The sequence below is a fragment of the Streptomyces collinus Tu 365 genome, assembly GCF_000444875.1.
In the GTDB taxonomy this organism is placed as follows: Bacteria; Actinomycetota; Actinomycetes; order Streptomycetales; family Streptomycetaceae; genus Streptomyces; species Streptomyces collinus_A.
In genome coordinates, this window is record NC_021985.1 from 7,565,936 (window position 1) to 8,027,308 (window position 461,373).

The 461,373-nt window shown below is 72.6% G+C and carries 315 protein-coding genes, 13 pseudogenes and 1 riboswitch (2 of these 329 only partly in view); of the genes and pseudogenes, 172 read left to right on the forward strand and 156 right to left on the reverse strand.

What is annotated here, in order from left to right; translation table 11 throughout:
* From B446_RS32795 to B446_RS32825, 7 genes are all read left to right on the forward strand, one after another.
* On the forward strand, positions 1-10,293 hold the 3' portion of the coding sequence (locus B446_RS32795; RefSeq protein ID WP_020943751.1) for a non-ribosomal peptide synthetase. 8,271 nt of this gene lie to the left of the window's left edge; only the last 10,293 of its 18,564 coding nucleotides appear in the window; the start codon falls outside the window, past its left edge; its stop codon occupies positions 10,291-10,293.
* Between the two features lie 13 nt (positions 10,294-10,306).
* Positions 10,307-30,238: a non-ribosomal peptide synthase/polyketide synthase gene (locus tag B446_RS32800; protein ID WP_020943752.1), complete on the forward strand. Its 19,932-nt coding sequence runs from the start codon at positions 10,307-10,309 to the stop codon at positions 30,236-30,238.
* A 99-nt stretch (positions 30,239-30,337) separates the two neighbouring features.
* Complete coding sequence (locus B446_RS32805) at positions 30,338-30,541, forward strand: MbtH family protein (RefSeq protein WP_020943753.1); 204 nt, start codon at positions 30,338-30,340, stop codon at positions 30,539-30,541.
* A gap of 164 nt (positions 30,542-30,705) precedes the next feature.
* A complete protein-coding gene (locus tag B446_RS32810; protein WP_020943754.1) occupies positions 30,706-31,236 on the forward strand; it encodes a GNAT family N-acetyltransferase in 531 nt (176 codons plus the stop codon).
* 49 nt (positions 31,237-31,285) lie between these two features.
* A complete protein-coding gene (locus B446_RS32815) occupies positions 31,286-33,754 on the forward strand; it encodes a SpoIIE family protein phosphatase (RefSeq protein ID WP_043476916.1) in 2,469 nt (822 codons plus the stop codon).
* Positions 33,755-33,866: 112 nt separating this feature from the next.
* A complete protein-coding gene (locus B446_RS32820) occupies positions 33,867-34,139 on the forward strand; it encodes a hypothetical protein (RefSeq protein WP_020943756.1) in 273 nt (90 codons plus the stop codon).
* Positions 34,136-35,629 carry a cytochrome b gene (locus B446_RS32825; RefSeq protein WP_020943757.1) on the forward strand — a complete coding sequence of 498 codons (1,494 nt, stop codon included), beginning with the start codon at positions 34,136-34,138 and terminating at the stop codon, positions 35,627-35,629. Before B446_RS32820 ends, B446_RS32825 begins: the two co-directional genes overlap by 4 nt.
* Here the strand turns inward: B446_RS32825 and B446_RS32830 are convergent.
* Together B446_RS32830 and ctaD (B446_RS32835) are read right to left on the reverse strand one after the other, a co-directional pair.
* On the reverse strand, positions 35,565-35,948 hold the full coding sequence (locus B446_RS32830) for a cytochrome c oxidase subunit 4 (RefSeq protein ID WP_020943758.1): 384 nt from the start codon (positions 35,946-35,948) through the stop codon (positions 35,565-35,567). The two genes, B446_RS32825 and B446_RS32830, sit on opposite strands and share 65 nt — an antisense overlap.
* The gene (gene ctaD / locus B446_RS32835) at positions 35,945-37,627 is read right to left on the reverse strand and encodes a cytochrome c oxidase subunit I (RefSeq protein WP_106960642.1); all 1,683 of its coding nucleotides are present in this window, start codon (positions 37,625-37,627) and stop codon (positions 35,945-35,947) included. Before ctaD (B446_RS32835) ends, B446_RS32830 begins: the two co-directional genes overlap by 4 nt.
* 165 nt (positions 37,628-37,792) lie before the next feature.
* Between ctaD (B446_RS32835) and B446_RS32840 the strand changes: the two genes are divergently transcribed.
* The 3 genes from B446_RS32840 (at position 37,793) to B446_RS32845 (ending at position 39,417) form a co-directional block, all read left to right on the forward strand.
* Positions 37,793-38,161: a DUF6479 family protein gene (locus B446_RS32840; protein ID WP_043476919.1), complete on the forward strand. Its 369-nt coding sequence runs from the start codon at positions 37,793-37,795 to the stop codon at positions 38,159-38,161.
* A 136-nt stretch (positions 38,162-38,297) separates the two neighbouring features.
* Entirely contained in the window at positions 38,298-38,471 is a 174-nt protein-coding gene (locus B446_RS39825; protein ID WP_020943761.1) for a hypothetical protein, read from the forward strand.
* Positions 38,472-38,613: 142 nt separating this feature from the next.
* Positions 38,614-39,417, forward strand: a complete 804-nt coding sequence (locus B446_RS32845; protein ID WP_020943762.1) for a class I SAM-dependent methyltransferase — start codon at positions 38,614-38,616, stop codon at positions 39,415-39,417.
* Here the strand turns inward: B446_RS32845 and rfbC are convergent.
* From rfbC to B446_RS32865, 4 genes are all read right to left on the reverse strand, one after another.
* Positions 39,407-40,015, reverse strand: coding sequence for a dTDP-4-dehydrorhamnose 3,5-epimerase (gene rfbC, locus B446_RS32850; RefSeq protein WP_043476934.1), 609 nt, complete (start codon positions 40,013-40,015; stop codon positions 39,407-39,409). The two genes, B446_RS32845 and rfbC, sit on opposite strands and share 11 nt — an antisense overlap.
* A gap of 4 nt (positions 40,016-40,019) precedes the next feature.
* Positions 40,020-41,975, reverse strand: a complete 1,956-nt coding sequence (locus B446_RS32855) for a glycosyltransferase family 2 protein (RefSeq protein WP_020943764.1) — start codon at positions 41,973-41,975, stop codon at positions 40,020-40,022.
* A gap of 124 nt (positions 41,976-42,099) precedes the next feature.
* Positions 42,100-42,684: a hydrolase gene (locus B446_RS32860; RefSeq protein ID WP_020943765.1), complete on the reverse strand. Its 585-nt coding sequence runs from the start codon at positions 42,682-42,684 to the stop codon at positions 42,100-42,102.
* A 269-nt stretch (positions 42,685-42,953) separates the two neighbouring features.
* Entirely contained in the window at positions 42,954-43,391 is a 438-nt protein-coding gene (locus tag B446_RS32865) for a MarR family winged helix-turn-helix transcriptional regulator (protein ID WP_020943766.1), read from the reverse strand.
* A 125-nt stretch (positions 43,392-43,516) separates the two neighbouring features.
* Between B446_RS32865 and B446_RS32870 the strand changes: the two genes are divergently transcribed.
* The 3 genes from B446_RS32870 (at position 43,517) to B446_RS32880 (ending at position 48,227) form a co-directional block, all read left to right on the forward strand.
* Entirely contained in the window at positions 43,517-46,561 is a 3,045-nt protein-coding gene (locus B446_RS32870) for an FAD-binding and (Fe-S)-binding domain-containing protein (RefSeq protein ID WP_020943767.1), read from the forward strand.
* 148 nt (positions 46,562-46,709) lie between these two features.
* Positions 46,710-47,708, forward strand: a complete 999-nt coding sequence (locus B446_RS32875) for an SDR family oxidoreductase (RefSeq protein ID WP_020943768.1) — start codon at positions 46,710-46,712, stop codon at positions 47,706-47,708.
* A gap of 18 nt (positions 47,709-47,726) precedes the next feature.
* Positions 47,727-48,227, forward strand: coding sequence for a metallophosphoesterase family protein (locus B446_RS32880; protein WP_020943769.1), 501 nt, complete (start codon positions 47,727-47,729; stop codon positions 48,225-48,227).
* 240 nt (positions 48,228-48,467) lie between these two features.
* Here B446_RS32880 and B446_RS32885 read toward each other — a convergent pair whose 3' ends face one another.
* Genes B446_RS32885 through B446_RS32900 form a run of 4 tightly spaced genes read right to left on the reverse strand, consistent with a single transcriptional unit; the run spans position 48,468 to position 52,822 of the window.
* On the reverse strand, positions 48,468-49,889 hold the full coding sequence (locus tag B446_RS32885; protein ID WP_020943770.1) for an NAD(P)/FAD-dependent oxidoreductase: 1,422 nt from the start codon (positions 49,887-49,889) through the stop codon (positions 48,468-48,470).
* A 32-nt stretch (positions 49,890-49,921) separates the two neighbouring features.
* Positions 49,922-51,100, reverse strand: a complete 1,179-nt coding sequence (locus tag B446_RS32890) for a DUF6545 domain-containing protein (RefSeq protein WP_020943771.1) — start codon at positions 51,098-51,100, stop codon at positions 49,922-49,924.
* A 58-nt stretch (positions 51,101-51,158) separates the two neighbouring features.
* A complete protein-coding gene (locus B446_RS32895) occupies positions 51,159-52,328 on the reverse strand; it encodes a DUF6545 domain-containing protein (RefSeq protein ID WP_020943772.1) in 1,170 nt (389 codons plus the stop codon).
* Positions 52,325-52,822, reverse strand: a complete 498-nt coding sequence (locus tag B446_RS32900; protein WP_043479589.1) for a hypothetical protein — start codon at positions 52,820-52,822, stop codon at positions 52,325-52,327. Before B446_RS32900 ends, B446_RS32895 begins: the two co-directional genes overlap by 4 nt.
* Positions 52,823-53,110: 288 nt before the next feature.
* On the opposite strand from B446_RS32900, the pseudogene B446_RS32905 reads away from it, so the two are divergent.
* Positions 53,111-53,638: pseudogene (locus B446_RS32905) on the forward strand (alpha/beta fold hydrolase); the annotation flags it as partial.
* 16 nt (positions 53,639-53,654) lie between these two features.
* Here the strand turns inward: B446_RS32905 and B446_RS32910 are convergent.
* Positions 53,655-54,086: a YrdB family protein gene (locus B446_RS32910; RefSeq protein WP_052352209.1), complete on the reverse strand. Its 432-nt coding sequence runs from the start codon at positions 54,084-54,086 to the stop codon at positions 53,655-53,657.
* Positions 54,087-54,437: 351 nt separating this feature from the next.
* On the opposite strand from B446_RS32910, the gene B446_RS32915 reads away from it, so the two are divergent.
* Positions 54,438-54,746, forward strand: coding sequence for a WhiB family transcriptional regulator (locus tag B446_RS32915; RefSeq protein WP_020943776.1), 309 nt, complete (start codon positions 54,438-54,440; stop codon positions 54,744-54,746).
* A 52-nt stretch (positions 54,747-54,798) separates the two neighbouring features.
* On the opposite strand, the gene B446_RS39345 is transcribed toward B446_RS32915, so the two are convergent.
* Positions 54,799-55,287 carry a hypothetical protein gene (locus tag B446_RS39345; RefSeq protein ID WP_420010344.1) on the reverse strand — a complete coding sequence of 163 codons (489 nt, stop codon included), beginning with the start codon at positions 55,285-55,287 and terminating at the stop codon, positions 54,799-54,801.
* Positions 55,288-55,435: 148 nt separating this feature from the next.
* On the opposite strand from B446_RS39345, the gene B446_RS32925 reads away from it, so the two are divergent.
* Both B446_RS32925 and B446_RS32930 read left to right on the forward strand, forming a co-directional pair.
* A complete protein-coding gene (locus B446_RS32925; protein WP_020943778.1) occupies positions 55,436-56,263 on the forward strand; it encodes an SCO6745 family protein in 828 nt (275 codons plus the stop codon).
* 167 nt (positions 56,264-56,430) lie between these two features.
* Positions 56,431-56,694: a DUF4190 domain-containing protein gene (locus B446_RS32930; RefSeq protein ID WP_020943779.1), complete on the forward strand. Its 264-nt coding sequence runs from the start codon at positions 56,431-56,433 to the stop codon at positions 56,692-56,694.
* A gap of 28 nt (positions 56,695-56,722) precedes the next feature.
* Here B446_RS32930 and ppk2 read toward each other — a convergent pair whose 3' ends face one another.
* Positions 56,723-57,709 (reverse strand): polyphosphate kinase 2, encoded by a 987-nt coding sequence (ppk2, locus tag B446_RS32935; RefSeq protein WP_043479596.1) that lies wholly within the window; start codon positions 57,707-57,709, stop codon positions 56,723-56,725.
* A gap of 308 nt (positions 57,710-58,017) precedes the next feature.
* On the opposite strand from ppk2, the gene B446_RS32940 reads away from it, so the two are divergent.
* The 3 genes from B446_RS32940 to B446_RS32950 all read left to right on the forward strand — a co-directional run bounded on the left by B446_RS32940 (position 58,018) and on the right by B446_RS32950 (position 59,605).
* Entirely contained in the window at positions 58,018-58,728 is a 711-nt protein-coding gene (locus tag B446_RS32940) for a DUF4232 domain-containing protein (RefSeq protein ID WP_020943781.1), read from the forward strand.
* Positions 58,729-58,828: 100 nt separating this feature from the next.
* Positions 58,829-59,224 carry a TraR/DksA family transcriptional regulator gene (locus B446_RS32945; RefSeq protein ID WP_020943782.1) on the forward strand — a complete coding sequence of 132 codons (396 nt, stop codon included), beginning with the start codon at positions 58,829-58,831 and terminating at the stop codon, positions 59,222-59,224.
* An 87-nt stretch (positions 59,225-59,311) separates the two neighbouring features.
* Positions 59,312-59,605 carry a hypothetical protein gene (locus tag B446_RS32950; protein WP_043476942.1) on the forward strand — a complete coding sequence of 98 codons (294 nt, stop codon included), beginning with the start codon at positions 59,312-59,314 and terminating at the stop codon, positions 59,603-59,605.
* Between the two features lie 154 nt (positions 59,606-59,759).
* Here the strand turns inward: B446_RS32950 and B446_RS32955 are convergent, their stop codons facing one another.
* The 7 genes from B446_RS32955 to B446_RS32985 are packed head-to-tail and all read right to left on the reverse strand — an operon-like array spanning position 59,760 to position 67,514.
* Positions 59,760-60,464: an SRPBCC family protein gene (locus B446_RS32955; RefSeq protein ID WP_020943784.1), complete on the reverse strand. Its 705-nt coding sequence runs from the start codon at positions 60,462-60,464 to the stop codon at positions 59,760-59,762.
* A 17-nt stretch (positions 60,465-60,481) separates the two neighbouring features.
* On the reverse strand, positions 60,482-61,588 hold the full coding sequence (locus tag B446_RS32960) for an XdhC family protein (RefSeq protein ID WP_020943785.1): 1,107 nt from the start codon (positions 61,586-61,588) through the stop codon (positions 60,482-60,484).
* Positions 61,581-62,768, reverse strand: a complete 1,188-nt coding sequence (locus B446_RS32965; protein ID WP_020943786.1) for a vWA domain-containing protein — start codon at positions 62,766-62,768, stop codon at positions 61,581-61,583. The genes B446_RS32960 and B446_RS32965 overlap by 8 nt, the downstream gene beginning before the upstream one ends.
* Positions 62,765-63,646 carry an AAA family ATPase gene (locus B446_RS32970; RefSeq protein ID WP_020943787.1) on the reverse strand — a complete coding sequence of 294 codons (882 nt, stop codon included), beginning with the start codon at positions 63,644-63,646 and terminating at the stop codon, positions 62,765-62,767. Before B446_RS32970 ends, B446_RS32965 begins: the two co-directional genes overlap by 4 nt.
* 15 nt (positions 63,647-63,661) lie before the next feature.
* On the reverse strand, positions 63,662-64,516 hold the full coding sequence (locus tag B446_RS32975) for an FAD binding domain-containing protein (RefSeq protein ID WP_020943788.1): 855 nt from the start codon (positions 64,514-64,516) through the stop codon (positions 63,662-63,664).
* On the reverse strand, positions 64,513-67,035 hold the full coding sequence (locus tag B446_RS32980; RefSeq protein ID WP_020943789.1) for a xanthine dehydrogenase family protein molybdopterin-binding subunit: 2,523 nt from the start codon (positions 67,033-67,035) through the stop codon (positions 64,513-64,515). The genes B446_RS32975 and B446_RS32980 overlap by 4 nt, the downstream gene beginning before the upstream one ends.
* Complete coding sequence (locus B446_RS32985) at positions 67,032-67,514, reverse strand: (2Fe-2S)-binding protein (RefSeq protein WP_020943790.1); 483 nt, start codon at positions 67,512-67,514, stop codon at positions 67,032-67,034. Before B446_RS32985 ends, B446_RS32980 begins: the two co-directional genes overlap by 4 nt.
* Positions 67,515-67,770: 256 nt before the next feature.
* On the opposite strand from B446_RS32985, the gene B446_RS32990 reads away from it, so the two are divergent.
* Together B446_RS32990 and B446_RS32995 are read left to right on the forward strand one after the other, a co-directional pair.
* The gene (locus B446_RS32990; protein WP_020943791.1) at positions 67,771-69,813 is read left to right on the forward strand and encodes an elongation factor G; all 2,043 of its coding nucleotides are present in this window, start codon (positions 67,771-67,773) and stop codon (positions 69,811-69,813) included.
* A gap of 83 nt (positions 69,814-69,896) precedes the next feature.
* Positions 69,897-71,750: a cellulase family glycosylhydrolase gene (locus tag B446_RS32995; protein ID WP_043479609.1), complete on the forward strand. Its 1,854-nt coding sequence runs from the start codon at positions 69,897-69,899 to the stop codon at positions 71,748-71,750.
* Between the two features lie 64 nt (positions 71,751-71,814).
* Here B446_RS32995 and B446_RS33000 read toward each other — a convergent pair whose 3' ends face one another.
* Positions 71,815-73,074 (reverse strand): YncE family protein, encoded by a 1,260-nt coding sequence (locus tag B446_RS33000; RefSeq protein ID WP_020943793.1) that lies wholly within the window; start codon positions 73,072-73,074, stop codon positions 71,815-71,817.
* Between the two features lie 140 nt (positions 73,075-73,214).
* Between B446_RS33000 and B446_RS33005 the strand changes: the two genes are divergently transcribed.
* Positions 73,215-73,868, forward strand: a complete 654-nt coding sequence (locus tag B446_RS33005; protein WP_020943794.1) for a TetR/AcrR family transcriptional regulator — start codon at positions 73,215-73,217, stop codon at positions 73,866-73,868.
* A 294-nt stretch (positions 73,869-74,162) separates the two neighbouring features.
* Entirely contained in the window at positions 74,163-75,188 is a 1,026-nt protein-coding gene (locus B446_RS33010; protein ID WP_020943795.1) for an alcohol dehydrogenase, read from the forward strand.
* 65 nt (positions 75,189-75,253) lie between these two features.
* Here B446_RS33010 and B446_RS33015 read toward each other — a convergent pair whose 3' ends face one another.
* Positions 75,254-75,589, reverse strand: a complete 336-nt coding sequence (locus B446_RS33015) for a hypothetical protein (protein WP_020943796.1) — start codon at positions 75,587-75,589, stop codon at positions 75,254-75,256.
* Complete coding sequence (ctaD, locus tag B446_RS33020; protein WP_020943797.1) at positions 75,586-77,280, reverse strand: cytochrome c oxidase subunit I; 1,695 nt, start codon at positions 77,278-77,280, stop codon at positions 75,586-75,588. Before ctaD (B446_RS33020) ends, B446_RS33015 begins: the two co-directional genes overlap by 4 nt.
* A 260-nt stretch (positions 77,281-77,540) precedes the next feature.
* Here ctaD (B446_RS33020) and B446_RS33025 point away from each other — a divergent pair, with 260 nt between their 5' ends.
* The 3 genes from B446_RS33025 (at position 77,541) to B446_RS33035 (ending at position 78,877) form a co-directional block, all read left to right on the forward strand.
* On the forward strand, positions 77,541-78,188 hold the full coding sequence (locus B446_RS33025; protein WP_020937791.1) for a hypothetical protein: 648 nt from the start codon (positions 77,541-77,543) through the stop codon (positions 78,186-78,188).
* 72 nt (positions 78,189-78,260) lie between these two features.
* Positions 78,261-78,500 (forward strand): hypothetical protein, encoded by a 240-nt coding sequence (locus B446_RS33030; RefSeq protein ID WP_043474571.1) that lies wholly within the window; start codon positions 78,261-78,263, stop codon positions 78,498-78,500.
* Entirely contained in the window at positions 78,500-78,877 is a 378-nt protein-coding gene (locus B446_RS33035; protein WP_020937789.1) for a hypothetical protein, read from the forward strand. Before B446_RS33030 ends, B446_RS33035 begins: the two co-directional genes overlap by 1 nt.
* A 61-nt stretch (positions 78,878-78,938) precedes the next feature.
* Here the strand turns inward: B446_RS33035 and B446_RS33040 are convergent.
* Positions 78,939-79,223, reverse strand: a pseudogene (locus B446_RS33040) (alpha/beta fold hydrolase); the annotation flags it as partial.
* A gap of 66 nt (positions 79,224-79,289) precedes the next feature.
* Entirely contained in the window at positions 79,290-80,141 is an 852-nt protein-coding gene (locus tag B446_RS33045) for a LysR family transcriptional regulator (protein ID WP_237751117.1), read from the reverse strand.
* Between the two features lie 75 nt (positions 80,142-80,216).
* Between B446_RS33045 and B446_RS33050 the strand changes: the two genes are divergently transcribed.
* Together B446_RS33050 and B446_RS33055 are read left to right on the forward strand one after the other, a co-directional pair.
* On the forward strand, positions 80,217-80,777 hold the full coding sequence (locus B446_RS33050) for a cupin domain-containing protein (RefSeq protein ID WP_420010337.1): 561 nt from the start codon (positions 80,217-80,219) through the stop codon (positions 80,775-80,777).
* A gap of 20 nt (positions 80,778-80,797) precedes the next feature.
* The gene (locus tag B446_RS33055) at positions 80,798-81,166 is read left to right on the forward strand and encodes a DoxX family protein (RefSeq protein WP_020937785.1); all 369 of its coding nucleotides are present in this window, start codon (positions 80,798-80,800) and stop codon (positions 81,164-81,166) included.
* Here B446_RS33055 and B446_RS33060 read toward each other — a convergent pair.
* The 6 genes from B446_RS33060 to B446_RS33090 form a co-directional block, all read right to left on the reverse strand.
* Positions 81,163-81,348 (reverse strand): hypothetical protein, encoded by a 186-nt coding sequence (locus tag B446_RS33060; RefSeq protein WP_020937784.1) that lies wholly within the window; start codon positions 81,346-81,348, stop codon positions 81,163-81,165. The genes B446_RS33055 and B446_RS33060 overlap by 4 nt on opposite strands.
* 42 nt (positions 81,349-81,390) lie before the next feature.
* A complete protein-coding gene (gene htpG / locus B446_RS33065; protein WP_020937783.1) occupies positions 81,391-83,343 on the reverse strand; it encodes a molecular chaperone HtpG in 1,953 nt (650 codons plus the stop codon).
* Between the two features lie 120 nt (positions 83,344-83,463).
* Positions 83,464-84,153 (reverse strand): hypothetical protein, encoded by a 690-nt coding sequence (locus B446_RS33070; RefSeq protein WP_020937782.1) that lies wholly within the window; start codon positions 84,151-84,153, stop codon positions 83,464-83,466.
* Positions 84,154-84,300: 147 nt separating this feature from the next.
* Entirely contained in the window at positions 84,301-86,163 is a 1,863-nt protein-coding gene (locus tag B446_RS33075; RefSeq protein ID WP_020937781.1) for a SpoIIE family protein phosphatase, read from the reverse strand.
* A 334-nt stretch (positions 86,164-86,497) separates the two neighbouring features.
* Positions 86,498-87,061 carry a hypothetical protein gene (locus B446_RS33080; RefSeq protein ID WP_020937780.1) on the reverse strand — a complete coding sequence of 188 codons (564 nt, stop codon included), beginning with the start codon at positions 87,059-87,061 and terminating at the stop codon, positions 86,498-86,500.
* A gap of 288 nt (positions 87,062-87,349) precedes the next feature.
* Positions 87,350-88,237 (reverse strand): Rieske 2Fe-2S domain-containing protein, encoded by an 888-nt coding sequence (locus B446_RS33090; protein ID WP_043477329.1) that lies wholly within the window; start codon positions 88,235-88,237, stop codon positions 87,350-87,352.
* Between the two features lie 608 nt (positions 88,238-88,845).
* On the opposite strand from B446_RS33090, the gene B446_RS33095 reads away from it, so the two are divergent.
* The gene (locus tag B446_RS33095; RefSeq protein ID WP_078614618.1) at positions 88,846-89,217 is read left to right on the forward strand and encodes an STAS domain-containing protein; all 372 of its coding nucleotides are present in this window, start codon (positions 88,846-88,848) and stop codon (positions 89,215-89,217) included.
* Between the two features lie 148 nt (positions 89,218-89,365).
* Here B446_RS33095 and B446_RS33100 read toward each other — a convergent pair whose 3' ends face one another.
* The 6 genes from B446_RS33100 to B446_RS33125 all read right to left on the reverse strand — a co-directional run bounded on the left by B446_RS33100 (position 89,366) and on the right by B446_RS33125 (position 93,151).
* Positions 89,366-89,545, reverse strand: a complete 180-nt coding sequence (locus B446_RS33100; RefSeq protein ID WP_020937777.1) for a hypothetical protein — start codon at positions 89,543-89,545, stop codon at positions 89,366-89,368.
* Between the two features lie 568 nt (positions 89,546-90,113).
* On the reverse strand, positions 90,114-90,536 hold the full coding sequence (locus B446_RS33105; RefSeq protein ID WP_020937776.1) for a DUF3618 domain-containing protein: 423 nt from the start codon (positions 90,534-90,536) through the stop codon (positions 90,114-90,116).
* Positions 90,533-90,904 (reverse strand): phage holin family protein, encoded by a 372-nt coding sequence (locus tag B446_RS33110; protein WP_020937775.1) that lies wholly within the window; start codon positions 90,902-90,904, stop codon positions 90,533-90,535. Before B446_RS33110 ends, B446_RS33105 begins: the two co-directional genes overlap by 4 nt.
* Before the next feature lie 285 nt (positions 90,905-91,189).
* Complete coding sequence (locus tag B446_RS33115) at positions 91,190-92,119, reverse strand: serine hydrolase (protein ID WP_020937774.1); 930 nt, start codon at positions 92,117-92,119, stop codon at positions 91,190-91,192.
* A gap of 71 nt (positions 92,120-92,190) precedes the next feature.
* Positions 92,191-92,337 (reverse strand): hypothetical protein, encoded by a 147-nt coding sequence (locus B446_RS39350; RefSeq protein WP_158506737.1) that lies wholly within the window; start codon positions 92,335-92,337, stop codon positions 92,191-92,193.
* 235 nt (positions 92,338-92,572) lie between these two features.
* The gene (locus tag B446_RS33125) at positions 92,573-93,151 is read right to left on the reverse strand and encodes a hypothetical protein (protein WP_020937773.1); all 579 of its coding nucleotides are present in this window, start codon (positions 93,149-93,151) and stop codon (positions 92,573-92,575) included.
* Between the two features lie 148 nt (positions 93,152-93,299).
* Here B446_RS33125 and B446_RS33130 point away from each other — a divergent pair, with 148 nt between their 5' ends.
* The 3 genes from B446_RS33130 (at position 93,300) to B446_RS41005 (ending at position 95,785) form a co-directional block, all read left to right on the forward strand.
* On the forward strand, positions 93,300-93,923 hold the full coding sequence (locus B446_RS33130; protein ID WP_020937772.1) for a TetR/AcrR family transcriptional regulator: 624 nt from the start codon (positions 93,300-93,302) through the stop codon (positions 93,921-93,923).
* A 184-nt stretch (positions 93,924-94,107) separates the two neighbouring features.
* Positions 94,108-94,581 carry a hypothetical protein gene (locus tag B446_RS33135; RefSeq protein WP_020937771.1) on the forward strand — a complete coding sequence of 158 codons (474 nt, stop codon included), beginning with the start codon at positions 94,108-94,110 and terminating at the stop codon, positions 94,579-94,581.
* An 808-nt stretch (positions 94,582-95,389) separates the two neighbouring features.
* Positions 95,390-95,785 carry a restriction endonuclease gene (locus B446_RS41005; RefSeq protein WP_420010336.1) on the forward strand — a complete coding sequence of 132 codons (396 nt, stop codon included), beginning with the start codon at positions 95,390-95,392 and terminating at the stop codon, positions 95,783-95,785.
* A 32-nt stretch (positions 95,786-95,817) separates the two neighbouring features.
* Here B446_RS41005 and B446_RS33145 read toward each other — a convergent pair whose 3' ends face one another.
* From B446_RS33145 to B446_RS33175, 7 genes are all read right to left on the reverse strand, one after another.
* On the reverse strand, positions 95,818-96,408 hold the full coding sequence (locus B446_RS33145) for a DUF4232 domain-containing protein (protein ID WP_020937769.1): 591 nt from the start codon (positions 96,406-96,408) through the stop codon (positions 95,818-95,820).
* A gap of 200 nt (positions 96,409-96,608) precedes the next feature.
* The gene (locus tag B446_RS33150) at positions 96,609-99,116 is read right to left on the reverse strand and encodes an acyl-CoA reductase (RefSeq protein WP_020937768.1); all 2,508 of its coding nucleotides are present in this window, start codon (positions 99,114-99,116) and stop codon (positions 96,609-96,611) included.
* The gene (locus B446_RS33155) at positions 99,113-100,279 is read right to left on the reverse strand and encodes an acyl-protein synthetase LuxE (RefSeq protein WP_020937767.1); all 1,167 of its coding nucleotides are present in this window, start codon (positions 100,277-100,279) and stop codon (positions 99,113-99,115) included. The genes B446_RS33150 and B446_RS33155 overlap by 4 nt, the downstream gene beginning before the upstream one ends.
* Positions 100,276-101,475, reverse strand: coding sequence for a GNAT family N-acetyltransferase (locus B446_RS33160; RefSeq protein ID WP_020937766.1), 1,200 nt, complete (start codon positions 101,473-101,475; stop codon positions 100,276-100,278). Before B446_RS33160 ends, B446_RS33155 begins: the two co-directional genes overlap by 4 nt.
* Positions 101,472-102,764 (reverse strand): MFS transporter, encoded by a 1,293-nt coding sequence (locus tag B446_RS33165; protein WP_020937765.1) that lies wholly within the window; start codon positions 102,762-102,764, stop codon positions 101,472-101,474. Before B446_RS33165 ends, B446_RS33160 begins: the two co-directional genes overlap by 4 nt.
* Entirely contained in the window at positions 102,761-104,023 is a 1,263-nt protein-coding gene (locus B446_RS33170) for a phenylacetate--CoA ligase family protein (RefSeq protein ID WP_020937764.1), read from the reverse strand. The genes B446_RS33165 and B446_RS33170 overlap by 4 nt, the downstream gene beginning before the upstream one ends.
* A 399-nt stretch (positions 104,024-104,422) precedes the next feature.
* On the reverse strand, positions 104,423-105,940 hold the full coding sequence (locus B446_RS33175; RefSeq protein WP_020937763.1) for an MFS transporter: 1,518 nt from the start codon (positions 105,938-105,940) through the stop codon (positions 104,423-104,425).
* A 341-nt stretch (positions 105,941-106,281) separates the two neighbouring features.
* On the opposite strand from B446_RS33175, the gene B446_RS33180 reads away from it, so the two are divergent.
* Positions 106,282-107,019: a flavodoxin family protein gene (locus tag B446_RS33180; RefSeq protein WP_043477320.1), complete on the forward strand. Its 738-nt coding sequence runs from the start codon at positions 106,282-106,284 to the stop codon at positions 107,017-107,019.
* 94 nt (positions 107,020-107,113) lie between these two features.
* Here the strand turns inward: B446_RS33180 and B446_RS33185 are convergent, their stop codons facing one another.
* Positions 107,114-107,626, reverse strand: a complete 513-nt coding sequence (locus tag B446_RS33185; RefSeq protein ID WP_043474564.1) for a GNAT family N-acetyltransferase — start codon at positions 107,624-107,626, stop codon at positions 107,114-107,116.
* Positions 107,627-107,856: 230 nt separating this feature from the next.
* On the opposite strand from B446_RS33185, the gene B446_RS33190 reads away from it, so the two are divergent.
* The 14 genes from B446_RS33190 (at position 107,857) to B446_RS33255 (ending at position 126,813) form a co-directional block, all read left to right on the forward strand.
* Positions 107,857-108,978, forward strand: coding sequence for a PP2C family protein-serine/threonine phosphatase (locus tag B446_RS33190; protein ID WP_020937760.1), 1,122 nt, complete (start codon positions 107,857-107,859; stop codon positions 108,976-108,978).
* A 215-nt stretch (positions 108,979-109,193) separates the two neighbouring features.
* The gene (locus B446_RS33195; protein WP_043474560.1) at positions 109,194-110,264 is read left to right on the forward strand and encodes an MBL fold metallo-hydrolase; all 1,071 of its coding nucleotides are present in this window, start codon (positions 109,194-109,196) and stop codon (positions 110,262-110,264) included.
* A gap of 25 nt (positions 110,265-110,289) precedes the next feature.
* Positions 110,290-111,243 carry a GNAT family N-acetyltransferase gene (locus B446_RS33200; RefSeq protein ID WP_052352107.1) on the forward strand — a complete coding sequence of 318 codons (954 nt, stop codon included), beginning with the start codon at positions 110,290-110,292 and terminating at the stop codon, positions 111,241-111,243.
* A 39-nt stretch (positions 111,244-111,282) separates the two neighbouring features.
* On the forward strand, positions 111,283-112,704 hold the full coding sequence (locus tag B446_RS33205; protein WP_193384423.1) for an MFS transporter: 1,422 nt from the start codon (positions 111,283-111,285) through the stop codon (positions 112,702-112,704).
* 179 nt (positions 112,705-112,883) lie between these two features.
* On the forward strand, positions 112,884-114,287 hold the full coding sequence (locus B446_RS33210) for a sensor histidine kinase (protein ID WP_020937756.1): 1,404 nt from the start codon (positions 112,884-112,886) through the stop codon (positions 114,285-114,287).
* Positions 114,284-114,943 (forward strand): response regulator, encoded by a 660-nt coding sequence (locus B446_RS33215; protein WP_020937755.1) that lies wholly within the window; start codon positions 114,284-114,286, stop codon positions 114,941-114,943. The genes B446_RS33210 and B446_RS33215 overlap by 4 nt, the downstream gene beginning before the upstream one ends.
* 208 nt (positions 114,944-115,151) lie before the next feature.
* Positions 115,152-115,766 (forward strand): GOLPH3/VPS74 family protein, encoded by a 615-nt coding sequence (locus tag B446_RS33220; RefSeq protein WP_420010348.1) that lies wholly within the window; start codon positions 115,152-115,154, stop codon positions 115,764-115,766.
* Positions 115,767-115,797: 31 nt separating this feature from the next.
* Complete coding sequence (locus B446_RS33225; RefSeq protein WP_020937753.1) at positions 115,798-117,528, forward strand: carboxylesterase/lipase family protein; 1,731 nt, start codon at positions 115,798-115,800, stop codon at positions 117,526-117,528.
* A gap of 297 nt (positions 117,529-117,825) precedes the next feature.
* On the forward strand, positions 117,826-119,166 hold the full coding sequence (locus tag B446_RS33230; RefSeq protein WP_020937752.1) for an alpha/beta hydrolase family protein: 1,341 nt from the start codon (positions 117,826-117,828) through the stop codon (positions 119,164-119,166).
* 270 nt (positions 119,167-119,436) lie between these two features.
* Entirely contained in the window at positions 119,437-121,701 is a 2,265-nt protein-coding gene (locus tag B446_RS33235) for a HAMP domain-containing protein (protein ID WP_020937751.1), read from the forward strand.
* Positions 121,702-121,717: 16 nt separating this feature from the next.
* Positions 121,718-123,175 (forward strand): poly-gamma-glutamate synthase PgsB, encoded by a 1,458-nt coding sequence (gene pgsB, locus B446_RS33240; RefSeq protein ID WP_020937750.1) that lies wholly within the window; start codon positions 121,718-121,720, stop codon positions 123,173-123,175.
* The gene (locus tag B446_RS33245; protein ID WP_020937749.1) at positions 123,172-123,654 is read left to right on the forward strand and encodes a poly-gamma-glutamate biosynthesis protein PgsC/CapC; all 483 of its coding nucleotides are present in this window, start codon (positions 123,172-123,174) and stop codon (positions 123,652-123,654) included. The genes pgsB and B446_RS33245 overlap by 4 nt, the downstream gene beginning before the upstream one ends.
* A 123-nt stretch (positions 123,655-123,777) precedes the next feature.
* Entirely contained in the window at positions 123,778-124,791 is a 1,014-nt protein-coding gene (locus B446_RS33250) for an NlpC/P60 family protein (RefSeq protein ID WP_237751116.1), read from the forward strand.
* A gap of 99 nt (positions 124,792-124,890) precedes the next feature.
* A complete protein-coding gene (locus B446_RS33255; protein ID WP_020937747.1) occupies positions 124,891-126,813 on the forward strand; it encodes an ArnT family glycosyltransferase in 1,923 nt (640 codons plus the stop codon).
* 17 nt (positions 126,814-126,830) lie between these two features.
* On the opposite strand, the gene B446_RS33260 is transcribed toward B446_RS33255, so the two are convergent.
* The gene (locus B446_RS33260) at positions 126,831-127,181 is read right to left on the reverse strand and encodes a hypothetical protein (protein ID WP_020937746.1); all 351 of its coding nucleotides are present in this window, start codon (positions 127,179-127,181) and stop codon (positions 126,831-126,833) included.
* A gap of 336 nt (positions 127,182-127,517) precedes the next feature.
* Here B446_RS33260 and B446_RS33265 point away from each other — a divergent pair, with 336 nt between their 5' ends.
* Positions 127,518-127,727, forward strand: a complete 210-nt coding sequence (locus tag B446_RS33265; protein WP_020937745.1) for a hypothetical protein — start codon at positions 127,518-127,520, stop codon at positions 127,725-127,727.
* Between the two features lie 156 nt (positions 127,728-127,883).
* Here B446_RS33265 and B446_RS33270 read toward each other — a convergent pair whose 3' ends face one another.
* Positions 127,884-128,519, reverse strand: a complete 636-nt coding sequence (locus tag B446_RS33270) for a hypothetical protein (RefSeq protein WP_020937744.1) — start codon at positions 128,517-128,519, stop codon at positions 127,884-127,886.
* A 143-nt stretch (positions 128,520-128,662) separates the two neighbouring features.
* Between B446_RS33270 and B446_RS33275 the strand changes: the two genes are divergently transcribed.
* Together B446_RS33275 and B446_RS33280 are read left to right on the forward strand one after the other, a co-directional pair.
* Positions 128,663-130,246: an FMN-binding glutamate synthase family protein gene (locus B446_RS33275; protein ID WP_020937743.1), complete on the forward strand. Its 1,584-nt coding sequence runs from the start codon at positions 128,663-128,665 to the stop codon at positions 130,244-130,246.
* Between the two features lie 29 nt (positions 130,247-130,275).
* Entirely contained in the window at positions 130,276-132,033 is a 1,758-nt protein-coding gene (locus B446_RS33280; protein WP_020937742.1) for a thiamine pyrophosphate-dependent enzyme, read from the forward strand.
* Positions 132,034-132,136: 103 nt separating this feature from the next.
* On the opposite strand, the gene B446_RS33285 is transcribed toward B446_RS33280, so the two are convergent.
* The 4 genes from B446_RS33285 to B446_RS40850 form a co-directional block, all read right to left on the reverse strand.
* A complete protein-coding gene (locus B446_RS33285; RefSeq protein ID WP_020937741.1) occupies positions 132,137-133,048 on the reverse strand; it encodes a GlxA family transcriptional regulator in 912 nt (303 codons plus the stop codon).
* 10 nt (positions 133,049-133,058) lie between these two features.
* Positions 133,059-133,658, reverse strand: a complete 600-nt coding sequence (locus B446_RS33290) for an isochorismatase family protein (protein ID WP_020937740.1) — start codon at positions 133,656-133,658, stop codon at positions 133,059-133,061.
* 174 nt (positions 133,659-133,832) lie between these two features.
* Positions 133,833-134,426, reverse strand: a complete 594-nt coding sequence (locus B446_RS33295; RefSeq protein WP_020937739.1) for a VOC family protein — start codon at positions 134,424-134,426, stop codon at positions 133,833-133,835.
* Positions 134,427-134,670: 244 nt separating this feature from the next.
* On the reverse strand, positions 134,671-134,877 hold the full coding sequence (locus B446_RS40850) for a tryptophan-rich sensory protein (RefSeq protein WP_106960526.1): 207 nt from the start codon (positions 134,875-134,877) through the stop codon (positions 134,671-134,673).
* 33 nt (positions 134,878-134,910) lie between these two features.
* On the opposite strand from B446_RS40850, the gene B446_RS33300 reads away from it, so the two are divergent.
* Entirely contained in the window at positions 134,911-135,123 is a 213-nt protein-coding gene (locus B446_RS33300) for a DUF4287 domain-containing protein (RefSeq protein WP_020937738.1), read from the forward strand.
* Positions 135,124-135,240: 117 nt separating this feature from the next.
* Here B446_RS33300 and B446_RS33305 read toward each other — a convergent pair whose 3' ends face one another.
* Entirely contained in the window at positions 135,241-135,537 is a 297-nt protein-coding gene (locus B446_RS33305) for a hypothetical protein (protein WP_020937737.1), read from the reverse strand.
* A 487-nt stretch (positions 135,538-136,024) separates the two neighbouring features.
* Between B446_RS33305 and B446_RS33310 the strand changes: the two genes are divergently transcribed.
* The gene (locus B446_RS33310; RefSeq protein ID WP_020937735.1) at positions 136,025-136,456 is read left to right on the forward strand and encodes an Hsp20/alpha crystallin family protein; all 432 of its coding nucleotides are present in this window, start codon (positions 136,025-136,027) and stop codon (positions 136,454-136,456) included.
* 194 nt (positions 136,457-136,650) lie between these two features.
* Complete coding sequence (locus B446_RS33315) at positions 136,651-137,088, forward strand: DUF2267 domain-containing protein (protein ID WP_020937734.1); 438 nt, start codon at positions 136,651-136,653, stop codon at positions 137,086-137,088.
* 255 nt (positions 137,089-137,343) lie between these two features.
* Here the strand turns inward: B446_RS33315 and B446_RS33320 are convergent, their stop codons facing one another.
* The 3 genes from B446_RS33320 to B446_RS33330 form a co-directional block, all read right to left on the reverse strand.
* Complete coding sequence (locus B446_RS33320) at positions 137,344-138,759, reverse strand: hypothetical protein (RefSeq protein ID WP_020937733.1); 1,416 nt, start codon at positions 138,757-138,759, stop codon at positions 137,344-137,346.
* Positions 138,760-138,890: 131 nt separating this feature from the next.
* On the reverse strand, positions 138,891-139,295 hold the full coding sequence (gene gvpJ / locus B446_RS33325) for a gas vesicle protein GvpJ (protein WP_020937732.1): 405 nt from the start codon (positions 139,293-139,295) through the stop codon (positions 138,891-138,893).
* Positions 139,296-139,546: 251 nt separating this feature from the next.
* Complete coding sequence (locus B446_RS33330; RefSeq protein ID WP_078614615.1) at positions 139,547-139,924, reverse strand: STAS domain-containing protein; 378 nt, start codon at positions 139,922-139,924, stop codon at positions 139,547-139,549.
* Between the two features lie 159 nt (positions 139,925-140,083).
* On the opposite strand from B446_RS33330, the gene B446_RS33335 reads away from it, so the two are divergent.
* The 4 genes from B446_RS33335 to B446_RS33350 all read left to right on the forward strand — a co-directional run bounded on the left by B446_RS33335 (position 140,084) and on the right by B446_RS33350 (position 143,520).
* Complete coding sequence (locus B446_RS33335) at positions 140,084-140,563, forward strand: ATP-binding protein (RefSeq protein ID WP_020937730.1); 480 nt, start codon at positions 140,084-140,086, stop codon at positions 140,561-140,563.
* Positions 140,564-140,704: 141 nt separating this feature from the next.
* Complete coding sequence (locus B446_RS33340) at positions 140,705-141,934, forward strand: hypothetical protein (RefSeq protein WP_020937729.1); 1,230 nt, start codon at positions 140,705-140,707, stop codon at positions 141,932-141,934.
* A 358-nt stretch (positions 141,935-142,292) separates the two neighbouring features.
* A complete protein-coding gene (locus B446_RS33345; RefSeq protein ID WP_020937728.1) occupies positions 142,293-142,700 on the forward strand; it encodes an STAS domain-containing protein in 408 nt (135 codons plus the stop codon).
* A gap of 334 nt (positions 142,701-143,034) precedes the next feature.
* Positions 143,035-143,520 (forward strand): DUF427 domain-containing protein, encoded by a 486-nt coding sequence (locus B446_RS33350; protein WP_020937727.1) that lies wholly within the window; start codon positions 143,035-143,037, stop codon positions 143,518-143,520.
* Between the two features lie 107 nt (positions 143,521-143,627).
* Here the strand turns inward: B446_RS33350 and B446_RS33355 are convergent, their stop codons facing one another.
* The 3 genes from B446_RS33355 to B446_RS33365 all read right to left on the reverse strand — a co-directional run bounded on the left by B446_RS33355 (position 143,628) and on the right by B446_RS33365 (position 146,247).
* Positions 143,628-144,101 carry an HIT family protein gene (locus B446_RS33355; RefSeq protein ID WP_020937726.1) on the reverse strand — a complete coding sequence of 158 codons (474 nt, stop codon included), beginning with the start codon at positions 144,099-144,101 and terminating at the stop codon, positions 143,628-143,630.
* Between the two features lie 152 nt (positions 144,102-144,253).
* A complete protein-coding gene (locus B446_RS33360) occupies positions 144,254-145,042 on the reverse strand; it encodes a maleylpyruvate isomerase family mycothiol-dependent enzyme (RefSeq protein WP_020937725.1) in 789 nt (262 codons plus the stop codon).
* Positions 145,039-146,247: an MFS transporter gene (locus tag B446_RS33365; RefSeq protein WP_043474551.1), complete on the reverse strand. Its 1,209-nt coding sequence runs from the start codon at positions 146,245-146,247 to the stop codon at positions 145,039-145,041. Before B446_RS33365 ends, B446_RS33360 begins: the two co-directional genes overlap by 4 nt.
* 47 nt (positions 146,248-146,294) lie before the next feature.
* Here B446_RS33365 and B446_RS33370 point away from each other — a divergent pair, with 47 nt between their 5' ends.
* Both B446_RS33370 and B446_RS33375 read left to right on the forward strand, forming a co-directional pair.
* Entirely contained in the window at positions 146,295-147,737 is a 1,443-nt protein-coding gene (locus B446_RS33370; RefSeq protein ID WP_043474548.1) for a PLP-dependent aminotransferase family protein, read from the forward strand.
* Positions 147,738-147,809: 72 nt separating this feature from the next.
* A complete protein-coding gene (locus B446_RS33375; protein WP_020937722.1) occupies positions 147,810-148,571 on the forward strand; it encodes a maleylpyruvate isomerase family mycothiol-dependent enzyme in 762 nt (253 codons plus the stop codon).
* Positions 148,572-148,757: 186 nt separating this feature from the next.
* Here B446_RS33375 and B446_RS33380 read toward each other — a convergent pair whose 3' ends face one another.
* From B446_RS33380 to B446_RS33385, 3 genes are all read right to left on the reverse strand, one after another.
* Positions 148,758-149,603 carry a DUF1206 domain-containing protein gene (locus B446_RS33380; protein ID WP_193384422.1) on the reverse strand — a complete coding sequence of 282 codons (846 nt, stop codon included), beginning with the start codon at positions 149,601-149,603 and terminating at the stop codon, positions 148,758-148,760.
* Between the two features lie 252 nt (positions 149,604-149,855).
* A complete protein-coding gene (locus B446_RS39050) occupies positions 149,856-150,068 on the reverse strand; it encodes a hypothetical protein (RefSeq protein WP_020937720.1) in 213 nt (70 codons plus the stop codon).
* A 13-nt stretch (positions 150,069-150,081) separates the two neighbouring features.
* Positions 150,082-150,951, reverse strand: a complete 870-nt coding sequence (locus B446_RS33385; RefSeq protein ID WP_020937719.1) for a DUF6461 domain-containing protein — start codon at positions 150,949-150,951, stop codon at positions 150,082-150,084.
* 105 nt (positions 150,952-151,056) lie between these two features.
* Here B446_RS33385 and B446_RS33390 point away from each other — a divergent pair, with 105 nt between their 5' ends.
* Positions 151,057-151,626 carry a GNAT family N-acetyltransferase gene (locus B446_RS33390; protein ID WP_237751115.1) on the forward strand — a complete coding sequence of 190 codons (570 nt, stop codon included), beginning with the start codon at positions 151,057-151,059 and terminating at the stop codon, positions 151,624-151,626.
* Between the two features lie 337 nt (positions 151,627-151,963).
* Here B446_RS33390 and B446_RS33395 read toward each other — a convergent pair whose 3' ends face one another.
* The 4 genes from B446_RS33395 to B446_RS33410 form a co-directional block, all read right to left on the reverse strand.
* A complete protein-coding gene (locus B446_RS33395; RefSeq protein WP_020937717.1) occupies positions 151,964-152,710 on the reverse strand; it encodes an MBL fold metallo-hydrolase in 747 nt (248 codons plus the stop codon).
* Positions 152,711-152,815: 105 nt separating this feature from the next.
* Positions 152,816-153,790 carry a GlxA family transcriptional regulator gene (locus tag B446_RS33400; protein WP_020937716.1) on the reverse strand — a complete coding sequence of 325 codons (975 nt, stop codon included), beginning with the start codon at positions 153,788-153,790 and terminating at the stop codon, positions 152,816-152,818.
* A gap of 119 nt (positions 153,791-153,909) precedes the next feature.
* Positions 153,910-154,662, reverse strand: a complete 753-nt coding sequence (locus tag B446_RS41010) for an ASCH domain-containing protein (RefSeq protein ID WP_020937715.1) — start codon at positions 154,660-154,662, stop codon at positions 153,910-153,912.
* Positions 154,663-155,129: 467 nt separating this feature from the next.
* Complete coding sequence (locus B446_RS33410) at positions 155,130-156,320, reverse strand: cysteine desulfurase family protein (protein ID WP_020937714.1); 1,191 nt, start codon at positions 156,318-156,320, stop codon at positions 155,130-155,132.
* Positions 156,321-156,536: 216 nt separating this feature from the next.
* Between B446_RS33410 and B446_RS40550 the strand changes: the two are divergent.
* The 3 genes and pseudogenes from B446_RS40550 to B446_RS33425 all read left to right on the forward strand — a co-directional run.
* Positions 156,537-156,890 (forward strand): annotated as a pseudogene (locus B446_RS40550) (DUF5959 family protein); the annotation flags it as partial.
* A gap of 129 nt (positions 156,891-157,019) precedes the next feature.
* Positions 157,020-158,141 carry a lipid II:glycine glycyltransferase FemX gene (locus tag B446_RS33420; protein ID WP_020937712.1) on the forward strand — a complete coding sequence of 374 codons (1,122 nt, stop codon included), beginning with the start codon at positions 157,020-157,022 and terminating at the stop codon, positions 158,139-158,141.
* A 316-nt stretch (positions 158,142-158,457) separates the two neighbouring features.
* Positions 158,458-159,666 carry a cytochrome P450 gene (locus tag B446_RS33425; protein WP_043474545.1) on the forward strand — a complete coding sequence of 403 codons (1,209 nt, stop codon included), beginning with the start codon at positions 158,458-158,460 and terminating at the stop codon, positions 159,664-159,666.
* Between the two features lie 108 nt (positions 159,667-159,774).
* Here the strand turns inward: B446_RS33425 and B446_RS33430 are convergent, their stop codons facing one another.
* The 10 genes from B446_RS33430 to B446_RS33475 form a co-directional block, all read right to left on the reverse strand.
* Positions 159,775-160,203, reverse strand: coding sequence for a MarR family winged helix-turn-helix transcriptional regulator (locus tag B446_RS33430; protein WP_020937710.1), 429 nt, complete (start codon positions 160,201-160,203; stop codon positions 159,775-159,777).
* Positions 160,203-160,619, reverse strand: a complete 417-nt coding sequence (locus tag B446_RS33435; protein ID WP_020937709.1) for a polyketide cyclase/dehydrase — start codon at positions 160,617-160,619, stop codon at positions 160,203-160,205. Before B446_RS33435 ends, B446_RS33430 begins: the two co-directional genes overlap by 1 nt.
* Before the next feature lie 195 nt (positions 160,620-160,814).
* Positions 160,815-162,221 (reverse strand): FG-GAP-like repeat-containing protein, encoded by a 1,407-nt coding sequence (locus B446_RS33440; RefSeq protein ID WP_020937708.1) that lies wholly within the window; start codon positions 162,219-162,221, stop codon positions 160,815-160,817.
* Between the two features lie 363 nt (positions 162,222-162,584).
* A complete protein-coding gene (locus tag B446_RS33445) occupies positions 162,585-163,877 on the reverse strand; it encodes a hypothetical protein (protein WP_020937707.1) in 1,293 nt (430 codons plus the stop codon).
* Positions 163,878-163,930: 53 nt separating this feature from the next.
* Positions 163,931-165,145: an MDR family MFS transporter gene (locus B446_RS33450; protein WP_020943802.1), complete on the reverse strand. Its 1,215-nt coding sequence runs from the start codon at positions 165,143-165,145 to the stop codon at positions 163,931-163,933.
* A 79-nt stretch (positions 165,146-165,224) separates the two neighbouring features.
* On the reverse strand, positions 165,225-166,490 hold the full coding sequence (locus B446_RS33455) for a B12-binding domain-containing radical SAM protein (protein ID WP_020937705.1): 1,266 nt from the start codon (positions 166,488-166,490) through the stop codon (positions 165,225-165,227).
* Positions 166,487-167,614 (reverse strand): Gfo/Idh/MocA family protein, encoded by a 1,128-nt coding sequence (locus tag B446_RS33460; RefSeq protein ID WP_020937704.1) that lies wholly within the window; start codon positions 167,612-167,614, stop codon positions 166,487-166,489. The genes B446_RS33455 and B446_RS33460 overlap by 4 nt, the downstream gene beginning before the upstream one ends.
* A complete protein-coding gene (locus tag B446_RS33465; RefSeq protein WP_020937703.1) occupies positions 167,611-168,717 on the reverse strand; it encodes a hypothetical protein in 1,107 nt (368 codons plus the stop codon). The genes B446_RS33460 and B446_RS33465 overlap by 4 nt, the downstream gene beginning before the upstream one ends.
* Complete coding sequence (locus B446_RS33470; protein ID WP_020937702.1) at positions 168,710-170,392, reverse strand: hypothetical protein; 1,683 nt, start codon at positions 170,390-170,392, stop codon at positions 168,710-168,712. Before B446_RS33470 ends, B446_RS33465 begins: the two co-directional genes overlap by 8 nt.
* A gap of 749 nt (positions 170,393-171,141) precedes the next feature.
* Positions 171,142-171,378 carry a hypothetical protein gene (locus B446_RS33475; RefSeq protein ID WP_020937701.1) on the reverse strand — a complete coding sequence of 79 codons (237 nt, stop codon included), beginning with the start codon at positions 171,376-171,378 and terminating at the stop codon, positions 171,142-171,144.
* A gap of 403 nt (positions 171,379-171,781) precedes the next feature.
* Between B446_RS33475 and B446_RS33480 the strand changes: the two genes are divergently transcribed.
* Positions 171,782-171,952 (forward strand): DUF5670 family protein, encoded by a 171-nt coding sequence (locus B446_RS33480; protein WP_011113206.1) that lies wholly within the window; start codon positions 171,782-171,784, stop codon positions 171,950-171,952.
* Between the two features lie 268 nt (positions 171,953-172,220).
* Here B446_RS33480 and B446_RS33485 read toward each other — a convergent pair whose 3' ends face one another.
* Both B446_RS33485 and B446_RS39355 read right to left on the reverse strand, forming a co-directional pair.
* Positions 172,221-172,607: an SRPBCC family protein gene (locus B446_RS33485; RefSeq protein ID WP_237751113.1), complete on the reverse strand. Its 387-nt coding sequence runs from the start codon at positions 172,605-172,607 to the stop codon at positions 172,221-172,223.
* 391 nt (positions 172,608-172,998) lie between these two features.
* The gene (locus tag B446_RS39355; RefSeq protein ID WP_158506735.1) at positions 172,999-173,217 is read right to left on the reverse strand and encodes a hypothetical protein; all 219 of its coding nucleotides are present in this window, start codon (positions 173,215-173,217) and stop codon (positions 172,999-173,001) included.
* A gap of 415 nt (positions 173,218-173,632) precedes the next feature.
* Between B446_RS39355 and mscL the strand changes: the two genes are divergently transcribed.
* On the forward strand, positions 173,633-174,076 hold the full coding sequence (mscL, locus tag B446_RS33495) for a large conductance mechanosensitive channel protein MscL (RefSeq protein WP_020937698.1): 444 nt from the start codon (positions 173,633-173,635) through the stop codon (positions 174,074-174,076).
* A 64-nt stretch (positions 174,077-174,140) separates the two neighbouring features.
* Here the strand turns inward: mscL and B446_RS33500 are convergent, their stop codons facing one another.
* On the reverse strand, positions 174,141-174,866 hold the full coding sequence (locus tag B446_RS33500; RefSeq protein WP_043474541.1) for a dienelactone hydrolase family protein: 726 nt from the start codon (positions 174,864-174,866) through the stop codon (positions 174,141-174,143).
* Between the two features lie 152 nt (positions 174,867-175,018).
* Between B446_RS33500 and pepN the strand changes: the two genes are divergently transcribed.
* The 3 genes from pepN to B446_RS33515 all read left to right on the forward strand — a co-directional run bounded on the left by pepN (position 175,019) and on the right by B446_RS33515 (position 179,130).
* Complete coding sequence (gene pepN / locus B446_RS33505) at positions 175,019-177,451, forward strand: aminopeptidase N (protein WP_043477272.1); 2,433 nt, start codon at positions 175,019-175,021, stop codon at positions 177,449-177,451.
* Between the two features lie 97 nt (positions 177,452-177,548).
* Positions 177,549-178,070, forward strand: a complete 522-nt coding sequence (locus tag B446_RS33510) for a GNAT family N-acetyltransferase (protein ID WP_020937695.1) — start codon at positions 177,549-177,551, stop codon at positions 178,068-178,070.
* Positions 178,071-178,242: 172 nt separating this feature from the next.
* A complete protein-coding gene (locus B446_RS33515; RefSeq protein WP_020937694.1) occupies positions 178,243-179,130 on the forward strand; it encodes a neutral zinc metallopeptidase in 888 nt (295 codons plus the stop codon).
* Positions 179,131-179,528: 398 nt separating this feature from the next.
* On the opposite strand, the gene B446_RS33520 is transcribed toward B446_RS33515, so the two are convergent.
* Positions 179,529-180,374 (reverse strand): alpha/beta fold hydrolase, encoded by an 846-nt coding sequence (locus B446_RS33520; protein WP_020937693.1) that lies wholly within the window; start codon positions 180,372-180,374, stop codon positions 179,529-179,531.
* Between the two features lie 75 nt (positions 180,375-180,449).
* Between B446_RS33520 and B446_RS33525 the strand changes: the two genes are divergently transcribed.
* The 7 genes and pseudogenes from B446_RS33525 to B446_RS33550 all read left to right on the forward strand — a co-directional run bounded on the left by B446_RS33525 (position 180,450) and on the right by B446_RS33550 (position 187,621).
* A complete protein-coding gene (locus B446_RS33525; protein ID WP_020937692.1) occupies positions 180,450-180,938 on the forward strand; it encodes a MarR family winged helix-turn-helix transcriptional regulator in 489 nt (162 codons plus the stop codon).
* Between the two features lie 646 nt (positions 180,939-181,584).
* Positions 181,585-182,301 (forward strand): TetR-like C-terminal domain-containing protein, encoded by a 717-nt coding sequence (locus B446_RS33535; protein ID WP_020937690.1) that lies wholly within the window; start codon positions 181,585-181,587, stop codon positions 182,299-182,301.
* Positions 182,302-182,479: 178 nt separating this feature from the next.
* A pseudogene (locus tag B446_RS41205) lies at positions 182,480-182,530 on the forward strand (hypothetical protein); the annotation flags it as partial.
* A 420-nt stretch (positions 182,531-182,950) separates the two neighbouring features.
* Positions 182,951-183,481 carry a hypothetical protein gene (locus B446_RS33540; RefSeq protein WP_043474535.1) on the forward strand — a complete coding sequence of 177 codons (531 nt, stop codon included), beginning with the start codon at positions 182,951-182,953 and terminating at the stop codon, positions 183,479-183,481.
* Positions 183,478-185,871, forward strand: a complete 2,394-nt coding sequence (locus B446_RS33545) for a glycoside hydrolase family 65 protein (protein ID WP_020937688.1) — start codon at positions 183,478-183,480, stop codon at positions 185,869-185,871. The genes B446_RS33540 and B446_RS33545 overlap by 4 nt, the downstream gene beginning before the upstream one ends.
* A 473-nt stretch (positions 185,872-186,344) precedes the next feature.
* On the forward strand, positions 186,345-186,485 hold the full coding sequence (locus tag B446_RS39360; protein ID WP_158506733.1) for a hypothetical protein: 141 nt from the start codon (positions 186,345-186,347) through the stop codon (positions 186,483-186,485).
* A gap of 62 nt (positions 186,486-186,547) precedes the next feature.
* Positions 186,548-187,621: a HesA/MoeB/ThiF family protein gene (locus B446_RS33550; RefSeq protein ID WP_078614869.1), complete on the forward strand. Its 1,074-nt coding sequence runs from the start codon at positions 186,548-186,550 to the stop codon at positions 187,619-187,621.
* A gap of 114 nt (positions 187,622-187,735) precedes the next feature.
* Here the strand turns inward: B446_RS33550 and B446_RS33555 are convergent, their stop codons facing one another.
* From B446_RS33555 to B446_RS33585, 7 genes are all read right to left on the reverse strand, one after another.
* Positions 187,736-188,536 carry a phosphotransferase gene (locus tag B446_RS33555; RefSeq protein ID WP_043477266.1) on the reverse strand — a complete coding sequence of 267 codons (801 nt, stop codon included), beginning with the start codon at positions 188,534-188,536 and terminating at the stop codon, positions 187,736-187,738.
* Between the two features lie 38 nt (positions 188,537-188,574).
* On the reverse strand, positions 188,575-190,029 hold the full coding sequence (locus B446_RS33560) for an ATP-binding protein (protein WP_020937685.1): 1,455 nt from the start codon (positions 190,027-190,029) through the stop codon (positions 188,575-188,577).
* Positions 190,026-190,760, reverse strand: coding sequence for a response regulator transcription factor (locus B446_RS33565; RefSeq protein WP_020937684.1), 735 nt, complete (start codon positions 190,758-190,760; stop codon positions 190,026-190,028). Before B446_RS33565 ends, B446_RS33560 begins: the two co-directional genes overlap by 4 nt.
* 310 nt (positions 190,761-191,070) lie before the next feature.
* Positions 191,071-191,469 carry a PepSY domain-containing protein gene (locus B446_RS33570; protein ID WP_020937683.1) on the reverse strand — a complete coding sequence of 133 codons (399 nt, stop codon included), beginning with the start codon at positions 191,467-191,469 and terminating at the stop codon, positions 191,071-191,073.
* A 372-nt stretch (positions 191,470-191,841) separates the two neighbouring features.
* On the reverse strand, positions 191,842-194,046 hold the full coding sequence (locus B446_RS33575; protein WP_020937682.1) for a bifunctional polysaccharide deacetylase/glycosyltransferase family 2 protein: 2,205 nt from the start codon (positions 194,044-194,046) through the stop codon (positions 191,842-191,844).
* Positions 194,047-194,061: 15 nt separating this feature from the next.
* Positions 194,062-194,904 (reverse strand): hypothetical protein, encoded by an 843-nt coding sequence (locus tag B446_RS36260; protein ID WP_052352106.1) that lies wholly within the window; start codon positions 194,902-194,904, stop codon positions 194,062-194,064.
* 215 nt (positions 194,905-195,119) lie between these two features.
* Positions 195,120-195,761 (reverse strand): uridine kinase family protein, encoded by a 642-nt coding sequence (locus B446_RS33585; protein WP_020937680.1) that lies wholly within the window; start codon positions 195,759-195,761, stop codon positions 195,120-195,122.
* A 634-nt stretch (positions 195,762-196,395) separates the two neighbouring features.
* On the opposite strand from B446_RS33585, the gene B446_RS33595 reads away from it, so the two are divergent.
* Entirely contained in the window at positions 196,396-197,997 is a 1,602-nt protein-coding gene (locus B446_RS33595; RefSeq protein ID WP_020937678.1) for a hypothetical protein, read from the forward strand.
* A gap of 58 nt (positions 197,998-198,055) precedes the next feature.
* On the opposite strand, the pseudogene B446_RS33600 reads toward B446_RS33595, so the two are convergent.
* Positions 198,056-198,202, reverse strand: a pseudogene (locus B446_RS33600) (IS5/IS1182 family transposase); the annotation flags it as partial.
* Positions 198,203-198,361: 159 nt separating this feature from the next.
* Here B446_RS33600 and B446_RS33605 point away from each other — a divergent pair.
* The 6 genes from B446_RS33605 to B446_RS33630 all read left to right on the forward strand — a co-directional run bounded on the left by B446_RS33605 (position 198,362) and on the right by B446_RS33630 (position 204,416).
* A complete protein-coding gene (locus tag B446_RS33605; RefSeq protein ID WP_020937676.1) occupies positions 198,362-199,387 on the forward strand; it encodes an AraC family transcriptional regulator in 1,026 nt (341 codons plus the stop codon).
* Positions 199,388-199,666: 279 nt separating this feature from the next.
* A complete protein-coding gene (locus tag B446_RS33610) occupies positions 199,667-200,719 on the forward strand; it encodes a 3-keto-5-aminohexanoate cleavage protein (protein ID WP_020937675.1) in 1,053 nt (350 codons plus the stop codon).
* A gap of 88 nt (positions 200,720-200,807) precedes the next feature.
* Positions 200,808-201,782 (forward strand): quinone oxidoreductase family protein, encoded by a 975-nt coding sequence (locus B446_RS33615; protein WP_020937674.1) that lies wholly within the window; start codon positions 200,808-200,810, stop codon positions 201,780-201,782.
* 55 nt (positions 201,783-201,837) lie between these two features.
* Positions 201,838-202,761 (forward strand): TauD/TfdA dioxygenase family protein, encoded by a 924-nt coding sequence (locus tag B446_RS33620; RefSeq protein WP_020937673.1) that lies wholly within the window; start codon positions 201,838-201,840, stop codon positions 202,759-202,761.
* A 42-nt stretch (positions 202,762-202,803) separates the two neighbouring features.
* Positions 202,804-204,222 (forward strand): MFS transporter, encoded by a 1,419-nt coding sequence (locus tag B446_RS33625; protein WP_043474529.1) that lies wholly within the window; start codon positions 202,804-202,806, stop codon positions 204,220-204,222.
* Entirely contained in the window at positions 204,219-204,416 is a 198-nt protein-coding gene (locus B446_RS33630; RefSeq protein WP_020937671.1) for a hypothetical protein, read from the forward strand. The genes B446_RS33625 and B446_RS33630 overlap by 4 nt, the downstream gene beginning before the upstream one ends.
* A gap of 77 nt (positions 204,417-204,493) precedes the next feature.
* Here B446_RS33630 and B446_RS33635 read toward each other — a convergent pair whose 3' ends face one another.
* Entirely contained in the window at positions 204,494-204,913 is a 420-nt protein-coding gene (locus tag B446_RS33635; protein WP_043474526.1) for a winged helix-turn-helix transcriptional regulator, read from the reverse strand.
* Positions 204,914-205,016: 103 nt separating this feature from the next.
* Here B446_RS33635 and B446_RS33640 point away from each other — a divergent pair, with 103 nt between their 5' ends.
* Positions 205,017-205,868, forward strand: coding sequence for an alpha/beta fold hydrolase (locus tag B446_RS33640; protein ID WP_020937669.1), 852 nt, complete (start codon positions 205,017-205,019; stop codon positions 205,866-205,868).
* Positions 205,869-206,036: 168 nt separating this feature from the next.
* Here the strand turns inward: B446_RS33640 and B446_RS33645 are convergent, their stop codons facing one another.
* Positions 206,037-207,185: a hypothetical protein gene (locus B446_RS33645; protein ID WP_052352104.1), complete on the reverse strand. Its 1,149-nt coding sequence runs from the start codon at positions 207,183-207,185 to the stop codon at positions 206,037-206,039.
* A 319-nt stretch (positions 207,186-207,504) separates the two neighbouring features.
* Between B446_RS33645 and B446_RS33650 the strand changes: the two genes are divergently transcribed.
* The 5 genes from B446_RS33650 (at position 207,505) to B446_RS33670 (ending at position 213,712) form a co-directional block, all read left to right on the forward strand.
* Positions 207,505-209,139 (forward strand): MFS transporter, encoded by a 1,635-nt coding sequence (locus B446_RS33650; RefSeq protein WP_043474523.1) that lies wholly within the window; start codon positions 207,505-207,507, stop codon positions 209,137-209,139.
* Between the two features lie 255 nt (positions 209,140-209,394).
* Positions 209,395-210,018 carry a DUF4097 family beta strand repeat-containing protein gene (locus B446_RS33655; RefSeq protein ID WP_020937666.1) on the forward strand — a complete coding sequence of 208 codons (624 nt, stop codon included), beginning with the start codon at positions 209,395-209,397 and terminating at the stop codon, positions 210,016-210,018.
* A gap of 243 nt (positions 210,019-210,261) precedes the next feature.
* Entirely contained in the window at positions 210,262-210,468 is a 207-nt protein-coding gene (locus B446_RS33660) for a hypothetical protein (RefSeq protein WP_020937665.1), read from the forward strand.
* Positions 210,469-211,379: 911 nt separating this feature from the next.
* A complete protein-coding gene (locus tag B446_RS33665) occupies positions 211,380-212,513 on the forward strand; it encodes a polysaccharide biosynthesis protein (RefSeq protein ID WP_078614612.1) in 1,134 nt (377 codons plus the stop codon).
* Positions 212,510-213,712 carry a glycosyltransferase family 2 protein gene (locus tag B446_RS33670; protein WP_020937663.1) on the forward strand — a complete coding sequence of 401 codons (1,203 nt, stop codon included), beginning with the start codon at positions 212,510-212,512 and terminating at the stop codon, positions 213,710-213,712. The genes B446_RS33665 and B446_RS33670 overlap by 4 nt, the downstream gene beginning before the upstream one ends.
* A 93-nt stretch (positions 213,713-213,805) precedes the next feature.
* Here B446_RS33670 and B446_RS33675 read toward each other — a convergent pair whose 3' ends face one another.
* A complete protein-coding gene (locus B446_RS33675; RefSeq protein WP_020937662.1) occupies positions 213,806-214,573 on the reverse strand; it encodes an MBL fold metallo-hydrolase in 768 nt (255 codons plus the stop codon).
* A gap of 11 nt (positions 214,574-214,584) precedes the next feature.
* Positions 214,585-214,652: riboswitch (guanidine-III (ykkC-III) riboswitch) on the reverse strand.
* A 37-nt stretch (positions 214,653-214,689) separates the two neighbouring features.
* Here B446_RS33675 and B446_RS33680 point away from each other — a divergent pair.
* Complete coding sequence (locus B446_RS33680) at positions 214,690-214,905, forward strand: alcohol dehydrogenase (protein WP_020937661.1); 216 nt, start codon at positions 214,690-214,692, stop codon at positions 214,903-214,905.
* Between the two features lie 18 nt (positions 214,906-214,923).
* Here B446_RS33680 and B446_RS33685 read toward each other — a convergent pair whose 3' ends face one another.
* Positions 214,924-215,466, reverse strand: a complete 543-nt coding sequence (locus B446_RS33685; protein ID WP_020937660.1) for a DUF4232 domain-containing protein — start codon at positions 215,464-215,466, stop codon at positions 214,924-214,926.
* Between the two features lie 300 nt (positions 215,467-215,766).
* Here B446_RS33685 and B446_RS33690 point away from each other — a divergent pair, with 300 nt between their 5' ends.
* Positions 215,767-216,273: a DinB family protein gene (locus B446_RS33690; RefSeq protein ID WP_020937659.1), complete on the forward strand. Its 507-nt coding sequence runs from the start codon at positions 215,767-215,769 to the stop codon at positions 216,271-216,273.
* Positions 216,274-216,496: 223 nt separating this feature from the next.
* Here the strand turns inward: B446_RS33690 and B446_RS39055 are convergent.
* Together B446_RS39055 and B446_RS33695 are read right to left on the reverse strand one after the other, a co-directional pair.
* A pseudogene (locus B446_RS39055) lies at positions 216,497-216,592 on the reverse strand.
* 157 nt (positions 216,593-216,749) lie between these two features.
* A complete protein-coding gene (locus tag B446_RS33695; RefSeq protein ID WP_052352226.1) occupies positions 216,750-217,478 on the reverse strand; it encodes a 4'-phosphopantetheinyl transferase family protein in 729 nt (242 codons plus the stop codon).
* 393 nt (positions 217,479-217,871) lie between these two features.
* On the opposite strand from B446_RS33695, the gene B446_RS33700 reads away from it, so the two are divergent.
* The 13 genes and pseudogenes from B446_RS33700 (at position 217,872) to B446_RS33760 (ending at position 287,898) form a co-directional block, all read left to right on the forward strand.
* A complete protein-coding gene (locus B446_RS33700; protein ID WP_020937657.1) occupies positions 217,872-223,871 on the forward strand; it encodes a beta-ketoacyl synthase N-terminal-like domain-containing protein in 6,000 nt (1,999 codons plus the stop codon).
* A 24-nt stretch (positions 223,872-223,895) separates the two neighbouring features.
* Positions 223,896-237,050, forward strand: a complete 13,155-nt coding sequence (locus B446_RS39365) for an SDR family NAD(P)-dependent oxidoreductase (protein ID WP_020937656.1) — start codon at positions 223,896-223,898, stop codon at positions 237,048-237,050.
* Positions 237,047-241,699 (forward strand): non-ribosomal peptide synthetase, encoded by a 4,653-nt coding sequence (locus tag B446_RS33710; RefSeq protein ID WP_020937655.1) that lies wholly within the window; start codon positions 237,047-237,049, stop codon positions 241,697-241,699. The genes B446_RS39365 and B446_RS33710 overlap by 4 nt, the downstream gene beginning before the upstream one ends.
* Positions 241,699-260,895, forward strand: coding sequence for an SDR family NAD(P)-dependent oxidoreductase (locus B446_RS33715; RefSeq protein ID WP_020937654.1), 19,197 nt, complete (start codon positions 241,699-241,701; stop codon positions 260,893-260,895). Before B446_RS33710 ends, B446_RS33715 begins: the two co-directional genes overlap by 1 nt.
* Before the next feature lie 20 nt (positions 260,896-260,915).
* Positions 260,916-267,776 carry an SDR family NAD(P)-dependent oxidoreductase gene (locus B446_RS33720; protein ID WP_020937653.1) on the forward strand — a complete coding sequence of 2,287 codons (6,861 nt, stop codon included), beginning with the start codon at positions 260,916-260,918 and terminating at the stop codon, positions 267,774-267,776.
* 2 nt (positions 267,777-267,778) lie between these two features.
* Positions 267,779-276,469 (forward strand): annotated as a pseudogene (locus B446_RS33725) (SDR family NAD(P)-dependent oxidoreductase); the annotation flags it as partial.
* Positions 276,470-276,708: 239 nt separating this feature from the next.
* Positions 276,709-277,557, forward strand: coding sequence for a hypothetical protein (locus B446_RS33730; protein ID WP_020937651.1), 849 nt, complete (start codon positions 276,709-276,711; stop codon positions 277,555-277,557).
* Positions 277,554-280,655, forward strand: a complete 3,102-nt coding sequence (locus tag B446_RS33735; RefSeq protein ID WP_020937650.1) for a non-ribosomal peptide synthetase — start codon at positions 277,554-277,556, stop codon at positions 280,653-280,655. Before B446_RS33730 ends, B446_RS33735 begins: the two co-directional genes overlap by 4 nt.
* A 23-nt stretch (positions 280,656-280,678) precedes the next feature.
* Positions 280,679-283,915: an ACP S-malonyltransferase gene (fabD, locus tag B446_RS33740; RefSeq protein WP_020937649.1), complete on the forward strand. Its 3,237-nt coding sequence runs from the start codon at positions 280,679-280,681 to the stop codon at positions 283,913-283,915.
* Positions 283,916-283,929: 14 nt separating this feature from the next.
* Positions 283,930-285,129: a cytochrome P450 gene (locus tag B446_RS33745; protein ID WP_020937648.1), complete on the forward strand. Its 1,200-nt coding sequence runs from the start codon at positions 283,930-283,932 to the stop codon at positions 285,127-285,129.
* A 14-nt stretch (positions 285,130-285,143) separates the two neighbouring features.
* On the forward strand, positions 285,144-285,563 hold the full coding sequence (gene panD / locus B446_RS33750; RefSeq protein ID WP_052352224.1) for an aspartate 1-decarboxylase: 420 nt from the start codon (positions 285,144-285,146) through the stop codon (positions 285,561-285,563).
* A gap of 31 nt (positions 285,564-285,594) precedes the next feature.
* Positions 285,595-286,551, forward strand: coding sequence for a class I SAM-dependent methyltransferase (locus B446_RS33755; RefSeq protein ID WP_043474510.1), 957 nt, complete (start codon positions 285,595-285,597; stop codon positions 286,549-286,551).
* Positions 286,552-286,560: 9 nt separating this feature from the next.
* Positions 286,561-287,898 (forward strand): acyltransferase domain-containing protein, encoded by a 1,338-nt coding sequence (locus tag B446_RS33760; RefSeq protein ID WP_020937645.1) that lies wholly within the window; start codon positions 286,561-286,563, stop codon positions 287,896-287,898.
* Here B446_RS33760 and B446_RS33765 read toward each other — a convergent pair.
* From B446_RS33765 to B446_RS40565, 5 genes are read right to left on the reverse strand one after another with little or no spacing between them, the layout of a single operon-like run.
* The gene (locus B446_RS33765) at positions 287,890-288,447 is read right to left on the reverse strand and encodes a DUF2087 domain-containing protein (RefSeq protein ID WP_043474507.1); all 558 of its coding nucleotides are present in this window, start codon (positions 288,445-288,447) and stop codon (positions 287,890-287,892) included. The two genes, B446_RS33760 and B446_RS33765, sit on opposite strands and share 9 nt — an antisense overlap.
* Positions 288,444-288,776 carry a DUF6204 family protein gene (locus tag B446_RS33770; RefSeq protein ID WP_020937643.1) on the reverse strand — a complete coding sequence of 111 codons (333 nt, stop codon included), beginning with the start codon at positions 288,774-288,776 and terminating at the stop codon, positions 288,444-288,446. Before B446_RS33770 ends, B446_RS33765 begins: the two co-directional genes overlap by 4 nt.
* A gap of 51 nt (positions 288,777-288,827) precedes the next feature.
* A complete protein-coding gene (locus tag B446_RS33775) occupies positions 288,828-290,492 on the reverse strand; it encodes an MFS transporter (RefSeq protein WP_020937642.1) in 1,665 nt (554 codons plus the stop codon).
* A 57-nt stretch (positions 290,493-290,549) separates the two neighbouring features.
* A complete protein-coding gene (locus B446_RS40560; RefSeq protein WP_337587805.1) occupies positions 290,550-290,897 on the reverse strand; it encodes a TetR family transcriptional regulator C-terminal domain-containing protein in 348 nt (115 codons plus the stop codon).
* Positions 290,898-291,257 (reverse strand): TetR/AcrR family transcriptional regulator, encoded by a 360-nt coding sequence (locus B446_RS40565; protein WP_237751111.1) that lies wholly within the window; start codon positions 291,255-291,257, stop codon positions 290,898-290,900.
* A gap of 119 nt (positions 291,258-291,376) precedes the next feature.
* Here B446_RS40565 and B446_RS33785 point away from each other — a divergent pair, with 119 nt between their 5' ends.
* From B446_RS33785 to B446_RS33805, 5 genes are read left to right on the forward strand one after another with little or no spacing between them, the layout of a single operon-like run.
* Positions 291,377-292,594 (forward strand): cytochrome P450 family protein, encoded by a 1,218-nt coding sequence (locus B446_RS33785; protein WP_020937641.1) that lies wholly within the window; start codon positions 291,377-291,379, stop codon positions 292,592-292,594.
* A 43-nt stretch (positions 292,595-292,637) separates the two neighbouring features.
* A complete protein-coding gene (locus B446_RS33790; protein WP_237751110.1) occupies positions 292,638-293,417 on the forward strand; it encodes a HipA family kinase in 780 nt (259 codons plus the stop codon).
* Complete coding sequence (locus B446_RS33795; RefSeq protein ID WP_020937639.1) at positions 293,414-293,809, forward strand: DUF3037 domain-containing protein; 396 nt, start codon at positions 293,414-293,416, stop codon at positions 293,807-293,809. Before B446_RS33790 ends, B446_RS33795 begins: the two co-directional genes overlap by 4 nt.
* A 58-nt stretch (positions 293,810-293,867) precedes the next feature.
* Positions 293,868-295,235: a crotonyl-CoA carboxylase/reductase gene (ccrA, locus tag B446_RS33800; protein ID WP_020937638.1), complete on the forward strand. Its 1,368-nt coding sequence runs from the start codon at positions 293,868-293,870 to the stop codon at positions 295,233-295,235.
* Complete coding sequence (locus tag B446_RS33805; protein WP_020937637.1) at positions 295,232-296,077, forward strand: phytanoyl-CoA dioxygenase family protein; 846 nt, start codon at positions 295,232-295,234, stop codon at positions 296,075-296,077. The genes ccrA and B446_RS33805 overlap by 4 nt, the downstream gene beginning before the upstream one ends.
* A gap of 50 nt (positions 296,078-296,127) precedes the next feature.
* Here the strand turns inward: B446_RS33805 and B446_RS33810 are convergent, their stop codons facing one another.
* Positions 296,128-296,637, reverse strand: a complete 510-nt coding sequence (locus tag B446_RS33810) for a GNAT family N-acetyltransferase (RefSeq protein ID WP_020937636.1) — start codon at positions 296,635-296,637, stop codon at positions 296,128-296,130.
* Positions 296,638-297,449: 812 nt separating this feature from the next.
* Entirely contained in the window at positions 297,450-297,884 is a 435-nt protein-coding gene (locus B446_RS33820) for a hypothetical protein (RefSeq protein ID WP_020937634.1), read from the reverse strand.
* Positions 297,885-298,412: 528 nt separating this feature from the next.
* Here B446_RS33820 and B446_RS33825 point away from each other — a divergent pair.
* The 10 genes from B446_RS33825 to B446_RS33870 all read left to right on the forward strand — a co-directional run bounded on the left by B446_RS33825 (position 298,413) and on the right by B446_RS33870 (position 322,917).
* On the forward strand, positions 298,413-305,882 hold the full coding sequence (locus B446_RS33825) for an amino acid adenylation domain-containing protein (RefSeq protein ID WP_148305713.1): 7,470 nt from the start codon (positions 298,413-298,415) through the stop codon (positions 305,880-305,882).
* A gap of 71 nt (positions 305,883-305,953) precedes the next feature.
* Positions 305,954-307,498 (forward strand): argininosuccinate lyase, encoded by a 1,545-nt coding sequence (locus tag B446_RS33830; protein ID WP_052352101.1) that lies wholly within the window; start codon positions 305,954-305,956, stop codon positions 307,496-307,498.
* Positions 307,498-308,481, forward strand: coding sequence for a GHMP kinase (locus B446_RS33835; protein ID WP_020937631.1), 984 nt, complete (start codon positions 307,498-307,500; stop codon positions 308,479-308,481). The genes B446_RS33830 and B446_RS33835 overlap by 1 nt, the downstream gene beginning before the upstream one ends.
* Before the next feature lie 2 nt (positions 308,482-308,483).
* Positions 308,484-310,757 carry a pyridoxal-phosphate dependent enzyme gene (locus B446_RS33840; protein WP_020937630.1) on the forward strand — a complete coding sequence of 758 codons (2,274 nt, stop codon included), beginning with the start codon at positions 308,484-308,486 and terminating at the stop codon, positions 310,755-310,757.
* A gap of 92 nt (positions 310,758-310,849) precedes the next feature.
* Complete coding sequence (locus B446_RS33845; RefSeq protein ID WP_020937629.1) at positions 310,850-311,074, forward strand: MbtH family protein; 225 nt, start codon at positions 310,850-310,852, stop codon at positions 311,072-311,074.
* Positions 311,067-313,124, forward strand: a complete 2,058-nt coding sequence (locus B446_RS33850) for a condensation domain-containing protein (protein WP_020937628.1) — start codon at positions 311,067-311,069, stop codon at positions 313,122-313,124. The genes B446_RS33845 and B446_RS33850 overlap by 8 nt, the downstream gene beginning before the upstream one ends.
* Positions 313,121-316,342 carry a non-ribosomal peptide synthetase gene (locus tag B446_RS33855; protein WP_020937627.1) on the forward strand — a complete coding sequence of 1,074 codons (3,222 nt, stop codon included), beginning with the start codon at positions 313,121-313,123 and terminating at the stop codon, positions 316,340-316,342. The genes B446_RS33850 and B446_RS33855 overlap by 4 nt, the downstream gene beginning before the upstream one ends.
* A 302-nt stretch (positions 316,343-316,644) precedes the next feature.
* The gene (locus tag B446_RS33860; RefSeq protein ID WP_020937626.1) at positions 316,645-319,941 is read left to right on the forward strand and encodes a non-ribosomal peptide synthetase; all 3,297 of its coding nucleotides are present in this window, start codon (positions 316,645-316,647) and stop codon (positions 319,939-319,941) included.
* A gap of 37 nt (positions 319,942-319,978) precedes the next feature.
* Complete coding sequence (locus B446_RS33865) at positions 319,979-321,547, forward strand: amino acid adenylation domain-containing protein (RefSeq protein WP_020937625.1); 1,569 nt, start codon at positions 319,979-319,981, stop codon at positions 321,545-321,547.
* 62 nt (positions 321,548-321,609) lie between these two features.
* Complete coding sequence (locus B446_RS33870) at positions 321,610-322,917, forward strand: MFS transporter (RefSeq protein WP_020937624.1); 1,308 nt, start codon at positions 321,610-321,612, stop codon at positions 322,915-322,917.
* Here the strand turns inward: B446_RS33870 and B446_RS33875 are convergent.
* Positions 322,911-323,135, reverse strand: coding sequence for a response regulator transcription factor (locus tag B446_RS33875; RefSeq protein WP_020937623.1), 225 nt, complete (start codon positions 323,133-323,135; stop codon positions 322,911-322,913). The two genes, B446_RS33870 and B446_RS33875, sit on opposite strands and share 7 nt — an antisense overlap.
* A 275-nt stretch (positions 323,136-323,410) precedes the next feature.
* Here B446_RS33875 and B446_RS33880 point away from each other — a divergent pair, with 275 nt between their 5' ends.
* Positions 323,411-324,424, forward strand: a complete 1,014-nt coding sequence (locus tag B446_RS33880; RefSeq protein WP_020943805.1) for a helix-turn-helix transcriptional regulator — start codon at positions 323,411-323,413, stop codon at positions 324,422-324,424.
* Positions 324,425-324,825: 401 nt separating this feature from the next.
* Positions 324,826-325,353, forward strand: coding sequence for a hypothetical protein (locus B446_RS33885; RefSeq protein ID WP_043474499.1), 528 nt, complete (start codon positions 324,826-324,828; stop codon positions 325,351-325,353).
* A gap of 137 nt (positions 325,354-325,490) precedes the next feature.
* Here B446_RS33885 and B446_RS38495 read toward each other — a convergent pair whose 3' ends face one another.
* The 5 genes from B446_RS38495 to B446_RS33910 form a co-directional block, all read right to left on the reverse strand.
* On the reverse strand, positions 325,491-325,703 hold the full coding sequence (locus B446_RS38495; RefSeq protein WP_020943806.1) for a hypothetical protein: 213 nt from the start codon (positions 325,701-325,703) through the stop codon (positions 325,491-325,493).
* A 135-nt stretch (positions 325,704-325,838) separates the two neighbouring features.
* Positions 325,839-327,080 carry an MFS transporter gene (locus B446_RS33895; RefSeq protein ID WP_420010335.1) on the reverse strand — a complete coding sequence of 414 codons (1,242 nt, stop codon included), beginning with the start codon at positions 327,078-327,080 and terminating at the stop codon, positions 325,839-325,841.
* Between the two features lie 155 nt (positions 327,081-327,235).
* Entirely contained in the window at positions 327,236-327,436 is a 201-nt protein-coding gene (locus tag B446_RS33900; RefSeq protein ID WP_020937618.1) for an MbtH family protein, read from the reverse strand.
* 48 nt (positions 327,437-327,484) lie between these two features.
* A complete protein-coding gene (locus B446_RS33905; protein WP_020937617.1) occupies positions 327,485-338,041 on the reverse strand; it encodes a non-ribosomal peptide synthetase in 10,557 nt (3,518 codons plus the stop codon).
* Positions 338,038-345,972, reverse strand: a complete 7,935-nt coding sequence (locus tag B446_RS33910; RefSeq protein ID WP_020937616.1) for a non-ribosomal peptide synthetase — start codon at positions 345,970-345,972, stop codon at positions 338,038-338,040. The genes B446_RS33905 and B446_RS33910 overlap by 4 nt, the downstream gene beginning before the upstream one ends.
* Positions 345,973-346,541: 569 nt before the next feature.
* On the opposite strand from B446_RS33910, the gene B446_RS33920 reads away from it, so the two are divergent.
* Entirely contained in the window at positions 346,542-346,763 is a 222-nt protein-coding gene (locus tag B446_RS33920; protein ID WP_020937615.1) for a hypothetical protein, read from the forward strand.
* Here B446_RS33920 and B446_RS33925 read toward each other — a convergent pair.
* The gene (locus B446_RS33925; protein WP_020937614.1) at positions 346,760-347,944 is read right to left on the reverse strand and encodes a flotillin family protein; all 1,185 of its coding nucleotides are present in this window, start codon (positions 347,942-347,944) and stop codon (positions 346,760-346,762) included. The two genes, B446_RS33920 and B446_RS33925, sit on opposite strands and share 4 nt — an antisense overlap.
* A gap of 10 nt (positions 347,945-347,954) precedes the next feature.
* On the reverse strand, positions 347,955-348,206 hold the full coding sequence (locus tag B446_RS33930) for a hypothetical protein (RefSeq protein ID WP_043476952.1): 252 nt from the start codon (positions 348,204-348,206) through the stop codon (positions 347,955-347,957).
* 288 nt (positions 348,207-348,494) lie between these two features.
* On the opposite strand from B446_RS33930, the gene B446_RS33935 reads away from it, so the two are divergent.
* Positions 348,495-348,869: a type II toxin-antitoxin system PemK/MazF family toxin gene (locus tag B446_RS33935; RefSeq protein ID WP_020937612.1), complete on the forward strand. Its 375-nt coding sequence runs from the start codon at positions 348,495-348,497 to the stop codon at positions 348,867-348,869.
* Between the two features lie 160 nt (positions 348,870-349,029).
* Here B446_RS33935 and B446_RS33940 read toward each other — a convergent pair whose 3' ends face one another.
* Entirely contained in the window at positions 349,030-350,376 is a 1,347-nt protein-coding gene (locus tag B446_RS33940) for a glycosyltransferase 87 family protein (RefSeq protein WP_020937611.1), read from the reverse strand.
* A gap of 316 nt (positions 350,377-350,692) precedes the next feature.
* Here B446_RS33940 and B446_RS33945 point away from each other — a divergent pair, with 316 nt between their 5' ends.
* The 3 genes from B446_RS33945 (at position 350,693) to B446_RS33955 (ending at position 356,660) form a co-directional block, all read left to right on the forward strand.
* Positions 350,693-354,457, forward strand: a complete 3,765-nt coding sequence (locus tag B446_RS33945) for a hypothetical protein (RefSeq protein ID WP_020937610.1) — start codon at positions 350,693-350,695, stop codon at positions 354,455-354,457.
* A gap of 167 nt (positions 354,458-354,624) precedes the next feature.
* A complete protein-coding gene (locus B446_RS33950; protein WP_020937609.1) occupies positions 354,625-356,229 on the forward strand; it encodes a phospholipase D family protein in 1,605 nt (534 codons plus the stop codon).
* A 260-nt stretch (positions 356,230-356,489) separates the two neighbouring features.
* On the forward strand, positions 356,490-356,660 hold the full coding sequence (locus B446_RS33955; protein ID WP_011113206.1) for a DUF5670 family protein: 171 nt from the start codon (positions 356,490-356,492) through the stop codon (positions 356,658-356,660).
* Positions 356,661-356,962: 302 nt separating this feature from the next.
* On the opposite strand, the pseudogene B446_RS41210 reads toward B446_RS33955, so the two are convergent.
* Positions 356,963-357,190 (reverse strand): annotated as a pseudogene (locus tag B446_RS41210) (AraC family transcriptional regulator ligand-binding domain-containing protein); the annotation flags it as partial.
* Between the two features lie 139 nt (positions 357,191-357,329).
* A complete protein-coding gene (locus tag B446_RS33960) occupies positions 357,330-357,680 on the reverse strand; it encodes a helix-turn-helix transcriptional regulator (protein ID WP_020937608.1) in 351 nt (116 codons plus the stop codon).
* A 128-nt stretch (positions 357,681-357,808) separates the two neighbouring features.
* Here B446_RS33960 and B446_RS33965 point away from each other — a divergent pair, with 128 nt between their 5' ends.
* Positions 357,809-358,237, forward strand: coding sequence for an STAS domain-containing protein (locus B446_RS33965; protein WP_078614601.1), 429 nt, complete (start codon positions 357,809-357,811; stop codon positions 358,235-358,237).
* Between the two features lie 210 nt (positions 358,238-358,447).
* Here the strand turns inward: B446_RS33965 and B446_RS33970 are convergent.
* A pseudogene (locus B446_RS33970) lies at positions 358,448-359,647 on the reverse strand (PP2C family protein-serine/threonine phosphatase); the annotation flags it as partial.
* Positions 359,648-359,868: 221 nt separating this feature from the next.
* Here B446_RS33970 and B446_RS33975 point away from each other — a divergent pair.
* The 4 genes from B446_RS33975 (at position 359,869) to B446_RS33990 (ending at position 364,858) form a co-directional block, all read left to right on the forward strand.
* The gene (locus B446_RS33975) at positions 359,869-360,996 is read left to right on the forward strand and encodes a hypothetical protein (protein ID WP_020937606.1); all 1,128 of its coding nucleotides are present in this window, start codon (positions 359,869-359,871) and stop codon (positions 360,994-360,996) included.
* Between the two features lie 286 nt (positions 360,997-361,282).
* Positions 361,283-362,458, forward strand: coding sequence for a glutathione-independent formaldehyde dehydrogenase (locus B446_RS33980; protein ID WP_052352100.1), 1,176 nt, complete (start codon positions 361,283-361,285; stop codon positions 362,456-362,458).
* Between the two features lie 289 nt (positions 362,459-362,747).
* Positions 362,748-363,686, forward strand: a complete 939-nt coding sequence (locus tag B446_RS33985) for an SRPBCC family protein (RefSeq protein ID WP_043474493.1) — start codon at positions 362,748-362,750, stop codon at positions 363,684-363,686.
* The gene (locus B446_RS33990; protein ID WP_020937603.1) at positions 363,683-364,858 is read left to right on the forward strand and encodes a zinc-dependent alcohol dehydrogenase; all 1,176 of its coding nucleotides are present in this window, start codon (positions 363,683-363,685) and stop codon (positions 364,856-364,858) included. The genes B446_RS33985 and B446_RS33990 overlap by 4 nt, the downstream gene beginning before the upstream one ends.
* Before the next feature lie 73 nt (positions 364,859-364,931).
* Here the strand turns inward: B446_RS33990 and B446_RS33995 are convergent, their stop codons facing one another.
* The 5 genes from B446_RS33995 to B446_RS34015 form a co-directional block, all read right to left on the reverse strand.
* Positions 364,932-365,429, reverse strand: coding sequence for a DUF2267 domain-containing protein (locus B446_RS33995; RefSeq protein WP_020937602.1), 498 nt, complete (start codon positions 365,427-365,429; stop codon positions 364,932-364,934).
* Positions 365,430-365,501: 72 nt separating this feature from the next.
* A complete protein-coding gene (locus B446_RS34000) occupies positions 365,502-365,897 on the reverse strand; it encodes a DUF2267 domain-containing protein (RefSeq protein WP_043477186.1) in 396 nt (131 codons plus the stop codon).
* A 106-nt stretch (positions 365,898-366,003) separates the two neighbouring features.
* Positions 366,004-366,435 (reverse strand): Hsp20/alpha crystallin family protein, encoded by a 432-nt coding sequence (locus tag B446_RS34005; protein WP_020937600.1) that lies wholly within the window; start codon positions 366,433-366,435, stop codon positions 366,004-366,006.
* Between the two features lie 227 nt (positions 366,436-366,662).
* Positions 366,663-367,142, reverse strand: coding sequence for a hypothetical protein (locus B446_RS34010; protein WP_020937599.1), 480 nt, complete (start codon positions 367,140-367,142; stop codon positions 366,663-366,665).
* 96 nt (positions 367,143-367,238) lie between these two features.
* Positions 367,239-367,637, reverse strand: a complete 399-nt coding sequence (locus B446_RS34015) for a VOC family protein (RefSeq protein WP_043477183.1) — start codon at positions 367,635-367,637, stop codon at positions 367,239-367,241.
* A gap of 115 nt (positions 367,638-367,752) precedes the next feature.
* Between B446_RS34015 and B446_RS34020 the strand changes: the two genes are divergently transcribed.
* A complete protein-coding gene (locus tag B446_RS34020) occupies positions 367,753-368,463 on the forward strand; it encodes a TetR/AcrR family transcriptional regulator (protein WP_020937597.1) in 711 nt (236 codons plus the stop codon).
* A gap of 203 nt (positions 368,464-368,666) precedes the next feature.
* Here the strand turns inward: B446_RS34020 and B446_RS34025 are convergent, their stop codons facing one another.
* The 8 genes from B446_RS34025 to B446_RS40570 form a co-directional block, all read right to left on the reverse strand.
* The gene (locus B446_RS34025; protein WP_237751108.1) at positions 368,667-369,752 is read right to left on the reverse strand and encodes a zinc-dependent alcohol dehydrogenase family protein; all 1,086 of its coding nucleotides are present in this window, start codon (positions 369,750-369,752) and stop codon (positions 368,667-368,669) included.
* A gap of 426 nt (positions 369,753-370,178) precedes the next feature.
* The gene (locus B446_RS34030; RefSeq protein WP_020937595.1) at positions 370,179-371,807 is read right to left on the reverse strand and encodes a S53 family peptidase; all 1,629 of its coding nucleotides are present in this window, start codon (positions 371,805-371,807) and stop codon (positions 370,179-370,181) included.
* A gap of 121 nt (positions 371,808-371,928) precedes the next feature.
* Positions 371,929-374,829, reverse strand: a complete 2,901-nt coding sequence (locus tag B446_RS34035) for a LuxR family transcriptional regulator (RefSeq protein ID WP_020937594.1) — start codon at positions 374,827-374,829, stop codon at positions 371,929-371,931.
* A 332-nt stretch (positions 374,830-375,161) separates the two neighbouring features.
* Complete coding sequence (locus B446_RS34040) at positions 375,162-375,887, reverse strand: response regulator transcription factor (protein WP_043474489.1); 726 nt, start codon at positions 375,885-375,887, stop codon at positions 375,162-375,164.
* Between the two features lie 56 nt (positions 375,888-375,943).
* Positions 375,944-378,592, reverse strand: a complete 2,649-nt coding sequence (locus tag B446_RS34045) for an FtsX-like permease family protein (RefSeq protein ID WP_020937592.1) — start codon at positions 378,590-378,592, stop codon at positions 375,944-375,946.
* Positions 378,589-379,251, reverse strand: coding sequence for an ABC transporter ATP-binding protein (locus tag B446_RS34050; protein ID WP_020937591.1), 663 nt, complete (start codon positions 379,249-379,251; stop codon positions 378,589-378,591). The genes B446_RS34045 and B446_RS34050 overlap by 4 nt, the downstream gene beginning before the upstream one ends.
* Positions 379,238-379,993 (reverse strand): ABC transporter ATP-binding protein, encoded by a 756-nt coding sequence (locus B446_RS34055; RefSeq protein WP_020937590.1) that lies wholly within the window; start codon positions 379,991-379,993, stop codon positions 379,238-379,240. The genes B446_RS34050 and B446_RS34055 overlap by 14 nt, the downstream gene beginning before the upstream one ends.
* 5 nt (positions 379,994-379,998) lie before the next feature.
* Positions 379,999-380,391 (reverse strand): hypothetical protein, encoded by a 393-nt coding sequence (locus B446_RS40570; RefSeq protein WP_237751107.1) that lies wholly within the window; start codon positions 380,389-380,391, stop codon positions 379,999-380,001.
* A gap of 432 nt (positions 380,392-380,823) precedes the next feature.
* On the opposite strand from B446_RS40570, the gene B446_RS34065 reads away from it, so the two are divergent.
* A complete protein-coding gene (locus B446_RS34065) occupies positions 380,824-382,152 on the forward strand; it encodes a HAMP domain-containing sensor histidine kinase (RefSeq protein ID WP_020937588.1) in 1,329 nt (442 codons plus the stop codon).
* A 54-nt stretch (positions 382,153-382,206) separates the two neighbouring features.
* Here the strand turns inward: B446_RS34065 and B446_RS34070 are convergent, their stop codons facing one another.
* The 3 genes from B446_RS34070 to B446_RS34080 form a co-directional block, all read right to left on the reverse strand.
* Positions 382,207-383,277 carry an NADH:flavin oxidoreductase/NADH oxidase gene (locus B446_RS34070; protein ID WP_020937587.1) on the reverse strand — a complete coding sequence of 357 codons (1,071 nt, stop codon included), beginning with the start codon at positions 383,275-383,277 and terminating at the stop codon, positions 382,207-382,209.
* Between the two features lie 408 nt (positions 383,278-383,685).
* Entirely contained in the window at positions 383,686-384,834 is a 1,149-nt protein-coding gene (locus B446_RS34075) for a serine hydrolase domain-containing protein (RefSeq protein ID WP_020937586.1), read from the reverse strand.
* Positions 384,835-385,057: 223 nt separating this feature from the next.
* Positions 385,058-385,681, reverse strand: a complete 624-nt coding sequence (locus B446_RS34080; RefSeq protein ID WP_043474483.1) for a histidine phosphatase family protein — start codon at positions 385,679-385,681, stop codon at positions 385,058-385,060.
* 241 nt (positions 385,682-385,922) lie between these two features.
* Between B446_RS34080 and B446_RS34085 the strand changes: the two genes are divergently transcribed.
* Complete coding sequence (locus tag B446_RS34085; RefSeq protein ID WP_043477172.1) at positions 385,923-386,843, forward strand: MBL fold metallo-hydrolase; 921 nt, start codon at positions 385,923-385,925, stop codon at positions 386,841-386,843.
* Positions 386,844-386,858: 15 nt separating this feature from the next.
* Here the strand turns inward: B446_RS34085 and B446_RS41215 are convergent.
* Together B446_RS41215 and B446_RS36265 are read right to left on the reverse strand one after the other, a co-directional pair.
* Positions 386,859-387,211 (reverse strand): annotated as a pseudogene (locus B446_RS41215) (DUF3103 family protein).
* A gap of 101 nt (positions 387,212-387,312) precedes the next feature.
* A complete protein-coding gene (locus B446_RS36265) occupies positions 387,313-389,052 on the reverse strand; it encodes a serine/threonine-protein kinase (protein WP_078614599.1) in 1,740 nt (579 codons plus the stop codon).
* Positions 389,053-390,059: 1,007 nt separating this feature from the next.
* Between B446_RS36265 and B446_RS34095 the strand changes: the two genes are divergently transcribed.
* On the forward strand, positions 390,060-390,638 hold the full coding sequence (locus B446_RS34095) for a hypothetical protein (protein ID WP_020937581.1): 579 nt from the start codon (positions 390,060-390,062) through the stop codon (positions 390,636-390,638).
* Positions 390,639-391,088: 450 nt separating this feature from the next.
* Positions 391,089-393,098, forward strand: coding sequence for a glycosyltransferase family 39 protein (locus B446_RS34100; protein WP_020937580.1), 2,010 nt, complete (start codon positions 391,089-391,091; stop codon positions 393,096-393,098).
* Positions 393,099-393,219: 121 nt separating this feature from the next.
* Here the strand turns inward: B446_RS34100 and B446_RS34105 are convergent, their stop codons facing one another.
* The 3 genes from B446_RS34105 to B446_RS34115 all read right to left on the reverse strand — a co-directional run bounded on the left by B446_RS34105 (position 393,220) and on the right by B446_RS34115 (position 396,698).
* Positions 393,220-394,023, reverse strand: a complete 804-nt coding sequence (locus tag B446_RS34105) for a trypsin-like serine peptidase (protein WP_020937579.1) — start codon at positions 394,021-394,023, stop codon at positions 393,220-393,222.
* Between the two features lie 561 nt (positions 394,024-394,584).
* The gene (locus tag B446_RS34110) at positions 394,585-395,709 is read right to left on the reverse strand and encodes an alpha/beta hydrolase (protein ID WP_020937578.1); all 1,125 of its coding nucleotides are present in this window, start codon (positions 395,707-395,709) and stop codon (positions 394,585-394,587) included.
* Between the two features lie 113 nt (positions 395,710-395,822).
* Entirely contained in the window at positions 395,823-396,698 is an 876-nt protein-coding gene (locus tag B446_RS34115) for a polysaccharide deacetylase family protein (RefSeq protein WP_020937577.1), read from the reverse strand.
* Positions 396,699-397,140: 442 nt separating this feature from the next.
* Here B446_RS34115 and B446_RS34120 point away from each other — a divergent pair, with 442 nt between their 5' ends.
* From B446_RS34120 to B446_RS34130, 3 genes are all read left to right on the forward strand, one after another.
* Positions 397,141-397,617: a hypothetical protein gene (locus tag B446_RS34120; protein WP_020937576.1), complete on the forward strand. Its 477-nt coding sequence runs from the start codon at positions 397,141-397,143 to the stop codon at positions 397,615-397,617.
* A 211-nt stretch (positions 397,618-397,828) separates the two neighbouring features.
* A complete protein-coding gene (locus tag B446_RS34125) occupies positions 397,829-398,530 on the forward strand; it encodes an SDR family NAD(P)-dependent oxidoreductase (protein ID WP_020937575.1) in 702 nt (233 codons plus the stop codon).
* Positions 398,531-398,537: 7 nt separating this feature from the next.
* Entirely contained in the window at positions 398,538-399,332 is a 795-nt protein-coding gene (locus tag B446_RS34130; protein WP_078614597.1) for a YqjF family protein, read from the forward strand.
* Between the two features lie 26 nt (positions 399,333-399,358).
* Here the strand turns inward: B446_RS34130 and B446_RS34135 are convergent, their stop codons facing one another.
* Positions 399,359-400,663 carry a glycosyltransferase gene (locus tag B446_RS34135; RefSeq protein ID WP_237751105.1) on the reverse strand — a complete coding sequence of 435 codons (1,305 nt, stop codon included), beginning with the start codon at positions 400,661-400,663 and terminating at the stop codon, positions 399,359-399,361.
* A 211-nt stretch (positions 400,664-400,874) separates the two neighbouring features.
* On the opposite strand from B446_RS34135, the gene B446_RS34140 reads away from it, so the two are divergent.
* From B446_RS34140 to B446_RS39510, 5 genes are all read left to right on the forward strand, one after another.
* Positions 400,875-402,947: a glycosyltransferase family 4 protein gene (locus tag B446_RS34140; RefSeq protein ID WP_148305712.1), complete on the forward strand. Its 2,073-nt coding sequence runs from the start codon at positions 400,875-400,877 to the stop codon at positions 402,945-402,947.
* 359 nt (positions 402,948-403,306) lie between these two features.
* The gene (locus B446_RS34145; RefSeq protein WP_020937571.1) at positions 403,307-404,095 is read left to right on the forward strand and encodes an ArsR/SmtB family transcription factor; all 789 of its coding nucleotides are present in this window, start codon (positions 403,307-403,309) and stop codon (positions 404,093-404,095) included.
* Positions 404,096-404,153: 58 nt separating this feature from the next.
* A complete protein-coding gene (locus B446_RS34150; RefSeq protein ID WP_020937570.1) occupies positions 404,154-404,669 on the forward strand; it encodes a hypothetical protein in 516 nt (171 codons plus the stop codon).
* A gap of 319 nt (positions 404,670-404,988) precedes the next feature.
* The gene (locus B446_RS34155; protein WP_020937569.1) at positions 404,989-405,651 is read left to right on the forward strand and encodes an NADPH-dependent F420 reductase; all 663 of its coding nucleotides are present in this window, start codon (positions 404,989-404,991) and stop codon (positions 405,649-405,651) included.
* Positions 405,652-405,944: 293 nt separating this feature from the next.
* On the forward strand, positions 405,945-406,103 hold the full coding sequence (locus tag B446_RS39510) for a hypothetical protein (RefSeq protein WP_162473329.1): 159 nt from the start codon (positions 405,945-405,947) through the stop codon (positions 406,101-406,103).
* Positions 406,104-406,144: 41 nt separating this feature from the next.
* On the opposite strand, the gene B446_RS34165 is transcribed toward B446_RS39510, so the two are convergent.
* On the reverse strand, positions 406,145-406,702 hold the full coding sequence (locus B446_RS34165; RefSeq protein ID WP_020937567.1) for a TetR/AcrR family transcriptional regulator: 558 nt from the start codon (positions 406,700-406,702) through the stop codon (positions 406,145-406,147).
* Positions 406,703-406,774: 72 nt separating this feature from the next.
* Here B446_RS34165 and B446_RS34170 point away from each other — a divergent pair, with 72 nt between their 5' ends.
* The 6 genes and pseudogenes from B446_RS34170 (at position 406,775) to B446_RS34185 (ending at position 414,729) form a co-directional block, all read left to right on the forward strand.
* Positions 406,775-407,932, forward strand: a complete 1,158-nt coding sequence (locus B446_RS34170; RefSeq protein ID WP_043474473.1) for an FAD-dependent monooxygenase — start codon at positions 406,775-406,777, stop codon at positions 407,930-407,932.
* Between the two features lie 32 nt (positions 407,933-407,964).
* Positions 407,965-408,161 (forward strand): annotated as a pseudogene (locus B446_RS39925) (transposase); the annotation flags it as partial.
* A 537-nt stretch (positions 408,162-408,698) separates the two neighbouring features.
* Positions 408,699-412,052 (forward strand): RHS repeat-associated core domain-containing protein, encoded by a 3,354-nt coding sequence (locus B446_RS34175; RefSeq protein ID WP_237751132.1) that lies wholly within the window; start codon positions 408,699-408,701, stop codon positions 412,050-412,052.
* 218 nt (positions 412,053-412,270) lie between these two features.
* Positions 412,271-412,462, forward strand: coding sequence for a hypothetical protein (locus B446_RS39060; protein WP_148305711.1), 192 nt, complete (start codon positions 412,271-412,273; stop codon positions 412,460-412,462).
* A 353-nt stretch (positions 412,463-412,815) separates the two neighbouring features.
* Positions 412,816-414,267 (forward strand): transcriptional regulator, encoded by a 1,452-nt coding sequence (locus tag B446_RS34180; protein ID WP_052352098.1) that lies wholly within the window; start codon positions 412,816-412,818, stop codon positions 414,265-414,267.
* A 45-nt stretch (positions 414,268-414,312) separates the two neighbouring features.
* Entirely contained in the window at positions 414,313-414,729 is a 417-nt protein-coding gene (locus B446_RS34185; RefSeq protein ID WP_020937563.1) for a hypothetical protein, read from the forward strand.
* 377 nt (positions 414,730-415,106) lie between these two features.
* On the opposite strand, the gene B446_RS34190 is transcribed toward B446_RS34185, so the two are convergent.
* The gene (locus B446_RS34190) at positions 415,107-415,967 is read right to left on the reverse strand and encodes an alpha/beta fold hydrolase (RefSeq protein WP_020937562.1); all 861 of its coding nucleotides are present in this window, start codon (positions 415,965-415,967) and stop codon (positions 415,107-415,109) included.
* Positions 415,968-416,259: 292 nt separating this feature from the next.
* Between B446_RS34190 and casB the strand changes: the two genes are divergently transcribed.
* Entirely contained in the window at positions 416,260-416,715 is a 456-nt protein-coding gene (gene casB / locus B446_RS34195) for a type I-E CRISPR-associated protein Cse2/CasB (RefSeq protein ID WP_272945904.1), read from the forward strand.
* Complete coding sequence (locus B446_RS34200; protein WP_020937560.1) at positions 416,712-416,942, forward strand: hypothetical protein; 231 nt, start codon at positions 416,712-416,714, stop codon at positions 416,940-416,942. Before casB ends, B446_RS34200 begins: the two co-directional genes overlap by 4 nt.
* On the opposite strand, the gene B446_RS34205 is transcribed toward B446_RS34200, so the two are convergent.
* A complete protein-coding gene (locus B446_RS34205; RefSeq protein ID WP_020937559.1) occupies positions 416,939-417,268 on the reverse strand; it encodes a carboxymuconolactone decarboxylase family protein in 330 nt (109 codons plus the stop codon). The two genes, B446_RS34200 and B446_RS34205, sit on opposite strands and share 4 nt — an antisense overlap.
* 120 nt (positions 417,269-417,388) lie before the next feature.
* Between B446_RS34205 and B446_RS34210 the strand changes: the two genes are divergently transcribed.
* Positions 417,389-418,276, forward strand: a complete 888-nt coding sequence (locus tag B446_RS34210; RefSeq protein ID WP_020937558.1) for a LysR family transcriptional regulator — start codon at positions 417,389-417,391, stop codon at positions 418,274-418,276.
* 376 nt (positions 418,277-418,652) lie between these two features.
* A pseudogene (locus tag B446_RS34215) lies at positions 418,653-419,638 on the forward strand (IS701 family transposase); the annotation flags it as partial.
* A 118-nt stretch (positions 419,639-419,756) separates the two neighbouring features.
* Here the strand turns inward: B446_RS34215 and B446_RS34220 are convergent.
* Positions 419,757-420,398 (reverse strand): TetR/AcrR family transcriptional regulator, encoded by a 642-nt coding sequence (locus B446_RS34220; RefSeq protein WP_043474470.1) that lies wholly within the window; start codon positions 420,396-420,398, stop codon positions 419,757-419,759.
* Positions 420,399-420,482: 84 nt separating this feature from the next.
* Between B446_RS34220 and B446_RS34225 the strand changes: the two genes are divergently transcribed.
* On the forward strand, positions 420,483-421,220 hold the full coding sequence (locus B446_RS34225) for an SDR family NAD(P)-dependent oxidoreductase (RefSeq protein WP_020943809.1): 738 nt from the start codon (positions 420,483-420,485) through the stop codon (positions 421,218-421,220).
* 214 nt (positions 421,221-421,434) lie between these two features.
* Here B446_RS34225 and B446_RS34230 read toward each other — a convergent pair whose 3' ends face one another.
* On the reverse strand, positions 421,435-421,734 hold the full coding sequence (locus tag B446_RS34230) for a hypothetical protein (protein ID WP_020937555.1): 300 nt from the start codon (positions 421,732-421,734) through the stop codon (positions 421,435-421,437).
* 354 nt (positions 421,735-422,088) lie between these two features.
* Here B446_RS34230 and B446_RS34235 point away from each other — a divergent pair, with 354 nt between their 5' ends.
* On the forward strand, positions 422,089-422,427 hold the full coding sequence (locus B446_RS34235; protein ID WP_020937554.1) for a hypothetical protein: 339 nt from the start codon (positions 422,089-422,091) through the stop codon (positions 422,425-422,427).
* Positions 422,428-422,965: 538 nt separating this feature from the next.
* Positions 422,966-423,106: a hypothetical protein gene (locus B446_RS39370; RefSeq protein ID WP_158506729.1), complete on the forward strand. Its 141-nt coding sequence runs from the start codon at positions 422,966-422,968 to the stop codon at positions 423,104-423,106.
* A gap of 44 nt (positions 423,107-423,150) precedes the next feature.
* Here the strand turns inward: B446_RS39370 and B446_RS34240 are convergent, their stop codons facing one another.
* Positions 423,151-423,330, reverse strand: coding sequence for a hypothetical protein (locus tag B446_RS34240; RefSeq protein ID WP_043474467.1), 180 nt, complete (start codon positions 423,328-423,330; stop codon positions 423,151-423,153).
* 172 nt (positions 423,331-423,502) lie between these two features.
* Between B446_RS34240 and B446_RS34245 the strand changes: the two genes are divergently transcribed.
* The gene (locus B446_RS34245; protein ID WP_020937553.1) at positions 423,503-426,019 is read left to right on the forward strand and encodes a hypothetical protein; all 2,517 of its coding nucleotides are present in this window, start codon (positions 423,503-423,505) and stop codon (positions 426,017-426,019) included.
* Between the two features lie 894 nt (positions 426,020-426,913).
* Here the strand turns inward: B446_RS34245 and B446_RS34250 are convergent.
* On the reverse strand, positions 426,914-427,270 hold the full coding sequence (locus tag B446_RS34250) for a PRC-barrel domain-containing protein (protein WP_043477148.1): 357 nt from the start codon (positions 427,268-427,270) through the stop codon (positions 426,914-426,916).
* Positions 427,271-427,496: 226 nt separating this feature from the next.
* Complete coding sequence (locus B446_RS39375) at positions 427,497-427,664, reverse strand: hypothetical protein (protein WP_020937551.1); 168 nt, start codon at positions 427,662-427,664, stop codon at positions 427,497-427,499.
* 141 nt (positions 427,665-427,805) lie between these two features.
* On the opposite strand from B446_RS39375, the gene B446_RS34255 reads away from it, so the two are divergent.
* Together B446_RS34255 and B446_RS34260 are read left to right on the forward strand one after the other, a co-directional pair.
* Entirely contained in the window at positions 427,806-429,773 is a 1,968-nt protein-coding gene (locus tag B446_RS34255; RefSeq protein ID WP_020937550.1) for an acyl-CoA dehydrogenase, read from the forward strand.
* 535 nt (positions 429,774-430,308) lie between these two features.
* Positions 430,309-431,043, forward strand: coding sequence for a LysE family translocator (locus tag B446_RS34260; RefSeq protein WP_237751104.1), 735 nt, complete (start codon positions 430,309-430,311; stop codon positions 431,041-431,043).
* 551 nt (positions 431,044-431,594) lie between these two features.
* Here B446_RS34260 and B446_RS34265 read toward each other — a convergent pair.
* From B446_RS34265 to B446_RS34290, 6 genes are all read right to left on the reverse strand, one after another.
* The gene (locus tag B446_RS34265) at positions 431,595-432,209 is read right to left on the reverse strand and encodes a GAF domain-containing protein (RefSeq protein WP_052352097.1); all 615 of its coding nucleotides are present in this window, start codon (positions 432,207-432,209) and stop codon (positions 431,595-431,597) included.
* Positions 432,172-432,795, reverse strand: coding sequence for a GTP-binding protein (locus B446_RS34270; RefSeq protein ID WP_020937547.1), 624 nt, complete (start codon positions 432,793-432,795; stop codon positions 432,172-432,174). The genes B446_RS34265 and B446_RS34270 overlap by 38 nt, the downstream gene beginning before the upstream one ends.
* Positions 432,773-433,159 (reverse strand): DUF742 domain-containing protein, encoded by a 387-nt coding sequence (locus B446_RS34275; protein ID WP_020937546.1) that lies wholly within the window; start codon positions 433,157-433,159, stop codon positions 432,773-432,775. The genes B446_RS34270 and B446_RS34275 overlap by 23 nt, the downstream gene beginning before the upstream one ends.
* A 3-nt stretch (positions 433,160-433,162) precedes the next feature.
* The gene (locus B446_RS34280) at positions 433,163-433,561 is read right to left on the reverse strand and encodes a roadblock/LC7 domain-containing protein (RefSeq protein ID WP_020937545.1); all 399 of its coding nucleotides are present in this window, start codon (positions 433,559-433,561) and stop codon (positions 433,163-433,165) included.
* A 68-nt stretch (positions 433,562-433,629) separates the two neighbouring features.
* Positions 433,630-435,099, reverse strand: coding sequence for a sensor histidine kinase (locus B446_RS34285; protein WP_020937544.1), 1,470 nt, complete (start codon positions 435,097-435,099; stop codon positions 433,630-433,632).
* A 421-nt stretch (positions 435,100-435,520) separates the two neighbouring features.
* Complete coding sequence (locus B446_RS34290; protein ID WP_148305710.1) at positions 435,521-435,865, reverse strand: hypothetical protein; 345 nt, start codon at positions 435,863-435,865, stop codon at positions 435,521-435,523.
* 267 nt (positions 435,866-436,132) lie between these two features.
* Here B446_RS34290 and B446_RS34295 point away from each other — a divergent pair, with 267 nt between their 5' ends.
* Positions 436,133-437,701 carry an amino acid permease gene (locus tag B446_RS34295; RefSeq protein ID WP_020937542.1) on the forward strand — a complete coding sequence of 523 codons (1,569 nt, stop codon included), beginning with the start codon at positions 436,133-436,135 and terminating at the stop codon, positions 437,699-437,701.
* 25 nt (positions 437,702-437,726) lie between these two features.
* On the opposite strand, the gene B446_RS34300 is transcribed toward B446_RS34295, so the two are convergent.
* Positions 437,727-438,413: a TetR/AcrR family transcriptional regulator gene (locus B446_RS34300; protein ID WP_043474461.1), complete on the reverse strand. Its 687-nt coding sequence runs from the start codon at positions 438,411-438,413 to the stop codon at positions 437,727-437,729.
* A 238-nt stretch (positions 438,414-438,651) separates the two neighbouring features.
* Between B446_RS34300 and B446_RS34305 the strand changes: the two genes are divergently transcribed.
* The 4 genes from B446_RS34305 to atzF are packed head-to-tail and all read left to right on the forward strand — an operon-like array spanning position 438,652 to position 445,326.
* Positions 438,652-439,413, forward strand: coding sequence for an urea amidolyase associated protein UAAP1 (locus B446_RS34305; RefSeq protein WP_020937540.1), 762 nt, complete (start codon positions 438,652-438,654; stop codon positions 439,411-439,413).
* Positions 439,410-440,048 carry an urea amidolyase associated protein UAAP2 gene (locus B446_RS34310; RefSeq protein WP_020937539.1) on the forward strand — a complete coding sequence of 213 codons (639 nt, stop codon included), beginning with the start codon at positions 439,410-439,412 and terminating at the stop codon, positions 440,046-440,048. Before B446_RS34305 ends, B446_RS34310 begins: the two co-directional genes overlap by 4 nt.
* Before the next feature lie 5 nt (positions 440,049-440,053).
* Positions 440,054-443,641, forward strand: coding sequence for an urea carboxylase (gene uca / locus B446_RS34315; protein ID WP_020937538.1), 3,588 nt, complete (start codon positions 440,054-440,056; stop codon positions 443,639-443,641).
* Positions 443,638-445,326 carry an allophanate hydrolase gene (gene atzF, locus B446_RS34320; protein WP_020937537.1) on the forward strand — a complete coding sequence of 563 codons (1,689 nt, stop codon included), beginning with the start codon at positions 443,638-443,640 and terminating at the stop codon, positions 445,324-445,326. The genes uca and atzF overlap by 4 nt, the downstream gene beginning before the upstream one ends.
* Before the next feature lie 184 nt (positions 445,327-445,510).
* On the opposite strand, the gene B446_RS34325 is transcribed toward atzF, so the two are convergent.
* Positions 445,511-445,891, reverse strand: a complete 381-nt coding sequence (locus B446_RS34325) for an STAS domain-containing protein (protein WP_237751103.1) — start codon at positions 445,889-445,891, stop codon at positions 445,511-445,513.
* Between the two features lie 133 nt (positions 445,892-446,024).
* On the opposite strand from B446_RS34325, the gene B446_RS34330 reads away from it, so the two are divergent.
* The 3 genes from B446_RS34330 (at position 446,025) to B446_RS34345 (ending at position 451,129) form a co-directional block, all read left to right on the forward strand.
* Positions 446,025-446,504 carry an ATP-binding protein gene (locus B446_RS34330; protein WP_043477139.1) on the forward strand — a complete coding sequence of 160 codons (480 nt, stop codon included), beginning with the start codon at positions 446,025-446,027 and terminating at the stop codon, positions 446,502-446,504.
* Positions 446,505-447,259: 755 nt separating this feature from the next.
* Positions 447,260-448,327, forward strand: a complete 1,068-nt coding sequence (locus B446_RS34335; RefSeq protein ID WP_043477136.1) for a glycosyltransferase — start codon at positions 447,260-447,262, stop codon at positions 448,325-448,327.
* Between the two features lie 534 nt (positions 448,328-448,861).
* A complete protein-coding gene (locus B446_RS34345) occupies positions 448,862-451,129 on the forward strand; it encodes an NHL repeat-containing protein (RefSeq protein ID WP_078614593.1) in 2,268 nt (755 codons plus the stop codon).
* 319 nt (positions 451,130-451,448) lie between these two features.
* Here the strand turns inward: B446_RS34345 and B446_RS34350 are convergent, their stop codons facing one another.
* Complete coding sequence (locus B446_RS34350) at positions 451,449-452,249, reverse strand: hypothetical protein (protein WP_043474453.1); 801 nt, start codon at positions 452,247-452,249, stop codon at positions 451,449-451,451.
* A gap of 605 nt (positions 452,250-452,854) precedes the next feature.
* Between B446_RS34350 and B446_RS34355 the strand changes: the two genes are divergently transcribed.
* Both B446_RS34355 and B446_RS34360 read left to right on the forward strand, forming a co-directional pair.
* On the forward strand, positions 452,855-454,063 hold the full coding sequence (locus B446_RS34355; protein WP_020937530.1) for an NAD(P)/FAD-dependent oxidoreductase: 1,209 nt from the start codon (positions 452,855-452,857) through the stop codon (positions 454,061-454,063).
* A gap of 10 nt (positions 454,064-454,073) precedes the next feature.
* Positions 454,074-455,030: a sigma-70 family RNA polymerase sigma factor gene (locus B446_RS34360; protein WP_020943811.1), complete on the forward strand. Its 957-nt coding sequence runs from the start codon at positions 454,074-454,076 to the stop codon at positions 455,028-455,030.
* Between the two features lie 222 nt (positions 455,031-455,252).
* Here the strand turns inward: B446_RS34360 and B446_RS34365 are convergent, their stop codons facing one another.
* Positions 455,253-456,455: an NAD(P)/FAD-dependent oxidoreductase gene (locus B446_RS34365; protein ID WP_020937528.1), complete on the reverse strand. Its 1,203-nt coding sequence runs from the start codon at positions 456,453-456,455 to the stop codon at positions 455,253-455,255.
* A 113-nt stretch (positions 456,456-456,568) separates the two neighbouring features.
* Positions 456,569-457,510: an RNA polymerase sigma factor SigJ gene (sigJ, locus tag B446_RS34370; RefSeq protein WP_020937527.1), complete on the reverse strand. Its 942-nt coding sequence runs from the start codon at positions 457,508-457,510 to the stop codon at positions 456,569-456,571.
* A 69-nt stretch (positions 457,511-457,579) separates the two neighbouring features.
* Between sigJ and B446_RS34375 the strand changes: the two genes are divergently transcribed.
* The gene (locus tag B446_RS34375) at positions 457,580-458,068 is read left to right on the forward strand and encodes a hypothetical protein (RefSeq protein WP_043474450.1); all 489 of its coding nucleotides are present in this window, start codon (positions 457,580-457,582) and stop codon (positions 458,066-458,068) included.
* Positions 458,069-458,162: 94 nt separating this feature from the next.
* On the opposite strand, the gene B446_RS34380 is transcribed toward B446_RS34375, so the two are convergent.
* The 3 genes from B446_RS34380 to B446_RS34390 all read right to left on the reverse strand — a co-directional run bounded on the left by B446_RS34380 (position 458,163) and on the right by B446_RS34390 (position 460,960).
* A complete protein-coding gene (locus B446_RS34380; RefSeq protein WP_020943812.1) occupies positions 458,163-458,468 on the reverse strand; it encodes a hypothetical protein in 306 nt (101 codons plus the stop codon).
* 363 nt (positions 458,469-458,831) lie between these two features.
* Positions 458,832-459,401, reverse strand: coding sequence for a DUF4232 domain-containing protein (locus B446_RS34385; protein WP_043474447.1), 570 nt, complete (start codon positions 459,399-459,401; stop codon positions 458,832-458,834).
* Positions 459,402-459,745: 344 nt separating this feature from the next.
* A complete protein-coding gene (locus B446_RS34390; RefSeq protein ID WP_237751102.1) occupies positions 459,746-460,960 on the reverse strand; it encodes an SMI1/KNR4 family protein in 1,215 nt (404 codons plus the stop codon).
* Between the two features lie 347 nt (positions 460,961-461,307).
* Here B446_RS34390 and B446_RS37690 point away from each other — a divergent pair.
* Positions 461,308-461,373: pseudogene (locus B446_RS37690) on the forward strand (IS5/IS1182 family transposase) (its annotated part continues 210 nt past the right edge of the window); the annotation flags it as partial.

A 461,373-nucleotide genomic window follows, 5' to 3' on the forward strand; every position in this document is an offset into this window, starting at 1 on the left:
GACCGGGTCCTCGTCCACTCCCCGCACGCGTTCGACGCCTCCACCTACGAGCTGTGGGTGCCGCTGCTGCGCGGCGGCACGGCCGTACTCGCCCCGCCCGGGGACCTGGAGGCCGCCGTCGTACGCCGCGCGATCACCGAACAGGGTGTGAGCTGCCTGTTCCTGACGATCGGCCTGTTCCGTCTGCTCGCCCAGGAGGACCCCGCCTGCCTGTCAGGGGCGCGCGAGGTGTGGACCGGCGGCGAGGCCGTGCCCGGCTCAGCCGTGCGGCGCGTCCTGGACGCCTGCCCGGGCCTGACCGTCGTCGACGTGTACGGCCCGACCGAGACCACCACCTTCGCCACCCGGCGGGTCTTCCGCGCCGGCGACGCGCTGCCCGCGACGCTGCCCATCGGCCGCCCCCTCGACGACACCCGGGTGTACGTCCTGGACGGCGCGCTGCAGCCGCAACCACCGGGCATTCCCGGCGAGTTGTACGTCGCGGGCGCCGGACTCGCCCGCGGCTACACCGGACGCCCGGGCGCGACGGCGGCCCGCTACCTGGCCGACCCGTTCGGTCCGCCCGGTGGCCGGATGTACCGCACCGGCGACATCGTGCGCTGGAGCGCCGACGGCGAACTGCACTTCGTGGGACGCGCCGACGACCAGATCAAGATCCGCGGCTTCCGGGTGGAACCCGCCGAGATCGAGGCCCGGATCACCGGGCACCCGGCGATCGCCGAGGCCGTGGTGTCGGTCTCACGGCACGCGGGCCGCAAGCGCCTGGTCGCCCACCTGGTGCCCGCCCCCGGCGCGGCGGTGCCGGCGGCGGCGGAGCTGCGCGACCGGCTCTCCGGTGACCTGCCCGACTACATGATCCCCGCCGCGTTCGTCACCGTGGCCGAGCTGCCCCTGACCGCGAACGGCAAGGTCGACCGGCGGCGGCTGCCGGCACCCGACCTGTCGGCGGCGGCCGACACCGCCTACCGCGCACCGCGCACCGAGGCCGAGCGGGTGCTCGCCGGGATCTGGGCCGAACTCCTCGGCGTGGAACGGGCCGGCGCCGACGACAACTTCTTCATGCTGGGCGGCGACTCGATCGTCAGCATCCAGGTCGTCTCCCGCGCCCGCACCGCGGGACTGGCGCTGACCCCGCGGGACGTGTTCCGGCACCCCACGCTCGCCGCCCTGGCCACCGCCGCCACCGGCGCGACCGCGACCGTCGCGGGCACCGCTCCGGTCAGCGGCGAGGCCGGGCTCACCCCGATCCAGCACTGGTTCCTCGACGCCGAGCCGCCGCGCCCGGAGTACTTCAACCAGTCCGTGCTCGTCGAGACGGCCGGGGCCGTGGACACCGACGCGCTGGCCGCCGCCCTGGCCGCGCTGTGGGCCCACCACGACGCCCTGCGCGCCCGCTTCACCCGCGCCGCGGACGGCACCTGGCACCAGGAGATCACCGCGGCGGACACCGGGGCGCCCCGCCTGCTGGACGTCCACGACCTGCACGCCCTCGACGCCGAGGCCGCCGCACAGGCCGAGGAGCACCTCTCCCACGAGGCGCACACCGGCTTCCGGCTGGACACGGGCCCGCTGGTCGCCGCCCGGCTGTTCACCCGCGCGGACGGGCCGGCGCGGCTGCTGCTGGCCGCCCACCACCTGATCGTCGACGGTGTCTCCTGGCGCGTCCTGCTGGAGGACCTGGAGACCGCCTACGGCCAGGCCCGGGCCGGCGAGCCGATCCGGCTGCCGGGGCGCACGACGTCCGCGCGCACCTGGGTGCAGAGGCTCACCCGGCGTACCCGCGCAGGGGAGTTCGCGGCCCAGCGCGCCCACTGGGAGGCCGTCTCACGGCACTGCGCCGCACCGCTGCCGGTGGACCTCGACGGCGGCAACACCGCCGGCGACCTGTGCGCCGTGACCGTACGCCTGGACCGCCGGCGGACCGACGACCTGCTGCGCCGGGTCCCCGGCGTCTACCGCACCCGGATCGACGACGTCCTGCTGACCGCGCTCGGCCGCGTGCTGACCGACTGGACCGGCCGCGGCACCGTCGCCGTGGGCCTCGAGGGGCACGGCCGCGAGGACCAGCTCTTCGACGACCTGGACCTGTCCCGCACGGTCGGCTGGTTCACCAGCCTCTTCCCGGTCGCCCTGCGACTGCCCGAGGGGGACTGGGGGGCCGCTCTGAAGTCCGTCAAGGAGCAGCTGCGGGCCGTGCCCGACCGGGGCGTCGGCTACGGCGCGCTGCGCCACCTCGCGGGCGACGAGGCGCTCGCCGCCGCACCGCTGCCCGGCATCAGCTTCAACTACCTGGGCCGGTTCGACTGGTCGGCCGACGGCGGCGCGCTGGTCGGGTCGGTCCCCGGCGGCCTGGGCGGCGCGGAGGACCCCGGGGCGCCGCGGCCGCACCTGCTGGACGTGGTGGCCCGGGTGGAGGACGACGAGCTGGAGATCACCTGGCACTACAGCGGCGGACGCCACCGCGAGGAGACGGTGCATGCCCTCGCCGCGGGCATGCTGCGGTCACTGGAGGAGATCGTCGCGCACTGCGCCGCCCCGGACGCCGGCGGCCGCACGCCCTCGGACTTCCCGCTGGCCCGGCTCGACCAGGGCGCCGTCGACCGGATCGCGGGCGACGGACGCACCGTGGAGGACGTGTACCCGCTCACGCCGATGCAGGCGGGCATGCTGTTCCACAGCCTGATGGACGCCGGCGCCCGCACCTACGTGAACCAGGTGCAGGTGGTGCTGCACGGCGTCACCGACCCGCACGCGCTCGCCGAGGCGTGGCGGCACACGGCGGACGCCACCGCGATCCTGCGCACCCGCCTGGTGTGGCAGGAGACCGCCGAACCCCTCCAGGTGGTGCAGCGGCGGGCCGTCCTGCCCGTCACCCACCACGACTGGAGCGGGCGGTCCGCCGAGGAGTGCGCGCGGGACATGGAGGCGCTGCTCGACGCGGACCGGCGGGCCGGGATCGACCTGGCCGCGGCCCCGCTCACGCGGCTCGCACTGATCCGCCTGGCCCCGGACCGGGTGCGCATGGTGTGGACGTTCCACCACGTCCTGCTCGACGGCTGGAGCGCGGCCCAGGTGTTCGACGAGGTGTGCGAGCGGTACGCGGCGCTGACCGCCGGACGCCGCCCGCAGGTGCCCGGCCGGGCACCCTTCGCCGACTACCTGCGGTGGCTGGCCGGCCGCGACACCGGCCGCGCGGAGCGCTACTGGCGCGGGACGCTGGCCGGCTTCACCGCGCCCACCGCGCTGCCGCGCGACCGGCGCCCCGCCGACGCCCACCGCACGTCGTCCTCGGGCACGGTCCGGGTGGCCCTCGGACCGGAGGTGTCGGCCAGGCTGAAGGAGACCGCGCAGCGGGCCGGGCTGACCGTCAACACGATGCTCCAGGGCGCCTGGGGCCTGCTGCTGCACCACTTCGGCGGCGGCGACGACGTCGTCTTCGGCACGACCGTGTCCGGCCGCCCGGCCGAACTGCCCGGTGTGACCTCCATGGTGGGCCTGTTCATCAACACCGTGCCCACCCGGCTGCGGATCGACGGCCGCCGCCCCCTGCTGGAGTGGCTGCGCGAGGTGCAGACCGCCCAGTCCGAGGCGCGCGGCCACGACTTCGTGTCCCTCGCCCAGGTCCAGGGCTGGAGCGAGGTCCCCGGCGGCACCAACCTGTTCGACAGCATCGTCGTCTTCGAGAACTACCCCTTCGACGCGGGCGCCCTGGCCCGGCACGGGCTCGCCGTGGAGCAGGAACGCGACCTGGAGCCGACCAACTACCCGCTCAGCGTGGTCGTCGCCCCCGGCGACGACGTGACGGTGTCCCTCGACTACGACCCGCAAGGCTTCGACGCCGCCACCGTCGAAGGGCTCGGCGCCGCCCTGCGCACCCTGCTGACCTCGATGGCCGACGGAGCCGGCCACCGCCTGGCCGACCTTCCGGTCCTCGCGCCGGACGACGGCCGCCGCCTGCTGGACCGGCTCGCGGGACCGGTGGCGGAGCCGCCGCACCGCACGCTGCCGGACGTCTTCGCGGACCAGGCGGCCCGCACCCCCGACGCCCCGGCCGTGACCGCCGGTGCGGAACACCTGACGTATCGGCAGCTGAACGAGCGCGCCGACCGGTTGGCCCGCCTCCTCATCGAGGCGGGGGCCGGACCGGAGCGGTTCGTCGCGCTGGCCCTGCCCCGCGGAGCCGACCTGATCGTGGCGCTCCTCGCGGTCCTCAAGAGCGGCGCCGCCTACCTCCCGGTCGATCCCGGCCACCCGGCGGACCGCATCGCGTTCCTCTTCGAGGACGTCCGGCCCGACGCGGTGATCACCTGCGCGGAGACCTCCGCACGGCTGCCGGAGGGCCCGTACACACGCATCGCGCTGGACGACGCGGCCTGCGCCGCGCGTCTCGCCGCCGGGTCCGCCGCGCCGGTGAGCGACGGCGAGCGGCGGAGCGCGCTGCTGCCGGAGCACCCCGCCTACGTCATCCACACCTCCGGCTCCACCGGCCGCCCCAAGGGTGTGGTCGTCTCCCACGCCTCGGTGGTGGCGCTGACCGACTGGGCCGCCGCCGAGTTCACCGGCCGGGGACTCGACCACGTCGTGGCCTCCACGTCGCTCAACTTCGACGTGTCCGTGTTCGAGATCCTCTCGCCGCTGCTGGCCGGCGGCCACGTGGAGCTGGTCCGCGACGTGCTCGCCCTCGCCGAACGGCCCGGCCCGTGGCACGCCGGACTGCTCAGCGCGGTCCCCTCCGCCCTGGGCCGCCTGCTGGCCGAGGACACCGTGCGCGTCACCGCGGGCACCGTCGTCCTGGCCGGCGAGGCGCTGCCCGCCCGCGCGGTGCGTCAGGTGCACGCGGCGATCCCCGGCTGCCGGGTCATGAACATCTACGGCCCCACCGAGGCCACCGTCTACGCCACCGCCTTCACCTGCGACCCGGCCGACCCGGACCGGGACCCGCCCATCGGCCGGCCCGTCGGCGGCGCCCGCGCCTACGTCCTCGACGCCCGTCTGCGGCCCGTGCCCACCGGGGCGCCCGGCGAGCTGTACCTCGCCGGGACCGGCGTCGCCCGCGGCTACCTGAACCGGCCCGGCCTGACCGCGTCCCGCTTCCTCGCCGACCCCTTCGGCCCGCCCGGCGGCCGCATGTACCGCACCGGCGACCTGGTGCGCTGGACGGCCGACGGCGACCTGGTGTACCTCGGCCGGACCGACGACCAGGTCAAGGTGCGCGGCTTCCGCATCGAACTCGGCGAGGTGGAGGCCGTGCTGGCCGGGCACCCCGAGGTGGCCGCGGCCGCCGCCCGGGTCGTGGAACACGAGGGCCACAAGCGCCTCGTGGGCTACGCCGTGCCCCGCGGCGGCGACACCCCCGCACCGGCCGACCTGCGCGCCTTCCTCGCCCGGACGCTGCCCGACCACCTGGTCCCGGCGGTCGTGGTGCCGCTGGAGCGGCTGCCGCTGGGCGCCACCGGCAAGCTGGACCGCCGGGCCCTGCCCGAACCGGTCTGGTCGGCCCCCGCCGCGGAGGGCGGCCGGCCGCCGCGCACCGACGGCGAGCGGACGCTCGCCGCGATCTGGTCCGAGGTGCTGGGCGTGGCCGACGTGGGCGCGACGGACAACTACTTCGCGCTCGGCGGCGACTCCATCCTCGGCATCCAGATCGTCTCCGCGGCCCGCCGGGCCGGTCTCGCGCTGACGCCCCGGCACCTCTTCCGGCACCAGACCGTCGCCGAACTGGCCGCGGCGGTCGAGGAGGCCCCGGCCGCGACGGCCGACGCCGAACAGGGCCCGGTCACCGGGGACGTCCCCCTCACGCCGGTCCAGCACTGGCTGTTCGACACCCTCGGCGGCGACCCGGCCCGCCTCACCCAGGCGGTCTCCTACGAGCTGGCACCCGGCACCGACGTGCCGCTGCTGCGCGCCGCCCTGGCGGCGGTGCTGGAGCGGCACGACGCGCTGCGCATGCGCTGCGAACAGGACGCCGACGGACGGTGGCGCCAGTACGGCACGCCGCCCGGCGCCGCGCCGCACCTCGACGTGCACGACACGCCCAAGGAGCCGGCCGCCGTGGCCGCCGGTCTGTGCGCCGGGTTCGACCTGGCGAAGGGGCCGCTCCTCAAGGCCGCCCTGTGCCGCCCCGACGGCCACCGCCCGCCCGTCCTCGTGCTGGCCGCCCACCACCTGGTCGTCGACGCCGTGTCCTGGCGCGTGCTCCTGGAGGACCTGGACACCGCCCACCGGGCCCTGCGCGCCGGTGCCACGCCCGCCCTCGGGGCCAAGACCACGTCCTTCCGCACCTGGGCCCGGCGCCTGGCCGCATACACCGCGGACGGCGGCTTCGACGACGAGCTCGCGCACTGGAGCGCACTGCGCCCCACCGCCCTGCCCACCGACCTCGACGGCGGCAACGCCGGCGCCGACGAGGAGACCGTGACGGTGAGCCTCGGCGAGGAGGACACCCGCCGGCTGCTGCAGGAGGTGCCGGACGCCTACCGCACCCGCGTCAACGACGTCCTGCTGTGCGCCGTCGGCCGGGTCCTGGCCCGGTGGACGGGGCAGGACCGGGTGGTGCTCGCGCTGGAGGGCCACGGCCGCGAGGACCTCTTCGACGACGTCGACCTCTCCCGCACCGTCGGCTGGTTCACCACCATGTTCCCGGTCGGCCTCGACGTGCCGCGGGACGCCGACCTCGCCACCGCGCTGAAGACGGTCAAGGAGAACCTCCGCGGCGTACCCCGCGGGGGAGTGGGCTACGGCGCGCTGCGGCATCTGCACCCCACGGCGGGACGCGCACTGCCCGGTCTGCCGCAGGTCGGCTTCAACTACCTGGGGCAGCAGGACCGGACCGGGCCCGCCGACGGCCTGCTGCGAGCCCCCCACGACGGACTGACCGGCGGCATGGACCCCTCGGCCGACCGCCCGCACCTCCTCGACGTCCTCGGCCGGGTCAGCGGCGGGCGACTGGAGTTCACCTGGTCGTACTCCCGGCGGGCACACCGGCACGACACCGTCGCACGCCTCGCTCGGGAGACCGCCCAGGAACTGCGGGAGATCGTCCGGCACTGCTCCGCACCCGGCGCCGGCGGCCGCACCCCGTCGGACTTCCCGCTGGCCGCGCTGGACCAGCGGGCCGTGGACCGGCTGGCCGGCGACGGGCGCGACGTCACGGACGTCTACCCCCTCACCCCCACCCAGACCGGCATGGTCGTGCACGGCATGGACGAGCCCGGCGAGGGCCTCTACGTCGAGCAGATCACCTTCGTCGCGGACGGCGTGCGCGAGCCCCGGCTGCTCGCGGCCGCCTGGCAGCACGTCGTCGACCGCACCCCCGTGCTGCGCACCGCCGTGGCCCTGGGCGAGCTGCCGGTCCCGCTGCAGACCGTGCACCGCCACGTCACCCTGCCCGTCACCGAGCTCGACTGGAGCGGCCTGGACCCGGCGCGGCGGCGGACGGCGCTCGAGCGGCTGCTCGACGAGGACCGCGCCCGCGGCCTCGCCCTCGACCACCCCCCGCTGCTGCGCGTCACCCTGATCCGCCTCGGTCCCGACGAGGTGCGCGTGGTGTGGACCTTCCACCACGTCCTGCTGGACGGCTGGAGCGTCTTCCACGTCCTGTCGGACGTGATGGCCGCACACGCCGCGCTCGCCGCCGGCGGCGAGCCGGAACTGCCGCCGCGGCGGCCCTTCGCCGACTACGCCGCCTGGCTGGCCGGCCGGGACGCGGCCGCCGCCGAGGAACACTGGAAGACCGCGCTGGCCGGGTACGCCGCGCCCACCGCGCTGCCGTACGACCGCAGGCCCGCGCCGGGCGCCGCCGCCCGGTCGGGAACCTGGCTGTCCCGGCGGCTCGGCGCCGACGGCACCGCCCGGCTGACGGACTTCGCCCGCCGTCACCGGCTCACCCTCAACACCCTGGTCCAGGGCGCCTGGGCGCTGCTGCTCGCCCGCGCCGGCGGCGAGCGTGAGGTGTGCTTCGGCACCACCGTCTCCGGCCGGCCCGCCGACCTGGCGGGCGCGGACACGATCACCGGCCTGTTCATCACCACCCTGCCCGCGCGGATCACCGTGGACGAGTCCACGCCGTGCGCGGCCTGGCTGCGCGAACTCCAGGCCGCCCGCGCGGAGGACCGGCGCTTCGACCACGTGCCGCTGACCGACCTCCACCAGTGGAGCGAACTGCCGCCCGGCACCTCCCTGTTCGACAGCCTGCTGGTCTTCGAGAACTACCCCGTGGGCGACGCCACCGCCGGCGCGCACGGGGTGCGGATCCGGGACCTCGACGCCCGCGAGGCGACCAACTACCCGCTCACCGTGGTGATCTCGCCCGGCGACGAGCTGAGCGTGGAACTCGGCTACGACCCCCGGTACTTCGACGAGGCGACGGCCGAGGCCCTGGCCGCCCGGCTGACGCACACCCTGACCGCGCTCGCCGCGTCCGGCGACCGGGCGCCGCTGTACACCGTCGACGTGCTGCCGCCCGCGGAGCGCCACCGGCTGCTGCACGGCCCCGCACGCCCGCACCTGCCGCCGGTGCCCCCGGCGACGCTGCCCGCGCTGTTCGAGACGGCGGCCGACCGGTGGCCCGACAGGACGGCCCTCGACACGGGGGAGTCGACGCTGACCTTCGGCGAGGCGGAGGCCCACGCCAACCGGCTGGCGCACCGCCTCCTCGCGCGTGGCGCCGGGCCCGGCGACCTCGTCGCGCTGGTCCTGGCCCGCTCGGCGGACATGGCCCTCGCCCAGCTCGCCGTCACCAAGGCGGGCGCCGCCTTCGTCCCGGTGGACCCCGGCTACCCGGCCGAGCGGGTCGCGCTGATGCTGCGCGACGCGGACCCCGCCGTCACCCTCACCGCCGAGGAGGTCGCCGGCCTGCTCGCCGCGCCGCCCGACGGCACGCCCGCCCACCGGCCCACCGACGCCGACCGGGTCCGCCCGCTCCAGCTCGACGACCCGGCGTACGTCATCTACACCTCCGGCTCCACTGGCACCCCCAAGGGCGTCGTCGTCACCCACCGCGGGCTGGCCGGCTTCGCCGCCGCCGAGGCCGCGCACTACCGGGTCAGCGCGGGCGACCGCGTCCTGGCCTTCGCCACGCCCAGCTTCGACGCCTCCGTGCTGGAGCTGTGCATGGCGTGGCCGAGCGGCGCGGCCCTCGTCGTGCCGCCGCCCGGCCCGCTTCTCGGCGCCGACCTGGCCGGCTTCCTGCGCACGGGGCGCATCACGCACACCCTGCTGCCGCCCGCGGCGCTCGCCACGCTCCCGCCGGACACCCCCGGCACCCTGCCGGACCTGCGCACCCTGATCGTCGGCGCGGACGCCTGCCGGGCCGAACTGGCCGCCCGGTGGGCACCGCACCACCGCATGGTCAACTCCTACGGCCCCACCGAGGCGACCGTCGTCGCCACCTGGTCGGACCCGCTGGTACCGGACGGCGGCGCGCCGCCCATCGGCCGCGCGCTGCCCGCCACCGGCGCCTACGTCCTCGACGCGCGCCTGCGCCCCGTCCCGGACGGCGTGCCCGGCGAACTGTGGCTCGCCGGCCCGGCCCTGGCCCGCGGCTACCTGGGCCGCCCCGGACTGACGGCGACCCGCTTCACCGCCGACCCGTTCGGACCGCCCGGCACCCGCATGTACCGCACCGGCGACCTCGTCCGGCGCGACGCCCGCGGCGAACTGCACTACCTCGGCCGCACCGACCACCAGCTCAAGCTGCGCGGCCACCGCATCGAGGCCGGCGAGGTGGAGGCGACCCTGGTGCGCCACCCGGCGGTGCTGGACGCCGTGGTGAGCGTGCGCGAGGACGAGCCGGGGCTGCCGCGCCTGGTGGCCCACCTGCTCGTGGCGCCCGGCGCCGAGCCGCCCTCCGCGGCTCAGCTGAGGGCCTTCGCCGCCCGCACCCTGCCCGGCCCCATGGTGCCCTCGGCGTTCGTCACGCTGGACCGCTTCCCGCTCACGGAGAACGGCAAGACGGACCGGGCGGCGCTCCCCGCGCCCGGCCCGCTGGCGGAGGAGCCGGCCGCCGGGCACGTGCCGCCCCGCACCCCCACCGAGGAGGCCGTCGCCGCCCTGTGGGAGGAGGCCCTGGAGACCGCCGTGGGCGCCGAGGACGACTTCTTCGACCTGGGCGGCGACTCCCTGCGCGCCCTGCAGATCGCCTCCCGCGCCAACGACCTCTTCGGCGTGACGCTCACCCCCCGCGACGTCCTGGTCAACCGCACCGTCGCCGCCCTGGCGGACCTGGTGGAGGAACAGGTGCTGAGCGAACTCGAAGACGCCGCACGCGGCGACAGCGACCACGAAGAACGGTGAGGACCGGACGACCATGACGTCTTCGAAGCGAAACCGCGCCGAGGCCCTGCCCCAGGACCTCCAGGAAGTGCTCCGCCGCCGGCTCGCCGGACGGGCCGCCGGCACCCCGGACGCCCCCGCGCCGCGGGCCGTCCCGCGGGCGGACCGCACCCGCCCGCTGCCGCTGTCCTTCGCCCAGCAGCGCCTGTGGTTCCTCGACCGGCTGCGCCCCGGCGACGCGCGCTACAACAGCGCCGTCGCGGTGCGTTTCACCGGGGCCCTCGACCGCACCGCCCTGTCCGGCGCGCTGGAGCACGTGGTCTCCCGGCACGAGGCGCTGCGCACCACGTTCCGGGAGACCGACGGCAGACCCGTGCAGCGCGTGCACCCCGCCGGGCCGGTCCCGCTGCCCGTACGGGACCTGACGGCTCCCGGCGAGCGGCCGGCCGGCCTGGACGCCGTGCTCCTGGCCGAGTACGAGCGCCCCTTCGACCTGGAGACCGGGCCGTTGCTGCGCGCCCTGCTGCTGCGCGAGGCGCCCGACGCGCACGTGCTGCTGCTGACGGCCCATCACATCGTCACCGACGGCTGGTCGATGGGCGTGGTGCTGCAGGAGCTGTGCGCCGCCTACGACGCGCTCGCCCGCGGGGAGCGGCCCACGCCGGAGCCGGTCGCCACGCAGTACCCGGACTTCGCGGTCTGGCAGCGCGAGCAACTGTCCGGGGCCCGGCTGGAGCGTGAACTGGCGCACTGGAAGGAGCGGTTGTCGGGGGCGGTGGCGCCCGCACTGCCACTGGACCGGCCGCGCGGCGGCGAGGAGTCCGGCGCCGGCGCGGTGCACACCTTCACCGTCCCCGCGGCCACCACGGCCCGGCTCAGGCGGCTCGCGGCCGGGCAGCACACCACGCTGTTCACCGCCCTGGTCGCCGCCTGCCAGGCCCTGCTGGCCCGCTGGTCCGGGCAGGACGACTGCACCGTCGGCTCGCTGACCCCCGGCCGCGGCCGCACCGACCTGGGACGGGCCGTCGGCTTCTTCGTCAACACCGTGGCGCTGCGCACCCGCGTGGAGACCACCGGTTCCTTCCGCGAACTGCTCACCGCCGCCGCCGACACCGTCAACGACGCCTTCGCCCACGGCGACACGCCGTTCGAGCGGCTGGTGGAGGCGGTCGGCGCGACCCGGGAGCCGGGCCGCAACCCCCTGTTCGACGTGATGGTCCTGCTGCACCCGGCGCCGCCCGCCGCACCCGACCCGCACGGCCTGGCCACCGCGCCGGTCGCCGTGCCCCGGCGGGCCGCCACCTTCGACCTGAGCGTGGAGTTCGTCCCGGACGGGGACGGGCTGACGGGCCTGCTGGAGTACCGCACCGACCTGTTCGACGCGGCCACCGCCGAGCGCATGGCCGACCAGCTGCTGCGCACGCTGGACGGCGCCGCCGCCGATCCCGACCGGCCGCTCGGAGCCCTGCCCCTGCTCTCGCCCCGGCAGACACGGCAGGTGACGCGGGACTGGAACGCGACCGCGCGGCCCGTACCCCGGGAGACCCTGCCCGAGCTGTTCGCGCGACAGGCCGCCCGCACCCCGCACGCCACCGCCCTGGTCGCCGGGGACGTGACCCTGGACTACGCGGAACTCGACGCCCGCGCCGACCGCCTGGCCCGCCACCTCTCCGCGCGCGGCGCGGGCCCCGAGCGGCTGGTCGCCCTCCGGCTGCCGCGCACCGCCGACATGATCGTGGCGATCCTCGCCGTCTGGAAGGCGGGCGCCGGCTACCTGCCCCTGGACCCCGCGCTGCCCGAGGACCGGGTGCGGTTCCTGCTGGACGACGCGCGCCCTGCGCTCGTCCTGGACGAGGCCGCGCTGCGGGACGTGCCCGGCACCGCCCCCGAAGCGCCCCACGGCCGCCTCGCCCCGCCGGAGCCCGGCACCACCGCCTACGTCATCTACACCTCCGGCTCCACCGGCCGCCCCAAGGGCGTCGCCGTGGCCCACCGGTCCCTGGCCAACCTCCTGGCGAGCCACCGTGAGGGCTTCGTCGCCGAGGCGGGCGGCGGGCCGCTGCGGGTGGCCCTGACCGCGTCGTTCTCCTTCGACACCTCGCTGGAGGGCGTGCTGCTGATGGCCGACGGCCACCCGCTGCACCTGGTCGACGAGACGACCCGGCTGGACGCCGCCGCGCTCGTCGAGTACGTCGTCGAACACCGCATCGACTTCCTCGACCTGACCCCCACCTACCTGCGCCAGCTGCTGCCCGCCGGGCTGCTCACCGACCCCCGCCACCGTCCCCGGGTGCTGATGCTGGGCGGCGAGGCCGTCGGCCCCGGCCTGTGGCGGGAGCTGGCCGGGCGGCCGGACGTGGCCGCGTACAACTTCTACGGGCCCACCGAGTGCACGGTCGACGCCCTGGCCTGCCGCATCGAGGGCGACGACCGCCCGACCGTGGGCCGTCCGCTCGCCAACGTGCGCGCCTACGTCCTCGACGACCGGCTCCAGCCGGTGCCGCCCGGTGTGGGCGGCGAACTGTACCTGGCCGGCGTGCAGTTGGCGCGCGGCTACGCGGGCCGGCCGGGGCTGACCGCCGCACGCTTCCTGCCCGATCCGTTCGGGCCGCCCGGCGCCCGCATGTACCGCACCGGCGACCTGGCCCGCTGGACCGGCGACGGCCGCCTGGACTACCTGGGGCGCGCCGACGACCAGGTCAAGGTGCGCGGCCACCGCATCGAGCCCGGCGAGGTGGAGGCGGCCCTGACGGACCTGCCCGGGGTGGCGGCCGCAGCGGTCGTCGCCGTCGCCGACCCGCACGGCCACCTCCGGCTGGCCGCCTACCTCGTCCCCGCGGACCGCGGCACACGGCTCGTCGCGGGCGACGTGCGGGCGGCCTGCCGGCGCGTGCTGCCCGACCACATGGTGCCGTCCTCCTTCACCGTCCTGGACGCCCTGCCGACGACCGTCAGCGGCAAGGTCGACCGGCGGGCCCTGCCCGCACCCGACCTCGACGGCGGTGAGCAGGAGAGGGAGTTCGTCGCCCCGCGCACCCCCGAGGAGGAGACCCTCGCCCGTATCTGGACCGAGGTGCTGGGCGTGCGCCGGGTCGGCGTCACGGACAACTTCTTCGAGCTGGGCGGCGACTCCATCCTCAGCATCCAGGCCGTCTCCCGCGCCCGCGCGGCCGGCCTGCACCTGACCTCGCGGGACGTCTTCCGCCACCAGACCGTCGCCGACCTCGCCGCCGCCGCGTCGGCGCGCACCGCCGCCGTGCCCGCGCCCCGGCGGCCGCGCGAGGAGGGCCCGGCGCCGCTGACGCCGATCCAGGAGTGGTTCTTCGCCGCGCACGGCCCGCTGCGCCACTTCACCATGTCGATGCTGCTGGACCTGCCCCACGACCTGGACGAGCGGGCCCTGGAGCGCGCCCTGGAGGCGCTGGCCGCCCACCACCCGGCGCTGCGCACCCGCTTCGCGCGCTCGGGGGACACCTGGCGCCAGCACCCCGGCGAGGGCCCGCGCACCGGCCTGCTCACCCGGCACGACCTGTCCCGCGCCGCCGACCCGGCGACCGCCCGCGAGGAGGCCGCCGAGGCGGCCCGCGCCGCCCTGGACCCGCAGGCCGGCGCCCTGCTGCGGGCGGCCCTGCTGACCTGCCCCGGTGAGCGCCCCCGGCTGTTCCTCACCGCCCACCACCTGGCGGTGGACAGCGTCTCCTGGCGCATCCTCCTCGCCGACCTCGCCCAGGCGTACCACCGAGCGGCCCAGGGTGATCCGGCCGAACCGGACCCCGTCGCCACGCCGTTCGCCGACTGGGCCGCGCACCTGTCCCGCCGGGTGCGCGCCGGCGAGCTCGACGCCGACCTGTCGCACTGGACGGCCGAGGCCGCCGAGGCCCGCACCCCGCTGCCCGTCGACCGTCCCGGCACCCCGCTCGCCGGCTCGGTGCGCACCCTGCGCACCCGCGTGGACCGCGCCACCACCGGCGCCCTGCTGCGCCAGGTGCCCGCGGTCTACCGCACGCAGGTCAACGACGTGCTGCTGAGCGCGCTGAGCCGGGTCCTCGCCGACTGGACCGGCGGCGGGCGCGTGACCGTCGCCCTGGAGGGCCACGGCCGCGAGGACGACACGCTCGACCTGTCCCGCACGGTGGGCTGGTTCACCACCCAGTACCCCGTCACCCTCACGCCCGCGGGGCCGTCCGGCGCACCCGACTGGGGCGCCACCCTGAAGGCGGTGAAGGAGCGGCTGCGGGCCGTGCCCCGGCACGGCCTCGGCTACGAGGCCCTGGCCCGCCTCGGCTCGCCCGACCCGGCCGCCCGCGCCCTGCGGGACCTCCCGCTGCCGCAGGTCTGCTTCAACTACCACGGCCAGTGGGAGGCCGGCGACGGACGGGACTTCACCCCGGCGGGCGAGGTGCCCGGCCGGGACATGGCGGCCGGCGAACCGCTGGACCACCTGCTGGACGTCTCCGCCGTGGTCGCCGGCGGCGAACTGGAGATCACCTGGCACTACAGCGACCAGGTGCACGACGAGGACACCGTCCGCGCCCTGGCCGACGGCATGACCCGCGCGCTCGCCGCCATCGCCGAGCACTGCGCCCGCCCCGGCGCGGGCGGCCGCACCCCCTCCGACTTCCCGCTGGCCCGCCTCGGCCAGGACCGCCTGGACCGGCTGGCCGGCGACGGACGGGACGTGGAGGACATCCTGCCGCTGACCCCGCTCCAGGAGGGCATGCTCTTCCACCGGCTGGTCGGCGGCGACGACGACGTCTACGTGGACCAGGCGGCGCTGCTGCTGGACGGCGTCACCGACCCGCACGCCTTCGCCGCGGCCTGGCAGCGCGTCACCGAGCGCACGCCCGCCCTGCGCACCGGCGTGGTCTGGGAGGACGTCCCCGTGCCCCTCCAGGTCGTCCGCCGGGACGTGACGGTGCCGGTCACCCACCTCGACTGGCGGGACCTGGACGAGCCGGAGCGGGCCGAGCGCCTGGCCCGGCTGCGCACGGACGACCTGGCCCGCGGCATCGACCTCGCCACGGCGCCGCTGATGCGGCTGACCCTGGTCCGGCTGCCCGGCGCGCGGCTGCACCTGCTGTGGACCTCCCACCACCTGATCCTCGACGGCTGGAGCCTCGCCCAGGTGCTCACCGAGGTGTGCGAGGAGTACGCGGCGCTCACCGCCGGGGCCGAGTCCCGGCCGCCGGTACGGCGCCCCTTCGGCGACTACGTGCGCTGGCTCGCCGAGCAGGACCCGGCCGCCGCCCGCGCGCACTGGCAGGGCGTCCTCGCCGGCTTCACCACCCCCACCCCGCTGCCCACCGACCGCCCCCTGCGCGACGCCCACCTGGCCCGCTCCGCCGGCCTGCACACGGCCGGCCTGGACGACGCGGCGTCGGCCCGGCTGGCGCGCACCGCACGCGAGGCCGGCCTCACCCTCAACACGGTCGTGCAGGGCGCCTGGGCGCTGCTGCTCGCCCGTCACGGCGCCGAGGACGACGTCGTGTTCGGCACCACCGTCTCCGGCCGCCCCGACGACCTGCCCGGCGTCGAGTCGATGGTGGGCATGTTCATCAACACCGTGCCCACCCGGGTACGCGTCGACGCCGCACGTACGGCCCGTGCCTGGCTGCGCGAACTGCAGGACGCGCAGGCCGAGTCCAGGCGGTTCGCGGCGGTGTCCCTGGCCGAGCTGACCCAGCTCAGCGAGGTGCCCTCCGGCAGCCCGCTGTTCCACAGCATGGTCGCCTTCGAGAACTACCCCTTCGACGAGGCCCGCACCGCCGGCTCCGGGGTGCGCCTGGCCGGGGTGACCTCCCGCGACGCCACCAACTACCCCCTCGTGCTCCGCGCCCACCACGGCGAACGGCTCGGCTTCGACCTCGCCTACGACCCCGCCCTGTTCGACGCGGCGACCGTCCGCTCCCTCGCCGACCGGCTGTGCCGGCTGCTCACCGAGCTGGCCGACGGCCCCGACCGGCCGCTGCGCGCCCTGGCCCGGCCGACGGCCGAGGAACGGCGGCGGATGCTCACCGACTGGAACGGCACCGGACACGGCCGCCCCGACCGGACCCTGGTGGACCTCTTCGAGGAGCAGGCCGCCCGCACGCCCACCGCCGTCGCCGTCACCTGCGGCGGCGAGCACCTGGACTACGCCACGCTCGACGCCCGCGCCGGCCGGCTCGCCCACCGGCTCGCCGAACTCGGCGCCGCACCCGAGCGGTTCGTCGCCCTCGCCCTGCCCCGCTCCGCCGACCAGGTCGTGGCGATCCTCGCCGTGCTGAAGACCGGCGCGGCCTACCTGCCGATCGACCCGGCCTCACCCGCCGAACGCGTCGGCCACCTCCTCGCCGACGCCGCCCCGGTGGCCCTGGTGACCACGAGCGGCACCGCCGCCCGGACCGACGGCACCGGGCTGGACGTCCTCCTCCTCGACGACCCGGACACCCGGGCCGACCTCGCCCGCCGCCCGGCCACCGGCCCGTCCCCGGCGCGCCGCCCGCTGCCGGAGAGCCCCGCCTACGCCATCTACACCTCCGGCTCCACCGGCCGCCCCAAGGGCGTGGTGATCCCGCACGCCAACGTGGTCCGGCTGTTCACCCGCACCCGCCACTGGTTCGGCTTCGGCCCGGACGACGTGTGGACGATGTTCCACTCCTACGCCTTCGACTTCTCCGTGTGGGAGCTGTGGGGCCCGCTGCTGCACGGCGGCCGGCTCGTGGTCGTGCCCGACGAGACCGCCCGCTCCCCGGAGGACTTCCTGCGCCTGCTCGCGGACGAGCGGGTGACCGTCCTCAACCAGACGCCGTCCGCGTTCTACCCGCTGATCCGCGCCGACGCCGACCACCCGGACGTCAGCGCCCGCCTCGCGCTGCGCACGGTGGTCTTCGGCGGCGAGGCCCTGGACACCGGCCGGCTCACCGGCTGGTGGACCCGCCACCCGGCCGCCGCCCCGCGGCTGGTGAACATGTACGGCATCACCGAGACCACCGTGCACGTCACGTACGCCCCGCTCGACCCCGCCACCGCCGCCGACGGCCCCGCGAGCCCCATCGGCACGGCCATCCCGGACCTGCGGGTGTACGTGCTCGACGCGGACCTGGTGCCGGTGCCGCCCGGCGCGACCGGCGAACTGTACGTGGCGGGGGAGGGGCCGGCCCGCGGCTACCTGGGCCGCCCCGGCCTGACCGCCACCCGCTTCCTCGCCGACCCCTTCGGCCGGCCCGGCAGCCGCATGTACCGCACGGGGGACCGGGCGAGGTGGCGGGCCGACGGCACCCTGGAGTACCTGGGCCGCGCCGACGCCCAGGTCAAGATCCGCGGCTACCGCATCGAACCCGGCGAGATCGAGGCCGCCCTGCACACCCACCCCGGCGTCGCCGACGCCGCGGTCGGCGTCTTCGAGGACGCCTCCGGCACCCGCCGGCTCGTCGCCCACGTCGTCGGCTCCGGCGGCGCGGCCCCCGCGGCGGCCGGACTGCGCGCCCACGTGGAGCGCCTGCTGCCCGCCCACATGGTCCCCGCCGCCTACGTGCCGATGGACGCGCTGCCGCTCACCGTCAACGGCAAGCTCGACCGGCGCGCGCTGCCCGCGCCCGGACCGGACGGCTACGCCGCCGGCACCGACCGGACCCCGCCGCGCACGCCCGCAGAACGGCTGGTCGCCGCCGCCTGGGCGGACGTGCTGGGCATCGAGGAGGTGCACGCCGGCGACGACTTCTTCGCGCTCGGCGGCGACTCCATCCTCGCCGTCCGGGTCACCGCCCGCCTGCGCGCCGCGTTCGGCCCCGGCGTCTCGCCGAGGCTGCTGTTCACCCGTCCCACGGTCGCCGCCCTGGCCGCCGAACTCGGCGAACCGGCGGGCGACACGGCCGCCGCCGAGGCCGACGCGATACCGGCGACGGCCCCGAGGACCCCGGCGCCGCTGTCGTACGCCCAGCAACGCCTGTGGTTCCTCGACCGGTTCGAGCCCGGCAGCACCGAGTACACGACGCTGTCCGTGCTCCGGCTGCGCGGACCGCTCGACCGGAACGCCCTGCGCACCGCGCTCGACGGCCTCGTCACCCGGCACGAGGCGCTGCGCACCACGTTCACCGAGCGGGACGGACAGGCGCTCCAGGTGGTCGGCCCGCCGCACCGGGTCGACCTGCCCGTGGACGACCTCAGCACCGCACCGGACGCGCGGGCGGCGCTGGACGCGCTGCTGGAGCGCGAGGCCGCCACCCCGTTCGACCTGGCGGCCGGGCCGCTGCTGCGCGCCCGGCTGGCCCGCACGGCCGCCGACGAGCACGTCCTCGTCCTCGCCGTGCACCACATCGCCACCGACGGCTGGTCGCTCGGCGTCCTCGGCCGGGACCTGGGCGAGCTGTACACCGCCGCGCACGAGGGCCGCCGGCCCGAACTGCCGGACCTGCCCGTCCGGTACGCCGACCACGCCACCTGGCAGCGCGCCCGCGCCGACCACGTCGAACGGCAACTCGCCCACTGGCGCGAACGGCTGGCGGGGGTGCCCCCGCTGGAGCCGCCGACCGACCGGCCGCGCCCCGCCGTACGGACCCGGGACGGCGCCCTGGTGACCTTCACCCTGCCCGCCGGACTGACCGACCGGCTGCGCGCGTTGGGCCGGGAGGCCGACGCCACCCTGTACATGACGCTGCTGACCGCCTGCACGGCCCTGCTGTCCCGCTGGGCCGACCAGGACGACTTCGCCGTCGGCACCGTCACGGCCGGCCGCGAACGCCCCGAACTGCACGACGTGGTGGGCATGTTCGTGAACACCCTGGTGCTGCGCAACCCGGTACGCCCCGGCACCACCTTCCGCGCGCTGCTGGAACAGGTCCGCGGCACCGTCCTCGACGCCTTCGCCCACCAGGACGTGCCCTTCGAACGGCTGGTGGACGCCCTCCAGCCCGAGCGGGACACCAGCCGCACCCCCCTGTTCCAGGCCATGGTCGCCCTGCACAACCTGGGCGCCGAGGCACCCGCGCTCCCCGGCCTGGACGTCGAGCCGGTCCTGCCACCGGTCCGGAACGCCACGTTCGACCTGGCCTTCGACTTCGTGGAGAGCGACGGGGGCGTCACCGGCCATCTGGAGTACGCCACCGGCCTGTTCGACGAGGACACCGTCCGCCGCCTGGCCGACCGCCTGCGGCTGCTGCTCCGGGCGGCGGCCCAGGACCCCGACCGGGACGTCCGGGCCCTGGAGCTGATGACCGCGGCCGAGCGGCACCACGTCCGCCACGACTGGCAGGGCCCGCGCCTCGCCGTGCCGGAGACCACCTTCCCCGCCCTCTTCGAGGCACAGGCCGCGCGCACCCCGCACGCCACCGCCCTGGTGGCACGGGACGCCACGCTCGACTTCGCCGCCCTCAACGAGCGCGCGAACCGGCTCGCCCACCACCTCCTCGCCCAGGGCGTCGCCCCCGAACGGGTGGTCGCCGTACGCCTGCCGCGCACCTCCGACCTGATGGTGGCGGTGCTCGCCGTCGCCAAGGCGGGCGGCACCCTGCTCTGCCTCGACCCCGGCCTGCCCGAGGAGCGCGCCGCCCACCTCCTCGCCGACGCGGCCCCGCACACCGTGCTGAGCGCCGGGACACTGCGCGACACACCGTGGGAGCGTCTGCCCGCCCACGACCCCACCGACCACGACCGCCCGGCCCCACTGCTCCCGGACCACGCGGCCTACATCGTCTACACCTCCGGCTCCACCGGCCGCCCCAAGGGCGTCGTCGTCGAACACCGCCACCTGGTCAACCTCTGCCACGACCACCGGGAAGGACTCGTCGCCCCGCACACCGCCGACGGGCACCGGCTGCGCGCCGCGCTGAGCGCGTCGTTCTCCTTCGACACCTCCTGGGAGGGGCCGCTGCTCCTCGCCCTCGGGCAGGAGGTCCACCTCGTCGACGAGGACGTGCGCCTGGACCCCGACGCGTTCTGCGCCCAGGTCGCCGAAGGCCGCCTGGACCTGGTGAACGTCACCCCGTCCTTCCTGCGCGAACTCACCGCCGCCGGACTCCTCGCACCCGGCCGCCACCATCCGCGCGTCCTGCTGGTCGGCGGCGAGGCGACCGGCCCCGGCACCTGGCGCGAGCTGTGCGCCGCCACCCGCCTCGGCGTCACCGCGTACAACATGTACGGGCCCACCGAGTGCACCGTCGACGCCACCTACGCGCGCTGCGCCGACCACCCGGACCGGCCGGTCATCGGCCGCCCCGGCCGCAACCTGCGCGCCGACGTCCTCGACGGAGCCCTGCGCCCGGTGCCGCCCGGCGTGCCCGGCGAGCTGTACCTCGCCGGCGCGCAGGTGGCCCGCGGCTACCTCGGCCGCCCCGGCCTGACCGCCTCCCGCTTCCTCGCCGACCCGTTCGGCGCGCCGGGCGAGCGGATGTACCGCACCGGCGACCGCGCCCGCTGGAACGAGCGGGGACTGCTGGAGTTCCTGGGCCGCGCCGACGAGCAGATCAAGATCCGCGGGTTCCGCATCGAACCCGGCGAGGTCGAGGCCGCGTTGCAGGCCCACCCGGACGTGGCCGAGGCCGTCGTGACGGCACGCGAACACGCGGGCCGGCTCATGCTCGTCGCCTACGTCGTCCCCGCGCCGGGCGCCGTCCCGGCCGCCGACACCCTGCGCGGCGCGCTGCGGCGCACCCTGCCCGACCACATGGTGCCCGCGGCGTTCGTGCCCCTCGCGCGGATCCCGCGCACCGGCACCGGCAAGACCGACCGGCGCGCCCTGCCCGCCCCGCCCGCCCAGCCCGACCCCGCCACGGCGTACGCGGCACCGCGCCCCGGCACCGAGCAGACGCTGGCCGCCATCTGGGCGGACGTCCTGCGGGTCGACCGGGTGGGCGCGCGGGACGACTTCTTCGCGCTCGGCGGCGACTCCATCCTCAGCATCCAGATCGTCTCCCGGGCCCGCCGGGCGGGACTGGCGCTGACCACCAAGGACGTCTTCCGCCACCGGACCGTGGCCGAACTCGCCCTCCACGTCACCGAGGCGGCCCCGACGCAGGCGCACACGGAGCCGCCCGCCGAGGCACCGCTCACGCCCATCCAGCGGTGGTACCTCGACGGCCGCCGACCCGGCGACCCGCTGCGCTTCACCATGTCCCAGCGGCTCGAACTCGCCCCCGGCACCGATCTGTCCGCCCTGCGCCCGGCCGTCGACGCCCTCGTCCGCCACCACCCGGCCCTGCGCACCCGTTTTCGCCCCACCGCGGACGGCCGGCGCCAGGACGTCCTGCCGGACGCCCCGGAAGGCATCCTCGACCACCACGACGTGACCCGCCTGCACGGCTCCGCGCTGGAGGCCGAGGTGCGGCGTGCGGCGGACGCGGCCCGGGACCGCCTCGACCCGGACGAGGGCCGGGTGGCGCGCGTCCTGCTCTTCGACCGCGGCCCCGGACTGCCTGCCCAACTCCTCTTCATCGTCCACCACTTGGTGGTCGACGGCGTCTCCTGGCGGATCCTGCTGGCCGACCTGGAGACCGCCCACCGCCAGGCGTCGGACGGACACCCCGTCGACCTGCCCCCGGCCACCACCGCCTACGGGCACTGGGCGGCCCGGCTGGAGGCGCACACCCGCTCCGGCGCCCTGGACGGCGACCTCGCCCACTGGCAGCGCACCGCCGCGGCCCCGGCCGGCCTGCCCGCCGGACGGCCCGGCCCCAACACCCACGGCACCGCCGCCACGGTCACCGTGGAACTGGACCCGGAGACGACCGACGCCCTGCTGCGCCGCGTCCCGGAGGTCTACCGCACCCAGGTCAACGACGTCCTGCTCAGCGCCCTCGGCCGTACCCTGGCCCGCTGGTGCGGCCGCGAGACCGTGCTGATCGGCGTGGAGGGCCACGGCCGCGAGGACCTCTTCGACGACCTGGACCTCTCCCGCACGGTCGGCTGGTTCACGGCCGAGTACCCCCTCGCCCTGACGGTCGCGCCCGACGCCGGCTGGCACGACACCCTGCGCTCGGTGAAGGAACAGCTGCGCGCGGTCCCCCTGCACGGCCTGAGCCACGGCGCGCTGCGCCACCTGCTGCCCGACAGCCCGCTCACCGGCACCCCCGCACCGCGGGTCGGCTTCAACTACCACGGCCAGTGGGACACCGGCGGCGACGGCGGCGGTCTGTACCGTGCCGCCCTGCCCCCGGCCGGCTCCGACACCGACCCCGACGCGCCCCGCCCCTACCTGCTCGACCTCACCGGCGTCGTCCAGGACGGCAGGCTCGAACTCGGCTGGACGTACCCGCCGGCCGTCTACGACGAGTCCACCGTCCGCGCCCTCGCCGACGAGATGTGCGCGGCACTGCGCGACATCGCGGCCCACTGCGCCCGCCCGGACGCGGGCGGCCGCACCCCGTCGGACCACCCGCTCGCCGGGCTCGGGCAGCGGGAACTCGACCGCCTCGTCGGCGACGGCCGGCACGTCGCGGACATCCTGCCGCTGACGCCCCTGCAGGCCGGCATGCTCTTCCACGGCCTGGTGGACACCGCCGGCGCCTACTTCGACCGGACGGCCGTCCGGCTGTCCGGGGTGAGCGACCCACGCGCCTTCGCCACGGCCTGGCAGCAGGTCGCCGACCGCACCGAGGCCCTGCGCACCAGCGTGCACTGGCAGGGTCTGCCGCACCCGGTCCAGGTCGTCCACCACCGCGTGGAACTGCCCGTCACCCACCTCGACTGGCGGCACCTGACCCCCGAGCGGCGGGCGAGGGAGACCGAGGACCTGCTGGCCGCCGACCGCACGGCCGGCATGGACCTCACCACCGCACCCCTCACCCGCGTCACCCTGGCCGCACTGCCCGGCGACGAGATCCTGCTGCTGTGGTCCTCCCACCACCTGATCCTGGACGGCTGGAGCACCGGGCAGCTGCTCACCGAGGTCTGCGAGCGCTACGCCGCGCTCACCGGCGGGCGCGAGGCCCCGGTCCCGGTCCGGCGCCCGTTCGCCGACTTCGTGCGCTGGCTGCACGACCAGGACGAGCAGGCGGCCGAGGCGCACTGGACCGGCGTCCTCGCCGGCTTCCCGGCCCGCACCCCGCTGCCGTACGACCGCACCCCGGCCGAGGCGCACCGGGCCCGCGCCGCCGCCACCGTGCACCGGTACCTCGACGAGCGGGTCTCGGCGCGGCTGCGGGAGAGCGCGGCCCGGGCCGGGCTGACGGTGAACACCGTGATCGAGGGCGCCTGGGCGCTGCTGCTGGCCCGCCACGGTGGACGCGACGACGTCGTGTTCGGCACGACCGTCTCCGGCCGCCCGGCCGAGCTGCCGGGCGTGGAGGCGATGGTCGGCCTGTTCATCAACACCGTGCCCACCCGGATCCGCGTCCCGGACGGGCCGGTGGTGTCCTGGCTGCGGGACGTGCAGGAGCGGCAGAGCGACGCCCGCCGCTTCGACTTCCTCGCCCTGCCCCGCATCCAGGCGCTGAGCGAGGTCCCGGCGGGCGAGGCGCTGTTCGACAGCATGGTGGTCTTCGAGAACTACCCCGTCGACGAGTCCGCCACGGCCCGCACGGGGGTGCGCGTCGAGGAGGTGCGTGCCGACGACGCCCCGACCTTCCCGCTGTGCCTGCGCGCCCACCTCGGCGACCGGCTCGGCCTCGACCTCGCCTACGACGCCGGCCTGTTCGACGCGGACACCGCCGAACGCCTCGCGGCCCGCCTCGCGGCCGTCCTGACCGCCCTCGCCGACGGCATCGAGGCCGACGCGGAGGTGACCGGCCTCGCGCTGCTCACCGGCGACGACCGCGCCCTGCTCCGGCGGTGGAACGCCACCGCCCGGCCGCCGGCGCCGCGCAGCCCCGTCGAGCTGTTCGCCGAGCAGGTCCGCCGCACCCCGGGCGCCCCCGCCGTGCGCGACGGCGACACGGAGCTGACGTATCGCCGCCTCGACGACTGGTCCGACGCCGTGGCCTCGCGGCTCCTCGCCGGCGGCCTGCGGGCGGAGGACCGGGTGGCGCTGCTGATGGACCGCAGCGCCGAACTCGTCGTCGCCCAGCTCGCCGTCCTCAAGGCCGGGGGCGCCTACGTCCCGGTGGACGCGCGCGCCCCCGAGGACCGGCGCCGCGCGCTGATCCGGCTGGCGGGCGCGACGGCCCGGCTGACCGCCACGGACGTCGCCGCCGCGGCCGCCCCCGTACCGGACACGCCCGTACCCGTACCCGCGGACGCCGACCGGCTGGCGTACGTGATGTTCACCTCCGGGTCGACCGGCGAGCCCAAGCCGGTCGCGGTACGCCACCGCGACGTCGCCGCCCTCGCCACCGACAGCCGCTTCACCGGCGGGGTGTGCGCCCGCGTGCCGCTGCACTCCCCGGTGGCCTTCGACGCCGCCACCTTCGAGGTGTGGGCGCCCCTGCTCACCGGCGGCTGCGTCGTCGTGGCACCGCCCCGGCCCCTGGACGCGGCCCTGCTGCGCCACCTGGTCCGTGACGGCGGCCTGACCGCGCTGTGGCTGACCGCCGGCCTCTTCCGGCTGCTGGCGCAGGACGCGCCGGACTGCTTCGCCGGCCTGCGCCAGGTGTGGACCGGCGGCGACGTGGTGCCCGCCGCCGCCGTGCGCCGCGTGCTGTCCGCCTGCCCCGGCCTGACCGTCGTCGACGGCTACGGGCCCACCGAGACGACGACGTTCGCGACCTCCTTCGCGCTCACCGACGCCACGGCCGTCCCCGGCACCGTGCCCATCGGCCACCCGCTCGACGACATGCGGGTCCACGTCCTCGACGGCCGGCTGCGCCCCGTGCCGCCGGGCTGCGCCGGCGAGCTGTACGTCGCCGGCGAGGGCGTGGCCCGCGGCTACCTGGGCCGCCCCGGCGACACCGCCGCCCGCTTCCTCGCCGACCCCGCCGGGCCGCCCGGCACCCGCATGTACCGCACCGGCGACCTGGTCCGCCGCCGCCCCGACGGCACGGTCGAGTTCCTGGGCCGCGCCGACGACCAGGTGAAGATCCGCGGTTTCCGCGTCGAACCCGGCGAGGTGGAGGCCGTCCTCGCGGCGCACCCCGATGTCGTGGACGTCGCGGTGGTGGCCCGCGAGGACCGGCCCGGCGGCCGGCGCCTGGCGGCCTACGTCGTGGGCCCCGAAGATCTCACGGACGTGCGGGAGTTCGCCGAGCGCTCGCTGCCCGACTACCTCGTCCCCGCCGCCTTCGTCGCCCTGCCCGCGCTGCCCCTGAGCGGCAACGGCAAGGTCGACCGGGCCGCCCTCCCGGCCCCGGAGCCCGCGAGCGGCGACCGGCGGCACGAGCCGGTCGCACCGCGCACCGACGCCGAACGGCGCGCCGCCGACGTCTTCGCGGAGGTCCTCGCCGTCCGGCGGCCCGGCGTGGAGGACGACTTCTTCCAGCTCGGCGGCGACTCCATCCTCAGCATCCGGCTGGCCGCCCGCCTGTCCGAGGCGTTCGGCACCGACGTGTCACCGCGCGCGGTGTTCACCCACCCCACCCCCGCCGCACTCGCCGCGCTGCTCACCGCCGAGCCGTCCGGCGACGCCGCGCCCACCGCGATCGTCCCCGTCCCCCGCGACACGCCCGCCCCGATGTCGTACGCCCAGCAACGCCTGTGGTTCCTGGAGGAGTTCGCGCCCGGCAGCGGCGAGTACGTCACCGCGCTGGCCCTGCGCCTGCGCGGCCGGCTCCAGGTGCCCGCCCTGACCGCGGCCCTGTGCACGCTGGCCGAGCGGCACGAGGCACTGCGTACCACCTTCGACACGGTGGACGGCCGCGGCGTGCAGATCGTCCACCCGGCGCGGGACGTGCCACTGGAGCTGCACGACCTGACCGCGACGGGGGAGGGCGGCCGCGCGGACCGGCTGCGGGAACTGCTCGACGCCGAGCGCGCCCGCACGTTCGACCTGCGGCGCGGTCCCCTGCTGCACGCCGGGCTGATCAGGCTCTCGGACGACGAGCACGTCCTGACGCTGACGCTGCACCACATCATCACCGACGGCTGGTCCACCGGCGTCCTCACCGGTGACCTCGCCCACTTCTACCGGACCGAACTGGGCGCCGACGCCGAGCCGTTGCCGTCCCTGCCCGTCAGCTACGCGGACTACGCCCACTGGCAGCGCGGCACCGCCACGGACGAGCACCTCGCGTACTGGAAGGAGCACCTGGCCGGCCTGGAGACGCTGGACCTGCCCACCGACCGGCCGCGTCCGGCGGTGCGCACCCACGGCGGAGCCACCGTGCGCCTCGTCCTGCCCCGGGCCACCACCCGCCGCCTGGTCCAGGTGGGCCGGGACCGGCAGGCCACCCTGTTCACCACGCTCGTCGCCGCGGCGCAGACCTACCTGGCCCGCCTGACCGGTGGCCGGGACATCACGGTCGGCACGGTCACCTCCGGCCGCGACCGCGTCGAGACGCAAGCCCTCGTCGGGTTCTTCGTCAACACCCTCGTCCTGCGCTCCCGCGTCGAACCCGACCGCCCCTTCCCCGAGTTCCTCGCCGAGGTGCGCGGGACCGTACGGGACGCCTTCGCCCACCAGGAGGCGCCGTTCGAACGCGTGGTGGACGAGGTGCAGCCCGTCCGTGACACCAGCCGCACCCCGCTGTTCCAGGTCATGGTGGTGCTGCAGAACGCCCCGGCCGCCGACCTCGACCTGCCCGGCATCCAGGTCGGCGACGTCGACACGGAACTGCGGCACGCGGCGTTCGACCTCACCCTGGAGTTCGCCGAGACCGCTGCCGGGGAACTCCACGGCCTGCTCACCTACAACACCGACCTGTTCGACGCGGCCACCGCCGCACGCATGGCCGACCAGCTCGGCATCCTGCTGACCGCCGTCGCCGACGACCCGGACCGGCCCGTGGGCGCCCTGCCGCTCGCCACCGACGAGACCCTCAAGGCCGTCCTCGACCAGGGCCGCGGCACCGCCCGCCCGACACCCGCGGCGACGCTGCCGGAGCTGTTCGAACGGCAGGCCGCCCGCACCCCCGACGCCGTGGCCCTGGCCGACGCCGACGGCCGCGAGCTGACCTACGCGCAGGTCGAACGTGCCGCCAACCGGCTGGCGCACCGGCTGATCGCCCGCGGTGCGGGCCCCGAGCGGATCGTGGCACTGGCGCTGCCCCGCGGCGCGGAGACGGTGGTGGCCCAGCTCGCCGTGGCCAAGGCCGGCGCCGCCTTCCTGCCGGTCGACCCCGACTACCCCGAGCGGCGGCGGGAGTTCATGCTGCGCGACGCGGACGCCTGGCTCGTGCTGGACGACCCCGCCGCCGTACGGGACGCGGACGGCCCGGACACCGCGCCCACGGACGCCGAACGCACGGCCCCGCTGACGCCCGCCCACCCGGCGTACGTGATCTACACGTCCGGATCCACCGGCACACCCAAGGGCGTGACCGTGACCCACGGCGGCCTGGCCGGCTTCGCCGCGGCCGCCGCCGAACGCTACGACGCGGGCCCCGGCGACCGCGTCCTGCAGTTCGCCTCGCCCAGCTTCGACGCCTCCGTGCTGGAGCTGTGCGTGTCCCTGCTCAGCGGAGCCACCCTCGTCACCGGGGAGGAGGGCCCCCTCGTCGGCGAGCGGCTCGCCCAGGCCCTCGCCGACCGGCGCATCAGCCACACCCTGATCCCGCCCGCCGCCCTCGCCACGGTCGACCCCGGGACCGCCGACACCCTGCCGCACCTGCGCACCCTCATCGTGGGCGCCGAGGCGTGCCCGGCCCACCTCGTCGAACGGTGGGCACCCGGCCGGCGCATGATCAACTCCTACGGCCCGACCGAGGCCACCGTCGTCGCCACCTGGACCGGCCCCCTCACCCCGGGCACCGGAGCCGTGCCGATCGGACGCCCCGCCGGCGCCACCCGCGTCCACGTCCTCGACGCCGCCCTGCGCCCCGTCCCGCCCGGCGTCACCGGCGAGCTGTACGTGGCCGGCCCCGGACTGGCCCGCGGCTACCTGAACCGGCCCGGCCTGACCGCCTCCCGCTTCGTCGCCGACCCGTTCGGCGCGCCGGGGGAGCGGATGTACCGCACCGGCGACCTGGCCCGCTGGGACTCCTCCGGCGACCTGCGCTTCGCCGGGCGCGCCGACGACCAGGTGAAGCTGCGCGGCTTCCGCATCGAGCCCGGCGAGATCGAGGGCGCGCTGCGCGGCAGCCCGCGGGTGCGCGACGCGGTCGTCACCGTGCGCGGCGGCGGAGCCGACCCGGACGGCCGGTCCGGCGGACGGCTCGTGGCCTACGTCGTACCCGCCGGGGGCACCGCCGAGGAGCTGCCGGTGGCGGAACTCCGCGACCACCTGACCGGGCTGCTCCCGGCGCACATGGTCCCGTCCGCGTTCGTCCCGCTGGAGCGCCTGCCGCTCACCCCGAACGGCAAGACCGACCGCGCCGCCCTGCCCGAGCCCGGCCCCCTGCACACCGCCACCGGGCCGCGCACCGCGCCGCGCACCGACACCGAACGCCGCATCGCACGGATCTGGGCCGACGTGCTCGGCGTGGCGGACGTCGGCGCGCACGACAACTTCTTCCACCTCGGCGGCGACTCCATCCTCAGCATGCAGGTCGTCTCCCGGCTGCGGCGCGACGGACTGCACCTCGCCACCCGCGACCTGTTCACCCACCAGACCGTCGCCGAACTGGCCACCGTCGCCGGCGGCGCACCCCGGCACGCCGAGACCGGCCCGGTCAGCGGGGACGTGCCCCTCACCCCCATCCAGGAGTGGTTCCTGACCAGCCCCCGCGCCCGCCACGACCACTTCAACCAGTCCCTGCTGCTGGAACTGGGCACGACCCCGGACGCCACCGCCCTGGAGACGGCCCTCAACGCCCTGCTCGACCACCACGACGCCCTGCGCATGCGCTTCACCCGGGACGGGAACGGCTGGCACCAGTTCGACCCGCCGCCCGCCGGCACCGACCGCGACCGCCTCCTGACCCGCCACGACCTCGGCGGCCTCGTCCCGGCCGACGCCGACGCGGCGATGGAGAAGGCCGCCGACGACCTGCACACCGGCTTCGACCTGGCGCGCGGCCCCCTGCTGCGGGCGGCCCTGTTCACCGGGGACGCCGACCGGCCCGCCTTCCTCCTCCTGGTCGCCCACCACCTGGTGGTCGACGCCGTGTCCTGGCGCATCCTGCGCGACGACCTGGAGGCCGCCTACCGGCAGGCCGTCCTGGGCGAGCCCGTCACCCTGGGGGAGCGCAGCACCTCCTTCCTGGACTGGGCCCGGGGCCTCGCCGAGCACGTGGCGGCCGGCTCCCTCGACGACGAACTGCCGTACTGGGAACGGGCGGCCGGCACCGAGCCGCTGCCCGCCCGGACACCGGCCGCACCGGAGGCGGCCCCCGTCGAGACGCTCACCGTCGAACTGGACGAGGCGGACACCGAGGCACTGCTGCGCGCCGCGCCGACCGCCTACCGCACCCGCGTCAACGACGTGCTGCTCGCCGCCCTCGCCCTGGCCCTGGCCCGCTGGACCGGCCGTGAGGAGGTCCGTCTGGACCTGGAGGGACACGGCCGTGAGGACGTCCTCGACGAGGTGGACCTCTCCCGCACCGTCGGCTGGTTCACCACCGTCCACCCCGTCGCCCTCCACGTCCCCGAAGCCGCCGACCTCGGCCCCGGCCGGGACTGGCGGACGCTCGTGAAGTCGGTCCGGCGCCAACTGCGCGCCGTACCCGGCAACGGTCTCGGCTTCGGCGCCCTGCGCACCTTCGGCCCGCCCGAGGTGCGCGAGCGGCTCGGACGCGCCGCGCACGGGCAGGTCGTCTTCAACTACCTCGGTCAGTGGGACGCCCGCCCGGAGAACCCCGGCGACGGCCTGGTGCGCGCCGAACACGGCTCGTTCGGCCGGCACCACGACCCGCGCGACAGCGGCTCCCACCCGCTGGAGGTCGTCGGCGCGGTCCAGGGCGGCCGGCTCTCCTTCACCTGGCACCACCGGCCCGCCCTCCACGCCACGGACACCGTGCGCCGCGTCGCGGGCGACTTCGCCGAGGCCCTGCGCCACATCGCCCACCACGCCCGCGACAGCCGGTGAACCCCCGTCCGCCGGCCCGCGACCCGCCGCCCGCCCAGCAGGCCGCCCGCCGCACATACGACCGACCCGCCCCGAACCGAGAGAGCGAGACCGACAGACATGGACGAGAACACCCGCTACCAGGTGCTGCGCAACGACGAGGAGCAGTACTCGCTGTGGCCCGTCGACGTGGAGGTGCCCGCCGGCTGGCAGCCCGTGGGCAAGGAGGGCACGGAGGCGGAGTGCTCCGCCCACGTGGACGAGGTGTGGACCGACATGCGCCCGCGCAGCCTGCGGGAGCGCATGGAGAACGCGGAAGCCTGACGCGTTCCGCGCCGCCACGACGAACGGCCCGGGGCGGCGGCGGGGGCCAGGGGACGCGTCCCGCGAGCGCGCCCCGGCCCCCGCCCCGTCCGCCCGTCCGTTCATCCGCCCGCCCCGCCCGTCCACCCACCCGTCCGTCCGTCCGTCCATCCGGGGGAGCCCTCATGACACCCGTCCTGCACACCGAACGACTCACGTTCCGGCCCTACCGCCCCGCGGACGAGGACGCCTTCGTGGCCCTGCTGCGCGACGAGGAGGTCTGCCGCTGGATGGGCCAGGAACGCGTGCCGGAGGCCGACATCCGCACGCTGTTCCGGGCCATCCTCACCGACGTCTACCCGCAGCACAGATTCGACGTCTGGGGACTGTGGCACGAGGAGGTCTACGTCGGCCACGCGGAGGTGAAGCCGACCGGCAACGTCGACGGCCACGAACTGGTCACCGCCCTCGCCCCCGGGCACTGGGGCCGGGGCCTGGGCACCGAAGCGGTCCGCGGCCTGCTGCGCCACGCCGCCGACAACCTGGGCCTGAAGGAGGCCTACGGCATGGTCGGCGGCGACAACGCCGCCAGCCTGGCCCTGTGCCGCCGGCTCGGCTTCCGGCACGTACGCGACGTGGTCGGCGACGACGGCACCGTGACCAAGCTGCTGGTGATCCCGACGACGGTGGGCGAACCGGAGCCGCGCGGCGTGTGATGCGTCCGCAGGGGCTGCGCGGGCGGCTCATCCGCGCTGTAATGGCCAAGTGGCCAGTGAGGGTGCTGCGGTGCGCAGAACGAGAGCCGAGCGTGCCGAGACCGCCCTGGAGACGCTCATCGACGTGTCCGCCGCTCCCGACCGGCTGCGCCGGGTTCTCGAACAGGCGCTGGTGTTCGCGGGGGCGGCGTTCGCGGGGGTCTACGCCCCTGGCGCCGACCCCGCGGGACTGTGCCTGGTGGAGTCGGCGGGGCTGCCGCGGACGCTGTACGGACTGCGCGACGGCTATCCGGCCGCGGGCGCCTCGCCGGTCGCGGAGGCGCACCGCACCGGGCGGGCGGTGTGGCTCGGCCCGGCCGAGCTGGCCGACTTCCCGGAGGCGCGCCGGACCCCGTCGGCCGACTTCTCGGTGGCGGTGCTGCCGCTCGGCCCGGCCGGCGGCGGCTGTCTGCTCGCCGTCAGTGAGCACCCGGGCGGCTTCGGCACCGACGACCGCGCCTGCCTGGAGCTGGTCGCCCGGGCGGTGGCCGTGCCCGCGTCGATCGGGACCACCGAGGCGGGCGAGCCGCCGCCCGCCGACCGGTTCAGCCTCGCCATGGACACCGGCCGGGTCGAGGTTGGCGACACCATCCTGCGGCTCTTCGGGATCGGCCGGGAGAAGTTCGACGGCAGGGTGGAGACGCTCCTCGGCCTCACCGTGCCCGAGGACCTGCCCGCCCTGATGTCGGTGGTCGAGGCCGACCACATGTCCATCGGCGAACGCGAGCTGGAGTTCCGCGTCCTGCAGCCGTCCGGGCCACCCAAGTGGCTGCGGCTGCGCGGGCGGATGCTGAGCAGCGGCGAGGGCCGCCCGGCCCGGCTCGTCGGCACCGTCGCGGACGCCTCGACCCTGCGCTCCGACGTCACCGACGTGGCCCGCGTGCAGCGCCTGGCCGCCGCCCTCGCCATGGCCGGCACCGTCAAGGACGTCGGCAAGGCCGTCGTCGTCGCCCTGCGCAAACCCCTGCAGGCCGACCGCCTCGCCCTGGCCGAGCTGGAGAACGACCGCCTCGTCGTGACCGTCCTCGACCCGCCCGAACCCGAGTCCTGGCCCGAGCTGTGGCGCAGCGAGTGGCGCACCGAGTGGCCCGACGCGCCGGTGCGGTCCATGCCCACCCTCGCCGCCGCCCTGCGCGAGGGCCGGTCCCGGATCTGGCCCGCCGGCAGCGCCCTCGAGCCCGCCCTCGCCGAGGTGGGCCCCGGCGGCCTCGCCGTGCTGCCGCTGCCCGCGGGCGGCCGGATGGCCGGGGCCTGCCTGATCGGCTGGGACCGGCCGCACGACTTCGCCCCCGACGAGCGTGCCCTGCTCACCGCCTCCGCGGGCCTCGCCGGACAGGCCCTGCTGCGGGCGCACGCCTTCGACGCCGAGCACGAACTCGTCGGCATGCTCCAGCGCACCCTGCTGCCGCGCCGCCTGCCCCGGCTGCCCGGCGCGGTCGCCGTCGCCCGGTACCTGCCCACCACCGCCGGTCTCGAGGTCGGCGGCGACTGGTACGACGTGATCCCGCTGGCCGACAACCACGTGGCGTTCGTCATCGGCGACGTCCAGGGCCACAACGCGGGCGCCGCCACCCTGATGGGCCAGATGCGCACCGCCCTGCGCGCCTACGCCGCCGAGGGCCACGCCCCCGACGTCGTCGTCACGCACGCCAACCGGCTGCTGCTGGACATGGAGACCGACCTCTTCGCCACCTGCTGCTACGTCGACGTCGACATGGAGCAGGGCACCGCCTGGTGCGTGCGCGCCGGCCACCTCCAGCCGGTGCTGCGCCACCCCGACGGCTCGACCGAGATCGTCGAGGCCGAGGGCGGGCCGCCGCTCGGTGTGCTGACCCGGGCCGACTTCCCGATGACCCCGCTGAGGCTCCAGCCCGGCACGGTCCTCGCCCTGACCACCGACGGCCTGGTGGAGTCCGCCGAGGCCGACATCGACGAGGGTATGGCCCGGTTCGCCGCGGAGCTCGCCGCCGCCGACCCCGGCCACCTCGGACTGGTCGCCGACGCCCTGCTGACCGGGGCGCACCGCGGCGACGACGTCGCCCTGCTGCTGATGCGCTACGACGGCATGGCCGTACGCCCGCTGCGCGAGAGCTGGACCGTGTGGCGGGTCCCGGAGGCCGTCCGGCACGCCCGCCGCTTCACCCGGCGCACCCTGCGCACCTGGGGCGTGGAGCGCGACACCCTGGACGCGGCCCTGCTCATCGTCTCCGAGCTGGTCACCAACGCCCTCGTGCACACCGGGGGCCAGGTCCGGCTGGACCTCAGCCTGGTCAACCACCGGCTCCGGCTCGCCGTGGCCGACGGCTCGCCGCGCAGCCCCGTCAAGCCCACCAGCATCGGCTGGGAGGCCACCGGCGGACGCGGCATCCTGCTGGTCGAGGCGGTCTCGGCGACCTGGGGCACGGTGCCGGTCAGCGGCGGCAAGCAGGTGTGGGCGGACCTCGTGCCGGACGCCGGCCCGCCACTCGACCAGGGGTAGGCGCCGCGTCCGCCGTCCGGGCCGCCCCCGGACCGCCGTTCGGGGGAGCGGTGTCCTTCCCTCGTGGCGGCTCGACAGGCGGCCTCGTGCCGACCGTGCCTAGGGTCTTGACGTGGCACACACCTTCGAAGAGCTGGTGGCCAAGCAGCGGGCCGCGGACGCGGCCCAGCGCATGGTCGACGAGCTGCGCAGCGCGTACGGCCCGCCGGCCGGCCGGCAGATGAGCGGCGCCCAGTCGGGCACCTACGAGACGGCGCTGCGCGCCTGGCGGGACCTCGCCCGCGACGTGCAGACGGCGCTGAGCGAGTACGCGCGGGACACGGGCCGGCCGCGCGCCGAGGTGGAGGCCGAGGTGGCACGGGCGGCGGCACCGGAGGACACGTGAGCCGAGCGGGCCGCCGCGCGGAACGGATCGCGGGCGCGGCGGACCGCAGACTCCCGCTGCTCCAGGGCGGCGCGCTGCTGCGCAAGGCGTTCCCCGAGCACTGGTCGTTCATGCTCGGCGAGATCGCCCTCTACAGCCTCCTGGTGCTGATCCTGACCGGCGTGTGGCTGACCTTCTTCTTCCAGCCGGAGATGACCGAGGTCGTCTACGACGGGTCGTACCCGCCGCTGCGCGGTGTGCTGGTGTCGGCGGCCTTCGACTCCACCCTGAACATCAGCTTCGACGTGCGCGGCGGCCTGCTGATCCGGCAGATGCACCACTGGGCCGCGCTGGTGTTCATCGCCGCGATCGGCCTGCACATGCTGCGGATCTTCTTCACCGGCGCGTTCCGCCGGCCGCGCGAGGTGAACTGGGTGATCGGGCTGACCCTGTTCGTCCTCGCGCTCGCCGAGGGCTTCGCGGGCTACTCGCTCCCCGACGACCTGCTCTCCGGCACCGGACTGCGCATCGCCCAGGGCATCATGACGTCTCTGCCCGTGGTGGGCACGTACGTGGCGTTCTTCGCCTTCGGCGGCCCCTACCCGGGCCACGACATCATCACCCGCCTGTACCCGCTGCACATCCTGCTGCTCCCGGGCGCGATCCTCGCCCTGGTGACGGTGCACCTGATGCTGGTGTTCCACCTCAAGCACACCCAGTGGCGGGGGCCCGGCCACACCAACCGCAACGTCGTCGGCAAACCGCTCTTCCCGCAGTTCACCGCCCTCTCCACGGGCCTGTCCCTGACCGTGGGCGGCGTCCTGACGCTGATGTCGGGCGTCGCGCAGATCAACCCCGTGTGGACCTACGGCCCCTATCGGCCCGACGTGGATTCCACCGGCTCGCAGCCGGACTGGTACGTGGGCTTCCTGGAGGGCGCGCTGCGGCTCGTACCGCCCTGGGAGACGAACGTCGCGGGGCACACCCTCATGTGGAACGTGCTGCTCCCGGCGGTGGTGCTGCCGGCGCTGCTGTTCGGCGTGCTGTACGCCTACCCGTTCGTGGAGCAGCGTCTGACCGGTGAGTGGTACCGCGAGCAGCACCTGTGCGACCGTCCGCGCGAACGTCCTGTGCGCACCGGCCTCGGCGTGGCGGGCACCGTCTTCTACGCCGTGCTGCTGGTGGCCGGCGCCAACGACGTCATCGCCCAGTCCTTCCGCGTCTCGGTGAACGCCCTGACCTGGATCCTGCGGGTCTCCCTCGTGCTCGCGCCCGTCGTCGCCTTCCTGGTCACCCGCTGGCTGTGCCGGGCGCTCACGGAGGCCGAGCGCGAGCGCCTGGCCGAGGGCGTGCCCACCGGCGACATCAGGCAGAACGTCACCGGCGGCTACGAGAGCGGCCACGAGCCCGTCGAGGAGTTCCGGCCGGGAGCGCCGCGCCGGGCGCTCACCGGCGGGCGTACTGGAACACCATCCCGTAGACCCCGCGAGCCAGAACGACCGAGCCGATGAGGAACAGCCACAGCCCGAAGACCACCCCGGTCGCCGTCAGCGCGGAACCCAGCGCGACCACGATCGGGAACGGGCTCTCGTCCGGGAAGAACGCCACCGGACCCGCCGCCTCCGCCACGTCCGCGTCCGTGCGGTCCTGCGGCCGGGAGCCCCGGCGCCGGTACTGGACCAGGAAGAAGAAGCCGATCACCCCCGCCATCCCGCCCGCCACCACCAGCGCGGTCGTGCCCGCCGCCTCGCCCGACCACACCCCGTACAGCCCGGCGGCCGCCCAGAAGAACAGCGCGACCCCGCCGAACAGCCTCGCCTCCGCCTTCACCGCAGTCCCTCCTCCTCGGCCGTCCGCACGACGTCCGGATGGTGCAGGTCGAACGCGGGCGACTCCGAGCGCACCCGGGGCAGTGCCACGAAGTTGTGCCGCGGCGGCGGGCAGGACGTCGCCCACTCCAGGCCCCGGCCCCAGCCCCACGGGTCGTCCTCGGTGACCCGCTTCCCCCGGACGGCGGTGCGCCAGACGTTGTACAGGAACGGCAGGGTGGAGACGCCGATCACGAACGCCCCCGCCGAGGAGATGGCGTTGAGCAGGGTGAAGCCGTCCGAGGGCAGGTAGTCCGCGTACCGGCGGGGCATGCCCTCCTCGCCGAGCCAGTGCTGCACGAGGAAGGTCGCCTGGAACCCCGGGAACAGCAGCCAGAAGTGCCACTTGCCGAGCCGCTCGTCCAGCATCTTCCCGGTGAACTTGGGCCACCAGAAGTAGAACCCGGCGAACATCGCGAACACCACCGTGCCGAACAGCACGTAGTGCAGGTGGGCGACGATGAAGTAGGAGTCGGTCAGGTGGAAGTCCAGCGGCGGCGAGGCGATCAGCACGCCGCTGAGCCCGCCCAGCAGGAACGTCACCAGGAACCCCATCGACCACAGCATCGGCGTCTCGAACGAGAGCGAGCCGTTGATCATCGTCCCGGTCCACGCGAAGAACTTGATGCCCGTGGGCACCGCGATCAGGAACGACATGATGGAGAAGAACGGCAGCAGCACCGCGCCGGTGGCGAACATGTGGTGCGCCCACACCACCGCCGACAGCATGGTGATGCCGATCGTCGCCCCGATCATCGGCAGGTAGCCGAACATCGGTTTGCGGGAGAAGACCGGGATGATCTCGGAGATGATCCCGAAGAACGGCAGCGCGACGATGTACACCTCGGGATGGCCGAAGAACCAGAACAGGTGCTGCCACAGCAGCGCGCCCCCGTTCGAGGCGTCGAAGACGTGCGCCCCGAACTTGCGGTCCGACTCCAAGGCCAGCAGCGCGGCGGTCAGCACCGGGAACGAGGGCAGCACCAGGACCGAGGTGAAGAGCACGTTCCAGGTGAAGATCGGCATACGGAACATGGTCATGCCCGGCGCGCGCAGGGACACGATGGTGGCGATGAAGTTCACCGCGGTCAGGGTCGTCGAGACACCCGAGACCACCAGCCCCATCGTCCACAGGTCGCCGCCGGCGCCGGGGGAGAAGTAGGCGCTGTTCAGCGGGGCGTACGCGAACCAGCCGAACGCCGCCGCCCCGCCCGGCACCACGAAGCCGGAGATCACCATCAGCCCGCCGAACAGGTACATCCAGTACGACATCGCGTTCAGCCGCGGGAACGCCAGGTCGGGGGCGCCGATCTGCAGCGGCATGACCGCGTTGGCGAACCCGGCGAACATGGGCGTGGCGAACAGCAGCATCATGATGGTGCCGTGGATCGTGAAGAACTGGTTGTAGGTCTCCTCGCTCAGGAACTGCAGTCCGGGACGGGCCAGTTCGGCGCGCATGCCGAGCGCGAGCAGCCCGGCCAGCAGGAAGAAGGAGAACGCGGTGACCATGTAGAGCCGGCCGATCACCTTGTGGTCGGCGGTGAAGGCCCAGCGCAGCAGGGCCCGGCCGGGCCGCTGGGCGGGGGCCGAGTACCGTGCGGTGATCTCCCTGATCTCGGACATTTCCGGTGATTCGGTCATCGTGGGCGACGGTACTCCGCGGGCCCGGGGGGCCGCCCGCGCCACGCCCTGCGGGCCCACGCCCACGCCGCGCCCGGGTCCGCTGCCCGCTGTGCCGTCCGGGTGAAGCGCCGTCGGCCGGGCGCCGCCAGGCATCCGCCGGGCGCCCCCGGGTACCCGACGCCCATGAACGCAGCCACGTACCAAGCAGCCGGGGGCGCTCACATGTTCGGATACATCCTCGTCCTCGTCGCCGGTGTCGCCATCACGGCCGGGCTGGTGTGGGCCGTCCGGCTCGGCATGAACGTACGCCGGCGGGAGTCCGCCCCGCCCCGTCCCGACGAGCAGCCCACGCTCCCGCCCGACGGGCCGGTGCGGGAGACGCGTGAGATGCGGGAGCCCCACGAGGTGCCGCGGGCCACGGACGAGAGCGAACGGCTCACGCCCCATCAGCTCGGCAACGTCGGCACCCGGCGCGCCGAGGACCAGCGCCGACCGCGGTGGTCCCCCGGGTCCAGTGGATCCTTCGGTGGCGGTGGCGGCGGCCGGACCTGAGGTGGTTCCGCCTGGTTTGTGTGGGTGCGGCACGGGGACCCGGACCGGACACACACCGTGCGACGGGCCGGGTGCGGGAGTCGTTCCCCGCACCGGCCCTCGGAGCCAGAGGGACTCAGAAAGAAGATGAAGCGCCGTGACCGCGCACAGCAGTGAGAAGACCACGCTCCCCTATGCCGAGACCGGCTGGTCCAAGGCGAAGCGCCGCCAGGGCACCAAGGCGCGCACCTGTCTGCCGGCCGTGCTGGAACGTTCCGCCACCCAACGGGGCGCCGAGGCCGACGACAACATAGTCCGCGGCGAGGACTGAGCGGCGCGAACTGGGCGGCGGCCGGTGTGGCAAACAAAGGTCCGAACCGGACGATCGCCGCTAGGGTGAGGCCGCGAGCCGGGGGAGCGGCGCTCGGCTCACGCAGCCATGCCCCGCCTCCCGTCCGCCAGGAGATGTCCCAGTGAAACGGCACGAGTTCCTGCGGGAGCTCCACAAGGTCAGCGCGAACCGCAACTACCTGGAGATCGGCGTCAACGACGGGCGCAGCCTGACGCTGTCCCGGGTGCCCAGCATCGCGATCGACCCCGCGTTCAAGGTGGTCACCGAGATCCGCTGCGACGTGCACCTCGCCAAGGCGACCAGCGACGACTTCTTCGCCCGCGACAACCCCCTCGCGCACCTCAGGGGCGGCCGCCACCCGCTGCGCAACCTGGCACGCAACCGCAGCCCGTTCGGGTACTTCAGACGCACCACCGTCGACCTGTCCTTCATCGACGGCATGCACCTGTTCGAGTACGCGCTGCGGGACTTCATCAACATCGAGAAGCACGCGGACTGGGCCAGCGTGATCGTCTTCGACGACATGCTCCCGCGCAACGTCGACGAGGCCGCCCGCGACCGGCACACCAACGCCTGGACCGGCGACGTCTACAAGCTGGTCGAGATCCTGGGCCGCCACCGCCCGGACCTGGTCACGGTCCTGGTCGACACCGCGCCCACCGGCCAGCTCGTGGTGTTCGGCGCCGACCCGGCGAGCACCGTCCTGAAGGACCGCTACGACGAGATCGTCGCGGAGTTCGACGTGCCCGACCCGCAGAAGGTGCCCGAGTCCGTCCTGGAGCGCACCACGGCCGTCGCGCCCGCGGACTTCCTCGGCGCCGGCTTCTGGAAGCCGCTGGTGGCGGCCCGCAACCGCGGGACCGGACGGGCCCGCGGCTGGGAGCCGCTGCGGCGCGCGCTGGCGCCGTACTCCGTCAGCCGCTGAACCGGCCCGAGCGCAGCCGCTCGTAGTGGGCGGAGCAGTCCGCGTAGCCGGGCAGCAGCCCGGACCGCTCCGCCTCGGCCAGAGTGGGCGCCTCGGCGTCCTTGGCCGACATCACCGGCTCGACACCCTCCGGCCAGGGGATGCCCAGACCGGGATCGAGCGGATGCACGCCGTGCTCGCGCCCCGGCGCGTACCCGGCCGAGCACACGTACACCACGGTGGCGTCGTCGGTCAGCGCCATGAAGGCGTGTCCGAGACCCTCCGCCAGGAACACGGCGTGCCGGGTGTCGTCGTCCAGGCGCACCGCCTCCCACCGGCCGAAGGTGGGCGAGCCCACCCGGACGTCCACGACCACGTCCAGCACGGCACCGCGCACACAGGTGACGTACTTGGCCTGCCCGGGCGGCACGTCGGCGAAGTGGACACCCCGCAGCACGCCTCGCCGGGACACCGAGCAGTTGGCCTGGGCGAGCGTGAGGTCGTACCCGGTGGCCTCGCGGAACTCCGCGCCCCGGTACCACTCGTGGAAGCTGCCCCGCTCGTCCGGGAACACCTTCGGCTCCAGCACCCAGGCGTCCGCTATCCCCAACTGCCGCATTCCGTCAGGCCCTCCGAGTCGTCGTGGTCGTGCCGGCGCTGCCCCGTACCACGCCGAGCAGGCGCCGCGCCGCGCGCAGCACCCGCCGCAGCGGCCGGGCCGGCGCGCCGCGGGTGACCTCGACGGCGCCCCGGGCGCGGCCTGCCCGCAGCAGCAGCGGCAGCGCGAGGACCCGGCCGCCGGCCGGGCGCAGGTCGGTCCGCCAGGTCGTGCCGCGCAGGTCGTCCGACGGGAGCGCGGCCTCCAGCAGCGCGTGCGCGCCGTCGGCGGGCGTGAGCACGGCGGCCCGGTCGAGCGTCCGGCCCGAGGCGGTGTCGGTCAGCCGCACCGCGACGTCGGTGGTGTCCGGGACGTGCAGCGGCAGCGCGACGGTCAGCACCTCGGTGTCGGACACCGCCGCGTCCGCCGGGGTGAGCCGGTGCAGGCCGAGCGACCTGACGGCCCGGTCCACGTCCAGGGAGAGGTTGCGGTACTGCTTCGTCCAGTACGGCAGCACCACCCGGCCGGCGACGAGCCCGGCGGGCGGCAGCGCGGCCGCCCGCTCCGGGGCGGGGCCCAGCCGGCACTCCTTGGTCCAGCCGCCGAGCGAGACCCGGACGTAGGCGTCCCACAGGCCGCCGGACAGCGCAGCGCCGCCCGCCGCGGCGGCGGGGTCCACGGTGGCCGTGCCGCGCAGCACCAGCCGGACGCGGCCGTCCCCGGCCGGCACCCGTTCGCGGCTGATCTCCACCGGCTGGAAGAAGGACGCGGCGGTCCGCCGGTCGCGCAGCACCAGGTCGGCGCGGGCGTCCTCGAAGCCGTCGGCGGCCGCGGCGGCCAGCCGTTCCGTGGCCTCGGCCAGGTCGGCGGGCGCGCTCCCGGCCGCGGGGCCGGACACCTCGGGGTCCACGGTCAGGGGGCCGTCGGGATCGTGGTACTCCGCGGTGAAGCGCACCCGCAGCGTGCCCTCCTGCCACTCCACGGCCGTGGGGACGGCCCTGGGCCGCACGCCCGTCTCCCAGGTGGCGTAGGCGACCAGGTCGTCGTACCGGTCCTCGCGGATCAGGGCGGCGACGATCCGCTGGTCGGGGCGGAGCCCGGGAGCGACCCCGGGGCCGAAGCGCTCCACGACGACCGCGTGCATCTCGCGCAGCAGGTCGCGCCGGTAATCGTCGGGCATCGCCAGCAGCCGGCGCCCGCTCATCCGCTCGACCATCTCCACCCGCAGCCAGCGGCGCAGCAGCCGGTCGCGCAGCGGGCCCGGCTCGGTGTACCGCTCGACGACGTCGAGGGCCTCACGCAGGTTCTTGAAGTAGCCGACGGGCTCGAAGCGCTGGAAGCCGGCGTTGGCAGCGTCCTCGCGTTTGACGTGGTAGTAGCAGACGTAGTCGCCGAGCACCGAGACGTTGTCCGCGCGCAGATAGGCCTCGGTGACGAAGACGTGGTCCTCCAGGCGCCGCCGGCCCTCGGGGAAGCGCAGCCCGGTGCGCTCGAGGAAGGCGCGCCGGAGCATCTTGTGCGGGGTGAGGCTGTCGATCAGCGGGGCGTCGGCCACGGTGGCGCGCGGCCGGTTGCGGCGGAACAGCTCCACCGGCACCGGGCGGCCCTTGCCCGCCATCTTGCCCACGATCACGTCCGCGCCGTTCGCCACCCCGTAGGCGTACATCCGCTCCAGGGCCTCGTCGCCGAGGTGGTCGTCGTTGTCGACGAACATCACGAACTCGCCGCGGGACGCCTCGATACCCACGTTGCGGGGCCTGCCCGACCAGCCGGAGTTCTCCTGGTGGATGACGCTGATGTGCCGGTGCTCGGCGGCGAGTGCGTCGAGCCGGGCCGGGGTGGCGTCCGTGGAGCCGTCGTCCACGAAGATCACTTCGAACTCGTCGGGAGGCAGTGACTGCCGCAGCAGCGAGGCGACGCACTCCTCGATGTACGGGCCGGGGTTGTACACGGGTACGACGACGCTGACCTTGACCGGCATCCGGCTTCCAAGCCCCCTTGGTTCGCTTTCCGTGACCTGGTGGGCACGGTGCGCGTGGCCGAAATGTTAACGCGGCGCCCGGCGGGGGCGGTTGCCCGCCCGCACCGGCCGCCGGACGCGCTGGTCAGGCGTGCGTCTTGGCCAGCAGCTCCAGGATCTCCGCCGTCGTGCCGCTCTCGCCGAGCCGCGGGAAGATCCGCTCCACGCTGCCCCGGTGCGCCTCGGGGTCGCTGTCGGCCATGGCGTCCGTCGCGAGGGTGACGTGGTAGCCGTGGGCGTAGGCGTCGCGCGCGGTGGACTCGACGCCGATGCTGGTGGCGACGCCGGTCAGCACGATCTGGGTGACGCCGCGGCGGCGGAGCTGGACCTCCAGGTCGGTGCCGTGGAAGGCGCTCCAGTTGTGCTTGGTGACGCGGATGTCGCCGGCGTGGCCGGACAGCTCCTCGACGACCGTGTCCCAGCCCTCCGGGAAGGCGAGGCCCCGCGCCTGGCGCTCGGTGCGGCCGGGCACGGCGTCCGCGAAGTCGGGCGCGAAGGAGACCCGGACCAGCACCACGGGCAGACCGCGGTCCCGGAAGGCGTCGGCGAGTTCGGCCGTGCGCGCCACGACGTCGGCGCCGGCGTACGGCTGGGTGGGCATGCCCACGATGCCGTTCTGCAGGTCGATCGCGACGAGGGCGGTACGGGGGTCGAGCGTGGTGAGCGACATGAGTCGGTCGGGCCTTTCGAGGGGTGGGACGACCAGCGGGACGGTGGGACGGAGGAGGGAGGAGGGAGGGGGGAGGGGGTGGGGCGGAGCAGACGGTGGATTCGGCGGGACCCGTGGGACCGGGCCGGGCGGGCGGACGCGCTGGACGCGGCCGGCCGGACCCTGCGGGCACGGGCACGGGCGCGGCGGACCCGGCCGGTGCGGGGCGGGTGCGGGACCCGCCGGCGTGCCGGGCGGGCCGCGGCGTCAGGGCTGGGAGAGCCGCGGCGTCAGGGCTGGGAGAGCCGCGCCATCAGCTCCAGCGCCCGCAGGACCGCCTGCCGCTCCTCCTCGGTGTAGCGGTCCTGGAAGGCGCGGGCCAGCCACTCCTCGCGCAGCTGCTTGTTGCCCTCGACCCGGGCCAGGCCGGCCTCGGTGAGGGTGACGAGCTGGCGGCGGCCGTCGTCGGGGTCGGGGGCGCGCCGGATCAGGCCGTGCTGCTCCAGGGCGGCGAGCGTGGTCGCCATCGACTGCGGACGCACTCCCTCCGCCGCGGCGAGGGCGCTGGCCGTGGCCGCGCCGTGCTTGCCGACCAGGGACAGGGCCGACTCCTGCGACGGTGTCAGGTCGGCGTCCTGCGCGACCTCGCGGATGCGGCGCCGCAGCCGGCTGAACACCACGCGCAGGTCACGGGCCGTGCGAACGGCGGATTCGGAGATGTCGGCCATGCCGCCACCCTAGATCAGGCAGGGCAAACTGTCCAGCCCAGACTGTTCAGTTTTGGCTGATTCATTGGCCGGGTACTCGCCCGTCCTCGGACGGGGCAGCACCTCGGTGATCGCAAGGAGCGCAGATGACCCCACGGGACATCTCCGGCCTGGAGGCCGCACTCGGGAACGACGTGGACGGGGAGGTCCGCTTCGACGCGGGCAGTCGTGGCGCCTACGTCACGGACGGTTCGAACTACCGGCAGGTACCGCTGGGGGTGGTGGTACCGCGCACGGTCGAGGCGGGCGCCCGCGCCGTGGCCGTCTGCGCCCGTTTCGACGTCCCGGTCCTCTCCCGCGGCGGCGGCACCAGCCTCGCCGGGCAGACCACCAACACCGCCGTGGTGATCGACTGGACCAAGTACTGCGACCGGCTGGTCTCCGTCGACCCCGACGCCCGCACCTGCGTCGTCGAGCCCGGCATCGTCCTGGACGCCCTCAACCACCGACTCGCCGTGCACAGGCTCCAGTTCGGGCCCAAACCGTCCACCCACAGCCACTGCGCCCTCGGCGGCATGATCGGCAACAACTCCTGCGGCGCCTCGGCCCAGGCCTACGGCAAGACCGTCGACAACGTGCGCCGCCTGGAAGTCCTCACCTACGACGGGCAGCGCGCCTGGGTGGGCCCCACCTCGCCCGGCGAACGCGCCCGGATCGAGGCGGGCGGCGGACGGCTCGCCGAGCTCTACCGCGGCATGGACCGCATCGCCACCGAGTACATGGGGGACATCCGGCGCGGCTTCCCCAGGATCCCGCGCCGTGTCTCCGGCTACAACCTCGACTCCCTGCTGCCCGAGAACGGCTTCGACGTGGCCAAGGCGCTCGTCGGCAGCGAGGGCACCCTGGTCACCGTCCTGCGCGCCGAACTCGACCTCGTGCCGGTACCCGCGTACCAGTCGCTCCTGGTCCTCGGCTACGAGGACATCTGTGCCGCCGCCGACGACGTCTCCCACCTCCTGGAGCACTGCTCGCCGAGCCAGCTGGAGGCCATGGACGGCCGCATGGCCCAGCTCATGCGCGAGGAGGGCGCCTACCTGGAGTCCCTCGACGTCCTTCCCCGGGGCGACAGCTGGCTGATGGTGCAGTTCAGCGGCGACAGCCAGGACGCCGTGGACGAGCAGGCGCACGCCCTGCTGCGGGCCGTCGGCCGCGGCGAGAAGGACGCGAACGTCGCCTTCTCCGACAACCCCGAGCGCGAACAGAAGATGCTCAAGGCCCGCGAGGCCGGACTCGGCGTCACCGCCCGGCCGCCGGACGACCGCGAGACCTGGGAGGGCTGGGAGGACTCCGCCGTCCCGCCCGAGCGGCTAGGCGACTACCTGCGCGACCTGAGGAAGCTGTTCGAGGAGTTCGACTACGACCACCCCTCCCTGTACGGCCACTTCGGGCAGGGCTGCGTCCACACCCGCATCCCGTTCGGGTTCAGGACCGCCGACGGCGTCGCCCACTTCCGCCGCTTCGTCGAACGCGCCGCCGACCTCGTCGCCTCCTACGACGGCTCGCTGTCCGGCGAGCACGGCGACGGGCAGTCCCGCGGCGAACTGCTCACCCGGATGTTCGGCGAACGCCTCGTGACCGCCTTCGGCGAACTGAAGGCGCTGTTCGACCCCGGCAACCGGATGAACCCGGGCAAGGTCGTCGACCCCCACCCGGTCGACGGGCAGCTGCGCCTCGGACCCGCCTGGCGTCCCGACACCCCCGCCACCCACTTCCAGTTCCCCGAGGACGACCACTCCTTCAATCGCGCCGTCATGCGCTGCGTCGGCATCGGCAACTGCCGCGGCCACTCCGGCGGCGTGATGTGCCCCTCCTACCGGGCCACCCGGGAGGAGGAGCACTCCACCCGGGGCCGGGCCCGGCTGCTCTTCGAGATGCTGGACGGGCACGCCGACTCGGCGATCAAGGACGGCTGGCGGTCCACCGAGGTACGCGACGCCCTGGACCTCTGCCTGGCCTGCAAGGGCTGCAAGTCGGACTGCCCGACCGGGGTCGACATGGCGACCCTCAAGGCGGAGTTCCTCTCCCAGCACTACGCGGGCCGGATGCGGCCCGCCGCCCACTACTCGATGGGCTGGCTGCCCCTGTGGGCCCGGCTCTCGCGCCTGTCCCCGGCCCTGGTCAACCTCGCGCTGCACGCCCCCGGTCTCGCCGGCGCGGGCAAGCGGCTGGCCGGCGTCGCCGCGGCCCGCTCGGCCCCCGTGTTCGCCCGGCAGTCCTTCCTGCAGTGGTGGCAGGCGCGCGGCGGCGACGAACCCGACCCGGCCGACCCGCGCACCGTGGTCCTGTGGCCCGACACCTTCAGCACCTACTTCCACCCCTCCATCGCCAAGTCGGCCGTACGGGTCCTGGAGGACGCCGGCTTCCGGGTCGCCGTACCCGCCGAGCCGGTGTGCTGCGGACTGACCTGGATCTCCACCGGCCAGCTCCCGGTCGCCGAGAAGGTGCTGCGCCGCACCCTCGACGTGCTGCGCCCCTACCTGGACGCCGGCACCCCGGTCATCGGCCTCGAACCCTCCTGCACCGCCGTCTTCCGCTCCGACGCCCCCGAACTGCTGCCCGCCGACCAGGACGTGCGGCGGCTCGCCGGACAGGTCCGCACCTTCGCCGAACAGCTCGTCCACCACGCGCCCGACGACTGGCGGCCCCCGCGACTGGCCCGCCACGCCACCGTGCAGACCCACTGCCACCAGCACGCCATCATGAAGTTCGACGACGACCGCGAACTCATGCGCCGCGCCCACCTCGACGCCGAGGTCCTCGACGAGGGCTGCTGCGGCCTCGCCGGCAACTTCGGCTTCGAACGCGGCCACCACGAGGTGTCCATGGCCGTCGGCGAACAGGGCGTCCTGCCCGCCGTCCGCGCGGCGGCCCCCGGCAGCCTGGTCCTCGCCGACGGCTTCAGCTGCCGCACCCAGATCGAGCAGGGCGGCACCGGCCGCCGCGCGCTGCACCTCGCCGAGGTCCTCGCCCTCGCCCTGGACGGCAACCTGCCCAGCGAGGAACCCGAACGCCTGGCCGACCGCCCGCACGGGCCGTCCCGCGTCCTGCGCTGGGCGACGACCGCCTCGGCCGTCGGCCTGGTCGCCGCGGCCGGCACCGGCGCGGCCCGGCGGCTGCGGCATCGCACCTGACCCGACCCGAGGGGAGTGCCCGCCGGCACGGCCACCGCGACGGAGGCGCGCACGCCCCCGCGCAGCCCGTACAGCCCGCACCGGAACGGAGCCCGGGGCGAGCCGGATCCGGGAACCGCACGCGTTCCCGCGAGAGGAGAAGAGGAAGATGCCCACCGTCGTCATCACCGGGGCCAGCGCCGGGATCGGCCGCGCCACCGCCCGCCTCTACGGCCGGCGCGGCGCCGACGTCGTGCTCGTCGCCCGCGGCAAGGGCGGCCTGGAAGCGGCCGCCGACGAGGTCGCGGCGCTCGGCGGGCGCCCCCTCGTCCAGACCGCCGACGTGTCCGACCCGGCCCAGGTGGAGGCCGTGGCCGAGGCCGCGGAGAAGGAGTTCGGCCCCATCGACGTGTGGATCAACTGCGCCTTCTCCAGCGTGTTCGCGCCGTTCGAGGAGATCACCCCCGAGGAGTACAAGCGGATCACCGAGGTGACCTACCTCGGCTTCGTCAACGGCACCCGTGCCGCGCTCAAGCGCATGCTGCCCCGCGACCGGGGCACCATCGTGCAGGTCGGCTCCGCGCTCGGCGAGCGGTCGATCCCGCTCCAGTCGGGGTACTGCGGGGCCAAGCACGCCGTCAACGGCTTCACCTCCGCCCTGCGCGTCGAACTGCTGCACCGCGGCAGCAACGTGCACGTCACCGTCGCCCAGATGCCGGCCGTCAACACGCCCCAGTTCGACTGGGTCCGCGACCGGCTGTCCCGACACCCCATGCCGGTGCCGCCGATCTACCAGCCGGAGGTCGCCGCGCGCGGGGTGGCGTACGCGGCGGACCACCCGCGCCGCAAGCAGTACTACGTCGGCGCCACCACCGTGGCCACGATCTGGGCCAACCGGCTGGCCCCCGCCCTGCTCGACCGCTACCTGGCCCGAACCGGCTTCGACTCCCAGCAGACCGACAGCGTCCCGCCGTCCGGCCTCGGCAACCTCTTCGAACCGGCCGACCGGGAGCGCGCCGACGACCAGGGCGCGCACGGCTCCTTCGACGAGGTCTCCCACGCCCGCTCGTGGCAGGAGATCCTGGTACGGCACCCGGCCGCCACCGTCCTCGGCACCGGCGCCGCCGTCCTGGGCGCGGTGAGCGCCATCCGGCGTCTGGCCTCCTGACGGGCCTAGGCTGGCGGCGTGCGCCTGCTCCTGATGTCCGACACCCACCTGCCCAAGCGCGCCAAGCGGCTCCCGGACCCGCTGCTCGCCGAACTCCCGCACGCCGACGTCGTGTTCCACGCCGGTGACTGGGTGGACACCGCCACCCTCGACCTGCTGGAGAGCCGCAGCCGCCGGCTGGTCGGCGTGTACGGCAACAACGACGGCCCCGAGCTGCGGGCCCGGCTGCCCGAGGTGGCGTACGCCGAACTCGACGGCCTGCGCTTCGGCGTGGTCCACGAGACCGGGCCCGCCAAGGGCCGCGAGGCCCGCTGCGCCGCCCGCTTCCCGGACCTGGACGTGCTGGTCTTCGGACACAGCCACATCCCCTGGGACAGCACCGCCCCCGGCGGACCGCGACTGCTCAACCCCGGCTCCCCGACCGACCGCCGCCGCCAGCCGTACCGCACCTACCTGACCGCGACCCTCGCGGACGGCACGCTCACCGACGTGACCCTGCACCGGCTGCCCGAGCGATAGCCGACCGGACCACGCCGCACGGCACCCCAGTCGCACGCGGTGCGTATCTGCGACGGCGACCGCGGCCGCCACTCAGGGCCCGGCGGCGCCGGCGCGCGGCCGCCGGGCCCGGCCCGCATGCCGGCGTGTCGCCGCCCGGTCCGCGAGCGCCCCGTCTCGGGCGGCGCCGAGTCGCCGGAGGGCGAGGGGCCCGGGGGAGCCGCCCGAGGCCGGGTGGCCGCCCGCCCGCGGCGCCCGACGCTACGGCGCGACCGGAGCCTCCTCGGACCTTCCGCCGCGGATGAGGCCGGCCAGGATCCCGTGTTCTCCCGGCGTCAACGGCGGACCCGACAGCGGCGGCAGCGAGGGGCCGTTGAGAGCGGCAAGGAGCGCTCCCGGCCGCATGAGCCGGGTGGGGGCGGCCCGCAGGCCGGTGACGTCCCACAGCGCCGATGCGGCCGTGTACGAGCCGGTCGCGGCCCGCGTGAGCCGCTTCGAGTACCTCGCGGCGAACAGGTCCGAGGCCGTCGGCTCGCCGCCGACGACTCCCGGGTACAGGACGTCGGAGCTGACGGCCAGCGTCCAGGCCCCCTCCACCGGCTTGGCCAGTTCACGCTGGATGCGGCGGGCGAGACCGGGGCCGCCCCACCGCCGGTGCACGTTCCGCGCGAGGATCCGGGCGCCCAGTGCCGCGACCGACATGCCTTGTCCGTAGGACGGGTTGAAGGTGGCCAGCGCGTCCCCCAGCACCACGAGACCGTCGGGCCAGGCGGGGGCCTTCTCCAGATAACGGCGGGCGTTGCTCGTGCTGTGGCTGGTGAACACCTGCGTGAGCGGTTCGGCGCCGGCGATGAGCTGACCCACGACGGGGTGCGGCAGAGCCAGCGCGTACTCCACGAACCCGTCCGGATCCCTCGGCGGTTCGCCCCCGCGGGACCCGCCGAGACTGACCATCCACCGGCCGCCCTCGATCGGGACGATCATCCCGCTGCGGCCCGGCTCGCCCGTGTGGGGGCGGGGCTGCACGAGCGTCAGCGGCCAGTCCTCGGCACCCCGCGGGACGCGGTAGATCCGCGTGGAGTTGACCAGGCCCGAGTCGACGGTCCGCTCCCGGATGCCGTCGATGCCGAGCCGCTCCAGCCACTTCACGATCCGCGAACCGCGCCCGCTCGCGTCCACCACGAAGTCGGCCTCCAGACTCTCCTCGGCACCGTCCGCCAGGACGCGGACGCCGGTGACCCGCTCACCGCTGCCCATCAGGCCGACGACCTGCGCCTGCCGGATCTCGATGCCCGCGCAGCTGTCCAGCACCGCCGTGCGCACGGCCCAGTCCAGCAGCGCCCGACTGCAGGTGATCATGGGGTGCTCGCGGCGGCGCCAGCGGTGGAACCAGCCCTCGGGGGTGAGCGCGATCATGTCCCGGGACAGGTGGATCTCGTGGGCGCCGGCCGCCAGGAGGTGCCCCCGCATGTCGGTGCCGGGGACGAGCGCGTCCATGGCCGCCAGCCCGCCGTCCATCATCAGGTGCGCGTGTCGGCCCTGGGGCACGCCCTTGCGGTGCTCGGGGGTGTCCGGGAGGGCGTCACGGTCCAGCACGACCACCTGGTCGACCACGGGGGCGAGCGCGGCCGCGGCCAGAATGCCGGCCACGCCGGCGCCGATGACGACAGCCTTACGCGACATGAGGTCTTCTCCTTGCTCAGTGGTGGAAGCCGTCACCGCACCGTTGCGCGGGACTCGTGGAAGTGGGGCAGCAGGGCCAGGGCCTGCGCGAGACGGACCAGTTCCTTCGTGCCGGACGTGGCGGGCAGGGGGTACCTGTCCCGCCCGTCCCGCTCGACTCCCGCGTCGTGCGGCACGGGGGCCGGGGACCGGGCTTCCTCGGCGGCGCCCACGACCATGGCGGCCTCGGAGATGACCCGCGCCTCGTCCGGCGCGTGTCCCCGGCTCGTGGCGCAGGCGAGCACCCGCCGGCCGAGGCCGAGGTCGAAGGCCGGGACGAGCTGGAGCAGGGCGTCGTGGATGGCGAGCTCCAGCATCTGCAGACGGGACTTGGGGAGCTGCCACCAGGCCGGGGAGGGCTTGGGCGCCGTCGTCACCGCCTTCACCTCTTCCCACAGGGGCCGGAGCTCCCGGCAGTCCTTGGCGCTGTCCCAGTGGCCGCGCGCCGCCGGCAGGAGCCGGGGCAGGACGAAGCCCAGGCTGCACACCAGCGCGCCGAGGGAGACCACGGGGGGCGCGACGGAGGTGGAGAGCCAGTCGAGGTCCCCGCCGGCCCACCGCGCCGCGACGGCGGTGATCTTCGTCAGCTCGAAGCCGGCCACGTCGAGGACCAGCCCCCACATGATCAGCCGCAGACCCGTCCGGAGCAGGCCGCCGACCGTACGGGACCACCTGAGACACACGACGATCATGATCACGGCGCACACGGCGTGCCCGATCAGGTAGAGGCTGATCATCTCCCGCATGTACGGGGTGCGGGCGTAGTAGGTGTCGAGGTCCCGGAGGCGTTCGACCGGGGCGTCGGCCAGCGCGAACAGGACGATGATCGCGACGATGAGCAGGCCGTAGGCGGCGATGATGCGCGAGACCATCCTGCGGACCTCGCCGGGAGGGCCGCCACGCCAGTTGATCAGCAGGACGAGCAGAGAGGCGCTGTAGGCGCTGATGGTCGAGTAGGTCAGGGGCGCACCGAAGTTCGGGACGCCGGTCAGCTCGTTGACCGCCGCCAGGGTCGCGGGGGCGGAGCACGCGAAGCAGCACGCCCCGAGGGCGACGGCGACGCAGGTCGAGGTCGTGAGCGGGGTGCGCGGCAGCAGGCGGGGACCCGCCGGGACCAGCAGCAGCGCCGCGGTCGCCAACACGGCCGCCGCGACGTAGACGACGAGGCTCATGCCTGGGAACTCCGATCAGGCTCGCGCGGGGAGGGGACGGTGTACCGCGAAGCCGGGGTCACGCGGTGCTTCCGGCGGCCGCGTCGGTGTGCGCCGGGGCCGGCCTGGCGCCGCCGGGGGCGTTGAGGGACCCGGCGATGCGGACCAGGACGGGCAGCTCCAGGTGCTGCGGCTGGAGCGGGCTGTGCCCCGCGTCCAGGACCGCGGGACGGCCGGCGCGCTCGCTCACGGCCGCGGCCGCGATGGTCGTGGCGAGAGCGTTCGCCTCGGCCTGCTCCAGGTCGTCCGTCCGTCGCAGCTCACGCTCGTAGGTCTGCTCGTACAGGGCCTGGTCGAGGTGCGCCTGGAGGGCGCTGAGGCCGTTGTGGATGCTGCTCTGCCGCCACGGCAGCCACACCAGCGGGGACAGCGGCCGGCGCAGTCGCAGCGTCCGCCGCTTGAGCAGGTCCTCGAGCTGCCGTTCCAGCGGGGCGAGTTGCGTGTACGCGCGCAGCTCGTGCCACCAGCGCGCGGCATGGTGTCCGACGAAGGGCAGGAGGACGCCGGTGACCGTGAGGAAGGCACCCGCTCCGGCGAAGCCGGGGGACAGCTCGGTGGCGAGGGCCGTCCAGTCCTCGCCGCACCAGCGGGCCACGGCCGCGACGAGCCTGGAGAGGCTGTAGCCGGCGCTCAGCGCGGTGCCGAGACCGAGCGTGAGGAGGCTCGCCCGCACCCAGCCGTGGACGGTAGTGCCCATGGCCCACCGCACGGACCACAGGCCGGTGACGGTGACGGCCGTCAGGTGGGCCACCAGATACAGCACGATCATCTCGCGGATGTACGGCGTGGTGGCGTAGTAGGTGTCGAAGTCGACCCGACGCTCGGCACGGGCGTCGCCGAGGGCGAAGAGGATGCCGATGGCGGCGATGACGACGGCGTAACTGATGATCCAGCGGCGGGCGGTCGCACGGCCGCGCCGGCCGTCACGCCAGTAGACGACGAGGACCAGGCACGCGGCGCTGTACGCGGTGATGACGGCGTAGGTGAGGGGAGCGGCGAGGTTCGCGACGCCGGTGGCCCGGTTGATCGCGCCCACGGTCGGAGGAGAGCCGAGGAGCCAGCACAGGCTCGCGAGGGCCAGGAGCGCGGTGATGGCGCGCAGGAAGGGGTCGCCGCGGTGACCGACGAGGTCGCGGAGCTTGAGCGCGAGGCCGAGCCAGAGAACGCCGCAGCTGATGTAGTTGATCACTTGGTTCCCCGGTAGTTGAGGGCAGCGCCGATGCGCCCGGCCACGTTGTCGGTGCCGCTCCTGGCCGCGTACACGGAATCCGGTGCCGCCTGGAGCCAGGGGCGCAGCCGCCGGGCGATCAGCAGGCCGAACGTCTCGGCCTCCTTCTCCGCGCACTCGACGAAGTCGGTCCGGGACGCGGCGCCCGGCCCCAGCGGGCCGATCGCCTCGTCCTTGTACATGTGCCACACCTCGTGACCGAAGATCACGAACTTGTGCCAGGTGGCCGCGTGTTCCTCGATGACGATGTGGTCGGCGACGTCACCGTCGGGGGCGCTGCGCTCCATCCACAGGCCGGTGGCCCGCAGCGAGGTGGGGAACGACCGCTCGTGCACGTGCACTTGGCGCCCCCGCCACCGGTTCACGGACCGGACGAGGGCCTCGAAGAGTTCGTCGGGATCCGCGGGCACCGGTACCTGGATGGGCTCGATCAACACGTCCGCCAGGCGCCGCATCTCCCGGTTGGTACGCGCCCGGTCGATCGCGGCGCTCACGAGCCGGCGCAGCTGACTGTCCGTACGCACTCTTCTCCCTGCGGACCTCGTGGGCGTGTGCGGTCGTGACATGCCGAACCCGCACCCTCGGTCCACCCTCCCGCATCCGAGGAGAAGAGAGTAAGGCGTGGGCCGGGCCGGGTGGGCCTGACGGGCACTCAAGATCCCATCCGTGGGCATTTGTCGTCGCTGCCCGGGGCCGTGGCGCCGTGGGGGCCGCATGGGCGGAGCCGCCCAGGGCACGGGATGGATGTCCGAGGCAGAGGAGGCCCGACCGACGCGCGGCACCGCCCGTACTCCAAGCGCGCCATGGCGGGCGACTGCGTGGCGCTGATGCGCGGCCTCGGGCACGACCGGTTCGCCGTCGTCGGGCACGACCGGGGCGCGTACGAGGCCACGCGCCTGGCCCTGGACCACCCCGAGGCCGTGTCGGCGGTCGGCGTGCTGGACGCCGTCCCCCTCGGGGAGGCACTGCGACGCTGTGACGCGACCTTCGCCGCGAGCTGGTGGCACTGGTTCTTCCTCGGGCAGACCGACAAGCCCGCCGAGCGTGTCATCGACGCGGACCCCGACGCCTGGTACAGGGCCACGGCCGAGCAGATGGGAGCCGAGGCGTACGAGGACCACCGGCAGGCGATCCACGACCCGGCCACCGTGCACGCCATGTGCGAGGACTACCGGGCCGGCCTCGGTGTCGACCGCGAACACGACGACGCCGACCGGCGGGCGGGCCGGCGCATCGACCGCCCGCTGCAGGTGCTGTGGGCCACCCGCGACCCGACCCGGCCGGCCGCTACGGGGCCGCCGCGCCCGGAGCGGGTTCAGTACCCCCCGGCGCGGGCCGGCGGAAGACCTCCGCCACGGTGACGTTCACGAGGGTCACCACCGCCACCGCCACGGCCCCGACCGGATGGCCCACCCCGTACAACGCCAGCGCACCACCGCCGAGCACCAGTCCCTTCACGAGCAACACGCCGGGCAGCGGCGGCCTGAAGGGTGCCCGGGGTGCGGCGAACAGCCCCCAGAGCGCCGCGGCGACGGCCGGTGTGCCGAGACCGAGCAGCACGCTGACCCCCACGCCGCCCCCCGAGGCGAAGCCCCACCAGCACAGCAGCCCCAGTGCCACGATCTCGATCAGGAACGCCAGCAGTTCGTTGGCCACGTACCAGGGCCGCCCATCGACGACCACCGCACGTCGTTCACCGTCGCTCGGCGTACGCCCCATGCGCCCCTCCCCGGATCCGCCCACGCGTCGAGGCCTCTGCATACCAGACGCGCCGCACTTCTACCTCCGCCCTACGGCCTGACGGACGGCCGGCCCCGGGTGTCGGCCGTCGCGTCCGCCGGGACTTCGCGGGTCATGGGCAGGGTCGGCAGCTTTCGTCGCCAGAGGTATCGGTCGCAAAGCCAAGCGCCCATATCGCCGCTGTGCCCGGAACGCAATTCCCGGTCATCCGAAGGTGTGATGCCGCGCAGCAGAGGAAGGAGTAATGGGCCGAACGGCGTAGTGTCATATGCCCGCTGCCTCCGACCGAGGCAACGGCACGGCGGGCAGGGGAGAGGACGGCATCACCGGATGACGGACACCGACTGGAGTGAGCAGGGGCTCTGCCGGACGGCCGACCCGGACGACTTGTTCGTCGAGGGCGCCGCGCAGAACCGCGCCAAGGCACTGTGCGGCGGGTGCGAGGTCCGGACCGAGTGCCTGGCCTACGCCCTCGACCAACGGATCGAGCACGGCATCTGGGGAGGGATGACGGAGCGCGAGCGCCGGGCCCTGCTGCGGCGTCGCCCGACCGTCGGCTCCTGGCGGCGCCTGCTGGAGACGGCCCGCGCGGAACACGACCGCACCCGGACCGCGGTCGTCGGCTCCAGGGCGAGCTGACCGGCCATCGCACCCGGCCGCGGCCCCGGACCCGGCGCTGCCCGGGTCACGGTCAGGAGGGGTAGCGCACGACCATGGCGGCCAGGAGTATCACCGCCGATGCCGTGAGCGCCGGGACCCGGTAGCGCCTCCACGCGGCCAGGGCCAGGCAGCCCGACCAGGCCGCGCCGGTGAGGGCGACGGCCGACGATCCGCTTGCCGCACCGACGGCGAGCGGGACGGGGGCCAGCAGGACCGTCGGCGGGATGATGACGAGCCGTGGTCCGATGCCCAGCCGCCGGTAGACGACGGTGAGGACGACCAGCGTGACCGCGAGGACGAGGGGGACGGCCGTCAGGTTCCACCAGGTGAGGCAGAGGCCGCCGTCCGGCCGGCAGGCCCGGTCGCCGCGGTGGCCGGACCAGGAGAGGTAGCCGCGCGCGCCGGTGGCCAGCACCGCTCCCGTGACAGCGGCTCCCAGCACCCGCGGCAGAGCGTGGTCCGGGCGCGCCGAGAGGGGCGAAGGGGCCGAAGAGGCCGGGGGCTCCGAAGAGGTAGTCATCGGGCCAGCTTCGCCGAGCGCGGAGCGCGGGTCCTGAGTACCCGTACCCAGATGCCGCCCGGCGCGGCAGGAGAGTCCCTCAGGTCACCGCACGGGGCCCGGGGTCAGCACTGTGCCCTGAGGCGTGACCGCGGGCAGGATGACGGTCATGACGCACACCGCCCGCCGCATGTTCGAGCTCCTGGAGCCGATCTGTCTCGTCACCTACTTCGCCGACGAGTGCAACGAGGAGCTGGCCGCGCTCGGTCACCGCACCTACTGGGACGGCTACTTCGCCAGCCGCGCCGCTCCACTGGGACGCGTGCCCGCGCAGGTCGTGCACGCGGCGTTCTACAACTTCGCCGAGGGGGAGGCGGCACGGCACATCCCGGGCGCATGGGAGACGATCCCGCCCGAGGCGTCCCTCGCCGCGCGGGAACGGGGCAGCGCGGCCTCCGTACGGCGCATCCTCGGCGCCGAACGGGCAGGTTCCCCGGGCCTGGTGCGTGCCGCCGACCTGACCACCAAGGCCGCGACGAGCGCACCCACCGAGGGCCGGCCGATGTACGCCGGGATGCGCGCCCTCCCGGTGCCGGGCGACCCGGTCGCCCGACTGTGGCACTCCGCGACCATGCTGCGCGAGCACCGCGGTGACGGGCACATCGCGGCGCTCGTCGGCGCGCGCATCGGTGGCACGGAAGCCCACGTGCTCGACGCGCTGGCGCAGGGCATCCACCCGCCGGAGTCGTTCGGACGCATCCACCACCTGCCGAAGGAGCGGCTGGCCGCGGTCATGGCCGGTTTGCGCGAGCGCGGACTGGTCGACGCCGACGGGCGGTTCACCGAAGCCGGCCGGGCCACCAAGCAGCGCGTCGAAGCCCTGACCGACGAACTCGCCGCCCCACCGTACGAGGCACTGTCCCCCGCCGAGCTCGCCGAACTGGTCGCCGAGCTCGAACCCCTCACGGCGGCCCTGGTGGCCGCCGGGTCACGGTGACGGGCGGCGGACAGGGCGTGCCGCGGACCGCCGGTCAGGTGGTCAATTCGACTTCCTACGCGCGCACTTGATCGCATCTGCCGGCAGGCATGACCGGGCCCTGACGGGCAACCAGAGAGGAACGAAAGAGGGAAGCGAAGCCGATCACGACAGTTGGGGAGACACCGATGGCGTCCTACAGCACAGGCAAGGCCAGCCGGACGAGCGGACTGGCGATCGCGGGACTCGTCTGCGGCATCGTCGGCCTCTTCTTCCTGCCCATCGTCCTGGGGCCGCTAGCCGTCGTCTTCGGCGTCATGGCGCTGCGCCAGACCGGTTCCGTGATGGCCAAGTGGGACATCGGCCTCGGAGTGGTCGACATCATCCTCATGATCGTGATGTTCGTCGTCGCCGCCCACAACGGCGGCAGCCTCACCTGGCACGTGGGCTGACCCGGCCGCGTCCGAAACGGCCGGGCCGTCAACGCGGGTCCGGGTGGTTGCCGGGGCCGCCGCCCGGTCCCGCCAGCGGCGTCGGCGAGAGGGCCGTCGGCTCCTCGCCCGGTTCGAGCAGGGTGTCCGCCGCACCCACGATCAGCGGATCGGGCGTGCCGACCGCCGCCGCGTCCTTGGCCGGGTAGTCGAACCGGTACAGCAGACTGCGCATCGCCTCCAGCCGGCCCCGCCGCTTGTCGTCGTTCTTCACCACCGTCCAGGGCGCGTGCGCGGTGTCCGTCGCCCGGAACATGTCGACCTTGGCCGCGGTGTAGTCGTCCCACCGGTCGAGCGAGGCCAGGTCGGTGGGCGACAGCTTCCAGCGGCGCACCGGGTCGACCTGCCGGATCGCGAACCGGGTGCGCTGTTCGGCACGCGACACCGAGAACCAGAACTTCACCAGCAGGGCGCCGTCGTCGGTGAGCAGCCGCTCGAACAGCGGTGCCTGGAGCAGGAACTGCTCGTACTCCTCCTGTGAGCAGAACCCCATCACCCTCTCGACGCCCGCCCGGTTGTACCAGGACCGGTCGAAGAAGACGATCTCGCCGCGCGCCGGCAGGTGGGCGACGTACCGCTGGAAGTACCACTGCCCGGCCTCTCGTTCGGTCGGCTTGTCCAGTGCCACCACCCGGGCGCCGCGAGGGTTCAGCCGCTCGGTGAACCGCTTGATCGTGCCGCCCTTGCCGGCCGCGTCCCGCCCCTCGCAGACCACGACGATCCGCTGGCCCGTCTCCTTCACCCAGCGCTGCAGCTTGAGCAGTTCGATCTGCAGGATGCGCTTGGTCCGCTCGTACTCCCGCCGTCCGATCAGATGGTCGTACGGGTGGTTCTCCCGCCAGGTCTCGATCGGCCGGCCGTCGCCGTCCAGGAGCACCGGCCGCTCCGGCTGCCGGTCGTCCACCGCGAGCCCGCGCAGCAGGTCGTCCGCCGGCTCCCCAGCCCGGCCCTCCTGTGCCTCGAGGTCCTGCCCCATGCCCTCCTGTGCCTCGAGCACCCGCTCCCGCTCGGTCACGCACACCGCCTTCCCGCCTCGCCACCCGCACCGCCGGTCCCCTTCTGCGTGCCCCGGCAGTCCGCATCCAGGCACACCGTTTCCGGGGGGTGGGCACCCGACGGCCCTGTTACTGAACACGGACAAAGCGGGGGAACGACGCCCACTTCCGTGCCGTCTACAAGGGTGCAGTGACCCAGACGATGCGGCCGGCCGCTCTGCGTGAGCGGACGGAGGTGCCGCGTCCACACCGACCACGCGTCCTCACCGATCACGGGGGAACTCTCATCATGACCACTCACCGTGCCCGCCGTACCGCCCGCACCGCCGCCCTCGCCGCCGCCACCGCCACGCTAGCGCTCGGCCTGACCGCCTGCGGCGGCTCCGGTGACGGCTCGAAGGCGGCGGGCGGCGACCACGCCGCCGGCGGCACGCAGAGCCGGACCGCGTCCGACGCGAACGCCAAGGGCGGCGCGGCGCGGGCCGAGACCGGCGGCGCCACCAGGGAGCAGGTGCGCTCGGAAAGCGCCTCCGGCGGGACGAACAAGATCGAGAACAAGGGCACGAAGGCCGCCGCCCGGCAGTGCCGCGGGGACGAGCTGCTGGTCACCGCGGTGCACCGGTTCGCGGGCCAGCAGGGCGACCACCTGCTGATCACCGCTTCGAACGCGGGCAGCACGCCGTGCTGGGTCACCTCGTACCCGGCCGTGAAGCTCGGCGACGACGTCGATGTCCCCACGCTCCCGCACTCCAAGAAGGACGCCCCGGGCGGCGGCAAGCACCTCACGCTGCGGGCCGGCGACAAGGTGTACAGCGCGGTGAACCTCTTCGACTACGGCTCGAAGAACCACACGGCACGCTCGTTCGCCATGGCGCTGCGCGGCGCCGACGGTCACGAGGGCCCCTTCTACTCGGTCGACGTCAAGGGCCGGAAGCCGCGGTTCAGCTGGAACGAGGCCGATGTGCTGAACTGGAACACCAAGAAGCCGTACGACTTCTGACGTCGGCCGGTCGCGCCACCCGTGCGGAAGCCCCAGGCGCAGGGGCAGGGGCAGGGGCAGGGGCAGGGAACAGGGGACCGCGAGGCAGTGTTCTTCCGGCATGGAAGACCTACCTCGGCACGGCCATGAGGAGCCCGGCCCGTCGGACCTCCCGGCCGTCCGCGCACGCCTGGCGGCCGACCGGGCCGACACCCTCGCCCGGGCGGCCGCGCTGGGCCGTGACTTCGACGGGATCGTCGCGGCGAACGCCTTGGTCGCGGTGGACGACGAGCACGACCCCGAAGGGGGTACGACGGCCTTCGAGCGGGCCCACGTCGCCGCCCTGATGGCGCAGACGCGCGAGCACCTGGAGGAACTGGACCGGGCGCTGGAACGGCTCGAACAGGGCCGGTACGGGCGGTGCGAGAGTTGCGGCGGGACGATTCCGCCCGAACGCCTCGAGATCCGTCCGGCGGCCACCACCTGCGTCGGCTGCGCCCGGTCCGGCCGCGCCTGACGCGGGGCGGTGACGACCCGCGCCGGGCCGAGCCCCGTCCGGCAATTCGTGAAGCTGAAAGGCGTGCCCCGGGGTACACGGGTCGGCATGGCACCCCATACTGATCGCATCAAGTCCCTGCGGGCCGTGCGGCAGCTACGCCGTATGCGCACCTTCTACGCGGCCGGCGCCCTGGTGTGGGCGGCGTCGACCGCCTGGACCGCCTGGCAGGCCCCCGGGGGCCGGCAGATGTGGGTGTCCGCCCTTCTTCTGGCCATCTTCACCGGCCTGCTGTTCACCGCCGCCCTGTGGCTCCAGCGCCTGCGGGTGGAAGCCCCGGCGGAGCCCGCGCACCACGCCGCACCGCGGCGGGCGACGCGGTCACGCCACGCACCCGCCTGACCTACCGCCGGACATCCCCCGGCACCGCCCCGCGACCCCCAGGGGCACAGGGGCCGAGCCGGGCCGACAGTCCCACCGCCCACCGCCCACCGCGTGCACGGCACCCTGCCGCACCGCACCGGCCGTCGCTGAGGCGGCAGGCGCCATGCCGCGGCTACCGTCGCGCGCCCTTCCGTCCCCGCCCGGACCGCGTCCGACCCCGGCGCCGCAGGCCCACGGCCGCCAGGGCGACGGCGGCGGCCGCCGCCAGTGCGGCCGCGACCCGCTTGGCCACCGGCAGTCCGGCGGTCCGCAGCAGGTCGAGCGGTTCCGCCTCCTCCCGGACCGGCGGTGCCGCCGCCCCCGTGCCGACCGGCGGTGCGGTGGCCCCCGCTTCGGCCGGCGGTGCCGCCGCCCCGGCCACGGGCGCGGCGGGGCGTTCGGCCAGTCGCTCCTCCAGGCAGGACGCGAACCGGCCCACCAGCCGGTCGCCCACCTCCGCCAGCACGCCGCGCCCGAACTGCGCCGGGCGCCCGGTCACCGTCAGATCGGTGTCCACCGACACCGCCGTGCCGCCGTCGCGCTCGGTCAGGGTGCCGGTGACCGTCGCCCGGGCCGTGCCCTGGCCCCGGGTCTCCCGGCCGCTCGCCACGAGCACCATCCGGTGCGCCCCCTCGTCCTGCTCCTCGAAGACCGCGGTGCCCCGGTACGTCACCGTGACCGGCCCGACCTTCACCTTCACCGAGCCGTTCACGGTCCTGCCGTCGTAGCTCTCCACCGCCGCGCCCGGCAGACACGGCGCGACGCGTTCGATGTCGAGGAGTGCGTGCCAGGCGTCGTCGACCGGGACGGGGACGGTGAACTCGTGGTGCAGCTCCATGACGTGCTCCTCGGGTCTCAGGGGGCGGCGGTCGGGTGGATGGCCCCGGCGGTGCCGGTCAGGGGCGCCCCGCTGCCGCCCCAGCGCAGGGCGACGATCTCCCCGGCGACGGACACCGCGACCTCCTCCGGCGTGCGGGCCCCGAGGTCGAGGCCGAGCGGCGAGCGCAGCCGGGCCAGCTCGGCCGCGGTGAGACCGGCCTCGGTGAGCCGGGCGCGCCGTTCGTCGTGGGTACGGCGGCTGCCCATCGCCCCGATGTAGGCGGCCGGCCGGCGCAGCGCCTCCTCCAGCAGCGGCACGTCGAACTTCGGGTCGTGGGTGAGGACGCAGATCACCGTGCGGTCGTCGGTGCCGGTGCTCCGCAGGTAGCGGTGCGGCCAGTCGACGACGACCTCCACACCGGCCGGGAAGCGCTTCGGCGTGGCGAAGACGGGGCGGGCGTCGCACACGGTGACCCGGTAGCCCAGGAAGTCGCCGATGCGGGCCACCGAGGCCGCGTAGTCGATGGCGCCGAAGACCAGCATCCGCGGCGGTGGCGCGAAGGACTGCAGGAACACGGTGACGGCGTCCTCACGGCGCTCCCCGTGCGGCCCGTAGTGCCGCAGGACGGAGGCACCGAGGGCGAGTTCGCCGCGCGCGTCGGCGCTGACCGCGACGTCCAGCCCGGCCGTGCCGAGGGTGCCCGCCGTGCGGTCCGGCCAGACGGCCAGGGTCGCGCCGCGCGGTGCCGGTCCGTCGACCACCGTGGCGACGGTCACCGGCTCGCCCGCCGCGACCGAGCCGGCCACCGCGTCGAACGCCGGATCGGTGGCGGCCGTGACCGGACGCACCAGCAGGGTGATCTCACCGCCGCAGGTGAGCCCGACGGCGAACGCGTCCTCGTCGCTGTATCCGAAGGTTTCGAGGCGTGCCTCGCCGCTCGCCGCGACCTCCTGCGCGAGTTCGAACACCGCGCCTTCCACGCAGCCGCCGGACACGCTCCCCACGACCTCGTCGTCGGGGCCCACCGCCATGGCGGCGCCGGGTCCGCGCGGCGCGCTGCGGCTGACCGCGACGACCGTGGCGAGCCCGAACGGGATCCCGGCCGCGTACCAGCGCTCCAGCGCCGGCAGGATCTCACGCACGCTGCGCTCCCTTCTCCAGAGCCGCACCGCTCGACGCCCCGCGCACCACCGCCGCCAGCCGTTCGAGCGCCGCCAGGCTGTGCCCCTCGACGAAGGCGTCCACGCTGGGCAGGGCCGCCGCCATCCCGGCGGCCAGCGGCGCGTAACCGGGGCGCGCCTTGCGCGGGTTGGCCCAGACCACCTGGTGGGCCAGGGCGTGCAGCCGGCGCATCTGCGCCCCGAGCAGTTCCGGGTCGCCGCGCTCCCAGCCGTCCGAGAGCAGGACGACGACCGCCCCGCGCGCCATGCCGCGCTGTCCCCAGCGGTTGAGGAACTCCCGCAGCAGCTCGCCGAGCCGGGTGCCGCCGCGCCAGTCCGGCACGGCCGCCGCGAGGGCCGTCATGGCCAGGTCCGGGTCGCGGTGGGCGAGTTCGCGGGTGACGCGGGTCAGCCGGGTGCCGATGGTGAACACCTCGGTGCGGCCCCCGCGCACCGCCGCGTGCGCGAACCGCAGGAGCGCCTCGGCGTACGGCGCCATGGAGCCGCTGACGTCGACGAGGAGGACCACCCGGCGGGGGCGGTGCACACGCGCGTGCCGCCGCAGCCGGGCCGGCTCGCCGCCGCGCCGGAGCAGTTCCCGCACCGTGCGGCGCGGGTCGACGTCCCCGCGCCGGGCCGGCCGCCGGCGGGCGGAGCGGCGGGTCTGCCCGCGCAGGGCGAACGCGACGAGCAGGCGGTGCAGTTGGGCGCGTTCGGCGGGGTCGAGTGCGGCGACGTCGCGGTGGCGCAGGACCTCGGCGGAGCTGGCGAGCGTGGCGGTGGGCGGGCCCGACGGCTCCCGCTCACCGGGCTCGCGCGCGCCGCCGTGCGCCTCCCGGCCGGCGAGCACGGGCCGGGGCGGGGCCGCGGCCGGCACGGCTCGGGACGTGTCCCCGCCCCGTGCGCCGAAGTACGCGGCGAACACCCGCTCGTACCGCTCCAGGTCGTCGTGCCCGCCGCACAACGTCGCCCGCCCGGCCCAGTACACGTCGGCCCGCATCCCGGCCCGCAACTCGTCCACGGCCCGCAGGAAGGCGTGCAGCCGCTCGCTGCCGGCCTCGAGCCCCGCCGCCCGCAACGCCCGCACGAATCCGACCAGCACGGCGTCACCCCCGAGGGCCCGTACACCCACCGTCGTCCCCTCCTCCCGTTCGTCCGTCATCGTCGGCCTCCCCGGGACGCCAGGACAGCGGTGAGGTCGAGGCCTCGGGCTCGGTCCGCGTCCTCGCGGTACTTGAGTGCCGAGCCCAGGGTCGCCACCGCCAGGTCGGCGTCCACCTCGCTCGCGCCCAGGGCGTGCAGTGCCTCGGCCCAGTCGATGGTCTCGGCCACCCCGGGCGGTTTGAGCAGGTCCGCGCCCCGCAGGGTCTGCACCAGCGCGGTGACCTGCTCGGCCAGCCGCGCCGAGACCTCCGGCAACCGCCGTCGCACGATGGCCAGTTCGCGGCCGAACGAGGGGTGGTCGAACCAGTGGTAGAGGCAGCGCCGCTTGAGGGCGTCGTGCACCTCCCGGGTGCGGTTCGAGGTGAGCACGACCACCGGCGGCTCCTCGGCGCGCAGCGTGCCCAGTTCGGGGATCGAGACGGAGTACTCCGACAGCAGCTCCAGCAGGAACGCCTCGAACTCGTCGTCGGCCCGGTCGATCTCGTCGACCAGCAGCACCGCCGGGTGGGTCTGCAGGGCCCGCAGCAGCGGCCGGGCGATGAGGAAGCGCCGGTCGTACAGCTCGCTCTCCAGCCGGTCCGCGTCCCTGATCCCGGCCGCCTCGGCCGCCCGCAGGTGCAGCAGCTGGCGCGGGAAGTCCCAGTCGTACAGGGCCTGCGAGGCGTCGATGCCCTCGTGGCACTGGAGCCGGATCAGGGGCGCGCCGAGCGCCTCGGCCAGGGCGGCGGCGAGCGCGGTCTTGCCCACGCCCGCGTCGCCCTCGCAGAACAGCGGCCGGTGCAGTCTCAGCGCCAGGAAGCAGGTGATCGCCAGTCCGTCGTCGACGAGGTACCCCGTCTCCTCCAGGCGGGCGCGCACCTGCTCCGGGTCGTCCATCCGGGTGATCGGCGCTCACCCCATCCCGGTGGCGGTCAGCACGGCCCGCCGGGTCAGCACCCGGGCGAGGTGCTCGCGGTATTCGGGCGAGGCGGCCAGGTCCTGGGCTGGCCGGGCGCCCTCGGCCGCCGCCTCGGCGGCCCGGGCCACCGCCCCGGGGCCGTCGGCCCCGGACAGCGCCTCCTCGGCGGCGGCGGCCCGCAGCGGGGTCGAGCCCATGTTGGTCAGCCCGATCCGCGCCTCGGCGACGTGCCCGTCGTCGCGCCGTACCAGCGCCGCCACCCCGACGATGGCCCAGGACTGGGCGACGGGGTGGAACTTCTCGTAGTGGAAGCCCCAGCCCTCCCGCTTCGGCACCCGCACCTCGACCAGCAGCTCGTCGGGCGCCAGCGCCGACTGGAGGTAGTCGACGAAGAACTCGCGCGCCGGGACCGCGCGCCGACCGCCCGGTCCCGCGACGACGAGTTCGGCGTCCAGGGTCAGGGCCACGGCGGGCAGGTCACCGGCCGGGTCGGCGTGCGCGAGGGAACCGCCGAGGGTGCCCCGGTGCCGTACGGCGGGGTCGGCCACCGTGGCCGTCGCCTGGGCCAGCAGCCCGGCGTGCCGGCGCACCAGCGGGTCGTGGACCACCTCGTGGTGCGTGGTCATGGCGCCGATGACCAGGCTGTCGCCGTCCTCGCGGACGCCGCGCAGCTCCGGGATCCGGCCGACGTCCACGACCAGTTCGGGGAAGGCGAGCCGCAGCCGCAGCAGCGGCAGCAGGCTCTGCCCGCCGGCCAGCACCTTGGCCTCGTCACCCGCGTCGGCGAGCGCGCGCAGCGCCTCGTCCACGCTCTCGGGACGGGTGTAGTCGAACGTGGGGGGAATCATGCCGAACCCTCCGTTCCCGGCGGGACCGGCCCCTCGGGTCCGCCGTCCGGGCCGATGTCGCCGTACTGGCCGATGTCGCCGGACCGCGCCGCCTGTCCGGACTGCCCGGACTGGGCCGGGCCCGTCCCGCCGGTCTCCGCGGTGGCTCCGGTGGCTCCTGAGCGGGCCGCCCGGATCGCCTGCCACACCCGGTGCGGGGAGCAGGGCATGCGTACGTCCCGGACGCCGAGCGGCCGCAGCGCGTCCACCACGGCGTTGACCACGGCGGGTGTGGAGGCGATCGTCCCGGCCTCGCCGACGCCCTTGACCCCCATGGAGTTGCCGACGGCCGGGGTCTCCGTGCGGTCGGTGACGAAGTCGGGCAGGTCCGCCGCCGACGGCACGAGGTAGTCGGCCATGGTGCCGGAGACCAGGTTGCCCTCGTCGTCGTAGACGGCCTCCTCGAACAGCGCCTGCGCGATGCCCTGGGCGAGACCGCCGTGCACCTGCCCCTCGACGATCATCGGGTTGACGACCCTGCCGACGTCGTCGACGCAGACGTAGGAGCGGATGCTCGTCTTCCCGGTCTCGGTGTCCACCTCGACCGCGCACAGGTGGGTGCCGTGCGGGTAGGAGAAGTTCTCCGGGTCGAGCACCGTCTCGGCGTTGATGGACGGCTCGACGCCGTCGGGCAGGTCGTGGCCGGTGAACGCGCCGAGGGCGATCTCCTGGATGGTCCTGCGGGCCTCGGGCGAGCCCTTGACGGAGAAGGCGCCGCCCTGGAACTCCAGGTCCTGCTCGCTCGCCTCCAGCAGGTGCGCGGCGATCCGCCGGGCCTTCTCGACGACCTTCACGGCCGCCCGGTGCACGGCCTCGCCGCCGACGGCCAGCGACCGCGAGCCGTAGGTGTCCATGCCCTGCGGGGCCGCCCGGGTGTCGCCGTGCACCACCTCGACGTCCTCGAACGGCACGCCCAGCACGTCGGCCGCGATCTGGCTCCAGCAGGTCACGTGGCCCTGGCCGTGCGGACTGGTGCCGGTGACGACCTCGACCTTGCCGGTGGGCAGCATGCGGATGGCCGCCGCCTCCCAGCCGCCGGCCCCGTACCTGAGGTCGCGCAGCACCCGGCTCGGTGCGAGACCGCACATCTCGGTGAAGGTGGAGACGCCGATGCCGAGGCGTACGGCGTCGCCGCGCTCGTTGCGTTCGCGCTGCTCGGCGCGCAGGTCGTCGTACCCGAACAGGGCCAGCGCCTTCTCGGTCGCCGCCTCGTAGTCGCCGCTGTCGTAGGTCAGCCCGGCGATCGTGGTGTACGGGAACTCCTCGTGCCGGATCCAGTTGCGGCGGCGCACCTCCACCGGGTCGAGGCCGAGTTCGAAGGCCAGCTCGTCCATGGTCCGCTCGATGGCGAACGTGGCCTCCGGGCGGCCGGCGCCGCGGTAGGCGTCGGTCGGCGTGCGGGTGGTGAAGACCCCGGTGCAGGTGAACTCGTAGGCGTCCATCTTGTAGATCGCCGGGTACATGAAGGCGCCGAGGATCGGGATGCCCGGGGTGACGAGCATGAGGTAGGCGCCCATGTCGGCGAGCAGGTCGACCTTCAGGCCGAGCAGCCTGCCCTCGCGGGTGGCGGCGATCTCGACGTCCTGGATCATGCCGCGGCCGTGGTGGGTGGCGAGGTAGCCCTCGGAGCGGGACTCGGTCCACTTCACCGGGCGGCCGAGCCTGCGGGCCACCGCCAGTGCCACGGCCTCCTCGCCGTACACCTGGAGCTTGGAGCCGAAGCCGCCGCCCACGTCCGGCGCGATCACCCGCAGCTTGTGCTCGGGGATGCCGGTGACCGTGGCGAGCATGATCCGCAGGATGTGCGGGATCTGGGTCGCCGAGTGGACCGTGTACTCGCCGGAGGCGGCGAGCGGGGTGACGACGACCGCGCGCGGCTCCATGGCGTTGGGGATGAGCCGCTGCTGGTGGTAGCGGCGCTTCAGGGTGACCTCGGCGCGCTCGCGCACCGACGCGAAGCTCTCGCCGGTGGCCAGCGGCCAGGTGTAGCAGCGGTTGGTGCCCTTGTCGGCGTGGACCAGCGGGGCGCCCTCGGCGAGCGCGGCCTCCAGGTCGAGCACCGGGGGCAGCGGGTCGTAGTCGACCTCGATCGCCTCCAGCGCGTCGGCGGCCGCGTACCGGTCGCGGGCCACCACGACCGCCACCGGGTCACCGGCGTGCCGTACCTCGTCGACGGCGATCGGCGGGTGGTCGGGCAGCACGATGTCCTCGGTGACCGGCCAGGCGCAGGGCAGCGGGCCCAGGCCCTCGGCGAGGTCGGCGCCGCTGAACGCGGCGACGACGCCAGGGCGTTCCAGGGCGGGGGAGACGTCGACGCGCGTGACGCGGGCGTGGGCCATCGGGCTGCGCAGGATGGCCAGGTGGAGCAGTCCGGCGAGCTGGATGTTGTCGGTCCAGTTGGTCTGGCCGGTGATCAGCCGGGCGTCCTCCTTGCGCAGCCGGGAGCGGCCGATCTCGGGTCCCACGGCCTGGTCGGTCATGCCGTGACCTCCTCGGAGACCTCGGCGCCGGCGGCGTCGAGCACCGCGCGGACGATGTTCTGGTAGCCGGTGCACCGGCAGAGGTTGCCCTCCAGGGCGTGGCGGACCTCGTCGGAGGTGGGGTGCGGGTTCTCCCGCAGCAGGTCGCGCGCCGCCATGATCATCCCGGGGGTGCAGTAGCCGCACTGCAGGCCGTGCCGCTCGTGGAAGGCGCGTTGCAGCGGGGTCCACTCGCCGTCCCGGGCCAGCCCCTGGATCGTGGTCACCTCGCAGCCGTCCGCCTGTACGGCGAGGACCGAGCAGCTCTTGGCGGTCGCGCCGTCCAGGTCGACCGTGCACGCGCCGCAGTTGGAGGTGTCACAGCCGATCGGGGTGCCCGTCAGGCCGAGGCGGTCGCGCAGGTAGTGGGCGAGCAGGAGACGGGGTTCCACGTCGTCGTCGTACGTCGTGCCGTCCACGTTCACCGAGATGTGGGTCATGGGTGCCCTCCAGACCGAGCCGGGCGGGGGCGTCGGAAATCAGCCACCGGGCGTGATGTAGGTCACTCTAAGTCCGTGCCCTGCGGGCGGCGAGCGCTGCGACGGGGGATTCGTTGAACATTAATCCATTGCTGCCGGGCGGCCGTCCCTGCTGCACTGCACGGGACCCGACGCCACACGAGAGGACCCCCGATGCGCACTGCGTGCATGTCCACCGAGGAAGGAATCCACCCCATGCCGAAGGACATCACGCTCAGTGCACCTGCTCAATCTCGGAATCCTCGCCCATGTCGACGCCGGTAAGACCAGCCTGACCGAACGGCTGCTGCACACGGCCGGCGTCACCGACGAGATCGGAAGCGTCGACCGGGGGAGCACCCGGACCGACACACTCGCCCTCGAGCGGCAGCGCGGGATCACCATCAAGTCGGCGGTGGTCTCCTTCCCGCTCGACTCGGTGACCGTCAACCTCATCGACACCCCCGGCCACCCCGACTTCATCGCCGAGGTGGAACGGGTGCTCGGGGTGCTGGACGGGGCGGTCCTGGTCGTCTCGGCCGTCGAGGGTGTCCAGGCGCAGACCCGCGTCCTCATGCGCACCCTGCGCCGACTGCGCATCCCCACCCTCGTCTTCGTCAACAAGATCGACCGGCGCGGCGCGCGCGACGCCTCCGTGCTGGACGAGATGACCCGCCGGCTCGCCGTGCCGCTCGTCCCGATGGGGACCGCCGCCGGGCTCGGCACCCGCGCCGCCCGGTTCGTCCCCGGGCTCGGCCCGTCCGCGCTCGACGTGCTCGCCGACCACGACGACGACCTGCTCGCCGCCTACGTCACCCACGGGATCTCCGCCGGCCGGCTGGACGCGGCCCTGGTCGCCCAGACCCGGCAGGGCCTGGTCCACCCCGTCTGGTTCGGGTCCGCCCTCACCGGTGCCGGCGTCGCCGAACTCGTCACCGGCGTCGAACGGCTGCTGCCGCCCGCCTCCGGCGACCCGGACGGCCCGCTGTCCGGCACGGTGTTCAAGGTGGAACGGGGCCCGGCGGGGGAGAAGATCGCCTACGCCCGGATCTTCTCCGGCACCCTGCGCGTACGCGACCGCGTCCCATTCAGCCACGGCGCCGAGGAGGGGGACGGCCGCGGGGAGGGCAGCGCCCGCCGGAAGGGTGACGGCCGTGGGGCGGGCGACGGTCGCGTGGAGGGCAGGATCACCGCCCTCACTGTCTTCGACCACGGCGGCGACGTCCGGCGGGAGGAGGCGGGCGCGGGCCGGATCGCCCGGCTGTGGGGCCTCGGCGGCGTCCGGATCGGCGACGCGCTCGGCACGCCGGGCCGGGCCACCGGGCACCACTTCGCCCCGCCCACCCTGGAGACGGTCGTCGTGCCCGGGCCCGGCACCGACCGGCGAGCGCTGCACCTCGCCCTCACCCAGCTGGCCGAACAGGACCCGCTGATCGGCGTCCGCCACGACGAGCTGCGCAAGGAGACCTCCGTCTCCCTCTACGGCGAGGTGCAGAAGGAGGTCATCGAGTCCACCCTCGCCGACGAGTACGGCCTGGACGTCACCTTCCGGGAGACGACCACCCTGTGCGTCGAACGGCCGGCGGGCAGCGGAGCGGCGGTGGAGTTCAACAGGAAGGACGGCAACCCCTTCCTCGCCACCGTCGGCCTGCGGGTGGACGCGGCACCGCCCGGCTCGGGGGTGCGCTTCGGCCTGGAGGTGGAGCTCGGCTCCATGCCGTACGCCTTCTTCAAGGCCGTCGAGGACACCGTGCGCGACACGCTCGGGCAGGGACTGCACGGCTGGCAGGTCACCGACTGCGCCGTCACCATCACCCACTCCGGCTACTCGCCCCGGCAGAGCCACGCCCACCAGGGGTTCGACAAGAGCATGTCCAGCACCGGCTACGACTTCCGCGGCCTGACCCCGCTGGTCCTGGTCGAGGCGCTGCGCCGGGCGCGCACGGTGGTGTACGAGCCCATGCACCGCTTCCGGATCGAGGCCCCGGCGGACACCCTGGGCGCCCTGCTGCCGGTGCTGGCCCGGCTGGGCGCGGTTCCGGAGAGCACGGGCGGCCGCGATCGGGCCGGTGTCCTGGAGGGTGCCGTGCCCGCCGCCCGGGTCCACGAGCTGGGGCAGCGGCTGCCCGGGCTCACCCGCGGCGAGGGCGAGCTGGAGACCGCCTTCGACCACTACGCGCCGGTCGCCCGGGGTCCGCTGCCCGAGCGCCCGCGCACCGACCACAACCCGCTCGACCGGAAGGAGTACCTGCTGAACGTGACGCGCCGGGTGGGCGACTGACCGCATCCCACTGACGGGCACTCAACTTACTCGGAAGTCAGTCGGTATTGACGTCGGCCGGACCCCGCCGGACTGTGGTGTACATGCCGAATATCGGGGCCCGTCTGCTGCTGGTGCTGGTCGTCCTCTGCGGATTCCTGACGGTGGCGGGCGCGCCGCCCGCCACCGCCGCCACCCCCTCCGGTTCCCTCTGGTTCGACGGCGGCCCGCTCACCGTGCGCGGCGGCCGCCTCGTCGACGGTCAGGGCCGCGAGGTCGTGCTGCGCGGGTACGACGTCTCGGGCGAGACCAAGCTGGAGGAGAACGGCGGCCTGCCCTTCGCCTCGGCCGCCGACGCCCGCACGTCGGCGATCGCGCTGCGCGCCCTCGGCGGGGGCAACGCGGTCCGCTTCCCGCTCTCCTGGGCGCACGCCGAACCCGTGCGCGGCCAGGTGGACACCGCCTACCTGACCGCGGTCACCGAGCAGATGAGGGCCTTCCTCGACGCGGGCATCCGCGTCTACCCCGACTTCCACCAGGACCTGTACTCCCGGTACCTGTTCGACACGGGCAGTTGGTACACCGGTGACGGCGCCCCCAAGTGGGCCGTGGACGCCGGGAGTTATCCCAAGGAGTCCTGCGGGATCTGCCTGTTCTGGGGGCAGAACATCACCCAGAACGCGGCCGTACGGCAGGCGCAGTACGACTTCTGGCACAACGCCCACGGCGTCCAGGACGCCTTCCTCGGCACCGCCCAGGCGGCCATGACCTACCTCCAACAGCACCTGAGCGACGACGAGTTCGCGGGTGTCGTGGGCTTCGACCCGTACAACGAGCCGTACGCGGGCACGTACGACCCCGGGCAGTCCTCCCGCAGCTGGGAACGTGACCTGCTCTGGCCGTTCTACACCCGCTTCCGGGCCCGTATGGACGCCGCGGGCTGGCAGGACAAGCCCGCCCTCGTCGAGCCCAACCTCTTCTGGAACGCCAACATCCCCGCCCAGCGGCAGGAGGGCGGACTGCTGGACGCGGGCACGCTCGGCCCCGGCTACGTCCTCAACACCCACTTCTACGACCAGAAGGCCATCTCCGGCATCCTGATGTGGGGCAAGGCGGCCGACGGACAGTACGCCGCCGACTTCGCCGCCGTCCGCGACCGGGCCACGGCCGCCGGGACCGCCGCCGTGGTCAGCGAGTTCGGGCACCCGCTCTCGGGCACCGTCTCCGACAAGGCGCCGACCGTCCTCAAGGCGATGTACCAGGGCCTCGACTCCCGCCTGCCGGGCGCCCGTTGGTGGACGGACCCGGCCGCCTCCGGTCCGGTGCTGTCCGGCTCGCAGTGGCAGTGGGACCTCTACAGCGGCCGGCACCACGAGCCGATGAACGGCAATCCCGGCAAGGTGGTCACCTCCGGCGACGGCTGGAACGGCGAGGACCTCTCCGCGGTCCGGCTCGACGACACGGGCACCCCGGTGCTGCGCCAGGACGCCCGGCTGCTCGACCGGCTCTACCCGAGCGCCACCGCGGGCAGCGCCCTCGCCTTCACCTACGAGGACCGCTCCCGGGACGGCTCGTCCACCCTGACCTGGAACCCGGTGCCGGCCGGCCTGCCGGCCACGGCCCGGCTGGTGGGCTCGGGCCAGTACGGGCTGCTGGTGTGGCGCTCCGGCGCCGGCGCACCCACCGAACTGCACCTGCCGGCGTCCTTCCCGACCCCGGCCACCACCGTCGTCTCCGACCTGGGCACGGTCTGCGGGCCGCCCGCCTACGGCGCGGGCACCCCGGTCGGCGTGGCGCCCGAACCGGGCGGCACGGGCAGCCGGCGGCTGCTGCTCACCACCACGGACTCCGGCGTCCCGCACTTCGCCCTGGTGACCAACGGGGCGACGGCCCCCTCGGCGGACCTGCTGGACGCGGCGCGTGCCGAACTGGCCGCCTGGACCGCGGCGCACTTCTGAGGGGAGCGCGTCCACCCGCCGGTGCGCGGCCTCCGGGGACCCGCCCGGAGGCCGCGCCGGCCCGTCAGTTCCCCGACGGGCCCGTCCAGTCGGCCCGCACGTGCCCGACGCGTACCCGCTGCGGATGGTCGCCCACCGGGACCGACGTCACCTTCTCGCCGGTCGCGAAGTCGATCGCCGTGACCTGGTCGGCCCCGCTCTCGGAGATGACGCAGTCCTTGCCGTCGCCGCTGACCGTGGCCCAGTACGGCTTGGACGCGGTGACCAGCGGGCCCTCCTGGAGGGTGGCGCGGTCGACCACGGTGGCGTAGTCGTCCATGGTGCCCGCGACACACAGCTTGGTGCCCTCGGGGTTCATCGAGAGGCCGTGGTGGCGTGAGTCGTTGACCCAGGTGGTGCGGTCCTCGCTGGTCGCCGGGTTCTTCGGCAGCGTCTTCACCCGGGTGATCCGGTCGGCGGCGACGTCGTACTCCAGGAAGCCGTTGAAGAAGGAGACCTGGAAGTACAGCTTCGACTCGTCGGGGGAGAAGACGGCCGGCCGTACCGCGTCGGAGAAGTTCTTCAGGCCGATCGCGTCCAGCCGCTGGCGCATGTCGATGACCTTGACCTGCTTGTACGTGGTCGCGTCCACCACCGTGATGTGGCGGTCGCCCTTGGTCCAGTCCCAGCCGGGGTCGTCCAGGGACGTGTTGACGTCCCCGATGGACATGTTCCAGAGGTACTTGCCGTCCTTGGTGAAGATGTTCTCGTGCGGCTTGTCGCCCGTCGCGAAGGATCCGAGCTGCCGGCCCGTGGCGATGTCCAGCACGTGCACGGTGTTGGCGGTGGAGGCGGACACGGCGACCCGGGTGCCGTCCGGGGAGACCGCCATGTGGTCGGCCCGGTAACCGGCCACCGGGAAACGCCAGTTGATTTTTCCGGTGGCCAGGTCGATGGAGACCACGTCCGCGAAGCTCGGCCGGGAGACGACGACCGAGCGGCCGTCCGGGGTGGAGTACATGTCGTCGGCGAACTGGTCGTGACCCTCGCCGACGCCGTTGCGGATCGCCGTGAAGTAGATCCACTTGATCGGGTCCGCGTTGATCTCGGCCATCCGCTGGGCCTTGTCCGGGATCACGTCGACGCGGCCGATCTTCGCGAAGTCTCCGGAGGACCGGATGACATCGGCGGTGCCGTCCCAGTTGTTGCCGACGAACATCACCTCGCGCAGACCGGTTCCCGTGGACGCGGCGGTCGTGGCGGAGGCGGCGGTCGCGGGGGCGGCGACGGTCAGCGCGAGGGCGGCGGCGACGGAGCAAAGGTGCCTGGTTCTGGAGGCAGGCATGACTGCTCTCTTTCCTCGGGGAAATCTGAACACGGGCGCTTTCACAGTCGACTTACTGAAAAGTAAGGAGAGTGCGGGCTACTCGACAAGATGTGTGCACGACAAGATTGGGAGCCGGTGGGTGAACGGAGGGGGTGCGCGTGACGGGCAGGCTCAGGGCGCCGAAGGGCCGCTACGGCGGCAGGTCCGCCGAGGAACGCCAGGCCGAGCGGCGCCGCCGGTTCCTGGACGCGGCGCTGCGGCTGTTCGGCGACAGCCCGGGCTTCCGGCAGACGACGGTCGCCGCGCTGAGCCAGGCCGCCGGCCTGTCCACCCGGCAGTTCTACGAGGAGTTCCGCACCCTGGAGGACGTGCTCGCCGCGCTGCACCTGGAGGTGAACGGCTGGGCGGAACAGGCGGTGCTGGACGCGCTGGCCGCGGCCGAGGGTCTGCCGCTGGCCGAGCGGGTCGCCGTACTGTTCCGGGCCTACGCCCGTGACGTCACCTGCGACCCGCGCCGGATCCGGATCACCTTCGTCGAGATCATCGGCGTCAGCCCCGCGCTGGAGGAGCAGCGGCTCGCCCGCAGGGCCCGCTGGGTCGACCTGATCCGAGCCGAGGCCGACGCCGCGGTGGGGCGCGGGGAGGCGGCTCCGCGCGACTACCGGCTCGCGGCCACGGCCTTCATCGGCAGCGTGAACGGGTTGCTGCACGACTGGAGTGCGGGGTGGGTGGACGCGAGTCTCGACGAGGTCGTCGACGAGCTCGTGCGGCAGTTGCTGGGGATTCTTCGGCCGCAGGGGTGGCGGGGGTGAGGGGACCGGCGCCGCCTTTCCGGCCGCCGCCGTCATCGGCTCTCGCCGTGGGGCGTCCCCGCCGTTGCCGGCCGTGCCGCCGTCGTGTGGCTGCTCGCGCAGTTCCCCGCGCCCCTTTCTGGGGACGGTCTCGTCGTTTTTCGGCTTGCGGTGCCGTCGTGGCTGGTCGCGCCGTTCCCCGCGCCCCCGGGGTGGGGGCGTGCCGTTCCTCGTGGCTCCGGCTCGGCGCGCGGGATCGGGGCTGAGCTGGTCTGCTGGTTGGGGGGCCTTTGTACCCGTTCTCCGGAGACACGCATGAGTACGTATCGAGCCGCGCAGGTCACCGCCCCTAACGGCACGTTCGAGCTGGTCGAGCGGGAGGTGCCGCAACCGGGACCGGGCCAGGTGAGGATCGCCGTGGAGGCCTGCGGGATCTGCCACAGCGACGCGCTCTTCGTGAGCGGCGGACTACCCGGCGTCTCCTTCCCCGAAGTGCCCGGGCACGAGATCGCCGGCCGTGTCGAGGAGCTGGGGCAGGGCGTGCACGACCGCGGCTGGCGGGTCGGCGACCGGGTGGCCGTCGGCTGGTTCGGCGGCAGCTGCGGCCACTGCCGGCCCTGCCGCCAGGGCGACTTCATCGTGTGCCCCAACCTGACCGTCCCGGGCTGGGCCTACGACGGGGGCTTCGGCGAGAAGGTGATCGTGCCGGTCGACGCCCTGGCCCGCATCCCCGAGGGAATCTCGGCGAGCGACGCGGGCCCCATGGCCTGCGCGGGCGTGACCACCTTCAACGGGCTGCGGCGCAGCTCCGCGCGGCCCGGCGACCTGGTGGCCGTGCTCGGCCTCGGCGGTCTCGGGCACCTGGGGGTCCAGTACGCGGTCGCGATGGGCTTCGAGACGGTGGGCATCGCCCGCGGCCCCGAGAAGGCCGACTTCGCCAAGCAGCTCGGCGCCCACCACTACGTGGACAGCACCTCCGGCACCCCGGTCGCCGAGGCGTTGCAGTCGCTGGGCGGCGCCAAGGCCGTGCTGGCCACCGCCGGCAACTCCGAGGCCATCGCGGACACCGTGGACGGCCTGGCCCACCGTGGGGAGCTCGTCGTCATCGGCGCGGACACCGACCCGCTCGGCATCAGCCCGGTGCAGTTGCTGCTGAGCGGCCGCGTGGTCCGCGGTCACCCCTCGGGCACCTCGCAGGACGTGGAGGACACCATGGCCTTCAGCGCCCTGCACGGCATTCGCCCGATGACCGAGTCCGTCCCGCTGGACCGCGCGGACGAGGCCTACCGGAAGATGCTCGCCGGCACGGCCCGCTTCCGGATGGTGCTCGACTACACCTGAGACACCCGGTACGGCTGAGGCGCTCGGGCCGGCCGGGCGGGCGCGGCGGGCCGAGGCGCCCCCGCTCAGCCGGCCGCGAGCGCCAGCAGGCCCGTCGCCGCCAGCAGGGCAGCGCCCAGTACGCCCCAGGCGACCAGCCGCTTCCGTAAGGTCCGGTACCTGCTCTCGTAGGCGTGCCGCAGCTCCTCGGCGCGCTCGGCGGTGCGGCGCCACGAGGTCCGGGCCATGAGCAGGTACTCCGACTCGAAGTGCCGCTCCAGATCGTCCCGTTGGGTGTCGGTGAGCCAGCCCAGGCGGTCGGCGACCCGGGCTGCCGCCGTACGGCCCTGCTCCCGCGCCGCGGCGAGCAGCAGATGGCCCTCGACCTGCTGCACCAGCGTCCTCTCGTCCCCCGTGTTCATCGCGCGGTCAGCTCCCTCGCCCGGTCCTCAGGCCGCGGGTGGTGCAGGTCGAACGCCGGGGACTCGCTGCGGATCCGGGGCAGCGAAAGGAAGTTGTGCCGGGGCGGCGGGCAGGAGGTCGCCCACTCCAGCGAACGGCCGTAGCCCCACGGGTCGTCGCTCTGGACCTTCTCGCCGTACCTCGCCGTCTTCCAGACGTTGTACAAGAACGGCAGCATGGAGGAGCCGAGCAGGAACGAGAAGATCGTCGACACCGTGTTGAGGGTGGTCAGCCCCTCGACCGCGAGATAGTCCGGGATCCGGCGCTGCATGCCGTTCACGCCCAGCCAGTGCTGGACCAGGAAGGTGCCGTGGAAGCCGACGAACAGCGTCCAGAAGGTGATCTTGCCGAGGCGCTCGTCCAGCATCTTGCCGGTCATCTTCGGCCACCAGAAGTGGAAGCCGGAGAACATCGCGAAGACCACCGTGCCGAAGATGACGTAGTGGAAGTGCGCCACCACGAAATAGCTGTCGGAGGTGGCGAAGTCGAGCGGCGGCGAGGCGAGCAGCACGCCGGTCAGCCCGCCGAACAGGAACGTGACCAGGAAGCCCAGCACCCACAGCATGGGTGTCTCGAAGGACAGCGAGCCCTTCCACATGGTGCCGATCCAGTTGAAGAACTTCACGCCGGTGGGTACGGCGATCAGGAACGTCATGAAGGAGAAGAACGGCAGCAGCACACCGCCGGTGACGTACATGTGGTGGGCCCACACGGTCACGGACAGGCCGGCGATGGAGATGGTCGCGGCGATCAGGCCCATGTAGCCGAACATCGGCTTGCGGGAGAAGACCGGGATGACCTCGGAGACGATGCCGAAGAACGGCAGGGCGATGATGTACACCTCTGGATGGCCGAAGAACCAGAAGAGGTGTTGCCACAGCAGGGCGCCGCCGTTGGCCGCGTCGAAGACATGGGCGCCGAACTTACGGTCCGCCTCCAGGGCGAACAGCGCGGCGGCCAGGACGGGGAAGGCCAGCAGGACCAGGACCGCGGTCAGCAGCACGTTCCACACGAAGATCGGCATGCGGAACATCGTCATGCCCGGTGCGCGCATGCAGATGATCGTGGTGATGAAGTTGACCGCGCCGAGGATGGTGCCGAACCCGGAGAAGGCCAGACCCATGATCCACATGTCCGAGCCGATGCCCGGCGAGCGGACCGCGTCCGAGAGCGGCGAGTAGGCGAACCAGCCGAAGTCGGCGGCGCCCTGCGGGGTGAAGAAGCCGCCCACCGCGATGGTCGAGCCGAACAGGTAGAGCCAGTAGGCGAACATGTTCAGCCGGGGGAAGGCGACGTCGGGGGCGCCGATCTGCAGCGGCATGATCCAGTTGGTGAAGCCGGCGAACAGCGGGGTGGCGAACATCAGCAGCATCACGGTGCCGTGCATCGTGAACAGCTGGTTGTACTGCTCCTTGGAGACGATCTGCAGGCCGGGGCGGGCCAGCTCGGCACGGATCACGAGCGCCATGACGCCGCCGAACAGGAAGAAGAGGAACGACGTCGTCAGATACAGCGTCCCGATCGTCTTGTGGTCGGTGGTCGTCAGCCACTTCACCACGACGTTGCCGGGCTGCCTGCGCCTGAGGGGCAGCTCGTCGGCATACGCGTCCTCGACTGCCGCGGAGCCCGGAGGTTCGTTGAGGATGCTCACAGGTGATCCGTCTCCCGAGGGGTGTGCGTAGGTCCGCTCGCGCCGTCGCGTCGGTCACCGACCATCCTGGTGGCGTGAGGGCCGGACGAGGGGCGGTGAGCGGTCCGGGCACGGCCGATCGCATGACGGATGCACCCGGACGGAGCAGTGCGAGTGCGTCGACGATCGGGTAGCGAGCCCCGGTCGAAAACCACCGCCTCCGTCGGAGCTGCGGAGGTAGCCTCGGCGATGCCGTTGGCCGACGGGGGAGGGGCTGGAGTATGCAGGGGCAGGACTGGACCGAACGCACGGACGAGCTGTTCGAGGCGGCGATGTTCGGTGGGGACGCGTCCGCGCTGGACAGGTCCGACGGCATTCTGGACGCGGTCGAGGCGCCGCTTTCCATGGCGCGCGCCAAGGTGCTGCACGTCCGCTTCCTCGACGACCGCGAAGAGAACAGCCAGGAACTCGTGTTGTTCGAGCGCGCGGCCGAGTTGTACAAGCGGCTGGGGGACGTGTCCGGTGAGGCGGACGCGTTGTTCTGGGTCGGCTGCTGGCACCAGGTGGTCAAGGGCGACGACGCCGTCGGCAGGCCGTTCTTCGAGCGGTCGTACGCGCTGGCGAAATCCGTCGACGACCGCAGGACGATGTCCTACGCGATTCGCCACCTGGGCTTCGCCGACAAGAACACGGGCCACTTCGAGCAGGCCCTCGAGCGCTTGACCGAGTCGGTGACCCTGCGCCGCGAGATCGGCTTCAAGCCCGGGGAAGCGGCCGGGCTGGTGGCGCTGGCCTACCTCGCGGCTGAAACGGGGGATCCTTCAACGGCGTTCCACCACCTCGACGAGGCCCGGTCCGTCGCCGAGAGCTGCGATGCCAAGGCCGTGCTGGGGTGGATCGAGCAGGCCCACACGCACATCCGCTCCTAGGATCCGGCGGGCGCCCCGCCCCGGCCGCTCCGAGGCGTCATGCGGCATGGTAACAGCTGTTACCATGCCCGTATGGCGAAGACACAGCTGGGTGCGCGGGTGGATCAGGACGTGGCGGAACTCGCGAAGAGGCGCGCCGCCGACCTGGGGCTGAGCATCGGGGACTACCTGGCCAGACTGGTGCAGGACGACGCCAGCGGCCTGCGCGCCCGTGCGGTGGACGCGGCTGCCCGCTTCCTGGCCGAGCACCAGACTGTCTTCGACGAGGCGGAACAGGCAGAGCGGACGCCGCGGGGAGCGAACGCCGCCTGATGGAGCTGCACATCGACGTTCCCTGGATTTTGCAGGTCGCCGAGGCCGCCGGGGCGGACGATCCGGCCCCCGACGACTACGGCGTCCCCGTGTCGGCGGTCGCGCGCCACCGGGCCGAGCTGTTCGAGCAGCCCGTCTACGACGGCCCCTACGCCAAGGCCGCCGCCCTGGTCCACACCATGGGCCGGTGCCGTTGGCTGGAACGCTCCAACCTCGCCGTCGCCGCCGCCACCGGCGTGATGTACCTCGAAGCGGCCGGTATCTCCGTCAAGCCCGCCCGGGAGCACGCGATCGCCCTCAAGGATCTCCTCCTGGACCCCGCCTGCACCGTCGGCAGGATCGCCGCCCTCCTGCGGACCTGGCCCACCGCCACCTGACGCCCCGACCGCGGTCGGTCCCGACGCACGACCGCGCGAACGGGGCCGCCGCCCTCCGTCCTCAGGGGACGGCCGGTCGTCCCACCCGCCGGATGGGCATCATCGTCTCCGTCGCCTCCTGCCCGAGGTGATCCAGGATCAGCCGGTTCACGAGAGCCGGCTTCTCCAGCGGTACGAGATGCGAGGCGCCGGGAACGACGGCCAGTTGGGAGCCGGGGACGGCCCGGTAGAGCGCGGTCGCGGCCATGTCCTCGTACGACAACGGGCCGGTGACGTCCGGGGTGCGCCCATGGGCACGCCGTTCGGGAAGGAACAGACGGTACGCGGCGGCGAGGTCGCCCCGTCGGCCCAGTCGATTCCGCGTTCAGTCGGTGTCTCGGAGGATCCGGCGGAGCCGCAGCGGCGGCCGTGCTCAGCGCCGGTACGCCGCCGTGGCGATCTCGACGAGGGACCGGATCAGCGGGTTGGTGTCACCCTCGTTCCACACCGCGACCACTCGACTCGGGGCCATGTCGGTCAGCGGCACGACGGCCAGTTCGCCCGGCAGGTCGTGGCCGAGCGGAGCAAGGCCCACGGTGCCGTTCCACAGCACGGCCTGCAGGCACTCCTGGACGGCGCGCACCACCGGACCCTCGCGCCGGGTGCCGCCGTTCCAGTAGGCCTGCCACACGGGATCGGTGCCCTCAGGGAACTGGAACCAGCGGCGGTCGCTCAGCTCGGCCAGCCGCAGCCGGTCGCGGCCGGCGAGCGGATCGTCGGCGCGCAGGACCACGCCGACCGGATCGGCCCGCAGCGTGCGCACCGTCAGCGCCGTCTCGTCGAACGGCGCGCGGGTCAGGGCGATGTCGACAGTTCCGGCGCGCAGCCCGCACGTCGGGTCGGTCAGGTCGGCGTCGCGGACGCGGATGTCGACACCGGGGTGGTCACGGCGGTAGGCGGCGGCCAGCCTTGACACCCCCGGGTCGGTGCCGTCGCCCAGGATGCCGACCGTGATGCGCGTGTCGCCGGCCGCCGCACCGACGCGTACCCGGACCCGCTCGGCGTGGTCGAGCAGGGCCCGCGCCTCGTCGAGGAGCACCGCGCCTACCGGCGTAAGCGTGACGCCGGTGGGTGCGCGGTCGAAGAGGGGCGCCCCGATGTCGGCCTCCAGCCGCTTGATCGCCCGGCTCAGCGGCGGCTGACTCATGTGCAGCCGAGTGGCGGCCCGGCCGAAGTGGAGTTCTTCGGCGACGGCCACGAAGTAACGCAAGGTCCGCAGCTCCACCCTGCGACGATACCCAGCGGGTATCGGCCTCGCGGAACGGGTCTTGGACAGGAGCGGGACCGTGGCGGTGGACTCGTGCACATGACCGAAGAAGCGAAAGCCGCCCAGCCGCAGACCGACGCTCGGCAGACCGACGAACCACCGAAGGACCGATCACAGACCCACTATTCGCAGACCTCCCCGGGCGTGTCGGTGGTGGGCCCCGGCGGCGGCGAGACGATCGTTCTGGGCCCCACGCGTATGCGCGTCCTGGAGGACGGCAGTCACACCGGGCACCGCCTCGCGATCGCCGAGTCCGTGCTCGCGCCGCACACCCAGGGGCCGCCGCAGCACCGCCACGCCCGGCACGACGAGGGCTTCTACATCCTTTCCGGAACCGTACGGTTCACCGTCGGGAACGAGGAGTACGACGCCTCCGCGGGCACGCTCGTGATGGTCCCGCCCGGTACCCCGCACACCTTCGCCAACCCGTCCGACGAACCCGCCGTCATGCTCAGCACCTTCACCCCCGACCTGTACGTGCAGTACTTCCGCGACCTCCAGGAAGTGCTCGCCGACGGCCGGCCGCTGACGCCACGGGCCAACGCCGACGCGATGAGCCGCTACGCGACCGAGCCCGCCCCCGGCCTCACCTGAAGCCGACGGGAACCGGAACGATGAACATCGCCTACTGGATCGTCGCGGGACTCCTCGCCCTGTTCTACCTCTACGCCGGGACGCTGAAGGTCATCCGCACCCGTGACCGGCTCCGGCCGATGATGGCCTGGGTCGACCGCGTGCCGCTGCCCGCCGTCAGGGCGCTGGGAGCGGTCGAGATACTCGGCGCGACCGGTCTGGTCCTGCCGCCCTTGACCGGCGTCGCGCCCGCGTCGGCGCCGGCCGCCGCCCTCGGCTTCGTCCTCCTGCAGACCGGTGCCATGGCCGTCCACCTGACGGGCGAGGACCGCCGGATCGCACTCAACATCGCCCTCGCGGCCACCGCGGCCGTGACCGCCTGGCTGGCGACCGGTCCCCTCACCCACTAGGCGCCCCTCAGGGAAAACGTCTCGTCGTGGCAGAGCAGTTCCCCGCGGCTGTCCTGTGGCGCCGTGTAGTGCGTGGCGGCGCTGCTGACAGTTCCGATCACCGCCGCGCCCGCCCGCGCCGGGAACGGCGACGGGACCCGCTGGGCCGCGGCCAGCAGGCCCGCCCAGGTCAGCGCTGACACCGCTGACCTGGGCAACTGCCGCGCCGACGTCGGCCTACCCGGCTACAGCGCGCGCTGCAGACGGTCCGCCATCAGCTTGACGAACCGCGCCGGCTCCTTCGGCTGGCCGCCCTCGGCGAGTACGGCCAGGCCGTACAGGAGCTCGGCGGTCTCCGCGAGCGCCGTGTGGTCCTCGCGTTCCGCGTAGGCCTGGTTGAGGCCCTTCACCAGCTGGTGCTGGGCGTTGAGTTCCAGGATCCGCTTGGCGCGGGGCACCTCCTGGCCCATCGCGCGGTACATGTTCTCCAGCGCCGGGGTCAGGTCGTCGGCGTCGGACACCACGCAGGCGGGGGAGACGGTCAGCCTTGACGACAGACGGACCTCCTTGACGTCCTCCCCCAACTGCTCCGTCATCCAGCCGAGAAGCCCGGCGTACTCCTCGCCCTGCTTCTTCTGCTCGTCCTCGGACGCTTCCGTGTCCTCGGCGTCGAGGTCGATGCGGCCCTTGGCGACGGACCGCAGGTTCTTCCCCTCGAACGTGCCGACGGCGTCGGCCCAGACCTCGTCGACGGGGTCGGTGAGCAGCAGCACCTCGATGCCGCGGTCCCGGAACGCCTCCATGTGCGGGGAGTTCTCGATGCTCTGCCGGGACTCGCCGGTCAGGTAGTAGATGTCCTCCTGCCCGTCCTTCATCCGCTCCAGGTACTGCTTGAGCGTCGTCTGCTCGCTGTCGTGGTGGGTGCTCCCGAAGGACGCCACGGCGAGGAGGGCGTCGCGGTTCTCCGGGTCGGTGACCAGCCCCTCCTTCAGGACGGTGCCGAACTCCCGCCAGAACGCGGCGTAGCGGTCCGGGTTCTTGGCCATCATGTCCTTGACGGTGGAGATGACCTTCTTCGTCAGGCGACGGCGGATCATGTCGATGTGACGGTCCTGCTGAAGGATCTCGCGGGAGACGTTCAGCGAGAGGTCCGCCGCGTCGACGACGCCCTTGACGAAGCGGAGGTACGGCGGCAGCAGCGCCTCGCAGTCCTCCATGATGAGCACCCGCCGGACATAGAGCTGCAGCCCACGCCGGTAGTCGCGGTTGAACAGGTCGAAGGGGGCGTGCGCGGGCAGGAACAGCAGCGCCTGGTACTCGAAGGTGCCTTCCGCCTGGAGCCGGATCGTCTCCATCGGGTCGCGCCAGTCGTGCCCGACGTGCTTGTACAGCTCGTGGTACTCCTCCTCGGACACCTCGTCCCGGGAGCGCGCCCACAGGGCCTTCATGGAGTTCAGCGTCTCCGGCGCGGGCGCCGCCTGCTCCTGGCCCTGGTCCTGGTCCTGGTCCTGCGAGCCTTCGCCGTCCGGGCCCGTGCCCTCGGGCGTCATGCGGATGGGCCAGGTGATGAAGTCCGAGTACCGCTTGACGATCTCCCGGATCTTGTACGGGGACGTGTAGTCGTGCAGCTGGTTGTCCGGGTCGGCCGGCTTGAGGTGGAGGGTGACCGAGGTGCCCTGCGGTGCGTCGGCGACCTTCTCCAGCGTGTACGTGCCCTCACCGCGTGACGTCCAGCGGGTGCCCTCGCTCTCCCCGGCGCGCCGCGTCACCAGGGTCACGGCGTCCGCCACCATGAAGCCGGAGTAGAAGCCGACGCCGAACTGGCCGATGAGCCCCTCCTCGGCTCCTTCCTTCGCCTCCTCCTTGGCCTCCCGCAGTTCCTGGAGGAACTGGGCGGTGCCCGAGTGGGCGATCGTGCCGATCAGCTGCCCGACCTCGTCGTAGGACATGCCGATGCCGTTGTCGCGCACGGTGAGGGTACGGGCGTCCTTGTCGGCATCGAGCTCGATGTGCAGGTCGGACACGTCGGCGTCGAGGGAGTCGTCCCGCAGCTTCTCGAGGCGCAGCTTGTCCAGCGCGTCGGAGGCGTTGGAGACGAGCTCGCGGAGGAAGACGTCCTTGTTCGAGTAGACGGAGTGGATCATCAGCTGCAGCAGCTGACGGGCCTCGACCTGGAACTCGAAAGTTTCGGCTGGCATGTTCGCGTATACCTCTCAGGACCTGTCATCGGACAACCGGACAACTGGCTCAGTCAGTGAAAACAACGTCGGACGTGAAGAGCGGGGGCGTCGCCTCGGCCCCGCCCCCGCCGCCGTCGGCTAACCGGGGTCGGTCGCCGGCGTCGAGAGGGCGTCGAGTCGGGCGGCGAGGTCGGGGTGAGCCCCCAAGTGGGGCCGGGCGGCGTTCAGGGGGGCGACGAGTGCGGCGGGATCGTCCTGGCCGAGGGCCGCGTCGAGTGCGCGCACCGGACGGCGGGCGGCGGCCGGGAGATCGGTGAGCGCGGTGATCTGGCCGGCGATCCGGCGCAGGTCGGCCGCGTTGCTCCGGGCCCAGGCGCTGGTACTGCGCTGGGCGGCGCGGTGTTCGCGGGTCGCCTGTACGCGCTGTTCGCCGGTGGTTCCGGCGGGGCCGGGCCGGTTGCGAAGGTAGCGGCGTTCGGCGGCCTGACGGCTGGCGACGCCGAGCGGCTGGGCGAGGTCGGCCCAGCTGGCACCCGCGTCGCGGGCGGTCTCGATCAGACCGGTCTCCCAGCCGGCGAGCTGCTCACGGACGTGACGCAGCAGCAGCAAGGAGGCCAGGGCCCGTTCCGGGCCGTTCCCGGACGGGGCGGAGGCGCCGGACACGGTGGAAGCACCGGGCGCCTGCCGCTGGGCGGTCCGCAGCGCGTCGTCTATGGCCTCCAGGGCCGCCGCGGCAGCGAGGAACGACGCCGGGCCCCGGGTGTCGAGGCGGTCGGCGGGGTCGGCGGCGTCTGTGTCCGTTCGGTCCGGTCGGTCCGCTGTCGGCATGGCACCTCCTCGATTTCGTCATCGCCTGGATGACCCTGCGGTTCGTCATCCGTTCGATGACAGCGTAGACGATTCTGCGAACGCGTCGGCAATTTTCCCCGGACCGTTCGGCCGCGACCGCCTCGCCGACCCGCTCGCCCCTCCCCGTCATACGTCGGGAGTGCGGGGAGGGTCCAGCGCCTCGCGGGTGTCGCGGGTGGGGTCCCGCACGGGAGCCTGTTCCTGCAGTGAGCCGGGGGCGGCCCGCTCGGGAGCGGCGGGGCTCCGGGCGCTCTGGGGCGGTGGCGGCGGGCGGTGGTCGTGCGGTGTGCCGGCCCCGACGGGAGGCAGCCGCAGGGCGAGCAGGGCGGTGTCGTCACCGCGCGGGTCGAGGCGTTGAAGAAGCTGGTCGCAGAAGTCGTCGACGGTCCCGGTGCGCAGTCGCCGGGCGAGGACGGCGGCATGGTGGCTGAGCCTGGCCATCCCCGCGTCGATGGGACGCTCCCGGCTCTCGACGAGGCCGTCGGTGTAGAAGAGCACGGTGGAGCGCGCGGGCAGGTCCTCGCGCGCGTCCGGCCAGGTCAGGCCCAGGTGCATGGTGGCGCTCATGCCGATCAGCGGCCCGTGGCCGCGGGTGAGGAAGCGGGTGTCGCCCTCAGGGGTGATCAGCAGCGGAGGAGGATGGCCGGCGTTGACCCAGTGCAGCTGCCACGGTCCTCCCTCGGGACCTTCGACGCGGGCGAAGACCAGCGTGGCCATCGGCGCGTCGCTGGTGTGCGTCACCGCCTCGTCCAGCCGCCGCATGATCACGCTCGGCGGTTCCCCATGGGTCCAGGCGAGCGCGCGCAGCATGTTGCGGACCTCGGCCATGTGGACGGCGGCCTGGAGATCGTGTCCCACCACGTCCCCGATCACCAGGGCCATCACGCCGTCCGCGAGCAGGAAGGCGTCGTACCAGTCCCCGCCGATCTCCATGGCGCGCTGCGCCGGCAGGTAGCGGGCGGCCATCCGCAGGTGGTCGACCTGTGGCAGCGGGGCCAGCAGTTGGCGTTGCATGGTCTCCGCGACGTTGCGCTGCTCCTCGTACAGCTGGCTGTTGTCCAGCACCAGCGCGAGCCGGCGCCCGATGTCCGCGAGCAGCCGCGTCTCGCCCTCGGGCGGCGGACGGGTGTCCCCGGCCCGCGCCACGGTCAGCACCCCGTAGTACCGCCGGCGGGAACGGATGGGTACCGCGGTGGCCCAGCGGCCACCGAGCCGGTCGAACAGGATCCGGTGGCCGGCCGCGAGCGCCGCACCCGCGTCCACCAGGTGACCGGCCTCCAAAAGGACCGGCTGATCACCGTGAATGATCTCCGGCCGCTGCCGGGCCGTGGCCAGCGGTCCCGTGAGTTCCCTGGCACGGTCAGGTTGAGCGGGGCTGTGCACCGCGACGCGCCGCGGGATGCCGGAGTGGGCGTCGACGAGGTCGACGGCGGCCCAGAGCCCGAGTTCCGGCACCAGCAGGGGGAGCAGCGCACGTGCCGCGGCGATGGCGTCCATGGTGGACATCAGCACCGAGGAGACCTCGGCGAGCAGGTTCAGCCGGTTGGTGAGCGCCTCCAGCGCGGCGGTGTGGGCGATCGCCCGCTCCTCGGCGTCACGGTGCAGGCTGAAGTCACTGAAAACGATCACCACCCCGCCGGACGTCTTCCCGGGCCTGAGGGGTGTCGCCGACCAGATGATCGGCAGCAGGACGCCGTCACCGCGCAGGAAGTACTCCTCGCTTCCCTCCACGGCGTCCCGGCTCCCGGCCAGGGGAGTGCGCAGCAGGCACCGCTCACGCGGTACGGGACTCCCGTCGGGGCTGCGATGGAGCAGGTCGTGCGCGTCGTGCCCCAGCATCCGCGCCACCGGCCGGCGCAACAGGCGCTCTGCCCACGGATTGACATAGGTGATCCGCCCGGCCGGGTCCAGGGTGAAGACGCCGGCACCCAGATCGCGCAGGACCTCATCCGCGAAGCCGGGATCCCGCTCACCGCCCGAACCGGTCATGAGCTACCACTCCTCGTGACCAGGCTCTCAGAAAACAGCCCCACGCACGCCCCCGGCCTTGGGGCCGTAGAACCCGCGCCAGGCGGTGGCCGTGACCCGGGCCCGGTCGCCGACCGCGCGGGCCGTCCGTGCCGGCAGGAGGGTCCGGGTCCAGCAGGCACCCGCGAGCGTGGCCTCGGGAGCGCCGGGATCGGGGTCGCGCTCGGTATGCCGGCCGGCCGCGGAGGCCGCCCCCGTGCAGTGGCCACGACGTCCGGACTCCCGTGTGCCTCGGCCCCGCGGCACCCCTCGTCCGGGGCGCAGCCCGATCGGCGCCGCAGCCGGTGACGGAACCTCAGGAGCCGGTCAGCTGCGATGCGCTGGGTACCTTGTCCTTGACCTCGGCGCCCGCGCTCTTGCCGGCCTCCTTCACCTTGTTGATGACGTCGTTGTAACTGCTGACGGTGTCATCGGTGTTGCCCTTGCGCAGTTTCGACGGCAGCTGCTTCAAGGACTCGATGCCCGCGTTCAGGGGCGCGAGGGCCTTGGAGAGGGCGGGGTCGGCCTTGGCGTTGCGGACGGCTGCCTTGAGCCGGTTGTACGTGAACGCGCCTGCGAGGGCGCCTTTCACGAGAGCAACCCTGCGGCCGTGGGCGCCCTTCTTGAACTTGCCTGCCCTGTACGGCTTGACGATCCACTGGTAGGTCGCGCCGGCAGCCAGCGCGGCGTCCGCGACGAAGCGCGTCTTGGCGAACCTGCGCTTCTCCGCCGTCGTACTCGGACTGGGTGTGGGATCGGTGACGGCGACGGTGGCCGCGCCCCGCACGGTGTGCTGGGGGGCGGCATGGGCCGTCGAACCCGCCAGCAAGGCGCAGCACATGATGGACGCCACGACCAGGCGTCGTATCGGTACGGGCATGATGCTCCTCCCCGGAGCGAGGGGGCGGGGAAACCGCTTCAACGGCAGCACATCATCGACGCGCGCCGCTCTTCTCAGGCTGGCCCCCTTCGATCGCTTGCGCCACTCGGGTGATGGGGCCGCCACGGACGAAGCCGCGAGCGCACGCACAGCGCACCGGAGGGCTCGCGAACACGGCAACGGGGCGGCGGTCGCCACCACTTGCGCGCTCCGCCGCGATCGGCCGCCGACCGCGACTGGTATCACGGCCCGGCTGCCCGCACCAGGCCGTGACCGCGAAGTCCCGGCCTAGTGGCCGCGCAGCCGGACCTCCACCTCGCCGTCGACGATCCGGGTGTCGAAGGCGGGCTGCGGTGCGGTGGCCGGGCCGCGTACGTTCCAGCCGTCCGACAGCCGGAACACGCTTCCGTGCCAGGGGCACTCGACACATCCGTCGGCGACGACGCCCTCGGACAGCGGTCCCGCAAGATGACTGCACCGTTCGGCCAGGGCGTGTACGACCCCGTCGGCTTCGCGGACCACGAGCACCGGCACGTCGTCCACGCTGCGCCGTTCCGGCCGGCCTTCCGAGAACTCGGCCAGGGCCCCGACACGGTGCCAGCCCTCCGAGACGACGTGGGGAACCTCTTCCGCGTGATTGGCGCCGGACGCCTGCCGGTAGGCCAGGTGGCCGCCCAGCATGCCGCCGATCCCGACGGCCGTCAGCCCCAGGAAGCCGAGGGCACGGCCCCGCGCGGTGCGTCCCTTGACGCGGTAGACCAGGGAGGTCGCGTAGAGCCCGGCGGCGACCGTGTTGGCCAGGGAGTGCGCCAGGCCGACACGCTGCTGCTGTGGATGCAGTTCCGCCCAGTCGACCGCCCCCGTCACCGCGGCGGGGCCGGTCGCGGCCAACCCGACTCCGATCAACAGGCCGGCCTCGCGTGACCGGCCGGGACACAGGTCGAGCAGCGCGGCCGAGAACCAGGCGCCGATCGGCACCTGGACCATCAGCGGATGCACCGGGTGGCCCAGCCACTTGCCGTGCAGCAGGTCCCGGCCACGGCCCAGGGGCAGGGACCTGACGCCGCTGCTGAGCTTGTCGATCACCGCGTCCGCGCGCGGCTCCCGCTCCAGGCGGTCCAGGAGCCACAAGACCCGATTCTGACCTGTCCGGCGACGAGGGGGTGCTGTAGTCATGAGCAGCCGGGTCCCCGTCGGCATGAGCGGCAAACGGTCCCCGGCCACCGGGCGGGTGTGCCGTCATCTCGGCCGGCCGTGTGACCGTGGCGGCGACGCCCCTGACAGCCGGCCGCAACCGCGCGGTCAGCGGGATCCCGTTCGACGACCCGGCCGCGGCCCGGGCGCGGCCGGGTCGACATGCTGCCCGGCTGGGACCCACGGATCACCGCGCTGATCGCGGCCTGCGACGACACCGTCGTGCCGCGGTGCGGCACCGCTCCCCCCCACGGGTCCGACCTGGCCGTCGACGCCAGGGACGGGGTGCCGGCACGGCCCGGCCCGACGGCGCCCTGCCCGGTCCCCGAGGGCGGTGAGGGCCGCCGGGAACGGGGTCCGGGCAGGTCTGGCGCCGGCAGCCGCTGTGTGACACGCTCGAAGGGAACCAGTCTGGTCTGGTGGCGACCCCGCGCCCCTCTTCGCCGTGGACGGAGGAAAGGGCGGTGGCCGGCGCAGGGTGTCTCGCTCGGCTGTGAGCGGCACTGGTGTGTCGCGCGCTTGACGGCCTACTTCCGGCAGTGGGAGCCGACCGTGATGGGCTTTGATCCCGAACGGCGGTGTTCTGTCCCATGCCTTCTGTCGATGTGTACGTCAGTGATCTCTCCGACCGGACCGTGATCACGGTGGTCGGTGACCTCGACTTCGATGCCTGTCCGCAGGTCAGTGAGGTCACGGACCGGGTGAACGTCCGACACCGCATTCTGTGCCTCGACCTCGCGGGCGTGGCGTTCATGGACGCCAGCGGCCTCGGCCTGCTGCAGACCCTGAACCGGAACGCCGGCATACACGGCGGACACCTGGAGCTGTCCGGTCTCCAGGCGCAGCCCCGGCACGTCCTGGACCTCACCGGCACCCGCGCCCAGTTCCACATGACGACACCCCGCCCACCGGGCCCGCGCGGCCCGGCCGCCGTCCTGCCCGTACAGCACGCGGCTCCCTGACCGGTCGGCGGGCAGGGGAGCCCGCTGCCTCGCCGGTGCCGTCCCGCCCGTGACGGACGCCGGGGCGCACGAGGTCGTGCCGTGCGAGCCGGCCCGTGGACGTCCCCACGTAGCGGTCGGGGCGACGAAGCGACGGCCGCCCGGACAGTCACGTTCCCGCCGTGCAGCGCCAGAAGTCCCGCATCAGCGGGGGAGGGGCCGGGTCGACCATCGCCACCTGGGTCAGCAGGATCGTCACCGTCCCCGTGGACGGGACCAGGTGGGCCGTGATGGACTCCCGTGTCATCGGCGCCGAACCGCCGACGTCCAGCGACCCGACGGCGACCACCTCGACGTCGTCCCCCCCGGGCCACCAGCGCCACGGCCCCGGGGACCGCCCCCCGGTCGACGTACCGTCGCAGGGTCTCGTGCAGATCGCTCATCAGCGGACCTCTTCCCGACAGACGCGGCGGGACGCGGTGCCCCGCCCCGTCCTGACGACAGACACCCGGCGATCCGGGAACTCATCGCCGCGAGGGCCGGAGCCCCCAAGAGCCCTGCCATCCCCGTACCGACGGGCGCAGACGCGCCGCCGCCCCTCGCGCGGCCTCGGCCCCGGCCCTCGTCGTGGGGCCGGGGCCGAGCGCTGTCCGCCGACCTGTACGGCCAACGGGGGAGGGGGCCTGAGGCGGCCGGGGGCCGGGGGGCCGGGTAGGGAGCCTGAGGAGCCGGGGGGCGGCGAGGGAGCCTGGCGTGACCGAGGGGGCCGGTGACCGTGTCCGCACCGGCCCCCTCTCCGTTCCCCGGCCGTCCGGGTCAGCCGGGCCGGCTGCCGGTCACCGGGCAGGTGGCGCGTACCGGCGGGAGCCCAAGGCGGAACCCGGCGCTTGACGGCCGGTGCGGGACGCCGCCGCGCGTCACCTCTTCTTGCGGCGGATCAGCCACACGAGCGTGCCCGCGGCGGCGGCCGCGACGAGCAGTTGGCGGTTGCCGCGTGCCTTGTGCAGGCCCTGGGCCGTGGTGGCCCGTGCCTGCCCGGCGGCCTGGACGGCCCGCTCCCTGACCGGGTCGGGCAGCTTGTCCTGGACGCGGGACGCGGCTTCGGCAGCCTTGGCCTTGACCTGCTCGGCCTTGAGTGCGGCTTGTTCCTTCAGCTCCCCGGCCTTCACGGCGGCCTGTTCCTTCATCTCGGCGGCCTTCTCCTGCGCGCGGGCCTTGACGTCGGTCTTGGCCGCGAGCGCCTGGACGGTGTCGCCGAGCTCGTGTCGGGTGTGCTCGATCTGCTCGCGCAGTTCCTCCGGGCTCTGCGCGGTGGGCTCGTCGTGAGGCGGCTGCGTCATCGGTGGGCACTCTCCTTGATCTCGGCCACGTCGGCCTTCACGTTCTCGATCGTCTCCTCGGGCGCGGGCGGGGCGGCCGAGGAGACCTCCTTCTTCCCGGTCAGCGCCATCACCGCGGCGACCAGGCCGAGGACCGCGGTCACGATGAGGCCCGCGGCCCACACCGGCAGTGCCACCGCGAGCGCGGCGATGACGGTGGCCACCAGGGCCTCCAGCATCAGGAACCCGACCAGTCCGGCACCGCCGAACAGCCCGCCGCCCTTGCCGTAGCGCTTGCCCTTCTCCTTCATCTCCGCCTGCGCCAAGCGCAGTTCCCCGCGCACCAGCTCACTGAGCTGCTGCGAGGCACGCTGCACCAGCTCACCCACCGGCTCTTGCGCCGACGCCTGCGCCGACGCCTGCGGCGCCGGCCGGCTCGTATCGTGGCGCGGCTGCGTATCCGACGACATGGCGATCACCTCCCGTCACTCTGCTGCTCCAGTTGGGCCGGAAAACGCCGTCGACGTCTTCCTGTGACGGCGTGAGTACCCCCGACGGGCCGGTTCAGGGCAGCAGTGTTCGAACTGATCACCTGTGGTGCCGCCTGGGCCGGCATGCGCGGGCCGCGGCGGCACCACCGGGCCGCCCTTCAGGGCTGGACGTCAGGCCGGCCTTCAAGGGGACGGGCGCCGCCGGTGAAGGTGTTCGACCGCCAGTCGGGCCGCCGCACCGAGGACTGAATCGGGCGGCAGGGTTCTCCGGCCCGGTCGGGCCGGTCGGCCCGGTCGGGTGAACACCGCCACGGCGAACCGGGAACCGTCCGGGTACTCCACGACCCCCACGTCGTTGCTGGCGCAGCCGGGCAGGGTTCCCGATTTGGCTGCCACCCGCACCTCGCCGCCGAACCCGGTGGCGATCTTCCGGGTCAGCCGCTGCTGGCCGAGCAGGGTGCGCACCGCCCGGCAGGCGGCTGCGGGGCCGGCCCGGTCGAGCCAGATCAGTTGCAGCAGGGCCGCCATCTGCCCGGCAGTCGCGCTGGTGATGCGGCCGGGCCGCAGGGACGGTGAGGTCAGGGCGCGCTCCCAGATACGGTCGGCGTCCGCGGGGGAGGCGGATTCGCTCATCGCGCGGGCCATGTCGGCCCAGCCCGCGTGGCCCGTGTCGCGGCCGATGGCGTCGAACTCCTGCTGGATCGTCCCCGCCAGCCGTATCCGGTCGAGGCCCAGGCGACCCAGCCGGTCGTGGACGCGGGACAGTGACACCCGGCGTATCAGCAGGTCGGTCGCGGTGTTGTCGCTGATGGTGAGCATCATCCGGGCGGCATCGCGCAGGGACACCTCGGCAACGTCCTCGAAGATGCAGAATCCCTGGCCGCCGGGCGTGGCCCGCGCCGGCGAGAGGAGGACACGTTCCGTCGGATCGAGCATCCCCTCGGCGCCCTGGCAGAACAGCTCCAGCGCCACCACGATCTTGAATGTGGACGCGGCGACCATCGGTTCGGCGTCCCCGAACATCACCCGGTTCTCACTGTCGACGTCCAGGGCGGCCACACTGCCTTCGCACCCGGCCTCGCTGAACACCTGCCGCAGTCTCCGTTCGATCATCCGGCCACGATGACCCGCCCCTCGGGCGCATCACGGGTGGTTCGCCTACGGCGAACCGAACGCAGTGGGCGCTATTGGAGGCTGAGGGTGCGTGTGATCCCGGCGCCGACGGTCGTGGCGAGAACCCAGCCGACGGCGATCAGCTGGCCGACGCCCGTGACCGTCAGGGGCAGTTCGGGCCTTCCTGGACGGTGCAGCTCACCTGTCAGGGGGTCCAAGCGCCGCTCTCCCGGCGGATGCGGAACCCACCCGTTCCAGGAACCGTCGAGGTAGGTCCGGTTCGTCCACAACGCGTGGTCGGTGCCGACGACGAACTCCTCCTTGTTCCCGTTCAGGTGTGGTGGTTGTGCCGGGGCAGGGCGGAGAGCCCGAACCCCGTGTGCACATGACGAGTCGATCACGGGCCTACGGGGGAGGGCCACGCACAACTACCGGCAGAACGGCAGCGGTTGTTCAGCTGCGGGATGCCTTGTCGGCTTGGCTCAGGCGGAGTGCGGAGACGAGGAAGAAGACCCCGCCGAGGAAGGCGTAGCCGGCGAGGCTGCTCAGGGAGGGGTCGCTCTTGCCGGCCTGGGCGATGAAGGAGGCTCCGGCGAGAGTGGAGATGCCTCCGCTGGCGATCATCGGCCACTGACCCGCCATCCCGCGTCGCAGGAGGCCGACGACCAGCTGGACCAGGCCCGCGGTGATGGCCCAGGCTCCCCAGACCCGCAGCACGGCCGGGATGCCCGAGGTGGTGGCGGCGACCAGTCCCGCGGTGGTGAGGGAGCTGAACGCGATGTTCACGTGGAGACCGCGCACGGGCCCGCGCCTCGCCTTGGCGGACCTGGCGTCGACGACCGCGCACGCCACGTCGAACGCGGGGTAGATCACCAGCAGTGTCGTGCTGAGTGGGTTCAAGGTGTGGGCGGAGGCAAGCAGCAGCGCGGCCCACACCGTGGCGAACGCGAAGCGCAGAAGGTAGAGGCGGCGTAGCGCTGCGGTGCCGCCCGCGATGGGGGCGGGGGCCGGGGCGGCGACGGAGGAGTCCATGAGGGGTCCTTTCGGCGAGGGCGGCAACGCAAGCCCAGCGCGGTGAAGGCGTGAGGGAGAACGTTCGTTCTTCCCTTCATTTAAGAGGTCCTCTTCTCCCGCTGTCAAGACCGAACGTTCTCCCTCACCCGGCTGGTACGGTGAGGCCATGAGTACGGGCACAGAGGGCGGGAGCATGTCTGAGGCACGGGCGCGGCTGCTCGACACGGCCACCCGGATCTTCTACGCCGAGGGGATCCACTCCGTCGGCGTGGACCGGATCATCGCGGAGGCTCAGGTCACTCGCGCGACCCTGTACCGGCACTTCAAGGGAAAGGAGGAGTTGATCCTTTCCTACCTCCAGCGGGCCGATCACGGCATGAGGGGCCAGGTGGCTGCCATCCGAGAACAGGGCCTGTCGGCGCCCGACACGGTCCGCGCCGTCAGCCGGTCCATCGCCGAGGGCATCCAGTCCGCCGGGTTCCGCGGATGTGCCTTCCTCAACGCGGCGGCCGAGTATCCCGAGCCCGGGCACCCCGTCCACCGGGCCGTGCTGGACCATCGGCACTGGTTCCTGGAGACCGCCACACAGCTCCTGGAAGACGCCGGCTGTGCTCCCGCCGAAGTGGCGGGCCGGCACTTCGTCATGCTCCGGGACGGCGCCATGGCGGCCGGCTGCCTGTCCGACCCGAAGCCGGTCTGTGAGACCTTTCTGCACGGCGTCGAGGGCATCCTGCGGACGGGTACGGCGTCAGCGTCTGACTCGGACGGCCCCGGCACCCCGTCCGCATGACCATCCGACTGTGAACCAGGCGACCCGCGATCAGGTTGCCCGGCCGTCGCCCTCGGTGTCGAGTCCCTCTCCTGGCGGCCGAAGGACGGTGACAGAAGTGGCCCGTCTGACAACGCGGGGCCGCAAAGCCCTCCGGTTTACGTCGGAGGCGTTTGCGGGCCGGGCGAGGGGCAACGCGCAGTCCATGACTGAAGCGAAATCCGGAACCAACAGTAAGCCGGCCGCCTCACGTGCGACCGCGGGCAAGGCGCGGCACGCTGCCGACAAGGCGACCGCGCCCGCCGCCGGGGCCGTGAAGGGCGCCGCGGACAAGGCGACTGACACCGCGTCGGCCGCGAAGTCGGCGGCCGTCTCCGGGGCCGAGCGCTCGGCCGAGACGGTCGGTTCGACGGCACAGGGGATGGCCCGAGCGGTCGAGTCCGGTCGTCAGACGCTGGTCGCGACGACCGGGCAGGTCGCGGCCACGGCCAAGGCGGCCACCGTGCAGGTGGCCACCACGGCGAAGACGGCTCTCGCGGTGATCGCCCACCGCAAGCTGATCGCCGCCGGTGTCGGTGCGGGTGTGACCGCGCTGACGGCCGCCTCCTACGCGGCGGGCCGCCGTTCGAGCCGTCACAGCCACGGCCCGATCACCCGGCTGACCGGCGGCCGTATCTGACGCCCCGTTCGGGCGGTGGGCCCACGGGCCCACCGCACGGCTCCGCACCCGTCACTCGTACGTGCGCCCCTCTCCGCCGACTCGCGGCACCGTCACACCCCACGCTCCGTGCGTCGCGTTCCGAGCCCGCCTCCGCGATCACCGCCGCGAGCATTTCTCGTCCCCGGCACTGCTACCGACGCACATCTTCGAGTCCGGCGACCATCCGCGCCCGGACCCATCTCCGGGCGTTCCGAGTCGGATTCCTCCGGATCGCGTGGGGTGGCGTCATGGTGAAACGTTCCGCCTGGGGCACTAGCCCAAGTGATCTTCATCGGAAGTCTGCTTGGGAGGAACGTCCATCGTGACTGTGCCTACTCGCCCGTTGCGTCCTGCGCGTCGTGGCCCGCGCTTCGATCTGCGTACGACGGCCTGGTTCTTCGTTCTTCTCGCTCTGCTGCTGAGCCTTGGCGGGGTGATCGCCCGCACCGCCGCGCAGGCCGCACAACGCCGCCCCGTCTGGGCGGTGATTCTTCTGCTGCTGGCCTCGGCCGCTGTGATCGCCGGTCACCGGGGCCGGCGCCGGTGGTCGGCCCGCAGAGCGTTGCGCCGTGCCACCGAAGCTCTTGAGGCGGCGGCGGAAACGGCGGCTCACTCGCTGCAGGAGCCTGCCGTGGCCGCTGCCCCCGTTGAGGCGGTCGCCCCGCCTGTGGCGCCGGCGCCGGCACCGGCGTGGGAGCCGGCGACGCCGGCGGCAACGACCCCGGCAGCGGGCGTCGCGCCTGCGGAGGAGACCCTGCTGCTGGATGCCGCTGTCGTTCCGCAGGTGATGGACTACGCGGTCCTGGACCCCGATGAGTTCGAGCGGGCGATAGCCGAGCTGTGTGTCCGCGACGGATGCACGGACGTCGAAGTGGTCGGCGGAGCGGGCGACTTGGGAGCGGACGTCCTCGCGGTGGCCCCGAGCGGACACCGCCTGGTGGTGCAGTGCAAACGGTACGGCGAGGGCAACAGGGTCGGCTCGCAGGACCTCCAGCGTTTCGGCGGTACCTGCTTCACCGTCCACGAAGCCGACATCGCCGTCCTCGTGACCACCGCCGACTTCACGGCACCGGCCCTGGAGTACGCCGAGCAGTGCGGGATCGTGTGCATGGACGCCGAGGCCCTCACGGCGTGGCATCTGGGCACGGGGCCCAGCCCATGGGAGACGTCCTACGAGGCGTGAACCCCTGCTTCGACGACATGGTCTCGTCGAGCTCAGTCGTTGACGGGGATCCGGCGGGCGAGGGCGGTGACCCGGAGGTCTCCATGGTCCACCCACTGGGGGAACTCCAGCGTCTTGTGGCTGGTGGCAGCGGGAGGAGTGACCTGGAGGTAGGCGGCGTGGACGGCGTCCGGGGTGCCGGAGTCGGCGTGGGTCCACGATATGACCGCCTCGGCACTCTGGCCCTGCCGGAGGGTGAGAGTGGACTTGGCCGGGCTCCTGGCGTACCAGGTGTCGCCCCAGTGGGTGGTGGAGTGCAGCGTCCGGTGAGCGGCGTTCTCCAGGCCAAGGCCGGGGTAGCCACGCAGCAGGCAGGTACGGGCGCTGGTGTTCTTCAGCTTGAGGACCACACCCTGGTGGTTCATGCCGCCGGCCAGGCCCCGGCCGAAGGAGGCGGTCAGGGCCGACACGGAGCAGGTCGGCGTGGTGGCCGAGGCGGCCTGCGCGACCGCGGTGCCGGTCGCGCACAGCCCGGCGGCGGTCATCGCGGCCAGCGCCGCGCGCGCGATGCGCGAGTGGCCGTACAGCGCGGGGCGGGTGTCCTCAGCGGTGCGGTGCGGGTGGGCGCGGTACTGCTTCGTCATGACGAACCTTCTCCTTCGAACCTTGGTCGTCGGCCTGCGATTCGGTCTTCTCAAGGTGTGATGCTTCGCGCGCTGAGAATGTTCGGGCGAATTCGCGCCGGGCTGCGATGGCCTGGGTCGGGCTGCGACGCGTTGCTTCGCGTCGCAGCCCGGCCTTCTTCCCCCCTCCGGGGCCCCGTCCCCCTCGGCCCCGACTGGCGTCAGCTGCGCAGGTCGATGACCGTGCGCAGTTTTCCGCTGGTCGGGGTGCGTTCGAACGCGTCCCGGGGGACGGTCCGCACGGTGAGTGTCAGCAGTCCTTCTTCCTCGGCCGAGGCCAGTTCCGTCACCTCGTGCGCGAGTGCCGTGCGGGCGGCCTCGGGGTCGGTGGCGTACTGCTCGTCGAGGCGGACGGTCAGCCGTTCCCGGTCCGCGCCCGACTCGACGACCATCTGCACCTCGCCGTGGTAGGCGAGCCGCTCCTGCGCCGCTTGGGCGACGCGCCGGTAGTTGACGAAGTACGTGCCCACCCGCACGACGTCGCCGTAGCGTCCGAGGAGTTCCAGCCGGGGCACGTGGCTGCCGCACGCGCACGGGCCCGCGACGGCACGGCCCAGGTCACCGATCTCGTAGCGTTCCAGCCGCTGGCCCGCCCGCGCCCGGGAGGTGAACACGAGCCGTCCCGGCTCGCCCGGCGCGACCGGCCGGTCCTCGTGGGGGTCAAGGATCTCCAGGGTGTGCAGGTCGGTCAGCACATGGTGGACGGAGCCCTCGGAGGAGGCGCACTGGTAGCCCAGGGGGCCGAGATCGGTGCTGCCGTAGGCCGCGGAGCGGATGACCTGGACTCCGAAGTCATCAATGAGCACGCGGCGTTGCTCGGCCGTGAAGTGCTCGCCGCCGTAGAACACCTTCCGGATCCGGCCGTGGGCCCGCAACCGGTCGCCCTCGGCGTGCAGCAGCTGCCACAGGTAGGAGGGCATGCCGAAGAGGGTGTCCACGTCGTGGGTGATCAGTGCGTCGGCGACCACGGCGTGGTCGGGGCCCGCGGCCATCGGGATCTGGGTGGCGTTCAGCCGCTCCAGGATGGAGAAGAAGCTGATGAAGCTGCCGTACATCCCGCCGCAGTAGAAGAGGTTGGCCGCTCGGTCGCGGGCCGGGTCGAAGCCGGCGGCGAGCAGTCCGTCCGCCGCGGCGCGCATCTGGTTGTCGTAGTCGGCGCAGGTGAACACCGACAGCGCGGGAGCGCCCGTGGAGCCGCCGCTGCGGAAGTACAGGTGTGCGTGGCGCGGGTCCAGGGTGGCGAGGGCACTTTGCACACCCTCCTTGCCCAGCAGCGGTGCGTCCGGCGCGGGAGGCAGAACGGGGGGCGCTGTCAGGTCGTCGGGGCAGGCGACGGTCGTGAAGTCCGGGTCCGCCGTGCGCAGGCTCACCCTGCGGCTGTAGCGCTGCAACGCGTAGACGCCGTCGTGTGGTTCGCCGTCGTAGCTCTCCAGCATGGAGCCGACCGGGGTGACGCGGGTGACACCCGCGGCGAACATCGCCCGGGAGAGCGCGGCCACGTCGGCGCGGTCGCCCGCGACCGCCGCCGTCTGCAGGTAGCGGCGCATGGGCCGCAGCGTCGCGGTGACCGCGTGCCGGGGCAGCGGCTTGACCCGGACGCTGCGGTGGAGCGGAGAGGCGTCGAGTGCGGGCCGGGTGTCGGCCAGCACCCGCCAGGAACCGTCCTCGGCCGCGAACACACGAGTGAGACCCAGGTGTTGTTCGAGCAGGGCGAGCTGCTGCACGGTGGTGATCTCGGCACGTTCGGCCGGGCCTGGCAGCGGCGCCGGCCGAGCGCCGGAGACCTTCGCCAGCCGCTCGGCGAACCGGCCCGCGAACGCGAACAGTTCCCCGGTGTCCTCGGTGTCGAGGTAGATCACCTGCGGGCTGGAGCAGGCCTGTTGTTCCAGTCGGCAGACATCCTCGGCGAGTACGTCGAGCACGTCCACCTCGGACGCGGCCCGTCCGGTGAGGTAGGCGAAGGAGATCCGATGGCCCCACGCGACCACCTGGCAGCCGGACGGGGCCAGTTCGCCCGCCGCCCGTACCGCGTCCTCGCCACCCCACACCGCGATCGTGTCGGCGTGCCCGCACAGCGCCTCGAGCCACGCGCGGCGCGAGGACGGGAAGCGCAGGGCGACGACGCGTTCGGCGATCAGCCCGGACGGGTCGGCGGCACCGAGGGCGGCGAGCAGGTCGAGGGCGAGACCCGGGTCGGAGCTGCTGGTCTTGAGCACGTTGAGGTTGCCCGCCAGCAGTCCCTCGACGACGCTCAGCGGCGCCACGGCCGCTGCGTTGCCCGGTGCGATGTGCACCAGCAGGCCGACCGGTGCCCATGCCTCGTACACCGTCTCCCGGGCGTCCGGCCGGGTGAGCCGTTCCGGGCGCAGGCCCCCCAGCTCTCGCCTCAGCTTGCGCTCGAGCGCCTCCCGGGTCAGGGCGGCCGCCAGCTCGCCCAGGACGGCAGGGGCCTCCCCGGCGGGCAGGTGGGCGGCCAGCCGCCCGTACAGCGCGGAGGCGGGGTCGGTCAGGTCGCGGGCGACCGCGGCGCAGGCGCCGAGCACCACGTCGGTGGGCAGGGGACGGCTCAGGACCCGTCCGGCGAGCTCCGGCAGCGCGTCGAGCCGTCGGCCGGCCTCTGCCTCGTCGACGAACTCGCCCTGCCAGAGGTGGAGTACGGAGGTGGTCACGCCATTCCCTTCATCAGTTCGGCGGCGGCGACGGCGCAGCTGCGGTTGCGGCTCACCCCGGCACGGCCGTGCACGGTGAACCAGTCGGTGGACGACGGGCACGGGCACTCCTCGCCCGGATGCAGCGACGCGAGGTCGCCCATCACCACGCTGTGCGCGGGCACCGAGGTGATGTACGGGCTGACCAGGTGCAGGAACCCGCGTTCGCCGTACGGCAGCGGGCGCAGCGTCCCGGTGTCCCGCACCGCCGCGCGTGACCACACGGGCACGTGCAGCCGGTGCTCGGCGCACTCGACGTAGGGCACGCAGTGCTCGACCGAGCCGAAGGTGTCGCGGATCCGGTCGCCCGGGACGCCGAGCCGTTCGCTCACCTCGGCGTAGAACGCGTCCTTGGCGATCTGCCGGTCGGCGTGGCCCTTCCAGCCGCCGCCGAGCACCACCAGGGAGCCCTCGGGCAGCCGCAGCGGCGGCAGGCCCATCGCCCGCATCCGCTCCAGGGTGAAGTACAGGAACGCGGGGAAGCCCAGGATGCGCACCGGTACGTCGTCCTCGGCGTAGCGGTGGAGCGCCGCGATGCAGCCGTTCACGTCGAACTCGTGGCCGGTGCCGGTGTGCCGCAGGGCATGCGTGGTGTGCCGGGCCGGGGCGAAGTCGCACAGGTAGTTGTCGGTGAACGAGGTGCCCAGCTTGAGCGCCGGTGCCGGCTCGTAGCTGTAGAGCAGGTAGTTGACCGGCTGGTCGGGGGTGATCCAGCCGTAGTGGTCGAAGATCCGGGCCACCATGCGCTGCGCGGAGCGGATGGTCCACTCGTCGAAGAACATCTGCGACTTCTGGCCCGTGGTGCCCGAGGAGGTCAGGTGCAGGAACACGTCCTCGCGGGGGACCGACAGCACCTCATGGCGTTTGAAGAACGCGGCGGGCACGAGCGGGGTGCGCACCTCGTCGCCGACGGTGGGTGCCGCGGTCTCGGCCGGGTCGTCGAGCAGGGCGGCGAAGAAGGACGAGCGGCCGGCGTGCCAGGCGTTGGTCTCGGCCATCGCCGCGGCGAACAGCTCGTCGGCGGCCCTGCCATGCGCGTACGGCTCCGCCAGGTCGCACAACTGCTGCACATGGCCGAGTGCCGCGAGGTCGGGAACCTCGACGGGAGCGAGATGGGGTTTCATCGGGACACCTCGTGAAGGGGCAGGTAGGTGGAGGTCCAGGCACTCAGGTAGGCGCCGAGGTACGGCCGCAGCAGTGGGCTGACGGCGGTGGTGCGGAAGTCGATCTGACGGCTGGTGCGCGACAGCACCACGTAGTCGTGCAGGCGGTCGTGGATGCGCCGCATCGCCGGGTAGAGCGCGCTGGGCACGAACCCCGAGGCGAGGAAGACCTCCAGGGCCTCGGTGTCGGCCAGTGGCAGCAGCGCCTCGGCGTAGTCCGCGCCCGCTCGGGTGACCGTGGTCATCAGCCCCTCGAGGGCCCCGGCCACCGCGGCGGGGCGGGGGTGGACGGCGACCAGGGCGCAGCTGCCCGCGACCGGGTCGAGATCGGCGTACGCCTCGAAGCTGCCGTCGGCCGCGGCCAGCACCGCGTTGGGCGTGTGCAGCGGGAAGAACCGGTCGCCGGCCTGGGGGAAGAGTTCCAGGAAGCGCCGCCGCACGAAGCCGGGAGCCGCGATCAGCTCGATCGGCTCGGCTCCGGTGGTTCCCGTAGTTCTAATGGCCTTGGTGGCCTTGGTGGCCTCGCGCACCCTGGCCGCCGTGCCCGCCGTGCCCGCCGCGTCCCGGCTGGAGCCGCTCCGGGTGTCGGCGTAGTCGATGCCCACGCCGGCCGACGCGGCGGACAGGAGCGCCGACAGCCCTTCCGGTACGGCCGCCACGGGTGCGCGCCGGTCCAGCACGCCGTCGGCATAGCGGGCGAACAGCGCCAGCGTCTCGCACCCGTCGACCTCGACGGCGTTCGGCAGCAGGCCGAGCGGCCGGAAACCGTTGCGCACGACGACGGCTTGAGGGCCCGCGGTGACCACGCGGACGGTGGCGTACACCGAGTCCAGGCGGCCGGTGCCGAACGCCTCCCCGCACACCGCGCCGGTCAGCCGGGAGGCGAGTCCGCCGCCGCGGTGGCCCGGGTGGACCGCGAGGCCGACCAGCTTGCCGATGCGGCTGCCGGGCTCGGTGACGACGACTGCGGAGCCGACGAGGGCGCCGCCGGACGCACGGGCGGTGAGCCAGTGCGCGGTGCCGTCCGTGAGCAGTCGGCGCATGACGACCGGGTCGCTGCCGAGCGGCACCGGGTAGCCGTGGCCGTACACCTCGAAGTACAACTGCCGCAGCTCCGCGATGTCCTGCACGTGGGCGGGGGAGAGGACGACGGTCATGACCGGTCTCCCGCCGGAGCCGCCGCCGGTGAGGTCGATGTCCGCCGTGCGGCGGCGTCATCACGGTCATCACGGTCACCGAGCCACCACAGCGTCAGCGCCACGGGTACGAGCCCGGCGCCCTGCGCCAGACACAGGGTCCGGGCGGTCAACTGGTCGCCCAGCGCGCCGAACACGAGCGACGACACCGGGAACGTCGCTCCCAGGAGCGCCTGCATCACGGCGAAGAAGCCCGGCTTGTCGTCGGCGGGGACCAGCCGCTGGAACAGCGCCACGAACCGCACGCCGATCACTCCGACGCACCAGCCGGCGACGGCCATCGAGCCGAGAGCCGCCGCATGCTGGGCGAACAGCCCCGGCAGCGCGAGGGCCGCCGCCATCACCGTCAGGCACGCGCTGCCGACGGCGACCGGGCGGCCCGGCAGACGTCCGCCGGTGAACGACCCGACCAGGGTGCCCGCACCGAGGGCCGCCTCCAGGGAGGCGACGGTCGAGCCGCTCGCGTGCAGCACCTGCCGGGTGTAGAGCGGCATCACGACGTAGACGGCCGTGGTGAAGATGTTGGCGGCGGCGAAGCAGACCAGTACGCGGCGGATGAACGGCAGCTCGGCCAGTATCCGGCGCAGCGTGCGCCGCTCGGATACCGGGCCGTCCGAGGGCGTGGCCGTGGACGCGGGGCGCGGGAAGCGCGCGGAGACGACCAGCAGGGCGGCGAGCAGGTACGCGGCGGCGCAGGCGGCGACGACCGCGTCCAGCGAGCCCGCGTCCACCACGAGCGGGCCGAGCAGCCCTCCGCACAGGCCGGCGACGGACTGCGTGGACAGCTCGAATCCGGTGGCCGCCTCGATGTCGGCGTCCTCGACGAGTTCCGGCACCGACGTGGTCAGGCACGGGTCGAACACCGCCTGGCAGCCGGCCAGCGCCAGCCCGACCGCGTAGGCGGCGGCCACGGGCAGCGTGCCGGTGTGGGCCACGACGGCGGCAGCGGCGGCCACCACGCCGGCGACGGCCGCCGCCGCGGCCAGCACCGTGCGGTGCGCGTGCCGCTCGACGACGCGCGCGACGACGGGGGCGAGCAGCACCGCGGGCAGGGTGCTCACCATGAGGAAGAGGCCCGAGTCGAGACCGCGGTGCCGGCCGCCCGCGTATCCCACGAGCCACCACACCGCCCCGACCTGGAACATCCGCCCGGCGGCCTGGGTGAGGAGCTGACCGGCCCAGACCCGGCCGAAGGAGGGGTTGCGAAGGACGAGCGGCAGGCGCCGCGCGGGCGCGGGTGCCGCGCTCACGAGTGCGGCCGTTCGTCGAGCACCCGGACGAGCTTGCCGGAGCGGGAGTTGACCGCCAGGTCGCGGTGCCGCACCCATTCGACGGCCAGCGGGTCGACGTGCCCGGCGGCGGTGGCGTCGGCGTAGAACGGACGCTGGGCGAGGACCGCCGCGACGACGGCGGTGCCCAACTCGGCGCGTACGGCGCCCGGTTCGGCGACCGCGAGCCGCAGCACGAGACCGTCCCGGCCGTCCCGGCGCCGCACGACGAGCTGGACACCGGTCACCTCACCCGAGGTGTCGGCGGCCGCGACGACGTCGTGGACGTCCTCGGTGTACAGGGAGACGGGACCGACCCGCACCCCCTCCTCGGCGCGCCCGAGGATACGGAAGACACCGGCTGCCCGGTCCACCCACTCGGCCCGGTCGCCCGCCGGGTAGCGCAGGACCGGCATGAGCCGACGGCACAGACTGGTGACGACCAGCCGCCCGGGCACACCGTCGGCGTCGACGGGCAGGTCGGTCTCGTCGTGGAGGATCTCGACGAGTGTGTCGGGGACGAACGCCCGGTGCACACGCGGGTCGTCGCCGGGCACGGCCGCTCCCAGGAGTCCCGCGTCGACACTCGCATAGCCGAGGGAGCGCGGCTCGGCGTTCGGGAACGCGGCCTTGAGCAGCGGAAGCTGGTCGCTGAAGAGGCATTCGCCGCCGAAGAACAGCAGTTCCACGTCCGGCAGTGTCCGCCCGGCGTGGGCGAGGCGCTCGGCGAGCGCGCACAGGGTGGTCGGTGTGCCGGCGACGACCTGGGCCCGGAACTCCTCCAGGGTGGCCGCGGTGGACTCCCAGGGCGACGCGCCACCGATGGGCAGGCGGACGTTGGCCACGGGGGAGCGGTGCAGTGAGTCGAGGACGAAGCTGAAGCTGGCGTACAGGTCGCCCGCGTAGAAGAGGTCCGCCACGCGGTGACCCGGGCGCAGACCGGCACCGGCCAGACCGCGGCCGAACGTGGCGGTGAACTCCCGCCACTCCGTGCGGGTGTAGTAGGAGAACTTCGGCGACCCCGTGGTTCCGCCGCTGCGGAACACGACGGCTTCGGCCAGCGGAGCGGTCAGCAGCCGGTTGTCCCGGGGGGAATTGGCCCGCCAGAATTCGGCCTGCGGCACCACCGGAAGGTCCGTGACATGAGCCACTTCGTCGGGGAGCCGGGAGTAGAGCTCACGGTAGAAGGGGGAGTTTCGGCGGGCGAAACGTACGAGCTCCGCGAGTGGTTGAACGGGCATCGATTCCTGCTCGAAGGCGTGGTCCGCCGACAGGAAAAGGCCGGCGGGCGCGACGGATCGAGTCCACTGACAGGGACCGGGTCGCGAGGGATGTGAAGAAGCAGAGCACCGCTGGTGAGCGGGCGTCCGCAGGACCAGCGTATCTCACCATTCGGGACGCCTCTTGCGCCAACTGCCCATCCATGGAAGGGGCTTGAATGCCCGCGGATGCGTTCGGCGGACCATCGGTTCCACCGGAACCGGAGACGGTGATCACATCAAGGGCATTGATATAAAAGCCTGTTGCGGAAGGCTCAAGCGTTCCTTATGGAACGAGGTCCGATCATGGCATTCCAGGGCATGGCCGGAAAGCGCTGAGGCCGAATGCGGCCGGACGTATTCGGTCAGGAGATTCTTCGGTCAGGTCTGGCGCGTGTGCATCGGATTGTTGGCGACTTCGTCCGGACATGTGCGGCGTGGCCCGTGTTCGCGCCGGTCGCGGCTCCAGTCGGACAGGGCGAGGGCCAGGGCCGCCGCCATGCCGACGAGTGCGGCGGCCAGGGCGACGGCGAGGGCGCCGCGATGGTCGCCGTTCCTGCCGAGCATCAGGTAGTAGAGGCCGGGCAGGGCGGCGGTGCCGACCGCGGCCCCGAGTCGCTGGCCGGTCTGCAGAGCGCCTCCCGCCGAGCCCGCCATGTGCACGGGAACGTCGCGCAGGGTCATGGTGATGTTGGGGGAGACGACGAACCCGCTGCCGATGCCTCCGAGCAGCAGGACGGGGGCGGCCAGCCAGGGAGCGGTGCCGATGGGGCCGTAGCGGAGCAGCAGCGCGGTGCCGCCCAGGCCGAGGATCACGCCTGTGAGGCCGCACACGGTGAGCAGACGGCCGAACCGCTCGACCAGCCGCCCCGCGACGACGGCCGCGCCGGCCGAGCCGACGGCGAACGGGGTCACCGCCAGGCCGGACCTCAGCGGCGAGAAGCCGAGGCCGTGCTGGTAGAAGAGGGCGAAGACGAGCCACACGCCGCTGAAACCGATGAAGTACAGCGTGCCGACGCCCGCGCCGACGGCGTACCCGCGCACGGTGCTGAACAGCCGAGGGTCCAGCAACGGCTGGGTGCCCCGGGCGACGAGCCGGCGCTGCCACTGCACGAAGGCGGCGAGCACCGCCGCGGCGACCGGGAAGAGCCACCACAGGCGGCCGAGGCCGCCGGAGTCCGCCTGGACCAGCGGGTACATCAACGCGAGGACCCCGGCGCCGAGGAGCAGCACCCCGGGCACGTCCACGTGTCCCCGGCCGGAGCGCTGCGTGTGGGGCAGCAGACGTCGCCCCAGGAGGACGGCGAGGATGCCGATGGGCAGGTTGACGTAGAAGATCCACCGCCAGCCCTGCCCGCCGGAGGCCAGGGCGAGGATGGCGCCGCCGGTGATCGGGCCGGCGGCGGCGGAGATGCCCACCGTGCCGCCGAAGAACCCGAAGGCCCGGCCGCGCTCGGCACCCCGGAACATCTGCTGGATGAGCGCGGAGTTCTGTGGCGCCATGAAGCCGGCCGCCAGGCCCTGGGCGAGGCGGGCCACCACCAGCAGCGTGATGTCGGGGGCCGCTCCGCAGGCCGCGCTGCAGATCACGAAGCCGCTCAGGGCGAGCAGGAAGATGCGCCGCCGGTCAAGGGCGTCGCCGAGCCGGCCGGCGGTGACGAGGGCCAGGGCGAACGTGAGGGCGTACCCGGACACCACCCACTGCACCTGCGCGGGAGAAGCGTGCAGGTCACGCTGGATGGTGGGCAGTGCCACCGCCACGATCGTCACGTCGAGCAGGCTCATGAAGCCGGCCACCAAAGTGACCCACAGGGCTCGCCACCGGCGCGGATCCGGCTCGTACCCCGTCTCCTGGACGTCCGGCTCACGGCCGTCCCCCGCCGCCGACGACTTCGTCACCTGGGCTCCTCTCACCCGGGCCGCACCCGGACGACCCAAGTTCCCCGACCTGGGCGTGAGCACACACGGTGGCCCGCGACCCGGTCACCTCCGGGAAGCGGCCCTGCCCGAACACCATCCTGCGCCGTGGTGCTCCCGGACGGCTCAGGGCCGCTGCCCTGCTCCGGCAGCCACCACAGACGCCCCGAACGGCCGCCGGCCGGCGACGTGATTCGACTGTCAGGGTGGTTGCCGGCCCGCCGTTGTGCCGTGACCGCCGTCGAGTGCGCCGCGCCCGCACGATGGGGAGCCGGTACCGCCGTGACGGGCACGGCGGCACGGCACCCGGAGGCACCGAACTCGTGACCAGTGATCCAGGGGCGATCGACGCACCACCTGCCGCCTACGACGACCTGCGCGCCGTGGTCTTCAACTGCACGCTGAAGCGGTCACCGGAGCGCAGCAACACCCAGGGGCTGATCGACCGCAGCGTGCGCATCATGCGGACTCAGGGCGTCCAGGCCGACGTCGTGCGCGCGGTCGATCACGACATCGCGACCGGAGTCTGGCCGGACATGACCGAGCACGGCTGGCGGACGGACGCCTGGCCGGCGCTCTACGAAAGGGTCATGGCCGCGGACATCCTCGTCCTGGCCGGCCCGATCTGGCTCGGCGACAACAGCTCGGTCATGAAGCGGGTGATCGAGCGCTTGTACGCGTGCTCCAGCCTGCTCAACGATGCCGGGCAGTACGCCTACTACGGCCGCGTCGGCGGCTGTCTGATCACCGGGAACGAGGACGGCGTCAAGCACTGCGCGATGAACGTCCTCTACAGCCTGCAGCACCTGGGCTACTCCATCCCTCCCCAAGCCGACGCCGGCTGGATCGGCGAGGCCGGTCCCGGTCCCTCCTACCTCGACGCCGGTTCCGGCGGACCGGAGAACGACTTCACGAACCGCAACACCACCTTCATGACCTGGAACCTGCTCCACCTCGCGCGCCTCCTCAAGGACGCGGGTGGCATCCCCGCCTTCGGCAACCAGCGCACCGCCTGGGACGCAGGCTGCCGCCACGACTACGAGAATCCCGAACACCGCTGACCCGGAGCACGGGGTGCGTACCCTCCGGGTACGCCCCAGCCCCTCGCCTCGCCTCGCCTTGCCTCGCCTCGCCGTCCGGTCCGTGAGCGGGAGCTCAAGGCGTCAGTTCGGCGGCCAGGAGGTCCATCAGGAGGCCGTCGTGCCAGGTGCCGTCCGGACCGCGCTCGTACTGCCGCATGATGCCCACCGGCCGGAACCCGACCTTCTCGTAGCAGCGGATCGCCGCGGTGTTGTCGGCCGCCGGGTCGATGACCAGCCGGTGGTAGCCGCACGCGTCGACGAGGTGGCGGGCCAGCGTGCGTACCGCGTCGGTGCCCAGTCCGCTGCCGTGCACGGTGGGCGCGAGGAAGAGATCGATTCCGGCGTGCCGGTAGTCCGGCTCCTCCTCGGAGTACCACTGGATCATGCCGACGATCCGCCCCTGGTGCTCGACGGTCAGGCAGTGGGACCCGGGGTCTTCGACATCGGCCGCGACGTCGGCTTCGAGGTCGTCTCCACCCCTCCACCGGGCACGTACCTCAGGAGTGGCCCGGATGGCCGCGAGGGCGGCGACGTCCTCGGTGACGGTGGGGCGGAGTACGACGAGAGCACCGTGCAACACAGTCATGGCCCGGGACGGTACGCGAGGGGAGGTCCGTCTCGCGCGGAGGTTTTCCGGGGACCGCTGGGTGACGTCCCGCGGGGCGGCTGGGTCTTGGCCATGCAGGCCGGTGGGCCGTAGCCGGGGAAGAGTGCTCCCCGCTCCGGCTTCTCCGGACCCGGAAGGCAGCACGGTGCGCGGCCCCAGCCCCCGGAGCGGGGCGTGCCCGCACACAAGGTGGGTGGAAAGCTTGGGGCATGGCGTTGCGACCGTGGCGGGAGTTCCGGTGGTCCTGGCGGCCGGGTCACGCACCCGCGCTGATGGTGATCCCGTTGGGGCTGATCGTTGTGGTCTGCGTGGTGGACGTGCTGGCTCCGCCGCACGTTCACCTCGGGCCCCTGCTGGTGGCGGCACCGGCGATCACGGTGGCGTTCGCCGGCGCCCGCGTGACGGCGCTGATGGGAGCGCTCGCCGTGGCGGCGCAGATGCTGATCGGTGTGCTGCGAGAGGGCCTGTTCACCGCCAACATCCAGGCCCAGGTCAGCGCTCTGGTCGTCGTCTCGGCCGTCTGCGTCGGCATCTGCGTCCTACGGGACCGGCGTGAGCGCCAGCTGCACCGGGTGCGGTCCGTCGCCGAAGCGGCGCAGAGCGTGCTGCTGCAGCCCCTGCCCGGCCGCGCGGGCCCGCTGCGGATCGCCGGCCTGTACATCCCCGCCGAGGAGGAAGCCGATCTGGGCGGGGACCTGTACGCGGCCGCGCGGACCGACCACCACAGCACCCGGCTGCTCATCGGCGACGTCCGCGGCAACGGCCTGGCCTCGATCAACAACACCGCCCTGCTCCTCGGCGCCTTCCGCGCGGCCGCCCACCGGCAGGCCACCCTGCCCCGCCTCGCCATCCACCTGGACGCCGCCTTCCGCTGGGACAGCAGCCAGTGGTGCTCGCAGACGGAGCAGGACACCGGCGAGGACTTCGCCACCGCGATCCTGCTCGACATCCCCGACCACGAACCGGTCGTCCACCTCATCAACTGCGGCCACCCACCGCCGCTGCTCCTGCGCGGCACTCACCTCACCCCCCTCACGCCGGAGGCTAGCCACCTTCCGATCGGACTCGGCGGCGCCTTCGGCATCACCGCCTACGAGGTGCAGACATTCCCGTTCGAGGTCGGCGACCTGCTCCTCCTGTACACGGACGGCGTCATCGAAGCACGTGACACCGACCACCTCTTCTACCCGCTCACCGAACGAGCGGCCGCGTGGACCAAGGACGACCCCGACGAACTCCTGCGCGTTCTCCACGACGACCTGCTGGCCCACGTCCGCGGCCACCTGAACGACGACGCGGCCGCCGTCGCGATCCGCCGCCTGGCCCTCTGAATCCCCGGACCCGGGATACCTCCGCGCCGGCCCGGGCGGCGACCACTGCGTGACGGCGACCGCTGTGTGACATTGGCGTCCCGCCCGCGCGGGTGGAAGCATGACGGCGTGCGGCGCTCGCGGCCGGTCCGGTCGGCGCGACCGCCGGGGCCTGCGGCTCGCACCAGGGATCCGCTTCCCCGGTGGGCCGGTTCGGTGGGGAGGCGGTTTCCGGCATGTGTGACGATCACGGGTATGCGGGGGCCGAGGCGGCCTGGTCGGCGCCTCGTGCCGCGCAGGGGCCGGCCGTCGACCCGGTGACGCTGCCGGAGGTCGACGAGGTCAGGGTCACGACGATGGTCGACAACACCTACGACGCCCTGCTGGCCTCCGCCGAAGGCGTCACCCGGGCGTCGGCGGGCGCCGGGTGGACCGCCGCTCGGCAGTTCGCCGGCGGTGAGACCCCCGCCGGGCTCCGTGCCGAGCACGGGTTCTCCGCCCTGGTCACCGTCCGAAGCGGCGGCGCCAGCACGACGCTGCTGTTCGACACCGGAGCGTCGCCGGACGGGCTGTCGGTGAACGCCGAGCGTCTGGGCGTCGATGTCGGCGGCCTGCAGGGCGTGGTGCTCAGCCACGGGCACTTCGACCACGCGGGCGGCTTCGACGGCCTGGCCCGGCTGCGCGGTCGCTCCGGCCTGCCGCTCACCGTCCACCCCGCGGTCTGGACCCGCCGGCGCCTCGAGCTGCCGGCCGGCCAGGAGCTGAAGATGCCCACGCTGTCGCGAGGTGCCCTGGAACGCGAAGGGTTCGAGGTGATCGAGCGGCGGCAGCCGTCGCTGCTGGCCGGCGGCATCCTGATCACCGGCGAGGTGGACCGCGTCACCGAGTTCGAACACGGCATGCCGTCGGCGCACCAGGCCTGGGACGGCAGCGGCTGGCGGCACGACCCCACCGTCATCGACGACCAGGCACTCGTCGTCAACGTGCGCGGCCGGGGACTGGTCGTCGTCACCGGGTGCGGGCACGCCGGAGTCGTCAACATCATCCGGCACGCCATGAGGCTCACCGGCGTCAGCGGACTGCTGGGCCTCATCGGCGGCTTCCACCTGAGCGGCCCTGCCTTCGAGCCGGTCATCGGCCCGACGGTGGCAGCCCTCACCGCCCTCGCCCCCGAGCTGATCGTCCCCGGCCACTGCACCGGCTGGCGCGCCCAGCACGCCCTCGCCGCGGCCCTTCCCGACGCATGGGTGCAGACCAGCGTCGGAACCACCTACACCCTCGGCGCTGCGCAGCCGGGCGATGCCTGATCCGACGTCCCGGGAGGGTCGACCGATGCCAGACCCCACGCCTGCCCTTCCTCCCGGGTACCGGGCAGCCCCGGCGACGATCCAGGACATCGGCAGCATCCATCGTCTGGTCTCGGCCTGCGAGTGCGAGATGCACGGCCAGGCGCGCACCGACCCCGGGGGCGTCGCCGCCGTATTCGCCCGGCCGGGACTGATCTTGGAGCTGGACACCCTGTTGATCCACGACCAGGCGGGCCGGCTGGCCGCTCGAGCCTGGGTGGACCGGCGCTCCGAGGTGGACGTGCACCCGCAGCACCGCGGCCGCGGTCTCGGCGCCGCGCTCCTCGACTGGGCCGAGGCGAGGGCCCGTCGGGCGGGGAGCGAACAGATCGTCCAGACCGTCCCGGACGACCACAGGGACGCCGTCACGCTCCTGCGCTCGCGCGGCTACGAGCCGATGGTGACCGAATGGCTGCTTCAGTTCGCCATGCCCGACGAGCCGACGGTACCCGAGCCGCCCGCGGGCATCACGGTGAGGCCGTTTCACACCGGCGATGAGCATGCCGCGTACCAACTCGTCGAGGACGCCTTCGACGAATGGCAGCAACGGCGCAAGTCCTACCCCGAGTGGGCCCGACACACCGTCGAACGACCGACTTTCGCCCCCGCGATGTCGGCACTCGCGTTCAACGGCGACCGACTGGTCGGCGCCGCCGTCTCACTGGACCTACCGGAGACGGGCGAGGGCTACGTCGAGGAGGTCGCCGTACACCGTGACCACCGCGATCAGGGCATCGCCCGCCTGCTGCTGCGCCACGTCTTCCGCGCCTTCCACCGGCAGGGCCGGCGGACCTGCACCCTCGCTACGCACTCCGACACCGGGGCACTCGCCCTGTACCTGCGGGTGGGCATGACGGTGCGGTACAGCTCCACGGTCTTCCGCAAGGGCCTGCGACCGGCCGAGGACGTCGCCAGGAACGCGGATGAACTGAGCAGGTAAAACTGGACAGCCTAGACTGATGATTCTACGGTGGACTCCATGACCGACCGGACCACCGCCGCACAAGAGGACACCAGAACGAGCGAGTTCGATCGCCGGCTGGTGCCCCCGATGGTGCTCGGCTCGATCCTCAACCCGGTCAACTCCACCATCATCGCGGTCGCCCTGATCCCCATCGGCAAGGCGTTCGGAGCGCCGCCGTCGCAGACGGCCTGGTTGGTGTCGGCCCTCTACCTGGCCACCGCTCTGGGGCAGCCGATCGTCGGCCGTCTCATCGATCTCTTCGGGCCCCGGCGCCTGTTCCTGCTCAGCACCGGCCTCGTCGGCGCCGCGGGGCTCGTCGGCACCCTGGCCCACGGCCTCGGACTTCTCGTCGCGGCGCGCGTCCTGCTCGGTTTCGGCACCTGCGCCGGCTACCCCGCCGCCATGGCCCTGATACGCAGCGAGTCCGAGCGCACCGGCAAGGACAGTCCCGCGCGCATCCTCACCGTCCTGGCCGTGGCCAACCAGACCATCGCGGTGATCGGCCCGCTGCTCGGTGGCCTGCTGATCGGGCTGGGAGGATGGCGCTCCACCTTCGCGCTCAACATTCCCCTGGCCGCGGTCGCGGTCACCCTGGGTGCCCTGCGCCTGCCCGGACAGCCGCACAAGCGCGCCGCACCGAGCGGCCGCCCGACCACGCTGCTCGACCTGCCGGGCATGGCCCTGTTCGCCGCGACGCTGTTCTCCCTGCTGCTGTTCCTGATGAACCTCCACGCACGGACCTGGTACCTGCCGGTGGTCACCATCGCCGCCGGCACCGCGTTCACGCTGCGGGAACTGCGCGCTACGACGCCCTTCATCGACCTGCGGGTGCTCGGGGGCAACGCACCGCTGCTGGCCACCTATGGGCGTGCGCTGGTGGCCTACGTCGTCTCCTACGCGTTCCTCTACGGCTTCACGCAGTGGACGGAGGAGGGGTACGGACTCTCCCCCTTCCACGCCGGACTGGTGCAGATCCCGATGTTCCTGGTGGGGATCGCCGTCTCCGTCACCGTGGGGCGGCACAGGGGCGTCCGGGGCAAGCTCCTGCTCGGCGGCGTGGGCCAGCTCGCCGCCTGCGCGCTGATGCTGACGCTGAGCGCGGCCAGCCCCCTCTGGATGCTCGTGTGCGTCGCCGTGGTCTTCGGCGTGCCACAGGGCGCCAACAGCCTGGCCCTCCAGAACTCCGTGTACTTCCAGGCCGATCCGCAGCGCACCGGGTCGTCCGCCGGACTGCTGCGGACGTTCGCCTACCTCGGCTCGATGGTCGCCTCCTCGGCCACGGCCGCGTCCTTCGGACAGCACGCCGGCACGGACGGCATGCACCACCTCGCCTGGATCATGCTCGGGGCCGGAGTCCTGTACCTGCTCGTCACCGTCGCCGACCGGAGCCTGCGCACTCCGTCCACGGGCACGGCGCACGAGCCCGGCGGGCGCTGACCGTTCCGGAAGGTCCGGCGCGGCCACGACCGCGCATGGCCGCGCCCGAGCTGCTGGGCCGGCCCTCCGACGAGCGCGGCTCCGCGCCCTGCCGTGTCATCCGGTCGGCGGCCTCCGTGCCCGAACAGCCCCGGGCTTGTCGCGACGGTCCGCCCCGCGCCCCTGGATAGGGTCGGGGCGTGGATGGCAGCAGGACACACCCGGACGGCGCGTCCGCCGGGCAGGCGCCGGGTGAACCGCCGGCCCGGGCGGCACGGAGGCTGTGGTGGGCCTCGGCCGCCGTGGTCCTCGCCGTGCTGGGCACCTCGGTGGTCGTCGCCGGCGCGGAACGCGGTTCGCGGCTGCCCGTCGCCGTGCTCCTGGTCCTCACACAGGCCTGCGCCCTCAGATGGCAGACGCGCGCCCCTGCCGCCGTACTGGCGGTGAACGCGGTGACGGGGCTGACGGTGTGGGCGCTGCTGCCCGCCGTGTCCCTGACCGGCGCGCTGCTCGCGGCGCAGATCACGCTGTGCGTGCTGTCGGCCACCAGGCCGCGGCGGATCTCGGTGCGGGCGCTGGCGGCGATGTGCCTGCCGGCCCCGCTGGCCTTCCGCGCGGGCGGCGCCGCCGGCCTCGCCGTGTACCTGCTGACCGTGGTCCTGGCGTGGACCGCGGGTCAGTGGCGCCGGGCCCAGCGGGAACGGGCGGCAGCGGAGGCGCGCCGGGCCGTGGTCGAGGAACGCGCGCGCATCGCACGCGAGGTCCACGACGTCGTCGCCCACACCCTGTCGGTGATGGTCGTCCAGGCGGCCGCCGCCGACGACGTGTTCACCCGGAACCCCGGCCAGGCCCGCCAGGCCTTGCACGCCATCGAGGCAGGCGCCCGCTCGGCACTCGGTGAACTGCGCCTGCTGCTGCGCGCGTTCAGCCCGGAGGACGGTGACAGCAGGACGGGTGCGGCGGCGGACGGCGCGGCCGGGGTGGGTGTCGCGGGGGAGGGGCGGCAGCCGGGGCCCACCCTGGCCCGGCTGGAGGAACTGATCGCCGGCGTCCGCGCCACCGGGATGAACGTCCACCTGCACCGCGAGGGCACCACCGACGCCCTCCCCGCGGCCGTGGACCTGGCCGCGTACCGGATCGTCCAGGAAGCCCTCACCAACACCCTGCGCCACGCGGCGGGCGCCGATGAGGTCAGCGTGCGCGTGACGGCCGGAAGGGAGGCCGTGAGGGTGGCCGTGGTGGACAACGGCCACCCGAGGCAGGGAGGCCGACGCGGCGGCCCGGTACCGGCCGGAGCGGGACGGGGTCTGGTGGGGATGAGGGAACGCGCACGGCTCGTGGGTGGCAGCCTTCGTGCCGGCCCCCTGCCCACGGGCGGATTCGAGGTGACCGCCCACCTGCCGGTGGAACCCCCGGCACGGCGCACGCCGAAGGGCACGGCTGACGGCACCGCAGAGGACGTTCCGGCGCATACGGCGAAGGGCCTGCCGGCGGACATCCCGGCGGATACGGCGGAGGACATGCCGGCGGACCCGGCAGAGGACCTGCCGGGGGAAGCGGCGGGCGGAACGGCAGCACAGGACCCGGCGGAGGGCCGGACATGACACTGCGCGTGGTGGTCGCCGACGACCAGACACTCGTCCGCACCGGCTTCCGCATGATTATCGACGCCCGGGACGACCTGGAGGTGGTCGGCGAGGCGTCCGACGGCGGGGAGGCGGTGCGGCTGACTCGGCGACTGGACCCCGACGTCGTCCTCATGGACGTACGCATGCCCGTGGTGGACGGCATCGAGGCGACCCGGCAGATCGCCGAGTCCGGCAGCCGCGCCCGGGTCCTGGTGCTGACCACCTGGGACGTGGACGCCCACGTGGTCGCCGCCCTGCGGGCCGGGGCCAGCGGCTTCCTGCTCAAGGACATCCGCCCCGCCGAACTCGTCGACGCCATCCGCCTCACCGCGCGCGGCGACGCCCTGCTGGCGCCCACCGTGCTCAGCCGTGTCCTCGACCAGTTCCTGCGTGCCACCCCCGACCCGGCGCCCCCGCCGCCCCTGCAGGACCTGTCCGGGCGCGAACGCGAGGTCCTCACCCTGATCGGGCAGGCCCTGTCGAACGCGGAGATCGCCCAGCGGCTGCGCCTGTCGGAGGCCACCGTCAAGAACCACGTCACCGCGGTTCTGCGCAAACTCGGCCTGCGCGACCGTGTCCAGGCCGTCGTCGCCGCCTACGACCACGGCCTCGTCCAGCCCCGCCGCCCCTGACGACCGTCCCTCCGACAGTCGGCCACGACCCCTGCTTCCGTGCGGCCGCCACGCCTCCCCAGGCCGCCGCACTCTCCTCCTCAAGGAGGAGACGGTGACGCGATCCTCCTGTATTCCTATCGACGGACCGCCCCCGGGGCCGATCCGCCGCAGGGGCGTGCGGCCCTAGCGTCGATGTGTGACCGACAACCTGTCCTTGCCCTGTCTGATGTACCTGCTGGCCCACGACGCCGCGGCCGAAGCCCCCTACGACCGTGCCCGTACCGCGCTGCTGGTCCGCGCCGCCGCCCTGACCGACCTCGCGCTGCGCGGCCGGCTCAGGGAGGACGGCGGCACGGTCACCGCGTCCGGAACCCCTCCCACCGGTGACGTGGTCCTGGACGGCGTGTTGCGCGAAGCCGGGGACGGCCACGGCTTCAAGTTCCTCGTGCGTCGCCACCGCAAGCGGACCCTGGCCCAGGTGGAGGACCAGCTCGCCGCGGCCGGCCTGCTACGGGTGAAGGAGCCCCGCACTCCCTTCGGCGCCCGCCGGCCGGCCGTGACCGACCCGGCCGAGCCCGCCGCCCTGCACGCCCGACTCGCCACCGCCCTGCACGACGCCACGCCCGTACGCGAGCTGCCCGCCACCGACGCCGCGCTGCTGGCCCTGGCCTCGGCCGGTGGCATCCGCTCGGTCGTCTCCCGCCGCGAAGACAAGACCTACCGGGCCCGCATCGACGCCTGCACCAAGTCGCTCGCCTGCCTCGCGCCCGGTCTGGAGCACGCCGTACGGGACCTTCCGACGACCATGATCGCCGCACAGGGCGGCATGGGCGGCAGCTGACCGGGCTCGACCCGACCGGAACGGGGAGACGATGACCGTGCACCGCGCCCTGATCACCCTGGGCTGCGCCCTGACCACCGTCCTCGCGACGGCTTGGACCACCGCGTACTCGACGCCGTCCACCGCCGCCACAGCATCCGCCGCGACCGCCGTCACCCCATCCGCCGCGACGGCTGTCACCCCATCCGCCGCGACGGCCGCAGTCATGACTAGGACGACGCCGACGGCGACGAAAGCCGCGGCGGCGGTGACGGTGCGCGTCCGCGACGGTCTGCTGCGAGGCACCGCCCACGGCGGCTACCGCACCTTCGAAGGCATCCCCTACGCCGCACCCCCGTCGGGCCGGTTGCGCTGGGCTCCGCCGCGCCCCGTCGTCCCCTGGCCCGGTGTGCGGGACGCGACGAGGCCCGCGAGCGCCTGCCCGCAACCGGCCGGCGAGGTGCCCGGCGGCAGCACCGACGAGGACTGCCTGTACGTGAACGTCACCACACCCGCTCCGGCCCCTGCCACCACCGGCACCCTCGTCCCCGGTGCGGTCGCCGTCGCCCCCGCCCGGCGGCCGGTGATCGTGTGGCTGCACGGTGGTGGATTCACCACGGGAGCGGGCAGCTCCTACGACGCCCACCGCATGGCCACACGGGGCAGTGTCGTGGTCGTCACCGTCAACTACCGCCTGGGCGCCCTGGGGTTCCTCGCCCACGACCGTCTGCCGGGCTCCGGCACCTTCGGTCTGGCCGACCAGCAGGCGGCGCTGCGCTGGGTCCGCGACGAGATCGGCGCCTTCGGCGGCGACCCGCACAACGTGACCCTGGCCGGCGAGTCCGCGGGCGGCTACAGCGTCTGCGCCCAGCTCGTCTCTCCCGCGTCCGCCGGCCTCTTCGAGCGGGCCGTCATCCAGAGCGGCCCGTGCACCGGCCGCCCGGACCGGCCTTTCGCCCCGTCCTCCGTCGCCCTGTCCGACGCCCGTGCAGCGGGCGCGGACCTGGCCACCCGCCTCGGCTGCGGTCGCACGCGCGCCCGCGCCCGGGAGGTGATGGCGTGCCTGCGCCGCGTCCCCGTCTCCCGCATCCTCCGAACCCAGGGGGCCGACCAACAGCCCGCCCACGCGACCGGGTTGCTGCCCCGTGATCCGGCGGCGGCGCTCGCCACGGGCCGCTTCCACCACGTCCCGGTACTGCTGGGCGGCAACCACGACGAGGGCAACGGCTGGGCCGCCGGCATCATCGAGGCCGGCAACCCCGTCACCCCCGGCACCTGGCCCGACGTCGTGGCCGCCTTCTTCCCGTCCCCGGGGCGGGCCGAGGCGATCGTCCGCGCCTACCCGGTGCACGACTCCGACGGCGGGCCGGTGTTCGGCGCGGTCATCGGCGACGCCGACTTCGCCTGCCCGACCGCCCGCACGGGCACCCTGCTCGCCGGGCAAGTCCCGCTGTGGCGATACGAGTTCGCCGACGAGCACGCTCCGCCGCTCACCCCGGGCACCCCGCCGTTCCCGCTCGGCGCCCCCCACGCCGCCGAGCTGCCCTACCTGTTCGACCTCGGCGGCCGCGCACGCGAGATGACCCCGGCGCAGCACCGCCTGGCCAACACCATGATCGACTACTGGACCCGCTTCGCCACCACGGCCGACCCCGCCGGCCCCGCCGCACCACCCTGGTCCCGGCGCACGGTTCTCTCCCTGTCCCCGGACCACGTCACTCCGGACCGACCCGGCGCCTTCTCCGCCCGCCACCACTGCGCGTTCTGGCGGGCCCTCGGGTGACCAGGGCACCGGCGGTCCTTCGCGAGGCGCCCCGACCGCCTGGAAGGCAAGAGTGGGCATCAGTGAATATTCACAACTCCCTCACGTCCTCTCCAGGTCACACGAGAGGAGGCCCGTCCGACCCTTGCCTCGTCCGGTCGCCGACCGGAGAGCGGAGCTTTTCGGGCACTTCCACGCATCCGGTCCGAAGATCGCCGCGACGGTGCCCGGGTGGGTGATGACGCACTCCGTCATGGCGGTACGGTGTGCGGCAGTCGATCCCGTGTACCGTGATCGCCGACCAGCAAGGGGGAGTTCATGAAACATCGTCGTCCGCGCCGCAGCCTGATATCCAAGGCGGCCGGCCCGGCGGGTGCGCTGGCGGTCGCGCTGGCGATGGGCAGTTCACCGGCCATGGCCGCCGGGACGACGTCCGGCAAGGCTCCGGCACCCGGGGTCTCCGCCGGTGATCCCGACCCGGACGCGCCCTGGGCACCCGAGAACGACGAGTTGCCCCTGCACCACAAGCTCGTGCACCCGGAGGCGCTCACGTCCGCCCGCACGGCTCCCTCCGCCCAGCAGCTCACGATGCCCGCGCCGACCGGGAAGTACAGCGTGGGCATGGTCGGCCTGCATCTGCGCGACACGTCCCGTACGGATCCGTACGTGCCCGGCAGCAAGCGTGAGCTGATGGTGTCGCTCTGGTACCCGGCCACCTCCACGTCCGGGCACTACCAGGCGCCCTGGATGCCGTCCATCTCCGGCGCCCACTTCCTCGCCTCGCGCGGGCTGTCGCCGCAGGAGGTGACCCTGCCGAAGACCGCGGGCCACGTCCTCGCCCCGGTGAACACCAAGATCGGCAAGCTTCCCGTCCTGCTGTACTCGACCGGGTTGCACTCGGACCGGGCGATGGGTACGGCGCTCGCTCAGGACCTCGCCAGCCGTGGCTACCTCGTCGTCACGGTCGACCACACCCACGACGCCAACGAGGTGCAGTTCCCGGGCAACCGGCTCGAGCTCAACAGGATGCCGGCGGGCTCCCACTCCTCCGACACGCTCAAGGTGCGAGCGGCCGACATCAAGTTCGTGATCAACGCCCTCGGCAAGATCAGCAGCGGCGGCAACCCGGACGTGGGCCACGCGACGCTCCCCTCCGGGCTGTCCCAGTCGGTGGACACCTCCCGTATCGGGATGTTCGGCTGGTCGTTGGGCGGCGCCGCGGTGGACACCGCGATGCAGCTCGACCACCGCATCGCCGCGGGCGCCAACCTCGACGGCCAGTTCTTCGGAACGGCGCCGAGCAAGGACCTCGACCGCCCCTTCATGCTGTTCAGCTCCCAAAATCACAACCGCAACAACGACAGCTCGTGGCGGACGCTGTGGTCCCATCTGAAGGGCTACAAGGTCGACATCAAGCTGCACGGCGCGGCGCACCTGTCGTTCAGCGACAACGAGTGGCTGGTGCCGCAGTGGGCCCGCTGGCTGGGGCTCTCCGAGAGCCAGATCCAGCAGCAGTACGGCACGATCGACCCCGACCGTGCGGTGCAGGTCCAGCGTGTCTACCTCGCCGCCTTCTTCGACCAGCACCTGCGCCACAAGCACAGCACCCTGCTCGACGGGCCGAACAGCAGCTACCCCGAGATCTCTTTCGTCCGCTGACCTGACAGCCGAAAGGCCGACCACCTCACGGGTGCGCCTTTCGGCTGTCCGTCGCGTCGTTCCCGCGCACACCGCCGTCCGTGATCCCGCTCACTTGGCCGAGATCGAACGCGGATGTGACGGTCGCGTGACCTTAAGAGGCTATGGTGTCCGCACCCTGGAACACCTGTGCGTTCGACGCCTGTTGCCACCTCATTTGAGGAAGGACCCCCCGCTCTGCCCTCCGCACCACGGGCGCCGCGCCGACACCGCATCCGTCGCCGCGCCGATATGCCACTGCTCGGTGGGGTGCGCCCGCCGATAGCCTCACTTGTCCTGCTCCTTCTGGTCGTTGCCGCACTGACCGTCATCTGCCTCGCCGGCGTCCCCACCACGGGTATCCCGCAGGCCGTACTGGACGGCGAGCAGCAGATCGCCGCGGACACCGCGCTGTCGACGCGTACCGCGATCGAGGCCGAGGCGAAATCGGTACGGCTCAAGGCACACGCCTACCCTGCGACCAGCACGACGACACCCACGGCCGCGCTCAAAGCGCTGACCCCCGTCGGCAAGGCCGCCGCCGGCCGTGTGCTCCTCGACGCGCACTCCGGCAAACTGCTGGCGTCCGGCGGCAGGACGGTGCCGCTGGCCGGCGTCGACGTCGCCAGGACGGCGTCCGGGCACGGCGACATCCCGCCGCGGCTGGTGACGGCGAGCGGCGCCCGGGAACTCCTCTACTTCGCCAAGGTCACGCTGCCCGCGCAGCAGGACGACCCCGACCAGGACCAGTACCAGGCCCAGGGCGGCGCCGAGCGGCAGTGGCTGCTGGTGGTCTCCGAAGCACTGCCCGCCCTCGTGACGTCCGGCGACGGACGCACCGCGGAGATGCTGGACACCCACGGCACGGTGCTCGCCGGCACCGTCCACGGCGCGGCCTCGCGGACGGCCGAGGGCGGTCTGCCGGGGAAGGCGACCCGCGCGGCGCACGCGTCGGGCTCGGACACCGACGCCTCCGGGAGCCTGCTGGGCGCCGCCACCGGCAGCCGGCGCGTCGTTGCCGGCTGGGCCCAGGTGGCCTCGACGACCGGTCCGGGCGATACCGACGACCTCGGTCTGGTGGTGCTCACCTCCCGCACGGTGCCCGCCACCTCCACGGCCGTCGACTACTCGGGCTTCGCGTTCCAGGCCGCCGGGGCGCTCGTCGGGGTCGCCCTGCTGCTCTGGCTCATGCTGCACTTCTTCGTGCAGCAGCCCCTGCTGCGGCTGTTCCTGTCCGCCGGCCGGCTCGCCCGGGGCGCGACCGGCGGCCCGGAGGCCTCGATGGAGCTGTCCCGGCCGGTACCGGTGCACGGCTTCGGGGAACTGGCCCGGATCGGACGGGCCCTGGAATCACTGCGCGGGCAACTGCTGGGCGAGAGCGGCCCGCAGGAGATCCCGGCCCGGCGCGCACCGGGCCACCGGGCGCTGGCGGTGGCCGGCGTGGTGATGGTGGCGTGCTGGGCCGTGCCGATGATCTTCCTGCTGGACCGTGCGGACACCGCGACCGCGGTACCCGCACCCGTCCTCGCCGACCAGCAGGCGCGCACCGTGCTCGCCACGCACCGCATCCAGCAGTCCCTCGACCAGTCGTACACCGAACTGAACGACGCGACCGCGGCTCTGGCGGGCGCGAGCCGGGACGTCCAGACCCAGGTGCTGAGGCAGGCCCTGGACGAGCACAAGCAGTACCGCTCGCTGTACCTGCTGGACCGCTCCGGGAGCATCACCCTGAGAGTGGGGGACACCCCGCTGCGGACCCTCGTGCACGTACCCCACGGCGGCGGGATCACCACCGTCAACACCTCGGGCCGGATCCCGGCGATCGCGGCCTACGCGCAGGTCCCCGTCGTGAAGGGCAAGGCCCCGGCGGCAGGGGTGGTGCTGTTCGGCGAGATCGACGTGAAGGCGCTCAACTCCATTCTGCCCAGGCCGAAACTGGGCACCGTATGGCTGACGGACGACCACGAGAGGGTGCTGGCGGCGAGTGAGGGCTACGAGGCCTTCGAGTCGCTGCCCAACTCGGACCTGACGCGGCTGGCCCGCGCCACCCAGGGCGCCCCGGGGACCCCGGGAACCGCGACCTCGGCGGTGCACCTCACGTCGTCCGGCCCCTCGGTCGACGCCGCCGCGCCGTTGGCCAAGAGCGGCCCGACGGCCCGCCTCGGCTGGCACCTGGTGACCGCGGAGCCCGCCGCGGCGCTCCAGATCCCCGCCGTGCAGGCCCAGCAGCGCACCATGCTCGCCGGCATCCTGGCCCTGGCCGCCGGTGCGGCCTGCCTGGGCTGGCTGCACGTCGTGGTGATCCGGCCGCTGCGCGCGGTGGCCGCCCTCGTCGAGCGGCTCGCCGGCGGAGACCGCCGCACCGTGCTGCATCCGGTCAACCACGACGAGATCGGCTCGATCACCCGCAGCCTGGAACTGGTGCGCCAGGCCCTGGCGGACCGCGACCGGGCGGCCCGGTCGGCCCCCACCGCCGGCCCCTCACGGCCGCTGCGCGAGCACACCCCCCAGCGGTAGAAGGACGGAAATCGACATGCTCTTCCTCTATGTCATAGTCCTGATCTGCTGTTCCGCGCTGTGGATCGCCGGAATCCTGGAGCAGCGCAGGCACTTCGCCTCGCTGGAGCAGATACCCACGCGGGTGCTGGTCAACGGCATCCGCGGCAAGAGTTCGATCACCCGGCTGTGCGCGGGAGCGCTGCGCGGCGGCGGCCTGGTCACGGTCTCCAAGACCACCGGTACCGCGGCCCGGTTCATCCATCCGGATGCCACCGAGGAGCCGGTGTACCGGAAGTTCAACATCTCCAACATCGTCGAGCAGATCGGCATCGTCCGGCGGGCGGCCACCTACCGGCCGGACGCGCTGGTGATCGAGTGCATGGCGGTCATGCCCGCGCTGCAGGAGATCAACCAGGAGAAGCTGATCCGCTCCACGATCGGCGTGCTGTGCAACGTCCGCGAGGACCATCTGGAGGAGATGGGACCCACGCTCGACGACGTCGCGCGCTCGCTCTCCCGGTCGATGCCGGTGGGCGGGGTGTGCGTGACGGCGGAGAAGGACCGGCTGCACATCCTCCAGGAGGAGGCCGACAAGCGGAACTGCCGGCTGATCGCGGTCGATCCCGAGACGGTGACCGACGCCGAACTGCGGGGCTTCAGCTGGTTCACGTTCAAGGAGAACGTGGCGATCGCGCTCGCCGTCGCCGAACTCCTCGGCATAGAGCGGCAGACCGCGATGCAGGGCATGTGGGACGCACCGCCCGACCCGGGCGTGCTGTCCGTGGAGCGCTACGTCACCCCCGACGGCAAGCGGCTGCGGTTCGCCAACGTCTTCGCGGCCAACGACCCCGAGTCGACGCTGATGAACGTCAAGCAGCTGGAGGACCTGGGCGCGATCCGGCGACCGCTCAGCGTGGTCATCAACTGCCGCCCCGACCGGGTGGAGCGCAACGGCCAGATGGGCACGATCATCCCCGATCTCGCCGCCGAGACGGTGTTCCTGATCGGCCACCCGACCAAGAGCGCCCGCGACGCCATCCCGGAGAGCTTCCCCGGCAGGGTGGTGGATCTCGGCGGCGACCGCCGGGACCCCACGGAACTGACCGAGGCGATCCTCGCCGAACTCGGCCCCAGCGCCTCCCTGGTGGCGATCGGCAACATCCACGGCCAGGGCGAACTGTTCCTGGAGTGCCTGGCCGAGCTGCCGCTGGACGAATCCGCCGACCCGCTCGACGTCGTGCCCGGCGGCGACGGCCTGGACCAGGAGACCATGCAGTTCGCCATCCCCCGGCCGCGTGTCTCCGTGGCCCGGCCGCCCGAGCCGGAGCCGTACAGCTGGGTGGCGCCGCTTGAGACACCCACGTACTCCTTCCGTATCCCGTTGCAACGAGACCCGGACCACCGGCCCGGCGGCCAGGACTGGCCGCCCGACGACCAGAGCACAGACCCGCACCACCCACATGACCCGCACCAGTTCTCGAGGAACCAGTGATCCCCGCCCACCTCAACGCACAGACCGCCGCACTCGGGATCGCCCTCGGACTGGTCTTCTCCCTCGTGTGCTACCTGACCACCAACCTCTCTCCCGGAGGGATGATCACCCCGGGCTGGATCGCCCTCACGCTCGTCACCGACGTACGCATGGCCGGGCTGATGGTGGTCGTGGCGGCGGCGACGTACTTCCTGACGAAGCTGATCCAGCGCACGGTGATTCTCTACGGCAAGAGGCTGTTCGCCGCCGTCGTGCTGAGCGCGGTCCTGTTGCAGACCACCGTGATGCTCGCCCTCAGCCACGAGTTCCCGCTGCTGTACACGTCCCAGACGCTCGGCTTCATCGTCCCGGGCCTGGTCTCCTACCAGATGTCCCGCCAGCCGCTGGCGGCCACGGTCATCTCGACCACGGCGGTGACCCTCGCCACGTACGTGGTGCTGGTCTCCGGTCTTCTGATCGGCGTCCTGCCCACCGGCTGACCCGCACCCGTCCACCACCCACCCGCTCGTCTCACACTTCCAGGAGGACCGGCCATGCGCCACGAACCCGTCGGCAGGGGGAACCGCCCGACTCGCCGCGCCGTTTTCCGGACCGTCGCCGGTGTGGCGGCCGCAGGTGTGGTGGGCGGATTCGCCTGGGAACGCTTCGGGCACGGCGACGGCGACGGGGGGGACACGGGCGCCGACGGCACCGGCTCCGGTGCGAGCGCCCGGATCAACGGGCCCCACACCTTCGAGCGGCTGTCCGGCCCCGACCGCACCGTCGTCCGCGCCGGTGACGGCGGCACGCTCGCCACGTTCACCGACGGTGCCCGTACGGTCGTGCTCACCGGTCCGAGCCGGACCTTCGGTGAGCCGCGGACCACCGAGGCCAAGCTGACGACCGACGCCTGGGTCCGGGTGCTGCCGCACGCGTGGCAGCGGGGCATGGAGAAGTCCGCCTGGTTCACCCCCTGGTTCCGCAAGACGCTCGGGGACAGGAGCCCGGACGTCTTCGCCGTGGCGTTCCAGTACAGCAGCGCCGGCGCGCCCGACAAGCGCAACGGCGACGGTGTCCGTTACGCGGGCACCGCGCACTTCGGACCGCGCAACGCCGCGGTCAACAACCCGCTGGACTTCGCCTACCACGACGAGCAGTCCGACTTCTACGACTACCTGGGCGTCGAGTGGACCTTCCCCGACGGCACGCGTGTGCAGCCCGAGAAGGCCCGCTACGGCGACGTCGACTGCTCCGGCTTCCAGCGTCTGGTGTGGGGCTACCGCATGGGCATCCCCCTGCACAACACCAACACCCGGGGCACCGGACTGCCGCGCAGGGCCTTCGCCATCGCCGCCTACGGCCCCGGCCGCACGGTGATCCCCGACACCGGCAGGCAGCCCACCGATCTGGACGCCCTGCAACCCGGCGACCTGGTCTTCTTCGCCATCATCAAGGACCGGCCCGACTTCATCGACCACTGCGGCATGTACATGGGCCTCGACGACAGGGGCCGGCACCGCTTCTACTCCAGCCGCTCCGCCGCCAACGGCCCGACCATGGGCGACCTCTCGGGCCGCTCACTGCTCGACGGCACCGACTTCTACGCCCGCGGTTTCCGGGCGGCCCGCCGCCTGTGACCGTCGTCCGCGTGCACGGCCACGTCGCGTGTGCGCACGGCCACCGTCGCCTGTGCGCGCGGCCGCTCCACCTGAACCGCTGAACCGAGGACCACTGTCATGACAGCCATCCCCGACGCCCTGTCCACCGAGCCGCGGCGCGGCCGCCGGGCGGCGAACCGGCGTGCCGACGAGCCGGAGGCCGCCCCGCGCTGGGAGCGCCCCGCGCTCGCCGCGGTGCTCGTCGTCGCCACGGTGCTGTACTCCTGGGGCATCGGGCATGCCGCGCTCCACCCGTTCTACGGTGCGGCGATACGCTCGATGGCGGGCAGCTGGCGCGCGTTCTTCTTCGGCGGGCTCGACGCCGCGGGCTCGATCAGCATCGACAAACTGCCCGGGGCCTTCTGGCCCGACGCCGTCTCCGTCTGGCTGTTCGGCGAGCACACCTGGGCGGCCGCCCTTCCCCAGGTCGTCGAGGGCGTGCTCACCGTATGGCTGCTGCACCGTATCGTGCGCGCCTGGGCCGGCCCGTTCGCCGCGCTGACCGCGGCGCTCGTGCTCACCCTCACCCCGGTCACCGTGGCCCTCAACCGCGCCACCATCCCGGACACCACACTCACCCTGCTTCTCGTGGCGGCCGCCGGAGCGCTGCAGAAGGCGGTCCGCACCGAGCGGCTGCTGCCACTGATCACCTGCGGGATCTGGGTCGGGCTCGCCTTCCAGGCGAAGATGCTGCAGGCGTGGCTGGTGCTGCCGGTCTTCGCCGCCGTGTACCAACTCGTCGCGCCCGGAACGGCGTTGAAGCGCGCGGTGCGCGTCCTGCTGAGCGGGGCGGTCGCGCTGGCGGTCTCCTGCTCCTGGATACTCATCGTCTGGGTGACACCGGAGGCCGACCGCCCCTACCTCGACGGGACGTCCAACAACAACCCGTTCACCCTGGTCTTCGGCTACAACGGACTGAGCCGGTTCGGCAGCGATCCCAGCGCGTTCGGCGCCGTCCCGGGCACCGCCGCCAGCCGCACCACCGGCAACACCGGCTGGGACATGCTGATCAACTCCACGGTCGGCCCGCAGGTCGCCTGGCTGCTGCCGCTCGCCGTGCTCGCCGCGGTACTCGGCGTCGCCTGGCACACCGGCCGGCCGCGCACCGACCTCACCCGCGCGGGATTCGTGCTGTGGGGCGGCTGGCTGGCCGTACACGCCGTGGTCTTCGGCATCTCCAACGGCAACCACGCCTACTACACGGCCGTCATCGCCCCGGCGCTCGCCGCCCTGGCCGGTGGCGGGCTCGCACTCTTCCGGTCGGAGTACGAGGCACGGCACGAGCCCGGCAGCGAAGCCGTCGGCCGGCGGTGGACGGCGCTGCTCGCGGCGATCGGGCTGACAGCGGTGTGGGCGCTGGTGATCGACTGGCCGACCCTCTTCGACGCCTGGCTGCTGCCGGTCGCCGTGATGCTCGCCCTGTGCGGCGTGGTGGGCCTGTGGAGCCGCGGACCGCGCACGCCCCTGCGGAAGGTGAACGCCGCCCTCGCCGCCGGGATCGCGGCCATGCTGGTCGTACCGGCCGGCTGGGCCGTCTCCAGCCTCGACCCGCTCTACGCGGGCGCCGCCACCTCGCCGATGGCCGGTCCGGTCGGCAAGTCGTACTACACGCACCACCGTCATGCTCCGCGCAGAAGAGGGCTGAGCCAGCCCAGCACCCGCGACACCGCCCTGCTCGACTACCTCACCACGCACCGCCACGGCGAGAAGTACCTCCTGGCCACCCAGGCCGCCTACACCGCCGAGCCCCTGCTGCGCGCCAAGTCAGAGCCCATCCTCGTCATGGGCGGGTTCACCGGCAGCACTCCGTTCCCGACCGTCCGGCAGCTCGGCGCGCTCGTCACCGCCCACGAGGTGCGCTACGCGCTGCTGACCAGCCGGCGTCCCGCCACTGCCACCACCCGCTGGGTGCGCTCCCACTGCGCCCGCATCCGCCCCACCGCATACGGCCTGCGCACTGACGGCAGCTTCACCCTCTACGACTGCGCCGCCCACAAGTGAGCGTCCGGAGGACAGGGTCAGTCGTCCCTGTCCTCCGGACCGACATCGCGGAACACACTTCTGTAGTCGCCGCTGCGGACGAGTTCGTCGACGACCTCGACCATCCCGGATATGCCCGGGTCGCGGACGATCAGACCGTCCCAGACATAGAAGTACCGGCCGTCCAGGCATTCACCGGTCCGTCTTCTCCGGTCCATGGTGCGGCGGACGTCGTCGAGGGTGTAGATCGTCCCCGACCAGCGCTCCCCGCTGTCGAAGATCACCCACATGTCGACGTCGTCGATCTCGTCGAGGGGTACTCCGTGATCGGGGACGAAGCAGATCTCGTAGCCGTCACGCTGCACGCGGTAGAACGCCCCGTCCCACACCAGATCGGCTCCTCAGCCACTCAGCCATCACGTCTGCCGGGCCGGCCCGGCCCGCCTCGAATGTATCGGCTCTGGCGGCGGTGCTTCCCCGATGTGGAGGCCTCCCCGGGTACAACGTACTTCGGCAACCGCATACAGCTCGCCGTCCAGCCTGACGAGGCGGCGGTCAAGGCATGGCACCAGCGCCTATGCCCTTTTCAGCGCGTCCCCCTAGGTCACCGCCCCCGCACCCATCGGCGCCGTCACCCGAATGGAGCAACGTGACGTGCCACCCGGATGGGTGAAGATCAAACTGGCTAGTGCCCCAACCGAGGCAATCCGTGAAAGGAAAATCGAATGCACATTCGACGAATCCTCGCCGCCGTCGCCGCCACGGCAGCCCTCGCCGGACTCGGACTCACAGGCGTCGCCACGGCCACCGCCGCCACGGCACAGGGTGCCCCGAGCGACGTCACCCCTTCCCAGTGCAAGCAGGGTGGTGGAGTAGCGGATCTGACGGACAACATGTGCAAGGGCGGCATGCACGACGGGCAGAGGGTCGACTAGCCCTCACCAGGGCGCCCCGCGGTCACGCGCCGCGGGGCGCTGCCGCCCGAGCGGACGTGAACGCGCCTCGGTGGGTCTCGGTGACGGTCACGCTGGGGGACGACCGTGTCGGAGTCGGTCACCTGGCCGTTGTGGACTCTGCGGGGCGCCGCCCGCTCAGCCCTGCCCCGGATCGCCGGCCGTCCGGCGCCGGTTCCGCTCGCGCTCGACGCGCCGCAGCGCGCGCCGCTGCCTGCCCGGCAGAGTCGCGGCCAACTGGCCCACGAGGGCGACGTCGTGGCCGTCGCCGTTCCGGTCACCCCGGCACCACCACACCGGCGGGCCGCCCGCGTCCGTCGCGCCCTCGTACCAGTCGCCCTCGGTGCCCGCGGGGCGGCGGTGCATGCCGATCCTGTGCTCCGGGCAGACCGGCCACACCTGCCACCGCAACTCCACGACGGTCGACTGCGCCGCATCCGCGACCACGTGCAGGACCGTCGCCGCGTCGTCCGGCTCCGGCGGGTCGTCCTCCTCGAGGTCGCACGCGTTGACCGGATTGCCGTGCCAACGGCCGTCGGACATCGCGACGTAGACCTGGTCCCTGTCGAACGCGCCCGGCGCCGAAGCCTCGCAAGCCGGCTGGACCATGAGGATCAGCGGGTCCTGACCCGGCAGGGTGGCCGTCAGATCGCGGTTGACCACGGCGAGCGCGGCCTCCAGCTTCGGCCACTGACCGGGCTCGGCCGGCCTGGGCTCCGGGAGCCGCCGCCGGCCGCGGCCGGGACCGATGCCCGCATGAGAGAAGTGGTTCACCCGGGCATCGTGCCATCCACGCCGACCTGGGCGGCATCCCCGGTCGAGCACCCGCGCCGCGCGGACATCGGCCCTCGCCCCGCTTGAGAGGTTCTTGACACAGCCGTAGGACTGAACAGCGCACACACGGCAACGAGCAGGTCGTGACACGCATAGCAATCGTCGCCCTGACCCTCGTCGCGGGAGTGCTCGCCGCCCTGGCCTCGGCCCGGCTCTCCGCCTGGTGGCTCTTCGCCGCCGTGCCGCTGGTGCTGCTGGGGCTGCTGGGCACCTGGGACCTGCTGCAACGCAAGCACTCGGTACTGCGCAACTATCCCGTCCTCGGCCACGCCCGCTTCCTCATGGAAGCGATCCGCCCGGAGCTGCAGCAGTACTTCATCGAGCGGAACTACGACGGCCGGCCCTTCGACCGGGACGTGCGCAGCATCGTCTACGAGCGCGCCAAGGGCACCGACGCCGAGGAGCCGTACGGCACCGAACGGGACGTCTACGAACCCGGCTACGAGTTCCTCGTACCGTCCATGGCACCGCGCCCGGTGCCGAAGTCACCCCCGCGCGTACGGATCGGCGGCCCGGACTGCGCGCGGCCGTACGACATGGCGCTGCTGAACGTGTCGGCGATGAGCTTCGGCTCCCTGTCGGCCAACGCGGTCCTGGCTCTCAACAGCGGCGCGGCCGCAGGGGGTTTCGCCCAGGACACCGGCGAGGGCGGGCTGTCGGAGTACCACCTGCGGCCGGGCGGCGACCTCGTCTGGGAGATCGGCACCGGGTACTTCGGCTGCCGGACCCGGGACGGCGACTTCGACCCGGCCGAGTTCGCCGACAAGGCGGCGCACGACCACGTCAAGTGCGTGTCCCTGAAACTCTCGCAGGGCGCCAAGCCCGGCATCGGCGGTGTGCTGCCGGGCGCCAAGGTGAACGCCGAGATCGCCCGGGTCCGAGACGTGCCCCAGGGACGCACCGTCATCTCCCCGCCGTACCACCGCGTGTTCTCCACTCCGCGGGAACTCGTCCGCTTCATCGCCCGCATGCGGGAGCTGTCCGGCGGCAAGCCGACCGGGTTCAAGCTGTGCGTGGGTTCGCGCCGGCAGTTCCTGGCCGTGTGCAAGGCGATGCTGGAGGAGGGCACCACGCCCGACTTCATCGTGGTGGACGGCGCCGAGGGCGGAACCGGCGCGGCCCCGCTGGAGTTCGCCGACCACGTCGGCACCCCGCTCACGGAGGGCCTGCTCACCGTGCACAACGCCCTCGTCGGCACGGGCCTGCGCGACCGGATCAAGGTCGGGGCGAGCGGCAAGATCGCCACCGGGACCGACCTCGTCAAGCGCCTGGTGCAGGGCGCCGACTACGGCAACGCGGCGCGGGCGATGATGTTCGCCGTCGGCTGCATCCAGGCGCAGAGGTGCCACACCAACACCTGCCCCACCGGCGTCACGACCCAGGACCCGCGCCGGGCCCGCGCCCTGGACGTGCGGGACAAGGCACCGCGCGTGCAGCGCTTCCAGGAGGCGACCGTGGCCAGCGCACTGCAGATCATGGCGTCCATGGGGGTCACCGACCCCGCCGAGCTGCGCCCGCACATGCTCCGCCGGCGCATCGACCCCATCACCGAACGCTCCTACGAGGAGCTGTACGAGTGGCTCGAGCCCGGGCAGTTGCTCGCCGGGCCGCCGGCCGCCTGGGCGGCCGACTGGAAGGCCGCCGACCCCGACCGTTTCGCCGTGTGACCCCACGACCGCATCCCAGGAGGATCTACGTGCCCCGTACCGTTGCCCAAGTCATCGTGGACGCGCTGAGCGAACTGGGCGTACGCCAGGTGTTCGGCGTCGTGGGAGACGCGCTCAACCCGCTCACGGACGCCATCCGCACCACCGACGGCCTGGAGTGGGTGGGCTGCCGCCACGAGGAGGCGGCGGCCTTCGCCGCGAGCGCCCAGTCGCAGCTCACCGACACGCTCGGCGTGTGCATGGGCACCGTCGGACCGGGTTCCGTGCACCTCCTCAACGGGCTCTACGACGCGGCCAAGAGCCACACCCCGGTGCTGGCCATCGCCGGCCAGGTCCCGCTCGCCGAACTCGGCAGCGACTACTTCCAGGAGGTCGACAACGACGCCCTCTTCAGCGACGTGGCCGTCTTCCGCGCGACCGTCACCTCGCCCGACCAACTGCCCCAGATGCTGGAGACGGCCGTGCGCCACGCACTGGGCCGCAAGGGCGTCGCGGTCCTCACCGTGCCGGGTGACCTGGGCGAGCGCGAACTGACCAGCGACCGGCCGGCGCGGTTCTCCCTGAACGCTCCGGTGAGCCGGCCGGACGAGTCCGCAGTCCGCCGCGCGGCGGAACTCCTCGACCGCTCCGAGCGCGTCACCCTCCTCGTCGGCGCAGGAGCCCGGGCCGCCCGCCAGGACGTCCTCGCCCTCGCCGACCGGCTGGCCGCGCCCATGGTGCTCACCCTGAAGGCCAAGGCCGGTTTCGAGGGCGACACCAACCCCTTCCAGGTCGGCCAGACCGGCCTGATCGGCAACCCCGCCGCGGCCAAGGCCCTCCAGGACGCGGACACCCTGCTCCTGCTCGGCACCGACTTCCCGTACCGGGACTGGTACCCCGAGGGCCGGACCGTGATCCAGGTGGACACCGAGGCCACCCACATCGGACGCCGGGTGCCGGTCGAGGTCGGGCTGGTGGGGGACACCGGCGCCACCGTACGCGACCTCCTCGGCCACCTCACCGCCCCGCCGGCCGGATCCGCCGACGCACGCGATCGCTCGCACCTGGAGAAGGCGCGTGAACGCTTCGACCAGTGGCGCGCCGGTCAGACCCGGCTGGCCGACCTCGCGCACGACAAGGGTGTCGTGGGCCGTATCCGGTCCGCGCTGGACAACCGCTCCCACGACATCCGTCCGGAGGCGCTGGCCGCGGCCGTCGACCGGGTCGCGGCGGAGGACGCCGTCTTCACCTCCGACACGGGCATGGCCACGGTGTGGCTCTCACGCTTCGTCGAAATGCGCGGCCACCGGCGCCTCATCGGCTCCTACAACCTGGGTTCGATGGCCAACGCCATGCCGCAGGCCCTGGGCGCCCAGAGTCTGGACCGTGAGCGACAGGTCGTGGCCTTCTGCGGTGACGGCGGACTGAGCATGCTCCTCGGCGACCTCATGACCCTGAAGACGTACCGGCTGCCCGTCAAACTCGTCGTCTTCGACAACCGCCGGCTGGGCATGGTGAAGCTCGAACAGGAGCAGGCCGGCCTGCCCGAGTTCGGCACGGTGCTGGACAACCCCGACTTCGCCGCCGTGGCCGAGGCCATGGGCATCACCGGCATCCGCGTGACCGACCCGGCCGACGTGGAGAACGCCGTACGACGCGCCTTCGACAGCCCGGGCCCGGTGCTGCTCGACGTCCTCACCAACCCCGACGAGATCGCCGTCCCGGCCAAGCCGACCGTCGAGCAGGGCTGGGGCTTCGCACTGGCCAAGGTCAAGGAAGTCGTGCGCAGCCATGGAGAGGCGGACTGACACCGACGCCGCCGGCTCGGTTCCCACCGGCGTCGGCGGGTACCGTCCCGGTCCAGGCCGTCCGTGCTGCGTGCACCGCGTGGCCGCTCCCGCGACGGACGGGTCAGTGCCCGCGAGCGCGAAGGCGGCGCAGCATGCGCGCGTCCTCGAAGCCGACCGCGCGAGCGGCGGCGTCGACCGTCGCGCCGTGGCAGATGAGGTGCTCGGCGCGCTCGAGCCGCAGAGTCTGCTGATAGCGCAGTGGGGTGAGGCCGCCGGTGGCCCGGGTGAAGAGGCGGGTGAGGGTGCGCTCGCTCACTCCCACGGTCGCGGCCAGCGTCGACAGGGGCAACGCCCGGTCGAAGCGGGCGTCGATCAGGTTCTGGGCGTGGTGCACGGTGTCGTCGAGGTGGGAGCGGTACCGGAGCATCGCGCTGGCCTGCGGCTCGTGGCCGTTGCGCCGCGCGTAGACGACCATGTCCCGCGCCACCTGGGCGGCGACGGCGGGGCCGTGCTGGTTGGCGATCAGGTGCAGGGCCAGGTCGATCCCGCTGGCGATGCCGGCTGAGGTGACCACCCGGTCGTCGGCGGTGTAGAGCACGTCGCGGACGACGGTGGCCCGGGGGTAGCGGCGTGCGAGCTCGTCCTGCACATCGTGGTGGGTGGTGCAGCGGCGGCCGTCGAGCAGCCCGGCCCGGCCGAGCGCCTCCGCGCCGGCGCAGACGCTCGCGACGGTTCCACCCCTGGCGTGGTGGTCCCTGAGCGCCCGCAGAGCGGCCGCGCCGATGTCAGGGCTGTCGACGAGAGCGAGGGACCGCCAGCCGGGCACCACGATCAGGTCCTCGGGCCGGAGTTCGGGCCAGTCGAGCCGGGCCACCAACGGCAGATCCTGGGCGGTGGGGACCACAGGCCGCTCGGCGATGTAGCTGAGCGTGTAGGGGTGCCCGAAGTCGGAGGCCGTGGAGAAGACCTGCGCGGGGCCTGCCAGGTCCAGCAGATGCACTCCGGGCACCAGAAGAAAGACGATGTGGTTCACGATCCGGTCATCATGCCTGAAGCTCGGCCGCCGCCTCCAGCTGCCCGACGGTGGTGATGGTGGCGAAGCGTCCGGCGAGGGCGTACTCGGTGCGCCTGATGATCTCCTCGGCGCTCAGCGTACGGGGGTCCGCCAGCAGCTCGGCCACGCTCTGGTCGGCGGGGGCGTCACGGTGCGGGATGGGGTTGGTCGCGGTGGCGTCGACGACGAACGCGACCCGGTAGCCGAGGTCGCTCGCCACGCGCGTGGTGGTCTCGACGCACTGCTCGGTCCGTATGCCGCACACCGTGAGCTCTCGGACGCCGTGCTCCGTGAGGAGCTGCTGCAGGTTGGTGGTGGTGAACGCGTTGTGCGAGGTCTTGTGGATCAGTGGTTCCGTGTCATGGCGCCGCAGCTCGTCCATCAGCCGGACGTGACCGAGGGCGGGGTCGAAGACATCGCCGCTGCCGGGCTCGGAGTGCAGCACCCACACCACCAGGTCGCCGGCCCGGCGGGCGAGGCGGACCAGTCGGTCGACCTGGTCGGCGATCTTGGGATCGGAGATGGTCTCCCACAGCGGGCGGGCGCGGAAGGATTCCTGGACGTCGATGACGATCAGTGCTCGGGTCATGCCCCCAGCCTGACCGAGGGGCCGGGGCGGCGGCAGGCCTCATCGCGTCCAGGTCCGGAACGATCCGGTCACGCCGGCGCCGGGCCCACTCGCCGCGTACTCGCGGCCACGTCCCGCCAGCGCGCCCTCCGCGCAGCTGAACGGTTCGCGCAACCGGTGCCCGGAGGCCGGGGGTCACCCCACGACGTGGAACTCGTCGCCACCGGCGTCAAGGAACTCCCCGGTTTTTTCCGAGGGTTGAGTGACCTCCAGCCGCAGCCTGTTCCGCGCCTCCTTCGGCGCCGCGGGCGGCCCCAGCACCAGCGAGACGGTACTGGTGGGCGTCCGGCGCAACCGGACGCCCCAGTCGTGGGACTCGACGGCATGCCAGTCGGCCCGTGACTGCCAGAAGGCCGACTGCGCGGAGCGGTCCCGCTCCGTGACGTCGAGGCAGATCGCGACGAGGCCGGACTCGGCGAGCACGCCCGGGTGGCCGGGACGCAGCACACAGAACTCGTTGCCCTCCGGATCGGCCAACACGTCCCACGGGACGTCCCCTTGGCCGATGTCGGCACGTGTCGCACCGAGTGCGAGCAGACGCGCCACCTCGTCCTCCCAGCCCGGCCCGCCGGCCAGGTCGAGGTGGAGCCGGTTCTTGCGCGCCGTCTTCGGCTGCGAGGTCGGCACGAAACTCAGCCGCAGACCGCACGTCCGACCGTGCGTCGCGGCAAGCCAGAAGCGGTTCATGCGCGCGACATCCAGCGCGTCGATCACTATCCCGGTCAGCATCCTGGTTCCTTCGAAGGCGTCGCACCCGACTCCCGCCCATTGTGGCCGCCGCCGGCCGGCCGGGTGCGGACACCGCCGGACGTCCGGCGCGGCCTTCGGGCGCGCACTCCCGCATGATGACCCGGGGGGGCGTCCCTTTGCCTTGAAAGATGCCGACCGGATTCGACGACACCGCCGAGCAGGCGGCCGGGCGACCGTCCCGTGACGGGCGGCCGGGCCTGCTTCAGGCGGAACGCAATGCTGCTCAAGTGCCGGAGTTCCGCCGTGCGATGGACGCGTTCGGGGCGGTGGCGAAGGCACACCACGCCCCGTAGGGCACGAGAGCCAGGGCCGCGGTCCGGTCGTGGCGCGCCTCACGGCTTTCCGCGACACCGACCGCCTCTGAGTGGCTCAGATCACATGCGTCGGACCGATCACTTCGCGCTTCTCTCCAGTCATATTCAGTGCACATCCGCTCAGCACACGACGATGGGATACGGACGAGATGACTGAGAGCGTGAAGGGCCCCGCCAGCTACTTCCCTTCCATCGAGAAGAAGTATGGCCGCCCCATAGCGGAGTGGAAGGAGCTCATCCGTTCATCGACCTTGACGAAGCACATGGAACTCGTCTCCTGGCTCAAAGCCGAACATGGACTCGGCCACGGTCACGCCAACGCTCTCGTCGCCCACACTCTCGCCGAGGAGAGCGGGAAGTAGACCGTCCGACCACACAGGCCCCGGCCCGAGGCCACCACACGCGCCAACCGGATTCCCCCAACCTTGCCCCTCACGCACCGCGGCACCGCCTCCTCGACTGCTGTGAGGGGCCTTTGGTCAGGGCGTGTCGCCGGCGTAGTACAAGCGGCAGACGATCCCCGGGCCCGGTGAGCGTGGCTCGTCGGCACTGGGGTCGTACAGGGCGCGGCCGCCGGGCCACCGCGACAGCTCGGTGGCCAGGGCGACACCCCCGTCGACTTCTTCCCTCGTCCAGCCGGTGATGTCCAGCAGCAGACCGTCCAGGGGCCCGCCGACGAGCGTCGCGTAAGTCCGTGTGGGCAGCGGGCCGGGGTGGGGGTCGTCGTGGTCGCAGCCGTAGACCCGACCACGCAGCACCTGTTCATCCCAGTTCATGCGACCAGCGTTCCAGGCCCCACTGACAATCCACCGTGATGGGGCGGGCGTCCCGTTGAGGGTGGTGAGGCCCCCAGCGTGCACGGCGTGGGGCTCACCGGCGGCGCACCGCCGTGCCGGTGAGAGAACGCTCTTTACCTCGCTGCTGGGCGCGGTCGGGACGGCCTCGGCCTCCCTGGTGAGCCTGACGTGCGACGGCACCCTGGGGACCGTGTCCACCGTGGATCCGATGGCGCGTGTACCCGCCAGGGCGGTGGCGGTGACGGCCGCCGTGGCGGCACCGTAGCGCAGCCACGGCCTGCGCGTGCCTGCCTGCTCGCTGATCGTCCTGGAACATCACCGACAGAAGCGGCCCATTGCCGACCGGCCCCTCGTGTCATCCGTTTGACGACACGATGTTTGTCATCCATTGGATGACGTGTTACAACAGTGCCTGTGAGGCGCATTGGCAGCAGTTACTGCCTGACTCTTCTGGAGGTGTTGTCCGATGTTGATGCGCACCGACCCCTTCCGTGAGCTCGACCGACTGGCCCAGCAGATGATGGGCCCAGGTACCTGGTCCCGGCCGTCCGCGATGCCGATGGACGCCTACCGCGAGGGGGACGAGTACGTGGTGGCCTTCGACCTGCCCGGTGTCAGTCCCGAGGCGATCGACATCGACGTCGAGCGGAACATGCTGACCGTGAAGGCCGAGCGTCGGCCCGTGGCGAAGTCCGACAGCGTCCAGATGGAACTCTCCGAGCGGCCACTGGGTGTCTTCTCCCGCCAGCTCGTGCTGGCCGACACCCTGGACACCGAGCGCATCGAGGCCGACTACGACGCAGGGGTGCTCACCTTGCGCATCCCGATCGCCGAACGCGCCAAGCCCCGCAAGATCGCCATCGGCGCCGGGTCCGACCGCAAGGAGATCTCCGGCTGAACCCGGGCGGCCCGGTCTGCCCCGCGCCCGTGCGTCCTGCTCCCGCCCCCCCCGCAGGGTTTGCCCGCGCTACATCGGCTCCCTGTCCCTCCTGCGGGGCCCGGACCACTCTCATTGATCACCCGTTCCCGGTGCCCGCGCACTCTGCCGGGCACCGGGCATACCGCCCTCGGCGAGAAAGGCGACGTCCAGCAGTGATCTCCGACCAGCGTGCACCCCTGCAGCAGCTGCCTGCGATGACGTACGAGCAGATGTTGGAGAAGGTCCGCTACGAAGGTGCCTACCCGACTCGGGAGCGGGCCGAGGAAGCAGTCCGCCTGGTCCTGGCGGGACTGGGACGCCAGGTGACGGGCGACGAACGCGTCGACCTGGCCGCCCGCCTCCCCCTGGAGGCCGCACGCATCTTCACCGCGCAGATCCCCGAGACCGGACCGCTGACCGGCTGGGCCTTCGTCAAGGACCTCGCCGGCCGGGCCGGCGCCCCTCTGGCCACCACCCGCTGGGACACCGGGTCCGTCCTCACCACCGTCGCCTCGCTGGCCGGCCCCGACCTGCTCACCCGAATCCTGGACAAGCTGCCCGGCGGCTACGCGCTTCTGTTCGGTCGCGCCGAACTCACCCGGGCCGCCTGACCCGGGTGCCGGGGGAGGAGTGAGCGCCCCTGCTCGCCGAAGATGGAGGTGCCCGTGAGGCCCCGCTCCCGGTGAGGGGGTGCGGGGCTTCGGCGACACGACAACACCGCTGAGGCGTGCTGCCGTTGATGATGGCTGGGCGCAGGCTCAAGGTGTCTGCGAAGCTGGTACTCAGGCATTAGGTCGTCCCAAACGGGCAGCCACGACCCCCCGGAGCCGTTAAAGCAGGCGTCCTGGTATGCGCCTGCCGGGGAATCAACTGCTGACGCCGGCCTGCCATTTGCGCCTGCGTAGCACGTAGTCGCTGAAAAGGTGCCGGCTGCGGTCCAGGAGCTGTCCCACCTCCGCCTCGCAGCCGCGCACGTCCGCTGACGGATGCCAGCGCTGTACGGACTGTCCGGCCCAGGTGCGCAGCTTCGCGTCCGGGTCGTCCAGCAGGCCGACCGCCGCGCGTAGCGTCACGATGCCGCCACGCGCGTCGAGCAGCCGGAACGCGCCGACGCGGACGTGCCGCGGCCGCTCGGAGCCGGTGCGCTGCAACAGCCAGTCGGCGGGCAGCTCCCGCGCCGAGGGCAACAGTGCGACGGCCGTCTCCCGGACCACGGCGGCGGCCGGGTCGTCGAGGAGCGGCCGCAGTTGCTCTACGACCACGCAGTCCAGTACCCGCAGCCCTGCCACCGCCCGTGCTCGCACCCCCTCCGCCCGGTGCGCGAGCAGGGGACGCAGCAGTTCGGCGTCCGCGCGGTTCCCGCACTCGGCCAGCCCGATGACCGCACCGGGCGGCAACGCCGGGTCGTCGGGTGACGAGCACCGTTCGCGGTACCAGGCCGTCGGACCACCCCCGTGCTGCCGTACGACGTATCGGGCACAGGCGCGCACGAGCGCGGAACGGTCACCGAGGAACGACTCCGCCCGCTTCGGCCACCCGGCCTGCCGCAGTCCGGTGACGCCGGCCGACCGGGTACGCGGGTTGCGTGCGGACAGCAGCGCAGGCAGGACGTCCTCGTACGCACCTTCATGTCCGAGCGCCGCGAGCGCCGCTGTGGCACAAAGGTCCTGGACCACGCTGTCCGCGTCCCGGGCAGCCGCACGGGCGAGTTCGACGGGGCTCAGCAGCCCGCCTTCGAGGGCCAGCCGATAGGCGAAGCGCCGGACGATCCGGTCGGGATCACCGAAGAGGACAGCGAGCTGCTCGAGGGACGCCTGACGCAGGACCCGCTCGAGCACACCGACGCCGAAGGCACCTCTGTCGCGACGGCCCAGACGGAGGATGAACGGAGCGAGGCCGACGGCGGAGTCGACACCCAGAGCCTCGTCCAGCGACTTCCGGGCCCGCTCGCGCACGGGCTCGGCCCAGTCGGCACAACGGATCACGACCAGCGGCAGCAGACCGGGGCAGCGAGCGGACTCCCGCAACGCCTCCTTACGGATACGCCCGTCGCGGTGACAGAGGGCGAGCGCGAGCCGTGACTCGCCGAGCCGGCTCAGATCGGCAGGCAGGGGAGCGGAGTGCTCCCAGTCCGGCAGCGACTGCGGGTGGTACCAGGCCACCTTGCGCACTCCCGCGTCCAGCGCCAGCCAGTCATCGGGGTCGGCGACATCAAGCGTGCTGTGCAGCGGCGCGTCCCGCGCCAGCCGTATCGCCGCCGCTGCCCCGTCGTTCCCCAGCATTCCCGCCCCTTCCGGCCGCCGTACTGGGCGATCGTAGAGTGCCGGGTTCGTGCGGGGCGCGCGTAAATGGCCCTTGATCGAAGGGGGCAGGGGAGAGCCGGAAGGTCTCGTGGCCGTCCGGTGTGCCCTGCTCAATCCTCTTCGCGCGCGACCCTCCGGCCCTCAGGCTCCCGCTCCTCACCGCGCGACTGGTCGAGGGCGCTGGAGACGGTGTCCGCGGCGCCGGAAGAGGGCTGGGAGGCGCGGGGCAGGGCTGCCGTGGACCTGTCCTGGGCACTGGAGTCGGGGGATTCGGTGAGTTCCGCCGGTTCGCGGGGGCCGGCTTCGAGGTCGAGGCGGTTGCAGTGTTCGGCGAACCGGAGGTAGGTGTCGACGCCGGCGATCACGACCCGCGTGTCGATCTTGAGGATTTCGATGCCGACCAGGGAGACGCGTGCGAAGGCGTCGATGACCAGTCCGCGGTCGACGACGAGTTCCAGCACGTCGTACAGGCCGCTGGAACCGCTCCCGCCGCCCTGCTGTGTCGCTATGGACATCGCGACCAACCCCTTGCTTGTCCGCTCCTGCGCACCGCCATGGCCGTCGAGCCCGGCCGGCACCAGCGCGCAGCCGTGCAGTCCCTCGCCCCCGGCGAGGCTTCCCCGGGGCGGGTAGCCCCCACGACCTGCCGCGAAACGCCCCTGAGGCGGGTCGGAGGGTCGGCGGGTCGGCGGGCTTCCGGGCCTTTGCCGGTGCTTTGCCTGCCCTGCAGGGGCATGTGCCTGTGCCTGGGCCTGGGCGTGTCTCGTCAGTCGTCGAGTGCTTGGGGGAGGGTGGCGTGACAGTCGATGACGGTGTCGATGCCGACGATGGTCAGGGTGCGTTGGACGGTGTGGGTGGGGCGGGCGAGGCGGAGCCGGCCACCGGTGTCGGTGAGGGCGCGGTGGGCGGCGATGAGGATGTTGATGCCGCTGGAGTCCATGAAGGTGACCTGGTGGAGGTCGACCACGACGCGGGAGCCGGGTGTGGTGATGGCGTCCAGGGCGTGGCGGAGGGTCTCGCCGGTGTGGTGGTCGATTTCCCCGGTGGGGGTCAGGACGTGGGTGCCGTCGATGGTGTGGGCCGCGACGGTGAGCCGGTCCGGCGGTGTGCTGGTGTGGGGGTCCGCCACTTCTTCCTCGGTCATGTGGGTGATACTGGCACGGCGTGTTCGTCGCCTGGAATCGTTGCCCCGCATATGCCAGGTGATGCGTGGATGAGATGAAGGCGACAGCGGGGTGTCAGGCGTCACCCTGCTTGGTGCGGGTATACGCGTCGGGTGATTGGGGTAGCGAAGGCGGCCGCGATGGAGTCAGTGCCCGTGGGGGAGGACGGCACCACGCCGGGTGAGCGGGTGATCCAGGCGACGGTGGCGTTGGACGGGGACGGGTCGGTGATCGCCCAGGCGCGTCATCGGGCGGCTGATTTCCTGGCGCGGGTGCAGTCGGTGCACGGGTTGCCGGTCTCGCAGCGGGCGATGGATCTGACCCAGTTGGTGGTCAGTGAGCTGGTCACCAATGCGCGTAAGTATGCTCCGGGGCCGGTTCTGCTGGATCTGAGGATCGTCGGGGACGCGGTGGAGGTCGTGGTGTGGGACTCCGATCCGGTGCTGCCGGTGGCCCGGGCCGCGGACGCCGGCCGGGTGGGGCAGCACGGTCTGGAGATCGTGATGGCGGTCGCGCAGGGTTTCGAGGCGCAGCGCGAGCCGGTGGGCAAGCGCATCACGGCCCGTATCGCCCTGGCCGACGATCCCGGCGGCGCCGTCACCGGACTCACCCCCCAGTAGCCACGAGGGTCACGGTCGCATCGAAGTGACCTTTTCCACACCTCAGGCAACCGTGTAGTCAGGTTGTATTCAGGCCGTCCGAGCCAACCTCGTCGCATGACAACGACAAGCGAAGCTCGGACAAGCCGCAGCGGGCGGCTGATGCTGAACAAGGTTCCCGAGGTCACCATCTGGTTCTGGGTGATCAAGATCCTGTGCACGACCGTCGGCGAGAGCTTCGCCGACTGGATCAACATGAAGCTCGGCGTCGGCCTCATGAACACCGCCTGGATCTTCACCGCGGTGTTCGTGGTGGTCCTGGGCGTCCAGCTGCGGCTCAAGCGGTACGTCCCCTTCCCGTACTGGCTGACCGTGGTCGTCGTCAGTGTCACGGGCACGCTGTACACCGACATCCTCACCGACCAGCTCAACGTACCGCTGTGGATCAGCTCCGCCGTGTTCTCGGTCCTGCTCGCCGTCGTCTTCGGCGTGTGGTGGCTGCGCGAGCGCACCCTCTCGATCCACTCCGTCACGACGCTGCCGCGTGAGTCGTTCTACTGGCTCGCCGTACTCGTCACCTTCGCGCTCGGCACCGCGACCGGCGACTGGACCCTCGAGCTCACCGGCTGGAGCCCCGGAGTCTCCGTCCTGCTGCCGCTCGGCCTCATCGCGGCGATCACGCTGCTGTGGAAGTTCGGTGCCAACCCGGTGCTCTCCTTCTGGCTCGCCTACATCCTGACCCGCCCGCTGGGTGCCAACATCGGCGACTGGCTCGCCTCCCCGAAGGTCGCTCAGCCGGGCGAGCCGACCGGTCTCGCGCTGGGTACCTTCACCACCAGCCTGATCTTCCTCGGCCTGATCCTGGCGACTGTCATCTACCTGACGGTGACGCGCTCCGACGTGACCGAGACGTACGACGCTGCGCACACTCCGCAAATCACCGCGAACCCGCGCAGGGAGCACATCGCGCTTGCGGGCTTCGGCCTCCTCGCCGTCTTCACCGGAAGTCTGTTGGTCTGGGCGCACAGCCAGCCGCACGTCGGCCCGGCGCCGGAGGAGGACGCCACCTCCACCGTCCACCTCGCCCCCGGCCAGGCCGTGAAGAAGTTCCCGTCCACGAAGGTCGACGCACTGAAGGCACTCGCGTCGACCTCGCTCAAGGACGCCCAGTCGGGGAACGCGAAGGGCGCCCACGCCGCTGCCCAGTCGCTGCGGGACCTCTGGGATGCCGACCAGCCTTCGCTGCAGCCGCTGGACAACACCGGCTGGACGTTCATCGACGCGCAGATGGACCAGGTCCTGAAGACCTTCGGCATTGACCACTCGAACCCGCCGATGTCACCGGCCCAGCAGGAGACCGCACTCAAAACTCTCCTCACGGACATGCGCTGACGAACCTGAGGTCAGCCGCCCTCTCGACCTGTGACCGACCTTGTGCTCCGCGCCGGTACGCAAAGCCCACCGGGTCAATTCGCCGTGCGGTCGCCGCTGTCCGGCGGCTGCCAGACGAGGACCGGAGTCAGCGCATCGAGCGTGGTGGCGCATCACCGCGTCCTCGTCGGCGGCCGCCAGCAAGCAAGTCTTCTCGCCCTGATCCACACCTGCACGGCGCGGTGAGGATCCGCTTTCGCGAAGGGCCTGGGGCCGGCGGCCCTCGGTTGCCCGCCGGCAATCCGCAACCCACGTGGATGAACATCACCGGACGGGGTAACTGGGCTGCTGTCCTGTAAAGCCCGTCCGAGGAGAACTTGTGAGCGAACCAGCAGGTCTGGGTGTCGAGGTGGCCGTGATCGGCTCCGACGCCGCGATCATCACCGTCTGCGGAGAGCTCGACGCCGACACCGGCCTCGTCCTTCAGCACCAGTTGGCAGGCCAGGTGGTGCATGGACGACGTCATCTGGTGCTGGACCTGGCGGGTGTGCCGTTCATGGACTCGTCCGGGCTGCGTGTCATCATCCGGACCATCAATGAGATGCGTAACGTCGACGGATCCGTGTCCCTGGCCGCGCCCACCGAGGTGGTGCGACGTGTGCTCGATCTGACCGGGGTCGGTATGAGCTGCCGGATATTCGACACCGTGGACGCTGCGTGTGAATCCCTCCTGGGCCGGGAGGACGAGGCGCCGGATCGGTCCGTGCGCGACACGGCGGCTCGATAGGGCATCCACGGCACGACCGCCCCGGCGCACCGGCTGCACGACCGCCCCGGCGCACCGGCTGCACGGGCTCGCCGTACGGGCTGTACCCGCTCGGCGTACCGGTCGGCGCGCAACCGGCGTACCGGACCAGTGGCGGCCGCCGATCGGCGGAAAGCGGGTCAGCCTCGGCGGCCCGGAAGCATGGCCGGTGCCTGGGACCGATGTGCGACGAAGCCGCCGTAGGCCTCGTCGCGCTCGGCCCAGCGGTGGCGGAGGGCCCCCTCAGACGCATCCGTGCCGGGAACCCGCGGCGAAGGGCGAGTGTACGCATTGTGCTCTGTGAAGAGAGGCCTCCATGCCGTCACACGAGACCATGCCGACGGAGTCGGTGTGGGACTACCCGCGTCCGCCTGCTCTGCGCCGCGACCCGCGGCGGATCGTCGTCGAGTGCGCAGGCGAGGTTCTCGCCGACACGACCGGCGCCTGGAAGATCATGGAGACCAGCCACCCGCCGGTGTTCTACGTGCCCCCTGCGGACATCCGAAGTGACCTCCTGCGGCCCGCCTCCCACCGCACCTGGTGCGAGTGGAAGGGCGTGGCCGACTACTGGGACGTCCTGGTGGGACCCGACATCCGTGCCCTCGCCGCGTGGAGCTACCCCGACCCGCGGCCGCCCTACGAGGAACTCGCGGACCACTTCGCCTTCTACGCCGGGAGAGTCGACCGCTGCACCGTCGACGGCTACCCGGTGCAGCCACAGGAAGGCGACTTCTACGGAGGCTGGATCACTCCCGAGGTCCGGGGCCCCTTCAAGGGAGGAGCCCGAACCCACGGCTGGTGACCGGACCAGCACCGCCGCCGGGGGAGGAGGCGGCGGGTCGGCCCCAGCAGTGAAGCGCGCCGAGCCCGCCTCAACAGGCCGATGGGCGGTAGTCGGCCCCCGTACCGTCAGGCAGCCAGCCGGTCCAGTTCGCCACCGATCGCATCACGCAGCCCGTCGTGCTGCGGGCCGAGCCTGAACCGCTCGTCACTCCACCGGTCACCCGGATACAGCCACACCGGCTTGTGCACCACCTCGGCCGGCTCCCATTCGAACCGCGGCCAGATGTGGGCGTGCAGGAACGGATCCGTGTTGCCGAGGATCTCCAGGTTGACCCGGCGGAATCCGGGGTCCAGCCGTCGGCAGGCCCGCTCGACCGCTTCTCCGAGACGGTCCATGTCGGCCAGGAACGACAACCGCCTGGCCCTGGGCAGGTCGGACAGCCGCTGAACATCCGGCTCGTCCGCGAGGAGAAGCGAGTAGCCGGGCAGGAACTGGACGTCGCCGATCACTGCGAAGCCGGCATCGAGTCGCCGCAACACGGTCGGATTCTCGCCCCGCAGAGCAGCCCCGATCCGGTCCTTCCGCCAGTCACTGATCATGGCCTGAGGCTATGCGCACATGGCGCCCGGTGATGAACGGTGATGAGTGGTTCAAGGGCGGCAAATCGGCCGAGGCGTTCCACACGGCCCGCGCGACATCGCCGGAGAGATCGGGAGCCGAACTGCTGCGCACCGAGTGATCGCACGCCGACTCACACCTCGTCGCCCGCGTGCCCCCACCCGGGCAGCGGCGGCTGGGGCCACGCGGGCGGGTGTGGCAGGAGACGCGCCGGACGGTCGGCCGTCAGCGCGCCGGCCGGAGTCCGCCCGGTGAGCCAGCCGAGCACCTGGTGCCCGGCTCCGGCGACCGAGGCTCCCTGCGCCGCCAGGGACCAGCGCCGGCCGAGGTCCACGGCCTCCACCGAGGCGAGCCGGAAACCCTGGGTGCGCAGGGTGGCGAGGGTGTCGTCCAGTGCCCACGTGACGTAGGCGGCGGGCCACTGCTCGGTGCCGTGGCCGGTGTCCAGATCGAGGTGATGGGTCTCCAACTCGCGCAGGCACCGCAGCAGGACGTACCGGGCGGGGTGTCGCCAGCCGGCCAGCGCCGGCACCAGGCGCTCCCAGGCGGGGGCGGGCATCGCGCGGGCTCGCGCGGTGAAACGGTCCAGGTTCTGCCGCAAACGGGCCGCGATGGCGTCGGCGGACAGCAGCGCGTCCCGCTCGACCGCGGACGCCAGCGCCGCTGCGCCCGTGCGCGGTCCCGGTGCACGGCCGGTGTGCGCGAGCCCGAGCAGCCACACGTACGCGTCGACGCTGTGGGCGACATGCGCCAGGACGTGGCCGCGCGTCCACCCCGGCAGCGCCGACGGGGCCCGCAACGCGGTGTCGGAGAGGCGCGCCGCGGTCCGTACGAGGCGGGCGCCGGACGCGACGACGTGTCCGACGGCCTCATCCTCCGTCGTGCCGAAGACGGGGTGCCCTTCCCCTGCCGGGCCGGTCACGGCGCCGACCGCCGGTCACGCGTCGCCGGCCCCAGTGCGGTCAGCATCAGCAGCGCCGTCAGCGCGAACCCCCAGGCGTAACCCGTGTGCGCCGTGAGCAGGCTGAAGCCTGCGGCGCCAATCCCCATGCCGCCGTCGTAGGCGAGGTTCCACAGTGCGGAGACGGTGCCGTACGACGAGCGGGAGACACGACCGTACATCACGGTGAGGGTGGCGTTCTGGACGACACCGAAGCCGGCGCCGAAGAGGGCCGTGCCCGTCAGTACGGCGACCGGGCCGGCCGTGGCCGCCAGCACCGACAGCCCTGCCGCCGACGCGAGCAGACCGGGGGCGACGAGCCGCGTGGCGCCCCGGCGGTCGCCGTACCGGCCCGCCGCGTAGCGGGCCGCGGTGGAGGCGGAGCTCTGCACCAGCAGGGCCGCCGTTGCGATGCCCGCCGACCCGTGCGCGACGGCCAACGGCAGGAACGTCACCAGGATCCCGGCGGCGAGGGCCGTGGCGAAGAACACCGAGGTGGGACGCCGCAGCCCGGCGGTGCGTACGGCGGCCACCATGCCGAGCGCTCGCGTATCCGCCCCCACGGCCGGTGCCCCGGAGCCGTCCGGCGGCTGTAGCTCTCGAAGTGCCGCCACGGTCGGGATCGCCGCGAGGGCCGCCAGGCCTGCGGTCACGGTGAGCGGGGCGTAACCGAGGTGTTCGCACATCCAAACCCCGAGGGGCAGGGTGACGAGCGCCGGCACACCGCCCACCACGCCGACCAGGGCCAGCCCTTCGCCCCGGCGCTCGGCGGGGATCAGCGCAGCGGTCAGGGCGCCGCCCGCGACCATCGTGAGGCCGAACCCCAGACCGCGTACGAGACACATCGAAGCGGTCCAGGCCGCACCGTCGTCGAGGGGCAGTGCGAGGGCGGGGGCGCCTAGCAGGAACAACCCGGCCGCCAGGGGACCCCGGTGGCCGTACCGCCCGAGGATCCGGGGGCCGGCCAGCTCACCCAGCACCGTGGACAGCATCAGGGCGCCCGTCGCCAGGCCCGCCGCGCCACGGCCGGCGTGCGTGGGCACCGCCGACAGCAGCAGGAAGAAGCTCACGGTCACGGCCACCACGCTCACGAGCCGCAGCAGCAGGGCACGGCTGAGCAAGGGTGGTGGCAAGGGCGCGGGAACCGTCGTGGCGGGGTCGGCGGCCGAGTTCGCAGCAGAGGTCATGCCGTCGACGTTAGGGAGTGACCGGATCACCGGTAAGCTCCAATTCCATGACTGTGCAGTGGGCCGGTTTGTCTCCCGAGCTGCTGCTGGCCGTCGACCGGAGCAGTGGGGAGCAGCTGCGTGCCCAGGTGGAACGCCAGTTGCGGGACGCGATCCGTGGCGGCCGCCTCGCCGCCGGCGAACGTCTTCCCTCCTCACGTGAGCTGGCGCGTTCACTGGGCCTGTCCCGCGGTCTGGTCCAGGACTGCTACGCCCAACTGCAGGCCGAGGGCTACCTGGTCACCAGGGTCGGTTCGGCCACCCGTGTCGCCGCCTGTGCCCCTGCCGCCCCCGCCGAGCCACCGGCCGAGCGCACGGACCAACTCCCGCCCCTAGTGGCCGACTTCCGGCACGGCGTGCCCGACCTCGCCTCGTTCCCGCGTGCCGACTGGCTGTGGGCGGTCAGGGAGGCGGCCCGCCGGATGCCGACCGCAGACCTCGGCTACGGAGATCCGCGCGGCAGCCTGGACCTGCGCACGGTCGTCGCCGCGTACGTGCGCCGGATCCGCGCGGCCGCCGCCGAACCCGACCACACCCTCATCTGCTCCGGCTACGCCCAGGGACTGGCCCTCACCCTCCAGGTGCTGGCCCGCGCCGGCGTCGGTGCCGTCGCACACGAGGACCCGGGCAGTCCCGCTTCGACGAGCGCGGCCATCCGTGCGGCGGGCCTCACACCGGTCCCCGTCCCGGTCGACGCGCGCGGAGTCGACGTTGCGGCCCTGGAGGCGAGCGGCGCTCGCGCGGCGATCGTCACCCCGGCCCACCAGTGGCCCACCGGTGTCCTCCTCGCCCCGGAACGCCGGCACGCCCTGCTCGCGTGGGCGCGGCGCCACGACGCGTATGTCGTCGAGGACGACTACGACGCCGAGTTCCGCTACGACCGCGAGCCGGTCGGCGCCCTCCAGGGCCTCGCGGCGGACCGGGTCGTCTCGATCGGCACCGTCAGCAAGTCCCTGGCCCCCGCCCTGCGCATCGGCTGGCTGCTGAGCCCCCGCGCGCTCACCGCGCCGCTCACCGAGGCGAAGCGGAGCGCCGACCGCGGCACACCCACCCTCGACCAACTCGCCCTGGCCCGACTGATCGAATCGGGCCGCTACGACCGCCATCTGCGCCGTATGCGCACCCTGTACGGGGCCCGCTGCCGTACGCTGCGCGCCGCCCTGGCCGAGCACGCCCCTGAGGTGCGCCTGACCGGCCTCGCTGCGGGGTTCCACGCCGTGGCCCATCTTCCCCACGAAGTCGATGAGTCGACGGTGATCGCAGCGGCGCGTGCCCGCCGGGTCGGCCTATACGGGATGAGTGCGTGCCGTGCCTCGGGCGGTGCCGGGCCGCCCCAACTCGTCCTGGGCTTCGGTGACGTGCCCGAGCGGGCGATCGCGGCGGGGATCGCGGCGGTCGGCGACCTGCTCACCCACGGCCGGCGGGTGCCGGACCCGGACGTCAGCCGCTGACGGAGCGCTGTCTCGCCGAGGGCCTGGAAAACTCGGATGCGGTCGGTTGAGCAGGGGTGATAGGTAAGCGATGTGACAGACAGTCTTGAGTACTCCGCCCTGCTGCAGCTGCTCGATGAGCGGTCGGCCGCGTTCCGGAGTGCGGTTGCCGCCGCGCCCGGCCTCGACGCGCCGGTGCCGTCCTGCCCCGAGTGGACGTTGTTCGATCTGGTGCAGCACCTGGGTACGGGCCAGCGCTGGTGGGCCGCCGTCGTCGCCGCGGGGCCGGCCGAGGCTCCGCCGGCCAAGGACGCCACGGAGGCGCCACGCGAGCTCGAGGCGCTGCTGGCCTGGTACACCGAGTCGAACGAGCTGCTGCTGAGCGCGCTGCGCGAGGCCGGCCCGGAGCGCGCGTGCTGGACGTGGTGGAGCGCCGGCGTGTCCCCGGCGAACTCCTGGGGCGTCGCCCGGCGCCGGGTGCACGAGGTGCTGGTGCACACCTACGACGCCCAGCTCGCCGCGGGCGCCGTGCAGCCGATGCCGGCGGACGTCGCGATCGACGGTGTGGCCGAGTTCCTCGACACCTGCAACTCCACCCCGGCGGCCTGGCCGCACGAACCGGCCACCATCCACTACCACGCCACCGAGGGCCGCTCCTGGCTCCTCACGCTGGACGGCACCGGCGCCTGGCCCGCACCCCTCACGGACGACGCCGCACCCCCCTCCGCTTCGGCGACGGGCACGGCCGAGCAGCTGCTCCTCTTCGTCTGGGGCCGCCTCACGATGAGCGACCTGAAGACCGAGGGCGACCAGCAGGTGTTCGAGCGGCTGATCGCCTGGGAGCCCGAGGAGTAGCCAGGGCCTCCGCGGCACTGCCGACTCGGCCAGGCAGGGAACATGGCTGCGGAGCCCGGACGCAGTCGCGGCTGGCCCGCCTGCCACTCGTCGAGGACGTCACGGTGGGCGCCCGGCCGGTCACCTGCTGACCCGGACCGTCCGCTGCTGAGCCATGTCCCCGCTCCGCGCACCAGCTGCCAAGGGTCAGAGCTTGCGCCAGCGGGCCTCGCACCAGGAGAAGACGCCGAACGCCGCAAGACCGAGCGCGATCACCGCGAGCAGCCACGGGCCGGCCGGCAGATCCCGGAACGCGCGCAGCGTGTCGTCCATGCCCTTCGCCTTGCCGGGCTGGTGCCGGACCGCCGCCACCACGGCGAACACACCCGCGACGGCGAACACGATCCCGCGGGCCGTGCCACCCGCGACACCGAAGAAGTCGGTCACCTTCCGGGCCTTCGCGGACATGACCGCCGTGTTCAGGTGCTTGCGGAACTTCTTCATCACGGCCCGGGCCGCTATGTACAGCCCGGCGGCCACCACCGCCACGCCGGCGATCCCGACGATCCACTGGCCGCCCGGCCACCCCAGCACCGTGGCGGTCAGGTCGTCGGTGCGGCGGTCGGAGGAGCCGCTCCCGCTGCCCTTGTCGCCGGCCGCGTACGAGAGCACCGACCACGACACGACGGCGTAGAAGACGAACCGGCCCGCCGCCATGACACGCTTCGAGGGCTTGCCCCCGTCCGTGCCCGCGCCGCCGAACACGGCCTGCGACAGCCGCCACAGCGCCATACCGGCGAGCGCGATGCCGACGATCCACAGCAGCGCCGACCCGAACGGGCGCTGGGCCAGCTCGCTCAGCGCCCCACCGCGGTCGGCCTGCTTGCCGCCGCTGTCACCACCGAAGGCGATCTGCAGGGAGATGACCCCCACCAGCAGATAGATCAGCCCGCGGGCGGCGAAACCCGCACGCCCCGCCGCAGCCATCGCCGGGCTGTCCGCAGCCCGGCGCGCCCCACCCCGTCCACCCACTGCCCATGCCTGTGCATTCATACTTCAGCCGATGCCCCCGGACCCCGGTCCGACACCTGGTCCCGAGGCGCCCGGCGCCCGGCCGCAGCGGGCCGCGTCGTCGCCCCGCGTCCGGACTCGCTCCTTCCGGCCGCAGCGGAATGCGGTCGCGGGCGTCGCACCCCCGCTGCCGCCTGGCTCGTGGCCGGCACCGAAGAAGGACAGGTGTCGTCCGCCTCGCGCCACGTGCGGCACCCTGGCCGAGCGGACACCTCCGTGCCTCAACAGCGTGGGTCACAGAGTGCTCTTCCGTTTCGTCCGGCGGCGGCGCCGATACAGCCCATGCAGTACGAGAGCGACCATTGCGCCTGCCGTCAGCGGCCACCACCACGAAGCCCCGTTCCGGGCCAGATGGAGGCCCTTCCACAGCAGAGCGACCGAGATCAGCAGACTGAGCCATCCCATGGCGCCGTCGAGCGGACCGCCGTCCTTGAACGGATTCTGCATGTTCCGGATTTCTCTATTCCGGTGCATGCCACCCACGCTCCTGTTCGCTACTCACCCGTCCGTGTTCCGAACGATCCTTGGTGAGGGACTCGTTGTAGGTGATCACGACGGGCGCGTCCGCCTCCGCCCGTGCGCGGTCGGAAGCCGCTGCGATCTCCTCGTAGGTCCATTCCTTGTACAGACGCTCTCCGTGGGCGTCGGTGATGTCGATGACCAGGCCGGTCCACTCCTCGGCGGGCTGTTCAGGGACGAGTCCCAGTTCATATGTGGCGTCCCGGAGCAGGGATTCGGTGACGCGTACGCCGGTGAGTCTCTCGGTCAGAGCAAGAACCGCCGCCTTCCCGTCGACCACCGGGGCGCTCTCGTCGTGCTCTCCCTCGGGAGTCAGCGGGAAGCCGACTTCCCGCAACAAGGGAACCAGTTCATCGGGGCTGCCGCCGTCGCGCGCCGAGGGGCCCTCGAAGGCCGTGCGGAGTTCACCGTCCTCGAACCAGTGAAAGAGGTGGATGGGCTTGCCGCCGTTGCTCGAGTGCGCCACGACCCGGCCGCCCTCCGACAGCGTCTCCACGCGCGGTATCCCAAGGCCACCGTCAAAGCCGAGGACGACTGTCCAGTCGCCGTGCTCGCCCGGGGCCCTGAAGGCGCCCGCGATGTAGGACTCGTCCCAGTAGTCGTAGTCCACCTCTGCACGGTGGGCGTCATCGGCCTCGATCAGCCCGGCCGTGCCCTCCTCAGTGCCGCGCGGTTCCGCCCCCATCGCACGCAGCACCTCCTGCGGGCTCCGCCCCCGTATCAGTGTCAAGGTGTATCCGCTCTCCATCATGTGGCGGAAGAGCGGCGAGGTGCGGATCCAGGCGTAGTCGTGTGCGGTCACCAAGTCCATACAGCGCAGTGTGCCTGATGCCTCTGACAACGCCCGACAAGCCGGTTCTCACGGCTGGGGCTGGACCTCGGCTGCACCTCCGGAAATGCTCGGCTCAGGGATGATGTGATCGATTACAGTGGCGCGATGTTCGAAGGAAAACAGGTAAGGCTGCGTGCGTTGCACTCCGAGGATGCGAAGCATCATCTTCGGTGGCGGAACGACGCGGAGGTGGTGCGCTGGGCCACGGCCGGCGACCCGACTTTCGGCCCGGTCACAGCGGAGGCTATCGGTCTCGGCTTCGAGACGATGCTCCTCCTGAACCCGAGGGAATCTGCCGTGTTCACGGTCGAGGACCTGGCGAGCGGCAGCGTGATCGGCATGGCGGATTACCGGGACCTGGACCCGTACGCCGGCGTGGCCACGCTGGGAGTGACCATCGGCGAGCGGGAGTTCTGGGGCCGCGGCCACGGCAGTGACGCGCTGCGGCTGCTCGTGGACCATCTGTTCGGCGCGTTTTGCCTCAGTCGGTTGGAGCTGGACACCTGGAGCGGCAACGAGCGTGCCGTGCGCGCCTTCACCAGGCTCGGCTTCCGGGAGGAGGGGCGCCGCCGGTCGGCCGTACTGCTGGACGGGAAGCGCTACGACAGAGTGCTCTTCGGGATGCTCCGCGAGGAGTGGGCGAACGCCGCGTGACGGCGTAGTGATCGCCGGGACTGCCTGCGGACGTGTGAGAAGGGCGCCCGAGATCATGCGACGCGGTGGTGAGGGGTGCGAACCGCACAGCAAAGCGACCGCAGTTCGACCACGTCCGCACGGGTCCGCGGTACGGAACCCGACCCTGGTCCGCCGCCACTGGGAGAACCTGCCCGGTCGAGGCTGACCCGGTCACTTCGTACGGCGGCGGGGAGGCCGTTGCACGGATCATCAGTCCGACCAAGACGCCTGCACCGACGGACCCGTTGCCGGCTGGCGCCGGAAGCCCCTGCCGGGGTGCACCCGGGTGCCGGGTGCCGGGCCGCGAACTGGCGACTTATCCATCGCGCGTGACAAGGCGTCCGGCCGCGCCGAGCCGTGCCAGGCGGTCGTGTTCCTTCTCGGCCCACCGCCTCACCCGGCCGGGATCCAGGGCGGTGCCGTGGCCGACGTGCAGGCGAGTGGGGTTCAGGGCGAGCATCTCGCGCAGGCTGGCGAGGTTCTGCCGGGAGTCGTCGTGGAAGGGCGGATTGGCCGGCCTGCCGGGGATGAGACCCATGAAGGAGCCGGCGATCAGGTCGCCGGCGACGAGGTCGCCGTCGTCGGTGAGGACGGAGACAGATCCGGCGGTGTGGCCGGGGGTGGGCATGATGCGCGCAGCGAGCCCGAAGTCCTCGAGGTTCGTCTCGCCGCGGACGAGCACCGCGGGCTCGAACGGCTCGGCCCGGACGTGAAGTTTCCGGTTGCGGGCCATGAGACGGCCCATCGGGCCGGTGGGCAGATACGGTTCGCGGACCCGGCCCGAGCGGTACGGTCCGAGGTCGGCGACGTGGCCGGCGAGGGGTGCGCCGGTCAGCCGGTGCAGTTCGGCGGCGGAGCCGAAGTGGTCGATGTGGCCGTGGGTGATGACGATCAGTGAGACGTCGGCGGGATCGACGCCGAGGGCGGTGATCCGGTCGTGGATCCTGTGGCCGCTGCCGGGGGTTCCGGCGTCGACGATGACGGGCCGACGGCCGAGCAGCAGGTAGGCGTTGATGTTGTGCCGGCCCATGACCGGGATGGGGACGACCTTCGTGCGGGCCACGGTTCTCCTTGGAAGTGTGCTGGTCGATGTCGCGTGCGGGCATGGCGAAGCTCGGCCGGTGAGCGAGCGTGCCCGGTGGTCGGCAGGTGGTGCGGGTGGTAGGGGTCAGAACCGGCGGCGGTACTCGGCCGGGGTGGTGCCCAGCCGCCGACGGAAGACGCGGTGCAGCGTTTCCACGGAGCCCAGGCCGCTGGCGGCGGCGACCTCGGGCAGACTGCGGTCGCTGTCCTCCAGCAGGCGCCGGGCGGCCTCCAGCCGGGCGGCTTCCACGTAGGCGGCCGGTGTCGTGGAGGTGCGCTGATGGAACAGACGGGTGAAGTGGCGCGTGCTCAGGTGCGTACGGGCCGCCAGGACTTCGAGGGACAGGTCCTCGGCGAGGTGTTCGGTGATCCACCTGCGCAGCTCGTCGATCCGGTCGTCCGAGGAGCCCTGGACGGACAGCGGCACACTGAACTGGCTCTGTCCACCTGAGCGTTTGACGTACATCACCATCATCCGGGCGGTCGCGAGAGCAAGGTCCTGGCCGTGGTCCTCGGCGACCATGGCCAGCGCCATGTCCATCCCCGAGGTGACGCCGGCGCAGGTCCACACCCGCGCGTCCCGAATGAAGATCGGATCTGGATCCACCCGCACTCCTGGGTGTTCGGCGGCCAGCCGGTCCGCGGTGAGCCAGTGCGTCGTGGCCGGCCGGCCCTCCAGCAGCCCCGCGGCGGCCAGCAGGTGCGCACCCGCACAGATCGACCCGATCCGCCGGGCCCGGGGTGCCGCACGCTGCAGCCAGGTGGTGACCTGGTGGTCGATCACCGGCTCGACGCCGCCGTCGACGAGCTCGATCGCCCCCGGCACCAGCAGGGTGTCGATCGGGCCGGCCACATCGTCGAAGTCCAGGTCCGCCATCAGCCGCACGCCGCTGGAGGTGGTCACGGGGGCGCCGTCCGCCGTAGCGATCCGCACGAGGTAGCCGGTCCGGTCAGCTCCTCCGACCCGGGAGGCGACGGAAAACACCTCGGCCGGTCCGGTGGCGTCCAGCAGCTCGATGCCGGGAAAGGCGACGATCACAACGCGGTGCGGTTGGGGCATGCCCTGATCATTCCGCCCGATCCGGCATGGCTGCAATGACCAGGATCTGTCACATCAGGCCATCGGGAAGAGTGCACAAGTGAGCCGGCCCGGGACAGGTTCGCTGGTGCCTCCGCGATTCAAGCGGCGCCTGTCTTGTCGTTGATCTGAAAGGTGACTACGTCGACCTCGTCGGTTTCCGTGAGATCCGGGTAGTGGCTCTTGAGGCCTTCCCGGAGTTCGGCTGCGGTCGTCAGCCCCTCGGCTCGGGCGTCCTGGTCGGTGAGGTCGCTGACCAGGCAGTGCCTGATGCCGGTCACCTCTGCCGGCAGGACGACTTCGGGGTCGCTCTCGAACACCAGCCGTGCCGGCCCGAGCCGGGCCGGGTCCCGGAAGCGGGTGGTCTTGGTCTTGGCGCCGGAGCGGACGTTATCGAGGTAACGGGGGTTGAACCGGATGATCGGGGGACCGGCCGTCTCCGGGTCTTCATAGAGCGACGGGTCGAGACCGTTCATGCCTTCCGGGGTCCATCGCTGAGTCAGCGGCATCAGGTCGGCGGCGAGAACGGATCTGGGCCCGGCGGGCGTGGGCACGATGACGCGCATGGTGGGGTAGTAGTCCACGAAGACCTGCCGATCGCGTCCGCACGGGCCGACGACCCCGCGCCCGTGGTTTCCCACGGCAACGATGCAGCGCATCTGGCGGGCGCCCTGGGCTCGTGCGGCTCCCAGAGCCACGAGTTCGGCACAGGGTCCGCCGGTGAAGTGGTAGAGGTTCACGCCGGCGAACATCCGGTAGTCGGCGGCCATGACCGCGGCGCCCATCGTGTGGATCCCGTCTTCGTCGGGCCCGGCGTCGGTTTGCGCGTCAATGGTGCGGCGTGCCAGCTCCACGAGCTCACGCTCGTCATCATCGAGAGCTCGTGCAGATGGCGGTACGTACACGTTGTCAGCCTTCCCTTCCGTCAGCAGTCGCGAAGATCATTCCACGACCGCGCAGGTCGGCTCCACGGGATTTGGGTTTGCCTCGACTGGGTCCTGATGGTGGTTCCGTGGCAGGGATGGGGCGCCCTGGCCGAGGCCGGTCGTGGTCGGGGACGGCGATCCGGGGCCGCGGCTCTGCCGTGGCTTTGGTGGCCCATGGGAGGTGCAGGGCCGGTCGAAGTCGAGCCGCGAGGACCTCGTCGACGCCCGCGCCCGCGATGGCCGCCGCTCGGAAGAAGATCACCCCCTGACCATCCTCACCCCTCTGCCGAAGTGCCGATGCGCGCCGGGCTCCGGCTGCGTAGGCGTTGGCGGTCGGCCACGAAAGGCGCGGGCGGGGATCGGGCGCGGATCGACGATGGCCCAGCCGAGCCGGGTCAGTGCGAGGCAGCCGCCTCGATGAGCGCGTTCGCCGCCGTCTCGATGCCTGCGGGCGTGGACCAGCGTCCCAGAGTCAGCCTCAACGCCTCCAGTGCGCGGGCCGGTTCGAGCCCCATGGCGGTCAGCACCGGCGACGGGGTGTGGGTGCCGCTGTGGCAGGCGGAACCCGTCGAGGCCGCGATGCCCTGCGCGGCGTCGAGGAGTTCGTGTCCGAGTACGCCGTCGATGCGAACGTTCAGGGTGTTCGGCAGGCGGGCCTTCTCGGGGCCGTTGAGGTGGACGCGGCCGGACAGGGCCGTGCTCAGCCGCCGATGGAGGTCGTCGCGCAGGGTCGCGATCCGGTCCGGTGTGCCGTGGTCGAGCTCGTGGGCCGCGATACGGGCGGCGGTGCCGAGGGCGACCGCCAGGGCGACGTTTTCCGTGCCGGCCCGCAACCCCTGCTCCTGCGGGCCGCCGTGGACCACCGGCTCCAGCCGCACGCCCTCGCGCACATAGAGCGCGGCGACGCCCTTCGGCGCGTACATCTTGTGACCCACGACGGTGAGCAGGTCCACGCCCAGCTCGTCGACGTCGAGAGGGATCTTCCCCACCGCCTGGGCCGCGTCGCAGTGGAAGAGAGCGCCGCGTTTGCGCGCGAGGGCGGCGAGCTCGGTGACCGGCTGGAGGGCGCCCGTCTCGTTGTTGGCGGCCATGACCGACACCAGTACCGTCGCCTCGGTGAGCGCCGAGTCCAGCGCGTCCGGGTCGACCTGCCCGTCGCCGTCGACCGGCAGCACGGTGACGCGTGCTCCGTGCAGGCGCTCCAGGGACCGGCAGCTCTCCAGCACGGCCGGGTGTTCGGTGGCCTGCGTGATCACATGCGGCCGTGAGCGCCCGGAGGCCAGCACCGCGCCGCGCAGTGCGAGCAGGTCGGCCTCCGAACCGGAGCCGGTGAAAACCATCTCGCCGGTGCGGGCCCCGATGAGGGCGGCGACCTGGGCCCGGGCCGCACCCAGCGCGCGCCGCGGCTCGGCGCCGTAGGGGTGGCTGCTGGAGGGGTTGCCGAAGAAGCGGGTCAGGTACGGCATCATCGCTTCGACGACCCGTGGGTCGACGGGCGTGGTGGCGTTGTAGTCCAGGTAGACGGGTCCGTCCGGCGGCCCGGGGAACGGCGGCAGCACGTCGGCGGTGTCGCCCCGGCCGGTCATGCCGGCTCCGCCGGGTGGGCGGGCATCTCGGCCGGGCGCCGGTCGGGTGTGCCGTCGTCGGGGTGGACCGTACGCGTGCTGGTGCCCTCCACCGTCATCCTCCGTAGATCCATAGAGCAGCGTAGGTGAGAGTGGCGCGCTGCGGCCACGGCTCGCCGACACCATGACGGATCCTGGGGACGTGCTCGGGGATTTCCGGACGGTCAGGACGCCTGCGGTGTACTGACCGGAGAGTTTCTGGTCGACACGCCGTTCGTGCGCGGAAGCCTCAAGACCTGGGTGCTGCCGGACGACCTGCGGCACTGGCAGGAGGCCCTGGACGCGCTCGACGCCGGCCAGGACATCGCGTGGCGCCAGGACACCCGCGGCCCTGAGGTATTCATCGAGCGTGACCCGGAGGAGGGACGGGCTCATGTGACGATCAGGGACGCCTCATCGTCTTTGACGACGGTGACAGTGAGCGTCCCGCTGAAAGATGCCTGGTTTGACGAGGCATACAGCCGCTTGGACCTGGCCTGGCCCCGGTCGCGTGCTGATGGACCCGCAAGATCGTTGACTCGACCGCGATGACCCACTCCAGCGCGGCGGCATCCCACTCGACTGCGCCGCTTCGGTCCTCGCCGAGCACCCGTCCTGCACGGAACACTTGGGCGTTCCCTACCTCGGTAGATTTGGGCGTCGGACAAAGGAGCACTGCGCATGAGCTATCGCTTGAAGGCGATCACCCGCGAGGAGCATCTGGCCTTCGTCACGGCCCGGCCCTCGGTGAGCCACATGCAGGTTCCCTCGTGGGGGGACGTGAAGCCGGACTGGCAGGCGCAGTGTCTGGGCTGGTTCGACGACAGCGACCGCCTCGTCGGGGCAGGTCTGGTGCTGCTGCGACCGTTGCCGAAGCTGAAGAGGTACCTCGCCTATCTGCCGGAGGGCCCGGTCATCGACTGGGCAGCGGCAGACCTGGAGCGGTGGCTCGAGCCGATGCTCGCGTATCTGAAGGGGCAGGGCGCCTTCTCGGTGAAGATGGGACCACCCGTCGTCGCACGCCGCTGGAGCGCCGAAGCGGTCAAGGCCGCGATCGCCGACCCGCAGGCCAGGAAACTACGGGATGTGGAGGCCACCGTCCAGGAGCCGCTGGCCTTCGACATCGCCGACCGGCTGCGCCGGATGGGCTGGCAGCAGACCGAGCCCGGCAGCGAGGACGGCTTTGCCGCGGGCCAGCCCCGCTACGTGTTCCAGGTACCCTTCGCCGGCCGGTCCTTGGAAGAGATCCAGCGCGACTTCAACCAGCAGTGGCGCCGCAACATCAAGAAGGCGGAGAAGGCCGGCGTCAAGGTCGTCCAGGGCGGCTACGAGGACCTTCCCACGTTCTACGGCCTCTACGTCGAGACCGCTGAACGGGACCGGTTCATCCCGCGACCACTGGCCTACTTCCAGCGGATGTGGACCACGCTGCAGGCCGAGGACGCCGACCGGATGCGCCTCTACCTCGCCTGTCACGAGGGCGAGGTGCTCGCCGCCGCCACGATGCTCACCGTCGGCGAGCACGTCTGGTACTCCTACGGCGCCTCCACCAGCCGCAAACGCGAGGTCCAGCCGAACAACGCCATCCAGTGGCGCATGATGTGTGACGCCCACGAACTCGGGGCGGCTGTCTACGACTTCCGCGGCATCACCGACACCCTGGAAGAGGACAACCACCTTCTGGGACTGCTCCGGTTCAAGGCCGGCACCGGCGGCCAGGCCGTCGAGTACCTCGGCGAGTGGGACTATCCCCTGAACAAGGTCCTGCACAAAGCTCTCGACCTCTACATGTCCCGCCGCTGAGGCGACGGCCTGCCCCGGCGCTCCGGTGTGGTCTGAGGACATGTCAGCCGGATCACGACGCTCGAGCGCCATCCGGTCGGACGGACCGGCTCTGCTTTGCCGTTGGTGCAGGGTTCGCGTGGCCGGTTGTGCGTCGGTCCGAAGCCGGCGCAAGCAGGTGTCTTCGCGCCCGAGGTCCGGTCGAGCCAGTGACGGGGGGCCCGGGTCAGTGGCTGGTCACCCGGACGTCAGCCGGGGGTGGTTGTGTAGTTCGGTCGGAGCACCGCCGCCGAGGACGACGTGTGGCGCGGGCATTCGTTCACATGAAGGGGAGACCGTGCGCGTTGCATACCCCAGTGTGCTGGACTGGCCGCTGGCCCGCGTCTGTCCGCTGTCGCCGCCACCGGCCCTGGGTGTCGTCCGTGACGGGCCGCCGACGCTGGTCCGGCTGCCGGCGGTCGCCGGTGAGGAGCAGCTGGCCTGGTTGATCACCCGCCACGAGGACGTGAAGGCCGCGCTCAAGGACCCCCGGCTGAGCGCCGACGAGACCCGGCCCGGCTTTCCGCTGCGCATTCCCGTGCCTACCGACGACCGGCCGAGCGGGTTCCTGCGCATGGACGATCCGGAGCACGGTCGGCTGCGCAGAATGGTCGCCCCGGAGTTCACGGCGCGCCGGGTGCGCATGCTGAGACCCGGTCTCCAGGAACTGACCGACCGGGCTGCCGACGCCCTGGCGGCCGGTCCGCAACCCGCCGACCTGGTACGGGACTTCGCGGCCCATGTGTCGGCGCTGGTCATCGCCCGGCTGTTGGGGATTCCGGACGAGCACACCGCCTTCTTCCTGGAGCAGACCCGGATCCTGCTCACGGACGGCGACCCGGCGCTCTCCCTGGCGGCCCACCACCGGATCATCGCCTTCCTGGACGAGACGGCGCGCGCCAAGGAGAAGCAACCGGGCGACGATCTGGTCAGCCGTCTGGTCACCAACCACGTGGCCACCGGCGAACTCGACCGCGCCGACCTCCTCGGCATCCTGAAGCTGCTCCTCATCGCCGGCCACGAGTCGACGGCCACTCAGATCGCCTTCAGCGCGCTGAGCCTGCTGACCGACGACGGACTGCGCGCGGAGGTCCTCGCCGACGGCGGGGCCCTGCTGCCGCAGTTCGTGGAGGAGTCGATGAGGTTCTGGTCGATCATCCAGGACAACGTCGTACGCCAGGCCACGGAGGACGTCCGGATCGGCGAGACCCTGGTCGGCGCGGGCGAGTCGGTGATGATCAGCCTGCTCGCCGCCAACCATGACGCCACGGTCTTCCCCCGCCCCGAGCGCCTCGACATCCACCGCGACGCCTCCGATCATCTGCTGTGGGGCCACGGCGCCCACTTCTGCCTCGGCGCGTCACTGGGGCGCCTGGAGGTGACGCTCGCCCTCGGTTCGCTCTTCACCACCCTGCCGACGCTGCGTCTGGCCTGCGAGGTCGGTCAGCTCCGCGTTCGCGAACATCCCGTCTTCCACTCCCTCACCGAACTGCCCGTCGTCTGGTGAGCGACGTGCGCCACTGCGCCCCATGCGGGGCGGTGGGGCCGGCCTGTTGCAGATGCCACCGACCGGACAAGTCGCGCTCGGTGGCCCGCAGTTGCCCATGAGGGCGTTTCAGGTTTCGGGATGGGCCAGGGGGCCGAGCAGGGCTACCGCGTCGTCGAGGGGCACCGGTTGGAAGAACCGCGCGTCGGCGCGCTCGACGGCGGCAATCGCGCGTGGGGCCAGCTCGGCGCCGGCGTCGGTGACGCGCAGTCGTTTGGCGCGGGCGTCGGCCGGGTCGACTTCACGCTCGATGAGTCCTTTGTGTTCCAGATTGCGTAGTACCTGGGAGGTCATCTTGACGTCGGTGCCGGCTTGGCGGGCGAGGGCCAGCTGGTTGGGGTGCTCGCCCTGGGTGTTGAGCCACCAGGTGCAGGCGAGCAGCACGAACTGCACGTGGGTGAGATCGAGCGGGGCCAGGGCTGCGGCGATGTCGCGCTGCCAGCGCAGGGTGGCGTGCCACAGCAGGAATCCGGGGCTGTCGCCGGGGCTGAGGGGCATCAGCGAAGCGCCAGCTCGGCCAGCGAGGCCATGGTCTCGGGCCAGTCGGCGGTGATGCCCGGGCCGATCTGCGGGCCGACCTCGTCGGCGCCGGTGCCGGTGATCTCCATCCGGTACGTCACACGGATCCGGTTCCGGTCGATCCGGTCGATGCGGTGGACGGTGCGCAGCAGCAGGCCGTCGAAGCGCGCTTCGTCGACGAAGAGTTCGTCTTCGACCGCCTCGGCGATGCGCAGCAGTACCGGGTCGTCCCCGGGCGGCGTCATCGTGATCTGCGTGCCCGCGACGAACGGGCCGTCCATCTCGATCTTCTCGATCTCGGCGTTCCAGGTACCCCAGTTCTCGACGTCGGCCCAGAGCCGCCAGATCGCCTGGGGGGTGGCGCTGGTCTCGATGCTGTGCTCGTACTCCCACATGAGTGGTCTCCTCGGCTAGATCATCTACGCATAGATTATCTGTGCGAAGACTATCTGTCCAATGGTGGACGGTGGGTGACGGTCATGGGTCTGACAGCGTGGCCACCGTGCTGGTGACAGTCATTCGTTGACGACTGTCACCGGCACGGCCCCCTTGTACGGGGAGCGGTCGTCCGCCCCGGTCGTGACCGGACCTCAGCCCAGGAGGGTGTCGCCGATGCCTGAGCCGGACGCGACGTTGTAGTCCTTGGGGCCGAAGACACTGACGTTGCTGGTGCTCACTTTGGTGCTGGTGCCCCGTAGCTGCCAGAGGGCGCCGTTGCCGTGGTCTTCGTGGGGGGCGGTGACGGCGAGGTCCGCCTTGCCGTCTCGGTTGAAGTCGGCCAGGCGCACCTGGGAGCCGAACACGTCGTTGTTCTCGGTGCTGCCGGGGACGCCGGGCGTGTCCTGTGAGTAGCGTGCCGCGCTCGTGGTGGTCAGCCCGTGGGCGCTTCCGCGCAGGACCAGGACGTCGCCGGCCCTGACGGTCCTGCCGAACGACTCGTAGGGAACGCCGATGGCGAGCTCGGCGCGGTGGTCGCCGGTGATGTCGGCAATGGCCAGGGACGCGCCGAAGTGGTCGTCGGACTCGTCGGTGCCCGGGATGCCTGCGGTGTCCTGGTGGAAGACCTGGCCCGTGGGGGCGAGGCCGCCGGTGACGGCCCGGTCGCCGTAGCGGACGGTGACGTAGCCGGATTTGTGGCTGGGGTCTGTCAGCCCGTTGGGGTTCAGCCGCGGGTCGGCCAGGGCGACGGCGAGGTCGTCGCGGCCGTCGCCGTTGAGGTCTCCTGCCGCCACGCGGTCTCCGCCGGCGAGGTGGGCCTGGACGGTGAAGGAGTCGGCGTCGGTGGTCTGGTCGTTCTGGCCGTAGACGAGGGTGGCCTTCTGCTGGACGACGGCCAGTTCGTCCTTGCCGTCGCCGTTGAAGTCGCCGGCCGCGAGGTTCCAGCTGCCGGTGTAATCGGGGTCGCCCACGTCGAGTCCTGCCGGGGCCTTGGTGCGGGTGAACGTACCCGAGTACAGCCACAGGGACGTCTGTCCGCTGACGGCGATGTCGGGGGCGGAGTCGCCGGTGAAGTCACCCACGGCGATGTCTGCGCCGAACATCCGCCCGGAATACGAATCCCCCGCGGGCAGAGCCAGGCCGCTGCGCAACGGCGACGTGCCGCCCCACAGCACGGTCACCGAGCCGTTGCCCGACGTGCCGGAGGTGGTGTCCCCTTCGCTGCCGACCAGCAGGTCGGCGTAACCGTCGCCGTTCAGGTCACCGCTGGCGATGCTGCTGCCGAAGAAGTCCTGGTACCCGGCCGTGCCGGGCACGCCTGTGGAGTTCTGCGTGATGTAGACGTGCTTGCCGGTCAGGCCACGGGCGGAACCGAAGGTGAGGAGAACGGCACCCGCGCCCTCCTTGCCACTGACGGTCGTGCCGGGCATGCCGACGGCCAGGTCCCGGTATCCGTCACCGTTGAAGTCGTCCGCCAGCTTGGCCGGAGCCGCTACGGCACGGTCGGCCGAGACGGCCGTCAGACTGCCGGTCAGAGAAGCGGCTACGGCCGCTGCCACGGCGAGACGCACTGAATGACGCACGAAAACCCCCTGTACAACCACAGACGCCCGGACGGCATCCGCGAACCCAGAACGACAGCCCGCACCTTCGTGTCCCCCAATGGGCCACCCGTTTGATCACGCGATGCGCAGCGAAGAACAGACTCCCGACCACGTCCGATGGTTGTACCGCGGCCCCAGGTTCGTGGAAGAGGCTGACGGTGTGCGCTGACCTCTTCGAGGAGGGGCGGAAGTCCTCTGCACTGCTCGTGAGTTACGGGTGAGTCGCTGCGTGAGCATCGCGAGCCGGCCTCGGTGCCGCATCCGGACAGGCCGCGATGCAGGGGCCCGCCGCGCCCTCATCCTCCGGCGCCCCACCCGTCACCAGAACTGCCGCAGGTTGAAGCTCCGCAGGGAGACGTGGCTCGCGGGTTCCGTCGAGCTCCGGGCGTACAGGAGCGGCATCGCCGTTCCGGCGGAACCGTACGCGGCTCGCCAGGCCAGCCACTGGTACGCGTCCCATCCCCGTTCCATGCCGATCCCCACGCCGTCCTTCTCCATAGTGGTCAAGGCCAGGCGGTGGTGGAAGGCGACGTCGTAACGGGCCCGGACAGCGAGCGGCTGCCGTTGGTGCCGGTCGAACCAGTGGAGTGCCGACACACCTCGCTCACTGGGAGCCCCGGAGTCCTTGTGCAGCCTGAGCAACCGGTCGATGTCCAGCGGCTCGTTCCGCATGAACCGTGCCATCTTCCCCTTCGCCTCCTCGACGGCCGAGTCCAGCGTGCCCCCGGGCCTCCATCGCGGATCGGTGGGCGCACCGGTCCAGTCCGGTCCGAACACCTCCTCCATGTCCCGCTCCACCACCTCGCTGAACGGATCGAGCGGGGTGAACCGGAAACGCGTCGCCGAGGCGGCGTTGTGCCGCGCCAGCACCGCGCGTATGTCGTCCGCGTGCTGGTCGAGGGCGCGGAGGAAGTCTTCCAACCTCCCGCCGTGCGCGTAGTGCAGGAAGACAAGGGAGTTCACCGTGCCGGCGGCCCGGTCGGTCGCCGTCTGCTGGGAGACGCTGACCGTGCGCTGCCTCGCCCGCGAGTTGTCCAGCAGTGCGGCCACGAACGCCACCATGCGGTTCGCGCCCGTGGAGCTGACGTGTTCAGGAAGGACCGGATCGCTCACGCCGGCCCGGTGCGCGCACAGTCCTATCTCCACGTCGAGAGCCGGTCGCTCCTCCAGCAGCACCGACAGGAAACGCGCGCCCTCCAGAAAGCGGTTCGCCTCCGGGTTGAACGCCTCGCCCTGCCGGCTGAAACGGAAGCCGGCGATCATGGCGGGGACCAGCGCGAGCATGCGCGCCACGGTGAGAGCGCTCCGGTCGGCCTTGGGAAGCCGGTCCAGCAGCTCACGTGCCTTGATGATCTCCTCCCGCAGGGCGACCTGCCCGCTGGAGGCGTAGATCATCGCGGCGATCGCCGCCTCCCACCGGCGCGGCCGCTTGAGCGCCAGGGGATGGATTCCCGCCATCTCGTCCGCGGACGGGAATCGCGCGTCGACGGCTTCGATCTCCCCGCGGACAGCGCACAGTTCCGCGATCTCCCGCACGTCGATCCTCGAACCGTTGTAGCGGCTGAGCACCTGTGACCTCGAAAAGTCCCAGAACGCGATCTCATCGGCCATTCCTGTGGATCCTCCTGCTCGTCGGTCATCCTGCTCCTCGGTCGTCCTGGCCCTCAGTCGTCGCGCCGTCCGCGCAGGACGAGGAAGTACCCCACGGCCGCCAGCGCGCCCAGCACCGCGCTCGCGACCCACAGGGCGGTCGGGCCCACGCCGTCCAGTGCGTATCCCGAGACCACCGGCGCGACGCACGCCGCCGCCGACCAGGCGAAGCTGTACATCCCCTGGTAGCGCCCGTGCGCGTGGCCCGGCACGAGGTCGGCCACGGCGGCCATGGCGGTCGGAGCGAGCAGGATCTCGCCGACCGTCCACACCACGACGCTCAGGGCGTACGCCCCGAGGGAGGCCGCCACGGCCGTCGTCCCCAGCCCTGCGCCCAGCAGCAGCGTCCCGACGGCCAGGGGGCCCGCCGGACCGAAGCGCGCGAGGATCCGGCCCGCGGGGAGTTGCAGCGCCACCACGAGAAGGCCGTTGAGACTGATGACCAGGCCGTAGTCGCGTGCGCTGAAGCCCGCCCGCGTCATGGTGAGCGGCAGTGCGGTACTGATCTCCTGCATCAGCAGCCCGACCAGGAAGGTCACGGCCACGAAGGCCACGAAGCGGCGCCGGTTCGACGGTTCCGCCCCGGCCTGAGTGTCCGGGGCGGCGGCGTCTCCCCGCCGGACCGGCTCGGGGCGCGTCTCGGGCACCGCCAGGAAGACGGTCAGCGCGCACACCACGGTCACCGCCGCCTCACCGAGGAACAGCGGGGTGTATCCGCGCTGCGCGAGCACTCCGGCGAGCGCGGCCGAGACCGCCACCCCGATGTTGACGGCCCAGTAGAGGAGGGAGAAGGCCCTGACACGTGCCTGCGCGCCGGCCATGTCGGCCACCACGGCCTGGACGACCGGCCGGGAGGCGTTGCCCGCCAGGCCGACCAGGCACGCGGTGACCGCGAGTGCCGTCCGCCCCTGGGCGAACGCCAGCGCCCCCGTGCCGACGGCGCTCAGCAGCTGAGCGCCCAGCAGTGTCGCCCGCCTGCCGAGGCGGTCGGCGAGCAGGCCGCCCACGACCGAGCCGACGGCGCCGCCGACGCCGTACAAGGTGGTGACGAGCCCCGCGAAGGACGCCGAGCCGCCCCGGTCGAGCGTGACGTACAGCGACAGGAACACGACGACGAAGCCGCCGAGCCGGTTGACGAGCGTGGCGGTCCACAGCCACCAGAACGCGCGTGGCAGCACCGGCCCGACGGCAGTCGCCTCGCGCGCCGCACTCTGGGCATCAGCGGTCACGGTACGAAGGGCTCCTGCCGTCCGGCGCGGGGCCCGGCGCGGTGCACCGGGCCGTCGCCGGCTACGAGGCGACCGGTGCTCATACGGCGGCCATCGCGTTGCCGATGTAGTTCGGCAGCTTGACGAGCCGCTGCCACAGGTCGTCGAGGCTGACCGGATAGCGCTCCCGATAGCGCCGCGTCACCGCCTCCACCTCGGCCCAAGTCGTCGGCTTCGTACCGTCGTTGTAGTCGGCCGCCAGTTCGTCGTAGAGCGGGGTGCCGGGGCGCAGGAAGAGCTGGTTGAGCCCGAAGTATCCCGGCAGTGAGGCGGCCCAGTCGACCACTTCGCCGCTCAGGCAGGCCGGGTCGCCGGGCAGGCCCAGCAGGATGAACGCGAACGGGGTGATGCCGGCCGTCGAGAGCCGGCGGATCGCCGCGTCGATCTTCTCCGCCGGGACACGTTTGCCGACGCCGGTCTCCGCCACGGCCGGCGACTCGGCGCCCAGCCACATACCGTTGCATCCCGCGGCGGCCCACAGGTCCACGTCCTGGCGCAGAACCACCTCCGCCCGGCTCTGCCCGCTCCAGCCCAGGCCGCCTCCGACGAGTCCGGTGCACAGCTCCTTGTAGAAAGTCGGGTGCAGACCGAAGACGTAGTCGAGGAAGAACAGCGAGTCCACGCCGCGTTCGCGCATCGCCTCGATCTCCGCGAGCGTGCGCTCCACGGGCTCGGGGCGCATCCGCGTGCCGAACGGCAGGTGGCAGAAGGTGCATCCGTAGGTGCAGCCCCGCACGCCCAGCACCATGCCGCACGGCCCGCGCCTGACCCGCCCGCCGGTGAACGTCTCGGCCGTGTAGGCGGTCAGGTCCAGCAGGTCGTAGGCGGGCAGGGGCGCCCCGTCGAAGTCCAGCGGTGGGTACGTCCCGCTCAGCGGCAGCTCGCCCAGCACCGGCCTGCCGCTCAGCAGGTCCCGTACGCCGTGCACCGCCGCCGCGTCCGCCTCGCCGCGCGCCACGTGGTCCACGCCCAGCTCGCGCAGCGTGGCCGTGGGCAGTTGGGTGGCGTGCGGGCCGACGGCGAGGACGGTGGCCTCCGGCCAGGTCCGCCGCACCTGCTCCACGGCGGTGCGCACCGGGCCCAGATCGAGGGGGTAGCACTGGGCGCGGTCCGCGATCGCCGTCACCACGACGGCCACGTCGACCGTGCCGACGCGGGGTGCCTCGTCGCTCAGGCGACGGTCCCAGACGACGACGTCCACCCCGTCCCGCCCCAGCAGAGCGGCCGCGTTGGCCACGTCCAGGGGAAGTTGCAGGAAGTCACGCTCGAACTCGTCGTCGGCGACGACGAAACTCACACTGGTCATGCCGGCTCCGGGGTCATGGGGGCGGATGGGGCGGGTGACGTCTCAGGGGCGGGTGCGACCTGTACGACGGCGCCGGTGCGCGCCGCCTCGTACACGGCGAGCACCGTCCGCAGGGCCCTGCGGCCCTCCTCGCCGTCGACGGCGGGGGGCCGGCCCTCGGTGACCGCGTCGCAGAAGTCGAGGAGTTGGTCGCCGTGCGGTGAGGGGAGCAGACCGCTGGCGTCCCGCTGCTCGGCGACAGGGGCCGGACGGCGCTCGGCGGCCTGGTTGCCCGCTCCGTAGGCACCGTAGGCGGAGGTGTCGTCCTCGGGTCCGGCGGCGTGGAACCAGGTGAGTTCGTCGTTGTCGATCACGGCGCTTCCCCGGTCGCCGTGCACCGTCAGGCGCGTGGTGCGCCCGGGGTACGCCGCGGTCGTCGCCAGCAGGGACGTCAGGGCGCCGCCGGCATGCCGCAGGCTCGCGGTGACGACGTCCTCGACCTCGATGCCATGGTGCCCCTTGAGGGCGGTGTGCGCGGCGACCTCGACGACCGGGCCCATCAGCCACTGGACGAGGTCGACGGCGTGCACCCCTTGGTTGAGTAGCGCACCTCCTCCGTCCAGGGCCCGGCTGCCGCGCCAGTCGCCCGAGTCGTAGTAGGACTGGCCGCGCCACAAGGGGACTTCCACGAGCCCGGACGTCAGCGTCCCGAACTCCCCGGCGTCCAGGGCGGAACGCAGCATGCGGGAGGCGGGGTCGAAGCGGCGCTGGCTGATGACGGCCAGGGCACGTCCGGCCTGTCGTGCGCCGGCGATCAGCCGGTCCGCCGCCTCGGCGGTCACCTCGACGGGTTTCTCCACGACGACGTGCTTGCCCGCGGCCAGTGCCCGCAGCCCCAGCTCGGCGTGCAGGCCACTGGGGGTGCAGACGCTGATGACATCGATATCAGAGCGGTCGAGCAGGGCGGCGACGTCCGTCGCCTCGCTGCCGGTCTCCTCGGCCAGCCGTCGCGCGCGCTGGGGCGACGGCGACGCGACGGCGACGAGTCGCGCCCGTTCGGCGAGCGGCGCGTAGCCGCTGAGCACCCGGGCGTGCAGACCGCCGATCACACCGCAGCCGATGACGCCGAAGCGGAGCCTGCTCATACGGGGCCTCCGCTCAGCTGTCCGGCCGCGGCCGCGGTGGCGGTCTCGCGGGCGTGCCGGAACTGGTCCGCCAGGGCGTTGATGCGGTGCACCGGCCGCAGGTCGACCGGAGGCAGGGGGAGGTCGCCGAGCAGCCGGGCGACCGCGGTGCGCAGGGCGTTGTCCATGGGGGAGTCGTTCACCAGCGTCTCCTGGCAGCCGCCGGGAAGCTGGGCCGTCAGCCGGTGGGTGTTGCCGGGCAGCCGGCCACCGTCCGGCAGTGCCACGGGGTCCATCTCCGCCGTGAACAGCGCGGGCCCGACCTGGAGTTGGGCGAGTCGTCGTCGGCCGCCGGTGGAGTGGCCGAAGGGACGGGCCCAGTCGGGCACACCGGTGTCGTCGGGCGCGTCGCCGACGACCGACGAGTACAGTTCCAGCTCCACGCCGTCCGCCACCACGGCGCGTTCCCGCGCGGCCGTGACGAAGTAGTCCTCGTGAACGACGCCGCGTACGTCCTCGACAGGGCTCTCGACGTAGTCACGGTAGGTGTCGGGCGGCAGCAGCCGGCTCGCCACCGCCAGCATGTGCGGCCACTCGTAGCCGAAGACGCCGTGGTCACGGTCGACGAACCGGCCCGCCTCCATGTCGGCTCGCCGGTCCTTGCTGAAGGCGACGCGCACCGCCGTCACCGGCTGGTCCGGCATGTGGTGCCGCCTCAGGTCGTCCAGCAGCCGCAGCGCGTGGGCGTGCCGGTACTGGTTCATCACGACCACGCGCGCTCCGGGATGCCGCTCCAGCAGATCCAGGAGACGGGGCACGTCCTGCGCCCGGCAGGCCGGCTTCTCCATGATGACGCGGGCCCGCGGGTCGCGCTTCAGGACCTCCGCCAGGACGTCGACATGCACCTGGGTGGGTGTGCAGAGCGACCACAGGTGCACGGGGCCCGCCGTGTCCCGCACCGTCGCACTGTGCTCCACGGGTCGGTGGCGGTAAAAGCCTCCGGGTACGCCGGTCAGGGCCGGGTCCACGGTGCACACGCGCAGACCGGCGGCCTCCAGCAGGCGGTGGTGCAGTTTGCCGGCCACTCCGTAGCCGACGACGCACACGCGGGGCAGGTCACTCATGTGCGCCCCCACCGTCCTCGACGCCGCCCTCGACGACGCCCTCGGGCGGCTGGACCGTGTCGGCGAGATACGTGTCGTAGTAGGCGTCGAACAGCCCCGCTTCGCGCACGACTTCGTCCACGACTCCGAGGTGGATGCCGGGCGCGAGGTCCGCGGCGGACCGGCACAGGTGTTTGGCGGTGACCAGGGTGGCGGCGCGGTAGGCGTCATAGCCCCGGTTGGGTATGCCCTCGTAGGTGTAGAGGTTCAGGGACCGGCCGTCGCCGAGGAGGACGGCGGAGCGGCGCCCGGGCAGCGTGTAGCGCACCCCCACGCCGGGGACGTCCGACGCCGCCGTGGCGACGCGACGCTCGCTGAGCAGGCTGAAGTCCCGGGTGGCGAAGCCGGCCAGAAGCACGCCGTCGGGCAGCAGCGCCAGGTCGGCCTCGGTCAGCGCGTCCTCGCCGGTGGTCCCGACGATCAGGAAGGGGCGGGTGTGCCGCAGCGCCTCGTGGGCCGAGCGGCTGGTGTCGAAGCCCTCCTCGGCGGCGCGTACGAGGGCGAGTGTGTCGGTGTCCACGACCGTGACCCGGCACCCGATGGCGCGCAGGGCCCTCGCGACCCGGGCGCCGAGGGTGCCGAAGCCCAGGGACAGCACCCGCCGGCCCACGAACTTCGCCCCCGGCACGATGGCGCGCAGTCGCCGCACGCACGAGTCGGCGATCTCGTTGTACGCCAGGTGCGTCTTGACCTCGGAGCGCGCCATGTTGAGGACGGGCAGGCGCATGTCGGTCGCCGCCGATATTCGTTTGAGCCCGCTGACGGTCAACTCCAGCGCCGCGTCCGGCTGTTCGGTGACCAGGCGTTCGTGTGCGGAGCCGAGCGCGATGATGCCGCCGTCGTCGACCATGAGAACGCGACGGCCTTCGGCGTGCGCCGCGCGGATAAAGGCGTCCACGTCGGAGCCCACCTCGCGCGCCCGGCGCACTTCCTCGTCGGTGGCGGTGCCGTTCACGACGGAGTTGTCGAGGGTGGCGCTGCGGTAGCCCCGGGACAGGAACCACCCGTGCACGCGGTCCCGTCGTAACGTCTTGTCGCCCTTGTCCAGCGCGTAGATCCACTGCGGTGCGAACCCCGCCCGTTCGGCGGCCAGCAGGAAGCCGACGCTGTTCTCCACGTAGTGGTCGCGGAATATCAGCGCCCAGTCGGCGAGGGCGCTGTCCTCGGTGGCGTACCGACGCAGCAGCGGCATCGCCTCCCACAGCGTCGCCACCTCGGTCTCGCTGAAGGCGGCGCCTTCGCTCCGCAGGGCCTCGGCCAGCGCCCGGGCGACCGCGGCCGGCCCCGGATCGTCCGGGCGGACGCTCTCCGTCAGCACGGCTGCGCGCCAGCGGGGGGTCGGCGGATCGCTGTGCTCCAGCGCGTGCGGCGCGGAGTCCGGCTCGGGCGTGAACTGCACCGTGACGAAGCCGGTGCCGGCGTCCACGGTGTGCGCGTAGCCGCCGTCGTCGAGAGCGACCACCTCATGGCCCGCCGGATGCGGTTCCGCCGGGTCCGGCCATCGCCTCAGGCGCAGGCGCAGCAGGGCGTCCGAGGACCAGTGGCCGCTGATCACGGTGTGGAGCCGTGCGGTGGCGCCGGCCCGTGGCAGTTCGTCGCCGTTCGGGGACGTGCCCATCAGGGCATTGAACGTCATGTACTCACTCCTTCGTCACCACGCGTCCGGGCACACGGAATCGCGGGTGTCCTGATTGGGTGACGGATATGACGGCGAAATGAATCTCTCCGGCCAGGTCGCCCGCACACCGTCTCTGCCGGGCAGAGAAGGAGCCCGCGGCGGGAAAGTCGCTGCTGGGCGAGGGGCGCTGTCGGATTCCTTCCTTGAGCCTGGAATTTCCTCCGGTGGGGCGGATCTGGATGACGGAGCGGGCGAGGAGAACACTCGCTCGTACGCCCCTCGTTTCAGGACCGGGTGGATCATGCGCCGTGATCCGCACTGCATGGTCACGAGCCGATGCCACACGTGTCAACTACGAGACTGCACCGATCTCGTGTTCGTTTGGAGAAGGCAATTCAGGTATGTCCGGATGTAAGGGGTCGGCACACCCCGGATTTCACCGCGCCGAGGGAGCGAAGTACTCCGTTCCGTGGAATGGCCGGTTCTCATTTCCCCCTGGCTCGTTCCGGTCCTCCATGTGTCATCGCATGGCGAGTTCACTGACTGGGAAACCTCACCCGGCAGGCCCGGAATGCCGGTTTCTCGGATACGCTGACGCTTCGCGTGGAGGATGCGGCGGTCCCGGCAGAGCCAATACTCAGAAAACAGTCGGCAACAACCGCCGAACGGTCGGGTGTTAAAGGTCGAACGACTTGGCGTCGTCGGCGACTGCCACGAAGCACGGCAGTTCGTGAAGCTGCTCAGGGTGTCGGTTCCTGGGGGCCGGTTCAGAACAAGGTGTCGGTGTTCTCGGAGACCTCGGTGGGTGCTGGGGCCGGCGTGCGGGGGCGACGGGGACGCGGGGGCTTCGGGTCCTTCCCGAACAGCGGTTGGGTCCCGCACTCGTCGGGCTCGGCGGGCACCGGCCGGCATACGGCCGCGTCGACCAGGTTGAGCGGAGCGGAGTCGTCGAAGTCGGCGCGCTTCATCCGGGTCCAGTCGCGGCCCTGGGGCAGGGCGGTCACTTGCGGCCTCCTGTCTGCGCTCGGGGCCGGGCGCGGGCGGCGCGCCCGGCTGCACGTGGGTGTCAGGGGCAGCGCCGCGCCGCGCTCGCGGCGCACGATGAGCCGCCTCTGACCGGCGGCCGTACTACGGGCACGGAACATCGTCGTCTTGGCCCGCCGCCGGATCGAGACGAGCTGCCCTCAGCCTGTCGCACCCGGCAGCCATGGGTACCAGGAACCTGCCCCGCCTCCCAGCGCGCGGAACCTGGTTGATGATCGTTTTCCCTCCCCGGGTGCGCGGCCGGGGGGAACGATGCACGGAGCGCAGCCTGTGAATATGCCCCGCGTGTCGCGGAAGTAACTCCTACTTTGTGGGCTTGTGGGCAACGGGTGAGGGCATTCGGTGGCCAGGAGGTTGATAGCTATGGTTCCCCTGCTTCTGGTTCTTCTGCTGGCTCTGATCCTCTTCGGTGCGGGTTTCGCGCTGAAGGCGCTGTGGTGGATCGCGGTGATCGTGCTCGTCGTGTGGCTGCTGGGCTTCGTCGTCCGCACCGCGGACAGCGGCGGCCGCAAGGGCCGCTGGTACCGCTGGTAGACGACAGACACAAGGCGCGAAGAGCGCGCCGCGCGCGTGAGGTGATGGGGCTCGGCCGGATACGGCCGGGCCCCACTCGCGTAACAAGGTTTCTTGCGCGCATGGTGGGGAGAGATCGGGCGTATCGGACGCGCCGCGGGGTAGGTGAGTGATGCACCGGCCCCGCAGGCCCAGCAGTGGAACCCTGCTCCTCCTGCCTGTGGGGCCGCTGCGCATGGCTCCTGCTCGACGTACCAGCCGGACGGACCCCGGTAGCCGGGCGGTGAGGTCAGGGCTGCACGAGGCGGTGGAGAGCGAGACGGGCGAGGGGCGCGTAGGCCAGCAGCACGAGCCGCGGGCCGTGCATCTTCAGGCTCGTGGTGCTGCCGCGGCCTTGTGGCCTCACCTCGTGGTGCAGCCGGATCCGGATGCGGCCCAGGCGTACCCGCCAGGTCCAGGTGCGGCGGTCGTGGTCGACCGCCTCCACGACGAAGGCGGCACGGACGCCGCCGAGTCCTTGGACCGTACCGCTCAGGCCGGGACCGAGGCGGCGGCCCACAGAGTGGACCGCCTTGATCTGGGGCGACCAGGTCGCCCACCGGTCGACGTCGGCGTAGCGCTGCCAGACCATGTCGGGGTGGGCCGCGCCTGTGGCGCTCAGGGTCATGTGTGCCATGACCGAGCCGACAGCGCCGGGTGGCGTGCAGCAGGAGGAGTCATCGGCTTGCTCCTGACACGGGGGGAAGGTTGTGCCCGTGGTGGTATCCCAGCATTCCCACGGGCACGGCGGCTACCGCTGTCCCGGTAGCCGAGCTGGCGCCCAGCGCCGAGCCGTCCCGGGCCGCGGCTGCCCGATGGGCCTTCACGGCAGTCGTATGCCGTATGTGCGGTTTTCGCACGCCAGAACGGCCCGGGCCGGGCGCCCACGCGCTGGAGGGGTAGCCGTCGGCTGTTCGGGCACTCGAGACGTCATGCACGGACTACATGCGCGTCCCGCCAGCAGCAGTCTCCTCGGCCAGGCCGCCACAGCCGAGACATCGCCGCCCGGTCACGGCGGCGCCAAACACTCACACCGAGGTCGGCGCACCGGCCGCCTGCGCCGCCGCGCCCTCGCGTACCGGGCAATCGATTTCCTGTCCACGCACATCCCGGACGACCCCGGCCCGGGCGACGAGTGCCTGCTCCTCGTGCACACCCGCCAGGTCGTCGGCGACGTCCGGTACCGGATCTGCACCGACTGCGCCCAGGGCGTCATCACCGCCGTCGTCATCGACGAGCGCTTCCACAGCACCGGTCTGGGCACCCGCGCGCTGTCACACCTGCGGTCCCGCCACCCGGGACTGACCTGGCGCAGCACGCTGCACAAGCGCACCACCCGTGGTCTCCTGCGTCGGATGCGCATTCCCACAACCACTTCCGCCACGCCCTGCCCCCACGCTCAGCAGACGCTCCCCGGTCCGGCCGGCCCGGCAGTCGCCAGCGGCTGACCTCGACGCTCAGCGGTCGCAGCGCACCTGCCGGAGCAGCAGGTCAAGGATGGTCTGCCGTCGTCACGCCCTTGCTGAACCCGTACGTACCGCGCCGTGCGGCGGATCCGGCATGGGGGAGGGGTGGCAGGGCATCAGAGGTGGTGAAAAGGAGTGGGCTTACCGCACTTTCGGTGCCGCTCGTCGACGTCAAGAGCCTCTTAGGAGTCAGAAAGTGAAGGGCTTCCGCAGTTTCATCCTGCGCGGCAACGTGGTCGACCTGGCCGTCGGCATCGTCATCGGTGCAGCGTTCACCGCCGTGGTGAACGGCTTCGTCCGCGCCTTCCTGACACCGCTCGTCGGGCTGGCCACCGGCGCCACCGGCGACATGAGTCGCAAGACCTTCACCGTGGGTGCCATCAAGTTCCCCTACGGCGCCTTCGTCAACGCGGCGATCAGCTTCCTCCTCCTCGCCGGCGCCCTGTACTTCCTGGTCGTGCTCCCGATCAACAAGCTCCACGAACGCCTCGCCCCGCACCAGGACGTCCAGGCCCCCAAACGGGACTGCCCCGAGTGCCTCAGCCCGGTACCCGCCCAGGCCCGACGCTGCGCCTCCTGCACCATCTCCCTGCCCGCCGTACCCGCTCAGGCCGGAGAGACGACGCAGCGCGCCGGCTGACCCGACCTCCATGGCCCGGCCGCGTCGCGGCGGTCGGCGGACACCCGAACTCGGACTGACAAGATCACTGGATCAAGGGCAGGCACTCGGCGAGCAGGCCGACGACATCCCGCCAGGCCCGCCGCGCGTGCCGTGGGTGGTAGCCGACGCCGGGGACTGTGGGGTGGTCGACCGGCGGGTGGTGGAAGGCGTGCAAGGCGCCGCCGTACACCGTGAGGCGCCAGTCGACGCCCGCCGCCTGCATCTCAGCGGTGAACGCGTTCCGTTGCGCGGCTGACATGATGGGGTCTTCCGACCCGACCCCGGCCCACACCGGGCAGAGGATGCGCGCCGCCTCACCCGGTCGGCCCGTGGTCAGGGCGTTGACGGTCCCGATCGCGCGCAGGCTGACGCCGTCACGCCCGAGCTCCAGCCCGATGGCGCCCCCGGTGCCGTAACCGACGGCGGCGATCCGGTCGGGGTCGGTCCGCCGTTCGGCGCGCAACACGTCGAGCGCCGCATGGCCGATGCCCCGCATCCGGTCGGGATCAGCGAGCAGCGGCATGCAACGGGACAGCATCTCCTCGGGGTCACCCAGATAGCGCCCGCCGTGGAGGTCGAAGGCCAGCACTGCGTATCCCAGCTCGGCGAGAGCATCGGCCCGGCGGCGCTCGACGTCGCTGAGCCCCATGCCCTCCGGTCCGAGCAGCACCGCGGGCCGGCGGTCGATACCGGCCGGGAGCGCGAGGTGCCCGATCATCGTCAAACCGTCGGCCGGGTACTCGACCGTACGCGTCGTAATCGTCGCCATGAGACTGGAATGTAGCGATCGTCGCGCCCGGATCGGCCGTGGTCTGCCGCTGGCAGACTTGAAGCGCACCGACAAGGAACCTGGTCCACGGTGGCCTCTTGGTGTTCGGTGGGTGGTTCGTAGCGATGAACGAATCTTCGAGGGGGACGGCGATGAGCGGCAGGAGTCTGACCCAGACCGAGGCCGAGGGGCGTGCGAGCCTGCTGACGGTCGAGCGATGTGACGTCGCCGTCGACCTCACGGGTCTGATGACCGGCTCGCGGGTCCGGTGCGAATCGACGATCACCTTCACGTGCCACCGGCCCGGGGCGGGGACCTTTGCCGATTGTGCGGCGGCGGTCGAGAGCGCCACACTCAACGGAGTCGTGGTGGCGTCGCCTGTCGAGGGCCGGATCACGCTGACTGACCTTGCGGAGCTCAACGTCCTCACGGTGGCCTCCGTGGCGGAGTGCTCGGCCGATGCCCGGGGCGTGCACAAGGCGGTCGATCCCGCCGACGGCGAGACGTATTTCTACACCGACTTCACTCCCGACTATGCCCGCTACGTATGGGCCTGTTTCGATCAGCCGGACCTCAAGGCGCCGTGGGCGTTCACGGTGACCGCTCCAGCCGGCTGGCAGGTGCTGAGCAACAGCGGTGACCCGAAGATCGAAGACCTCGGCTCTGTGCGACGCTGGACCTTCCCGCCGACGCCGCCGCTGGCGACGTACAACACGGTGATCAACGCAGGTCCTTACTACGAGTTGCGGCGTCGCGGAGCCGGCCATGATCTCGGGCTCTTCGCCCGGCGGTCGCTGGCGCCGATCCTGGACCGGGACGCCGAGGAACTGTTCACCCTGACCACTCAGGGGCTCGAGTTCTTCGCCGACAAGTTCGGCATGCCGTTTCCGCAGCACAAGTACGACCAGGTCTTCACGCCCGAGTACCCCGGCGCGATGGAGAACTTCGGCTGCGTCACCTGGATGGACTGGTTCCTGCGCAGGAGCACGCCGACCAGAGCGGAGTGGGACATCTTCGCGCGGTACCTGCTGCACGAACTCGCGCACATGTGGTTCGGCAACATCGTCACGATGCGCTGGTGGGACGACCTGTGGCTGAACGAAGCGTTCGCGGAGTTCGCGAGCAACTGGGCCGCCGTGAGCGTGACGACGTACACCGACGCCTGGACGGCACATCTGGCCGGCGAGAAACTCAAAGCCTATTTCATGGACCAGGGACCGGCGACGCACCCGATCCGCCAGCAGGTCCGCGACGTCGCCGAGGCCGAAGCGACGTTCGACGCCATCACCTACCCCAAGGGCGCGTCCGTCCTGCACCAGTTGATGACGTACGTCGGCGAGGCGAACTTCTCCCAGGGGCTGACCAACTACTTCGCCATGCATGCCTGGGGCAACACCACGCTGCAGGACCTGATCGACGCGGTCGCCGACGCCAGCGGACGTGACCTGAACCAGTGGCGCGCGGGATGGTTGGAATCAGCGGGCACCGACCGGCTGACTCTCAGCCACGACGGAGACGGGTTCGCCCTGATCGCCCAGGGTGCGGGTGGGCGGCTGCGCCGGCATGTGCTTGCCGTCGGCGCTTACGAGCGTTCCGGGGACCGTCTCGCGCGCACGGCACTCGTCGAAGTCGAGGTAGCAGGGGAGCGAACCCGGATCGACCTGCCGGCAGGAGCCGATCTGTACCTGGTCAACGATGAAGACCTGACCTTCGCCTCGACAAGACCTGACACCGCCACCAGAGACACGTTCTTTCGCAACGCCGCCCGTCTGCCCACGGCGACCGCGCGGGGTGTCGCCGTCACCACGGCCTGGGACATGCTGATCAACGGCGAAGCGACAGCAGCCGAAGCCGTGCAGTGCCTCACCGGAGTACTCGCTGTCGAGACGTCCGCGTCGGTGGTCGAGCCGTATCTCAACTTGGCTGTCGAGGCCGCGGATCTGTGGAGCCCGGAGTCGGAGCGGGACGAGTTGCTGCGAACAGTGGCTGCGGTGTGCCGCAGCCTCTCCGGCGTCGGCGCCTACCGCAAAGCGGCGTTGCGCGGCTTCGCCCGCACCGCGGCCGAACCGGAGGAGGTCGCGTGGCTCCAGACCGAGGCAGGGGAGGACATCGACCTCCAGTGGCGTGCCCTGGTTCGCAAGGCCCAGCTAGGGAGTCCGACCGCAGCCGAGGCACACGCTCTGCTCGACCGCGACCCGGATCCCGAAGCATGGGTCACCAGGCTTCAGGTCAGCGCTGCGACCCCGGACGCGGCCGAGAAGGAGACGGTGTGGCAGACGCTGGTGACGGACCGCGCGGTGCCTCTCGCTTTTGTCCACTCAGTTGCGACGTTGTTCTGGAGCGCCGGTCAGGACGACATGCTCAGGCCCTACGGGGAGGCCTACCTCGACCTCTTGCCAACCGTCGACCGCGGCGGGAGCATTCCGGCGACGGTGTTCACCAGAAGCCTCTTCCCGCTGTTCGGTATCGACCTGACCTTCGTGGAACGAGCGGAAGACCTGGCGGCACAGGCTGTTCCGGTCGTCCGCACCAACCTCCTGGACCGGGCCGACCGGATGCGCCGCATACTGCACTCACGCGGCTGAAGTCCTTCCAGCCTGGTCCACAGCTCACTCACGCACCCTGAACGCGAGGTCGTCATCACCTTGCCGCGCGCCCCGTCGGGCGGGCAGGGTCGCAATCATGCTTGAACTACGCACCTTGGAAGCAGACGACTGGCCCCTTTGGCGGGAGTTGCGACTGGCCGCGCTCGCTGATGCGCCCTACGCGTTCGGATCGACGCTGGCTCAGTGGCAGGGCGCCGGCGACCGGGAGGAACGCTGGCGTGCCCGTCTGTCGATTCCTGGCGCGCACGATCTCATGGCGCTCCTCGACGGCCTCCCAGTGGGCATGGCCAGCGGAGTGCCGGGCGAGGGAGCGGAGTACGTGGAGTTGATCTCGATGTGGGTCGATCCCGCGGCTCGCGGCAAGGGCGTGGGCGACCACCTGATCCAGGCGGTCGAGCGGTGGGCGGCGGAGCGCGGTGCCAAGACGCTGCGGTTGTCCGTCATGCCGGACAACCGCACGGCGACCGCGCTCTATGCGCGCCACGGTTTCACGGACACGGGTGAGCCCGGCGACCTCCTGCTCGATGGTGTGGGCAGGGAGCGGGTCATGGCGAAGCGCCTGGACACTGTCCGATCTCCACATCACGGCAAATGGTGATGATGAAGTCGTCGAAGGAGAGCGCGAACGACAGCCGACCTGCGGAGGCCGCCCGTCGTGTTCCTCCAAGAGGCGGAGCAGGAACAAGACGGGATGAGGATGCCCTCGTACGGGGTAGGCGAGCGGGACGACGCGGGGTGGTCCGGCGCGCTGCTCGAGGGAGGGTCAACGTATGCAATTCGACGACGATGCTGCTCTGGACACGTCCGAGGTCGCGGACGGGCGGGGAGGCGCGCTGGGCGGGATCCCGGGCGGCGGGAAGACCGTCGGCGGGGGACTGGTCGGGCTCGTGGTGCTGGTCGTGTCCGTGCTCTTGGGTGTCGACCCCGGCATGTTCGGCTCGGGCAGCAGCGACACGTCCTCGTCCGGCAAGCCGGCCGCGGACCTCGCGGCGGAGTGCCGGACCGGTGTCGACGCCAACCGCAAGGAGGAGTGCCGGATCGTCGCCGTGGTCGACAGCGTGCAGGCATTCTGGAAGCAGACGGAGACGGCCGCCGGCGAGCCCTACCAGCAGGCCCCCACGTTCCTGTTCACCGGCAGTGTGAACACCGGTTGCGGGAACGCGACTTCCGACGTCGGCCCCTTCTACTGCTCAGCCGACGACAAGGTCTATCTCGACCTCGACTTCTTCAAAGACCTGAGCAGCAAGTTCGGCGCCAAGGGCGGCCCGTTCGCCGAGGCCTACGTCATCGCGCACGAATACGGCCACCACATCCAGGACCTCAGCGGAACGATCTCCCGCGGCAGCGGAAAGGGCCAGAACAGCGGCTCGGTGAAACTCGAGTTGCAGGCGGACTGCTACGCCGGAGTGTGGGCCCACCACGCCACCACCACCCCCGACCCCACGAGCGGTAAGCCACTGATCACCGACTTGACGAAGGACGACATCAACCGCGGGCTGGACGCGGCCGCCGCCGTCGGAGACGACCGTATCCAGCAGCGCTACCAGGGCAAGGTCACACCCGACACCTGGACCCACGGCTCCGCGAGCCAGCGCCGGCAATGGTTCTCCACCGGCTACCGCTCCGGCCGCGTCGCCAACTGCGACACGTTCAGCTGACCCGGCGCCGTCACCGCCGTCGTCCGCCCTCCGCGCGCCCTGTGCCGTTCACTCTGCACCTGTGCGAGCTGTCGCTTGTCGCGGGCCGGCCACGGCGTCGGTTCATCAGGGTGCATCCGACGGTTACCAGCCCGATGGCGATGAGCTTGGCGGCCCCGTAGTAGCGGAGCGCCGGCTCCCGTGGGGTGCCGGGCAGCCGGAGAGAGACCCATGCTGTAGCGATGGCTCCGAGAGCGATCAATGCGACGGCTCCCCATGTTCCCAGGTCCGTCCACCAGGGCTCCGCGACGTGGTTCGGCTCGTCGGTCCGCTCAGCGGCCTTGTCGTCCACGGTGTGCTTCTTCTCCTGCGTGTGGGGGGATGGTCGCGCAGGAAGACGCGGGCCCGGCGCGGAAGGTTCATCCCTCCGCGGACGGCGCCCCGAGAAAGTCCAGCACGATCGCGTCCACGGACGCGGCGCCGGCGACGGGCAGCGCGTGGTGCCCCAGCCCCGGCAGCACGTGGACCTTGGCCTGTGGCAGCAGCTGACGGGCCCGGTCGGCCCTCGCTTCGGCGTCGTGGACCCGGCTGTGCCCGGCGAACAGCGCCAGCACCGGCATGGTGAGCGGCGCCGGGTCCAGCGTCCGCCCCACCACCGGGCGGCTTCGCCCTCGCAGGGTGGCACCCAGTACGTACAGGCGTCTGAAGTCCTCGTCCACACGGGTACCCGCGGTTTCCCAGTCGAGGTACGCGCCGACTCGCCGCTCGGTGGGCCGCAGCAGCATCCGCAGTGCGCGCAGCAGGTAGCCCGGCCGGTATCCGCCGAACACCTGGGTCGGGTCGAGCAGCGCGAGGCGCTGCACCCGATGCGGAGCGTGCAGTGCGTATGCGGCGGCCACCCAGCCGCCGTACGAGTGCCCGCACAGGGCGGCCGCCGGCAGGCTCAGCCCGTCGAGCACGGCGTCGAGCCACGCCGTGAGGTCCCGGGGCGTGCGCAGCGGCAGACCGGCGCGTTCACTGCGGCCGACGTCACCGAGGATGTCGACCGCGTAGACCCGGTGCCGGGAACCCAGCGCCGGGGCGTTGGCGAACCACGCCGTGCCGGTGGCCCCGCCGCCGTGCAGCAACACCAGGGGCGGGCCGTCCGGCGGGCCGTAGGCGTGCACCCGGGTCGGGCCGTACGACGTCGGCACGGTCAGCTCTGCGGTCCCGGACGGCCAGCGGGCCAGCAGCGCGTCGTAGGCGGCGAAATAGGTGTCGGACACGCCGGCTCCTCGGCAGATCGATGACGTATTCTCTCGCTGAGCGAGATACTAAGCCGGCGAGAGGATGGTGCGTCAATGAACACCGAGGAGACTCCACAGGACCCCCGGCTGCGACTGGTCCATCAACTGCGCGCGGTCACCGTCGAGTTCGACCTGCTGGCCGCGGGGTTCGCAGCCCGCCACGGATTGCATCCCACCGATCTGCGAGCCCTGATCGCCCTGCTCGACGCCGCGCGGGCCGAACGCCCCATGACACCCGGCCGGCTCGGTGAACGGCTCCATCTCAACTCGGCCGGTACCACCACCCTCATCGACCGCCTGGAGCGGTTGGGCCTGGTCCGCCGCGAACGCGACACCACCGACCGCCGGCGGGTCCTGCTCACTGTCGAACCACGGGCGGTCGACCTGGGCTGGTCGTTCTTCGGCCCCGCCATCGGCACACTGCTCACCGCCATGGACGCCTTCACCCCGGAGGAACTCGGCACCGTCGAACGCTTCCTCGGTGCGATGACCACCGCCACCGACACCGCCCGCACGAATGCCGCCGCTTCCAGCGGGACGTGATCGCCCCGTCGGCGGCTTTTGCGCCTTCCGGGTCTTCGTGGCGCCCGCGGCGATGCCTCGGCCGACCTGTTCCTTCCTCCAGCCCTGAACGGCATTACGCCAGTGATCGTGTGCCGGTGTGGCGGTCATGCGGTCGCCGCGTGTGCGGACCGATGCCGGCACAACTCACCGAGTGGGGTGCTGTGCCGTTCCGACTTGTCCCCCTGGAGAGGCTCCAGTTGAGCACGCCGCCGCCCCCGCACCCCGAGGCGCAGTACCACGTCGTCGACCCGACGGACGGCCCCTGCGCGTCGCGGGACTACGTCGCCTACCCGGAGTACAGCGAAGACGGCGTCACGAGCCTGTGCCTGCACTCGCTGAAGCGCCAGCGGCGGATCCCGTATCCGGCCGGTTGTAGGGCACCGTGACACGCGCAGCTGCTCCGGCCGGTCCCGTGAACGGTCCGGGGCCGACGAACTCGCCTCTCGCTGGAAGGCCGGAGCCCACCTCGTCGCATTGAGCCGCTGGCACCGCGAACCGGCCCAGGATTCCTCGTCAGACAGGACGGGCCCTGTGTCGTGACCCCTTGGCCAGAACTGGCCGCATGCACGCCGCATTACCCGCCATGTAATCGACGCGATGCGGAACCTCTGACAGGGTCTGGATCATGACGACTTCCGAAGCCCATGACCCCCGCAAGGACAACCCCGAGGCGGCCGTCTCCCGGCTGAAGGCCGAGGCGGGCGGCCGCCTCGCGGCCCGGCACCGCGTCGACCTGGATCCGGACGAGTTGGCCCGCGCGGCGGGCGTCGACCCGAACCTGATCGAGGAGCGATTCCCGGATCGGGACGCCCTGTTGACCGACCTGGTGCTGGCCGCCTACAACGCGATGGGCGACAGCGCGGAGCGGGCCACGGCCGAGGCGGAGAAGGCCGGTGCCGACTTACTGGGCCGCTGGGTCGCGTGCTGCGAGGGCGTCCGCGCGTGGGCGCTCGCCCACCCCGAGGAGTACGTGCTGATCTGGGGCCGCCCGGTGCCCGGTTACGACGCCCCGCCGGAGACGATGGCCGCGGGCGCCCGCACGGTCCTGGTCCTGCTAGGCCTGGTCCGCGAGGCGTTGGCGGCAGGCGAACTCGCCGTGGACCACGTGCCCGCGCCCGAGCTGTCCGAGGGCATGGCCCGCACGATCGAGCCGCTGGCCCAGGGCATGCTGAGCGGCCTGCCCACCCCGGTCATCACCCGCATGCTGATCGTCTGGACCCAGCTGCACGGCATGGTCGGCTTCGAGGTCAACGGCCATATCGCGGGCGTCGCCGCCGACCCGGCCGCCTTCTTCACCCACGCGGCCACCGCCATGGGCCAGTACATCGGCCTGCCCCGCTGACCCTGTGATCCCCGAGCCGTGCTGTCCCGGCCCAGGGCGTGGCCGGCCGCGGTGGGTTCGATGAGGGAGGCGCGCTTGGCGGTGGCGCAGGGGCGGCGGCGCACGAAGCCGGCCTGCTCCAGGCGGCGTGCGGGCCGCCTCCGTCAACCCACTCGGCCTGAAGATCCGCGCCGGTCTGATGGCCGGCACCGCCCCGGCCCGCTTTCCCGTGACCCCCGGCCTCGATGCCGCCGGTGTCGTGGACGCGGTCGGCGAGGGCGCCGGCGTGGTCGTGGGGGAGGAGGTCCTGGGATCGTCTCCCACGACAGGGATCCGGGCTTGGCCACCGGCCCGTCGAGCAGGGCGTACTCGCCGTAGCTGCCGCCAACGGCGGATGTCGCGTTCACCGGCCGTTCCGATGACGGTGATGCCCCGTGTGCTGGCCAGCTGCACCGCGCACCGGAGGCGTCAGGACGAAGTCGACGCCCTGGCGGGCGGCCGGCCCGTACCCGGTCGGGCCAGCCGTCGCCGTAGCGGACCGCGGTGGCCCCCCTGCACCCCCGTCACCGCCACCTCCGAACTACCGCCGCGTGGACCGAGTGGGTGCCTTGCCACGTGCGGGGGAGTGTCTTCGTCCCGTAGTCCGACGACGGCTTCTAGCCTCGGCGGCATGCTGGGGCTACCTGCTCGCGTCCGTGTCTGCCCGTTCGACCCCGACGGGGTGCTCGCCCAGCCTGCGAAGGCGCACGCGGCTGCCTGGAAGGAGATGTTCGACGACTGTCTCCGCGAGCGCCCGGCACGCGAGGGGGCGGCGTACGTGCCCTTCGACGCCGTTCACGACTACGGCGAGTCCGTGAACGGCAGGCCCCGCGAGGACGGCGTGCGTACCTTCCTCGCCGCGCGAGGGGTGCGGCTGCCCGAAGGCGCACCGGACGGCCAGCCGCGGACGCAGACGGTGAACGGGCCCGGCACCCGGAAGAACAACTTCCTGGTGGCGACCGTTGCGGCGGGCCGTGCGCCGGCGGTGGACGAGGACGCGGCCGCTGTGCTCGAGGACGCGCTCGCCGGTGCCGAAGCGGGGCGGACGGGACGGTTCGGCCTGGTCGTGGGGGTCGCCGGGGTCGGCCAGGCGGAGCACTTGCGGGCGCACGGCGCGGATGTGGTCGTCCGCGACCTGGATGAACTCCTGGAGGCACGGTGATCACCCATCCCAGCTTCACGGTCGAGCCGTGGAGCCTGCGCGAGACCGAGCTGAACCTGGACGTCCTCGCCCAGAGCGAATCGGTGTTCGCCCTCTCCAATGGGCACATCGGGTGGCGCGGGAACCTGGACGAGGGGGAACCGCACGGGCTGCCCGGTGCGTACCTCAACGGTGTCCACGAGAGGCACCCGTTGCCCTACGCCGAGGGCGGATTCGGGTATCCCGAGTCCGGCCAGACGATGATCAACGTCACCGACGGCAAGATCATCCGACTGCTGGTCGACGACCACCCGTGCGACCTGCGCTACGGGCAAGTGCTGGCGCACGAGCGTTCCCTGGACTTCCGCTCGGGCATCCTCAGCCGGACGGCGCGATGGGTCTCGCCCGACGGCCGTACGGTGCGGATCTCCTCACAGCGGCTCGTCTCCTTCACCCAGCGCGCGGTCGCCGCGATCGTGTACGAGGTAGAGCCGCTCGACGGTCCGACCACGGTCGCCGTGCAGTCCGAGCTGGTCGCCAACGAGCAGCTGCCCCGCGTCGAGGGCGATCCGCGCGTCGCCGCGGCGACCGAGTCCCCACTGGTGGCCGAGGAGTCCTTCGCGCAGGACACCCGGTTGCGGCTCGTGCACCGTACCGGCGTCAGCGGGCTGCGGGTCGCGGCTGCGGCCGACCACCTCGTCGAGGGTCCGGAGAGCACCCGTTGGACCGCGCAGTGCGAGCCCGACGTCAGCCGTCTGACGGTGACCGCGGACCTGGTGCCCGGACGACCGCTGCGCCTGGTCAAGTTCGTGGCCTACGGCTGGTCGGGGGAGCGGTCGCTGCCGGCCGTGCACGACCAGGTGGACGGCGCGGTGGCCGCCGCGATCAGCACCGGCTGGGACGGCCTGGTCGCGGCCCAGCGTGACTACCTGGACCGGTTCTGGGCCGGCGCGGACGTCGAGGTCGAGGGCGACGCGCAGATCCAGCAGGCGGTACGCTTCGCCCTCTTCCACGTCCTCCAGGCCGCGGCCCGCGGCGAGAACCGGGCGATTCCCGCCAAGGGACTCACCGGAACCGGGTACGACGGACACTGCTTCTGGGACACCGAGTCCTACGTCCTGCCGGTGCTGACCTTCACCGTGCCGGACACCGTTCCCTCGCCGCTGCGATGGCGCCACCGCACGCTCCCGGCGGCCCGGGAACGCGCCCGCCAACTGGGTCTGGCCGGGGCGGTGTTCCCCTGGCGGACGGTCGACGGCGCCGAGTGCTCCGCCTACTGGCCGGCCGGCACCGCCGCCTTCCACATCAACGCCGACATCGCCATGGCCGCGGTCCGCTACGTGGCGATGACCGGCGACGAGGAGTTCGAGCGCCACGAGGGACTCGACCTGCTCGTGGAGACCGCCCGCTTGTGGCGCTCCCTTGGACACCACGACGCGCAGGGCGTGTTCCACATCGACGGGGTCACCGGACCGGACGAGTACAGCGCCATCGCCCGGGACAACCTCTACACCAATCTGATGGCCCGGCAGAACCTGCGTGCCGCCGCGGACGTGGTCACGCGTCACCGGGAGCGCGCCGAGGAACTGGGGGTCGACGACGAGGAGGCCGCCGGTTGGCGGGACGCCGCGGCCCGCATGGCGATGCCGTACAACGAGAGCCTCGGCGTGCACGAACAGTCGGCCGGGTTCACACACTTCCAGCGCTGGGACTTCGACGCGACCCCGCCGGAGAACTACCCGCTGATGCTGCACTACCCCTACTTCGATCTGTACCGCAAACAAGTGATCAAGCAAGCCGACGTGGTGCTGGCGATGTTGGAGTGCCCCTATGCGTTCACCGACCAGGAGAAGGAACGCAACTTCGCCTACTACGAGGCGCTGACCGTCCGCGACTCTTCCCTCTCGGCGGCCTGCCAGGCGGTGCTCGCCGCGCAGACGGGTCATCTGCGGCTGGCCTACGCCTACCTCGGCGAGGCCGCGCTGATGGACCTGGACGACCTGGAGCACAACACCCGCGACGGACTGCACATCGCCTCCCTCGCAGGGACGTGGATCGCGCTGGTCGCCGGATTCGGGGGCCTGCAAAGGCACCTCAAGGACGGAAGGGCGGACCTGCTGGGGTTCGCTCCGCGCCTGCCCGAGGCGTTGTCCAGGGTGGCGTTCACGGTGGCGGTGCACGGACGCAGGCTGAACGTGGACATCGATCAGACCAGAGCACGCTACCGACTGGTCGACGGCGACCCGCTTCAGGTGCTGCACCACGGAGAACCGATGACCGTGACCGCCGACGAACCGGTGGACCGCCCGCTGCCGCCCGCCCCCGTGCTGCCCGAACCACAGCAGCCGCGCGGCCGCCGCCCGGCAGGACGGCCCAGCCCGGAGGCCGCCTGGACGGAGCCACAGGACTGAGGCCCGTCTTCAGCCCATCATCCGCAAGGGTGTCTGGTGACGACTCGGTGGCCGGCTTCCACAGACGGCTGCTTGCCGCCCTGAACAGGGTGGCCGCGGGCGTCGTCGGCGGAAAGAACGCCGAAAGGACCTGGAAAGTACGGCCGTGAAGAGTGGGAGCAGGCCGGGCCGGTAGGAAGTCCGGCAGGTGAATCCCTGAATGCAGAGAACGTTCCTCCGACAACCGCAGTTGCGGGCTGCGGGCGTCACGAATCGTTTCCAGTAGCCGGCGCGAGGCGCCGGGGCCGGTACCAGACCTGCTGCTGAACCTGTCCTGAATGAACCCGGTTCCGCCTTCGACGCCGAGGTCGCGGCAGGGATGACCGGCGCCCGCCTCGCCGCCGTGGGGTGACGACTCACGTGCAGGAACGGCGTCGATCGCCCATGGACTTCCGCATCCGCGGGAGAGATCAACACAAAGAGGGAGAAAGATCGTGCAGGACAACATCCACGCCACACAGGACGAGGAAGCGATCGCGCCCGGCGAGGCCGAGGCGACGGCGCAGACCGAGCTCCTCGAGATCCGTCTGCTCGACAAGATCGAGACCATCCAGAACAAGTCGATCGTCAGGTAGGAAAGGTTCGTGCCGGTGATTCCTCGGGATCACCGGCACGGCTCTCAAGGAGCGTGGTGGTCGTGACACATCCACGGGTGAAACCCGAGCACACAGCCCATCGATTCGACGACGGAACCATCCGGATCGGCGGCGAACTGTACGGAATCGCAGCGGAGATCACCGACCCGCACGGCTGGGTCTGGGAAGCGCTGAGCCTGATGGACGGAGCCACCCCGGTCGAGCGTATCGAGGCGGAACTGGCCGCACGGCACCCGTCGTTGGGCGACAGCGGCGCACGGGGAATGGTCAAGGCGCTGCTGGACACCGGCTACCTCGAAGACGCGGCCGGTGGACACCCCGAAGGCCTCACCGGCGATGAGACGGAGCGATACAGCCGCAACCACGCCTATTTCCGGCGTATCGACCTGCGACCGGGCAGCGACCCGTGGGCGGCGCAGCGGCGGCTCAAGAACGCGCGCGTGGGGATTCTGGGTGTCGGCGGCACGGGCAGCCACGCCGCATGGGCGCTGGCCGCCGTAGGGGTCGGCAGCCTGCACCTCGTCGATCCGGACCGCGTCGAGGTGTCCAATCTGACCCGGCAGGTACTGTACGGCGAAGCCGACCTCGGCAGGCCCAAGGCCCAGGTCGCGGTCGAGCGTCTGCGCTCGGTCAACTCGGCGGGCTCCTTCACCTGCGACATCCGGATGGTGGACACCGAGAAGGCGCTGGCAGAACTCGTCTCGGACTGCGATGTCTTCGCTCTGTGCGCCGACGAGCCGCGCAACGACCTCATCGCCAAGATGACCAACCGGGTGTGTGCCGCACAGGGCGTCCCCTGGGTGACCGCCGGATACAACGGCCCGCTGGTGACCGTCGGCGTGTACGGTCCCGCCGGTCCCTGCTTCGAATGCGTCGGTGCGGGGGAGGAGGCGAAGCTCAAGCCCGGCTGGCACCCGGACCTGGGGGGTACCGGGGTGCTCGCCCCGTCCGCGGGAATATCCGGACAGCTGATCGCCCATGAGGTGGTCTCGCTGCTCACGGGAACGGGCAGGCGCGCACCGGGGTATGTGCGGGGCCTCAACCTGATCGCTCCCGACCAACTGGTCGACGTACGACATCCGGCGCGCCCGGAGTGCCCGCTGTGCGGTTCCTGAGACCGCCCCTGCACGGCCACGGGACGAAGGCCGCCTCCCGGTTCCGGGCCGCCGCCGAGGACGAACTCCGGCCGATGGACACCCGAGGGGTTCGTCCTCGGACGTCCGGGCCGGTCAGCTCAGCAGGGCGGCCGTGAAGCTCTTGCGGTGGTCCACCAGCCAGGTCTGCACGCGGTCCCAGCGTTCCCATCCACCACGCTCGGCCAACGCCTGGAGATAGACGGAGTCTCCGCCGGCGACGCGGCGGGCGACGAAGGCCCTGCAGACCGCCGTGGCCTGCTCGATGACGCCAGACAACTCGGCGCGGCCCGCGGCCGGGAGGCCGTAGCCGTCGGCAAGAATCCGCAGCCGCGCGGCCGCATCAAGCCCGGGGGGATGAAGAGCGGCCGCGGACTCGGGATCAAGCATGGGCACCCAATAGCGGGCGGTCATGGCGATGTCCCAGAGCGCACGGCCCGGGGCCGCCAAGTCGAAATCGATCAGGGCCACGGCACGGCCGTCGCGGAAGACGACGTTCTCCGGGCACACGTCGTTGTGGCACAGCATCGTTCCCCCCTCCGGGTCGGCGAGGTCCGAGGGCCACTCGGCACGGCTGTCCACCGCGACGGCCGCGCCGGCCTCATGCAGACGCCGCAGCAGGCTGCCCACCGATTCGAGGGCGGAACTCCCCATCGCCCAGTCCTGGAACGGCGGCAGGGCCACGTCACCGGGGATGAACGTCAGCCGCTCACGGCCATCCGCGGTGAGACCGACAGGGGCCGGCGCCGCGTCGAAGCCATGCACCCTCAACGCACGGAGATAGGCATGCAGAGCACGGGCGTTGCGCGGTGCCGGTCGCTCCACCGACTCACCCCGGCGGAAGACCGCCCCCGCGTTCGCCATCCCGCCGACCAGCGCCTCGCCCTCAGCCGTCATGAGGAGCAAGCTATCGCCACATCGACCGACCGTGCTCTTCACGCATCGAAGCCGCGGCCGGCCGGCTCTGTGTGACGGCTGCGGCCGCGGCGCGCGCCGAAGTCCTCTCCCGGCGGTGACACTTTGTTCCGGCGGGCAGGGGCGGGGCGCAGCCGTATGCGGGCGTCGAGGCCGGTGCCGGGGGCGGGGTGGAGCGTGATGGTGCCGCCGGAGGCGTCGACGAGGTGGCGGACGATCGGCAGGCCGAGGCCGGTGCCGTCGTGGTGAGAGTCGGAGGAGCGCCAGAACCGGTCGAAGGCGCGATCGCGGTCCGTGTCGTTCATGCCGGGCCCCTGGTCGATGACGTGGAGTTCGCTGCCGGGGACGCGGTGCAGGGTGATGGTGGTGCCGGGTGGGGAGACACGCAGAGCGTTGGCGAGGAGGTTGTCGATGATCTGTTCCAGGGCGCCGGGGATCGCCCACACATGGCCGGTGGGCGGGCCGGTGATGTCGAGGGTCACGTACTGTTCGGCCGCCAGTGGCTCCCACATGGCGACACGGTCGGTGAGGACGGCGTCCAGATCGACGGGTTCGGGGGTGGTCGCGGTGTTCTCCAGCCGGGCCAGCGCGAGGAGTCCCTGCACCATACGGCCGAGGCGTTCGACCTCTCCGACGGCTTCCTCCAGGCTGCCGTGCGCGCGCGGGTCCAGGTGGGGCTCGAAGTTCTCCAGCCGCAGTCGCAGTGCGGTCAGCGGAGTCTTCAGCTGGTGGGAGGCTTCCGAGGCGAACGCCTGCTGGGACGCGAGGAGGTGCTGGAGCCGGGTCGCGGTGTGGTTGAACGACGTGGCCAGTCGGCGCAGTTCGGGCGGTCCGGTGGTGGCGTCGGGCGGGTGGGCCAGGTGCCCGTGGGCGAGTTGGGTGGTCGCGGCTTCCAGGGTGCGCAGGGGGCGGGTGATCCAGCGGGCCAGGCTGAAGGCGATCAGAGCGACCGCGGCAAGGATGCAGGCTGCGGCGAGGGCCAAGGCGCCCCAGATGCGGTGTACGCGGGTGCTGACCTGGTCCAGGGGGCACGTCAGGCGCAGGGCGCCGCGGATCGTGGTGCCGGAGGAGCCGGGCATGGTCGCGGACAGCACGTCACGGCCGGCGCCGTCCGTCGTGGTGGTGACGGTGGGCTGGTTGTTCAGGGCGCGGGCGATGTCCGGCTGATCGGCAAGGCTCCTCCCAGCGCGGCCGGCGGGATCGGAGTCGGCCAGGACGATGCCCTGTCTGTCGGTGACGACGACGTGGGCGCCGGTGCGGTTGGCGTAGTCACCGACAACGTCCGGCAGCGCGTCGAGCCGGCCCTTTTCGATGTTCTCCTCAGCGACCTCGGCGAGCGTGGAGGCGTCGCGTTCCACGCTCTGTGAGGCACGGGAGGTCTCGCCGCGGGCGTATATGTAGCCGAGGGGGATCTCCAGCCCGGCCAGTACGAGTGCGGCCAGGGCGAGGTAGCTGAGGAGGAGGCGGCGGGTCATTCGGCCGCCTCTGAGGCGCCGGGTTCGCGGGGGACGGTGAGACGGAAGCCGACGCCGCGGGCGGTGGTGACCCATCCGGGGTCGCCGAGCTTGCGGCGCAGGGCGGCCACGTGCGCGTCGAGGGTTTTGGTGGGGCCGAAGAAGTGGGGGTCCCAGACCGTGTCCATGATCTGCTGCCGGGTGCACACCGTGCCCGGATCGTCGGCGAGGAAGGCGAGCAGGTCGAACTCTCGGGGCGTCAGGGCGACCTGCCGGCTGTTGAGATGGACCTCGCGGGTGCGGCGGTTGAGGGTCAGCGGCCCCAACACCTGCGCGCCGGAGGCCGGCCGATGCGATTCGGGTGTTCGCGCGGGTCCGGTCGGCGTGAAGGCGGGGGCGCCGGCCCGGCGGGTGACGGCGCGGATGCGGGCGATCAGCTCCCGCACGCCGAAGGGCTTGGCGAGGTAGTCGTCGGCGCCGAGCTCCAGGCCGACGACACGGTCGGCCTCCTCGCCCCGCGCGGTGATCATGATGATGGGGACGGCGGAGCGGGCCCTGAGGGTGCGGCAGACGTCCAGGCCGTCCATGTCGGGCAGACCGAGATCCAGCAGGACCAGGTCCGGCGAGGTCGCGGTGGCGGCGAGCCCGGCGGTGCCGGTGCGGACGTGGTCCACAGCGAACCCGTAGCGTCCCAGGCCCTCGGTGAGAGGGCCTGCGATTCGGTCGTCGTCTTCGATGAGCAGCAGCCGCATGGCGCCAGGCTCGCACAGCTGTGTCAGGAGAGTTGAGGGGTTCAGGGGAAGCCACCAGGGATCGGAGAAGGCGAACGGGACGATGCGATCGTCGCCGTCCTCGCGTCCTTGCTCCTCATGTCCGTCTTCTTCCCCGGTGTTCGGGCTCACGCCGGTATCCGACGGGGAACTCGTCTGCGTGGGTGCGGCGGCGGTGCTCGTGCTGCCACCGGGCGACGCGGGGCCGGTCGTGACGTCCGGCGGAAGCGGCTGAGCGGTCGGCGACCTCGAATGACATCGGGTCGCCCGCCCTACGGCTCGGACGTCCCCGTCAGCCGGCGTCGGCCTCCTCGGTGCCCTCCTTCTTGGTGTCGGTGACTTTGAAGGACTTGTCGAGGTAGACCTCGATCGAGGAGCCGTCGGCCTGCTTCACCTCCACCGCGTACATGCCGGGCTTCTCCGCGTCCTCCTCGGACTTCACGACGGTGCCCGGGTACGCGCCGAGCGCCGCGGCCTCGGCCTTCCGCTTGACCTCACCGGTCAGCGGCGGCTCCGTCCTGTCGTCGGTGTCACCGCCGGCCGCCTCGGCGCCGTCGGCGCTCTGCGCCTGCTGCTGGGTGTCAGCGGCCTTGGAACCGGAGCCGGAGTCGGATCCGCCGCAGGCGACGAGTGCCCACATCAGCACGGCAGCGGGAGCGGCGAGCACGGCACGGCGGGACAGAACACGCATCAGGGAGTCTCCAAACGCTGGGAAGTCTCGCGGTTTCGAAGGCGGTGGAACCGGGCCTTCGGGGGATGACCACGACCCTAGGAACCCGTTGTTGAGAGACGGCCCAGCACATGGACAGAGGCGGACCAGCAGACCGCCAATCTTTCGCCACCCGGGCGCTGTTCACGACAGGCAGCACCTGTCGAGCCCCGGGGAAGGCCGTCGGGGGCGGAGCCTGAACCGTCGCCGCCTCAGAGAGCGGATGAGCACCTGACGGGTCGTGTCATCGGCGCCGGTCACCGTGAGATCGTCCCCGGCCCGCACCTCTGCCGGGAAGGTGCCTCGGTCCCGACGCCCGGGCCCTCCATCACGACCCGTCCCTGCTGACGGGAGTCATCGCGGGGTGGATGCCGCGGGAGGCTCCTCCCGGGTGAGGTCGGAGGGGAGTGGCTGAGCGCCGACCGGGGGCTGCAGACTTCCGTACCGTTCCATGCGTTGCCACCGCAGGCGCGAGCCCGAGACGGCGGTGAACACGGACTGGATCACGACCAGGTACATCAGCTGTCGGTAGACGAACTGCTGCAGCGGCAGGCTCCACAGGGGGCCCGGGCGTTCGCCGTCCAGACGGAACGCGTAGAGGCCCATCAGGAGTTGCAGCAGCAGGAAGGTCAGCCACAGCCCGATGATCCGGACCGGGTCGAGGAAGACGAGCCCGTAGAGGGCGAAGATGTCCACCGCGGGTGCGAGCAGGGGCAGCAGCACCTGGAAGAGAAGCAGGTAGATCAGGCCCCTGCGGCCCAGTTTCCCGGCGGCGCCGCGTTGTACGAGCGCGCCGCGGTGCTTCCACATCGCCTGGAGGGTGCCGTAGCACCAGCGGTAGCGCTGCCGCCACAGGGCGTTCAAAGAGGCCGGAGCCTCCGTCCATGCCTTGGCGCCCTCCTCGTACACCACGCGCCAGCCGTTCCGGCACAGGGCCATGGTGAGGTCGGTGTCCTCGGCCAGGGTGACGTCGCTGACTCCGCCGAGGTCAAGCAGCGCCCGGCGGCGGAACGCGCCGACCGCGCCGGGCACGGTCGGCATGCATTCGGCGAGGTCGAACAGGCGGCGGTCGAGATTGAACCCGACCACGTACTCGATGTGCTGCCAGCGACCCAGCAGGCCGCCACGGTTGACGACCTTGGCGTTGCCCGAGACGGCCCCCACGCGGGGGTCGGCGAAAGGCTGCACGATGGTGCGGACGGTGTCGGGTTCGAAGACCGTGTCGCCGTCGACCATGACCACCAGGTCGCAGGTGGCGGCGGCGAGCCCGCTGTTGAGGGCGGCGGGCTTGCCCGCGTTCCGCCGGCGGATCACCCGCACCGGCAGACCGAGTGCCTCCACCAGATCGGCGGTGCCGTCGGTCGACCCGTCGTCGACCACGATGATCTCGACCGGATGGTCGGATGCGAGCAGCGAACGCACGGCCGCCTCGATCCCGGCGCTCTCGTTGTAGGCGGGAACGATGACGCTGACCGGCTCGGTGACCCGTGGTCCCCAGGACCGGTCGGGTCCGCCCGCCCGCAGGCGGCGGTGCCGCCGGGCGGCTGTCAGTACGACGGCCGCGCGCAGCACGCTGATCGCGCCTGCCGCGTACATCAGCCAGCCCAGCAGCCGGACGACCCGGTCACCGCCCTGGAGGGCCCTGACGAGGGCCAGTCCTTGCAGGTGATCGCCCAGGCCGGCGGGCTGTACGGGTGCGGCCATGCCGACCGCGTCGGAGACCGTCGCGAACCTGAAGCCCTGCGCCTTGAGGCGTGGGACCAGGGCAGCCAGCGCGGCGACGGTCTGGGAGCGGTCGCCGCCGGCGTCGTGCATGAGCAGGACCTGCCCGCCGTGCCCGTGTGGTGTCGCGTTCGCGAGGATGCGGCGCGCACCGGGGCGCTGCCAGTCCTCGGCGTCCTGGGTGGACAGCACCGTGACGTAACCCGCCGCGTCGGCCTGCTTCAGGACGGACCAGTCGGCGTCGTCCAGCGCGCCGTTCTCCGAGGAGTACGGCGGCCTGAGCAGTGCGGTGGTGACCCCCGCGGCGCCGGCCACCGCCAACTGCGTCTCACGCAACTCCAGCGAGCGTTGCCACGGGGCGAGACGGGCCAGGTCGGGATGGGTGAAGGTGTGGATGCCGATCTGGTGGCCGTCGGCGACGATACGGCGGACCAGCTCGGGGTGGGCGACGACCTGGGTCCCGACGACGAAGAAGGTCGCGTGCACGTGGTTGCGGCGCAGCACCTCCAGGATGCGTGGCGTCCAGGTGGGGTCCGGGCCGTCGTCGAAGGTCAGCGCGATGGTGCGGGGCCGCACCCGGGCGGTGTGGGGAGAGGTGGCGGCGCCCGCGATCACGGGGCCGCCGTGGGCCACCCGGGCGGGCACCATGTCGCTCCTGCCCCGGACGCCGGTCACGGCGTCCGAGGTGATGCCGAACATGTGGTGGGTGTAGCCCTGGAGCAGCAGGGCCGTGGACAAGGTGACCGCGAACACGCTGAGCAGCAGCCAATGGGTGCGGGGTGTGATCCGGCGAGTGCGGTCGCGGCGCCGGGCGGCGCGGCGGCGGTGATGGGTCACGTCAGGAGCCTTGGATCATCTCACGGGCTTGTGGGACGTGCCGAGCGCGCGGCCCCTGGGGGTCGGACGGGTGGGCACGGCAGGAGTGGCGGCCGGGGCCGGGGCCGAGACGGAGGTGGAAGAGGTCGGAGACGCGGCGCTGGTGGGCGCCGTGGTCGGCACGGGTGTGGCCGCGGTGGTGGCGGGGGCTGTCGGCCGTTCGGTCGGACTGGCGTTCTTCTGCGCCGCCGTGGAGCGGGAGTTCTTCCGCGCCGCAGCGGACCGCGTGCTCTCCGCGGAGTCGCCGGTACCGGCGGAGGTGTCGGGCACGGACGCGCGTGGCGTGGAGCGGTCCGGGGAGTCCGGCTGGGGCACGAACGGGGCGCTGAGTCTGGGGCCGCCGAGCACGGCGCTGATCAGCAGGGCGACGTAGCCGCCCGCGGGGATCACCAGCAGCCGGGCCGCGCGCCGCACGCGGCGCTGGCGGCGGCCCGAGGAGTCCACGAAGACCGGCCGCACCGAATCGCTTCCGAACGGAGTCTCCGCTCCCGGCGTGGGATCGCCGGGCGTGCCGAGTCCCGGGGCCGGCGCGGTGAGGACGTCCACGGTGAGGACGTCACCGTGGACGCCCGACACGGTCGCGGCGGCCCCGGGTCCGGCATCGTGCACGTGCGCCTCGGCGCCGTAGAGATCCGTCCCCCGTGCGTAGGCGTCGACCGCGGGGTACGTCCCCTGCGCGAGTTGCCCCGACGCCCGGGGCGTGGCGGCCATGCCGGTGGTGGTACCGCCGTCGTGCTCGCAGGCGTAGTCGTACCCGTCCCCGGCACTGTCGTACGGATCCGCGCCGTACCCTCCGCTGCTCTGGTCCGTCCACTGCACGAGTCGTGCTCCTCTTTCTGGCCGACCGACACAGCCGTCCGCTTGGACAGAGCCGACGCGGCCGGAATTGTTACACCCCGGCCCCACAGAGCAGGACAATTCAGCACAAGAGGTGGATCGGTCGACGACGCGCGGGGCGAGCTCAGGGAGGAGGCCGCGGCCGGTGCTCTCGGCGGTGCCGCTCGGCGGCGCGGCGAGTCGCCCCCCAAGACACGTCACATCGCGAGCGCCGGGGCTCCGGGGGTGTCGGGCACACCGCATACCTGTCGCGCCTGCGAGGGTGCCGCGGGCAGTGGGGTGAGGGCCGGCCCGATCAGCGGCATGACCGCGGCCAGCATCTCCGCCTCGCTCGCGGTCCCGTCCACGACCAGATCGGCCGCTGCCCGGGAGGGCGCGACATGGGCTGCGTGGCGGTCCCTGCCGGTCTGCAGATAGTTGCGCAGGGACAGCCGGGGGTCCTGGCGCTGCGCCTCGATCTTCCGGAGGATCTTGCGGGCCAGTCGTATGTCGTCGGGGGTCTCGACGTACACCCGCCACGCCGCCCGCCTCACCACGGACGGCAGTGACAGCGCGAACAGGCCCTCGACCACCACCAGCAGCACGCCGGGGCGCCGCAGCGCCGCGTCGATGGCGTGTGCCGCCGCTGTCTCGTCGATCGATCCCGGATGGTTCCAGTCGAGGACGGCGTGCCCGTCGGCGCTGACCGTCCACACACCCCTCAGGGGGTCGTGGGCGGGCACGTAGTAGTCGTCCAGGTGGACCAGCGCCACGGTCTCGGGCCACCGCAGCGACAGGGCCTCGGCAAGGGTGGACTTGCCGGATGCGGTGCCGCCTGCAACCGCCAGTACACCCGTCATAACGGGCGCTCCTCATGTGCTCAAAGGGGGGTGGACGAAGCGGCCGGACAAGCCGGGTCCAGGGAATGTACGGCGGTGGGATCGTCGATGGCAAGCAGGGAAGCGCGGCCCGGTTCAGCGAGGCCGGGACCGCGATCTCTGTGGTCGACCCGCGCACGGTCTCGGCGAAGCCGCGGACCTTCAGCGTGACACGACGGCTCCTGGACGCGGGCGGGACATCGAGGGCCGGGGACGAGTGGTCAGGCATGCGACTCGACGTCCGCTCGACATGACGGCCGCTGTTGTCGCCGTCCTCATGACCGCCCCGTCTGCTGCCGTACCGCCGGGCGGACCGAGAAGAACCCCGTCGCAGCCGTTCGAGCTTCCTGCCGTCTCAACCGGGTTTTACGCGGGGGAAGTTGGCCCGCCACCCGCAGTGACCGCGAGTCCGCGGCCGCGACCGGCGGGTCCACTGCCCGGCCTTTCCCCCTCCCGCACGCGGTCGCGCGGCCGACGCGGAAATCGCAACCGTGCAGAGCGCAACCATCCGAGCCCGTGACCGGTCAGCCATCCCGAACGACGTGTGCGTACGGCGTTGCGGATGGTGCGGGTGAGATGGGAGTGGGACATGGCGGGGACGAGGCGATGGAGCCGCGTGACGGCACTGCTGGCGGCGGTGAGCGGGCTCGGCCTGGCAGCGCTGCCCGGCACGGCGAACGCCGCCGGCACGAAGCTGTCGATCGAGGCGCAGGACACCTACTACGCCTACCAGTACGGTGAGGGGCCGCCCGGCGACGGCGGCCTGTTCCTCCTCGAACTCAACCTCAGCGCCCCGGAGGGCACCAAGCCCCTGGCCAAGAACGTCAAACTGACCATCGACGCCACGGAACTCGAGGGCAAGGCGGTCATCACCGGTGCCGGGGGTGCCTGCTCGCACCAGGCCTACGTCTACACCTGCGCCTACACCTCGATCGACGGCAAAACCAGCGTCCAGCCGTTCTACATCAAAGGGGCGAAGGGCACGAAGCCCGGCGCCTCCGGCGACATCCACTACACCGCGACGTCCAGCGACGCCGGGACGGCCACCGCCACGACGCACGCGGTCGTCGGCGGCCCCAAGCTGCTCACCCAGCGGGAAAAGGCGATTGCCGATGTCACACCCGGCGCCGGCTTCGACCTCACGCCCGCCGTCGCCAACGTCGGCCCACTGGCCGCGCCCCGAGGCATCGGCGTGAAGCTGTTCGGCGAGGAGGGGCTGAAGGTCGCCGAGCAGTACAGCAACTGCCACTACCGGCCGATGCCGCAGCCCACCGCGTACTGCACCTTCGACACCCCGATCGAGCCCGGCACGGCCTACGCCTTCGACAAGCCGTGGCACTTCACCACGTCGAACGACCTGATGTACGCCACCATCAACTACTCCACCTGGCCCCTGGGCAGCGGCAATCCGTGGGAGTACGACGATCCGGCGGACTACACCGTCACCGGCAGCGGACCGGAGCTCGGCCTCAAGCCCGTGTCCGCTTCCGGGTTCCCCGACTTCGGCGGCTTCGTCGAGGTGTCCACCACCCAGCACGCGGACTACCGCGCGATCGGCGGCGAGGTCACCGGCAAGCTGGGCCAGACGGTACCGGTGACCCTCGGTGTGAAGAACGAGGGCCCGGGTTCGATGAACCTCTACAGCCGCCCCGGCCAGGGTTCCGGCACCTATCGCGTCACCCCGCCCGAGGGCACCGTGATCACGAAGATCCCCTTCCCCGGCGAGGACGACGACCACGCCTGCGGCGCACCCATCAAGGGCACCCGCACCTACGAGTGCGAGATCCCGGACATCTTCCCGGCCGGCGACACCAGCGAGCTCACCTTCTACGTGAAGATCCAGGAGGCCGTCGCCCATCCGAAGGCCGGTTCCATCGAGGCCACGGGCCGCACCGACTTCCCCAACCGCGACAACCACCCGGAGAACGACTCCGCACCCGTGACCCTGACGATCACCGGCGGCACCCCGTCGGCCTCGCCCTCCGCTTCCCCTTCTCCCTCTCCCTCTCCTTCCGCATCGGCGTCCCCGAGCGCCGGCGCCTCCAACGGGGGCTCGGCCTCCAACGGCGGCGCCACGTCCGGCGGGACGAGCCCCGAGGGCGGTGTGATGGCCTCCACCGGCGCGGGCGCACTGCCCTGGATCGCGGCGTCGGCGGCAGCAGCGCTGGCGGCCGGCGTCGCGGGCGTCACGCTGTCGCGCCGACGGACGCGCGGCTGAAGGGGTGCTGCGGAAGGTCGGCGGTGAACAGGGTTGAGTGGCAGTTGAGCTGCTGTTTCTACCCTGCCAGGGTGAGGTTGTGCATGGCGGCGACGGCCTGGACGGCGTGGTGGAGGCCGTCGCCCCCTTGGTGGCGGTCACGGACGATCTTCCAGGTCTTCATGCGCGCAAAGGTGTGCTCGACGCGGGCCGGGACGCGCGGGTGTTCGGCGTAGGCGCCGTCCGCGATCAGATCACCGATGGACGTGCGGCACGGGTGCCGTCCCGCGTCGACGGGGATGTCAGTGATCATCCGGTCCGCATGCTTGACCCACGGGGACGGAAAACCTAGCTTCTGGGGACCCGCAGCCCCCGGAGCCTGCCCATGAGACCCCTTGTCCGTACCGCCGCGCTGAACGGTTACGTCGAACTGAGCCGTTCCCTGGGTCTCGACCCGCGCGCGCTGATGAAGAGCGTCGGGCTCGACACCGCCGACCTCGCCGTCCAGGACCGGTGGATCTCGGGTACGGCCGTGGTCCGGCTGCTGGAGCTGTCCGCGGCCGCCTCCGCGCGCGAGGACTTCGGGCTGCTCCTGGCGGAGCTGCGGCGCTTCTCCAATCTCGGCCCGATCAGCCTCCTGGTGCGCGAGGAGCCCGACGTGCGCAGCGCCCTGGCCCTGCTCATCCGCCACCAGCACACCTACAACGAGGTCCTGCACGCCCGGCTCTCCGAGGGCAACGGCGTCGCGACGCTCAAGGTCGACGTGCGGCTCGGCGAGCCGCAGCCGGCCCGGCAGGGCACGGAGCTCGCGGTGGCCGCGTTCCACCGGGTGCTGTGCGGCTTCCTCGGGCCGCACTGGCGGCCGTCGGCGGTCCGCTTCGCACACCCGGCGCCGCGCGACACCGCGAGCCACCGCCGCGCGTTCGGGCCCGTGGTCGAGTTCGACCGCGGCTTCAACGGCATCGAGTTCTACGCCGACGACCTGGACGCGGCCAACGCGATGGCCGACGCGCAGCTGCGCAGCTACACCCGGCAGTACTTCGAGCCCGTCGCGGCGCTGCGGGAAGCGACCGAGGCGGACCGGGTGCGCGACCTCATCGAGGCGCTGCTGCCGACCGGGCGCTGCTCCATCGAGCAGGTCGCACGCAGCCTCGGCGTCGACCGGCGCACCGTCCACCGGCATCTCGCACGCTCCGGGCAGACGTTCTCCTCGCTGCTGCAGTCCACCCGCTCGGCGCTCGCGGAGCAGTTCGTGCCCAACCCGAGCAGGTCGCTGACCGAGGTGTCCACGCTGCTTGGGTTCTCGTCGCTGAGCGCGTTCTCCCGCTGGTTCCACGAGCACTACGGCGTAGGACCGCGGGAGTGGCGCCGGAGCGGGGGCGGCGGAGCGGCGACGCCCGGCGAGAGCTGAGGCGGCGCCCCGTCCTGCGCGTCCGTTCGGCCGGGCACCTGTCCCCGATTGGCAAGTGACCTGTCACGTCAGGTGAAGCGAGCCGGTGCCGCCCGCCCTACGTTTGCACCACCGCACAGTCGGCGGACCTCCGGAAGGAGTTCACCGCTTCTGAGTGCCAGAGCCGTAGAGCCCGTCCCCGCGCCGCCGCAGAGCCGCAACCCCCTCTTCCCAACGCCGCATCGCCGTACCCGCGGCGACCGAGGTGTACCCCCGAACCCCGCTTCAAGGAGACGCACCGTGCACTTCCACGACGACTCTCTCTTCCCGGAGAACCAGGAGAAGTTGGTCATCCAGGCCGCGCCGTACGGGCCGGAGTGGCTGCCCGGCGACGCGGAGGACCTGCCGCTGACCATGGACGAGCACGTCCAGGCGGCCGTCGACTGCCACAACGCCGGCGCGACCGTGCTGCACATCCACGTCCGTGAGCTCGACGGCAAGGGCTCCAAGCGGATGTCCATGTTCAACGAGCTGCTCGGCCGGCTGCGCGAGGCCGTGCCGGACATGGTGCTGCAGATCGGCGGTTCGATCTCCTTCGCCCCCGAGGGCGAGGGCGGCGACGCCAAGTGGCTCGCGTACGACACCCGTCACCTGCTCGCCGAACTCACTCCGGCGCCCGACCAGGTGACCATCGCGATCAACACCAGCCAGATGAACATCGTCGAAATCATGAACGACGACGACCTGGCGGGCACCTCGATGGCGAAGCCCGACTACTACCGCGCCTACCGCGACATGGTCGTCGAGGCCGGTCCGGACTTCTACCTGGAGCACCTCAAGAGGCTGCGCGCGAGCGGCATCCAGCCGCACTTCCAGCTCGCGCACCTGGCGCAGCTGGAGACCGTCGAGCGGCTGATCCGCGCGGGCGTCCACACCGGCCCGCTGGTCCTCAACTACGTCGCCATAGGTGGCGGTTTCGCCGGTCGGCACCCGGCGGACCTGGTCGAGTTCATCCGTCGTGTACCGGACGGCGCCGTCCTCACGGTCGAGAGTTCCATGCGCGCCGTGGCCCCGATGAACGCGGTGGCCATCGCCCTCGGCCAGCACGTGCGCGTCGGCAACGAGGACAACCTGTGGCGTGCCAAGGGCGAGCCGATGTCCTCCGTGGCGCAGGTCGAGCAGATGGTGCAGATCTCCGAGGCGCTCGGCCGGGACATCGCCACCGGCACGGACGCGAAGCGGATCTACCGGATCGGCGAGTACTACGCCGACACCGACGAGACGCTGGCCCGCCTCGGCATGGTGCCCAACCGCCGTCCGGGACAGCGCGGCTTCATGCTGCGCGACGCCTGATCCCCACCCGTCCCTCGCCCGTACCTTCGCCGGCCCGCGGCCCCACCTGCGGCTGCGACCCTCCTACGACCCCTCCCTGGAGCACCCCGTGGCACATGCCGTCCGCTTCCACGAAACCGGTGGCCCCGACGTCCTCAGCTGGGAGGAGGTGACCGTCGGCGAGCCCGGCCCCGGTGAGGTGCGCGTGCGGCACGAGGCCGTCGGGCTCAACTTCGCCGACACCTACTTCCGCACCGGCCTGTACCCGGTCCGGCTGCCCGAGGGCATGGGCGTCGAGGCCGCCGGCGTGGTGGAGGCGGTCGGCGAGGGCGTCACCGGCGTCGCCGCGGGCGATCGCGTCACGTACACCGGAAGTCCGCTCGGTGCCTACAGCACGGAGCGGATCATGCCCGCCTCGCACCTGATCGTGCTGCCCCGGCAGATCAGTTGCGAGACGGCGGCCGCGATGACCATGCGCGGCCTGACGGCGGCCTATCTGCTGCGCAGGATCCACACGCTGAAGTCAGGCGACACCGTGCTGCTGCACGCGGCGGCGGGCGGGGTGGGCCTGATCCTGAGCCAGTGGGCCGCACTGCTCGGCATCCGTGTGATCGGGACGGTGTCCAGCGAGGAGAAGGCCGAACTCGCCCTGGCACACGGATGCGAGCACGTCATCCGCTACCGGCACGAGGACGTGGCCGAGCGGGTGCGGGAGCTGACAGGCGGGGCGGGGGTCCCGGTGGTGTTCGACAGCATCGGCAAGGACACCTTCGCGGGCTCGCTGGCCTCCCTGGCCCGCCGCGGACTGCTGGTCTGCTTCGGCACCGCGTCGGGCCCGGTGCCGCCGATCGACGCGATGCGACTCGCCCTGGCGGGGTCGGTGTTCGTCACCAGGCCCGCGCTGGCCGACTACATCGCCGACCCGGCCGAGCGTGCCGCGCTCGCGGGCGAGCTGTTCGAGCACGTCGTCGCCGGCCGCATCAGGATCGAGATCAATCAGCGCTATGACCTCAAGGACGCGGAGCAGGCCCATCGCGACCTGGAGTCCGGGCGGACCACGGGGTCGTCCGTCTTCGTCCTCTGAGCCCCGCCTCTTCCCGGACCTTCCCCCACCTAGTGACCCCATGGAGCGAGCACCCATGACAGACATCCTTTCGCCGTCCGGCCACGCCCCGGGGCGGGCGCGGGCGCGCCAGGGCGCCCGATGCACCTCGATCGAGGTCGAGCGGCTGACCTGCGCCATCGGCGCCGAACTGCGCGGTGTGAACATCGCCGACGCCGTCCGTGACGACGACCTGTTCGCCGAGATCAAGAGCCTGCTGCTGGAGCACCGCGTGCTGTTCCTGCGGGACCAGGACCTCTCGCGCGCCGAGCATGTCGCCTTCGCGTCGCGCTTCGGCGCGCTGGAGGACCACCCCGTCGCCGGCAGCGACCCCGACCACCCCGGCCTGGTCCGCATCTACAAGGAGCTGGACAGCGCGCCGGAGCACTACGAGAACGCCCTCCACACGGACGGTACCTGGCGGGTGAACCCGTCGATGGGCGCCGTGCTGCACTGCGTCGAGTCGCCCCCGGTAGGCGGCGACACCATCTGGGTCGACATGGTGGCGGCGTACGACAGGCTGCCCGCCCACGTGAAGGCGCAGATCGCGGGGTTGCGGGCCCGGCACAGCATCGAGGCCAGCTTCGGCGCGGTCATGCCCGAGGAGAAGCGGATCGCGCTCCACGAGCAGTACCCGGACGCCGAGCACCCGGTGGTGCGGACGCACCCCGAGACCGGGGAGAAGATCCTCTTCGTCAACGCCTTCACCACGCACTTCACCAACTTCCACACCCCGGCGAACGTCCGGTTCGGCCAGGACTACGCGCCCGGCGCGAGCCACTTGCTCAGCTACCTGATCAGCCAGGCCGCCGTCCCCGAGTACCAGGTGCGCTGGCGCTGGACCCCCGGTTCCGTAGCCATCTGGGACAACCGGTCGACCCAGCACTACGCCGTACAGGACTACTGGCCCGGCGTCCGCAAGATGGAGCGCGCCGGGATCGTGGGCGACAAACCCTTCTGACCTGCAACTCCTGTGCACTTTCGAGCAGTAGAGGTGATGACAATGGAGTTTCACACCCCTGCGCAGACCTCGGCTCCCACCGTGGAGGCGACCCTCCCGGCCCCAGGGGCCTTCCCCTCGGTGTGGCCCGTTCCCCGGGGCTACGCCTGGACGGTCTTCGCGCTCAGCTTCGGCCTGCTGCTGTCGGACTACATGTCCCGGCAGGTTCTCAACGCCGTCTTCCCGATGCTCAAGTCCGAGTGGCTGTTGTCGGACGCCGCCCTCGGGTCGCTCAGCAGCATCGTGGCGCTGGCGGTCGGCGTGCTGACCTTCCCGATGTCCCTCATGGCCGACCGGTGGGGGCGGGTGCGCTGTCTGCTGTTCGCCGCCACGCTCTGGTCCATCGCCACCGTCGGATGCGCGATGTCGGCGGACTACGGCCAGATGTTCGTGGCCCGTCTCTTCGTCGGCATCGGCGAGGCGGCCTACGGCAGCGTCGGGATCGCCGTGGTGCTGAGCATCTTCCCCGTCGCCCTGCGGGCCACCCTCTCCGGCACCTTCATCGCGGGCGGTGCGTTCGGGGCCGTGCTCGGCGTCTCCATCGGTGGCGCTGTGGCCCAGGCGGCCGGCTGGCGTTGGGCGTTCGCCGTCATGGGCATCTTCGGCCTGGTGCTCGCCGCGGTCTACGGCGTCGTCGTCAAGGAGCGCAGGCTCGTGCGGGTCGCGGACTCCGCCGAGGATCCGTCGGATGCCGCCGGGGCGAGCGCCGCCGGATCGCGGGACGCGCCCCCGGCACCGGCGAACGTGCCGCTGCGCGCGCACCTGCCGCGGCTGTTCTCCTCCGTCTCCGTCATCAGCGCCTACGTCGGCAGCGGACTGCAGCTGTTCGTCGCCGCCACGCTGCTGTCCTGGCTGCCGAGCTACTTCAACCGCTACTACCACCTCACGACCGCCCAGTCGGGCAGCGCGGCCGGCGGCTACGCGCTGATCATCGGCGTAGGCATGATCCTCGGCGGTGTCGTATCCGACCGGATCAGCGCGGGCGTCTCCATCCGCAAGTGGGCCGTCGCCGTCGGGTGCAGCCTCGGCTCGCTGGTGCTGCTCACGGTGGCTTTTCAACTCCCCGACGGACCGGTTCAGTTGGGCGCGCTGGCGTTCGGCGCGCTGCTGTCGGCCGGGTCTGCGGGCCCCGCGGCGGCCATGGTGGCGAACCTGACCCCCGCGTCCGTCGCCGCGACCGCCTTCGGCACCCTCACCCTGGCCAACAGCCTGCTCGGCCTGGCGCCCGGACCGGCGCTGACCGGCGTGCTGGCGGACCACGTCGGCCTGCTGGGCGCCCTGCGCGTGGTGCCCCTCGTCGCGATCGCGGCGACGGCGGCCTTCCTGGTCGGACGGCACTGGTACGAGCGCGACCTGCTCCGCGTCGGCGGCCTCGCGGCACCGGCGGCGGAGTCCGAACCCCCCGCGGAGAGGCCCTCATGAGCGCCACTCCCGAAGCCACCGTCGGCGACGCGGTCACGGCTCCCGGCCCCTACCTGGTCGTCGTCCGCGGGCTGCGCGAGCGCGTTGCAGAGCACTGGCCGACCGTGCTGGCCGAGCGGCCGGCCGGGGCCGGCCGCGCCGGTACCGCGCTGCGTTGCACGGGGCCCGCAGGCGGCCCGAAGTGGCGCCCCTGAGGCTGGCGTCTTCTCGGCCTGGCCGCTGCCCTGTGCTGCTACAAGCGACTCGGCCGCCTCACCACACAGGACAGGGTCTAAGTGGGGGATGAGGGTGCCTCGTCGGCGAGCCGGTTGCTGCGGTCGATCTCGGGCATGTGCGTCTCAGCCCAGACCCGCAGGGCGGAGAGCGGTCCTTCGAGGGACAGGCCGAGCTCGGTGAGCCGGTAGTGGACGGCGGGCGGCACGGTGGGTTCCACGCGGCGCGCGACCAGACCATCGCGGACCAGACTCCGCAGGGTGACGGACAGCATCTTCTGTGAGATGCCCGGGACACGGCGCCGCAGATCCGCGAAACGCAGCTCGCCCGGAGCCTCCTCCGCCAGCACCTTGACCACCATCGACGTCCACTTGGTGCCGATACGGTCGAGCAACCGGCGGGTCGGACAGCGCGGATCCAGCAGGTCCCCGCGCTCACCGGGGCGCTGGTCACGTCCGCCGGGCCTCGACGTGGTCACCTGGGACTCACCACCTGAAGGGAAAGTGCCGTCTTGGGCAGACCAGGTTAGTTCCCTAGCGTGACCTGGTCACTATCACTCACCGAGCACCTGGAGTCCCTCCATGCCCGAGTTGCGACGCGTCCTCGCCAACGGTGTCGAACTGAATGTCGCCCTCTGCGGATCGGGCCCGGCTGTCCTGCTGCTGCACGGCTTCCCGCATACCTGGGAGCTGTGGACGGACGTCATGGCCGATCTGTCCGGCCGCTACCGCGTCATCGCTCCGGACCTGCGAGGGTTCGGCGCGAGCGGCCGCGCCGCCTCCGGGTACGACGCGGGCACCCTGGCCGAGGACGCCGCGGCGCTTCTCGCCGCGCTCGGCGTGTCCTCGGCCACTGTGGTGGGCATCGACGCGGGCACCGCGCCGGCCTTCCTCCTCGCTCTGCGCCACCCCGGTCTCGTCCGGCGCCTGGTCGTCATGGAGTCCCTGCTGGGCAGGCTTCCTGGAGCCGAGGACTTCCTCGCCGAGGGGCCCCCGTGGTGGTTCGGCTTCCACTCCGCCGCGCCCAGCCTCGCCGAGACCGTGTTGGAGGGCCACGAGGCCGCCTACGTCGACTGGTTTCTGAGCGCCGGCACACTCGGCGACGGGGTGCGCCCGGCCCTCCGGGACGCGTTCGTCCGCGCATACACCGGCCGCCAGGCGTTGAGCTGCGCGTTCTCGTACTACCGGGCCCTGCCCAAGAGCGCGGTACAGATTGAACAGGCGGTCGCCACTGCCCGCCTGACGGTGCCCACGATGGCGCTGGGCGCCCGGCCGGTCGGTGCCGCGCTGGAACGCCAACTCCGCCCGGTCACCGACGATCTCACCGGACACGTCATCGATGACTGCGGCCACATCATCCCGCTGCACCGGCCGCACGCCCTGCTCGCGCTGCTGCATCCGTTCCTGGCCGGTGAGGACGCGAAAGCAGCGTGACCGGGGCGGGGCTGACATGCCCTGGCGGTCCTGTTCGGTGGGCCGATGTTCACCGGGAGGCCCTGACCGCGGTGCCGGTACGCCTCGCTTCGGCCACCGCCTGATCCGACCGGCGGACTGAGCCGGTCCCTGGTCCTCCACCGCGTCCTCACGCCCGTGCGACCCGTTTCAGTTGCTGGCGAGCGCCCCTTGCACCGGCTCGCCTGCGGGGCGGCGGCGGTCGCCGCGCGGGGGGCGCTGGGGCCACAGAAGGACGTACGCCGCCGAGCCCAGGCAGAACGCCAGGCGGATGAAGCCCCGGGCGGCGTCCGACGGGATCAGCAGGGCGCTGCCGTACAGGGAGATCAGGGCGATCCAGCTGACCCACGGGACCAGGCGGCGCTGGCCGATCGAGTCCCAGATCAGGGTGCCGAGCAGGACCGACGCGTTGTAGTACGTGTACACGCTCGGGTCGAGGACGATGCGGGCGTCGGCCGCCAGGAACACCACCGCCGGCCAGCGTCCGCGTCGTACTGCCAGTGCGCCCAGGCCCATGCCGAGGGCCAACTGGGCGGGGCGGTCCCACCAGGGGGTCCGGGGGTCGTCGACGCCGAACCAGCGCAGTGAGGAAGCGAGCTGGTTGGGGATCGTGAAGCGGGCCGCGTGCAGGGTTTCCAGATGGGTCAGGTAGAAGGGCAGCCAGGCCACCGCCACCAGGCCGAACGTCCAGGCCGCGGCGCGCAGGCGGGCCGGGCGGGGCAGGGCGAGCAGCAGGGACAGGAATCCGACGGCCCAGGGCTTGGAGTCGACCGCGAGAGCCAGGAGGGCGCCCACCGCCGTCGCGTTGCCCCGGACCAGTGCGCGGACGGCGAGCGTAGTGAAGAACAGGGCGAGGACGTCGTCGAGATGGGCGAAACGGACCGCGACCTCCACCCACATGGGGATGAATGCGGCGCCGGCGATGAGGACGCGTTGTTGTAGGCGCTTGTGGTTGACGCCCGTGCCGAGGTAATGGTCGGCGGCGGCACGGCCGACCAGGACGAGCATGTAGAGGCCGAGGCCGGACATGAAGGCGTCGGCGAGTTTCTCACCGAGATCGGCGGGGAAAGGTGCGAAGAGTCCGGCGGTCAGGAAGCTGACGGGGCCTATCTGCAGCTCGGGGTGGTTGGCATACAGGGCGAGTCCGCCGCCGTTCGCCTGGCCGAAGAGCAGTTGCTCCCCCTGGCGCAGATAGTGCCAGGACACGGCCGCGTGCCGTTCGGCCACCGCGAACCAGACGACCGTCCACAGAGTGAGCAGCACGATGTGCCACCGCACCGGATAACGCCCGAATTGCACCGTCCTCCAACCTTCCCGTCACGTCGGTCACCGTGTCCCGCCCATCACAGCACCACCCGGTAAGAGCGGGTTCGGGGACCGCGAGTTCCTCGCGTGCGGCTCGCCAACGGCGTTGTCGGCGGCGGCCTTCACCGCAGAGGCCACGGTTTCAGTCTGTGGTCGACGTTGGCCCTCTGGCCCCTTCGAGCCGACCTGGAGGATCTGTACGCCTAATAGGGCCTCGCTATACGCCGGGCTGATCGTCTTCATACCCGCCAAGCGGTTGATCTGCGTGGCGTGGTCCCGGAGGTGCCGCCGGGGTGGCTGAGATGCTGCGCGCATGACTCCCGGAGCCGGCACGACCAAGAGCTCGGCAGCAGGAGCGCGGGTCGTTCTGCTGACACTTGCTGCCGGCCAGTTCCTGATGGCGCTCGACAGTTCCGTCATGAACGTTTCAATCGCTGCGGTCGCCGTAGACGTCGGCACGACCGTGACCGGGATTCAAGGCGCCATCACGGCGTACACACTCGTGATGGCGATGTTCATGATTCCCGGCGGCAAGGTCGGAGCGTTGCTCGGCCGAAGGCGGGGTTTCATGATCGGCTGCTGTATCTACGGATGCGGCTCCCTCACCACCGCTCTCGCGCCGAATCTGGGCGTGCTGCTGGTCGGCTGGTCGTTCCTCGAAGGAATCGGGGCTGTGCTCATCCTGCCCGCGGTCGTAGCGCTGGTAGCCGGCAACTTCGCCGTGGAACGACGGGCGGCCGCCTATGGACTGGTCGCGGCCGCGGGTGCCGTGGCGATCGCGCTCGGGCCGCTCATCGGAGGCTTCGCAACCACCTACCTTTCCTGGCGATGGGTGTTCGCCGGTGAGGTCCTGGTCGTGGTCGGCATCCTGTTCCTCGCTCGCCGTCTCACCGACGTGCCGAGCGGCGAGCGTCCGCACATCGACTTCGTCGGCACCGGGCTGTCCGCGCTCGGGCTCGGCACCTTTGTCTTCGGTGTGCTCCGCTCCGACGAATGGGGCTGGTTCAGGCCGAAGGCCGACGCCCCGTCGTGGCTGGGAGTCTCGCTCGTCGTGTGGCTGATGCTGACGGGCGTGCTCTTGATCTGGTTCTTCACCGCGTGGGAGGGCCGCCTCGTGGCACAGCGCCGGGAACCGCTCCTCGACCCGGCCCTGCTGCACAACAAGCAGCTCACCGGCGGTTTGACCATGTTCTTCTTCCAGTACCTCGTCATGATGGGCGTGTTCTTCGTCGTACCGCTGTACCTGTCGGTCGCTCTGGGCCTGTCCGCGCTCGCGACCGGCGGACGACTTCTACCGCTGTCGCTGACGTTGGTGGCAGCCGCAACCCTCATCCCACGTCTCCTCCCCGACATCTCACCGAGGCGGGTGGTCCGGCTCGGGATCGTCGCGATCCTCGCCGGCGCGGTGCTCCTCATGGCCGCCCTCGACACGGGCGCGGGAGCGGAGATCGTCACAGTTCCTCTCCTGCTCATCGGGCTCGGCTTGGGTGCGCTGGCGTCCCAGCTCGGCTCCGTCACCGTCTCCGCGGTGCCGGACGAACAGAGCGCAGACGTCGGTGGTGTGCAGAACGCCGTCACCAACCTCGGCTCCTCCATCGGCACGGCTCTGGCGGGGTCGATCCTGCTCGCCGTACTCACCTCCTCGTTCCTGACCCACATCGCGGACAATCCGGCCGTCCCGGCCAGGGTGAAGAACGAAGCGGCGATCAAACTCCAGAGTGGGGCGACCTTTCTGTCGGACGCCCAGCTCAAGACCGCTCTCGATGAAGCGGGCACGAGCCAGAAGGTGGCCCAGGCAGCGCTGGAGGCCAACGCCGACGCCAGGTTGGACGGCCTGCGCGCCGCGCTCGCCATCCTGGCCTTCACCTCCGTCCTGGCGATGTACTTCACCGCGAGGCTCCCAACCGCCCAGCCCCGCTCCGGTGGAGACCTGCAGTCGGTCGGGTGATCGCCGCACCGCGGCCGGGGTCCTCGTGGATGCCGGCCCGGTCCGGGCATTGGGGGGTTTTCCCCATCGTGGGCGCCACGGTGGCTGCGTAGAGTCGCGTTGACTGAACGCCGATCCAACTCGCTACACCGGGGGAACTTCATGCGACGCCCACAGGCACGTCTTCTTGCGGCAGCGGCTCTGACCGCCCTCACCGTCGGCGTGCTCACCGCGTGCTCGGCCGTCGATCAGAAGACTTTCCAGGATGATGCGAAGGTGTCCCAGAAGATCACCTCGATCCGTATCGACAGCAGGAACGGCGGGGTGGAGGTGGACGCCTCGGGGGACGTCTCGACGGTTACCGTCCACCGCAAGGTCGACTACCGCGGTGACAAGCGGAGCGGCACCTCGTTCAGTGTCGCGAACGGCGTTCTGACGCTGGCCGGCTGCGGCGACGACTGCGGCGTCGATTACGTCGTCAAGGTGCCCGCGGGACTTCCGGTGACCGGGGGCACGACCAACGGTGGCGTCACGCTGAAGGGTGTCGGCGCGGTCGACGTGCACTCGAGCAACGGCGAGATCGCGGTGGACGATGCCAGGGGACCGGTGAAGCTGCGCACGTCCAACGGCGACGTCCACGTCAAGAACGCCAAAGGCGGAGGCGTGGACACGCAGACGTCGAACGGCGAGGTGACGATCGAGGCGGACACTCCGCAGAACATCAAGGCCCGCACGACCAGCGGCGGCCTCACGGTCACGGCCCCGCCGGCCGACTACGCGATCTCGGCGCACGACACCAACGGCGACAAGAAGGTGGGGTTCAAGAACGACCCGTCGGGCAGGTACCGCTTGGACCTGTCCACGACGAACGGTGACCTGACCGTGAAGTCGGCGGGCTAGCACCTTCGTTCGGCGCGGCGGTCGACCGGTGCGTCGGTCGCCGGGCCCGCCACGGGCCGTGGCGGCGTCCGGAGGGATCGGCGGCCGCCCCGTCCGGAGCGGAACGGCTGTCCGTCGGCCGACAGCCCTGGCCGCGGTGCGTTGCATCAGTCATCGGTCAGACGGGCGTCAGGCGGGACCGCGAGGGTCTTCGTGCAGGCGGGCCTCGTTCGGCCGTTCCTCGATGCGGCCAGGTAGGAAGGTGTGCGTCATGGCAGGGGAGAGTGGATCAGCATCGGCCGGGTCGCCGACGAGCCGTCCGCTCCGGCCGACCTGGTGTGGGGCGCCGTCCGCAGCGGTGACGCCGGCGCTCTGGCAGCCGCCCTCGGCGTCGAAGGCCAGGGCCGGGACCGGCCCCTGGAGCGGGCGATCGCCGCACTGGCCGCGCTGACCGGACAGCCGGGGCGGTAGACGAGCCGGGCCGGCCCGGCTCCCTCCCGGCCCGGCGGACACCGCGGCACCCTCCGGTCCGCGGCCCCCGGGCCCGTCGGCACCCGACCCTTGCCCGTTCGGCCCCCGGCCGACCGGGACGCCGCGGACGGGGCCCGACCCCGGCCGCCGTCACCGCCGAAGGCCTCGGCGAGGCCCTGCTTCCGCGACGGACACCGGCCGCTCACTTCCCTTCTGCGCGAAGTCACCGGGCCCAGCCGCCGGAACGGCCCGGAGCGTTCCTGACGGTCGCCGTGTCCTGGACGCCAGTCCGAACCGCCGAGGCTGGGGGTACTGCTGCTGATTCATGGTGCTCCCCGTGCGCTTCTGCTGCGCTTGCAGGTGTGTGACCGGTGAAGGAGCCACGCAGTTGCCCTGGGGGAAGCGAAAGTGATTAGTTCGTGATTAAACTTTCCCGAGAGGCAACAAAGTTGGCCCGACCGGTTCAGTCGTGATGTCTTTGCGCGTCACCATCGGTGTGGCGGCCCTGGCCGGCTGCTGCCGACGACCCCTTGTCGTTCGCCCGTGCACTGCTCAAGGCGAGGCGTGCTGCACACATTTTCTTCACAATCGGCCACAACGTATGTCCGCTTAACGATGGTTATACGGGCGAAGAGTGCACACCACCCTCACGTCTTCATCACTCTTCCTTCACTTCCGCCTTGCAATGTGTGCGTGACTCATGTATTTCTCTTGATCGCGTCAGGTGCTCATCACTTGCACGGTCGGGACAACGGCCGCCGCTGCACCCTCGTCGGGTCGCCCGCTGACGCTCCTCGCCGACTGCGCCATCTCCCACCCGCGAAGACACTCCCGCGGTCGGCTTCGCACGCTCGCAGCATCGATCGTCACCGGACGCCGCCCTGGCGCGCCGGTCCAGAAAGGGAGCTTCCATGACCGCGGTGGCGCCACGGAATTCCGCAGGAACGATTCAGCAGCTCTCGTCGGTGAACGCCGGCGACCTGCTCGGCGGAAGGCCGGACGTTGTACACAGCCGTGAGGCCAGGCTGCTCGTCGGTGCTCGACGAATCCTGGTGACCGGCGCGGGCGGATCGATCGGAAGCGAGCTCGTGCGCCAGCTGTGGCAGCTGTCCCCCGCAAGCATCCACTTGGTCGACCATGACGAGTCGGCCCTGCACGCAATCCAGTTGGACCTTCACGGTCATGGACTGCTGGACGACGACACGGTGGTTCTGGGTGACATACGCCAGGCGGATGCCATGCGGGAGCTCATGGCCCGGGTGCGACCCCACATCGTCTTCCACGCCGCCGCCCACAAGCACCTCCCGTTGCTGCAGCGTTATCCCGCGCAGGGTGTCCTCAGCAACGTGATCGGCACGGCCAACGTTGTCAGAGCCGCGGCGGAAGCGGGGGTCGACCGCTTCATCTTCGTCTCCACCGACAAGGCCGCCCGCCCCACCTCCGTCCTGGGCCTGACCAAGCGTCTGGGTGAGGTGATCGTGCAGGCGTACGCAGGCGGATCCATGCGGGTGGGCTCTGTCCGATTTGGTAACGTCATCGGCAGTCGCGGGTCTTTCCTGCACAGCCTGGCCTGGCAGGTCGGCAACGGAAGACCCGTCACTTTGACCAGCCCCGACGTCACGCGCTTCTTCATGACCATTCCGCAGGCCTCCAGCCTCGTCATCGAGGCCGCGACCATGGCCACCGCGGGCGAGACCTACATCCTCGACATGGGGCAGCCGGTGCGAATCGCCGACCTCGTCGACCGTTACGTCGCTGCCGTGCAGGCCCCCGGTGTGGAGATCACGTACACCGGTCTGCGGGAAGGCGAGAAGCTGCACGAGGAACTGCTGGACGAGAAGACCGAACAGCGCGAATCGACCGCCGACCCCCGTATCTGGTGCGTCCGCCCGCGCACGGCGGTGCGCCCCGATCTGCTGAGACGGGTCGAGGAACTGGGCAGTCTGGTGGGCACGGTGGAGAGCGAACTGCTCGTGGCCGCCATGAGCAATCTCCTGCCCGACGCCGAGTCCGAGGACGCGTCCTCGCTGGAGACGCGACCGTGAGCCTGAACCCCTGGATAGGCCTGGCCATCTCGGTCCTGACCCTGCCGCTCCTCTTCACCCTGGTGGACATGGTCGGCAGTGTGCGGGCCAGAAACGCCCGCGCCGACTACGCACCGCCCACACCCGTGGAGGACTTCGAAGTCCTGGTCCCCATCTACGGCAGCGTGCGCTACCTGGAGAACGTGGACTTCCTGCGCACATACGGCAGCCGCGTCCTGCTGTGCACCACCACGACGGAGACGGACGAATTCAACCGGGAACTGGACGCCATCGCCCAGGCCAACGGCTTCCGCGTCTTCAGAGGCGAGGTCTCCCGCCCGAGCGAAGGCCGTTCCGGCAAAAGGCAGACCGGCGGCACGATCCGGGACCGCGTCGTCCGCGACGCACTCGAATGGGTCCGGGCCGAGTGGGTGGTGTGCCTGGATGCCGACACCACCACCGTCCGCCCCCTCAGCGAACTGGTGGGCGCACTCGCCGTCCGCAAACTCGACCTGGCCTCCATACGCCTGGTCCCGATGAACACCCGCCGGCTCCTCGGACGCATCCAGGCACACGAGTATCGCCTCGCCATGCAGTTGCGAAGGGTCGTCCCATGGCTGGTGTCCGGCGCCTGCCACGCTGCGCGCACCGAGGCGCACCGCCAGATCATGCGGCGCCACTCCCTGTTCTTCCAGGGCAACGACGTCGAACTCGGCATCCTGGCCAACGCCTTGGGTTACCGGGTCGGCCATGTGCCGTTCGAAGTGCCCACCATCGTTCCGGACAACTTCAAGCCGTGGTGGCGCCAGCGTCTGGCCTGGGCCGGCGGTGAAGTACGGCTCTACATCGTGAACTTCCGGTTCGCCCGCAGACACCCGCTGGTCTGGGCCTACGGCGCCGCGACGGTCCTTCTGGCCCCCCTGCGCTGGATCACCGCTGCCGAGCTGGTCAACGACCTTGGATGCACCATGTCCACCGCGGTCCTCGGTGTCGTGATGCTGGCCTACCTTCTGCTTGCCTTCTACGTGCACTGGAACACCAGGGATTCGGTCATCTGGCTCATGCCGCTCTACGGAGCGGTCTCCAGCCTGCTGATCTCACCGCTCGGAATCCTCTGGTACGTCAAGATGGCTCGTGCAGACCGGAACGCGGGAATCATCCGCCCACGGCGCCCGCACCGAGCACAGGAGCCGGCCCAGAGCGGGACCCAGCGCCTGTAAGCAGCACGCGAAGACGCGTCCCGCCTTGTCATCCCCGTGTTAGGACGGGCACCGACCCCGCCTCCATGACCGGCCCCGGGCCGGGCCAGTGGCTCAGTCGTCTGGGCAGATGACGAAGAGGGGGTAGGGGAGTCGGCGGGGTCGGTCGCCGATCTCGTTGAGCGCGGCGCGGATGTCCTGCAGGTGGCCGGTGGTCATCTGCAGCGGGGGTTCGTGGGGCTGGTAGGTGGTGCGGGCGGACCAGTCCTGGACGTAGAGCCTGCCGGGGTAGACCGTGTCGCCGGTGAGCAGGAACCCGGTCCACGGGTCGTAGAACGTGACCGCTGCCTCGTGGTGCCCGGGGGTGGCCAGGCACTCGAGCACGCGGCCTCCCAGGTCGACTCGCGCCACGGCGTCGGGGTCCTTATCGAATCCGAAGTGCCTCCAGGCCGCCGTGAGCTCCGCGTCGACCACCGTGGTCCGAGGGCGGTCGGCGAACTGGCGGTCGCCCGCGATGTGATCGGCGTGGGCGTGGGTGTGCAGCACCAGCAGGTGGTAGTCCCGTCGGGGGTGGCGGGCGAGCCAGCCGTCGACGAGCTCGTCAACCACCCGGCGCAGGGGGAAGAACTCGGCGGACGCGGTGGCTCCGGTGTCGATCAGCACCGCCTGCGTGGCGCCGAACAGCAGGAACAGGAACGGTGCCTCGTAGTCGATCGCCATGTTCTGCCGCAGGATGACGGTGTGCTCGTCGTACGCGTAGACCTGGATGTCCGGGTCGGTGTTGTGCTTGGACGACGGTGAGCCGTGGATCCAACGGACGTCCAACTCGCGAGGCCGGCGAAGCGGGCGGTCGACATCCGTGAAGGGTGTGCCTGCGGACATGACGTCTCCTGAGTGCGTCGTCTTAGCGGACCGGGTACGGCGCACATCTCGTCCGGGGCCGGCACTTGAGAGCCTCCGCCGCGAAGCTACCACGCGGTCGGTCGACGCCTCCGGCGATGTCGGCGCCCCGCCACGTCGTGGCCGTCGACGGACACGAGCTGTTCCTCTCCCAGGTCGGCCCGCGCGGCGGCGCGGCACCCGGCCACCGCTTCCTGCCCGACCTGATCCGGCCGGGCAGGGTCTTCGACCTCATCGTGCCCCTGGCCCAGGTCACCGAGGGCTACCGGGCGATGGACGAGCGCCGCGCGGTCAAGGCCCACCTGGAGCCCTGACCGCGCGGACGCGGGGGATTACTGTCCGACCGGGTTGAGGTACGTGCCCGGGTGGGTGGCACCGTCCTGCTTCAGGATCTGGCCGCCGAAGGGCCACTTCAGGGTGAAGTGCTTCGTCTCGTTCGGCGGGGTGACCAGGAACGTCGCGGGGACGAACTTCTCCTTCTGCGGCGTGGACCTGGCAACGGGGAGCAGGTTGATGCTGAAGTCCGTCGTGTCCCCCCGCCCCAGGGTGATCCTCGTGGGCCTCTTGGAGGAGCGCACCAGGGACCAGGTGCCGTCGGTCCTCTGGGCGCCGACCATGTCGACACCGGCGAAGCCGGACAGGGTGCAGGTGCGGTTGCTCTTGTTGGTGAACCAGACGAACGCCTGCGTCTGCTTCCCGGGCCGCCCCATCTCCGGCTTCGCGTCGTCCCCGGTGGCGAAACCGGCCTTCAGGTCGGCGGTGTGGCAACGCGACGGCGCGGCCTTGGCGGTGGCCGCCGAGGCCGGGACGGCGGCGACGGCGGTGCCGGCAGCGACGATCGCCGCAAGGGCCACGGTGGTCGTTTTGGTCTTCATGCGTGTTCGGTTCCCCTCGAATACGACTCGGTGCGCGAGGTCAGTGCGCACCCACGCACCTGTAGACGCTCGATGCCCGGCTGTGGTTCGTCTCCAGTGGCCTCTACATGGACGGACCTGTGCTGGCCGGCTGGGCGGCGTCCGATTGCCTTGCGCGAGCGGCGGTTGCCGGCAGTGTCGCGGGCGATCAGGTCGCTCGCGCCGTCGCCGGTGATGTCGCCGACGCCGACCACTACGTCTGCACAGACTCGGTGGTAAATGCCTGGACATCGGCCGCGGTGATCGGGGAGGCTTCGCGCGATGACGAGAATCGACGACACACCGCCCGCGTGGGACGAGCGCTCCCAGCTCACCACGTTTCTCGACTACGCACGGGACACCGCCCGCGCCAAGTGCGAGGGTGTCTCCGCGGAGAACGCCCGCAAGGCGCTCCTGCCCGGCTCACCGCTGATGACCATGAGCGGAGTGATCAACCATCTCCGCTGGGTCGAGTACCACTGGTTCCAGGTGGTCTTCCTCGGGGAGGAGGACCGGGGCCCCTGGACGGATGAGGACCCCGACCGCGAGATGCGTATCGCCGTCGAATTCCCGCTGGCGCAGTTGCTCGAGGAGTACGCCGAACAGAGCGCCCGCTACCGCGAACTGGTCGCCGGGAACGACCTGGACAAGCGGGCTGAGGGAACCATCCGCAACGGCCTCCACGTCGACCTGCGCTGGATCCTGCTGCACCTCACCGAGGAGACAGCCCGCCACAACGGTCACCTCGACATCCTGCGCGAGTTGCTCGACGGCACGACCGGTATCTAGGTCCGGCGGCAGCGACGGTGCCCGGGACCGTCACGGTCCGCTCGTCCAACGCGTCAAAGATCCCACGGGTGGATCTGGGTCAGCAGGCCGCGCAGTCGGTCTGTGAGGGTGACACTGGACGGCGGCTCTACTATCACCAGGCACCTCAGTCCCCGAGTAACGGTGACCGCGGGCTCAGGGGCCGATGCGCCGGCCCGGCACAGCCCCCTGAAGGGGTTTACGGCGGAGAGGGCAGGATTCGAACCTGCGTGGGCCCCGAGGGGGCCCGACCGTGAGGCGAGCTCGCTGGTCCCCGATCAACCACTCCGGGCACCTCTCCCCGTGTCCGGCTCCGGGGACTTACCCCTGCGCCGTTCACGAGACCGACTCTCGCAAGATGCGCTGACAGCACGCTGACATGCTCGTCCGCCGCACACCCGCGCGACATCGGCCTCGTGCCCGGCGTCAGTTGTGACTGGGTCGGCCAGTGCGAGGCGTCACCGTCCTCCTGCGTAGACGCCGAGGCTCTCGGGCGACCGGTTTGCGCCGCCCCACTTTCCGGCGGGCCACGGCACGGTGACAGCGGTGACGACATGCCGAGCGTCACCCCCGGCGTGCCAGCGTCCGGTGAACCTGTTGATCCGGTCTTCGCCGACGACCGGTCCGGGCACGGTGAAGTCGGCCGTGAAGGTATGACATTCCGGATCGGGCGTGATGGCGCATTCCATGAAGTCCAGCCAGCGGCCGGTCAGGGGGAACCACGCCTTGTAAACGCTCTCCTTGGCGCTGAACAGCAGCCGGTCCCAGTGGACGCGAGGGTGGGTGACCGCCAGCCGACTCAGTGCCGTTCGCTCCTCGGGCAGCGCGGTCAGCTTCTCCACGCCCTCGGGCAGAGCGGCATGCGGCTCGGCGTCGATACCGATCGAGGCGAACATAGTGCGATGAGCTACCGCCGCCGCTCGGTAGCCGTCACAGTGCGTCATGCTGCCGACCACCCCGTCCGGCCACTGCGGTGCACCCTTGGGGCCCGGCACGATCGGTCCGGGTGTCGCTCCGATGCGTCTCAGCGCCGCGCGGGCGCACAGACGGACGGCGGCGAACTCGCGGCGGCGCTTGTCGACCGCGCCGGCCACGACGGCCGCCTCCTGCGGATGCAGGTCGATGTGCGGTGGATCGGCGAACAGTTCGGCAACGGCGACACCGGAGGGGAGGAGGGCGCTCAGCAATCCGGTGCCGACGGATCCCGTGATCACGAGTGACCGCCCGCTCGCTCCGTGTGGCGAATGACGCAAATCCTGTCCACTGCATCCTCCAGATTCGACTCGCGAGGTGGGGGTGAGGGTCCGGGAATCCCCGGTGTGTGCTGCGCGAGTGACCGTCTTGCCCGCTGCCCGGACGGGTAGGAAGGTCACGCTCAGTAAGGCGAAAAGTGACCCCAGGACGCTGTAGACGCGAGTGATCCACCGGGTTACGTTCTACATGCAACGGATGACACGGGGGAGTGTGCTGGTGCAGACGAGTGTGATTTCTGGCCCGTTATATCACCGAATATGTGGCTCAAACAGGTGGCGGCACGGCTGCACGCAGCTCCCCGTTCACCACCCCTGCGGTTCTGTCTCGTGACCGCCCGGCACGTCGTGCTGGGCCTGCCGACGCTCGCCACCGGTGGCCTCTCCGAGAACTGGCTGTTACGCGAGTCCGGCGACCTGCACTGGTCGCTGATCGGTGAGTACTTCGGCACCTCGGTCACCAAACTCGCCGACGCCGACGGCACCCGGTTGCTTCCGGCCTTCGTCCGGGTCCGCCACACCGCGAGCGCCTCGCTCGCCGCCTTCGCCGAGCTCGACGAAGGCGAGATGAGCGGTGAACTGACCAGACTGGACGACCGGCGGTTCCTGTCCGACATCCGCTTCGCCACCGGCACGGCACACGTCGACGTCCGGCTGCTCACCGTTTTCGTCCGCCGCTCGGACCGCAACTGGCTGGTTCCCGGCGTGCCACAGCTGCCCGGCTGCCTGCCGGCCCGGGAGCCGGACGCCGACCAGCTGGCCTTCCTGCACGACTTCCAGGAGCAGAGCGGTCGCCACACGGATGGTCCCGGACTGCACACCGAGCGTTACGAGCTCAATCCGGTCGTCGACGTCAACGCCCTCGGCCTGCTCTACTTCGCCTCCTACCCGCACATCAACGACCACGGCGAGCGCCGGTACCTGCACTCGCTGGCACCAGGCGGCGAGTGGGCCACCGCGGCCACCACCGTCAGACGCGACATCGTGTACCTGGCGAACTGCGGCGCCGAGGACACCGTGCGGTACCGGCTGGACGACCTGCGTCTGGAGGACGGTCACCGGGCGGTGCTGACCTCGACGTTGCTGCGCGAGGCCGACAACAGGCCGCTGGCCCGGATCGAGACGGTCAAGGCACTGCGCGGGTCCAGCGTGTTCGGCGGGCTCTGGGGTGACTCCGTCGCGCCCCGCGCCGCGCCGGCCCCGAGGGAACCCGCGCCCGCGACCGACGACGCCCTGGAAACGGTGCTGCTGCAGCTGCTGGAACGGGCGCTCGGACGGCCGGCCGGTTCCCTGACCGCCGACGACGACCTGCGGCGGTACGGCCTGGACAGCGTCGCGCTTGCCGAGATCGTGGCGCTGGCCCATGACGAACACGGCTTGCAGATCGATCCCAGCGCCATGTTCCAGGCCTTCACCGTCGAGGCCATGGCGCAGGTGATACGCGGCGAGGACCGCGAACCCCGACCGGTCACCGCCACGGCCGCACCGAAGCCGGGCGCCTCGGCACCGATCGCGGTGATCGGCATGGCCGGACGCTTCCCCGGGGCGGCCAGCGTGAGTGAACTGTGGGACCTGCTCGGCCGCGACGAGGACGCGATCCGCGACATCCCGATCGACCGCTGGGACACCGCCGCGCACCCGGATCTGGTGGGCCGGGCGGCCCTGCTCGACGACATCCGCCGCTTCGACCACGAATTCTTCGCCGTCAGCCCCCGCGAGGCCGCGCTGATGGATCCCCAGCAGCGGCTCATGCTCGAGGTGGCGTGGGCGACCGCCGAGGACGCGGGACAGGACCCCACCAAGCTGTCGGGCAGCCGGACCGGTGTGTACACCGGGGTCTGCCACTCCGACTACGCCACCGTGCTGGCCGAGCACGCCGGTCGCGACGAACCGCACCTGAGCGTCGCGGTCTCTCCTTCGCTGGTGGCCAACCGGGTCTCGTACGCCCTGGGCCTGCGCGGCCCGAGCGTCACCGTGGACACACTCTGCTCGTCGTCGCTGGTCGCGGTGGCCCAGGCCATCGCGGCGCTGCGGGCCGGAGCATGCGACCAGGCCTTCGCGGGCGGCGTCAACGTGCTGTGCGACCCGGGACGGCACGCGGCGTACCAGCGCGCCGGCGTACTGAGCCCACGCGGACGCTGCCACACCTTCGACGACGACGCCGACGGCTACGTCCGCGGCGAGGGGGCATGCGCGTTGCTGCTCAAACCCCTCGACCGGGCGCTCGCCGACGGCGACCGGGTGCACGCGGTCATCCGCGAGGTGGCGGTCAACCACGGTGGGCAGGCGCAGTCGTTCACCGCGCCCAACCCCGAGGCCCAGGCCGACCTGCTGGTCAGCGCCTACACCACGGCGGCCGTCGACCCCGCCACCGTCGGCTACCTCGAGGCGCACGGCACCGGTACCCGGCTGGGCGACCCGATCGAGGTGTCGGCCATGGTGGCGGCGTTCCGCCGGCTGTACGCGCACAGCCGGCATCCGATGCCGGACGCACCACACTGTGGCATCGGATCCCTCAAGACCAACATCGGTCATCTGGAGGCCGCCGCCGGTGTCGCCGGCATGATCAAAGTCATTCTCGCCCTGCGCCACCGGACGCTGCCGGCCACCCGCAACGTGCGCCGGACGAACCGCATGATCAACCTGTCCGGTTCGCCGCTGCGGCTCCAGCTGGAACAGGCCGCGTGGGAGCCGCCGCCCGGCGGCGGCCCCCGCCGGGCCGGGGTCAGCTCGTTCGGCATGGGCGGCACGAACGCGCACGTGGTCCTGGAGGAGGCACCGCCGGCAGCCGGGGCACCGCCGGTCGGCCGGGTGACGGTGCCCGTGTCGGCCCGCACCCCGCAGGCACTGCGGGACGCGCTCGTCGCGCTGCTGGACGTGGTGAGGTCACCGCAAGCGCCCCCACTCGCCTCGATCGCCCGGACGATGAGCACCGGCCGGGCCCGGCTGGCCTGCCGCGTCGCCGTCACGGCGGCAGACCTCGGCGAACTCGCGGACGCGCTGGCCGCCGCCGTCGACGCCGAGCCGCTCACCGGCGACGCCGGGACCGAGGGCCCGGTGCCTGCCGCCCCCGTCGTGTCGCTGCCGAGCTACCCCTTCCGGCGGGACCAGCACTGGGCGGCGCCCACCGCCGTGCCGCAATCGCCTAGCCCCGCCCCGCAGTTCCTCACCGCGGCCTGGCAGGACGCGCCGCCACCCGCGCCGGCGCAGCGCGGCCGTTTCCTGGTCCTCACGACGGACCCGAGCCTCGCGACGACGCTGTTCGGCGACGACGCCGTCGCGCATCGCCCCGGCGATCCGCTGCCCACCGTGCGGGGCCTGGCCGGCGTCGCCGATCTGGTCGACTGGGGAGAACCGGGCGCTCTGGTCACCGAGCGGATCCAGGTGCTGCGCGAGGTGCTCGGCCGGCATCCGCGCACCGGCCTGCGCTGCCTGCACGTCAGCGGCGCTCGCCGCTCGGCGCTGGCCGGCTTCTACCGCGCCGTCTCCGGAGAACTGCCCATGGTCGTCTCCCGCACCGTCCGGGTCGACGGTGACCTCGCCGACCTGGCCGCCGCGGTCGCGGCCGAGAGCACGGCCGACGACCAGGAGACCGAGATCCGGTACGCCGGCTCCCGACGACGGCGCAGCGTGGCCGGGTTCGCCCGGCCCGGCGACGTCGATCCGCTGACCGGTCTCGACCGGGGCGCCGTGCTGATCACCGGGGGCACCGGTGCCATCGGCCTGCGCCTCGCCGAGCACCTGGCCGACCGGGGTGCGCGGCACCTCGTCCTGATCGGCCGCTCCGAGCTGCCCGCCCGCAACCGCTGGGCGTCCCTGGCCGCCGAGCCGTCGACCGACCCGTTGCTGCGCACGCGCCTCACCGCCCTGCTGGCCCTCGCCGAGCGGGGCGTGAAGCTCTCGGTCCACACCCATGCGCTGAACGACGCGGTCACGCTGCGCAGGCTGATCAACCGGCATCGAGGCCGCGCCGGAGGGATCGCGGCGGCCTTCCACTGCGCGGGGGTCATGCACCAGCCCCGGTCGTTCCTGGCCAAGACGGCCGACGAGATCGCCGTCGTGCTACGGCCCAAGCTCGCCGTGGAGACACTGTGGGCTGCGTTCGGCAGCCGGCTGCCGCGCCTCATGGTCCTGTTCTCCTCGATCGCGGCCGGGTCGCCCCGGCTGGCCGGGGGCTATCTGGACTACGCCGCGGCCAACAACGTCCTCGACGACTTCGCCGAGGCGCACGCGGACGAGCCCGGGTGCGTGGTCCGGTCGCTGCGGTGGCCGCTGTGGCGGGACGTCGGAATGGGCGAGCGGCGTACCAGCGCCGGGACCGAACTGGGCATCCCCGACCTGGCGGAGGGCGACGCGCTGCGACTGCTCGACCTGGCGCTGCGGGTGCCGGGCGAACCGGTGCTGCTGCCCTGCCTGACGCGCCGGACCGCGGTGCCGGCCGACGAACTGTTCCGGGCGCCCCGGCGCGACCCCGATCCCGCCCCCGAGCCGGTCACCGCCCCGGCGGACGAGCCGGACGCGGCCGAGATCGACTGGCTGGCCGACGTCGTGGCCCGGACAACCCGCACCGAACGGTCCCTGCTGCGGCCCGACACCCACCTCGTCGACCTCGGTGTGGACTCGTTGCTGATGGCCGAGCTGGTCCGCGATCTCGAGGCAGCACTCGGCGACGTCGTGGACCCCAGCCTGCTCCAGGATCACCCCACACTGGCCCGGCTCGCCGCCGCGCTCACCGCCGCGGGAGCGCGTGCCCCGGCCACCGGCCCGGTGGCGTCCGCGGCAGAGCGTGTTCCGGCGACCGGCCCGGTGGCCTCCGCGGCGGAGCGTGCCCCGGCCACCGCCCCGGTGGCATCCGCGGCGCCGGCACGGACGTCCGCCGCGGACGGTGCCGCGACGCGGATCGCGGTCATCGGGATGGGCTGCCGACTGCCCGGCGCAGCCGACCCGGAGCAGCTCTGGCAGGCACTGCTCGCCGGGCGGGACCTGGTCGGCGACGTGCCGGCGGACCGCTGGGACACCACGGCCCTCTACCGGCCGGACGGCGGACCCGGGTTCAGCCAGAGCCGGTGGGGCGGCTTCCTCGACGACGCCGCCCTGTTCGACCCGGGCTACTTCGGCTTCGACGACGAGACGGCACGTCAACTCGACCCCCTGATACGCAAGACGCTCGAGGTCGCCGTCGAGTGCGTGCACGACGCCGGGTACACCGCTGAGGAGTTACGTGGCCGCCGGGTCGGAGTCTTCGTCGGCGGCCGGACGGGCAATCACCGCGCACACCTGCGGCCGCTGACCCGCGAGTCGATCGTCGGGATCAACCAGAACTACATCGCGGCGCACGTGTCGCACTTCCTCGACCTCGCCGGGCCGAACCTCGTGATCGACAGCGCCTGCTCGTCGGCGCTGGTCAGTGTGCACCTGGCCGCGCAGAGCCTGATGCTGGGCGAGTCCGAGATGGCACTGGCCGGCGGTGTGGACCTGCTGCTGGACGAGGAGCCGTACCTGATGCTCAGCGCCGGCAAGGCGCTGTCACCGACCGGACGCTGCCGCACCTTCGACGAGTCCGCCGACGGCTTCGTCCCGGGCGAGGGCGCCGGGCTGGTGCTGCTGAAGCGTCTCGACGCCGCCGAACGCGACGGCGACCGCATCCTCGCGGTCATCGAAGCGTCCGGTGTCAACAACGACGGCCGCACCATGGGCCACACCACCCCGAACGGGGCCGCCCAGCGGGCGCTGATCAGCGAGGTGCTCGCCCGCGGCGGCATCGACGCGCGCACCATCGGATACGTCGAGGCGCACGGCACCGGCACGATGATCGGCGACCCGATCGAGCTGCAGGCGCTGACCACCGTCTACCGGCAGCACACCGGCGACCGGGAGTACTGCGGGATCGGCAGCGTCAAGAGCTCGATGGGCCACCTGCTCAGCGCCGCCGGGATCGCCGGATTCATCAAGGCCGTGCAGACGCTCCGGCACGGACTGATCGTCCCGACCCTGCACTGCGAGCGACCCAATCCGCGGTTCGCGTTCGGCGAGTCACCGTTCTTCCCCGCACGGACCACGACCGAACTGCCCGCCGGCAGCCGCGTCGCGGTCAGCGCCTTCGGATTCGGCGGCACCAACGCCCACGTCGTACTCGGCCCCGGCGCCCCCGAGGGGACCGGGCGGGCTCCGCTGCCCTCACCGGAGTACCGGCGCCGCCGGTTCTGGCACCACCGCGCCGGGATCCTCACGACTCCCGCCCGCCCCGCCGCGAGACCGGTCCGGTCGGCGCGCCTCGATCTCACCGTCACGCCGGTCGCGGCCCCCGCGCTCGACCGTTCCCACCGCTGAGCCGCGACCACCGGGAGACAACACGTGAACCGTCTGGCTGCTCGCTGCCTTCTCCGGCTGACCGGGGACAACCCGATCGTCGACGACCACCGCGTGCACGGGGTGCGCACACTGCCCGGCGTGACCTTCCTCGACATCGTGTACCGCCTGCTCCGCGAGCGCGGTGTCGAGCCGGGCGACGCCGGGCTCAGTGACATCCTCTTCGTCGAACCCCTCACCACCACCGAGGACTTCGACCGGGAAGTCACGGTCCTGCTGGAGCCCGACGGCGACATCACACATGTCACCGCGACCAGCCGGCGTGTGCGCGACGGCGCCCCGGCCGACGACGGGCGGACCACGCATGTACGGGCCGTCCTCCGCGTCGGCCTGCCGGCCCTGACCGGATCACCGCTCCCGGCGGGAGCCGCGCCACCGCGCGACATCGGCGAGGTCTACACGATCGGCAGGTCGGCCGGGATCGAACACCGCGACTTCATGCGCTGTCACGGCACGATGCGGGTCGAGGCCGACACGGTGCGGGCGCGGCTCGCTCTCGGTGCCGAGGCGCGGGCCACGTCGACCGACTTCATGCTGCACCCGGCCCTGCTCGACGGGTCGACCATGCAGGCGTACGCGCTGGCCTTCGCCGGGGACGGAGCCGACGAGCGGCCCCTGATCCCCCTGCACATCGGAGAGTTCCGCGCGGTGCGGCCGCTCGGCGACACCTGCACGGTGGAGATGCGGCTCACCTCGGCGGGCCCGGCCGCCGACATCGTCAAGGCCGACATCGACCTGTACGACGCCTCGGGCGCGCCGGCCGCCCGATTCACCGGCCTGGTCCTCAAACGGGTCCGCTCCACCGAGGCGATCACCCGGCTCACCGCTTCCAGGGCCGCGGCACCCGCGCCCGTGGCCGCTCCCACGCCGACGCCCGGCGCCTCGCTGCGCGCCGAGATCGTCGAGCTGGTCCGGCAGGTCGCGGCCGACCCGGACCTGCTGGAGGTGGAGGGTGACCGCGGCTTCTACGACCTCGGTCTGGAGTCGACGGACCTGCTCGCCCTGGTGCGCTCCTTCGAGGAGCGGTGGAACATCACGCTGTACCCGACGCTGCTGTTCGAGTACCCCACCGTCGACGCGGTCACGGAGCACCTGGCCGGCCTGATCCCGGACCGGCCGCGCGCCGAGGCGCCGCCGCCCGACGACACCCCGGCCACCACCGCCTGCCTCACCGGCACATGGCAGCCGGCGGCCCGGCCGGACCCGCCGTCGATCGGGTCCCTGCTGGTCATCGGCGACGCCCGGTTGCGGCCGGATCAGATCACCGCACGGCGCGGCCCCGCCTTCCGGCGGCTGGGGGAGCGGGAGTACGAGCTGCGTCCCAGCGCACCGGACGACCTGCGAGCCCTGCTGGCCGACCTGCCCGGCGCCCCCGACTCGGTCGTGCACCTCGCCCCGCGCGCCGACGCCGACCCAGCGGAGGGCGTGGAGACCGCGTGCCGGGAGATGCTGGCGCTCGCCCGGGTACTGCTGGACGCCCCGGTGCCGGTGGTGCACGTCGCTCAGCCGCTGGTCGCCGCCGCGGTGGCCGGAATGGCCCGCACCATCCGTCTGGAGCAGCCGCGGCTGGCCGTGACCGCGGTGGAATGCGTGGGCGACCCCGATCCCCGGGCCGTTCTCGCCGAACTGTCCGGCCACGGCGAGACCTGGGTCCGGCACGACGGCGGCCGGCTCGTGCGTCGCTACCGCGACGCGGCGCCCGGCGGAGCACGGCCGCTCCGGTCCGGCGGTGTCTATCTGATCACCGGTGGCGCGGGCGGCCTGGGTCGGGCGCTCGCCGCGTCCTTCACCGCACAGGGCGCCACGGTGGTACTCGCCGGGCGCACCCCGTCCAAGCAGGTGCCGAACGCCGAGTTCGTACGCGCCGACGTGACCATGGCCGCCGACGTGCGGGCCCTGGTCGACGGGGTCGTCGCCCGGCACGGCCGCCTCGACGGGGTGGTGCACGCCGCCGGGGTCCTCAGGGACGGCCTGCTGGCCGGAAAGTCACCGGAGGACCTGTCGGCGGTGCTGGCGCCCAAGGTGCGCGGCACCTTGCTGCTGCACGACGCGACCCGCCATCTCGGCCTGGACTTCTTCGTCGCCTTCTCGTCGGTGACCGGTGTCGCGGGCAACGTCGGGCAGGCGGACTACGCCGCGGCGAACGCCTTCGTCGACGCGTGCGCACGTGAGTACGGGTTCACCTCCGTCGCCTGGCCGCTCTGGGCGGACGGGGGCATGCGCACCGACGCGGCGACCGAGGCGGTGTTCCGGCGGCAGGGACAGGTTCCGCTTCCGACCGGCGCGGGCCTCGCGGTGTTCGACGCGATCCGGGACCAGCGGGGCGGTGAGGTCGTCGTGCTGCACGGACGCCCCGACCGTGCCCGCCGGGCTCTGGAGCTGCGCGAGCCGGAGACCGGTTCCGTTGCCACGGAACCGGAACCATCCGTGGCAACGGAACCGGAACCGTCCCTGACCGCAGTCCGCGACGCCGCCGCGACGACCGTTCGGGAACCTCTCGCGGCGACCGCGGGCGATCCGCGGCCCTCCGGCCGGGACATCGCCGTGATCGGTGTGGCGGGCCGGTATCCGATGGCTCCCGACCTGGACCGGTTCTGGGCGAACCTGCTCGACGGACGCGACTGCGTCACCGAGATCCCGGAACAGCGCTGGCGGCCGGCCGGCTTCTTCGAGCCGGAGCGGGCCGCCGGGCGCTCGTACAGCAAATGGGGCGCCTTCCTGGACGGGATCGACGAGTTCGACCCCGCGTTCTTCCGGATCACCCCACGCGAGGCCGAGGGCATGGACCCGCAGGAACGGCTGTTCCTCCAGACCGCGTGGCACGCGTTGGAGGACGCGGGCATCCCCCGCGCCGCGGTCGCCGGCCGGCCCGTGGGCGTGTTCGCCGGCGTCATGTTCACCCAATACCAGATGCTCGGCCTCGGCGCCGAGGAACGGCTGCCGGTGCTGCCGACGTCCTTCACCTCGGCGGTCGCGAACCGGGTCTCCTACTTCCTCGACGCGCGCGGTCCCAGCCTCGCGCTGGACACCATGTGCTCGTCGTCGCTGACAGCGCTGCACCTGGCCTGCGAGAGCCTGCGCTCCGGAGAGAGCGAACTGGCGCTGGCCGGCGGCGTGAACCTGATCGTCCACCCGTACAAATATCTGCACCTGAGCCAGGTCGGGTTCGTCTCGTCGGACGGGCGGTGCCGGGCCTTCGGCGCCGGCGGCGACGGGTACGTTCCAGGTGAGGGCGTCGGTGTCGTCGTCCTCAAACCCCTGGCAGCCGCCGTGGCGGACGGCGACCGCGTGCTCGGGGTGATCAAAGGCAGCGCGGTCAACCACGGCGGGCGCGCCGGCGGCTTCTACGTCCCGAACCCGACGGCGCAGGCGGACGTGATCCGGCAGGCGCTGGACCGCGCCGGCGTGGACCCGGCCACGGTGAGCTACCTGGAGGCGCACGGCACCGGCACCGCCCTCGGTGACCCGGTGGAGATCTCCGCGCTGAGCCAGGTCTTCGCAGCCGGCGACACCCGGCTCGGCTCGGTGAAGTCCGGCATCGGACACCTGGAGTCCGCGGCCGGCATCGCCGGGCTGACCAAGGTGCTGCTGCAGCTGAGGCATCGCACTCTGGTGCCCTCGCTGCACGCGCGGCCGGCGAACGAGGCGATCGACTGGGAGCGATCCCCGCTCAGCGTCCAGCAGGACGCCGGTCCGTGGCACACCACCGGCGACGTGCCCCGGCGGGCCGGCATCAGCGCGTTCGGCGCCGGGGGCAGCAACGCCCACGTCGTCGTCGAGGAGTACTCGACACCGGCACCCGGCACCACGGACGGCCCGCAGGTGGTGCTGCTGTCCGCCCGCACCCCGCGGGCCCTGCGCCTGCTCGCCGAGCGTTACGCCGAACTGCCCGCCGGGGACCAGGTGGCGGACCTGGCCGACGCGGCCGGGTTCCCCGACGCCGACCGGGACGCGCCCTTCGAGGAGTTGGGTCTGGACGCGGACGATCTGCGCCGGCTGATGCGGGCCGTGGCCGCCCGAAGCCAAGGACAGCCGCCCCGGGTGGATGCCCAGTCGAGTCTGTCCGCCCTGGCCGCGGCACTGGACGGCGCAGTCCCGCTGGCGGACATCGCCCACACCACGCAGGCCGGGCGCGATGCGATGGCCGAGCGGCTGGCCGTGGTGGCCACCGACGTCGAGGAACTCCGCACGGCTCTGCGGGGCTTCCTGAACGGTGACGAGTCGCGCGTCCACCGCGGACGCGCCACGGAGCCGGTCGACACGCCCGCGTCGGCCGACCCGGACACACTGGCCGCGGCCTGGGTGAAGGGCGCCGCCCCGGACTGGGGCGTGCTGCACCGCGAGCGGCGGCCCCGCAAGACCTCCCTGCCCGGCTACCCGTTCGAGCGGGTGCGCTGCTGGGTCGGGACGGGCACCGACGCAACCGGCGCCACCGGCCGCGGCACCGCTGATGCGCCCGCCGCGGCGGCGCCACGCCCGGCGCAGGTGTCGCTGGGCGCCGACGTTCCGCGGTGGGAGCCCTGTCCCGCCCCCGAGCCGGTGACGCCGGACGGCCCGGTCGTGGTGCTCTACGCACCGGAACGCACGGGACTGGCCGCCGAACTGGCCGCCCGGCATCCCGGCGCGCAGCGCGTCGAGATCGGTGGCCCGGTGACCGTGGACCCGCGGGTGGTCTACCTGCTCACCGGCCCGGCGCCCACGGACGGTTGCGAAGCCTCGCGGGTCGCCGGCGGGGAAGCGGCCGGAGTCCGGGCGCTGGCCGGGTACGCCCGCCGCTGGGCACGGCTGCCCGAGATCGACTGGATCGTGGTCACCGCAGGGGCGGCCGCCGCGCCCGGACGGCGGCTCACCGACCCGTACGCGGCCGGGGTACACGGCTTCGCCCGGGTGCTGGAGAACGAGCACCGCGGGTGGTCGGTCGCCGTCGTCGACCTCGACCCGGCCCACCTGACCGCTGACGTGCTGGTACCGGCGCGGCGCGGAACGCGGATCGCCTGCACCGGGACGACCGCGCACCGGCAGGTGCTGGGCGAGGCGCCCGCGCCGCACGGCCCCGAGCTGCTGCGCCGGGGCGGCCGCTACCTGATCGTCGGTGGCGGCGGCGGTATCGGCCTGGCCCTGGCGCGCAAGCTGGTGGTGGAGTGGGACGCGGAGGTCGTGCTGGTCGGCCGCCGGGAGCGTCCCGACCTCGCGGCCGAGCACCGGATCCGCTACCTGCGCGCCGACGCCTCCGACGCGGGGCAGCTCACCGCGGTACTCGAACAGGCCGGCCCGGTGCACGGGATCATGCACGCGGCGATGGCGCAACGCTCCCGCCTGGTGCGCGACCTCTCCGACGACGACCTCGCCGAGAGCCTGACGGCCAAGTCCGGTGTCGCCGCCGCCCTGGTGGACACCATCGACGCGACGGATCTCGACTTCCTCCTCTTCTTCTCCTCCGCCCAGTCCTTCCTCGGCGAGCCCGGCCTGGCCGGCTACGCGGCCGGATCGACCTTCCTCGACGCCTATGCGCACACCCTCGACGAACGCCTGCCGTACCCGGTCCGGGCCGTCGACTGGGGTTTCTGGGGCACGGTCGGCTCGGTCGCCACCGAGAAGCACCGCGCCGAACTGACCGCCGCCGGATTCCACTCCATCACCCCCGACACCGGCCTCACCGCGCTGACCGAGGCGCTGCGCCGGCCGGCTCCGCAGCTCCTGGTGGTGCCCGGCACGGCCGCCCTGCGGGAGCGGATGACCCCCAGCGAAGGGACGACACCGGCCGTGACACCTGCCGAGGGGCTGTTGACCAGCGCCGACCTGCGCGTCGTCGACGACTTCCACGCCGTCGACGAGAAGATGTCCGCCATCGCCCGCGGCGCCCTGCTGGCCGTGCTGCACGAGATGGGCGCCTGGCAGGGACCCGACCCGGACGCGGCCGAGGTCGCCCGCAGGGTGGGGGTCACCCCCCGCTACGACCGCCTGCTGCACACCCTGCTGACCATGCTCGCCGACGACGGGGTGCTCACCGTCCACCAGAACAGGTTCCGGCCGGATCGGGCCGCGCTCGCCGAGGCCCTCGCCGGCGGGCACGCCGAGCGCCTCGGCGAACTGGCCGCGGCCCATCCGGCGTCCGCGGTCTTCGTCGAGCTGCTACGCCGCTGCCTCGACCGCTACCCGATGCTGCTCCGCGGCGAGTTGCTCGCCACCGACCTGCTGTTCCCCGCCTCGGGCACCTCCGCGATGGAGCGGATCTACCGGGACAACCCGATCAGCGACCTCTACAACGACGTGCTCACCGCGAGGCTGCTGGAGCACGTCGGCCGGCGCCGGGACCGGCTGCGCCCCGGCGAGCGGATCCGGATCGTCGAGGTCGGCTCGGGCACCGGCGGCACCACCGCTGGTCTGCTGCGTGCCCTGGCTCCCCACGGCGAGCACCTGGAGTACTGGTACACCGACCTGTCGGCGGCGTTCCTGGCCCACGGCCGCCGGGAATTCGGCGCGCGCTACCCCTTCGTGCGGTTCAAGCGCCTGGACCTCGACACCGACCCGGTCACCCAGGGCTTCCCCGCGGACGCCTTCGACATCGCTGTCGGCGCGAACGTGCTGCACGCCACCTCGGACGTGAGCCGCGCCGTGCGGCACCTGCGCACCGTGCTGCGCACCGGCGGGCGACTGTTGCTCAACGAGCTGACCACGGTCACCCTGGCCGCCACCGTCACGTACGGACTGTTCGACGGCTGGTGGGCACACACCGACGCACACCTGCGGCTGCCCGGATCGCCGCTGCTGGACGTGGCCGGCTGGAGCGCGGTGCTGACCGGCGCCGGCTACGACGGGTTCCGGGCCCTGCCCACGGACGGTGAGACCAGCCGCAACTTCCAGCACGTCGTCGTGGCCACCGCCGCGGCACGAGCCACCGAACCGGCGCCGGGGACGGCGTCCGGGCGGGTCGCGGCACAGCGGGCCCCGGAGGACGACGGCGCCTCGTTCACCGCCGAGCTGCTGGCACTGACCTCGGAGGCATCAGGCATCCCCGTCGAGGATCTTGACCTGGACACCGAGATCGGTGACTACGGCTTCGACTCGGTCAGCTACGGTCTGCTCGCCGGGCGGCTCAACGACACCTTCGGTCTCGACGTGACGCCTGCCCTGTTCTACGAGACCGCCACCCTGCGCGCACTGGTCGCGCGGCTCGACCGCGACTACGGCGCCACCCTGCGGGAACGGTATGCACGGACCGTACCGGAGGCGACGGAAGCCGAGGCGCCGCCGCGCTCCGCGCCGCAGACCGGACCCGACGACCCGATCGCGGTGATCGGGATGGCTGCGCGGCTGCCCGGCAGCCGAGACCTGGACGACTTCTGGAACCACCTGGTCGCCGGGGACGACCTGGTCACCGACGTGCCCGCGGACCGGTGGGACTGGCGGTCCCTGCCCCCCGACGTCCTGGCCCGGCGCGGCGGCTTCATCAGCGACGTCGACATGTTCGATCCGCTGTTCTTCGGGATCTCGCCGCAGGAAGCCGCCGGTATGGACCCTCAGCAGCGGCTGCTGCTGGAGGGCGTGTGGACCGCGCTGGAGGACGCCGGCCTGCCGCCCGGCACACTCGCCGGCTGGCCGGTCGGGCTGTTCGTCGGCGCGGGGTCCAGCGACTACGACGAGATCCGGCGCCGCTCGGACGTGCCCGTCGACGCGCACGCGGCCACCGCGACCGCGCACTCCATCCTGGTCAACCGGGTGTCCTACCTGCTGGACCTGCGCGGGCCGAGCGAGCCGGTCAACACCGGCTGCTCCAGCTCCCTGGTCGCGATCCACCGCGCCGCCGCCGCGATCCGCTCCGGGGAGTGCGACATCGCGGTCGCCGGAGGCATCAACCTGATCCTGTCCCCGCACAACCACCTGCTGCTCAGCCGCACCGGCATGCTCAGCCCGTCCGGGCGGTGCCGGGCGTTCGACGCCCGCGCGGACGGGTTCGTCCGGGGAGAAGGGCTGGGCCTGGTCGTGCTGACCCGGTTCGGCGCGGCGGGTCGGCACCGGGTACGGGGGCTGCTGCGCGGCTCCGCGGTCAACCACGGCGGCCGGGCCCGTTCGCTGACCGCGCCCAACCCCGCCGGACAGGCCGCGATGATCGTACGCGCCCACACGGAGGCCGGCGTCGACCCGGCGACCGTGGGATACCTGGAGACCCACGGCACGGGCACCGAGCTGGGCGACCCGGTCGAGATCAACGGGTTGCGGCTGGCCTTCGAGGAGCTGGCGGGCCGCCACGCCGGGCTGCCCGGCGCGCCGTTCTGCGGCCTGGGCGCGGTCAAGGCGAACATCGGGCACCTGGAGTCCGCCGCGGGCATCGCCGGGTTGCTCAAGGTCCTGCTGGCGATGCGCCACGGCATCCTGCCGCCGGTGGCCGGGCTGGGCGAGCCCAACCCGCACCTGCGGCTCGAGGGCAGCCCGTTCCAGCTGATCCGGCGGGCGACCCCCTGGCACCGCCCGCCGGGCGGCGGCAGGCGCCGCGCCGGGATCAGCTCCTTCGGCTACGGAGGAGTGAACGCCCATGTCGTGGTGGAGGAGCCGGCCGAGCCGGCGGTCCCGGCGGCGCCGGCCGGTCCGCTGGTGTTCCCGCTCTCGGCCCGGACCCCCGAGGCCTTGCGCCGCTACGCGACCGCGCTGCGTGCCGCCCTGGACTCGGACGTCGAACTGGTGGACGTGGCCCACACGCTGCAGCACGGCCGGGACGCGATGTCCGAGCGGCTGGCGGTGACCGCCGTCGACCGGCCGACGCTCCTCGCGGCCCTCGGCGCGGCGATCGACGGCACCGGACACCCCGCACTGGCCCACCCCGGGGGCGTCACACCGGCCGACCGGTGGGTGGCCGGAGCAGAGGCTGCCTGGCCGGACACCGGTGGCACGCTGATCCCGCTGCCCACCTACCCGTTCGAGCGACGCCGGTGCTGGATCGGCGCGCGGCCGCAGGAGCCCGACGCACCCGGCGCGCCCGTGGGCGTCTACGCTCCGCGCTGGCAGCGCATCGCGGACGCCGGCACCCGCCCGTCGGCCGACGGACCGGTCTGGCTGCTCGGCGGCGACGACTACCCGGCGAGCGACGTGCACCGGGTCACCTCCACGTCGCTGGACGCGTTGCCCACGCCCACCGTCGTGCACGCGGTCGTCACCGGCGGCGAGCCCGCGGTCCGGGAGCTGTTCCGGGTGATCCGGCACCTGCAGACCCGGCCGGCCGGTGCGGGCGAGCTCACGCTGACCGTGGTCACCCGCGCCGCCGCGGCGGTGGACGGGCCGATCACGGACCCCGTCGCGGCGGCCGCCCACGGACTGGTGAAGTCGGCCCGCCGGGAGTGCGAGAGGTGGCGGATCAGCGCGATCGACGTCGGCCCCGGCGACGACACCACGGTCGCCGCCGCCACGCCCGGCGACTACGCGCTGCGCTCGGGTCGCTGGCACCAGCGGGTGCTCCGGCCGCTCGACGACACCGGCGCCCGGCCGGTGTTCCGCGACGGCGGGACGTACGTGCTGGTCGGCGGCGCCGGGGATGTCGGCCTCGACCTGGCCGAGCACCTGGTCCGGGAACACCGCGCGAAGGTGGTGCTGATCGGCCGGACCCGCCCGGACGGCGCCCGGGCCGACCGGATCGCCTCTTTCGACCCCGCCGGCACGTCCGTGGAGTTCCACCAGGCGGACGCGCGCGACGCGGAACGGCTGCGGGCGGTGTTCGACCGGGTCGGCGTGATCCACGGCGTGGTCAACGCGGCGACGGTGGCGCGAGACCGGTCGCTGGCGGCGCTGGACGAGGACTGGTTCGCCGAGGGGCTGAACGCGAAGACCCGGACCACGCTCGCGGTCGCCGAGGCGATCGGCGGCCGCGACCTGGACTTCTTCGCGGTCTTCTCCTCGCTGCAGTCGTTCCTGGGCAATCCGGGCCAGGCCGCCTACGCCGCCGCCTGCACCGCCCAGGACGCGATCGGGCAGGCACTCGCCGCCCGGTCGCCGTTCCCCGTCCGCGTACTGAACTGGGGGCCGTGGTCGGGCTCGGCGCTCACCGAGCGCCACCGGGACCGTCTGGCCGCGGCCGGTCTTCATCCGCTCCCGCCCCGCACGGGCATCGAGGCACTGGCCGGCGTGCTCGGCCGACAGGAGGTTCAGGTGGCGGTCGTGTCGGGTACCGAGCAGGCCCTGGCCGGAATCGGCGTGCCGACGCCCGACCCGGAACCGGCCCCGCCGGCAGTCACGTCGGCCGTTGTGCAGCCTGTCGCGCAGCCCGTCCCGCCGAGTGCCGAACCGTGGCGTGCGGCGGTGGCCGCCGACCTGCTGGCTCTGGTGCGCGGCGTGGCCGGGCTGGGCGCCGCCGAGCTGACCGAGAACGACCAGCTCAGCCGGTTCGGCTTCGACTCCATCATGTACACCAGGCTCAGCCACCAGGTGAACGTGCGCTGGGACCTGGACGCGACTCCGGCGGCGTTCTTCGGCGTGGCAACCGCCGGCGAACTGGTCGCGAAGATCACCGCGGAGTACGGGGAAGAGCTGGCCCGTCACTATCGTCCCGCGGCATCCACCGCTCCGGCCGTCCCTCCGGCCACGGCCGTTCCGCCCGGGCCCGTCGCTTCCCCCGGGCCGATCGCGGGCACCGGAGCCGCCGGGGTGGCGCAGCCCGCCGGTACGGACGACGTCGCCATCGTCGGCATGGCCGGTCTGCTGCCCGGCTCGGACGACCTGGACGAGTTCTGGGCCCACCTGGCCGCCGGCGACGACCTGGTCACCGAGATCCCGGCGGACCGGTGGGACTGGCGACGCATCCACGGCGACCCCGAGCCGGGGGAATTCCGCACCACCGCCCGCTGGGGCGGGTTCCTGCGCCGAGTGGACCTGTTCGACGCGGACTTCTTCGGCATCTCGCCCACCGAGGCGGTCGCGATGGACCCGCAGCACCGGCTGGTGCTCGAAACGACCTGGACGGCGATCGAGGACGCCGGCATCCGGCCCTCCGACCTGGCCGGCACCGACACCGGCGTCTTCGTCGGCAGCAGCACCTACGACTACTTCGAACTGCAACACGCGCTGGGGGTGCCGCTCGACGGCTACAACACCGTCGGCCGGGCGCACGCCATCCTGTCCAACCGCGTGTCCTACCTGCTGGACCTGCACGGCCCGTCCGAGACGCTCGACACCGCCTGCTCGTCGTCGCTGGTCGCCGTGCACCACGCGGCGGAGGCGATCCGGCGCGGGGAGTGCACGGTGGCGCTGGCCGGCGGCGTCAACGTGATCGCGTCGCCGACGCTGTTCGTCGACATGAGCCAGGCCGACATGCTCAGCCCGGACGGCCGCTGCCGCGCCTTCGACGCCCGCGCCAACGGCATCGCCCGGGCCGAGGGGGCGGGTGTCGTGGTGCTCAAGCGGCTCAGCGCGGCCCTCGTGGACGGAGACGTCATCCACGGCGTGCTGCGCGGCAGCGCCGTCAACCACGGTGGGCGCGGCAACTCGCTCACCGCGCCGAACCCGGCCGCGCAGGCCGACTGCATCGTGGCAGCGCACCGCCGCGCCGGGACCGAACCGCGCACGGTGACCTACGTGGAGACCCACGGCACCGGCACCGAGCTGGGCGATCCGGTCGAGATCGAAGGCCTCAAGACCGCCTTCCGGCGGCTGTACGCCGATCACGGCACCGACGGCACCGATCACCGTGTCGCGCTCGGCGCGGTGAAGAGCAACACCGGTCACCTGGAGGCGGCCGCCGGTGTGACGGGGCTGATCAAGGTGCTGCTCGCCATGCGCCACCGTGAGCTGCCCGGCAACCCTCACCTGGAGAAGCTCAACCCGCACCTGCGTCTCGACGGCAGCCCGCTGCATGTGCTGCGCGACCGTGAGCCGTGGCGGCGCGTCACCGGCCCGGACGGCACCGAGGCGCCGCTGCGTGCCGGACTGAGCTCGTTCGGTCTCGGCGGTGTCAACGCGCACCTCGTGCTGGAGGAGTTCCGCACCCGGCCGAGCGCCGGTCGTAGCGGGCCGTACCTGTTCGTGCTGTCCGCCCGCGACGCCGAGCGGCTGCGTGGCAACGCCGAGCACCTGGTCCGCTGGGCACGGGACGCCGACGAGGTGGACCCGGCCGCCCTCGCCTACACGCTGCAGACCGGCCGGGAGGTCTTCGCCGAGCGGCTCGCCGTGGTCGCGGACGACCTCGCCGGCCTGGTGAAACGCCTGGAGGAGTGGCTGGCCGGCGCGACCGCCGACGGCGTCAGTGCGGGCGACGGGCGAGGGACCGGCACGGCGCTGCTGCTGGACGGCCCCGAGGGACGCCAGTACCTGCGCACGGTGGTGGCGGCCGGGAAGCTCGACAAGATCGCCCGGCTGTGGGTGGACGGCGTCGACATCGACTGGGCCGAGCTGTGGCCGGGGGAGCCGATGCGCCGGGTACCGGCGCCGACCTCCGCCTTCGCCCGGCAGAGCTACTGGATCACCCCCGGGCCACGGTTCGACCAGGCGCAGGCCGAGGCGGCCGGGCTCGCCGGGACCGCTCAGGACGAGGTCACCGAGACGTGGCCCGAGCCCGCAGCGGCCGTACCGGCACCCCCGGCCGAGTCGGCGCCGGCACCGGCCGCGACGGCCGCCGGAGGCGACCCGGAGTCAGCTGTGCGCGACCACGTCCGCACCCTGCTCGCCGCGCACCTGGGCATGGCACCGGACCGTCTGCCGCCCGACCGGGTGCTGTCCGACGTCGGTGTGGACTCGCTGGGGCTGCGCCGCCTCAGCCGCCGTCTCGGCGCCACCTACGGCGTCGACATACCCGCCCGCATGTTCGGCGTCGGGCAGACCGTGCGCGCTCTGGCCCGGGCCGTGCACGACAAGTACGGACCGCTGCCCGCAACCGCCACACCCGAGCCGCCCCCCGCGCCGGTCACCTCCTCGGCCACCGCACCCGAGCCAACCTCTGTGCCGGTCGCCTCCTCTGCCGCCGCGCCCGCGCCGATCCCCGCGCCGGTCGCCCCTTCGGCCGCCGCGCCCGCGCCGGTCGCCTCCTCGGCCGCCGCGCCCGAGCCGCCCCCCGCGCCGGTCGCCGCCGACGCGGTCGGTGCCCTGCTGGCCGGGCTGCGCGACGGATCGGTCACGGTCGACGACGCGCTGGCCGAGCTGCGACAGGGGAACGTCCGATGAGCCGGGCACTGCGCGACGTCCTCGCCGCGGTCGCCGCCGGTGAGCTGCCCGACGAGATCGCCGAGTCGCTGCTGCGGGGCCTGTCCGATCCGGTGCCGGAGCCGGGGCCGTATCCGCTCAGTCGCGGCCAGGCGGCGCTCTGGGCGATCCACGCGAGCCGACCCGGCACCACCTCCTACAACCTGCCGCTCGGGCTGTGGCTGAACCAGGCGGTCGATCCGGACGTGCTCACCCGGGCCCTGATCGCCGTCGTGGAGCGGCAGCCGGGTCTGCGGATCGCCGTCCGACTGGACGGGACCACTCCGGTGCAGGAGATCACCGAACGCCCCGCCGAGGTGGTCCGGCTGGACCTCCGGCACGTCACCGACGGGGAGTTCGCCGCGCGCATCCGGCGGCTGGTGCACACTCCGTTCGACCTGGAGCAGGACCCCCTGCACCGGATGTGGCTGATCGCGGCACCCGGTGGCCGGACCCTGCTGCTCCTGGTGTTCCACCACATGATCACCGACGGGATCTCCAGCCACCTGCTGCTGCGCGACATCGTGGCCTGCCACGACGCACTGGCCCGTCGAGGTGTTCTGCCGCCGGTCGAGCAGGCCACCCCGTACCGCGAGTTCGTCCGTCGACAGCGGGAACTGCTCGACGGGCCGGAGGCCGAGACGCACCGCCGCTGGTGGCTCGACCGGCTGGCCGGAGCCTCCAGCGGTCCCGTCCTCGACGCGATCACCGATCGGCACCGGGTCGCCCCGCCCACCGCCGACACCGGCGCGATGGTGCAGTTCCGGCTGCCGGAGGAGACCTGGACGGCTGTCCGTCACGTCGCCGGCGCGGCCGGTCTGACCCCGTTCAGCGTGCTGCTGGGTGCCTTCGCCGCTCTGCTGCACCGGCACTCCGGCCACCGCGACATCAACGTCATGGTGCCGACCGACGGCCGGATCTCCGAGCGTTTCGACCGCACCGTGGGCTACCTGATCAACCCGGTGGTCGTGCGGGTCGACTGCGACCCGCAGCGCAGCCTCGCCGAGCTGATGAACGCCGTGCACGACCACATGGCGCAGGCCGAGGAACACAGCTCCTACCCGTTCGCCGCCGTGGTCGGTGACCTGCGCCGCGCCGGCGGCACCGCGGTCTCCTTCGACATCGGCTTCTACCTGCAACAGGGCGTGGGCGGCGATCAGGACATGGCCGCCGGGCAGACCGTCTTCGACGACGCCCTGGAGCTGACCCAGGAGGGTGAGAACCCGCTGGTCGTCGAGGTGGTGGTGCGCGGGTCCCAGGCGTTGGTCCATTTCAAGTACGACCGCGAGCTGTTCGACCCGGCCACGGCCGAGCGCCTGGCCGAGCACTACCGGATGCTGCTGGAGACCGTGGCCGCCGATCCCCGGCGGCCGATCGGCGATCTGCCCCTCACCACCGCGGCGGAACGCGCCCTCGTCGACCGGGCCAACGACACCCGTGCCGCCCGGCCCCGCGACGTGACCGCGGCCGGTTTGGTGCTGGCCCGCGCGGCGTCGGCCCCGGAGCGCGTCGCCGTGGTGGACGCCGACGGTGCCACCAGTTACGGCGAGCTGGCCCGGCGGGTGCACGCACTGGCGCGGACCCTCCGCGCATCCGGCGTGGGCCGTGGCGACCTGGTCGGGGTGCTGTCCGGCCGGCGAGCCGCCCTGATCGTGGCGATGCTGGCGGCGCACACCGCCGGCGCGGCCTACGTGCCGCTCGACCCGGACTTCCCGGCCGCCCGCCTCGCGCACATCTGCACCGACGCCGGCCTCGCCGCGGTCCTGGTCGACCCGGCGTACTGCGACCGCCTGCCGGCCGAGACACCGGGCGCCCGGATTCCGCTAGGTGACCCGGGCGACGCCGCCCCGGGCCCGCCGGTCGCCTGCCACGACGACGATCTCGCGTACGTGCTCTACACCTCCGGATCGACCGGCCGGCCCAAGGGTGTCGAGGTCACCCATGGCAACCTGGTCAACTTCCTCACCGCGATGGCGGAGCGGCCCGGGTGCGCCGAGGACGACGTGCTGCTCGCCGTCACCACGGCCGGGTTCGACATCGCAGGGCTCGAACTGCTGCTCCCGCTCACCCAGGGCGCGACCGTCCACATCGCGCCGGCCGAGACCACCCGGGACGGCTTCGCGCTGGCCGGCCTGCTCGACAGCAGCGGCGCGACCGTCGTGCAGGCCACCCCGGCCACCTGGCAGATGCTGCTCGCCGCCGGCTGGAGCGGACGGGTACCCCGGCTGCTGTGCGGCGGGGAGGCGCTGAGCGCCGAGCTGGCGGCCGAACTGATCGACCGCTCCGGTGAGTTGTGGAACATGTACGGCCCGACCGAGACCACGATCTGGTCCTCGGTACTGCGGGTACGCCGCGACCGGCCGATCACGGTCGGCACGCCGATCGCGAACACGACCTTCCACCTCGCCGGGCCGGACGGTGGCCCGGTCCCGTTCGGCGCCACCGGGGAACTGCTGATCGGCGGTGACGGCGTCGCCCGCGGCTACCGCGGCCGCCCCGAACTGAGCGCCGAGCGCTTCGTCGGGCAGGACGGGCAGCGGCGCTACCGCACCGGAGACCTGGCCCGGTGGACCGAGACCGGCGAGATGCTGCTGCTCGGCCGCGCCGACCGGCAGATCAAGCTGCGCGGGCACCGGATCGAGCCCGGCGAGATCGAGGCGGCGATCCGGCGTACCGGCGTGAGCGGCGAGGCGCGGGTGGTCCTGCGCGAGGAGCGGCCCGGGCACCAGCGCCTGGTCGCCTTCGTCGTCGCCGAGCCCGCGGAGGCCGCGGCGGCTGCCAGGCGGATCGAGGAGTGGCTTCCGGCGTACATGATCCCGTCCCGGACCGTGCCGATGACCGGCCTGCCGATGACCCCGAACGCCAAGATCGACGCGGTCCGGCTCGCCACCGGCTCCCTGGACGAACTGATCCGCGAGTTCGGTCACCCCGAGGCAGCGCCGGAGCCCCGGCCGCACGACGGCGGCCGGTTGCTGGCGACCCTGCGGGAGCTGACCGCGGGTGTCGCCGGGGTGGCGCCGGAGGACATCCCGGTGGACCGGCCGCTCGGCGAGGCGGGCTTCGACTCGGTCGGTTTCACCCGGCTCGCGATGGCGGTCCGCACCCGCTTCGGCGTGCCCGTCAGCCCCACGCTCTTCTACGCGCACCCCGCGCTCGCCTCGCTCGCGGCGCACCTGGGCGCGAACCGCCCGGACGCCTTCACCGAGGCCGAAGCCGTCCCGGACGCCTTCACCGAGACCGAAGCCGTCCCGGACACCTTCGCCGAGACCGAAGCCGAGCCCGAGCCGGCCCGCGCGGCGGCCACCGTCCGGGCCGGCGCGCCCGGGGAACCTCCCGAGACCCTCGGCTACCCGCCCGTGGCGATCATCGGCGTCGGCGCCCGCCTGCCGGCCTCCGGGTCACTGCAGGAGTTCTGGATCCACCTCGCCGAGGGCCGCGACCTCACCGCGCCGTACCCGCTGGAGCGAGGCTTCTCCGCCCGGGTGTTCCCGGAGCGCTTTCGGGGCTCGTTCGTGCGCGACGTCGACGCCTTCGACGCGGGGCGGTTCCGGATCTCGCCGCGCGAGGCGGCCCAGATGGATCCGCAGCACCGGCTCCTCCTGCACGCCGCGGACGAGGCCCTGCTCGACGCCGGACTCGTGCCCGCGACGCTGGTCGGCAGCCACACCGGGGTGTTCGTCGGTCTCAGCGGCGCCGACTATCTGAGCCTGCTGGGCCCGGGCTCGCCGGAGATGGACGATCACTTCCTGATCGGCAACGTCGCCTCGATCGCGGCCAACCGCATCTCCTACGTGTACGACCTGCACGGCCCCAGCGCGGTCTACGACACCGCCTGCTCCAGCTCCCTGGTGGCGATCCACCGCGCGGCCCGCGCCCTGCACCTCGGCGACTGCGATCTCGCCCTGGCCGGCGGCGCGAACCTGCTCCTGTCCCCGCACGGCTTCACCGGTCTGCGCCGCGCCGGAATGCTCAGTGCCGACGGGCGGTGCAAGACCTTCGACGAGCGCGCCGACGGCTACGGCCGCGGCGAGGGCGTGGTCCTGCTGGCGCTCAAACTGCTGGAGCGCGCGGTCGCCGACGGCGACCCGGTGCACGGCGTCCTGATCGGTTCGGCCGAGAACCACGGCGGCCACACCCACTCGCTCACCGTGCCCAACCCGCAGGCACAGCGCGACGTGCTGCTCGCGGCGCATCGGGCGGCGGCGGTGCCGCCCGACACCATCGGCTACATCGAGGCGCACGGCACCGGGACGCCGCTCGGCGACCCGATCGAGGTGGACGCGCTGCGGGAGGCGTTCGGGCAGCTCTACCGCGACTGGGGGCGGCCGGTCGTGGAGGGACGCACCGGGCTCGGCTCGGTCAAGTCCAACATCGGCCATCTCGAGGCCGCCGCCGGTGTCGCCGGGGTGGTCAAGGTGCTGCTGAGCATGCGGCACCGCCTGATGCCCGGCCTCGCCGGTCTCGGCACCCCCAACCCGATGATCGACCTGGCCGGCAGCCCGTTCCGGCTCCAGGCCGAGGCACAGCCCTGGGAGCCGCCGGACGGCGTGCCGGCACGCGCCGGCGTCAGCTCCTTCGGCATGGGTGGCAGCAACGTACACGTCGTCGTGGCGGAAGCGGAGAAGCACTGATGGGTAACAGCACCGAGGACCGTGCCGCCCGGCTGGTCGTCCTGTCGGCGGGCGGCCGCGACCAGCTCGACCGGTACCGTGCCGAGCTGGTCGGCTGGCTGCAGGCGCACCCGGAGGCGGCACTCGACCGCATCGAGAGCACCCTGCGCACCGGTCGCGAGGAACTGGCCGAACGACTCGCCGTGGTCGTGACCGGCGTCGCCGAGCTGACCGAGCGGCTGCGCGACGGCACCGGGGTGGTCACCGGCACCGCCGGGCCGGCCACCGGCGAGCCCGTCCAGGCCGCGGATCTCCACGAGGCCGCCCGACTCTGGGTCACGGGCACCCCGGTCCGCTGGCCGGAGCAGGCGAGCGGGCGCTCGGCCCGGCTGTCACTGCCGCAGCCGCAGCCGGTGACCCGCCGGTACTGGATCGAACCGCCCGCCGCCCTCACCGCCGATCCGGCCGAGCGGCTGCTCACCGGCGACGAGTTCTTCCTGCGTGACCACGCGCTGGGGCAGGTGCGCGTCCTGCCCGCCGTCGCGGCCCTGGAGTTCGCCGTCGACACCGCCGCCCGCGCCGGGCACGGGCGCGCCACCGGCGTCGACCACGTCCTCTGGGCCCGGCCGGTCCTGTTCACCGGCGAACCGGTCCGGGTACGGCTGCGGTTCGCGCCGGCCGCCGACGGTGTCGCCTACGAGCTGCGGCGCCTCGACGACACCCCGGACGGTGAGCTGTGCTCGACCGGAACCCTGCGGTTCGGCCCCACCGAGCCGGCCCCGTCCCTCGACCTGGCCGCGATACGCGCCCGTCTGCCACGGACGACCTCGGCGGACGACTGCTACGCGGTCTTCGCCGCGCTCGGCGGCGGGTACGGGCCCAGCCTGCGCGGACTGCGGTCCATGCGTTCCGTCCCCGGCGAGGCGCTGGCCGAGGTCGCCGTCCCCGACGCCGCGGACCTGCCGTTCGACGACTTCACCCTGCACCCGTCCCTGCTGGACGCCATGCTGCAGGCGGCGCTCTGGACCGCCGCCGACCCGTCCGCGCCCAGGCCCCGCGAACTGCCCTTCTCCATCGACCGGGTGGAGATCCTCGGCCCGCTGCCGGAACACGGGTACGCCCATGCCGTCGCCACCGGGACCGGCCACGACATCGCACTCGCCGACGCCGACGGCCGCATCGCCGTCCGTCTGCGCGGCGTGGTCACCCGCTCCGTCAAGGATCCGGCCGACCCGGTGGACACCCACCTGCTGGCGCAGCGCTGGCAGGACGCCCCCGTCCGCCGCGGCGCCCCCGCCACCGGCCGCAAGGTGATCCTGGAAGCCGGTGAGGACGGGTGCTTACCGGACTCCGGCCCACTCGTGGTGGTCCGCCTCGGTGACGACGACCCGCTGCCCAGCCTGGTCCGGCTCTTCCGGACCTGGGCCGCGCAGCCGAACCGGCAGCCCCTCCGCGTGCTGCACGTCTTCCGCCCGTCCGGCGCCGTCACCGACGCCCGCCTGCTGGCTCTGGACGGCATGGCGCGCAGCATCGCCAACGAGCACCCGGACTTCCGTGCCGCAGTGATCACGACCGACGGCGCCGACCCGCGAGCGGTCGCGGACGCCGAGGCCGCGGCGGACCACGAGTTCCGGGTCCGATACACCGCCGCCGGCCGGCAGGTGGCCCGATGGGAGCCGATCGCCCCCGCGCCGGCGCCGTTGACGCCGGAGGGGACGGTGCTGGTCACCGGCGGCGCCGGCGCGCTCGGCCGACACCTCGTCAGCCACCTGGGCCCGTCGGCCCGGTACGTGCTCACCGGCCGTTCCGCCGACGCCGACCTGACCGACCTGCGCGCCACCGGGCTCGACGTCCACTACCTGCCCTGCGACCTGGGTGCACCCGGCGCGGCCGAGCGGCTGGTCGAGCGCGTCCACCAGAGGTTCGGCCCGTTGCGCGGGGTGCTGCACCTGGCCGGGGTCACCCGTGACTCGTTCCTGCTGCGCAAGACCGACGAGGACATCGCCGCGGTGCTGGGGCCGAAGGTCGACGGCACGCTCGCACTGGACCGGGCCACGGCCGCGGACCCGCTCGACTTCTTCGTCTGCTTCTCCTCGATGTCCGGCGCGGGCAGCCCGGGCCAGGCCGACTACGCGTACGCGAACCGTTTCCTCGACGCGTTCGCGGCCTGGCGGCGCGGCAGCGACCGCCCCGGCCGCAGCCTCAGCGTGCTGTGGTCGCTGTGGGCCGACGGCGGCATCCGGATGGACGCCGACGACACCACACAGGCCCGCATCGCCCGCCGCGCCGGACTCCGGCCGCTGCCGACCGCGGACGCCCTGCGCGCCTGGGACCGGGCGCTGGGCCACGACGGCGATCACGTGCTCGTGGCGCACGGTGAGCTGGATCGCATCCGCGCCCTGCTCGACGCGCCGGCGCCGGAACCGGCCCCCGCACCGGAACCGGCGCCGAGGGCCGCCACCGGGTCGGCCACCGCGGCCGCCGAGGAGTTCCTGCGCGGCGTGCTGGCCGAGGTCCTCCAGTACCCGCAGGAGGAGATCGAGGCGGACACCGCGTTCGAGCAGTACGGCATCGACTCGCTGTTGATCATGGATCTGACCCGGCGGCTCGAGGACCACTTCGGATCACTGCCGAAGACCCTCTTCTTCGAATACCAGGAACTGCGCGGGCTCGCCGGCTGGTTCGCCGAGCACCACGGCGGCCGCCTCGCCGAACTCACACCGGCACCGGCTCCGGTGCCGGTGCCGGTGCAGGCGCCGGTCGTGGTGGCCACACCGGATGCCGCCCCGAGCGGCGAGCGTCCCGCGCCGCCCTCCGCGGACGCCCCGGAACCCGTCGCGATCATCGGCGTCGCGGCCCGGTTCGCCGAATCCGACACCCTCGACGAGTTCTGGGCGAACCTGCGAGCCGGCCGTGACCTGATCACCGAGATTCCGGCGGACCGCTGGGACTGGCGCGACTACGACGAGGCCACCCCGGCGGACCGCGCCGCCGAGTACAGCCGGTGGGGCAGCTTTCTGCGCGGTATCGACCGGTTCGACCCGCTCTTCTTCGGCATCTCCCCCCGAGAGGCGGAGATCATCGACCCTCAGGAGCGGCTGTTCCTGCAGACCGCCTGGCACGCCATGGAGGACGCCGGCCTCACCCGGGCCGACCTGCGCGCCCGCCGCGTCGGTGTGTACGCCGGCGCCATGTACGGCCTGTACCAGCTCCACGAGGCCGCCGACGGCCGAATCGGCGCGTCGTCGCACGCGTCCATCGCCAACCGGGTCTCGTACACCCTGGGCGTGACCGGCCCCAGCCTGGGTGTGGACACCATGTGCTCCTCGTCGCTGACGGCCATCCACCTCGCCGTGCGCGACCTGCGGTCCGGCGAGGCCGAAATGGCCCTCGCCGGGGGTGTCAACCTGCACGTCCACCCGTACAAGTACCAGTTCCTCGGCCAGGGCACCTTCACCTCCAGCGACGGCCGTTGCCGCAGCTTCGGCGCGGACGGCGACGGCTACGTGCCCGGCGAGGGCGTCGGCGCGGTGCTGCTCAAGCCCCTGTCGGCCGCCGTCCGCGACGGCGACCACATCCACGGCGTCATCCTGGGCAGCTCCGTCAACCACGGCGGCAGGACCAACGGCTTCACCGTGCCCAACCCGGTCGCCCAGAGCGACCTCGTCGAGCGTGCCCTGGCCGAGGCCGGGTGCTCCGCCGCCGCACTCGGCTACCTGGAGGCACACGGCACCGGCACCGCACTGGGCGACCCGGTGGAGGTCCGGGCCCTGGCCCGCGCGCTGGGCGCCTCCGGCCTGCCCCGGGGCAGCCTGCCGATCGGCTCGGTGAAATCCAACATAGGCCACCTCGAATCGGCCTCCGGCATGGCCGGGCTCTGCAAGGTGCTCCTGCAGATGCGGCACGGGGAACTGGTGCCGTCGCTGCATGCCGACCCGGTCAATCCGAACATCGACTTCGCCTCCACGCCACTGCGGGTGCAGACCGAGACGGCCCCGTGGCCGCGCCGGGACGGCCTGCCGCGCCGCGCGGGGATCAGTTCGTTCGGCGCGGGCGGAGCCAACGCCCATCTGGTCGTCGAGGAGTACGTTCCCGGGCCGGCGCCGGCTGCCGCACCGGGCCCCTGGCTCTTCCCGCTCTCCGCCCGCACCCCGGAGGGCCTGCGCGCGCTGGCCGAGCGGCTGGCCGACGCGGTGGACAACGGCCTCGCCGACCGGCTCGCCGACGTGGCGTACACGCTGCAGCACGGCCGCGAGGCCTGGGCCGACCGCATGGTGGTGCTCGCCTCCACGGCGGACGAGCTGGCCGGTCGGCTGCGCGCGGGCACCGGAACCGGCGTGTGGACGGGCAGCGTCCGCGGCCGTGCCGCCTCCCGCGCCGCCGCGCCGGCCGCCGCGGACCCGGCCGGCCTGGCTGCCGCCTGGACCTCCGGCGCGACCGTCGCCTGGCCCGGCACCGGGCGACGGCTGCCGTTGCCCGGCTACCCGTTCGAGGAGCTGCGCTGCTGGCTCACCGAGCGGATGTGGGCGCCGTCGCCGGCCGGCCCGGCCACGCATCCGCTGCTGGACGAGATCGTGCCGGCCGACAGCGTGGACGGCCTGACCTTCCGCACCGCCTTCGCCCCCGCGCATCCGCTGATAGACGGGCACCGCGTCGGCGACCTGCGCCTGCTCCCCGCCGCCGCGGTGCTGGAGATGGCCCGGGCCGCCGCCGCGCACGCCGGATACCCCGTGCCGGTCAGGCTGCGCGACGTTCGGTGGCTACGGCCGCTCGTGGTCACCGGGACCGTGGCCTCCGCCCGCACCCGGCTGCGCCGCGACGGCGCCGGCCTGGCCTTCACACTGCTCGGCGACACCGGCGACCAACTGGCCCAGGGCCTGGTCGAGGCACGGGCCGACGACGTGCCGGAGCCGGTACCCGTCGAGCGGATCCGGGCCGCCCTGCCGCACCGGCACGACGGCGCGGACCTCTACACCGACCTGGCCGGAGCCGGCCTGGTCTACGGCCCGGCGCTGCGTGCCGTCGAGTGGATCGCCTCCGGCACCGACGAGGCGCTGGCGAGTCTGCGCGTGCCCGCCGAAGCCGCCCGGTTCGCCGACTGCGCACTGCCACCCGCGCTCATCGACGGTGCCCTGCACACGTTCGCGGTGCTGCGCGATCGCGCCGGCGGCCCGATGGTGCCCTTCGCGCTCGCCGCCGCCGAGGTGGTCGGACCGCTGCCCGAGCATGTGTACGCCCATGTGCGCACCGTCGGCCCGGACCGGTACGACCTGACCCTGACCGACCCGGACGGCGGCGTTCTCGTCCTGCTGCGCGACCTGTGCCTGCGCCCGGCTCCCGCAGCGGGGACGTCCGACGCCGGGCCCGCCGTGACCGCCGTGACCGCCGGGCCCGCCGTGACCGAGCGGCCGGTGGATGACCTGATGTACCTGCCCCGCTGGTCCCCGGTCGCGGCCGAGCCGTTCACCGTGCCGTCGACCGCGCCCGGCTCGGACACCTGGCTGATCCGTCCGTCCTGCGCCGCGCCCCTCGCCGCCGCCCTCGCCACCCGGCTCGGCGGTTCCGTCACCGAGATCGAGCCCGAGCACTTCGTCGCACCGGCCGGGCGTCCCGGCCACGTGATCGTGCTGTCCGGCCCGGCGCAGGGGCGCACCGACGACCCCGCCGCCCTCGACCTCGCGCAGGAGCGCGGCGTCCTGGCCCTCTTCCGCGCAGCGAAGGCGCTGCAACGGTCCGGCGCACCCGTACGGCTGACGGTGGTCACCGAGGACGCGCTGAGTACCGGCACCGAACCGGTCCGCAACCCGTACGCGGCGAGCCTGCACGGACTGGCTCTGTCCCTGGCCCAGGAGCAGCCGCGCTGGCGGGTGGCCGTGGTCGACCGCTCCTCGGCCGACCCGATCTCCCCGGACGTCCTCGACGTGCCGGCCGGTGGCCCGTACGCCCTGCGCGCCGGCGTCCTGCACCGGCGGAGCCTGGTCCCCGCCGCCCCCACGACGACGCGCGAGGCGATACGCCACGGCGGTGTCTACCTGATTCTCGGCGGTGCCGGAGGACTCGGCCTGGAGCTCACCGAATGGCTGGTGCGCGGCTACCGGGCCAAGGTCGTGCTGGTGGGGCGCAGTGAACTCGACGCCGGCCGGCGCGACCGGCTGCGCCGCCTCGACCCGGCCGGCGCCCTCGTCTCGTACCGGCGGGCCGACGCCACCGACCCCGCGGCGCTGGCCGAGGTGGTCACGGCGGTCCGTGCCGAGCACGGGACGCTGCACGGGGTCGTGCACGCCACCATCGTGCTGCGCGACCAGACCGTCGCCACGATGACCGAGGACACCTTCCGGGCCGTGCTCGACGCCAAGACCCGCACGTCGGTGGCACTGCACCGCGCCCTGGTCGCCGCCGACGGGCTCGACTTCGTCCTGTTCTTCTCCTCGGCGGTGGCCCTGTCGGGCAGCGCCGGGCAGGCCAACTACGCCGCCGGATCGACGTTCGAGGACGCGTTCGCACACCATCTCGACGACGTGCTGGCCGCCCGCTCGGCCGTCGTCAACTGGGGCTACTGGGGCACCGTCGGCATCGTCGCCGACGACCGGCACCGCGAGCGCCTGGCCCGGACCGGGATCCACTCGATCACCCCGGCCGAGGGCATGGCAGCCGTGCACGACGTGCTGGGCCGCACCGATCGGCAGGTCGTCGTGATCAAGGCGACCGCCGAGGTGCTCGCCGCCGCCGGAGTCGAACGGCCCGCCGGTGAACGGTCCGACGACGAGCTGGCCCCCTCGGCGGCGGCGCTGCCGCCGGTCGCCCGGCTGTTGACCGAGACCGACCAGGCGCGTCTGGACGAGGTCGTGCTCGGCTGGCTGTGGGAACTGTTCCGGGGCGAAGGGGTGTTCCGGACGGTCGGCGAACGGTGGAGCGCCGACGAGCTGCGGCGGCGGCTGCGGATCGCCGACGGGCAGTCCCGCCTCTTCGCCGAACTGCTGCGCGTGCTCACCGTCGCCGGTTTCCTGCGCGACGACGGCAGCGCGCTGATCGCCACGGACCGCCGGGCTCCCACCGACCCGGAGAACGAACTGGTCGTGCTCTGCGAGGGGCAACCCGCGCTGAACCGCATCGACCGGCTGCTGAGGCCCTGCATGCACCAGCTGTTCGGGGTGCTCCGCGGCACCGTCCGCGCGACCGAGGTGATGTTCCCCGGCGGATCCACGGAGCTGGTGGAGGGCGCCTACCGGGGCAGCCCGGTGGTCGACCGCGCCAACGAACTCGTGGTCGCCGCCGTGCTGGACCGGGTGGGCCGGCTCGGCGGACCGGTGACGGTCGTCGAGGTCGGCGCCGGAACCGGCGGCACCACCGCGAGCCTGCTGCCCGCGCTGGCCGCCACCGGCGTGGAACTGACGTACGTCTACACCGACATCTCGCCCGCCTTCCTGCAGCACGGCCGACAGCGGTTCGCCGAGCGCTACCCGATGGTGCGCTTCCAGCAGCTCGACATCTCCGGCGACCCCCTCGCGCAGGGCTTCCCGCCCGGCGGCGCGGACGTCGTGGTCGCGGCGAACGTCCTGCACGCCACCCCGGACCTGCCGCACACCCTGCGCGCGGTCGCGCTGCTGCTCAAATCCGGTGGGCACCTGGTGCTCAACGAGGCCACCAGCAACGTCGTCACCGCCACGCTCACCTTCGGTCTGCTCGACGGCTGGTGGCTGCACCGCGACACCGGCCTGCGTCTGCCCGGTTCGCCGCTGCTGTCCGGACGCGGCTGGCGCGCCGCGCTCGACCTGGCCGGATTCACCCGCAGCCGGGCTCTGCCCGCCGACGAGGGGCTCACGCAGCACGTCGTCGTCGCGGAGAGCGGGCCGGCCGGGCCGGCTGCCGTCACCGCACCCACGGCGCAGCCGGCGCCGCCACCAGCGGCCGAACCGGCGCCCGAGCCGCGTACCGGCGGCGGGGGCCGGCTCGTCGAAGCCGCCCGCGACTACGTCAAGGACGCGTTCGTGCAGGTACTCGAGGTGCCCCGGGACCGGCTGTGGCTGGACGAGACGTACGAGAACTTCGGGGTCGACTCGCTCACCGTGCCCCGCATCGCCGACCTGCTCGCCGAGCGCATGGGCGACCTGCCGCCCACTCTGCTGTTCGAACACCCCACCATCCGCGAGGTCGCCGACCACCTGGTCGAGCGGTATCCGGACCGGGTGCGGGCCCTGCTGCCCGACCAGCCCCGGCCCGCGCCGGCCCAGGCCACCGAGCCCGCGCCGGCCCAGGCCACCGAGCCCGCGCCGGCCCAGGTCACCGAGCCCGCGCCGGCCCAGGTCACCGAGCCCGCCGGACGGCCGGCAAAGACGGCACCGGCCGCGGACACCCGGATCGCCGTCATCGGCGTGGCCGGCCGCTACCCGCTCGCCGACGACGTCGACGCGTTCTGGACCAATCTGCGAACCGGGCTGGACTGCATCCGCGAGGTGCCGGCCGAGCGCTGGGATCCGCGGACGGAGCCCGGGGCGAACGGCACACCGGTCAGCCGGTGGGGCGGCTTCCTCGACCGCATCGACGAGTTCGACCCGCGGTTCTTCCAGATGTCGATGCACGAAGCCGAGCTGACGGACCCGCAGGAGCGGCTGTTCCTGCAGACCGCCTGGCACACCCTCGAGGACGCCGGCTACCCCCGGACCCGGCTCCGGGGCAGCCGCGTCGGCGTCTACGTCGGCGTCATGTACGGCCACTACCAGCTCTTCGAGGACGAGCGCGGCCTGGCCGGCGGGATGGGCTACGCGTCGATCGCCAACCGGGTCTCGTACGCGCTCGACCTGCACGGCCCGAGCCTGGCGGTCGACACCATGTGCTCGTCGTCGCTGACCGCCATCCACCTGGCCTGCGAGGCGCTGGCCGCCGGAGGCGTGGACTACGCGCTCGCAGGCGGCGTCAACCTCACCCCGCACCCACGCAAGTACCGGCAGCTCGCGGCCGGCGGGTTCACCGGCGAGAGCGGCCGGTGCCGCAGCTTCGCGGCCGGCGGCGACGGCATGGTCCCCGGCGAGGGGGTCGGCGCGGTCCTGCTCAAGCCGCTGGCCGCGGCCGAGCGCGACGGCGACCGCATCCTCGGCGTGATCCTCGGCAGCGCGGTCAACCACGGCGGCAAGACCGGCGGGTACGCGGTGCCCAGTCCCGGCGCCCAGAGCGAGGTCGTCACGAGCGCGCTGCGGGCCGCCGGCGTCGAACCGGCCGACGTGTCGTACGTGGAGGCGCACGGCACCGGTACGGCGCTGGGCGACCCGGCCGAGGTCGCCGGACTGGCCCGGGCGTTCGGCGACCGCCCGGCCGGCTCGATCGCCATCGGCTCCGTCAAGTCGTCCATCGGGCACCTGGAGTCGGCGGCGGGCATCGCCGCCCTGACCAAGGTGCTGTTGCAGATGCGCGCCGGGGAGCTGACGCCGTCACTGCACGCCGAGCAGCTGAACCCGGCCGTCGACTGGGCGAACGTCCCGTTCCGCGTCCAGCGGGAGGCGGCGCCGTGGACGGGCCCGCGACCGTTGCGCGCCGGCGTCAGCGCCTTCGGCGCCGGTGGCTCCAACGCCCATCTGGTCGTCGAGCAGTACCGGGCCGAGCCACGGCCCGGCGTCGTGCCGATGCCGGCCGTGTTCCCGTTCTCGGGGCGCGACGCGCAGGCGCTGCGCCGCATCGTCGAGCGGATGCTCAGCCGCCTGCGGGAGCTGGGCGCGACCGGCCTGCGCGGTGAGCCGGGCGCGACCGGCCTGGCGGAGATCGCCGCGGCCGCCGGGCTGCCGGTCGGCGCCGTCGACGAGCCGCTCGACGAGCTCGGCCTGGACCCGGCCACGATCATGCGGCTGGCAGGGCGGGAGACCGCCCTGCACCAAGGCGCCGTGCACAGCGGATCGACGCTGCGACAGCTCGCCGCGGCCCCGCCGGACGCGGCGGACATCGACCTCGGCCGCCTGTCCTACACGCTGCAGATCGGGCGGGAGGCGATGGCACACCGGCTCGCCGTGGTCGCCCACCGGACGGACGAGCTGATCGAGCAGCTCGACGCCTTCCTCGCCGGGCGGCCCGCGGGCTGGACCGGCGTGGTGACCACGGAGCCGGGCGACCCGGTCGCGCCGAGCGCGGATCCGCGCGACAACGCCCGCCGCTGGGTGCAGGGCGAGGTGATCGACTGGGCGGGCACGGCCGGCAGCGCGCCGGAACCGCTGCCACTGCCCGGCTACCCGTTCGAGCCGGTCCGCTGCTGGATCCGTTCCGCGGCCCCGCGGGCCGCCACGCCGACGCCCACCCGGCCGGCCGGCTCCTCCGGCCCCGCGCTGACCACCGTGCTGCGGCTGGTCAGCGGGGTCACCGGCTACCCGATGACGGAGCTGGACCCGGCCGCCTCGTTCCACGACCACGGCCTGGACTCGCTGGCGCTGCTGAGGCTGGCCGGTGACGTCTCCGCGGCGTTCGACCTACCGGTCGGCCCGGACCAGCTGCTGGCCACGCCGACGGCCGCGGCCCTGGCCGACTGGCTCGCCCGCGAACACCCGCAGGGCGCGCCCGCGCGACCCGCGGAGCCGGAACCGGACGACCCGGTGGTGATCGTCGGCATGGCCGGGACGCTGCCCGGCTCCGCCGACCTGGACGAGTTCTGGGCCGCCCTGGAACGCGGTGGCGACCTGTTCACCGAGGTACCGGCCGACCGGTGGGACGCACGGGAGCATCACGGCGACCCGGCCGCGCACCCGGAACGCACCCGGGTGACCCGGGCCGGCTTCATCGGCGGCATCGACCGGTTCGACCCGCTGTTCTTCGGTATCTCCCCGCGCGAAGCCCGCTGGATGGACCCGCGCCAGCGGCTGCTGATGCGTACGGTGTGGGCCGCGCTGGAGGACGCGGGTATGGACCCGGGTGCTCTGGCCGGCAGCGACACCGGGCTCTTCGTCGGCGTCGGCTCCGGCGAGTACGCCGAACTCGTCCAGCGCTCCGGCGCCGCCACCGACGCCTACTCGTCGACCGGCCTGGCCCCGTCGATGCTGGCCAACCGCATCTCGTACCAGCTCGACCTGCACGGTCCCAGCGAACCCGTGGACACCGCCTGCTCCAGCTCGCTCGTCGCGCTGCACCGGGCGGCGGAGGCGCTGCGCCTCGGACGGTGCGGCACGGTCATCGTCGGCGGCGTCAGCCTGATGCTGTCCCCGGTCACCTTCGCCTCACTGGAACGGGCGGGGATGCTCAGCGAGGACGGCGTGGGCCGGGCCTTCGACGCCGACGCGTCCGGTTACGTACGCGGCGAGGGGGTCGGCGCCGTCGTCCTCAAGCGGCTCAGCCGGGCGCGCGCCGACGGCAACCCGATCCTGGCCGTACTGCGCGGCACCGCGGTCAACCACGGCGGCCGAGCCAATTCGCTGACCGCGCCGAGCCCGCGCGCACAGGCAGACGTGATCCGGCGGGCGCACCGGGAGGCGGCGGTCGACCCGGCGACGATCGGCTACCTGGAGACGCACGGCACCGGCACGGTCATCGGTGACCCCGCCGAGACCAACGGGCTGCGCGAGGCGTTCGCCGACCTCTACCAGGACTGGGGACACGACGCGCCGGCCCGGCCGCACTGCGCGCTCGGCGCGCTGAAGAACACCATCGGCCATCTCGAACCAGCCGCCGGCATCGCCGCGGTGCTGCGCGTGCTGCTGTCGATGCGGCACGGCCGGATCACCGGCGACCCGCACGGGCCGCGGCCGAACCCGCATCTGGGCCTGGAGGGCACCCCGTTCGAACTCGCGACCGGGCCGCGGGAGTGGGCGCCGCCCGCGCCCGGGGTGCCACGCAGGGCCGGGGTGAGCGCCTTCGGGTACGGCGGAGCCAACGCGCACGTCGTACTCGAGGAGTACCCGGCCGAGGAGCCGGTTCCGGCGCCGGGACCGGTCGTGTTCGTCCTGTCCGCCCGGGACCCCGAACGGCTGCGGGCGTACGCGCGGTCCTTCGCCGACCGGCCGGACCGCTGGGCGCACGACCTGGCGAGCACCGCGTACACGTTGCAGGTCGGGCGCGGGGCGTACCCCGAGCGGCTGGCGTTCGTCACCGACTCCGCCGAGCACGCCGTCGCGACGCTACGGCGTTTCCTCGCCGGTGACACCGCGGGCATCCACACCGGTCGGGTCGAGCGGGACGCGGACCGCACGCCCTGCGACGGCCGCGGTGACGACGAGACGGCGGCCGCCTGGACCCGGGGCGCACAGGTGGACTGGCATCGCCGCTGGGCCGCCCCGCCCCGCCGGCGGTCGCTGCCGACCTACCCGTTCGCGCAGGAACGGCACTGGTTCACCGATGGCACGACTGCCCGTCCGGTCAGCTGCTTCACGGCGACCTGGCAGGACGAGCCGGTCCCGGCGGCCGGCGAGCACCCGGGCCGGGTACTGGTCCTGGGCGATCTGCCGGTGCCCGGCGCCGTGCACGTGCGCGCCGGCACGGAGTACCGCGACGAGGGCCCGGTGATCACCATCCGGCCCGGCGAGCAGGACGACTACGCGCGGCTGCTCGCCGAGACGCCCGCCCGGATCGTCCACCAGTGGCCGCTGCTCGCGCCCGGCCGCGACGACCTGGGACTCGAGGCGATGTTCCGGATCGCGAAGGAGCTGACGGCCGGCGCCGCCCGCACCCCGGTCCGGATCCAGGCGCTGGTGCCGGAGGACGCGCTCGCCGAGGCGTGGGGCGGGTTCGACGCGTCGTTGCGGGCCGCGCTGCCGGGAACGACGTTCGGCGTCGTCCGGGTCGACGGTGCGGGCGACACCGGCGAGCTGCTCGCCGAGATCGCCGCGCACCGGCTGTCGGGCCCGGCCGTGCGGCTGTCGCCGTCGGGCCGGTCGGTGCGGGTGCTCAGCGAGATACCCGCCCGTCCGGTGCTGCCCTCACCGCTGCGTGACGGCGGCGTCTATCTGATCACCGGTGGCCTCGGCGGGCTGGGTGTGCTGCTGGCCCGAACGCTGCTGTCACGTGGCGCCCGGGTGGCGCTGACCGGTCGCTCGCCGGCCGCCGAACGGGCCGAGCAGCTGGCGGAGCTGCGCGCGCACGGCACCGTCGCGTACTACCGGGCGGCCGTGGAGGACCGCGACGCGATGACCCGCGTGGTGGCCGAGGTGATCGCCGACCTGGGCGGCCTCGACGGGCTGTTCCACCTGGCCGGCACCGCGTCGCGCAACCCGCTTCCCGGCAAGGACGTCGACGAGCTGCGGGCGCACCTGCGCGCCCGGATCACCGGAACCAGGGTTCTCGACGAGGTCACCCGCGACCTGCCGCTGGACCTGTTCGTGCTCTACTCCTCGCTGGCCGGGCAGCTCGGTGACTACGGCCTGGTGGACTACGCGGTCGGCGCTCGCTACCTCGACGGGTTCGCGGACTTCCGGGAGCGGGAGCGTCTCGCCGGCCGCCGCCACGGCCGTACCGTGTCGGTGGACTGGCCGATGTGGCGTGCCGGCGGCATGCACGTGGACACCGACGACGAGCGCCGCTACCTGGCCGGTACCGGCTTCCGCTACCTGGAGACGGCCGAGGGCGAGCAGGTGCTCGACCTGGTGCTGCGCCTGGACCGCCCGCAGGTGGCCGTCCTGCCCGGTGACCCGGCCCGGATGCGCGACCTGGTCGCCGGGATGCGTCTGCGCGACGACGGCGTACCGGCCCTCCCGGCGCCGCCGCCGACCCCCGCGCCGGCCGTCGCCGTCTCCCCGGAACTCCCCACCCAGCTGCGGGAGCTGATCGGCGGGATCCTCGGGATCGCCCCGTCCGCTCTCGACCCCGACGCCGGCTTCGGCGAGTACGGCCTGGACTCCTTCGGCCTGCAGAACCTGGCCGCGGCACTGGCCGCCCGTTACGACGTGACCGTGCCGACGACGACGCTGTTCGGCGCCAACACGGTCACCAAGCTCGCCGCGCACCTGGCGGCCGAGCTGCCTCCGGCCCCGGTGGCCAAGCGGACCGAGCCCGGCCCCGCGTCGTCCGAGCCCGGCCCCGCGTCGTCCGAGTCCGCGCCCGCACCGGTGTCCGTGCCGCACGGCGTGCCCGCGCCCGCACCGGTGTCCGTGCCGCACGGCGTGCCCGCGCCCGCGAGCGGCTCGTCGTCCGCCGCTCCGGCCGGTCATGAGCCGATCGCCATCATCGGCCTGGCCGGGCGGCTGCCCGGCGCGGACGACCTCGAACAGTTCTGGCAGCACCTCGCCGACGGCCGGGACCTGATCACCGAGACGCCCGCCGACCGATGGGACTGGCGGGAGGTCGCCCGCCGCTTCGGCGGCACCGCCCGCTGGGGTGGCTTCCTGACAGGCGTGGACCTCTTCGACCCGCTGTTCTTCCGTATCTCACCGGCCGAGGCGCAGGCCATGGACCCGCAGCACCGCCTCTTCCTGGAGCACACCTGGGGCGCGCTGGAGGACGCCGGGTGCCGCCCGGACCGGCTCGCGGGCGGCCGGGTGTGCGTCTTCGCCGGGGTGCAGTTCGCCGACTACGAGTCGATGGTGCTGCGCGGCGAGCACGTCAACGCTCACGCCGGCACCGGTCTGGCCCGCACCATGCTGGCCAACCGCATCTCGTACCTGCTCGACCTGCGGGGCCCGAGCGAGAGCGTCGACACGGCCTGCTCCAGCTCGCTGGTCGCCCTGCACCGTGCCGTGCGGTCGCTGCGCGCGGGGGAGAGCGACCTCGCCATCGCCGGTGGGGTGAGCCTCGTGCTGTCCCCGCAGACCGTGGTCGCCGGCAACCAGCTCGGCGTGCTCGCGCCCGACGGCCGGTGCAAGGCGCTCGACGAGAGCGCCGACGGGTACGTCAAGGGCGAGGGGGTCGGCGTCGTCGTGCTCAAGACGCTGTCGCGGGCCCTCGCCGACGGCGACCGGGTGCACGCGGTGATCCGCGGCAGCGCCGTCAACCACGGCGGCCGCGCGTCGTCGCTCACCTCGCCGAACCCGCTCGCGCAGGCGGATCTGCTGGTCGAGGCGTACGGGGACGCGGACGTGCCGATCGAGACGGTGTCCTACGTCGAGCTGCACGGCACCGGCACCGCCCTGGGCGACCCGGTCGAGATCGACGGCCTGGTCCGCGCCCATCGCGCGCTGGCCGCCGGGCCGCCGGTCACCTGCGGCATCGGCACGGTCAAGAGCAACATCGGGCACCTGGAGCCCGCGGCGGGCATCGCCGGCGTGATCAAGGTGGTGCTGGCGATGCGGCACCGGCAGCTGCCGCCGACCCTGCACCTGTCGCGGCTCAACCCGCTGATCGACCTGGACGGCACTCCCTTCGAGCCGGTCCGCGAGACCCGGCCGTGGACACCGAGCGACGCCGACGGCACGACCGTGCCACTGCGCGCCGGGGTCAGTTCCTTCGGCTTCGGCGGGGTCAACGCCCATGTCGTCCTGGAAGAGCCGCCCGTGACGTCCGTGCCCGTGGACTCCACGGGGCCGGAGATCTTCGTGCTGTCGGCGCGGGACGAGGCCGCCCTGCACCGGTACGCCCGGGCACACCTGGCATTCCTCGGCGACCGGCAGCCCGCGCTCTCCTCTCTCGCCCACACCTCGCAGGTGGGCCGGGTTCCGATGCCGGTGCGCCTGGCCCTGGTCGTCAGGTCCGTGGCCGAACTGCGGGACCGGCTGGCCGCCTTCCTGGCCGGTGACATCGAGGCGACCACCGCGACCGGCGACCACGACTGGCTCACCGAGCCGGAGGGCGTCAGCTACCTGCGCCGGCTGGCCCGGGAAGGGCGGCTCGATCGGATCGCCCGCCTCTGGCAGGCCGGCGCGGCCGTGGACTGGGCCGCGCTGCGCACCGATCGGCCCGCCCTGACGTCCATGCCGACGTACCCGTTCGCCCGGGAACGGCACTGGCTGGCGAGCCCGTCCGCCGCGCCGCCGGAGCACGAGGCGCGACGCCTGCTGGCCAAGGAGTGGGAACCGGCGCCGGCGGCGTCGGGGCCGGCGCCGACCGCGCCGGTGGTCCTGGTCCGGGCCGAGACCGAGGCGCTGGCGACGGCGGCGTTCGGTGACACGGCCCGAGTGGTCCGCCTGGACGACACGGACGAGGAGACGGGGCTGCGGGCGGCCGCGTCGATCGGCCGGGCGCCGGTCGTGATCGACCTCGTCGACCTGTCCGCGGTGCCGGTGCCCGACGTACGCGTCGACTGGGCCCGCATCGTGCTGGCCCGTGAGCTGATCGCGACGAACCGAACCGCCGGCTTCGCCTATCTGCACCTGACCCGAGGACTGGTGTCCTTCCGCGCGCACAGCCCGACGCTGCGAGGAGCGGCGTTCGCGGGACTGGTCCGGATGCTCTCCGCCGAGTACCGCGGGGTGTTCGCCCGCACCGTCGACGTCGACTTCACGGACCCGGACGCGCTGCGCGACGTGGCCGGCGCGGAGCTGGCGGCGACCGACCCGGTCACCGAGGTGTGCGTGCGTGACGGCGTCCGGTACACGCCGACGCTGCGTCCCACCGGCTGCGCCACGGCACCCGCCCGGTGGTCGGACGATCTGGCCGGGCGGCCGGTGGTGATCACCGGCGGCACCGGCGCGCTCGGCCGTCTGCTGGCCGCGGAACTCGTCGAGCGGGGAGCAAACCGGCTGGTACTGCTCGGCCAGTCCCCGCTGCCCGCCCGCGACAACTGGGCGGAGCTGATGGCCGCACCCGACACCGATCCGGCGCTGGCGGCCCGACTGCGCGACCTCAGCGCGCTGGAACGCGCCGGGGTGCGCCTGGTGATCGAGAGCATCCCCCTCGAGCGCGCCCGGGAGGTACTGGACCGGATCCGGCGGGAGTGGGGACCGATCGCCGGGATCGTGCACTGCGCCGGTCTCGGCGTGATGACCGACCCGGCTTTCATCGGCAAACGCACCGCCGACATGCGGCGGGTGGTGGAACCGAAGACCACGGGCCTGCAGGCGCTCCTGGACGCGTGCGGCGACGACCCGCTGCGCTTCGTGGTGCTGTACTCGTCGATCGCCGGTCAGGTGCCCGCGCTGGCGGCAGGGATGAGCGACTACGCGCTGGCCAACTCGGTGCTGGACCGGGTGGCCGAGTACCGGAACGCCACCGGCGCCGACACGCCGGTCTTCCGGTCGGTGCAGTGGCCGAGCTGGCAGGCGGCCGGCATGCCGGAGGTGGACACCCCTGTCTACCGGGAACTGGGGCTGCGGACGCTGCGCCCGCAGGACGGCGTGGCGCTGCTGGACGCGGCGCTGGCGGGACCCGACCCGGTCGTGCTGCCGTGCCTGGTGGACACCACCCGGTTCGACGCCCGGGCCTTGTTGGAGGTTGCCGTGCCCGGGAGTTCTGTGCCCGGGACTTCCGCGCCGGGGACTCCCGTGCCCGGGGCGTCCGGGCCCGGGACTTCCGCGCCGGGGACTCCCGCGCCCAGGGCGTCCGGGCCCGGGACTTCCGCGCTCGAAACCACCGATCCCGGGACTTCGGTGCCCGGGCACCCCGCGCCAGGGGCCTTGGCGCCGGTCGCCGCCGCGGACCCGCCCACGGCTCACGGGAGGCGGACCGGTGACGGCGTGCGGAGGCTCACCGAGGTCTTCGCGACGACGCTGCGGCTGGACGCCGCCCAGATCCGGCCCGACGCCGACTTCGCCGACCTCGGTGTGGACTCCATCATGATCGTCCAACTGCTCGCCGCGCTGGAACGTGACCTCGGGGTGGTCGCCGAACCCTCGGCGCTGCTGGAGAACCCGACCATCGCCCGGCTGGCCGCCGCCCTCGACGACCGGCTGCCGGAGCAGCCTGCGCCCGGGAAGCCGGAGCCGGTGCGCGCGCCGCAGCCGCGACCCGCCCAGGTGAGAGGGCCGGAGCGGGGAATCGCGGTGGTGGGCATTGCCGCCCACTTCCCCGGAGCGCCCGACCACGCCACGTTCTGGCGCAACCTCGTCGGCGGCGTGGACTCGGTGACCGAGGTGCCGCCGTCGCGCTGGGATGCCGATCGCTTCTGGCACCCCGCCCCGCAGCCCGGCAGAACCGTCAGCAAGTGGGGCGGATTCCTGGACGGCATCGAGGACTTCGACCCGGACTACTTCCGGCTCGACCCGGCCGGGGCCGCCCACGTCGACCCGCTGGTGCGGCAGTTCCTGGAGGCCGGGGCGGAGTGCCTGGCCGACGCGGGCCTGACGCCCGCCGAAGTGGCCGGTCGCCGGGTCGGGGTCTTCGCCGGCGCCCGGGCGGCGAACTTCGGCGCGCACCATGCCGCCGCGACGACCCACTCGATCAGCGGCATGGCGCAGAACTTCATCGCCGCCCACCTCTCGCACTACCTCGACGTGCGCGGCCCCGCCGTCGTCGTCGACAGCGCCTGCTCCTCGGCGCTGGTCGCGGTGCACCTGGCCGCGCAGAGCCTGCGCACCGGCGAGTCCGACCTGGTGATCGCCGGCGGCGTCGAGATCCTGCTCGACGAGGTGCCGTTCGTCGGCATGAGCGGCGCGGGGGCGCTGTCACCGAGCGGCCGGTGCCACACCTTCGACGAGCGCGCCGACGGCATCGTCCTCGGCGAGGGCGTCGGCGCCCTGCTGCTCAAGCGGGCCGAGGACGCGATCCGCGACGGCGACCGGGTGTACGCGGTGATCGAGGGCAGCGCCGTCAACAACGACGGCCGCACCATGGGCATCACCACGCCGAACCCGAGGGCGCAGCGCGAGGTCGTCGAGTCCGCACTCGCCGCGGCCGAGGTGTCACCGGTGCAGCTCGGCTACGTCGAGGCGCACGGTACCGGCACCATGATCGGTGACCCGATGGAGCTGAAGGCGCTCACCGAGGTCCTGCGCGGCGCCACCGACGAGGTCGGCTTCTGCGGTGTGGGCAGTGTGAAGACCAACATCGGGCACACGCTCAGCGCGGCCGGGATCGCCGGCCTGATCAAGGTGGTGCTGTCGGTGCACCACGGGCAACTGCCGCCCACCTTGCACTGCGCGACGCTCAACCGGCGCTTCGAGTTCGACCGGTCGCCGCTGTTCCCGGTCCGTGAGCTGCGGGACTGGACCGGGCGGGACGGCGTACGCCGGGCCGGAGTCAGCTCGTTCGGCTTCGGCGGCACCAACGCCCACATGGTGGTGCGCCAGGCCCCGGACGGCCATGTCCCGCTGCGTGAACCGCTGGATCCGCCGCGCTACCGACGGCGCCGGTTCTGGTTCGACGTCCCGGTACCGGCCTCCGCAGGAGCCAACGGGCGCCACGACGGCCCGACGCCGCCGGCGCCGTTCTTCCAGATCCAGTTCTGATGCGCGGGGAAGAGAACCTGATGGACTCCTTGGACGGGCTGACCTGCACCGTCGTGATCCGGGGCAGCGACCCGGTGCTGCGCGACCACCGTGTCCACGGCACCCGGATCCTGCCCGGGGTGTCGCTGCTCGACATCATCCTGCGGGTGGTGCGAGCCCGGGGGGCGGATCCCGGCGGTGTCGAGCTGCGCCGTGTGCTGTTCCGCAACCCCGTCGCCGCCGGGCCGGACTTCGACACCGAGCTGACGCTGCGCTTCGCCCGCGACGACGGGCACTTCCGGGTGTCGGTCAGCGGCACCCGCCGCCCCTCGGGGCAGAGCGAACCGGTCCTGGACTGCCGGCTGTACCCGGGCCTGCCGTTCCCGCACCGCCGGCGGGACCTGGAGGCCCTGCGCGCCACCGCACGGCGGAGCGTCGACATGGCCGACCTGTACACGACCGTCCGCGCCACCGGTATCGAGCACGGCGAGTTCATGCGGGCCCTCGGCACCCTGCACGCCGGACCGGACGAACTGCTCGCGGACCTCTCGCTGAGCGCCCAGGCCGCCGAGTACGCCGAGTACTTCCACCTCCATCCGGCGGCGCTGGACTCCTCGACGCTGCTGCCCACCCAGTTCGCCGAGGCCGTGCCGGGCGACGGGGCACGCCCGTACATCCCGATGCTGATCGAATCGGTGCGGGCCGCGGGACCGCTGGGCTCGCGGACCCTGGTGCACGCCGCCCCGCCGCGCCAGGCCGGGCCCGACGGCGATCTGACCACGTGTGACCTGGAGTTCCACGCCCCGGACGGAACCGTCATCGCCTGGCTGCACGGCCTGACCTCCAAACGGATCCGGGACGCCGCGGCGATCACCCGCCTCGAGGTACGCACCCCGGCGGCGCAGGACGCCGACCGGATCGTCCGGGACCTGATCGAGGCGAGGACCGGCCGCGCCGACTTCGACGAGACGGCCGGGTTCTACGAGCTCGGCCTCGACTCGACGGCGCTGCTGGGGATCGCTGCCGACCTGGAACGGGTCTTCGGCGTCGACTTCTCCCCGACCCTGCTGTTCGAGCACAACACGTTCACCCTGCTGGCCGCACACCTGCGACGGTACGAGGTCGTGGCGGCCCCGCCGGCGGAACCGGTGACCGCGGCGACCGCCGTGACGGAGACGACCGCCGGGACCCCGTCGACCGCCGAGACCGAGGTACCCGCCGAGACGGTGTGGTTCGAGACGTCCTGGCAGCCGGCCACGCTGCCGCCCGGAGCCCCCTCGGCGCACTGGGTCACGGCCGGTGCGCACACCCGGGCGGACTGGCCGTCCGCGCTCGCGGACACCGCCGCGGCCGCTGTGCTGTGGCAGCCCGCCGATCCTGCCGACCTCACCGGTGAAGCGGTCGCGCTGAGCGAGTTCCTGGCGGCCGCGATCCGCGCGGGACGCAGCACCCTGCGGCTGGTCTGCCACGTCGAGGACGACGACGCGCCGGTGATCGCTCTCGCCGGTCTGCTCCGCACCGCGGTGCGGGAGCACCCGGGCGTTCGGGCCGCGGTGGTCCGTTCGCCACGCCGGGCCGACGCGCTGGCCGAGCTGGCCGCCGGGGCCCCCGACGTGGAGGTGTGCTACGCGCACGGCACCCGCCGGATCCGGCTCGCCCGGCCCATGCCGGCACCGGCGGACAGGGCGTCGCTGCGAGAGCGCGGGGTCTACCTGATCACCGGAGGGCTCGGCGGGGTCGGGCTGGCCCTGGCCCGGCACCTGGCCCGGTCGGTACACGCCCGGCTCGTCCTGGTCGGCCGCACCCCGGCCGATCCGTCCGTCACCGCCGAGCTGACAGCCCTCGGCGCCGAGGTGGTCACCCTGGTGACGGACGTGACCCGTGCGGACGACGTCGACCGGGCGGTGCGCACCGCGGTGGACCGCTTCGGCGTGCTGCACGGGGTGGTGCACGCCGCCGGCGTGCTGCGTGACGGATTGCTGGCGGGGAAGCGCGCCGATGACGTTCGGGCCGTGCTCGCCCCCAAGGTCGACGGTGCCCGGCACCTCGAAGCGGCCACCCGGCGCCTGAGTCTGGACTTCCTGGTGCTCTGCTCGTCGACCGCCGGCACCTGGGGCAATCCGGGGCAGGCCGACTACGCGTGCGCGAACGCGTTCCTGGACCTGTTCGCCGGCACCCGCCGCGACATCGTGTCGGTGGGCTGGCCGGCCTGGGCGGAAGGCGGCATGCAGGTCGATGACGCCGCGCTGCGCCGGATGGGCCTGCGAAGCCTGCAGACCCCGGCCGCCGTCGACGTGCTGCTGGCGGCCGTGGGCAGCGGCCGTTCCCACGTCGTGGTCCTGAACGGGGACGCGGCCCGGATCACGGCCGAGTTCACCCCGCCGGAGGCGGACCACGCGGCCCGGATCACGGCCGAGTTCACCCCGCCGGAGGCGGACCCCGAGCCGGTCGGACCCGACGACGACGCGATCGCCGTGGTGGGCATCAGCGGCCGCTACCCGATGGCCCGCGACCTCGACGAGTTCTGGGCGAACCTGCGCGACGGCCGTGACTGCGTCAGCACGGTGCCCGCCGATCGATGGGATCACGCGGCGATCTACTCCGAAGACCGCCGGACGCCCGGACGCTCCTACGGCAAATGGGGTGGCTTCCTCTCGGGGGTGGACGAGTTCGACGCGGAGTTCTTCCACATCTCGCCGAACGAGGCGGCCGTGCTGGACCCGCAGGAGCGGCTGTTCCTGCAGGAGGCGTGGCACGCGTTCGAGGAGGCCGGGCACGCGCCGTCGGCCTGGCGCGGCCGGCCCGTCGGGGTGTTCGCCGGGGTGATGTACAACCAGTACCAGCTCTACGGCGTCGGCCCGGAGCCGGGCCCGGTGCCCTCGTCGTTCAGCGCGTCCATCGCCAACCGGGTGTCGTACTTCCTGGACCTGCGCGGACCGAGCATCGCCCTGGACAGCATGTGCTCGTCCTCGCTGACCGCGCTGCACCTGGCCGTCGAGGCCATCCGCCGGGGGGAGTGCGAGGCGGCCCTGGCCGGTGGCGTCAACCTGGCCGTGCACCCGAACAAGTACCTGCTGCTGAGCCAGTCCTCCTTCCTGTCCACCGACGGGCGTTGCCGCGCCTTCGGTGAGGGCGGGGACGGCTACGTGCCCGGCGAGGGAGTCGGCGTGGTGCTGCTGCGCCCGCTGCGCGACGCGCTGCGCGACGGCGACCACGTCCACGCCGTCATCCGCGGTACCGCGGTCAACCACGGCGGCCGCACCGCCGGGTTCTCCGTGCCGAACCCGGCATCGCAGGCCGCCCTGATCGCAGGGTCGCTGCGCCGGGCCGCGGTCGACCCCGCCCACCTCGGCTACCTGGAGGCGCACGGCACCGGCACCAGCCTCGGCGACCCGATCGAGGTCGCCGCGCTGGAGGAGGCCTTCGACCGGATCGGCGCCGGCCCGGGTCCCTGGCCGATCGGATCGGTCAAGTCGAACATCGGGCACCTGGAGTCCGCGGCCGGCGTCGCGGCGCTCACCAAGGTCGTACTTCAACTGCGCCATCGGGAACTCGTGCCGTCGTTGCACGCCGACCCGCTGACCAGCGCGGTGCGGTGGGAGACCGCACGGTTCCGGGTACAGCGCGAACGGGCGCCGTGGCCGGGACGCGCGGACGTGCCGCGGACCGCGGCGATCAGCTCCTTCGGTGCGGGCGGGGCCAACGCGCACGTCGTCCTCGCCGAGTGGCCGGCGCCGCCGGCCGTGCCGGAACCGGCCGAGCCGCGGCTGTTCGTGGTGTCCGCCCGGGACACCGCCCGCCTCGACGAGAGCGTGGCCCGGCTGGTGACCCACCTGGAGGGCACCGGCGAGGACGTGGCCGCGACCGTGACCGCGCTGGTGACCGAGGTCGGTGCGACCGCGGCACGGCCCGACGAGCCGTTCGCCGAACTGGGCCTGGACTTCCCGCAACTGGCCGACCTCGCCCACCGCGTCCAGGAGGTGTTCGGGACCCGCCCCGTGATCGACGGAGAGACCACCGCCGATGCCCTGGCCGCCGCCCTGCGCACGGCGGCCGTCGCGGTGGACCCGGCGGCGCTGGCGTACACGTTGTGGTCCGGGCGTGAGCACCTGGACGAGCGGCTCGCCGTCGTGGCCACGACCACCGCCGAACTGCTGACGGCGTTGCGCACCGGGGTCGGCTGCCATCGCGGCCGCCGGCGGAAACCGGCCGCGGCGGTGACCGGTGACGACCTCGACGCGCTCGCCGCCGCCTGGGTCACCGGGGCCGAGATCACCCCGCCGATGCCGGCGCGAGCACGCCGACTGTCGCTGCCCGGATACCCGTTCGCCCGGGACCGGCACTGGGTGACCACCGGCACGGACCCGGGCCGGGTGCGGGCCGACCTGATGGAACTGCCCGGCGGGCATGTGCTGCCGGCCAGGATCTCGCGGGACGGCCACGGCTGGCTGGCCGACCACGCCGTCGACGGGACCACGCTGGTGCCCGGGACGTTCTTCGCCGACCTGGCCCTGCGGGCCGGCGCCCGGCTCGGCCGGCCGGTCGTGGCCGAGCTGGTGATCGAGGCGCCGCTGCCGTTCGGCGACACCGACCTGCGGCTCACCGCGGCCCTGCCCGGTGACGACGGGCGATGCGCCTTCGAGGTGCACGCCCGCGCTGCCGGAGAACCGGGCTGGACCCGGCACGCGACCGGAGCACTCGCCCCCGCCGGTGGCGCCGTGACCGGACCGCCCCCGCTGCCCGGCGACGCCGAGGAGCTCGACCTCACCGGCCTCTACGACCGGTTGCCCGGCTACGGTCCCGCGTTCCAGGGGCTGCGCCGCGCCTGGCGGGCCGGCGACACCGTGTACGCCGACGTCACCGTGCCCGGCGGTGACGCCGGCCCGTACGCCGTGCACCCCGTTCTCCTGGACGCGGCGCTGCACACGGTGGCGCTCGGCGGATTCGTCCCGGACGGCCGGGTTCACCTGCCGTTCGCCTGGTCCGGGATCCGGGCCGCGGCGAGCGGCGCGGTCGCCGCGCGGGCCTGCGTCGCCCCGGTCCGCCCCGGTGTCGTGTCCGTGCGGCTCACCGATGCCGCCGGCGGGCCGGTGGCCTCGGTGGACGCGGTGACCCTGCGCCCCGCCGGAGCCTCGGCAGACCCCCTGTACCGCGTCGACTGGGTGCCCCTCGACGACGTCCGTCCCGGCTCACCCGGCCGGTACGCCGTCGTGGGCCCCGACCGGGACGGCGTCGGCGCCGCGCTCACCGCCGCGGGCGTGACCGTGACCCGCGCGGACACCGCGGCGGCGCTGACCGGACCCGCCGAGGTGGTGATCGTGCCGGTCGCCGCGACGGGGACGTCGGCGTCCGCCGCGTTCGAGCTGACCCGTGACGTCCTTGAACAGGCGCGGCACTGGCTCGGCGAGAGCCGCTTCGGCGACGCCCACCTGGTCTTCGTCACCATGGACCCGGGCCCGGCCACGGCCGCCGCATGGGGACTGCTGCGCTCGGCGCAGTCCGAGCACCCCGGCCGCTTCTCACTCGTCGAGCTGTCCGGGGCGGACGCGGTGGAGGTCCTGCCGCATGCCCTGGCCACCGGCGAGCCGCAGCTGACCGTCCGCGACGGGCGGGTGCTGGCGGCCCGCCTCGTACGCGCCCCGGCCACCGACGCGCCGCCCCCGCGCCGGCCGGGCACGCTGCTCGTCACCGGGGGCAGCGGTGGCCTCGCCGGCCCGGTGGTGCGTCACCTGGTCGCCCGGCACGGATTCACCGACGTGCTCCTGGTCAGCCGCAGTGGCCGCGTCCCCACCGGGCTCCGCGATCTGAGCGCGCGGATCGAGCCGGTCGCCTGCGACGTCGGTGACCGGGATGCGCTGGCCGCGCTGCTCGCCGACCGGACGATCAGCATGGTGGTGCACGCCGCCGGGGTGCTCGACGACGGTGTGGTGACCGCGCTGGACGCCGACCGGCTGGAGACCGTGTGGCGGGCCAAGGCCGCCGGCGCCCACCACCTGCACGAGCTGTTGCCCGAGGCCGAGCTGGTGCTCTTCTCCTCGGCGGCCGGTGTGCTCGGCGGGCCCGGCCAGGGCAACTACGCCGCGGCCAACGCCTATCTCGACGCGCTGGCCCGGCACCGGGTCGCGGCGGGCGGCCGAGCGGTCTCGGTGGCCTGGGGGCCATGGGACCTCGACGACGGCATGACCGCCGACCGCGAACGGCTGGCCCGCGCCGGCCTCGCCGGGCTGACGGTCGAGGCGGGACTGCGCCTGCTGGACGCCGCGCTGGCCGGTACGGAGCCCGAGGTGGTCGCGCTGCGGTTGGCCCCGGGCACCCCCGCGGCCGTACCCCCCGTACTGCGCGGCCTGCTGAGTGCCGCACCGGCCGTCGTATCCGACGCGGGCCTGGCCGGGCTGGGATCCGCGGAGCTGCGCGCCAGGCTGTCGGGCCTGGTCCGCGGCGAGGCCGCGGCCGTGCTCGGCTACGCCGGTGCCGCCGCGATCGATCCGGGGCGCTCCTTCCAGGAGCTGGGGTTCGACTCGCTGAGCTCGGTGGAGTTCCGCAACCGCCTCGGCGCGGCGCTCGGCCTGACGCTGGAGGCGACCCTCGTCTTCGACCATCCCACCCCCGCTGATCTGGTGGAGCACCTCGCCGGGCGGTTCGACGGCGGCACCGGCGGTGCCGACGACCTGCCGGCGCTGTTCGCCGACTTCGACCGCCTGGCCGCCGGTCTGACCGAGGCGGCCACCGACGAGGTGTTCCGCGACCGGGTGGTCGAACGGGTGCGTGGGCTGCTCACCGCCCTGAGCCCGGCGACGCCCGAGGCACCGCCGGACCTGTTCGCCGCCGCAACCGACGACGAGGTGTTCGCCCTGATCGACGCCGAGCTGGGCAGCCCCGTACGGGGTCAGGAGGACCGATGAGCAGTGAGGACAAACTCCGTGACTACCTGCGCCGTGTCACCGCGGAGCTGCAGGTCACCCGTCGGCGGCTGCGCGAGGTGGAGAGCCGGTCCGGTGAGCCGATCGCCGTGGTCGGCATGGCCTGCCACTACCCGGGCGGCGTGGAGTCGCCCGAGGACCTCTGGTCGCTGGTGGCCGAGGGCCGCGACGGCATCACCGGGTTCCCCCGCGACCGCGGCTGGGACGTGGACGGGCTGTACCACCCCGACCCCGACCACCCCGGAACATCCACGGTCCGGGAGGGCGGCTTCCTGCACGACGCCGCGGCCTTCGACGCCGGCTTCTTCGGTATCTCACCGAAGGAGGCGCTGTACACCGACCCGCAGCAGCGGCTGATCCTGCAGACCTCGTGGGAGGCGGTGGAGCGGGCCGGTCTCGACCCGGCGGCGCTGCGGGACACCCGTACCGGGGTCTTCACCGGGGTGATGCACCACGACTACCAGGGCGCCCAGGGCGGTGGCAGCGTCGTGTCCGGGCGGGTCGCCTACCAGCTCGGGCTGCGCGGCCCGGCCGTCACCGTGGACACCGCGTGCTCGTCGTCGCTGGTCGCGCTGCACCAGGCGGTCCGTGCCCTGCAACGCGGCGAATGCGACATGGCGCTGGTCGGCGGGGTCACCGTGATGGCCACGCCGAGCGCGTTCGTCGAGTTCAGCCGGCAGCGCGGGCTCGCACCGGACGGGCGGTGCAAGCCGTTCGCGGCGGCCGCCGACGGCACCGCCTGGTCCGAGGGCGTCGGCGTGCTGGTGCTGGAACGGCGCTCCGCCGCGGAGGCGGCCGGCCGCCGGGTCCAGGCGATCGTCCGCGGCGTCGCCGTCAACTCCGACGGGGCCAGCAACGGCCTGACCGCCCCGAACGGCCCCGCGCAGTGCCGCGTGATCCAGGACGCCCTGGTCGACGCCGGCCTCACCCCGGCCCAGGTCGCCGTGGTGGAGGCGCACGGCACCGGCACCCCGCTGGGTGACCCGGTGGAGGCGCAGGCGGTGCTCGCGGTGTACGGCGGCGACCGCCCGCGACCGCTGCGGCTGGGCTCGATCAAGTCCAACCTCGGGCACACCCAGGCCGCGGCCGGCGTCGCCGGGATCATCAAGGTCGTGATGGCCATGCGGCACGGGGAGCTGCCCCGCACGCTGCACATGGACCGGCCCACGCCCTACGTGGACTGGTCGGCCGGATCGGTCGAGCTGCTCGCCGAGCCGGTGCCGTGGCCGGCCGGCGACGAACCGCGCCGAGCGGCCGTCTCGTCCTTCGGTGTCAGCGGCACCAACGCGCACGTCATCCTCGAGGAGCCCGCGGCGGCCACCCCGGCACCCGGCAGCGAGCCCGCGGCGTCGTGGCCGGCTGCCTGGGCCGTGTCCGGCCGGTCGCCCGCCGGGCTGCGCGCCCAGGCCGCCGCGCTCGCCGCCGATCTCGGCGCCCGGCCCGACCAGGACCGGCGGGACATCGCGTCGTCCTTGGTCACGACGCGGACCGGGCACGAGTACCGGGCCGTGGTCTGCGCCGACGACCGTGCCGAACTGCTGGCCGGTCTCGCCGACATCGCCGCCGGACGGCCGTCACCGGCGGTGGTGGAGGGCGTCACCGGGGCGCCCGGCCCGGTGGCCTTCCTCTTCCCCGGCCAAGGATCGCAGTGGCGGAACATGGCGGTACGGATGCTGCAGAGCAGCCCGGTCTTCCGGGACCGGATCGCCGAGTGCGAGGCCGCCCTCGCGCCGTACGTCGACTTCGAGCTGACCGCCGTGCTGCGCGGCGAGCAGGACCACGACCGGGTCGACGTCGTGCAGCCGGTGCTGTTCTCGATGATGGTGGCTCTGGCCGAGGTGTGGCGTTCGGTGGGCGTCACCCCGGCCGCGGTCGCCGGCCACAGCCAGGGGGAGATCGCCGCCGCGCACGTCGCCGGTGCGCTGACCCTGCCGGACGCCGCCCGGGTGGTGGCGCTGCGCAGCCAGGCGCTGGTGGAGCTGTCCGGCCTCGGCGGCATGATGTCGGTGGCGCTGCCCGCCGAGCAGGTCCGCGAACGTCTGCACGCCTGGACCGGGCGGCTGTCCCTGGCCGCCGTCAACGGCACCTCCTCGGCCGTGGTCTCCGGTGACGCCGACGCCTTGGACGAGCTGCTCGCCGAGCTGGAGACCGAGGGCGTACGGGCCCGCCGGGTCGACGTGGACTACGCGTCGCACAGCGCGCACGTGGAGCGCGTACGGGACAGGGTCCGCACCGCGCTCGCCCCGGTGACCCCGCGCCCGCCGGCCGTCCCTTTCTTCTCCTCGGTCGAGGGCCGGTGGATCGACGGCGACGACGCCTTCGACGCCGACTACTGGTACCGCAACCTCCGCGAGCCGGTCCGTTTCGACGAGGCGGTCACCGCACTCGCCGGGCACGGCTGCACCACGCTGCTGGAGGTCAGCCCGCACCCGGTGGTGACCACCGGTGCCCAGGAGACCCTGGACGAGATCGGCGCCGAGGTCGCCGTCCTGCACACGCTGCGCCGTGACGAGGGCGGACCCGATCAGCTGGTCCGGGCGCTGGCGCAGCTGCACGTGCAGGGCGTCCGCCCGGACTGGTCCGCCGTGTGGCCCGGGGCCCGGCCGGTCGAACTGCCCACCACCGCGTTCGTGACCGAGCGGTACTGGCTGCCGGCCGGCGGCGGCGACCCGTCCGCCCTGGGCCTGGACGCCGTCGAGCACCCGGTCCTGCGAGCCGCCGTGCCCGGGGCCGACCGGCTCGTGCTGACCGGCCGGCTGTCGGCCGCCACCCACCCGTGGCTGTCCGAACACACCGTCGAGGAGCATGTCGTGCTCCCCGGCGCCGCCATGGTGGACCTGGTGTCCCGGGCCGGTGACGAGGCCGGTTGCCCGGTGATCGAGCAGCTGACCCTTCTCGCCCCGGTCGTGGTGCCCGAGGACGCCGAGGTCCGGCTGCGGATCGAGGCCGGCGAGCCCGGTACGGACGGGTCACGGGACGTGACCGTGCAGGGCCGGGTCGGCGCCGGCGCGTGGACGCCGCACGCCACCGCCGCCCTCGCACCCGTCGGCGACCCACCGCCGCGCGCGGCGACCGCATGGCCACCGGCGGGCGCCGAGCCGCTCGACGTGGACGAGCTGTACGCCCGGCTGGACGGCGCCGGACTCCGGTACGGGCCGATCTTCCGTGGCGTCCGCGGACTGTGGCGCGACCGGGCCGGGGACCTGTACGCCGAGGTCGCCCTGCCCGGCGCCGAGCCGGGCGGGTTCGGCATCCACCCCGCCCTGCTGGACGCCTGTCTGCACCCGCTGGCGCTCGGAGACCTCCCCACCGGGGCGCGGGACCGGCCCGCGCTGCCGTTCGAGTGGACCGGGGTCCAGGTGCACGCCGTGGGCGCGGACACCGTCCGGGCCACGCTCACCGGCGTCCGGGACGGCGTGGTCCGCATCGAGCTGACCGACCCGGCGGGGACGCCGGTCGCGTCGGTGCGGTCCCTGGTGCTCAGCCCGCTCCCGGACGGCGCGCTCGGCCTGCCGGACCGCGGCGACCTGCTGCTTCCGCAGTGGACGCCGCGGACGCTGCCGGACGGTCCCGCCGCCGGGTACGCGGTCCCCGATCCCGCCCTCGCCCGCTTGCTGCGGGTGCCGCCGAGTGCCGACGCCGCGCCCTACGTTCTGGTCCCGGCCCCGTCCGGTCCACCCGCCGCGGCCGCCGAGCGCGCGCTCGCCCTGGTGCAGGAGTGGCTGGCCGACGAACGCCGGGCCACCTCCACCCTGGTCGTGGTGACCCGGCGGATCCTCGACGATCCCGGTGAGGCCGCGACCGCGGCGCTGGTGCGCTGTGCCGAGTCGGAACACCCGGACCGCTTCGCGGTGCTCGACCTCGCCGACGCCGACGACGCCACGGTCGCGGCGGTGCCGGCCGCGCTGGCCGCGGGCGGGCCGCAGACGGGCCTCGCCGCCGGCACCGCGCGGGAGCTCCGGCTGGTCCGGGTGCCCCCGGCGGGTGAGCCGGTCGGCGACCTCGGCACCGTCCTGGTGACCGGTGCCTCCGGCACGCTCGGCGGGATCGTCGCCCGGCATCTCGTGCACGACCTGGGCGTCCGTGATGTGGTGCTGGCGAGCCGGCGGGGGCCGCGGGCACCCCAGGCCGCCGCCCTGGCCGCGGAGCTGACCGCCGCCGGTGCGCACGTCTCCCTGGTGGCGTGCGACGTCGCGGACCGGGCGGAGCTGACCGCGCTATCCGCCACGACCGACATCCACACCGTGGTGCACGCCGCGGGGGTGCTCGACGACGGACTGGTCGCCGACCTCACACCGGAGCGGCTGGCCCGGGTGCTGCGTCCCAAGGTCGACGCGGCCTGGCTCCTGCACGAACTGCTGCCCCGGGCCCGGCTCGTCCTGTTCTCCTCCGCGGTGGGCGTGCTCGGCGGTCTCGGCCAGGCGAACTACGCCGCGGCCAACGCCGCCCTGGACGCGCTGGCCCGGATACGCCGGACCGCCGGGCTGCCCGGTGTCTCGCTGGCCTGGGGCCTGTGGGCCGACGAGAGCACCATGACCGGCGGCGCCGACCTGGCCCGGTTCCGCCGCTCCGGGTTCCCGCCGCTGCCACGCGACGCCGCTCTCGCCGCGCTGGACGCCGCCCTGACCGTGGCCGAGCCGGTGCTCGTGCCGATCCGGCTCGACCTGGCCGCACTGCGGGCCGGTGGCGACGCCGTGCCGCAGGCCGTGCGGGCCCTCGCCGGGGCGCCGGCCCGGCGTACGGCCACCCGTGGCGCCGCCGCTGACTCCGAGCTGGCGGCCCGGCTCGCCGGCAGGAGCCCGGCCGACCGGCACCGGGTACTGCTCGACTTGGTGCTGGGGCACGCCGCCGCCGTGCTGGGGTACGCCTCACCCGACATGATCGACCCGGATCGGGCGTTCAAGGACGCCGGGTTCGGCTCGCTCAGCGCGGTGCAGCTGCGCAACCGGCTCGCCGGGGCCGCCGGGATGCGGCTGCCGGCCACGCTCGTGTTCGACCACCCCAACCCGGCCGCGCTGGCCCGGCACCTCGGCGAGCGCCTGGCCGGCGCGGAGCGGCCGAGCGCCGCCCCGGTGGCCGTCGGCACCGCGGACGACCCGGTGGTGGTGGTCGGCATCGGCTGCCGGCTGCCCGGCGGCGTCCGCGGCCCGGACGACCTGTGGGACCTGCTGGTCTGCGAACGGGACGCGATCGTGCCGTTCCCGGACGACCGCGGCTGGCCCCTCGCGGAACTGCACGACCCGGACCCGGACGCGCCCGGCACCTCGTACGCCCGGTCCGGCGGGTTCGTCTCCGGCGTGGCCGAGTTCGACGCCGCCTTCTTCGGGGTGTCGCCGCGGGAGGCCGTGGCGATGGACCCGCAGCAGCGGCTGCTGCTGGAGACCGTCTGGGAGACGTGCGAGGACGCCGGCGTCGACCCGGACACGCTGCGCGGCACCGGTACCGGCGTGTTCATGGGCGCCATGTACCAGGACTACGGCCGGCTGCTGGAGGGAGCCGCTGCCGAGGGGTTCCTCGCGCCGGGCGTCGGCGGCGGTGTGCTGTCCGGGAGGGTGGCGTACACCTTCGGGCTGCAAGGGCCGGCCGTCACCGTGGACACCGCCTGCTCGTCGTCGCTCGTCGCCCTGCACCTGGCCGCACAGGCGATCCGGGCCGGAGAGTGCGACCTGGCGTTCGCCGGCGGGGTCACCGTACTGGCCACGCCCGCGGTGTTCGTGGAGTTCAGCCGCCAGCGCGGGCTCGCCGCGGACGGCCGGTGCAAACCGTTCGCCGCGGCCGCCGACGGCACCGGCATGGGCGAGGGCGTCGGCGTGGTCCTGGTCGAGCGGCTGTCGCGGGCCCGCGAGCACGGTCACCAGGTGCTGGCCGTGCTGCGCGGCAGCGCGGTCAACTCCGACGGGGCCAGCAACGGACTCACCGCCCCGAACGGTCCGGCCCAGGAGCGGGTGATCCGGGCGGCGCTGACCGCCGCCGGGCTGGGTCCGGCCGACGTGGACGCGGTGGAGGCGCACGGCACGGGCACCGTTCTCGGCGATCCCATCGAGGCGCAGGCGGTGCTCGCGGTGTACGGCCGCGACCGCCCGCGCCCGCTGTGGCTCGGCTCGGTCAAGTCCAACGTCGGGCACACCCAGGCCGCGGCCGGTGTGGCCGGGGTGATCAAGGCGGTGCTGGCGCTGCGGCACGGTGTGCTGCCGCGCAGTCTGCACATCGACGAGCCGTCCCCGCACGTGGACTGGACCGCGGGCGACGTGGCGCTGCTGGCCTCGGCGCAGCCCTGGCCGCGACGCGAGGAGCCGCGGCGCATGGGGGTGTCCTCGTTCGGGATCAGCGGCACCAACGCGCACGTGGTGATCGAGGAGGCGCCCCCGGAGCCGGACGTGCGGGAGGGGGAACGGCCGGTCCTCGACGGGGTGCCGTGGCTGCTGTCGGCACGGTCCGAGGCGGCGTTGCGCGAGCAGGCCGCCCGCTTGACGGCCACCGCCGCCGCGGATCCGCCGGCGGTGGCGTACGCACTCGCCACCGCCCGTGCCGTCCACAAGCACCGGGCCATGGTCACCGGCCGGGACGAGACCGCGCTGCGGTCAGCGCTCACCGCCCTCGCCGAGGGGAACCCCGGGCCGGGCGTGCTCCGCGCCACCGCCGCGCGGCACCGGCTGGTCCTGCTCTTCACCGGTCAGGGCAGCCAGCTGCCCGGGATGGGGCGCGGGCTGTACGAGACGTTCCCCGAGTACGCGCGGGCCTTCGACGAGGTGAGCGCGCACTTCACGTCGGACACCCCGCTGCGCGACGTGGTGTGGGGCGACGGCGGCCTGCTCGACCGCACGGAGTACACGCAGCCCGCCCTCTTCGCCCTCCAGGTGGCCCAGTTCCGGCTGATCACCGCCTGGGGGCTGCGGCCGGAGATGCTGATCGGCCACTCGATCGGCGAGCTGTCCGCGGCGTACCTGGCAGGCATGCTCACGCTCGACGACGCCGCCACGCTCGTGGCCGCCCGTGGCCGGGCCATGGCGGGTCTGCCGGCCGGCGGCGCGATGGTGTCCGTACGGGCCGCCGAGGCGGTGGTCCTGCCGCTGCTGGCCGGGTACGCCGACCGGGTGTCGATCGCCGCGGTGAACGGCCCGGACGCGGTCGTGCTCTCCGGGGACGAGGACGCCGTCCTGGAGGTCGCCGGCGTGCTGTCCGATCGCGGGCATCGCACCCGCCGGCTGCGGGTCGGGACGGCGTTCCACTCGGCCCGGGTGGAACCGGCGCTCGCCGAGTTCCGGTCGGTCGCCGAGACGGTCACGTTCCAGCAGCCCCGGATCCCGATCGTCTCCACGGTGCGGACCGAGGAGAAGATGATCTCGTCGGCGTACTGGGTGGACCAGCTCCGCGGCTCCGTCCGCTTCCTCGACGCGGTGCAGGAGGCGGACCGGACGGGGGGCACCACGTTCCTCGAACTGGGCCCGGACGCGGTGCTCGCCCCGGCCGTACGCCCCTGCCTGCCCGCGGCACCGGGTCCCGCGGTGGCCCTGGCCAGGCGGGACCGCGACGACACCCGGGCCGCCCTCGACGCGCTCGGCACCCTGCACACGCACGGCGTACACGTCGACTGGCAGGCCGTACACACGGACCACCCACCACGACGCCACCCCTTGCCGCACTACGCGTTCCAGCCGCGGCGCTACTGGCCCACCCCGCGACAGCAGCCCTCGGGCCCGGTACCGCAGCCCTCCGCTCCGGCCCCGCTCCCACCGACCCCCGCCGCACCGCCCCAGCCCACCCGCGACGCTCTCTGGTCGGTCCTGGGCTCCAGTGACCCGGAGGCGGCGCTGAGCATGCTCGGTCTGCGGGGTGACGAGACGCCGCTCCAGGTTCTCGCCGCCGTCGCACGGTTGCGGTCCGGTGCCGGTGCGGCACGGCGACCGGTGCGGTGGCGACCGGTCCCGGACGCCGCGCCCCCGGTCCTGGACCTGGCCGTGGCGCTGGTGCCGCCCCCCGACGGCGACCCGGATCTGACCGATGCCCTCGCCGGGGCGCTGGCCAGACACGGTGCCCGGGTGACGGGCGATGGCGCACAGCACCCCGATCTGGTGATCGCCCTGCCCGGCGCGGAGCCGGCCGTGCCACCCGGGGTGCCGTTGTGGGTTCTCACCCGGGACGGCTCGCCGCCGCCGGTCGCGGATCATGTCGTCGACCTTCCGCCGGAGACGGACGCCGTGGCCCGGGCCCGGCTGTGCGCCGTGATCGGACAGGGGTACAGCGCGGCCCGCATCCGGCCGGAGGGGGTGTTCGTGGCCGAGTACGGGGACGAGGTCTTCGTCGCCGAGTACGAGGACGAGGCGGTGCCCGGGCCGGCCCGGCGCGTCGAACCCCCGGGCCACGCCACCGGTTCCGCTCCGGCCGGTGGACTGCGGGCGGCGCTGGCGGAGCTGCCCCGCGACCGGTGGGACGCCGAGGTCCTGACCGGAGTGCGGGGGCTGGCAGCGGCCGTGCTGGGGCACGACTCGGGCGCCGGGATCGACCCCGCCGACGACTTCTTCGATCTGGGACTTTCCTCGGTCACCGCACTGGAGCTGCGTGATCATCTGGGCACACTGACCGGTCTGGAATGGCCGGCGGACGTGCTCTATGAATGCCCCACTCCGCAGGCTCTCGCCGATCTCGTGGTTACGCGAATGAGCGAGGGGGAATAGGCAGCCGACTCAGCCGACCGGCGAATTAGTCATCCATTTCGGCGTGGCCCTCAGAGGACCTTGCCTGATCAGGTGTGTCAAAAAAATCGAAATAGCTCCGGGAATTGTCCCGGAAAATCGAGGTGGACAACGCCTCGGATGGTGAATAGCATCGGCGAGGAACGGCTCCGGCGATGCGTGCGAAATTGCCCTGTAGTGACCTCCCTGATTGACCTCTCGATATTCAGGAGAATTGCCAGATGCCAAGCCCTTCCGTGTGGAATGTGGTGCTCGACGCAGCATCGGACGCCGACGTCGTGCTCGCCACCGACTTCCCGGTGACGGGCCGCAACGAGGGCGGTTTCGCCGACCTGACGCCCAGCCTGGGACTGGACTGCGCGCTGTGGCAGACCGTCGCACCGGCCCGGGCCCCCGGCCCCGGCATCGACCCGGACGAGTACCTCGCGCCCTGGCTGGCCGAGGTCGCCGCGAGCGGACGCAGGGTCCGGGCGGTCCTCGGCTACTGCGCCGGATCGGTCTTCGCCGGCGCCCTGGCCGAGAGGATCGCCGACCGCCAGCCGGTCGCCCCGCAGGTGGTGGTCTTCGACCCCGAACTCGTCGACGTGCCCACCGTGCACCTGCAGTTCGGCCGGGTCATCGGCAACATGACCGCCGTACTGACCCCGGCCGAGGTCGACGAGCTGGCCGGCGCCGCGGAGCGCCTGGCCGCCCGGCCCGGGATCACCCCGGCCGCGTTCGCCACCGAGCTCTATGCGATCTTCGAGCCGATCGGCTCGGCCGCGCTGCGCCGCGCCGGCCTCGACGAGGGCTACGCCGGTGAACTGGTGGCCCTGGTCGGCTCGTTCATGACCTATCTCGGCGTCGCCGCCGGACTCGATCCGCGTCCCGGCTGGTCCCGGGCCACCGTCGTCACCTCGGCGAGCCCGGCCAGCGGACTCAACCGGATGCGCGCCACCCCCGGCCTGGCACCGATCGCCGTGGCGGACGAGGTCCGGTTCGAGGTGGAGCACCGCGATCTGCTGCGCACCCCGGAGGTCGCCACGACCGTGGCCGGCCTGCTCGGCACCGGCTCGCAGGCCCGCCGATGACGGCCGGCGCGGCGGACGCCCGCGGGCGCGCCTCGCGCAAGGAGACCGCTCTGTGGCTGCTCGACGACCTCGTGCCCGGCAGCGGCGCCAACAACCTGTCGCTGGCCTTCCGCGTCGCCGGCCGCCTCGACCCGGCCGCCCTGGCCACGGCACTCGACCTGCTGCCCCGCCGGTACGAGGTGCTGCGCACGGTCTTCCACCGCAGCGACGACGCCCTGACCAGGACCGTCCTGCCCAGCCTCCGCATCGAGCCGGAGCAGGCGGACGCGCACGGTGACGACCACGGCGCCGGGCACGGTGACGAGCGCGACGCCCTGACCGCTTTCGTGGCCCGCCCCTTCCGGGCCGACGGGAGCCCGCTGCTTCGCGCCCTGCTGCTGCACGGCCCCGACGACGACATCCTCTGTCTCGCGCTGCACCACGCCATCGCCGACGTGCAGTCCACCGCCGTCCTGCGCGCCCAGCTCGTCGAGTTCTACGAGGCGGTGCTGGCCGGCCGGACCCCCGAGCCGGACCCGGTGCCCGCCTGGCACGAGCCCGCGCCCTCCGAACGGAGCCTCACGTTCTGGCGCGACACCATGGCCGGGTTCCGCTCGTCCGGCTCGGAGCTGTGGTGCGAGAAGCCGGCCCCGGCGACCACCACGCTGGAGGGTGACGAGGTCACCCACGTCCTGTCGCCCGAGGCGCACGAGGTCGTCCGGCGGCTGCAACGCGAGCTGCGCGCGCCCGAGTCGGTCGTCCTGCTCACCGCGTACGCGGTGCTGCTGGCCGGACACGGCGCCGGACCCGACCTGACCATCGGCTCGCCGGTCAACACGCGCGGCCGGGAAGCGGCCGGGGCGGTCGGCTACCACAGCAACCTGGTCACGCTGCGCCTGCTGACCGAGCGCACGGCAGGTTTCCGCGAGCTGGTCGGCCGGGCGCGCCGGGTCTTCATGGAGGCGATGACCCACGCGGACACCCCCGCCGACGAACTGCTCGACGTGGTCGAGCGCGACGGTTCCGGCTGGCGCAACGTGCTGTTCCGGCACGTGTTCAACTACGTGCCGTTCACCGCCGGCCAGCGCACCTTCACGGTGGCGGGCGCCGCGGCGGAACTGGTCGTGGTCGAGAACGGGTTCAGCCAGTTCGACCTGGAATTCTTCGTGACCTCCGACCGTGACAGCGCAACCGTGCGCGCGGCGTTCTACACCGGGGTCCTGGACCGCGCGGACGTCGACCTCATGGTCCGCCGCTACGACGCGCTGCTGGTCGCCGTCGGCGCCGCCCTGGACACGCCGGTCGGCTCGCTGTCGATCTGGTCACCCCGGGACCACGCGGTCATCGACGCCGCCAACGCCACCGACCGCCCGATCGAGCTGACGTCGGTGCTCGCCGGATTCGCCGAGCGCGCCGCCGCCGAGCCGGACGCCCTCGCGGTCCGCGACGGAGACCGTGGAGTGAGCTACGGTCGCCTGTGGTCCGCCGCGGCGCACACCGCCGAGCGGCTGACGGCGGCCGGCGTCCGCCCCGGCGACATCGTCGCGCTGCTCGTGCCGCGGGGTGCGGCACTGGCCGCCGCGGTGTTCGGGACCTGGCTCGCCGGTGCGGCGTACCTGCCGCTGGACCCGCACCACCCGGCGGAGCGCATCGCCTACCAGCTGGACGACGCGGGCGCACGGGTGGTGGTGACCGGCGACGGCCTCACCGCGCCCGGCGACCGCCGGACGGTCCCCGCCCCCGACGTCGACGCCGCGCCCACCCTCCCCGTCGACCGCGACAGGACCGGCGCGGCAGGGCCGGACGCCCTCGCGTACGTGATCTACACCTCCGGATCGACGGGACGGCCCAAGGGCATCCCCATCACCCACCGGAGCCTGGCCAACCACATCACCGACTACGCGGTGCGCTTCGGCGTCGCCGCGACGGCGCGGCCCACCGGCTGGCTCAGCACGTACAGTTTCGACACCTCGTCGCTGGAACTGATGATGCCGCTGCTGCACGGCGGCCACACGGTCGTGCTGCCCGACGAGGCGCGCACCGACGGAGCCCTGCTGGCCGAGGCGATACGCGTCCACGACATCGGATTCCTGCAGGCGACGCCGACCACCTGGCGACTCGTCGCCGACCGGATCACCGCTCTGGTCGCAGGCCGCACGCTGCTCAGCGGAGGTGAGCCACTGCCCGGCGGCCTGGCCGCGACCCTGACCGGGGCGGGCGCCGAACTGTGGAACGTCTACGGCCCCACGGAGAGCACGATCTGGGCGACCGCAGGACGGGTGCCGACGGACCCCGGCGACCGGGTCGACGTGGGGACGCCGATCGCCAACACCCGGGTCTTCATCGCCGGCCCGGACGGGGAGCCGCTGCCGATCGGCCTGCGCGGCGAATTGTGCGTCGCCGGGGTCGGTGTCGCCGCCGGCTACCACGGGCGGCCCGACCTCACCGCCGAGCGGTTCGGATCGAACCCCCGGTGGGGACGCTTCTACCGCTCCGGAGACGTGGCGCGCTGGCTGCCGGACGGCCGCATCAACCTGCTGGGCCGCATGGACCGGCAGGTGAAGCTGCGCGGCAACCGGATCGAACTGGGCGAGATCGAGGCGGTGTTGTCCGATCACCCGGACGTCGAGGCGGCCGCCGTGCTGGTGGTCGGCGACCCCGGCACGGACGGCAGCCTGGCCGCTTTCGTCCAGGTGCCGCACCGGCCCGAGGCGATGGGCGAGCTCTGGGAGTACGCCCGGCAGCGGCTGCCGCGCTCGGTGGTGCCGCACCGCTTCCTCGCGGTGGAGGCGTTTCCGCGTACCGGAAGCGACAAGGTCGACTACCTGGCGCTGGCGGACCTCGCCGCGCGCAGGCCGGCCGCGACCGGCGGTGACGCCGCGGGCCCGGTCGGCGGCGACGCGCTCACCGCCACCCTGACCAAGCTCTTCGCCGAGCTGCTCGACCAGCCGGACCTGGACGCCGACTCCCACTTCTTCACCAGCGGTGGCCACTCGCTGCTCGCCGCCGCCCTCGCCCAGCGCATCAAGGACGAGACAGGTGTCCGGCTGCCACTCACCGACGTGTTCGAGAACCCGACCCCCGCCGCGCTGGCCGGCCGCCTGCGCGGGCTCGGGTGAGCGGCCGAAGGGGACCACTCACCATGCTGAAACCGGTCTTCCTCTTCGCCGGGCAGGGCTCCCAGTACCACGGCATGGGCCGGTGGCTCTACGGTGCCGACCCGTTCTTCCGCGACGCTCTGGATTCTCTGGACGCGGTGGTGCGCGAGATCAACGGCGACTCGGTCATCGACGCGATCCACGGCGACGGCCGCGGCGCCGAGCTGGCGATGACCCGCCTGTCGCTCACCCAGCCGGCCATCTTCATGGTCGAGTACGCTCTGGCCCGCATGCTGCGCGCCCACGGCTTCGAGCCGGAGCTGGTGCTCGGCGCCAGCCTGGGCGAGGTCGTCGCCGCCGCGGTGGCCGGCATCTTCGACCCCGAGGAATGTCTGCGCTCGCTGCTGGAGCAGGTGGCGCTCTTCGAGGCTGAGTGCCCGCGCGGCGGGATGCTGGCGGTCCTCGCCGACGCCGGCCTCGTCGACCGCGAACCCGCGCTGGCCGGGGCGCATCTGGCCGCGATCAACGGGCCGGACAACTTCGTGCTCGCGGGCACGGCCGGCCGGCTCGACGCCATCGAGCGCCACTTGGCCGCCTCGGGTGTGCTCTGCCAACGGCTCCCGGTGTTGTTCCCGTTCCACTCGCCGCTGATCGACGGCGTGCGCGACGCCTTCACGAAGCTCGTGGGCGGTCTCACGCCCCGAGCCGCGTCGATCCCGCTGATCTCCGGAACCACCGGTGCCGAGGTGCGCCACCCCGGCCCGGACCACTTCTGGCAGGTCCTCCGTGAGCCGTTCGACCTGTCACGCGCCCTCGAACCGCTGCTGGCCCGCGACGACCTGCTCTTCCTGGACCTCGGACCGTCCGGGTCGATGGCCAACCTGGTACGGGCGCGGCTTCCCGAGGGCAGCCGGTCCCGGGTGCTGCCGCTGCTCTCCCCGTACGCCCGGGACGAGGTGCTGTACCAGGCGGTGCTCGACACCCGCTCGGTCATCGCCGCCCCGGCTCGACGAACCGAGGTGACCACCATGACCGCTCCGACGCCCGTGGCCGACCCCGCCACCCCGGGCGACGGCTTCGACGTCTACGTCTTCCCGGGTCAGGGCGCTCAGGTCAAGGGCATGGGCCGAGACCTGTTCGACCGGTTCCCCGAACTGGTCGAACGGGCCGACGCCGTCCTCGGGTACTCGATCCGTGAACTGTGCCTTGAGGACCCCGGCCGCAACCTGCGCGACACCCGGTACACCCAGCCGGCCCTGTACGTGGTCGGCGCGCTCTCCTGGCTGGCCACCGTACAGGAGGGCGGCCGTCTGCCCGACTACCTGCTCGGGCACAGCCTCGGTGAGTTCGCCGCCCTGTTCGCCGCGGGCGTGTACGACTTCGAAACCGGCCTGCGCCTGGTCGCCGAACGCGGCCGGCTGATGGGACAGGTCACCGGCGGCACCATGGCCGCGGTCTCGGCCGTCGACTCGTCCCTGGTCCGGGAGGTGCTGCGCGACGACGAGCTGTCCGGACTGGACATCGCCAACTACAACGCGCCGACCCAGACGGTCGTCGCCGGCCCGGCCGACGCGGTCAACCGCGCGCTTGCGGTGTTCAAGGACAAGGGCGCCCGCTGTGCCCCGCTCAACGTCAGCGCCCCCTTCCACAGCCGCTACATGGCGCAGGCCGCGGAGGAGTTCGGGCGCCTGCTGGACGCCACCGCCTTCGCCGCCCCGAAGATCCCGGTGATCAGCAACGTCGACGCCCGGCCGTACGAGCCGGACGCCGTGGCCGCCACCCTGCGCCGCCAGATCGTCTCCCCGGTGCGGTGGACCGACAGCATCCGGCTGCTCATGGGCCGGGGCGACTTCCGGGTCCGCGAACTGGGCCCGGGACAGGTGCTGACCAAGCTGATCGCCCGGATCCGGGACGAGGCCACCCCACTGCGGCCCGAACCGGCACGGACCACGGTGCCGACCGGGCCGGTCAACGCTCCGGCACCGCGGCGCGCGGAGCTGGGCTCGGCGGCGTTCCGGCGCGACCACGGGGTCCGGCACGCCTACGTCGCCGGCGGCATGCACCACGGCGTCAGCTCCGTCGCCCTGGTCGCCCGGCTGGCCCGCTCCGGCCTGCTCGGCCACTTCGGGGCGGCCGGGCTCCCGCTCGCGGACGTCGCCGACGCGATCCGCGGCATCCGGGCGGCCGCCGGGGCCGACGCGCCGTTCGGGGTCAACATCACCTACGACCCCTTCGACCCGCGCGCCGAGGCCGACATGGTCGACCTGCTGGTCCGTGAGAACGTCCGTCTCGTCGAGGCGGCCACGTACGTCGAGGTGACCCCCGCACTGGTGAGGCACCGTCTGACCGGTGCCCGCATCCTGGCGGACGGAACGGTGCACGCCCCGCGCAAGCTGCTCGCCAAGGTGACCCGCCTGGACACCGCCCGCCTGTTCTTCGCACCACCGCCGCGCCCCCTCGTGACACGGCTGGTGGACGACGGACTGCTCAATGCCGAGGAGGCCGCGGCCGGCGAGCGGATCGCCCTGGCCGACGACATCTGCGCGATCGGCGACGGAGCCGACTACACCGACCAGGGCTCCCTGCCCGCGCTGCTGCCCTCGGTGCGACGGCTGCGCACACAGCTCGGCGGGGTCGCCTCCGGCGTACGCGTCGGGGGCGGTGGAGGCATCGGCTCCCCGGAGTCGGCCGCCGCCGCGTTCGTCCTGGGCGCCGACTTCATCCTCACCGGGTCGATCAACCTCTGCACCGCCGAGAGCGGGCTCAGCGAAGCCGCCAAGGACCTGCTGCCGAACCTCGACGTGCACGACACCGCGTACGCCCCGCACGGTGCCCTGTTCGAACTCGGCGGCCGGGCCCGGGTGCTGCGCAAGGGCGTGCTCTTCCATGTGCGCGCCGGAAAGCTCTACGACCTGTGGCGCACCTACGACTCCTGGGACGCCGTGCCCGGCTGGATCCGGTCCCGGGTGGAACGCGACTACTTCGGCGCCGGCTTCGAGGAGCTGGCGTCGCGGGTCGTCCCCGCCGGCGAGCCGGCCGACCCCAAGCGCCGGATGGCCCTGGTCTTCCGCTGGTACTGCGCCCAGGCACAGCGCTGGGCGATCGAGGGCACCCCGGAGCGGGTCGCGGACTACCAGGTGGCCTGCGGGCCGGCGCTGGGCGCCTGCAACCACTGGCTGCGCGGCACCACGTACGAGGCCTGGCGTGACCGGCACGCCGACGAACTGGCCGACCGACTCATCACCGAAGCCGCCGAGATCGTCGGGTCCGCCGGCGTATAGCAAAGGAGAGCGTTGTGTCCGAGACCGTTCGTCCCGTCGACGGCCTGCCCATGACCCGTGGCACGTGCCCGTTCGACCCCGCACCCGAGCTCGCCGAGCTGCGCGAGGAGCAGCCGGTGGCCCGCATGGTCTTCCCGGACGGCCACCTCGGCTGGCTGATCACCGGCTACGACGAGGTCCGCCGGCTCCTCGCCGCCCGGGGCATGAGCTCGCGCGGCGACCTGCTGCGCACGCCGATCCCGCTGCCGATGGCCGGGAACCGGACCGAACTGGCGCCGGGGATGTTCACGGCGATGGACCCGCCGGAGCACACCCACTACCGGCGCCGGCTGACCGCCTGGTTCTCGGCCCGCCGCACCCGGACGATGGAGCCGAGGCTGACCGAGCACGTCGACCTGTATCTCGGCAGGATGATCGAGGAAGGCGGACCCACCGACCTGGTCGCCGCGTTCGCCGAGCCGGTCGCCGGGCTGGTGATCTGCGAGCTGCTCGGTGTTCCCGCCGACCGGCGGGACGTGTTCGTCAAGGGCATCAAGGCGCTGCTGACCGTCCACTCCAGCGCGGAGGAGGCGATCGCCGGCTGGCAGAACGTGGGCGGGCAGCTGATGGAGCTGATCCGCGCCAAACGCGAGGAGCCCACCGACGACCTGCTCGGCACGCTGGTCTCCGACGGCGCTTTCAGCGACGAGGAGCTGGCGACCATCGGCAGCGTGCTGCTCGTGGGCGGCTACGACACCAGCAAGAACATGATCGCGCTGGGCACCTTCGCCCTGCTGGCACACCCCGACCAGTACGCGGCGCTGGCCGCGGACCCGGGCCTGGGCGCGGGCGCGGTGGAGGAACTGCTGCGTTACGTGACGGTCATGCACGCCGGCTCGATCCGCGCGGCCGGCGCCGACATGGACTTCGACGGGCACCACTTCACCGAGGGAGACGCCGTGTCCCTGTCGCTGGCCGCGGCCAACCGGGACCCGTCGCTCTGCGAGGACCCGGACCGCCTGGACATCACCCGGCCGCCGGTGGCGCACCTGTCGTTCGGTTACGGCATCCACCAGTGCGTCGGCCAGCAACTGGCCCGCCTTGAGCTGCGGATCGCGTTCGAGGGGCTGGCCCGGCGGCTGCCCGGGCTGCGGCTGGCGATCCCCGAGGACCAGGTCCGCACCAACCCCGAATCGATCATCTACGGCGTCCACGAGCTGCCGGTGACATGGTGAACGGAGACCACCCGGTGTACCGAGAGATGCTCAAGTCGAAGATCCACCGCGCCACCGTGACGCAGGCGGACCTGCACTACGTCGGCTCGCTGACGCTCGACTCGACGCTGATGGCCGCCGCGAACCTGCTGCCCGGGGAGAAGGTCGACGTCGTCGACATCGACAACGGCGCCCGGCTCAGCACGTACGTCATCGAGGGGCCGGCCGGCAGCGGAGTGGTGGGCATCAACGGCGCGGCGGCCCGGCTGATCAGTCCCGGCGACCTGGTGATCGTCATCTCCTACGCGGCGATGACCGAGGAACAGGCTCGCGCGTACCGGCCGAGCGTGGTCTTCGTCGACGACGGCAACCGACCGCAGCACGTCGGTTCCGACCCCGCCGAGGCGCCGGACGGCGCCGACGACCTGATACGCGGCGACACCGTCGACGCGTGACCGCACCGATCCGGCGAACTCGGAGACCCCAATGAGCCAACCCGATGTGATGACCGCCTTCACCGCCGGTCTCGCGGACATCAACCTCGACGAGTCCAGAGCACCCCGCTCGGGGGCCGAGGCCGCCGGGATGAAATCCGCCAGTTCCTCCATCTACGACATGGCGGCCACCCTGTCCGGTCGCGGTGAGCTGTGGAACTGGGGGATGTACGACCCCGGTCTGGCGGCCGAGATCGAGGCCCGGCTGCCCGGGTTCACCGACTTCGGCACCGACGGGTTCAGCGAGCAGCTCTACTACCTGGCCCTGCGCGACCTGCCCGACGGTCTGGACGGGTGCGCCGACCGGACGGTTCTGGAGGTGGGCTGCGGGACGGGCGAAGGGCTCAACTTCCTGTCCCGCCTCGTCCCCGGCGCCCGGATGACCGGCCTCGACCTGTCGCCGAAGGCGGTCGCCCGGGCCGAGGCCACGCTGGCGCGGGGTGAGACCCTGCGCTTCGTCCAGGGCGACGCCGAGAAGCTGCCGTTCGAGGACTCCTCGGTGGATGTGCTGATCAACATCGAGAGCTCGCACACGTATCCCGATCTGGGCCGCTTTCTGCACGAGGCCGCGCGGGTGCTGCGGCCGGGCGGGACGCTGTCGCACATCGACGTGTTCACCCGCCAGCGGCTGCGGACGATGCGGGGGATCACCGAGGAGATGCCCCAGCTGAAGTGGATCACCGATCACGACGTCTCCGCCGAGGTCCGCGCCGCGGTGCGCCGCCGGATGGCCCCGGGCAGCCGCTTCCGCCGCACGCTCGACCGGCAGCGGATGAACCCGCTGGTGCGCACGATCGCCACGCACAGTCAGATCCTGATGTTCGGCGGCATGTTCGCCGGCTACCGGCCGCCCTCCTCGGTCAAGGTACTCAGCCGGCTCGGCCTCGTGCCGTGGATGAGCGGCCTGCCGATGGAGAGCTACCGGCACCAGGTCGCCGTCCGAGTCTGAGGGGGAGAAGTGACCGTACGGCTGTTCGCCGTCGCCGCCGGGACCGAGGAGGGCCTGCTCGCCGCCCTCCGCGGGCACGCGGACCGGATCCGCGCCGGCCGGGACCTGCCCACGCTGGCCCGGTACTGCCACGACGCGGCAGCCAGGACACCCGGTCTGGCCCACCGGGCCGCTCTCACCGCCGATTCCTACGACGACCTCGCCGAGGGCCTGGACAAGCTGGTACGGGAGTGGGCCGACCGGATACCGCCTCCGTCGCCGTCCCGGCGGCCGGGACTGGTGTTCGTCTTCGCCGGCCAGGGCGCCCAGTGGGACGGCATGGGCCTGGAACTGCTCGACACCGAGCCGGTGTTCGGCGCGGCGCTGCGGCGCTGCGACGAACGGGTACGCGAGCTGGCCGGCTTCTCGGTGATCCAGCAGTTGCGGGCCGGCCCGGCGATGTCGCGGCTCGGTGAGATCGACGTGCTGCAGCCGACGATGGTGTCGTTGCAGATCGCCCTGGTGGCCCTGTGGCGCAGTTGGCGGGTGGAGCCGGACGCGGTGACCGGGCACAGCATGGGCGAGATCTCCGCCGGGTACGCGGCCGGAGCGCTCACCCTCGACGACGCCCTGCTGATCGCCTGCCGTCGCAGCGCCCTGCTGCGGCGGATCGCCGGCCGGGGCGCGCTGGCCACCACCGAGCTGTCGCCCGAGGCCGCGCACGCCCTGGCCGCCTCCAGCGGAGGCCGTATCTGCGTCGCCGGGGAGAACAGTCCCCGCTCGACCGTGCTGGCCGGGGACACCGCCACGCTGACGGCGCTGGTCGAGGACCTCGATCGGCGCGGCGTCTACTGCCGGATGGTGCGGGGTACGGTCGCCTCGCACAGCCACTACGTCGACGAACTGCGCGACGACCTGGCTGGGGCGCTGCGCCCGCTGAGCCCGGTGCCGTCACGGGTGCCGTTCTACTCGACCGTGACCGCGGCGCCGGTCCCCGGCACCGACCTGGGGCCCGCGTACTGGATGCGCAACCTCCGGGAGCCGGTCCGGCTGGCCGCCGCCACCGGCCGGCTGGCCGAGGACGGTCATGAGATCTTCGTCGAGGTGAGCACCCATCCGGTGCTGCTCTCCAGCCTGCGGCAGACGCTGGAGAGCGCCGGACGGCCGGGGGAGGTGCTGCCCTCCGGCCGCCGGCGGACCGAACGCCGGGCCATGCTGTCGTCGCTCGGCACGCTGTTCACCTACGGCCGCGACCCGCACTGGCCGACGTCCGCCCCGCCGGCGCCGGCGCTCACTCCCTACCAGGCCGCCGTCCTGGCGGCCGTCCGGCGCCCGCGGCCCTCGCCGGCCGCGGCGGGGTCAGGATGACGAGCCGGGCCCCACGAGGGAGACGAGCCGGTAGGACCCGGACTCGCGGTGCAGGAACCCGTCGTCGACCAGGGACCGCCGCAGCGAGACCGGGTCCACGGCGGCGCCCTCGCACCACGGCCGCAGCAGATCGGTCACGGTGCGTTCGTCGTACTCCCGACCGGCCTCGAAGGTCGTCGCCGCCACATGGTCCAGCACCGCCCGCCGGGTCTCGTCGTCGTCCTCCGGCAACCGGACCAGCACCGTGCCACGGACGTAGCCGCGCAGCCCGGGATCGGGCTGTTCGGCCTCCGCCTGCTCCCGCAGACGGCGTCCGGCGATCTCGGCCGCGGCACCCAGGGCGGCCTCGTCGACCGCCAGCCGGCCCCGGCCCCGGGGGACGACCAGGCCCTCGCGCAGCAGCCGGCCGATGGCCGGGGCGGCCTCCGGGGCCGCGAGCCCGGTCGCGGCGAGGATCTCCGCGGAGGTCGACGAGCCCAGGGCCACGGCCGAGAAAACCCGCCGAACAGCGGAGTCGGAAAGGAGAACGGTGAATGTCTCGGGCGTCATCGTCCCCGCCGCTTGATCTTGATGGTCTCCAGGTCGGTGCAGACGGACCGCAGATCGCGCACATCGGCGCCGAGGCCGCGGACGGCGGCCGTGGCCAGTTCCTCGACCCCGGCGACGACCTTCTCGGTCTTGTCCTCGGCGTCGGCCTTCACGGCACAGCGGAAGGTGAAGGTGAGCAGGGTCCGCTCGTAGGTGACCGTGCCCTCCTCGGTGAACTTCGAGTGGAACAGGTCGTGCTGGTCGGCCACGGCCAGCAGCTTGGCGCGCTGGTCGTCGTCGAGCGGCGCGAACTTGCCGTAGACGATGACCTGATAACTCTTGCGGGGCATGGTGGAGGTGCCTCTCAGGTGCCGGGGGGACGGGGACGGGGACGGGGACGGTCAGGACACTCCCAGCCGCCGCGGTTGCCGCGGCAGCAGGAACAGCAGGCAGATCACCGCGGCCAGGCCCGCGGACGCCCAGTAGAGGGCTTCGCTGAAGGTGGCCGTGAACGTCCTGGAGTTGATGTCGGTCAGGGCGTTCCCGATCGCCTTCTGCCGGGCGGGGTCCTCGGTTCCGAGGGCGCGGCAGGAGTCGGGCACGGCGGTGAGGTCGGCCTGGTCGTGGGAGTCGACGGCGCAGGCGCGGATCCCGGCCTGCTGCGAGGCGACGGCCGGGACGCTCGGCAGCACCCGGTCGGCCTGCGTGCCCGCGTTGGCGGCGAGGCCGGAGAAGAAGATCGCGCCGATGATGGCCACGCCGAGGGCGGCGCCGAGCTGACCGGCCGCGTTGATCAGGCCGGACGCCGCGCCGGCCTCCCGCGGCTCGACGTCGTTCAGGGTCATGCCGGTCAGCGGGGCCAGCAGCATGCCCATGCCGGAGCCGAGCAGCAGCATCGGGACGACGGCGTGCCAGGAGGTGATCCCGTCGCCCGCCCGGTCGGCGATCCACGCGTACAGCAGGAGCCCGGCCATCATCAGCAGCGCCCCGCCGAACAGGCACTTGCGTCCGTAGAGGGGGAAGAGTTTGCGGACGGCGAGGTTGCCGGCGATCGGGACGCCCAACGAGAACGGGATCGCGGTGAGACCGGTGTGCAGCGCCGACCAGCCCAGACCGCCCTGCAGGTAGAGCGTCCAGCTGAGGAAGAAGCCGGCCGGGATGCAGCTGAAGAGCAGTTGTGCGCCGACCCCGGCCCCGAAGGTCCGGATCCTGAAGAGGGAGAGGACGACCAGGGGCGACCCGTCCTTGGCGGTCTTGTACCGCTCGTAGTACACGAACGCCACGAGGACCGGTACGGAGGCCACGAGCGAGCCGATGCTTGAGGCGGGCCAGCCGAGTTCGCGGCCGCGCAGCAGGGGCAGCAGCAGCAACAGCAGGCCGGTGGTCACCAGCACCATGCCGACCAGGTCCAGCCGGGTGGCGCGGGGCGACTTCGACTCGCGCATCCACAGCGCGCCGGCGATCAGGGCGGCCACGCCGAACGGCAGGTTGACCAAGAAGACGGTCCGCCAGCCCAGGCCGCCCGGGTCCCAGGAGATCAGCACGCCGCCCAGCAGCGGTCCGGCGACGATGGCCAGGCCGATCATGCTGGCGTACAGACTCACGACCCGGCCGATCTCCTCCGCCGGAAAGGTCACGTAGATGACCGCCAGGACCTGCGGCACCATGATGGCGGCGGCCATGCCCTGCAGCACCCGGGACGTCACCAGGACTTCGGCGCTGGGGGCGAAGGCACACAGGGCCGACGCCACGACGAAGCCGGCGACGCCGATCAGGAAGGCCCGTTTGCGGCCGAAGATGTCGCCGAGCCGGCCGCCGGTGATCAGTGTGACCGCGAAGGACAGGGTGTAACCGACGTTCAGCGCCTGGACGGCGGCCGAGGAGGCGCCGAGGTCCTTCTGAACGCTCGGGATCGCCACGGTGACGATGTTGACGTCGAGCAGGTCCATGAAGGTCGCGGCAAGCAGGACGATCAGCGCCAACCAGCGCTTGGGGTCCGGGCCGTCGGCGGCGACGGGCGGTCCGAGAGCCGCTTCCGCCGTCGTCGACTTCGCTTCCTCGCTCATGGGTGGTACTCCAGTTCTTCGGTATGGCGCGGCCGGAAGAGGGGACCGGCCGACGGCTCAGGGAGTGGCGCCGCCCTCAGAGGCGGGCGGATCGGTGGCTTCGGGGGTTCCGGCGCGGGCCAGCGCGGTCCACGACCGCATCAGCAGATCCACCACGTCCATGACGCCCCCGGCCGGGCTCTCGCCGGCCGAGAGCACGCGCTGGATGGAGAGCCCGTCGTCCAGGGCGTGCACGATCAGGGCGAGCAGCTCCACCGGCGCGGGCGGGGTGACCGACCGTGCGGCGAAACCCTGCGCGAGGGCCTGGGCCATCGCCTCGCGGGAACGGCGCTCACGGTCGGCCAGCACCGACAACACCGCCGGATCGCGCATGCCGTAGAGCCACAGTTCGGTGCGCAGGGCCAGTCAGCTCGCGAAGTTCTTGTCCCGCCCGCGATGCCAGTTGCGCAGGTGCTCGATCGTCTCCTCGAACGAGCCGGCGTCGGCGCTGAGTGCCTGCACCTCGGCCAGTTCACGCTCGGTGCGCTGCTCCAGGAGAGCCAGGATCAGCTGTTGCTTGCCGTCGAAGTTGCCGTAGAAGGCGCCCCGGGAGTACCCGGCGCGTTCCACGATCTGTTCGACCGAGGTGCCGTTGACACCGCATTCGGCGAACAGGTCGGCAGCTGCCTGCAGCAGGTCCTGGCGCGTGATTTCCCGGCTCTCCTGCCGGGTGAGTCGTTTGCCGATGATGGGCCTCCTTCCGAGAACACAGATACAGTACCGCATTCTGATACAGTCCTGTATCTGAAAACCGCACAGTTCAACCCGGGGTGTGCCGCACCGCTCGCCGACGGCCCCCGTGAGCACTCGGATCAGCGTGGTGAAGCCAGCGATTGGGGATCTTGGTGACCGGAACATTCGATTGGACGGACGTCGAGTTCGACCTGTCCGACGTCAACTTCGTGACCGACCGCGAGGCGGGGGAGCGCTGGACAGGCGCGCCCCGGCCGGTGTGCCCGGGCCGCTTCTCCGACGGCGCCGACGTCTACGTCGTCACCCGTTACGAGGCGGTCCGCAGCCTCTTCGCCGATCGCCGGGTCAGCAACCACCCGCCGGAGGGCGTCCACCTCGACAGCATGCGCCGTCGCGGCGTGCCCGAGGAACTGCTCAAGTACTTCGACTCGACGATCATGACGATGGTGCCGGAGGACCACCGGCGCGTGCGCTCCCTGATCGACCGGGCGTTCTCGGTGCGCCGGGTCAAGTCCCTGCGCCCCCGGATCGAGCGGCTCGCGGACCAGTTGCTCGACCAAATGGACCCCGAAGGCGAGACGGACCTCGTCGCCGGGTACGCCCACCCGATCTCCACCACGGTCATCTGCGAACTCCTCGGCGTCGACGACGAGTACCGCGACCAGTGGCTGAAGTGGTCCGAGGCGTTCACCACCTTCGTCCGCCCCGACCCGGAGATCCTGCCGCCCGCGCTCCACGGCATGGTCGACACGGTCATCCGGCTGATAGGCGCGCGCCGCGCCCAGCCCGGCGACGACCTGATCTCCGACCTGGTCCAGATCAGCGACGAGACCGAGAAGCTCGACGAGGTCGAACTCGTCGCCCTGGTCCTGGTCCTGGTGCAGGCCGGCCTCGACACCGTCCGGCACTCGATCTCGCTCAGCTTCTTCAACCTCCTGGTCCACCCCGACCAGCTGGAGCTGGTCAAGTCGCACCCGGAGAACACCGTCCAGGCGGTCCGCGAGCTGATGCGCTACTCCGGTCCGATCAAGATGGCCCTGCCGCGCTTCGCCGCGGAGCCGATCGAGATCGACGGGGTGACCATCCCCAAGGACGGCCAGATCCAGCTCGTGGTCGGCGCCGCCAACAACGACCCTGAGCGGTTCACCGACCCGCGCGTCCTCGACGTCACCCGCGCCGACAACCCCCAGCTCAGCTTCGCCGCCGGCGACCACTTCTGCCCGGGGGCGTCGCTGGCCACGGCGGAGACCGAGATCGCGCTCAACAAGCTGTTCGCGCGCTACCCCGACGTGCGCCTGGCCGCCGACCCCGACGAGGTCGGCCCGCGCTTCCTGAAAGCCGTCACACGACTGCCCGTCCAGCTCGTGTGACCACCGTTTCCATGCCCGACAACGAACAGCAGGATGAGTTTTGTTGCAAAGAGTATTAGGAACGCAGTACCTGACGCCCCTGCGTGAGGGCGGATCGCTGCCCGGCCTGGTGGAGGCCGACAACGACGGCATCTACGTCGTGAAGTTCCGCGGCGCGGGCCAGGGCACCGCGGCCCTGGTCGCGGAGATCGTCGTCGGCGAACTCGGCCGGCGACTGGGGATCCGTGTCCCCGAGCTCGTCACCATAGACATCGACCCGGAAATGGCGCGCCGCGACCCCGACCAGGAGATCCAGGAGCTACTGCGGGCCAGCGCCGGCGAGAACCTGGGCATGGACTTCCTGCCCGGGTCGGTCGGTTACGACGGGGTCGGATGGGAGCCGCCCGCCGAGGAGGCCGCCAGGATCTACTGGCTGGACGCGCTGACCGCCAACGTCGACCGCAGCTGGTCCAACCCCAACCTGATCATCTGGCACCGCCGGCTCTGGGCCATCGACCACGGTGCCGCACTGCTGTTCCAGCACTCCTGGCCGGCCGTCGCCGCCTGGGCCGAGCGCCGCTACGACCTGTCCCAGCACGTGCTCGCCGACTTGGTCGCTACCCTCGCCCCGGCCGTTCTCGCCAAACTGGACGCCGAACTCGCCGAGGCGGTGACCGCCGAGACGCTGACCGAGATCACCGCCCTGGTCCCGGACAGCTTCCTGCTGGGCATGAACTCCGTGCCCCAGGACGCGGACCCCGCCGACCTGCGGCGGCGCTACGTGGACTATCTGCTCACCCGATGCGCCGGACCCCGCGCGTGGTGGCCGGAGGAGGACGCATGACCACCGCCACGCCGTCCCTCCTCGGCTTCGACTACGCCCTGCTGCGCGCCGTCCCGCGAGTCGACCGCAGCGAGCGGATCAACGTCGGGGCGCTGCTCTACTGCCCCGGCGCCGACTTCCTCGGCGCCGCGATCCACGTCGACGCCGACCGGCTTCGCGCGCTGGACCCCGACATCGACATCGAGATGGTCACGGCGGCCCTGGACACCATCCGCGCGGTGTGCGCGGGCGGCCCCGAGGGCGGTCCCGCCGGGTCCGGCACGCGCGGGGCGCGCTTCGGCTGGCTCACCGCACCCCGCAGCACCGTGATCCAGACCAGTCCCGTGCACGGCGGACTCACCACCGATCCGGCCGCCGAACTCAAGCGCCTGATGGGACGGCTCGTGCACTGACCGGGCGGCGGCCCGCCGGTCCCCCCGCTTCCGCAGTCGCGTACACGGAGGAGCACAGATGCAAGACATCATCGACGCCGTTCTCGACCCGGACACCCGGCCGGAGGACTTCGCCGCGCTGCCCGTCCCGGAGAGCTACCGCGCCGTGACCCTGCACGCGGACGAGGTCGAGATGTTCGTCCGGGTCGCGGCCGAGGACCGCGATCCGCGCCGGTCGATGCACCTCGACGAAGTCGCCGTGCCCCAGGTCGGGCCCGGCGAGGCGCTGGTGGCGGTGATGGCCGGCTCGATCAACTACAACACCGTGTGGTCCGCGCTCTTCGAACCGCTGCCGACGTTCACGTTCCTGGCCCGGTACGGCCGCCGCTCGCCCCTGGCCCGGCGGCACGACCTCCCCTACCACGTCATCGGCTCCGACCTCTCCGGAGTCGTGCTGCGTACCGGGCCCGGCGTGTTCGCGTGGAACCCCGGCGACGAGGTCGTCGCGCACTGCCTGTCGGCCGAGTTGGAGGCGCCCGACGGGCACAGCGACACGATGCTCGATCCGGACCAGCGCATCTGGGGGTACGAGACCAACTTCGGCGGCCTGGCACAACTGGCGCTGGTCAAGGCGAACCAGCTGATGCCCAAACCGGCGCACCTGACCTGGGAGGAGGCCGGCACACCCGGTCTGGTCGCCTCCACCGCGTACCGGCAACTGGTCTCCCGCAACGGTGCCCGGCTGAAGCAGGGCGACAACGTGCTCATCTGGGGCGCGTCCGGCGGCGTGGGGGCGTTCGCGACGCAGTTCGCGCTGGCCGGCGGCGCCAACCCGATCTGTGTGGTGTCCAGCCCGGCCAAGGCCGCCATCTGCCGGGCGATGGGCGCCGACGCGATCATCGACCGTGCCGACGAGGGCTACACCTTCTGGAAGGACGAGTACACCCAGGACCCGGCGGAATGGAAACGGTTCGGCCGCCGGATCCGGGAGCTCACGGGTGGGGAGGATCCCGACATCGTCTTCGAGCATCCCGGCCGGGACACCTTCGGCGCCTCGGTGTACGTCACCCGCAAGGGCGGCACCATCGTCACCTGTGCCTCCACCTCCGGCTACCGCCACGAGTACGACAACCGCTACCTGTGGATGTCGCTGAAGCGGATCGTCGGATCGCATTTCGCCAACTACCGGGAGGCATGGGAGTCCAACCGGCTCATAGCCAAGGGCAGGATCCACCCCACCCTCTCCCGCACGTACACCCTGGAACACGCCGGTCAGGCAGTCGACGACGTGTACCGCAACCGGCACCTCGGCAAGGTCGGCGTGCTGGCCCTGGCACCGCACGAGGGGCTGGGCGTCCGTGACACCGCGATGCGCGAGCGGCATCTCGACGCGATCAACCGCTTCCGGCAGACGAACCGCACGCCTACAGGGAAGGGAAACAAATGACCGACGAAGACCTCGTCACGGTCCACTCCGATGCCGATCTCGACCGGGTCTGCAGTCTCCTCGACCAACATGGTGCAGTCGTCGTGGAGGAGTTCCTGGACCCCGACACTCGACAGGCGCTGTGGACCGACCTGGGTCCCGCGCTGGAGAAGTTCGGCTACGGCGACAACGACTTCTCCGGCCACAAGACCAAACGGATGTCCTCGCTGTTCGCCCGTAGCCGGCACATGGCCGCCGTCGCGCTGCACCCGTTGTTCCTCGGGGCTGCCCGCCGGCTGATACAGCAGCCCGTGCCGGTGTGGTTCAGCGGTCAGCAGGTGAACATCTCACCCAACATCCAGGTCAGCGCGACCCAGGTGATCCAGATCTGGCCCGGCGAGGGCGCGCAGTGGCTGCACCGCGACGACACCTCGCATCTGCGGCCCTACCCCGCACCCACCACCCGGGTCCAGGTCATGGTCGCGATGACCGATTTCACCGCGGAGAACGGCGCGACCATGACGATCCCGGGAAGTCACCGCTGGGACGACGAGCGGGCACCGCAGCGCGACGAGGCGGTGCCGGCCGAGATGCCGGCCGGATCAGCGCTGATCTGGCTCGGCGGTCTGTATCACGGCGGCGGCCGTAACGCGTCCACCGAGCCGCGTACCGGGCTGACCCTCTCCTACATCGCCGGCAATATGCGACAGGAGGAGAATCAGTATCTCGCCGTGCCGATGGATGTGGTCCGCGAGTACCCCGAGGAGTTGCAGCGGCTGCTGGGCTACGACGTCTGTCCTCCCTTCCTCGGCTGGTACGAATCCAGCAACCCGCACACCCTGCTCGCCGAGCGCGCCGGTTGACGAGCCGCCCGTCGGCCGTCAGGGACAGCCCGGATCGACCGCCCTGATGCTCAGCCGTCCGTCTCCCCAGGGGCGTTGAACGAGATCCAGACATCAGGAGGCAGTTCGGGCCGCCCTGGGATCGGTCGGCGTTCCTCGGTCCACGCGTCGTCGGAGATCTCCGTGGCGACGCGACGCCAGAAGTGCACAGCGGCGATGTTGGCATCCTGGAACGCGACTTCCCACGAGCCTGGGTGTCTGGCCGCGATCTCCTGAACAGCGTGCAGCCCGATCCCTGTCCGCCGTGCACCACGCACCACGAAGAAGCTGTTCAGCACCCGTGTCGGGGCGGTCAGACCGCGGACGAACGCGAAGCCGGCCGGTCGGTCACCGCTTGTGAGGAGGTACGGCGCCCAGTCGGGCTCGGAGAAGGCCATGTGGAGCCGGTCGCTGCGGAAGGTTCCGTCAGCGTTCGGCAGCAGATTGCCCAACTCCGACATGTCATGGCGGAACATCAGCCAGAGCCGCTCCACCACGGGGCGGTCGGCGGTGTTCGCGAGACGAACGGATACGTCTGGCACGTGACTCCTTTGCAGAGGTGGCCTGTTCGATGAGCGCTGGTCCCCGGACGAGCGGCGCCAGGGCATGAAAAAAGCCTTCCTGGACGGATGTCGTATCCGGGCCAGGAAGGCTCATTAGTGACGGTGAGCTTAGCAGGTGAGCGCAGCACGGTGACCGCCTGGGGCCATCCGTCCGTCGCTCGATCGGAAGATGCTCTTCGTGGACGATGCCTTCACGCGGACGGCCCAGGCTGAGCCTGCTCAGCACGGAGGAGGGCGGACGTCGGACCGCCTTCTCCGGGCAGGGGCAGCTGGGGCCGCTCTGGGACATCGGCAACCTGGCGCCCGATGGCGGACAGCCGGTCAGTCCGGGCTGGTCGCGTAGCGACCACAGATGGAAAGATGGCCGGCATGACGATCAACAGAAAGGCCCATGCCGCGTAGGCGGCCTGGTCGCGTCCGGGCCGAGTTGCCGCGCCGACGCCGGAAGCATGACGACACCACGGCCATCCGTGGCCTCTCCTCGGCCGCGCTCGCCGAGGTTCGACGGATCCAACGTCAGAAGAAGTACTTGTGGCCAGGCTCGATCGAGTCGGCGATGGTGCGCTGGCGGAGTTTCGTCCACCAGCCGAACCGACGGTTGTTGGAGTACCAGAGTGATGGCTGTACGGAGTGGGCCTGTTGCGGTGATCCGCGGCAGGCCCGCGAGTTCCTCGAAGCGGTGATACTGGCGATGTCCCGCCGCCGGTCGCGCGAACTCCGCAGCCTTGTCGAGGCTTTGGACCGACGATACTGATGCGAGGCAGCGCCGCTGTCACAAGCACTGCCGCGTCTCAGTCAACAAGGTCTCTCGCTGTGTAGTTGGCCAGCCCCAGGGTAAGCAGGGGCGGCACCAGTGCGTTCAGATACCAGGCCAGGTCCGTGAAGGCTGGTGCTGCGGGGAGGCTCCGCCGGTCGATCGTCGGGATGAAGGAGCAGTGCGATCGGCCTGCGTAAAAGAGCAGTTGGCCACCGGTTTCCGCAGTTGAGTGATAGATGCAGACACCGACGTGGTGGTCGACGTGGGCCGGTGAATCCACCAAGGCCAGCACCTCAGCTGCCTGCTCGGTGGAAGTCGACTGCCAGTCGAAGAGGTCGTCGTCTTCGACCACGTAGGAGATCCCGAGCGGTTCCTGCAGCGACCACCCCTCACCGGCCAGAGCTCGCACCACGGCGTCTACCGTGACGGCGCGTGCGAACGCGAGATCGATGTCGGCACTTCTGGACATGCGCGGCTCCTGCGATGGGGGTGATCGTCGTCAGGAGCCCAACACGACCATGAACCGTGTCTCAGCGTGCGCAGGTCGCGAAAATCAAGCCGGAGTCGGTTCTCGTGCACCAGCTACACCTACAACGACGCACAGGAACTCACCGGCGAGTGCAGCACCAGCGGAAGCTGGCCCTGCCAGCCGTCGGCCTTGATCCACCAGCCTGATCCTGAACGACTGTGCACGCGGCCTGGGTTCGCAGGGCAGGGCTGTCGAGTCCGGCAACGAGTGCATCACAGGCGCCGGTGACGACATCGGTTGCCCGGATCTCGCCCGTGCTCCAAAGGAGGGCACGGTCCTGCAGGGCGAGTGCTGCTGCTTCGGTCGACATCACGAATCCTCCACTACGCCGCGAGCGACGGCGGGGGATGACGCACAGAGGCGGGCGTCGCCGCCTTGGGTGACCTGGTCACCGGGAGACCGCGTGCGCTGTCGTTCGTGTCACGGGTTGCGGGGACCAGTAGGTCGGGACTGTTTCCGGTGCACGGCATGCATTTAGCGTGGCATTCGCCCCAGAGGGAACAGGTGCCGTGCGTCAGAAAAGGCGTGACGGTCGAGGGAGTTGTCTTGGCCACTCACGTTTCGGTCGCCCCGGTGGTTCCGGGAGAACCGTTCACCACGTCATCCGCAGAGCCACCCGTCGATGTCTTCCGGGCCTCCCGGGCGCAGCAGCGGATGTATTTCCTCCAGGAGTTGCAGGGCGGCATGCCCACTTATCACATGCCGGTCTTCTGCGCGTTCGACGCGGACGTCGACGTCGAGGTGGAGCTGCTGCGGGCCTGCGCCCAGCGGCTGGTCGACCGGCACGAGGCGCTGCGCACCCGGTTCGTGCTGGCGGACGGCGAGCTGACGCAGTGCGTCGACGCCTCCGCGCGGCTCGACTGGTCGGTGGAGACGGCGGACGGCGCCGGCGACGGCGCCGTGCGGCGCTGGATGGAGGCCCAGTACCGGCGGCCCTTCGACCTCGCCGCCGGCCCGCTGTTCCGGGCCGCCCTGCTGCGCCGCCCCGAAGGCGCCGTGCTGGCGCTCGGAATGCACCACATCGTCGGTGACGGATGGTCCGCGGGAATTCTGCTGCGGGAAATGCTGGAGGACTACGCCGCCGCCACGGACGAATCCGGGGCGCCGGTTCGGGTCGGAGAGCCGGAATTCCAGTACGCCGATTTCTCCGAATGGCAGGAGGAATGGCTGCGCGGTCCCGCCGCCGAGCGACAGCTCGCCTACTGGGCGGAACAGCTGGGCGGCGAACTGCCGACCTGCGGGATCCCCGCCGACCACCGCCCGGCCGTCGGGTCCGCCTCCCACGCCCTCGCCCCCCGCACCGCCGCCACGCACGAAGTCCCGTTGCCCGACGCCGTGCTGCAACGGCTCGACCAGGTCTGCCGGGACACCGGCAGCACCCGCTTCATGGCGCTGCTCGCCGCCTTCCAGGTGGTGCTCGGCCGCTGGTCCGGCAGTGAGGACGTCCTCGTCGGCACCCCCGTCGCAGGTCGCAACCGCACACAGTTCGCCGACACGGTCGGTCTGTTCGTCAACACCCTCGTGATTCGCTCGGACCTGACCGCGGACCCCGGCTTCCGCGATCACGTGGCCGCCGTGCGGGACACCGTCGCGGACGCTCAGGACCACCAGGACCTGCCCTTCGAGCGGATCGTCGAACACCTCAACCCCGGACGCACCACGGACCGGGCCCCGTTCTTCGACGTGCTCTTCGGCTTCCACGACGAGGACGACACCACGGCCGGGCTGCCAGGCCCCCGCGTCCGCCTGCTGGAAGGCCCCACCGCCGCCGCGAAGTTCGACCTGACCTTCGATGTCGTGCGGTCGCGCGGCGGCCTGCACCTGCGTCTGGAGTACCGGGCCGACCTCTACGAAGCCGCGACCATCGAGCGGTTCACCGGGCACTATCTGCGGCTGCTGGACGCCGCCGTCAGCGCCCCGCAGCTGCCCCTGTCCGCGCTCCCGATGCTCTCGGACGCCGAACAACTGCCCCTGACCTCCCCGCGGCCCGCCACCGCCGCGCAGGCTCCCGAGCGCTGCGCCCACGAGATCTTCGCCGAGCACGCCGGCCGGACACCCGACGCGGTGGCCGTCACCGACGGCACCCGTCAGCTGTGCTACGGCGACCTCGACCGCCGAGCCAACCAGGTGGCCCACCGCCTGCGCGCCCTCGGCGTCGGCCCCGGCACCCTCGTCGGCCTGTGCGTACCCCGGTCCGCCGAACTCGTCGTCGGCCTGCTGGGCATCCTCAAAGCAGGGGGCGCGTACCTGCCGCTCGACCCGGACAGCCCGCCGGAGCGGCTGCACCACATAGTCGGCGACGCCGGCCTCGCGCACGTCGTCGGCACCACCGGCACCCGCCCGCTGTGGGACGTTTCCGGCCTGCGCGCCGTCGATCTGGAGGCCGACGCGGACGGGCTGGACCGGCTGCCCGCGACGGCCCCCCGCAGCGGGGTCACCCCCGACGACCTCGCCTACGTCATCTACACCTCCGGCTCCACGGGACGCCCCAAGGGCACCCTGGTGCCGCACCGCAACATCACCCGTCTGTTCTCCGCCACGGACCACTGGTTCGGGTTCGGCGCCGACGACGTGTGGACCCTCTTCCACTCCATCGCCTTCGACTTCTCCGTGTGGGAACTGTGGGGCGCCCTGGCCCACGGCGGCCGGCTCGTCGTCGTGCCGTACGTCACGAGCCGTTCCCCGCAGGAGTTCCACCGGCTGCTGTGCGAGGAGCGGGTCACCGTCCTCAACCAGACGCCGTCCGCCTTCCACCAGTTCGACCGCGCCGACGAGCTGAGCCCGCGGCAGGACCGGCTCGCGCTGCGGCAGGTGGTGTTCGGCGGCGAGGCCCTGGACGTCGCCGCCCTGCGCGGCTGGTTCCGGCGGCACGGCGACACCGCGCCCCGCCTGGTGAACATGTACGGCATCACCGAGACCACCGTGCACGTCACCTACCGCCCCCTGACCGCGCGCGACGCCGAGGAGGGCCGCGGCAGCGTCATCGGCGTGCCCATTCCCGACCTGCGGCTGCACCTGCTGGACGACCGCGGCAGAGCGGTGCCTCACGGAGCCGTGGGCGAGCTGTACGTCGCCGGGGCGGGCCTCGCCCGTGGCTACCTCAACCGCGCCCGGCTGACCGCCGAACGCTTCCCCACGACGGCCTCGGGGGAGCGGCGCTACCGGACCGGGGACCTCGCCCGGCTGCGCGCGGACGGTGAACTGGAGTACCTGGGCCGCATCGACGACCAGGTCAAGCTGCGCGGTTTCCGCATCGAGCTGGGCGAGATCGAGGCGGCCCTCACCGCCCACGCCGGGGTCCGCGCCGCCGTGGCCCGTGTCGTCCGCGACGCCACCGGGAGCCCGGTCCTGACCGGGTACGTCGTACCGGCCCCGCACACCGGGGCGGACGGCACCGGCCCGCTCAGCGTCGACGACCTGCGCGCGCACCTCGCCGCGCGGCTGCCCGACTACATGATCCCCGGCGCCTTCCTCACCGTCCCCGCCTTGCCGCTCACCGGCAACGGCAAGGTCGACCGGCGCGCCCTGCCGGCACCGGGTACCGAGGGAGCGGTCGCGCTGGGGTCGGCGGCGGCGCACGAACCGGTGAGCGGCCCGGTCGAGACGGCCCTCGCCGAGATCTGGCAGGAGGTCCTCGGACACCCGCGGATCGGCGCGCTCGACAACTACTTCGCCCTCGGCGGCGACTCCATCCGGTCGCTGCAGGTGCTCGCCCGCGCCCGCGACCGCGGACTGCGCTTCACCGTGGCCGACCTGATGCGGCACCAGACGGTGCGCGGGCTCGCCGGGGCTGTCGACGCGGAGCCGGACGCACCGGCCGACCCGCCGTCGTACCGGCCCTTCTCCCTGCTGGGCGACGCCGACCGGGCCGCCCTGCCGCAGGGACTGGAAGACGCCTACCCGATGACCCGGCTCCAGGCCGGGATGCTCTTCCACAGCGATCTGCCCGCCGGTACCGGCCGCGTCTACCACAACGTCGGCTCGTACCACATCCAGGCGCCCTGGTCCGAGGACGCCTGGCGGCGCACGGTCGCCGAGGCCGGCGCCCGGCACGAGATGCTGCGCACCTCCTTCGACCCCCACGGCTTCGGCGAACCCCTCCAACTCGTCCACCGCGACGCCCGCCCCCGCATCACCTTCGAGGACCTGCGCGAACGGGACGCCGCCGGGCGGCAGGCGGCCGTCGCCGCGCGGTACGAAGCCGAACGCGCCAATCCGTTCGCCTGGGACGAGGCGCCGCTGATCCGCTTCCATGTGCAGCGCCGCACCGACACGGCCTTCCAGCTGTTCATCGCCGAGCACCACGCCGTCATGGACGGCTGGAGCGAGCGCTCCCTGCTCACCGAACTCCTCTCCCGCTACGTCGAGTTGTGCGCCCCCGGGGACGGCGCGGCACCGTCGGCCCCCGCACCCCGCTCCCGCTTCGCCTCGTTCGTCGCACTGGAGCGGGACGCGCTCGCCGACCCCGCTGCGCGCGCCTTCTGGGACGAGGTGACGCAGGACGCCCCCGTGACCCGCCTGCCGCGCAGCGCCACCACCGGGGGAGCGCCACGTATGACCTGGCACCACGCCCCGCTGCCCGGCGGACTCCACGAGCGGCTGTCCGCGCTCGCCGCCGCGCTCGGCGTGCCGCTGCGCACCGTGCTGCTCGCCGCCCACACGCGGGTCATGGCCCTGATGGGCGGCGCGGACGAGATCACCACCGGCGTCGTGGTCAACGGGCGCACGGAGGAGGCCGACGGCGACAAGGTCGTCGGAGCCTTCCTCAACACGCTGCCCTGCCGCCTCACCGTCACCCGGGAGAGCTGGCGGGACCTCGTGCGCCGCGTCGCCGAACTGGAGCTGCGGGCGCACGAGCACCGGCGCTACCCGCTCGCCGAGATCGTCCGCCGCAACGGCGGGACGGCACCGTTCGAGACCTTCTTCAACTACACCCACTTCCACGTCGAACACGACGGGCCGTCCGCCGGGACGTTCACCGTCCTGGAGGAGACCGGCGAAGCCGCCACGGACATGGCGTTCGGCGCGGAGTTCTCCCGCACCCCCGACGGGCGCGCCCTGGAACTGGGCCTGCGGTACGACGCGGCACGGTTCACCGCCGAGCGGATGGCCGCGCTGCACGACTCCTACACGGCGGCGCTGCGGGCGCTGGCCGACACACCCGACCTGGACTGCACCGAGGCCGACCTGGTGCCGCCGCAGGACCACCGCCGGCACGCCGTGTGGAACGACACCGCGCGGCACTACGACGCCCCGCACACGCTGACCGGGCTGATCGAACGGCAGGTCCGGCGAACGCCCGACGCGCCGGCTGTCCGCTTCGAGGGCACCGCACTCGGCTACCGGCAGCTCGACGAGGCCGCCGAACGCCTCGCCGCGCGACTGCGGGCCCTCGGCGCCCGGCCCGGTGCCTTCGTGGGCCTGCTCATGGACCGCTCCCTCCTGCTGCCGGTCGCGCTGCTCGCGGTGCTCAAGTCCGGTGCCGCGTACGTGCCGCTGGACCCCGACCACCCCGAGGCGCGCACCCGGGCGCTGCTCAGCCAGGCCGGCATCGGCCTGGTCGTCGCGGACGGCCGCCGGGCGGGGGCGCTGCGGGCGGCCGGCCCTGCCGACGCCCCCACGGTGACCGTCGTCGTCCCCGACGAACCGGGCCCCGCAGCGGACTCCGCCGCCGTCCCCGTGACCGCCGCGGGTCCGGACGACCCCGCCTACATGATCTTCACCTCGGGCTCGACGGGCACTCCGAAGGGCGTGGTGGTCGCCCACCGCGCCATCGCCAACCGCCTGCTGTGGATGCAGGAGGCCTACGGGCTGAACCCCGGCGAACGCGTCCTGCAGAAGACGCCGTACACGTTCGACGTGTCGGTGTGGGAGTTCTTCTGGCCCCTGCTCACCGGCGGCGTACTCGTCCTTGCCCGCCCCGGCGGCCAACGCGACCCCGCCTACCTGGCCGGTCTCGTCGCCGAGGAGGGCGTCAGCACCGTGCACTTCGTGCCGTCCATGCTCGACGTCTTCCTCGACGACCCGCTCGCGGTCCGGCGCGCCGCCGGTCTCACCCGCGTGCTGTGCAGCGGCGAGGCCCTGCCCCACGAGGTGCAGACCCGCTTCCTCGACCTGCTCCCGCACGTCGAGCTGCACAATCTGTACGGGCCGACGGAGGCCGCCGTCGACGTCACCGCGTGGCACTGCCTGCCCGGCGCCGGGGACACCGTGCCGATCGGCCGGCCCATCGCGAACATGCGCACCCATGTGCTGGACGCACGCCTGCGCGAGGTTCCGACGGGCGTCACGGGCGAGCTGTTCCTCGAAGGGGTCGGACTGGCCCTCGGCTACCACGGGCGCCCGGACCTGACCGCCGAACGGTTCGTGCAGCTCACCGGCGCCGACGGCGTCACCCGGCGCCTGTACCGCACCGGCGACCTCGCCCGGCACCGGACGGACGGCGCCCTGGAGTACGCCGGGCGCACCGACCACCAGATGAAGATCCGCGGCTTCCGCGTCGAGCCCGGCGAGATCGAGGCCGCCCTCGCCGAGCACCCCGAGGTCCGCGCCTGCGCCGTACTGCTCCACGGCGAACGTCTGACCGGCTACGTCGTGCCCACCGGTGACACCGGTGACACCGCTGACATCGGCGGCACCGGCGGCACCGCGGCGGACGAGGCCGCGGCCGGGGCGGCTCTCGATACCTACGCCCGCACCCGGCTCCCGCGGCACATGGTGCCGTCGGCGTGGGTGCTGCTCGACGCGCTGCCCCTGACCCGCAACGGCAAGCTCGACCGGGCGGCCCTGCCCGCCCCGGACCCGGCGCACGCGGTCCGCCGGACCCCGTCCCGCCCGCCACGCGGCGCCACCGAGACCCGTCTCGCCGGTCTGTGGGAACAGATCCTCCGCACCGGACCCGTCGGCGCCGACGACGACTTCTTCGCCGCCGGCGGCCACTCGATCGACGCCCTGCGCCTCATCGGCCGGATCAACGAGGCGTTCGGTGAGCGCCTGTCGGTGGCCACCGTGATGGAACACCCCACCGTCGCCCGGCAGGCGCAGGCCCTGCGCGCCCGCCGGCGATCCGGCACGGCGGACACCGTCGTCCGCATCCGGCCGGACGGCGACCTGGATCCGCTCGTCCTCGTCCACCCCGTCGGCGGCAACGTCCTGTGCTACCGCTCCCTCGCGACGGCGCTGCGACCGGGCCGGCCGGTGTACGGCCTGTCGGCGCCCGGGCTGACGACCGCCGCCCCGGACGGCGCCGGGGACGCGGGCGTGCAGGAGCTCGCGGCCGTCCACGTCGCGGCCCTGCGCACCGTCCGCCCCCACGGGCCGTACCACCTGGCCGGCTGGTCCCTCGGCGGGTTGCTCGCCTACGAGATGGCCCACCAGCTCCGCGCCGACGGCGAGGAAGTGGCCACGCTCACCCTGCTCGACACCGCCTACCCCGGGACCACGGACGTGCCCGCCGACGGCATCGCACTTCTGGAGTGGTTCCACGACGACCTCGCCCGCTCCGCGGGCGCCGACCCAGGCGCCGCCGCACGGGACGCCCTGCGCGCCGCGCTGGAGGCGGCGGACGGCACCCCGGCCCAGCTGCGGGCCGTCGCCGCAGCCCTCGCCGTGGACGGCCGCGTGCCGGCCCTCGACACGGCCGCACTGGCCCGGCACCACGCCGTGTTCCGCACCGGACTGCTGGCCGCCTCCCGCTACCGGCCGCCCGTGGCGTCGGGCACCGTCCACTTCCACCAGAGCACCACCGGTGCCGCGCTGCACTCCGCCGACCGGTGGGCGACACGAGTGCCGGACGGTCTCGTGCGCCACGACAGCGACGCCGACCACTACGCACTGGTCAGGGCCCCCCACGTGCGGGCCGTCGCCGCCGCCCTCGACGCCGCCCTCGACGCCGCTCTCGGCCCGGCCGCCCGGCCGGACGGGCACCGCGTCCGGTGATCCCCGACGCCGCACCGGTCACCCCTTCACCGGGCCCCACCACCCCACCGCACAGAACGGACACCGTCACCGTGACGAGTCAGCCCCCGGCGCCCGCCGCCGAACTCAGCGGCCGCATCCGCGGCGGGCCGAGCGACCTGCTGCACGACGAGGTACTCGCACCCCAGTTCCGGTTCGAGGTCCGCCACCTGCTGGGCCACTACATCGCCATCGAGAAGACCCTGGCGGCCGAGTACGCCCGGATGGCGCTGCTCACCGAGGCAGAGGCCCGCACCGTCACCGCCCTGCTGGACGAGGTGGGGCCCGGGGCCCTCACCGCACGGCCCGACGCCAACATGTCGGACATCGCCTTCGCCCTCGAACGCCACGTCACGGCCCGGCTGCCGGCCCCCGTGCCCCACTGGCACGTCGACCGCAGCCGCAACGACCTCCAGGCCTGCGCGCAGACGATGTTCGGCCGCGAGCAGGTGGTCCGCCTCGCCACCGCCCTGCTCGACCTGTGCTCCGTCGTCCTCGCCCGCGCCGAGGAGACCCGCGGCCTGCCCATGCCCGGCTACACGCACTTCCAGGCCGCGCAGATCATCACCCCCGGCTTCCACCTGTCCGCTCTCGCGGAGCAGCTGCTGCACACCCAGCGGCGGCTGCTGCACACCTACGACGGGATGAACACCTGCCCGCTGGGCGCCGGCGCGATGGCCGGACAGGAACTGCCCTGGGACCGCACGCGGATGGCCCGCATGCTGGGCTTCGACCGCCCGCAGCCCAACGCGCTCACCGCGGTCGCCTCGCGCCGCTGGAGTGCCGAGGCCACCGCCGAACTCGGCCTGCTCGGCGCCGCCCTGAGCCGCTTCGTCACCGACCTGCTCACCTGGGGCGGCAGCGAGTACGGCTTCATCGAACTGCCCGACGACCTGTCCGGCATCTCCTCGGCGATGCCGCAGAAGAAGAACTACCCCGTCCTGGAACGCATCCGCGGCCGCACCGCCCACCTCGGCGCCTTCCACACCGACGTCCTCCTCGGGCAGCGCAACACCCCCTTCTGCAACCTGGTGGAGGTCTCCAAGGAAGCCGGCACCCACGTCCTGACCGCGTTCGACTCCGCGCACGGCACCGTCCGGCTGCTCACCGAGGTGGTCCGCCGCGTCGCGTTCCGGGCCGATCGCATGCGCGCGGTGTGCACACGCGAGTACCTGGGCGGCTTCAGCCTCGCCAACGCCCTCACCCTCACCGAAGGGGTGCCGTGGCGGACCGCGCAGGTCGTCGCCGGCAAGTACATCGTGAGCGCCGCCGAGGCCGGCGTACCGCCCCATCCGGGCGCGCCCGCACTGCTGACCCGGGCCGCCGCCGAGCACGCGCTCACTCTCGCCGACCCGGCGCGGCTGCTCGCCGACGCCTTCGACGTCGATCGGGGCCTCGCCCGCCTCGCCTGTGAGGGCTCCGCCCACCCCGACGCCGTGGCGCAGGCACTGCGCGCCCAGCAGGACACCCTCGAGGGACTGCGCGCCGCCTGGCAGGAGAGGTCCGACGCCGTCGTCGCGGGAGCCGCCGAGACGGCCCGCGCACTCGGCCCGGCCGGACCGCAGGACGCCCACCGGCCGGAAACGGGGGAGCGCTGATGCCGCCCGCTCCGCTGAGCGGCCCGGCCGCCGCCCCCGCCGCTCCGGCACCGGTCACCGGCACCGGGTACGCCTTCGGCACCTTCGGCGAACTCCTCCAAGGCGCCCTGCCCGCCCCCGACGGCGACTTCCTCGTCACCTTCCCGCTGGCCCGCTGGGCCACCGCCGTCTTCCACCCGGCCCGGGCCGCACGGACCGTACACGTCACGCCCGCGCACAAGGGCAAGTCCCGGCGGGTGGCGGAAGCCGTCCTGGCAGCGCTCGGCGAGAACGACGGCGGACTGCTGGAACTCGGCGGCGACCTGCCCGAGGGCAAGGGCATGGCCAGTTCCTCGGCCGACCTGGTCGCCACCGTGCGGGCCGTCGGCGCCGCGTACCGGCGCACGTTCAGCCCCGCGCAGACCGAGGCCTTCCTGCGCGGCGTCGAACCCGCCGACGGCGTCATGTACGACGAGATCGTCTGCTTCCACCACCGGGCCGTCCGGCTCGGCCGCAGACTCGGCACGCTGCCCCCGCTCACGGTCGTCGCCCACGACGAGGGCGGACAGGTCGACACCGTCGCCCACAACCGGGCCGCCCCGCCCATCGGGCCTGCCGAACGCCACGAGTACGCCCGGCTGCTGGACCGGCTCGGCGACGCCGTCGCCACGGGTGACGTACCCGCCGTCGGCGAGGTCGCCACCCGCAGCGCCGAACTCAACGACCGCCGACGCGCCCGCGCCGGATTCGGCGTCCTGCGCGCGCTGTGCCACGACGTCGGCGGCCACGGCCTGGTCCTGGCCCACAGCGGCACCCTGCTCGGCGTCCTCCTCGACACCCACGATCCCGAACTCGACGCCAAGGCACGGCACATCCGTGCCGGCTGCGCACCGCTCGGCGGCGAGGTCACCGTGCACCGCGCGCTGGGCGCCGGGGACGCCTGGAGCCCCGGCCCGTACCCGGCCGTCCCGGCCGGCTCCACCACCCACCGACGGGAGACCTGATCATGCTGTTCGACACGCTGACGGACGCGATCGGCCGCACGCCGCTCGTCCGGCTGCGCCTCGGCGCGGAACGCGGGGTGGAGGTCTACGCCAAGCTGGAACTCCAGAACCTGTTCGCGATGAAGGACCGGGTCGCGCGCAACATCCTCCTGGAGGCCAGAGCGCTCGGCACCCTGCGCCCCGGCGCCCCCGTGGTGGAGAGCTCCTCCGGCACCATGGCGCTCGGTGTCGCCCTCGTCGGCCGCTCCCTCGGCCACGAGGTGCACATCGTCACCGACCCCCGCATCGACCCCGTCACCCTGGCGAAGCTGCGCGCCCTGGGCTGCCGCGTGCACGTCGTCGAGGCGATGACCAGCCACGGCTGGCAGTCCGCACGCCTGGAGCGGCTCGCGGAACTGATGGCGGAACTGCCCGGCGCCTTCTGGCCCCAGCAGTACACCAACCCCGACAACCCCGGCGCCTACCGCGGCCTGGCCCGTGAACTGCTCGACAGCCTCGGCCACATCGACACCCTGGTCGGCGCGGTGGGCAGCGGCGGCTCGCTGTGCGGGACGGGCCGCGTGCTGCGCGAGACGCTGCCCGACGTCCGCGTCGTCGGCGTCGACTGCGTCGGCAGCGCCCTCTTCGGGCAGCCGGACGTGCCGCAGCGGCTGCAGAGCGGCCTCGGCAACAGCCTCCTGCCGAAGAACCTCGACCGCCTGCTCGTCGACGAGGTCCACTGGCTCAACGACCACGAGGCGTTCGCCGCCACCCGCGACCTCGCCCGCGAACAGCAGATCTTCGGCGGCAACACCTCCGGCTCCGTCTACCGCGTCCTCGGCGACCTCGCCCGGCGCGCCGAACCCGGCTCCCGCATCGTCGGCATCCTGCCCGACCGCGGCGACCGCTACGCCGACACCGTCTACAGCGACGACCACTGGGAGGAGCACGCCCTGCACACCCTGCCGGCAGCGGACCGTCCCGCCGTCGTCACCGCCGGGACCGCCGTCACCACCTGGTCCCGGCAGACCTACCGCGCACCCGACGATCTGCGCCGCCACCTCGTGTTCGTCGAGTCCAACACCACCGGCACCGGCATGCTCGCCCTCGACCTCGCCCGGGACACGCTCGGGACCGAGCCCGTGCTGCTGACCGGCGACCCCGGCCGCTACCGGGGGCTGGAGGCCACCGGCGCCGAGGTGATCCGGTGCGACACCAACTCCGACGCGGCGCTGCGGGCCGCGCTCCAGGACCGCTTCCGCCGCGAGGAGATCGCCGGTGTCACCACCACCAGCGACTTCTACGTCCCCGCCGCCGCGCGCCTGGCCCGCTGGCTCGGCCTGCCGGGCAACCCGCCCGAGGCGGTGACCGCCTGCCGCGACAAGTCGGCCCTGCGGGCCCTGCTGCGGCGGGCCGGGGTGCACCAGCCCCGGTACGCGGTGGTGCGCGAGCCCGGAGAGGTGGCCGCGGCCGTCGCGCGGACCGGGCTGCCGTGCGTGGTCAAGCCCGCCGACGACTCCGGCTCGGTCAACGTGCTGCTGTGCACCGACGAGGCCCAGGCCCGCGCCCAGGCCGAGCGGATCCTCGCCGTCACCACCAACGTCCGCGGGATGCCGACCGCGCGGACCGTCCTCGTCGAGGAGTACCTGGACGGCCCCGAGTACAGCGTGGAGATGTTCAGCCAGGACGGCGAGGCGGTCTGCGTCGGCATCACCGCCAAGTCCGTCACGGGCGACCCCCACTTCGTGGAGCACCGCCACCTCTTCCCCGCCCCGCTGCCGGCCGCCACCGCCGAGCGGATCACCGAGACCGTGATGGCCGCCCTGGACGCGGCCGGCATCCGCCTCGGCGCCACCCACACCGAGGTGAAGCTGACCGGGAGCGGACCGGCCGTGATCGAGATCAACCCGCGCCCCGCGGGCGGCATGATCCCCGAGCTCGTCCGGCTGGCCAGCGGCGTCGACCTGCTGGAACAGCAGCTGAAGGCCGCGACCGGACAGGCACCCGACCTCAAGCCCGGCCACGGCGCCCACGCCGGCATCCAGTTCCTGCTCGCCGACGCCGACGGGGTCCTCGACGCCGTCGACGGCGTGGCACGGGCGCGGGCCGTGGACGGCGTCGAAGCGGTGACCGTCACCGTCGCACCCGGCGCCGTGGTCCGCCGCGCACGCAGCGCGGGCGACCGCGTGGGGCACGTCATCGCCTGCCGTCCGGGCCCCGAGCAGGTGACGGCGGCGCTGGACGAGGCGCGGGACCTGCTCCGGCTCACGGTCGGCGAGCCCGCCGGCGCGCGCTGACGGCGGCCGGCCCTCCCCGCCCGCCCCGACCCCTCTCGTGCGCCGTGCGGACCCGTCCGGCGCTCCCCTCCCACCCATCCAGGAGAACCCTCATGAGCAACCCCTTCGAGAACGACGACGCCGTCTACCTGGTCGTCCGCAACGACGAGCTCCAGCACTCGCTGTGGCCCGCCGACCTGCCCGTGCCCGCCGGCTGGACCACGGTCCACGGCCCGGACGGCCGCCAGGACTGCCTCGACTTCGTCGAGCGGAACTGGACCGACATGCGGCCCGCTTCCCTGGTCGCGGCCCTCGCCGGGGACACGGCCCGTGGCTGAGCCCGTACGTCCGCTGCCCGGCCCCGGCGCACCTGACGTACCGGCGGCCGGGACGGCCCTGGCGGGCCGGGCCTCGGCCGGGGCCGAGGCCCTCCCGGACGACACCGCGCCACCTGCCGGGCAGGACACACGTGCCGCCCGGAACGGCGGCGACGGGGCGAGCATGCCGGGCGGCGACTGGATGTCCGGGGCGGCGTCCGCGCCGGAGCACGACGAGGCGTCCGGGCCGGAGCGCCAAGGGGCAGCCGCGCCCGAGGCGTCCGCACCGCACGACGGCGGCTCGTCCGGGGCCGCGTGCGGCTCCGTGGACGCCCTGCGGCGGCTGGTCGCCCAGGTGCTGGGGCTGGCCGCCGACGCCGTCGGGGCCGGGCAGGGGTTCACCGAACTCGGTGGCGACAGCATCCAGGCCATCCAGGTCGTCAGCCGCGCCCGGGCCGCCGGGCTGCTGCTCACCACCCGAGACGTCCTGCGCAGCGACAGCCTCGCCGCGCTCGCCACCACCGCCCGCTCGACGGACGGCCCCGGCGCGGGCGAGGGCCCGGCGGAACCACCGCGGCGCACCGGGCCCGTGGCCGCGACCCCGATCATGGCCTGGCTCGGCGAACTCGACGGCCCCGTCGACACCTACCACCAGTCGCTCGTCGTCCGCACACCCGCGGCATTCCGCGCCGAGCACGCCGTCCGCGTCGTGCAGAGCCTCCTCGACACGCACGACATGCTGCGGCTCACCGTGCCCGGCGGGGCGGGCGCCGCTGCCGCGGAGTGCTTCGTGCCGCCGCCGGGCGGGATCGACGCGCACACCCTCGTCGAGCACGTCCACGCGCCCGACGCCACCGACACCGAGCTGCCGGCCCTCACCGCCGGACGGATCGCGGCCGCCCGGCACTCGCTGTCCCCGGCGGACGGCGTCATGGTGCGCGCCGTCCTCGTCGACCGGGGCCCGCTCCGGCAGGGCCGGCTGGCGCTGGTCGTCCACCACCTCGTGGTCGACGGCGTGTCCTGGCGCATCCTCCAGGACGACCTGCGTACCTGCTGGGAACGGCTCGCCGCGGGGCAGGACCCCGTCCTCGAACCCGCGCCCACGCCGTTCGCCCACTGGGCCGACCTGATCGCCGCCGACGCCACCTCCGGCCGCCGGATGGCGGAGGCGACACGGTGGGCCGAGACCCTGCGCCCCGCCCCCGAACCCCTCGGCGGCATCTGCCCGCTGGACCGCCTCGACCCGGAGAGCGCGGACCGCCGGCTCACCCTCACCCTGCCCCCGGAGGTGGCCGAGCCCCTGCTCACCGCGGTGCCCGGCATCGTCAACGGCACCGTCAACGACGTCCTGCTCACCGGGCTGGCCCTCGCGGTCCTCGCCTGGCGGCGCCCGGTCACGGGCCCGGCGGACGGCGGCACCGTGCTGGTCGATGTCGAGGGCCACGGCCGCCAGGACATCGCCGGCGCCCCCGACCTGTCGCGCACCGTCGGCTGGTTCACCACCGTCCACCCTGTCCGCTTCGACCTCGGCCGGCCCGACCTGGACGACGTCCGCACGGACGGGCCCGCCGCCGGGGCGGTGCTGCGCATGGTCAAGGAAACCTTGCGGGCCGTCCCCGACCACGGCATCGGCCACGGCCTGCTGCGCCACGGCAACAGCCGTACCCGCCCCGCCCTCGCGGCCCTCGGCGTCCCCGAGATCGGGTTCAACTACCTCGGCCGCTTCCCGATGGGCGACAGCGCCGACTGGTCCGCCGCGCCCGGACACGACGTCGCCCTCGACGAGTCCGACGACGGCCTGGCGATGGCCCACGCGGTGGAGGTGAACGCCGCCGCCCACGACGGCCCCGGCGGCACCGCCCTCAGCGCCACCTGGACCTGGGCGGGCAACGCCTGCCCCGACGACCGCGCCCACGCCCTGGCCCACGAGTGGTTCGCCGTGCTGCGCGCCCTCGTGGCGTACGCGGAGCTGCCCGGCGCCGTCGGGCTCACCCCGTCCGACGTGTCCCTGCCCGGCCTCGGCCAGGCCGACCTCGACGCCTTCGAAGCCCAGTTCGGAGAACTGCTGTGATCCCGCTGTCCCACGCCCAGCGCCGCCTGTGGTTCCTCAGCCGCGACGGCGACCCCGGCGGCCAGTACAACATCCCGGTCGGGCTGCGTCTGCACGGCGCCCTCGACCGCGCCGCCCTCACCATCGCCCTCACGGACGTGACCGCCCGGCACGAAGCGCTGCGCACCGTCTTCCCGCACGACGACGGCGTCCCCCGGCAGCACGTCCTCGACCCCGGCACCGCCCCGGACCTGACGGTCACCGCCGCCCCCGCCGACGAGCACCCCCGCCGCGCGCGGGAGGCCGCCGTGCCCTCCTTCGACCTGGCGACCCGACTCCCGCTGCGCGCCCACCTGTTCACCGACGGCGACGAAGACCACTACCTGCTGCTGGTCCTGCACCACATCGCGGGCGACGGCGCCTCCCTCGACGTCCTCCTGCACGACCTGTCCGCCGCCTACACCGCCCGGCTCCTCGGCCGGGAACCGGACTGGCCCGACCTGCCCGTCCAGTACCCGGACTACGCCCTGTGGCGGCACGAGGTCCTCGGCGACCCCGCCGACCCGGACTCCGAGCACACCCGGCAGCTCGACCACCGTGCCCGTGCCCTGGCCGGGCTGCCCGAGGAGCACACCCTCCCCACCGACCGGCCCCGTCCCGCCGTGGCCTCCCACCGTGGCGCCGTCGTCACCGCCGCGACCGGCGCCCGCACCCACGCCCGCCTCGCCGGCCTCGCCCGCGACCGCCGTGCCACCGTCTTCATGACCGTCCAGGCCGCGTTCGCCGCCCTGCTCACCCGCCTCGGCGCGGGCACGGACCTCGCCCTCGGCTGCCCGGTCGACGGCCGCGACGACGAGGCGCTTGAACACCTCGTGGGCCTCTTCGTCGACACCGTCGTGGTCCGGGCCGACACCTCGGGCGGCCCCGCGTTCACCGAGCTGCTCGACCGGGTCCGCGACGCCGCCCTGGACGCCCACGCCCACCGGGACGTGCCGTTCGACGCCCTCGTGGACCGGCTCAACCCGCCCCGGACACCCGGCCGCCACCCCCTGTTCCAGATCGCGGTCGCCGGCCGTCGGGACACCGGCGGCGCGCCCGTCCTGCCGGGCCTGCGGACACGGACGGAGGCCGTGCGCACCGCCACGGCCAAGTTCGACCTGACCCTCGAGGTCGACGAGCGCCTCGACGCGGACGACCGGCCCGCGGGCATCGGGCTCATCCTCGAATACGCCACCGACCTGTTCGACGCCGGCACCGCCCGACTGCTCCTGGACCGGCTGGTCCGCCTCCTCGACGCCGTCGCCGGCGACCCCACCGCTCCGGTCGCCGAGCACGACCTGCTGACCCCCGGTGAGCGCGCCGCCGTCACCGAGGGCTGGCAGGGCGCGCCGGCCGTGGCCCACGACACCACCGTGCACGCCCTGTTCGCGCGGCGGGCCGCGGCCCACCCCGAGCGCACCGCCGTCGTCTGCGGCGACCGGGAGACGGGCTACGGCGAACTCGACGCCCTCGCCGAGCGGGTGGCGGCGGCCCTCGCGGACGCGGGGGTGCGACCCGGCGACACCGTCGCCCTCCTCATGGAGCGGTCGACCGACCTGATCGCCGGCTGTCTCGGCGTGCTGAAGGCCGGGGCGGCGTACCTGCCGCTCGACGCCCGCGCACCGCGCGCCCGTTCCGCGGCGGTCGTGTCCGCGGCGGGGGCGTCGGTCCTCCTCACCGACCCGGGCACCGACACCGACGGCCTCGGCGTCGGGCACGTCCTGCGACCCGGCGAGGACGAGGCCGCCGGCCGTCCCTCCCCGGACGGCCGCGACGACGACACGGCCGGGGCGGTCCCGGTCACCGGGCGCCCCGACGACCTCGCCTACGTGATGTACACCTCGGGCTCCACCGGCACGCCCAAGGGCGTCGCCGTGGCCCACCGCGACATCGTCGCCCTGGCCCTGGACCGGCGCTGGCGCGGCGGCGCCCACGACCGGGTCCTGTTCCGCTCCCCGCACGCCTTCGACGCCTCCACCTACGAGCTGTGGGTGCCACTGCTCACCGGCGGCCTCGTGGTGGTGGCTCCGCCCGGCGACCTGGACGTCGACGGCATCGCCCGGCTCATCGGCGACCAGCGGGTCACCGGGACCTTCCTGACGGCCACCCTCTTCAACGAACTGGCCGACCGCTGCCCGCAGCTGCTGGGCACCCTGCGCGAGGTGATGACCGGTGGTGAGGCCGCCTCCCCGGCCGCCGTACGCCGGGTCCGCGCGCACTGCCCGGACACCATCGTGACCAACGCCTACGGGCCGACGGAGACCACCACGTTCGCCGCGCTGTTCCCGCTGGGCCCCGGGGACGACATCCCGGCCGGCCAGGTGCCGATCGGACGCCCCCTGGACGGCACCCGGCTGCACGTCCTCGACGACCGTCTCGCTCCCGTCCCGCCCGGTGTCACCGGCGAGCTGTACATCGCGGGTGCCGGACTGGCCCGCGGCTACCTGGGACGCCCCGGACTCACCGCGGAACGCTTCACGGCCTGCCCGTCGGGACCGCCGGGCACACGGATGTACCGCACCGGCGACCTGGCCCGCTGGACGCGGGACGGCCAGGTCGAGTACCTGGGGCGCGCCGACCGCCAGATCAAGATCCGCGGGCTGCGCATCGAGCCGGGCGAGATCGAGAACGCCCTGGCGGGCCACCCGGACGTGGGCCGGGCCGCGGTCACCGTCGTGCCGGGCGCCGCCGGTCCGTCGCTCGCCGGGTACGTGGTGGCCGCCGAGGGCAGGTGTCCCGACCCGGTCGCGCTGCGCGCCCACCTGCGGGGCGAACTGCCGGACTGGATGGTCCCCTTGACGATCACGGTGCTCGACCGGTTCCCGGTGACCCCCAACGGCAAGACCGACCTGGCCGCGCTGCCCGCGCCCGGCCCCGCCGCCGGGGAACGGCCCTACCAGGCGCCGCGCGACGACACCGAACGCGCGCTCGCCGGGTTGTGGGAGCGGCTGCTCGGTGTGGAACACGTCGGCGTCCACGACGACTTCTTCGCCCTCGGCGGGCACTCCCTGCTCGCGACCCGCCTCCTCGCGCAGGTGCGGTCCCTCCTCGGTGCCGCCGTCACCGTCCGGGCCTTCTTCGCGGGGCCCACGGTCGCCCGGCTCGCGGAGGCCGCGAGGACCGCCGCCGTGGCCACCCCCGACGACGAGCCCCCGGTCGTGCGCCGCGCCCGCCGCGCAGGCCACGCAGGCCGCGTCTGACCGAACCACCGAACCACCGAACCACCGAACCACCGAACCACCGTGCAGCCGCGGTCCGGCCACCGGCCCAGGACAGTCCGGTCACCGGCCGAGGCGGCCGTCACCCGCCGGCCCACACGGGACGGCCCACCACCCGCCGCCCGACCGGCACTCGCTCACCACCCGAGCATCCGCACCGCACCGCACCGCGCCGGAACGGGCCCGCGAGAGCCCCGCCGAGCCGAGCCCCGGCACGCGCCGGGCACGCCCCCGTCCCCTGCCTCCCCCTACCGTCCCGCACCCACCGACCCCAGGGAACCACCGTGAGCCGTACCCCGTCCGCCGCGTCGCCCGAGCCCGCCGCCGCGCAGCCCGTCCGTTCCGTCCCCTCCACGGCCCCCGCGCAAGCCTCGCCGGCGGTCACCGGGGCGGGGGCCGCGCCCAAGGTCGAGGACGTGCTGCCGCTCTCGCCCCTGCAGGAGGGCATCCTCTTCCACGCGCTCTTCGACGAGCGCGAGCGGGACGTCTACGTGGCGCAGCTCCTGCTCGACCTGTCCGGCCCGCTGGACGCCGGGCGGCTGCGCGCGGCCGCCGACGCCGTGCTGGCCCGCCACGCCGCCCTGCGCGCCGGGTTCCTGCGCCGCGCCTCCGGCGAGCCCGCACAGGTCGTGCGGCGCGAGGCGCCGGTGCCGTGGGAGGAGCGAGACCTGTCCTCGCTCGACGCGCAGGGTCAGGCCGACGCCGTGGCGACGCTGCTCGCCGAGGACCGGTCCCGGCGTTTCGACCTGACGCGGCCGCCGCTGCTCCGCCTCACCCTGCTGCGCACCGGACCGCTCAGCCACCGGCTGCTGTTGACGTACCACCACATCGTGCTGGACGGCTGGTCCTGGCCCGTGCTCGTGCGCGAGCTGCTCGCCCTGCACGACGCCGGACCCGACGGCGCCGAACTGCCCCCGGTCACCCCGTACGCGTCGTTCCTGGGCTGGCTCGGCGACCGTGACACGGACGCGGCCCGCGACGCCTGGGGCCGGGCCCTGGAGGGGCTGGCCGGCGGCAGCCGCACAGCGCCGGTCTCCGGCCCCTCCGCGCTGCTGCCTCACCGCGTCGAGACCGTCCTCACCACCGTCCTCACCGACCGGCTGACCGCCTTCGCCCGCGCCCACCGCATCACCCCGAGCACCCTGCTGCAGGGCTCGTGGGCGCTGCTGCTCGCCAACCGGCTGCGCTCCGACGACGTCGTCTTCGGCGCCGTCGTCAGCGGGCGCCCGGCCGAACTGGCGGGCGTCGCCGACATCGTGGGCCTGTGCATCAACACCGTGCCGGTGCGGGTCCGCGTCGACCGCACCGAGCCCCTGGCCGGTCTGTTCACCCGGCTCCAGGACGAGCAGGCCCGGCTGATCGAGCACCACCACCTCGGGCTCACCGAGATCCAGCGCACCGCCGGGACCGGTGAACTGTTCGACTCCTGCGTGGCCTTCCAGAACTACCCCGTGGACGCCGCCGGTCTCGCCGCGCTGTCCACGGGCGACCTGCGGGTCGTCGCCGTGGACCCGCACGACGCGGCCCACTACCCGCTCACCCTGACCGCGATCCCCGGCGACCGGCTGCGCCTGCAGATCGACTACCGCCCGGACGCCTTCACGGCCGCCGACGCACAGGCCCTGCTCGACCGTCTCGTCCGCCTCCTTCAGGCCGTGGCCGACGACCCGGCCCGCCCGGCGGGAGCCGTGGACCTGCTCTCGCCAGCCGAACGGCAGCGCGTGCTGGTGGAGTTCAACGACACCGGCCGCGACGAGGACTACGCCGAAGTGACGGACCGCGTGCGGCGCCAGGCGCACCTGCGGCCGAACGCCGTCGCGGTCACCGACGAGTCGGGCCGTGAACTGTCGTACGCCGAACTCGTCGTCCGGGCCGACGCCCTGGCCGGGCGGCTGCGGGCGGAAGGAGTGGAGGACGGCGCCCTCGTCGCCGTCCTCGGCGAACCGACGGCCCGCACACCGGTCGCGCTCCTCGCCGTCCTGGGCGCCGGGGCTGCCTACGTGCCGCTCGACCCGGACGGCCCGGTCGTACGCACCGCCGGGCTGCTCACCGCCGGGGCGGTGCCGTGGCTCCTGACGGCACCCGAACAGCGGGCGCGCGCCGAGGAGATCGCCGCGGCCGCCGCACACCCCGTGCGCGTGCTGGACCTGGACGACGGCGCGGGCCGTCCGTCCGGGCAGCCGTCCCGGGACGGCGGCGGACGCGACGCCCTGGCCTACGTGTGCTTCACCTCCGGATCCACCGGCCGCCCCAAGGGCGCCATGGTGCACCGGCGCGGCATGAACAACCACCTGCTCGCCAAGCTCGACGACCTGCGGCTCACCGCCGAGGACGGCGTGGTGATGAACGCGCCGCTCACCTTCGACATCTCCGTGTGGCAGATGCTCGCCCCGCTGATCACCGGCGGCCGCGTCCACCTGGTCTCCCGCGACACCGCCCGCGACCCCGACGCACTGTTCGCGACCGTCGCCCGGCACGGCATCACCGTCATGGAGACCGTCCCCTCCTTCGTGCGCGCCGCCCTCGACCTGTGGGACTCCGGCGTGCCGCAGCCCGCGCTCCCCGCGCTGCGCTGGTTCGTCGTCAACGGCGAGGTGCTGCCGCCGGACCTGTGCACCCGCTGGTACGACCGCCACCCCGGCGCGGCGATCGTCAACGCCTACGGGCTGACCGAGTGCTCGGACGACAACACGCACGCGTTCATCGGCCGGGAGGTGGACGGGCTGCTGGAGCAGGGCCGCCTGCCGGTCGGCCGGCCGCTGCGCAACAACCGGCTCTACATCCTCGACCCGTCGCTGGCACCCGTGCCGCCCGGCGTGCCCGGCGAACTCTTCATCGCCGGCACCGGTGTGGGGCCGGGCTACCTCAACGAGCCCCGTCGCAGCAGCGAGCGCTACGTCCCCGACCCGTTCGCCGGCGAACCCGGCGCCCGGATGTACCGCACCGGCGATCTGGCCCGGCTGCGCGCCGACGGCCAGCTGGACTTCCTCGGACGCCAGGACCACCAGGTCAAGATCCGCGGCAACCGCATCGAACTCGGCGAGGTGGAGACCGCGCTGCGGGCCGTGCCGGACGTCGGGGACGCGGTGGTGACCGTGGACCGCGACGGCGCCGGGCAGCAGCGGCTCGTCGGCTGGTTCACCGGCGAGGCGGACACCGACGACATCCGCGCCGCGCTCACCCGGAGCCTGCCGGCCTACATGGTGCCCTCGCTGCTGTTCGCGCTGCCCGCCCTGCCGCTGACCACCAACGGTAAGATCGACCGCAGGGCCCTGCCCGACCCCGCGGACCTCACCCGCACGGCGGGGCGTCCGCCGGCGAACGCCACCGAGGAAGCGGTCTGCGCCCTCTTCGCCGCGGTCCTCGGCCTCGCCGGAGCCGGACCCGACGACGACTTCTTCGCGCACGGCGGGCACTCCCTCCTCGCCACCCGGCTGGCCGGGCGGCTGCGCAGCGAACTGGGCGCCCGGCTCACCATCCGCGACCTCTTCGAGACCCCCACCCCGGCCGGCATCGCGGCCCGGCTGGCGACAGCACCCGCCCCGGCCCGCCCGGCCCTGCGCCCGCGTGCCCGTGGCTGATCCCCGCCCGGCCCCACCCACCTGGAGGCAGACCCCTGTGCACCCCGACGACATCCCGGTTCCCCTGCGCATCGCACGGCAGGCGGCCCGGACACCCGACGCCACGGCCGTGAGCGCCCCCGAGGGCGAGCTGACCTACCGCACGTTCGACCGCAGGGCCCGTGCCGTGGCCGGGGAACTGCGCGCGGCCGGCGCGGGCCCGGAGGACACCGTGCTCGTCGCAGTGGGCCGGGGCGCCGACTGGGCGGTGGCCGTCCTGGGCATCTGGTACGCCGGTGCCGCGCCGCTGCTCGTCGATCCGGCGGCCCCGGACGAGCGGCTGCGCGCACTGCTGGCCGCCGCCCGCACCCGGTACGCGGTCGTCACCGGGCACGTGGCCGCGGCCGCGCTGCGCCGCCGGTGCGGCGAGGAGCTGTTCTGGGCCGGTACCCGGGGCGAGGCCCCGTACGCCGCCGCGGACCCGGCCGCCGTCGCACCGGGCTCGCTGGCCTACGTCCTGTTCACCTCCGGCTCGACCGGCAGGCCCAAACCGGTCGCCGTCGGCCACGCCGGCCTGGCCCGGCAGACCGCCGTACTCGCCGAGCGCTACGGCCTGACCGCGGCGGACCGCGTGCTCCAGTTCGCCGCACCCGCCTTCGACGTGTCGCTGGAGGAGGCACTGCCGACCTGGTGCACGGGCGGAACGGCCGTGTTCGTCGACGACAACCTGGCCTCGCCCGCCGAACTGGAACCCTTCCTGGCCCGGCGCCAGGTCACCGTCGTCAACCTGCCCACCCCCTACTGGGCCCAGTGGGCCAAGGACGTCGAACGCCGCCCCCGGCCGCTGCCGCCCGCCCTGCGCCACGTCGTGATCGGCAGCGACGCGGGCCGCACCGCGGACCTCGTCCGCTGGTACGCGGCCGGCGGGCCGGACGTGACCAGCGCCTACGGCCTCACCGAGTCGACGATCACGGCCACCTGCCATGCCACGCACCCGGGTCCGTCGGCCGGCACCCCCGACGAGGTCATCCCGCTCGGGGTGCCGCTCGACGGCGTACGGGCCTACGTCCTGGACGAGGCGCTGGAGCCCACCGCGGACGACGCGGCGGGCGAGCTGTACCTCGCCGGGCACTGCCTGGCACGCGGCTACCACGACCGGGCCGCCCTGACCGCCGAGCGGTTCGTCGCCGACCCGTTCGCCGCACCGGGGGAGCGCATGTACCGCACGGGGGACCGGGTACGGCGGGCGCCCGACGGCACCCTGCGCTTCCTGGGCCGCACCGACGACCAGGTCAAGATCCGCGGGCACCGGGTGGAGCTCAAGGAGGTCGAGGCGGCCGTCGCCGCCCACCCGGACGTGGTGGACGTCGTCGCCCGCGCCGTGCCGCACCAGGGCGAACCGCAGGTGGTGGTCTACGTCGCCGCCGTCCCCGGACGGGCCCTGGACGGTGGTGTGTTGCGCCGGGACCTGGCCGCGCGGGTGCCGGGCCACCTCGTCCCGGCCCGGGCGTGCGTCCTGCCCCGTCTGCCGCGCACCCCGGGTGGCAAGCTCGACGTGCGCGGCCTGCCGGACCCGTTCGCGCCGCGGGCGGCCGCCGCACGACCGCCGCTCGCCGAACCCGCCTGAACCACCGACCCGGGCGGGTCCGTCCCGCCGGGCCCGCGCCCACCCACCAGACAAGGAATCCCGTGTCCCAGCCCACCACCGCCCCCGATCCCGCCGCCGGCGCGGACATCGCCGCCCCGCCGGAGGGTGCCGAACCCTCCGCGCGGCAGCGGCGCGACTTCCGCCGCTTCATGGCCTCGCACGTGTGCAACGAACTCGGCAGCAGCATCACGTACGTGGCGCTGCCCCTGACGGCCGTGCTCACCCTGCACGCTTCCGCCTGGGAGGCCGGTGTGCTCGCCGCCGCCGAGAACGCGGCGTTCCTGCTGCTCGGGCTGCCCGCCGGCGCCTGGGTCGACCGGATGCGCCGCCGCGATGTCATGATCGCCGCCGATCTGGCGCGGGCCGTGCTGCTCACGGTCGTGCCGGTGGCCTGGCTGCTGGACGCCGACTCCATGCCGCTGCTGTACACCGTCGCCCTGCTGCTCGGCTGCGCGCGGCTGTTCGGCGACGTGGCCGACCAGAGTTATCTGCCCACGCTGGTCGGCCAGTCCCGGCTGATCCAGGGCAACTCCCGTCTGGAGAGCGTCCGGTCGGGTGCGGAGGTGGCGGGCCCCGGGGTGGCGGGCTTCTTCGTGCAGCTCCTCGGCCCGGCCGGCACCCTGGTCGGGCAGGCCGTCACCTCCCTCACCTCCGTGGCCCTGCTGGGCCGGATCGAGGCACGGGAGGAACGGCCCGCCCCGCGGCCGTCCGGGCACGGCGGCCTGTGGCAGGAGATCAAGGAGGGGCTGCAGCACGTCCTGCACCACCGCGTGCTGCGGGTCATCGCGCTCGGTACGGCCTCGGTCAACCTCTGCCTCAGCGGCGTCTTCGCCCTGGAGACGCTCTTCCTGACCCGCACCGTGGGCCTGCCGCCCGCGGCGGTCGGCTGGATCCTCACCACGGCCTCGCTCGGCTCGGTCCTCGCCGCGCTCGTCACGCGCCGGCTCTCCATGAGGGTGGGCGCGGCCCGGCTGACCTGGCTGTCCCTGCTGGTCACCATGCCCTTCGGTCTGCTGCTGCCGCTGGCCGGACCGGGCTGGCGGGTGGGCCTGTTCGTCATGGGCGTCCTGGTGCAGTCGGCGGGGGTGACCACGTACAACATCTGCCAGGTCGCCTACCGGCAGACCGTCTGCCCGCCGCACCTGCTCGGCCGGATGACCGCCACCATGAGGTTCCTGGTGTGGGGAGTGCTGCCCTTGAGCGGCCTGCTGGCCGGTGCCCTCGGCGAACTGGCGGGAGTGCGCACGGCGTTGTGGATCCTGACGGCCGGACTGGCGGCCACCCCGCTCGTCCTGCTGTGTTCACCCCTGCGGCGGATGCGGGACTTCGACGCTGCCCCGGCTCAGTAGCCGGGGCCGTACCCCAACTGGAAGGCCAGGTGCGCCAGCTGGATGCGGTTGACCAAGCCGGTCTTGCCGCGCAGCCGGCGCACATAGGTGTCGACCGTGTGCGGGCTGAGTCCCATGCGCCGGGCGATGATGCGGTACGTGCAGCCCTGCGCGAGGTGGGCCAGGACCTCCTGCTCGCGGGGCGAGAGCGTGAGGGCGGAGGGGTCGGTCGCGGACATCGCGGACTCCGGCGAGGTGGGGGAGGGCTTCCGGGGGGTGACGGGAACTGTTACGGCTGAAAACGCTCTCGACAGGGTTTCCTTCGAGGAAAGTCCGGTGTTCACTCTGCTCCTTCACGTGTACACGGCGGCGTCATGTGAGCCGACTCGCCGCCGAAGCTGTTCATGAGCAGCCTTTCCGCTTGCTTATGCTGACGCCAGGGGGAGGGCGCCTCACCAAGGTGCCTGGCAGGAAAGCGACCCGGGGTGAAGGTATGCAAAATGGGGCAAAGGTGTTGTCGGATCTCAGTGACGTAGATTTCGACGTCTACAGCTGGGTGCTCCAGCACCGCACGATCGAGGTGGACGCCGTCGCCGGGGGGACCGGGCGCGCCGCGCAGGAGGTCCGGCTCAGCGTGGAGCGCCTGCTCGGCGCCCAGTTGCTGCACCGCAGCCCGGAGGACGACTCCGTGGCCTTCGCGGTGGCGCCGGACACCGCCGCGTCCCGGCTCGCCGCGCCGCTGGAGGAGGAGATCCGCACACGCCAGCGGGAGATCAGCGGCATCCGCGAGGAACTCGGGCGCTTCATGCCCCGCTACCTCCAGCGCCGTTCCGTCGGGGACGCGCTGGAGGTCCTGGAGAACGTCGAGGACGTGCGCGGTGCGCTGAACCATGCCTCGGACCGCTGCCGCCGCGAGGTCCTCACCAGCCAGCCCGGCGGCGGCAGCCGCGTGCCCGAGGCGATGCAGGAGGCGCTGCGGCGGGACGAGGCCATGCTGCGTCGGGGCATCTCCATACGCAGCCTGTACCACCACACCGCCCGCTTCAACGGCCCCAGTCAGGCCTATGTCGCCGCCGCCTCCGCGCTCGGCGCGCAGTACCGCACCGCGCACGAACTCTTCGGCCGGCTCATCGCGTTCGACCGCGAACTCGCCTTCATCCCGGTGCCGGACGGCAGTTGGGGTGCCGTGGTGATCCGGGAGCCCGCCACCGTCGCCTATCTCTGCGACATCTTCGAGCAGACGTGGGACCGCGCCACGCCCTTCTCCAACGCCGTCGGGCAGGGGCTGGAGGAGGTCGCCCGCGAGATCCACGAGACGATCATCCGGCTCCTCGCGGCCGGACTGAAGGACGAGGCCATCGCGCGGCGGCTCGGCATGTCCCTGCGCACCGCGCGCCGGCACATCGCCGACATCATGGAGGAACTCGGCGCCGGAAGCCGCTTCCAGGCGGGCGCCGCCGCGGCGGCACGAGGCCTGCTGGACGACTCCCGGCCCGCGGACCCTGCGGCGCAGGCCACCACGGACTGAACCCGCCGCACGGAACCCCGGTCGAGCCGGTCGCCCGGGGCGGTCCGGCGGCCCGGAGCCGGCGAGGCCGGACGCCGCGCGGGGCGCGGACCGTGGATGACCGGCATCCGTCCGCGCCCCGTTGCCCGGCCGGCCGGGCAACGGGGCGCGCTCCGGCGTCCGTCGGGACCCGACGTCCCCCGAGACCGCCGCCGGGGCGGTGCGCCTGTGCCGTGGGCCCGGCGCCCGTGCCGGGCGGCGACGCCGCGTGTGTCACGGGTTTCAGGGAACGTGTTTCCGTGGCTGGTATCCACGGCGTGCAATGGACGATGCTTCCCCGACGGGGTCGCGCCGGGCGCGACCCGGCGCGCACGGCGGACGCGGTGCAGCCGTTGAGCCGTGCACGGATTGAGGGGCGCAGGATGAACATGCCGGTCGACGGGCCAGTGGCGGGGCTTCCGCAGGGTGGTTCCGGGGACCGGTCACCCGGTCTGCCCGACGGCCCGGCCGGGAACCACCTGCGGGAGACGGCCCTCTTCGTCGCGCTCCACTTCAGCCGTGCCCCCGGCGTTCTGTGGCCGGAACACGATCATCCGCTCCTCGGTGACGGAGGGGACGGCGCGGAGGGCCGTGCCGTACCCCCGGACGTGGGCCTGCTCGCCGCCCAGGTCGCCGCCGCGACGGGTCTCGCGGCCCGCCCGGCGGCCACCGGCGCCCCGCACGGGCACCTGCTGGTCCATCAGGTCGCGGGCGCGACCACCTGGACCGTCGCCGGGACCGGTGAGGACGGGCGGGACACCTCGCTCCGCTACCGCCTGCGCGCGGGTGAGGTGCTCTACGTCCCCGACGGCTGGTCCCGCACCGCCGAGCCCACCCCCGCGGCCCGCTGGACGGTCGTCGTCCTGTGTCCCGACGGGCCGGAGCAGCCAGTGCGACCCGGAACAGGCTGACGGGCAGGGCCCCGGGCCCTGCCCGTCACGCACGGAACGAGGCGTCCCCGAGGGCGCCTCGTTCCGTGCGTTCGCCCCGGCGTGCGTGCCGCCCGGCCGGTGAGACACCCGGCCGGTCGGCACGCACGCCGGTCTTCTCAGCCGCCCCAGGAGGTGTCCGTCGGGGGCTTCGGGCGCTCCCCGAGGCCCATCGCCGCACCGGTCGTCACCTTGACGATGGCCACCTGGTGGTCGCCCGCGGTGACGTGGGTCGCGGGCCCGTCGGACAAGGCGGTCACCGCGCTCCCCAGCAGGGCGGTGGTGAAGGCGGCGGCCACGATGGTCACGGCCGGTGCGAGTCGCTTCGTCATGCTGTTCCCCCAGCAGGTCGGTGGGCCGGCCCGGTTGGTCTGCCCGGGCCGTGCAGTCGTTGTCGTGCAGGACCAACCCTGCCGCCCCGACCGCCCCGCAGCGGTCCGGTCCGCCGCTCATCAAGCTGCCTGGCCCTAAAGTGAGGGGTGGCAAACCTCCCTGTTCCGGGCATTGCGGTCGTCGCTCGGCGTCTCGGGGGAGGACACCATGTCCAACTCCCGCCACACGGGAAACACCAGAGGCGTCACCGTCACCCCGAGGTACACCACACCGACCGTCACCAGGGCGGCCGTCACTCCCCAGGCGTCCAGCACCGGGCCGGCCCCCAGCATGCCGAGCGGGGTGGCCGCCAGGGCGCAGGCCGTGAGCATGCCGAAGACACGCCCGCGCACCTGCTCCGGCACCCGCTCGTAGGCGACGGACATCATGAGCGGACCGAGCACCCCTGACCCCAGCCCCGTCAGCGCGAGCAGCGAGAGCAGCGCCCAGGGCGGCGGTCCGGCGGCGAGCGTCCCGCAGCGCACCGCGCCGACCAGGAGGAACGCGCCGACGAACAGGGACCGGCGCGGCAGGCGGCGTCCGAGCCGGCCGTACAGGGCCGCTCCCAGCAGGGCACCCGCCCCGATCGCGGTGACCATGGCCCCGAACAACGCGCTGCTGTGCAGCACCCGGGAGCCGTACGCCGGGTAGAGCACCCCGTTGAGGGCGCCGTCCAGCGCGTTCGTCACCAGCAGCACGGCGGCCACCGCCCGCACCGGGCGATCGCCGCCCAGGTACGCCCAACCCGCCCGCAGGTCCGCGAGATAGGACGCGGCAGCCCCTCCCGGGGCCGTCCGGCCGGCCTGACGCGGCCGGGACGGCACCAGCGTCACCACCAGCGCACCGCACAGCAGGGCCGCGCCCACGTCGGTGCACAGCGTGCGCACCGGGCCCACGGCGGAGATGAGCAGGCCGGCCAGCGGCGCGCCGGCCATCAGGCCGGTCCGCCGGGCGGCCTCGACCGCGCCGGTGCCCGCCTCCACCGTGACCGAGGCCCTCTCCAGGACGTCGGGCAGCAGCAGTTGTCGTGCGGTCTCCGCCGGGCCGCGGGCCGCCCCCACGGCGAAGGCCAGCACGGCGAGCACCGGCAGGGCCAGCACGTCCAGGGAGTGCAGCAGCGGGATCAGGGCGAGCGCCGACGCGGTGAGCAGGTCGGCGCCCGCGCTCACGGCCCGGGCCGGCAGCCGGTCGGCCACCGGGCCGGCCAGCACCGCCGAGCACAGCAGGCCCGCGGTTTCGGCCGCCGCGACCAGCCCGGTCCAGGTGCCGCTGCCGGTGGCGTGCAGCACGAACCAGGGGACGGCCACCAGGGTTGCCGCCATTCCCAGCGCCGACACGGCGGCGACGCTCACGAGGGCCGTCAGCGGTGCTGTGCGCCGGGAAGGCGGTGAAATTCGTCGGTTCATCGTGGTCCATTCCTCGCGGCAGACGCACGCCGCCCGGCGCTCCGATCCGAGGGAGCGCCGGGCGGCACGGTGCCGTCGGTCGTCGGTCAGCCGGCCATGCTCAGCCGCAGGCTGAGCGGGCGCATGTCGGTCCACACCCGCTCGATGTGGGCCAGGCACTCCGCACGGGAGCCGCGCACGCCCTGCGGGTGCCAGCCGGCCGGGACGGGCCGGTCCGCCTCCCACAGGGAGTACTGCTCCTCGTCGTTGGCCACGACCAGGTACTGACGGGTCGTCTCGTCGCTCATGGTGTCTCTCCTCGTCCGTCGGTTCGGTTCATCGGTCGGTGTCGGGCTTCAGCGCTCGCGGCCGGGTTCATCGGTCGGTCGCGTCGCGTCGGCGAGCGCCTGTGCGAGCCGGTCCGCCAGCACCGCGCTGTGCGGCGGATCCACCAGCGTGTGGTGGTTGCCGGGGATCGGAACGCGGTGCACGGCGCTCGCGTGCGCCCGCCAGGGAGCCGGGTCCACCAGTGCGGTGGTGAGGTCGGTGTGCACCTCGGACACCGTGAACAGGTGCACCGGGGTGTCCAGGACGGCCCCGGTGCGGTACCGGGCGGCCGCCGTGCCGTTGGCCGTGGCGACCCGCAGCATCCGGCGCAGCGCCCGCGGGGCGCCGTTCCTCGGGAGGATGCCGTTGGCACGGCCCTTGCGGGCCAGGACCTCGAGCAGGGCGTCCTCGTCGAGCGCGCGGGCCTGGTCGGCGTCCAGCCCGGCGGCGAGCCCGTGGCGCAGCAGGTCGTCGTCCCCGGCTTCGGGTGCCGCCCCGGCACCCGTGCCCGGCGCGGCGGAGTCGATCAGGCCGACGAAGGCGACCTGTTCACCGGCCGCCTCCAGCCGGGCCGCGACCTCGAAGGCCACGGTCCCGCCGAACGACCAGCCCGCCAGCAGATAGGGGCCGGACGGCACCTCCGCGCGGATCTCCGCGAGATAGCGCTCGGCCATGGCGGGGACCTCTTCGAGCGGTGTCTCGTCCCGGTCGCAGCCCACCGCCGTCACACCGAGCACCCGCCGGGAGCCGTCGCAGGTCGCCGCCAGGTCGCGGACCAGGTTCAGGTAGCAGACGACGTCACCGCCGCGCGGATGGAACAGGATGAGCGGGGGACGGCCGTCGTCTCCGTCGCGGAGCGGCATCAGCAGCCGGCCGGACGCGGCGGCCGCCTCCGGCAGCGCCTCGCACAGCAGCTCCACCGTCGGCCTGCGGAAGACCAGGCTCAGCGGGAGGTCCACGCCGAACTCCGCGCGCACCGCGGACATGAGCTCGAGCGCCTTCAGCGAGTGGCCGCCCAGGGCGAAGAAGTCGTCCCGGACGCCGACCGGTCCGCCGCCGAGCACGCCCTCCCACAGCCGTGCCATCCGCAGCTCGGACGCATCGCGCGGGGCCACCATCGGCACGTCACCCGCACGGGCGGCACCCGGCGCCACGGCGGGCAGTGCCCGGCGGTCGAGTTTGCCGTTCGGGGTGAGCGGCAGCCGTTCCAGCGGGAGCAGGACACCGGGCACCATCGGGGCCGGGAGCTCCTCGCGCAGGACGTCGCGCAGCGCCGCCGTATCGCCGTCCCCGTCGCGCCAGACCACATAGCCGACGAGGACCGCGTCCACCCCCTGTCCCTGCACGGCGGCGGCGGCCGCCGCGACCTCGGGACGGCGCACGAGCGCCGCCTCGATCTCGCCCAGCTCGATGCGGTGGCCGCGCACCTTCACCTGGCTGTCCGCCCTGCCCCGGTACTCCAGGCCGCCGTCGGGCAGCCTGCGCACCAGGTCACCGGTGCGATACAGCCTGCCGCCCGCGTCGAACGGGTCGGCGACGAACCGCTCGGCGGTCAGGCCGGGCCGGCCGTGGTAGCCGCGGGCCACCCCGTCACCGCCGATGTACAGCTCGCCGAACACGCCCACCGGCAGCGGCCGCAGCCGCTCGTCCAGCACGTGCAGCCGGGTGTTGGCGAGCGCCCGGCCGATCGGCACCGGTCCGCCGGCGTCCGCGGGGCGCAGGCGGTACGCGGTCGACCAGACGGTCGTCTCGGTCGGACCGTAGACGTTCCACACGGTCCCCAGGGCGGACCGCATCCGGGCGGCCAGGGCCGTCGGCAGGGCCTCGCCGCCGCACAGGGCGCGCACCCCGGGGTTCTCCCAGCCGGCCTCCATGAGCAGGTGCCAGGTGGCGGGCGTGGCCTGGACGACGGTGGCCCCGGCCGAGTCCAGCTCCTTGGCGAGCAGCCTGCCGTCCCGGGCCGTCTCACGGTCGACGACTCGCACCCGGGCACCGCAGGACAGCGGTACGAGCAGTTCCAGGACGGCGATGTCGAACGACGCGGTGGTGACGGCGGCGACGACGTCACCGGGACCCGTCCCCAGCCTGGCCACCATGTCGTGGGCGAAGTTCGCCAGCGCCTGGTGCGGCACCATGACGCCCTTGGGCCGCCCGGTCGAGCCGGACGTGTACAGGACGTACGCCAGGTCCTGCGGGTGGACCGCGACCGGTGCCGGCGTACCGGCCGGTGCACGGTCGTCGGCCAGAGCGGCGATGTCGAGGACCTGGACCTGATCGCCGACCGCGGGCGGGCCGTCCGGGCCGTCCGAGGTGACGAGCAGCCGCGCACCGCTGTCCGACAGCATGTGCGCGATCCGCTCGGCCGGATAGGCGGGGTCGACGGGCACGTACCGGGCGCCGCTGCGCAGGACGCCCAGCAGGGCGACCGGCAGCAGCACCGACCGGTCCACGCTCACCGCGACCGCCGTGCCCGGGCCCGCGCCGAGCGCGGCCAGCCGTGCGGCCACCCGGCCCGACGTCTCCCACAGCCCCGCGTAGTCGAGCCTGCGGCAGCCGTCGTCGACGGCCGGCGCGTACGGGGTGCGGGCGGCCTGCTCCCCGATCCGTACGTGCAGCGGCGCCGCGGGGACCGGCTCGGCGGTGTCGTTCCAGCGGGCGGCGTCCTCCTTCTCCTGCCCGGCCGGGAGCAGCGGCAGCGCCCCGACGCGGGTACCGGGCGAGGCGACGGCCGCGGACAGCAGCTCCAGCAGGGCCGCCGCCATCCGGGCGACGCTCGGCGGCCCGAAGAGGTCGGTCGCGAACACCGCCTCGCCGCGCAGCTCACCCGCCTCCTCCGTGAAGTACAACGACAGGTCGAACTTCGACGCGGAGCTGTCCAGTTCGAGGGCCTCGGCCGTCAGCCCCGCCGGCAGGGGCTGCGCGGGCGGCTCCTCGTTGAGGACGAGCATCACCTGGAACAGCGGGTTACGGCTCAGATCGCGTTCCGGGCGCAGCTCCTCCACCAGCCGCTCGAACGGCACCTCCTGATGGGCGTACGCCTCCAGCGCCGTGTCCCGGGCCCGGGACACGAGGTCGCCGAAGGCCGGGTCGTCGGACAGGTCGGCGCGCAGCACCAGGTTGTTGACGAAGAAGCCGACCAGCGGCTCCAGTTCGCCGCGGTCCCGGCCCGCCACCGGCGAGCCGACCGCCACGTCGTGGGCACCGGCCCAGCGGCCCAGCAGCGCCTGGACGCCGGCCAGCAGCACCATGAACAGGGTCGCCTCGCGGTCCCGGCCGAGGGCGCGCAGTCCCTCGACGAGCGGCGCCGGCACCGTGAAGGAGTACCGGTCGCCGCGCCCGGACGCGGTGGCGGGGCGTGGGCGGTCCGTGGGCAGGTCGAGCGGGACGAGGCCCGAAAGACGCTCGCGCCAGTGGGCGAGCTGCCGCTCCAGCACCTCACCGGTCAGCCGTTCGCGCTGCCAGGCAGCGAAGTCCCGGTAGGAGACGGCGAGTTCGGCGAGCGGTTCGGCAACCTCCTCGGTCCGCGCACGGTAGGCGGCGAAGAAGTCCCGCCAGAACACCCCGGCCGACCACCCGTCGAACGCGGCGTGATGGGCGACCACCACGAGCAGGTGCTCGTGCGGCGCGGTCCGGATCAGCCGGGCGCGCACCAGGGGAGCGCGGGACAGGTCGAAGGGCCGGGCGGCGTCCGCAGCGGCCAGCTCCCGGGCCCGCCGGCCGGCGCTCGCGGAGTCCTCGCCGGACAGGTCCGTGAAGACAGGCTCGAACACCTCGGCCGGCTCGGTCACCAGCAGCGCGGCTCCACCGGGTCCGCCTTCCTCGACGCGGGAACGCAGCACCCCGTGCCGGGTGACGACGTCCCGCAGGGCACCGAGCGCGGCCCGCGCGTCGAGCGCCCCGGACAGGTGCAGGCCCCCGGGCATGTTGTAGTCGGGGCGCCCCGGCTGCAGCCGGTCCAGCAGCCACAGCCGCTGCTGGCCGAAGGAGAGCGGCGACGGCCCCGCGGGCAGCACCGGGATGGCGGGCTGCTCGTCCGCGCCGAGCGAGGCCAGGGTCCGCGCGAGGTCCTCGGCGACCGGATGGCGGAACAGCGACTGCATCGGGACGTCCAGCCCGAGGAGCCTGCGCAGCCGGGACACCACCCGGGTGGCTTTCAGCGAGTGGCCGCCCCGCTCGAAGAAGTGGTCCCGGACACCGACCGGGCCGTCCCCGAGGACCTCCTCCCAGACCTGGACGACCGTCCGCTCCAGCGCCGTGCGCGGTGCGACGAACGCGCGGCCGGAGCCGCCCGGGCCGGGCGCGGGCAGCGCCCTGCGGTCCGTCTTGCCGTTCGGTGTCAGCGGCAGCGCGTCGAGCACCACGACCGCCGACGGCACCAGCGCGGCTGGCAGCGCCGCGCGCACCGTGTCCAGCACCTCCGCCCCACCGCCCTGCGGGGCGCCGTCCGCGTGCCACTCCACGTAGGCCACCAGGGAGCGGTCGCCGCCCTCGCCGTGCGCGGCCACCGCCGTGCGGGCCACGGCGGGGTGCCGCAGCACCGCGGCCTCGACCTCGCCGAGCTCCACGCGGTGCCCGCGCACCTTCACCTGGTTGTCGCGCCGGCCGTGGAACTCCAGCACCCCGTCGGCCCGCAGCCGGGCCAGATCACCGGTCCGGTACATGCGGCTGCCGGGCGGACCGTACGGGTCGGGCACGTAGGCGCCGGCGGTGCGGCCGGGATCGCCGAGGTAGCCGCGGGCCACGCCGCGCCCGGCGATGAACAGCTCACCGACCGCGCCCGCCGGAAGGAGTTCCAGGCGCGGGCCGAGGACGCGCACCCGGGCGCCGGGCAGCGGTGTGCCGATGGGGACGCGCCCGCGGGCCACGTCCTCGTCCGTGACGACGTGGTACGTCGTGGTGTTGGTGCACTCGGTCGGCCCGTACTGGTTGACCAGCCGCAGGCGTCCCGGGGTGCCCAGGGCCCGGGCCGCGCCGGCCAGGGGTGCGGTGAGGGCCTCGCCGGTGGTCAGCACCAGCCGCAGGTCGGCGGACGGGCCGGGGGAGGCGGCCACGACCAGGGCGAGCATCGACGGGACGACGGACAGCACCGCGGTGACCCGTTCGGTGTGCAGCAGACGGGCCAGCGCGTCCGGGTCGTCCGCCTCGTCGCCGGTGGCCAGCACGACACGGCCGCCCGTCGACAGCGGGGCGAACAGGTCGCGCACCGACGGGTCGAAGGTGAGCGCGGTCCTCGCGAGGACGGTGTCCTCCTCGCCGAGACCGAAGACGCCGCACAGCGCGGCCAGATACCCGGTGATCGCGGCGTGCGGCACCGCGACGCCCTTGGGGCGCCCGGTGGAGCCCGAGGTGTACAGCAGGTAGGCGAGGTCCCCGGGTCCGGCCGTGTCGGCCAGCGGTGCGGCCGGCAGCGCGTCGATCAGCGGCCGCTCGCGCGCCAGGTCCAGCACCGTCACGCCGCCCGGGACGGAGCCGGGCGAACCGGTCGGGGCCGGCTGGGGCGAACCGTCGGTCACCACCACCCGCGCCGCGCTGTCGCCGAGCACCGTCCGGACGCGCTCGGCCGGCTGGCCGGGGTCCACCGGCACGTACGCCGCACCCGCCTTCAGCACGGCCAGGACGGCGACGACGGTGCGGGTGCCCCGCCCCGTCGCCACGGCGACCGTCGCACCCGGGACGGCGCCCAGCTCCCGCAGCCGCCGGGCGAGCCGGTTGGCGGCGGCGTCCAGCTCCGCGTACGTGGTGGTCCGCCCCGCGCAGGTCACGGCGACGGCGTCGGGCCGCCGCCGCGCCTGCTCCTCGACCAGGGCGTGCAGCGTCGCCGCCCGGGCCGGGAGCTCGCGCTCGCCGGGCGCGTCCGTGCCGAGCAGCGCCGCGCGCTCCTCCTGCCCCAGTACCTCCAGCCGGGACAGAGGGGTGTCCGGGTCGGCCGCCGCGGAGCGCAGCAGGCGCGCGTAGTGACCGGCGAAGCGCTCCATCGTGGTGTCGTCGAACAGGTCGGAGGCGTAGCTGAGGGTGCCGGTGAGACCGTCCGGGTGCTCGGTGAGGGCCAGACTCAGGTCGAACTTGGCCGTTCCGTTCGCCGTGTCCAGCGAGGTCGTGCGGATCCCTTCCAGCGGCAGCGTGTCCAACTGGTCCGGGTGCAGCTGGAAGAGGACGTCGAAGAGCGGGTTGCGGCTCAGGTCGCGTTCCGGACGCAGCTCCTCCACCAGCCGGTCGAAGGGCACGTCCTGGTGCTCGAAGGCGGCCAGCGCGGTCTCCCGCACCCGGCGTACCGCCTCGCCGAACGCCGGGTCGCCGGACAGGTCGGTGCGCAGCACCAGCGTGTTGACGAAGAAGCCGACGAGCGGCTCCAGTTCGGTGCGGTCCCGGCCCGCGACGGGCGAGCCGACGGCGAGGTCGTGCTGTCCCGTCCACCGGGCGAGCAGCGCCTGGAAGCCGGCGAGCAGCACCATGAACAGCGTCGCTCCGCGCTCGCGGGCCAGCGCGCCCAGCCGTCCGGCGAGTTCCGCCGGCAGCTCGAAGGTCAGCGACCCGCCCGAACCGGTCCGGGTGAGCGGCCGGGGCCGGTCCGTGGGCAGCTCCAGTGCGGGCAGCGCCGCGAGCCGCTCCCGCCAGTGGGCGATGCCGCGGTCCACGGCGCCCTCGGCCAGCCGGCGCTGCTGCCAGTGGGCGTAGTCGCCGTACTGGACGGGCAGCACCGGCAGGGCGGGCCGCTCACCGCGCCGCAGCGCGGCGTAGGCGTCCGACAGCTCCCGCCACAGCACCGGCATCGACCAGCCGTCGCCCACCGTGTGGTGCAGGACGAGGACGAGCAGGTGTTCCCGCGCGTCCACGCGGACCAGGCGGGCCCGCAGCAGGGGCGCCCGGGACAGGTCGAACGGGGCGGCGGCGTCGCCGTGGGCCAGGCCGAGGGCCCGGGAGCGGGCCTCCTCGCGCACCACCCCGGAAAGGTCGGTGACGACCGGCACGAACACCTCGGCCGGCTCCACCGACTGCACCGGCCCGTCCGGTCCTTCCGCCAGCCGCGAGCGCAGCACCTCGTGCCGGGCGACCACGGTGCGCAGGGCGTCGAGCAACGCGTCGGCGTCGAGCGTGCCCTCGAGGCGGACGGCGACGGGGATGTTGTAGTCGGGGCGGCCCGGCTGGAGCTGGTCCAGGAACCACAGGCGCTGCTGCGCGAAGGACAGCGGTGCCGCGGTGCCGGCGGGACGCGGGACGACCCGGTCCGCGACGGTGTCCGGCGCTTCGGCACGCAGCGCGTCCAGCGCGGTCGCGAACCGCTCCAGCACCGGGTGTTCGAACAGCAGCCGCAGCGGCACCTCGGTGCCCAGGCGTACGCCGAGGCGGGACACCACCCGGGTGGCCCGCAGGGAGTGGCCGCCGAGGGCGAAGAAGTCGTCGTGGCGGCCGACGCGGCCGGCCCCGAGCACCTCGCCCCACACCTCGGCGACCAGCCGTTCCGTGGCGCCGGCCGGCTCCTCGAACCGGGCCCGGCTCACCGCTCGTTCGCCGGGCGCGGGCAGGGCACGCCGGTCCAGCTTGCCGTTGGGTGTCGTCGGCAGGCCGGGCAACGGCACGATCGCGGCGGGCAGCATGTAGGCCGGCAGCCGCTCCGCCAGAGCCCGGTGCAGCACGTCGGGGGCAGGGTCGGCGCCGGGCGCGGCCACGACGTACGCGACCAGGCACGGCTCGCCGGGGGTGTCCTCACGCACGACGACGGCGGCACGGCCCACCCCCGGGCACCGGGTCAGTTCCGCCTCGACCTCACCCGGCTCGATGCGGAAGCCGCGGATCTTCACCTGCTGGTCGGCGCGGCCCAGGTAGTCGACGGTGCCGTCGGGGCGCCGCCTGGCCAGGTCCCCGGTGCGGTACATGCGCGCCCCGGGCGGCCCGTACGGGTCGACGGCGAACCGCTCGGCGGTCAGTCCCGGCCGGCCCAGGTAGCCGCGGGCGACCCCGGTGCCGCCGACGCACAGTTCACCGACCGCACCCTCGGGCACCGGACGCCCGCGCTCGTCGAGCACGTACAGCCGGGTGTCGTCCAGCGCCGAACCGATCGGCACCCGGCCCGCCACCGTGCCGCCGGCGCGGGCGTCCACCCGGTGGACGGTGGCGAACGTCGTCGTCTCCGTGGGGCCGTAGGCGTTGACCAGCACGGTGTCCGGGGCCGCCGCGAGGGCCCGGCGGAAGGACGTGGCGCTCGCGGCCTCACCGCCGGTCCATACCTCCCGGACCTCGGTGAGCAGCTCCACCCGTTCCTCGACGACGAGGTCGAAGAGGGCCGCCGTGAGGAACAGCGCGGTGATCCGGTGCTCGCGCACCAGCCGGGCGAGGGTGTCGGTGCCGATCCGTCCGGGCGGCGCCATCACCACCGTGCCGCCGGTCAGCAGCGGCGTCCACACCTCGTAGGTCGAGGCGTCGAAGGCCAGCGGGGCGTGGGCGAGGACCCGGCGGTGCGCCGTGCCGAACGCGGAGTCGCGGGCGAGGGCCGCGATGTTGCCCTGAGTGACGCCGATGCCCTTGGGTTCGCCCGTCGAGCCGGAGGTGTACATGATGTAGGCGAGCTGGTCCGGCGCGCACGGCCCCGCATCCTCGTCCGGCGCGCACGGCCCCGCGTGCTCGTCCGGTGCCCCAGGCTCCCGGCGCGGGCCCCCGGTGGCGTCGAGGACCGGTACGGGCGATGCCGTGGCGGCCTCGTGCCCGGCCAGGGCCGGATCGGTGAGCAGCAGACGGGCGCCGGTGTGCTCCAGCATCCAGTGCAGCCGCCGCACCGGGAAGGCCGGGTTGAGCGGCACATAGGCCCCGCCCGCCTTCAGCACCGCCAGCATCGCGACGGGCACGTGCACCGAGCGCTCCATGAGCAGCGCCACCGGCGTCTCCCGGCCCACCCCGGCGGCCCGCAGCCGCGCCGCCAGCGCGTCCGTGCGGGCGTCGAGTTCGGCGTACGTGAGCCGGTCGGTCCCGCAGACCACGGCCGTGGCACCGGGGGAGCGGCCCGCCTGGCCGGCGAAGAGCCCGGCGGGCGTGGCCGGGGCCAGGTCGGCGCGCACGGTGCCGTGCCCGCCGGCGACGATCCGGGCGGCGGTCCCGGCGCCCGGCAGCAGCTGTCCGAGCGGTCGGCCGGGCTCCTCCGCCACCGCGGCCAGAAGCTCCAGGTAGTGCCCGACCAGCAGTTCGGCGCCGGCCGGGTCGAACAGGTCGGTGTCCACCACCAGCGAGCCGGTGCAGCGGTCGGCACCCTCGGAGACGAACACGCTCACGTCGAACAGGGACGCGCCGAAGTCGCACGGCATCCGCTCGACGTCCACCTGCGGCAGCCGCAGCGCCGCCGTCTCCTCACCCGCGGCGGCGAACATCACCTGCACCAGCGGGTTCATGTCGCCGGACCGTTCCGGGTTCAGATGCTCCACCAGCCGGTCGAACGGCACCTCCTGGTGGTCGTAGGCGTCCAGCGTCACCTGACGGACCCGGCCCAGCAGCTCGTGGAAACCGGGGTCGCCCGACAGGTCGGTGCGCAGCACCAGCGTGTTCACGAAGAAGCCGATCAGCGGCTCCAGTTCGACCCGGTCCCGGCCCGCGACGGGCGTGCCGACCGCGATGTCGGTACGGCCCGACACCCGGGCCAGGACCGCCTGGAAGGCGGCGAGCAGCGTCATGAACAGGGTCACCCCACGCGCCTCGGCCAGCCGCCGCAGCCGGTCGGTGAGCTCCCGGTCGAGGGTGAACTCCAGGCTGTGCCCGGCGCCGCTGCGCCGGGTCGGCCGCGGCCTGTCCGCGGGCAGCTCCAGCGGCTCCAGGCCGGCCAGCCGCTCCTCCCAGTGCCGCAGCCCCGTGTCCAGGGCGCCGCTCGCCAGGCGCTCCCGCTGGCTGCGGGCGTGGTCCTGGTAGGCGACCGGCAGTTCGGGGTGACGCGCCGGCACGCCCCGCAGCAGCGCCGTGTAGCCCTCGGACAGCTCCTTCCACAGCAGTGACATGGACCAGCCGTCGGTCGCGATGTGGTGGACCACCAGCACCAGGACGTGGTCCTGCGCCCCGAGGCGGATCAGCAGGGCGCGCAGCAGCGGCCCGGTGGCCAGGTCGAACGGACGGCGCGCCTCCTCCCGCGCCAGGTCCAGGGCCCGCTGTTCGGCGTCCGGTGCCGCGGAGCCGTCACCGTCCGCGCCCAGGTCGAGCAGGGCCAACGGCACCTCGTCGGGGGCCGGGAGCACGACGGGCACCGGCTGCCCGTCCCGCTCCTCGAACACCGTCCGCAGCGGCGCGTGCCGCCCGACGACCCCGGTCAGGCTGCGCCGCAGCAGATCACGGCGCACCGGCCCGCGCAGCCGCACGACCTCCGGTATCGCGTAGCCGGAGGCGCCGCTCCGCATCCGGTCCACCAGCCACATGCGTTCCTGCGCGAACGAGGCGACGGGCTCGGCGGCCGCTCCGGTGCCGGCCGTGCGCGGCGCGGGGGCGGCGGACGTGGTGGTCCCGTCCACGTCTGCCGACGTCTGGGCCAGGGCCGACTGCACCCGGCGGCGCATCAGCTCACGGGCGGCGGCCAGCCGGCTGTCGACGGCGCCCGGCGTGCTCTCCTGGATGGTCACGAGGTCTCTCCCTGCGATGCGTGGACCACGAAGGACGTGGGGGACGGGGATGCGGTGGCGGACGAGGAGGGACGTGCGCCGTCCGCCGGGGGCAGCGCGTCGTCCGCCGTGGAGGCGGCGATGTCCGCGAGAAGGGCGGCCTCCACCGCCGCGGCCAGCGCGGCGACGGTCCGCTGTTCGAACAGGGTGTGCAGCGGCAGGTCCAGCGCCAGCGACTGGCGCAGCCGCGCCGCGACCCTGGTGGCGCTCAGCGAGTGGCCGCCGAGGGCGAAGAAGTCGTCGTGGCGTCCGACGCCCTCGACGCCGAGCACCGCACACCACACGGCGGCGACCAGTTCCTCGAAATCGCCGTCCGGCGGTTCGTGTCCGGCGGGCCCGGCGGCGGGTGCCGGCAGGGCGCGGCGGTCGAGCTTGCCGTTGGGTGTGACGGGCAGGCCGTCCACGACGACCACCAGCGGCACCATGTACTCGGGCAGGGTTCGCGCCAGTCCGGCGCGCAGCGCCGACGCGTCGGGCGCGGCCCCCGGCGCCGGCACGGCGTAGCCGACGAGCCTGCGCTCGCCCGGGGTGTCCTCGCGGACGACCACCGCCGCCTGCCGCACGCCGTCCTGCCGTGCCAGCGCGGTCTCGATCTCGCCGAGTTCGATGCGGAAACCGTGGATCTTCACCTGGTCGTCGGTGCGGCCGAGGTACTCCACCGCGCCGTCCGCCCGCAGCCGTGCGATGTCACCGGTGCGGTACATGCGCGTACCCGGCGGACCGAACGGATCGAGCGGGAAGCGTTCCGCGGTCAGCGCGGGCCGCCGCAGATAGCCGCGGGCCAGACCCGACCCGGCGAGGAACAGCTCGCCCGGGAATCCGATCGGTACGGGCCGGCCCCGCGGATCGAGCACGTACAACGCGGTGTTCCAGATCGGCCGCCCGATGGGCACCGGTCCCTCGTCCGCACGGCGGCACTCCCAGTGGGTGACGTCGACGGCCGCCTCGGTGGGCCCGTACAGGTTGTGCAGCGGTACGCGGAGCACATCGCAGAAGCGGTTCTTCAGTTCCTCCGGCAGTGCTTCGCCGCTGCACACGACCCGGCGCAGCGAACGGCAGCCGGCGGCGGTGGGTTCGGCCACGAAGGCGGCGAGCATGGACGGCACGAAGTGTGCGGTGGTGACCGACTCCTCCTGGATCAGGCGCGCGAGGTACGCGGGGTCCTTGTGGCCGCCGGGTTCGGCGACGACGAGTGCGGCGCCGGTCAGCAGCGGCCAGAAGAACTCCCACACCGACACGTCGAAGCCGAACGGCGTCTTCTGCAGCACCCGGTCGTCGGGCCCGAGGCCGTACCGGTCCTGCATCCACAGCAGCCGGTTGACGATCGCCCGGTGCTCGACGACGACGGCCTTGGGACGGCCGGTGGAACCGGAGGTGTAGATGACGTAGGCGGGGTGAGAGGGCAGCACGCCGGCCGGCCCGGCGGACAGGCCCGTCCCCCGGCCGGCGGTCTCCCCGGGTGCGGCGTCCAGGAGCAGCCGGGGCACCGGTGCGCCGCCCGGGAGGACCGTGTCGACGTCCGAGGTGGTCAGCAGCAGCACCGGAGCCGCGTCGGACAGCATGAAGGCGATCCGCTCCGCCGGCAGGGACGGGTCGACCGGCAGGTAGGCCGCGCCCGACTTCAGCACGGCGAGCAGCGCCACCACCAGCTCGGTGGACCGGTGCAGCGCGACCGCGACGATCTCCTCCGGGCGCGCACCCCGCGCCCGCAGCACGGCGGCCAGCTCCTCCGCCCGTGCGTCGAGTTCGGCGTAGGTCAGGCGTTCGCCCGTGAACACGGTCGCCACGGCGTCCGGGGTGCGGGCGGCCTGCCGCGCGAACAGCTCCACGAGCGTGGTGTGCGGCACCGGTACGGCCGTGTCGTTCCACTCGGCGAGCAGCCGGTGCTGCCCGCCGGAGACGACGTCCACCTCGCCGACCGGCGTGCCGGGTTCCTCGGCCAGCGCCGTCAGCAGCTGCTCCAGTCCTTCCGCGACGCTCCGTGCGGCGCGGGCGTCGAGGACGTCCGGCCGGTGGTCGAGGTGCAGCCGCAGCCGCTCACCGGGCAGGGCGAGGAGGTTGACGGTGTAGTGCGTCGCGTCGGTGCCGTCCACGGCGGCGAGCCGCACCGGGCCCGCGAGGTCGCGCATCCCCGCCAGGTCCAGGGGGTAGTTCTCGACGACGACCGCCGTGTCGAACAGGGTGCCGAGCCCTGCCGCGTGCTGGATGTCCGCCAGCCCCAGGTGCTGGTGGTCCATCAGCGGCGCCTGCTCGTCCTGGAAGCGGATCAGGGCGTCGAGCAGGGTCTCCTCGTCCCGTACCCGGAAACGCACCGGCAGGGTGTTGATCAGCAGCCCCACCATGCTCTCGATCCCCGCGACCGGCGCGGTGCGCCCCGAGACCGTGCCCCCGAAGACCACGTCCGTACGGGCCGTCAGACGGCCCAGCAGAATCGCCCACAGGCCCTGGACGACGGTGTTGAGGGTGATGCCCGCGGAACGGGCCCGTGCGGTGAGCCGGGCCGTCGTCTCCGCGGACAGCTCCACCGTGGTCCGCTCCGGCAACGCGCCGAGGGTGTTCGGGTCCGCCGAGCCCAGCAGCACGGGCTCGTCCAGGCCGGCCAGTGCCTCGCGCCAGGCCGCCGTCGCCGCGTCCCGGTCCTGGCCGGCCAGCCACGCCAGGTGGTCGCGGTAGGGCACGGCCGGCGCGGGAACAGCACGCGGTGCGGCCCCGCTCGACTCGGCGTAGGACGTGAGCAGTTCGCGCAGCAGGACGGCGGAGGACCAGCCGTCCCACAGGATGTGGTGGTTCGTCATCACCAGCCGGTGCCGGTCGGCGTCGGTGCGGACCAGGGTGAAGCGCACCAGAGGCGGTCGCTCCAGGTCGAAGCGCCGGGCCCGGTCGTCGGCGAGCAGCCGCACGAAGGCGGCGTGACGTTCCCGCGCCGGGCGCCCGGTGAGGTCCACCGCGGTCCACGGGGCCTTGGCGGCACCGGTCACCACCTGCACGGGCCGGTCGAGCCCCCGGTCGGTGAAGGCCGCCCGCAGCGCGTCGTGCCGCTCCAGCAGGGCGTCGCACGCCCGCCGCAGGGCGTCCGCGTCGAGCGGGCCGTCCAGGGTGAGGACGATCTGCCCGGTGTAGGCGTCCGTGCCCGTCGCGTCGAAGGCCGCATGGAAGAACAGGCCCTCCTGCAGGGGCGACAGGGGCAGGACGTCGGTCAGGCCCGGGTGGTGTCCGGCGAGACGGGCCACGTCCGCGCGGGACAGGCCCGCCGGCGCGAGGTCGGTGCGGGCGGGAACGGCCGCCCGCACCCGGGAGCCGGCCAGCAGGCGCAACGCCTCGAGCCAGGCGTCGGCCAGCGCGTCGGCCTCGCGCTGCGCCAGCAGTCCCTCCGGCCAGGTCAGCACGGCGGTGAGCACCGGACCGGCATGCTCCTCCACGGCCAGCGCGTCGATCTGGAGGCAGTGCTCGACGGGCATGGCCGGGTCGGCGTGGGCGCCCAGTCCGCCGGTGCCGGGCGCCGGGGTCCAGGGTGCGTCGCCCGCGCCGTCGAACCGGCCCAGATAGTTGAACAGCACGCGGGGCTGGGGGAGTCCGGCCAGCTCGCCGGCGGTCGCCGGGTTCAGGCGGCTCAGCAGGCCGTATCCGGTGCCGTGGCCGGGGACCACGGCGAGGCAGCCGTGCACCCGCTCCGCCAGTGCCGCCAGCGCGTCGCCGTCGCCCTCCCATGCCGCGGCCACGTCGAGGCCGCGCAGGTCCAGCCGCACCGGGTACTGGGTGGTGAACCAGCCCACCGTGCGCGACAGGTCGTGCCGTCCCGTGCGGTCGGTCCGGCCGTGGCCCTCCAGGTCCAGCAGCAGGGAACCGGGACCGCGGGGTGCGATGACGCGCGGGTGGTGGGCGGCCAGCGCGAGCGCGGTGAGCAGCACCTCGGCGGGACCGGTGCCCAGGGCCGCCGGCACCGATGTCAGCAACGGTCCGGCGCACTGCGCCGGAAGGGTCAGCGTGCGGCTGCGGGTGGTGCCGACGGTGTCACGCACCGGGTCCGGCACACGGTCCCAGGGCGCGGGTGTCCCCTCGTCCGCGGGCAGGGCGGCGTCCTCGGACGGCGTGAGGCCGACGCGGCTCGCGGCGCGGCCGCCGCCCCGCGCCGTGACGTCGTCCTCGGGTGCCAGGGTCCGGCGCCAGTGGGGCAGTTCGGCCAGCACCTCCGGAGACGCGGCCAGCTCCTGGAGATGGGCGGCCCAGGCACGGAACGGCGTCCCCGGGTCGTCCGCGGACCGCACCGGGGCCGTGTCGCCGTCCGCCATGTCCCAGGCGGAGGCGAGGTCCTCGAGCAGGATGCGCCAGGACACGCCGTCCACGGCCAGGTGGTGGACGCACAGCAGCAGCCGGTCCGGCAGCCCGCCAGGCCCTTCCCACCGCACGGCCCGCACCAGCACTCCGCGCCACGGGTCCAGCTCCGCCGCCGCCTCGTCGGCGGCGGTCCGCGCGTCACACGGTCCGGTGGCCCGGCGCAGCACCCCGGCGGCGTCGACCGAACCCGGTGCGCCGATCACCAGCGCGGGCCGGCCGTCGGCGCCCTCGGCCAGCCGTATCCGCAGCGCCGCGTGGCGGTCGAGGACCGTCTGGAGGGTGCGGACCAGCCGGGCGTCGTCCGCGCCGGCGGGCAGGGTGAGGGTCATCGACTGGCTGAACCGGCCGACCGGCCCCGGCCCGTCGAGCAGCCACCGCATCACGGGCGTCGCCGCCGACTCCCCGCAGGCCTCGGCCGGCCCGGCCGGCTCCGGTAGCGCGGCCGGTGCGCCGGCGGTGGCGAGGGCCGCCGGGGTCTTGTGCGTGAAGACGTCACCCAGGGTGAAGGCGAACCCCTTCCCCCGGGCGCGGCTGACCAGGGTGAGGGCGGCGATGCTGTCACCGCCGAGGGAGAAGAAGTTGTCGTCCGGCGCGACCGGACGGCCCAGCACCTGGGCGAACAGCCCGCACAGCGTCCCCACGGGGCCGACGGCCTCCCGTACCGGACCCTCCGTTCCCGCCTCCGGCGCGGGTTCCGGCGTGGGCAGCGCCCGGCGGTCGACCTTCCCGCCTGCGGTCAGGGGCAGGGAGTCCAGGGTGACGAAGGTGTGCGGCACCATGTAGGGCGGCAGCAACCGCGCGAGGTGGGCGGTGAGGTCCGCGGCGGCGACCGTACCGCCGGGCTGCGGAGCGACGAAGGCGACCAGACGGCGCCCGCCGCCCGGTGCGGGCCGCACGTCGACGACCGTCTGGCGCACCGAGGGATGCCGGCCCAGCACGGCCTCGATCTCGCCGAGCTCCACGCGGTAGCCGTTCACCTTGACCTGCTGGTCGATCCGGCCCAGGTACTCCAGGACGCCGTCCTGCGACCAGCGCACCAGGTCGCCCGTGCGGTACATCCTCGCCCCGGGAACGCCCGAGAACGGGTCGGGTACGAAACTCCCGGCGGTCGGGCCCGGCCGTCCGGCGTACCCGTGCGCCAGCCCGGTGCCCGCCACGCACAGTTCGCCCGCCGCGCCGGGCGGCAGCAGCCGCAACCGGGAGTCCACCACGTAGGCGCGGTGGTTGGGCATCGGCCGTCCGATCGGCGGCACCCGGCCGTCCGGGGCGGATGCGCACCGGTGCACCGTCACCTCGACGGTGGCCTCGGTCGGGCCGTAGCAGTTCCACACCTCACGGCCGCCGGCCGCCCAGCGCGCCACCGCGTCGGCCGAGGGTGCCTCACCGCCGGTGGACAGGAAACGCAGCGCGGGCACCGCGCCGGGATCCAGCAGCGGAAGCAGCGCGGGCGGCAGATCGGCGACGGTCACCGCCTGGCGGACCATCAGCGACTGCAGCCGGTCGAGGTCCGTGCGCTCCTCGTCGGCGGCCAGCACGAGGGCGCCGCCGCTCAGCAGCGCACCGAACACGTCCAGCACGGACACGTCGAAGGACAACGACGCGAACCCCAGGAACCGCTCGCCCGCGCCCTGCCCGAGCCGCACGCCGGCCAAGGCCAGATGGGCGTGCACGGAGTCCACCGCGGCCGCATGGGGCACGACGACCCCCTTCGGCTCGCCGGTGCTGCCCGAGGTGAACAGCAGATACGCGGCGGCCGCCGCCGGCAGCGGGGTCCTGTCCGGCCCCTCAGAGGCGTCGGCGTACGGCGCCGCTGGCCCGTACACCGGCACCGGCACCACCGCGGTGTGCTCCGGTAGCGACCCGGTGGCGTCCGCACCGGCCACGACCGCGCGGATCCCGGCCCGCTCCACCACGTACGCCACGCGGGCCGCGGGCAGCGCGGGGTCCAGGGGCACATAGCAGCCGCCCGCCTTGAGGACGCCGAGCAGCGCCGCGACCATCGCGGGCGAGCGGCCCACCCGTACACCGACCGGGCGGCCCGGCTCCGTCACCGGCCGCAGCCGCCGCGCCACGGCCTCGGCCCACGCGTCCAGAGCGTCGTACGTCACCTCCTCGCCGTCGCAGACGACGGCGACGGCGTCCGGGGTGCGCGCGGCCTGTTCCTCGAACAGCTCGTGCAGACAGCGGTGCGCGGGCACCTCGGCCGTCCCGCCGTCCGCGAACGCGGAGAGGCGCCGCTCGTCGTCGGGCGTGAGCAGCTCCAGCGCGTCGACGCGGGCCTGCGGCCCCGCCGCGGCGAGGGCGGCGAGGAACCGGGTGAACCGGGCCCGGTGCCGGTGGGCCTCCGCCTCGTCCACCTCGGTGGCGTCCCCCTCGACCTGGACGGTGAGCGGGCTGTCGCCGCCGCGGTCGTAGACGTTGACGGTGAGGTGGTCCACAGGGCCGACCGAGAGGTTGTGCGCGATGGCCGGGGCCCCGGCGAAGTCCACTCCGTAGTCGAAGGACATCAGGTTGACCGTGGCGTCCCACAGCCGCCCCCCGGCGTGCACCTCCTCGAAGCGGTACCGCTGGTGCCGCAGCACCTCCTTGATGCCGGCCGAGGTACGGCGCACCAGGTCGTCCAGGGTCATCGTCCCGGTCACGGACAGGCGCAAGGGCAGCACCCGCGAGAACATGCCGGGGGTCCGGCGGGCCGCGGCCGTCGCGCGCCCGGTGACCGGCAGGCCGAGCACGACGTCCTCGGTGCCGTTCACCCGGTGCAGATAGGCGGCGGCCGCCGCCATGACCAGTGCCGACCAGCGCGTCCCGTACGTCCGCGCGGCCTCGCGCAGCAGCCGCGCGTCGCTGGCGGGCAGGTCGCCCCGCACCCGTACGACCGTGCTCGTCGGTGCGGCCGGGCCGCCCTCGGCGGGCCGTCCCGCGAAACCGGCCGGCTCGGGCGCGTCCGCGAGCGCGTCCTGCCAGAAGGCCCGGTCGGCCTGCCAGGCATCGGAGGCGCGGTACGCCTCCTCCTCCGCCACGATGTCCCGCCAGGGCGCGGCGTCCGACGGCGGCGCGGACTCCCCGGCGACCAGCGCCGAGTAGTGCGCGGCGACCCTGCGCGCGAGGAGCAGTCCGCTCACGCCGTCGGCGACGATGTGGTGATAGCCCTGCATCCAGCAGAAGGACGCGGGCCCGGTGCGCACCAGCAGCTGCCGGTGCACGTCACCGGTGGCCGGGTCCATGGGCCGTTCCAGCTCGGCCCGCATGCGCGTCTCGGCGGCGGCGAGGGGGTCGGGCGCACCGCTGACATCGAGGGTCTCCAGCACGAACGGCGCCCGGGCGGCGGGCCACTGGCGCGCCCTTCCGTCCGCCTCCCCGAAGCGCATCCCGAGCGCCTCGGTCTCCGCCAGCATCCGGCGCAGCGCCTCCTGGAAGAGCCCGGAGTCGACGGCCCCGTGGATCTCGAGGTATTCGCCGATGGCGAAGTCACGGCGCAGGGGATCCAGTTGCTGCGCGAACCAGACACCGGCCTGCGCCGAGGTGAGGGGCAGCGACCCGTGGTCATCAGTGGACATGCGGCAGGCTCTCCTCGGTTTCGTACGACGACGACGCGAGGACCACCTTCCGTGACGATCAACTGCCCCGAAAGTCCCAAGAAATAGCCTCTTGACAGGCCCGCGGGAGGTCACGGCGGTTCCCGGTCACGCGAATCCGTGACACGGCGTCAACGGCGCCCGCGAAGGTGATGTGAGGGCGCGGCACGGGGAGTTCGGCAAGCGGCCGCGGCCTCGCGGTCCTGCGATCGGTCGTCCCTCACGGCCACCGCGAGGTCGACCGCCACGTGTCCTGGAACGGCGGCGACAGCGCCGGGCCTTCCCGCAGCGCCGTGGTCGCCGCCCGTGCCCACCTGGTCGCCGAACCGGAGAAGGAGCAGGCGGCCAGCCGTCTCACTACCAGCCGCGGTTCACCACAGGCGGGCCGGTCACCGGCACCGCGGAAGACCTGCAGGCGGCCGAGGAACTGCTGCGCGCCGCGTTCCCGCCGCTGCCGGGAGACGGCGCCGGCGGGCCGGCCATCCGGTCCGCGGCGGTGGAGCGGCAGCGCCTCGCTGCGAAATCCGACAGCGGACCGGCCGACTGAAAACATGCTGCGCACCGGCGGCGACCGGGAGTACCTGAGCTCCCCGGCCGTACGGGAATCCGGTGAGCGCACCGGTCGCTACGGGCGCGGTACCGGCACGCTGTTCCTCGGCGCCGACGGGGAGTCCCGCATCAGCGCCGAGGAACTGGCGGTGGCGGTGCTGGACGTGTTGCGGACCGGCCACCGACCGGCACTTCACCGTCGTCCATGCCACCGGATGAGCTAGTCGACGTTCACCGGACCGTTGTCCGACGGCCGCTCCTTGCCCGAGCGCAGCTGCAGCAGCCCCTGGGAGCCGGTGTTGCTGTCCGCCTTGGTGTTCTTGTCCTGGCCGCTCATGTTCTGCCGCACCGAGTCGAGGATCGTCAGGCCCTGGGACACCAGGCCGGCGGCGATCTCGCCGAGGCCGTCCGCGCCGTTCAGGACGTTGACCTGGGCGCCCGCGAGGCCGCCCGCCGCCTCCTTCACGATCTGCGGCAGCTGGTCGATCAGCATCCGGTCCAGCGCCACCCGGTCGTACGAGGCCGCCGCCTCCGCCTGGATCTTCATGCGCTGAGCCTCGGCGGCCGCGAGGATCCGCACCCGCTCGGCCTCGGCCTCGGCCGGCTTGACGACCTCGGCGACCAGCTGCTGCTGACGCAGCTCCGCCTGGCGCTCGGCCAGTTCCGTCTGGGCGGCCAGCACCTCCTGCTGGGCGTGGGCCTGGGCCAGCGGCCCCGCCTGTGCGGCCTCCGCCTGGGCGCGGTCCACCTCGGCCGAGTACTCAGCCTTGACGATCGCGGTCTGTCGGGCGTACTCGGCCTGCTTCCGGGCCGCCGCCTGCTCCGCTTCGACTGCGGCCTGGGTGGCCTGGGCCTGGGCGATCTGGGCCTGCCGCTGGATCGCCGCCTTGTGCGGGGCCGACATCGCGTCGATGTAACCGGTGTCGCCGTCGTCGATCGACTGGATCTGCAGGGAGTCGACGATCAGGCCGATCGTCGCCATCTCCGTCTTGGAGGTGTCCAGCACCTCGGCGGCGAGCTTCTGGCGCTCGGTGACGATCTCCTCGACCGTCATGGAGCCGATGATGGCGCGCAGGTGCCCGGCGAAGATCCGGCCGGTGAGCACCGACATCTGCTCCTGGTCGGAGAGGAACCGCTGACCGGCGTTGATGATGCTCTCGGGGTCGTTGCCGACCTTGAAGGCGATGACCGCGCGGACGTGCAGGGAGATGCCCTGCTTGGTCACACAGGTCTCGGTGACCTCGGACTCGCACATCGACAAGGTGAGGAAGCGGACCTTGCGAAAGACCGGGAGCACGAACTTCCCGTGCCCCGTGACCACTCGGAACGGCGCGCCCCCCAGTCCCCGCCGGCCCCCCGAGATCAACATCGCCTCGTCGGGAGCGGGAACGCGGTATCCGAACATGCTGTACTCCTCAGCTTGCGCCGGCGGCCTCTCCGCCCAGCGCTTCCAATGGATCCACCCACTCGATGACGCCGACCTTCCGGCATCCCCGCGATTCGATCACGAGGACCGTCGCGCCCGCGGGCAGGGGGTCCTCGGACCAGGCCAGAAAGGTCTCGGAGCCGCCTCGGACCCGCACCAGTACCTCTCCGGGGCCCGCGGATCCCCGCGTCCCGATGAGCACCTTTCCCGTGCAGCCGATCACGGCGTCGTCCTGCGGCATCACCGGCCGTCCTCCTCGTCCAGACCTCAGAATTCAGACGATAGACCCAGCGGAGCCGCGACCCAACGGGTGGGCGGGCGTGAGGCGTTCCCGTCCCCGCCAGGCGCAAGTCAGGCCGGGCGCTACGCACGCAAAGGTCGCCCGACGCGTGTCCAGTGCTGTGACCGCGAAGGTTCACCGGGTTCACCGGCCGCCGCGACCGCTGGACTGGTTGGATTACGGCCGACAATGAGGTGTTCGGTCCGGGGGCGTGCAAGGTTCCCCCGCGATCCTGCGTCGGGAGGGCACATGCAGCGCGGCGAGGTCTGGTTGGCGGACTTTGACGAGCGGCGGCCGGTAGTACTGCTGTCAGGAGACGAAGCGTCCGGGTTCCTGGCGATGCAGGTCGTCGCTCCCGCGGGGACGGAGATCAGCGGTGTGGCCGTCGAGGTGGCCGTGGGGGCGTCCGATGGGCTGCCTCTCGAGGGCGTCCTCCGAGTGGCGCTGCCACGTCCCGGTCTCGTCCCGTGCACTTGGCTGGTCACGCTGGCCCGGGAAGATCTGACCGAGCAGGTGGGAGTCTTGTCGTCAGCGAAGCTCGGCGAGATCGAGGATGCCCTCCGTGCCGGTGGACTCGAGCAGGTCTCACTTTCCGGAGGCCGGGGGAGGAGCGGACCCCTCTGACAGCCGTAGGCGTGGTTGTTCCGGGGTGGCTGCGCCCGCTGGAACTGCCCCGTGTGCATCTCCGCAGCCGCACGCCTGGCACCTCGTCAGGCTGCCACCGGCAGGGCCGCCCTGCCGCTGCTGTGGTCGAGGGGCGCCGGTATACGCATGAGGCTCCGCGTCACGTGCTGAACGTCCCGCGCTGAACGTCTCGTGCACCTGCGGCAGGCTGCGCGCGGATCGCCTGAAGGGTGATGTCGCCGGAGGCGGCCAGGCCACCGGAGAGCCGGTCGGAGTCCGGACGCCCCGGGACTGGATACGGAGGCAGGTTGGCCGGGCGCGCGGAGGAAGAGCCACCGGTTTTCGACGTGTACCGGAACCAGCCCGCGAGGACCAGCGGCAGGACGAAATAGCCGAAGCGGGTCGCCGGGATCAGGCAGATGGCGAGCCCCAGGCCGACCGCCAGCCGGTCCGCCGCCGCACGGACCGTACGGGGCGGCCGTATCAGCAGCGACAACGTCACCCCCAGCGCGGCGGCCACCAGCGCGGCCGTCGCGAGAGCGGCGCCACCCGGCACGTACACGGCCAGCAGACGGCCCGGCAGTGGGCTGGCCGCCGGCGAGCGGACCCCGCCCGCACCGAGCGGGAAGAGCACCACGTGCTCGGCGAAGGCGTGCGGGTCGGCGAGAGCGACGGGCACGACGGCCGTGGCCGCCACCGACAGCGCGGCCAGAGCCGCCCGCAACGCCGTGCGGCGGCCCGCCGTGACCGCCAGCAGGACCAGCGCCACCGGCAGCAGCGGCCACGCCGTCCACTTCAGCGCGGCCGCCACGCCCATCGCCACGCCGGCCGCCGTGCCCGAGCCGCCACGGCCGGCCAGCGCCAGACTCAGGCACATCAGCCCCACCACCGGCAGGTCCACCCCGCCGACGGCCAGCGGCAGCGCCACGGCGGGGAAGGCGGCGAGCAGCGACACCGCGCCCGCCGGCGTCGGGCCGAGCCCCCCGGCGGGGCGCCGCGCGGCGAAGAACATGCAGACCAGGAAGGTGAGGCAGAACCAGACGCGGGCGTCGGTGAGCGGACCGTCGCCGAACAGAGCGCGGGGGACGCCGAAGAGGGCCATCCCCGGGAGATACGGGTTGTAGTCCACGGTGTGGGCCGGATGCGGCAGATAGGGGCTGCCGGTGTGCAGCAACAGCGCCCCCGAGCGCTCGACGACCCCGACCTCCGATTGGGCCGCACCCGAGACGACCAGCACCACCAGCGGCACCACGACCGCCCCGAGGAGCGCGGCCGTCACCGCGGCCCGTTTCCCGGTGCGCGAGTCGCGCAGGGCGAGCAGCGCCGCCGTGCCGTATCCGGCCGCCGCGCAGGCACCCCAGACCCGGTGCGGGCCGAGCCCCGTCGTCATCGCCAGGATCACCGCGAAGACCGTGCATCCGAGCCAGTGGGCCGGAGCCCGGCGCGCGAGGGAGAAGCGCCGTCGCCCGGGCCGTGCGGGCGGGGAGGCCTGCCCGAGGTGTCCCACCCCCGTGAGGACACCTCGGGCAGTGCGTGAGGGCGGTGTCGCCGCCCCCTTCGTGAGGGTCATGTCGTCTCTCGTTGCGTCTGTGCGCAGGGACCGCGCGCTGCGGTACCGGCCCCTGGAACGAGGCCCGTGACCACCACTCCAGCGCTCGGCACGTTGTTCAGCAGCCACCGCACGCCACGGTGAACAAAACAAAGTGCCTGGTGGCGGGCGCTGCGGAACCTTGCGGGAGGAGCGGAGGGTTCCTTAGGGTGTCGGCGGCGGACACGCGTCCACGACAGGGAGGCGCGAGCGGACACGGGGAGACGGAGCACACATGGGCCGCCGGGAGACTCCGGTCGATCCGGCCGCCGGGCCGGTGCCGAAGTTCGCGTACGCCCTGCGCAAGCTCCGCCAGGAGGCCGGCGGCCCCACCTACCGCGAACTCGCCCGCCGGGCGCACTTCTCCGTGACCGCGCTCTCCCAGGCCGCGGCCGGCGAGCACCTGCCCTCGCTCCAGGTCACCCTGGCCTACGCCACGGCCTGCGGGGGCGACCCGGGGGAGTGGGAGCGCCGCTGGCAGGAGGCCGACCGGGAGGTCCGCGAGGCGGCCGCCGGCCGGGACGACGACACGGAGCCGCCCTACCAGGGACTCGCCCGCTTCGAACCCGACGACCACGACCGGTACTTCGGCCGCGACCGTCTTGTCACGGCCCTGCGGCAGCAGGTCCGCGACCGGCGCTTCACCGCGGTCTTCGGCCCCTCCGGCAGCGGCAAGTCCTCGCTCCTGCGGGCCGGACTCATCCCGGCCCTGCGTGCCGAGCGCGAACTGGCCGCGATCCGCGTTCTCACTCCGGGCCCGCATCCGGCCCGCACCCACACGGGCGCGCTTCGACCGGCGGCGACGGGCGAAACCCTCGTCGTCGTCGACCAGTTCGAGGAGGTCTTCACCCTCTGCCGGGATCCGGACGAACGCCGGGCGTTCCTCGACCTGCTGCTCGCCGCCCGGCGGCCGGAGAGCAGGCTGCGGGTCGTCATCGCCGTACGGGCGGACTTCTACGGCCGCTGCGCCGAACACCGGGGTCTGGCCGAGGCGTTGGGGGAGACGGGCCTGCTGGTCGGCCCGATGGACCCGGCCGAGCTGCGTGAGGTGATCGTCAAGCCCGCCCAGAGCGCCGGACACATCGTCGAACGGACCCTGACCGCCCGCCTGGTCGACGAGATGGCCGACGAGCCCGGCGGACTCCCGCTGCTGTCGCACGTCCTGCGCGAGACCTGGCGCCGCCGCCGCGGCCGCGCACTCACCGAGGAGGCGTACGAGGCCGCGGGCGGTGTCCACGGGGCCATCGCCCAGAGCGCCGAGGAGGTCTGGGCGGACCTGTCCCCCGAACACGCGGAACTCGCCCGCCTCGTCCTGCTGCGACTCATCACCCCGGGTGAGGGATCCCAGGACACCCGCCGCCCGGTCGACCGCGCCGAACTCGACTTCACCGGCCCGCCGAGCCCCGCCGCCACCGCCCCGTCAGCAGGACCGCCGGCCCCCGCCGACGTCTCCCTCGTCCTCGATCGTCTGGCGCGGGCCCGGCTCGTGACGCTCGACCACGGCACCGTGGACCTCGCCCACGAGGCGCTGATCACCGGCTGGCCCCGGCTGTCCGGCTGGATCGACGAGGAACGCGACCATCTGCGGGTGCACCGACGGCTGACCGAGGCGGCCCGCACCTGGGAGGAGCTCGGCCGTGATCCGGGTGCCCTGTACCGCGGCACACGGCTGGCCACGGCGCAGGAACAACTGGCCGGAGCGGCGCTCACCCAGCAGGAGCGGGTGTTCCTGACGGCCAGTGGTGCCGCGCGCCTCAGCGAGCGCCGCAGGCGCCGCGGACTCGTCGGCGCCCTCGCCACGCTTCTCGTGCTCGCACTCGTCGCCGGAGCCGCCGCCTGGCAGCAGAACCGCACCAGCGACCGCCGCCGAGTGGAGGCCGAAGCCCGTCGGGTCGCCGCCGTCGCGGACGGCATGCGGTTCTCCGATCCGCGCACCGCGATGCGGCTCAGCGTCGCCGCCGCGCGGCTGGCCGACACGACGGAGACCCGGTCGACGCTGATCGGGGCGATGGCCCAGCGGGACGAGGACGTGTTCCCGGTGCCGGGCGCGGACGCCGGTTTCGACGGCTCGGGCAACAACGTGCACCGGCTGACGGCGGACGGCAGGTCCGTGGTGTCCGTGACGGCGGACCGGGTCCGGATCTGGGACCTGCGCACGCGTCGGCTCACGCTGTCCGCGCGGGGCCCCGGCAAGCTGATGGACGGCGTCCCGGCCGCCGTGGGCCCGGACGGCCGCACCCTCGCGCTGCTGGCGGGAGACCGCATCGAGCTGTGGGACGTACGGTCCGGGCGGGTCACCAGGACGCTCCCCGGAGTGGATGCGATGGAGACCCCGTTCGACTTCAGCGGGCGCGCTCTGGTCGCCGTCGACTGGGACGACGGCGGTGTGCACGCCTACGACCCGCGCAGCGGCCGCCCGACGCTGCGGATTCCCGCACCGGACGGGGGCGTCGACGGCCTCGCCGCCAGCCCCGACGGGCGGTGGCTCGCCCTGTGCACGGGCGCTCACGCGGTGAAGCTCTGGGATCTCGCGCACCTGCGGAAGGTCTCGGCGCCGTGGACGGCGAAGGCGCGGGCCGCCCAATGCCGCGACCACGCCCTGGCGTTCACCCCCGACAGCCGCACGCTCACCGTCGCCGGCGACGACGGGATCCACGGATGGGATCTGCGCACCGGCCGCGCAACCCCGTCCTACAAGGGTGAGGGACTGACCCAGGTGTGGCCGGGCGGCACCTTCCTCGTGGGCACCGGACCCCACCGGCTCGTGGTGGCGCGGGCGGACCGCCCGCAGGTGCCCGTGCTGAGCCGGCGGATCGCGGACGAGTGGGCCGACGTCGCCTACGACCGTGCCGCGGGGGTGGTGCGCTATCTCGGCGGCTCGGCGACCGTCGTCCGCTCACTGGCCCTCGGCGCCGCCGCGACGGCTCGCCGGCGGCAGCCCGCGGCGTACCGCGCGGAACTCTCCGACGACGGCCGCGTCCTGGCCCGCACTGTGGAGACGGGCGGCAAGCGGCGGGTGCAGGTGCTCGACACCCGAGGGGGAGGGGTGGTCTTCGAACCGCCGGCGCGGCCGTGTCCCGGCACGGACTCCTGCGCCGACCTCATGGCGCTCAGCGGCGACGGCAGATATCTGGCGACCGGCCCGAACCCTTACCACTCCGAGGACAGGACGCGGCCGGACCGGGCCCGGATCACGGTCTGGGACCTCAAGACCCGTCGCGCACGCGCCGCCGTGGTCATCGGCGCCGCCGAAGACAGGCACCTCGCGGCGGACGGTCTCGCCCTCGACACCCATGGCCGCACCCTGCTGGTCTACCGGTCCCTGGAACGGCCCTCCGTGGAGGTGTGGGACGTGCGTCGGGACAAGCGGGTGAAGACCGTGCGCAGTGTCCGTCCCAGTGACGTCGTCACCTCCGCCTCGCAGGGCGTGGGCCTCGCCCTGCGGTACGACGGGGCCGCCCTGGTCACCCAGGAGGGCCTGGTCGCCGACCTGCGCGCCAGGCGCATGGAGCCGCGCGTGCTCGGCGAGGACCTGATCACCACCGCAGCCTTCGGCCCCGACGGCTCACGGCTGGCCGTGGGAGACGTCCTGGGCCGGGTCACCCTCTGGGACGGTACCGCGCGGGTGCGCCTCGGTGTGCTGGACGGCACCACGTCCGACCCGACCACGGACACCACCGGCGGGGTGACCGCGCTCGCCTTCTCCCACGACGGGCGTACGCTCGCCGTCGCCGGTTCGGCGGGCGGTCTCCAGTTGTGGGACCTGGCGTCCCAACGGCTCCTGGGGACCACCCTGCCCACCCCGGGCGACGAGATACACGCCCTCGCGTTCGGCGCCGACGGGTCGCTCCACGCCTCCGGCACCCACGTCCCCGAACAGCTGTACGACCTGAACCCGCACCATCTGCTCACCGAGGTCTGCGAGCGCGCCGGTTCGGGGCTGTCCGAGTCCGCCTGGAAGACGTATCTCCCGGATCTCCCCTACCGGCGCACCTGCTGAGGGGTTGGCCTTGGGTCAGGAGCGTGGCCTCGGGGCAGGAACGCAGACGCTGGACCACGCACCGAAGCCGCGGGACTGTCGGAGTGGGAATCGCGTGGTCAGGCGCTCCGGGGGTAAAGGATCTACCAGGAGATCCCGGAAGGGCCGTCGGCTGGAAGGGCTGTCACGTGGAACGCGCCGACTGGCTGCTCACCCCCGCTCAGCGCGGGAATCCCGCGTCGCGGGTGGACCGCCGTCATGCCGACGGTGCGGCGTGGTCCACGGGCAACGACGTCCGCCCCCTGGTACACGGGGCGGTGTACTTCGCCGAGCTGCTCGCGGCCGTGCGGGCGCAGCGGGCCGGTGACATCTTGATGTTCACGGACTGGCGGGGTGACCCCGACGAGCTGCTGGACGGTCCAAACAGCGCTATCGGCGACGTGTTGCGCGACGCCGCACGCAGGGGTGTCGTCGTGAAGGGGCTGGTGTGGCGCTCGCACCTGGATCGTTTCCAGTTCAGCGAACAGGAGAACTATCACCTGGGGGAGGAGATCGAGGAGGCGGGAGGGGAGTGCCTGCTCGACATGCGCGTGCGGCCGGGCGGCTCGCACCATCAGAAGTTCGTGGTGCTGCGCCACCCGGGTCGGCCCGAGCGGGACGTCGCCTTCGTCGGCGGGATCGATCTGTGCCACAGCCGTCGGGACGACGCCGCCCATCAAGGTGACCCGCAGGCACAACGCATCGCCAACGCCTACGGTTCCCGTCCGCCCTGGCATGACGTCCAGCTGGCGGTGCGGGGGCCCGCCGTGGGCGATGTCGAGGCCACGTTCCGTGAGCGGTGGACGGACCCGGCTCCGCTCAGTCGCAGCCCGCGCAGCCGGCTGCGGGCGGCACTCCGGGGCGAGGACACTCAGGCGGATCCGCTCCCCGAACAGCAACCCGATCCGGGCCCCCGCGGTTCCCACACGGTCCAGGTCCTGCGCACCTACCCGAACCGCCTCAGGGGCTATCCGTTCGCTCCCGACGGTGAACGCAGCATCGCCCGCGCCTACATGAAGGCTCTGCGGCGGGCACGCCGGCTGATCTACCTGGAGGACCAGTACTTGTGGTCAGAGAGTGCCTGCCGGCCGTTCGCTCAGGCTCTCGCAGATCATCCGGGCCTGCGGATGATCGCCGTCCTGCCGCCACTTCCGGACCAAGAAGGGCGGATCAGCACACCGATGAATCTGCTGGGCCGGATCCGCGCCCTGGAAGTCCTGCGCCGGGGCGGCGGTGACCGAGTGGCCGTCTACAGCCTGGAGAACCACGCCGGGACGCCCGTGTACGTCCATGCGAAGGTCTGTGTCATCGACGATGTCTGGGCCTCGGTCGGTTCCGACAACGTCAACCGGCGCTCCTGGACCCACGATTCGGAACTCAGCTGCGCTGTCCTCGACGAGACCCGTGATCCCCGTGAACCGATGGACCCCGGCGGCCTGGGTGACGGCGCCCGTGTCTTCGCGCGCGAGCTGCGGTTGTCGTTGAATCTCGAACACCTCGACCGCGACGGGGACGGGGAAGCGGCTGCTCTCTGCGACCCGGGCCGCGCCTTTGCGGCCTACGCCGACTCGGCCGCCGCTCTGGACGCGTGGCACGACGGCGGCCGTCACGGTCCACGACCGCCGGGAAGGCTGCGCACCTATCACCCGCCGCGTCTGTCCCGCGTCACACGGGCCCTGACCGAACCGCTCTACCGGGTCGTCGCCGACCCCGACGGCCGCCCGCGCTCCCTGCGTCGGCAGGATGCCTACTGACCGTGTCCCGGAGGTTGACCAGGCAGAACAGCCGGGCATACCCCAGCCCAGAACCCCTGGCGGCGCAAGTAGTCAGAGTCGTGGCTTGCTGCCGTGCTGGGGCGGCCGGAAGAGGGCGAAGGTGCGTGAGGGGCGGGGCCGGGGGAACGCTGCATGGCGCGCAGCCTGTGAATGTGCCCCGTGTATCGCGGAATTAACTCCCACTTTGTGGGCTTGTGGGCGACAGGTGAGGGCATTCGGTGGCCAGGAGGTTGATAGCTATGGTTCCCCTGCTTCTGGTTCTTCTGCTGGCTCTGATCCTCTTCGGTGCGGGTTTCGCGTTGAAGGCGCTGTGGTGGATCGCGGTGATCGTGCTGGTCGTGTGGCTGCTGGGCTTCGTCGTCCGCACCGCGGACAGTGGCGGCCGCAAGGGCCGTTGGTACCGCTGGTAGACGACAGACGCCACGTGCGAGGTGAGTGGGGCCCGGCCTGATACGGCCGGGCCCCACTCGCATGACAAGCCCTGCTGTGCGGGCGGTTGGGAGGGATCGGGCGTATCGGGCGCATCGCGGGGTACGTGAGTGATGCACCGGCCCCGCAGGCCCAGCAGTGGAACCCTGCTCCTCCTGCCTGCGGGGCCGCTGCGCACGCCAAGGCGGCACGGATGCCGCCGAGTGCTTCGACGGTGCCCCTCAGGCCCGGAACGGGTGGCGTAAGCGAGAAGCTGGGGGTCGGCGGCTGTGTTCGGCGTCTCGAGGTCTTCGGCGTACAGGGTGAGGCCGTTGAAGCTGCTGGTGAACTCCACGACTGAGCCGAACACGGCGTGGTGGGCGCTCGGTTCTGCAGGCGCGGTGTGCGTGAAGTGCACGCCGCTCCGATCCGGCTGTCCGAGGCCGCGACTGCCCCGGAGGGCACAGCACGTGTCCCATGTGGCACAGAAGACCGAACGCCAGGCACGGCGCCAGCTGCCGCCACAGCGCATCGAGTGCCTGCTCGCGTGAGCGGCGCCGGCCGCTACCACCTGCTTCTCACCGGCGAGGCCCGTGCCCTGCGGCACGGCTGGTGGTCCGTGGCCGGTGACCAGGGCGATGGTGAGCCCTCGTGCGAGGGCCTGCCGCCCGTCAGGCAGGCGCGTGAGTGCGTTCGCTGTCTGGCGTCATGCGGTGGGCTTCGTCCTGGGCGAGCAGGGCGAGGAGCGTGGCCACCGTCAGGCCCTGGTCTGCTTCGGTCGGGTGGCGCAGGATCTTGGCGGGGTCGATCTGGTAGGTGTTGCCGCGCCCTTGGCGGGTGTGCGAGAGGTAGCCGGCCTGCTCCAGGTCGGCGATGATCTTCTGCACGGCGCGTTCGGTGATGCGGCAGCGGGCGGCGATGTCGCGGACGCGGGCGCTGTGGTTGTCCGCGATGGCAGCGAGGACGCGGGCGTGGTTCGTCAGGAACGTCCAGCCGTTGTGGGGCTCGGGCACCTCATCCATGCCTCCACTCTAGCGAAGACCTGTACACGCATTCAAAAGCACGTACTGAAGTTCGTGTATATATTGACGCGTGTTCCCGCTCGGGGGAACCTTGGATCGGACCGCGACGAGCGCACCGGGAGTGAGCCATGCAGCACCCTTCTCGCCGGGCACAGTTCCCCGCCGTGCCGGGCGTCCCCTGCCCGCGTGGAAGTGCACCTGCGGCACCTGCACCGGGCCGGCTGGCGGTGTCGTGCGCGCCGGGCGACGACCGGGTCCGTGTCACCCTGCGCGGCGAACTCGACCTCGTCTCGGGCAACCGGCTCCGCGGTCGGCTGAGCGAAGCACTCGCCGCCTCGGCGAGCGGTCTCGACCTGCATCTGAGCGGGCTCAGCTTCTGCGACTGCGCCGGCCTGAGCGTTCTGATGGAACTGCGCCGGCGGGCCCTGAGCGCGAGCAAGACCGTCGTCATCCAGGACCCCAGCCCCGCGATCGACAGGCTGCTCCATCTCATCGGAGCGCAAGATCTCTTCTCACCTTCCTGCTCGCGGCCCTCGCAGATGCACGCTGCCGTCTGAGGCGAGTGCCGTGGCCGGCGGCAGCCCGAGGTGCCGCGGTTCCGCGGACCTGCGCTCGCCCAGGCATGTCGGCGCAGTGTCACCCGACGAAGTTGCCTCACCAGTCGGCTCGGCTCCTGCTGATCAGCGCGGCCGGACGCCGTCGATCGAGCTGCCGCTGTGTCCGGCACGTCTTGTTGTGCTGTCGGCCTGACTGCTCGCGGGGGAGTGCTGCGGGCGCCACTCGAAGAGCAGGATGGTTGTGTCGTCACGCAGTTCGTTGCGCTGGTAGTCGAGGATGGCGTGGATGAGTAGCCGCAGCACCTCGGGCGGCCGCTCGCCGGCGGCCTCGGAGCGGATGATGAAGTCGCTGAACCGGTTGAGGCCGAACTCCTCGCCGTCCGCGTCGCGGGCTTCTACGACACCGTCGGTGTACAGCAGGACGCAGTCACCCGGTTCGAGTTTCATCTCGTGGACCTGCCGTGGTGCTGCGATGAATGGGCCGGCCAGGCCGAGCGGCGGCTGCGGGGGGCTGTCCAGCGCCCCGGCGAGCACCCGCTCGTCACGGATCAGCAGGGGTGTGGGGTGGCCGCAGTTGACCCAGCGCAGCACCCCGGTGTCCGCGTAGAGCCGGCACAGCACACCGGTGCAGAAATGGTCTGGCAGCCACTACGCGAGCGCCTGGTCGATGGAGTCGACGACCTCGGCCAGGTGGCCGCCGCTACGTCGGGTGTTGCGTGCCGCGGCCATGGCGACCGCTGTGGTCACACCGGCGAGCAGATCATGTCCCATGCCGTCGAGGATCATGGTGTGCAGCTCGTCCTTGACCACCGAGTGGTCGAAGGCGTCGCCGGCGATGCCGTACGCCGGTTCCAGGACAGCAGTCGACAAGCACCTGCTGCTGCCGATGGTGCGCGGTGGCAGGAAGGCCCGCAGCATCTCGGCGGGCAATGTCATGGCCGCGGTGCGGGTGCGGGTGGCGAGCCAGTCGCTGTAGGCACGCTTGGAGGAGATCACCATCGCGAAGAATGAGGCCAGCATCCGACTGCGGCGCATCAGCACGCCGTCGAGCACGGCCGTCTGCACCGCCAGCACGCCCAACCGCTCCGCACCGTCGACCAGCGGCATCCATACGATCAAGCCGTCGCCGGCATCAGCTACCCGTGGGGAAACCGTGCGGTACGCCCAGCCGGCCGATGAGCCCTCCACCGGCAACGGATCCAAGGCGTCGTCGATGGGGACGAGCAGCCGTTGTTGCAGGTCGGCGAGGTAGATCCGCGCGCTGTCCAGGCCGAGGGCCGCTGCGCTCCGGTCGGCCAGGGCGGGCAGTTCCACCGGCAGGGCCGTCCGCGCCTCGGTGATCAGCTGTTCCAGCCGATTCTCATCGACGGCGGGGTCCGAGTCGGCGCTCGCATGCGTGAGATCCGGCACGGGGAGATCACTCCTTACCCGTTCAGTCTCACATCGACCGTCCTCTCGTACCTCCCGAGGCGCGACAGGGAACCGCACGAGAGGCGCTGTTGCTCGGCCGCGCTCCCGGGTAAGGCCCGACGGTATCGCCGGGGGCCAGCGTGTCACGCGGCGTCGGCGTTATATCGGGGACATTCTGGGCACTGGTGTGCGCCGGGTCAACCGATGGGAAGGGGCCGGTCATGGGGGAGTCATCGCAGGACGTGACGGTCGTGGCTCTTCTGGCGGATCCGGACGCGCCGACGGAGATCGCGCAGCGGCTGGCCCGAGTGCTTCCTGATCGGCTCGCCGGCGAGTCGGGCCAGGGGCGGCGGTTCGACGTCGAGGTGGTCAGTGAGCCCTTCACCGCGGGTACCGAGGACCTGTCCACGTTGACGCGCCGGATCATGGACCGCAGGCGTGCGGAGCACTGGGACATCGTCGTGGCCCTCACCGATCTTCCGCTGCACTCACACGGACGCAAGCTCGTGGTGGATCTGTGTCATGGAGACGGCGTTGCCCTGCTGTCCCTTCCGTCGCTGGGGGGTCTGCGTCTTCAGAGAAGGGCCCTGCTGGCGGTGGAAAAGGTCGTGTTGAGCCTGGCGACTCCCCGGGCCACCGGGGCCGGGGAACCTCCCCAGCAGCAGCCGCTGGGACGTTTCGCCAGTCGTCTTGCGCCTATTCGCCCCGGCCAGGTCGGTGAGGAGGAGAGCGCCGATCTGCGGTACGTCGTCAGCGGGCCGCGCGGTTACCTGAGGGTGCTCGGCGGTATGGTCCGCGCCAACCGGCCGTGGCGCCTGGTACCGGGCCTGTCGAAAGCCCTGGCGGCCGCCCTCGCCACGGGAGCGGTCGCCACCGTGAACTCCACCATCTGGACCCTGGCCACCTCCCTGAGCACGCCACGCCTGGTGATTGCCACGGTCGGATCCGTTGCGCTCATGATCGGCTGGCTGATCGTGGACGCCGAGTTGTGGCATCGATCAGCAGTCGGCTCCCCGGAGGAGAGGAAGAGGACGACTCTCTACAACGCGTCCACGATCATGACCGTCGGCATCGGGGTGGTCGTCTGCTACGCGGGTCTTCTGGCCGTCAATCTGGTGTGGGCGCTGTTCATCCTCAACGGCAAGGTCTTCGCCTCCACGACACGAACCCCGCTGACCGCCACGGAGTACTGGACCCTGTCCTGGTTCGTCGCTTCCACCGCCACGGTGGGCGGCGCGCTGGGATCGGGCCTGGAGAGCGATGAGGCGATCCGGGCAGCCGCCTACTCCAAGCGGGAACAGGAACGCCGCCGCTTGGTCGAGGACGACGGTGACCAGCGGGGGACCTGAGTGGAAATGCGCCGTCGGTCCGGTGGCCGTCCCGATACGGGGAATCCGCCGATCGATCGGTGGGGGGCTGTTTCGCGTCGTGGGGGGCGGGGACCCGCACGGCACGCCGTCGAGTGCTGAAGCTCCGCTCCGGCGAGCGGGCCGGCGGCGGATCATCGTTCCCCCTGACCGAGGTGAACGCCATCAGAGGCGTGCCGGGCCGCGGACCGCGTCGCAGCTTGTGCGGGAGTCGGGCTCCTTCACGCCTTCCCCATCCCGCCATGCCGCGACATCGAGGGAAGTCATCATGAAGGCTGCGGTATACGAAGGACCGCGGACGGTCGCTGTGAAGGACGTACCGGACGCGAAGATCGAGCATCCCTGCGACATCATCGTCAAGATCACCACGACCAACATCTGCGGTTCGGACCTGCACATGTACGAGGGCCGCACCTCGTTCGAGTCCGGCCGCACCCTGGGGCACGAGAACCTGGGCCAGGTGGTGGAGGTCGGCTCGGCGGTGCGCAAGGTGCAGGTCGGCGAGTACGTGGTCCTGCCCTTCAACATCGCCTGCGGCTTCTGCAAGCAGTGCGAGCAGGGCCTGACCAACTACTGCCTGACCATGCAGCCGGAACCCGCCCTCGCCGGAGCGGCCTACGGTTTCGCCGACATGGGCCCCTACCAGGGCGGCCAGGCGGAGCTGCTGCGCGTGCCCTACGGCGACTTCAACGCGCTGCGTCTGGGTGAGGACGCCGCCGAGCGGCAGACCGACTACGTGATGCTCGCCGACATCTTCCCCACCGGCTATCACGCCACCGAGATGGCCCACGTCAAGCCGGGTGACCAGACCATCGTCTTCGGGGCCGGTCCGGTCGGGCTGATGGCGACGTACTCCGCCCTCCTCCGGGGCGCCGGCCGCGTCTGGACGGCCGATCACCAGCCCGACCGGCTGCGCAAGGCGGAGGAGATCGGGGCCATCCCCATCAACACCGCCGAGCAGGACCCGGCGCAGGTCGTCAAGGAGGCCACCCTCGGTCTGGGCGCCGACAACGGCTGCGAATGCGTCGGTTACCAGGCCCACGACCCCCAGGGCCACGAGGACGCCAGTCTCACGCTCAACGGCCTGATCGACTCGGTCAGGTTCACCGGCCACATCGGCGTGGTGGGCGTGTTCCTGCCCCAGGACCCCGGCGGCGCGGAGGCCCAGGGCGAGCTGGAGGCGCAGGGCAAGGTCCCCATCGACTTCGGCATGATGTGGTTCAAGGGCCAGCACATGGGGACCGGGCAGGCGCCGGTGAAGAGGTACAACCGGGCCCTGCGGGACCTGATCGCCGGCGGGAAGGCGAAGCCGAGCTTCGTCGTCTCCCACGAACTCGGCCTGGACGAGGCCCCCACCGCCTACGAGCACTTCGACGCCCGTGACGACGGCTGGACCAAGGTGGTCCTGCACCCCGACGGACACGGCAACGGCCACAAGCGGTAGCAAGCGCAGGGCTCCCGCCCGCCTGCTCCCCGCACGACAGGGCCGACCGACGAGCGCCGTCCGGCCCCGGCTCCTACCGGGGCCGGACGCTCGGTCGGCGCCCTGTTCCTGCCGTGTCCGAGGCGGCGTCCACGCCGCGCGCGGACTGCCGCGGCGGCGGTCGGTGACGGGAGTGCCACGCCGAGGAGTAGATGCGAGCCACACGGAAACTCCGCCGTGGTCCGCTGTGCGCCGTTCACGTTCTCACTCGTTCTCACTCCAGTGGGCTGACCGCATGTTGGGAGCACCTATGAAGACAGCTACCCGCTCCACCTCACATCTGCGACAGGATCCGCTCGTCCGGGGCCTGGGCTGGGCCAGCGCGCTCCTTGGCGTGCCGCAGGTCCTCGCCCCCGCGGGCTTCGCCCGGGCTCTGGGCGTGGGTGACGCTTTCCGGCACCGCTCCGCCACGACCGCCGTCGGTGTGCGCGAGCTGGCGGCGGCGACCGGACTGCTGGCACGGCCGCACCCCGCCTGGCTCTGGGGCCGCGTGGGCGGCGACCTCATGGATCTGACGATGCTGACCCGGGCCCTGAAGAACCACAACGGCCGCGGCCTGGGCCGCACCGCCGCCGCGACCGCCGCGGTCACCGCCATCACGGCCACGGACGTCTACGCGGCCGTGACCCGCACCCGTAGGAGCACCCCCATGGAACTGACCGCGACCGCCACCGTCGCCCAACCCCCGGACGACGTCTACGCCCTGTGGAGCGATCTGCAGCGACTGCCCGACTTCATGGCGCACTTGGACGAGGTGCGCGTCACCGGCCCGCGCACCAGCCACTGGCGGGCGAGCGCGCCGTTCGGCAAGACGGTCGAATGGGACGCCGAGACCACGCAGGACATTCCCGGCCGGCTGATCGCCTGGCAGTCGGTGGACGGAGCCGACATCGACAACGCCGGCGAGGTCCGCTTCGTACACGCTCCCGGCAACCGGGGCACGGAGATCCGGGTGACCCTGCGCTACGACCTGCCCGGCGGGGCGCTGGGAAAGGCAGCGGCACGCTACTTCGGCGAGGAACCGCACCAGCAACTGGACGACGACCTGCGCCGCTTCAAGCAGATCGCGGAGACCGGCGAGGTCGTCCGCTCCGAGGGCGCACCCGGCGGCAAGCGGGCCCGAGGCGAGTTCCCGCAGCACCCGGCCCGACCGCTGACCGAGGACGAACTGAAGGAGGCCCTGGCATGAAGGCGAACTGCTGGACGGGACGCAACTCGGTCGAGGTGCAAGACGTCCCCGACCCGTCGATCCTCAACAACCGTGACGCCATCGTGAAGATCACGTCCACGGCGATCTGCGGCTCCGACCTGCACCTGCTCGACGGCTACGTCCCCACCATGGAAAAGGGCGACATCATGGGCCACGAGTTCATGGGAGAGGTCGTGGAGGTCGGCCCCGGCATCAGCGACGGCAAACTGCGCGTCGGGGACCGGGTCGTCGTGCCCTTCCCCATCGCCTGCGGCGCCTGCGCGTCCTGCCGCGCGGAGCTGTACTCGTGTTGCGAGAACACCAACCCCAACGCCGGCATCTCGGAGAAGTTCTTCGGCCACCCCACCGCCGGCATCTACGGCTACTCCCACCTCACCGGCGGCTTCGCCGGCGGCCAGGCCGAGTACGCCCGCGTGGTGCTCGCCGACGCCAACGCGCTGAAGATCGAGTCGGACCTCACCGACGAGCAGGTGCTGTTCCTGTCCGACATCCTGCCGACCGGGTACATGGGCGCCGACATGTGCGACATCCAGGAAGGTGACGTCGTCGCCGTCTGGGGCGCCGGCCCGGTCGGCCAGTTCGCCATGGACAGCGCCCGGGTCCTGGGCGCGGAGAAGGTCATCGCGATCGACAAGGAGCCCTACCGGCTCGACATGGCCGCCGCCCAGGGCTACACCACCATCAACTTCGAGGACACCGACGTACGGTCGGCACTGCTCGAACTCACCGGCGGCCGGGGCCCCGACAAGTGCATCGACGCTGTCGGCATGGAGGCCACACACGGCGCCTCCCACGTCCACCTCTACGACCGCGCCAAGCAGGCGGTCCGCTCCGAGACCGACCGGCCGCACGCCCTGCGCCAGGCCATCCTGTCCTGCCGCAGCGGAGGCGTGGTGTCGGTCATCGGCGTCTACGGCGGGGTGATCGACAAGTTCCCGGCGGGTGCCTGGATGAACAGGTCCCTGACCTTGCGCACCGGACAGTGCCACGTGCACAAGTACATGAAGCCGCTGCTGGGGCTGATCGAACGGGGCAAGCTCGACCCCACCCGGATCATCACCCACCGGCTGCCCCTGACCGAGGCACCGACCGGCTACGACCTGTTCAAGAACAAGAAGGACCACTGCGAGAAGGTCGTCCTCAAGCCGTGAGGAACGCGAGGGATCGCGGCACCGTGTCTCGCTGAGCGGCCCGCTGGGTGAGAGGCAGAAGGCGTCGTGGTGGTTACGGGTGCCGCAGCAGGCTCCTCGCCGACACACTGTGACGCCGGAAAGACGCGCCCGTGTGTGCGGCGGCTTGGGTGAGTTCGGCGCGGCCGAACAGCAGCGCGTAGCCGGAGGGGAGTTGGTGCAGGATGCGGGTCAGCAGGTCGGGGCCGGCGTGGGCCGCGACGGCGGAGAGGACGGATCCCGTGTCCCAGCGGGTGGTGGCCAGGGAGGCGCCGGTGCGGGCGGCGAGGTCCCTGACGAATGCCCAGCCGCCCAGCGGCTGGGTGCCGGGAATCTGGGCGGTGAGGATGCGCGCGGCTTCGACGGGGAGACGGGCGGCCAGTTCGACGCGTTCGTCGCCGGCCAGCTGTCGTCCCAGTCCCGACAGTACGAGACGGACGGCTTCCTCGGCCTTCTCCCGGGAGGGGTAGGCGCCGTCATGGCGGACCTTTTCCAGCATCTGCTCGTACGCCCTGCCGTAGGGCTGCGGGAGCGGTGCGCTGGGGTCGGACATCACTGCGGTGGTTGCCTTTCTGTCACCAGGTCGTGGTGGCCGGTGCGGTCACAGGGTCACCGGGGTGGGTGGTCAGGTGGGCTGGGGGCGGCCGAAGAGCAGGTCGTAGCCTGCGGGGAGCTGGAGCAGGATCTGTTCGAGGAGGTCGTCGCCGGTGGCGTCGGCAACCGTGGACAGGACGGCGCTGACGTCCCAGGCAGCGGTCTGTTCGGTGGCACCCTCGATCCAGGCCGCGGTCGCCCGCACGAACCGCTCCGGAGGTAGCGGCTCGGCGCTCTGCAGCGGGTTGAGAAGGATCAAGGCGAAGCCTTCGGGCAGGCGCGCCGCCAGCTGGGCACGTACCTCGCCGACCAAGTGAGCGCCCAGCAGGGCGAGCACCACGCGGGCCGCGCGTTCGGCTTCCTGCAAGGTTCCGTATTCACCGCGTTCCTTCACATGCTGGAGGAACGCTTCCCGTCGCACCGTCACGTCGGCTGCCACCCCTTCCTCAGGCCCACGGGGCGCGGAGGACAGGCGGGGGGAGATCAGATGGATGCCCGTCCTCCGCCGCTGTTCGCCCCTCCTCGAGTCCGGCTCAGCCGGAGATCTCCTTGCGGCCGGATCCGACGCCGATGGCGATCTTGCGGGGCTTGGCGCGCTCGGCGATCGGGATGCGCAGGGTGAGCACACCTGCGTCGTAGTCGGCCTGGATGTGCTCGGTGTCCAGCGTGTCGGCGAGCACGAGCTGGCGGGAGAAGACACCCAGCGGCCGTTCCGACAGCTCCATCTGCACGTCGTCGGCCTTCGTCACGGGCCGGCGCTCCGCCTTGACGGTCAGCATGTTGCGTTCGACGTCGATGTCGATCGCGTCCGCGCTGACGCCGGGGATGTCCAGGGCCACCACGTACTGGTCACCCTCGCGGTAGGCGTCCATCGGCATGGGGGACGGCCGCGACCAGGTGCCCGGACTCATCAGCTGCTGGGCCAGCCGGTCCAGCTCACGGAAGGGGTCAGTGCGCATCAACATCGGAAAACACCTCCAGCGGGTTCGGGCAGTTGCTGCCAATGCGCCTCACTGACACCGTTGTAGCATGTCATCCAATGGATGACAAACAGGTGGTCGTCCAAAGGATGACCACCTGGTGTCCATGACCCCGCGAACACGCGTCCAGGCCACCCGCCGGCTGGGTGGCGAGGTCGGGGTGGTCGGTCGGTACCTGGACCCCCCTTCCGGAACGAGCTGCCCGAGCTGCATCACTCGATCCCGAGGGGGCCGATACCCAAGTCCTCACGCATGACGCGACGCATCCGTGCCATGGCCTTGCGCCGCCGCTCTATCAAGGGCGCGTCGTCGGCGGAGCCGACAGCCACGCCACGGGTGTAGGCGTCGCGGATCGAGCGCAGGCAGTGGAACGCCTCGTTCCCCGCCTCCACGACCTGCGGGGTGCCCATGAGCCAGAGGCGTTCGCTCGCCGTGTAGATGCCGGTGCCGCGCACGGCTTCCCGCACCGCCGCGTCGCGCGCGGCTTCGGACATGTGGTCGCCCAGGGCGACGGCCCGTATCTCCTCACCCGCGGCTTTGAGGGCGGACACGTACTCCGTGTAGACCTCGCGCCGTACTTCGAGGGCGTGCCTGGTTTCCTCCCGCCGCCACCGGTTGCGGTCGGCGATCAAAGTGGCCGCGATGCCGATGACGGCACCGGTCAGCGTGGAGAGCAGGGGCGTCCAATCCATGTGCCGCAGCTTGTCGAAGCAGGTGCGGCCGGCGCCAGTGGCTTTACGGCCTGGCACTCGCTCGCTTACCGAGCCGGGGACCGTCAGCTTGCACTGTCAAGCGTGCTCGGGGCCGGACGGGGTGGCCCACTCGACGAACTGAACGATCACGCCGTTGGGGTCGGCGATCTGGAAGAGGCGTTCACCCCAGGGCTCCTCCCGCAGTGGCATGGTGATCTCAACGCCCTCGGCCCGCAGCCGTTTCTCCTCGTGCTCGATGCCGGAGGTGGTGAAGGCGAGGATCAGGCCGCCGGCGTGCCGGTCGCGTTGGTCGGCCGGCAGCACCTCGGTGCCGCGGGCGAGGAGGACGACGTCCACAGCGTCGTCGTCGCGTGAAAGGGAGGCGAACCCCTCGGCGGCGGCCTGCTCCACGTAGCCGAGGTGGGTGGTGAAGAACCGCTTCGAGGCGGCGACGTCGTCGACGGTGAGCGAGACGGTGGACGCGGTGATCCGCAAGGTGTTTCCCCACATCTGTTCGTCGGTTCATGGCAAAGTTAGTACCGACGTAAATTTATGCCGCCAGCCCTGGGTCGTGTCAACATAAAAATGCTACGAGGGTAAGATCCCTTCCATGTCGCGCGACGCCACCCCGCCCGCGCCCCCAGGGCTGCGAGAAGCGAAGAAGCAAGAGACCCGGCAGCTCATCTCCGATGTCGCCACCGACCTGTTCCTCAGTCAGGGCTTCGAGCAGACCACCATCGCCGAGATCGCCGCCGCCGCGCGGGTGGCGAAGAAGACGGTGACCAACTACTTCCCGCGCAAAGAGGACCTGGCCCTGGACCACCAGGACACCTTCGTCGCGTCCCTGGCCGCTACGGTGAGCGGCCGTCAGGCAGGCGAGTCCGTCCTGACCGCCCTGCGCCGTGCCTTCGCCGACGCGGCCGCCGCAGCCGACCCGGTCGCCGGATTCTCCGGCCCCGGTTTCGCCCACATGATCGCCGACAGCCCCACCCTCTCGGCCCGCCTGCGTGAGCTGCACGACCTGCGAGAGGCCGCCTTGGCCGCCGCCTTGGCGGACACCACCGGCACACCCCGCGGCGACATCACCCCCCGCACCGCCGCCGCCCTGCTCGGCGCCGTACACCGCACCCTGTTCCAGCGCATCCAGGAACTCACCCTCGCCGGCCAGGACAACGCCGGAATCTCCGCCACCGTCATCGCGGAGGCGGACCGCGCCTTCGGCCTGCTGGAGTCCTCGCTCGCCGACTACGCCTCGGTCGGTACGGCCGGCAGCCCACCGCGGGCCGTCACGCGGCCCGACAGGGAACCGAAGAAGCCATAACCGGCCAGGTGCCGCCGATCGGAGCCTTCGCCCTTTCTGGGTCTCGGGACGGATCGGATCGACATCCGGGAGACCACCGTCAGCCGCTGCCACCTCGAACCGACAGCAGCGGACTAGCGGCGCCCACGGGCCGGCCGACCACGACGACTGGACGGGTGTCGGCGTCGATGACGCGAACGTCGCCCTGGCGGCCTCGGCCAGTACTACCCGGCCGCTCTCTGATTTCCGTTCTCGGCCCGGTCGTCTTCGAGGACGAACAGGGGCTTGGTGCCGTGTGCGGGTGCTTCGGCGAGCGTGACGGCTTCGGCGAATCGTTGGAGCGGGAAGGGGCGCCCTTGGGGGATGCTGAGCACCTCGTCGGCGACGAGGTCGCGGACTCGGGCCAGCGCGCGCAGCGCGATTTCGGGTGAGGTGGTGCCGAACCAGCGGTTCAGCCAGAAGCCGCGGACTGTTTTGGTCTCGTAGATGACCGAGCGTGCCTGCAGCGGGATGGTCAGTGCCGCGGGGTCGGTCTGCCGGTGGGTGGAGAGCGCGCCGTAGACCACCAGCTCCCCTCCCGGGGCCAGTGCCTGGGAGACCTGGGCGCCGACGGGGCCCGCGACACAGTCGACGGCCTTGCGCACGCCGGCCGGTCCGGCGATCTCGGCCACACGCTGCACCAGGTCTTCGTCCTCGGTACAGATGACCTCGTCCCCGCCGAGCGCTGTGATCTCCTCGACGGCGCCGCGTCGCCGCACGACGTTGATCGTGCGGATCCCCAGATGCCGGCACAGCTGAATGACCAGGCGGCCCACGGTGGAGCCGGCGGCCGTCTGCAGCAGCCATTCGCCCGGCTGCGCATCGAGTTCCCGCGTCACGAGGAGCAGCGCGGTCAAGGGGTTGACGGCGAGTTGGCAGGCGGTGGAGTCGCTCAGCTGGTCGGGTACCGGCAGGAGCCTTCGGGCGTCGATGACGAGGTACTCCTGCCAGGTGCCTGCGACGGGGGGTCCGGGCACCGCCGGGATCGCGGCGACCACCACCCGCTCGCCGGCGTTTGGCCCCTCGGTGTCCGGGCCCAGGGTCGCGACCCGGCCCACGCATTCCATGTGACCGCCGACAGCGGGGAAGTCGAGGGAAAAGCCGTAGCGGCCGCGCAGCACGTGCAGATCACTGGCGTGGATCGGGGCCGCGGTCACCCGGATCAGTGCCTGCCCGGCTTCCGGGGCGGGAACGGGCAGGGATTCCAGCCGCAGGACGTCGGTGGGCTCACCGGCCTTCACGGCCACGAGCGCACGCATGGAAGAGGACATGAGCACCTTCCTTTCCGGGCGTCCGGAAGACTCAGCGGGCGCTCCGGCCCGGGCGATGTCGGCACCGACATCGCCGTCGGTGGACCAGCCGTCGTCCGGCTCGGCCCCCCACCGGCCCTCGCCGACTCGCTCAGGACGGTCCCGTGAGCGCCCTGTCGTGCGTCCTGTCAGGATCCGTACCGGGGCCGCTCACCGCGGCGCACCACGCTGAGCTCAGGATGCAATCTGCCATTTCACGCTACGCCCCGCGCCGCGATGATTCCTGGTGGCATGCGATGTACCGACCGTGCCGCGAAGGGCTTGCGGGTGCACCGGATCCCCGCCACCGGCCCGGGCGAACCCGCACCGCATGCCGCGGCGCGGGCCGGGGATCACTCCCCGGCCCGCGCCCTGCCGGTCGGTCCTCCGGTCCTCGGCCGCCCGTCGTCAGCCGAGCAGCTTGCTCGCCAGCGTCGCGGCGTTGTACGAGCCCCAGCCGGTGGTGAAGTCCCAGCCGGTGCCGGCGGAGTAGGCGCCGTTGCTGCCGCTGGTCACGTCGTGGAAGCCGGTGCCGTTCGCCTTGTAGAGGGCGGGGTTTGCGAATCCGAGGTTCGCCTTGCCGGCCGCCGCGGCCTGCTGGTTGTACAGGGCGGCGAACGCCGCCCACTCGGGCGCGGCGGCGCTGGTGCCGCCGACCGAGCTCCAGGAGCCCTGCGAGTAGATGGAGACGCCGGGGCTGGGGTTGGCGTGGGCGGAGACGTCCGGCACCTGGCGGTAGCCGCCGCCGGCGCTCTTCTGCACCGCCGTCTGCCAGCTGGGGATCTTGAACACGGAGGACTTGCCGCCACCGCCGCCGGACCAGGCCACCTCCTTGCTCCAGGCGTTGGCCGAGGTGACGGTCAGCTTGGTGCCGCCGACGCCGGTGACGTACGGGTCGCTGGCCGGGAAGTCGACGGAGGTGCCGCCGTCGCCCGCGTCGTCGGAGCCGTCGTCTCCGGAGGCCGCGTAGAAGCCGAGGCCCTGGGCCGCGCCCGCCTTGAAGACGGCGTCCACCGCGTTGAGGTTGGAGGTGGTGCGGGCGCTCTCGGCGGCGCCCCAGCTGATCGAGGTGGTCGGGATGCCACTGTCGACGATGGCCTGGTAGGTGTCGACCTCGCCCGCGTCGGAGTTGGGGCCCTCGAAGACGGTGACGTTCGCCTTCGGGGCGATCGCGTGCAGGACCTCGATGTCGAGCTCGACCTCGACCTGGCCGTCGCCGAGGGCGCCGGAGCCGCCGTCCACGGCCTTCACGGTTGGGGCGGGCGAGCCCAGGCCGTAGTAGTTGTCGTAGGAGGTGATGTTGGACTGCTTGAAGCCGTCGAACTCGATCAGCGCGACCTTCTGGCCGCTGCCGGTGCTGGTACCGGAGACGTTGTAGCCGCCCTTGAGCTGGGCCGGGGTGTAGCCGCCGCCCGGGCCGTTGTGCGGGGTGACCGTGGAGGGCGCCTGGTGGTGCAGGTGGACGCGGTTGTTGAGACCCGCCACGTCGCTGACGAGGGAGGCGAGGGCGCCCGGCAGCGTCGGCGCGCTGTCGTTGGCGTAGAAGGCACGCCCCGTGCTGGCGTCCTTCCAGGTCGACAGCTTGGTGCCGAAGGCCTTCTCCAGCTGGGCGGCGGTGCCACTGGCGTCGACCAGCAGGTTGCCCGAGTGGACGGTGCCCACGGTCAGGCCCTGGGCGCGCAGGTAGTCCTTGAGCTGTCCGATCTCGGCGTCGGTGCGGCCGAAGCGGGCCGCGAACTGGTGCTTCGTCAGGTAGTGGCCGTAGGAACCGGATCGCGGGTCACTGACCTTGGCGACGAAGGTGTCGAGTGCCTTGCCGCCTCTGGGCGTCAGGCTGATCGCCACCGATATGCGCTTGTCGGCCGCGACCTTCCCGGTGCGGGCCGCGTTCTGCTTCAGGCCCGGCAGGACGTCTCCGGCGATGGCGGTACGCGTCGAGTTCGGCTGCGGGGCGGTCGCGGCATGGGCGGCGGGGACGACGGCGGTGACCAGGGCCGGCGCGGCCACCAGACCGAGCAGTTTCAGACGTGACTTCATCGAAGTCCTCCGGGGAGTGGGGGAGTTGTTCCGGAAGCGGAACGACTTCACCGTAGGAAGACCGCCCCCACCCCCATAAGCGGGGGAACCCTTGCGTTACGTGTTAACGGCCGATGACACGTCAACGCCGTGTGTCGAGAGCGCGACGAGCCTGGGAACGGCTGGGTTGACTGATCGTCACAGCCGCGTCCAAGGAGCCCGCTTGACCATCGTCAACGGAGTCGACGGCCGCCCCGGAGGCGATGACGGCGACCGCCATCGCATGGGCGAGCGCGGTACGCGAACGCACTCCGATCTTGCGGTAGACCCGCGACAGGGTCCCCTCCACCGTCTTGACGCTGATGAACAGCTCCGCCGCGACTTCCCGGTTGGTGGCCCCGCCCCCGACCAGCTCGGCGATCCTGGCCTCCGTGGGCGTGAGTTCGGGCGTGCCCCCGCCCGCCTCACCGCCGCGGTCCCCGGCGTCCAGCCGGGCCAGCTCCTCCCTGGCCCGGGCCGCCAGCGGAGCGGCGCCGATCCGTGTGGCGGTCTCCAGCGCCTCGGTGAGGGCCGTGCGCGCCGCGCTCCTGCGGCGCGCACGGCGCTCGACCGCACCGAGCGCGATCAGGGTGCGTACCACCTCCAGGGGCAGGGGGAGCGGGCGCAGCCGGTCAAGGGCGGCACACAGCCGCGCCGCCCCCTCTCTCGCCCGGCCGATCCCCGCCTCGCGGAGTCCCTCCGCCCGCTCCAGAGCCGCCAGCACGCTGCCGGGCGTATCGCCGGACACACGGGCGCGGGCCTCGCGGACGACGGCCCCGCCCTGTTCCGTCTCGCCCAGGAGGACGAGGGCTTCGGCCAGGTCGCCGTACCAGTGCAGCAGGGGCGGGTCGGCGGCGCACATGGCCGCCCCGAGTTCCCTGACGCGCTGCAACGCCTCGACCGCGGACGCCGCTCCCTGGGGGTCGCCGGTGAGCAGTTCGGCCTGTCCGAGCACGGCCAGCGAGCGCAGCAGGAACAGCCGGTCGCCGTCGGCCTCCGAGGCCCGTACCGCCTGTTCGGCCAGCCGCCGGGCGTCCTCCGCGGTGCCGCCCGCGACGGCCGCCAGTGCGGACGCGTACAGGGCCGGGGCCGTTCGGGCCATGGTCTGTGCGCAGCGTGCCGCGGTCCGCAGCGCCTCGGGGCACTGTCCGGCCCGCACCTGGATCCGGGTCAGCGACACCAGGGTCGCCATGACCTCCTCGACGCCGGCGAACTCCTCGACCGTGGGCAGGAGTTCGGTCACCTGCTCGTGTGCCTCGGGCACCCTGTCGGAGTCGAGGGCCAAAATCGCCCGCATCCGGACCAGCCGCCAGCTCTGCGGACCGCCGTCGACGCCACCGGCCAGGGCGAGCGCCTCCTCCAGCGTGGCGTCCGCCGCGACCGCTTCGCCGGCCAGGGACCGCACCCGGGCGAGGGTGGCGAGCGCCCCGATCCGGGTCTCCGTGTCGCCCGCCACGGCCGCCTGCCGGGCGGCGTGCCGTGCGTGGCCGCCGGCCTCCGCCAACTCCCCGCAGAGCAGCCCGCGTACGGCCGCCCAGTGGTGGAGCCATGCTTCGGCCTCCGGATCGCCGTGGGCGTCCCGGAGGCCCTCCTCGATCAGGGCTTGGGCACCCTCCAGTGCCTGCCCGGCGTTGCGCAGCAGGATCAGCCGGGCCCGTACCCGCCGGCGAGCCGAGCGCGACTCGGCGAGTACCGTCTCGGCGGCCTCACCCGCCTCCTCCAGCTGCCCGGCGTCGCACGCGTACTCCGCCGCGGCCAGCAGCCGGTCGGCCCGGTCCGCGGGCCGGTCGCCGGGGGTGCGGCGGGCGGCGAGCAAGGCCAGCTCGCGGGCGGCACCGAGCGCGCCGTCGCGGCGGGCGTACTCCGCCGCGGACATCAGGGTGCGGGCGGTGTCCTCGTCCTGGTGCGGACGGGCGTGGGCGAGATGGCGGGCCTGCTCGACGGGCTCGGTGAGCGCGTGGGCCAGCAGCGCGTGCGCCTGCCGGCGGCCGGGTTCCGGGGCGTCGGCATAGACGGCGGCACGGAGCAGCGGATGCCGGAAGCGTATGGTTCCGCGGGCGTCGGTCGTTGTGATGCCGAGGCGTTCGGCATCGGCCAGATCCGTGGCGGGATCGGGGAGTCCGGCGGCGTGCAGCAGGGCGAGGTCGGGGCGGGCGGCGGCGCTCGTGACCAGGAGGGTGCGCCGGGCCGGCGCGGGCAGTGTGCGCACCTGGTCCAGGACCAGGGTGCGCAGTCTTCGGGGCACGGGCGGTGTCGGGCCCGAGGGCAGGGGTGCCGGGCCGCGCAGAGCCGCGGCCCGCCCCAGCTCCAGGGCGTACAGGGGGTTTCCGGCGGCCGTGTCCTGGACGGACCGCAGCACTCCCGGGGGCAGGTCGGTGCCGACGCCGGTGCGCACCAGATGGGCGACCTCGTCGTCCGTCAGCGCATGCACCGGAAGTTCGGTGGTGCCCGGCGGGCAGCAGCGCAGCCGGTCGGGCTGTTCACCGTCCGCCACGCGCTCGGCGGCCACCACGCGTATGTCGAGGCCGCCCAAGCGGCGTACGGCGAAGGCGAGTACCTCGGCGGTGGGTGCGTCGAGCCACTGCAGACCGTCGACGACCAGCACGACGGGGCCGGTGGCGGCCAGCGCGCGCAGCACCTCCAGGACAGCGAGGCGTACCGCGAGACGGCCGCGTCCGTCCGCGGGTTCCGGGCCGTGCAGCAGGGCCGCCCTCAGTGCTGCCCGGGGCTCGGGCGCGAGGGGTTCGAGGCAGCTCTCCGGTACCGGCGCGAACAGGTCGACGAGGCCGACGAACGGGAGCCGGGCGTCCTCCTCGGCCGGGGAGCAGTGCAGCACGGTGACCGCCGACGGGGCATCCGTGGTCAGGGACGCCATGAGGGCCGCCACGAGCGTGGACTTGCCGATCCCCGGGGGGCCGTGGAAGAGCACTCCGGGACGGGCCGTCAGTTCGGCCCGGGCGGTGTCGAGCAGCTCGTGGCGCCCGGTCAGCGACCGTGCTCCCACGGCAGTGGAGGTTGGATCATGTGTTCATGACAACCTGTACGGATTCCGTCTGTCAATGACGGCCGTCACGCGGCCGGTCGCCCGTGGCTCACGCGCATCGAGTCGTGAACCTTCGCGATCTCGCAGCGGACGAAGCCACCCTGCCCGGAGCCCTCTTGAGGACCGGCAGCAGCGTGAACAGCCAATCTGGCCGCACCGCATCAACGCGGAGTGATCCACCGGGACATCGAGCTCGCCAACATGGTGCTGGGCGAGGACCGCCAACGAGTCGCCGACTTCGCAAATCGGCCGGGCCGCTCGACAGGCCGGCGCGGCGCCGTGGGCTGGGTGTGTCAGCACTCCAGGCGGTAGCCGTGTCCCCTGAGCGTGGTGATGCGGGGCAACCGGGCCGGGCGGGAAGCCGTTTGGGTGGCTTCGGCGAGGCGACGGCGCAGGCCGGCCATGGTGACGTCGAGGGTTTTGGTGGAGCCGAACCAGTTCTCGTCCCAGACCTCGGCCATCAGCGTCTCACGGGAGACGGCTTGTCCCGCGTGGCGCCCGAGAAGGGCGAGCAGTTCGAACTCCTTCGGGCGCAGGGGGACGTCCGCGCCGTGCAGGGTGCAGCGGCGGGCCACGGTGTCGACGACGAGGTCGCCGAGCCGGAGCGGGATCGCGGTCGTGGTCGGGGTGCGGCGGCGCAGGTGGGCGCGGAGGCGGGCGAGCAGGACGGTCAGGCTGAACGGTTTGACGAGGTAGTCGTCGGCTCCGGCGTCCAGGCCGGCGATCACGTCGATGTCGTCGGTGCGTGCGGTGAGGATGATGATCAACAGGTCGGGGAGGCGGGCGCGCAGCGTGCGGGCGATGTCGATGCCGTCCGCGTCGGGCAGGCCGAGGTCCAGGAGCAGGGCGTCGTAGGGCGTGCGGGCGGTTTCGGCGAGGGCACCCTCGCCGGTGCGACTCCAGTGGGATGCGTAGCCGTTGCTGCGCAGGCCGGTTTCCAGGTGGCGGCCGATGGTGTCGTCGTCCTCGACGACGAGGACGCGGGGGCGGTCGTGGTCCGGCAGGGCGGGTGGGCGCATGCCCGACAGCGTAGGAGCGTGCGTCGTGGCCCGCTTGGCCGGCGGCCGTGGTGCGGTCACAGGTCTCGCAGCTCCTCGACCGCGGGGCGCTTGGCCCGCCGGATGCCGTTCAGGGCTGCGGCCAGCACGGCCAGCAGCGCGGCGAGCGCGGTGAGCGCCAGGTAGGAGCCGGGGACCGCAAGAGCCGAGGGGGGTGGGTCGAAGACGCCGGTCAGTACCTTGACCAGCATGTCGGACAGGGCCCAGCCGATGAGGGCGCCCCCGGCCAGCCCGCCGATGATCAGCAGGAGGGCTTCGGTGAGGACCATGCCGCGCAGCTGATGCTTCTTCGCACCGAGAACGGAGGCGATGGCGAAGGTGCGGCGGCGTTCGGCGAGGCCGAGGGCGAGGACGAGTCCTCCGGCTCCGGCGGCCAGCAGGACGGCGAAGGCGAGTTCGATGCGGGTCAGGCCGGCCAGGTCGACGGAGGTGAGGCTGGTTCCGACGGTGCCGCGGGTCTGGGTGAGGTCCGTGACGGTGGCGGCGGTGCCGAGCTGGTGGCGCAGTCGGGCGGCGATCTGCCGTTGGTGGGTCGCGCCGGTGTCGAGGAGGAAGGCGCCGACGGCGTCGCTGCCGGTGGTCTTGGCGATGTAGGTGGCGTTGGCGACGAAGAAGCTGTCCTTGGGGGCGGTGGGAAACTCCTTGACGATGCCGGCGTAGTGGAACGGGACGGGGCGCAGGGCGTGGGTGCGGGCGTCCTGGATGCGCAGGTTGACCGTGTCGCCCGGGAGGAGCTGGAAGTCGTTGACCGTCTCCGCGCTGACCAGCAGGTTGTCGGGCCGCTGGGCGAGCTGGTGCATCAGCTGGGCCGCGGTGCCGCCGGAGAAGTAGGCGTTCTGCAGGGAGGTGGCCCGGGCGATGGTGTCCGGGCGGACACCGTAGAGGTCCTGCAGGTCGGAGCCGACATAGGCGAAGCGGTGCTGGAGCGGCTCGACGTGCCGCACGCCGGCGATTTTCAGGGTGCTTGCGGCGCTGGGCGGGGTGTGTGCGCCGGGGGGTTGGACGACGGTGACGTCGGCGCCGTTGGTCAGCCGGGCGTCGACCTCGGCCTGCTGCTTGTAGGTGGAGTTGAAGACGGCGGTCGACACGGCGAAGGACACGGCAAGGGCGAGGAGGACCACCGAGCGGGCGAGGGGACGCCGACGCCGGGAGAGCACGGCGGCCGTGGTCCCGGCGAGTGAGGCGGTCAGAGGGCGCGCCAGCCGGGCCAGGAGGGGCCGACCGTGGGTGAGGGCCAGAAGGGTCAGGCGCCACAACAGCAGGGCGGAGCCGATCCACAGCAGGGCCGGGCCGAGGAAGGCCCAGTACGACACCGAGATGCTGGGGACGCCTTCGGGGGCCAGGACGAGGGCGTACTGGTTTCCGGACGAGGCTCGGAAGACGAGCCAGGAGCCGATCAGCAGCAGGAAGTCCAGGCCGTACCGCATCCACCACGGGTTGCGGGTGCTGCGGGCGCCCCCCTCCTTGCGGGTGTCGGACACGGTGAGCGTGCGCAGGTCGCGCAGGGCGGGCACGAGGACGGCGCCGGCGGCGACGGCGGCACCGAGAACGAAAGCGATGGCGTACCACAGGGCCCAGGTGCCCCCGCTCCCGAACGACACGGTACCGAAGGCGAGGCGGCCGGTCAGCGCGGCGAGAGCGACGCCCGCCAGGCCGCCGACCACGGCTATCAGTGCCGCCTCCAGGACGGCGAGGGCGGTGATCTGGCGGGGGCGAAGGCCGCGCAGCCGCAGCAGTCCCTGCTCCTGGCGGCGCCGCTCGCCCCCAGCGGCGGCGACCGCAGCAGTCAGCGCGGCGGCCAGGACGGCGCCGGGGACGCCGAGGAAGAGGAAGAGGATCTGCGCGTAGAGGGCGTCCTGGCGGGCGGAGTCCAGGGCGGCGCCGACGTTGTTGCCGACGAGCGCGGCCCCGGATGAGCGGGCTTCGAGGTTGTGCGCGGCACCCGTGACCGTGGTGAACGCGGCGGCCGGATCGGAGGGCAGCCCGCTGTCGTCGCGGGCGACGTGGATCTGGGTGGTGACGCCGGTGGCGCCCCGGGTCAGCGAGGCGAACTGTGCCGCGGGCAGCAGGACGACGTTGTCGGGGGGTGCGGTCGGCTGGGACTGGCTGGGGGCGCCGACGGTCTGGAAGAGCGAGTCGGCCTGGGGCAGGTCGATCACGCCGTCGACCTTCACCTGGCGCACGCCGACGCCGGGCAGGCGGACGCCGATCGTGTCGCCGGGGGCGGCGTGCAGGTTGGACGCGGTCTGCTGGGCCAGCAGCACACCGTCGGAGGAGCCGGAGAGGGGACGGATCTCGCCGGGGAACCGGCCGCGGTAGCCGTCGGGCAGACCGAGCGCCATCCCGGGGCCGGTGGTCTGGGTGCTGCCCTGGACCTGGGCGGTGAAGCCGGAGGTGTGGGCGAAGCCGACCGGCAGGGCGGCGCGGGTCCCGGGGCTCTTGCGGATGAGTGACAGCACGGGGTTCGTATCGGCGCCCGGCTGGACCTGGACCTGCCAGTCGACGGCGACGGAGCGCACCGCGCGCTGGGTCATGGTCGCTTTCGACGCGGTGAGGAAGGAGCCGAGGGCGGCGATGAGCGCGACCGCGAGGGCGATCCCGGCCAGTGCGGCCAGCAGCCGTCCTGCCCGGTGCCGGGTCAGTCCGCGCGCCCATGCGGTGATCATGAGATCTCCTCGGGTGCGAGCAGACGGCCGTCGCGCATGCTGCGCCGGACGGTGAGCCGGGCGGCGACGGCCGGGTCATGGGTGGTGACCACGAGCGCAGCGCCCGTACGGTCGGCCGCCGTCAGCAGGGCGTCCAGGACGCGTGTGCCGGTGGCGTGGTCGAGGCGTCCGGTGGGCTCGTCGGCGAGAATCAGTCGCGGAGCCTGGGCCAGGACGCGGGCGGCAGCCGCACGCTGGGCCTGTCCGCCGGAGATCTCCTCGGGCAGCCGCTCGGCGAGGTCGGCGGCCCCCACCAGATCCAGTGCCGCGCGGGCGGCCTCCTGGGCCGCGGTCTCGGTCCGGCCGGCCAGGACGAGGGGCAGGGCGGCGTTCTCCAGCACGTTCAGGGCGGGGATGAGGCTGTCGCCCTGGAAGACCAGGCCGATGCCGAACGTCCCCAGCGACGCGGACCGGATCACCTTCCCGCTGGTGGGCTGTTCGAGCCCGGCCAGCAGATGCAGCAGCGAACTCTTGCCCGACCCCGAGGGGCCGACGACGGCGAGCCTCTCGCCGGTCGTGATCACCAGGTTCGCCCCGTGCACGGCCACCACGGCCTGCGCGCCCCGACCGAAGGTGAGGGCCGCGTCCTGGCAGGCCACGAGCGTCTCATCCGCGGGCATGCCGCTCCTCCTGTCGCGAACGGTGATCCGCCGTGGAGGTGCTGCCGGCTCTTCCGTCCGTCAGCGTGATCACCCGGTCGGCGATCCGCACCGCTTCGGCGCTGTGCGTGACGATCAGCACCGCGCAGCCGTCAGCCGCCCGATCCCGCAGCATCGTGAGAACCAACTGCTCGGTGCCGCCGTCCAGCTCACCGGTCGGCTCGTCCGCGAGCAGCACCTCGGGCGCGTTGGCCAGCGCGACGGCGAGCCCGGCCCGCGCCACCTCGCCCCCGGACAGCTGCCGGGGCAGGGCGTGCGCCCGCTCGGCGAGCCCGACCTGCCCCACAAGCTCCCGCCAGGAGACGGCGGAGCGGCGCCCTGCCGCGCGCTGGGCCAGGAGGATGTTGTCGCGCACGCTCAGATGCGGCAACAGGTTGCGGGTCTGCAGCAGCACGCCGATGTGCCGGGCCCGCAACCGGGCTCGCTCGGTCTCCGGCCGGTGACTGATCCGGACGCCGTTCACGCGGACCTCGCCGCCCGAGGGCTCGTCCAGCCCGGCCAGGCAGGACAGCAGGGTCGACTTGCCCGACCCGGACGGCCCGACGACCGCGACGGTCTCCCCGCGCCGGACGTTCAGGGACACCCCCCGCAGGGCAAGCGTCTCCTCCTCCCCGGCCCGGTAGAAGCGGTACAGCTCGCGCGCGCTCAGAACGTCCTCGGCCGGACGGCGTGCGCCGATGCCGTCGTGGGAGTCGGCGGACATACCGCTCACCGCCAGGTGAAGGAGTCGCTGATGATCCGCCACGGGTCGACGTTGTCGGCGTTGACCGGCCCGGACAGGGTCACGTCCACCTCATGACCGGACCGGTAGTAGGCGTACCGCTCGAAGGCGTCCCGCACGACCTTCCCGGTGACCGGGTCCTTCGCCGAGTCGGCCTGGTAGGTCAGCAGGACGACGCGGCCGGCGTGCCGCCTGACCTCGGACACCTTGGGGGAGGCGAACTTCGCCGTCTGGCTGCGCAGCCGCGGGACCACCGTGTGGGTGACCGAGCCGACCGTGGGAGCGGCGGACGCGGCGGCGGCCGTGATCCGGACGGTGTTCAGCTTGTCCGTGAACACCGTGGTGTCCTTCTGGACGGTACGGGCCCAGCCCTCAGGCACTTTCACGGTGTAGCCCGTGAAGGTGCCACCGGCTGGGTGATAGGGGACGTATGCCTGGTTGTCGGGGATGTCTCCGGGCGGATTGGACTCGGTGGGCGCGGGCGCCGGGTTGTTCCGCCCGCCACCTGCAGGGGCACGGGAACCCGCAGCGGGTGACGTCGGGGCGGGGCCCGCGTGCGACCCTGAACCGGAACAGCCGGCGCTCACCGCCGCGACCAGCGCCAGTGCGACGACGGCGGTCGCCCGTATGTGTACTGCCATGGCCACTGCCCTCCCGAGAGCGTGCGACGAGCCCCTCGGCCGGACGGCCGGAGACCGCACGGCCATGGCACCCACACTAGGAACCGGCCGGTTAGCGCCCGGCACGGTGACGGTTAGACGACGGCAAAAGCGGGTGCCACATCCCGTCGGCCCAGGAAGGAGGCCCGCATCATGAAGGACATGAGGCAGCGCGTGGTGAAAGTCGCCCTGACCGCCGCCCTGGTCGCCGTCGTCCTCCTCGCCGTCCCCCTGGCCTGGGCCATCAGGTCGGCGCTCTACACCGACCAGCGCGACACCCTGGAACGGGCGGCCCTCGCCGGCGCCGTCCGTGTCAGCCCCGACTACCGGACCGGCGACTCGGTGGAACTGCCCACCCCACCGGCCGGCGCGCGCCTCGGACTGTACGACCCGCAGCTCAGGCTGCGGGCCGGTGACGGCTCGCAGCCGGGTGACGCACCGGTCCGCGAGGCCCTGAAGGGGGAGGCCGTCAGAAGGCCGTCAGGCGGCGACCTGGTTGTCGCCGTGCCCGTCTCGCAGGGCGAGCAGGTGATCGGGGTGGTACGCGCGTCCTCCTCCGTCAGCACGGTACGCGAGCGGGTCCTGGTCGTGTGGGGCGTCCTGCTGGGTGTGGCGGCGTTCGCGGTGGCTGTCGCCGTCGGTGTCGCCCGCCGCCAGGCACGGGCACTGGCCGCACCGCTGGAGGACCTCTCCCGTCACTGTCGCGCCGTCACCGCCGGCGACCTGACCGCCCGCGCCGTCCCGAGCAGCATCGCCGAGATCGACCAGGTCGCCCGCACCCACAACGAGATGCTGCACAGTCTTTCCGAACTCCTTCGCCACGAAAAGGACTTCGCCTCCAACGCATCCCATCAGCTGCGCACACCGCTGACCGGCCTGCAGCTCACCCTGGAGACGGGCCTGGCACAGCGCGAGGACGCCCGCCTGCGGCCCGCTGTCGAGGAGGCACTGACGACCACCCGTCGCCTCCACGACACCCTGGAAGAGGTACTGCGCCTGTCCGGCTCCCGCGGGCTGCCCCGGCCGCATCCCGCGGACCGTCCCCTGGAAGACCTGCTGACGGCGTCGGAGCAGCGATGGCACGGTGCTTTCGCCGACGCCGGCAGACGCCTGCAGTACGTCGGCGGCGACGCGCCGAGGGACGTGGCAGTGCCCGGCGGCCCGCTGACCGAGATCCTCGACGTCCTGCTGGACAACGCCCTCGCCCATGGACGCGGCGCGGTCCGTGTCAGGGTGCGCGACCTCGACGACGCGCTGGCCTTCGACGTCACCGATGAAGGCGAGGTGTGCGGGGACACCGCGCGACTTTTCGACCGGGGGCACACCGGCAGCGCGGCGGGTACGGGCATCGGCCTCGCCCTCGCCCGTGACCTGGCCCTCTCGCTCAGCGGTCGGCTCTCCCTGGCCAGCCGGAACCCGACCACCTTCACTTTGCTCGTGCCGGTGTCCCAGGAGGAGGCTGAAGCCGGCACGGACGAGTAGGTGATCCCTTTGGCTGAATGTGTCGATTCCCCGGGTGCCCGGATGACGACGGCCTCAGCGATGACGTAGGCGGCCACGCTGGTACTGCTTCGGCCAGGGGACGTCGTCACCGAGCACGTAGGCCGCGCGGAGCGGCCAGGTCGGGTTGCGCAGCAGTTCGCGCGCGAGCATGATCGCGTCGGCCGAGCGGTCCACCAGGATCTGGTCGGCCTGCTCCGGTGCGGTGATCAAACCGACCGCGGAGACGGGCAGGGCCGCGCCCTCGCGGACGGTTCGGGCGAAGGGCACCTGGTAGCCGGGCTCCACTTCGATACGAGCGTTGTGGACGAGCCCGCCGCTGGTGATGTCCACCAGATCGACGCCGTGGGTCACCAGGTGCCGCGACAGCTCGACCGTCTCCTCCGGGGTCCAGCCGCCGTCGGCCCAGTCCGTGGCCGAGAAGCGTACGAACAGTGGGCGGTCCTCCGGCCACTGGGCCCGCACGGCATCGGTGACCTGGACCAGGAAACGGCTGCGCCCGTCGAGATCGCCTCCGTACTCGTCGCCGCGGTGGTTGGACAGCGGTGACAGGAACTGGTGCAGGAGATAGCCGTGCGCGGCGTGGATCTCCAGGACCTCGAAGCCGGCGGACAGCGCCCGCGCGGCGGCCTCGCCGAAGGCCCGTACCAGAGCGCGGATGTCGTCCGCGCCGAGCTGCCTCGGGGCCGGCCAGTCGCCGAACGGCAGCGGTGACGGTGCGACCGTCTGCCATCCTCCGGCCTCCGGCTCGACGTACACGTCACCCTCCCACGGCGGTGCCGTCGACGCCTTGCGGCCGGCATGGGAGATCTGGATGCCGGCAACGGCTCCCTGCCCGTGGACGAAGTCGGTGATCCGCTTGTACGCGGCGGCCTGCCCGTCATCCCAGATGCCTGCGTCGGAAGGGGTGATCCGGCCCTCGGGTTCCACTGCCGTGGCCTCCTGCATGACCAGGCCGGCCCCGCCGCGTGCCAGGGAGCCGAGATGGACCAGATGCCAGTCCTGCGGATATCCGTCGACCGAGCTGTACTGGCACATGGGGGCCACCCAGGCCCGGTTCGGGAACGTCGTGCCGCGGAGAGTGAGCGGCGAGAAGAGACGGCTCATCGTAGGCCTCGCAGGAGGGATGTGGGACGCCGAGTGCCCCGCAGTCGTTGAGCCGCGGCCTGGGTTCCTGCGGGACGCCCCGCACGGTGGGTGCCCCCGAGTACCCGGGCCGCCCGTGGCACACACCACCGGCCAGGCGTGCTCACCTCCGCGGATGTCCGGGCACGTGGCGGTCCCCGGCCATGGTCGCGTGCGCACCTGGGGCGTCGTCCTGATCATTTGCATGATCTGCGGCACACGGGCAACACGCCGGCCTCCCCGGCCGGGGCCGGCACGCGGGAGCCGATGACTCGGATGGACCACAGCAGCCCGCGCGCCGCGCTGATCTACTCTCGCGGCTCGGCCGCGGCAGTGGGCCGTGGTCGACGGCTGGTCCCACGCTGAGGCTACGGGCGCGAGACGCGTGTGTCAGGCATTCGCCGCGTACCGCCAGAACTCCCTGATCACCGGTGCCGGCGCGGGACCCATCGCTGCCACCTGAGTCAGCAGGATGGTGACCGCGCCCGTGGTCGGGATGACGTGCGCCGCTGTGCCCGTGCCGCCGACCCGGCCGTTACGGCTGGGCACATTCCACGGGTTGGTGCGGTCGATGTCGACCGAGCCGCCGAAGCCCCAGCCCTGGCCGTCCAGGAACAGCCGGCCGATGTCGCGCTGCGCCGGAGTCGTATGGTCGGTGGTCATCATGCGCACGGAGTCGGCCGACAGCACCCGGCGGCCGTCGGCCGCCACCCCGCCAGCCAGCAGCATCCGGGAGAAGGCCAGCCAGTCGTCGGCGGTCGAGGCCAGCCCGCCATTGCCGAGCGGTAGCGCGGGCAGGCGCCTCCACTCGCCGTCCGGGCCGTCGGCGAGCTCCAGACTGCCGTCGTCGCCTGGCCTGTAGAAGCTGGTGAACCGGCCCCGCTTGGCGGCCGGCACCTCGAAACCGGTGTCCACCATGCCCAGCGGCCCGAAGATCCGCTCCGTGAGGAACTCCGGCAACGGCTGTCCGGTGACCCGCGAAATCAACACCCCCTGCAGGACGGAGCAGGTGTCGTACAGCCAGGCAGCGCCCGGTTGGTACAGCAGCGGGATGCGGCCGAGCGCCGCCATCCACTCGTCGGCCGGCGGGAAGTTGCTCGGCACCCGGCCGTCCTTTTGCACCGTGAACAACTCCTGCACCGCCGGCAGTGTGAAGTCGGAGGGGAACCCGTACCCGGCCTGGGAGGCCAGCACGTCGAACACAGTGATGGGCCGGTCGGCCGGCACCACGTCGTCCACCGGGCTGGCCGGCGTGCGTACGACCACCGGCTTTCCCAGCTCCGGCAGCCACATCCCGATCGGGTCGTCCAGTGCCAACCTGCCCTCCTCCACGAGGATCAGCAGTGCGGCGGCGGTGACGGACTTGGTGATCGAGGCGACCCGGAAGATGGAGTCCCTCGCCATCGGGGCGCCGCCACCGGCGTCCTGCGCGCCGACGGCCACCACCTCGACCTGGTCACCCCGGGCCACGAGGCCAACCGCTCCCGGCAGCGTACCGGCACCGACGTGGGCTTCGAGCAAGTCGTGCAGGGTCGTCATGAGGCCGCCTTCGAGAAGATTGCAGTCGCAGGACAGACTCCCTCACGGGCCGGGAATCATCGGCGTTCCCTGACCGTCGAGGAGGACGACACATCGGGCCACCTGGAACCGGTTCTGTGCGACACCGGCTACGGCCCCACGAGGACCCGCTCCGGGTCAATACACCTGGAGTCCCCGGGGGAGCGTCGGCCGCGACGGGTCAACATCGATCTCGATCACCGGCTCAGACATGGAGCTCTGGTGGGAAGCCGGTCCAGCGGAGCTCGGCCGGGAGATGTCCGGTGTCGTTGAAGAGGAGGACCGCCGGGGGGCGGTCGGGTGTGTAGCGGATGACGGTCAGAGCCGCGTTGGCATGGTTGATGCCCAGCCAGCGCCACTTCGGTGCATCAAGGGCGGCGCGGATGAGCCAGCCGACAAGGAAGTTGTGGGTGACGACGAGTTCGTGCCGCGGTTCGTCTCCGTCAACGGTTCCGGTGAACTCCGCGAGAGCCGCCGCCGCGAGCTCGGGGCCCTGCTCGCGTTCCTCGGCCGTGAACCGGGCCAGGAACTCGGTCCAGGCGTCGGCTGCCTCCGGTGGCAGTTCCTCGCGCGTCGGCAGGTAGGGGAGGTAGTCGCCAGCCGCTTCGGAGCGACGGCAGGGGACTCCGTCGAGTTGCTCACCGACCAGCCGAGCGGTCTGTTCGGCACGGGTGAGCGGGCCGTGGTGGATCGCCGCCAAGGGGACCCCCTGGAGCCGGTTCCCCAGCAGGGCAGCCTGGCGGCGGCCGGCATCCGTCAAGCCGCTCTCATCCGGCGATGCCTCGCCGTGACGAGCGAGATAGAGGTAGCGGGCGGCCCTACCGGTCATGATGCGTCCTTCACTGAAGTCGATCTTGCGGGCGCATGGGAGGACGCCGACCCGTGCCGACCGGTTCCGCGAAGGCTGGAGTGGGGCCTCCGTCGACGATCTCGACGGGAAGTCCGCGCCCGCACCCGCTGCGCACCATGGGTACAGGGAGAAGGGCATGTACCTCAGCCTGCACGGGACGTCCGGTCCTCCCGGCACGCCGTCCTCGCCCGGCTGGGTCGTGATGGGCCAGGATGCCCGTATGAGAATGCCCTTCGGCCGTCCGAGTCTGCGCCCGTGCCTTCCGTACAAGCAGGCCGCCGCGCCCGGCCACGACGGGGTGGTCGCGCACTTCCTGGGCACCAGTTCCGTGCTGTTCTCCGACGGGGAGACCTCGGTGCTCAGCGACGGATTCGTCAGCCGGCCGGGGCTGTTGCGGGTGGCGGCGGGCAGGATCTCGCCCGACCGCGCGCTCGTGCGCGCCGCGATCGACCGGCTCCAGGCGCGGGACCTCGCGGCGGTGTTCTGCGCTCACTCCCACTACGACCACGCCCTGGACGCCCCGGTGTGGGCGCTGGAGACCGGCGCGGACCTGATCGGCTCACCGTCCACCGCGAACATCGGCCGGGGCTCGGGCGTGCCGGAGTCGTCCCTGCGCGTGGTCGCGGACGGGGACACGGTGTCGTACGGGAGCTTCGGGCTGACCTTCCTGGATTCCGTGCACAGCCCCGGCGACCGCTTCCCCGGCACCGTCGACGAGCCCCTCGTCCCGCCGGCCCGCGCAGGCGCCTGGCGGACCGGCACCGCCTACAGCGTGGTCCTCTCCCATCCCCGGGGACGTGTGCTGCTGCACGCCAGTGCCAACTTCCGGCCCGGCGCGTTGCGTGGTGTGGACGCCGACGTCGTCTATCTGGGTGTCGGAAACCTGGGCAGGCGACCGGCCGGGTTCGTGCGTGTCTACTGGGACGAGGTCGTGGTCACGACCGGGGCCCGCCGTGTCGTCCTCGTGCACTGGGACGACTTCTTCCTCGGTCTCCACCGGCCCCTGCGGCCCATGCCCTACGCCATGGACGACCTCGGCGTCACGATGAGCCGGCTGCTGCCGCTGGCCCGTCGTGACGCCGTCGACGTCGTCATGCCCGTCGCCTGGCAGTCGTCCGCCCCGCTCGCCGGACTCGGGTGAACCCTGGCCCGAGGGTCAGAACTGCTCGACGAAGTACGGTTCGACGGTCATCCAGCCGTTGTCGGCGGCTCCGTCGAGACGGCCCGTGGAGTTCCTGGCCAGGGTGTACCAGGACTCCACGTAGTCGGGGTCGTCGGTGAACCAGGAGTCGGGCATCGCCGACAGCACCGCGTTCACCAGCGGGATGTAGGTGCCCTGGCCGGTGACGGTCAGCAGGGCCGTGGTGAGGGCCTGGGCGAGCGACTTGTAGTTGGTGCCGTCGTCGTCCTCATCATGACGACGTCGGCCAGGTTGTACTTGTAGTGGGACCAGTTGACCAGGATCTGGTTGGGGTAGTACACCGTCCCGTCGTAGTCGAGGTAGGGCATGTCGACCGACGGAAGTCGTGCGCGGAGACACGGGCGGCCCACGGGTGTTGCCGGCCACCGGGGTCCCTCGCGGACTCGCCCCGGTGGACCGGCCCGGCGGGTCAGGAACGGTCCGCCGAGAACGTCGTGCAGTTGGGGCCGTAGACCCGGCCGTCCAGGTGATCCGGTGTCCGGGTGTCGTACGTGCCCTGGAGGTTGACGGCCAGGAAGTTCGGCGGCTGCTCGATCCACCGTGTGGCCCGCAGCGTCAGCACGCCGCTCTGGAGGGTGCCCGCCATGGCGAAGGAACCGCGCGGCACCTGCGGGTTGGACGGCGCGGGGTAGAACGCGAACACGGCGTCCACGGTGCCGTCGCCGTGGTCCTCGATAGTGAGCACCAGCCCGGTGATGCCCTGGTTGCAGACGTAACTCCCGTCCCACTGACCGGAAAGGTCGGTCACGTCGGAGGCGGGTGCGGACGGGCTGTCCTCGGGCGGGGTGCTCGCGGGCGGGGTCGGGGAGTCATCGGGCGTGCCGGCCGGAGTGTACGGGCTGTCCAGCGGCGTCGGTGTGGCGGCGGGCGAGGAGGGACCGTCCAGCGGCGTCGGGCTGCCGTAGGGCGAGGAGCCCGGCGAGGAGGCGCCCGATCCGGAGCCGGCCCCCGCGCCGAGCACGGCGTCGGCCTGCCACGCCACGAGCCCGATCGCGACCACCCCGGCGATAACGGAGCCGATCACGGCCGCTCGCCGTCTGCCGGTGGACGCCCGGGAGGGTTTCCCGGGCGGCCGGGGAACGGGGGTCGGCAGCACCGCGGTCGGCGTGTAGGCGGGCGGTGGGGTCGGCGGCACCGGCCCGGTCACGGTGGGCGCCTGGTCGTTCCTTCCGGCGGGGTCCGGGGCCGGCGGCGTGCCCCCCTGCGGACGGCCGCCCCCGGGCGGCGTCTCGGGCACCGTCGACTCGGGGTCGCCGTCCCGGGCGCCGCGCACCTCCGCGGCCACCGTCGGGGGGAGCCACGTCGCGTTCGTGAACAGGAGCGCCGTGCGTGGCGTGCCCGCCGCGTCGATCAGTTCCGACAGCAGCGCGTCCACGGTCGGCCGGTCGCCGGGCCGCTTGGCCAGACAGCGTCCGACCAGACCGCGGATCGGCCCGGGCACCGCGTCGAGATCGGGGTCGCCGTGGACGATGCGGTACATCAGGCCCTGGGCCGAGCCCGTGCCGAAGGGGCCGGAGCCCGACGCGGTGAACGCAAGGACCGCGCCCAGCGCGAACACGTCGCTCGCCGGGCCGACCGGCTCCCCCGTGAGCTGTTCCGGAGACATGAAGCCGGGCGTCCCGATCACCACCCCGGTGCGGGTGATCGCGCTCGCCTCGGTCGCCGTCGAAATGCCGAAGTCGATGACGCGCGGACCGTCGGCGGCGAGCAGTACGTTGGAGGGCTTGAGGTCGCGGTGCACGAGCCCCGCGGCGTGGATCGCCTCCAGCGCCTCGGCGAGCCCGGCGGCCAGCGTGGTCACCGGGTCGGCCTGCCAGGCGCCGTGCCGGGCGACGGCGGTGTCCAGCGAGATGCCGGGCACATAGGCGGTGGCCAGCCACGGCGGGTCCGCGTCCGGGTCGGCGTCCACCACGCCCGCCGTGAAGACGCCGTTGACCCTCCGGGCCGCGGCGACCTCGCGGGCGAACCGCTGCCGGAACTCGCGGTCCTCGGCGAGTTCCGGTCGCACGACCTTCACGGCGACGGCTCGGCCGCCCTTGGAGCGGGCCAGGTAGACCCGTCCCATGCCGCCGGCACCCAGCCGGCCCACCACGCGGTACGGACCGACCCGATCCGGATCCCCCGCCCCCAACGCGCGCAAAGATTCCATGTGACCCCCCAAGGCCTGCCGCGTCTCCCCACGCGGCGATCACATCATGACGTCAGCAAGCGCTTGCGAGGTTTCCGCTTTCCATAGACCCGGGTGGAATCACCCGGACTCGGCGGTGTTCGAACGCAGTCGCGATGAGTTGGGCCGGATCGGACGGATCGGCAGCCGTGCCGGCCCAGGTCGTGGAGAGGTCCTCGACCGACATGTTGAGGTGCGGGGTCAGCCGGCCGACGGAGTCAGAGGGTCCGGTCGGGAAATGGTCTCGGACAACGGAAGCCGGTCCCTTGTGGCAACGGACCGACGCACCCGCAGTTCGGCTCTCGTCCGCGGGCGGTACTTGGGCTCCTTGCCGCACCCGCAGGCTGATCGCCCCTCGTAGCGCAGCCCTTCCTTCAGTACCGCAGCCACCACAGACCACCCGCGGACATCACGCCTGGGCGGAGGGGCGAAGTCATGACCAGCGCACATGAGGGGCCGAGCACAGTTCGGGCACAGGTGCTCCCGTTGCGGATGGGCATGCTGCTTGAAGCTGACACGGCACGAGACGCACGCGTAGTGCAGCTTGTAGTAGGTCATGGCGTAGAAGCACACCGGGCCACCGTACCGAGCAGCCCTTCAGGCAGACCACCCGTTTCGCGCGGCCAACGGTCCACGGCGTCCAAGGACGCGGCCGCCCCTAGCCAAGCAGCAGCCCTCTCCGAGCCGTTGGAGCGTCGCGAACAGCCGAGGAGTGGCCAGCTCACTGCGTGGCGGTGGATCTGCTGAGGTTGTCCAGGACGGACCCGGCCGGGTGGCCATACCAGCGGCGGCGGCCCGCGCCGGCGGCCTTTCACCCCATGGGTGCCCGTCGACCACCGACCCGGCCAACGTGCGCGAGCGGCTGTCAAGGGAGTCGGCCGGGAGGGAGGTGTGGTCTCGGAGCGGCTGCCCGACGCCGACAAGCCGTCAGTTCGGGGTTTGTCAGGAGGGGCCGGGACGTTGTCGGTGGCGGCCAGTACGTTGCGATCATGGGTGTCTATCTGGTGAGTGTCGCCGCGCGGGCGTGGTCGCGGCCGGGGGAGGACGGGTACGGGGACGTCGCCGCCGCGCTGAACACCGAGCTGGAGCGGCGCGGGCTGCCCCCTTACGAGCCGCGGCAGGCCGTACGAGAGGCGCCGGGCTGGTTCGAGGAGAAGGTCAGCCCGTCCATGGACGGCTTCGTGGCGCTGTGCAGGACGCTGCTGACCGACGCGGAGCTGTCGACTCTCCTCGACTGGAGTGTGCTGGTGCCGTTCGCGCTGGAGGAGGAGATCGTGCTCCCCGTCGGCACCGCGTACTCCGGCGAGGAGACAACGGTCGCCGGGGCCCCGCGGGTGCTCGCCCTGGCCGAGCGGCTGGCCGGCGCCGTCGAACTGCCCGAGGACGCGATGCCGGCGGGCGCGAACCTCACATTGAGTCTGTGGTTCCTGGAGGGCGGGGCGGAGCGGACCGCCCGGGTGCGGCCCGGCCCGTGGGCCGAGGACCGGGACGCAGCCTTCTACGTCGCGCTCTACCTACGCGCCGCGCAGCACTCCCTGCGGCACGGCTGCCCGATGACCTACTCCTGAGCCACGGCGGCGGCCGACCGGCCGGAGAGACCGTACGTCCGTCTCCTGCCCGGAACACCACTGCGGCGCCGTCCACCGAGATCATCGGGGTGGCGGAGTGAGCCGGGTACCGTCCGGCAAGGTGACGAGCGATGGATGTGCCGGGCGTGGCACGGCGGGCCGCACGGTCGAGTACTCGGGTGTCGGCGGGCAAGCCAACCGCTCAGTCCAGGTGCCGTTGACGGGGGCAAAGGCGCTACCCGTTTCTACTGCACCTGTCGCGTCGCTCAGGCCGGCCGCGCGCCGCGATCCGATGGCCCGCTACTTCCCATTTGAGTGAGAGGGCGGTGAGACCGGTACGCAGTTAAGTCTCCGTTCAGATTCCGTGCATGTCGACCGACGGATACTCCCCAAGATCTGGATTGCCCACAGAGTCCGGATCCAGTTTTCGGAAGTCTGGAAAGGCCGCTCATGTTCACGTCCCACAGCGAGCCGACCCAAGAGCGGGGCGCCGAGCCGGCGACGGTGCGTGCCAACTCCGCCGTGCTGAGCTGGCCCGGCGACGACGGGTCGGCGCTACCCGCGCCCCGCACGGGTACCGCGCGGCCGGCCTACGAGCTCCCGGTGTTGCTGGGCATCGTGATGGTCGCCGCCCTGCTCGCCCTGTGGGGCCTGGACGACAGCTCGTTCCATGCGTTCTACGCGGCCGGCGTGCGCAGCATGACCGACAATCCGGTCGCTTTCTTCTACGGATCCTTCGATCCGGGCAACACGATCACGATCGACAAACTGCCCGGCTACCTGTGGCCGCAGGCCCTGTCGGCGCTGGTCTTCGGCTTTCATCCATGGGCGCTGGTACTGCCGCAGGCGATCGAAGGCATGGCCTGCGTGGTCCTGCTCCATGGCCTGGTACGCCGCTGGGCGGGCGTGCCGGCCGGTCTGCTGGCGGCGGGCTTTCTGACGCTCACTCCCGTGTTCGTCGGCCTTGGGCGGTCCGTCACGGAGGACTCGCCGTTCACCCTTCTGCTGCTTCTCGCCGCCGCGGCCACCCAGCGGGCGACCGAGGGAGGCCGGCGTCGCCGGCTGCTGCTCGCCGGGGTGTGGGTGGGCGCGGCCTTCCAGTGCAAGATGCTGGAGGCCTGGGCGGTGTTGCCCGCGCTCGCCGTGACCTACCTCGTCGCCGCGCCCACGGCCCTACGCCGTCGGCTCCTGGACGTCGCGCTGGCCGGCGCGGTGGCGTGCGGCGTGTCGCTGTCGTGGATGGTGGTGGCCACGCTGACCCCGGCGTCCGAGCGCCCCTACCTCGACGGCACCACGGACAACTCGGCGTATGGTCTGGTCGTCGGCTACAACTTCCTGACCCGCTTCCACGGGCTCGACGCGGCCGCCGCCGGTAGCGTCGCCCCCAACGAGAGTTTGCGGACGGCCGGCACCGGGCCCGGCATGGGCGACAGCGTCTGGAAGATGTTCAGCCCCGGGATCGCCACACAAACCGGATGGCTGTACCCGCTGGCCGCGCTCGGGGTCGCGGGCGGCGCATGGGCGCTGTGGCGGCGGCGTGCGGCCCGCACGGACCGGGTGCTGGCAGGCTATGTGCTGTGGGGGTCGTGGCTGGTCACGTTCTTCCTGTTGTTCAGCTTCGGCAGCGTGACCGGACACACCTATTACATGGGTGTCGTCGCCGTGGCGCTGGCCGCGATGGGCGGCGCCGGGACGGTGCCGGCCTGGCGGGCGTGCCGCAGGGGCGGTCGACGGGCCTGGGTGCTGCCCGGCGTGATCGCCCTGAACCTCGCCTGGTGCGTGACCCTGACGTGGTGGTATCCGCACTTCATCCCCTGGTCCGTCCCCACCGCCGCAGCCCTCGGCCTGGTCGCCCTGGTGCTGTCGTGCGTCCGCCGACGGCCGCGCCTCGTCACGGCCGGCCTGGCCGCCGGGCTCGCCGCGGTCCTGCTCATCCCGGCCGCCTGGTCGGCGTCGGCGCTGTCCCTGCGCTACAACCAGCCCGGCTCGCTGGGCCGCGTGGGCCCCACCAGCCATCGGGCGGGCAACCCGCTGGCGAAGCTCGGCCCGACCCGGGAACGCCTGCTGGCCTACCTGACCGCGCACCGAGGCGGCGCCGAGTACCTGGCCGCAGTGCCCGGCTGGGACGAGGCCGCGCCCTACATCATCTCCGCCAACGCGCACGTTCTGCCCGTCGGCGGCTTCACCGGCCGGGCCCCGCATCCGACGTCCGGTGGCTTCCGCGAGCTCATAGGCACCGGACGTCTGCGCTATGTCGTCCTGACACGTGCCGAGGCGAACCTGAGTCCGCGCCACGCGGTCACGTCCGCTGCCATGATCGTGCGCTGGACCGTCGACCACTGTACGGTCGTGCCTTCGGCGGCCTACGGCTCCGGCGACCAAGCGGAGACGCTGTACGACTGCGGCCCGGATCGGGAGAGGGGCCGGGCAGCAGCACATGAGGGTCTGTCATCGCCGTGACACCTTTGTTCCACTGGGAGCCGCAGGTGCGCGGGTGGACGTCCTACTCGTAGTCAGCGTCACCGGACCGCGACTGCCCTTCATCGTTCCGAGCGGTCGGACAGCCGAGTATGAGCTGGGCTCAGTCCTCGTCCTGCGCGCGCCGGTAGAGCTTGGCGATGTCGTCGTCGAAGTATGCGGCGTAGGACACGTCGTCCTTGTCGCCGCCGCCCTGGTGGCCGCCCAGGACGCCGATGACGGTGCCGGTGTGGCTCTTGGGGTCGTAGTCGGTGAGCCAGGGGCTGCCGCTGGTCCCGTCCTCGAGGTGGGTGCACTGGATGCGCAGCTGGGTGTCGCTGAACTTTGTGGTGCGGTTCTGGCATGAGATGGGGGTGTCGCGGCTGGTGGGGTAGCCGGTGACCTCTACCTTGTTGTCGAAGCCGCGGTCTGTGCCGAGAGTGTTGCCGCCCAGGAGATCCTGAATGTTCCTGCCGTCCTTCTGGTCCAGGACGAGGAAGGCGACGTCGAGGTCCTCGTCCTGCGACCTGGTCCAGCGGTCGTCGACGACCACCTTGCTGACCTTCCACAGGCCGGTGGGTTCGTCGCCGTTGCGGTAGCCGGGGGCGAAGACCAGGTCGTTCAGCGGCTGTCCGGAGTCGGCGTCGAAGGCGCAGTGCGCCGCGGTGATCAGCATGTTCCGGCCCGGACTCCGCACCACGCTCGCCGTGCAGAAGTGGGCACCGTGGTCGTCCTTCTCGAAGACCGCGCCGATTCGGGCGTCCTCCTCGGACCTGCGGGGCGTGTACGCGTTGCCGTCCTCGGCCGGGCCCGTAGCGGGGAGGTCCTGGTCCTGGCCCAGCTGGGACTGGCCCGGCTCGCCGGACTTGCCGAAACCGCCGCGCCCGCTGCTGCCGGCCGCATGGGTTTCCCTCGCGGCGTCGCCCACCACTGCGGCTGCCCCGACGATGACCAGCGTCAGAGGCAGGACGGAATGTCTGACTAGCGAGCGCACAAGGTCATTATCTACGCGGGCCGGGAGTTCGGGACGTGCCTGACCGAGAGGCTCCCGTCACAATCCGCCGTTCGGATCTGTCTTCGGCACCCTGGTCGCTCCCGTTGCCGGGTCACCGACGGAAGCGGTCGATCGGTTCAGAAGCAGGTCTCGGTCGCTCCAGGAGAGACCGATAGGGGGCCAGAGGAGTGATCCGGTTCCTCAGAAACGGGTCCAGGAAGGTATCCGCAAGGTGGTCCTCGACGGGCTGTCGTCACCCATGGTCCGGCTCCCGTGCAGGCGTGGTCGGCGATGACCGGCATGCCCGGGCGCTTACAGATCCGGATGATCCGGTGGGCGAGGGTCGTGCCGGCGCAGGTACACCAGGCAGGACAGGAAACCAACGAGGCTGCTGCGCCCATGAGTTGAGACGTCGAACACTTCCCTCAAGGGCACGGAAACCTCGTGCGGTGCGCACACCCGGCGTCACCCGATCAGTGGCTACTCCGAAGCGGCTCAGTGTGCGACCAGCCGCCCGCTCATCCACTGCAGCATCGGCGGGATCTCCCGCTTCCAGGTGTTGAAGTTGTGCCCGCCGCTCGGAAGGATGATCGACGAAATCCTGGTCACGCTCGTGCCCTGCACACTCTTGATGAACTTGAGCGTGTCCTTGAAGTTGTGCTCACCGACCCTGCTGCTGGTGACGAGCAGCGACGTCTCGGGGGCGGCCAGGTGCTTGAGCGCCCAGAAGAGGTCGGCGCTGTGCTGCAGCTTCCTGTCGCCATGGAAGAGGTCCCCGGTGGTGGGGTCGATCGGCGCCCTGTAGTACGGCGACAGGCCCGCTGCGGCCGCGTACGAGCGCGGGTGGTGCATGGCGATCTTGAGTGCGCAGTAGCCGCCGGTCGAGTCGCCGGCGATGCCCCAGCTGGCGGGCGTCTTGTCGACCCGGTAGTGGGCCATCACCGAATCGCGCAGATCCTTGGCGAAGAACGTCTCGGTCCGCGGGCCCCCGGGAACGTCGACGCACTCGGTGTCCCGTGGCGGCGCCACGGTCGGACGTAGCATCACCAGGATCATCGGCTGCACCTTCCCCTTTTTGGCCAGCTGCTGGATCGTGCTCGGGTAGTCCAGCTTGTCCACCAGCGCCTGGGCCGTGCCCGGGTATCCCGTGAGAACGACGGTCACCGGGAACCTGCGCGCGTGGTTCTGCGGCTGGAAGTACTCCGGGGGTAGGTACACGAACGCCGGCGTGGCGAGATGGGTCGTACGGCCGATGATGTCGACCTTCTGGACCTGCCCGGCCATCTGCGGCAGCGCGCTGCTCGCACCGATGACAGGGGAGGCGGAGAGCACTTGGACGGGGCTGCCGCCGCTTTCCGCCATGTGGTCGACGACCACTCCCTGGTCGGTCTCCTGGCCGAACAGGTCGGACCAACTGGCGTAGAAGCCGAACGCCTGGTTGGTGGCGAGTCCCACCGTGGCGAGGGCCGCCACCTGGGTGGCGAGCAGCAACCCGAACCGTCCGCTGACGGCCCGCCAGTTACGCCGGGCCAGGCGCGGCCACAGCCATACCGTGCCGAGGAACAGTACGGCGGCGAGGACGGTCGCCAGCATCAGCACCTTGTCGCTTGTGAGACCCATGGGATGTTACCTGTCTGCGCTTTCTGCCCGGCAGCCGCCCGCACTTCGTCGCGAGGGCTTGCTCTGGTCCTTTGTCGCCGGATGTCCGATCGGGCACGGGATCTCTGGTTGGTTCAATGTCCGGTCGGCGGCTGGATGTAGTCCTCCAGGCGGGCTACCGCGAAGCCCTGTGCCCGGATGCACTTGAGCAGATTCGCGAACATCTCCGTCATGGTGGTGCCCTTGAGCTCCGCAGGACCGCGGAAGTGGGCGAGGATGATGTCGCCGGGGCGCAACTTCTTGCGTGGCTCTTGGTACTGCAGATTGCGTACCTGCATGGATTCGCGCCACCAGACGATCGCTCGCGGCCCGCAATCTCCCACCGCGGTCTTGGTGTTGTTGTTGTACGCCCCGTAGGGCGGCCGGAAGAGGAACGGGGCGGTGCCGAACTGCTGAGTGAGGATCTTCTGATCGCCGCACACCTCTTGCTTCTGGCGGCTCAGAGGGATGGTGTTCATCGCGGGATGGTGCAGGGTGTGGTTCTGGATGTGGTTGCCCATCGCCTGCAGTGGCTTGAAGTACCCATAGTCCGACTTGATGGCGTCGTTCATCAGGAACATCGTGATCGGGATCTTCAGGTCCCGCATCATCTCGATGAACTTGGGGTCCTTTTCCAGTCCGTCGTCGACGGTGATGAAGACGACCTTCTGGGATGTCGGTACATGGCTGAAGACCGGGATCGGGCCGGTCGCCGACAGCTTGAGGGGTTTGTCCGCGGGGGGCTCGGGAGTCGCGGGCAGCGGTGTCAGGCCCCACTTGTGCCAGGTGGCGGGCTCAGCCGTGACGTGCGACGTGGCCCCGGGGGTGCCGCGGACGCCGGCGGACGTCGACGAGGTGGCCGCCGGGCCGGTCGCGTTGCCACCGCTCATGCCGCAGCCGCCTACGGACACAGCCAGGAGCACGCTGACCAGCGGGGCGCAGAACCTGCTGCCTGTGTTGCGTCGCTTCACCGCACCGCTCTCCTGCCTGCAAAGCTGACCTTGACTCTGCTGGAAGGTAACCGCGGCATGAAAAGCGAAGTTCAGCGGTGTGAAAGGTGAAGTTCGGCGGAGGGTGAGAATATGACCAGAGCCCACGACGCCGCCGTCGGCACCGTCGCGCAGGCTGTCGTCCTCGTCGACGAGAACCCCGTCTTCGTCACCGCGCGCGACTAAGGCGACGTCGGCCCACCGCAGCGGAACGCACGCCGCTCTCGCCCTCCGGCACCTGCACGGCAGAGCCGCCCGACCGAAGAGTGTTGCAGAATGGTTGATAGCGGACATGTCGCCGGTAGTGGGGATCCCCGCACAGCGGGGTGACGTCGGCGTCGGCAACCGTGGAGGGGCGTGGCAGATGGTGATCGTGGGGGACTTCTCCGGACGGCCCGCCTGACGTCGGCGCTAGGATCGCGCCATGGGGCGGGGCGAACAGCGAAGTCAGGCCACGGACCCACATTGGCAGTGGCCGCCCGGAGACGAAGAGGCTCCGGCACTGGCCGACTTCAAGGCCGTCTGCTACGAGATCGCTCGCCGAACAGGTGGGCACGTCGAGTCGGTGTCCGACGGTCGCTTCCCGCCCAGCTTTCACCACGTAGTGATCGCTTTCCGTGATCGCCGGGTGGCGGTCCTGTGCCATCAGACCCTGCCGCTGCTCGCCCTGGCAGCTCCTCCCGGCGAGTCGTCCTTCTGGCCGCTTTCTTTCGTCGACGACCCCGCCATCGGATCGGCCATCGCGGCCGTGTCGCGGATTCGTCTGCTGACGGCGGCCGAGCTGGACATGGACTGGTCGCGGGCGGCCACCCAGCCGCCGGCGGCGCTGGCCCAGGGGAAGGATCTGACGTACTGGCGTCCTGGATCTGTCGGGGACGTGATCTTCAACATGTGGGACTGACCCGTACCTGATCAGAGGACGACATCCGAGGCCGCGAGACGGTCGCTGGCGGCGGCGAGACCGACCCGGACCGGGAACGCCGTCGACCCCGGTAAGCCGCCGGCGGGCCGACGTGCCGTTCCTGGTGTGCCCGCGTCTGCATCCGGCCGACGGCCGACCAACGAACCAGACACGTAGTGCCAGGTCGTCGGCAAGGAAGGCGAGGCGGGGCATGGACCTGAGAGATGCACGGATTCTGGTGCCGGGTGCCACCGGGGAGATCGGGGCGGCGCTCGCCGTACGACTGTGCGCCCTCGGTACGCGCACGGCACTGGCCGGACGTGACCGCGAGGCCCTCACCCGTGTCTCGGCGGCGTGCGAGCACGCTCCCGCCCGCACCTTCGACGCCTGGGACGCCGACTCCTGTGCGAAGACCGTCGACTGGGCGGCGGCGGAACTGGGCGGCTTGGACGGCGTCGTCGTATGCGTCGGAGTCGCGGCCTTCGGGTCGGCCGGGGAGGTGGAGGACGCGGTGTCCGAACACCTGATGGCGGTGAACGCGCTGGCCCCCATGGCGTTCCTGCGGGCCGCCGGGGACCGGTTGCCCGAGGGCGGCGTCCTCGCGGCCGTCACCGGGATCGTCGCCGAGGCGGCACCGGCTCGGATGGCGGACTACGCCGCCGCCAAGGCCGCGCTGGCCACCTGGCTCACGGCGGTCCGCCGGGAGCGGCGACGCCAGGGCGTGACCGTGCTGGAGATCAACCTGCCCCACATGGACACGGGCTTCGCCGGGCGCGCCGTCGCGGGCCAAGCGCCGCCGCTGCCGCGGGGATTGCCCGTTCCGGAGGCAGTGGACGTGATCGTGCGGGCGCTCTCCGAGGGGGCGAGACTTGTGCGTCCCGGCAGCGGTGCGGCACTCGAAGTGGTGCGGTAGGGCGGACATGCCGAGGAGACGTCTCGCGTACGGCCCTTCGTACCACCGCACCCGGCCCGCGGAGGCGTTGACCCCGCTGGCTCCGCGTACGGTGCGGCGCGTGCTGTTCCGGCAGCGCTGGCGGGACCTGGTGTTCCTGCACTGGCCCGCCGACCCGTTCGAGGTGGCCCGGCTGCTGCCGGCCGGCACCGTGCCCGACCTCCACCAGGGCCGGGCGTACGTCGGCCTGGTCTTCTTCCGCATGGACGACCTCGCCTTCGGCCGGGCGCCGGCCCTGCCCTACCTGGGGAGCTTCGGCGAGGTCAACGTCCGCCTGTACAGCCGCGACGCCACGGGACGCCGCGGGGTGGTGTTCCGTTCGCTCGACTGCGACCGACTGCTGCCCGTACTGGCGGCCCGCGGCGCGTTCGGCCTGCCCTACCGGTGGTCCCGCATCCACAGCCAGTGGTTCGACAGCCGGCTGCTGTACCGCACGGGTGGGCGCCAGGGTGCGCGAGCCGCCGCACGGGTGTGGCTGGACGTGGCGGACGAGCCGGTGGCGGCCACGCCGCTGGAGGAGTTCCTCACTCAGCGCTGGGGGCTGCACGAGCGGTTCCTCGGGCGCACCTACTACCTCCCCAACGCACACCCCGCCTGGTCCTTCCGCAGGTGCACCCTGCTGGGCTGGCAGGACGAACTGGTCGCGGCGGCCGGGCTGTCGAGGCCGCAGGGCGAGCCCGTGAGCGTTCTGTACGCTCCCGGTCTCCCGGTGGTCTTCGGCCCGCCGGTGCCCCTGCCCGCACACGCCACGCGGCCCGGCTGACCCACCCCGGCACGACGGCGCCGGGATCAGTCCGCCGACGTCCGCCGGCCCATGGCGGCCAGCAGCTCTCCAGCCGCCCACCCGGGCCCCCGCCGCCGTACCGCCGCGGCCAGACCGGGCATACGCGGGCTCGCGGTCCGCCACAGCGTCCCGAGCGCCGCAGGGACATCGGCCGGCGACAGCGTGTTCGGGTCGAGCACCACACCGGCACCGGCGCGCTCCGCGTCCCGGGCCACGGAGAACTGGTCGCTGGAGAACGGCAGCACCACCGCGGGCACGCCCGCCCGCAGGCATTCGGTGAAGGAGTTGCTGCCACCGTGGTGCACCATCGCGTCCACCCGCTCCAGGAGCGCGCGCTGGGGCACCGACGGCACCACCACGGTCCGTTCGCCCGCGAGATCGGCCAGCGCGGCGGCCCGTTCTCCGGCCGCGACGACGACCGACACGTCCGGCATGCCGTCGAGCAACCCGGTGACGACGGTGCGCAGGACGTCGTCGCGCGCGGACAGGAACGTACCGAGCGCGACGAGGACGAGCCTCTCGCCGCTCGAACGCAGCAGTTTCAGGCGCGCCTCCCACTTCGCGTCGAGGGGGTCCGGGAGTGCGGCCATGTGCCCGGCGAACAGGCGCACCGGTCCCGGCGGAGGCGTCGGCAGCCAGCGGAACGCCGGGTAGGCGTAGACGACTGCGTGCGGCGAGCTGTGGGCGAAGGCGCGGCCCGGAGCCGGCCGGGAAGGCGCGTGCCGCCGGGCGAAGGCCGCGAACAGGGCGGTGAAGGCCTCGTCGCTCTGCCGCGCCGCGGCCCTCAGCTCCCGCAGCCGCTCCGGTTCGGGCCGCAGTGCGTCGGGCCAGGCGTAGGGGACGCCGAAGTAGGCGTCGGGGCCGGAGAGCACATAGCTGGGATGTCCGGGGCAGAAGGTCGCGTAGGGCACGCCCAGGCAGTGCAGGGCCAGGGTGACCGGGTAGCTGAGCTGGTCCACGACGTACCAGTCGGGGCGCAGCCGTCGGTCGGCCGAGCGCAGCGCGTCGAGCACCCCGTCCGGGTCGGCCAGCATGTCAGCCCGCCGATGGCGGGTCTGGACCAGCAGCGTCGACACGGCACCCTTCCTGGTGGCGTCCAGGAACTCCGCCAGCCGGGCCGCCTCCCGGGCGTCCTGTTCGGTCGCCTCGGCCACCCCGGTGTTGGCATTCCGCGTCACGGAGAGCGGCTCGAAGCCCACCCCGGCCTCCCGCGCCAGATGCTCGAAGGTCGGAGCGCAGGCGAAGTACACGTCCGCACCGCGCCGGCGCAGAGCCCCGGCCAGGACCGACAACGGTCGCGCGTGGGACATGAACGGGGGACTTACGACAACGACACGCGGCATGCGAACCCCTCGGCCAAGGCATCTTCCGCCCGCTGTCCAGCAGGCCCGGGCCAGCGCATCGTAGCCACGTTCGGGCAGGTCGGACGGTGTGGCAATGAGCACCGGAGGCAGGTGCATCCGGAAGGCCGACACCCCGCGAACCACAGAGGTCAGCGCCGTCCCTGAGACAGGAGAACCCGTGGCCGGCACCGCTTTCGCAGCCCCCTCGGCGGCTCACGACCCCGCACGGCCGGGAAGAACGGGCCACGAGACCCGCGACCCCTTGGTGGCCGCCCGCACCGCGTTCTTCAACGGCTCCGGCTGGACCGCGCACCTCCACGGGCCGAGGCACGACAGACGTCTTCCGGACGCCCAGGGCGAACTGGCGAAACTACTGGAAGCCGAGTACGAGCTGCGGGCCGTCCCGCCCGGCGAGGGAGCCGGAGTGGACCGCCGGGACAAGGCCGTGGCGGGACTGCGTCGCGCCGCCCGGCTGGGCGTACCGCTGACGCCGGAGGCCCTGCTCGCCCACCGGGAGGGCGACCCCCGCCTCATGGCCGTGCTGACCGAGCTGTGGCCGGAGACCGTGCGCCGGCACGGCCCCCGGCACGCCGAGGAGGTACTGCGCGCCATGCTCGGCGAGCCCTGCGACGGACCGGTCGCAGGCCACCTGCTCGACCTCGCGGTGGGCGCCGGCCTGCATCCCCTCACCCCGGTCGAGAGCGCGTCGCTCGCGCGCACCACCACGCACCGGGCCGTACGCCACTCCGCCTGGCGGTACCTGCGTCAACTCCCCGGCGGCCCCGCCCATCTGCCCCATCCTTCCCGGGCCGGGGACGCCTACGAACGGCTCCTGCTGGCGCCCCCGGTACCCGCCTTCGGCCCGGAGAGGCGGGGGCCCGCGGGCCGGCTGGTCGCCCAGAGCATGCTGCTGGGCGGCCTGGACACCCCGGGGCAGGGGATGAGCGGTGGACTGGCGGTGCTGCTGGGCGGGCTCGGCGACCGGCTGGCCACGACCGACGGGATATCCGGCGTCATCACCGTCGTGACCGCCGGGCACGAGGACCTCGCCGCCGACGACCGGCTGGCCTACGAACGCGCCCCCGGGCACTGGGTCCTGCGGCTCCCCGTGGACGCCCCCTCGGCCCCGGCCCAGGTCGAGATGCACCGCCACCGCCCCGCACTCACCTGGTGGGCGGTCCGCCTGCTCGGCGCCATGCCACGGCCCCTGGACGTCCTGCACGTCAGATACGCCGACGACGGCAGCCTGGCCCTCGCCGACGCCGCCGAGCGCCTGGGCGCCGCGCTGGTCTTCACGGCCACGCCCGACCCGCACCGCGGACTCGCCGAACGCCATGCCGAGAGCGATCCCGCCGACCCCACGGCGGCGGACGGCCTCCGGCACGATCTGCACCGGGTCTTCCTGGCCGACCGGCTCGTCGAGCGCGCGGACACGGTCGTCGGTATCCCCGGACGCGGCGGCACCCGTGAACTCGTCCGCCACTTCCCCGGCCTCGCCCAGCTCAACGCAGGACGCGGACCCAGCGCCCCGCCCGAAGGCATCGCCCCCTACCAGCCCGCACCCGACGAGGACGACCGGCGGCGCGAGGCGCTGAAGCGGCTCTACCGGGACGGGACGCGCCCCGACGCCCTCGACCCCCGCGACCGCGAACTGCCCGCGCTGCTGTGCGTGGGCCGGCTGCACCCGGTCAAGCAGCAGGACCTCCTGGTCCGGTCCTGGCTGGCGACGGGCGCCCACCACACCACGACCCTCGTCCTCATCGGCGGCAGCCCCGGCGCCGGCACCGCCGCGGAGGACGACGTCCGCCGCCGCATCGACACCCTCCTCGCCCCGTACCCGCAGGCCGCGCGCCGCCTGGCGCTGCTGCCGGCCCTGCCGAACAACGAGGTACGCCGACTGCAGCGTGCCCTGGCACAGCGCACGGCCGACGCCCGCTGCTGGTACGTCTGCCCGAGCGCGAAGGAGGAGTTCGGGATAGCGGTCCTGGAGGCGATGGACGCCGGCCTTCCCGTCGCCGGTCCGCGCCGCGGGGGAGTCGCGCACTACCTCCGCGACCAGGTCAACGGGCTCCTGATGGACACATCCGGCCAGGCGGGCCTGATGCGGGGCCTACGGCGGGTCGCCGCCACCTCCGTCGACGACCGGCGCCGTTACGCGGCTGCGGGCAGGAAGCTGGTCGCCGAGCGGTTCTCCGTGACACGCATGGCCGACGAACTGGCCGCCGAGTACACCGCCCTGCACACCGACTGACCAGTGGGCGGGCCGGACGAGTACCTGTTCGGCAGCCTCACGATCTGCGGTACCGCCGTGGGACCCACCGACGCCGACCCCGTGGTGTGCGGGCTCGGCGAGGCGCAACAGCGGGACAGTGCCTGCAGGGACAGCATCGGCGAGCGGCGGGGTGTCGGGCATGTCGGTTCCTGAGCGTACGGGCCGCCCCACTGATCGCAGCGGCCTCGTGGTCTGTGATCGCGGTCGGGGCAGTGAGACTTCCCCCCCAGAGGTTTGCGCACGTCAGCCGCGCCCGGCTGGTAGGGCCGGTCGTCGCGCTTGACAATAGGCAGGTAAATACCTGCATAATGTCGAGCGTGAGCCTCGAAGCAATAGCGATGGACTCGGTGTTCAAGGCGCTGGCCGATCCCACTCGGCGACTCCTGCTCGACCGGTTGCGCGAGCACAACGGGCAGACGCTGCGCGAACTGTGTGAACGCCTCGACATGTCACGCCAGTCGGTGACACAGCATCTGGACGTCCTCGTGCGTACCGACCTCGTCACCGTCGTACGGCGCGGCCGGGAGCGGCTGCACTACCTGAACCCGACCCCGATCCACGAGATCGAGGAGCGCTGGATCTCCGGCTTCGACAAGCCCCGCCTGCAAGCGATCAGCGCCATCAAGCGCCAGGCAGAGGAGTACGCCATGACCGAAGCACCTGCACCAGTGCCGGACTATGTATATGTCACCTATATCCGCGCCCGTGCGGAGCAGGTGTGGCAAGCCCTGACCGATGCCGACCTGACGGCGCGCTACTGGGGTCACGCGAATGTCTCCGACTGGCAGCCGGGCTCGGCCTGGGAGCACCGGCGAGCCGACGGCTCGGGCAAGGTCGACGTGGTGGGCCGCGTCCTGGAAACCGAGCCCCCGACCCGGCTGGTCGTCACCTTCGACGACGCCCCCGATGCCGAATCGCCGAGAGAGCCGTCGGTCGTCACCTTCCTCGTCGAGCCGCATGAGGACATCGTCCGCCTCACCGTGACCCACGAGAGGCTCCCCAACCAGGAGATGCTGGGCGGCATCTCCGCCGGCTGGCCGGCCGTGCTGGCCAACCTCAAGTCGATGCTGGAGACGGGCGAGGTCCTGCCGCAGGCGCCCTGGGAGATGTCCCGCGCCCACACCTGAGCCGCGCCGCTTCGCCCGCGGTTCATTCCGTCTACGCCCGCACAGACAGGTGCCATACATGCTGGACACCGGCTCACTCCAGGACGCCTACCGAACGCTGCTTGACGCCGCCGCCACCGTGGCCAGCGCCGACGACCCCAACCCCGCCCCACCGGACGGCGAGTGGAACGCCGACGAGATCCTCGCGCACGTCTCTCTCGTCAGTGCCGCCACCATCGCCGCCATCGCAGGCATCGAAGCGGGGGCCAACACGACGTACGACAACCGGATCGCACTCGACGTCTGGACCATCCGGCGCACCATCGCGCACGCAGGCGGCAACGCCGGTCTCCGGGAGCGCATCCGTGGACAGGCAGCTGCGCTGTGCGCACTCGCCCGAAGCGCGGCGCTCAGCGACGCCGAGCTCGGCACCCTGGTGCCTGCCCGGCTCCTGTCCAACGACACCCTCCTGGTCGATCAGCCCATGCCACTGCGCGACATCGTCACTGGCCTGGCGAAGGCAGAACTGCCCGGCCACACGAAACAGCTCCTCGCCCTCCTCCCCGAGCGAGCCATGAACGAGGCCACGCGCTGACCACGGCACATGACCACACCGGTGGAGACGGACGTGGCCGCGGACCCACGTCCAGCCGGCGCACCGCATGCTCCGGCGACCTTCGTGCCGCTCCGGTCTCGGCGGCAGGTCGAAGCGCCTGCCGACCCGGTCGCCGGTGAGCACCTCTGCCGATGAGCACCTCTGAGGGAGCTGAAGGATCCGTTCGACGGTTGGCCCGGGACGGGTACCCGCCCCCCAGCTCACCCATCCGGACGGCTCGCGGAATAGCCCGGACAGGCCCTGGGTTGACGCCGACCAGACGTATGCGTGTGCATCGACTCGAAAGGCAGGGCCTGTCGTGAAGATTGGCATCATCGGCGCGGGCAACATCGGCGGCAACCTCACCCGGCGGCTGACCGCCCTCGGTCACGACGTCTCCGTGGCGAACTCCCGTGGCCCGCAGACCCTCACCGAACTGGCCGAGGAGACCGGAGCGACGCCGGTACCGGTGGAGGAGGCGGCGCGTGACGCGGAGATCGTCGTCGTCACCGTCCCCCTGAAGGCCGTCCCGAACCTGCCCTCCGGCCTGCTCGACGGGGCCGCCGAAGGCGTCGTGGTGATCGACACCGGCAACTACTACCCACAGCAGCGCGACGGGAAGATCGCCGGGATCGAGGACGAGGGCCTGACCGAGAGCCGCTGGACCGAGCGGCAGATCGGGCACCCCGTCATCAAGGCCTTCAACGGCACCTTCGCCATCGACATCCTGGAACGTGCGCGCCCGGCGGGCGCCCCCGACCGGCAGGCCCTGCCGGTGGCCGGCGACGACGAGGCGGCCAAGCGGAAGGTCAGGGCGCTGATCGACGAGCTCGGCTTCGACACCGTGGACGCCGGCGGGCTCGACGACTCCTGGCGCCAGCAGCCGGGCACCCCTGTGTACGGCCTGCGCGAGGGCGTCGACGGAGTGACGAAGGCGCTGGCCGCGGCGAGCCCCGAGCGTACGGCGGAGTGGCGGGCCTGACGCGATCGGCTCGGGCGATCTCCAGCGGCCGGTGCGGCCTCTCCGGCAACTTGATCCCGACCGGACCCCCGGGCCGCACCCCGCCTCCGCGCAGGAGGACATCCAGCGAGCCCCGCCCGGTGCCAAACCGCACTGTTCCGCGCCCCGCCCGACGCTTGTCGGCCAGGCCGATGGCGAGCCGGACCATGCCGCGGTCGGTGCGGTGCGGCTGCCCTACGCCCCTGGCGTCAAGCGAAGGCGTTGCGCAGGTAGGCGGGCAGTGGCGGGCAGACGGCTGGGTCTGCTTTCCGGTCATGGTCGATGAGTTGGTCGGCGGGCATGACGATGTGGTTGCCGTGGTCGGTGCGGACGACGGCGCGGAACGCTTCGCCGCGGCTGTCCCGGCTGGCGAGGTAGGCGGCCAGGGCGGCCCGGCCCAGCTCGGCGGGTCCGCAGGCGGTGGCGGCAGCTGAGGCCGTCGGCCGGTTCGAGTGGGACCGTGGACGCCCGGGTCCTAACGCAGCGCGGCGGCGACCAGGCCGTCGAGAGCCTCGCGCGGTACTTCGCCGCCGTTCACCAGTCGGTCGAAAACCAGTCCGTCGATGCAGGTCAGCAGAGTGTGAGTGCGGTTCTCGACGTCTGTGACGCCGTGCGTGGTGAGGAACATCCGGACGGCCTCGCGGCCGGCGTTCTCGCGGGGCACGAGTATCGCTCGCAGCTCAGGGTCGCGCACGCTCTCGACGGCGCAGGCATGGCGGGCGAGCGAGCGGCGGCGGCCCTCGCCGGTGAGTCGCTGCCGGGTGAGCAGCACCATGCCGTCCACCAGTTCCTCGACGGTGCGCAGGGGTGGAAGCTCTTCGGCCATCGTTTGAAGTTCTGCCTGGTCGAGATGGACCAGGCGGGTTACGAGTCCGGTCAGCAGCGCGGCACGGGTGCGGAAGTAGGCCGAGGTGGTGCCGGGCGGCATGGCGGACTTCCGATCGACCGCGCGGTGGGTCAGGCCGCGTATCCCTTCGTCGACGAGCACGTCGAGAGCCGCGTCCGCCAGAAGAGTGCGCCGATCCGAAGCCATGGCCCCTTTCTACACCCGTAGAGACTCGGGATAGGGTGCGCTTCTACAGATGTAGAAGATGGGGGCTCCGGCATGGGGAACACGGCAGTGGTGCTCGGAGGGGGCGTCGGCGGGCTGGCCGCCGCGATCGGTCTGTTTCGCATCGGATGGGACGTGACGGTCATCGAGCGTGCGTCCATGCTCGATGACGCGGGGGCAGGCATTTCACTGGCCGCCAACGGCCTGCGGGCACTGGACGAACTGGGGGTCGGCGACGCGGTTCGGGAGGCATCGCGAGGCCAGTACAGCGGCGGCACCCGGACGCCCCGGGGCGGCTGGCTGGCCCGGATGGACGGCTCGACGCTGGAGAAGGCGGTGGGCGCACCGATCATGGGCATCCCCCGCTCCGACCTGCACCGACTGCTCCGCGACTGCCTGCCCGCCGAATCACTGGTGACCGGCTCGGAGGCGGCCGGGGTCGAGCAGACCGGCCCTGAGACGGTTCAAGTCGACTGCCGCACCACGGTCCTGAACGCCGGTCTGGTGGTCGCGGCCGACGGCATCGGCAGCAAAACTCGCAGCCGTCTTTTCCCACACCATCCCGGCCCGGTCTACAGCGGCTCGACGGTACTGCGTGCCATCACCGAGCGCGCGGTCGATCTGCGGACCGACTTCGAGCTGACCTGGGGCCGCGGCGCGGAATTCGGGCACATCGCCTTCCGGGACAGGCGGGCCGAGTGGCACGCCGTCCTCAGCCACCCCGCCGGCACGCGGTTCGCCGACCCGCTGGCCGAACTGCGCCGACGGTTCCACACCTGGCACGACCCGATCCCCGCCATGCTCGACGCGACCCGGCCCGAGGCCGTGCTGTATCACGACGTGAACGAACTGCGTACGCCGCTCACCTCATACGCGGTCGGTCGGATCGCGCTGCTCGGTGACGCGGCCCATGCGATGACCCCCAACCTCGGACAGGGGGCCTGTCAGGCACTGGAGGACGCGGTAACCCTCGCCGCCGCCCTCGCCACCGAGTCCACCGTCGACGCCGCGCTCGCTCGCTACGACGCCGAGCGTCGGCCCCGCAGCCAGGCCGTCGCACGGGCTGCCCGGCAAGCCGGCAGAATGGGCCAACAGCTCTCCCACCCACTGGCCGTCCCCCTGCGGAACACGGCGATGCGACTGACTCCATCCCGGGTCGCCACACGTATGATCCTGCGTCATCACGCCTGGGTTCCGCCGTCGCTGAGCTGATCCGGTTCGTGCCCGCCACCTCACGACCCGAACGGCGCCGTCGCCACCCTGGGGGCCTGCGAGTTCCCGGTCGAGTGGCACTCGCCGGCGTGATGTACGCGCTGCGAACCGGTGTCGTCCGGCGCGATGTTCCGACGGAGTCCGTGGGTTGCTCCGGTGTGACGGCCTGGCGCCGCTGCGGGACTGGACCGAGGCCGGCGTCTGGCCGCGCCTGCACGCCCCGTTGCTGACCTGCATCGACGGACTGGTTTTTCGACCGACTGGTGAACGGCGGTGAGTACCGCGCGAGGCTCTCGACGGCTTCGTCGCCGCCGCGCTGCGTTAGGTGCCCCCTGCTTGGAGGCGAGCCCCGACGCGATGTTCTTCAGAGGCATGCTCGGGCCGATCCGCGGGTCTCGGTCGGCACGCGCAGATCATGCTTCTTGCCTTCGTCTGGGCCTAGGAAAGCGCCCACGCTATTAGGCCGTTCGGCCCGGGCCCTGCGCGCGGTGCTGCCTGCGTGACTGCACCCAACACGGACCCTTTCATTGCCCTTTACGTTGCTTGCCCTATGGCAAGGGAGTGGCTGATTCTGGCCCGTATGTGGGGTGGTTCCGTGGGAATGGAAAGAATCTTTGTGCGATTCCTGTGACAACTTGTGTGGGCCCGGTGGCTGTTGGAGCTGTCGGGGTCTGTCTCTCCATGGGGGAAAGTCATGCGCACACGTGCCTTGGGCACGTCTCTTCGGCATGCGCGGAGGAGATCAGGAGCGGCTGCCGCCGTGGCGGTGGTGACGGCGGCGGCGCTCGCGGCGGCGGTCCTGCCCGCCACGACGGCGACAGCGGCCGACGGCAAACCCGTATCGGCGTGGGGCAAGGGCAGCCCCGACTTCAGGATGCCGGCGGTGAAGGTCGGTGCGAACCGGCCGGTGAAGTCGAAGCCGTCGAAGAACCCGACCGCGTACGCGCCGTGGAGGCGTGAGCAGCGGGCGCACGCCAAGGCCGCAGCCTCCGGGAAGGAGGCCGCGTCCTCGGGTGTCGCGGCGAAGGCGTCGCTGATGAGCCTCGTCCCGGAGGGCCAGGGCAACGTGCCCTGGCACCGCTACACCAGCTTCGCGATCACGGACACTCTGAAGGCGAAGGTCGACTACTCGACCGGCAACCTGATGCTGACGGCGACGGACTTCGACATCGCCGGCGTGGGGCAGCGCCTGATGCTGGCGCGGACGTACAACTCGCTCGATGCCCCCTACGGGCGCGTCTCGCAGCGCTGGTGGCAGCAGTACGAGCGCTACCTGTCCATCTCCAGCAGCGAGGTGATCCTCTACGACGCCTCCGGCGCCACCGTCCGCTTCACCAAGAACAGCGACGGCTCCTTCACCACCCCCAAGGGGTACTCGGAGGACCTGAAGAAGAACGCGGACGGCACCTACACGCTGACGAAGTGGAAGTCGGGCTCGAAGGAGACCTACAACGCCAACGGCTGCCTGAGCAAGGTCACCGACCGCAACCACGGCAGCATCACCGTCGCCCAGCACGACGAAACCGGCGAGAACAAGGGCTTCAAACTCACCGAGACCCGCTCGGGCCGCTGGATTGACCTCGTCAAGACCTACCCCTCGCAGTGGCAGGCCAAGGACAACACCGGCCGCACCGCCGTCTACAGCCTCGACCCGAGCGGCAACCTGGCCACCACCACCGACACCGAGGGCAAGACCGTCACCTTCGGCTACGACGGCTCCGGCCGCGTCGCCAAGATCACCACCGCCGAAGGCCGGGTCACCGTCTTCACCTACGACGACGTCAACCGCGTCACCTCGATGCTGCGCGCCACCGGCTTCAACGCCTCCGGGAGCACGGGCCCGACCTGGACGTACACCTACAGCTCCACGTCGGCGACCGCGGCCGGCACGACCACGGCCAAGGACCCGGAGCTGCACGCCACGAAGTACGACCACGACGGCGACGGCCAGGTCACCGACGTGACGGACGCGCTGCAGCATCACCGCTCGACGAAGTTCGACGCCAACCACAACATCGACACGGCCACCGACGCGATGGGCGCGGGCACCACCCCGGGCAACGTCACCGACTACGGATTCAACTCCCGCAACAACCTAGAGACCGTCTCGATGCCCACCGGCGGCAAGACGGTCAACTCCTGGCAGACCATCGCCGGCGGCGACGTACCGAAGGACTCCACCAACGCCGACGGCGAGAAGACGAGCTTCACCTACGACACGGTCGGCAACACCACCTCGGTCGCCCAGACCGGCACCGGCGGCGGCAGCGTCTCCTACGACTACAACCCCGCCACCCCGACCTGCGGCGGCTTCGAGGGCCAGCGCTGCGCGCAGAAGACGAAGATGACGTCGACGAAGACGGTGCAGACCGACTTCCATTACGACGCCAAGGGCAACCTGGAGTGGGCCAAGCCGCCGGCACCGCTGGACAAGACGACGTACACCTACGACGACCTGGGCCGCACGGCGTCGGCCACGGACGCGCGCGGGGTGACCTTCACGTACACGTACGACAACATGGACCGCATCCGCACCGTCTCCGCACCGAACTCGGTGAAGGTCGAGTACTGGTACGACGGCGACGGCAACCTGGTCCAGCGCTCGGACGGCACGGGGACGGTGAAGTACGAGTTCGACCCGCTGCAGCGCGAGACGGTCCGTCACCTCCAGGACGGCTCCCAGACGCTGCTGGCCTACACCCCGGCGGGCAACGTGGACTACTACCAGGACCCCGCGGGGAAGGTCGACTACACCTGGAACGAGGTCAACAAGCTCAAGGAGCTGAAGGACCCGCAGGGTGCGGTGACGACGTACGATTACAACAACGACGACGTCCGCACCACGACCACCTACCCCGGCGGCACGGTGCAGAAGGTCGACGTCGACGCCTCCAGCCGCCCCAAGAACATCAAGGTGACCTCCGACCAGGGCACCCTGGTCGACCTCGGCTACACCTACGGCTACGGCACGAACGCCGCCACCGACGGCAACAAGATCCGCACCAGCACGGACAACGTCACCGGGCTGAAGCGCACCTACTCCTACGACGGCGCGGGCCGCTTCTCCTACGCCAAGGAGGAGAAGAACGGCACGATCGCCGACTCCTGGCAGTACTGCTACGACCTGGCCGGCAACCTCACCTCCCAGGGCGCCGACCAGGGCTGCCCGCGCGGCACCACCTACACCTACAACGACGCCCAGGAACTCACCGCCAAGTCCAGCACCAGCGGAAGCTGGTCCTACGACGCCATCGGCAACGAGACCGCAGGCGCCTCCACCGACGACTACACCCGCACCGGCGAGACCTGGACCGACCACTCCCAGATGTCGTCGATCACGGTCAACAACAAGACCTACGACGGCCAGTACGGCTCCACCGACCAGAGCGAGCGTATCCGCCTCGGTGACACCTACTTCCACAACGGCCCCCTCGGCCTGTCCGCCAAGACGACCGCCGGCGTGGACATGGGCTTCAACCGCGAGCCCGGGGGCACCTTGAACTCCATGACGACCGGGGGCAAGGCGTACTACTACCTCACCGACGCGATCGGCTCGGTGATCGGTCTGGTGGACGTGGACGGCAACAAGGTCGACACCTACACGTACAGCCCCCGCGGTGTTCGTCTGCTCGCCCAGTCGACGGAACCGGTGGCCCAGCCCTACCGCTTCGCCGGCAACTACCAGGACCCCACCGGCCTGTACCACCTCAAGGCCCGCTACTACGACGCCAACGTCAGCCGCTTCACCCAGTCCGACCCCTCCGGCCAGGAACAGAACCCCTACCTCTACGCCGAGGGCGACCCCGTCAACCGCATCGACCCCAACGGGTTGCTGTCGCTCGACGTGGGGGGCGAGGCTTGCTACTGGGTGTGCATAGGCGCTGGCGCAAGCATCAACGAGGACGGCGGCGTCCACCCGTACCTGTCCGTAGGACTTGGCACCCCCGGAGTAAGTGGTGACCTGGGTCTGGCCTCAGGCTCAGCGGGGCCGGGATGGACCGGCGAAGTGGCGTGCGGGCTAGGTCCTGCGGACCTGTCTGTCGCTACGGATGGGTCGGAAGGTGTCGGCACGGGTGGAAGTACCGGCAAGTGTTCAGGAACGGTCAAGTACACCTTCTAAGGAAAACGAGGCATACGCCCATGCAGAGCCTTCTTCAACTGGCCAATGGTAGGCCCGCTGGACCTTCCTGGTCCCCGTACCTGATGGTTGGCCTCTTCGTCATCGCTGCGATAGTGATGATCGGTCTCTATGCCAGAAGTCGGCGACGCAGCAAGTAGAGGAGTTCTTCTGTGGGCGCTCTCTGTGGGCGCCCACAGTCTTGACCAGTAAGGACAGTCATGCATGTTCTTGTGGGTGTGCTGGTTACCGCGTTCGGGGTGGCTATCGCAGTGTTCGGACCCACCTTCTCCAAAGCTGTCGGAAGCAGAGCCAGTGGGCGTTTCGATCAAAGCAATGCTGTGGCCTTTCGTGCGATCGGTGTCATGCTCGCGCTCGTGGGGCTGCTCTATGTCATCGGAGTCGTCGGCTGACTGAGCTCTTTCAGTGTGACCACTGATCGGGTGGCCGGCCGGTGTCCCGCAACGCACGAGGCTCCTGTGCCGGTGAGAGAGGTGTTCGCCGTCTCAACTCAGCAGTGCGGGAGCCTCGTTGATTCCCTGTCCTACGCCTACTTACGAGTTGGTGCGCGATAGCGGGCGGGTCGTGTTTGGCCTGCTCGCGGCCTGTTTCAGACGGTGACGGTGCGGTCGGAGACGAGGCCGGCGACGGCTCAGTACGTGTCAGGCAGCGGTCAGATGCGTCGCTTGACCTGATGGCTCCGCGCGACGCCGGACGCCTGCTCGGCGAGGGTGGAACCGTCCCGTCCCATCTGACGTGCAGGTATATGGATCGCCTGAGATACGGGAACGCGTGGGAGGTTGGGGGAGCGGTGTCGACCGAGGACGACGTCGAGCAGTTCGCGGCGCTGCTGCGCCGGCTGAAGGACCGCACGGACCGGAGCTACGGCTCACTGGCCCGCCGTCTCGGCATGAACACCTCCACGCTGCACCGCTACTGCGCGGGACAGGCGGTCCCGCAGGACTACGTCCCGGTGGAGCGGTTGGCTGCCTTCTGCGGAGCAACACCGGAGGAACGCCTCGATCTGCACCGCCTGTGGCTGCTCGCGGTGATGGCACGACAGAGGCCGAGGGCGGGGGAGGAGGCAGCGGAGCAGACAAAGACCGAGGGGGCACCGGGGCCGACAGGGGACGGGCGGGCTTCGGGTCCGGACAGCCGGACAGCGGCGCGTGCGGGTGGCAGCACGCGCAGTCTGGGTGGCGGCGCCGACGGCATCGCCGCTCCCGAGGCTTCCGGACCGGGCAGTTGCGAGTCGACGGCCCAGTGCGATGCGGTCCGCTCAACTGGACGGCCCTGGTACCGCCGTCGTCGTACCGTCGCCGGCACAGCCACGGCCACCGTACTGCTGGTGACGCTGGGCAGTATGTCGGCGCTGTCGGCCGACCGGTCTCACGACAACTCCGCCAAGGCCCCCGGTCAGTCCCGCACGACAGGAACCGGCACGTCACACCACCCGCAGGCCACTGCGGTCAGCCCCTCCCGCAGCCGTTCTCCGGAGTCGCCCTCCGCAGGAGTACGGGCTTCAGGGAGCCCCGAGTCGAAGGACCGATCGTCGGCTGGGACGAAGAGCGACGCCCCCGTGCCAACCGGTGTACCGCTCGCGTGGACCGCCGACTCGCAGATCTGGGACGGCGGTTGCGGGCACGACTACGTCATCGGCAAGGAGCCGGCCCAGGTGCCCCCGCCGCCGGTAGAACAGGACGCCGGAGTGTGGGCAGCGACGCAGCAGGCGGTACCTGGGCGGCAGACGATGGTGCAGATCTCGGTACAGGGGAAGTCGTCCACGACCGTGGTCCTCGCTGCCCTCCGGGTACGTATCGTCAGCCGCGGCACCCCGGTCACGGGCAACGCGTACGCCATGGGCCAGGGCTGCGGCAGTGATCTGCCGCCCCGGAACTTCTCCGTGAACCTGGACGTCGACCGCCCGATCGCCCATGCGCGCCCCGGCAACGACAGCGGAAACTCCGTCCCCGCGGTTCAGTTCCCCTACCGCGTCTCCGCCGAGGACCCGGAGGTGCTGCAGGTCACCGCGACGACCGAGGCATACGACTGCGCCTGGTACCTGGAACTGGACTGGTCCTCGCAGGGCCGCACCGGCACGGTCCGCATCGACGACCACGGCCACCCCTTCCGCACCAGCAGCATCAAGGGCCTGCCCCACTACTGGTACGGCACGAACGACCACGGTGTGCGTCAGTGGGTACCCACCGACGCTTGAGGGAACCTGGGAGCTGCTCGGGCCAACCAGCCTAGAGTGGGCTGCATGGACATGCGGAGAATCGTCGCGATGCTGGCCGAGGAAGCCGAGCAGCAGATCCGTGACCGGGTGTGGGAGCTGGCTCCGAGCGACCGGGCTCTTGCGCTTGAGACCGAGGCCGGGCTGCGGAAGGTTGTCGGGCCGTCGGACGTCCAGGAGGCATTGCCGCAGATCGACCGGCTGGAACACCTGCGGGAAACGCTCGCCGTCCTGGCGATCTCTCTCGCTCGCACCCACGGCCGCATGGCCTGGTTCCTCTCCGGTGCCCTCAACGCGCTCGAACCGGTCCTGCGCTGGCGGGCCATGACTGCCGAGAGTGGTGGCACGTTCGGCACTGTTCTGGCGAGTGCAGAGGAGTACACGGAGGCGGAGGAGGCCGTCCGCCTACTCCAGGACGGCCTTGAGCGGATAGCTGCGAAGTGAGACGGGGAAGCCAAGTCATGATGGCCACACGGAGGACGTACAACACGCAGGTGACGCTTCAGGTCGACGCTCGGAGCCATCTCCGACATGGCTGATCCCTCTTCTCGTGGCTGGCTTCGCTCCCCGGTCTCGGCAGGACGTCAGACAGCAGCGTCGTGACTTCCAAATAGCAGTCGCTATGGATGTCATAACGGCAGGAAGGGGGCTGCAGCGCGTGATGGCACCCTGCGCTTCTGCTTAGTTGATGCGTAGATCGCCTCTTGGCCGGCTGCCTTCAGGAACCACTCGCACCCAAGCACGAGCGAGTGGGTTCACCTTTTCCCGTACACGCTCGGTCGTGGGAGACGCCCGCCTCTCCGACGGCGGAGCGAGCAGCCTCAGCCGTTGAAGAAGCCGCCCAGGGCGGCGGAGAGGGGGCCGGGGGCTTCCTCGGCCACATGATGGCCGGCGTCGATGCCGTGGCCTCGGACGTCGTCGGCCCAGTCGCGCCAGATGGTACGCGGGTCGCCGTACAGGTCCTCGAGATCGTCTCGCAAGGACCACAGGACCAGGACGGGGCAGTCTATCCGCGTCCCTCGGGCGCGGTCCGCCTCCTCGTGTTGGCGGTCCACGGTGAGCCCGGCGCGGTAGTCCTCCAGCATGGCGCGGACGACGTCTGGATTGCGGGTGGCGGTTCGCCACTCGTCGTGATTCTCCTGCCCCATGGCTTCGGGGTCTCCGCGGTACCAGGCGTCGGGATCAGCGTTGATGACGCGTTCGGGGATCTCTGGCTGTGCGAAGAAGAACCAGTGCCACCATGCGGTGGCGAACCGGGCATCCGCACGGGTCAGGTGCTCGCTCAGGGGCAGGCCGTCCAGGAACGCCACCCGGGTCACCGCGGACGGGTGGTCCAGCACCAGGCGGAGCGCCACGGCAGCCCCTCGGTCGTGACCGACGAGACCGAAGCGCTGATGCCCGAGCGTTTGCATGACCTCGACCATGTCCTTGGCAACGGCGCGCTTGGCGTGCGGAACGTGATCCAGAGTGGGCGCCGGACCGCGGGAGCGTCCGTACCCACGCAGGTCGGGGCAGACGACGCTGAAACCGCGCCGCACCAGGACGGGCGCGACCCGGTGCCATGTCGCCGACGTACGCGGGTGGCCATGCAACAACAGAAGAGGCGGGCCCTCGCCCCCGTATCGAACGAAAATGGATGCCTCACTGGTGCGCACCGTCCTGGTGGAAAACTCCTCGAACACGCAACGCCCCTCCTGCTCCGAGACCCGGCCCGCGCTACCCCACCGATCCACCTTCCCAAGATGAGCCCCGACACTCCGCTACGGGTCGCTCAGTCGCCAACGAGCTTGCTCAAACGCCAAGTATCGCGTCCAGAGGGTCGGCAAAGGCGGCACAGGCGGCGTTGTCGGCAGGGGCTTGAAAGCGCGGCGGTGACCGTGATGACGGCGAGCGGAAACATGACCAGGCGGAGTTGAAGAAGCCGGCCGGCGAGGCCGTTGCCCGTGCGGCGCCCGGCCGCTGATCGAGCAGGAACTGGCCAGGGCCGAGGACGCCCTGCATGTCGCCCTCACCCTCTACGCACTGCACCAGCAGTCCCGCCGCACCGGCATGTACCAGGCCGACCGGCCGGACCGCCGCCGCGGCCTGGGCGCCGCGGTGCGCCGGATGATGAAACCCGGCGAGATCGCACCCCCCATCCACAAACGCCTGGGCCGCGCCGGCACCGCCGCCGACCTGACCACCTGCGCCCAGCGGCTGCGCGACATCGTCGTCCTGCTGCGCCTCGAAGACATCGAACTCGACCACGCGTTGCCCGCCGGACAGCTCTACACCGGGCAGCGGCCCGGCGGCGCGGACACCGTCCGCAGGGAACGGGGCCGCTCCTTCCACACCTGGCACGACAAGCCCACCGGCCGCCCTGCCGCTGCCGCCGACCGCGCCACCACGGACACCACCGCCACCACGTACACCGACAAGGACGCCTCGTGAACCGCATCTTCCTCGACGTGTACGCCCTGCAGACCGCCTCGCTCACGGGTGAGACCGCCCTGCGGCTCGCGGACGAGACGGTGAAGGCAGCCGGCTTGAAGACCGAGGTGCCCAAGCGCAAGGCGAGCGCCGCCAAGGACGGTGAGCCGGAGCCGGCGCCCCAGGCCAAGAACCTGGTGTGCGTGAGCCCCCGGGGGCCGTGCAGTCTCCGGGGGCTCGCCGACTAGTGGCCATGCTCCTCGTAGAGGCGGTCGGCCATGAGTGCATGGGCCAGGGTTCCGCCCGCGCGGACCGCGGCGGTGACGAAGGCGGTCTCGGCCAGTTCCTCGGCGGTCACCCCGTGTCGGCGGGCGGCGGCGGTGTGCACGTCGAGGCAGTACGCGCACTGGGTCACCAACGCCACCGCCACGGAGATCAGCTCGCGGTAGCGCCGCGGGACCGCACCGTCCTCCCGGTCGACGGCGTCCTGGAAGGCGCGCCAGGCCGCGAACTCCACCGGGGCATTGGCGCCGACCGAACGAGCGCGCTTGAGATCGTCGGGGTCCGTGTACACGGCGGGCTCCTTGAGTGGTTGGGGTGGATCCGTTGGTGGATCCACCCCACCGCGACGGGGGCGGCCGCGTCCAAGACCGATTTCGCAGGGACGGGTTCGAACTCGGTATCGTGGCCGGTCATGGACCTGCGGGCACTACGCTGCTTCGTCGCCGTGGCCGAGGAGGGCCACTTCGGCCGGGCCGCGGCGCGCCTGCATCTGGCACAGCCGCCGCTGAGCCGCCGGATCCGGGAGCTTGAGGCAGACCTCGGGTGCCGGCTGTTCGAGCGGATCCCGACCGGCGCCCGACTCACCCCGGCCGGCGAGGTGCTACTCGCGGAGGCGCGGGACCTGCTGGAGCGCGCCGAGCGCGCCCGTGAACGGGTCCGGGGCGCCGAGTCCGAGCGGGTTCTGGTCCTCGGTACGGTCGCGGGCGCCGGGTTGGACGTCGGCGCGGCGGCGCTGTCCGCGCTGCGGCGGGAGCGGCCGGGGTTGCGGGTGAGGCTGCGCGAGGCGCCGATCACCGATCCGAGCGCGGGCCTGCGCGAGGCCCGGGTGGACCTGGCGCTGACCCGCCTGCCCTTCGACACCTCTGGCCTGACGGTCCGCCTGCTCGGCGAGGAGCCGCTCGTGGCCGCTCTGCCGGCGGACGACACTCTGGCGGGCCGCCCGCGGCTGCACGTCGCCGAACTCGCCGGTCGGCCGCGCTTCCGGCTGCCGCCGGGTACGGACGCACGGTGGCGTGCGTACTGGCTCGGCGCCCCGGACGACGTGCCGGGTCCGGTGGTGTCCTCCCTTGAGGAATGCCTGCACGCCGTCCTCTGGGAGGGCACGGTCGGCCTGCTCCCGGCCGGCGCGGCACTGCGGCACGCCCGCCCCGGCATCGCCTTCGTCCCGGTCGACGGCCACGCACCGAGCCGCATCGTCACCGCCCGCCGCGCCACCACGCCCGACCCCCGGGCCGAGGCTCTCGCGCAGGCCCTCACCGCAGCCTTCGCCCGCCGCCCGCCCGCCGACCTCGCGCAGTAGGCGGCTTCCTGCAGCGGCCCGGCGGCATCCCACCAGAGCCCGTCCGATGGGTCGGGGAAGAGACGACCTAGCCCGTCCTGCTGACGGCGCCACGGCCTTGGTCGCCAGGCCCGCCCTGCCCGGTCGCCGGGCCGGCCGTGCGCCCGACTGTCGCGCTGCCGCGTCGCGTCCTGGCCGCCGCCGGGCGGCCGTCACGATCCCGCGGGGTAGAGCAGCGGCCGGGCGGGGCGCGGGTGAGCGGCTGCCGGCAGGCTTGTCGCCGCCGTCCGCGGCCGCCGTTCTGCCCGTCTGTCGTCGGGCCGTGGGCGCGGGTTCGCCGGGCCGTTCCGGCGCGTCGGGCCCCGTCCTGCCGGGCCGTCGCACCAGCTCACTGTGCTGCACCAGGGGCATCAGCGGGGTGGCACCATGCGGCCTCTCGGGAGGCCGGCCACGTCGTTCACCAGCGCAAGGACCGGAACGGGCGAACTGCCAGGTCGCGGTCAGCGTCCACGCGGCCACCGACACGGCATCGTGCCCGTTGGAGTGGGAGTTGTTCCTGCCCGAGGAATGGACACATGACAACGGTCGGCGCCGGCGGGCCGGCATTCCCGAGGAGGTCGGGCATGTGTCCAAGACCCGTCTTGCGCTGGGACTGCTGGACCGCCTGGCCGGACAGGGCCTGAGCGTGCCGGTGATCGTGGCCGATGCCGGCTATGGCCGCAGCGTCTCCTTCCGGCTCGCGCTGGAGGAACGCGGCTGGTCCTACGTCGTGGCCGTCGACCCGAAAGAGATCGCTCGGCCTGCCGACGCGGAGCCGTATCAACCCGCCTATGGCGGGCTGGGCCCACCGACTCTGCCCCGATACCGCGAGGTGCCCCGGCCGCTGCCGGGCCTCGTTGCAGAGGCCGCGGTGTTCGAGGAAGTCACGTGGCGGCAGGGCAGTAAAGGGCACGATGACTTCGCACTTCGCCGTTCTGCAGGTCAGGCCGTCGGGCAAGGAGGCCTGCCGCACCGCCCAGGAACAGGCCGGTGGCCGCAGCCGGTGGGACGGTGTGCTGCCGCTGCGGACCCTGCTGGTCGAACAGCCTGAAGAAGCCGAAGAGCCGACCGGCTACTGGATGACCAACTTCCCCGCCACCACGGCCATCACCGATCTGGTGCGGTGGGCGAAGATGCGCTGGCGGATCGAGCACGACTACCGCGAACTCAAGCACGGCCTGGGCCTGGACCACTTCGAAGGACGCACCTGGCGCGGCTGGCACCACCACGTCACCCCTCGTCACCGCCGCCCAGGCCTTCCTCACCCTCCGGCGACTCGACCCAAAAGCCCAGACGCCGGCCTCACCCTCTACCAGGTCCTCGACGTCATTCAGGACCTGCTGAGGTGCTGGACCGGCACCTGCACCACCTGCGGCCGCCCCCTACCGACCAGCAGACGAAGAACCTAACGAAGCACTACTAGACCGTGTGCGGCGGATCATGTGGCCGTGATGGCACCAAGTTAGTTCTCACGGGCCGCACTGCGCCCGGTTGCGAGGCGTTTCTGCCCCTCGGGCACGGGCAGGACCGCGAGTGCGGTGTCTGCAACGTTCCGCAGCGTCTCCGGATCCAGGCCGGCCTTGCCTACCGCCTCGATACCGCGGACCACCGTCAGCAGCAGTGCCGCCAGCCGCTCCGGATCCGCGGCGCTGTCGATGTCGCCGTGGCGCTGGGCGGCGCTGATCTCCGTTCGCAGCAGGGTCAGCAGTGCCGTCATGGTCTCGGCCGACCGTGCGGCGACCGTCGGATCCTGCTGGGCCAGTTCCGCCGCGCCCTTGGCCAACAGGCACCCGCGGCGCTCGCTGTCGGAGGCGGTGTTCTCCGCCATGAGGTGCACGTATTCCGACAGTCGGGCCAAGGCCTCTGCATCCGGGCCGCCTGCCAGACGCCCTTCGGCCACCTCGACGACTGCGGTGCACCAGTCGCCAAATACACGGTGGAACAGCTTGGCCTTGTCGCCGAACGCGCCGTACAGGCTGCCCTTGCCCAGGCCGGTCGCCTGGGCGATGTCGTCCATCCGGGTTCCTGCGTAGCCGGTCGCCCAGAACTGTTCCCGGGCCCGCTCCAGGACTTGGCGTTCGTCGAAGGCGCGTGGTCTCGGCATGGCCTCAGTCTATTCGTTCTTGACTCGATCGTCCATTACTGGCTACGTTATGGACGATCCATTCCATAACTGAAGGGGTTCGCCATGTCAGGCGTGCTGCAGGAAAAGGTGGCCGTGATCACCGGAGGGACCAGCGGGATCGGGCTGGCCATCGCCCACCGTTTCGTCCGGGAGGGCGCACGGGTCTTCGTGACCGGCCGGGACATCGACCGCCTCGAGGCGGCAGTCAAGGAGTTGGGCCCTGCGGCCACCGGCGTACGATCCGACGTCTCGAACCTGGCCGACCTGGACGCGCTCTACGCGCGAGTCCGCGAGCAGGCCGGACGCATCGACGTGCTGGTGGCCAACGCGGGAATCGTCGCGGACGCCGCGCTCGGCGCCCACACCGAGGCGAACGTCGACCTGACCCTCGCCGTCAACGTCAAGGGCCCACTGTTCACCGTTCAGAAGGCACTCCCGCTGCTGGCGGAGAACGCCTCCATCGTGGTCGTCGGCTCGAGCAACAGCGTGCGGCCCAATGAGCAACTCGAGGTCTACAGCGCCTCGAAGGCGGCGGTGAGCAACCTCGTGCACAACTGGGCCCGGCAGTCACGGGAGCGGCGATTCCGGGTCAACGTGCTCAGCCCGGGACCCACGCGGACCCCTGGCCTGCTGGGCGCCGCAGGGCCGGCCGCCGACCAGTTCGCCGAGGCCACCGTGCCACTGGGGAGGCTGGCCGACGCCGAGGAAATCGCCGAGGCCGCCCTCTTCCTGGCTTCGGACGCCTCGTCGTTCGTCACCGGCGCCGAACTCTTCGCCGACGGCGGCTACACCCGGGCCTGATCGACGGCCGGTGGTGCGCATCCGGTTCCCTACCTGCGATGGGTGCACTCCGGGCCGCGCGTGTGCGTCGTACGAGGCCCAGTGCGCCCGAAGCAATCTTGTCGAGGAGAGTGGCCGGCACGCGGACATCGTAGGGAGCTGCTTGACGGGGCGAAGGGGTGGCTTCTCTGAACCACGCATCCTGATGGACGGTAAGACGGTCGCTGTGGCCGTGTTACTGGTCCTTGAGCGTGCCCCGGCACACGCGGATGAGATCCGTCAGCGCCGTCGACAGCTCATCCAGCCGGCGTGTGCTGGTCGACTCGGTTGACTCGGTCATGGCTTTCCACGCGGTTTGGTGGACGATCTGCACCCGTGAGGCGACTTCCCCCGGCTCGACGAGCCGAATGCGCACCACCTTCAGGGCGACTGTGGCCATGAGCTGCTCGAACCGTGCTTTGAGCAGCGCTGCCTCGGCCATGTTGCCGTGCGTGGCCTGATGGGCAAGCTGCCTGGCCTCCTCCACGGCAAGCATGAAGTCCTCAAGTCGCTCAGCGCGCTCTCGCTGTTCGCTCTGCCGACTCTCTCGCCGCCACTTGGCACGCTCTCCGAACAGTGTCAGACCAGTGCCCAGAGCAACCCCGAAAAGAGCTGTCCCTCCCGTGATCGCCGCCGACCAGACTGCAACATCCATTCGAGCAGCTGCCAGGCGCCACGCACCCCCGTCCGAGCATGCTTCAAAACGAAGCACCGGGGCCCACGGCCTGGCAGCTGCGCGCTCCCTCTGCGCGCCGTACACACGTCAACGCGCCCCCTCACCCGTCTGGCTGGCGGATCCAAAGCGCCCGTAACGTCCTGGTCCTTCTGTCGAGGAGAGGGGAAGCGAACAATGCGCTCACATCTGGTAGGTGGCCTCGTTGCGGCGGGAGCCGCCCTGTGCGGTCTGGCCGCCTCACCCGCGTCGGCGTGGACTGGTAGTTACGTCTCTTCGAACTCCGGCTACGCCTACGTCCGCGGGGCGGCCACGACCAACTCCGCGATCATCGGCAAGGCGCCCAACGGCCGCATGGTCGACATGATGTGCTACAAGGACGGTCAGTGGGCCCAGGGCAACTACTGGACCAACCGCTGGTACTACTCCACCGTGCAGTCCAACGGAACTAACAACTGGATCGGCTTTGTCCACGCGTCTCTCGTTGCCAAGCCGACTCGGGTGCCGCCCTGCTGACCTCCTGTCCCGATCGCGCTGCCACACGCCGCTCGGCGCCTGACACCGCAACGAGACCTCAGGAGCAATTGGGCACGGCGCTGACGCTCACGTTGTGCAGCAGCTCCGCCTATACGGCGGTTGCCCCCTTGTCGCTGTCCAGGTGAAACCAGGGGTGGTGTAGGGCGGTGGCGTGGGACCGCTACATGGGTCCCACGCTGTTGCCCAAACTGCGACCGTTTGTGATCTTGCAGGTCACGGTGATTGGCGTGTTCTCCGTGAGCGGGTCTCGGCGCCTCCAGCCCACGGGCTGCCGTAGACGTAGGCCGACTCGCACTCGGGACCGGTGCTGGTACAGCCGCCGCCCTGATCGTCGGTGTACCGGATCACGGCGGCGAAGGAGCCGCGCCTTTGTGGGTGGTGGTCGAAGTCCTACCACAGGAGTCGCTGGCTCCGTTCTCGTCCTGTCCGCCACCTGCCGTAGTGCCGGACGTGCCGTCTGAGCACCGGCTGAAGTACCGGAGCTACCGGTTGAATCCCCGGAGGCTGGAGACCGCTCATGCGTACCTTGTCCCGTCGTGCCCTCCTCCCCGCACCCGCCGCCGTGCTGATGTTCACCCTCGCCGCCTGTGGCGGTGGTTTCGACGACAGCTCCGGCAGTTCGAAGTCGGACACCCAGCAGGCCGTCCAGGGCGCGTGAGGTGCCGGTGCGGCGGGAGAGGCCAGTCGTCAATCTCACTCCGTTTAGAGATGCCGGCGCAGCGCATCGAGGAGAGTGTTCATGGTCGCGCGAGCGGCAGTACGGCGGTAGGGGTGGCGCGACCAGATGGTCGGCAGCACCACCCCCACGAAAATCATGACCGTGCAGAGAAGGACGAGTAGGCCGACGGGGCCGAGGGTGTCGAGGAGGTCGTGCAGCGTCATCGTGTGCTCCGTTCGTTAGCCGGTGACAGGAGCACCTTCTGGCGCCTGGGCGACCGCTGGCGGAAGTCGGGTCGAATCGGGATACCGGCCTCATTGCCGCGGACCGCGGCCTAGGCTGGGCCCCAGAACGCGGGGCGTCCCGGGACATTGTGGGACGCCGGGGGGAGGGGCGTTGCAGCGGGCAGACAAGGCACGGAAGCAGTTCGCCGCGTGGCTGCGGGAGGTGCACAGGGCGGCGGGCCAGCCAAGTGCAGCGAAGCTGGCCCGGACGATCTCCCGGCACGCGGCGGTCGGCGGCCCAGTCCCCAGCAAGTCGAGCGTCCACCGGCTTCTTCAAGGTGAGTTCGTCAGGCCCCCGGACTTGGACACCGTGATGGCGCTCCTCGACGCGTGCGAGCGTTGCGCCACGGCCTCCGATCCGTTCAGCAAGGCCCTGGTCGAGAGAAAGCTGTGGCGCCACCGGCACCAGCGGCTCGTCACGATCCTCGAAGTGGCCAGTAATGACGGCCGGGACCACGATCCGAGCGACCCCGCCGAGGACGAGCAAACCGCCACCGACCGAACGCGGAAGCGCGCTGGGAACCTCCTCACACAGCCGTGGCGCGCCCCCGCCCTCGAACATCCAGGCCAAGACACGCCCGCCCTTTCACTGCTCGCCAAGTTCGAGATAGTGCCGTATCTGTTTCCCGAGGTCACTGCGGAGTTCGCCGCCTGGTGTGACGGCCCTGAGCCCTTGGCAGTTCGCTATGTCGAGGCACCTGGCGGCGCCGGCAAGACCCGCTACGCCATCACTGTGTGCAAGGCTCAGACCGAGAATGGCTGGACGGCCGGGTTCGTGAACATGGAGGACCGGCGGGTCGACACCGCACTAGGCGACCGGCTTCTTGTGGTGGACGACTTCGGAGGAACACAGCCAGAGGTGCTGGCACGCCGACTGCAGGATATGACGTGCTCGACGTCGGAGCGGGTGCGGCTGCTCCTGCTCGCCCGCCTCGCCCAATACCCCGAAAAGGCGCTGCGGGACCTGCGTGAGTGCTTTGGTGAACGAGCCAGCGACGCCGTGTGGAACGCCCTGGAGCAGGCGCAGACGATCGCCCTCCCGGAATTGACCGATGCGCAACGCCGGCAACTGTTCGCCGACGGAGTAGCCGCGTTCAGTCGCGGGCGGAGGCCCGACCCGCCAGTGAGGGAAGTCAAGGACCCGGGCGCTCTGCCGTTGGAAGTGCTGTGCGCGGCGGTGGACGCGGTCTGGACCGGGCCGGACCCACGACACGGCACGGGAGACCTGCTTGAGCGGGTGCTCAACCACGAGACCGAGGTGTGGCGCAGCAACGCGAGTGGAGCCCTGAGCGCACACATCCCGCTGCTTCGCCGGTGCGTGGCCATGGTGACGCTTACCGCAGGCGCAGCCAATGAAGACGAAGCCGAAGCCATACTCGCCCAGTTTCCCGTCCTGGCCGGCGATGCCGTCTTACGAGATCAGGTGGACCAGTGGCTGCGCGGCCGGTACTGGCGTCAAGGGTCCACCGGCGACAGCGTGTACACCCCGCTACGCCCCGACCCCGTCGGCGAACGGTTGGTCTTGCAAGTCTGCCGCGACGAGGAACCGAAACTGCTGGGCAGGGTGCTGGACCTGCCCTCCGACGACCACGTCACGCGGGCCCTCGGGCTCCTTACGCGGCTGGCGGCCGACGAGGACGTCGCCAAGACGGTGACCAACGCCCTCACCCAAGACGCTGCCAGCCGGTACCTCGCGCTGCTCAAACGCGGCGAACAGCAACTGGACGACATTCTGGCGAGGCAGGACCGCGGGCAGCCCTTCGACGGCGTCACCCTCCTCGACGAACTGCGTCGCGTCGGGGACCTCCTGCTCGCCGAGCGAGACGACTTGAGCGAGGCACGGAACCGCCTCGCTCGGCAGCTTGCCCGCTTCCGGATCCGTAAAATCGACGCCGAACTGAGCTTCGGCACCATCTATCTCTACTACGACGACTTCACCCCGGTGATCCGCCGCATTCAAGCTCTGCGCCGCGCCCTGGACCACGGCGACACCTTCGCCGACCTGTCATCGCTTCAATACGTCCGCGAGCTCCTCGACAGGCTTGCCAGCGATCTCTGCCATCACCGCGAGTACTTCCCCGAGCGTCCTGCGGGGGGACTTTTCCGCGCACTGAGCAAACCGAGAGGCCCGGACCTCCCTCACGACAAGATCTACTTCCGCTACCAGGTGAAGCAGCTGCGAAGGGCACTCGACCAGCTGTTCCGCACGGAATCCGCCACACCCGGCGAGCACCCAGCCATGGTCGCACGCGAGTCGGCGCCGTCGCTGGCAGCGGTGCGGATGTCAACAGGGGTGGCCTGGTTGCTTCCCCTCGAGTACCGGCCGCGGGTGCTGCAGATGCAGCACTCCAAGCTCCATGACTTGGCGGATACGGGATTCCCCGCCCATGCTCAGCTGTACTACGTGGCCTGTTGGTTGATCCGAGCAATTGCCGGGCAACTGGTCTGGCGGCTGCCTCCGCAACCACTCGACGACCGAGCACTTGCTGACGTGATGGGTCTGAACCGCAATATCGTCGCGAAGTACCGCGGAGCACTTCCGAGATCCGCACTGGCTGAAACGCAGCCCTGCCCGTCCTGCACAAGGGATGACAGGAGCTCCGCTGAATCTGGCAACCGGGGGGAGTAATCGTCGATTCCTCTAGATCACCGCAGGGAGCCTCGTGGCCCGCAGCCGTTGGTCGATCACTGCGAAGTCTTCGTTGGTGAGGCTGCGGCCGGAGGCGGCCGAGATCTCCTTGGAGGAGTTCGAGTAGCTGTGGACTGAAGGACGGCGGGTTCGCACGGCGGGTTCTCGGCGATTCAGCCTGACCTGGTGGGTTGGGGTCCGTCACGAAGCATTCGCAAAGAGGACGTCGGCCCGGCGTCGGCGAGACAGAGCAGCGCCTGGTGTGGTGCTTGCCCTGAGCTGCCGGGGCGCCCAGGGCCGCGAACGCGGAGAGGACGGGCGTCTCTGCGAACGCGTCGCCGCTGCGGGTCATCGATGCCCTGAACGCGTCGAGGGCGCTCTGACGATCTCCCAGGGGCCGGTGTCGTCCATGCGGCCGGTCTCTAGTCCACTCGTCGGAACAGTCCGGGAACTGGCCGAGACGCTGACCGCTATGGGGGCCCAGCCCGGTGCTGGAGTGGGACGGCCGGAACCTTCCCGGGCGGGGCTTCGGACTGGGTCAGGCTGCGGCGTGCGTTGTCGAACAAGATCATGCCACCGCCTTTGTAGCGTGCCATGGGCCGGTCAACGGCATGCGTGCGCTTCCCGTACGCGTGCCGTACGGGAAGCGCACGAGCCGGGCATTCATCCCAGTCTGGCCGCCGCTCCTGTGCTTGTACCAGGGCCGGGCCTCCTGCGGACGCCGTTCGGCGGGAGAGGCATGCGCGGTGGCAGACCGGCGGGCCCGCTCGGCGGCCCTGACACGTGCGGCGGCATCGGCATCCGCCTCCAGATGGACTCGGGCCGCCGCCGTGACGTCGCTTGATGAGGCGTAGCGGAGTTGTGGTCGACCGCCTTGTTGGGGAATCGGCGGGATCAGTGGCCGGCGCCACCGGCCCCGTAATGGCCGCTGATCTGGTCGCGGTAGGCGGGGTCGCCCAAGTGCTTGTCCTTGTCGAACTCCGGTGCGCGCTTGATCTGCTCTTTGGAGCGAGCGACAGTGATGGTCCTCCCCTCGTGGTCGATGCGGGTGATCGTAGCGGCTGGGAGCAGGACCTCCTTGCCGAAGATCCACATTCCGGTGTCGACGACGATGTACTGCGATCCTACGTCGTTGGAGTGCTTGTCGACCTTGCCGATGTGTCCGTCCGTCGCTTCCACCGCATAACCCGTCAGATCGGCGTCAGGAGTGTGGCCGGCCGTCGGCGCGTAGTTCCACATGTTCTCAGTCACGCTCATCCTCCACAGATGCGCTAGAGAGATGCCTGCTCATCTCGATTTTCGTCTCGGGGGCTCCAAATGTCCGTGAAGCGGGCTGGTAAACGCCGTCGAGGCTGTCGACGCCTGCCACTGCTGCCTGGCCGGCCACCTCGGCCCACTCCACTACGGAGCTGCCCTCGCACCGGCTGGCCGATCGCCACCTGCGCGGTCGAGACGCGTTGTCCCGCATCGTGCCCGATCAGTTCTGCCCCCAGTTGGGCGCGTCGACCATCAGGGTGCCCCAGGGCTCGTTGCCGATGTTGATGACGACGTAGCTTTCCTGGCCGTCCAGGGCGCTTCCTAAGGCCCCGCCCGCCCGGGAGGACGTCACCCAGGCGGGCGAGGACGAGGGGAGGAGGCGCGTCACGCGATGGAGCGGGCGGTGCCGTTGAGGCGGAGAGGGGCGTGGCCCTGACAGAACCGCGCACCGGTCCCGCGTCCCGCGCCGGCCACGCCTGGCGCCGGGGTCGCGTCGGTTGACAGTCGCGGCTCGGGGTAGCGAAGCGGCATGGCAACCGAGAACAGCTCCGTCTCCGTCAGCGGCCGGCTCCAGCTCGAGATCGACGTCCCGGCCCTCGCCGCCGTCCTCGACGGCGAGTACGCCGGGATCCGGGACCTCGTCCGGACCAACCTGGTCACCCATGCCGCCGTCCTCGACGAGGCCGACGCGCTCGGCATCGACGCGTTCCGCGAGAGGGTCCGCGATGTCGTCGTCCAGTTGGCCGCGACCGGTCAGACCGGCATGGGCTTCCCCGGCGCGTACGGCGGCGGCGACGACGTCGGCGCGTCGATCGCCGCCTTCGAGACCCTGGCATTCGGCGACCTCTCCGTCCTCGTGAAGGTCGGCGTCCAGTTCGGGCTCTTCGGCGGAGCCATCCTGCATCTCGGCACCGACCACCACCACAAGACATACCTGCCCCGCCTGGTCACCGGAGAGCTGATGGGCTGCTTCGCCATGACCGAGGTGGGTCACGGTTCCAACGTCCAGGCGCTCGGCACCATCGCCCGCTACGACCCCGAGAACCGGGAGTTCGTCCTCACCACTCCCGACGAGCAAGCTCGCAAGGACTACATAGGCAACGCCGCCCGCCACGCCGAACTCGCCGTCGTCTTCGCCCAGTTGGAGGTGGACGGCCGGACCGAGGGAGTCCACGCCTTCGTCGTTCCTCTACGGTCGGACGGCCGGGTCCTGCCCGGTGTCGCCATAGAGGACGACGGCCGGAAGATGGGCCTCAACGGCGTCGACAACGGACGCATCCGCTTCGACGGGGTACGCGTCCCCAGGGAGGCGCTCCTCGACCGCTTCGCCCAGGTCACCCCCGAAGGTCGCTATGAGAGCGCCATCGAGAACCCCGACCGACGCTTCTTCACCATGCTCGGCACCCTCGTGCAGGGCCGAGTCAGCGTTGCCGGAGCCGGCGTCAGCGTCGCCAAGGTCGCACTGGCGGTCGCCACCAAGTATGCCGACCGGCGGCGCCAGTTCACATCGTCCCGGGACACCGAGGAACAGGTACTCCTCGACTACGGCCTCCACCAGCGCCGGCTGCTCCCCCTCCTCGCCCGCACCTACGCGCTGCACTTCGCCCAGGACGTCGTCCGAGGCCAGCTGCACGAGGTCTTCTCCAGCATCGAAGACGACCCGCAGGCACGGCGCCGCCTTGAGTCGCGAGCCGCCGGCATCAAGGCACTCGCCACCTGGCACGCCACCCGCGTCGTCCAGGAGTGCCGCGAGGCGTGCGGTGGCGCGGGATACCTTGCCCGGAACCGCTTCGCCGCCCTCAAACGGGACAGCGACGTCTTCACCACCTTCGAGGGCGACAACCACGTGCTCCTCCAGCTCGTGGCCAAGGGTCTGCTCACCGATCACGCGACCGAGTTCGAGGACCTCGACCAGCTCGGTATGGTCCGCTACGTCACCGGCCTCGCCGTCGAGACCGTCATCGAGCGGACCTCGGCGCACAAACTCCTCGAACGTGTCCGTGACCTGCTGCCCGGCGGTGACGCATGGGACCGGGAAGCCGGACTCCTCGACTCGGAGTACCACCTCGCCATGGTTCGCTTCCGCGAGGAGCACATGCTCGCCGGCCTCGCCCGCCGCATGAAGCGCGGCATCCAGCAGGACGAGCCCGGCGCGGTCTTCTCGCTGATCCAGGACCACGTCATCGCCCTCGCCCGGGCCCACGTCGAACGGCTGGTCACGGAAGCCTTCGTCGACAAGGTGCGGGCTCTTCCTGAAGGCACGGAGAAGGATGCCCTTGGCCTGCTGTGCGACCTGTTCGCGCTCTCGACCATCGAAGCCGACCGTGCCTGGTTCATGGAACACGGCCGACTGACCGTCCAGCGGTCCAAGGCGATCAGTCGCGAGGTGAACGACCTCTGCCGCAAGGTGCGCTCCCTCGCCGTCGACCTCGTCGACGCCTGGGGCATCCCGGCTGCCGTCCTGCGAGCACCGGACCTGGTCGGCCCCGCCGACTGACGGCAGGGACGAGCGGCGCGGCGACGACGACGGCTGCGGAGGCGGTGCGGACGAAGCGCACAGGACGGAATCCTCCCGAAGACCACGAACGGGTCCGCCGCTGTGCATTCGGAGGAGCGAGTCGACAGCCACCGACCGCGTGAGACACACGCAGCTACGCCGTGGTCAGCTGATACCAGGGCTTGTGTCAGCGGGCCTCGCACCAGGAGAGGGCGCCGAGCGCTGTCACCGGGAGCAGCCACGGGCTGCGAGGGGACGCGAGATGCGTACCGGCGGTGGGCCGGCACGACCCCGCCGCGCCCTCGTAATGCCCTGACCGCTCCTCCAACCGGGATCCGCCTAGGCGCTGCCTGGATGCCGTGGAGCCGGGCCCGCTCGTGGTGTTGATGTCGGCTGCCAGGGCGGCCTGCCGGCGAAAGACGGCCGGGCCGTACGGCGCGGTGGTCAGGTCTGACCCCCTCCTGCCAAGAACTTGTCTGCCGTCTTGGGGTACTTGATGAGGCCGTCGCCTTGATGGCGGCAAGGGGGCTTGGGCGTGCTTGACGAAGCGACCTGGTCGGCGCACGGGCCACGGGTAGAGAAGGGAAAACGGATGTCGGTCGACTTCGTCGGTTTCCTCGGTGTCGTGTTAGTGGCGTATGTGGTGCCGGGCCCGGACTTCGTGGTGGTGGTCAGATCCGCGGCCGAGGATCCCACCAAAGGGCGAGCAGCGGCGCTGGGCGCGCAATCCGGCTTGTGTGTACACATGCTCGCCGCGGCCCTCGGACTGTCCCTGATCGCAGCTCGCTCCCCGGTGGTCTATGACGCGATCAAGCTTCTGGGCGCGGCCTACCTCGTCTACCTCGGCATCCGGGCGGTACTCACCGCCCGGCGGGCCGTGCACCACAGGCAGGCCGGACGAGACGCAACCGGCAGCGCGGAAGACACTGCCGGGCCGCGGGCAGCGACCGGAGACGGCTCAGCCGCCGACCGGTGGCGGTCCGGCTTCACCCAGGGCTTCCTCACCAACGTGCTCAACCCCAAGGCGGCGCTCTTCTTCCTCAGTGTCCTGCCGCAGTTCGTGCACGGCGCCGGCTCGGCGACGGGGCAGATCTTCTTCCTCGGCATCCTGGACATTCTGATCGGCGTGGCCTACTGGTTCGCCCTCGTCGCCGTCGCCGCACGTCTGCGCGCTCTCCTGGCCCGCCCGAAGGTTCGCCATCGCTGGGAGCTGATGACCGGCTGGCTGTTCATCGGCATCGGGATCGGCTTGGCCGCGGCTTCTTACTGACCTTCAAAGCGCGCGAGGGGTGGTGTCATGCCGTCAGCCGCCCGGTACCCCACCCTCCGGGCCGATCCCGCGGGAGAACCCCGCCCTGTCCGCCGCCCGCAGCGCCATCAAGAACAACTGGGACACGGCCCTGCAGGTCACCGGAATCGGCTGAGCCCGCCGACCGCCGGGACCTCCGGACGGCCGTGCTGGACGTCCCGGCGCCGACACCTGGCGGGCCGCCCCAGAAACAGAAGGTGAGGCCACATCGACCAGGGGCGCGATGGCATGCGACACCAGTCGGGCGCCGCGAGGCCTGAGGACTCTCGGGGCGGGCGCGCCGGCGGTGGCCCTGGTGTCGGGCGTCGGGTGGGGGGCGCAGGCGTCGGACAGCCGGACGTCCGTCGAGGCGGCCGCGGTGGTGGACGGGTACCAGGTGGTGAAGCTGCCGAACGCGACCGTGCCGAACTTCCAGCGCGGACGGTGTTCTGCCCGCAGGGGAAGGTCGCCATCGGCGGGGGAGCGGAGGCGCAGGGCCAGGACGCCATCACGTGCGCGTCCGGCAGCGCCGGTCAGCCGCGGTGGTTCGCCGACTCCTCCAGTCGCTCGACCAGTTCGGCAGCCATGGCCTTGATGGTTTCCAGCCCTTCGCGTCCCCACGGCCGTGGGTCCTGGTCGACCACGCAGATGGTGCCCAGCACCACGCCGGTGCTGTCTATCAGCGGTGCGCCCAGGTAGGAGTGGACGCCGATGGCGTCGACCACCGGGTTACCGGCGAACCGGGGGAAGTCCCGGATGTCCTCCAGCACCAGCGCCCGGCGGCGCTTGACCACGTGCGGGCAGATGCCCATGTCGATGTCGCGGGGCATGACGCGGCCGGGGACCGGTTCCTCCAGCAACGGCGGTCCCACATGAGCCGTGATGTCCTGCGCGGCGCTGTACAACCCCGCGAAGTACTGGCGGTCTGCGTCGAGGAAGAAGTTGACCCCGGCGTAGCAGCCGCCGGTGCGTTGTGCCAGCTCCCGTGCGAAGACGTCGAGTTCGGCGTCCGGACGAGCATCGATGCCCAGCTCGCGCAGCCGCTCGGAACGGGCGCGCACCTGTGGGTCCTCCGGGGGGAGGAGCAGATGGCGCAGGGCGATCCCGGACTCAGGCCCGGACGGTGGGTTGATCTGTGTCGCTGCCATGGGAACTCCTTGTCGTGATCAGATGCTGAACCAGATCGAGAAGCACGCGTGTGCCCGACTTCTGTACGCGGGCGTCGCACAACACCACCGGCACCTCCTGCCTGAGGTCGAGCGCGGTCCGCACTTCCTCCCCGCGATAGCGGTGAGCCCCGTCGAACTCGTTCACGGCGACGACGAAAGGGATGCCGCGCCGCTCGAAGAAGTCCACCGCCGCGAAGGAGTGCTCCAGCCTGCGGGTGTCGGCGAGCACCACCGCCCCGAGCGCTCCCTCGGAGAGTTCGTCCCACATGAACCAGAAGCGCTCCTGCCCGGGCGTGCCGAACAGGTACAGGACGTGGGACGGGCTGAGCGTGATCCGGCCGAAGTCCAATGCCACCGTGGTGGTGGCCTTGTTCTCCACCCCGTCCAGCCGGTCCGTGGCCGCGCTGACGGCGGTCAGCATCTCCTCAGTGCTCAGCGGCTCGATCTCGCTGAGCGCGTTGACGAAGGTGGTCTTTCCCACGCCGAACCCGCCGGCGACCAGCACCTTGACGCCCACCGGCAGGACGTCGGCGGGCAGCGGGTCACAGTCGTTTGAGGAGGCCATCGCGTATCGCTTCCAGGAGGTCTCGATCAGGTTGTGCGGAGTGGCCCGTGGACGCCGGGCGCGTATCACCTGCGACCACCGCGCCTCCCTCGGCCAGATCGGACAGCAGCACCTTGACCACGGCGGCGGGCACCTGCATCCGGGCCGCGACCTCGGCAACGCTCACGGGCTGTTCGCACAGCGCCAGCACCTGCGCGTGCTCCAGGCCGAAAACGCCCTGCGTCTGGGCGCCGGTGGCCCGCACGGTGGTCACCAGTGTGAAATGGGACGTGGCCCTGGTCCGGCCGTCGCTCACCGTGTAGGGACGAACCAGTCGCCCGGCCGCCTCGTCGAGCTGCGGTCCGTCTGGGAGGACCGGCGTCATCGGTCACCCCACCGGGTGCCGGGGCGGTGTGGCCAGGTGCGGACGCACGCTCTTCACCATCATGCCCATCTCGTAGCCCAGCACCGCCGCGTCCGCATCGCGTCCGGCCAGCACCGCCAGCACCGCGCCGTGTCCGGCGGACGAGACGAACAGCAGCGAGGTGCTGAGCTCCGTCACGATCTGTCGCACGTCACCGCCGTCGTCGAAGTGCCGGCCCGCGCTACGTGCCAACGAGTACAGCCCACTGGCGAGCGCGGCCAACTGGTCCGCGGCGTCCTTGTCCAGTCCCTCCGCTGCCTTCACCAGCCCGTCCGAGGACAGCAACAACGCGCTACGGGTGTGCGGCACCCGGTTCACCAGACCCGTCAACAGCCAGGAAAGGTCTTCGCTCGCCACGATCATGTACTCCTATTCGGCAGAAGGAAACGTTTCGCTGTACGGATCCCGGGCCTTCACGGCGGCTACGGCCATCAGGGCGTCTCCGCTTCCTCGGCCCTGCGCAGTCCGGTCTGGAATGCGGCCATGAGGCCGGGGTCGTGTTCGATGTCCTCGGCAGCACCGGCGCCGCGGACCGGTTGCGTCACTTCGGCGGCGTGGTCCTGACGGCGGCGCTGAGGCAGCTGCGGGCGGTCGTCCTCGCAGTCGGAGGGGGCCGGGGCGGGCCCGGGTGCGGAATCTGACACGCTCGGATCCGCGACGGCGGTCGTCTCCATCGCAGGGAAGTCCACCGCCTCGGTCTCCGTACGGTCGTGCGGCTCCGCCTCGGGGGCCGGGACGGTGTGGGGCGCCGGCGCGGAAGCTGTCGGCTGCGGACCGAGCAGTGCCTCGGGCAGCACCATGACGGCCTGCGTGCCGCCGTAGACGTTGCTCTGCAACTGCACGGCGATGTCGTGTCGCCGAGCCAGGACGGAGACCACGTACAGGCCGATCCGGCCGTCTTGCAGCAGTTCGCCCAGCGCAACCTTGTCGGGTGCGCTCAAGACGGTGTTCATCTCACCGCGCTCGGCCGGGGACATGCCCAGGCCCCGGTCCTCGACCTCGATCGCCACCCCAGCGGCGACGGGCTCCACCCGCACGTGCACGGTGGTCTGGGGCGGTGAGAAGACCGTCGCGTTCTCCAGCAGCTCAGCCAGTAGATGGACGACGTCTACCACGGCGTGGCCGCTGACCGATCCCTCGACGGGCGGGACCAGCTTGACCCGGGCGTACTGGTCGATCTCGGCGACGGCGGAACGCAGTACGTCGGTCAGGCTGACGGGGCGGGTCCACTGGCGGTGAGTGTTCGCGCCGCCGAGCACGGCCAGGTTCTCGGCGTAGCGGCGGATTCGGGTGGACAGGTGGTCCACCCGGAACAGCCCCTTGAGCAAGTCGGGGTCCTCGACCTCGTTCTCCAGGTCGTCCAGCAGGCCGATCTCGCGGTGCACCAGGGACTCCAGACGGCGCGCCAAGTTGGCGAACACCTCGAACTGCTCCAGCCGGGAGTGGTGTTCCGCGCCGATCGCGAAGGCGGCGGTCTCCAGCAGGGCTCCCTCCGCCTCGTGCCGGGCCACGGCGATCTCGAATCCGAGGCGGGAGAGTTCGTCCGGGCCGGTCTGCGGCGGGAGTTCCGGTCGGTCCCGTACAGGGCGCTCCCCGGCCCGCAGCCGACGGCTCAGCGCATCCAGTTCGGCTCTGCCCTCGGCTGTGGCACGGGTCAACTCGGTCAGCTCGGCACGGTTTCGGTCGGCTGCGCGGGACAGCTCTGCCCAGTGCTGGGTGACTGCTCGTGCTTCCGCCGAAGCCCGCATGCCCGCGATCGCGGCCGCCAGGGACCCGATGAGCACAACGCCGCCGAACACAGCGCCCTGGTACGCCTGGTCCAGGTGGCCGCCCCCCGCCAGCGCGGTGGCCACCGCACCCGTCACGGCGACCGCGCTCGGCGGCAGCACGGACGACAGCACCAGACGCCGTCTCAAGGACCCGGCCGGCGACTCGGCCGTCGCGCGGGGCCTCACGGGCGACGCCGGCCGGTCGTCCGGCGGCATGGAAGGATCAGGCATAACAGTCCCCGGACAGTACGATGATCAGGCCGAGCCCGCACGTTATCGCGCAGCAGGACCCCGGGGTCAGCCCCCTGGCGCGTACGGAAATCGAACCGTTGTACTTTGAGCGTTTTACGAAGCGCCCGTCCCGGACCCGCCCCGGCCCTCGTTACGGGACGAGATCCTCCTCGACTACCGGAAGTGCGGCGACCGGGCTCGACGTGACGCCCGCCGGGGACGCCGCATCCCGTTTGATGACCTTCGGGCGGCTTGTGTCTTCGACGTCGGCCTTCGCCACCTGGGCCGCACGGCGTCGGCCACGGAACGCGCGCGGGGGGCTTCACCTGCACCCGCACCGTCCGCGGCGTGGAGATTGTGGGGTGCCTTGGTATGTGCCTGGGGCGGAGGCCAGGCTGCGCAGCAGCAGGATGGGGACAGGTAGGTCGGTCGCGGTGGTGAAGTCGTGCACCGCGTCGAGCAGTTGCAGGGCTTGCTTCGCCCCGGTGCGCTCCTGCAGGGCGCCGGTGCCTTCCGTGGGATAGAGCTGTGCGAGCTGCTCGAGCAGACGCGCGTACGCATTCCGCTGCGGTGGGCGCGGCTCGGTCTTGGCCGACTCCCATGAGCCGACGGTCGCACGCCGCACACCCAGGGCGGTGATGAGCCGGTCGACCGCCACACCGCGCAAGCCGGCCAAGCCACCAAGCCACGCACCGGCAGCAGTCATGACACGGTCGGCCTGGCATCGCCCCTTGGGAGCGGGAGCGGGAGCGGGATGGGGGGCTCACGGGCGAGGCGAACCGCGTTGGGTGTCCAGGCAGGCCTTGACCCCGGTGGGGAGAGGAGTCACTAACGGCGCGGACACGGTCGTGACACCCCGGGGAAACGGGGCGTCCCTAATTTCTGTCACACGACAGGAACTCGCAGGATCACGCCTCCGCGACAGGGGACCGCCATGACCGTGACCACAGATCCCGCACCGCCACCGCCACCGTCCGCCGGCGTCGCCGACGACGGCACGCTCGCCGCATTCGGCTACCGCCAGGAACTGCGGCGGCAGATGGGACGGTACGCGTCCTTCGCCGCCGGCTTCTCCTTCATCTCGGTCCTGACCACGGTCTTCCAGTTCTTCGCCTTCGGCTACTCCTTCGGCGGGCCGCTGTTCCTGTGGACCTGGCCCGCCGTGCTCGCCGGCCAGCTGCTCGTGGCCGCCTGCTTCGCCGAACTCGCCGCCCGCTACCCCATCTCCGGGGCGGTCTACCAGTGGTCGACCCGGCTGAGCGGCCCCGCCTTCGGCTGGTTCACGGGCTGGATCATGGTGATCGGCCAGGTGGTCGTAGTCGCCGCGGCGGCGCTGGCGCTGCAGGTCGTACTGCCCGCGATCTGGTCCGGTTTCCAGCTGGCCGGCGGCGACCCGGCGCCCACCACCACGACCGGGGCGGCCAACGCCGCCCTGCTGGCCCTCGTCCTGCTGGTACTGACCACGGTCGTGAACGTCGTCGACAACCGCGTCATGTCCGCCGTCAACCGCGTCGGCGTCACGGCCGAGATCATCGGCGCGGTCCTCATCGTCGTCCTGCTGTTCACCCACGCCGAGCGCGGTGCCGGCGTGACCCTGAGGACCGGCGGCCAGGGCGGCCCGGTGGCGGCGCTGCTGGTGGGCTCGTTCACCGCGGCCTACGTTCTCATCGGCTTCGACAGCGCGGGCGAGATGAGCGAGGAGACCCGCAACCCCCGCCGGACCGCTCCGCGCACCATCCTCGGCGCCCTCGCCGCGGCAGGCGTACTGGGCGGCCTGCTGCTGCTCGGCGGTGTGCTGGCCGCGCCCAGCCTGGAGGACGGCCGGCTGGCCACCGAGGGACTGGGCTACGTCCTCACCAGCAGTCTGGGCAGCGGTGTGGGAAGGGCGCTGCTCGCGGACGTCGCCGTCGCCATCTGCGTGGCCACCCTGGCCATCCAGACCGCGGGCACGCGCATGCTGTTCTCCATGGCGCGCGACGGGATGCTGCCGCTGTCCGCACGGCTCGCCAAGGTCTCGCCGCGCACGGGCATGCCCTTCGCCCCGGCCCTGGTGGTCGGTGTCCTCGCCGCCGCGCTCGCCCTGCTCAACCTCGCCTCCCCGGAGGCGTTCCTGGCCATCGGTACCACGTGCATCGCGATGCTCTACCTCGCCTACGCCGGGGTCACCGCGCCGATGCTGGTCCGGCGGCTGAGGGGCCAGTGGCCGGCCACGGACGCCCACGGCCGCGACGAGCTGGGCCGGCCGCTGTTCTCCCTGGGCCGCTGGGGTCTGCCGGTCAACGCCCTGGCGGTCGCGTACGGGCTGCTCATGACGGTCAATCTCGCCTGGCCGCGCGCCGGGGTGTACGACCCGGCGGGCGGCCACTGGTACTTCCAGTGGTTCACCGTCCTGTTCGTCGGCGCCACGGTCGCCGTCGGCGCGCTGTGCCGCCGCCGCGCGCCCGCCGTCACGCCGACCGGGCAGCCGGACCGCACGGACGCGGCGCAGGCCGCACCGCTCTGAGCGGACCCGCGCCCCGGGCGCGCCGTCACCGCCACGCCGCGAGGAGCCGCTGCCCCTCGCGGCGCTGCCGTGCCACGGAGCGCTGCGGCACGCCCGCGACCCGCAGTGCCGCGTCGGCCGTCGCCGCGGCGAGGACCCGCGGATCGCGGGCGGGGTCGGCGCGCCGGATGAGGATCACGCTCTCGGTGAGGCCGAAGACGAGGTCCGTGCGCAGGGCGAGCTCCTCCGCGGCGAGCGCCGCGCCCGGCTCCGTGTCCGTCAGCAACTCCCCGTACGCGGCCTTCAGTTCGGCCCGGACCTGCTGGAAGACGGCGAAGCGCTCCGTCTGCGCCTCGGGGAGCAGGTAGAGAGCCCCCGGGTTGTGCGGGCCGCCGCACAGCAGCAGTACGTCGGAGTGGCACAGCGCCCACAGCCGCGCCTCGGCGGCCGTCCCGGTACGCCTCACCAGCTCGCGCGCGATCTCCAGCGAGGGACGGACGGTCCCTTCGAGCAGCGCGGCGAGGATCGCCTCCTTGCCGTCGAAGTAGTGGTACAGCGACGCCTGGCGCAGCCCGGCCCGCTCGGCGACCGCGCGGGTGGAGGTCGCGGTGTAGCCGTGCGCGGTGAACAGTTCGGCGGCGGCGGCCAGCACCTCCTCGCGGGGCGGGAGTCCACTGGCGGGACGCTCCTGGGCACGGGGGCGGCCGACTCTTCTGCTGGGGGGCGGGCTCACTCCGTGATCCTCGCACAGGGCCGCAGGCTGCCCGGGCGCCGATCGGCGGCGGTGAGGCGGCGGTTACCGCCCGGAAACGCACGGGCAACGGCCGGGACTCGGCCCGCCCCTAATTTCTGTCGCACGACAGAAATAGCGCCGAGCCGGAGGTTCAGCCGTGACGACACCGTCAGCGACAGCGTCGGCCCGTGGTGCCCGGGACCATGCCCGCGCCCAGGAGGGCACCAGGTCCGCCACCATGCCCGTACTCCCGGCGAGCGACTGGCCTGCACCGCCGGACGGGATCGCCGGCGAGGACCTCGTATGGGCCGAGACGGTGGCGGGCGGCAACTACACCCACAACGTCCTCGCACGGGGCACCGAGCTGCGGCTGACCGACCTCACCGGCGACGCGTGCGCCCACGTCCTGCTCTACAGCGCGGACCGCCCCTGGGAGCGGCTGAACACGGCCGACACGGTCAAGGTGCTCTGGAACGCCTACCTCGGCGTGGGACACCTGCTCCTGTCCGGCCAGGGACGGGTCCTCGCGTCCGTCACCGCGGACACCTCCGGCCGGCACGACGCCCTCACCGGCACCTCCGCCCTGGCCCGCAACACCGCCCGCTACGGCGACGGGTCCCCTCAGTCGGCGTCCCCCGCAGGGCGTGAGCTGTTCAAGCTCGCCGCCCTCAAGAACGGCCTCGGCCCACGGGACGTCCCGCCGTCCGTCTCCTTCTTCCAGGGCGTCCGGATCAACAGGGACGGCACCACCACGTTCACCGGCTCCGCGGGCCCCGGCACATCCGTCACACTGCGCGCCGAACAGCCGCTGACCGTGCTGATCGCCAACGTCCCGCACCCGCTGGACCCGCGCCCGGACTACGTCTGCGGCCCCGTGGAGGTGCTCGCGTACCGGGCCCGGCCGACCGGCCCGCACGACGCGCTGTGGAACGCCACGCCCGAGGGCCGCCGCGCCTTCCTCAACACCGCCGAGCACCTCGCCGCCAGGGGGATCGCATGACCACCACGACCACCCGCGTGGGACGCGTCGTCACCGACGCGACCGTCCCCGCCCGCGCCGCCTGGTCTGCCGTCGTCCGCGCGGGCTCGCTGCTGACCGTCACCGACCTGCACGGCAACCAGGCCGCGGACTTCCTCGTCTACGACGCGCACGACACGTCCGTGCGCTACAGCGCCCCCGACACCGTCCAGGCCCAGGGCGGCATCTTCCTGACCACCGGCTCGGTGCTGCTGTCGGGTGAGCACACGCCGCTGATGACGGTCGTCGAGGACACCTGCGGGCGCCACGACACCATCGGCGGCGCCTGCTCCAAGGAGTCCAACACCCTCCGCTACGGGCACCACACCTGGTCGCAGCACGCCTGCGTGGAGAACTTCCTCGCGGAGGGCGCCCGGCACGGCCTGGACCAGCGCGACCTGGTGTCCAACGTCAACTGGTACATGAACGTGCCCGTCGAGCCGGACGGCACCCTCGGCATCGTCGACGGCATTTCGGCCCCGGGCCTGAAGGTCGTGCTGCGGGCCGAGACCGACGTCCTGGTGCTGCTGTCCAACTGCCCGCAGATCAACAACCCCTGCAACGGATTCGACCCGACCGCCCTGCGGGCGACCGTCTCCGAGCCGGACGGGAGCTGAGTGCCATGACGTTCGACACCCTGCTGGTGGCCAACCGCGGCGAGATCGCCTCCCGCGTCATCCGCACCGCCCGCCGACTCGGCCTGCGCACCGTCGCGGTCTACTCCGACCCGGACCGCGGGGCGGAGCACGTCCGCCTGGCCGACGAGGCCGTACGGCTCGGCCCGGCCCCCGCCAAGCAGTCCTACCTGGACGCCGACCTGGTGATCCGGGCGGCCAAGGACACCGGGGCGGGCGCCGTCCACCCCGGCTACGGCTTCCTGTCCGAGGACGCCGGCTTCGCGCGCCGCTGCGCCGAGGCGGGCCTGGTCTTCGTCGGCCCCACGCCCGAACAGCTCGAACTGTTCGGCGCCAAGCACACCGCGCGGGCGGCCGCTCAGGCGGCGGGTGTGCCGCTGGCCCCGGGCACCGGACTGCTGCCCGACGTGGCCGCGGCCCTCACCGCGGCCGAGGAGATCGGCTACCCGGTGATGCTGAAGGCGACCGGCGGTGGCGGCGGCATCGGCATGCGGGCGTGCCGCGACGCCGGGGACCTCGCCGACGCCTGGGAGCAGGTGCAGCGCGTGGCCGCCGCCTCGTTCTCCTCCGCCGGCGTCTTCCTGGAACGGCTCGTGGAGTCCGCCCGCCACGTCGAGGTGCAGGTCTTCGGCGACGGCGAGGGCCGTGTCGTCACCTTCGGGGACCGCGACTGCTCGCTGCAGCGCCGCAACCAGAAGGTCGTGGAGGAGGCCCCGGCGCCGAACCTCCCGGACCGGGTACGTGAGCGGCTGACCGCCGCCGCCCGCGAGCTGTGCGCCTCCGTGCGCTACCGCTCCGCCGGCACGGTGGAGTTCGTGTACGACGCCGCACGCGAGGAGGCGTACTTCCTGGAGGTCAACACCCGCCTGCAGGTGGAGCACCCGGTCACCGAGGAGATCTACGGCGTCGACCTCGTGGAGTGGATGCTGCGCCTCGCACAGGGCGACACCGCCGTCGTCAGCGCGCCGCCGGCGCCGAAGGGCCACGCCGTGGAGGCCCGCCTCTACGCCGAGGACCCCTCCCGCGACCACCGCCCGAGCGCGGGCCTGCTCACCCGGGTCGCCTTCCCCGCCGGAGTCCGCGTGGACACCTGGGTGGAGACCGGCACCGAGGTCACCACCTCCTATGACCCGCTGCTCGCCAAGGTCGTCGCGTACGGCGCCGACCGCGCCGAGGCGCTCGACCGGCTGGACGCGGCGCTCGCCGCCACCCGCCTCGACGGCATCGAGACCAACCTCGGCCTGGTGCGGGCCGCGCTGGGCGACGCCGGTGTGCGCGCGGCCGCACACAGCACCGCCTCGCTCGCCGGGATCGGCGACCCCACGCCTCGCGTCGAGGTCGTCGCGCCGGGAACCCTGACCACCGTCCAGGACTGGCCGGGACGCACCGGCCACTGGCAGGTCGGCGTCCCGCCGTGCGGGCCGATGGACGACCTCTCGTTCCGGCTGGGCAACACCGCGCTCGGCAACGCCGAGGGCGCGCCCGGCCTGGAGTGCACCCTCCACGGGCCGTCCCTGCGGTTCACCCACCCCACGACCGTCTGCGTCACGGGGGCGCCCGCGCCGGTGACGGTCGACGGCACCGCCGTACCGCAGTGGGAGCCGGTCACCGTCGGGGCCGGGCAGACCCTGGCGGTCGGGGCGCCCCACGAGCACGGCCTGCGCACGTACGTCCTGTTCGCGGGCGGCGTGGACGTTCCAGAGTTCCTGGGCAGCGCGGCCACCTTCGTCCTGGGCCGGTTCGGCGGGCACGGCGGCCGCGCCCTGCGCGCGGGCGACGTCCTGCACGGCGGCGAACGACGTGCGGGGGCCTCGGCCGTTCCCACGGACCGGCGCCCGGCCTTCGGCGGCGAGTGGTCCATCGGCGCGGTCGAAGGCCCGCACGCCGCACCCGAGTTCTTCACCGAGGACGACATCCGCGACTTCTACGGCGCCAACTGGAAGGTGCACTTCAACTCGGCGCGCACCGGCGTGCGCCTCGTCGGCCCCAAGCCGCGGTGGGCGCGGACGGACGGCGGCGAGGCCGGCCTGCACCCGTCCAACATCCACGACACCCCGTACTCCGTCGGGGCCGTCGACTACACCGGCGACATGCCTGTCCTGCTCGGCCCCGACGGGCCCTCGCTCGGCGGCTTCGTCTGCCCGGCCACGGTCGTGACCGGGCAGCGCTGGAAACTCGGGCAGCTCCGCCCCGGCGACACCGTCCGCTTCGTCCCCGTGACCACCGAGGCGGCCGCCGGTCTACGGCGGAACCCGTCGGCGGCCCCGCGGGCCGACCGTGCGCCCGTCGTCGACGGCGGCATCCTCGCCCGCCTGCCGAAGACCGGGACCCGCCCGGCGGTGACGTACCGGCGCAGCGGCGACGACAACCTCCTCATCGAGTACGGCCCGATGCAGCTCGACCTGGCGCTGCGCATGCGGATCCACGCGCTCGCGGAGGCGCTGGCGGCGCGGTGCCCGGACGGGATCGCCGACCTGACTCCCGGCATCCGCTCCCTGCAGGTGCGGACGGACCCCGGTGTCCTGCCGCTGGACGAGCTGCTCGGCGTCGTGCGGCGCGTGGAGGAGGAACTGCCCGCCACCGACGAGCTGGTGGTGCCCAGCCGCACCGTCCACCTGCCGCTGTCCTGGGACGATCCGGCGACCCGGGAGGCCATCGCCCGGTACATGGCGGGCGTGCGCGACGACGCACCGTGGTGCCCCTGGAACATCGAGTTCATCCGCCGCGTCAACGGCCTGGAGACGGTGGACGAGGTGTACCGCACCGTCTTCGACGCCGAGTACCTGGTCATGGGCCTGGGCGACGTGTACCTGGGCGCTCCGGTGGCCACGCCGCTGGACCCGCGGCACCGGCTGGTGACGACGAAGTACAACCCCGCCCGTACCTGGACCGCGGAGAACTCGGTCGGCATCGGCGGCGCGTACCTGTGCGTCTACGGCATGGAGGGCCCCGGCGGCTACCAGTTCGTCGGCCGCACCACCCAGGTGTGGTCGGGCTGGCGGCAGCGCGGCGCCTTCGAGCCGGGCAGGCCCTGGCTGCTGCGCTTCTTCGACCGGATCCGCTGGTACCCGGTCGAGGCGGAGGAACTGCTTCAGCTGCGCGCGGACATCGTCTCCGGCCGGTTCGTCCCGCGGATCGAGGAGGGGTCCTTCTCGCTCGCCGACCACCGGCGCTTCCTCGCCGAGAACGCCGGCTCCATCGCCGCCTTCCGGGCCCGGCAGGGTGCGGCGTTCGACGCGGAGCGGGCGGCCTGGGAGGCGGCGGGCGAGTTCGCGCGTGCGGAGTCGGCCGCGGAGGTGCCCCCGCCGGCCGCCGACATCGACGTGCCCGAGGGCGGCCATCTGGTCGAGGCCGAGTTCGCCGCCTCCGTCTGGCAGGTCGGCGTCGAGGTCGGCGACCGCGTGTCGGCCGGGCAGCCGCTTCTGGTGCTGGAGGCGATGAAGATGGAGTCCCGGGTCCCGGCCCCCGCCGACGGCGTCGTGGTGCGGGTCCTGACGAGGCCGGGCAGCCAGGTCGAGGCGGGTACCGCCCTCGTCGTCCTCGCTCCCGCGCAGAACCTGGAGGCGGCCGCGTGATCACGGCGGTGGAACGAGTGCGGGCCGCCTACGCGCGCATCGCGCGGGTGGACCGGCCAGAGGTGTGGATCGGCCTCCGCCCGCAGGCGGAGGCCGAGGCCGACGCCGCCGCGGTCGACGCGAAGGTGGCCGCCGGTGAGCGGCTGCCGTTGGCCGGGACGGTGCTCGCGGTCAAGGGCAACATCGACGTGGCCGGGCTGCCGACCACCGCCGGCTGCCCCGCGTACGCGTATCTGCCGGACGCGGACGCCCCGGCGGTGGCCCGGCTGCGGGCGGCGGGCGCGGTGGTCCTCGGCACCACGAACCTCGACCAGTTCGCCACCGGCTTGGTCGGCACCCGCAGCCCCTACGGCGCGGTCCGCAACGCCGTCGCGCCGGAGCGCGTGTCCGGCGGCTCCTCCTCCGGCTCGGCGGTGGCCGTCGCGCTCGGCGTCGCCGACATCGCGCTCGGCACGGACACCGCGGGCTCGGGCCGGGTCCCGGCGGCCTTCAACGGGATCGTCGGCCTGAAGCCGACCATCGGACTGGTGCCGACCGAGGGTGTCGTCCCTGCCTGCGCCTCGCTCGACTGCGTCACGGTCTTCGCCCGTACGCTCCCGGAGGCCGAGCAGGCCCTGTCCCTCATGGCGGCGCCGTCCGGACGCGCGCTGACGCCCCCGGTCGAACGCCGGCCGGGGCCGTGGCGGATCGCCGTACCGACGGCCGGGCAACTCGGCCCGTTGGACCCGGGCTGGGCCGAGGCGTTCCGGGCCGCCGCGCGGCTGCTCGCCGACTCGGGCGCCGAGCTGCTGACCGTCGACCTCGCGCCGTTCACCGAGGCGGCCGCGATGCTGTACGAGGGCGCGTTCGTCGCCGAGCGCTACACCGCCGTCGGCGCCTTCGTCGACGCGCACGCCGGCTCGCCCGGCCTCGACCCGACCGTGGCCGGCATCATCTCCCGGGCCGGGGACGTCCGGGCCCACCGGCTCTACGCGGACCAGCGGCGGCTGGAGTCCCTCCGGCTGCGCGCGATGGCCTCGATCGGCGACGCGGACGCCCTGCTGCTGCCGACCGCACCGGGCCACCCGACCCTCGCCGAGGTCGCGGCCGACCCACTGGGCGTGAACGCCCGGCTCGGCCGCTTCACCAACTCGACCAATCTCTTCGACCTGGCGGCGGTGGCCGTCCCGGCCGGCGAGGTGGACGGGCTGCCGTTCGGTGTCATGCTGGTCGGCCCGGCCTTCACCGACGAGCGGCTCGCGCGCATCGCCGGACTGCTCACCGCCCCGCCGCTGCCGCTGGCGGTGGTCGGCGCGCATCTGTCCGGACAGCCCCTGCACGGTCAACTGCTCGCCGCGGGCGGCCGGCTGCTGCGCACCACCACGACCGCCGCCGCCTACCGGCTGTACGCGCTGGACACGGTGCCCGCGAAGCCCGGTCTGGTCCGGGTCGGCGCGGGCGGCGGCGCCGTCGAGGCCGAGGTGTGGCGGCTGCCCGCCGAGGGGCTGGGCGCGCTGGCCGCGGCGCTGCCCCGCCCGATGACGCTCGGCAGCGTGGAACTCGCGGACGGCAGCTCGGTGACCGGCTTCCTCTGCGAACCCCTGGCCGTCGAGGGTGCCCGTGACATCACCTCGTTCGGCGGCTGGCGTGCGTACCTGCGGTCGGACCCCTGTCACGAGGACCCGCGTCACGAGGACCCGCGCTGAGCGGTGCCTGGGCCGCAGGCCGCCCGGCCGCACCGACAGGCACCAGGTTCGCGGACATGTCGAGCGGCACTCCGTTGAGGTGGGTCCGGCCCTGTCTGCACGACCCGGCGCGGTGGGGTGCCTCTGGCCGCTGAGCGAACGGGCCTGCGGCGTCCGTTCAGGCGGTACCGGGCGGCCGGCGTGGTCAGGCGGTGAGGGCTTCTTGGAGGCTGGGGTGGCAGGGGATGATGTGGGGGATGCCGACGATGTCCAGGGTGCGCATGACGGTGGGCTGTACGTCGGCCAGGCGTAGCCAGCCGCCGTCGGTGGCGGTGGCGTCGAGGTGCGCGGCGAGCAGGATGTTGATGCCGCTGGAGTCCATGAAGGTGACCTGGCGCAGGTCGACGACGATGCGGGGACGCGCCATGTCGCGTGCGGCGAGAGCGTCGCGGAGTGTGTCGCCGGTGTGATGGTCGACTTCTCCGGCCGGCGCCAGGACGCGGATGCCGTCGGTCGCGGTGGTCACGACCGACAGCCGGCCGGCCTGCCCCGCGTGTTCGGTGCCGGTCATTTCTCCCTCAGACATGCCGGTGATCCTGGCACACCCCACCCCTCGTGCGCAGCGGGGGCTGCTCCGCCGAAAATCATGGCCTGATCTGCGGCTGCCCGGGTACCTGCCGCGAAGATTTCTGTACGTGGGGGAGCGAATGGTGGTCGTGATGGAGTCAGTCCCCGCGCCGGACGAGGGCGCGGCGCCGGACGGGCCGGACATCCGGACCGGCGCTGCCCTGGTCGGAGACGGTACGGACATCGCGCAGGCCCGTCATCTGGCGGCCGGCTTCCTCACCCGGGTCCAGGCCGAACACGGCCTGCCCGTCTCCCAGCGCGCCATGGACCTCACCCAGCTGGTGGTCAGTGAACTGGTGACCAACGCCCGCAAGTACGCCCCCGGGCCGGTGCTGCTGGACCTGGGGATCACCGGTGGCACGGTCGAGGTCGTGGTGTGGGACGCCTGTCCGGTGCTGCCGGTGGCCCGGGCCGCGGACGCCGGCCGGGTCGGGCAGCACGGTCTGGAGATCGTGATGGCCGTCGCGCAGGGCTTCGAAGCGCGACGCGAGCCGGTCGGCAAGCGCATCACCGCCCGCATCGCCTTGGCGGACGATCCATGGGGCGCCGTCTGCGGACGCCTTCCTCTGTGAGGCAACCGGCCCCCTCAGACGGGCACGAGCGCCAGGTGGGTCGGAGACGGCTACCGCACAGGGGCGGGCCGTGAAGCAGCGGCCCGGCCCTTGAGGAATCACCGTGATCGACCACCCGCAGGGGGTATGTGACTGGGTATCAAGCCGACTGACCGGAATGCCGGTGAAGCTCTCCGGTCGAACGGCGGGTCCCCGGAGTGTCCGTTCGCGAAGCCACAGGAGATCACCGTTCCGAGGCCATGAGCCCGGCCGGCGTGCGTTGTCAGACGCCGGCCTGTGCAGCCGGGGCCGGCTGCACAGAGGCGGGCGTTCACCGGGATGCCGGGCGCGCGTCCGCTCAGGGTGTGCGCCGGAGCGGACGATGGTTGCCGTTGAGCTTCTGCACGCCCCCACTCCGGCTGGGTGAAGAGGTCGCTCGACCCCTCCCGTTGATGGAAGGGCTACTGGTGTCGTCCGATGCGCCGGGGATGTCACTGCGCCGCGCTCGGTCGCCGTCTGTGCCGGTGAAGGGGGCGGACGGCTCGGTGGCCTGTCGCTGCTGGTAGGAGCGAAGTCATGACCAGCCTTCGGCTGCCGCGTCTGTGCGGTCTCTTCGCTCCGCTCGCCGCGGCTGGTGAAGACCTAGTCCTTTCACATTGAACAAGCACTGTCCCGTTCCCTTGTGCGCTCGGCGTTTCGTGCGCGCGGTCAGGAGCACGGTTATGCGAATGCGCCCACCTCGTGCCCGTGTGCGGTCCTTACCCGGCACCACGGCGGTGGCGTCCCGAATCGCCGCGTGCCGGGTCGTCGCTCTGGTCCCCGCGCACAACGAGGCCGACCGCATCGGTGCGGCCCTGGCAGCCTTACGGGCGCAGAGTCGGCCGCCGGAGCGGATTGTCGTGGTGGCCGACAACTGCACCGACGCCACCGCGGACGTCGCCCGGCAAGCAGGCGCCGAGGTCGTGGAGTCCGTGAAAAACCGTCACAAGAAGGCCGGCGCGCTCAACCAGGCCCTCGACCAGGTGCTGCAAGGCCTGGCCGGCCACGATCTGGTCCTGGTCCAGGACGCCGACACCACCCTCGTCCCCTCGTTCCTCGCCGACGCCGTCGAGGCGATGGCTGAGGATGTCGGGGCGGTCGGTGCGATCTTCTTCGGCGAGCCGGGCGGCGGCCTGCTCGGCGCCTTGCAGCGCATCGAGTTCCAGCGCTACGCCCGCGAGATCGCCCGCCGCGACTACCGCGCCGACGTCCTCACCGGGACCGCGACCGTCTTCCGCGCCGCGACCCTGCGCCAGATCAGAGAGGCCCGCCTGGACGGCCTCATCGGCGGCGGCACCTCCTACTACTCCCTCGCTTCGCTCACCGAGGACGACGAGATCACCAAAGCGGTACGCACCCTCGGCTACCGCACCGTCTCACCCCCGGGCTGTCGGGTGGTCACCGAGGTGATGACCACCGTGCCCAAGCTGTGGCATCAGCGGATGCGTTGGCAGCGCGGCGCCCTGGAGAACCTCCGCGACTACGGCCTCACCAAGGTCACCACCCCCTACATCGTGCGGCAAGGGATGATGGGCCTGTCCGTGGTGGCGCTCGCCCTGTATCTCGTCTTCACCGTGTGGATGCTGGCCCGCGGCCGCCCGGAGTTCGCCCCGTTCTGGGTGGCGGTCGGCCTGGTCTTCGTCGCCGAGAAGGTGGTCACCGCCCGCGGCGCGGGATGGAGGTCTCAGCTGCTCGCGGGAACGCTCGCCGTCGAGCTGGCCTACGACATGTTCCAGCACGCCGTCTATCTGCGCTCCCTGTGGGACATGGCTCGACGCCGCGAGGAGCGCTGGTGCGCGACATGAGACGACCAGCCCAGCCCGGAATGCTCTTGCGAGCCGGTGCGCCGGCCCGAATGACGGCCGCGCGGGCGTACATGCTGACGAGAGACGGGAGAGCGGTGTACGCAGGCGTGCCCCTGGCCAGTGCTCTGGGAGTCGGCGGGGCCTCCGCGCTGGCCTGTCGGCGCCGTTCCGGCTTCGACACGATGGCCACCGTCGTCGCCGCCACCACCCTGCTCATGGCCGGGGTCTCGGTGTACAAACTGCTGCCCCGGCGATGCCCGAGCTCGTTCCCCACCGCGCTTTCCGGCCCCACGGCGCCGGGGCGGCTGACACCGCGGCGACCGGACCAGCAGGACCTGGTCCAAGCCTCGGCAGAGGTTCACTGAACTCGGCATTCCGGCTGCCGCGCCAGGCGGCAGCCGGACAGCGGCCGCCGCCCTTCAGACTCCGCGCGCTGTTCATACACCGCGCGGCCGCACAACCATCCCAAGGCGCGACCTCCGCTGCCGGAGTACCGGCCCGGGTGCCGTGCCGTGCAAGAGGAGGAGCACAGCGATGACACGACCAGTTCCCGGCACGATCATCACGGTCGCCGGCAACGGCCAAAGCGGTTTTGAAGCGGACGGCGTTCCGGCTGCCAGTACCAAGATCGGGACTCCCTGGGGAGTGACGGTGGACGAGGCGGGAAACGTCTACGTCTGCGAGTACAGCACCAACCGCGTCCGCAGGGTGACCCCTGACGGGAAGATCACCACCATCGCCGGCACCGGCACCGAGGGCTACTCCGGTGACGGTGAGAGGGCCACCGCCGCCAAGCTCAGCGGCCCGCACGGCACGGCGATCGACAAGGCGGGGAACATCTACATCGCCGACCGCAAGAACGACCGGATCCGCAAGGTGGCACCCGATGGCACCATCACCACGGTCGTCGGCGCCGGCCCCAGGGGATACTCGGGCGACGGTGGACCCGCCTCTGCCGCCAAGCTCAACCTGCCCCAATCCGTGGCGTTGGACGACACGGGCAACCTCTACATCGCCGACGTGGGCAATCACCGAGTCCGTAAGGTGGCGCCCGAGGGGAAGATCACCACGGTGGCCGGTACCGGCACCGGCGGGTATTCCGGCGACGAGGGCCCTGCCTTCGCCGCCCAGCTCAACAATCCCACCGGGGTGACGGTCGGCAAGGACGGCAATCTCTACATCGCCGACTGCTCCAACCACCGTGTCCGCAAAGTGACGCCGGACGGGACGATCAGCACGGTCGCCGGCAACGGCACGAAGGGATACTCCGGTGACGGCGTTCCCGCCACCACCACGACCCTCAACGGTCCCTACTTCGTGGACATGGACGGGACGGGAAATCTCTACATCGCCGACCAGGACAACCACCGTGTCCGCAAGGTGGCACCCGACGGCATCATCACCACCATGGCCGGCGACGGCGTCTCGGGGGCCGCTGTCGACGGCGCCCCGGCGATGAACACCCACCTCTACACCCCCGTCGTGGCGGCGGTGGCTCCGTCCGGTGACCTGTACATCGGCGACGTGGGGAGCTACTACGTGTACAAGGTGGTCGGGGCATCGGCTGTGATGCCCCCGGCTCCGCCGGTCGCCGACCTGTACGGCAAGTACGTCCTGCCCGTGACCGCCCCCCGCGGCGAGGAGTTCGAGCTCGGCGCCCGTATCCACAACCGCGGCCCGGCCATCGCCAGCGGCGAGGACATCACCGTCGTCCTCACCCTGGCCGACGGCCTGGAGTGCGCCCATCACAGCAACGGCCGTCGCCTGACCCGTGCCTTCGCCGGCATCGACCTCGCCCCGCACAGCGCCTCACTGGACGGCGTGTTCCGCGTCCGCGCCACCGACGACGCGTCACCGGGGGTGTACGAGTCGACGCTGGAGATCCAGTACGGCGGCGACCTCAATCTGAAGGACAACACCGCCGTCCTGCCGGTCACCGTGGTCGTCCCCGAACCCGTCGACGGCGAGCATGCGCTGATCGTCTTCCAGGACAACCTTCCCAAGGCCGCGCCGGGCCAGAGCGCACGCTTTCACCTGCGCTTCCTCGCTCCCGTGGGCCAGCCGGTCAACCCCGGTGACATCGACCAGCGCCTGTCTGCGCCCACCGGGTTCGTCTTCACGGGCCGGCCCACCTACACCTACCCCAACACCGCGATGGGCGCTGTCACCGGCGAGCTGAAGCACGACATCCGCGACGACGGCCGCACTCTGGTCATCCGTCACAACCCGCACCTGAACACCTCCGGCACCGACACTGCGCCCCTTCTCTACGCCATCGACCTGCAGGCCGAGGACGATGCCGTTCCAGGTGTGGTCAGCGACGGCTCGGTCAGTATCGGCCGGCGGCCCCCCGTGCAGATTCGGGCCGAGGTCACCGGTACCCCAGCCGAGGTCAGCATCAGGATCGTCCAGACCCAGCTTCACAAGGCCAACGTCAGGCCTGGCCAGCGTGGGGTCTACCCCGTCTCCTTCAAGCTCACCAACACCGGAGACCACTCGACCGGTGCCCAGGATCTCGTCCTGACCGCGCCTGAGGGCCTGTGGTTCAGCCAGGACACCACGGGGATGTACCGGGGAGAGCACGACGACGAGATCGAGCTGACCGCCGAACGCTCGAACGGCAACCGCACCCTGACCGTCCGGGGCGCCGTCGCCCTCGACCTGAACCCCGGACAGTGGGCCGCCGTCTATCCGCAGATGGAGGTGGAGACCCACGCGCAGGCCGGCGCCGTCCGCGTCGACATCCAGATCGGCAACCCGCCCGTCGCCACCGGCCACGCCACCGTCACCGTCGACGTCTGACCCCATACCCACATCCCGTACGGGGCCACCCCGTTCATGAAGGTCACAAGCCCGCTCGGGTCCGAGCCCCGGCCCACAGCGCGCGCTCGTCGTGATCGCGTGCGGCTTTGTGAGGCGCCATCTCGCGAAGCCGCCCGCTCGCCCCCCACCCCCGTACAGAGCTGCCGTGTGCCGACGTGCATGCATCCTCAGAGGCGGCGCCGACGGAGCGACTGGAGCACGCGATCGTCGGTGCGAGACTTGGCGGGCAACACCTTCGGCTCCCCGCCCCGGGCGTCCTGTGAGGTCCCTGGACGGACGCTGTGCGGCGACCGGTTGCTCAGCGGATGCGGTGCTCGGCCCACAGCCGGGCGGCGTGGCAAAGGCCGTGCGCCCACTCTTCTTTCTCGGCGATCGCACTCCACTTCGCCGCGTTGGCCGCGGCGAAGACATCGAGGGAGTAGGCGGGGGCCTGCTGCCAGGCCGGCATGCGCGCAGCCCACGCCTCGGCGCTGGCGGGGGTGTGCAGATCGCTGGTGAGGAGCCAGATGACGGCCAGGGCTGCGTCGAGCCAGACCGCACCGCGCCCAGCCCAGGCCCAGTCCACCAACCACGACCGCTCCTGGGTGATGAGCACGTTTGCGGGATTCAGGTCCGTGTGCACCAGCGTGGCACCGGCGAAGCGCTCCAGGTCCGCGGGATCGTCCACGTGCTCGGCCCAGCGCCATTCGACAGGTTCGAGCGCGACAGCCGGAAGAGGCCGCACGGCGAGTTCGGTCAGGGTCTGCGCGAGCAGGAGCAGGTCGGGGGAGTCGGGGGCGTAGCAAGCCTGCCGGCCGGTGATGTACTCGAAGCCCAGCAGGCTCCACCCGCCGGCTTCCACCTGCCACAGCAATCGAGGCCCGATCGGCGCCACATGGACGCCCAGGTCGGTTTCCCACTGCTGCGCCCGGAATTGGGGGTGTGCGCGGGGGAGTCCTTTGACGAAGACCTCGCCCCGCGCGGTGCGCAGCCGCGCGGCCAGCGCATTGTTGTTCCCGCTCGGCATGGTCCGGGCGCCGAGGACCGGTCCGGTCCGGTCCAGGACCGCTTTCTGGACAGCGGTGGGAAGATCTTCCCAGCGGAGGCGTCGGCTTTCCAAAGACGGGCAGTCCCTTCGGACAGCGGGTGCGAGGCTGAGACTCCGCAAGGCGGAAGCGGGCCTCGAGATGCAAGGTACTCCGCACGGCCTGCCAGCATGATCGGCCTCGGTACCGGTAGGCCCCCATGTTCAGGTATCGCGTATCCGTGATCAAGCCAGGACGGGGCTCGAGCCAAGTGATCAGCGCGAGCACGATCGAGGCGGCCGAAGACAACGGCCAGGAGCCGGGCCAGACCGGGCATGCGCACAGAGCCGGGGCCACCGCCTGAGGTGAAGAACAGTCGTGTGGTGGTCGCCGGACGACGTTCGGTGCGCCTTTCGGCTCCGGCCCTGCATCCGCTTCCAACGGCTCACGACCAACTCCAGCGCGTCCCGTTTCAGACAGTGGGGGGGGGCAAGCCCGTGAACGCGGCGAACACCTGGACTTTCAGCGCGGCAGCGGTGTGTTCCCAGGAGTTGGCGGGCAACGTCCTCACCCCGTCCTGAAGACCCTGCCGCCACCGCTCCTTTCGGCCTGTGACCTATGCCACACGCGGTTCCTGTCAGGAATCGGGGGGCTGTCCCGCTCAAGTCGCCGGGAGCAATCCAACCGACAGGAGCGAGACATGAGGCACCGCATCGTCGTCCTCGGCGCCGGCTACGCCGGGTCTTACGTGGCGGGGACCCTGGCCCGCCGGTTGTCCCCGGCGGACACCGAGATCACCGTGGTCAACGCCGAACCGGACTTCGTCCAGCGGCTGCGGCTGCACCAGCTCGCGGCCGGCCGGGAGATCGAGGCTCCCCAGCTCGCCGACGTCTTCGCGGGCACGGGGGTCCGGCTGCGCCTGGCCCGTGTCACCGCCGTCGACCCCGAGCGCCAGGTCGTCGCCGTGGCCGACGCCGGCGGCGGGGGCGAGCTGGGCTACGACACGCTTGTCTACGCGCTCGGCAGCCATGGTGCCCACCACGGTGTCCCCGGCGCGGCCGAGCACGCTTTCGACGTCGCCAGCCGACCCTCGGCGATGCGCTTGCGTGAGCGCCTGGACAGCTTGGGCAGGCAGGCCGAAAGCGGGCGTGTGCTGGTCGTCGGCGACGGGTTGACCGGCATTGAGACCGCTACGGAGATCGCCGAAACGCGGCCCGGCCTGTCGGTGGCGCTGGTTGCCCGCGGCGAGCTGGGCGCCCCCCTCTCCGTCGGAGCCCGCAGCCACCTGCGTCAGGCCTGCCACCGGCTGGGCGTCACCGTGTTGGAGCACACCGTGGTCGAAGCCGTCGAGGCGACGCGGGTGCTGTGTGCCGACGGCACCGCCCTGGCGTCCGACGCAACCGTGTGGACGGCCGGGTTCGCGGTCAGCCGCATAGCCGCCGCCGGCGGGCTGACCGTCACCGAGAACGGCCGCATCGTCGTCGATCGCACCATGCGGTCCCTCTCGCACCCGAACGTCTACGCCGTCGGCGACAGCGCCCACGCCGTCGGCGACAACGGCCGCCCGCTGCCGATGTCCTGCGCTTCGGCCGGCTACACCGGCATGCAGGCCACGGCCGCGATCGTGGGACGTCTGACCGGCCGGAAGATCCCCAACACCAAGCTGGAGTACCTGGGCAACCACATCAGCCTCGGGCGGCGGGACGGGATCCTGCAGATGGTCGACGACGAAGGGCAGGCAAAGCCGAAGTACGTGGGCGGCCGGAAGGCCGCGCGGATCAAGGCAGCCATCCTCAAGTTGTCGCTGTGGACCACCTCACACCCGACCTTCGGCCTGCCCAAGCGCAAGCACCGCCTGGCCGCTGCGCCGCACGCGTCCGCCGACAAGGCGCCTCGCGTTGCCGCCTAGGGTGATCCGAGTGGACAACACCGCGCCCGATCGCTTCGACACCAGCCAGTTCGAGGCCAGCCGGAACCGGCTGGCCTCGTTGGCCTACCGGCTGCTGGGCTCCGCCGTCGACGCCGAGGACGCCGTGCAGGACGCGTTCCTGCACTGGCAAGCCGCCGACCGGCAGCGGATCAAAGTGCCGGAGGCGTGGCTGACCAAGGTCGTCACCAACCTCTGCCTGGACCGGCTCCGCTCGGCGCAGGCCCGCCGCGAACGCAGCGCGGGTGCCTGGCTGCCCGAACCGCTCCTCGACGGCGACCCGATGCTCGGGCCGGCCGACACCTTCGAGCAGCGCGAATCGGTCTCCCTCGCCGTATTGACGCTCATGGAGCGCCTGTCACCCGTCGAGCGGGCCGTCTACGTCCTGCGCGAAGCGTTCTCCCACAGTCACGCTGAGATCGCCGAGATCCTTGACCTCACCGAGGGCGCAAGCCAGCAACACCTCCACCGGGCCAGACGCCGCATCACCGGTGCGCGCCCCGGCGGCCGAGAAGAAGCCGATCCGGCATCCGCCCGCAGGATCGTCGAGGCGTTCCTCGCCGCCGCGTCCTCGGGCCGCACCGAACGGCTGGTCGCGCTGCTCACCGACGACGCCACCGCGATCTCCGATGGCGCCGGCCTGTCCGAGAAGCTGCTGCAGTTCGACACCGCGCAGCGCGTCGCCGCCGTCGCACGGGCCGGTTTCAGACCCACCCCCGCGAAACGGCGACTCGCCGGCGGCACGCCCGCCGTCCACTACGCGCTCGTCAACGGCGCCCCGGCCATTCTGTTCGTGATCGGCGACCAGGTCGTCGGAGCCGTGACGTTCGACATCGCAGGAGGCAAGATCGCGACGGTGCGGGGCATCGCCGCCCCCGCCCGCCTCGTCCGCCTCAGCGAAGACTGGCGGCAGCACGAACCGGACGCGCCGCTGATCACCCACTGGTGAGCCCTTCGACGATCTTCGCGGTCGGAGGCGCATCCGCATCCGCCCCGCGTCTCCAGGTGCCATGCCGAGTGCTCGAAGGTACGGAAGAGCTGGCTGAAATCCTCGGGACTGATCACCTTGCGCGCTCGCTGGAGTTCCTTGAGGCCGTGGGTGACAGGTCCTAGGGGACTGTGACTGCCCGGGCCACGGCGATCTCCTTGACACCGACTGCCTCGGAGGGGGTCAGGCCACTGTCCCGGCCGGTACGTCCATCCGGGCCTGCGGCTGTACGACCCGCCGGCGCCTGGAGGGCATGCCCACAGTCGGGTTGGCGACGCCCCAGGCTGCCCCTTTGCAGATCATTTCCTTGTAGAAGGCGGCCCCGCGGCCTGTCAGGGCGCGTTCGCGGGCTTGGTCGTCGGCGGTGACGAACTGGATCAGGCCCTCCTTGCGGCCGAGGGAGATGCACTGCTGGTAGTAACGGATCGAAATACGGGGAATCTTGGCGCCGGTGAGACGGGCGGCGATGGCGTCGGCGGCCTGCCAGGCCATGGGGACGCCCGAGGCGCAGGACATCCGCAGCGGCTTGCCGCCCGGGCCGATCGCGCTCGCTGCGTCGCCCACGGCGTACACGTCCTCGTGGGAGACCGAGCGCATGGTGGTGTCGACCAGGATCTGGCCCCGGTCGGTGAGGTCGAGCGTGGTGGCCTGGGCGAGGGGGTGGACAGCGAAGCCGGTGGCCCAGACCGTGATCTGGGAGGGGACTGTCCGGCCGTCGGCCGTCGTCACGGCGTCCGGTCCCACGGCGGTGACCACGGCGCGTTCGTGGACCGTGATGCCGAGTCGGTCCACCACCCTCCCCACGTGGGCTCGGCCCTTGTCCGAGAGCCAGTCGCCGAGGGTGCCGGAGGCGGCCAGGGCGACATCGAGGTCGGGGCGGGCCTCGGCGATCTCGGTAGCGGCCTCCAGGCCGGTCAGTCCGCCGCCGACCACGGCCACGGGCCGGCCGGCGCCCAGGTCGGCCAGGCGCTCGCGCAGGCGCAGGGCGCCGGTGCGGCTGGAGACCTCGTAGGCGTGTTCGGTGACTCCGGGGACGCCACCGTCGTCCCAGCCGCTGCCGAGGGCGTACACCAGGGTGTCGTAGTGCAGTTCCTCCGTTTCCGGGCCGTCAGCCGGGGTGACCATCACCGCCTTGTGGTCGACGTCCACCCCGGTGACCCTCGCGAGCTTCAGTTCCACGCCCGTGTTCGCGAACAGCTCGCTGAACGGCCGGGGCCTGAGGTCCTGGCCGACCGCGAGCTGGTGCAGCCGGACGCGCTCGACGAAGTCGGGCTCGGGGGTGACGAGGGTGATCGTGACGTCCTCGCGGTGCAGCCGCTTGGCGAGGCGGCCGGCGGTGACGGCTCCGGTGTAGCCGGCCCCGAGGACGATGATGCGGTGCTGCATGGGGATGCTCCTGTCTGCGAGGGTTCCACCGCTGTCTTGCGCGGTTTCGCACCTTGAACCAGACAGCCCGGCGTTTCCTGACAAGGCCAGGATGTGAAGCGCGTCACATGCGGTCAGAGGGTGTACAAGGCATCCCCGTGGTCCGCGGTAGCCCACTGGCCGGTCGCACGGACGAGTTTGTCGGGGTTGACCTGGCTGCGCAGAGCAACGATGCCCTGCGCAGTGACTTCCAGGCAGGTGATACCGACGACCCGGCCGTCCACCACCGCCACGATGGCCGGTTCGCCACAAGCCGTCGTGGCATAGATCTCGGGCGCGCCGCCGACATGAGCTCGCTTGGCAGGGCTGGGCTTGAACAGGCCGCGCACAAACTTGGCGACCGCGAGCGCGCCCTCGAACGCCTTCGCGCGGGCCGGGACCTTCCCGCCGCCGTCGCCGACCGAGACGGCGTCCTGAGTGAGCAGCCGCACGAGGGGTTCGGTCCGGCCGCTCGTCGCCGCGGCCAGGAATTCCTCGACGATCCTGCGCGCGGCGGCCTCGTCGATCTCGGTGCGCGCCTTGGCCCCGGTGACGTGCTTCTTGGCCCGGTGGTAAGTCTGCTGGCTGGCCGCCTCGGTGATGCCGAGGATCTCCGCGATCTCCCGGTGCGGGTAGTCGAACGCCTCGCGCAGCACGTACACCGCCCGCTCGTTGGGGGACAGGCGCTCCAGCAGGACCAGGACGGCAAAGGACACCGACTCCCGTTGCTCGGCGGTCTCGGCCGGGCCGAGCATCGGGTCCCCGGCGAGCAGCGGTTCGGGAAGCCACCGCCCCACATAGCTCTCTCGTCGTGCGCGTGCCGAAGCGAGCTGATTCAGGCACAGGTTGGTGAGCACCTTGGTCAGCCATGCCTCGGGCACCGCGATCCGCTCGACGTCGGCCGCCTGCCAGCGCAGGAACGTCTCCTGTACGGCGTCCTCAGCCTCGCTCGCCGAGCCGAGGAGCCGGTAGGCGATGGCCTCAAGGCGGGGCCTGACGGCCTGAAACCGGTCGACGTCACGCGTGATCAAGGCCATGCGCCGATCCTAGGGTGAGATGCCGAGTGCTGCATCGGGTCTGCAGTACCTGAAGGGATGGGATGAGATATGCGTGTGACCCATGGTCCGCAGGTGCTCGGCCTGCTGCACTGGCACGGTGAGCCCCCCTACGGGCTGACCGTGCTGGGCATCGCCCCGGACCGGCTGGCCGAGGCGGAGGAGAAGGCCGCGGCGGCCCTCGCCGACCTGGCCCTGCCCGCCTCGTGGGTGGACGCGGAACCGGCACTGCGGCGGCACCTCGTCGCCGCGTGTCGGCCGGTGCCGACGGCGGGCCTCTGGCACGTCACGGACGGCCGTCCGGCCCTCGACGAGGACCGCGCCCGGCACGACTGCCTGCGTGCCCTGACCGTCGAGTGGCCCGGCACCGAGCCTCTGCTGACCGAGGAGGCCGACCGGCTGCCGGGTCTGACCGCCCTGACCCGGCTGACCGCCCTGGTCTGCCGGATGCCGCCGGAGGTGTGGCTGGAAGCCGAGGAGGACCTCCTCGACTTCTACGACACCTACACGGTCGGCACCCTGTCCGACGCTCCGCCCTGAGCCACCCCTCACGCGACGGCGGTCAGTCGACGCCGTTCTTCCGCCCCGCCCAGTACGAGCCTGGGACGACGTGGGCGACGGCGTCAGGACCGCCTCACCGGAACCACAGCCCGAGTGTCCTTGAGCGGCGCCGGTCAGAGGACGGTGCCGTGCAGGGCGCGGCGGCCGCCGGAGACGGAGTAGCGGCGAGGCCGTGCTCGAGGTGCTCACCGATCGCCTCACAGAGCAGGGTGACGGCGTCGGCCGCATCGGCGTCGGAGAGGTAGACCGGCGCGACTCCGAGCATCAGCTCGCCGATCGTGTGGGTGCTGGCGGCGAGTTCGTCGACGACGCGGCGCAGCGCGGCGACGGTCGGGGCCGTCGACGGGGCGGCGGCCGGGGGCGGCGAGGTGGGGATCACGGACGGCCTGGCGGACCCCAGCGCGCACGGCGGCCTCATCCAGGGCCTGGTCCGCTGCGGCGAGCGCGGCAAGTCGGCGGGTGAACAGCTCCGCGACGTCGCCCACGTCGCAGTAGGCCTCCCAGCTGCCGTGCCCGGGCGGCACCCAGACGCGGGTGGTGTGCGCGTCGTGGACCCGAGCGGCAAGCACCGCCACGAAGTGCCGGACGTCGTCCATCGGAGTTTGATCACCGTAGGTCAGCGACTCAGCGCACCCGAAAGTGCGCTGAGTCGCCGACCTGCACTTATGTGCAGGTCCTCGTAAATGCGCGGGTCAGAGCCTGGCGCTCGTCGTGCAGGCTGCTCGTTTTGTGGAGGCGGTGGTCAGGATGGCTTGACCGCCGAGACCGGGGTGACGGTCACCTTGTTGTCGCACTCGGCCCAGACTCCGTCCTTCAGGGCGACTTGGTGCTTCCCGGAGTGCGGCAGCCCGATGACCATCGTGGGATACGTCACCGGGTCCTGTCCCGACACGCAGTAGCCGTCGGCCTCCCCTTGGACCTGGACGAAGGTCAGCTTCACCCACGCCTTGCCGTGCGGCCGGACCGTCACCGTGGCCGCCCTGCCGGTGGGGGTGACCTTGAGTGGGGTGTTGTGGGCGGGGGAGCCGTTGCCGGCGCCCGCGACCGTCGGATGGCCCTTCAGGACGCACGTCCTCCGGGAGACGTTGGTGAACTGCACGACCGCCGCCCCGGTGCCGGTTCCGACGGGCCGGTGGACGGCCTGCCAGGCGCTGACCTGGAGGGCGGGGGCCGGGCAGGCGGGCGGCGGGGTGGAGGTGGTGGTGCTCGCCGCCATGGCGGTGCCGGGCAGGATGCCGGTCACTGCCGCCGTGACGGCCGTAACCGCCGTCGTCGCCAGAGCCGCCCTGCGAATGCCGTTGCTGTGACGCATGCTGTCGTCCCCCTGATTCGTATCGTCCGCGGGTTTGGGTCGTGGGTTGTTGCCCCGCGGTACGCGTGGTCGTGGTGCGTGAGTGCAGATAGGGCGAGAGAGCGGCACGGTTCCATGCGGCGACTACTTGTGACGGAACAGTGACGGCAGGATCGAGCGGGAGGTGAAGGCCCGCACCCGAAAGAACCCCACCGGCAAGTACGGCCCGAACGCGGGACAACGCCCCCACAAGGCCCAGAAGTACACCGTCCGCACCACACTCGTGTTCTTCGCCCACGGCCTCAACAGCCGCTCATGGCCCTGACGCGACGGTGTTGAGGCCCCAGCCCGTCGCCTTGGGGCCTTCACCACGGCGCGCCCGGCCCGAACGGTTCGAAGAACATGACGTCCAGCGGATGCAGGTCCCGGCCGGTCAGACCGGGGAAGCCGGATTCGGCGGGGCCGCCGCGCAACCACGTGAGCAGGGTTGCCGTGAAGTCGCCTGACAGGGGCGGTCCTTGGTCGGAGTGGCGTGGGTTGACGGCTACGCGCCATGTCTCGGGCGGGCCGTCCGCGCACCAGCCGATCTGGTCCCCGTCGATCGTCGACGCGAACGGCAGGAAGCCGCCGGGCTCGGGCCACGCGGGCATCGGGTAGTACTGGGGATGGGCGGCGCGCAGTTGGCGGTATCCGTCAAGCATGCCCTCGACGGTGGCCGCGAGCCCCTGCTCCCGCGGCCGGTTCAGGGACAGCGGGGCGCTCATGTCCAGCCACCAGCTCCAGTTGCCCGCCCCGTACCGCTCCGCGAGCGCCACGAAGTCCGGCGGCAGCCGGGTGCCGAGCCGCTCGAAGACCTGCTGCCATGTGCCCTCGCCCAGGTACGGCTCCAGGGGCGGTGGAACCAGCGTCATGACGGCGTCGAGGCCCGAGCCCTCGGTGAGCGCCGCGTGCTGCCGCGCGTCCACGGCGGTGCCCGCAGGCGGTGGCGACCAGGGTGCGGCCCCGGCCAGCGGCGGCCAGACCCGTATCTGTGAGGACAGCGGGCCCAGCAGCCCGCCGGGCTCGCCCGGGTGCGGCACGCCGGTGCGCAGCAGCGTGAACAGGAGCTCCAGGAACGGGACTTCGTAGTCCACCCAGGGCTCGCTCACCCCGACTGCCACATTCGTCGTCATGAGCGTGACCGGCCACGCGTCGGGGTCGTCCGACGCGCCCGTGTTCCAGAAGAGGTGGTCGCCGCTCCTCGTCGTGGCGAAGGCGAGCAGGCCGCCCTCCTCGGGCAGGAAGGGGCGCCGACGCCTGGTGAACATGCCGGGCCGGATCGCCGAGTGCCGGTGCGTCTCGGCGATCCATGCCGCGTACTCGAAGCGGCCGTCGGTGCTGACGCACGGGGGGTGCAGCCGGATCGCCGCACCCGCGCCGCCTATCTCGGCCGCACCGTACGCCGACACGAGCGCCTTGTAGTCACCCGGCAGCGGGGTGCCGAGCCAGCCCTCGACCGCCGCCCAGTCGACGGCGGGCGCCGGGCCGGGCGGCGGTCCGACGAGACCTGTGAACGCGGTGATCCGCGCAGAGTGATCCATGGAGCCGAGGATGACATCCCCCACCGACATCGAGACTGGGACCTGGCACCGCTCGGGCGTCTGCCCCGCCCACTGACTGAGGCTTCGGCTGTCCTCGGGCTGCGTACGTCGGGCCCCGCAGGGACGGGCGGCCCCGGCCGCGCGAAGTGTGGGCTCAGCCAGTTCGTACCTCATCGCCTGATCGATCAGCTGGATGCGATGTCGGGTCGCACACCCGTGACCGATCCGATCGCCGGCGCCGCACCGTCCATGTCGTCCTGTAGGAAGTTGATGTACGACTGCGCCAGTACCGTCCTCAAGGAGTCGGGTCCGAGGGGATCCCCGGCCCGGCCGTCTGCCGGCCGCCTCCCATGTCCCGCTGGACGAAGTCTGCGGCCGACCGCATCATCGGGCATCTCGGTCCCCTGCTCGCG

Excerpts from the sequence above, each read along its gene's own strand:
- B446_RS32800 (WP_020943752.1), top strand. The coding sequence starts at position 10,307 with ATGACGTCTTCGAAGCGAAACCGCGCCGAGGCCCTGCCCCAGGACCTC.
- B446_RS32805 (WP_020943753.1), top strand. The coding sequence starts at position 30,338 with ATGGACGAGAACACCCGCTACCAGGTGCTGCGCAACGACGAGGAGCAG.
- B446_RS32810 (WP_020943754.1), top strand. The coding sequence starts at position 30,706 with ATGACACCCGTCCTGCACACCGAACGACTCACGTTCCGGCCCTACCGC.
- ctaD (WP_106960642.1), bottom strand. The coding sequence starts at position 37,627 with ATGACCGAATCACCGGAAATGTCCGAGATCAGGGAGATCACCGCACGG.
- B446_RS32840 (WP_043476919.1), top strand. The coding sequence starts at position 37,793 with ATGAACGCAGCCACGTACCAAGCAGCCGGGGGCGCTCACATGTTCGGA.
- rfbC (WP_043476934.1), bottom strand. The coding sequence starts at position 40,015 with ATGCGGCAGTTGGGGATAGCGGACGCCTGGGTGCTGGAGCCGAAGGTG.
- B446_RS32855 (WP_020943764.1), bottom strand. The coding sequence starts at position 41,975 with ATGCCGGTCAAGGTCAGCGTCGTCGTACCCGTGTACAACCCCGGCCCG.
- B446_RS32860 (WP_020943765.1), bottom strand. The coding sequence starts at position 42,684 with ATGTCGCTCACCACGCTCGACCCCCGTACCGCCCTCGTCGCGATCGAC.
- B446_RS32865 (WP_020943766.1), bottom strand. The coding sequence starts at position 43,391 with ATGGCCGACATCTCCGAATCCGCCGTTCGCACGGCCCGTGACCTGCGC.
- B446_RS32870 (WP_020943767.1), top strand. The coding sequence starts at position 43,517 with ATGACCCCACGGGACATCTCCGGCCTGGAGGCCGCACTCGGGAACGAC.
- B446_RS32875 (WP_020943768.1), top strand. The coding sequence starts at position 46,710 with ATGCCCACCGTCGTCATCACCGGGGCCAGCGCCGGGATCGGCCGCGCC.
- B446_RS32885 (WP_020943770.1), bottom strand. The coding sequence starts at position 49,889 with ATGTCGCGTAAGGCTGTCGTCATCGGCGCCGGCGTGGCCGGCATTCTG.
- B446_RS32890 (WP_020943771.1), bottom strand. The coding sequence starts at position 51,100 with ATGAGCCTCGTCGTCTACGTCGCGGCGGCCGTGTTGGCGACCGCGGCG.
- B446_RS32900 (WP_043479589.1), bottom strand. The coding sequence starts at position 52,822 with ATGCGGCGCCTGGCGGACGTGTTGATCGAGCCCATCCAGGTACCGGTG.
- B446_RS32910 (WP_052352209.1), bottom strand. The coding sequence starts at position 54,086 with ATGGGGCGTACGCCGAGCGACGGTGAACGACGTGCGGTGGTCGTCGAT.
- B446_RS32915 (WP_020943776.1), top strand. The coding sequence starts at position 54,438 with ATGACGGACACCGACTGGAGTGAGCAGGGGCTCTGCCGGACGGCCGAC.
- B446_RS39345 (WP_420010344.1), bottom strand. The coding sequence starts at position 55,287 with ATGACTACCTCTTCGGAGCCCCCGGCCTCTTCGGCCCCTTCGCCCCTC.
- B446_RS32925 (WP_020943778.1), top strand. The coding sequence starts at position 55,436 with ATGACGCACACCGCCCGCCGCATGTTCGAGCTCCTGGAGCCGATCTGT.
- B446_RS32930 (WP_020943779.1), top strand. The coding sequence starts at position 56,431 with ATGGCGTCCTACAGCACAGGCAAGGCCAGCCGGACGAGCGGACTGGCG.
- ppk2 (WP_043479596.1), bottom strand. The coding sequence starts at position 57,709 with ATGGGGCAGGACCTCGAGGCACAGGAGGGCCGGGCTGGGGAGCCGGCG.
- B446_RS32940 (WP_020943781.1), top strand. The coding sequence starts at position 58,018 with ATGACCACTCACCGTGCCCGCCGTACCGCCCGCACCGCCGCCCTCGCC.
- B446_RS32945 (WP_020943782.1), top strand. The coding sequence starts at position 58,829 with ATGGAAGACCTACCTCGGCACGGCCATGAGGAGCCCGGCCCGTCGGAC.
- B446_RS32950 (WP_043476942.1), top strand. The coding sequence starts at position 59,312 with ATGGCACCCCATACTGATCGCATCAAGTCCCTGCGGGCCGTGCGGCAG.
- B446_RS32955 (WP_020943784.1), bottom strand. The coding sequence starts at position 60,464 with ATGGAGCTGCACCACGAGTTCACCGTCCCCGTCCCGGTCGACGACGCC.
- B446_RS32965 (WP_020943786.1), bottom strand. The coding sequence starts at position 62,768 with ATGACGGACGAACGGGAGGAGGGGACGACGGTGGGTGTACGGGCCCTC.
- B446_RS32970 (WP_020943787.1), bottom strand. The coding sequence starts at position 63,646 with ATGGACGACCCGGAGCAGGTGCGCGCCCGCCTGGAGGAGACGGGGTAC.
- B446_RS32975 (WP_020943788.1), bottom strand. The coding sequence starts at position 64,516 with ATGATTCCCCCCACGTTCGACTACACCCGTCCCGAGAGCGTGGACGAG.
- B446_RS32980 (WP_020943789.1), bottom strand. The coding sequence starts at position 67,035 with ATGACCGACCAGGCCGTGGGACCCGAGATCGGCCGCTCCCGGCTGCGC.
- B446_RS32985 (WP_020943790.1), bottom strand. The coding sequence starts at position 67,514 with ATGACCCACATCTCGGTGAACGTGGACGGCACGACGTACGACGACGAC.
- B446_RS32995 (WP_043479609.1), top strand. The coding sequence starts at position 69,897 with ATGCCGAATATCGGGGCCCGTCTGCTGCTGGTGCTGGTCGTCCTCTGC.
- B446_RS33000 (WP_020943793.1), bottom strand. The coding sequence starts at position 73,074 with ATGCCTGCCTCCAGAACCAGGCACCTTTGCTCCGTCGCCGCCGCCCTC.
- B446_RS33010 (WP_020943795.1), top strand. The coding sequence starts at position 74,163 with ATGAGTACGTATCGAGCCGCGCAGGTCACCGCCCCTAACGGCACGTTC.
- B446_RS33015 (WP_020943796.1), bottom strand. The coding sequence starts at position 75,589 with ATGAACACGGGGGACGAGAGGACGCTGGTGCAGCAGGTCGAGGGCCAT.
- B446_RS33025 (WP_020937791.1), top strand. The coding sequence starts at position 77,541 with ATGCAGGGGCAGGACTGGACCGAACGCACGGACGAGCTGTTCGAGGCG.
- B446_RS33030 (WP_043474571.1), top strand. The coding sequence starts at position 78,261 with ATGGCGAAGACACAGCTGGGTGCGCGGGTGGATCAGGACGTGGCGGAA.
- B446_RS33035 (WP_020937789.1), top strand. The coding sequence starts at position 78,500 with ATGGAGCTGCACATCGACGTTCCCTGGATTTTGCAGGTCGCCGAGGCC.
- B446_RS33055 (WP_020937785.1), top strand. The coding sequence starts at position 80,798 with ATGAACATCGCCTACTGGATCGTCGCGGGACTCCTCGCCCTGTTCTAC.
- htpG (WP_020937783.1), bottom strand. The coding sequence starts at position 83,343 with ATGCCAGCCGAAACTTTCGAGTTCCAGGTCGAGGCCCGTCAGCTGCTG.
- B446_RS33070 (WP_020937782.1), bottom strand. The coding sequence starts at position 84,153 with ATGCCGACAGCGGACCGACCGGACCGAACGGACACAGACGCCGCCGAC.
- B446_RS33075 (WP_020937781.1), bottom strand. The coding sequence starts at position 86,163 with ATGACCGGTTCGGGCGGTGAGCGGGATCCCGGCTTCGCGGATGAGGTC.
- B446_RS33080 (WP_020937780.1), bottom strand. The coding sequence starts at position 87,061 with ATGCCCGTACCGATACGACGCCTGGTCGTGGCGTCCATCATGTGCTGC.
- B446_RS33090 (WP_043477329.1), bottom strand. The coding sequence starts at position 88,237 with ATGACTACAGCACCCCCTCGTCGCCGGACAGGTCAGAATCGGGTCTTG.
- B446_RS33095 (WP_078614618.1), top strand. The coding sequence starts at position 88,846 with ATGCCTTCTGTCGATGTGTACGTCAGTGATCTCTCCGACCGGACCGTG.
- B446_RS33105 (WP_020937776.1), bottom strand. The coding sequence starts at position 90,536 with ATGACGCAGCCGCCTCACGACGAGCCCACCGCGCAGAGCCCGGAGGAA.
- B446_RS33115 (WP_020937774.1), bottom strand. The coding sequence starts at position 92,119 with ATGATCGAACGGAGACTGCGGCAGGTGTTCAGCGAGGCCGGGTGCGAA.
- B446_RS33125 (WP_020937773.1), bottom strand. The coding sequence starts at position 93,151 with ATGGACTCCTCCGTCGCCGCCCCGGCCCCCGCCCCCATCGCGGGCGGC.
- B446_RS33130 (WP_020937772.1), top strand. The coding sequence starts at position 93,300 with ATGAGTACGGGCACAGAGGGCGGGAGCATGTCTGAGGCACGGGCGCGG.
- B446_RS33135 (WP_020937771.1), top strand. The coding sequence starts at position 94,108 with ATGACTGAAGCGAAATCCGGAACCAACAGTAAGCCGGCCGCCTCACGT.
- B446_RS41005 (WP_420010336.1), top strand. The coding sequence starts at position 95,390 with ATGGACTACGCGGTCCTGGACCCCGATGAGTTCGAGCGGGCGATAGCC.
- B446_RS33145 (WP_020937769.1), bottom strand. The coding sequence starts at position 96,408 with ATGACGAAGCAGTACCGCGCCCACCCGCACCGCACCGCTGAGGACACC.
- B446_RS33155 (WP_020937767.1), bottom strand. The coding sequence starts at position 100,279 with ATGAAACCCCATCTCGCTCCCGTCGAGGTTCCCGACCTCGCGGCACTC.
- B446_RS33160 (WP_020937766.1), bottom strand. The coding sequence starts at position 101,475 with ATGACCGTCGTCCTCTCCCCCGCCCACGTGCAGGACATCGCGGAGCTG.
- B446_RS33170 (WP_020937764.1), bottom strand. The coding sequence starts at position 104,023 with ATGCCCGTTCAACCACTCGCGGAGCTCGTACGTTTCGCCCGCCGAAAC.
- B446_RS33185 (WP_043474564.1), bottom strand. The coding sequence starts at position 107,626 with ATGACTGTGTTGCACGGTGCTCTCGTCGTACTCCGCCCCACCGTCACC.
- B446_RS33190 (WP_020937760.1), top strand. The coding sequence starts at position 107,857 with ATGGCGTTGCGACCGTGGCGGGAGTTCCGGTGGTCCTGGCGGCCGGGT.
- B446_RS33195 (WP_043474560.1), top strand. The coding sequence starts at position 109,194 with ATGTGTGACGATCACGGGTATGCGGGGGCCGAGGCGGCCTGGTCGGCG.
- B446_RS33200 (WP_052352107.1), top strand. The coding sequence starts at position 110,290 with ATGCCAGACCCCACGCCTGCCCTTCCTCCCGGGTACCGGGCAGCCCCG.
- B446_RS33205 (WP_193384423.1), top strand. The coding sequence starts at position 111,283 with ATGACCGACCGGACCACCGCCGCACAAGAGGACACCAGAACGAGCGAG.
- B446_RS33215 (WP_020937755.1), top strand. The coding sequence starts at position 114,284 with ATGACACTGCGCGTGGTGGTCGCCGACGACCAGACACTCGTCCGCACC.
- B446_RS33220 (WP_420010348.1), top strand. The coding sequence starts at position 115,152 with ATGTACCTGCTGGCCCACGACGCCGCGGCCGAAGCCCCCTACGACCGT.
- B446_RS33225 (WP_020937753.1), top strand. The coding sequence starts at position 115,798 with ATGACCGTGCACCGCGCCCTGATCACCCTGGGCTGCGCCCTGACCACC.
- B446_RS33230 (WP_020937752.1), top strand. The coding sequence starts at position 117,826 with ATGAAACATCGTCGTCCGCGCCGCAGCCTGATATCCAAGGCGGCCGGC.
- B446_RS33235 (WP_020937751.1), top strand. The coding sequence starts at position 119,437 with ATGCCACTGCTCGGTGGGGTGCGCCCGCCGATAGCCTCACTTGTCCTG.
- pgsB (WP_020937750.1), top strand. The coding sequence starts at position 121,718 with ATGCTCTTCCTCTATGTCATAGTCCTGATCTGCTGTTCCGCGCTGTGG.
- B446_RS33255 (WP_020937747.1), top strand. The coding sequence starts at position 124,891 with ATGACAGCCATCCCCGACGCCCTGTCCACCGAGCCGCGGCGCGGCCGC.
- B446_RS33265 (WP_020937745.1), top strand. The coding sequence starts at position 127,518 with ATGCACATTCGACGAATCCTCGCCGCCGTCGCCGCCACGGCAGCCCTC.
- B446_RS33290 (WP_020937740.1), bottom strand. The coding sequence starts at position 133,658 with ATGACCCGAGCACTGATCGTCATCGACGTCCAGGAATCCTTCCGCGCC.
- B446_RS33295 (WP_020937739.1), bottom strand. The coding sequence starts at position 134,426 with ATGCTGACCGGGATAGTGATCGACGCGCTGGATGTCGCGCGCATGAAC.
- B446_RS40850 (WP_106960526.1), bottom strand. The coding sequence starts at position 134,877 with ATGTGCACTGAATATGACTGGAGAGAAGCGCGAAGTGATCGGTCCGAC.
- B446_RS33300 (WP_020937738.1), top strand. The coding sequence starts at position 134,911 with ATGACTGAGAGCGTGAAGGGCCCCGCCAGCTACTTCCCTTCCATCGAG.
- B446_RS33305 (WP_020937737.1), bottom strand. The coding sequence starts at position 135,537 with ATGAACTGGGATGAACAGGTGCTGCGTGGTCGGGTCTACGGCTGCGAC.
- B446_RS33310 (WP_020937735.1), top strand. The coding sequence starts at position 136,025 with ATGTTGATGCGCACCGACCCCTTCCGTGAGCTCGACCGACTGGCCCAG.
- B446_RS33320 (WP_020937733.1), bottom strand. The coding sequence starts at position 138,759 with ATGCTGGGGAACGACGGGGCAGCGGCGGCGATACGGCTGGCGCGGGAC.
- gvpJ (WP_020937732.1), bottom strand. The coding sequence starts at position 139,295 with ATGTCCATAGCGACACAGCAGGGCGGCGGGAGCGGTTCCAGCGGCCTG.
- B446_RS33330 (WP_078614615.1), bottom strand. The coding sequence starts at position 139,924 with ATGACCGAGGAAGAAGTGGCGGACCCCCACACCAGCACACCGCCGGAC.
- B446_RS33335 (WP_020937730.1), top strand. The coding sequence starts at position 140,084 with ATGGAGTCAGTGCCCGTGGGGGAGGACGGCACCACGCCGGGTGAGCGG.
- B446_RS33340 (WP_020937729.1), top strand. The coding sequence starts at position 140,705 with ATGCTGAACAAGGTTCCCGAGGTCACCATCTGGTTCTGGGTGATCAAG.
- B446_RS33350 (WP_020937727.1), top strand. The coding sequence starts at position 143,035 with ATGCCGTCACACGAGACCATGCCGACGGAGTCGGTGTGGGACTACCCG.
- B446_RS33355 (WP_020937726.1), bottom strand. The coding sequence starts at position 144,101 with ATGATCAGTGACTGGCGGAAGGACCGGATCGGGGCTGCTCTGCGGGGC.
- B446_RS33365 (WP_043474551.1), bottom strand. The coding sequence starts at position 146,247 with ATGACCTCTGCTGCGAACTCGGCCGCCGACCCCGCCACGACGGTTCCC.
- B446_RS33370 (WP_043474548.1), top strand. The coding sequence starts at position 146,295 with ATGACTGTGCAGTGGGCCGGTTTGTCTCCCGAGCTGCTGCTGGCCGTC.
- B446_RS33380 (WP_193384422.1), bottom strand. The coding sequence starts at position 149,603 with ATGAATGCACAGGCATGGGCAGTGGGTGGACGGGGTGGGGCGCGCCGG.
- B446_RS39050 (WP_020937720.1), bottom strand. The coding sequence starts at position 150,068 with ATGCAGAATCCGTTCAAGGACGGCGGTCCGCTCGACGGCGCCATGGGA.
- B446_RS33385 (WP_020937719.1), bottom strand. The coding sequence starts at position 150,951 with ATGGACTTGGTGACCGCACACGACTACGCCTGGATCCGCACCTCGCCG.
- B446_RS33400 (WP_020937716.1), bottom strand. The coding sequence starts at position 153,790 with ATGCCCCAACCGCACCGCGTTGTGATCGTCGCCTTTCCCGGCATCGAG.
- B446_RS33410 (WP_020937714.1), bottom strand. The coding sequence starts at position 156,320 with ATGACCGGCCGGGGCGACACCGCCGACGTGCTGCCGCCGTTCCCCGGG.
- B446_RS33420 (WP_020937712.1), top strand. The coding sequence starts at position 157,020 with ATGAGCTATCGCTTGAAGGCGATCACCCGCGAGGAGCATCTGGCCTTC.
- B446_RS33430 (WP_020937710.1), bottom strand. The coding sequence starts at position 160,203 with ATGCCCCTCAGCCCCGGCGACAGCCCCGGATTCCTGCTGTGGCACGCC.
- B446_RS33435 (WP_020937709.1), bottom strand. The coding sequence starts at position 160,619 with ATGTGGGAGTACGAGCACAGCATCGAGACCAGCGCCACCCCCCAGGCG.
- B446_RS33445 (WP_020937707.1), bottom strand. The coding sequence starts at position 163,877 with ATGGCCGATGAGATCGCGTTCTGGGACTTTTCGAGGTCACAGGTGCTC.
- B446_RS33455 (WP_020937705.1), bottom strand. The coding sequence starts at position 166,490 with ATGACCAGTGTGAGTTTCGTCGTCGCCGACGACGAGTTCGAGCGTGAC.
- B446_RS33460 (WP_020937704.1), bottom strand. The coding sequence starts at position 167,614 with ATGAGCAGGCTCCGCTTCGGCGTCATCGGCTGCGGTGTGATCGGCGGT.
- B446_RS33465 (WP_020937703.1), bottom strand. The coding sequence starts at position 168,717 with ATGAGTGACCTGCCCCGCGTGTGCGTCGTCGGCTACGGAGTGGCCGGC.
- B446_RS33470 (WP_020937702.1), bottom strand. The coding sequence starts at position 170,392 with ATGACGTTCAATGCCCTGATGGGCACGTCCCCGAACGGCGACGAACTG.
- B446_RS33480 (WP_011113206.1), top strand. The coding sequence starts at position 171,782 with ATGGTTCCCCTGCTTCTGGTTCTTCTGCTGGCTCTGATCCTCTTCGGT.
- B446_RS33485 (WP_237751113.1), bottom strand. The coding sequence starts at position 172,607 with ATGGCACACATGACCCTGAGCGCCACAGGCGCGGCCCACCCCGACATG.
- B446_RS33500 (WP_043474541.1), bottom strand. The coding sequence starts at position 174,866 with ATGGCGACGATTACGACGCGTACGGTCGAGTACCCGGCCGACGGTTTG.
- pepN (WP_043477272.1), top strand. The coding sequence starts at position 175,019 with ATGAGCGGCAGGAGTCTGACCCAGACCGAGGCCGAGGGGCGTGCGAGC.
- B446_RS33510 (WP_020937695.1), top strand. The coding sequence starts at position 177,549 with ATGCTTGAACTACGCACCTTGGAAGCAGACGACTGGCCCCTTTGGCGG.
- B446_RS33515 (WP_020937694.1), top strand. The coding sequence starts at position 178,243 with ATGCAATTCGACGACGATGCTGCTCTGGACACGTCCGAGGTCGCGGAC.
- B446_RS33525 (WP_020937692.1), top strand. The coding sequence starts at position 180,450 with ATGAACACCGAGGAGACTCCACAGGACCCCCGGCTGCGACTGGTCCAT.
- B446_RS33535 (WP_020937690.1), top strand. The coding sequence starts at position 181,585 with ATGACGACTTCCGAAGCCCATGACCCCCGCAAGGACAACCCCGAGGCG.
- B446_RS33540 (WP_043474535.1), top strand. The coding sequence starts at position 182,951 with ATGCTGGGGCTACCTGCTCGCGTCCGTGTCTGCCCGTTCGACCCCGAC.
- B446_RS33555 (WP_043477266.1), bottom strand. The coding sequence starts at position 188,536 with ATGACGGCTGAGGGCGAGGCGCTGGTCGGCGGGATGGCGAACGCGGGG.
- B446_RS33560 (WP_020937685.1), bottom strand. The coding sequence starts at position 190,029 with ATGACCCGCCGCCTCCTCCTCAGCTACCTCGCCCTGGCCGCACTCGTA.
- B446_RS33565 (WP_020937684.1), bottom strand. The coding sequence starts at position 190,760 with ATGCGGCTGCTGCTCATCGAAGACGACGACCGAATCGCAGGCCCTCTC.
- B446_RS33570 (WP_020937683.1), bottom strand. The coding sequence starts at position 191,469 with ATGCGTGTTCTGTCCCGCCGTGCCGTGCTCGCCGCTCCCGCTGCCGTG.
- B446_RS33585 (WP_020937680.1), bottom strand. The coding sequence starts at position 195,761 with ATGACGGGTGTACTGGCGGTTGCAGGCGGCACCGCATCCGGCAAGTCC.
- B446_RS33605 (WP_020937676.1), top strand. The coding sequence starts at position 198,362 with ATGAGACCCCTTGTCCGTACCGCCGCGCTGAACGGTTACGTCGAACTG.
- B446_RS33620 (WP_020937673.1), top strand. The coding sequence starts at position 201,838 with ATGACAGACATCCTTTCGCCGTCCGGCCACGCCCCGGGGCGGGCGCGG.
- B446_RS33625 (WP_043474529.1), top strand. The coding sequence starts at position 202,804 with ATGGAGTTTCACACCCCTGCGCAGACCTCGGCTCCCACCGTGGAGGCG.
- B446_RS33630 (WP_020937671.1), top strand. The coding sequence starts at position 204,219 with ATGAGCGCCACTCCCGAAGCCACCGTCGGCGACGCGGTCACGGCTCCC.
- B446_RS33640 (WP_020937669.1), top strand. The coding sequence starts at position 205,017 with ATGCCCGAGTTGCGACGCGTCCTCGCCAACGGTGTCGAACTGAATGTC.
- B446_RS33650 (WP_043474523.1), top strand. The coding sequence starts at position 207,505 with ATGACTCCCGGAGCCGGCACGACCAAGAGCTCGGCAGCAGGAGCGCGG.
- B446_RS33665 (WP_078614612.1), top strand. The coding sequence starts at position 211,380 with ATGACCGCGGTGGCGCCACGGAATTCCGCAGGAACGATTCAGCAGCTC.
- B446_RS33675 (WP_020937662.1), bottom strand. The coding sequence starts at position 214,573 with ATGTCCGCAGGCACACCCTTCACGGATGTCGACCGCCCGCTTCGCCGG.
- B446_RS33680 (WP_020937661.1), top strand. The coding sequence starts at position 214,690 with ATGTCGGCGCCCCGCCACGTCGTGGCCGTCGACGGACACGAGCTGTTC.
- B446_RS33685 (WP_020937660.1), bottom strand. The coding sequence starts at position 215,466 with ATGAAGACCAAAACGACCACCGTGGCCCTTGCGGCGATCGTCGCTGCC.
- B446_RS33690 (WP_020937659.1), top strand. The coding sequence starts at position 215,767 with ATGACGAGAATCGACGACACACCGCCCGCGTGGGACGAGCGCTCCCAG.
- B446_RS33710 (WP_020937655.1), top strand. The coding sequence starts at position 237,047 with ATGAGCCGGGCACTGCGCGACGTCCTCGCCGCGGTCGCCGCCGGTGAG.
- B446_RS33715 (WP_020937654.1), top strand. The coding sequence starts at position 241,699 with ATGGGTAACAGCACCGAGGACCGTGCCGCCCGGCTGGTCGTCCTGTCG.
- B446_RS33720 (WP_020937653.1), top strand. The coding sequence starts at position 260,916 with ATGGACTCCTTGGACGGGCTGACCTGCACCGTCGTGATCCGGGGCAGC.
- B446_RS33730 (WP_020937651.1), top strand. The coding sequence starts at position 276,709 with ATGCCAAGCCCTTCCGTGTGGAATGTGGTGCTCGACGCAGCATCGGAC.
- B446_RS33735 (WP_020937650.1), top strand. The coding sequence starts at position 277,554 with ATGACGGCCGGCGCGGCGGACGCCCGCGGGCGCGCCTCGCGCAAGGAG.
- fabD (WP_020937649.1), top strand. The coding sequence starts at position 280,679 with ATGCTGAAACCGGTCTTCCTCTTCGCCGGGCAGGGCTCCCAGTACCAC.
- B446_RS33755 (WP_043474510.1), top strand. The coding sequence starts at position 285,595 with ATGAGCCAACCCGATGTGATGACCGCCTTCACCGCCGGTCTCGCGGAC.
- B446_RS33765 (WP_043474507.1), bottom strand. The coding sequence starts at position 288,447 with ATGACGCCCGAGACATTCACCGTTCTCCTTTCCGACTCCGCTGTTCGG.
- B446_RS33770 (WP_020937643.1), bottom strand. The coding sequence starts at position 288,776 with ATGCCCCGCAAGAGTTATCAGGTCATCGTCTACGGCAAGTTCGCGCCG.
- B446_RS33775 (WP_020937642.1), bottom strand. The coding sequence starts at position 290,492 with ATGAGCGAGGAAGCGAAGTCGACGACGGCGGAAGCGGCTCTCGGACCG.
- B446_RS40565 (WP_237751111.1), bottom strand. The coding sequence starts at position 291,257 with ATGCGGTACTGTATCTGTGTTCTCGGAAGGAGGCCCATCATCGGCAAA.
- B446_RS33795 (WP_020937639.1), top strand. The coding sequence starts at position 293,414 with ATGACCACCGCCACGCCGTCCCTCCTCGGCTTCGACTACGCCCTGCTG.
- ccrA (WP_020937638.1), top strand. The coding sequence starts at position 293,868 with ATGCAAGACATCATCGACGCCGTTCTCGACCCGGACACCCGGCCGGAG.
- B446_RS33805 (WP_020937637.1), top strand. The coding sequence starts at position 295,232 with ATGACCGACGAAGACCTCGTCACGGTCCACTCCGATGCCGATCTCGAC.
- B446_RS33820 (WP_020937634.1), bottom strand. The coding sequence starts at position 297,884 with ATGTCCAGAAGTGCCGACATCGATCTCGCGTTCGCACGCGCCGTCACG.
- B446_RS33825 (WP_148305713.1), top strand. The coding sequence starts at position 298,413 with ATGCATTTAGCGTGGCATTCGCCCCAGAGGGAACAGGTGCCGTGCGTC.
- B446_RS33835 (WP_020937631.1), top strand. The coding sequence starts at position 307,498 with ATGCCGCCCGCTCCGCTGAGCGGCCCGGCCGCCGCCCCCGCCGCTCCG.
- B446_RS33840 (WP_020937630.1), top strand. The coding sequence starts at position 308,484 with ATGCTGTTCGACACGCTGACGGACGCGATCGGCCGCACGCCGCTCGTC.
- B446_RS33845 (WP_020937629.1), top strand. The coding sequence starts at position 310,850 with ATGAGCAACCCCTTCGAGAACGACGACGCCGTCTACCTGGTCGTCCGC.
- B446_RS33875 (WP_020937623.1), bottom strand. The coding sequence starts at position 323,135 with ATGTCCGCGACCGACCCCTCCGCCCTCACGCTCTCGCCCCGCGAGCAG.
- B446_RS33885 (WP_043474499.1), top strand. The coding sequence starts at position 324,826 with ATGAACATGCCGGTCGACGGGCCAGTGGCGGGGCTTCCGCAGGGTGGT.
- B446_RS38495 (WP_020943806.1), bottom strand. The coding sequence starts at position 325,703 with ATGACGAAGCGACTCGCACCGGCCGTGACCATCGTGGCCGCCGCCTTC.
- B446_RS33900 (WP_020937618.1), bottom strand. The coding sequence starts at position 327,436 with ATGAGCGACGAGACGACCCGTCAGTACCTGGTCGTGGCCAACGACGAG.
- B446_RS33910 (WP_020937616.1), bottom strand. The coding sequence starts at position 345,972 with ATGTCCACTGATGACCACGGGTCGCTGCCCCTCACCTCGGCGCAGGCC.
- B446_RS33920 (WP_020937615.1), top strand. The coding sequence starts at position 346,542 with ATGCTGCGCACCGGCGGCGACCGGGAGTACCTGAGCTCCCCGGCCGTA.
- B446_RS33925 (WP_020937614.1), bottom strand. The coding sequence starts at position 347,944 with ATGTTCGGATACCGCGTTCCCGCTCCCGACGAGGCGATGTTGATCTCG.
- B446_RS33930 (WP_043476952.1), bottom strand. The coding sequence starts at position 348,206 with ATGCCGCAGGACGACGCCGTGATCGGCTGCACGGGAAAGGTGCTCATC.
- B446_RS33935 (WP_020937612.1), top strand. The coding sequence starts at position 348,495 with ATGCAGCGCGGCGAGGTCTGGTTGGCGGACTTTGACGAGCGGCGGCCG.
- B446_RS33945 (WP_020937610.1), top strand. The coding sequence starts at position 350,693 with ATGGGCCGCCGGGAGACTCCGGTCGATCCGGCCGCCGGGCCGGTGCCG.
- B446_RS33955 (WP_011113206.1), top strand. The coding sequence starts at position 356,490 with ATGGTTCCCCTGCTTCTGGTTCTTCTGCTGGCTCTGATCCTCTTCGGT.
- B446_RS33960 (WP_020937608.1), bottom strand. The coding sequence starts at position 357,680 with ATGGATGAGGTGCCCGAGCCCCACAACGGCTGGACGTTCCTGACGAAC.
- B446_RS33965 (WP_078614601.1), top strand. The coding sequence starts at position 357,809 with ATGCAGCACCCTTCTCGCCGGGCACAGTTCCCCGCCGTGCCGGGCGTC.
- B446_RS33975 (WP_020937606.1), top strand. The coding sequence starts at position 359,869 with ATGGGGGAGTCATCGCAGGACGTGACGGTCGTGGCTCTTCTGGCGGAT.
- B446_RS33980 (WP_052352100.1), top strand. The coding sequence starts at position 361,283 with ATGAAGGCTGCGGTATACGAAGGACCGCGGACGGTCGCTGTGAAGGAC.
- B446_RS33985 (WP_043474493.1), top strand. The coding sequence starts at position 362,748 with ATGAAGACAGCTACCCGCTCCACCTCACATCTGCGACAGGATCCGCTC.
- B446_RS33990 (WP_020937603.1), top strand. The coding sequence starts at position 363,683 with ATGAAGGCGAACTGCTGGACGGGACGCAACTCGGTCGAGGTGCAAGAC.
- B446_RS33995 (WP_020937602.1), bottom strand. The coding sequence starts at position 365,429 with ATGTCCGACCCCAGCGCACCGCTCCCGCAGCCCTACGGCAGGGCGTAC.
- B446_RS34005 (WP_020937600.1), bottom strand. The coding sequence starts at position 366,435 with ATGTTGATGCGCACTGACCCCTTCCGTGAGCTGGACCGGCTGGCCCAG.
- B446_RS34010 (WP_020937599.1), bottom strand. The coding sequence starts at position 367,142 with ATGGATTGGACGCCCCTGCTCTCCACGCTGACCGGTGCCGTCATCGGC.
- B446_RS34020 (WP_020937597.1), top strand. The coding sequence starts at position 367,753 with ATGTCGCGCGACGCCACCCCGCCCGCGCCCCCAGGGCTGCGAGAAGCG.
- B446_RS34025 (WP_237751108.1), bottom strand. The coding sequence starts at position 369,752 with ATGTCCTCTTCCATGCGTGCGCTCGTGGCCGTGAAGGCCGGTGAGCCC.
- B446_RS34030 (WP_020937595.1), bottom strand. The coding sequence starts at position 371,807 with ATGAAGTCACGTCTGAAACTGCTCGGTCTGGTGGCCGCGCCGGCCCTG.
- B446_RS34040 (WP_043474489.1), bottom strand. The coding sequence starts at position 375,887 with ATGCGCCCACCCGCCCTGCCGGACCACGACCGCCCCCGCGTCCTCGTC.
- B446_RS34045 (WP_020937592.1), bottom strand. The coding sequence starts at position 378,592 with ATGATCACCGCATGGGCGCGCGGACTGACCCGGCACCGGGCAGGACGG.
- B446_RS34050 (WP_020937591.1), bottom strand. The coding sequence starts at position 379,251 with ATGCCCGCGGATGAGACGCTCGTGGCCTGCCAGGACGCGGCCCTCACC.
- B446_RS34055 (WP_020937590.1), bottom strand. The coding sequence starts at position 379,993 with ATGTCCGCCGACTCCCACGACGGCATCGGCGCACGCCGTCCGGCCGAG.
- B446_RS34065 (WP_020937588.1), top strand. The coding sequence starts at position 380,824 with ATGAAGGACATGAGGCAGCGCGTGGTGAAAGTCGCCCTGACCGCCGCC.
- B446_RS34070 (WP_020937587.1), bottom strand. The coding sequence starts at position 383,277 with ATGAGCCGTCTCTTCTCGCCGCTCACTCTCCGCGGCACGACGTTCCCG.
- B446_RS34075 (WP_020937586.1), bottom strand. The coding sequence starts at position 384,834 with ATGACGACCCTGCACGACTTGCTCGAAGCCCACGTCGGTGCCGGTACG.
- B446_RS34080 (WP_043474483.1), bottom strand. The coding sequence starts at position 385,681 with ATGACCGGTAGGGCCGCCCGCTACCTCTATCTCGCTCGTCACGGCGAG.
- B446_RS34085 (WP_043477172.1), top strand. The coding sequence starts at position 385,923 with ATGAGAATGCCCTTCGGCCGTCCGAGTCTGCGCCCGTGCCTTCCGTAC.
- B446_RS36265 (WP_078614599.1), bottom strand. The coding sequence starts at position 389,052 with ATGGAATCTTTGCGCGCGTTGGGGGCGGGGGATCCGGATCGGGTCGGT.
- B446_RS34095 (WP_020937581.1), top strand. The coding sequence starts at position 390,060 with ATGGGTGTCTATCTGGTGAGTGTCGCCGCGCGGGCGTGGTCGCGGCCG.
- B446_RS34100 (WP_020937580.1), top strand. The coding sequence starts at position 391,089 with ATGTTCACGTCCCACAGCGAGCCGACCCAAGAGCGGGGCGCCGAGCCG.
- B446_RS34110 (WP_020937578.1), bottom strand. The coding sequence starts at position 395,709 with ATGGGTCTCACAAGCGACAAGGTGCTGATGCTGGCGACCGTCCTCGCC.
- B446_RS34120 (WP_020937576.1), top strand. The coding sequence starts at position 397,141 with ATGGGGCGGGGCGAACAGCGAAGTCAGGCCACGGACCCACATTGGCAG.
- B446_RS34125 (WP_020937575.1), top strand. The coding sequence starts at position 397,829 with ATGGACCTGAGAGATGCACGGATTCTGGTGCCGGGTGCCACCGGGGAG.
- B446_RS34130 (WP_078614597.1), top strand. The coding sequence starts at position 398,538 with ATGCCGAGGAGACGTCTCGCGTACGGCCCTTCGTACCACCGCACCCGG.
- B446_RS34135 (WP_237751105.1), bottom strand. The coding sequence starts at position 400,663 with ATGTCCCACGCGCGACCGTTGTCGGTCCTGGCCGGGGCTCTGCGCCGG.
- B446_RS34145 (WP_020937571.1), top strand. The coding sequence starts at position 403,307 with ATGGACTCGGTGTTCAAGGCGCTGGCCGATCCCACTCGGCGACTCCTG.
- B446_RS34150 (WP_020937570.1), top strand. The coding sequence starts at position 404,154 with ATGCTGGACACCGGCTCACTCCAGGACGCCTACCGAACGCTGCTTGAC.
- B446_RS39510 (WP_162473329.1), top strand. The coding sequence starts at position 405,945 with ATGGTCGATGAGTTGGTCGGCGGGCATGACGATGTGGTTGCCGTGGTC.
- B446_RS34165 (WP_020937567.1), bottom strand. The coding sequence starts at position 406,702 with ATGGCTTCGGATCGGCGCACTCTTCTGGCGGACGCGGCTCTCGACGTG.
- B446_RS34170 (WP_043474473.1), top strand. The coding sequence starts at position 406,775 with ATGGGGAACACGGCAGTGGTGCTCGGAGGGGGCGTCGGCGGGCTGGCC.
- B446_RS39060 (WP_148305711.1), top strand. The coding sequence starts at position 412,271 with ATGCATGTTCTTGTGGGTGTGCTGGTTACCGCGTTCGGGGTGGCTATC.
- B446_RS34180 (WP_052352098.1), top strand. The coding sequence starts at position 412,816 with ATGGATCGCCTGAGATACGGGAACGCGTGGGAGGTTGGGGGAGCGGTG.
- B446_RS34185 (WP_020937563.1), top strand. The coding sequence starts at position 414,313 with ATGGACATGCGGAGAATCGTCGCGATGCTGGCCGAGGAAGCCGAGCAG.
- B446_RS34210 (WP_020937558.1), top strand. The coding sequence starts at position 417,389 with ATGGACCTGCGGGCACTACGCTGCTTCGTCGCCGTGGCCGAGGAGGGC.
- B446_RS34220 (WP_043474470.1), bottom strand. The coding sequence starts at position 420,398 with ATGCCGAGACCACGCGCCTTCGACGAACGCCAAGTCCTGGAGCGGGCC.
- B446_RS34225 (WP_020943809.1), top strand. The coding sequence starts at position 420,483 with ATGTCAGGCGTGCTGCAGGAAAAGGTGGCCGTGATCACCGGAGGGACC.
- B446_RS34230 (WP_020937555.1), bottom strand. The coding sequence starts at position 421,734 with ATGCTTGCCGTGGAGGAGGCCAGGCAGCTTGCCCATCAGGCCACGCAC.
- B446_RS34235 (WP_020937554.1), top strand. The coding sequence starts at position 422,089 with ATGCGCTCACATCTGGTAGGTGGCCTCGTTGCGGCGGGAGCCGCCCTG.
- B446_RS39370 (WP_158506729.1), top strand. The coding sequence starts at position 422,966 with ATGCGTACCTTGTCCCGTCGTGCCCTCCTCCCCGCACCCGCCGCCGTG.
- B446_RS34240 (WP_043474467.1), bottom strand. The coding sequence starts at position 423,330 with ATGACGCTGCACGACCTCCTCGACACCCTCGGCCCCGTCGGCCTACTC.
- B446_RS34255 (WP_020937550.1), top strand. The coding sequence starts at position 427,806 with ATGGCAACCGAGAACAGCTCCGTCTCCGTCAGCGGCCGGCTCCAGCTC.
- B446_RS34265 (WP_052352097.1), bottom strand. The coding sequence starts at position 432,209 with ATGGCAGCGACACAGATCAACCCACCGTCCGGGCCTGAGTCCGGGATC.
- B446_RS34270 (WP_020937547.1), bottom strand. The coding sequence starts at position 432,795 with ATGGCCTCCTCAAACGACTGTGACCCGCTGCCCGCCGACGTCCTGCCG.
- B446_RS34275 (WP_020937546.1), bottom strand. The coding sequence starts at position 433,159 with ATGACGCCGGTCCTCCCAGACGGACCGCAGCTCGACGAGGCGGCCGGG.
- B446_RS34280 (WP_020937545.1), bottom strand. The coding sequence starts at position 433,561 with ATGATCGTGGCGAGCGAAGACCTTTCCTGGCTGTTGACGGGTCTGGTG.
- B446_RS34295 (WP_020937542.1), top strand. The coding sequence starts at position 436,133 with ATGACCGTGACCACAGATCCCGCACCGCCACCGCCACCGTCCGCCGGC.
- B446_RS34305 (WP_020937540.1), top strand. The coding sequence starts at position 438,652 with ATGCCCGTACTCCCGGCGAGCGACTGGCCTGCACCGCCGGACGGGATC.
- B446_RS34310 (WP_020937539.1), top strand. The coding sequence starts at position 439,410 with ATGACCACCACGACCACCCGCGTGGGACGCGTCGTCACCGACGCGACC.
- uca (WP_020937538.1), top strand. The coding sequence starts at position 440,054 with ATGACGTTCGACACCCTGCTGGTGGCCAACCGCGGCGAGATCGCCTCC.
- B446_RS34325 (WP_237751103.1), bottom strand. The coding sequence starts at position 445,891 with ATGTCTGAGGGAGAAATGACCGGCACCGAACACGCGGGGCAGGCCGGC.
- B446_RS34330 (WP_043477139.1), top strand. The coding sequence starts at position 446,025 with ATGGAGTCAGTCCCCGCGCCGGACGAGGGCGCGGCGCCGGACGGGCCG.
- B446_RS34345 (WP_078614593.1), top strand. The coding sequence starts at position 448,862 with ATGACACGACCAGTTCCCGGCACGATCATCACGGTCGCCGGCAACGGC.
- B446_RS34355 (WP_020937530.1), top strand. The coding sequence starts at position 452,855 with ATGAGGCACCGCATCGTCGTCCTCGGCGCCGGCTACGCCGGGTCTTAC.
- B446_RS34365 (WP_020937528.1), bottom strand. The coding sequence starts at position 456,455 with ATGCAGCACCGCATCATCGTCCTCGGGGCCGGCTACACCGGAGCCGTC.
- sigJ (WP_020937527.1), bottom strand. The coding sequence starts at position 457,510 with ATGGCCTTGATCACGCGTGACGTCGACCGGTTTCAGGCCGTCAGGCCC.
- B446_RS34375 (WP_043474450.1), top strand. The coding sequence starts at position 457,580 with ATGCGTGTGACCCATGGTCCGCAGGTGCTCGGCCTGCTGCACTGGCAC.
- B446_RS34385 (WP_043474447.1), bottom strand. The coding sequence starts at position 459,401 with ATGCGTCACAGCAACGGCATTCGCAGGGCGGCTCTGGCGACGACGGCG.
- B446_RS34390 (WP_237751102.1), bottom strand. The coding sequence starts at position 460,960 with ATGGATCACTCTGCGCGGATCACCGCGTTCACAGGTCTCGTCGGACCG.